The sequence below is a fragment of the Streptomyces sp. NBC_00464 genome, from assembly GCF_036013915.1.
Taxonomy (GTDB): Bacteria; Actinomycetota; Actinomycetes; order Streptomycetales; family Streptomycetaceae; genus Streptomyces.
Map to the genome: position 1 here is coordinate 917,483 of NZ_CP107899.1, position 461,373 is coordinate 1,378,855.

Sequence of the window (461,373 nt, forward strand, 5' to 3'; positions counted from 1 at the left end):
CCTCGGTCCAGGTCTCGCCACCGTCGTACGAGTACGAGACCTTGGCCGCGGTCAGCTTGCCGGGCGTGTAGCCGGCGTGGCCCGTGACGCTCAGGCCGATGGTCTGACCGTCCTTCGCCGCCAGGGTCTTCATGCCGTCCGAGGGCAGGTCGTAGCCCGGGAAGAGCAGCGGGATTCCCTGGGAGTAGACGTTCTCGTCCCGGTGCGAGCGGAACTTCCAGGTGGTCTGCGTCATCGTCGACCGCTTCCACACGGCGGCGGGCTGACCCGACTTCATGGTCATCATGCTGAGTTCGTACGCGGCGTCCTCGGCCGGGACGGTGAACACCCCGGACGGCCAGCCGGATTCACCGAGCACCGTGCCGCCGCTGGTGAGCCGCATGTTGCCCATGTCGCCGAAGGAGCCCTGGAGACCGCCGTGTTCGCTGTCGCTCCAGAAGCCCGGGGCGACGCCGATCAGATTGTCCTGGCGTTCGGCGGCGAGCATCTCCCCGCCCTGGTCGTCGCGGGGCGCGGACGGGACGATGACGCCCCGGTACCAGTTCGCCGAGCGCTTCGAACCGGCCTTGTGCGTACGGAACTTGTCCATCATGAACTCGCCCCACGGGAAGCTTGAGGAGAGTCCCTGCTGCCAGCTGCTGTCGCCGGCCGAGTAGTACTCGGTGCGCTTTCCGGGTGCGGGCAGGCTGTCGAACGCGCCGACGCCGTACCTGGCGCCGTAGGGGCTGGCGACGAGCAGGGTATCGACGAAGTCGGTCTTCACGCCCATCGATTCGTAGGTGGACTCGACCGTGCTGAGCGCCCTGTCCTTGACCTTGTACGTGCGGTCCGAGGTGACGGTGCCCGTCTCGGGGAAGGCCAGGTTGTAGACGAACGGGCTGGACGCGGTGGCCTTCCAGCTCAGCTTCACCGGTCCGGCGGCCAGCGCGGCGGCCAGGTCGGCCGCCTCGTCCGCCTGGATTCCGAGCGAGGGCAGGGGCGCCGCACCGTATCCGACGGACGGCTTCCACGGGCCGGCGGACGGGCGGTGCGCGATGACCGCCACGGCGCCGGCAGCCTTGGCGTCGCGCGCCTGGACGGCCATGGGAGCACCGTCCTCGACACGGACCAGGGCGATCTTCCCCGAGACGCCGGCGGCCTTCAGCTCGTCGGGCGTGCCGGTGCCCGCGTCGACGAGTGCGGCCTGCCCCGTGCCGTCGAGGTTGACGGAGCCGTAGGAGGCGGGGGTGGGGTGCAGGGTGGCGCCTCCGACGACCGCGAGCTTCTCGATCTGCGGGGCGTACGCCCGCCAGAAGCTGTCGAACTCGAAGTCACCGTCCTGGGCCTTGCCCTGGATGTCGACCAGATAGTCCTTGACGACGCTGCTGCCGGCGATGGACCCGGAGTGCAGCCAGACATCGTCCCAGCTGCGGCCGAAGGCCAGGGTCCCGCTGCGGGTCTCGGTGACCCGGTCCTCGGTCTTCAGCTTGATCCGGTGCGCCTTGCGGGCGTCCAGCACCAGGACGGTGTCCTTGGTGACGTTCAGCTGCGGCCGGGCCAGGTAGCCGACCGACTTGGCGAGAGTGCCGGTGGCGTCCTCGGGGTCGGCCGAGACGATGAAGCTGGAGACGAAGTAGGCGCCGGGGCGCACCTCGTACACCTGGTCGGTGGAGCCGTCGTTGAAGCGGCGTTCGCCGGTGGCGGTGTCGGTTCCGATGACGTCGAGCGAGGACGAGCCGGTGGCGGGCTTGCCGTTGCGGTCGATCAGCTTGACGCGCAGGGTGATGGTCTCGGCGCCCACGTACAGCGAGAACGGGGTGGAGACCTTGACGCCGCCGGTGGCGGTGGCCAGGACCCTGCCGGTGACGTCGCCGTACTGGCTGTCCTGGAGCTTCGCGGTCGGGTCGAGCTTCAGCGGGACCTCGACACTGGCTCCGGCGGGCACGGTGACGCTCTTCGCGCCGAGTGCGGCGACGGAGGAACGGACGGCCGAGCCGTCGTTGCCCGTGACGCTCTGGAGGGCGAGCGACAGCTTCACCGGCTTGTCGCCCGTGTTGGTGTACGGGATCTGCACGGTGGTGCGGTCCGTCTTGTCCTGCGGCCAGTTGAAGGTGCCGCCCTGCACGGCGGGTGCGCCGGTCAGCGTGGTGTCGATGGCGGCCTTGACGTCCAGCCGGCCGCCGCCGGTCTCGCGTACGTCACCGGGGATGTCGCTCTTCGCGGACGACACGAGGGCCGCCTTGACCTGCTGGGCCGTCCAGTCCGGGTGGCGTTCCTTGACGATGGCGGCGGCGCCCGCGACGTGCGGGGTGGCCATCGACGTACCGGACATCGACTGGTAGGCGTAGATGCCGCGACCGCCTGCCGCGGCGGCGGAGATGTCGACGCCGGGGGCGGTGATCTCGGGCTTGAGGGTGTGCGAGACGATCGCGGGTCCACGGCTGGAGAACTGGGCCGTGGAGTCGTCGCGGTCGACGGCGCCGACGGTCAGCACGCTGGGCGCGCACCCGGGCGAGGAGACGGTGTTGAGCGTCGGTCCCGAGTTGCCGGCCGCGATGACGAACAGGGTGTCCTTGCTCTTGCCGAGTTCCTCGGCGGCCATGCTCATCGGGTCGGTGCAGTCGGTGGGGGTCTGGCTGCCCAGGCTCATCGAGACGACGTCGGCCTTCTGGTCGACGGCCCACTGCATGCCCGCGATGATCCACGAGGAGTCGCCGGAACCGCTGTCGTTGAGCACCTTGCCGACGAGCAGATCGGCGCCGGGTGCGACGCCCTTCTTCTTCCCGCCGCCGGCCGCTCCGGAGCCGCCCACGGTGGAGAGGGTGTGGGTGCCGTGGCCCTGGCGGTCGTCGGTGGTGTCGGAGTCGGTGAAGTTCTTCGACTCGGTGATCCGGCCCTTGAGGTCCGGGTGCTCGGCGTCGGCGCCGGTGTCCAGGACGGCGACCTTGGTGCCCTTGCCGTCGTAGCCGGCGGCCCAGGCGAGGTCGGCGCCGATCTGCTTGGTGGAGCGGTCGAGGCTGGCCTCGACCTTGCGGTCCAGCCAGAGCTTCTTCAGCCCGGCGGCGGAACGGGACCGGCCGGTGCCGGTGACGTCCGACCAGAATCCGGCGGTCTGCTTCTTGTCGGCCTTGAGCGCCACTCCGTCGATGGCCGGGAGGGCGAGGCCCCGCTCGGCGCCGCGCGGGGTGACGGGCGCGCTGCGTGCGGTGTCGTTGGAGTACGTCGCGATCAGCGGTACGGAGTCGGCGTGCGCGTCGTCGTACCCCTGGCGGATCAGTCCGGTGACGTTGAAGAGTTCCTCGTCGACGGTGCCCTCGGCGAGCGCCTTGACCGCCGTGTCCGGGTACACGTACAGGTCCTTGCCCGAGCGCCGGGTCTGCACGAGAGGCACCGTGCCGTCCTCGCGGGGCAGGGCGGTGGCCGAGGCGTTCCCCGAACTGTCGGTGCTCACCAGCATCTTGTCGCCGGTGACCAGGGTGACGGTGACCGGCCGGCTCCCCTTGGCGGCCGCAGCCGCACTGCCGGTCAGCGGTCTGTTCACGGTCGCGTCGTCCTGTGGCGCTGCCACGGACGGTGCGATCACCGTGACGGCAAGGACGACGGCGGTGGCCGCCCCCAGTGCCGTACGCGATATCGGACGCATCGCTCTCCCCAAGTGAAACCGGAACGGACGGACGCAAAAGCCCGCATTCCGGAGGTTGTTGGTGCTGCGGTGGCGCCACATTGGCAGAGTGACGGGCGGTGCAGCGATGATGTGCCACGGCGGGTTTACGCCGTGGCCGCTTTCCGCCACGGCGAGTCGGCCGAGCAGTACGACACGACAGGGAAGCCACGCGGCCGGGAGGGGTCCAGGAATGCTGGGAGCCATAGGTCTCGACGAGACACAGGAGTCGGCCTACCGCGCGCTCGTGGCGGTCGGAGCCGCGGAGGTCTCCGATCTCGCGCACCGGCTGGCACTGCCCGAACGGGACACCGAGCGGGCGCTGCGGCGGCTGGAGCAGCACGGGCTGGCCGCCCAGTCGTCGGCCCGTACGGGGCGCTGGGTGGCGGCGCCGCCCGGGGTCGCGCTGGGGGCTCTGCTGACCCAGCAGCGCCACGAGCTGGAACAGGCGGAGCTGGCGGCCGTGCTGCTGGCCGAGGAGTACCGGGTGGACGCCGCCGAGCCCGCCGTGCACGATCTGGTCGAGGTGGTCACCGGGGCGAGCGCCGTGGCCCACCGTTTCCATCAGCTGCAGCTGGGCGCGACGAGTGAGGTGTGCGCCCTCGTCACCGGGAACCCGGTCGCGGTCAGCGGGCTCGACAACGAGTCGGAGGAGCAGGCCGCCACCCGCGGGGTGTCGTTCCGGGTGGTGGTCGAGCGCGAGGTGCTGGGACTGCCGTCGGGGATTCTGGAGCTGTCGGCGGCGATGGGCCGCGACGAGCAGTGCCGCGTCGTGGACCGGGTGCCGACGAAGCTGGTCGTCGCGGACGGGGCGATGGCGATGGTGCCGCTGACCCGTCGCGGCGCGGATCCCGCGGCGCTCGTGGTGCACGAATCGGGACTGCTGGAGTCGCTGACGGGGCTCTTCGAGGCGGTGTGGCGCGAGGCGATGCCGCTGCGGCTCGCCGAGAGCGGCCGGGTCCACGTGGACACCACGGGTCCCGATCCGACGGATCTGGAGGTCCTGTCGCTGCTGCTGGCCGGCCTGACCGATGCCAGCGTGGCGAAACAGTTGGATCTGGGGCTGCGGACGGTGCAGCGCCGGGTCAAGGGCCTGATGGAGCTCACCGGGGTGTCGACCCGGCTCCAGCTGGGCTGGCATGCGTACGAGCGGGGCTGGGTCGCCCGCGAACCCCGGCCCTGAGCGGCCCGGCGACCCCGACGTCATGCCTCTGAGCTGCGCCTACGGGCTCGGAGCGGGCTCCGACGACGGGCGGGACCGGCCGGACTCCGGCAGGCTGGTCAGATGAGTGTGTGGCAGCTCGTCGCCGTCGGTCTGGTCATGCTGCTCGGCCTGATCGGCGTGCTGGTGCCCGGTGTGCCCGGGCAGGCGATCGTCTGGGCCGCCGTCCTGTGGTGGGCGCTGACGGACATGACGCCGGCCGCCTGGGGGATCCTGATCGGGGCCACGGCACTGCTGCTGCTGAACCAGGCGCTCAAACCGCTCCTGCCACCGCGCCGCCCGCGTGAGTCCGGGGCGCCGCGGCGGACGCTGATGCTCGGCGGGATCGGAGCCATCACCGGATTCTTCGTGATCCCCGTGGTCGGAGCGATCGCCGGGTACGTCGGCGTGATCTACGGGGCCGAGCGACTGCGGCTGGGCAGTCGCGGGGCCGGCTGGGCATCGGTCCGCTCGGTGATGCGGGCGACCGGCTACTCCGTGCTCGTCGAGCTGTTCGCGTGCCTGCTGGTGGCAGGGGCCTGGCTGGGCGCGGTGATCTGGGGCTGACGCCCACCGCAGTCATCACGTAGGCGAAGTCAGATCACATAGAGAGAAACACATCGGATCTCTCGCACCCTATTGACGGACAGAAAGCTCAAGTCTACGTTCCGTGAAGACATAGCTCGGATGAATTGATGCCCTGTCCGCGTACGAATCGCCAGGAGATTCCTTGCCCACAGCACCGGACCACGCCTCCTCCCCCCACACCGATTCCTCGCCCTCCCCCTCCCGGCCCTCCCCCTCCCGCAGAAGCGTTCTCGCCACCGGGACCGCGCTCGGCGGAGCCCTCGTGGTGGGCGGCGCCGCCGTTCCCGCCCAGGCCGCAGCCCCTTCGGCCGCCCCCGTCGTGGTGCACTCCCCCGCGGACAGCTGGAACACCGTCCTCGACGACGCCGACCTGCGCTGGCAGAGGATGCCGAAGACCTGGTACGAGGGCCCGTACCTGGGCAACGGCCGGCTCGGCTCCGGTATCTACGCGGAGCCCGGCGCCGAGACGACGGCGATCCGTTTCAACGTCCAGCACTCCGAGGTCCAGGACCATCGGCCCGAGTTCGGTTCGCTCTTCGGCCTGGCACGGCTCCCGATCGGCCACTTCACCCTGGAGCCGGCCGGCACCATCACGGGCGTCGACTGGCGGATGCGGCTGCACACCGCCGAGTTGCAGGGCACCGTCACCACGTCGGCCGGCACCCTCACGCTCCGCGCCTTCGTGCAGTCCACCGGTGACGTGCTGGCCGTCGAGGTGACCCCGAGCGCCGGCGAGAAGGACTTCCGCTGGGTCTTCCACCCGGCCGAGGCGATCAGTCCCCGGGCCGCCTTCAAGCCGCTGCCGGACGGCTACACAGGCAACCCCCCGGCCGTCGTCGAGGAGCACGGCGGGACGACTGCGGCCGTGCAGTCGCTGCTCGCGGGCGGTGCGCACGTCACCGCCTGGCGCGAGCGGACACGCGGCGCCGCCCGCACCCTGTACGCGACGGTCACGCACTCCCACCCCGGGAACACCGCCCGCGCACGCGCGCTACGTACGGTCACGGCCGCCTCCGCCCTTCCGTACCCCCTGCTCGCCGCCCCTCACCGCGCCTGGTGGGACCGCTTCTACCGCAGGAGTTTCCTGTCGCTGCCCGATGCCCGGCTACAGCGCTTCTACTGGATCCAGCTCTACAAAACGGCGTCGGCCGCGCGCAAGGACGCCCCCGTGATGGCCACCTCGGGCCCCTGGCTGGAGCCCACGCCGTGGCCCAACACCTGGTGGAACCTCAACGTCCAGCTGGAGTACTGGCTGATCCACGGCTCCAACCACCTGGAGCTCGACGCCGTCACCCGGGCCCTGAGCGAGTTCCGCGAGCAGCTCTCCCGCGAGGTCGCCGCCCCCTACCGGGCCGATTCCGCCGGCATCCCCCGCACCACCGACCCGCAACTGGTCAACGGTGCCGCGGTCGCCGACGGCGGCTACGGCGTCGGCATCCCCGGCCAGGACCCGCCCACCCCCGAGGTCGGCAACCTGACCTGGGCCCTGCACAACGTCTGGCTCTCCTACCGCCACACGATGGACCGATCCGTCCTGCGCGACACCCTCTTCCCGCTGCTGCGCAAGGCCGTCAACTACTACCTGCACTTCCTCACCCCGGGTGCCGACGGCAAGCTGCACCTCCCGGCGACCTTCTCCCCCGAGTACGGCGTCAACGCTCCCGACTGCAACTACGACCTGATGCTGCTGCGCTGGGGGTGCCGCACCCTGCTCGACTCGGCACGCGAACTGGACGTCCAGGATCCGCTGACCGCCCGCTGGCAGGAGGTGCTGGCCCGGCTCGCCCCGTACCCGGTCGACGAGAACGGCTACATGATCGGCGCCGGGGTCCCGTTCGCGAAGTCCCACCGGCACTACTCGCACATGCTCGCCGTGTACCCGCTGTACGAGGTCACCGGCGCGACCGACACCGAACGCGCCCTGATCGAGAAGTCCCTCGCCCACTGGGTCGGCTTCGAGGGCGCACTGCAGGGCTACACCTTCACCGGCGCCGCCTCCATGTCGGCGCTGCTCGGCAAGGGCGACGACGCGCTCGCATACCTGGGTCAGCTGATGAGCCGGTTCATCCAGGCCAACACCATGTACAAGGAGTCCGGCCCCGTCATCGAGACCCCGCTGTCGGCCGCCCAGTCGCTCCACGACATGGTCTGCCAGTCCTGGGGCGACACCATCAGAGTCTTCCCCGCCCTGCCTGCCGCCTGGCAGGACCTGACCGTCCACGACTTCCGTACCCAGGGCGCCTTCCTGCTCAGCGCGGTGCGCGAAGGCGGCCGGACACGCTGGGTGCGGCTGACGAGCGAGGCGGGCGCTCCCTGCGTCGTACGGCACGGCATCGAGGGCGCCATCGAGGTGCGGGACCGGCACGGACGCCCCCTGGCCCACAAGGAGCATGACGGCGGTGCGGTACGCATCCGGCTGCGCAAGGGCGAATCGGTGCTGATCACCGCTGCCGGCGACCGCCCGGACCTGACCGTCCGCCCGGTCGCGGCGAACGGACCCGCACCGAGCTGGGGCCTGCCGGCCTGATCCCGTTACGCGGGCACCCGGTCCGGGGCATCCGCGCGGCGTACGCCGTAGGAGCGCCATGGCCGCCACCGCTCCGAGCCGGGCGTTCCGTACGGGTCCACATCGGGGTCGCCCAGACCGCGCATCCGGATCAGCGCCGCGGTGGCCGGGCCGATGCCGGGCAGCCGCAGCAGTGCCTGCTCGGCCTCGTCCCGGTCGGCGCCCGCGTCGAGCCGCACCTCACCGTCGGCGAGTGCGACGGCGAGCGCCCGCAGCGCGGGGTCGGACACCGCGCCGGCCAGGACGCCCGGTTCGGGAAAGACATGGGTGAGCCCGCTGCAGGGCACGTCCAGGACCTTCCCGTACGTCTCGACCAGCTCCCCGGCCGCCGCCGGACCCACCAGTGCCCGTACGGCGAACTCCTCGGGATCCGCCGTACCGGGCGAGCGCACCCCCGGGCGCGCGGCGACCCCCGCCGCGAGCAGCGGATCGGCGCCGAGCAGCTCGTCCACGGCGTACGGGTCGGCGTCCAGGTCGAAGAGGCGGCGCAGCCGCTGCACCGCGGTCGTCAGATCGCGCAGGTCAGTGAGGTGGATGCGGGCCTCCAGCCAGTTGCCGGCCGACCGCTCGTCCACGTCGGCGACGCCCGTGCCGTGCGGCAGTCGCAGGGTGCGGCGGTAGGTCCGGGCTCCGGTCTCCCCGCTGACCTCCTCGATCCGGGCGACCGTCTCGGCGGCGAGCAGATCGAAGACCTCACGGGCCGCGTACGGCCCCCGGTGTGCGAGCCGCAGCGGGATGCCGGTGGTACGCCCCTCCCGGACCGCGGCGCCGAGCCCGGTTCCCGCCTCCGTGCGCAGCTCGCTCGGGGTGCGGGCGTAGATCTGCCGGACGGTGTCGTTGAACTGGCGCACGCTGGCGAAACCGGCCGCGAAGGCGATCTCGGTGACGGGCAGCGCGGTGGTCTGGAGCAGGACCCGCGCGGTGTGCGCGCGCTGGGCGCGGGCCAGGGCGACGGGTCCCGCGCCCAGCTCGGCGTTGAGCTGCCGCTGGATCTGCCGCGAGCTGTAGCCGAGCCGGTGGGCGAGACCGGGGACGCCTTCCCGGTCCACCACGCCGTCGCCGATCATCCGCATGGCGCGGCCGACCACGTCCGCCCGGACGTTCCAGTCCGCGGAGCCGGGCACGGCGTCCGGACGGCAGCGCCGGCACGCCCGGAAGCCGTTGCCCTGGGCGGCGGCCGCGGTCGGGTAGAAGCGGACGTTCTTGCGCTTGGGGGTGACGGCGGGGCAGCTCGGCCGACAGTAGATGCCGGTCGTCTCGACGGCGAAGAAGAACTCCCCGTCGAATCGCGCGTCGCGGCTGCTCACCGCCTCGTATCTGGTCTCTTCGTCCATCACACCGTCCAGTGTGCGGCATCGCGCACCACTGCACTCGCGGTTTTCGGACGTTGACCAGAGCCTCTCGCTCCGGCGCGGTCGGGGCGAGAGGCCCAGAGCCCTCCGGCTACCGCCCCCGGCCGCGCTTCGCGTCCATGGCGGCCCGGCCCTCGGCTCCCTTGCGCTTCCAGTCGCGCAGGATCTCCGACCGGACCCGGGCATCGGTCTTGGCGACGATGCGCTGGTTCTCGCGCAGCAGCTTGCGGTAGCTGTCGAAGCGCCGTTCGGGCAGCGATCCGTCCTCGATCGCCGCGAGCACCGCGCACCCCGGTTCGGCCTCGTGGGCGCAGTCGTGGAACCGGCACTGCTCAGCCAGATCCTCGATCTCCGAGAAGACCTGGCCGACTCCGGTCTCCGCGTCCCACAGGCCGACACCGCGCAGTCCCGGGGTGTCGATGAGGACCCCGCCGGTGGGCAGCACCAGGAGGTTGCGGGTCGTGGTGGTGTGCCGGCCCTTGCCGTCCACGTCGCGGGTGGCCCGCACCTCCATCTCGTCGTGCCCGAGGAGCGTGTTGGCAAGGGTCGACTTGCCCGCGCCGGAGGCCCCGAGGAGCACGCTCGTACCGCCGGAGACGATGGCGGCGAACACGTCGACGCCCTCACCGGTGGCAGAACTGACGGGCAGCACCTGCACGCCGGGCGCGAGCCGCTCGATGTCCTGGACGAGGTGGGAGAGCGTGACGGCGTCCGGGACCAGGTCGGCCTTGGTCAGGACGACGAGTGTCTCGGCGGTTCCGCCGCCCCCCGCCCCGTCGCGAAGCAGTGCGTCACCGCCGGTGCTGGACATGGCCAGCGCGAGGAAGCGCTCCACCCGCCCCAGGTCGAGCTCGACGGCGAGCGAGACGCAGATGGCGATGTGGTCGACATTGGTGGCGAGCACCTGTCCCTCGGAGCGCTGGGACGAGGTGGAGCGGACGAAGGCGGTGCGCCGCGGCAGCAGCGTACGGACGAACCGCGGGTCGCCGTCGGGGTCGACGGCGGCCCAGTCGCCCGTGCAGACGATCCGCATCGGGTCACGGGGTACGACGAACGCGGTGTCCGCGCGGACCGTGCCGTGCGCGGTGACGATGTCGCACTGCCCACGGTCGACCCGCACCACGCGTCCCGGCAGCAGCCCCTGTTCGGCGTACGGGGCGAACTCGGCCTCCCAGCCGTCGTCCCAGCCGTAGGCGGACAGGGGGTGCGACGACGAGGAGCCCTGAAGAGTGGAGAAGGAAGAAGGAGAGGAAGACGGGAAAGACAAGGGAAACCCTTCACAGGGTGGCCCCGGCAGTGCGCACTGCGGCGCAGAGGTTCTTGAGGTAGGTCAGCCGGCGGCCACGGGGGTGGGAACGATGCTCTTCGGCTTGTGGGCAGCGCCCATCGCAGCGACAGTCATCAATGTCCTCACCTCCGGTTTCACGCACGGTCCGGGACCGGCGGTCTTTCCCCGCGGTCCGTAACGCTGCACACGATAGCCCGCGGCAGCCGGGCGGCGTCAACCGATTAATCACGGGTCTTCATTCCGGCCGGAGCGGAGGCGGTTCAGGTGCTGCGGACGAAATATCACAGGCTCTCCCTCGATCGAGTGATACACATGGAGATCGACCGGTCGCGGACGGTTAGGGTGCCGGACATGACCTCCCCCCAGACAGCCACCGGCACGTTCACCCAGGCCCAGTTGGGCACGCTCACCCTGATCGGCTGGAGCGGCGAGCACCCCCACGGCGGACACGACGTCGCCTTCCTGCTCGCCTATTCGCTGGGCGACGGCGCGGAAGGACCCGCCGTCGGCGAGGCGGCCATGCGCATCGCCCTGGGACGCTGCGGACTCCCGGCCGGCGGCGCCCCGGTGCGCGCCGACGAGACGCCGGGCCTCCCGGTGAAGCTCCTCGTCCAGGCAGGCCAGGCCGTCCTGACACTGCCTCACTTCACCGCCCAGTACCCCGTACCGCCGCAGTGGCTGGCGGCCGCCACCGAACAGGGCGAGGTACACGCGATGTTCGCCACCCGCCCCTGGCCGCAAGGCGCCCCGGGACTCCCGGTGGGCGAGGAGGAGCTGCGCCTGTTCGCGGGCGACCCGGAGGTCATCGCGAGCTCCGCCCACTGCGTCCTTCCGGTACGCAGCCTGGGCTGACCACCCCCGCCACGCAGATGACCACCGCCCCAGTGGGGCGGTGGTCATCTGCGCGCTCAGGGACCTCACCCACGCACCGCGGGCGGCCCGATACCTCCGGGCCGCCCGCGGTGTGTGTCCGGAATCAGCCGTTGCCGACGCCGTTCCCGGAGAGGACCGGAATGCCGTTCACCAGGTGCGAGAGGGCCTCGTCGCCCTTGGCCTGGGTGGAGTTGTCGGCGCACTGCTGGTTCTGCGGCGAGTGCAGGACGTTGACGTCCTGGACCGCCACCGGCACGAGGATGCCCACGAGCGCACCCACGTTGGCCTTGACCGGCGCTCCGACGCAGAGCTTGTTCAGCGAGCCCTGGACGAGCTGGGCCTGCGGGCTGCCGTCGCCCCGGGTCACACTGTTGCCGAACGAGTCCGCGGCACCGTTGCCGTTGACCGACGTGGTGCCCCCCTCGTTCCCGATCGCCATGGCCGAGGGGGCCACGGCGGCCGAGACGCCGACCAGGGACACGGCCACTGCTGCGCCGGCCATCATCTTCTTCATCACGCTTCACCTTTCGGAGCGTCCCGTTCTGGAACGTACTGATCAACCTCATACGGAGGGTTCGGTTCCGCGATTCCACTCAAATGGGTTTGATCCGGCGTAAGTTCGACGTTTCGATGTCAGCCCCGCGCTCCCTCGCCGGAAACGCGCGCCCCGGGAACGAGGCCGCCCGCGCCTGGCGGCCCGGCCTCCACGCCACCCGGCGGAGCCGCGTCGCGTCGGGCCGCCGCCTGCCACTCGGCGAGGAGACGGTCGTAGATCGGTGTGCCGTCCTGCGGGTACTGGTGCGGGTCCCGCCGTCGCTGACTGTCGCGCTGATCCATGAATGTCCCCTACCCGGTACGACGGAAGGCCTCCACCGCCACTACGGCAACCGGCCCAGCGGACCCGTCCTTTCGGGGGAGCATCCGGCCGTGCCTGGGCACACGACGTGGGGCCGCCACGTCCGGGCGGCCGGAAATCCGGCTGCCACGAGGACGGGTCGGCCCCACGCGTGATCCAGGAACTGTGTGCGCCTCGGGACTGCTCAGTCGTTGGCGACGCCGTTGCCGGACAGGATCGGGATGCCGGACAGGATGTGCGACAGGGCCTCGTCACCCTTGGCCTGGGTGGAGTTCTCGGTGCACTGCTGGTTCTGCGGCGAGGACAGGACGTTGATGTCCTGGACCGAGATCGGGATGGCCCCGAGCAGCGAACCGACGTTGGCCTTGGCCGGCAGGGCGATGCAGGGCTTGTTGAGCGAGCCCTGGATGAGCGCGAACTGCGGGCTCCAGTCGCCGTGGGTGGCGGAGTTGCCGTAGGACTGCACGGCACCGTTGCCGTTGACCGACGTGGTGCCCTCTTCGTTGCCGATCGCCATGGCCTGCGGGGCGATCGCGGCCGAGACGCCGACGATCGAAGCAGCGACGGCTGCCGAGGCCATAATCTTCTTGATCATGAAATAGCCCTTCTGGGGTTTTCCGTTGCCCGCCTGTCCGGAGCGACCTGATCAACTCGCGGTGGCGGAAATGGTTGTGGCGCTTCACTCGAACGGTGATTTCGCATCCGTACGCTTACGGAATGCGCGGCACCGGAGAAATGCGCGTGCCTCGGAGAGAGGCGGGAACCGCCGTCGTGGGGACGGGTCAGCCACCGATCGGGAGGCCGCCCATGAGCGGGGCGGCGCCCTTGGCCGCACCGGTGGCCTGGCCGGCGACCTTGGTGACCGTGCCGTCCTTCTGCAGCGACTCGGCGGCGCCGCCGACGGTGTCGACGACCGGGTCGACGGCCTGCGGGGCCGCGGCCACCACCTGGTTGACACCGCCGTCGAGGCTGAAACTGGGGGCCGTGGCGTTGGTAACGGCGAAGGCGGGAGCAGCCGTTCCGAGAGCGACCACGGAACCGGCAACGAACGCAGCTGTCTTCGCGTACTTCACTTTTCGGGTTCCCTTCTGCAGCGGCATCCGTTTCGGTCGCGTCCCCGCGCCGCACCAGCCTTCTTTAGCTGTGACTTCTACCGCTTTCTCCCTGGGTAACGATCAGATTGCGGCCGGGCAACTGGGCCGTTCCCCTTTTCTCGGAACCACTTCATCCGCAACTTCGGAAGATTGCATGACTAATCACTGATTCGGGTACGGGGCAGGACACCGGGCACGATTCGGTGGTGCACTGTCGGTACTCCGTCCCGCGCGCCCACCCCGGATGTCCGCCCCCAGCCGCCGGCGCACCGCGCCCCGGGCCGGCGGAACGCCTTCGGATGTCCCGCCGCATCGAGGAGGGCTGTGAACTCCCGGGACGGAACGCAGAAAAGAGGAAAGCCCCGGATCGCATGGAATGCGATCCGGGGCAGACCGGTACCGAACGGATTCGGCAAGCGCGAATCAGAAGTTGCCGCAGAAGTTGCCGAAGGCCGGGTTCAGCAGCCCGACGACGTTCACGGTGTTGCCGCAGACGTTCACCGGAATGTGGACCGGAACCTGAACGACGTTGCCGGACAGCACGCCCGGGGAGTGCACGGCCGCACCCTCGGCGCCGGAGTCGGCGAAAGCGGGGGCAGCGGCGCCCATCGCCATGAGGGTTCCGGCGGCGACGGCGGCAATCTTGGTGTACTTCACTTTCAACCCTTTCCTCGACGGAGTCCGGAGCGGCCACGACTTTCGTGCCGCACGAGCGAGGTCCTGATCACTCGTAACTCCGCCGCTGTAATTCGTAACGATTTCGGACGGTAGGCGAAACTCTCCGTCAGGAAGATTCTTCAAAATCCGCCCGAATGACGCAGTTTCCGGTGACGTGCCGTCACCACGCGGTCATCCGAATTCCTCCGGGCGCCCCGCGAAGGACAGCAGCAGGCCCGGACCGCCGGACGGGAAACGCCGACGGCCCGGGCCTGTTGACAGCTGGATCAGCTGTTGCCGGCGCCGTTCCCGGAGAGGACCGGGATGCCGGACAGGATGTGCGACAGCGGCTCGTCACCCTTGGCCTGGGTGGAGTTCTCGGTGCACTGCTGGTTCTGCGGGGAGGACAGGACGTTGACGTCCTGGACCGCGATCGGGATGAGACCGATCAGCGAACCGACGTTGGCCTTGGCCGGCAGGCCGATGCAGGGCTTGTTCAGCGAGCCCTGGACCAGGCCGAACTGCGGGCTGCCGTCGCCGTGCGTCTCGGCGTTGCCGAACGACTGCGAAGCGCCGTTGCCGTTGACCGAGGTCGTGCCGCCGGCGTCGCCGATGGCCATCGCCTGCGTCGCGCCGAGACCGAGGATGGAGGCGGCAACGGCACCCGTAGCCAGGACCTTCTTGATCACGATGAACCCTTCTCGTACTGGACGCCCCGTACCGGAGCGCACTGACCAACTGGCTTCCGGGCGTTTGGTTATCTCCATTCACCCGAATGCCGGGGCCGCACGGACATCCGTACGAAGGGGACCGGGCGGCGCGCAACAGAATCGCTGGGCGAACGCACATGCGTAACCCGTCCGGGTTGTCACAGGATTCTCACTGGTTCCACGTTTCCCTCACGCTTTTGCGTCGTTATGGGTGTCGTCAAGCTCGCCCGGCGGGACGCCCACCCCAGCAGAACTGGCAGGCCCGACGGTTGCTGCACCGCCTGATGAATGAATTGCGGGTCAACACCGCCCGCGCGAAATGTCCTAGGAAAGGGCAACCCATGCGAAAAACCTTGAGTAAAAGTGTGCTCGTCATGGCGGCGGCGTCAGGCATCCTGACCGCCTCCGGCGGCTACGCATTCGCCGACGCCTCCGCCGACGGCGCCGCGATCGGTTCGCCCGGTGTGGGTTCCGGCAACGCCGTCCAGGTGCCCGTGCACATCCCGGTCAACCTGTGCGGGAACACGGTCAACGTGATCGGTGCGCTGAACCCCGCGTTCGGCAACGAGTGCGAGAACGAGTCGGGTGGCGCCGAAGCCGGCGACGCACAGGGCGCGGACGCCGACGGTGTCGCCGCCAACTCCCCCGGCGTGCTGTCGGGGAACCTGATCCAGGCGCCGGTCGACGTCCCGGTCAATGTCTGCGGCAACACGGTCAACGTGGTGGGTGCGCTGAACCCCGCGTTCGGCAACGAGTGCGAGAACGAGTCGGGCGGTGTCGACACCCCGAAGCCCCCGCACCCCCACAAGCCCCCGAAGCCGCACAAGCCGCCGACGCACCACCACGACCACGGTCACGACTGCGCCTGCGAGCCCGGCCACCACCACAACCCGCCGAAGCCTCCGAAGCCGCCGAAGCCGCACAAGCCGCCGACGCACCACCACGACCACAACTGCCCTCCCAGCCACCACCACAACCCGCCGCACCACAACCCGCCCACGCACAACCCCCCGACCCACAACCCGCCCACGCACAACCCGCCGACCCACACCTGGCACCCGCACAACCCGCCGACCCACACCTGGCACCACACGCCGCCCAAGCACCACAAGCCGCCGCAGATGGCGCACACCGGTGCCAACGACAACCTGGGCATCGCGGGTGGCGCCAGCGCCGCGCTGGTGCTCGGTGGCGGCCTGCTGATGCGCCGCAGCCGCGCCGCGCAGAAGTGACGTAGCCCCGCACACGAAAAGGTCCGGCCGGACAGCCTGATGCTGTCCGGCCGGACCTTCTCGCGTCCGGGTGTCGTTCCCGCGGCCGTCAGGCCGGGGAGAGTCCCGCGCGGTCGAGGCACTCGGCGATCGTCGCCGTCTCCGCGGCGTCCAGACGGCGCATCGGCGGGCTCATCACGTTGGTCGTGATGATCCCGCGCAGCATCAGCGCGGTCTTGAACGCGCCGAGTCCGGCCGCCGTCGCGGACGCGGTGCCGGGACGGGCGGCGCGGATGATGTCGAAGAGCGCGACCAGGCGGTCCTGTTCGGCCTTCGCCGCCGCCCAGTCGCCGCGGACCGCGGCTTGGTGGAGGCGTACGTACCCGTGCGGGTCGACGTTGCCGAGACCCGGGACCGATCCGTCGGCGCCGCCGAGCATCATCGCGTCGACGACCAGCTCATGACCGGTGAGGACGGAGAAGTCCGGCAGTTCGCGGGCGCCGATGACAAGCCGGCGGAACGAGCCGTCGTCGCCGCTGGAGTCCTTCACCCCGGCCAGCACCCCGTCGGCCGCCAGCGGCAGCAGCAGTTCCGGGTCCAGCTTGCTGTGTACGCAGACCGGCACGTCGTACGCCAGGAGCGGCAGTTCGACGGCGGCGGCGACGTCCCTGAAGTGCCGGTCGATCTCCAGGTCGTGGGTGCGGGTGTAGAAGGGCGCGGTGACGACGACCGCGTCCGCGCCGAGGGCGGCGGCGCGCTGCGCACGCTCGATCGCCCGGTTGGTCGTGGTCTCGATCGCGCCGACGAGGACCGGCACCTGGCCGGCGGCCGCCGAGGTGATGACCTCGATGACCTCGTCCTGCTGTCCGGGCGTCAGATAGGCGGTCTCGCCGGAGCTGCCGAGGGCGAAGAGCCCGCTGACACCGCCGTCGAGGAGATGCCCCACGACCCGCTCCAGGGAGGGGCGGTCGAGCTCGCCGTCCGCGGTGAGCGGGGTGACGACGGGCGGGATCACTCCCGAATAGCGGGGGGTTCGGGCGGTCATGCGGTGCTCCTTGCGGACGGTACGGGGGTCGGGTCCCCGGAGGGGGACGCGGGGGTCTGGGGGTGGACGCAGTGCCAGCGGTGTTCGCCGGACCCGATGGTCTGTGCCGGGAAGACCGTGGAGCACTCGTCGTCGGCCTTCCAGCAACGAGTGCTGAACGGGCAGCCGGGCGGCGGGTTGGTGGCGGAGGGCACCGGGCCGGTGAGCACGATGCGTTCCGTCGTCTCCAGCAGGCTGGGCGTCGCGGAGAGCAGGGCCTCGGTGTACGGGTGGCTGGGGCTGCCCGCCACGTCGGCCGCCCGGCCCTCCTCGACGATGCGGCCGAGGTAGAGGACGGCGATGCGGTCGGCGAGGTAGCGCACGGTCTGAATGTCGTGCGAGATGAACACCATGCCGAGGCCGAGGCGTTCACGCAGGTCGACGAGGAGGTTCAGCACCTGGGCGCGGACCGAGACGTCGAGTGCGGAGGTGGGTTCGTCGGCGACGATCAGCTCCGGTTCGAGGGCCAGGGCACGGGCGATGGCGACACGCTGGCGCTGGCCGCCGGAGAGCTGGCCGGGCAGTGCGGCCAGGGTGTGTCCGGGCAGGCCGACCAGATCGAGGAGTTCCTCGACGCGGGCCTCGCGCCCCTCGCGGGTGCCGCGGCGGTGCACGTCGAGCGGGTCGCGCAGAATCTGGCGGACCGTGAGCCGCGGGTTGAGCGCGGTGGACGGGTCCTGGAACACGACGCCGACGGCGGAGCCGAAGTCGTCGCGCCGCTGGGCTCCGGACATCTCCCACAGGTTCTTGCCGTGGAAGGTGACCTCGCCCTCGGTGGGCTTCTGCAGACCGGTCAGCACCCGCGCCATCGTCGACTTGCCGCAGCCCGACTCGCCGACCAGGCCGACGATCTCGCCGCGCTTGACCTCCAGCGTGGCATCGGTCAGCGCGTGGACGGCGTCGCGGCTGAAGAGACCTCCGCTGCGTGCCTTGTGGCGTACGTGAACGCCGTCGAGCCTGATCACAGGGCGCTCCCTTCCAGCTTCTTCGCGGCTGCCTCGGCCGGGTGGTGGCAGGCGAAGCCGTGGTCCTTGGTGGCGCCGCGCCCGGTGAGTGCGGGGGTGGTGGTCCGGCAGAGGTCACTCGCCGCGCCGCAGCGGCCGGCGAAGCGGCATCCCGCGCCGAAGCCCTGGGGTGCGGGGACGACGCCGCGGATCTGGTGGAGCCGCTCGGCGCCGGCCTCCAGGGAGACGACGGAACCGAGGAGACCGCGGCTGTAGTGGTGGGCGGGGTCGGTGAGGACCGACCGGGTGTCGCCGACCTCGGCGAGCCGTCCCGCGTACATGACCGCGACCCGGTGGGAGAGGTCGCCGACCAGGGCGAGGTCGTGCGAGACCAGCACCATGGCGAAGCCGAGCTCGTCGCGGAGCCTGATGAGGAGTTCGACGACCTGGGCCTGGACGGTGACGTCGAGGGCGGTGGTCGGCTCGTCCGCGATCAGGAGGCGGGGGCTGCGGGACAGGGCCATGGCGATGAGTACGCGCTGGCGCTGGCCGCCGGAGAGCTCGTGCGGGTAGCTGCGCAGGGTGCGCTCGGGCGAGAGGCCGACGAGCTCCAGAAGTTCGGCGGGGGTCTTCGTGCCGCCGCGCGAGGTCAGCTGCTTGAGCTGGGTGCCGACGAGCACGGAGGTGTTGAGCGAGGAGAGCGCGTCCTGGTAGACCATCGCGATCTCGGGGCCCATCAGGGCGCGGCGTTCCTTGGGCGGGAGCTTCAGCAGGTCCCGGCCGCGGTACATGATCTCGCCGCTGACCTCGGCGTTGCGGGCGAGGAGCCCCATGACGGCGAGGCTGGTGATGGATTTGCCGCAGCCGGACTCGCCGACCAGGCCGAGGGTCTCGCCCTCGTGGACGGTGAAGTTCAGCTTGTCGACGACGGGGATCTCGCCGTAGCGGTCCGGGAAGCGGATCGCCAGATCGCGTACGACGAGGAGTTCCTCGGCGTCCGCGCTCACCGGTGTGACGGTGGGTTCGGTGGCGTTGATGTGCTCCGCGAGCTTGGTGAGGGCCGCGTCGATGTCGACGGTGGCGGCCGCCTCGACGGGGTCCGGTGCGGTGGTCGCGGTGGGGTCGGTGGCGGCTCGGGCGCTCTTGGGCGCCGCGGAGGCGTCGGTGAGGCCTTCGGAGAGGATGTTGAGCGCGAGGACCGTGATCAGGAGGGCCAGGCCGGGGAAGAAGGTGGCCCACCAGCCGCCGGCCAGGAGGATCTGCCGGCCGTAGGCGAGGACGCTGCCCCAGCTGGGGTCGGGGTCCTGCACACCGGCGCCGATGAAGGAGAGGCTCGCCTCGAAGATGATGGCCTCGGCGACCATGACCGTAGCGAAGACCATGACCGGGGCCATGCAGTTGACCGCGACGTGCTTGAGCACGATGTAGCCGCGCCGGGCACCGATGACCTTCTCCGCGGCGACGTAGTCCTCGCCGTACTGGGAGAGGACGTTGGCGCGGACCACCCTGGCCAGTGACGGGGTGTACACGAAGGCGATGGTGAAGATGATCACCGGGATGCTGGTGCCGAACACGGCGACGAGGACGGCCGCGAGCGCGATCGGCGGGAACGACATGACGACGTCGAGGGTGCGCATGACGGACTCGTCGCCCAGCTTGCGCGAGGTGGCGGCGAGCGAGCCGAGCAGGGCGCCGGCGACCAGGGCGCAGGCGGTCGAGCCGAGGCCGATGATCAGCGAGTAGCGCGAGCCGTGCAGGACGCGGGCGAACACGTCGCGTCCCGCCCGGTCGGTGCCGAACCAGTGCTCGCCGCTCGGGGCCTGGACGGGGTTGCCCGTGGCCAGGGGGTCCTGGGTGAGCAGGGGGGCGAGTACGGCCCCGAGGATGACGACGATCAGGACGCCGAGAGCGACGCGGGAGGTTACCGGGAGGGCGCGGAAGGCGACGCCCGGTCGGGAGAGCTTCTTGGCCAGACGGCCCGTGGCGAACATGTCACACCGTCCTGATGCGCGGATTGACCAGCAGGTAGAGCAGGTCGACGATGACGTTGACCACCAGGAAGGCGATGGCGATGGTCAGTACGGTGCCCTGGACCAGGGCGATGTCGCCTCCGGTGACACCTTCGAGGATGAGCTTGCCCATGCCGGGCAGGTCGAAGATCGCTTCGATGACGACGGCGCCGCTGAGCAGGTAGCCGACCTTGACTCCGAGCACGGTGAGCGGGGTGACGAGCGCGTTGCGCAGCACCGAGCGGACGACCAGGAAGACCGGCAGGCCGTTGCCCTGCGCGGTACGCACGTAGTCCCGGTCGAGCTCGGTGACCATCGAGGTGCGGATGAGCCGGGCGAGCGAGGCGGCGACGGGCACCGCCAGGGACACGGCGGGCAGGATCATCGTTCTGAGCCACCCGCCGAACGAGTCGGCGATGTTGGTGTATCCGCCGGTCGGGAAGATCTGGGAGTTCAGCGCGAACTGCTGGATGAGCAGGACGCCGAGCCAGAAGGACGGCACGGCGACCCCGGCCATGGACAGGATCCGGAAGAGCTGGTCGGGCCAGCGGTCGCGGTACATCGCGCCCAGAACGCCGCCGATGACGGCGAGGACGACGGCGATGACGAGCCCGAGGATGGTGAGCTGGAGGGTGAGGGGGAAGGCGGCGGTGATCCGGTCGATCACGGGCTGGCTCGGCGGCACGGTCGACCCGAGGTCGAAGTGGATCAGCTGGCCGAGGAAGTGGAAGTAGCGCACAGGCAGCGGGTCGTTGAGCCCGTTGGCCTCGGCGAAGGCCTCCCGGGCCTCAGGGGTGACGCTCTCCCCGAGCGCGTTGTAGGCCGGGTCGACCGGCGAGAACTGCAGCACCACGAAGACGAGCAACGCGATACCGAGGATCATCACCGGCATCATCGCGACGCGGCGCAGCGCGAGCCGGAGAAAAGCAACCATCGTCGGGTTCCTTGCGGTTGGGCGGTCATCCGGTCCAGGACACCGGGGGGTTCGGTGTTCCGGACCGGGATATCGGGCGCGGCGGCGGGCGGCGCCGGTCTGTGGCTCGCTTCCGGATCAGCCGGGTCGGCCCGGACTGATCCGGACGCGAGCGCCGGGGGCCGGGGCCGTACGGCGGCCTGTGCGGGGGCTGCCGTACGGCCCGGCGGGAGTCGCCGGTCAGGCGGGGCTGACGTCCAGGAAGGACAGGCCGGTGGTCGGCAGCGGCTTGAAGCCGGTCAGTCCCTTCTCGTTCCAGGCGGTGGGCAGCTTGCGGTGGAGGATCGGGTAGAGCGGCACCTCGTCGGCGACGAGGTCGGTGACCTGGCCCCACAGCTGCTTGCGGGTCGCCTCGTCGCCGGCCTGGGCGGCCTTGTCGAGGAGCTGCTTGACCTGCTTGTACTCGGCGGTCTTGGACCAGCCGTAGCGGTTCTCCGGCCAGAAGCCGTAGTAGAACCAGCGCAGCAGCAGGTCCGCGTCGTTGCCGAAGACCGAGGGGTCGCCGGGTGCGACGAGGACCTCGAAGTCACCGCTGTCGACCTTGGCGTACTGGGCCGCGGACTGGGCGATGCCCAGGGTGGCCTCGATGCCGGCCGCGGCCCAGCTCTCCTTGATCAGCGGGGCGATGTCCTTGACCCAGCCGGTGTCGGTGGTCAGGACGGTGAACTTGAGGTTCTTCACGCCGGCTTCGGCGAGCAGCTTCTTCGCCTTGGCCACGTCGTGCGTGTAGACGGTGGCGGCCTTGTGGTAGTCGGGGTGCGTGGCGGGGACGTAGCCCGTGGCGGCCGACGCGTTCCCGACCATGGCGGTCTTGATGATCTTCTCGGTGTCCAGCGCGTAGAACAGGGCCTGGCGGACCCGCTTGTCGGCGAACCGCTTGTCGGCGGTGTTGAACATCAGGAAGAGCAGACCGAAGGACTGCACCGACTCGGTCTTCGCCGTGCCGGAGAGCCCCTTCACGTCGATGTACGGGACGTCCTCGATGGCCTGGACGCGGCCGGACTGCATGGCGCTGACGCGGGCCGACTGGTCCGAGATCAGGCGCCAGACCATCTTCTTGGCCTTGGCGGGGTGCGCGCCGTTGTACTTGTCGAACTTCTCGAAGACGATCTTGTCCTCGCGGGTCGCCGAGATGAACTTGTACGGCCCCGAGCCGACGGGCTTGGCGTCGAAACCCTTGACGTCCGCCTCGACGATCTTCTTCGGCACGATCCGGGCCACGGCGATGCGGGACGGGAAGAGCGCGAAGGGGTACTTGAGCTTGAACTCGACCGTGCCGGCGTCGACGGCCTTGACGGTGTCGATGAAGGGCACGAACTGCGCCATCAGCGAGGCGTTCTTCGGGTCCAGGATGCGCTCGAAGCTGAACACGACGTCGTCGGCGGTGACGGCCGATCCGTCGTGGAAGGTCGCGCCCTTGCGCAGCGTGGCGCGGTAGGTGGTGGCGTTGATCTTCTTCGGCATCTCGGTGGCGAGTGCGGGCCGTGCCACGAGTGTTGCCGGATCGAGATCCACCAGCCCCTCGAAGATGTGCATATTGGCGGCGTAGGGGGTCGCGCCCGAGGTGATCATCGGGTCGAAGCCGGTCGACAGCGGGTAGGACAGACCGGCCTCGATGAGGTCGCTGCCGCCGTCCTTGCCCGTCGAGCCGTTGGCGGTCGAGGACGGACCGCCGCACGCGGAAAGGCCTGCTGTGACGGCGGCTGCGGCACCGACGATGCCGGTGTAACGCAGGAAGGTGCGGCGCTCGACACCGGCTGCTCTCAGCTCGGGCACGGGTCCTCCAGGGACTTGAGGTGGGGCGTCAGGGGTAAAACCGGGGGGTCTGGCGCAGGTTCACGGGGACCGCGGAACCTGAAGCATCAGACGTCAGATGTCTGATGCCTTGATAGCGTGGGAACGTAGCTTGACAATCGAGAGGGGTCAAGAGGTGGGGAGTTCACATATGTCCGGAACGAGGCCCGGCCGGCAGCTGCTCCGGCAGGAAGTCGTCGACGGCATCAAGCGGTACATCCTCGAAGAAAGGCTTCGTCCCGGGGACCCGCTGCCCACCGAGCCCGCCCTGTGCGAGGCCCTCGGCGCCAGCCGCTCCAGCGTCCGCGAAGCCGTCAAGATCCTGAACGCCCTGGACATCGTGGAGGTCCGTCACGGGCACGGCACCTACGTCGGCCGGCTGAGCCTGTCCGCACTGGTGGAGAGCCTCACCTTCCGCGGGCTGCTCTCGCCCGACGACGACTTCCAGGTGATGTCCGACCTGGTCGACGTGCGCGAGCTCTTCGAGCGCGGACGGGCCGACCGGATCGTCTCGCTGCTCACCCCGGAGCAGCTGGACACCCTGGACGGCCTGGTGGCCACCATGCGCGCGACCGGGGCCCAGGACGGGAACGGCTTCGTCGCGGCCGACCGCGCCTTCCACGCCCTGCTCGTCGCCCCGCTCGGCAACGATCTGATCGGGCAGCTCTCGATGGCGTTCTGGGATGTGTACGCGATCGTCGCGCCGCACCTGGACGGCTTCACGCACTCCGACGAGACGGAGACGATCGCCGCCCACCAGAACATCGTGGACGCCGCCAGGGCCGGCGACATCACCGGGTTCATCAAGGCGCTCGGCGAGCACTACGCCCCCGTACGGCGCCGGATCTCCGAGGCCCGCGCCCGGCGCTGAACCGCTCGCCCGAGCAACCCGGAGCCGGCGGAGCGGGCCGGGCGGACCCTTGACGACCCACGTGATGGGTGCCTAGGGTCCGTTTGCCGATAGGACATCTGACGTCATCCGTCTGATGCCCAGTGCGTCACCTCGCACATGGCACTTCCCGCTGCGCCCCCAGGAGGGCACCTCCATGCCGTTCACGGACCTCTCGCTCGCGGACTGCCGCGACTACCGGCCGACACTTCCCGCTCCGGCGGACTTCGACGCCTTCTGGTCGCGGACCCTGGACGAGGCCCGGTCCTGCGCGGCGGACAAGCCCGTGTTCGCTCCGGTGGAGACCGGGCTCACCCAGGTCCGTACGTACGACGTGACGGTTCCCGGCTTCGCCGGACAACCGGTGCGCGGCTGGCTGCGGATGCCGGCCGGGGCGGACCGGCCGCTCGGCTGCGTCGTGGAGTTCCTGGGGTACGGCCGCGGCCGGGGGCTGGCGCACGAGAACCTGCTGTGGGCGTCGGCCGGTTACGCGCATCTGCTGATGGACACCCGCGGCCAGGGCTGGTCGGCCGCGGGCGGCGACACCGCCGATCCGGACGGCGGCACGGCCGGCGTCGTACCCGGCTTCCTCACCCGGGGCATCGAGAGCCCCGAAACGTACTACTACCGGCGGCTGTTCACCGACGCGGTGCGCTGCATCGACGCGGTGCGCGCCCGGCCCGAGATCGATCCGGAGCGGATCGTGGTGACCGGGGTGAGCCAGGGCGGTGGGATCGCGCTGGCCGTCTCGGGGCTGGTGCCCGGACTGGCGGGCGTGATGCCGGATGTGCCGTTCCTCTGCAACTTCCGTCGCGGGGCGGAGATCTCGGGCCGCCCCCCGTTCACCGAGATCGCCGAGTACCTCAAGCTCCACCGCGACCGGACCGAGTCCGTCTTCTCCACACTGTCGTACTTCGACGCCGCACTGCTCGCCACCCGGGCCACGGCCCCCGCACTGTTCTCCATCGCGATGATGGACGACATCTGCCCGCCCTCCACCTGCTTCACCGCCTACAACGGCTACGCCGGGCCCAAGGACGTGCGGATCTACGCGTTCAACGGGCACGAGGGCGGCGCGGAGTACCAGCAGCGGGAACAACTTGCCTGGGTGCGCTCCCTGTTCGCAGGCCTGCCGTCGGGGCAGGCCGGCCACTCCTGACCGGAGGCACCTTCCGTGCGCAGACGATCCATGCTTTTCGCCGCCGGCGCGGCAGCCCTGAGCACCCAGCTCGGCGGCCGCGCCTTCGCCGCCACCTCGGGCAGCGGTCCGATCCTGGACCACGACACGCCCGTGGACCTGGACGGCAGCGAGTACGTCGACCTGTCGAACCGGGCCGGCGTACTCGCCCCGCTCACCACGGGAACCATCGTCGTCACCTTCCGCACCACCAGCCACAACGAGGCGATGACGCTGATCAGCGCCTCGGACCCCACCGCCCCCTCCTCCAACATCACGCTCAATCTGAGCGGCGGCGCCCTTCAGTTCTCCGTACGCGAGAAGGGCGCGGTGCTCATTAATGTCATGACCAGGACACGTTACGACGACGGGCTGCGCCATACCGTCGCCGTCACGGTCGACGCCTCGGGCACCAGACTGCACGCCGGCGGGCGCGTGGTCTTCGAGACGGCCCAGCACTCCTTCTTCGCGAACGTCTCCAAGCCGACCGCTCTCGCGCTGGGGCGCAACACCGACAGCGACCACCCCGGCGGCGAGTGGTTCTGCACCGGCACCATCGAGCGGGCCGCCGTCTGGGACCGGGTGCTGAGCGAGACCGAACTGGTCACACAGAGCCCCCGCCCCGATCTCGCGGACCTGGGCCGGATCTCCACGGTCCTCAACAGCAACACCCCGGCCACCTGGGTCGTCACCGGTGACAGCATCACGCACGGCGCGCTGCACACCAACGGCTGGCGCAGCTACCCGGAGCACTGGATGGAGCGGGTCCGCTGGGAGCTGGACAAGCCGAAGAACCGCGATTTCATGGTCGATTCCGGGGTGAGCGGCGCGACCAGCGCCGAACTCGTCGCACAGTTCGGCCAGCGGGTCACCGCCTTCTCGCCCCAGGTCGTCTCGATCATGATCGGGACGAACGACATCGCGACGTCCGGCCTCGGCCTCGACGCCTACCGGGCCAACCTCGTCTCGCTCGTGGGCTCGGTCCGCGCCCTGCCCGGCTCACCGGTGCCGGTCCTGCAGTCGCCCAACCCGGTCGATCCGGCGAAGTGGCCGGGCCGGGTGAACCTGTCGCAGTACGCGCAGGTCATGGGCGAGGTCGCGGCGCAGCAGAAGGTCGTCTTCGTCGACCACTACAACGACTGGCTGACCGGCAACGGCGGCCAGGTCCCCTTGTCCCTGCTCAGCGACGGGCTCCACCCCAATGAGCGGGGCCACCACCGCATCGTCCTGAAAATGATCAAGGACCTGCGGATCTTCGAGGCGAGCAGCGCGGTCTGCTCACTGAGCATCCCGTAGTCCGGCGCCTTCCTCCGTCTCCCCCCTTCGAGAAGCCCCACCCCTTCCGAGAAGAGAGATCGTCCATGAAGAGAACTGCCCCTGTCGCCCTGCTCGGTGCCGCCCTGCTGGTGGCCACCACGACGGGCACCGCGCAGGCCGCGTCACCCGCCCCCGGCACGCTCACCTCCCAGGACCTGACCAACGTCGGAGTGGGGTCCCCCTTCTACCGCATCCCGGCCCTGACCACCTCGGTCAAGGGCACCGTGCTGGCGGCGTACGACGCCCGGCCCACGCTCGGCGACCTGCCGTCCAACATCGGTGTAGTGCTGCGCCGCAGCACCGACGGCGGTACGACCTGGCAGGCACAGCAGGTGGTCCGCAAGGACGCCGCACCCCAGGGTTACGGTGACCCGAGCCTGCTCGTCGACCGGACGACCGGCCGGATCTTCGTGTTCTACGCGGCCGGGGTGAACCAGGGCTTCTTCGGTTCGGCCACCGGCAACGACGAGTCCGACCCGAACGTCCTTCAGGCCGACTACAGCTACTCCGACGACGACGGGGTGACCTGGACCCACCGCCGGATCACCAAGCAGATCAAGAACCCCGCCTGGGGCGGGATGTTCGCCGCGTCCGGCGAGGGCATCCAGGTGCGCAACGGGGCCTACAAGGGCCGGCTGATCCAGCAGTACGCCATCCGCAACAACGGGGCCAACTACGCGGTCAGCGCCTACAGCGACGACCACGGCGCGACCTGGAAGATGGGCACCCCGGTCGGCCCCGGCGGCGACGAGAACAAGACCGTCGAGCTGAACGACGGCACCATCATGCTCAACAACCGCTCGGCGCCGTACCGGACGATCGCGTACTCCACGGACGGCGGTGTCACCTACACCCCGTTCGTCCAGGACACCGAGCTCCCGGACCCGGCGAACAACGGCTCCATCATGCGCTACGCCCCCGACGCCGCGGCTTCGGACCCGCAGTCGTCCTGGCTGCTGTTCAGCAACACCGAGGCCACGTCGCGGAAGAACCTCACGGTCAAGATGTCCTGCGACAACGGGAAGACCTGGCCGATCAAGAAGGTGGTCGACGCGGGCGCCGCGGCCTACTCGACCATGACCCGGCTGCCGGGCGGCCGGGTCGGGCTGCTGTACGAGCGCGGCAGCGTCGACCACATCACGTATGACTCGTTCGACCTGAAGTGGCTCGGCGGCACCTGCGCCGACATCACGATCACCCCGCCGGCCACGCTCAAGGCGGGCACGAGCGCCGAGGTGACGGTCCGGGTCGTCAACCGGATGGACGTCACCCGCAGTGCGGGCACCGTCGATCTGACCGTGCCGAGCGGCTGGACGGCCAAGCAGACCGCGTTCCCCGCGACGAGGCCCGGTGAGGGCGCCAACGTCAAGGTCCCGGTCACGATCCCGGCGGGCGCCTCGGGGAACGCCACGCTGACCGCGACCTTCCGGTCCGACGGGAAGCAGGCATCGGGCAGCGCGACGGTGACCGTCACGCCGTAGCCCGGACGAAGGCCCTGCGTCCAGCCGCCACGGGGCGGTTGGACGCAGGTTGCCGCCACGCCGTTCAATGGGCGCCACACAAAGTGACCGGAGAGGGCGGTGGCGGACGTGGCGGGAGCCGGATTACGCATCGGGGTGGTCGGCGGGAGCGTCGCCGGCTGCGCGATGGCGATCGCCGGGACCAGGGCCGGGACCGAGGTCACGGTGTACGAACGCAGCGACGGGGCCCTGGAGGACCGGGGGTTCGGCATCGTCGTCCCGCCGCCGCTCCACGCGGAGCTGGTCGCGGCCGGCTATCTGGACGCCGGTATGCCGACGGCCCCGGTGCCCTCGCGGGTCTGGCTGACCCGGGAGCGAGGGCGGCGTCAGGCGCGTGAACTGGCCCGGCAGGAAGCGTCGGTGACGCCGTGTCACTGGGGACTGCTGTGGCGCACACTGCGGGCGAACGCCGAGGGGGTGACGTATCACCGCGGTCGCCCCGTCACCGAGGTGCTGCGCCGACCGTCGGGCGGCGCCGTGATCCGTACGGCGGATTCCGAGGAGCGGTACGACATCGTCGTCGGGGCGGACGGGCCGCGGTCCGTCACCCGGGCGGCCGTCGCCCCGGAGGTGCGGCCGGTTCCGGCGGGGTACGTGGTGTGGCGCGGCACCCTCCCGCTCGACGCGCTCGCCGGACACCCGCACCAGCTGGAACTGTTGCGAACCGCCTGGATCACGCTGGGATTCGGGGGCGGGCACGGTGTGTTCTACCTGATCCCGGGCACCCTCGACGGGTCCCGGCTGCTGGCCTACGCCATCTACGGTCCCCCTCCCTCGCCGTCGTGGACCGCCGGGCGCGAGGAGTACGTGCGGCGCGTCGCCGAGGAGCACTTCCCGGCGGACTGGGCCGAGATCGTCGGCCGGGGTGCGCACACCTCGCTCGCCTGCCACGACGTCGCCGACTTCCATGTGCCCCGGGTCGCGGAGCCGCCGTTCCTGCTGGCGGGCGACGCGGCGAGCATCACCCGGCCGCACACCGCGAGCGGCGCGACCAAGGCGCTGCAGGACGCGCTCTGCCTGGAGCGCGCCCTGAGGGCGTCGTCGTCCGCGGCCGAGGCGCTGTACCGGTACGCCGACGAGCGGTCGGGCGAGGGGGCCCGGCTGGTCGCCCTGGGCCGCAGACTGGGACACGCCATGGTCGAACGGACCCCGGACTGGGCGGCGATGGGGGCCGCGGAGGTGGCGGACTGGAGCCGGGCCACGCTGGACGGCGCCGGGAGTTATCTGTACGGGGTGCCGGAGGGGTGAGAAGCGGCTGGACGGCCTGCTCCGTTCCCGCCCGGCGACAGCCTGGACGGCCGCCTCTTCAGAGCGCTTGCGTGCTCGATCCTTCCAGGGCCAGCCTCGCGCGGATGCCGTCGAAGTGCGTACGCATCGCCCGCACCGCGCGCAGGCCGTCGGCCGCCGCCACCGCCTCGACGATCTCGCGGTGCTGGGAGCAGGTGACCGACGGGTCCTGGTGGCCGTCGTCGAGGTCCTCGCGCACCCGGTCCATGGCCGCCCAGAACGCGTCGAGCACCTCGCTGAGCAGGTGGTTGTCCAGCGAGGCGTAGAGCGCGAGATGGAAGGCCCGGTCCGTGGAGCGTGCCACCCGGCCGCCGGTGACGGCCTCTTCCTCCATCTTCGCGACCAGGGCGCGCAGCACCTCGATGTCCTCGTCCGGGACGCCGGCCGCGACGGTCCCGACGAGCCCCGCCTCCAGAGCCTCCCGCACCTTCATCAGCTCTGCGAGCCCCGGCTCGCCCTGGCGGTGGCGGACGGCCGCGCGGAAGGCGAGGCCCTCGGCGAACGGTGACAGGGAGAGCGAGCCCACGAAGGTGCCGTAACCCCGGCGGATCTCCACGACGTTGACCGCCTGGAGCGACTTGAGGGCCTCGCGCACCGACACCCGGCCGGCTCCGAAGAGCTCCATCAGCTCGGCCTCGGTGGGCAGTGCGTCTCCCGGTGCGAGCCGTCGCTCCAGAATCAGTTCCTTGATCCAGCGCTCGATGTCCTGAGCCATGGTGGGCCGCGCCACAACATCCTCCCGAGGTGCCGTTGCCCCTTGACCGTTCGCAGGAGCATCTGTTTAAGGTGAAGCCAGACATAGGACATCTTACGTCTCACGTCTCGATCCGGGTAGCCGCTCAGGCCACGGATCGGTGTCCCGATCAGCTGGAGCCTTCACCATGTCTCTGACCGCACCCTTGCACGGCGTCGTCCCGCCGGTCTGCACCCCGCTCGACTCCCGCGGGGAGGTCGACACCACGTCCCTCGTACGGCTCGTCGAGCACCTCATCGCCGGGGGCGTGCACGGGCTCTTCGCGCTCGGGTCCACCAGCGAGGTGGCCTACCTCACCGACGAACAGCGCGCCACGGTCCTGGAGACCGTCGTCAACACGACCGACGGCCGCGTCCCGGTCCTCGCCGGGGTCATCGACACCACCACGGCCCGCGTCGTCGAGCACGCCAGGTCGGCCGCCGCACTGGGCGCCGACGCCCTGGTCGCGACCGCGCCGTTCTACACCCGCACCCACGCCAAGGAGATCGCCGGACACTTCCGCCGGCTGCGCGCCGAGGTGGACCTGCCGCTGTTCGCCTACGACATCCCGGTCGCCGTGCACAGCAAGCTGTCCTCCGCGCTGGTCCGCGAGCTCGCCGAGGACGGCACCCTGGCCGGGCTCAAGGACAGCAGCGGCGACGAGGGCGGGCTGCGCCGGCTCATCGTCGAGCTCGGCGGCCGCGAGGGCCGCGCCAACGGCCCGATCCCGGGCTTCAGCATCCTCACCGGCTCCGAGCTGACCGTCGACGCGGCCCTGCTCGCCGGCGCCGACGGCGTCGTCCCCGGCATCGGCAACGTGGACCCGGCCGGTTACGTACGGCTCTACGCGGCCGCGCGGGCCGGGGACTGGACGCTGGCCGCGAAGGAGCAGGAGCGGCTGATCGAGCTGTTCGCCATGGTCGACGTCGGCCCCGAGGCGGACATGGGCCGCAGCTCCTCGGCACTCGGCTCGTTCAAGTCGGCGCTCCAGCTGCTCGGCATCATCGAGTGCGGCGACACCGCGTTCCCGCAGATCCAGCTGTCCGCCGAATCCGTCGCGCTCGTCTCCGGACGGCTGCGCGACGCCGGTCTGCCGCCGGTCCGATGACCACCTCGGCACAGCCGGCACCGGCCGGGGGGTCCGTCGTCGGCCTCGACCTCGGCGGCACGAAGATCGCCGCCGCGCTCCTCGGGGCGGACGGCACGGTCCTGGCCCGGCACAGCCGGCCCACCCCGGCCCAGGAGGGCGCCGCGGCGGTGCTCGACGCACTCGCCGCGGCCGCCGCCGAGGTCGACCCCGGCCACAGCGCCGCGGTGCTCGGCATCGCGGCAGCCGGGGTCATCGACCCCCGTACCGGCATGGTCACCAGCGCCACCGACTCGCTGCGCGGCTGGGCGGGCACCCCGCTGGGCGTCGGCCTCGCCAACCGCACCGGATACGCGGTGGCCTGCGACAACGACGTGCGCGCGACCGCCGGACCGGAGCTCGCCGCACTGAACGCGGAAACCGAGGGCCACGGCTCGCTGCTCTTCGCCGCCATCGGCACCGGAGTCGGCGGCGCCATCGCCGTCGACGGGCGGATGCTGCACGGCGCGGCCGGTATCGCCGGTCACCTCGGCCACCTACCCAGCCCCGAGGCTGCCGGACTGCCCTGCACCTGCGGGGCCACCGGCCACCTGGAGGTCATCGCCTCCGGACCCGGAATCGCCGCCCACTACGAACGGCTGACCGGCGCCCCCGTCGACCGCCTCGAAACCGTCGCCGCGCGGGCCGCGCAGGGCGACGCCCACGCCGTCACCGCCATCACCACCGGCGCGGCCGCGGCCGGCCACGTCCTCGGCGGGCTCGCCAACGCGTTCGGCCCCGACCGGGTCGTCGTCGGCGGCGGGGTCCCACGGATCGGCCCGCTGTACGAGGACGCCCTGCGGGCCGCCTTCGCCGGGGAGCTGATGGGGCCGCTGCGCAGGCTCGTCCCGCAGGATCCGCTGCTCGGCCACGACGCGGCCGTGCTCGGCGCGGCCGCCCTCACCACCACCCTTCCCCTCCACCACCCGGGAGCTCTCCGATGACCGCGCAGGAACTGGCCACCACCCTCCAGGGCAAGCTGATCGTGTCCTGTCAGGCGCCCCCCGGCGACCCGATGCGGGAGACGTCCACCCTGGTACGGCTCGCGCTGTCGGCGGTCGCCGGTGGCGGCGCCGCGATCCGCGCCAACGATCCGGAGGTCGTCGGCGCGATCACCGCCGTCGTCGACCTGCCGGTCATCGGCCTGTGGAAGGACGGCGACACCGGGGTCTTCATCACCCCGACCGTCCGGCACGCCCTCGCGGTGGCCGGGGCGGGCGCCGCCGTCGTCGCCGCGGACGCCACCGACCGGCCGCGCCCCGACGGCTCGACGTTCGCCGAACTCGTCGAGGCGGTCCACGCGGCCGGCGCCCTCGTCATGGCCGACGTCTCCACCCTCGCCGAGGGCGTCACCGCGGCCGGACTGGGGGCCGACTTCGTCTCCACGACCCTGTCCGGCTATGTCCCCGGCACCCCGAAGCAGACGGGACCCGATCTCGATCTGGTCGCGGCGCTCTCCGCCGCGATCGACGTCCCGGTGGTCGCCGAAGGCCGTATCAACACGCCCGAGGAAGCGGCCGAGGCCCTGGCGCGCGGCGCGCACAGCGTCGTCGTCGGCACCGCCATCACCGCTCCCACGGCTCTGACCGCCCGCTTCGTGGCAGGCATCACCCGGCCCTGATCTGTCCCCACACGCGGGACGGCTGTTCAAATGACCGGGCACCGTCCCGCCCCCTGGAGTCACCGTGCAGACCTCGACACCCCCCACGCTCCCCTGGTACCGCCAGGTCAGCCGCACCCAGTGGAAGTCGTTCTTCGCCGCCTGGATCGGCTACGTACTCGACGGCTTCGACTTCGTGCTGATCACCCTCGTACTGACCGAGATCAGTGACGAGTTCGGCCTGAGCACGGTCCAGGCGGCCAGCCTGATCTCCGGTGCGTTCATCACGCGCTGGCTGGGCGGCGCCGTGCTCGGCGCCATCGGCGACCGCTACGGCCGCAAACTCTCCATGGTGCTCAGCATCCTGCTGTACTCGGTGGGCACCTTCGCGTGCGGGTTCGCATGGAACTACACCAGTCTGTTCGCCGCCCGGCTGGCCATCGGCATGGGCATGGCCGGTGAGTACAGCGCCAGTTCCACGTACGTCATGGAGAGCTGGCCCGCCGCTCTGCGCAACCGGGCCAGCGGCTTCCTGATCTCGGGCTTCTCGGTCGGCTCGGTGCTCGCCGCCCAGGTCTACAACTGGGTGGTGCCCTCGCTCGGCTGGCGCTGGATGTTCTATCTGGGCCTCGTCCCGATCGCCATCGCGCTGTGGATGCGGCGCGCGCTGCCGGAGGCGGAGGAGTGGACGGAGTCCGTGGCGGAGAAGGAGGCCAAACCCAACCCGTTCCGGCCGCTGTTCCTCACCCCTGCCCGCGCCACCGTCAACACGGTCCTCGTCGTCGTCGCCACGGTCTCGCTGTTCCTCGTCTTCACGCCGGGCGGAGCCGGCATGGTGCCGGCGCTCTCCGTGATCGCCGGTCTCACGCTCGCCGCGTTCGCCGTACAGCTGGGCGGGAAGCGCAGCTGGGTGCTGTACCTGTCGATGATCGTGACGCTGTTCTTCGCGTTCCTGTACTCATGGCCCATCCAGGCCCTGCTGCCCACGTACCTGAAGACGGAGCTGGGCTACACCACGGACCAGGTCACCGACGTGCTGTACTTCGCGGGCTTCGGCACCATGGTGGGCTGCTGGGTCGCGGGCTTCCTCGGCGACTGGATCGGCACCAAGAAGGCGTACGCGCTGACGCTGCTGGCCTCGCTCGCCTTCGTCTACCCGGTCTTCGCGGTACGAGACAACCTGATGCTGCTCGGCATCCTGCTCTTCCTCCTCCAGGCGACGAGCTTCGGCATCTCCGGGCTGCTCCCCCGCTACATCGGCGGACACTTCCCGACCGCGAGCCGGGGTGCGGCGCTCGGCTTCACCTACAACGTGGGCGCCCTCGGCGGTGCGGTCGCCCCGGTGCTCGGGGCCCATCTCGCCTCCGGGATGGACCTGGGGCAGGCGCTGGCGGTACTGACGTTCGCGGGCACCGTGATCGTGGTGCTGCTGGTCGGCTTCGACGTCCCCGCGCGGCTGAACCGGCTGACGGACCCGGACGCCGAGCGCGACCACCTGGCGGTGGCGCCGGCGCCGACCGCCGGCGAGCGCGTGCGGGCGGACCGGTAGCAACGCCCTCACCTGCGAGGCCGCTGGTCCTCGCCGGTGAGGGCGTTGCAGGTTGGTGGGCGGAGCTCAGGAGAGCAGGCCGGCCGGGAGCTCCTGCTTCCCGTGCTCATCGGCTCCCCGGAGATGTCACGTGCTGACCCGGTCCTGAGCCGGCGGCCTCACACCTCGCCGAGGAATCCGGGATCGTTGGGCCCCGCCTGCCTGGCGAAATCAGCTGCCACGCCGAGGACCTCACGCATCGGCACCGCCCGCCGGCTCGTGGCCGCGAGATCCGCATGGGCCTCCTCGGTCCACAGGAACGGAAAGACGGTGATTCCCTGCGAGAGGGCCAGTGCCCTGGCCTCCTCCTGCCAGCCGGGCCAGCGCAACCCGTCGTAGAACGTCTCCAGACGGTCCGACAGCAGCCAGGAGACCCACACGGAATGGCCCATCTCCAGCGCCTCCCACGCGAGCGTGTCGGGAGCGAAGTAGGTCATCTGGCCCGGTGCCCCGGGCCGGCCGGAAGCCTCGGGATCATGGCCGTTCAGTGCGAAGACCCCGCCTACGGCGTCGTGGCCCACAACAAGACCGGCCGCGGGGTTCCAAGCGGGGTCGAAGGCCGCAGGAAAGCCGTTGACCTGGCCCAGGCTGGGCAGCCCCCCGTCCACGGCCGAACCTCCGCCGAAGACCCGCACCCATCCGTCGTCCAGGAGCAGCCCGCCGGTGTTCAGCACGAGAGCACCCAGCATCGACCGCGCGGTGACCTGCATCTGCAAGAGGCTCCGACGCCCCTCGTCGAAGTCGGCGGGAAGCACCCGCACGGGGACGGAACATGCGGCGACCATCTCCTGAAGGCAAGGCCAGGCCGGGTCGTCCGTCTCGGTCAACTCGTCGATCTCTCGCATCCGAAGATGATCGCACCAGCCCGGCCGGCCTCGGCGGCCAGGCCGAACCCGAGGGCCTCCACGCTGCTTCACGGAGGATTTCGAGCCCGGCGCGCGGTGGTCCGCAATGCCGCCGGGTCTCAGACCGCGATGCGCTCGAAGACCGCGGCGAGGCCCTGGCCGCCGCCGATGCACATGGTCTCCAGGCCGTAGCGGGCCTCGCGGCGGTGCAGTTCCCTGGTGAGGGTGGCGAGGATGCGGGCGCCGGTGGCGCCGACGGGATGGCCGAGGGAGACTCCGGAGCCGTTCACGTTGATCCGCTCCTCGTGGTCCTTCTCGCCGAGGCCCAGTTCACGGGTGCAGGCCAGCACCTGGGCGGCGAAGGCCTCGTTGAGCTCGATCAGGTCGAGGTCGGCGAGGGTGAGCCCGGCGCGGGCGAGCGCGGTGCGGGTGGCGGGGACGGGGCCGATGCCCATGGTGGCGGCGGGCACGCCCGCGCGGGCGAAGGAGACCAGCCGGACCAGCGGGGTGAGGCCGAGGCGTTCGGCGGTGGCGGCACTGGTCACCAGGCAGGCGGCGGCCGCGTCGTTCTGGCCGCTGGCGTTGCCGGCGGTGACCGTGGCATCGGGGTCGGACTTGCCCAGGATCGGGCGGAGCGCGGCGAGCTGTTCGGCAGTGGTGTCGGGGCGGGGGTGCTCGTCGGCGGTGACCACCGTCTCGCCCTTGCGGGTCTTCACGGTGACGGGGACGGTCTCCGCCTCGTACCGGCCCTCGGCCATGGCCCGCCCGGCGCGCTGCTGCGAGCGCAGGGCGAGGGCGTCCTGGTCGGCGCGGCTGATGCCGTACTCGCGGCGGAGGTTCTCCGCGGTCTCGATCATGCCGCCGGGGACAGGGTGGTTGACGCCGCCTGCGGTGACCCGGCCGCGGGCCAGCGAGTCGTGGAGCTGGAGGCCGGGGCCCTTGATGCCCCAGCGGCCGTCGTGCGTGTAGTAGGGGGCGGCGCTCATCACGTCGACGCCGCCGGCGATCACCACCTCGCTGAACCCGGCCCTGATCTGCATCGCCGCGTCGAGGACGGCCTGGAGCCCGGAGCCGCAGCGGCGGTCGGTCTGGAGTCCGGTGACGGACTGCGGGAGCCCGGCGTCCAGGGCGGCGACCCGGCCGATGGCGGGGGCGTCGGAGGACGGGTAGGCGTGCCCGAGGATCACCTCGTCGACCCGGTCCGGGTCGATCCCCGTACGGGCGACGACCTCGGCGATGACGCGGGCGGCGAGCGCGGCCGGCGTCTGCCCGGCGAACGCTCCGCCGAAGCGGCCGATGGGGGTGCGCAGCGGTTCGCAGATCACGACATCGTTCAGGTCGGGCACAGCGGGGCCTTTCCGGGAGAGGACGGAAGGAGACAAGGGTGTGTCCTGACCCTCGCACCCGACGACTGAGTCGGTCCAATATCCAGTTCACCCTGGTTCAAGACGCAGCGCGTCTCAATGGTGGGGGCTACGGGGTGGGCAGCGCGTCCTCCGCGACGGCGAGCACCGCGCGCAGTGCGGCCGAGGGGTTGTCGGCCCGCCAGGCCAGCGCTGCCTGGCGCCGGATCGGCGGGCCGGCGAGGGGCCGGTAGACGAGGCCTGTCTGCTGGATGTGCTGGACGGAGGTGACGGTCAGGGTGACCCCGACGCCCGCCGCGACCAGCGCCAGGATCGTGTACGAGTCGGGGGCCTCCTGCACCACCCGCGGATTGAAGCCGGCGGCCTCGCAGGCCCCGACCATCGCGTCGCGCACGGTGGAGCCGGTGTTCGCGGGGAACGAGACGAACGGCTCCCCGGCCAGCACCTCCAGCGGAACGCTGTCCCGGGCGGCGAGCGGGTGGTCAGAGGGCAGCGCGCAGACCAGCTCCTCCTCGTCGATCACCCGGAAGGTCACGCCCGGCTGCGTCACCGGAAGTCGTACGAAGCCCAGGTCGAGCGAGCCGTCCGCGACCCGGGCCAGCGCGACGTTGGCGTAGGTCTGGCCGGTCATCACGAGTTCGATCGCGGGATGGGCGGCGCGCACCGCCCGGGTCAGCCGGGGCAGCGTCTCGTGGCTGGAGGCTCCCGCGAATCCGATGCTGACCCGCCCGTACTCCCCGCGGCCGGCCGCCTTCGCGGCCCGTACCGCCGTGTCCAGGTCGTCGAGTACGGTTCGCACCGGCTGGAGGAACGACTCCCCCGCGCTGGTGAGCCGTACGGAGCGGGTGTTGCGCTCGAAGAGCTGGACGCCCAGCTCCTTCTCCAGCCGACGGATCTGCTGACTCAGCGGCGGCTGAGCCATCTGCAGCCGCTTGGCGGCCCGGCCGAAATGCAGCTCCTCGGCCACGGCCAGGAACGCGGACAGATGACGCAGCTCCACGCCCGCCCCTTCCTCGGCACACCCATTGATTGGAATGACGTCTTGATCCGAGCTTAATTCGGTATTGGACAGCGAACAATCGCAGCTGGCACCGTGGGGCGACGCGCGTCCGCCCACGCAGAGGAGCACGGTGGCCACGACGGACCGGAAAGACAAGACGATGTCGATGAAGGCGGCGATCGCCGCCTTCGTCCACGACGGCGCCACCGTCTGCCTCGAAGGCTTCACCCATCTCGTCCCGACCTCCGCGGGTCACGAGATCATCCGCCAGGGCCGCCGTGACCTCACCGTCGTGCGGATGACCGCGGACATCGTGGTGGACCAGATGATCGCCGCGGGCTGTGTGACGCGGCTGGTGTCCTCGTTCGTGGGCAACTCGTCGGCCGGTTCGCTCGGTGAGCTCCGCCGACGGGTGGAGAGCGCGGACCCGGCGCCCCTGGCCTTCGAGGAGTACAGCCACTACGGGATGATCTGCCGCTATCTCGCCGGTTCGCAGCGGCTGCCGTTCTACCCGCTGCGCTCCTACGGCGGCAGCGATCTGCCGTCGGTCAACAGCGATCTGCGCAAGGTCACTTCGCCCTATCCCGGTCCGGACGGCGAACCCGAGCAGATCTACGTCGTGCCGCCCGTCAACCCGGACGTGACGATCATCCACGCGCAGCGCGCCGACCGCAGCGGCAACACCCAGATCTGGGGGCTGACCGGCATCCAGGCCGAGGCGGTGTACGCGGCGGACAAGGCGGTCGTCGTCGTGGAGGAGATCGTCGACGACGAGGTCATCCGCTCCGACCCCAACCGCACGCTCGTCCCCGCGCACGCGGTCGACGCGGTCGTCTGCTGCCCGCGCGGGGCGCATCCCTCGTTCGCGCAGGGCTACTACGACCGGGACAACGCCTTCTACCGGGCCTGGTCGCACATCAGCAAGGACCCGCAGCGGCTGCAGGACTGGCTGGACGAGTGGGTGCGCGGGACCGCGGACCATGCGGAGTACGTCGACAGGCTCGGCGAGGAGTTCTGGGCGGGGCTCGCGGTGGGCGAGGCACTGAGCGAGCCGGTGAACTACGGGCGGCGGCTGTGAGCGGCTCGGGGGGAACCACCGCCACGGGACACGAGAAGGAACGGGCCATGACCGCCACCGCACCTGACACCGTCACCGCATCCGAACTGCTCTCCGTCGTGGCCTCGCGCGAACTGGCCGCGCGCCGCACCGTGTTCGCCGGGATCGGCCTGCCGACCCTCGCCACCGAGCTGGCCCATCTGACGGTCGCCCCGGACATCGAGGTGGTGTACGAGTCCGGAGTGTGCGGCGCCCACCCCTCGACGCTGCCGGAGACCATCGCCGACGCGGTGCTGATCACGGGGGCGGAGGCGGTGATCTCGATGCCCATGCTCTTCGGCTGTGTGCTCCAGGGCGGCCATATCGACGTGGGCTTCCTGGGCGCCGCGCAGATCGACCGCTGGGGCAACCTCAACACGTCGGTGATCGGCGGCTGGGACAGCCCGTCGGTCCGGCTGCCGGGCTCGGGCGGCGGCGTCGAGGTGATGGCCAACTCCCGCGAGGTCTTCGTGGTGATGCGCCGTCACCACCCGCGCTCCTTCCCGGCGGAGCTCGACTTCTGCACCACCCCGGGCCCGGACCGTGCGCTCGCCGAGGGCATCCGACCGCTGGGCGCCGGTGTCACCCGGGTCATCACGGAGCTGGGCATCATGGCCCGCTCGGGCGTGGGCGAGGAGCTGCGGCTGGTCGCCGTCCAGCCGGGAGTCACCGTGGAGCAGGTCAGGGCCTCGACCGGCTGGGATCTGCGGGTCGCCGACACGGTCGACGAGGTGCCGCCCCCGACCGGGGAGGAACTGCGGCTGCTGCGCGAGGATGTCGACCCGGGCCGCGTGTACCTTCGCTGAGCCGCTGAGCCGCTCCGCCCGTTGCCCGACACCCGCCCCATCGAGAGGACCAGGACCACCATGCGTATCAGGATCGTCGGCGCCGGAGCCATGGGCCGCGGCATCGCCCAGTGGGCGGCCACGGCCGGACACACCGTCGAGCTGGGCGATGTGCGGCCGGAGGCGGTGACGGAGGCGGCCGGCTTCGTACGGTCCATGCTGGAGCGGGCCGTGCAGAAGGGCCGGATGTCCGCCGAGGACGCGGCCGCCGCCGTGGACCGCGTGATCCCGCTGGACGACCCGTGGGCCGAGGGATCGGACGTCGAGCTGGCCATCGAGGCCGTGCGGGAGGACCTGGCCACCAAGACGGAGGTCTTCGGCAGGCTGGAGCGGGCGCTGCCCGCCTCCGCCGTCCTCGCGACCAACACCTCCTCGCTGTCGGTGACCCGGATCGCCGCCGAGCTGAAGGACCCGACGCGGCTGGCCGGACTGCACTTCTTCAACCCCGTCCCGCTGATGCGGATCGTCGAGGTCGTACCCGGCGCCGCCACGCGCCCGGAGATCCCGCCGCTGCTGACCGCCCTCGTGGAGAGCTGCGGGCACCGCGCGGTCACCGTCGCCGACACGCCGGGCTTCCTCGTCAACCACGCCGGACGCGGACTGGCGACGGAGGCGCTCGCCCTGCTGGAGGAGACGGTCACCGACCCGGCGGGCATCGACCGCATCGCACGGGACGTCCTGGGCCTGCGAATGGGACCGTTCGAGCTGATGGACCTCACCGGACTCGATGTGACCGCAGCCGTCATCGACTCCATCTGGGAGGGCTTCCGCCACGAGGACCGGCTCCGCCCCTCGTATCTGACCCCGAACCGCGTGACGGCCGGGCTGCACGGGCGCAAGACCGGACGCGGCTGGTTCCCGTACGGCCCCGAGGCAGCCGCGCCCGCGCCGGAGGCGCCGGTCACCGGCGACCCGGACCGGCCGGTGCACGTCGTCGCCGCGTCCCCGGCCGGGGACGCGGAAGCCACCGCGCTCCGGGCGGCGCTGACGGCGGCGGGAGCCACGGTCGAGTCCGGTGCGCAGCCGTCCGCCGGGGCGCTGGTGCTGGTTTTGGTCTGGGGTGGCACGGTCGCCTCGGCCGTGGCCGCGCACGGGCTGCCCCCGGGGCGCACCTTCGGCGTGGACCCGCTGGCTGCGACCGGTCGCCGCCGGGTGCTGGCCGTGACCCCGGCCGCGGAGCCGGTGGCGGCGCGGGACGCCCGTGCGGTGCTGGCGCGGGCCTCGGAGGGCGGCGAGCCGTTCGCGGTGTCGGTGGTACGGGACACGGCGGGCTCGGTCGCACAGCGGCTGCTCGCGTCGATCGTGTCGGTCTCGGCGTCGATCGCGGAACGGGCGCTGGCGACCCCGGCCGACATCGATCTGGCGGTGACCACCGGTCTCGGCTATCCCGTGGGCCCGCTGGCCTGGGGCGACCGGATCGGCGCGGCCCGGATGCTGGAGCTGCACCGGGCGCTGCACGCGACGACGGGCGACCCGCGCCACCGCCCGACGCGCTGGGTCACCGAGCGCGCGGCACTGGGGCTGGCCCTGACGGACCCGGGCACGTCGCCGGCGGACTGCGTGGACGGTGATGAGGGCGGCACGGTGTGAGCGGGGCCGGGTGACATGACCGATTCGTTCAAGACGGCGGGCCGGCTCCCGGCCTACCGTCTTGACCATGACTCCACGACTCGACGCGATCGCCATCACCACCGCGGATCTGGCCGCATCGCTCGCCTTCTACCGCCGGCTCGGCCTCGACATCCCCGCCGACGCGGAATCCGCCCCTCATGTCGAAGTGACGCTCCCGGGCGGGCAGCGCCTGCTGTGGGACACCGAGGACGTCGTCCGCTCCTTCGACCCGGAGTGGGCCGGGACGAACGGCGGGGAGCGGCTCGGGCTCGCCTTCCTCTGCGACAGCCCGGCCGAGGTCGACTCCGTCTACGACGACCTGACCGGTGCCGGATACCGGGGCCATCTGAAGCCGTGGGACGCGGTGTGGGGGCAGCGGTACGCGGTGGTCCTCGACCCGGACGGCTGTGCGGTGTCGCTGTTCGCCGGAGCCGACGGGGCTGCCTAGGCGGCGAAGTACTCGGTCAGGGTGGTGCCGCCCAGTTCGCGCATCTCCCGAGCGAGGTGCGCCTGGTCGGCGCAGCCCGCCACCAGCGCGGCCTCGGCGTAGGGCGTCCCTGCCCGTACGAGCGCCAGCGCCCGTTGCAGCCGCAGTACCCGGGCGAGCGTCTTGGGGCCGTATCCGAAGGCGGCCAGTGAGCGGCGGTGCAGCTGGCGGGCGCCGAGGCCGGCCGCCTGTGCCGTCTGCGCGACGGTGCGGCCGCCGGCCAGCTGAGCGGCGACGGACCGCATCGCCGCGTCCGGCGGCGCGGTGTCCGCTGCCCGGCGCACGGCGATGTCCTCCAGCGCGGCGGCCGGATCGGCGGCCCCGGCGACCCGCTCGGTGAGTTCCCGGACCAGGGCCGCCGGCCACAGGTCGGCCAGGCCGACGCGGCGGTCCCGCAGTTCGTGCGCCGGTACGCCCAGCAGGGCGGGCGCCGTGCCGGGGGCGAAGCGGATGCCCGCGTAGCTGCCGCCGCCCGAGCCGGACGGGGCTTCCGCACGGGTGTCCGGGCCCGCGACGAGCAGCCGGCCGCCGATCCAGAGCAGGTCCATGCAGCCGTCGGGCAGCACCGGATGGACCGATCCCTGCGGCACGGTCAGGGTCCAGACCTTCGCACCGTCCACCCGCGACGCGCGCTCTTCGTACCTGTCGCCCATGCCACCAGTCTCGTCGACCGACGGAGAACCGGCGGCAGGGGAACCCGCCCGGCGGCTGTCCTCACTCCCCGTGCGGCTGGGGCTTGTCCGTTTCCTTCTCACGGCTCGGCTGCAGCCGGGACTTCACGTCGTCCGGCGGCAGGAACCGCGACCACCGCTCCGGGAACTCGGACGGCATGTAGGGGCTGTCGCCGTCCTCCCCGTCGTCGTCGAGGCCGTCGTCCCGGCTCTCGGCCTGGGTGCGGGCCACGAACTCGGCCGCCTGGACCGCGCGCACCCGGTCGTTGGCGGCACGGGCCGCCGCCGTCGCCACCGACGGCCACACCCGGTCGATGGCCGCGTTGACCGCGGCGCCCACCAGCACCGCGAACGCGGAGATGCCGATCCACAGCAGTACCGCGATCGGGGCGGCCAGCGATCCGTAGATCGTGGGCCCCTCGACCGTACTCGTGAGGTAGATCCGCAGCAGGAAGCTGCCCAGCACCCACATGGCCAGTGCCATCAGGGCGCCCGGCATGTCCTCGATCCACGGTGAGCGGACGGGGACGGACACGTGGTAGAGCGTGGTCAGGAAGGCGATGGACAGCAGTATTACCAGCGGCCAGTACAGGACGCTTATGACCTCGGTGCCCCAGGGGATGAACTCCACGACCCGGTCGGGGCCGACCACCAGCAGCGGCAGCACGGCCGCGCCCAGCAGCAGCGCCACCACGTACAGCAGGAAGGCGAGCATCCGGGTCTTGACGATGCCGCGCTGGCCGTCGAGCCCGTACATCACGGTGATGGTCTCGATGAAGACGTTGACCGCGCGTGAACCGGACCAGAGCGCGATCGCGAAGCCGATCGAGATGACGTCGGGCCGGGCCCCTGTGGTGACGTCCGCCAGAAGCGGTTTGGCGAAGTCGTTGACGCCGCGCTCGGAGAGCACCGTATGCGCCGCATCAAGGATGTTGCGCTCGATGGAGGCGACCGTGGTGGTGCTGGTCCACTCGTCGACGTAACCGAGCAGGCCGATCAGTCCGAGGAGCAGCGGGGGCAGGGACAGCAGGGTGAAGAACGCCGCCTCGGCGGCGAGTCCCAGAATGCGGTACTCCATGCACGAGTTGACGGTGTCCTTGAGCAATTGCCAGGCCAGTTGACGCTTGGACACGTTGCGGTAGAGCACTCTGGCCCGGTGGAGCCGGCCCGGTGGCCGCTCGGGTGTTTCATTTGCTGCCTGCACGTCCATACCGTAGCGGCATGGCAGCCACCACCCACACAGTGTCCAACCAGTCCCCTCCCCTCCTCGGCTACGACGTCTTCGGCGCGGACCGGGTGCTCACCGAAGCCGTGGAGCGGCACCTCCCGTCGGAGCTGCTCGACGATGCGCGGGCCGGGCTGACCGAGCTCGGCCGGTCCGCCGGTTCCGCCCAGGCCGCGGAGTGGGGGGCGCAGGCCAACGAGAATCCGCCGAGGCTGCGGACCCATGACCGCTACGGGCACCGCATCGACGAGGTGGAGTTCCATCCGGCCTGGCACCGGCTGCTCGGCCATGCGGTCACCGCCGGTCTGACCGACGCCTGGGACCGGCCGGGCGGGCATGTGCGCCGGGCAGCCGGCTTCCTGGTGTGGACGCAGGCCGAGGCGGGCCACGGCTGCCCGCTCTCGATGACGCACGCGGCGGTGCCCGCGCTGCGGACCGATCCGGCCGTGGCGGCGGAGTGGGAGCCGCTGCTGACCTCGCACGTGTACGAGGAGGAGCTGCGGCCGGCCGCGCAGAAGGCCGGGGCGCTCCTGGGGATGGGCATGACGGAGAAGCAGGGCGGCACGGACGTGCGGTCCAACACGACGCGTGCCGAGCCCCTGGCCGGGGAGGGGGAGTATCTGCTCACCGGGCACAAGTGGTTCTGCTCGGCGCCGATGTCCGACGGGTTCCTGGTGCTGGCGCAGGCCCCCGGCGGGCTGACGTGTTTCCTGCTGCCCCGGGTGCTGCCGGACGGCGCCCGCAACACGTTCGCGATCCAGCGGCTCAAGGACAAGCTGGGCAACCGGTCCAACGCCTCGGCCGAGGTCGAGTTCGACGGTACGTGGGTGCGCAGGATCGGTGAGGAGGGGCGCGGGGTGCCCACCATCATCGACATGGTGGCGGCGACCCGGCTGGACTGCGTCACCGGCTCGGCGGCGCTGATGCGGCAGGCGGTGGCTCAGGCGGTCCACCACACCACGTACCGCAGCGCGTTCGGCGGGGTGCTGGTCGACAAGCCGCTGATGCGCAATGTGCTGGCCGATCTGGCACTGGAGTCGGAGGCGGCGACGGTGCTGGCGATGCGGCTGGCCGCCGCGTACGACGCCGGGACCGAGAGCGAGTCGGCGTTCCTGCGCATCGCGGTGCCCACGGCTAAGTACTGGGTGACGAAAAGGTGCACCCCGCTGGTCACCGAGGCGCTCGAATGCCTCGGCGGCAACGGCTACGTGGAGGAGTCGGGGATGCCCCGGCTGCTGCGCGAGGCGCCGCTCAACTCGATCTGGGAGGGCTCGGGGAACGTACAGGCGCTGGATGTGCTGCGCGCCCTGCAGCGCGAGCCGCTGGCGCTGAACGCGTTCCTCCAGGAGGTCGGACGGGCGCGGGGCGCGGACCACCGGCTGGACAGGGCGATCAAGGACCTGCTGACCGAGCTGGCCGATCTTCAGGGGATCGAGGCACGGGCCCGTCGGCTCGTGGAGCGGATGGCGCTGGTGCTTCAGGGTTCGCTGCTGGTGCGCTGGGCTCCGCCGGAGGTCGCCGACGCCTTCTGCGCGTCACGCCTGGGCGGGGACTGGGGTTCGGCCTTCGGAACGCTGCCGCACACCCTGGACCTGGCGTCGGTCGTGGAACGGGCCCGGCCCGTGGAGCGTTGACCGGGCCAGCGCCCGGGCAGCAACAGGGGGTGGTGCTGCGCCGACACGGCACCACCCCCCATGCTGTACACACCGGACTTCGGGGCCGAAACCCTGCCGTTCGGTGTTCCGTCACTCTTGTACGGTCGGGGGGTCGTCGCCAGAGTTGCAGAGGGTTGCAACCATTGTGTGGAGTTGCGGTGCCGGAGCCTCCGCAGCGGGAGGATGGTCCCGCGGCCCCCTGACCAGGGCCCGGCACAGCCAAGAGGGGAAACCGGCATGGAGACAAGCCCTGTCGATGTGATGCGGCTCGCTGCCCAGGAGTCCGGCCGGGCCAACCGCCTGGTCCACCGGGCCCGCGAGGCGCGGATGGCGGGCGACCGGATGCCCACCGTGCCGCGGGCAGAGATCGGGGCCTCGTGGGACCGGGTGCTGCGCAGCGGGATCGATCCTGAACAGACGACCCACAGCGTCCTGCTGGAGCTGGACGAGGTCGAACACCGGCGCCGGAGTTCCACACTGGGCGAGGTGATGCCGCTGCTCAGCGACGGCCTGGTGAGCATCGCGGACGCCTCGCAGCAGATCATGGTGGTCACCGATGTGGAGGGCCGGGTGCTCTGGCGCCAGGGCAACACGGGGGTGCTGCGCCTGGCGGACAACATCTGCCTCGCCGAGGGCGCCGCCTGGTCGGAGGCGATCACGGGAACCAACGCGATCGGCACCGCGCTCGCCTCGCGCGCCCCTGTGCAGGTCCACTCCGCGGAGCACTTCGTCCGCAGTCTGCACGGGTGGACGTGCGCGGCGGCACCGGTGCGCGATCCTCGGGACGGCCGGCTGATGGGGATCGTCGACATCAGCGGTCCGGCGAGTACCTTCCATCCGACGACGCTCGCCCTCGTCGGTTCGGTGGCCCGGCTGGCCGAGAGCGAGATCAGGACCCAGCATCTGCAGTCGATCGACCGGCTGCGCTCGGTGGCGGCGCCGATGCTGTGCCGGCTGGGGGGCCGGGCTCTTGCGGTGGACAGCAACGGCTGGCTGGCGGCGGTCACCGGGATGCCTCCGGTGGACCGGCTGCCGCTGCCGAAGTCCTTGCAGCCGGGCCGGGTGTGGCTGCCCTCGCTCGGGATGTGCCGGGTGGAGCCGCTGCCGGGCGGCTGGCTGGTGCAGGTGGCGGACGGGGCGATGGACAGCCCGCCGCGCCGGGTCGTGCTGGATCTGAGCCTGGCGCGCAGTCTCGCGGTGAATGTGGTGAGCCCGGTGGGCACGTGGACGCAGCGGCTCTCCCCGCGCCACGCCGAGCTGCTGTATGCGCTGGCGCTGCACCCGGAGGGGCGTACGGCGTCCGAGCTGGCGGAGGACCTCTTCGGCGACCCGACCAGGACGGTGACGGTCCGGGCCGAGATATCGCGGCTGAGGCGCCATCTCGCGGAGGTGCTGGCGCACCGCCCGTACCGCTTCGGCGAGGGGGTCGAGGTGGAGGTGATCCGTCCGGAGCACCCGTGCGATCTGTTGCCGCGGTCGAAGGCGCCGGTGGTGGTGGCGGCGCGCAGCGCCTCCTGACGCTGTTCCCGCGACGCCTCCTGAACGCTGTTCCCGCAGCGCCTCCTGAACGCTGTTCCCGCAGGTCCGGGGGGCCTGCTCCCGGGTACCGGCTTGGGTCGGGGCGGCGGGGCATGGTTTTCTGGCAGTCATGAGCAACCCCGAGCGTCCATCCGATCCTGCCCTCGCCCAGGTGACCATCTGGTCCCTGGAGCAGACCTCCCCCGACGACCTGCGGCCCTCGGCCGTGCCCGAGGCGGACGTACGGATCGTCCGGTCCGAGGTGCCCCTGCCCGAGTTCAGCCGATTCCTCTATACGGCGGTCGGCGGCGACATCCAGTGGACGGACCGGCTGTCGCTGACGTACGCGCAGTGGCAGGAAGTGCTGGACCGGCCGGGCGCGGAGACCTGGGTGGCGTACGCCGACGGCACGCCGGCCGGATACGTGGAGCTGGACCCGCAGGACGACGGCGCGGTCGAGATCATGTACTTCGGCCTCCTCCCGGCCTTCCGGGGACGCCGGATCGGCGGTCATCTGCTCTCGTACGGGGTCGCGCGCGCCTGGGACCTGGCGGAGCGGTGGCCGGAGCGGCCCGCGACCAAGCGGGTGTGGGTGCACACCTGCTCCAAGGACGGGCCGCATGCCATGGCCAACTACCAGCGCCGCGGCTTCCGGTTGTTCGACACCCGGACGGAACGGGAGCCCGAGGTCGCCACCCCGGGCCCGTGGCCGGAATCCGGCCGGACGGTGCTTCCGTAGCAAACCCGGCAAGAAATGCACATGGTTGTCCGGTTTTCCGGCCGACAGGCGCCCGTCACACACGTGACGGGCGCCACATTGTCTCACCTGTCGGGACAGTCTCGTCCACATCATGGATAGTGGTGGACTGCTCCGAGATCCGCGTGACACGCTTCCGTCATGCCTGGAACTGGAATTGCCTTGGTGAGTCGACGCCACGTCGACCTCGGCCGCATGTCCAGCGCCATCTGTCCGGCGAGCTGAGATTCCCAGCACCGCCGCGATCGACCTTTCCTCTGCACATCCTGCGCACCGCCGCGCCCAGACGCGAGTGTGCAGTTCAGAGCCGCCCTCCTGCAGTCCCGAAGGACGTACTGTCATGGCCGCTACCCCGGAACAGCCCGCGCCCGCCGCGCCTCGCCGCAAGGCAGGCCGCCACCGTGGCGAAGGCCAGTGGGCCCTGGGGCACTTCACCCCGCTCAACGGCAATGAGCAGTTCAAGAAGGATGACGACAGTCTCAACGTGCGGACACGCATTGAGACGATCTACTCCAAGCGCGGATTCGACTCGATCGACCCCAACGACCTTCGCGGACGCATGCGCTGGTGGGGGCTGTACACCCAGCGCAAGCCCGGCATCGACGGCGGCAAGACCGCCGTGCTGGAGCCGGAGGAGCTGGACGACCGCTACTTCATGCTGCGGGTCCGGATCGACGGCGGCCGGCTGACCGCGGCACAGCTGCGGGCGATCGGTGAGGTCTCCCAGGACTACGCGCGGGGCACCGCCGATGTCACCGACCGGCAGAACATCCAGCTGCACTGGATCCGCATCGAGGACGTCCCGGCCATCTGGGAGAAGCTGGAGGCCGTCGGCCTGTCCACGACGGAGGCCTGCGGCGACTGCCCCCGCGTGATCATCGGCTCCCCGGTGGCGGGGATCGCCGCCGACGAGATCATCGACGGGACCCCGGCGGTCGACGAGATCCACGACCGCTACATCGGCAGCAAGGAGTTCTCCAACCTGCCGCGCAAGTTCAAGACCGCGATCTCCGGCTCGCCCGTGCAGGACGTGGTCCACGAGATCAACGACATCGCCTTCGTCGGCGTCGTCCACCCCGAACACGGCCCCGGCTTCGACCTCTGGGTCGGCGGCGGCCTCTCGACCAACCCGCGGCTCGCCGAACGCCTCGGCGCCTGGGTGCCGTTGCACGAGGTCTCCGACGTCTGGGCCGGTGTGGTCGGGATCTTCCGGGACTACGGCTACCGGCGGCTGCGCACCCGCGCCCGGCTGAAGTTCCTGATGGCCGACTGGGGCCCCGTCAAGTTCCGTCAGGTGCTGGAGGACGAGTACCTGAAGCGTCCCCTGCTCGACGGCCCCGCGCCCGAGCAGCCCAGCAGCCGCTGGCGCGACCACGTGGGCGTCCACGAGCAGCAGGACGGCCGCCTCTACGTCGGCTTCGCGCCCCGCGTCGGCCGGGTCGACGGCCCCACCCTCACCAAGATCGCCGATCTGGCGGCCGCGCACGGATCGGACCGGCTGCGCACCACCGTCGAGCAGAAGATGCTGATCCTGGACGTGGAGCCGGATCAGGTCGACTCCCTGGTGGCCGGCCTCGAAAAGCTCGGCTTCCAGGTGAAGCCGTCCCCCTTCCGCCGCGGCACGATGGCCTGCACCGGCATCGAGTACTGCAAGCTGGCGATCGTCGAGACCAAGGCGCGGGGCGCCTCGCTCATCGACGAACTGGAGCGCCGCATGCCGGAGTTCGACGAGCCGCTCACCATCAACATCAACGGCTGCCCCAACGCCTGCGCCCGCATCCAGACCGCCGACATCGGCCTCAAGGGCCAGCTCATGCTGGACGGCGAGGGCAACCAGGTGGAGGGCTACCAGGTGCACCTGGGCGGCGCGCTCGGCCTGGAGGCCGGCTTCGGGCGCAAGGTCCGTGGCCTGAAGGTCACTTCGGCCGAACTGCCCGACTACGTCGAGCGGGTCCTCGGGAACTTCCAGAAGGAGCGCGAGGACGACGAGCGCTTCGCGACCTGGGCGGCCAGGGCCAGTGCGGAGTCGCTGTCATGAGCGAGCGCGCCGCGCCGTTCCACTGCCCCTACTGCGGCGACGAGGACCTGCGCCCGCACGAGGCAGGGCACGGAGCCTGGGAATGCGCCTCGTGCAACCGGGCGTTCCAGCTGAAGTTCCTGGGCCTGCTGGCCCGGGGACTGGAGCGCAACAACGGTGAAGGGGACGGGATATGACGGACACTCTGCAAGCAGAGAAGCTCTCCGCCGCCGAGCTCAGGGATCTCGCCGAGCGCGCGGGCCGGGACCTGGAGGACGCCTCCGCACTGGAGATCCTCCAGTGGGCCGCCCGCACCTTCGGCAAGCGGTTCTGCGTCACGTCGTCGATGGAGGACGCGGTCGTCGCGCACCTTGCCTCCCGGGCCCTGCCCGGGGTGGACGTGGTCTTCCTCGACACGGGTTACCACTTCCCCGAGACGATCGGCACCCGTGACGCGGTGGAGGCGGTGATGGACGTCAACGTCATCACGCTGACGCCGCGGCAGACCGTGGCGGAGCAGGACGCCGAGTACGGGCCGAAGCTGCACGACCGCGACCCGGACCTGTGCTGCAAGCTGCGCAAGGTCACGCCCCTCCAGGAGGGACTGACCTCGTACGCGGCCTGGGCGACGGGGCTGCGCCGCGACGAGTCCGCCACCCGGGCGAACACCCCGGTGGTCGGCTGGGACGAGAAGCGGCAGAAGGTCAAGGTCTCGCCGATCGCGCGCTGGACCCAGGACGACGTCGACGCGTACGTCGCCGAGCACGGGGTCCTCACCAACCCGCTGCTGATGGACGGTTACGCCTCCGTGGGCTGCGCCCCCTGCACCCGCCGGGTGCTGGAGGGCGAGGACGCACGGTCCGGACGCTGGGCCGGGCGCGGCAAGACCGAATGCGGACTGCACGACTGATGACGACTGATCAGGAGACTTCGATGAGCGTGACGGAGACGGGAGCCACCGTCTGGCTGACCGGTCTGCCGAGCGCCGGCAAGACCACCATCGCGTACGAACTCGCCGGGCGGCTGCGCGGCGAGGGCCACCGGGTGGAGGTGCTCGACGGTGACGAGATCCGCGAGTTCCTCTCGGCGGGCCTCGGCTTCACCCGCGAGGACCGGCACACCAACGTCCAGCGGATCGGCTTCGTCGCCGAACTGCTGGCGGCCAACGGCGTGAAGGTGCTGGTCCCGGTCATCGCCCCGTACGCGGACAGCCGTGACGCGGTCCGCAAGCGGCACCAGGCCGAGGGCACCGCGTATCTGGAGGTGCATGTCGCCACTCCGGTCGAGGTGTGCTCGGTACGCGACGTGAAGGGGCTGTACGCCAAGCAGGCGGCGGGTGAGATCAGCGGGCTGACCGGGGTGGACGACCCCTACGAGGCGCCCGAGTCGCCCGATCTGCGGATCGAGTCGCACCAGCAGACCGTGCAGGAGTCCGCGGCGGAGCTGTACGCGCTGCTGAGCGAGAGGGGTGCAGCGTGACGACCGTCGCGACTGTGTCGGAAGGCACCGACAATCCGTACGCACTCAGCCACCTGGATTCCCTGGAGTCCGAGGCGGTGCACATCTTCCGCGAGGTGGCGGGAGAGTTCGAGCGGCCGGTGATCCTGTTCTCCGGCGGCAAGGACTCCATCCTGATGCTGCATCTGGCGCTCAAGGCGTTCGCGCCCGCGCCGGTACCGTTCACGCTGCTGCACGTGGACACCGGGCACAACTTCCCCGAGGTCCTGGAGTACCGCGACCGCACGGTCGCCGAGCACGGGCTGCGCCTGCACGTCGCATCCGTGCAGGAGTACATCGACGCCGGGAAGCTCCGCGAGCGTCCCGACGGCACCCGCAACCCGCTGCAGACCGTGCCGCTGACCGAGGCGATCCAGCAGCACCGCTTCGACGCCGTGTTCGGCGGAGGCCGCCGCGACGAGGAGAAGGCACGCGCCAAGGAGCGGGTCTTCTCGCTGCGCGACGAGTTCTCCCAGTGGGACCCGCGCCGTCAGCGCCCCGAGCTGTGGCAGCTGTACAACGGCCGGCACGCCGCGGGTGAGCACGTCCGGGTCTTCCCGATCTCCAACTGGACCGAGCTCGACGTATGGCAGTACATCGAGCGCGAGGGCATAGAGCTCCCCCAGATCTACTTCGCCCATGAGCGCGAGGTCTTCAACCGTTCCGGCATGTGGCTGACCGCGGGCGACTGGGGCGGCCCCAAGGAACACGAAACGGTCGAGACACGCCAGGTGCGGTACCGCACGGTCGGCGACATGTCCTGCACCGGCGCCGTCGACTCCGACGCCACCACGCTGGACGCCGTGATCACCGAGATCGCCGCCTCCCGGCTCACCGAGCGGGGCGCGACCCGCGCCGACGACAAGATGTCCGAGGCCGCGATGGAAGACCGTAAGCGCGAGGGGTACTTCTAAAATGACCACACCTACCCAGTTGGCAGAGCAGTTGTCGACCACCACCCTGCTGCGGTTCGCCACCGCGGGGTCCGTCGACGACGGCAAGTCCACCCTCGTCGGACGGCTGCTGCACGACTCCAAGTCGGTCCTCACCGACCAGCTGGAGGCCGTCGAGGACGCGTCCCGCAAGCGCGGCCAGGAGGCGCCGGACCTGGCGCTGCTGACCGACGGGCTGCGGGCGGAGCGCGAGCAGGGCATCACCATCGATGTCGCCTACCGCTACTTCGCCACCACCCGTCGCCGGTTCATCCTCGCCGACACCCCGGGCCATGTGCAGTACACCCGCAACATGGTGACGGGCGCCTCCACGGCCGAGCTCGCCGTGGTCCTGGTCGACGCCCGCAACGGCGTCGTCGAGCAGACCCGCCGGCACGCCGCCGTCGCCGCCCTGCTGCGCGTCCCGCACGTGGTGCTGGCCGTGAACAAGATGGACCTGGTCGAGTACGCGGAGCCGGTGTTCGCCGCCATCGCCGAGGAGTTCACCGCCTACGCGGCCTCCCTCGGCGTCCCGGAGATCACCGCGATCCCGATCTCCGCCCTGGCCGGCGACAACGTCGTGGAACCCTCCGCGAACATGGACTGGTACGGCGGCCCGACCGTCCTGGAACACCTGGAGACGGTCCCGGTCAGCCATGACCTCACCGCCTGCCACGCCCGGTTCCCCGTCCAGTACGTGATCCGGCCGCAGACCGCCGAACTCCCCGACTACCGGGGCTACGCGGGCCAGATCGCCGCCGGTGTGTTCCGCGTCGGCGAACCCGTCACCGTGCTGCCCTCCGGCCGTACGTCGACGATCGCCGGAATCGATCTGCTCGGCGACAGCGTGGACATCGCCTGGGCCCCCCAGTCGGTCACCCTGCGCCTGACCGACGACATCGACGTCTCGCGCGGCGACCTGATCGCCCCGGTGAACGACTCCCCCGCCGTCACCCAGGACGTCGAGGCGACCGTCTGCCACGTCGCGGACCGGCCGCTCGCCGTGGGCCAGCGGGTGCTGATCAAGCACACCACCCGCACGGTCAAGGCGATCGTCAAGGACATCCCCTCCCGGCTGACCCTGGACGACCTCTCCCAGCACCCGGCCCCCGGACAGCTCGTCGCCAACGAGATCGGCCGGGTCGTCGTCCGCACCGCCGAGCCCCTCGCGCTCGACGCGTACGCCGACTCGCGCCGCACCGGTTCCTTCCTGCTGATCGACCCGGCCGACGGCACCACCCTCTCGGCGGGCATGGCGGGCGCCTCCTTCGCCGCCGTCCCGCAGACCGGGACTCCGGTGGACGACGACGCCGAGTGGGACTTCTGATGAGTCGCGACGTCTTCTCGACCTTCGCGAAGGAGGGCGGCCGTGTCGGCAGCGGCGCCCTCGGCAGCGGCCAGGGCGGGGTTGCGCGATGTGCGCGTTGACGTACGCGCACTGCCTGCGCGCCCGGCAGCACCAACCGCACCGCCTGTACCGCCAGTTCAGACGAAGACCTGCCGACCTCCCGGCCGCGTCCCCGGACTTCCGAGGGACGTGAGCACCGGGCCTCCGAGAGGAAGACCTCCCGTGTCTGCCCCCCGTACCACGCTTCGCCGCAGCCTCGCCGCTGCCGCCGCCCTGCCGCTGCTCGCCGTGGCGCTCACCGCCTGCGGCTACGGCTCCGACGCGAAGGACGACGACGCCAAGAAGGCGAACGTCGCCGCCGACGGAAAGAAGCTCTCCGCCGACACCGTGCGGATCGGGTACTTCCCGAACCTCACCCACGCCACCGCGCTCGTGGGCGACCAGGAGGGTCTGTTCCAGAAGGAGCTCGGCGGCACCCAGCTCAAGACCTCGACGTTCAACGCGGGTCCGTCCGAGATCGAGGCGCTGAACGCCGAGTCGATCGACATCGGCTTCATCGGCCCCTCGCCGTCGATCAACGGCTACACCAAGTCCAGTGGCAAGAACCTGCGGATCATCGGCGGTTCGGCCTCCGGCGGCGTGAAGCTCGTCGTCAACCCGAAGAAGATCAAGACCCTGGACGACCTCAAGGGCAAGAAGATCGCCACCCCGCAGCTCGGCAACACCCAGGACGTGGCCTTCCTCAACTGGATCTCCGAGAAGGGCTGGAAGGTCGACGCCCAGAGCGGCAAGGGTGACGTCTCCGTCGTCCGTACGGACAACAAGGTGACTCCGGACGCCTACAAGTCCGGCTCCATCGACGGCGCCTGGGTCCCCGAGCCGACCGCCTCCAAGCTGGTCGCCGAGGGCGCCAAGGAGCTGCTGGACGAGTCGACGCTGTGGCCCGACAACAAGTTCGTGATCACGAACATCATCGTGTCGCAGAAGTTCCTCAAGGAGCACCCGGACGTCGTCGCCGCCGTGCTGCGCGGTTCGGTGAACACGAACGCGTGGATCAACGCCAACCCCGACAAGGCGAAGGCCTCCGCCAACGCCGCGCTGAAGAAGCTCACCGGCAAGGAGCTGCCGGCCGAGGTCATCGACCCGGCCTGGAAGTCGATCCAGATCACCGACGACCCGCTGGCCGCAACCCTCGACGCGCAGGCCGAGCACGCGGTGAAGGCCGGCCTGCTGGAGGAGACCGACCTCAAGGGCATCTACGACCTGAAGCCGCTGAACAAGGTCCTCAAGGCCGCGGGCAAGCCCGAGGTCGCCGACGCCGGTCTCGGCGTCAAGTAACCAGCCGCTCGAAGATCCCAGGAGGTGACGACCATGGCGAACACCCTCACCAAGGCCGAGGACCGTGTCTCGGTCGGGCACGCCGCTCGTATCGCACATGTCTCGAAGTCCTTCGCAGGACCCACGGGAGCACAGCTGGTCCTGGACGACATCACGCTCGATGTCGCCCCGGGCGAGTTCGTCACCCTCCTGGGAGCCTCCGGGTGCGGAAAGTCGACGCTGCTCAACCTGGTGGCCGGACTCGACCGCCCGACCGGGGGGACCATCGAGACCCCCGGCGGGCGGCCGGCCCTGATGTTCCAGGAGCACGCCCTGTTCCCGTGGCTGACCGCGGGCAAGAACATCGAACTGGCGCTGCGGCTGCGCGGCGTACCGAAGTCCGAACGCCGTACCGAGGCGGAGCGCCTGCTGGAGCTGGTGCGCCTGAACGGGGCGTACGGCAAGCGCGTGCACGAGCTCTCGGGCGGCATGCGGCAGCGGGTGGCGATGGCCCGCGCACTCGCCCAGGACAGTCAACTGCTGCTGATGGACGAGCCGTTCGCCGCGCTCGACGCCATCACCCGGGATGTGCTGCACGACGAGCTGACCCGGATCTGGCGCGAGACGAACGTCTCGGTCCTCTTCGTCACACACAACGTGCGCGAGGCGGTGCGTCTCGCCGAGCGCGTCGTGCTGCTCTCGTCCCGCCCCGGCCGGATCGCCCGCGAGTGGACGGTCGACATCGAGCAGCCGCGCCGTATCGAGGACACCGCGGTGGCGGAACTGTCCGTCGAGATCACCGAACAACTGCGTGGGGAGATCCGCCGTCATGGCCAGCACTGATATCAAGTCGGACGCACCGGGGTCCGGCGGGATCGGGCCCGACGCGGTGAAGCAGGACGACCTGGCCGGTCTGGAGGCCGGACTGGACGCGCTGGACGCCGTGCAGGTGCACCGGACCCCGGTGCGCGAGGTGCTGCTGCGCAAGGTCCTGCCGCCGCTGCTGGCGGTGGCGCTGGTCGTCGTCGTCTGGCAGCTGCTCGTCTGGGCCGAGGTGACCGAGGCCTACAAGCTGCCCTCGCCCTCCGCGGTCTGGGACAGCGTCGGCGACATGTGGCGGCAGGGGACCCTGCTGGAGGTGGTGTGGACCAGCGTCTCGCGCGGTCTGCTCGGCTTCCTGCTCTCGGTCGCCATCGGCACGCCGCTCGGACTGCTGGTGGCCCGGGTGAGGTTCGTCCGTGCCGCGATCGGCCCGATCCTGTCCGGGCTGCAGTCCCTGCCGTCCGTGGCCTGGGTGGCACCGGCCGTGATCTGGCTCGGCCTGAACGACTCGATGATGTACGCGGTCATCCTGCTGGGCGCGGTGCCGTCGATCGCCAACGGCCTGGTGTCCGGTGTCGACCAGGTGCCGCCGCTCTTCCTCCGGGCGGGCCGGACCCTGGGCGCGACCGGGCTGCGGGGCACGTGGTTCATCGTCATGCCGGCCGCCCTGCCGGGCTACCTGGCCGGTCTGAAGCAGGGCTGGGCCTTCTCCTGGCGCTCGCTGATGGCCGCCGAGATCATCGCCTCGTCGCCAGACCTCGGTCTGGGACTGGGGCAGTTGCTGGAGAACGGCCGCAACAACGCGGACATGCCGGGGATCTTCCTCGCCATCATCCTGATCCTGTTCGTCGGCATCGCGATCGACCTGCTCATCTTCAGTCCGCTGGAGCGGTGGGTGCTGCGCAGCCGCGGCCTCCTCGTCAAGAACTGAGCCTGTGGCATGACATCTCCGGTCCTCCTCGTCATCGCCCACGGCAGCCGCGATCCGCGGCACGCGGCGACCGTGCACGCGCTCACCGCGCGGGTACGGGCGCTGCGGCCGGGGCTGCGGGTGGAGACCGGGTTCCTGGACTTCAACGCACCGTCGGTGCCGCGGGTCCTGGAGCGGCTGGACGCGCAGGGTGCGGGTGAGGTGGTGGCGCTTCCGCTGCTGCTCACCCGCGCCTTCCACGCCAAGTCCGACATCCCGGCGGTCCTGCGGGAGGCACGCGCCCGGCTGCCGCGGCTGCGGGTGCGGCAGGCCGAGGTGCTCGGCCCTTCGCCGCTGCTCAACTCCGCTCTTGAGCGGCGGCTGTACGAAGCCGGGGTCCGCCCCGGTGACCGAAGCTCGACCGGGCTCGTCCTGGCCTCGGCGGGCTCCACAGACCCGGAGGCGATCGCAGTGATCGCTGAAATCGCGCGGGAGCTGCGGCACACCGGTTGGTGTTCCGTGCGGCCTGCGTTCGCCTCCGCTGTTACCGCCGGGGGCATCCCCCGTACCGAGGACGCGGTACGGGCCCTGCGGGCCGACGGTGTGCGCCGGGTGGCGGTCGCCCCGTACGTGATCGCGCCCGGCCGCCTTCCGGACCGCATAGCGGCGGGGGCGGCCGAGGCCGGGGCGGATGTGCTGGCCGGTGTGCTGGGTCCGTCGCCGGAGCTGGCGCGGCTGCTGCTGGCCCGGTACGACGAGGCCCGCGTCCGGGCGGCCCGGACCGCCCGGGTCAGCGCGTAGGGTCTTTCGCTCAGCCCATGTCCAGGCTGCCCGTGCGGGTCCGCTTGAGCTCGAAGAAGTCCTCGTGGCCGGCGAGCACCCGGAAGCTGTCGAACAGCCGCGCCGCCTCCTCGCCGCGCGGCACCGCCCGCAGCACCGGGCCGAACCAGACGGTCCCGTCGACGTGGAGGGTGGGCGTGCCCACGTATCCGTCCGCCTCCGGGTCCTCGCCGGCGTCGTGGCTGCGGCGCACCGCCTCGTCGTAGGCCGGGTCGTGCGCGGCCTCGGCCAGTTCTGCGGGGAGGCCGAGTTCGGTGAGGGACTGGGCGATCACCTCGTCGAAGTCCTCGTTCTTCTGCTGGTGGATCCGGGTCCCGTAGGCCGTGTACAGGTCACGCAGCACACCCTCGCCGCGCAGTCCGGCCGCGGCGGCTGCGACGCGGACCGGGCCGATCGACTTGTCGACGAGGGCGCGATACCAGTCGGGGAGTTCGTTGCCCGTGTTGTGCAGGTAGAGGCTCATCACGTGGAAGCGGAGCTCGATGTCGCGCTGCTGCTCCACCTCCAGCATCCAGCGGGAGGTGATCCAGGCGAACGGACATGCCGGGTCGAAGTAGAAGTCGACGACGGCCCTGCCCGTGCCCGGGGTGTGGTGAGAGGTCATGCGAGGAGCCTAGCCAGCCGGTGGCTCATTCCCGCGGGCCATTCGACACCCGCGGGACTGGGCCATTTCCTAGGCGGCGGTCCACTGCGGATCGCGGCCGCTCAGGGCCAGGGCGCGGGTGAAGTCGTCGGCCCCCGCATCGACGGTGACCTCGTCGGCGAAGCCTTCGTACTGGCGGTAGAGCGCCGCGGTCTTCTCGACGATCCCCAGGACGTGTGCGGCCGCCGCGTCGGAGAGCCGGAACTCCTGGCCGGTGGCGCGGGCCACGTCCCAGCCGTGCAGGGCCGTCTCCTCGATGAGCATCGCGGCGGTGTCCGCGGCCGGGGTGGCCGAGTCACCGGTGCCGATCTCTCCCTCCCAGACGGCGGGGTCCGACCAGGCGGCGACCGCACGGTCCAGCTGGGCCGCGTACTGCTCGGCCCAGTCGGCGTCCGCCGTGAAGTCCCGGGTGGTGAGTTCCTCGGGAATCTCCGTGCGCAGGGCGCGGTGCTCCATTCCGTGCGAGGTGTAGAGCACCCAGTGGTTGACGAGGCCTCGGACATCCCAGCCGGCACAGGGAGTCACGGGGACGTCGAGCTGTTCGGGGCGGATGCCGCGGGCCACACGGGCGGCTTCGGCGGCGCATTCGGTCATATGGGTGTGCTCGGTCTTCATGCGCGTCAGCTTAGAAAGGATCACCGCGCCCGGTCTTGAAGAAACGCGACAGGAACCGGTCGGAGGGGCGCCGGTCTACTGTTTCTTCGTGACCTCCTCGTTCCCTTCCCCCGACGATTCGTTCCTTCTTGGCGGGGAGCTGCCCGTGCGCCGTCTCGGCTACGGCACCGCGCAGCTGACCGGCCCCGGCTACTGGGGCCCGCGCGGCGAGCGCCGGGACGCGCTGGCGGTGCTGCGGTCGGCGGTCGAGCAGGGGGTCACGCTGATCGACACCGCCGACAACTACGGCCCCGGTGTGGCCGAGGAACTGGTGGCCGATGCGCTGCACCCGTACCGCGACGACCTCGTGATCGCGACGAAGGGCGGGGTCGTACGGACCGGCGACGACGCCTGGCACATCGCGGGGCGGCCCGAGGAGCTGCGTGCGATGTGCGAGGCCAGTCTGCGCAGGCTGCGGACCGACCGGATCGACCTGTACCAGCTGCACCGGCTGGACCCGCAGGTGCCGATGGCGGATCAGCTGGGGGCTCTGGATGCGCTGCGGCAGGAAGGTAAGATCCGGTACATCGGTCTGGACACCCTCACCGCCGACCAGCTGGAGCAGGCGCTCTCCCTGACCGGGATCGCCTCGGTGCAGAACCGCTTCAATCTCCTCGACCGCGCGTCGGACGCGGTGCTGAAGGTGTGCGAGGCCCATGACCTGGCGTTCCTCCCCTGGTTCCCGCTGGCCAACGGAGCACTGACCGGCGACTCGGCCGCCGCGCTCGACAAGGTCGCGGAGGGCCACGGTGCCACCCGTGGGCAGATCGCTCTCGCCTGGCTGCTGCACCGCTCCCCCGTGCTGTGCCCGACCCCGGGCACCGGTTCACCCGTGCATCTTTCGGAGAACCTGGGGGCGCGGGAGATCCGGCTGACGACCGAGGACATGAGCCGCCTGGAGGCGCTCGCATCCGCATGAAGGAGTACCCGCACATGACCACGCCCGCAGCCGCCGCCGTCCAGCCCGCCCCGACCGCCCCCGTGCCGGTGATCCGGGCCGACCGGGTCTCTCTCGTACGGGACGGGAACGTCCTGCTCGACTCGGTCTCGCTGACCGTGCGGAGCGGGGAGCACTGGGCCCTGCTCGGTGCCAACGGTGCGGGAAAGAGCACCCTGCTCGGGCTGCTCGGCGCGGTCACCCACCCGACCCGGGGCACGGTGGAGGTGCTGGGACGCACGCTGGGCCGGGTCGATCTGCGGGAGCTGCGGACCCTGCTGGGGCATGTCGATCCGCGTCATCCTCTGCGTTCCCCTCTGACGGTGAACCAGGTGGTGCTGACCGGCCTGACCAACTCGGTCGAGCCGTTGCCGCGCTGGTCGCCGGTGGCCGAGCAGCGGGAGCGGGCCGAGCGACTGCTGAAGATGCTGGGGATGGGGAGCAGGACGCAGTCGCGCTGGCCGGCACTCTCGCAGGGTGAGCGCGGTCGCACGCTCATCGCCCGTGCGCTGATGCCGCAGCCCCGGCTGCTGCTGCTCGACGAGCCGGCCACCGGGCTGGATCTGGCGGCCCGGGAGCAGTTGCTGGAGAGTCTGGACGCGTTGCGCGAGGAGCATCCGGAGCTGGCGACGGTGCTGGTCACACACCATCTGGAGGAGCTGCCCGCCTCGACCACGCATGCGATGCTGCTGCGCGGCGGACGGTGTATGGCCCGGGGGCCGGCCGACCATGTGCTGACCACCGATCAGGTCAGTGACTGCTTCGGCCATCCGGTACGGATCACCCGCGCGGACGGACGATGGACGGCGCGGGCCCAGCGGGCGGCCCGCCGCTGACCTCTCACCCCTCGGTGGCCGCCGCGGCGACGAAGGGGGTGGCCTGGTGGTAGTAGAGGAGCCAGCCCTCCTCGGTGAGCCGCCACAGCGAACTGCGGTGGGCCCATTTCCCCTTGGCCTCGGTGTCGAAGGTGACGTGGACGAGCTCGTCGGCGAGCTGGACGCCGCGCATCCGTGAGGCGGTGAGCTGTCCGGGCCGTGGGGCCTCGTCGGAGATCAGCGAGGTGATGACCATCGCGCGGTCCCAGTGACGGCCTGTGGTGTCCACCTCGTGGAATTCGGGGTGCAGGACCTGGACGAGGAGTTCGGTGGAGGCCCGGACCACTGGGTCCAGGAGGCGGAGTTCGCCCTCGACCGCTGCGGCCACGCCGGGTGGCGGCTCGCTCATGCGCCACCTCCGGCCGTCCGCGCGGGTCCGGTGGGCAGTGCGCGGTGCCCGGCCGTGGTGAGCCTCCGGTGGCCGCTCCCGCTCGTGCCGGGCAGCGGCGCCGCGTACATCATCATGGGCACACCATAGGACGATCTGCCCGAGCCGTACGGCCGCCGCGCCCCGTGGGGGAGAGCGCGGCGGCCGCCGGGTCAGCGGGTGCCCGCGTCTACTCGACGATCTTCAGCAGCTTGTTCGCCGTGCCCTCGGTGGCGTTGCTGATGGCGTCCGGGGTGGCTCCCTCGGTGAGCGCCGTGGCGACCTCCTCCGGGGTGGCGTCCGGGTGCCCTGCCAGGTAGACGGCGGCGGCGCCGACGACGTGCGGGGTCGCCATGGACGTACCGGAGATGGTGTTGGACGCGTCGTCGCTGTCGTTCCACGACGAGGTGATGTCCGAGCCCGGGGCGTAGATGTCCACGACCGAGCCGTAGTTGGAGAACGACGACTGCTCGTCGTCCACCGTGGACGAGGCGACCGTGATGGCCTCCGGGACGCGGGACGGGGAGCCCTCGCTCGCGTCGCCGGATTCGTTCCCGGCGGCCACCGCGAAGGTGACTCCGGAGGCGATGGCCTTCTGGACCGCCGCGTCGAGCGCCTCGTCCACGCCGCCGCCGAGGCTCATGTTGGCGACGGACGGGCCCTGGTGGTTCTCGGTGACCCAGTCGATGCCGGCGACGACCTGCTCGGTGGTGCCCGAGCCGGAGTCGTCGAGGACCCGGACGGCGACGATCTTGGCCTGCTTGGCGACGCCGTACGTCGCTCCGGCTATGGTGCCGGCCACGTGGGTGCCGTGGCCGTTGCCGTCGTCGGCGCTGTCGTCGTTGTCCACGGCGTCGAAGCCCGAGCTGGCCCGGCCCTCGAACTCCTGGTGCGTGGTGCGGACCCCGGTGTCGATGACGTACGCGGTGACGCCCTCGCCCGCGCTGTCCGGGTAGGTGTACGCGTTGTCCCCGGCGGTCTCCGCCTGGTCGATGCGGTCCAGGCCCCAGGACGGCGGGTTGTCCTGGGTGGCGTCGATGTGGAACTTCTTGTTCTGGACGACCTTGGAGACGGCCGGGTCGGCGGCGAGGCGCTTGGCCTCGGTCTCCGAAAGTCCGCTGGCGGAGAAGCCGTTGATGGCGGAGCTGTAGTTGCGCTTCAGCTTGCCGCCGTACTCCTTGGCGAGCTTCGCCTTGTCGGCCTTCTGGTCCAGCATCACGATGTAGCTGCCGGAGACGGCGGTCGCCGCGTCGGCACCGTAGATCTTGCCCGTCACGGGAGCGGGTGCCGCTCCGGCGAACGGGCTGGCCATCAGGGTGACTCCGGCGGCGGCGGCCACCGCGGTGATGGAGGCGGTCAGCTTGAACCGGCGTGCACGCTTGTGAATTGCCATGAAGAGGGATCTCCTCGTCATTCTTTGTGGGGGGATTGGCCCTCGGCCGGAAGATCTCCGGGGGTTGGTTCGAAACCCTTACCGATTGACGCGCGCAGATCAAGACCCCCCTTGCGCCTGCAACGTCCCTGACAAGATTTCGTCACAGGATGCCGACCGGTGGTCCCCAACTCGGGCACAACTCCGCCCCTTCACAGCGGTCGACCCACCGGACACAGCGCTCTGCCCCGACCGTGACACCGCATCACGGACGGGGCGGAGGCGGGTGGTTCAGCGTCGGGTGACCCGTACCCCTGTCACACCCATCAGCCCGGCGAGGGGAACGCGGGAGGCCGTCTGCGCGGGATCCACCGTCAGACCGCCGCCGCGCACCATGTCGAGCAGCATCTCCGCGAGCGGCATCACCATGTGACGCCCCCAGCAGCGCTCGGACTCATGGCCGAAGGGCAGGTAGCCGGGCTGACCGTCCGGGTCGAGACGGTCCCAGCGCTCGGGCCGGAACGCGTCGGGATCCTCCCAGAGCACGGGGTCCCGGTGGCTCAGCAACGGCAGGAGCAGGACGTCGTCGCCTGCGCCGATCCGGGGGTCGAGCGCGGGGTATTCCGGGGACGCCCTTCGCAGAATGTTCCAAGAGGGCGGCAGCAGCCGCATGGCCTCGTAGAGGATGTTCCGGTTCGAGGTCGCGTCGTCGAACGGTGATCCGAGCCAGAGCGCGCTCGCGACAAGTGTCGATACGGTGAAGCAGACCGGGGCCGCGGCTCTGCGGTACAGGCCCATCGCATAGCGGCGGTCGCCGTACCCCTTGGCCTCGGCGGTCAGGCCCGCGATGGCGGAGACGGGTGCACCGGGGCGCAGCCTGCCGGGCAGGGCCGCTCCGGCGACGATGACCGACCAGGTGAGTTTGGGCGTCAGTTCCAGAATGCGGTCCATGAGGATGCGCAGCCGGTAGGGGTCGCCCCCGAGCAGCAGATCACGCAGGTACACATGGCCCACATGCGGCCATTCACCCCGGAGGTCGGCGTCCCCGGGAACGGGCTTCTTCAGGGCCGTCCGCACGTCGCGGCCGATGGCCTGCATGACGGTGGCAGCCTCGGCACGGGGAATGGACCGCCCGTGAAGGGGCTTGAAGGTGGGGCGCTCATCCTCGGTGGCCGGCCGGGCGGCGAGGATGCGGTCGGTCAGGCCGGCCCCGGCGACGCCGACGGTGCCGGGGTCCAGCCGGAAGATCTCCTCGCCCCGGTGGTCCGTCAGGAGCGCCTGGAGTCTCGGCGCGAAGACGACGTCCCGGGCACGGCTGCCGGTACCGGATATCTGCATCGTGGTCTCCAAGAAGCGAGAGGCGCCCGTGCCCGGCGGGCCGGTGAGGCCACGCCGGGCACGGGCCCGGCCGACGGACCGCGTCCGCCGGCCGGCTGGACTCGAGCGCCGGTTTAGTACCAGTGGTACCAGGCGTACGCCTTCAGGCTCTTCTCCGGCGTCATCTTGTCCTTCAGCAGAAAAAGGAACTTCATAACAGCACCTCCATCTTTGACTTTGAATTTACTTTTCCGGGGCACAACTCGGCCGCTATTGCGATACGGACTTCCCGCCTCGGCAGAAACTCCGTACCGCCGCTCACCGCCAACAGGAGTACAGCCCAGAGCAATTGCCGTTGTCAATGATCTACCTTTCGATAAAAAGCGGCAACGCGTTCCGTTTCAGTCACCACCCATCATCCCGAAGAGAAACGGTGCGTTTCCCCGGCCTTACCTGTTTGCGCACGTCCCGACAAGAGCATGAAGAAGCAGATTCAAGCCGATGAGTGTCTGAATCGCCGTCGTTCAGGAACACCTTGCACCGACTCCGTGCAGGCACCCGACAGCCGGATCACCAGCGTTTCGGCGCCGGAAAGAGACGTACCGGTCGGTAATTCCTATCGGTACCGTCCGAATTCATCGCTGATAGCGGGCCAGGACCCGGTTGCCGTCCTCCATCAGACGCTTCCTCAGCTCGTCCGCGTCGATCGCACCGCTGTAGTACTCCTGGAGCGCGGGTGTGGCGACCTTGTCCTTCCACTCGGGGTAACCGCGCACGGACTGGGCCGGCGCGGAGCGCAGCGCGGTCGCGAGGGCGGCGCCGGTCGCCCAGCCCCGCTCGGCGGTGTGCAGCGAGGGATCGGCCAGGGCGGCCGTACCGGTCGGCAGCATCCAGTCGCCCTTGGCCAGACGCACCATGTTGGCGGGCCGCAGCAGGAAGTCGATGAACGCCACCGCCTCCTTCTTGTGCGGGCTGTCCTCGGCGACCGACAGGGTCTGCGGGCTCACGCCCTGGGCCAGGCCCTCGCTGCCGGCCGGGGCGGGCAACACGGTCCACTCGAAGCCCTTCGGGGCCTGTTCGACGACCTGTTGGCGGTAGGAGAAGCCGAGCGGCACCATGGCGTACTTCCCGCCGAAGAGGCCGGGCAGCGTGTCGCCGCCGCCCATGCCGAGCGCGGTGCGGGCGGCGCTGTGGTCGGTGTTGACCTGGTCGTGGATGGTGCCGGGGACGACCTGGTCGCCCTCGCCCATCGCGAGGGTGACCTTTCCGTCGGCGCCGCGGTGGAACAGTTCGCCGCCCGCCGAGAGGCCGAGGTTGAGGGTGACGGAGACCGGCTCCTTGAGCGGCCAGGCGATCCCGTAACGGCCCTTCCCCGTCAGCTTCTTGGTGACCTGACGGAACTCCGGCCAGCTCCAGGGCCTCTCCGCGGTCGGGATACGGACCCCGGAGGCCTTGAGGATCTTGGTGTTGGCGATCAGGACCCGCGGCTCCTGAAGGAAGGGCACCCCGTAGACACCGCCGTCGAAGGTGGCGGTCTGCCAGCTCTGCGGCGGGATGTCGGCGGTCAGCCGGTCGGGGAGGAGGGTGCGGAGATCGGCGAGATAGCCGCCGTAGGCGAAGTCCGCGAGGTCGTCGGAGGCGTCGTGGATGACATCCGGCGCCTCGTCTCCCTCGAAGGAGGTGAGCAGCTGGTCGTGGACGCTGTCCCAGCTGCCCTGGACGTACTGGACCTCGACGTCGGGATGGCTCGCGTTCCACTCCTTCACCAGCTGCTTGTTGATGTCGACGGACTCCTTCTGCCAGGCAAGCGACTGGAAGCGGATCCTGATCTTCCCGTCCGCCCGGCCGTCACCGCCCCCGCCGCATCCGGTGAGCAGCAGGGCGAGCGCGGTGGCCGCCGCGGCTGCCGTACGTACGAGCGCGCGCATCAGCTCTTCACCGCCCCGGCCAGCATGCCGCCCGTGATCCGCCGCTGGATGACGGCGAAGAGGACGAGCGAGGGAAGTGTGGCGAGGAACGCGGCGGCTGCGAGCGGTCCGAGATCGCTCGCGCCCTCCGCGCCCAGGAAGTGGGTCAGTACGACGGGCAGCGTCTGCTTCTCCGGTGTCTTGAGCAGGACGAGCGCGAAGAAGAACTCGTTCCACGCGGTGATGAACGCGAAGAGTGCGGTGGCGACGATCCCGGGGGCGAGCAGCGGGGCGGTGACCGAGACCAGTATCCGCAGCCGGTCGGCCCCGTCGACCGCCGCCGCCTCCTCCAGTTCGGGCGGGACGGCCCGTACGTAGCCGACCAGCATCCACAGCGCGAAGGGCAGCGACCAGACGACGTACACCATGATCAGTCCCCACAGGCTGTTGATCAGATGCAGATACTTCAGGACCAGGAAGAGCGGAATGATCAGCAGGACGAACGGGAACGCCTGGCTGACCACGACCCAGCCGGTGGCGGCCGTGGAGAGCCGGGAGCGGTGGCGGGCCATCACATAGGCCATCGGGGTCGCGATGACGACGGCGATGACGCCTGCGGAGAGCGCGGCGATCAGTGAGTTGCCGGCAGCCCGCAGCAGCGGCTGCTCGTCGAAGGCCTGCCGGAAGTTGTCCAGCGTCGGGTTCTCGGGGATCCAGGTGGGGTGCAGGGAGCCGAGTTCGGGTGCGGGTTTGAAGGCGGTGGAGATCAGCCACAGGAACGGGAAGGCCAGGAAGACCAGATAGCAGAGCAGCGCGGCGTACTGTCCGGCGCGCGCCGGCCTGCTGGTACGCAGACTCATCGGTCCTCGCCTCCCCTGAGCCGTCCGGCGAGGTACACGGCGAGGATCACGGAGATCACCGCGACCATCACACAGCCCATCGCCGCGGCGTAGCCGAACTGTCCGTACCGGAAAGCCTCTTCGTAGGCGAAGAGCATCGGAAGCCGGGTGCGGCCGCCGGGTCCGCCGTTGGTCAGCACGTAGACCAGGGCGAAGGAGTTGAAGTTCCAGATGAAGTTGAGCGCGGTGATGGAGAGGGCGACGGGTCTGAGCGCGGGCCAGGTGACGGTACGGAACCGGCGCCAGGCACCGGCGCCGTCCAGGGCGGCCGCCTCGTGGAGTTCGTGCGGGGTGTTCTGCAGTCCGGCCAGCAGGGCGACCGTGGTCTGCGGCATGCCGGCCCAGATGCCGACGACGATCACGGCGGGCAGGGCGGTGGCGAGGCCGGTCAGCCAGTCCCGGCCGTCGCCGAGGCCGAGGTCGCGGATGGTCTCGTTGAGGATTCCGGCGTCCGGGTTGTAGACGAGGCGCCACATGATGCCGACGACGACCTCGGGCATCGCCCACGGAATGATCGCCAGGGCGCGGGCCAGCCAGCGCATCCGCAGGTTCTCGTTGAGCAGCAGGGCGAGGCCCAGGGCGAGCACGAACTGCGGGACGGTGACGCCGACGGCCCAGAACAGGCCGATCCGGAACGACTCCCAGAACAGTCCGTCGTGGAGCAGGTCCTGGAAGTTCAGTACGCCGACCCACTGGGTGGACCGGGTGCGGCCCGACTGGGAGTCGGTGAAGGCCAGCGCGATGCCGTAGAGCAGCGGCCCGACGCTCAGGACCAGGATCGGAATCAGGGCGGGCAGCACCAGGAACCAGGTTCCCGCGTTCCGGTTGATCTGCCCGGACTGCTTGCCGCGCGGACTGCCCGGCGGGCCGTGCCGTCCGGACTGCACGGTTGCATTAGCCAATGTCATAAATGCGCCCCCTTGCGTCATTCGACCGGCTTTATACCGTTCTGGCCGCTCAGGTGGCCTCCGCCATCGTGCTGACGGACCGTCGGTTCGTCAAGACAACCTGCACAGATGCGAAAATCGGATCCATGAACGAGATGCGAGCGCGCGAGGTGCTGACCGCCGCCGGACTGCCCGGCGGAGCGGAGCTGATCGCGCTGGGCGAGAACGCGGTGTTCGCCGTGGGCGACCTGGTCGTCAAGATCGGCCGGGACGCCGTGCAGAGTCCCGAGCTGCGGGAGCGGGCCGAACGCGAGGTGGCCGTGGCGCAGTGGCTCGCCGCGTCCGGTGTCCCCGCCGTGCGGGCCGCCGAGCCCGGGGCACGGCTGGTCGAGGGCCACCCGGTGACGCTGTGGCAACGACTGCCGGACGCGGTGCGGCCCGCCGAGCCGCGGGATCTGGCGCCGCTGCTCACCGCGGTGCACGCGCTGCCCGCCCCGGAGGGCCTCGCCCTGCCCCGCCGGGAGCTGCTGGGCGGTGTCGAGCGGTGGCTGCGGCTGGCCGGCGAGGCGATCGACCCGGCCGACGCCGCGTATCTGCGCGAGCGTCGCGACGGATTCGCGGCGGCGGCGGCCGGTCTGGTCCCCCACCTTCCCCCGGGCCCGATCCACGGCGACGCGCTCGCACGCAACGTCCATGTCGGTCCGGACGGACCGGTCCTGGTGGACCTGGAGACCTTCTCCACGGATCTGCGCGAGCACGACCTGGTGGTGCTCGCCCTGTCCCGCGACCGGTACGGGCTGGCGGCCGAGGCCTATGACGCCTTCACCTCGGCGTACGGCTGGGACGTGCGCGAGTGGGACGGCTGCGCGGTGCTGCGCGGGGCGCGGGAGACAGCGAGCTGCGCATGGGTCGCGCAGCACGCCCCGGTCAACCCGAAGGCACTGGCCGAGTTCCGCCGCCGGGTGGCGTCCCTGCGGGACGGGGACACGGGAGTGCGGTGGTACCCCTTCTGACCGTGCCGCCCTTAGCCGCCGGACGGACTCGACCGCACCTCGAGCACCGGCTCCCGCACCGGCCAGCGGCTGTCGATGACCGCGTCCGCCGTGCCCTTGCGGCGCAGGAACTGCTGGAAGTCGGCGGCCCACTCCGCATACCAGGTGATCTGGCGCTCGTGCAGCTCCGGCGCGGACAGTGCGGCCACCGAGCCGTGCCGGGCGGCTATCGCGTACGCCACCCGCACCGCCGCCAGCGCGTCCGCCCCCGCGTCGTGCGCTCCCCCGTGGACCACGCCGTACTCGACGCAGACCGCTTCGAGGTTGCGCTTGCCCTTGCGGTAGCGGTCGACGGCCCGGTCGATCGTGTACGGGTCGATCACCGGCCCGATCCCCGCGCCGTCGAGCCGGTCACTCAGCGAGGGCAGGCCGTGGCGGTGCAACTCGGCCGTGAGCAGCGTCAGGTCGAAAGCCGCGTTGTACGCGACCACCGGGACGCCGCGTCGCCAGTACCCGGTCAGGGTGTCGGCGATCTCGTCGGCCACCTCGCGCACCGGCCGGCCCTCCGCCGCCGCCCGCTCGCTGCTGATGCCGTGGATCGCGGACGCCTGCGCCGGGATCCGGATCCCCGGATCGGCCAGCCAGGCGCGCCGGCTCACCGGATCGCCGTCGCTGCCGTCGACACGCACGACCGCGGCCGTCACGATCCGGGCCTCCAGCGGCTCCGTGCCCGTCGTCTCCAGGTCGAATCCGACCAGCGCCTGCCGGTGCCAGCTCATCCCGTACCTCCTTCGTGGTGCTCCCCCAGATGACGACCACCCTCGCACGGGGCACTGACAACGCCCCGGAACGGGTCCCTTCAGGAGACCGGCCGGGAGTCCGTCCACACGGATTCGAACTCCTCGCGGTACGTCTCGAACAGCCCGTGCTCGCTGTCCTGGCCGGCCCGGACCACCGCCCGTCCGCCGCCCCGCAGGACCAGCACCGGAGCCTCCATGCCGCGCGCCCGGCGCAGATAGGTCTGGACGACCCCCACGGCGTTGGCGCCGTCGCCGTCCACCAGGTAGGCCGTGAAGCGCGGCGTCTCGTCGAAGACATGGATCTCGAAGGCGCCCGGATCGCGGAGCTTGGAGCGGACCCGGCGCATGTGGAGGATGTTCATCTCCACCGAGCGGCTCAGCTCGCCCTTCTTGAGGCCGAGCTCCCGTTCCCGGCGCTTGACCGCGCTGCTGGCCGGGTTGATGAAGAGCAGCCGGACCCGGCAGCCCGACTCGGCGAGCCGGATCAGCCGGCGCCCGGAGAAGTTCTGCACCAGCAGATTGAGCCCTATCCCGATCGCGTCCAGCCGCCGCGAACCGCCGAAGAGGTCCTCGGCGGGCAGCTGGCGCTGGAGCCGCACCCGGTCGGGGTGGACGGAGACCACGTCCGCGTAACGGTCGCCGACGAGCTCCTCCACGGCGTCGACCGGGAGCCGGTCGGCGGACGGGACGGCCGCGCCGCTGCCGAGGATCTCCAGCAGCCGGGCGGAGGCCCGCTCGGCCTGGGCCAGCACCGCCTCGTTGAGGGCGCGGTTGCGGGAGACCACGTTGCGGGCGACCTCCAGCTCGTCCAGCGCCAGCTCGACGTCGCGGCGGTCGTCGAAGTAGGGCTCGAAGCAGGGCCAGTGCTGGACCATCAGCTCACGCAGCTGCGGCAGCGTGAGGAAACTCAGGACGTTGTCGTCGGCCGGGTCGAGCAGATAGCCCTTGCGGCGGGAGACCTCGCGCACCGCGACGGCCCGCTGCACCCACTCCTGGCCGGCGGGTCCCGCCGCGGCCACCACCCAGTCCTCGCCGTGGACCGGTTCGTAGATGGGCCGGAGCACCGCCGAGACGACGGCGCGCAGCCGCTGCTCCACGAGATTCAGCCAGATATAGGCGCGCCCGGCCCGCTGGGCACGGGTACGCACCTCGCCCCAGGCGTCCGCGCCCCAGTCCAGCTCCGCACCGATCTCCAGGGGCTGCGCCAGCGAGACCGCCCCGGGCGGGACGTCGGCCAGATCCCCCTCGTGACCCGTGTCACCTGGGGGCAGCTCGAACCCTCCCGAGCTCACCCGCGCACCGCCTTCCACTCCCCCACCAACGATCAAGGAAGGGTACTCCGGGAGCGGGAGCCGGTGCAGCCGGATGCGCAGGCTGCTTTCCCAACTCCCCTACCGCGCAAGCTTGTTCCGTACGGCAAGATCTGCCGGAGTGAGCGGATTCATAGGGATTAAACACCCCATTCCGAGCCCCGTTCCGGACAGCGGTCCGGACGGGGCCACCGGTTTCCGGTTCCGGGCGACACGGAGGGGCCCGATGTTGACCGGACCGGGCGACGCCGCCCCTCAATAGCCGGGCGGTCCTAGGTAAGGGCCGCTCTTTCGGGGAAGATCTGCCAGGGAGCCCGCAATCCCCAGGCAACCGCATCAGAAGGGGAAGAGTCGAATCTATGCAGGTCTGGCCGGGACAGGCGTACCCCCTCGGTGCCACGTACGACGGCGCCGGGACCAACTTCGCGGTCTTCTCGGAGGCTGCCCACCGAATCGAGTTGTGCCTGCTGCACGACGACGGTTCCGAGACGGCGGTGGAGCTGAGAGAGACCGACGCGTTCGTCCGCCACGCGTATCTGCCCGGGGTGATGCCCGGTCAGCGGTACGGATTCCGGGTGCACGGGCCGTACGAACCACAGCGGGGTGCCCGCTGCAACTCCGCCAAGCTGCTCCTCGATCCGTACGCACGGGCGGTCGCCGGGCAGATCCAGTGGGGCGAGGCCGTGTACGGCTATCCGTTCGGCCGGCCCGACGCGCGCAACGACCTCGACTCGGCGCCGCACACGATGTCCTCGGTCGTGGTCAACCCGTACTTCGACTGGGGCGACGACCGGCGGCCCCGTACGGACTACCACCGCACGGTGATCTACGAGGCCCATGTGAAGGGCCTGACGATGCTCCATCCGGGGCTGCCGAAGGAGTTGCGCGGTACGTACGCGGGGCTGGCCCATCCGGAGGTCATCGCGCATCTGACGGAGCTCGGCGTCACCGCGATCGAGTTAATGCCGGTGCACCAGTTCGTCCAGGACCACCGGCTGGCGGACGCGGGGCTCGCCAACTACTGGGGTTACAACACCATCGGCTTCTTCGCCCCGCACAACTCCTACGCCTCCTGGGGTGACCGGGGCGAGCAGGTGCTGGAGTTCAAGCAGGCCGTGCGCGCCCTGCACCAGGCCGGCATCGAGGTGATCCTCGACGTGGTCTACAACCACACGGCGGAGGGCAACCACCTGGGCCCGACGCTCTCCTTCCGGGGCCTGGACAACGCCTCGTACTACCGGCTCGCCGACGACCAGCGCTACTACATGGACACCACGGGGACCGGGAACTCCCTGCTGATGCGCTCCCCGCACGTGCTCCAGCTGATCATGGACTCGCTGCGCTACTGGGTGACCGAGATGCACGTGGACGGCTTCCGCTTCGATCTGGCGGCCACCCTGGCCCGGCAGTTCCACGAGGTGGACCGGCTGTCGTCGTTCTTCGACCTGGTGCAGCAGGACCCGGTGGTCAGCCAGGTGAAGCTGATCGCCGAGCCGTGGGACGTGGGCGAGGGCGGCTACCAGGTGGGCAACTTCCCTCCGCTGTGGACGGAGTGGAACGGCAAGTACCGCGACACGGTGCGGGACCTGTGGCGCGGCGAGCCCCGGACCCTGGCCGAGTTCGCCGGCCGGCTGACGGGCTCCTCCGACCTGTACCAGGACGACGGACGGCGGCCGCTCGCCTCGATCAACTTCACCACCTGCCACGACGGATTCACCCTGCACGACCTGGTCTCGTACAACGACAAGCACAACGAGGCCAACGGTGAGGGCAACCGGGACGGCGAGAGCCACAACCGGTCCTGGAACTGCGGTGTGGAGGGCGAGACGGACCGGCCCGAGGTACTGAACCTGCGCGAGCGGCAGATGCGGAACTTCATCGCCACGCTGATGCTGTCCCAGGGCGTGCCGATGCTGAGCCACGGCGACGAGTTCGGCCGGACGCAGCGGGGCAACAACAACGGCTACTGCCAGGACAGCGAACTGTCATGGGTGCACTGGCCCGACCCGGCCGGGACGGCGGGCGACGACGACGCGGAGGGCGACGGGCAGGACGGCGGTGACGGGCTCGGCAGCAGCCTGCTGGAGTTCACCCGGGCGATGGTGTGGCTGCGCCGCGACCATCCGGTCTTCCGGCGCCGGCGGTTCTTCCACGGGCGTCCCGTGGAGGGCACGCACGACGAACTCTCGGACATCGCCTGGTTCACGCCCGAGGGTGCGGAGATGACCCAGCGGGACTGGCAGGCGGCGCACGCCAAGGCGCTGACGGTCTTCCTGAACGGGCACGCCATCTCGGAGCCCGGCCCGCGCGGGGAGCGGATCTCCGACGACTCGTTCCTGCTGATGTTCAACGCGAGCGCCGAGACGCTGGAATTCGCCGTTCCGGTCAATCACGGCCGCCAGTGGCTGGCCGTGGTCGACACGGCCCGCCCGGACGGGGTGCTGACCGGGGCCGGGCCGAAGGTGGCGGCGGGCGATCGGGTGACGCTGGTGGGGCGGAGCATGGTGGTGCTTCAGCGGCCTGCATGAGACCGACCGGTCACTCGTCCGTGCCCGGGTGACACAGACGGCCCGGATCTGGGTACGAACGTTCCCATGACGCCTTCCGCCACGTACCGGCTCCAGCTCCAGCCGGAGTTCCCGTTCTCGGCCGCCGAGGACGCCGTGCCGTATCTCGCCTCGCTCGGCGTCTCCCATCTGCACCTGTCCCCGGTGCTCGAGGCCGTGCCCGGCTCACGGCACGGCTACGACGTCGTCGACCACAGCCGGGTGCGCGCCGAGCTGGGCGGCGAGGAGGGGCTGCGCCGGCTGGCCCGCACCGCCCGCGAGCACGGGCTCGGCCTCGTCCTGGACATCGTGCCGAACCACATGGCCGCCGACCCCCGGCACAACCACGCGCTGCGCGAGGTCCTGCGCGAGGGGCCGGACTCCCCCTACGCCCACTGGTTCGACATCGACTGGGCCGCGGGCGACGGCCGGATCCTGCTGCCCGTCCTCGCCGGACGGCTCGGCGAGGAGATGGACCGGCTGCGGGTCGACGGGGACGTGCTGCGCTACGGCGAGCAGGAGTTCCCGCTGCGGGCCGGCACCGCCCGCCTCGATCTGCCGGAGCTGCTGGACGCCCAGCACTACCGGCTCGGCTGGTGGCGGCTGGCCCGCACCGAGCTGAACTACCGGCGGTTCTTCACCATCTCGGAGCTGATCGGGGTGCGGGTGGAGGACCCCGAGGTGTTCGCCGCCTCCCACGCCAAGATCCTGGAGCTGGTACGGGACGGGGTCGTGGACGGTCTGCGGATCGACCACCCGGACGGGCTCGCCGATCCGGCCGGCTATCTGGAGCGGCTGTCCGTGGAGAGCGGCGGGGTGTGGACGGTGGTGGAGAAGATTCTCACCGGCCCCGAGCCGCTGCCGGCGGGCTGGGCCGTCGCCGGGACGACGGGGTACGACGCGTTGCACCGGATCGACGGCCTCTTCGTCGACCCGGTGGGCGCGGCCGAGCTGCTCGACGGCTACCGGGAGTACGCCGCCCCGGCCGGCGACCGGGGCGGCTACTGGACGGCGACCGTGCGCCGGGCCGCGTACCGGGTCGTCACCCATGAGCTGGCCGCGGAGACGGAGCTGCTGACCCGGCTCGCGTCGCGCATCTGCGCCGAGGACCCCGCGCTGCGCGACCACGCCCCCTGGGCGCTGCAGACCGCCGTGCGCGAGCTGCTGGTCCGGGTCCCGGTCTACCGCCCGTACGTGACGGCGGGCGGCCCCTGCACCGAGACGGCCGAGGCGACTCTCGACGCGGTCGCGGTGAGCGACGCGAAGGCCGGGTTCGCGGTACGGGAGGAGGCCTCGGCCGTCGACGTGGTGCGCGAGCTGGCCCTGGGGCGGCTCGGCGGGGGCGCCGACCGGGCGGCGTTCTGCGCACGGTTCGCCCAGACCGCGTCGGCGCTGCGGGCCAAGGCGGTCGAGGACACGGCGTACTACCGGTACGTGCCACTGATCTCGGCGAACGAGGTGGGCGGTGATCCAGGGAGGCCGGCGGTGGCACCGGAGGAGTTCCACGCCTTCTGTGCGCGGCTCGCACGCGACTGGCCCGCCACCGGAACGGCGCTGACGACGCATGACACCAAGCGCAGCGCCGACGTGCGGGCGGGCATCGCGGTGCTGTCGCAGTGCCCCGGTCGGTGGAGCGAGCTGGTCGCCGAGCTGACGCGGACGGCTCCCGCCGCCCCTGATCCGCAGCTCGCCTGGCAGGCGTGGCAGACCGCGATCGGCTGTGTGGGGTTCCCGCCCGGGGAGCGGGCCGGACGGCTGGAGCCGGCGCTACTGAAGGCGGTGCGCGAGTCGGGGCTGTTCACGAGCTGGACCGAACCCGATCCGGTGTACGAGCGGGTGGCAACGGACTTCGTGGCCGCCGGTCCGGACGCCGCCACCGGTCCGGTGCGGGCGCTCCTGGAACGCTTCGCGGGGACGCTGGCCCCGCACGTGCGGGCCAATGCGCTGGGCTCGGCTCTGGTGCACCTGACGATGCCGGGGGTGCCGGATCTGTACCAGGGCACGGAGCGGGAGTATCTGGCGCTGGTCGACCCGGACAACCGGCGGCCGTTCACGCGACCCGCCGACGGCGCGCCCGCCGACGAGAAGGGTGCGCTCACGGAGGTGGCGCTGCGGCTGCGCCGGGAGCGGCCCGAGGTGTTCGGCGAGTCGGGTACGTACGCCCCGCTGACCGCCTCCGGCCCGGCGGCGGCGCACTGCCTGGCCTTCTGCCGTTCCGGCGAGGTGGTCACCGCGGTGACCCGGCTGCCACTGCGGCTGGCGGAGTCGGGCGGCTGGCGCCGGACGGAGCTGGCGCTGCCGGACGACGGGGTGTGGCGCGATCTGCTGACGCCGGGCCGGAGGTTCTCGGGCGGCACGGTCGCGGTGGCGGAGCTGTTCGCCGAGCGGCCGGTCGCGCTGCTCAGCAGGAGCGGTCGCGTCTAGGGCCTCTCGTCCGGATCAGGCCGGATCGGGGAGCGGGGTCCGGTGCGTGCCGCTGCAAGGCGGAGGAGGAGGTCACTGCGGAGCATGGGCGACCGTCAACAACGCTGCAGGGCCATACGCCTACGGCCTTTCGGCCGTCCGGTAGACGGAGACATGGGAGCGCGACTCCGCGGTGAATTCCTCGCCCGTCCAGTCGGCATGCCTGGACTCCAGCGTCATCCCGGCCAGCTCGGCCATCAGGTCGAGTTCGGCCGGCCAGATGTACCGGTGCGGGCTGCGAAACAGCCGGGCCTCGCGGCCGCCCTCGGCGTCGAACCCGAAGTGGTGCGAGACGACCTGCTGGCGCAGGACGTCGTAGGTGTCGAGCCCGACATAGCCCGGCGCCGACCCGAAGACCACGGCCTGCTGACCCGGCGGCAGCTTGCGAAGCTCGGGGACCCACAGCTCGATGACGAACCGCCCGCCCGGCGCGAGGTGGCGTGCGGCGTTCCGGAAACAGGCGACCTGTTCGGCCTGCGTGAGCAGGACCGAGATGCCGTTGTAGACGAGGTAGACGAGCTGGAACTCGCCCGGCACTCGCGCGGTGACCATGTCGCCGACGACGACGGGCATGGCCGCCTCGTCCGCCTTGTTACGGAGTTCATCGACCATCGGCTTCGACAGCTCGATGCCGCTGACCGGGACTCCGCGCTCCGCGAGCGGCACTGCCACCCGTCCGGTCCCGATGGCGAACTCCAGGGCCCGCCCGCCCGCGGCGAGCTCCACCAGGCGGTCCACCGTCGGCTCCAGCACCTCCGAGGCGAACATGCCGGTTCCAGGGGTGTCATAGCTCTGGGCGGCCTGGTCGTCCCAAATCTCGTTCTGCAGCATGAGGAGCGATGATTGACCACCGTCCGTGGGACGTCAACGCAATTTCGCCACAGCCGGGATGAGCGTGCGCCACCGGGGCCCGGCGTTCCGGCCGGACCGTTCGCCGGGAGTTCCTACGGCCGGACGAGAAGGGACCGCGGGCCCCGTGTGAGCAGGCCGGTGGCGGCCGGGCGGAATCCCTGCGCCCAGCGCAGGGTGGGCATCGCGTCGAGCAGGGCGCGCAGGCCCTGTTCGGCTTCCAGCCGGCCGAGCAGCACGGCGGGGCAGTCCGCGGGGCCGGGCGTGCCGCGGTCCTGGTCGCGGCGGAAGGGGTCGAAGACATCCGGTGCGGCGAACCGTTCCGGGTCACGGCCCGCCGAGCCGATCAGGCAGGCGACGGGCGCGCGGGCGGGCAGGGTGCCGCCGCTGAGGGTGACCTCGGCGACGGTGCGGCGCAGCACGATCTGGACGGGCGGGTCGCGGCGCAGCGTCTCGGTCCAGGCCCGGCCGGTGAGCGCGGGTTCGATGCGCAGGGCGGCCAGCAGGTCGGGGTCGTCCAGCAGATTGGCGAGGAGCGAGGCGAGAGCGGTCTCCCGCAGTCCGGTGTGCCGGGTGCAGGGGGCGGCGTCGGAGGCCGGGCCGGAGTCCGGGCCGGCTCCGGAGGGCAGCCAGCGGCAGAACTCCTCGACGAGATCGGCCTGCGGGCGTCCGGCGATGCGCCGGGCCAGGACGTAGGCGGTCCGCTCGACGCGCTCCGCGAGATGCCCGGGTACGGTGCCGGCCGCCACCGCGTACCGGTCGCGGGGCAGGCAGCGGGCGTTGCCGTGGCAGAGCCCGAGCGGGGCGGGCCCTCCGCGAGGCGCTCCGTCGTGCGGGAAGCCCGCGAACCTCGGATCGGTGAGGGCGGTGGCCACGTCGTCGTACCGGCTGACGAGCCAGGCGCCCAGCGGCGCGTCGTAGCTGAGCGGGTACTCCTCGCGGAGCACTCGGTAGAGCCAGTACGGGTCGTGGGCCGCGCCCGGTGCGAGGAGGCTGGGGCCGCTGCCGGCGCGGCGCGGCCGTGTGGACGGGTGCCGGACGGTGCGGCGTTCGGGCGAGGACGTCGGGGCCGGTATGTCTCCGGGCGCGTCTGCCTGCATGGCGTACCCCCCGGGGCGTTCGGTGCGCCGGTGTGCGGCGCGGTCCCTGTCAGGGGATCACCTGAACGGGCCCGCCGCAGTCCGCGTGCGGCCGTCCGGGTGACGGGGCGGCCGCCGTCCGGCACGTGGTACGGGTCGGTCGCGGCTCAGTCGATGTCCTCGAACACGGGGCGCCGGCCCGCGCGGCGCCGTACGAATCCGCGCCGTCCGGCCAGGAGGGTGATGCAGGTCCAGCCGACGGCGCCCATGACAAGCATGCCGAGCCGGCCGCCCGAATCGATGTCGGAGGCGGCTTCCAGCGGGACGACGCCCTTGGGATCCCTGACGACCTCGATCCGGTCGCCCACCTCCCAGTCCGGGTGGTCCCCGTTGTAGTTCAGGGTCTCCTTGAGCTCACCCAGCCGGCCCTCAAGGGTGAAGCGGTGATTCGATCCGCCGTTGGCGGCGGCGCTGTCGGCGGTGATGCGAACGGTCTCGCGCACGCCTCGGCCGTCGAGCGCCGCCTCGGGCGCGTACTGGACCGAGCCCACGAGCACGAACACGGCCGGCAGCACGGAGAGGGCGGCGAGCCACCACGCGTGATGGAGGAAACGCAGGACGATCACGAAGACGAAGCACCCGATGACTCCGGTGATGATCGGGATGGCGTCCGTGCCCAACGCGACATAGGAGATGCCCGTGTTCACCGCGGCGATGATCCAGCCGAGTGCCACCACGGCGAGTGTGAACAGGAAGTACGTTCCTCGGTCCACGGTCGGACTCTGCGTCTTCTTCATGTCCACTGCAGTCATCAGGGCAGCATAGACAGTCCTCTTCCACCGCCTCGGCCCGGCACCAGCAGGCGTGAGCGCCCCCGGCTACGCCGGCGGCCGGAGCGGGGGCGCCGAGAGCCGGAAGGTCATCCTGCCGAAGCTCACCTGGTCCCCCTCGCGCACCGGCACCGTCCCCGTGACGCGCTGCCCGTTGACACAGGTGCCGTTGGTCGAGCCGAGGTCGCGCAGCACCCACCGGCCGCTGTGCGCGGTGAGTTCGGCGTGCATCCGGGACACCGTCTCGTGGCTGAGCCGGAGTCCGTTGCCCGGGTCGCGGCCGATGAGCAGGGGGTACGGACTCGGCGCCGGCAGCAGCAGTTTGGGCAGCCGCTCGGCCCGCCATGCCCTGCGGACCCGCTCGGGAAAGCCGGAGACCCCGCTCACGGCCCGGAAGAGCTGCCGCGACCAGCGGCCGCCACTCTCCAGGTCGGCGGTGAGCGCCTCCAGTTGGTCGGAACGGCTGGCGATCAGGGCCAGTTCCATGCGCCGCATGAAGGTGTCGTGGGAGAGCTTGCCCTGCGCCGCACCCTCTCTGAGCACACCGAGAACACGGTCGCGCTGGGCGTCGGACAGCCGCGCGGGATACGTGTGGGACTCGAAGGAGGACGTCACAGAACCAATTGTCGGGCCGACCGCCCCGGAGTGTCCAGAACAACGCCGCTTTCCGCCCTCCTGACCTGCACGCCTCCGGAATATTCAGGGACCGTGCGCGCCGGACGTTGCTAAGGTCGACCGCCGTGCCGTCCCGGCGACCGCCGGGGCGAGTCCGTACACCTGTGGGGGATTTGTGCTCGACGCACCACTCGAACCGACCGTCCGTCCGATCAGCGGCCCGGAGGAGCTGGATCTGTTCTGCCGGCTGTCCTACGTCCTCGACCACGAACTCGCGGACGACCTCGCATCGGGCCGGCGCCGCCCGGACTGGATGTGGGTGGCCCTGCGGGGTGACCGGGTGCTGGCGCGGATCGCCTGGTGGAGCAAGGACGGCAAGGAGCCGCTCCTCCTCGACTTCTTCGACCTGGACGACACGCTGCCCGAGCCCGAGCGCGGGGAGGTCGGGCTGCGGCTGCTGGAGGCGGCGACCGCGGCCGTCGTTCCGGCCGGCGCACCGCGTCCCGAGTACGGGCGCTACATACCGCCGGACTGGCGCGAGGACCCGGCGGCCCGTGACGTCGTCGAGGCGCGCATCCGGGTCATGGAACGCACCGGTGCCCGGATGCTCGTGGAGCGGCTGCGCCTGGAGTGGCGTGCGGGCACCCCCGTGCCGGCCGACAGCGGCCGGCTGCGGTTCCGCCCGGTCGCCGGGCGCGAGGATCTCCTCGCGCTGATGGCGCCGGTGATGGAGGGCACTCTCGACGCCCACGGACAGCAGGACCTGGCGTCCGGCCTGTCGGCGCGCGAGGCCGCGGAGAAGCAGTACGACGAGGAGCTCGCCAACTACTCGACCCCGCAGGAGTGGTGGCGCGTCGCCGAGCTTCCGGACGGTGAACCGGTCGGCTTCGTGATCCCGGCCCGCAACAGCTACAACCCGATCATCGCGTACATCGGCGTGCTGCCCGCTCAGCGCGGTCACGGCTACATCGACGAACTCCTCGCCGAGGGCACCCGGGTGCTCGCCGGGCAGGACGGCGTGGAGCGCATCCGGGCCGCGACGGACCTGGGCAACGTGCCGATGGCGAAGTCCTTCGCGCGGCTGGGCTACGTCAACTTCGAGCGCGCCTTCGACATGGTGTGGGACGACTGACGGAGCGCCGTTTGCCGCGCAGGGCCGTCCAAATCCCTTGGACGGCCCGCCGGGAGGGGGTTACTGTGTTCACGAGGGCATCCGGCCCCGGTCGAGGAAGGAGGCGAGGCACATGAGTACGGGCAACGGCACCATCCCGCGTACCACTTCGTTCCCGCGCTCCCGTCCCGTCCGCCGGGCGGTGTCCGACTCGGTCTGACCGGGAGCGCACAGCTTTCTTCCGGAGGACTTCTTCCATGACCGATCTGGTCATTCGCGCGCTCTCGCAGAGCGACGCCTCTCTCTTCGACTCCCTGCAGGACGCCTCACTCGTCGGCCGTGCCGCTTTCGGGCACCGCTACACCACGGTGGGCGACGGCGGGGAGTACCGCCCCGAGTGGACCTGGATCGCCCTGCGCGACGACATTGTCGTCGCGAGGGCCGCCTGGTGGGCCGGTCCCGATGACACCGAGCCCGTGCTGCTCAACTGGTTCGACTTCGCCGACGGCGAGGACGAGGCGGGCGCGGAGCTGCTGCGCCGCTCGCCGCTGCGCACCGAGTACGAACTGGGCCTTCCCGCGAACTGGCGCGAGGTCCCCGAGGTCCGGGCGGCCGCCGAGGCCCGGATCGCCGCCGCCACGGCGGCCGGTATGAAGCCGCTCGTCGAGCGGTACCAGTACAGGTGGACGCCGGACTGCGGTCTCCCCGAACGGCCCGGCCGGCTGGCCTTCCGTCCGGAGCCCGACGACGCGGCGATCCTCGGCCTGCTGCGCCGGATCCACTCCGTCACGCTCGACGCGCACGCCCGGCGGGCGATCGAGGGGCCCGGCGGACTGGAGGCCGCGGCCCAGGAGGAGCTCGACTTCTTCCACTGGTGCCCCTCGCCGAGGGAGTGGTGGCAGGTGGCGTACACGCCGGACGGTGAGCCGGCCGGTCTCCACATACCCGCGCACAACCCGTCGGGGCCGTGCATCGGCTTCATCGGGGTCGTGCCCGAGGCCCGCGGTCATGGCTACGGCTACGACCTGCTCGTGGAGTGCACGCACTTCCTGGCCGCCCGGGGAGCCGAGTTCATCGCGGGTGCGACCGACCGGGGGAACGTACCGATGGCGGCCGCCTTCGCGAGGGCCGGGCATCCGGTGACGCAGGAACGGATCCACCTGGTCTAGGAATACGGGGCGGGGGCCGGTGCGGCGTTGCGCATCGGCCCCCTTCGCGTGCTGTTCCCTGAAGACGTCGCGGTACGGGGCGAGTCTCCACATCCGTGAGAGGGAGTGCGTAGGGCGGAACCGGTCAGGGCAATGATCAGAACCAGACCTTAATCGCCAGTAACGGGCTCGATCCGGCGTCATGGATCGAAGATCGCGTCTTCTGCCGACCATGGGCCGGTCCACGGAGACGAGGGAGCGCTGCATGTTGTTCGAGGTATGGGCACCGGATGCGGAATCGGCCGTGCTGCGGCTGTCGGGTGAACCGCGGACCATGGAGCGCGATCCGGACCGGGCCGGCTGGTGGACCGCGCATGCGGAGGCGGCGGACGGCGACCGCTACGGTTTCGCCCTCGACGACGGCCCGGTGCGCCCCGACCCCCGCTCGCGCCGCCAGCCGGACGGGCCGGACGGAGACTCCGCCGTCGTCGACCACGACGCGTACACCTGGCGCAGCGCATGGGCGGGGCGCGGGCTGCCGGGCGCCGTCCTGTACGAGCTGCACATCGGTACGTACACCGCCGAAGGCACCTTCGACGCGGCGGCGGCCAGGCTGGGACATCTCGCCGAGCTGGGCATCACCCATGTGTCGCTGATGCCGGTCTGCCCGTTTCCCGGCGTCCACGGCTGGGGGTACGAGGGGGTGTCGCTGTGGGCCGTGCACGAGCCGTACGGCGGCCCCGAGGGGCTGAAGCGCTTTGTCGACACGGCGCACGGGCTGGGGCTCGCCGTCGTCCTGGACGTGGTCCACAACCATCTGGGCCCGTCCGGCAACTACCTCCCCGTCTTCGGGCCGTACTTCACCGAGACGCACCACACCCCGTGGGGCGCGGCGGTCAACCTGGACGCGCCCGGCTCCGACGAGGTGCGGGCCTTCCTGCTGGGCAGCGCGCTCGCCTGGCTGCGCGACTACCGGCTGGACGGGCTGCGGCTGGACGCCGTCCACGCGCTGGCCGACACCCGGGCGCTGACGTTCCTGGAGGAACTGTCCGCCGCCACCGACGCGCTCGCTGCCGGACTCGGCCGTCCCCTCTCCCTCATCGCCGAGTCCGACCTCTGCGACCCGCGCACGACGACTCCGCGCGAGTCCGGCGGCATCGGTCTGCACGCCCAGTGGAACGACGACTTCCACCACTGTCTGCACACCGCGCTGACGGGTGAGTCCCAGGGCTACTACGCGGACTTCGCCGCCGCCCCACTGGCCGGGCTCGCGAAGACCGTGACGAGCGCCTTCTTCCACGACGGCACGTACTCCAGCTTCCGCGGCCGTACGCACGGCCGCCCCGTCGATGTCACCCGCAGTGCCGCCCACCGCTTCGTCGGCTACGCGCAGACCCACGACCAGATCGGCAACCGGGCGCTCGGCGACCGGCTCGCCGCCTCCCTCTCCCCCGGCCTGCTGGCCTGCGCGGCGGCGCTCGTGCTGACCGGTCCCTTCACCCCGATGCTGTTCATGGGCGAGGAGTGGGGCGCCCGGACACCCTGGCAGTTCTTCACCGACCACACCGATCCGGAGCTCGCCGAGGCCGTACGCACCGGCCGGCGGCGGGAGTTCGGGGCGCACGGCTGGGCCGAGGAGGACATCCCGGACCCGCAGGACCCGGCCACCCGCGACCGCTCCTGTCTGGACTGGAGCGAACCGCAACGCGAACCGCACGCCCGTCTGCACGCCTGGTACCGCGAACTCATCGCGCTGCGCCATGCCCTGCCCGACCTCTGCGACCCGGACCTGGCGACGGTGCGGACGGCGTACGACGACGAGGCGCGCTGGCTGGCGTTCCGCCGGGGCGATCTGCGGGTCGCGGTCAACCTCGACGAGAAGCCGGCCACCATCCCGCTGGGCGGCGGCCGGCACCGCAGCGGCGGGGGCCGGGTGCTGGCCGCCTGGCAGCCCGTCGAGGCGCCCGGCGCGGACGGGGCGCTGCATCTGCCGCCGGAGTCGTGCGTGGTGCTGGCCGACGACTGACCGACTGCCGGCGGCAGGCGGGGTCTACTCGACGATCGCCAGCTCGCGCGCGGTGGCGTTGAGGCGCCGGCCGCCGTCCTCGGTGACGGTCACGATGTCCTCGATCCGCACACCGAACCGGCCCGGCAGATAGATGCCGGGCTCGACGGAGAAGCACATGCCGGGCACGAGCGGCTGCTCCTCGCCCTCGATCATGTACGGGGGTTCGTGGGTGGTGACGCCGATGCCGTGGCCGGTGCGGTGGATGAAGCGTTCCCCGTAGCCGAACTCGGTGATGACGGCGCGGGCCGCCCGGTCGATCTCCTGGCAGGCGACTCCGGGCCGCACCGCGTTGCAGCCCGCCGCCTGCGCCTCCCGCACGATGTCGTGGACCCGCTGCTCCTCGGGGGTGGGCTCGCCGACGTGGACCGTGCGGGAGGTGTCGGAGCCGTACCCGTGCTTGAGGCCGCCGAAGTCGAGCACGACCATGTCGCCCCGCTCGATGGTGCGGTCACCGGCCTCGTGGTGCGGGTTGGCGCCGTTCGGTCCGGAGCCGACCACGGTGAAGTCGACCTGGGAATGCCCGAACTCGGTGAGCAGCCGGGCCAGGTCGGCGGCCACGTCGGTCTCCTTGCGGCCGGAGAACCGGACCTTGAGGATCTCCTCGTACGTGGCGTCGGCGGCGGCCCCCGCCGCGGTGAGCCGGTCCAGCTCATGGGCGTCCTTGACGGCGCGCAGCATCGGCAGCGCCTCGGTGAGGGAGGCGTACGAGGTCCCGGGCAGCAGCTGCTGGAGGCCGAGCAGATGCATGGCCCAGGCGTTGTCGCTGATCCCGAAGCGGCCCTGCGCGTCGAGCAGGGGCGCGGTGACGGCGTACGGGTCCTTGCCGTCGGTCCAGTCGCGCAGGGTCAGCGCGGGTGCGCCGACGGCCTTCTCCGCGTCCGGTGCCTCCAGGGTCGGTACGACCAGCACCGGGTCCTGGCCCGCGGTGAGGACGAGGACGGTGAGGCGCTCGGTGATCGCGGTGGGCTGATACCCGGTCAGATAGACCAGGTCGGGTCCGGGCGCGACCAGCACCCCCGCGAGTCCGGCAGCGGCGGCGCTCTCGGCGGCCCTCGTCATCCGGGCCCGGTAGTCGTCGGCGGTGAACGGTACGGGCTGGCTCTGGCTGGACATGAGGAACCTCCTGGCGGCGCGGAACGGCTCTCTGCATCCTGCCCGCACGGGCGTCCGCCCGCGAGTGGTCAGGACGGCGCGCCGGATACCGGCCGTACGACCAGATCGGCGCGGTCGCGGCCCGGGGCGACGAGCCGGGCGTTGGCCTCGTCGGAACCGGCCACCCAGCGCTCCGCGTAGGCCCGCGCCTTGCCGAACCGCACATGCCGCTCGACGAGCCTGCGCACGCGTATCGCGTCGTCGAGCTCCAGGAACCATGCCTCGTCCAGCAGCCCGCGTACCTGCGCCCAGGGGCCCTGCCCGTACAGGAGGTAGTTGCCCTCGGTGACGACGAGCGGGACATCCGGCGGTACGGGTACGGAGCCCGCGACCGGCTCCTCCAGGGACCGGTCGAAGGCGGGGGCGTACACGACGGTCCCCGGTTCGGGCGTCCGCAGCCGGCGCAGGAGCGCCGCGTACCCGGCGGCGTCGAAGGTGTCGGGTGCGCCCTTGCGGTCCGCCCGGCCGAGCCGTTCCAGTTCGCCCTGGGCGAGGTGGAAACCGTCCATCGGCACGAGGACGGCGAGCGGCCCGAGGGCGTCGACGAGGCGCTCCGCCAGGGTGGACTTCCCGACGCCGGGCGGGCCCGCGATGCCGAGGATGCGGCGGTCCCCGGCCAGGGCGAGTCGGCGGGCGCGGGCCGTCAGGCCGGTGAGGTCGCTGGTGTCCATGGCGGATATTGTCCCGCTGAGAGGGGTCTCCCGGCCCCTTCCGTCTCGCGAGGAATCCCATGTCCCACATCGCTCTGGTCACCCTGGTCGTCCGCGACTACGACGAGGCCCTCGGCTTCTACACCGACGCCCTGGGCTTCGAACTGGTCGAGGACACCGACCGGGGAGACGGCTCCCGCTGGGTGGTGGTGCGGCCGCGCGGCACCCAGGGCACGGGGCTGCTGCTGGCCCGTGCCAAGGACGAGGCGCAGGGGGCCAGTGTCGGGGCGCAGACCGGCGGGCGGGTCGGCTTCTTCCTGCACACCGAGGACTTCGCGGGCGACCACGCACGCATGGTGGCGGCCGGGGTGCGGTTCCTGGAGGAGCCTCGCCACGAGGTCTACGGCTCGGTCGCGGTCTTCGAGGACCTGTACGGCAACCGCTGGGACCTGCTCCAGCCCGCGTAGGCCGCGCTGCCGCTCCGGACCTTCCCTGGACCCGCGCGGATTGGCATGATCAGCACATGACGAAGGACGCGGCATCCGGGGTGTACGAGGCACGGTACGGCTGGGACGGCAAGACGCTCGGGGTCGTGGCCGGGGCGGCCGCCCTCACTCTGCTTCTGGTGGTGTCGGACGCCCCGCCGGTACTGCGGGCGATCTGTGTCGTGCTGTTCGGCGGTGGCGGGCTCTTCATGGCCTTCGTCGCCCTGAGCCGCAGGCCGGCCTTCCGTGTCGACGGAAAGGGTGTGCTGCTCGGCGGCTCTCCCGCGCGCTACCGCGCGACAACGGTGCACGTGCCGTGGCAGGACATCACGGCGATCGTGCTGTGGCAGCAGAAGATGCCCGGCGGGTCGCTGCCCTGGGTCGGGGTGGCTCTCCGGCCGGGCGCCGTCCCGCCGCCCGCCCCCGGGCAGGGGGAAATCGCACGGGCCACGCTGCGGGCCCTCCTGCCGAACGTTCCGGCCGACGTGGTGCTGACCTCGCGGGCGGTCTCGGGCTGGCGGCTCGACCGGGCCGCACTGGACTCGGCCGTGGACGCGTTCGCGCCGGGGATCCCGGTCGTGGACGCGGGATAGCCCGTCCACGCCTGTCAGCGGGTCCCGTTCCCCTCCAGATAGGCCAGGACCGCCAGGACCCGGCGGTGGACCGAGCCGTCGTCCTGTTCGAGGCCGAGCTTGGCGAAGGTCGATCCGATGTGCTTACTCACCGCCCGTTCCGTGACGATGAGTTCGGTGGCGATTGTGCCGTTCGCCTTGCCCTGGGCCATCAGTTCCAGGACCTCCCGCTCGCGGGGCGTGAAGCTGAGCAGCGGCTGCGCGTACGCCTTGCGGGTGAGCAGCCGGCTCAAAGGAAGTCCAGGCAGTCGGCGTCGCCACCCGACGTTCCATCCATGCCCTGATCAGCGGATCCCTCAGTGGATCCATCCGGAATCCCTCGACACGGCAGCTCTCACTCCATCTCACCCCGAACAGCCTCGAATTCCTGACAGCGAACGATGACCGATGCGTCTGTCATTGCAATTTCATGGAGCCAACCAACCTGTCGAGGACAGGATCAGGTCGTTGGTTCAGAACAAGGAACGATCGCTTCCCAGTCCTTCACGGAGTCCCCCGTGAGAAGGAACTCACTCAGGTACATGTCCGTCTCGTCGTGAATATCCTCTTCTTTTAGCCACAGGGATTCACACTCCGGACACAGGAAGAAAATCTGGCCAGAATCCTTGCGCTTGTAGCATCGCACCCAATCCTGACCGCAATGCACACATGCCACCTTCTCCATCAATTCCAACTCCTCGGAAAAGCAGTGATCACTTCATTGCCGTGTTCGACTGTGATCGAAATATAGTTCTCGCCGGAATTGAACCCGACTTGGTTCTCCATTGGAATTATATAGGTGGTGCGCGCACCCTGTTCGTTCACCGAGACAGCAGTGGCGCGCCTCCTCCACGCCTCGTCGACCGTCTCAAGCACACCCTTGCTTCCCGTGTCGAATACACCATGGTTGGCCTTCGCCGGATTCTCCTGGGTATGCTGCATCACGTGAGTAATTCGATGCCCCTCGGCGGAGCCGGGACCATAATCGAGGCCCTCTTGTGAGCGGTACCAACCACCTCCCAGGTCTTGCAGGTCACAGCCCGCCAGACCCAGAGGGTCTGACCATGTACTGGGATTCCGAACGTAGGAATTCGGATTGGGGGCCGGTTTCAGCCCCAGCGGGTCCGGGCTGATGTACCGGGCGGTCTCGGGGTCGTAGTAGCGGAAGTAGTTGTAGTTCAGGCCGGTTTCGGAGTCGGCGTACTGGCCGGGGAACCGGAGCGGGCAGTCCGCGGCCGTGGTGTCCGTCGCGGTCGGACGGCTCGTGCCCCACAAGGTGGTACGGCGGTGCCAGGCGAGTTCCCCGTCGAGTGTGACCAGTTCGGCCGGTGTGCCGAGGCCGTCCGTGATGACGGCGTAGAAGTGCGTACTGAAGTCCGTGGCTGTGTCCTGCGTCAGTTTGGCCAGCAGTGACGCGCCTTGTTCCCGGGGCAGCGGCTTATGGTCGGTCTGGGTGAGAGGGCGGTGGGTGCCGGGGGCGTAGTCCCAGGTGGTGACCCGGCCGTCGGGCGTGGCCTGTTCGGCCAGACGTATGTCGTCCCAGACGAAGTCCGTGCGTTCGGCCACCGAGCCGTCCGCTGTCCGCCGGTGCTTGGATATGCGGCGGCCCAGGGGGTCGTAGGCGTAGCGCCAGCAGTCGCCGTCCGGTGTCACCGCCTCCGTCAGGCGGTCTTCCGCGTTCCAGGCGTACGTCCAGCGGTGCCGCTGCCCGTTGAGGAGTGTATGGGTCTTACGGATCAGGCGGCCCTGCGGATCGTGCTCGTACGAGGTGCGGCCCGCGCTGCGGATGAGGGTGCCGCTGAAATCCCGCTCTCCGGCGGACTCGTGCGCGGGGGCCGTGGCGTGGGTGAGGTTGCCCGTCGTGTCGTAGGCGTACGTCTCGGTCCAACCGTGGGCACGGACGCCCGTGACGCGGCCGGTAGCGTCGAGGTCGAACCGGCGGGTGCCCGAGCTCAGTTCGCGGATCTCGGTGAGGTAGCCATCCTCGCGGTAGGCGTAGGTGCGGTGCTGCAGAAGGCGGTCGGCCTCGTTCACACGGCCCGAGAGCGTCTGCTCGGTGAGGCGGTGGGCGGCGTCCCAGTTCTGGGTGAGCACGACGCTGTCGCCGAGTCGACGCTCGGTCTCTCGGCCCGCCGCATCGTGGGTGAACGTCAGCGAGCCGGCGTCGGTGCCGAGAGCGGCGGGCCGCCCTGTCGGGTCGTAGGACCAGCGTGAGGCCAGCCCTGACGGAGTGGTTCGCTGGACGACCCGGCCGAGGACGTCGTATGTGTAGGCGGTCGTACGGCCGTTGACGCTTTCCGTGAGCGCACAGCCCCGCGCGTCCCGCTCGATGGAGACCTCGGCGTCCGCGTTGGCCGTGTGGATCAAATCGCCCGACGGGCCATAGGTGTACGTGGTGGTGTCGCCCGCGTCGGTGGACTGCTCGACGACGCGACCGAGCTCGTCCCGAGTGAAGGTCAGGGTTTCACCGGCCCCGTTCGTGCGGGATATCAGGCCGCCCGCCGCGGCGTGCATGTAGGTCAGTGTCCGGCCGTTGAAGTCGGTCTCCGCAGCCAGCCGTCCCGCCTCGTCGTACGTGTACGACCAGGTCAGTCCCTGCGGGTTGGTGACCTTGGTCAGCCGGAGCTCGGTGTCGTAGGAGAAGGCGTACGTCGCGCCGTCCGCGTCGGTGCGGGTGGCGGGGACGTCGAAGTGGGTGGCGTTGTGATGGGTGGTGTTGCCTGCGGGATCGGTGTGAGTGAGGAGGTTGCCCTCACCATCCCAGGTCCAGGATTCACGGGTGCCGTCCGCGTGCGCGCGCCACGTCGGCTTGCCTTCGACGGTCCAGCCCATGCGTGTGGTCCCACCGAGCGGATCAACGACTTCGATGACGCGGCCGAAGGTGTCGCGACGCGCGACCGTGGTGTGTCCGAGTTCGTCGGTCACCGCGACGGGCAGCCCGGCCGCGTCGGACGTGACCCGGCGGGCGTGGCCCAGGGCGTCGGTGACGGTCGACAGGTGGCCGGACTCGTCGTAGGCGCAGTGCGTTTCGGCGCCGAGAGGGTCGGTCGTGGTGAGCCGGTTGCCCAGCTCGTCATAGGTGTGCCGCCAGGTCGAACCGCCGGGTTCGACGACCGCGATCGGCCGGCCGAGCTCGTTGTACGTGGCCCGGGCCTCGGACCCGTCCGGCAGGGTCACACCCGTGAGGTTGCCGGATGCGTCGTAGCTGTAGCGCGTCGTACGGCCCAGCGGGTCGGCGACCGAGAGCGGCTTGTCGCCCCGCTCCGCCCACTCGGTGCGGGTGGTGTGGCCGAGCGGATCGGTCTCCTCGACGACCATGCCCGCGGCGTTGTACCGGTGCGTGGACCGTCGGCCGAGGGAGTCTGTGTACGTGGTGGTGCGCGTCTCGTCGTCGTAGGCGAGGGCCCCGGAGAGGAAGCCGCCGCTGCCTTCGGTCCGCTCGACGCGGCCGTCGGCGTCGTAGAAGTACGCGAACGACGTGCCGTTGCGGTCGGTCCAGGAGGTGACCCGCCCCTCGGCGTCGTACGTGAAGAGCAGCGGTTCGCCGCTGGAGTTGACGACCTCGGTGAGGTTGCCCGCAGCGTCGTAGCCGTACCGCATCACGACCGTGCCGGTGCTCGTGCCGTCGGGCTGCACCGGCTCGTAGAGCGAAGGGGCCCGGTCGAGCAGGCGCAGGGCGGTGATGCGCGGCCCTTCGGTGTCCACCGCGAGGTAGTAGCCGCCGGAGTGGCGGAGCCCGGTCGGGATGCCGTCGGCCGTGCGCTCGACGTCGATGCGCGCGCCGTTGCGGTCGTGCCAGCTTTCCACGGGGAGGTGGAAGACACCGAAGGTGCCCGAGGGAAGGGGGGTGCTGAAGGTGCGAACGACTCCCGAGGCGGGGTCGGTGATGGTCATGACACCGTCGGGCTTGCCGTCCCATTCGAGCGGCCAGCGGGCGCCCTTAACGGGCAGTACAGGCTGGTCTGGCTGCGGAACGGGGTAGACCAGGCGCATCCCGTCGGCGGCGGCGAACACCACCCCGTCCCCGTCGATCTGAAGGCACTCGTCAAGGGTGGAGACCCAGGTGCGACCGAAGCAGACGCCGCCGCGGTACGACGACAGATGGGTGCGCTCGAAGACCAGCGGGAGCCCCGCCGGGAGCGTCAGATCGGTCTGTGTCATCAGCATGGCGCCGGTCGCCACGTCGATCGGCTCTCCCACGCACGGAGTGCTCTTGCACGGCCGGGCCGCCGGCCCGACCTCGACCAGGTCGGGGCGAAGTGTCGGGGGCCGCAGCATCAGCGGCACGCCGTCGGCGCCCGTGAACAGGTTCCCCTCCGCGCCGGCCTTCGCCACACCGGTGCCGGCGCCGAACAGCCCGCCGTACACCATGCCGTCCCGGGCCGCGGCATTGATCTCGTCCAGGCTGAAGCCCTTCTGTAGACCGGTGGCGATCTTCAGGGGTTGGGCGACCGCGAGGTCGATCGACACCGACTCGATCCCGCCGAACGCCGCCGCGACCAGTGTACCGGCGGCGATCTCGGCGACGGTGGTGGAGACGGCGACCCCCATAGTGAGGCCGAACTCGATCAGTGCCTCGGTGGCCAGAGCGGCCGCACCCGCGGCGAGTCCGGCGGTGAAGAAGGCCAGCGCGATGCCGCCCACGATGACCGCGGCGTCGATCCCTATCTGGGTCCACAGCCTGTTGATGGCGTCATCGATGGCGTCGGCGAACTTGTCCAGCGCCTTTGCCATCTCGCGCGACGACACTGCGAGGTCGCTGAGCCAGCCCGTGTCGTTGCCCTTGGCGTAGCGTTCCCAGAACGTCGAGAACGCGTCGATCGCCTCACCGGTGTTGTTGGCGATCAGAGTGGTGGCCGCGTTGTTGACCGGCGTGCGGACATCGTCGACCGAGTCCGCGAAGGCCCGCCACGCGTCGGCCACACTGCGCAACGTGCCGGAGTTGGCGTCCGGCCACCACAGGCCCAGCTTGAGCAGGAGATCCTTGGCCTCGTCCTCGATACTCACTTGTCACCCTGGGCGTGGCCGTCAGCCGGCTTCGTCTTGAACATTCCGGAGATCAGCTCGTCGTTGTCCACATGCCCGTCCGACAGGTCGGCCATCGCCTCGTGGATGCTGACCAGGCCGAGAACCAGGGTTCCCGCGGCCGTCTCAATAGCCTTCTGCTGAGGGCGGTAGGCGTCGCCGAACGCCTTGCCCTGCTCGTCATCGCCCCATGGCGCACCCAGCCCGTCCAGGGTGGTGACGAGCGTGGTCAGCGCCGTGCTCAGATTCTTGCCCTGGGTATGGAAGACAGGCGCCGTCGCCTTGATATCCGCCGTCTTGATGTCCAGGACCTTGCTGCTGTCCTTGCCGTCGCCCACGCATGTCGCCTTCCCCGGTGCCAACTACGACCCGCCACAGTATCGTTGCCGGATCATTGGCCTTGCGCCGGTTCACCGTCAGGCCCGGACGCCCGGACGTGCCACACCCCCCGCCGCCCCCGCCAGCGCCTCCAGCACCGGGGCGATCAGCGGATGGGCCTCGGCGCCCCGGCGTACCGCCGCGAACACCCGGCGCGTCGGGGCACTGCCCTGCACCGGGCGGACCACCACGCCGTTCAGCGCCATCCCGCGCAGCGCGGAACGCGGGACCAGGGCCACCCCGGCGCCGGCGCCCGCCAGCGCGACCACCGCGTGGAAGTCGTCCGAGGAATGTTCGAGGTTCGGTGCGAAGCCGGCGTACTCGCAGGCCAGGACGACCACGTCGTGGCACGGGTTGCCGGGGTAGGGCCCGATCCACGCGTCCTTCGCCAGGTCGGCGACGGCCACCTGGTCCTGGCCGGCCAGTCGGTGCCCCACCGGGAGCACCGCGTCGAACGGCTCCGAGTACAGCGGTACGCGGGTCAGCCGCCGGTCGTCCTCCCCCGGTGCGCCGCGGTACTCGACCGCAACCGCCACATCGACCTGCCGGTCCAGCACCATGGGGACGCTCGCGTCGCCCTCGGCGTCCTGGACGCGGACCTTGATGCCGGGTGCAGTGCTGTTCAGGGCCGCCAGCGCGGGGGCGAGGACCAGGCCGATGCCGGTGGCGAACGCGGCGACGGTGACCGTACCGGCGTCGCCCGAGCTGTACGCGGCGAGCTCCGCCTCCGCCCGTTCCAGCTGGGCCAGCACCGCGTTGGCGTGGGTCAGCAGAATGTCCCCGGCGGGGGTGAGCCGGGCGCCGCGGGCGCCACGCTCGACCAGCCGGTGTCCCGTCTCCTGCTCCAGCGCGGCAAGCTGCTGGGAGACGGCGGAAGGGGTCAGGTAGAGCGCGGCGGCCGCGGCGGTCACCGTGCGGTGGTCCGCCACCGCACGCAGGATGCGCAGCCGCCGGGCATCGATCATGTGACCTATTGTCCCAGGTCGCGAAGAGCGCCCCGGTCGCGACTACTCCCCCAGTGCGGCCCGTGCGTCGACGAAGGCGTCCACCGCGCGGTTCACGTCCGCCGTGGAGTGGGCCGCGGAGAGCTGGACGCGGATGCGGGCCGCGCCCTGCGGGACGACCGGGTACGAGAACCCGATCACGTACACACCGCGCTCGAGGAGAAGCTCCGCCATCCGGCCTGCCTTCGCCGCGTCCCCGATCATCACGGGGGCGATGGCGTGGTCGCCGGGCAGGACGTCGAAGCCTTCCTCGGTCATCCGGGTACGGAAGAGCGCGGTGTTGGCGTTGAGCTGCTCGCGCAGGTCGCCGGCGGACTCCAGGAGGTCGATGACCTTCAGCGAGGCCGCCGCGATGACCGGGGCGAGCGAGTTGGAGAAGAGGTACGGGCGCGAGCGCTGGCGCAGCAGGGCGACGATCTCGGCGCGGGCGGCCACATAGCCGCCGGAGGCGCCGCCGAGCGCCTTGCCGAGGGTGCCGGTGATGATGTCGACGCGGTCCATCACGTCGTGCAGCTCGGGCGTACCGCGGCCGCCGGGGCCGACGAAGCCGACGGCGTGCGAGTCGTCGACCATGACCATGGCGTCGTAGCGCTCGGCGAGGTCGCAGATCTCGCGCAGCGGGGCGACGTAACCGTCCATGGAGAACACGCCGTCGGTGACGACGAGGCGACGACGGGCCCCGGACGCCTCCTTGAGCTGCTTCTCCAGGTCGGCCATGTCGCGGTTGGCGTAGCGGAAGCGCTTGGCCTTGCACAGCCGGATGCCGTCGATGATCGAGGCGTGGTTGAGGGCGTCGGAGATGACCGCGTCCTCCGGGCCGAGGACCGTCTCGAAGACTCCGCCGTTGGCGTCGAAGCAGGAGGAGTAGAGGATCGTGTCCTCCTGGCCCAGGAAGGAGGAGAGCCGCTGCTCCAGCTCCTTGTGGACCTCCTGGGTGCCGCAGATGAAGCGGACGGACGCCATGCCGTAGCCCCAGCGGTCCAGCGCCTCGTGCGCGGCGGCGATCACGTCGGGGTGGTCGGCCAGGCCCAGGTAGTTGTTGGCGCAGAAGTTCAGCACCTCGCCGGGGCGGCCGCCGGCGGTGACGGCCACGGTCGCGGACTGCGGGGTTCCGATGACGCGCTCGGGCTTGTGCAGCCCGGCGGCCTCGATCTCTTCGAGGGTGGTGCGCATGTCGTCGCGTACGGAGTCGAACATGAAGGTGTCTCCCAGCTGGGTACGGAGGCGGTAGGAGGTCAGACGGTCCAGTCGAGGATGACCTTGCCGCCGCGACCGCTCGCCGCGTCGTCGAAGGCCGCCTCGAAGTCGCGGTAGCCGTACCGGCCGGTGATCACGGGGGCGAGGTCGAGGCCGCCCTCCAGCAGGACGGACATGGCGTACCAGGTCTCGTACATCTCGCGGCCGTAGATGCCCTTGATCGTGATCATGGAGGTGACGATCCGGGACCAGTCGACGGCGAAGTCCTCGGACGGCAGTCCGAGCATCGCGATCCGGCCGCCGTGCGTCATGTTCGCGATCATGTCGCGCATCGCCTCGGGGCGGCCGGACATCTCCAGGCCGATGTCGAAGCCCTCGCGCAGTCCGAGCTCCCGCTGGCCGTCCGCGATGGTCTGCTCGCCGACGTTGAGGGCGAGGCTGACGCCGACCTTGCGGGCCAGCTCCAGGCGGGCCTCGCTGACGTCGGTGATCATGACCTTGCGGGCTCCGGCGTGCTTGGCGACGGCGGCGGCCATGATGCCGATCGGGCCGGCGCCGGTGATCAGGACGTCCTCGCCGACCAGCGGGAACGACAGCGCGGTGTGCACGGCGTTGCCGAACGGGTCGAAGATCGCGGCGATGTCGAGGTCGACGGGGACCCGGTGCACCCACACGTTGGACGCGGGCAGCGCGACGTACTCGGCGAAGGCCCCGTCGCGTCCGACGCCGAGTCCCAGCGTGGAGCGGCAGAGGTGGCGGCGTCCGGCCAGACAGTTGCGGCACTTGCCGCAGACCAGGTGGCCCTCGCCGCTGACCAGGTCGCCCACGGCGATGTCGACGACGTCGGAGCCGATCGCGGCGACCTCGCCGACGAACTCGTGGCCGAGGACGAGCGGGGTCTTGATGGACTGCTGCGCCCAGCCGTCGTAATTGCGGATGTGCAGGTCGGTGCCGCAGATGCCGGTACGGAGCACCTTGATCAGCACGTCCGAGGGACCCGTCTCCGGCTCGGGCACGTCCATCAGCCAGAGTCCCGGCTCGGCCTTCTGCTTCACGAGTGCCTTCACGGCTGCGGCTCCCTGTACCTGGTACGGCGTTGATGTCCCCGGGCCGGGGGCATGCCAGAGGAAGCCTGCGGCCCGGGGAAGTATGAGAGGGACGGTGGCAGCGCGCTCGACCGGCTGCCGCGCACCATCCTCCGCCGTCACGGAGAAATCTGCCGTACCCCGCGCCCCAGGTCCATCGAGGATTTCTTAAGCGCGCCCGCAGCTTGGCTTCACGCCCTGTCGTACGGGCGCGGCACCGCCTGCTCCGTTCGGCGGACGCCCACCGGGTCAGGTGTACCGCCGCGGTGCGGGGGCCGAGCGGAAAGCGGCCCCGCGGTGCCCGGCACCTGCCCGATACCCTGACCGGATGACCCAGCACCCCACTGCGGACGAGCAAAGGCCCGCGAACCGGGGGCCGAAGGCCGCCGCCGGCAACCGGGCCGCGCTGGTCTCCGCAGCCCGGGAGATCTACGCGGCGCAGGGTCTGGACGCCCCGCTCTCCGGGATCGCCCGCAGGGCCGGGGTCGGGCAGGCCGTTCTGTACCGCCACTTCCCGGACCGGAACGCCATCGCGGCCGCGGTCCTGGAGGAGAACGTGCGCCAGATCGAGCAGGCGGCCGGCGAGGGTACGAGTCTCTCCGGGGTCCTGGGCGTGCTGACCTGGCACCTGACACAGTCGGCGGCCTTCATCAGCCTGCTGCACGCCGACGAGGCGAGCGGGCACCCGCGGCAGCACACCCGCACGTTCGCCCGGGACATGCACGACCGGGTCGAGCGCGCCCTGTGGGGGTGCCTGCCGGACGGTCACCGGCTGGGTGCGCCGGACGTCCTCATGCTCGCCGTCTCCATGGTCTCCGGAGCCGTCACCGGCCCGACCCGCGAGAGGCGTGAGGTCCGGGCGCTGGCAGCCTGGCGCCTGCTCGGCGTCGAGGTGGGGCCGGTGCGGCCCTTCGAGGGGTGCGAAGCCTCCTAGGGGTGTGCGGTCAGCCGCCGTTGGACTGGCGGATGCCCTTGGCGAGCGCGTCGAAGGTGTACAGGTAGCCGCCGGCGGGTCCGCTGACGGTCATGTACGCCGTGGTACCGCCGGGCTCGATCGCCACGTTGGTCGCCGACTCCAGCCCTTCGGTGCGGGCCGGGACCTCCACCGTCGCGAGGCGCTCGCCGTACTTGCTGTACACGGCCATCGCGGGTCGGCCGTGCAGTGCCTGGTACAGGTTGCCGTCGGCGTCCACCGCGATCGAGTCGGTCTGGGCGACGCCTGCGTCGACGCGGACCGCCGTGTGCCGGCCCGCCATTCCGGGTCGCTGCTCGACGGGAAGGTAGGAGATCCGGTTCTCCGTCAGTTCGCTGACCCACAGCCCGCGGTAGTCCACGTCGAACGAGATGCCGTTCGTCGCGGAGAGCCCGCCGGCCAGGACGGTGGCGTCGCCGCCGTCACGGCCGATGCGCACCACGCGCCCGCGCGCCTCACCCTCGGACATGCCGAGGGCGTCGCTGACGTACAGATTGCCGTCCGGGTCGAAGGCGATGTCGTCGGGCTGCATCCGGGCGCCGTCGACCTCGCCGGTGAAGAAGGTGCGCCTGCCGCTGCCGTCCGGGGCCAGGGAGACGATCTCGCCGTGGGCGAAGTCGGACAGGTAGAGCCGCCCGTCGTACGGGCTGAACTGGGCCGAGGTGTAGGCCCCCCGGCTGTCGGTGAACACCTTGCGCACCGTCTTCTTCCGGACATCCACACGCAGTACCTTCGGCTTCCCGGCGGGCGCGGTGACGTCGACGACGTTCAGCTTGCCGTCCGCGCCGAAGACCGGGCCCTCCAGCAGAGTCATCCCGGTCTCCTCGTGCACCGTGGTCAGCCGCATGAGCTCACGGGCGGTGACGGTCCTGCCCGAAGCAGAGGATTCCGCCCTTCCGCCGGGGGTGTACGTCTCGCTGCCGCACCCGGTCAGAGCCAGCGCGCCCAGGGTGGCGAGCACGGCCAGTGAGCGGTTCCGGAGTCGTCGCATGAGGTGTCCCTCTTCCTGTCCGAAGATCGACGTGCACCGGCACCCTAACCGGACAGACTTGTCCGGTTGTTGTTACGGTGCGGAAGGCCGCCCGGATCCACGGCAGTTCGGCCGCCCATGGGCGGTTCGGCCCGCAACGGACAGACGCACAACCGACAAAGAGAAGACGAGGCCCCCCACATGACGTCGCCTCAGACCCCGAGCCCCGATGAGCTCTCCGCGCTGCGCGGGCGCTACCGCCGCGAACGTGAGCGGCGGGTACGGCCCGACGGCCCCCGCCAATATCGCGCCGCAGAAGCCGAGTTCGGCTTCTACGCCGCCGACCCGTACGTGGCGGAGCAGGGCGAGCGCGAGCCGCTGTGCGACACCGTCGACGTCGCCGTCATCGGCGGCGGGTTCGGCGGGATCCTCGCCGGAGCACGTCTACGTCAGCGGGGCGTGGAACGCGTCCGCCTCGTCGACAAGGGCGGCGATTTCGGCGGCACCTGGTACTGGAACCGGTACCCGGGCATCCACTGCGACATCGAGTCCCACGTATACCTGCCGATGCTCGACGAGACCGGGTACGTACCGCGGTGGAAGTACTCCCCGGGAGAGGAGATCCGGCGTCACGCGGTACGGATCGCGCAGAAGTACGACCTCTACTCGGACGCCCTCTTCTCGACCACCGTCACCGCCCTGAACTGGGAGGAGAGCTCCCGTACATGGATCGTGACGACTGACCGCGGCGACACGTTCCGGGCGACGTACGTCGTCACCGCCACCGGCACCCTGTCCGATCCGAAGCTGCCGGGGATACCCGGAATCGAGAGCTTCGCGGGGCACACGTTCCACACCTCCCGGTGGGACTACGCCTACACCGGCGGCTCCCCCGAGGGCGGCCTGACGGGGCTGGCGGGCAAGCGGGTGGGGGTCGTCGGCACCGGCGCCACCGGCGTGCAGGTCATTCCGATGCTGGCCGAGGACGCGGGGCACGTCCACGTCTTCCAGCGCACCCCCTCCACGGTGGACGTGCGCGCCAACCGTCGCACCACGGCCGCCGACGTCGGCGCGGACCGCGAGGGCTGGGCCGGTGCGCGGCGCGAGAACTTCCTGCGCATCGTCTCGGGCGAGGCGTTCGGCGAGGATCTCGTGGCGGACGGCTGGACGTCGTCGGCCGGTCTGCTGGAGAAGCTGTTGCCGAGCTTCCGACGCCCCGATGACCGGGAGGACTTCGAAGCCGCCTACGAGGCCGCCGACGCCGCCAAGATGAACGAGGTACGGACCCGTGTCGAGCGGACCGTCGCGGACCCGGCGACGTCCGAGGCGCTCAAGCCCTGGTACCGGTACGCCTGCAAGCGCCCCACCTTCTCCGACCTGTACTACCCGGCGTTCAACCGGAGCAACGTGACCCTGGTCGACACCGCGGACACCCACGGCATCGAACGTGTCACCGAGGACGGCGTGGTGGTGAACGGCACCGCGTACGCACTCGACTGCCTGATCTTCGCCACCGGGTTCTCCGTCGGCGTCTCCGGCGTCCTCTCCGGAAAGCTGCCCGTCCACGGCCGGGGAGGCACCCAACTGCTCCACGCCTGGGGGCAGCACGGTATCCGGAGCCTCCACGGCTTCACCTGCAACGGCTTCCCGAATCTGATCCAGATGGGTTCGCTGCAGAACGCGAGCAGTGTCAACTACACGCACATCCTCGACGAGCAGGCCGTGCACGCGGCCGCCCTCGTCTCGGCCGCCGAGGACGGGGGCGCGCTCCTCGAACCCTCCCGCGAGGCCGAGGACGCCTGGCTCGCCACGATCACACAGGGCGCCCCGGATCACGAGTGGTTCCACGCCGAGTGCACTCCCGGCTACTACAACCGTGAAGGGCGCGGCCGCCCCAATGGCCCGCACGCCTATCCACACGGTGCCGCCGCCTTCCACGAGCTCCTGCGCCGCTGGCGGGAGGAGTCCATGGACGAGGCGCTCACCCCGTAGGGAGCAGCGTCACCCCTTCCGGAGGAACTCCCGCATGTGCCGGGCGAGTTCCTCCGGCCGGTCCTCCGGGATCAGGGTGTAGCTGTCCGCGATCTCCACCAGCTCGCCCCTGGGCAGCATGCCGGCCAGTCGGCGTCCGTGTTCCGGCGGCATGACCTTGTCCTCCGCGGCCCAGGCGACGAGCGCCGGCCGGTCGAAGGTGCGCAGGGCCTCCGCCCAGCGCAGGAGTTCGGCCTTCGGCGGCACACCCAGAACGTACTTGCGCAGGTCGCGGCGGATCTCCTTGGAGCTCCACAGCGGCCGGAACCAGGCGTCCATCACCGCGTCCGGTACCGGCCGCTTGCTCATCCGGCCCCAGGTCATCGGCAGCCGCCGCATCGGCTTGAGCTTCAGCAGCGTGAAGGCCACGTTCAGGCCGCCGGGCATCTTGGCGGAGGCGTACAGGTTGTTGCCGGGCAGGCCGGGCGGGAAGTTGTCGAAGGCCTCGCAGGAGGTGATGACCAGCTTGCCGATCCGCTGGTCCCGGCCGTCCGCGACCAGGGCCTGGGCGCCGCCCCAGTCGTTCATGACCAGGGTGACGTCGCTGAGGTCGAGCGCTTCGAGGAACTCCGCGACCAGCCGTGCCACGCCGAGGACCGAAAGGTCGGCGTCGGGCTTCATCGGCCGCCGGTGGCCGCCGAGCGGCAGCGTCGGCACGATGCACCGATGGCCGTCCCGCAGATCCGCGACGACGTGCCGCCACAGCGAGCCGTCCATCGCCACACCGTGGAGCAGGACCACGACGGGCCCGTCGCCGCCGGTGTCCTCGTACTCGACGATTCCTGCGGAGAGCTCCAACTCAGCCATTCGGCGCTCCTCTTCGCCGGCAGTCCCGCACTTGTCGCCTCACCGTACCCAGCGTCGGGGAGGGTACCTGCTGCACACGTCAAGACGTTGCGGCGACTGCGGGAACGTTCGTCGATTGACATGAACAGGTCTTGACCACTGAAGCCGCAGCTCCCTAATGTGAGCAGGCATCAGACGTCTGCTGTCCGTTTTCAGAAAATGGAGTTTTTCCATGCCCGGAAGACGAACCATGCTCCTCTCTGCGCTTTCACTACCGCTGGCATCTCTTCTGGCCACGGCCCCCACCGCAGCAGCACAGGCCGCCGCACCGGCCGCCTCGCAGTCCTTCTACGTCGACTGCGGCGCCACCGCCGCGGGCGACGGAACCCAGGCCACACCCTGGAACGCACTGGCACCGGTGAACGCCCACACGTTCCAGCCGGGTGACTCGATCCTCCTCAAGCGCGGCTCGACCTGTACCGGCCAGACGCTCTCCCCCAAGGGCTCGGGCGCGACCGGAGCGCCGATCGTGGTCGACGCCTACGGCACGGGTGCCAAGCCCGCACTGGTCGGCGCGGGACAGGTCACCGACGTCGTACAACTCGCGGACCAGCAGTACTGGGAGATCCGCAACCTGGACATCTCCAACAAGGGCGCGGCCGCGGCGACCCGGCGCGGTGTCCACATCACCAGGACCGACTCGGGCACCGGAACCTACTACCGGCTCACGGGTCTCGACATCCACGACGTCAACGGGAACCAGACCAAGAAGGACGACGACGCCAGCGCCGGAATCTTCTTCGAGGTCCTGGGGAACACGAAGCCGACGAAGTTCGACGACGTCGTCCTCACAGGCAACACGGTGCGGGCCGTGGACCGTTACGGCATCCACTTCTGGACCCGGTGGATGCAGCGCCCCCAGCTCGCCAACGCCAACTGCGGTACGACCTGCGGGGCATGGACCCCGCAGACGCGGGTCGTCATCCGCGGGAACACCGTCACCGACATCGGCGGCGACGCGATCGTCCCGCATCACACCGAGGGCGCGCTCGTCGAGTACAACAAGGTCGACGGCTTCCGCGAGCGCGAGCCCGCGCACTGCGCGGCCGGCATCTGGGGGTGGAACACCCAGGACACGCTGTACCAGTTCAACGAGGTGAGCGGCGGCAAGAGCACCTGCGACGGGCAGGGACTCGACCTCGACGAGGGCAACATCCGCACCATCTACCAGTACAACTACAGCCACGACAACGAGGGTGGCTTCATCCTCCTGTGCAACGGCGGCGGATCGACGACCGCCGACAACATCGTCCGGTACAACATCAGCCAGAACGACGGCGGCCAGCTCTTCGACATGGTCTGCGCCAAGACGACGAACACGCAGATCTACAACAACACCTTCTACCTCTCGAAGCCGGTCGAGATCATCAGCAACTCGAACGGTTCGACGTCGGCGAACGCCACGTTCACCAACAACATCTTCCACGTGGCGACGGACGGGGCGAGCTACGTCAACGCCGCGGGCCTCGGCTACGACTCGAACGTCTTCTACGGCACCCACCCGGCCGGTGAGCCGGCCGACGCCCACAAGGTGACGACCGACCCGAAGCTGACGGCCCCCGGCACCGCCACCTCGCGCACGGACGCCGACGGCTACCGCCTCCAGGCGGGTTCCTCCGCCCTCGCCAACGGTGCGGTGGTGGCGAACGCGGGCGTACGTGACTACTTCGGCGGCCCGGTCGCGGCCGGCTGCGTACCCGACCGCGGCGCGCACCAGTCGTCCACCACCTGCATCAAGCCGACGGGACCGACGGCCGGGATCAACCGGATCTCCGCGGGAACCCAGGCGATCGACGTACCGGCACACTCCACGGCCCAGGGCACCCAGCTGGTCGGCTGGCTCTGGAACGGCGGCGACAACCAGAAGTGGAACGTCACGGCCAACGGCGACGGCACGTACACGCTGAAGAACGTGCGGAGCGGCCTGTGCGCCGAGGTCTACCAGAACTCCAAGGCGGCGGGGGCCGCCATCGACCAGTGGGCGTGCAGCGGTGACGCGAACCAGCGCTGGACCGCCACCCCCGCGACCGGCGGCTACACGCTGACGAGCAAGTCCAGCGGACTGCTGCTCACCGCGGGCGGCACCACGGACGGGGCGCTGCTCACCCAGCAGGCGGCCTCCGCCGCCGCGGTCCAGACGTGGGCCTTCACCAAGCTGTCCTGACCGGACCGCGACAGACAGGGCGGGGCCGGGTGCCGAAGGCGGCATCCGGCCCCGTTCGCGCGGCTGCCACAGGGCTCAGCCCCGCGGCCAGGGCCGCCCGTCGAGACGCTCGATGTCGCGATTGAGGCGGGCGAGCCCGTCCGCGAGCTGCGCGGCCTCCTCCGGGGTCCACTCGGCCAGCACGCGCTGCAGACCCTCCCGGTTCTCGGCCCGGTCCTTGTCCAGCCGGTGCTCACCCTCGGCCGTGATGACGAACTTCCGGGCGATCCCGCCGTCCGGGTCGGCGATACGCTCGACGACACCGACCCGCAGCATCGCGGCGGTCTGCCGGTTCAGCGTGGAGGTGTCCAGACCGAAGGCGTCCCGAAGCTGGCCGATGGACATCGGACCCTCGACCCGGATGCGGCTGAGGAGGATGTAGGCGCTCCGGTCGAGCCGCCCGCCGCCCCGCGAGGTCAGCAGACTCATATGCCGGCCGAGCAGCATCGTCTCGAACTCGATCCGTTCCACAGGCATGTCCACGCGAGGCTTCCTTCGACTGCCGGGCTCGCCTCCCCGCGGGGCGGGCGACCTCTTTTGTACATATATACCACACGTGTGCACCATGCATTCAATGTGCATCATGCACATCTCGTGTCGGGTGCACATCGCCTGGATGTGTGGCCGAAAAGGTTTGAGCGGCGCCCCACCACCCGAAACGGTTGTCCTGTCCCTCCCAGGGGCAGGACAACCCGCTTTCCCCTCGTACCCGTCGCCGCCCCCGCCGTAGACTCGCCGGATGGCGAAGTATTTCGACGTACATCCCGAAAATCCCCAGCGACGCACCATCACGAGCGTGGCCGAAAGCATCCGCTCCGGGTCACTCGTCGCGTATCCGACGGACTCCTGCTACGCACTCGGGTGTCAGCTCGGCAGCCGTGACGGCATCTCCCGCATCCGCACGATCCGCAATCTCGACGACCGTCATCACTTCACGCTCATGTGCCAGAACTTCGCCCAGCTCGGGCAGTTCGTACAGATCGACAACGACGTGTTCCGCGCCATCAAGGCCGCGACCCCCGGCCAGTACACCTTCATCCTTCCGGCGACGAAGGAGGTGCCGCGCCAGTTGCTGCACCCGAAGAAGAAGACCGTCGGTGTCCGCATCCCCGACCACGCTGTCGTCCAGGCCCTGTTGGAGGAGCTCGGCGAGCCGCTGCTCTCCAGCACCCTGCTCCTGCCCGACGAGGAGGAGCCGATGACCCAGGGCTGGGAGATCAAGGAACGCCTCGACCACGAGGTGGACGTCGTCGTCGACTCCGGCGACTGCGGCACGGAGCCGACCACCGTCATCGACTTCTCCAGCGGCGAGCTGGAGATCGTACGACGCGGAGCCGGCGACCCCTCCCGCTTCGAGTAATCCAAGTAACCGGACGCGGGGCCGGGCCGAAAGGCCCGGCCGGGTCAGAACAGCAGGTCCAGCTCCACGCGAACCGTCTTTCCCGGCCGCCCCGGGGGTACGCGCTCCAGTACCGCCCACCGGTCCGCCAGTGCCTCGACCAGCACCAGCCCGTGCCCGCTGCCGGACCCGGGCGGCGGTTTCACGACCTCCCCGGGGCCCGGCGGGCGGCATTCGCCCCGGGTGTCGGTGACCTCGATACGGAGCGTGCCGAGCGTCTCCGGATCACCCATGGCGAGGGCGAGCCGCAGCTCGAAGTCCCTTCCCGGTACGCGTCCATGGGTCACCGCGTTGGCCGCCAGCTCGGCCACCAGCAGCGCCGCGGTGTCGGACGCGTCCGTGCGGTACGGGACGCCCCAGGCGTGCAGCTGATGAACGGCGAGCCTGCGGGCGAGCCGTGCGCCCCGGGGTGTGGAGCTGAACCGCTGCACGAACAGCCGCTCGGTGCACGGTCGGTGTGGGGTGACGGGTGCTTCCATGCGCTCAGCCTTGCCACCCCGGACCGCGCCGACCAGCCACGCCACTCGTACGCTCGGTCAGCGTACGAGTACGGAGAGTGGACGGTACGCGTAACGATGCGTAACCATGGGCGAGTTGCGGACCGGGAACAGGCGCGCGGAAGGTGGCCGCACATGACCGACAGCTTGGTGGAGACGGGCGGAACGACGGCGACGTGCGGGGAGCCCGAATCCTCGGACAGCCTCAAGGCGTTCGGGGAGGTGCTCAAGGTCCTGCGCAAACGGGCCGGGCTCACGCAGGAGGAGTTCGCCCCGCTGGTGCGGTATTCGGTGACGATGGTCGCCTCGATCGAGCAAGGGCGCCGCTTCCCGCCGCCCGCGTTCGTGGAGCGGGCCGAGGACGTGCTGGACGCCATGGGGGTGTTGCGGGCGGCGGCCAAGCATCTGTCGCGGCGGCCGGGGCTGGCCAGCTGGTTCCGCCAGTGGGCCCAGTTGGAGCGGGAGGCGATCATCCTCCAGACGTACGAATGCCGGTTGGTTCCGGGTCTGTTGCAGACGGAGGCGTATGCGAGGACGCTGTTCGCCGAAAAGTTGCCGCCGATGGGCGACGAGCAGATCGAGGCCCAGGTGGCGGCCCGGCTGGAACGCCAGGAGCTGTTACGGCAGCGACCCAACACTGCATACAGCTTCATCCTTGAAGAGCATCTGCTGCTGCGTAGAACCGGTGGCCGGGCTGTCACTGCCGAGCTGATCGAGCACCTGCTGGAACTGGCTTCCCTCCGCAACATCGAGCTTCAGATCATGCCGGTGGTGCGGGAGCGTCATGCGGGAATCGACGGACCCATGCAGCTCCTTGAGACTCCCGAGAACCGCTGGCTCGGCTACTCCGAGGGACAGGAAAGCGGCCAGTTCATCTCCGATCCCAAAGTCGTCAGCACGCTCCAAATGCGATATGCCAGGATGCGTTCGCAGGCTCTCTCACTGGAGGACTCCCTGAGCCTGCTGCGGCAGATGCGAGGAGCGTAATGAACACGACGGAACTGACCTGGTTCAAGAGCAGCTACAGCGGCAGCTCCGGCGACTCCTGTGTGGAAGTCGCCCTGTCCTGGCACAAGTCGAGCTACAGCAGCGGCTCAGGCGACTCCTGCGTAGAGGTCGCCACCTGCCCCACCACCGTCCACATCCGCGACTCCAAGGTCGAGGAGGGCCCCCAGCTCGCCCTCTCCCCCACATCCTGGACGCGCTTCGTGGCGTACGCCGTCCAGAGCTGAGCGCACCGCTCCACCACTCCACCCGCCCGCCCGCCCAACGGAGGACCCGACCGACCATGCCCCGTGCCGTCACCCTGATCCGCTCCGCCGCCCTGTCCGACGTCGCCGAGTACGCCTACGCGGCCACCGCCCCAGCCGAGGCGCGCCTGATCTTCCTGGCGGGGGCCTGCCCGCTGAACGAGGACGGTTCGACGGCGGCGGTCGGGGACTACGCGGGCCAGGCCGCGAAAGCCGTGGAGAACATGCAGACCGCGCTGCATGCGGCCGGCGCCTCCTTGGAGGACGTCATCAGCACCCGCGTGCTCGTCGCGTCCGCCCGGCAGGAGGACCTGGGGACCGCGTGGAAGGTGGTCCGGGCCGCCTTCGGTGACCATGACGTGCCCAGCACGTTGATGGGCGTCACCGTGCTCGGCTACCACGACCAGCTCGTCGAGATCGAGTCCGTCGCCGCCGTGCTCGACTGACACGCCCGGCCTTCAGCTCTTGAGGTACGGCTGAAGCAGAGTGCTCCATGCGTCGTTCATCTGCTCGAACTCAGCGGGGCACCTGGCCGCACGGGTCTCGGGCAGCACGCCGTCCGGGTTCTCCGCGCTTTGCACGACGCCCTGGAAGGAGCTGGGGTCGGAGCCGTACAACCAGCAGATCTCGTTGTAGAAGCGCTGGGCACTGAGCGAGTGCTCGTCCGAGAACTTCCCTGAGATGTCTCCCTGTTGGTCCGCCGCGGCGAGCGCGCCCCACGCGTCGATGGCACTCACCGCGTACTCGCGGTGCAGGGAGTCACCCACGAGCAGCAGGGTGGCGAGCTGGTCGGCCGCGTCCTCCTCCTTGCCGGTGGTCGCCAGGCCGTAGACGTCGATCAGCCCGTGGCCCAGTTCATGGAGGACGGAACTGTTGGTGAAGCCGATGAGGTCGTCCTCGGTGGCCCGCGTCTGCTGGGCCTCGGTGCCCGTGGTGTTCTGCGCGCTGAAGACGGGGGCGAACTGGGAGATGAGTTCGTAGCAGAGCGTGATGCTCTGCGTCTTGGGGTCCCAGAAGGCGTTGACCTCACCGCAGCTGCGCCCGGTCAGGGGTATGTTCTGGGGCAGGGCGATCCGGGAGTTGGCGTGCGCCGCGACGCCTTCCAGGACTTCGTTCGCCTGAAGGAACTGCTGGGCCTGCTGGTCCTCCTGGGTCGCACCGGCCTCGTAGGTGACGACGAGTTCCCCGGTGCCCTGAGGGGCGGGAGTGGTCTTCTGCGGTAGCGCGGCGTCCCGGACCGGGCTCCCTGTCGCCGGCGCGGTCGGTGCGGCCTGGACCGTGTGCCCGCGCGCGGCGCCGGCGGTGCCCGATGCGCAGCCCGTGACCGATGCGATCGCGAGGGAGGCGGCGAGCGCGACCATCGCCCGTGTTCGCGTACTGGTGCCTTCCACCTGATCCACCTTTCTGACCCGGTGAGGGTCCGGCGTGGGAGCCGGTGGCGTGGGGAACCCGGGGTTTTTCCGGCCGATGGACCGACCCGCGTACCTCAGGGACCAACCTGACAGCGGGAGGGCAGGGGCGCTCGCGGCAATCCGCCATTCGGGTGGCAGGCCGGGTCGGGACCAGGGCCCCGGCGAGTGCCTGGATCGCCCCACCCTGGGTGATTCAGGCACTCGCCGGGGCCCTGGCTTCACCCTTGCCACCCGCGGTCCGCGTGGCAAGATCGCCGGATGCTGAAGCTCACCGATTTCATCATCGACTGCCCCGAGCCCATGAAGCTCGCGGCGTTCTACGCCGAGGTCACCGGCGAACCCGTCAAGCCCGACAGCGACGACAACTGGGCCGGCATCAAGTTGGGCAAGATCGAGCTCGCGTTCCAGCGCGTCGACAACTTCCGCGCCCCGAACTGGCCCGACGACGAGCACCCCAAGCAGTTCCACCTCGACTTCGAAGTCGACGAGTTCGAACCCGAGGAACAGCGCCTCACCGCCCTCGGCGCCACCCTCCGCAAGGACTTCGTCGGCGAGGAGGGCTACGGCTGGCGCGTCTACACCGACCCGGTCGGCCACCCCTTCTGCCTGTGCCGCAACAGGCGCGTCCAGTGGATCGACGGCGAGCCCGTCGGGCTCTGACGGACACCGCATGGGCCCGGGGGCTCCGGGCATGGCCCCGGCGAGTACCTGGATCGCCCCACCCTGGGGTGATTGATCTCGATGGCGAGCCCCGGAAGCAGATGAACACGGCACCTGTGGATCATGTAGTTCTCTACGCTGCAAGATCCATGAAGGTGCCGTGTTCGTTCCTCCATCATCTCCTGTCGCTGTCCGTGCGCCTCATGCGCCCTGCCTGGAAGCTCTCCGCGAGGGTGTGGCCAAGGACCAAGTCCGTGGCCTGGTTGCCGAGTTCGAGTCGGTCACCGATCCGCGAGGGGCCTGCGGAGTGCGCTACCGGCTCTCCTCTGTCCTGGCCCTGGTGGTCTGCGCGATGACCCCGTCCGGCCACGACTCGATCACCGCGGCGGCGGAGTGGTGCCGACGTGCGACGCCGGAGGAGCTGGCCGCCTTCGGCCTGCCGTACCACCCGCTCCTTGGCCGCTACCGGATCCCGAGTGAGAAAACCATGCGCAGCATCCTGGGGCGGCTCGATCCCGGCGAGATCAGCGCGGCCGGGCACGACTACCTGCGGCCCCTGCTGTCCGCACGGTCCCGCCGTCCGGAGCCGGTGATGCCCGACGGTGGCACCGAGCGTGAACAGCGTCGGGCCCACCGGGCGGCCGCCCGCGCCGAGCCGGTACGCGGCGGCGGGCGATCGCAGCGGACGGTAAGTGCCTGCGCGGCGCCAGACGCCCCGACGGCAGGCGCGTCTTCGTCCTGTCCGCCGTCCGGCACGGCGACGGTGTCACGCTCGCCTCCCGCGAGATCGGCGCGAAGACCAACGAAATCCCCGAGTTCGCACCCCTGCTCGACCAGATCGACGACGCGGATCTCGCGGGGGCGGTCGTCACCGCCGACGCCCTCCACGCCCAACACGACCACGCCACCTACCTGCGCGAACGCGGCGCCCACTACCTGCTGACCATCAAGAACAACCAGCGCAGACATGCCCGTCAACTCCACGCCCTGCCCTGGAAAGACATCCCCGTGATTCACCGCGACGACGCCCGGGGACACGGCCGCCACGAGCAGCGGCTCGTACAGGTCGTCACCGTCGACGGCCTGCTCTTCCCGCACGCAGCACAGGTCCTGCGTATCCAGCGCCGTCGTCGTCTCTACGGGGCGAAGAAGTGGTCCAGCGAGACCGTCTACGCCGTCACCGACCTGCCCGCCGAGGAAGCGAACGCAGCCGAGATCGCATCCTGGGCTCGCGGCCACTGGACCGTGGAGAACACCGTCCACTGGTGCCGAGATGTCACCTTCAACGAGGATAAGTCCCAGGTCAGGACCCACAATGCGCCCGCCGTACTCGCTGCCCTCCGCGACCTGATCCGCAGCGCGCTCAAGCTCGCCGGCTACGTCAACACCGCCGCCGGACGACGAGCCCACACCGACCGCCCCCGCGTCCTCACCCTCTACGGCATCACATGATCAAACCGGACGAGCCAGGCACTCGCCGGGGCCCTGGGGTCGGGACGCTGTCGGGCAACGCTCCGGGAGCGGGGACCCCAAGGTGCCGGGCACGCCGTCCGGGACGCCATAGGAATCCCCTATAGCACCTGCTTACATTTCGTCTTTGCCTCTCCTTCTCTCCCGAACGTACCGTCAGAACAGCTCGACGACGAAGAATTCCACTTCTGCCGGGCGGACACGTACTCATTCCTGAGAGGACCAGCGACATGACCACGACGGAGAATGGATCGGGAACGCAAGAACTCGCCGGAAAGCGGGCCCTGGTCACGGGTGGCTCTCGCGGAATCGGAGCAGCCATCGTGCGCCAACTCCGCGATGCCGGCGCCGAGGTGCTCACCACCGCCCGGTCGGCAGCACGTACGGTGCCGGACGGCGTCACCTTCGTCGAGGCCGACGTGCGGACACGGGCCGGTGCGGAGACCATCGCCGCGGCCGCGCAGAAGACGCTCGGCGGGGTGGACATCCTGGTCAACAACGCGGGTGGGGCGGGGCCGTTCCTGCAGACCGCGGACATCCCGGACGAGGAGTGGCAGAACCAGCTGGATCTGAACTACCTGGCCTCCGTGCGGCTGGACGCCCTGTTGGCGCCGGGAATGCGGGAACAGGGTTCGGGGGCGATCGTGCACGTGTCCTCGGCCGCGACCCCGTTCACGCCCCCGCCGTTCCTGCACTACACCGCGGCGAAGGCCGCGTTGGAGAACTACAGCCGTGGGCTGGCCCAGGAGCTGGCACCGTCCGGTATCCGGGTCAACATCGTCAGCCCCGGCAGGACCGAGACCCCCGGCGGCGAGGCGACGCGCGAGGAGTGGGCGCGCATGCTCCCGGGGTCCGGCGCGGACAACAGCGGCGTGCCGCTGGGACGCGTCGGCCGGCCCGACGACATCGCCGACGCGGTGCTGTTCCTTGTTTCCGACCGGGCGAGCTGGGTGACCGGGAATATTCTCACCGTGGACGGCGGCGAATTCCCCAGGAGCTGACGCGTACGGAATTCCGGAGCGCAGACATGAAAGTGGTGGGGGCGCCCGAGAAGGCGCCGCCACCACGTGCGTACTGCGGGGGTTAATTGAGTGTCAGGAAGGTTCCCGCGCCGTTCGGGTATTCGATCCAGACGGTGGACCGGGCTCCCGCCGGAACGCCGGACCAGGTGGCGGTCAGGTCGGTCGGGGTGCCGGGGGTGACACGGGCGTGGTCGGGCGTGACCGTGACCTTGCCGGTGACCGGGCTGTCCTCGGTGATGTTGTTCACCTGGTAGGTGTACGGGGTGACGGTGTCGTCCGTACTGCCGAGGGCGACCACGGCCACGAAGATCGTCCCTGCGTTCGGCTGCCGCAGGCTGATGGTGGATGTTCCGTTGCTGTCGGGATCAGCGAAAGCACCGTCCTGCAGGACGCCGTCGACCATCCGGCCCCAGACGACGCCGACGATGGTGTCTGCCGCCGGGTCGAAGTGGATCGTGATCTGGGAGGCCTTGGTGCCGGCCGGGATGTTCGCCTCGTAGTAGGTCTCGGCAGCGGTTCCGGTCAGAGTGCCCTTGGTGAGGGGCGAGGAGACCGGGCCGTTGGCGGTGGCCGTGAGGGTGCTGGTGGCCGGGGTGACGGAGTAGGTGGTCTCGCCGCTCGTGCCGGTGCCCTTGACCTCGTCAGGGGCGTGGACGCTCTGCGGGGTGACGGCGATCGGGCTGCGGACGGTGGTGCGGCCCGAGGTCCAGGTGAGGGAACCGGTGTCGAGGGCTCCCGAGTGCGCGGTGGTCACGTCGAGCTTGACGGTGAAGGTGCGCTTCTGTCCGGCGTGGCTGAAGTGCAGGACGGACGGGGAGACGGTGGCCTTGATGCCGGGGAGGTCGACCTTGGCCCGGTAGGTGCCGGCCGAGGTGGCGGTGACGGTACGGGTGACCGTCTGGGTGCCGAAGAGCTCACCGATGGCGATGGAGGGGTAGTTGAGGTCGCTGGGATCGATGGCCTCGGTGCCGGTCCGGGTGTCGATGCCGACACCTTCGAGGTAGGCCAGCCAGTCCTTTTCGTTGGAGTCGTAGACGAGTCCCGGCCGGAGCATCGCCCGGGCCTCGACCTCGCCGGCGCCCTGGGCGAAGACGTCGCCGCTGTTCCTGCCGTCGTCGGTCTTGGTCGGGGAAGCGGTGGTCATCATGGCCGACTTGATGCTCATCGGGGACCAGGTGGGGTGCTCGGAGAGGTAGAGGGCGGCGAGACCGGCGATGTGCGGGGTCGCCATGGAGGTGCCGGAGTAGAAGTCGAAGTCGCGGCCGTGGTTACCGGGCGGAGCGACGGCGGCGAGGATGGTGGCACCGGGCGCGGTGATGTCGGGCTTGAGGAGGTCGCCCTTGCCCACGAGGGAGGGTCCGCGGGAGGAGAAACCGGCGACCTGCGGGTAGGTGGCGCCCTTGCCGCCGCTGGTGAGGGTGGCGGTGGCGCCGTCCGTGGCGGCGTAGTCGCGTACGGCGGTGGCGTCGGAGCCGCTCAGGTGGACGGTCGGTATGGAGTGCAGGTCGCCGTCGCTGCTCTCGTTACGCAGGTTGACCAGGACCATGGCGATGCCGCCGGCCCTCTTGACCTCGGCGGACTTGTCGATGCGGGCATTGGTGCCCCGGTCGCAGACGACGGTCTTTCCGGTGGTGAGCGCGGGGTCGAGCGTGCCCGCGATGCACAGGTCGGCGTCGGCGGTGTCGGCGTCGGCGTTCTTGACCGCGGCGGCACGGACGAGGGGCGCGGAGCCGACGGTGTCGTGCACGCTGGTGCTGATGCCCGTGTAGCTCTTCCCGTTGCCGAGGGTGACGGTGCCCGTGTAGGGGGCAATGGTTCCGGCGGCGACGGTGGTGGTCCAGGGAGCCGTGTTGTCGAGGCTGGCGGCTTCGGGGCCGGCGTTGCCTCCGGCGGTGGCGACGAAGATGCCGGCGGCGGCGGCGTTGCGGAGCGCGACCTGGGAGGGGTCGTCGTAATCGCTCTCGAACATGGCGCCGAGGGAGTAGTTGATGACGTCCACACCGTCGGCGACGGCCTGGTCGATGGCGGCGACGAGGTCGCTTGTCAGGCCGCCGTCCTGGGTGCCGTCCTTGCTCTGCCAGAGGGCCTTGTAGACGGCGACGGTGGCGGCCGGGGCGACGCCGGAGATGGTGCCGAGGTCATTGCCGTCGGCGGTGGCCCGGACCCCGGCGTTGCCGGCCGCGGTCGATGCGGTGTGGGTGCCGTGGCCTTCGCTGTCGCGGGGGGATATGTAGCCGCCGCGGTTGGATTCGGGGACGTTCCGGAGCCAGCCCTCGCCGAAGTAGCGGGCGCTGATGATCTTCTCGTTGCAAGCGGCGGCGATGAAGCTCTCGCCGGTCTGGCAGGTGCCGGTGAAGGTGGTGCCGTCGGCCTTGTGCATGACGGTGGTCGTGCCGTCGAGGTAGGGCCGGTAGCGCTCGTCCTTGGAGGGCTTCTTGCCGTGCTTGCCGCTGGGCTTCTTGCTGGTGAGCGCCGGGGCCTTGAAGGAGGCGCTCTCGGGCCAGATGCCGGTGTCGATATCGCCGACGACGATGCCCTGACCGGCCTTGGCCGTGCCACCGAGAGCGGCCCACAGTCCCTTGCGGCCGGAGAGGCCCAGGAAGTCGGTGGAGTTCTTGTCGTCGGTGGCCTGGTGGAGCCGGTCGGGCGCGATGTTGGTGACGCCCTCGGTGCGGGCCAGCTGGACGAGCTGGGCGGCGTTGAGGTGGGCGCTGAAGGTGTTGGTGGTGACGGCGTAGTGCTGGCTGACGGTGGCGCCGACCTTCTTGGCTACATGCGTCTGCTCGTCCGTCAGGTGGGAGCGGTAGCGCTTGGCGTTCGCGCTGGTGACGTCGAGCTTCCTGCCCGCGGTGGGCCGCGTGGCGGGGAGGTCGTCGACGCTGCCGTCGTACGTGACGAGCGGCTGGTCGGCGAGGGTGATCAGGTAGGTGCCGGCAGCCGGAGGACTGGCGGGGCCCGTCGCGGAGGCGGGGGTGGCGAGGGGCAGGCTGAGGGCGGCGAGGGTGGTGGTGAGCAGGGCACCGATGGTGCCGCGCCGGATGCGGGACGCTCTTCGTGGCTGAGGTGTCACGGATTTCCTCACGGGTGTTCGGGCATGCCGGAGAGGCGAGCGGGGGCACTCGCCCGGGGTGTGAGTCGGCGACTTGGGGTGACGAACCGCCGTTCATGTGGGGTGATCGATAGGCGATTCGAGAGAAGTGAACGCTGTGCGATCACTTGGTGTCCAGATAATCTGATGGCGTGTTTGGCGCGGTGACCAAACGCGCCACCTGCGGGGGGACGATCGGCCGGTGACCTGCACTGCCCGTATCTGTCCGGGCGGCCCGACACGTGGGGCAGGGGAGGCTGATCTTGCTGGAAGCAGTGGGCGTGAGCACGTTCGACGAGGTCGTGTACCGCGTGGTTCTGACGGGGCCACAGGTCGCGGTGCGTGATCTCGCGGAGAGCGTGGGGGCCGGAGCGGCGCGTACCGGACAGGCGTTGAAGCGCCTCGCCGCTCTGGGGCTGGTGCGGCGGGTGGGGCGGGGCCAGTGGGAGGCGGTGAGTCCGCACTCGGCCTTGTCGGCGTTGCTGCACCTCCGCCGGTCGGAGACGGAGACGGTGTTCGCCGGGGTGGAGACGGAGTTCGCCGAACTGCATCGCCTGCACCGGGCCGGGCAGTTGCGGTCGGACCCGGGTGCCCTGGTGGAAGTGCTGACGGGTCAGGAGGTGATGGCCCGAAAGATCGAGGAGTTGAGCCGGTCCGTCACGACGCATCTGTGGACGCTGGACAAACCGCCGTATCTGGAGCCGGTGGGAGAGCCGCACCACAACGAGCGGGAGACGTCGACGACGAGGGAGTGGCGGGAGCGTGGCGTGGACATCCGGGGCGTGTACTGCCTGGAGTCGATCGAGCCGCCCGGGCGGCTGGAGTCGATTCTGAACCTGGCGGCGCTCGGGGAGCAGTCACGCCTGTTGCCGCACCTTCCGTTCAAGGCGCGGATCGTGGACCGGCGGGTCGCGGTGGTGCCGTTGGCGGGAGGGAGCAAGGACTCGATCGTGCTGGTGCATCCGTCGGGCCTGCTGGACGGTCTGATCGAGTTGTTCGAGGCCTACTGGGAGCGGGCCGAGCCCCTGCTTTCCGAAGGGCTCGGCGTGGTGGAGGGTCCCAGCGAGGAGGAGTTGATGCTGGTGCGGTTACTGCATGCCGGGTTCAAGGACCAAGCGATCGCACGGCAGTTGGGAGTCAGCGTGCGTACGGCGACGCGTCGGGTCGCGGCGTTGATGCGGAAGCTGAATGCGGTGACGCGGTTTCAGGCCGGAGTGGAGGCACGGGAGCGGGGCTGGGTCTGAGGCGACTCGGTCCGGGTCTCCCGGCGCAGAAGGTCGAGCAGGGCCGTCTCCCCCGGGCCCGCGTCCTGTCGGAGCACGGCGATGACGGGCTGCGAGACGGCCGGGAACACCGGGCGGACAAGGTGCTCGTAACCGTGGGGCACCGCGGAGGCCGGGACGAGCGTCACGCCCAGGCCATGGGCGGCCCAGCGCACGGCCGTCGCGATCTGCGTCACGCGGGCGGCCGTGGCCGGGGTCAGGTCGTTGTCCCGCAACACACCCAGCAGTACGCCGTCGATCGCACTGTCGCGGTCGAACCTCACCCACGCCTCCCCGTCCAGCTCACGCAGGTCGACCCGGTCCGCGGCAAGCCGCCGGTCGCCGGGTCCGAGCACCACGACGAACTCCTCGTCGCCGAGGTGGTGGGCGTCGGCGGGGCTCCGCTCGCACGCCGCCATCAGGGCCAGGTCCAGCACGCCCCGGCGGCACAACCGCTCCAGCTCCGCGGAGCTCGGCTCCTCGAAGACGGTCACCTCCAGCTGCGGGAAGCGGCGGCGCAGCGCGTCCAGCGCGCCCGGCAACTGCCGCGTACCGAAGCCCATCTGCGCCGCGACCACCAGCTCGCCCACCAGCTCGTCGGCACCGGCCCGCGCCGTCGCCCTCGCCTTCCGCGCCGCGCTCACCGCGACCTCCGCCTCCCGCAGGAACGCGCGGCCGACCACGGTGGCCACGAGCCCGGTCGGAGTGCGGGCGAACAGTTCCACGCCGAGTTCCCGCTCCAGGTTGCGGATCTGCTGGGACACCGACGGCTGAGCCACGTGCAGCCGCTCCGCCGCAGCCGTCACCGAGCCCTCCTCGGCCACAGCCAGCGCGTACTCGAACTGACGAAGACTCATATGCTCCTGCTCCCCTCCCGGCGACGGGCTGCGGTCCACACCGCGGCCATCGTTGTTCGTCGTACTGACAGACAGCCGGTACATCGTGGCAGGTACCTCGTATATTCCGCTTCCCGGCTGCGGATTCGTCCCCCTCGCGGCCGGCGGCCCGGGACGCGCGGGCAGCCCACGAACTCCGCCAACTCGCCCCGGAGTCGCTCCTCGACTGAGTTGCCGCATGGATGAATCGGCGCGATGCTGGTGGCAAAGGCCGTTCGGGAATCCCGCAATGCGGGGTCGAGGGCCCGGCCAGGTGCAAGGACTGCGCGAATGTGCCGACACCGGTGCCGGCAGCAGATCCGTTCCAGAGTTCTGTCGGGGCACTCCAGAGTTCTGTCGGGGGAAGTCATCACCGACACCCGAAGGGGATACGCGTCATGATTGACGCCCGCACCCATGTCGTCGCACTGTCCCATCAGATCGACACGCTGGCTGCCGCGCCCGTTCACCCCCGGCTCGGGGCGGCCCGGGATCAGCTCGTGGCCGACTGCGCCGACCACCGCGCCTACGCACGGCTGGGCTCCCTGCTCGACCACGTGCTGTACCACGCGGCCTCGGACGGTGCGGAGATCGAACTGCTCGCGGAAGCATCGAAGATGTGGACGGAAGGTGTCGATCTCTATACCGAGGTCGGCAGAATTCGCAGTGAGATCGAGTCCGCCCTGGTCGATCCGTCGAACCCAGGTTCCGCATCGAGGTTCTGCGATGCCACATCGAGCTTCCGCCACCTCATGAACAACGCGAAGGAAACGTTTACCGAGATGGACAGCCTCGGAAAGAGGCTGCGGAAAATGACTCACATTCCGCGACATCCACGGCAACAGGATGAACCCCTGTCCCAGTGGAGCTGGGGGGACGTCTTCCTGGCCCGCAGAACCGATGCGCTCGCACGTGCCGCATTCAGCGAGGCCGGTACGGCGGAGACTCGCGCCATGGCGTTCGGAATCCTGTCCGGCTACTCGACGAACGCCCAGGGATCGACGTACCTCACGCAGGTCGTCGGCGGACCTCGCCGTTCCCACCGGTTCCGGGACCGCATAGCCCGGAACGCGGTCGGGTCATGGTTCGCCGAACGATACCCGGACGTCAGAAGCTGTCGCGGGATAGCGGAGTCCCTCCGCTTCACCGGCGTCCCGGACAGGACGCTGCCCGGTGAGGCGGTCGACTTCATCACCCGGACGCTTGAGGCGACGTACGACCTGTCGCAGCTGGCCGCAGTGCCTGACCTGGGGCAAGGGTACGAGCGCCTGATCACGCAGCTGGAACTGCTCGACACGTTCGCTCAGCCGCCGACACCGGCACTGCCTGCGCCTCAGTTCATCACGAAGATGTTCTCCGATCCCGCGCATCCGCCGCAGTCGCCCACCACACCGGAAACAGCCACTCCGCCGTACGCCCACGGGCCCGGCGTGAAGCCGACCACGTACTCCGGTGGCCCCGGGTTCGGCGGCGGTCAGAAGCAGCCGCCCACCGCGACGGACAGCACGGCCGACAGCGAGAGCGCCTGCGGAAGTTTCTGCCTCGCCGTGCTGGCGTTCCTCGCCTTCGCCGGCCTGCTGGGAGGCCCTTGCTGGGGAGAATGGGCCGAAGGGAAATCCTGCACCTTCTGGGAAAAGCACGTTGCGGAGAACTGGAGAAACGCATTCACCATCGATCTCACCCAGGAAGAGAAGGATGCGCTGGCCGCACAGAACCAGCCTCTCACCGCGAGCGGTTTCACCGCAGCAGCGGGAGTTCCCCAGATCGATGAACTCGTCTCCCAGTTGTTCGACCTGCAGGTGCGCCTGTGGGAGGCCCTGGGCAAGGCGAGCGCCTTCCTTTCCGGGTGCGGACTCATCTACCCGGAGGGGCGCCTCGAATTCCCTCTCTACCGTCAGTTCCTCACGGTCCCAAACGATACCGTGCAGCCGCATCGCCCTGAACTCGACGACGTCCACACGTTCTACCGGTATCCGCAGACCGAGCTCGAGAACCCGGTGGATTTCGCCGCACCCGTCCCCGTCGGCGCCAATCCAGGACGATTCCTCGCTGTCGCGGTCCCCGACTGCGTGCAGAGGTGGGAAGAGATCGCCGACGGCTCGCCCGGCGTCAAGAACCTTGACCTCGACGCGGATCGGGGTGTGGCCCATCCGTGCTGGTCCACCGTCGGCTCCATCGACGACGACCCGGTGGGCGTGGACATTCTCGCCTACCCGGACCAGTAAGGACCGAGAGCCATGGACGTGGATCAAGGCCGCGATCAGCAGCCGCACGGCAATCAGCAGCCACAGGGCGAGGGCAACGACCGACCGTTCCTGTACATCTACAGCTACCCGCCGCCCACCCTGCCCCTCGGGGAAGAGGACATCGGCGAGCGGCCCGTGCCCAGTGATGTCTGCTGGTATCTGTGCTCCGGCATCCAGCCGTTGACGCCGTTCCGGCCCGGAGAGGAACTGACTGTCCAGGTGTCCGTCGGAAACTGGCAGGGCGGGAACAGCGCTTCGCTGGCCTACGTCGGAGTGTGGTGGTCCAAGCCGGTGAGTGGTCCCGTCATCCCCGACCCGTCCAAGTTCATCGGATTCTCGCCGGTCGAAGTTCCTCCTCATGGCGGCCGGTCGGAAACCTCTCCCGTCACCGCGAGAATTCCCGCAAGCTCGGGGAACCACATATGCCTGCTGGCCAAGGTCTGGCATCCGCTGGACAACGTGGCCGCCGGAGGGCTGGCAGATCCCGTCAACGACAGGCACTGGGCGCAGCACAACCTGACCGCCATGCCTGCCTCGCCGCCTCAGCCGTTCGCGTTTCTGGCGACGAACCCGCTGGATCGGGAAGCCACGTATCAGATCGATGTGCGGCCCATGCCACGGGAGTTGTGGGGCAATCTGCCCACCGATGATCGGCTCCGGCCGACGCCTGCTTCGGCATGGCTTTCCCTGACCAGCACGGCCGGCGGCGCGGAGGAGGTGCAGGGCCAGGACGCACTGACTCTTACGCTGACGCTCGGCCCGCGGGAGCAGCGCGAGATGGAGCTGCTGATTGTCGTGACCGACGAGGTGGGGAGTGGGACCTTCGTCCCCTTCCAGATCGCCCAGTACCGGGACGAGCGGCCTGTTGGCGGCATAGCAGTGCTGTTGCAGGGGAGTTGAGCGTTCGCCGGCGAACAGTCGTGCATGGCCGGACACGTGCCGCCCGGCACCGGGACCGACCGGTGCCGGGCAGGTTGGGGATCGGATCCAGTACGCGACCGGACTCAGTACACGAAGGTGGACCGGCCCGCCTTTACGGTCGCGACATGGGCGATGCCGCTGCCGGGCGGGGGTACCTGCACAGGCTTGGCCGACGGCGTCACCGTGCCGTCACCGAGCTGGGAAGGTGGCGTTGTCGCCCCAGCTGATGGCCGAGCCGTCGTCCAGGGACGCCACCATGTAGTCGTATCCGCCCAGGATGTCCGTGAAGGTCACCGTCGAGGGCACGGTCTCGGCCGACAAGGGGATGGACGACATCCCCGCGCCGACAGCTCCGGGCCTACGCACGACGGACTGATCCGGCGCCCGTTTGCGGGGCCGGGGCTGTGGGCCCCGGCCCCGTCTTCGCGACCTCGGGGGACCCCAGTCCTTGATAGCGTCGCCCCAGCGACTGCGGAACACTCCCCGCCGGGGTCGTCGCTCTGCCGGGACGGCGCTGCCACCACGGGACGGCGGGTGCGGGTGGCAAGGGGACCTCCACGGCAGGGACGAAGAGAGCCGACGCATGAGCCTCGCGCAGTTGCACTACACCTCCGCAACCGGCGGGGACGGTCCCGGAACCGGCGAGGCCGAACCGATACCGGCCCGTTTCACCGCAGTTGACGCCGCGATACCCGCGTCCGTGCTCACCGAGGCCGGCCCGCTCCTGGCGTACGAGACACCCTCCGGTACCGCGCCCCGGCTCGCGGACGCCGCACTGCGCGCCCTGCCCGAGGCGTTCAGCTTCAGCGTGCTCTCCGACGGCAGTCATCTGCTGGCCCGGACCGTGGCGGTGCAGCCCGCACCGACCTCCGCCGTGGGCTTCCACGCGCACGCGGTCCATCTCCCGCCCGGCACCCGGCTGCCGGGCGGCGCGCTCCCGATCGCCGCCTGCCGGTCCGCCCGCTGGGCCGCCACGACGCCGGACCGAACGCTGCCCGGTCCGCTCGCCGCCCTGCCCGCCACCGGCCACGCCCGGGACCGTGAGGGGCTCAACGACTTCGCCGTCTCCCGGGGCCCCTGGCTCGCCGGCGTCCTGGCCGATCTTCGCCGGCTGTACGAGCAGGACGACGCCGGCCGGGTCGTGCTCGTCGAGCGGCAGAGCGCGGACGTGGCCCGGTGGATCGCACTGGCCTGCGTCGCGCTGCCCGACGATCTCGCCGAACGGCTGACCTTCACCACGTACACCCGCCACCCGCAGCGCGCCCCGCAGCAGATCGTCGGGGTGCTGCCGCAGGACGCGCACGAGCTGACGGCCCCCGGTTTCCGCGTCCACACCTGCACCGGCCCGCGCCCGGAAGGTTCCGTGCCCGATGCCTGGGCCGAGACTGCTGCCCGGATCTGGCGGAGCCGCACGCCGGAGCTGTTCCGGGAGGCCGCAGAGCTGCCCGGGGAGCCGTTCGCCGCCGGGCCGGTGGCCGTGACCGCTCTGTGCGCGGGCATCGCGCTGGGGACGACCGGACGGGCCGCCGCTGCCGGCTGGGCCGCCGAACGGCCCTACGCGCTGGACGCGAAGCGCACCCGGCAGCTCGTCGACGCACTGACCGAGCCCGGGGTCGACGACCGGACCGGCCCCGAGTTCGACGCCGCGGGACGGCTCTTTGCCGCGCTCGACGGCCGCTCCCCCGCGACGACCACGACCCCACTGGCCGCGATGCTGGTCACGGAAGCGGTCCGGGGCGGAAACGGCTCCGTGGAGCTGCCCGGCCGCACCGCCTTCAGCGGTCCCGAGGGCGCGGCCGTCGCCTCGGTGCTCGGCCCGGAGATCCTGACCGAGCTGAGCGGTGCGGGCGCCGGTCTCGACGTGGCCAGGACGGTGCAGCTGCTGCGGGTGGCCCGGCTGCTCGGCGTGGACTGCGAGGACCTGCTGCCCTCGGTCGTCCGCCGGCTCGCGCCCGCCCTGCTGGAGCCCGGGGACGGCGAGCCGGGCTGGGCGCCCGCGCTGCTGGAGCTGATGGACGAGCAGTTCGACGTCCGTACGGCGCTGCTCGGTGCGCTGGACCGGATCGCACCGCAGGACCCGTCGGGGGTCGAGCGGCTGCTGGGGCGGGTGCCACTGCCGTTCACCGGCACCCAGTCGCTGCCGCATCTGCGGATGTGCGCCGAGGCGCCGGAGGCCAAGGCCGGCTGCGGAGCGGACCGGGTGGGCGCGGTGCACCGGGTGCTCCGGGCCGCCGGAATGTCGCCGTTCGCGGAGCCGCTGGTGCTGCGGACGGCCGTGGGCCTTGTGTGGGAGGACGGCACGGTGACGGCGGGCGAGGGCCGGCTGCTGCTGGAGGCGGCCACGTCGGACGCCCACCGGACGGCCGGCACCTGGTCGCACCTGGTGGCCGCGGCGCTCGGCGCCCCCGCCACCGACGAGGAGGCGCCGGAGCTCGCCCATGACCTGCTGCGGGGCTTCCCGCAGGACATCGGCGGCCGGGAGCGCGGGGCGCTGCTGCTTCTGGAGTTCGCCCGCGAGATCCGGTCGGACGCGGCGGCACCAGAGTGGGCGGAGCGGGTCCGCGCGCTGCGCAGGGGCGCCGAGCCGGTGGAACCGGAGGTGCTCGGCCATGCGTTCGGCGCGCTCGCCGAACGGCTGCTCGCGCCGGACCGGCCGGAGGCCGAGCTGTACGCCCTCGTGCACAGCAACGACCCCGATCTCGTCGCCGCGTACGACCGGGCCGCACGCGGCGACGGTGTCCGCTCCCGCCTGAGGGCGGAACCGGCCTACGCCGCGGACTGCTTCGCCGTCTGGACCGCGCATCCGCACGCGGGTGAGGAGTGGAGCCGGACCGCTGACGCCCTGCTGGAGGAGGTGCTGCGCCCGGCCGTGCGCACGCTCTCCGCCGACGACGTCGCGGCGGTGGAGGAGGCCGTGGGACGCTCGGGCAGCAGCGGCCGGGCGGACGCCTTCCATGAATGGAACCGTCGGGGCCGGGGCACCTTGGGGCGCATCGGCCGGCGGATCGCGGGCCGGGTGCGCCGGGGATGACCGCGCGAGTCGTCGGGGGCGCGCTGCGCCGGGTACCTTTGGGGCACAACGATCTCGTGGGCTCCTGGCGGGCTGCGTGAACCCCAGGAGGAACAACAGATGACGACGAACCGTGGGCGCAAGGACGTGATCCGCGACCGGATGGCGGCGACCGGTGAGTCGTACAACGTGGCCGCCCGCAACCTCAAGGCGATGAAGGACATGGGCGCCACGCGTGACGCCGTCCTCACGCAGCGCTGGCGCGCGGCCGAATCCCTCGACGTGCCGTGCCCCTGCGGGGGCACGTGCGAGCCGGGCGAGCGCTGCGAGCGCTGCCACGCGCTGCACCGGCACGTGGCGCGGTACCCGGGGAGCGCCACCGAGGTCGAGACCTGGGTGGACCGCTACGAGTGCACCGGCTGCTCCGCCTCGTACACGCTGATCGTCCAGCTGCCCGGCCGGCCCTGGGGTGTCGCGGAGACCGTGATCCAGGGCGGCTCGGCCGAGTCGGTCGTGCGGGCCCGGGTCTTCCCCGGTGTGGTGCACCCGCTGCTGAAGCCCGAGACGCCGGAAGAGGACTGACGCGTCGCGTCAGTCCTCTTCGGTCCGGTTCTCAGGCGTCCGGCGTCAGCCGCAGTGAGATCGAGTTGATGCAGTACCGCTGGTCCGTCGGGGTCGGGTAGCCCTCGCCCTCGAAGACGTGGCCCAGGTGCGAGCCGCAGCGGGCGCACCGGACCTCGGTGCGGACCATGCCGTGGCTGCGGTCCTGGATCAGCTCGACCGCGTCCGTGTCCTTCGGGTCGAAGAAGGACGGCCAGCCGCAGTGCGACTCGAACTTGGTGTCGGAGCGGAACAGCTCCGCGTCACAGGCGCGGCAGGAGTAGACGCCCGTGGTCTTGGTGTCGGTGTACTCGCCGACGAAGGCCGGCTCGGTGCCGGCCTTGCGCAGGACGGCGTACTCGGCGGGGGACAGCTCCTCCCGCCACTGCTCGTCCGGCTTCTCGATGTCGTACGGCACGGTGGCTCCCTCAGCTCGACAGGTGGTCCAGGATCTGCGGGCCGAGGTCCGTGACATCGCCCGCCCCCATGGTGAGAACGAGGTCGCCGGGCTTCGCCATTCCCGCGATGACCTCGGGGACCGTCGCCTTGTCGTGCACGGCGGTGACGTCGGCGCCTGCGGCCTTCGCGGCGTCGATGATCAGGGTGCTGGTGATGCCGGGGATCGGGTCCTCGCGGGCCGGGTAGATGTCGAGGACCACGGAGGCGTCGGCCAGCGCGAGGGCCTGTCCCATCTCGGTGCCGAGCTCCTGGGTGCGGGAGAAGAGGTGGGGCTGGAAGACGACCAGGATGCGGGCGTCGGTGGCGGCGCCGCGCATCGCTTCGAGGTCGGCCGTCATCTCGGTGGGGTGGTGGGCGTAGCTGTCGATGACCTGGACGCCGGCCGCCTCGCCCTTGAGCTGGAGGCGGCGCTTGACCCCGGTGTACTTGCCGAGGGCCGAGGCCAGGTTGTGGGCGGGAATGCCGAGGGCGACGCCCGCGGCGAGGGCGGCCACCGCGTTCAGCGCGTAGTGGCGGCCGGGGACGGAGACGGTGAAGGTGAGGTACTTCCCGTTCAGGACGACCGTGACCTCACTGGTCAGACCGCGCGGGGTGATCTTGTGGACGCGTACGTCCGCGGTCTCGGACTCGCCGTAGGTGACGACCTTGAGCGCGGACAGGTCGCGCACCCGGCGGGTCAGCTCGACGGCGCCGGACTGGTCGGCGGAGATCACCAGGGTGCCGTCGGGGACGATCTTGCCGGCGAAGGTCTCGAAGGAGTCGTAGATCTCGTCCATCGAGGCGTAGTTCGCGTGGTGGTCGAGCTCGACGTTGAGGACGATCGCGACCTCGGGGTCGTACTTCTGGAAGCTCCGGTCGCTCTCGTCCGCCTCGGCGACGAAGATCGCGCCCTCGCCGTGGGTGGCGTTGGTGCCGGGTCCGGCGAGGTCGCCGCCGATCGCGTACGAGGGGTCGAGGCCCAGCTCGGTGAGGGCGACGGCCAGCATCGAGGTGGTGGTCGTCTTGCCGTGGGTGCCGGCGACGGCGATGGAGCGCAGCCCCTGCATCAGGGAGGCGAGGGCGTCGGAGCGGTGCACGACGGGGATCGAGAGCTCCCCGGCGCGCACCAGCTCCGGGTTGTCGTCGCGGATGGCGCTGGAGACGACCACGCACGTGGCGTCGTCGGCCAGGTGACCGGCGGCGTGTCCGATGTGGACGGTCGCCCCCAGCGCGCGCAGTGCCTCGGCCGTGGCGGACTCCTTGGAGTCGCTGCCCGCGACCTTCGCACCGCGCCGGGTGAGGATCTTCGCGATGCCCGACATTCCGGCGCCGCCGATGCCGATGAAGTGCGGCCGTTCCATGGCGGCAGGAATACCGGGTGCCATGCGTGTGTCTCCCAGGGTGGTGCGGGTAAGGGCTCCCAGCCTATTCGCTGTGCGCGAAGAGCTTGAGCACCGGTACGCCGACCTTGTGACGGGCACGGGACGCCCAGTCCCGGTGGAAGAACTCCTCCACGTAGTGCGGGGCCGTCAGGACGATGACCTCGTCGGCCTCCGCCTCGTCGACGACGGACTTGAGCTTGTCCAGGGGGTGGTTCTCGATCACCTGTCCGACGGCTTCCGAGCCCGCCTGGCGCAGGGCCTCCAGGGACACTTCGAGTGCGAGTTCGGCGGACTGTCTGGCGTTCTTGCCCTCCGGCTCCTCGCTCTCCCGGGCCGCTTCCTTCAGTTCGCCCATCGCCAGGTCGTCGATGGCCCGCAACAGCACATCCGCCTGGTCCCCGCGCGGCTGCATGAGTACGACGAAGGAGATCTGCTCCTCCCCGTGCAGGGTGGTGACGAACTCGACGTCCTCGGAAGTGAGGGGCTTCTCGATCATCAAAACGCTGGTGAACACCACAGGGCCCTTCTGCTTCAGTGACCGTCGTCGATCACTGCTGAAACCATCCTTCCCCGTGCTCGCACGGGGTCTGCGAGATCCATTCTGCCCACCGAACGCTAACCGGAACGGAATATTCCGCTGATTGTCAGATCCGACGGTACCGAGAGAAGAGGAACCCGGCCTCCTCCAGCAGCGAAGCCAGGGCGAATCGTTCCGGCACGGCCACCGACGGGCCGCCCGCGATCCGCTGCGCATCGCCGGCCGTGAGCATCGGCGACAGGGTCAGGCACATCTCGTCCAGCACGCCCGCCGCGACGAACTGGCCGAGCAGCCGGGGGCCGCCCTCCGTCAGCAGCCGCTGGTGTCCGCGGTCGGCCAGCTCCCGCACGGCGCGCGCCGGATCCACCCGGGAGCCCTCCCCCGCGATCACCACCTCGGCGCCCGCCTTCCGGGCCGCCTCGATCCGGTCGGGCGGCGCGCCCGCACCGGTGAGCACGAGCGTCGGGACCAGCGGCGAGACGAAGAGCGGCAGCGAGAAGTCCAGGTCCAGGCTGCCGCTGACCACGGCGACCGCGGGCGCGGGCCCCTGCCCGGCGGCCTCCCGGCGTGCCGCGAAGGCCTCCCGGGCCCTGGCGGGGCGGTAGCCCTCCAGCCGTACCGTCTCCGCACCCGCGATCACCACGTCGGCCAGGCCCCGCAGGGTGCCGAAGATCCGCATGTCGCTCTCGCAGGAGATCGGCTGCGAGCGGCCGTCGTGCTGGGCGGCGCCGTCGAGGGTCGACACCATGTTGGCGCGCAGCCAGGACCCCTCGGTCTCGGGATAGGCGTAGGCGTCGGCGAGGGCGTCCAGGCTCCACTCGCCTCGGTCGTCGGCCGCTGTCAGGTCGGTCACAGGGAACAGGCGTCGCATGTCCGGCAGTCTGGCACGGCCTAAGCTGGGGAGTTGTGTCCTCCTCCACCGCCGTGCCGGGGTCCAGCCCCATAGCCGAAACGGCCCCGCTGTCCCTGTGCGCCCTTGAGCCGCATGTCCCTGCCGACCGTCTGGTCGCCGAGATGGTGCCGCCGCCGCGCTTCGACTCGGTGCGTTTCGATACGTACGTCCCCGACCCCGACCAGCCGAGCCAGATCGAGGCCGTCAAGGTCCTCTCCGACTTCGCCGCCGGGCTCGGCGGAGCGCACGCGACGGGCGCCGGCAAGCGCAAGTGGTTCGGCAAGAAGGCCGCCGCGCCGAGCGGCCCGCGCGGGGTCTATCTCGACGGCGGCTACGGCGTCGGCAAGACCCATCTGCTCGCCTCGCTCTGGCACGCCACGCCCGCCGCGCCCTCGCTGAAGGCGTTCGGCACCTTCGTGGAGCTGACGAACCTGGTGGGCGCGCTGGGCTTCCAGCAGACCGTGAAGACGCTGAGCGGGCACCGGCTGCTGTGCATCGACGAGTTCGAACTCGACGACCCGGGTGACACCGTGCTGGTCTCCTCGCTGCTGAGCCGGCTGGTCGAGGCGGGGGTGGCGCTCGCCGCGACCTCCAACACACTGCCGGGCAAGCTCGGCGAGGGCCGGTTCGCCGCGGCCGACTTCCTGCGGGAGATCCAGGGGCTGTCCTCGCACTTCCGCCCGCTGCGCATCGACGGCCAGGACTACCGCCACCGCGGCCTGCCCGACGCCCCGCCGCCGTACTCCGACGAACAGGTCACCAAGGCGGCGTACGCGACCGAGGGCGCCAGCCTGGACGACTTCCCCGCGCTGCTCGACCATCTGGCCCGCGTCCATCCGAGCCGGTACGGCGCCCTGACGGACGGCATCCGGGCGGTGTGCCTCACCGAGGTGCAGCCGGTGCCGGACCAGTCGACCGCGCTGCGGCTCGTGGTGCTCGCGGACCGCTTGTACGACCGGGAGGTTCCGGTACTCGCGTCCGGGCTGCCGTTCGACCGGCTGTTCAGCGAGGAAATGCTGAACGGCGGGTACCGGAAGAAGTACTTCCGGGCAATCTCCCGGCTGACGGCGCTGGCGCGTGACGCAAAGGGGCTGGTGGCGCAGTAGGTTCGGGGACGTAACAAACGGCCGGGCACGACGGAGTGCCTCGCCACCCCCGTACAACCGCGCATTCCTTTGAAGGGAACCAGCATGGCTACCACGCGTCAGGCGCACACGGTCTGGGAAGGCAACCTGATCGAGGGCAAGGGTGTCGTCACCCTCGACTCCTCCGGAATCGGGGAGTACCCGGTCTCCTGGCCGTCCCGCGCGGAGAAGGCGAACGGCAAGACCAGCCCGGAGGAGCTGATCGCCGCGGCCCACTCCAGCTGCTTCTCGATGGCGCTCTCCAACGGTCTCGCCACGGCCGGCACCCCGCCGACCCGGCTGAACACCCAGGCCGAGGTCACCTTCCAGCCCGGCACCGGCATCACCGGGATCCACCTCACCGTCGAGGGCGAGGTGCCGGGTCTCGACGAGGCGGGCTTCGTCAAGGCGGCCGAGGACGCCAAGGCGAACTGCCCGGTCAGCCAGGCGCTGACGGGCACGACGATCACGCTGAGCGCCTCGCTCGCCTGATCGTTCCCTCTCCCCCACTGTCCCCGGGCCGGCACCTGCCGCCCGGGGACAGTGCTGTCCACACCGACGAGACCCGGCCGTGTTCACCTTTCGGCCATCTTGAATGCTCCTGCAATACACCCGCGATTCTCATCGCCTCCTCATCCGTCGTTGGTTGCGTGACGCCTGCCGGCCGGTCCGGCACGGACGACGAAGGAGGCGCGCGGTGTCGCAACCCGACATGGCTCCGTTCCGGGAGCCCGCCCAGGGGCGTCCCGAGGACGACGAGGACCCCCCACCGCTGCATGTCGCGAGCAGACTGCACGCGTTCAACAGATACGAGCTCAAGTACCTGGTCCCCGTGGACCTGGCCGCAGAACTCCGCGACGAACTCGCGGAGCGGATGGACCGTGACCTGAACAGTCCGGTCGGCGGCTACGGCGTCTGGAGCCTCTACTACGACTCACCGGAGCTGCGGTTCTACTGGGAGAAGATCGAAGGACTCAAGTTCCGCCGCAAGCTGCGCATCCGGCACTACGGCGAACCGGACGGCGTCTCGGACGCGTCGCCGGTGTGCGTCGAGATCAAGCAGCGCGTCAACCGGGTCACACAGAAGCGCCGCATCACCCTCCCGTACGGCACGGCCCGTCAACTCTGCGACGGGCGGGAGCTGGTGGATCACACGCCCAAGGAGCGCGCCTTCATCCACGAGGTGCTCGACCTGGTGGTACGGCTGAATCTTCGGCCGACCGCGATCACCGGCTACCAGCGCGAGGCTCTGGTCGGGCGCGGCTCGGACACCGGCCTGCGCGTGACCTTCGACCGGCGCATCCGGGGCCGTGACCGGGACTTCCACCTCGGTCAGCCCAATCCGGAGAACCGCTTCACCATCCCGCCACACATGTCGGTGATGGAGATCAAGGTCAACGAGCGCACCCCTCACTGGATCACCGACCTGGCCGCACGCCGCAATCTCAGCCTCGTGCGGGTCTCCAAGTACGTCCAGTCGATCGAGGCGTTCGGCCTGGCGCCCCGGTCCGTCTTCCATCTCGACGAGGCGGACTTCCCGCCGCCCGCCGACCCCCTCGACACGCAGCTGCCGGCGCACGAGCCGCCGGTGAAAGCAGGAGCACAGTGAATTTCGATCTGCAGGAACTCAGCGGGACGTTCAGCGTCACCGACGTCGTCGCGGCGATGGTGCTGTCCTTCGTCCTGAGCACGGTGATCGGCTACGTCTACCGGTACACCCACCGGAACGTGTCCTACAGCCAGTCCTACGTCCAGACCCTCGTCATCGTCGGCATGATCGTCGCACTGATCATGCTCGTCGTCGGGTCCAACCTCGCGCGGGCGTTCTCGCTGGTCGGCGCGTTGTCCGTGGTCAGGTTCCGTAACGCGGTCAAGGAGACCCGGGACGTCGGCTTCATCTTCCTGGCCATGGCGATCGGCATGGCCTGCGGCGCCCGCTTCTACACGCTGGCCGCGGTCGGCGCGGTCGTCATCTGTGTCGTGGTCGTCATCATGCACAAGTTCGACTGGTTCGCCCTGAACGTCCAGCGCCAGGTCGTCAAGGTCCAGGTCCCGGCGGGCGAGGACTACACCCCCGGCATACGCGACGTCCTGATCAAGTACACCACCGAGTTCGAGCTGGTGAGCACCGAGACGATCCGTGGCGGGGCGTTGAACGAGGTGTTCTACACGGTCCGCATGAAGAAGGGCACCGAGCCCGGTGACCTGGTCACCGCGTTGCAGGAGCGCACGTCCGGACAGCGGGTGACGGTGCTGACCGGTTACGACACGACCGACCTGTGAGCCCCGGCGACGGCACGCCCCGAAGGCGACGGCTGCGCGACCGCGTCCCCGTACGGCTGCGGCACCACTGGAAACCGGCGGGGGCGCTGTGCGCGGGGCTCGCGGTGATGCTGTACGCGTTCGGCGACGCGCGCATCTCCCCGTACGTGACCTCCGCCTCCCGGGTCGAGGCCGACACGATCACCGACGACGTCGGGGGCACGGTCGGGCTGTACGACACGGCGGTGCGGCACTCCATCCAACTGGAGTACAACCAGAGGGACTTCGACAAGATGATGAAGGAGTTCAAGGAGGACGGGACCAAGGACTCGATCCCGGCGGACCTCACCATCGACGGGGTCTACCTCCAGGACGTCGGAATCCGGCTCAAGGGGAACTCCACGCTGCGGTCCCTGCAGGGCGGCAACGGCGGCGGAATGCCCGGCGGTGGCGGAATGCCGGGTGGTGGCGGAATGCCCGGTGGTGGCGGAATGCCCGGTGGTGGACAGGCCGCCGGTGGCGGACTGGGCGGCCCGCAGGCCGGCGGTACGGCTACGGCCGGTGGTGGACAGGGCGGCCCGCAGGCCAGCGGTACGGCTACGGCCGGTGGGCCGGCTGCGACCGGCGGGCCGACGGCTGCCGGTGGTGCGGACGAGGCGGGCGGGCCGACGGCTGCCGGTGGGCGAGGTGGTGGCGGCGGAATGACGCAGTACAACCTCTCCGCCGACAAGCCGGAGGAACTCCCCTGGCTCATCAAGATCGACGAGTACGTCGAGGGACGCGCCTACCAGGGCGAGCGGGAGATCTCGCTCCGTCCGGGCGCCAACGCCCAGGTGCCCGTCAACGAGGCGCTGGCGCTCTCGCTGATCGACGGGACCGGGGAGCCGGCCGAGCGGTACGGCTTCTCGACCCTGAAGGTCAACAACCGGCCGGCCGCCGTGCGCCTGATGGTCGAGAACCCCGACACCGAGTACGCCGAGGCCGTCGAGGGCGAGTCGGTGGTGTACAAGGCCAGGGCCGGCGGCACGTTCGCCTACCAGGGGGACGACCCCTCGAAGTACGAGACGTCCTTCCGCCAGCTGAACAAGGTCGGCAGCCAGGACCTCGAACCCGTGATGAAGCTGACCAAGTGGGTGGAGAACTCCTCGGACAAGGAGTTCGCCGCGAACCTCGACCAGTACGTCGACGTCGACTCGTTCGCCCATTACGTCGCGACGCAGAACCTGCTGATGAACTTCGACGACATGGCGGGCCCGGGGAAGAACTATCTGCTCGGGTACGACCTGAACACCAAGAAGTTCTCCGTGCTGGGGTGGGACTACAACCTCACCTTCAGCGGGGACGCGACCGCCGGGCCGGACGACGAGATGAGCATGGGCGGCGGTCGTCCGGCCGGACAGCAGGCGGGGCAGCAGGGCGGGCAGACCGGGGAAGCCCCTCAGGGCATGCCGGACATGCCCGACGGAGCGGGCGGCCCCGACGCGGCCGAGGGCGGCGACGCCCCCGCCGCGGGCCGCGGCGGCGGAATGTCCGGGCACGCGCTCAAGGAACGCTTCCTCGGGCTCGACGCCTTCGACGCGGTCTACGAGAAGGCGTACCAGGACCTGTACGAGAAGTTCTACGCCTCCGGCAAGGCCACGAAGACGCTGAAGGCCCTCGCGGCCCAGGCCGAGCTGGCAGGCGTCCCCGCCAAGGACGTCGACACCGTGGTGGGCGCCTTGCGCACCACCGTCACCTCGCGGACCACGGCCCTGGCGAAGAACAAGGAGGTCACCGGCTGACCGGTGGGGTGCCCGGGCAGGAAGACCCCTTCCGGGCCCGGGCGCCCCACCGGCATACCCGCGGATCCGGTTCCTGTGAGTCCGCACATGTTCGGCCGCTACGCTCTCGCGCACCGCACAGCGCCGCCTCGCCCGGCGTGCGTTCCGTCCGTACCGCGCGAGGTGATCCGTTCCATGGGCGCGCAGTCAGCCCGGCACACCGTCCTGGTCGTCGAGGACGATCCAAGCATCCGCACCCTGCTCGCCTCGGTCCTGAACGCGGCCGGGTACAGCGTCGTCCCGGCGGCGGACGGGCGGGAGGCCATCGGCGAGACGGGCCGCTGCCGGCCGGACCTGATCGTGCTGGACGTAACGCTTCCGGACACCGACGGATTCGCCGTGACCCGCGAACTCCGTTCCCGCGGCGACTACACCCCGGTGCTCTTCCTCACCGCCCGCACCGACATCGAGGACCGCATCATCGGGCTCAGCTCCGGCGGTGACGACTACGTCACCAAGCCCTTCCACGTCCAGGAGCTCCTGCTGCGCATCCGCGCCATCCTGCGCCGCACCGCCGGATCGTCCCGGCCGCCGGCCGAGCGGCCCCCGCTGCGGTACGCGGACCTGCGGGTCGACCGCGACCGGCACACCGTGCACCGTGCCGGACAGCCCGTGCAGCTGTCCCCGACCGAGTTCCGGCTCCTGGTGTGCCTGGTGTCCCATCCGGAGAAGGTCCTGGAGAAGCAGGAGATCCTCCAGGAGGTGTGGCAGTACGGCTTCGCCGGGGACACCCGCATCGTCGACACGTACATCAAGAACCTGCGCCGCAAGACCGGTCACACCGGCCCTCCGCTGATCCACACCGTGCGCGGCGTGGGCTACTGTCTGCGGCTGCCCCGTGCGGACGCGCCCTGAGACTCGGGATCGGCATTCCGTCCCCTTCTGCCCCGGAGCGTCGGGGCAGGACCGGCCAGTCGGCCATGACAACGTTCACCGGAGGCCTCGAACGGGCAGGCCTGCTTTTGACGATGCCATGTCACCTGTCCGCCAACAGGGAGTTGCCACATGTCAACCGCACCTCGTCCTCTCGCGACACGCCGCCAGGTCCTGGCCACGGGCGGCGCAGCCGCCACGATCGCCTTCACCGGGGCCTTCACCGAACTCTTCGCGGGAACGTCCGCCGCCCGCGGCCACGCGGGTTACGGCCCACTGGTGCCCGACCCCGACGGGCTGCTCGATCTCCCGAAGGGGTTCCGCTACCGGGTGCTGTCCCGGGAGGGCGACCCGCTCCGCTCCGGCGAGGGACCGGTCCCCAGCCACTGCGACGGCATGGCCGCGTTCGCGGGCCGGCGCGGACACGTCGGGCTGGTGCGCAACCACGAGAACCGGGTCGACGCGGCGATCTCCGTGCCGACCGTCAAGGGGCTCACCTACGACCCGATGGGCAAGGGCGGCTGTACGGCCCTGGAGCTCGACGGCCGGGGCAACGTCCTCGGCGAACGCGTCGCCATCGCCGGCACCGCGGTCAACTGCGCCGGTGGGCGCACCCCTTGGGACACCTGGCTCACCTGCGAGGAGACCGAGGACAGGGCCGGGACCAACGGCTACACCAAGGACCACGGGTTCATCTTCGAGGTGGACGGCGCGAATCCGCACCGTACCGGCGCCGTACCGCTGACCGCGATGGGCCGTTTCCAGCACGAGGCGATCGCGATCGATCCGCAGAACGGTGTCGTGTACGAGACCGAGGACGCGTTCGAGAAACCGTTCGGGCTCTTCTACCGCTTCCTGCCCGAGAAGCCGCTCGGCGGCACGGGCTCGCTCCGGGCCGGCGGCCGGCTGGAGGCCATGCGGGTGCCGGGGGTCCCCGACCTCTCCGCGGTCCAGAAGACCGGGACGAGCTTCGAGGGGATCGAGTGGGTCCCCGTACCGGACCCGCTGGCCGCCGACACACCCATCCGCTTCCAGGACTTCGGGCCGAAGGGCATCACCCATGGCCAGAAGCTGGAGGGCTGCTACTGGGGCGGCTCCTCGGTCTACTTCGTCTCCAGCTTCGCGCACAGCTCGGAGGGGTCGGCCGCCGACCACTTCGGGCAGGTCTGGCGGTACGAGCCGCAGCGGCGCCGGCTGACGCTGGTCATCGCCTTCGGCCCGGACACGGACATCCAGCTGCCGGGCGAGTCGCCCGACAACATTACCCTGGCGTCCGACGGCGGGCTGATGGTGTGCGAGGACGGCGGCGGGGCTCAGCATGTGTTCGGTCTGACGCGGCGCGGCGAGGTGTACGCCATGGCGCGCGGCCGGCAGAACATCGGGACGCCCGAGGAGCCGGAGTGGGGCGAGTTCGCCGGGGTCACCTTCTCGCCGGACTTCGGGACGATGTTCGTCAACTGCTACACGCCGGGGACGACGTTCGCGGTGACGGGTCCTTGGCGCTGACCGGCTGAGCGACCGGGGCGGCGGACGGGCCGGCCGTCCACCGCCCCGGCGTCCCCTACCAGTTGGTGAACGCCCCGTCCGACGTGCGCAGATGGGGGCGCTCGGCCGCCGTGGCCTGGTACGCACGGGCCTCGTCTCGGTCGATGTCGACCCCGATGCCGGGCAGTTCGCTGAACTCGATCCGTCCCGGCACGACGACCGGGCGGTGGGTGAAGAGCGCGGCGATGGCCGGTTCGGGGTCGGTCTGGTGCTCCTGGATCGCCACGTTCGGGCAGGCCAGGTTGAGCTGGAGCGAGGAGGCCGCGGTGACCGGGCCGAGCGGGTTGTGGGTGGCGAGCTTGACGTGGTGGGCCTCCGCCATGGCCGCGATCTTCTTCGCCTCGGTCAGACCGGCGGCGACGCCCACGTCGACCCGGGCGTAGTCGATGAGTTCGCCCTCGATCAGGGGCCTGAACTCCCATTTGGATCCGTACTGTTCCCCCGCGGCCAGCGGAACGCCGGTGCGCGCCCGGAGCATGCGGTAGCTGTCGGGGTTCTCGCAGCGCAGCGGGTCCTCCACGAAGTACGGGCGGGCCGCCTCGATCTCCCGGCACAGGGTCAGCGCCTCGGGCGGGTCGAGCCGGGTGTGCACGTCCAGGATGAGCTCCACCTCGTGGCCCACCGCGTCCCGTACCTGGTGGAAGAGTTCGACGGTGTCGCGCAGGCAGCGGCGGGCGTCCAGCACGTCGTCGGCGTCGTGCGGTGCGGCGAAGCGCAGATGACGCCAGCCGGACCGGGCGAGGTCGCGGCAGCGGTCGAGGAACCACTCCCGGTCGTGGTACCCGTCACCGACGTGCACATAGGCGGGTACGTGGTCGCGCACCCGGCCGCCGAGGAGTTCGTGCACGGGTACGCCCAGCGCCTTGCCCCGGATGTCCCACAGGGCCACGTCCACGGCGGCGATGGCGGCGCCGAGTATCCGGTCCGCGGGAAAGAAGCCGCGGCGGAACATCACCTGCCACAAGTGCTCGATGCGCCGCGGGTCCTCACCGATGATCAGCTCGGCCAGATGGGCGAGCCCGCCCGCGACCGCCTTCTGCCGGGATCTGATGCCGACCTCGCCCAGGCCGTGGATGCCTTCGTCGGTGTCGACCACCACGAGCATCATGCTGTCGCCGTGATCGGGCAGAGTCAGCACTTCCAGGCCGGTGATCTTCATGCCACTCCTCGATGAAAACGTTCCCGCAATTTCAGAACAGTTGATGAGAACGCATCATCGACACCGGTGCCACGCTCGCGCAAGCCCCCTGCACACAAGAGATTTTCCTGATGGAAACACTCTTGACACGCCTGGGAACGTTCGCAAGGATCCACCGCATCCAGCAAGGATCAGGCGAGGAGGCCGGTGTGGCAGTCACAATCCGGGAGGTGGCGAGCGCCGCGGGCGTCTCGGTATCGACGGTGTCCCGTGCGTTCACCGCACCCGACCAGGTCCAGCCGAGGACCAGGCAGCGCATCCTGGACGCCGCGGCCAAGTTGGGCTACTCCCCGAACCCGGCGGCACGCAGCCTGCGGGGCGGGGGCACGGGGACGCTCGGGCTGATCGTCCCGGACATCACGAACCCGTTCTTCCCGCCGATCATCAAGGCGATGCAGGCCCGCGCCCGGCGGCTCGGCTACACGGTCCTGGTCGCCGACAGCGACGAGCGGGAGGCCGACGAGCTGGAGGCCATCGCCGCCGTGTCCAAGCGGGTCGACGGCCTGGTGCTGTGGGCCTCCACGCTCACCGAGGAGCGGTTGCGTGAACTCTCGGACCGGATGCCGGTAGTGGTCGTGAACCGCCATGTACCGGGCATTCCCGAGGTGCGGATCTCCCTGTCGGCCGGAATCGCGCAGACCGTCGAGCATCTGCGCGCCTACGGCCACCGCCGCTGCGTGTTCATCAACGCCTCGCGCGCCGAACTCAGCCGCGGCAAGTCCATCCAGGAGTCCTTCGAGGCCCTGGACCTCTCACTGGTGGAACTCGGCCCGTACGAGCCGCGGTTCGAGACCGGGGTACATGCGGCCACGCTCGTCGGCGCACACGGCGCCACGGCGGTGATCGCCCACAACGACCTGGTCGCCCTCGGCGTGCTGCACCAGCTGTCCAACCTGGGCGTCAGCGTCCCGGGGGACGTCAGCGTCGTCGGCATCGACGACACCCTGCTGGCCTCCGTCTCCACCCCGGGACTGACCACCATCAGGATCGACCCCGAAGAAATCGCCACCCGGGCCGGCGATCTGCTCATCGAGACGATCGCCGGCCGCGCGAGCGGCGACGACGCGCCCTGCGTGGAGATCGGCTCCCGGCTGATCCCACGCGCCTCCACGGGCCCCGCGCCCACCCACTGATCCACCACCCCTCCGCGTACCGAGCCGCCTGAGCTCCGCCGGGCCCGCCGGCCCTCTCCCTACCCTCTCCTGCCCTCCTTGGAGTAGAAATGTCCAGAACCTCCCGACGTGCGGCCGTACTCGGCTGCATAGCCGTGGCCGTGACCCTCACCGGCTGTTCCTCCGTCACCCCGGGCAAGGCGGGCTCGGGCGGCGACGTCGTCCTGCGGGTCCAGGGCATGCCCCCGGCCACCGACAAGCCGGGCCTGGCCCTGTTCAAGCAGCAGGTCGCCGACTTCGAGAAGGCCAACCCGGGGATCCAGGTCAAGGGTTCCACCACCGTCTTCGACCCGCTGACCTTCTCCGCCAAACTGTCCGGCGGCAGCGTCGAGGACGTCATCAAGGTGCCGCTGACCGAGCCCCAGCGGCTCATCCAGCAGAAGCAGGTGCAGCCGATCACCGGGCAGCTCCAGACCTGGGACCACTTCAAGGAGTTCAACCCGCAGGTCCTCCAGCCCGTGAGCGACAGCTCCGGCGACGTCTTCGGCGTACCGCAGAATCCGTACGCCCAGGGCCTGGTCTACAACCGGGACCTCTTCGAGAAGGCCGGACTCGATCCCGACAAGCCGCCGACGACGTGGGAGGAGGTCCGGGCGGCCGCGAAGAAGATCAGTGAGAAGACCGGCAAGGCCGGCTTCGTCCACGAGTCGAAGGACAACCAGGGCGGCTGGCAGCTGACCATGCTGTCGTACGCCTTCGGCGGGGAGCTGGAGACGCAGCAGGGCGGCACGTACACGGCGACCCTCACCGGCGCGGAGACGAAGAAGGCGCTCAACCTGCTGAAGGACATGCGCTGGAAGGACGACTCGCTCGGCCGGAACCTGCTCAACAACCAGAACGACGTCGTCAAGCAGTTCGCGGCCGGGCAGGTCGGGATGTTCATGGGGAGCCCGGGAACATTCCGGCTGGCCAAGATGCAGTTCGGCATGGAGAACCCCGACGCCTTCGGGGTCGGCGCCATGCCGCAGTCCGGCGGCAACGCCACGCTGACCGGCGGCGACATCTACATGGTCCCGAAGTCGGCCGACAAGAAGCACGCGGCGGCCGCGGTCAAGTGGCTGACCTTCGCGTACGCCCAGCCGCAGTACAGCACCCAGATCGCCGCGCAGCAGGCCAAGGCGCTCTCCGCCGACCCCAAGTCCGCGGTCGGCGTGCCGACCCTGCCGGTCTTCGACGCCGAGCGGCAGAAGCAGATCGACGCGGCGATCAAGCCGTACATCAACGTGAAGCCGGAGAACTTCCGGCCGTACACCGAAGGTCTGGCGAAGCTCGACCTCAAGCCCGAGCCGCCGTACCAGGCGCAGCAGCTCTACACGGCGCTCGATTCGGTCGTCCAGTCGGTGCTCACCAAGCGCGACGCCGATGTCGACGCCCTTCTGGCCGCGGCCGAGAAGGACGTCAACACCAAGCTCTCCGCCGGCCAGAAGTAGTCCGCCATGAGCCTGCTCACCCCTTCCCGGCGCCCCGCCGCCGTACGCAAGGAGCCGCTGCCGCAGGACGCGGACCGGCGGACCGGACCGCGCGGCGGGGCCCTGCGCAAGCAGTTCACCGCCTGGCTGTTCCTGGTCCCGACGCTGCTGATCTTCGGGCTCTTCGCCTGGTGGCCGATCGTCCGCAGCCTGCTGATCAGCTTCCAGCGGACCAATCTCGTCGATCCCGCCGTCTGGGTGGGCTTCGACAACTTCCGGGCGGTCTTCGACGATCCGCTGCTGGGGACCGCCGTCGGCAACACGCTGCTCTTCGTCGGCCTCGGCCTGCTGATCGGCTTCCCCGCGCCTCTCTTCCTGGCCGCCGTCATGTCCACGGTGCGGCGCGGCGCCGGGGTGTTCCGCTTCCTCGTCTATCTGCCCGTGGTCATTCCGCCGGTGGTGGCGATCCTGCTGTGGAAGTGGTTCTACGACCCGGGCAGCGGGCTCTTCAACAGCGCCCTGGGGGCCATCGGTCTCGGCCCGTACTCCTGGCTGGAGTCCTCCGACAGCGCGATGCTGTCCCTGGTACTGGAGTCGACATGGGCGGGCATGGGCGGCGCCGTGCTGATCTATCTCGCGGCCATGGTCGGCATCCCGGGTGAGCTGTACGAGGCCGCCGAGATGGACGGGGCCGGGATCTGGCGCCGGCTCTGGCACATCATGCTTCCGCAACTGCGTTCGGTCATCGGGCTGTTGCTGCTCGTGCAGCTGATCAACACGGTGCAGGTCTTCACCGAGCCGTACGTCTTCACCGGCGGCGGCCCGGAGAACTCCACCCTCACCGTGCTGCTGCTGATCTTCCGGTACGCCTTCCAGGACGGCGCGTACGGCCAGGCGGCCGCGCTCTCCTTCCTGATGGTGCTCGCCCTCGCCCTGCTCTCCGCGGTCTATCTGCGGGCCACCCGCAGCTGGAGCAAGTCATGACCTCCCTCACCACCTTCGTCTCCGTCAACGACCGGCAGCGGCCCGGCGTCCGCGCGGCCGTGCGCTCCGTCCAGGTCCTCACGCTCCTCCTGCTGCTGCTCATCGGCATCGGGCCGCTCTACTGGATGGTCAAGGGCGCGGTGTCGCCGCCGACCGAGCTGACGACGCATCCCCTCGCCCTGTGGCCGGACCGGCCGCTGACGGGTAACTTCACCATCGCGTACCGGGATCTGGGCGTCGGCCACTACCTGATGAACAGCCTCCTGGTGGTGGGCGGTTCGTGGCTGGTCCAGCTCTTCGTCTCGGCCACCGCCGGCTTCGCGCTGTCGGTGCTGCGGCCCCGGTTCGGCAAGGTCGTCTACGGGGCGATCCTCGCGACGATGTTCGTGCCGTACACCGTGAACATGGTCAGCCTCTTCATGACCGTGATCGATGTGCCGTTCCTCCACCTCAACCTCGGTGACACCTACTGGGCGATCTGGCTGCCCGCGGGAACCAACGCCTTCACGGTGCTGCTCGCCAAGCAGTTCTTCGACGCCCTGCCCCGCGAGCTCTTCGACGCGGCCCGGGTCGACGGTGTCAGCACCCGGCAGCTGCTGACGAAGATCGTGCTGCCGATGAGCCGGCCGGTGCTCGCCGTGATCAGCCTGCTGGCGGTCATGCACAGCTGGAAGGACTTCATCTGGCCGCTGGTCGCGATCACGGACCCCGAGAAGCAGCCGATCAGCGTCGCGCTCGCCCAGCTCGCCACCCAGGCCCCGCAGGACCAGCTCATCGCGGCGATGGTGCTTGCCGTCGCGCCGCCCGTGCTCGTCTTCGCCGTCTGCCAGAAGTACATCGTCGCCGGACTCGGCTTCACCGGCGTCAAGGGCTGAATCCCAGCCCCCCTCTCACTGCAGCTTCCTCTTAGGGACAAGAGAAAGGCACTGCCATGTCAGTCGCACGCCGCAGGTTCCTCCAGGGCACAGCCGTCGCCGCGGGCGCGGCCCTCATCCCGGCGGGGGCCGCGTACGCCGCGGACCCCGTCACCCTCACCGCCGAGGGCATCACGCTCGTCGGCCGGAGCGACGGGAGTGTGCTGCTCAAGGACGCCGCAGGCACCGACCGTCTGCTGCTCACCCATTTCATGATCAAGGACAGTGTGCTGGGCCAGCAGCGCACCTTCGGCGGCACCCCGGCGCGGATCACGCTGCCCGACGGGCGCCCCGCCCTGCAGATCACGTACATCCTGGGCGGCGGAGCCCCCGGCATCACCGTGACCGGCACGTTCGACGTCACCGCGCACAAGGCGCACCTGAAGTGGGAGGTCGCCGGCTCCACCACACTGACGCCGACCGGCTTCCTGTTCGCCCGCGCCGCCCAGGGCACCGGCGCGACGGAGTCGTACGAAGCGCTGACCACCTGGGAGAAGGACCCCCGGGGCGGCATTCCGTACGAGGTCAACGCGGGCGCCGTCTACACCGACACCTGGCCGGACGCCACCGCCTTCGTCTGCCTGTCCGCCACCACCCCCTCGTACACCAACGCCACCTGGGTCCACGCGCCCGGCACCGCGACCGGCACGACCACCGCCGTCACCGAGGCCGACATCGTGCTCGGCACCATGCGGCCGCGCGGTGCGGGTGCCCTCGCGAAGCGCCGGCCACTGGGCATCGAGGTCTGGACCGACCAGCCCTTCAACCTGTACAAGGCCGCCGGGCAGACCATGACGCTCAACGCCCAGGTGGTCAACGGGGCGGCCGCCGACCGGTCGGTGACGCTGAACTGGTGGGCGCGCGACTTCGCCGGCACGCAGATCGCCGGAGGCACGGTCTCCCGTACGGTGGCGGCCGGAACGGCGTGGGACGCCGCCTTCACGGTCACCTCCCCGTCCCAGGGCATCGTCTTCACGGAGGTCGAGGCCGTGGCGGGAAGCGACAAGGCGCTGGCCCGCACCAACCTCACGGTCCTGCCGGACTTCGCCTACCAGGCGGGCGACGAGTCGATGTTCGGCATCGCCAACTACCCCTGGCTGCTGAAGCCGAGCCAGGACGCGGTCCTCGGGCTGATGAAGACGCTGGGCATCAAGCGGGTCCGTAACGCCTACGCCGGAGCGCCCGGCATCGACATCGCGACCCTCGACGCCCACGGCATCGGGCACAACGTCGAGCTCAGCAGCATCCCCCTCGGCGGCACCGCCGAGCAGGTCGCGGCCTGGGCCGACACCAATGTCGCCAAGGCGATCGACTCGAAGGCCCCGTACTTCGAGGTCGCCAACGAGGTCAACACGCCCTGGATGTCGGGCCGGGGCGCCGATGTGTACGTCAGGGACGGCCTGCGCCAGGTCACCGACCGGCTGACCGCCGCCGGTTCGACGATGAAGGTCATGAACGCCGGCCTGGGCGGCATGGACCACGTCTGGACCACGAACTTCCACGCCGCCGGCGGCTGGGACCTCATCGACGCCTTCGCCATCCACCCGGGCCGCGGCAACTTCACCGCCGACTACGCCCCGCCGGTGGAGGAGTGGACCCTGGGTTCGACCGGTTCGTACTGGAACTTCCTCGGGGCCGTACGCAAGGCCAGGGAGACCGTCGACACGTACGGCGGGAACAAGGAGCTGTGGCTCAGCGAGGCGTACGCGCCCACGAAGCCCAACTCCTGGTGGCACGACACCTACCGGCACGCCGCCGAGAACGTGCTGCTCTCGCTCGCACTGGCCAAGTCCGAGGGGGTGCGCGGCGTCAACTGGTACCAGCTGCACGACTCCGTCATCAGCCACCCGCAGTCGGCCGACCCCACCAACGTCGAGTACCACACCGGCCTGATGAACCGCGACACCAGCGCCAAGCCCTCGCTGCTCGCGTACGCGACCGCCGCCCGCGTCCTGGACCGGGCCACCTATGTCCGCCCGCTCGTCTTCGCGGACCCCGACGTCAAGGGCCTCCTCTTCACCACGCCGGACCGCGGCCCGGTGTCGTTCCTGTGGAGCCGCAAGGACGGCTACGTCCTCAACGCCGACCACGGCGACGACGCCTGGTACCCGTCCCCCGAGCCCTGGACCGAGACCTGGACGACGAAGACCGAGGTCGTCGCCCACTCCGGCGCGGTCGCGGGCACGGTGACCGTACTGAACTGCATCGGACAGGAGAGCACGCTCACCGCCGCCGGCGGCAAGGTCACCCTCACCCTCGACGGCGGCCCGCGCATCTTCTACGGACTCGCCGCCAACCCCGACTGGAAGTAGGAGCCTCCGGGCCATGAGGAACGAAACCGCACGTCACGACATCACCGTCGTCGGCGGCGGCCTGGCCGGGGTGAGCGCGGCCATCGCCGCCGCCCGGCTGGGCCGCACCGTCGCCCTGATCAACAACCGGCCCGTCCTCGGCGGCAATTCGAGCAGTGAGGTCCGCGTCTGGGTGTGCGGCGCGACCGGGCACGGGAGGAACCACTACGCCCGCGAGGGCGGCATCATGGGCGAGCTGTTCGTCGAGAACCAGTTCCGCAACCCCGACGGAAACCCGTACTACTGGGACGCCGTGGTGCTGGACGCGGTCCGCGCCGAGCCGGGCATCACGCTCTACCTCAACACCGACGTGCGCGAGGTGGACGCCGAGGGTCCCGAGGACGCCCGGCGCATCACCGCCGTCACCGGCTGGATGATGGGGTCCGAGCGGCGGATCCGCTTCGAGAGCGACATGTTCCTGGACTGTTCGGGAGACGGGCTCATCGGTCATCTCGCCGGCGCCCGGCACCGCATCGGACGGGAGTCCCGGGCCGAGTACGACGAGGCGTGGGCCCCGGAGACGGCCGACTCCCTCACGCTCGGCTCGACGCTGCTCTTCTACACCAAGGACGCCGGGCGCCCCGTCAAGTACGTCGCGCCCGACTTCGCCAGGAACATCGCCGAGACCACCATCCCGCAGCGCCGCATCATCAAGTCCGGGGACAACGGCTGCGCCTACTGGTGGATCGAGTTCGGCGGCGAGCTCGACACGGTGCACGACAACGAACGCATCCGCGACGAACTGTGGGCGGTCATCCACGGCATCTGGGACCACATCAAGAACTCCGGCGAGTTCGACTCCGAGAACATGACGCTGGAGTGGGTGGGCTCGGTGCCCGGCAAGCGCGAGTACCGGCGCTTCCTCGGTGACTACGTCATGCACCAGGGCGACATCCTCGGCCAGAGCGAGTTCGCCGACCGGGTGGCGTTCGGCGGCTGGTCCATCGACCTGCACCCGCCGAAGGGCGTGTACGCGACGGAGGACGGGGCCAAGCAGCGTTACGCGGACGGCATTTACCACATTCCGTACCGCAGCCTCTACTCGGTGAACACGACGAATCTGCTGTTCGCCGGGCGCAACATCTCCGCCAGCCATGTCGCCTTCGGCTCGACCCGGGTCATGGCGACCTGCGCCACCATCGGCCAGGCCGCGGGCACCGCCGCCGCACTGTGCGCCGCGGACGGTGTCGCACCGCGGGAGCTCGCGGCCGCCGCGTTGCAGCGGACGCTGCTGCGCGAGGACGCCTCGGTGATCGGCCTGGTCTCCACGGACCCGGACGACCTGGCGCTGACCGCCGTGGCCACGGCCTCGTCGGCCCTGGCCGCGCCGGACGCGCCGACCCCCGGGGAGCGGTGGCCGCTGAGCTCCGACGCGGGTCTCGTGCTGCCCGTCGACCCGGAGCTGACCGCGCTCGACCTCCTTGTCGACGCCGACCGGGACACGGAGCTCGTGGTCGAGCTGTACGACCCCGAGCTCGGACAGAACTACGTCCCGCGCCGTCTCGTCGCCTCCGTCACCGTCCCGGTCGCCGCCGGGCCGAAGCAGTGGGTGCGCACCGGGCTGCGCTGGTCGCCGGAGAACTCCCGCAACGCGTTCGTCGTCGTCCGGGCCAACGAGGACCTCGCCCTGTACAGCGCCGCCGAACCGGCGCCGGGGGTCCTGGCTCTCACCCGGGTGCCGCTGCGCCCCCAGGACGAGACGCCGCAGCCGCTGCGGGAGTGGACCGACGCGGGACTGCATCGCCGCACCTTCTGTCTCCGTACGGGTGCGACCTCCGCGTACGCCCCGGCCAAGGCGGTGGACGGGTACGCCCGCCCGTACGCGGGACCGCACATGTGGGTCTCCGAGCCGCTGCGGGAGAACGGGGAGGAATGGCTGCAACTGTCCTGGCCCCGGCCGGTCACCCTGTCGAGGATCGACGTGCTCGCCGACGACGACGTCAACGAGGACCTGATCAATCTGCACCACCACAGGACCCCGTTCGACACGCTCCCCAGCCTCCTGCGCGACTACCGGGTCGAGGCGCGCCGGCCGGACGGCTCCTGGGACGTCGTCGCACGTACGTCGGACAACCGGCGCCGCCGCCAGGTGCACACCCTGGACGGACCGGTCACCACGGCAGCGGTGAGAATCGTCGTCGAGGCAACCAACGGGGCGGCGTCGGCGCATGTCGTCGCCGTACGCGCCTACGCATAGGAGCAGCAGGTGGTCACACGAGTCCTGGTCACCGGGGCGGCGGGGCGGATCGGCCGGGCGGTCCTCGCGCTGCTCGCCGACCGTGCCATCGAGGCGAACGCCCTCGTCCTGGAGGATCCGGGCGATCTGACCGCCCGGCTGGTCGTCGCCGGGGACGCCGCCGACGCGACGGCGGTGCGGGCGGCGCTGGACGGCGTGGACGGGGTGATCCACCTGGCGGCGATCCCCACGCCGGAGCGCACCCCCGCGCAGGAGCTCTTCGCCGCCAACACCCTCGCCACGTTCACCGTCCTGGAGGAGGCGGGGCTGGCCGGGGTGCAGCAGGCCGCGGTCGCCAGTTCCTGGGGGATCACGGGCCTGCCGTGGACGGCCGACCCGTCGCCGCACCCCGCGTACGTGCCGGTCGACGAGTCGCTGCCGTCGCAGGTGGCGGACCCGTACGGGCTGTCCAAACAGGTCGACGAGCTGACGGCGGCGACGATGGCGCGGCGGCACGGGATGAGCGTGGTCTGTCTGCGCTATCCGTTCGTCGGCGGATTCGACGAACGGCTGCGCGCGCACGCGGCGCGGCTCACCGCACAGCCGGCGTTGGGGGCCCGGGACCTGTGGACGTATCTGGAGGTGCGGGATGCGGCGCGGGCCGCCCTGCTGGCCCTCGGCGTCCCGGGTCCGGGTGCGCACTCCGTCCATGTGTGCGCACCCGAGACCCTCGTGCCGTTCCCGACGGAGGAACTGCTGCGCCGCTACCACCCGACGACCCGGCTGCTGCGTCCGCTGCCCGGACGCACCGCACCGGTGGACACCACGGCGGCCGCGCGGCTGTTCGGCTTCACGGCGGAGCATCTGCTCGACGACTGAGTGAATCCGGGGGCCGCTTCCCGGCACGGGAGTGCCGCGGGCGGGACCTCGCCGATTGATCGGTTAGTTTCCGGGAGTGACTGACTCTGTACGGAAAATTACGGCGATGACAGCTCTGGGCGTGGTGCTCGGAGCTGCCCTCGTCGGCTGCGGGAGCTCCGGGGACTCCCCCGGCCACGCCGCCCCCGCGGACCGTGCCACCGCCGCCGCGCACGCCCCGGACCGAGCCCCGGCCACTGCCTCGCCGGCCGCGAAGAAGCCGCCGTTCCTGGCTCCCGGGCCCGATGGGCTGACCCCCGTGCTCGAACGCGGTCCGAACCGTACGGACAAGGTCGTGGCGCTCACTTTCGACGCCGACATGACGGCCGACGAGGGGCCGCGTGCGGCTGCCGGTGAGCACTTCGACAATCCGGAGCTGATCGCGCTGCTGCGCCGGCTGAAGGTGCCGGCGACCGTCTTCATGACCGGCCGGTGGGCCGAGGAGTATCCCGCCCAGGCCCGCTCCATCGGCACGGACCCGCTCTTCGAGATCGCCAACCACTCCTACAGCCACTACGCCTTCACCTCACCCTGCTACGGGCTGCCGACCCTGGAGGAGGACGCGATCGGCGGCGAGGTGGAGCGGGCCTTCGGCGCCATCCGGAAGACCGGCGCCCGCAACGTGGTGCCGTACTTCCGCTTCCCCGGCGGCTGCTACGACGACGCCTCGCTGCGCGCGCTCGCACCGGAGAAGGTGACGGCGGTGCAGTGGGACGTCGTCAGCGGGGACGCGTTCGCGACGGACGCGGACGCCGTGGCGCAACAGGTGCTGGACGGGGTGGAGCCCGGTTCGCTGGTCGTCATGCACTGCACGCGCAGTGCGGCTCCGGTCACGGACGAGGCGGTGGACCAGGTGGTTCCGGAGCTGCGCAAGCGTGGATACCGCTTCGTGAAGGTGTCGGAGCTGATGACCGGCTGACGCACCTCAGCCCGAGCAGGCGGTGCGCTGTGCCTCCTGCCATGCGCAGACCGGGCAGAGCGTGATGCCCTTGACCGATTCCGCGTACTCGGTCGGCTTCCGGCACAGCACGCATTCGGCGTACGGAGGGCCGGCGGCCTTTTCCGGGGACGCTGCCGGAGTCTCGCAGTAGGCCTCGTTCGCGGGCTTGTCCGTGCGCTCATCCATGCGTACGAGCCTACTCAGCCCCGTACCGACGTGAGTGCGCAGGCGAGCAGCGCGGCCGCGGTTGCCACGGCCGCCGCGCCGAGGAGCGGAAGGACCGGCACCGGGACCGTACCGGTGAGCGAGCCGGTGACCAGCCCCGTCACCGCGTACTTCGCGGGCGACCCGCTGGTCACCAGGGCCAGCAGCGCCCCGAGCACGGTCGCCGCGATGGACCATCCGCGCCGGTGCAGCAACGGTCGGGTGCACAGCGCCCCCAGCGCCGCCCCGAGCAGGACGCAGCAGGCGGTGGCGAGCAGTCCGGCGAGCCCGGCGGACGGCAGGGGGACGCGGACCGTGTGATCGGTACTGGCCGGTTCGCTGATCGGCAGCACGACCGCGGTGGCGGCCGTGCCCAGCAGTCCGGCGCACCCCAGTGCGGTGAGCAGGGCCGACAGATGGGCCCGTGGCTGTCCGCCCACGGCCGCGGCGACGACCGTCCGGGCGGCGGGCGGTTCCTGGGTGACACAGACCTGCACGAGCCAGGCGGTGACGGGCAGCAGTCCGGCCGCCGTGTAGCCGAGCGAGTCCAGTACGGGCTGCCCCGAGCGGACGCCGACGCCGAGGAAGGCCACGTACAGCAGCACGGGTGCGAGCCAGCGCTGGGAGCGCAGCAGCAGGGCGGTCCGGTAGCGGATCAGCGCGGTCATGCCGCCTCGCCGGGGGTGCCGGGCACGGCTGCGAGCTGCTTGATGTGCCAGGGCGGGCGGGCCGCGAGCAGGGCGCCCAGCAGGGCGTCGGAGTGCGCGGCCGCGACGGTGAGCCGCAGGGTTCCGTCGTCGGCGGCGGTCCGCACGGGCGCTCCGGGCAGGGCGTCGGGGAGCGGGGTGCCGGGCGGGCCTGCCACGTCGATCCGGACCCGGGGGCCGGCCGTCGTACCGGGCCGGGCAGGAGGTGCCTCGGCGAGTCCGGTCCCCTCGACGCGCAGGACCGTGTCGACGGCGCCCGCGAGCCGGCGTGGGTCGTGGTCGACGAAGACGACGGTGGATCCGGCGGCGACACGTGCGGCGACGGCCCGGTCCAGTTCGTCCCGGGCCTCGGTGTCCAGGCCGGTCCAGGCCTCGTCCAGCACCAGCAACTCCGGTTCGGCCAGGAGGGCCTGGGCGACGGCGACCTTCTGGCTGGTGCCCTTGGAGAGCTCGGCCAGCGGTGTGCGGGCGTGTCCGGCGGCCCCGAAGCGGGTCAGCCACTCCTCGGCCCGCCGGGCCGCGTCCGCCCGGCGCAGTCCGTGGATCCGGCCCAGGTGGACGAGGTAGCCGGCGGCGGTGAAGGGCAGCGCGGCCGGGAACCGCTCGGGGACGTACGCCGTGCGCGGCCGGGCGCCGGTGATCCGGCCCTCGCTGGGGGCGTCGATCCCGGCGAGGAGCCGCAACAGGGTGGACTTGCCGGTGCCGTTGGCCCCTTCGACGCGGACGAGGGAGCGCGCGGGCAGACCGAGGTCCACCCCGCGCAGCACCCAGGGTCCGGCGAGACCGTACCGCCGGCCGACCGCGTTCAGCCGCAGGATGTCCGTACTCAGTTGGAGGACGCCTTCTCGGTCTTGAGCTCGCTGGGCCGTACGATCACGAACCCCTCACCGTCCAGGCGCAGTTGGACCGCCTCCCCCGAGCCTCCGCGCAGCATCGAGCCGACGCTCTGCGAACGGTGCAGCGACGTGTTCAGATGGGCGCTCCAGCCGACGACCGCGTCCGTGTCGACACAGACCGGCTGCTGGGGCGAGACGGGGATCACTATGGGGTGCCCCTCGCACATCAGGCCGAGCTTCCCGTAGCCGGTGAAGACGCTGTTGAAGAGTCCGCCGCCGGTCATCCCGGCGCCCTTCACGGTCTTGATCTCGTACGCGAGTGTGGCGTCGAAGCACAGGACGTTGCGGCCGTTGATGGTGAGGACATCGCCCTGCTCCATCTCCACGATGAAGCAGTTGGCCGCCTCGTGCGCGAACCACGCCTCGCCCTGGCCGCGCACCGCCATCAGCGGCAGGCCCTCGCCGGTGACGGCACGCTTGAGCATGCCGCCGAGGCCCTGGCCCTTGCGCTCGAACTGGAGATCACCGCGGAAGGCGACCATCGATCCCTGGCGGGCGTGCATCTCGCCGTTGACCGCGTACTTGATGGATTTGGCGTTCTGCAGGGTCATTCCGGGGGCGGTGGCCGGCTGCGCCATGTGCTCGCTGGAGAACAGTTCGCTCTTCATGCGGTGCATCCTCACCCGGAGGGTTTCATTCCGCCAAGAAGGCAATTCGGGGCGGCTGGCAGACTGGACGGGTGAGCAGCAACGACATCCCCGAGTCCCCGTCCGTTCCCGTCGGCCTGCCGGCGGACAGCCCCTTCCGTTCCGAGCGGACGAACCGGGACGAAGCACCTCAGTACGTCCTCCCTCTGGTCGTGCACATCGAGAAGACGGCGCCCCCGGCGCGCACCGACGCGCTGCGCACGGCCGCCCGTGCGGTGCTGGTGATGCTCTCCGACGAGCGGTCCGTGGGCGAGGGCGAGTGGGCGCAGGTGATGCGCGACTGGCAGGACGCGCGGATCCGGAAGGTGGTGCGGCGGGCGCGCGGCGCGGAGTGGCGGAAGGCCTGCGCGCTGCCCGGGATCACGGTCACGGGCGAGGAGGCCGAGGTGCGGGTCTACCCGCCGGTGCCGCTCGACGGCTGGCCGAAGGAGCTCGCGAAGCTCCAGGTCTCCGGGACGGACCTGGACGACCCCGAACCGCCGGCCGCGCCCGACCTCGCCGGCCCGGTCCTCTGGCTGAACCCGGAGCTCGGCATGTCGGCGGGCAAGGAGATGGCGCAGGCCGGGCACGGGGCGCAGCTCGCCTGGTGGGAGCTGTCCGAGACGGAGCGCAAGGCGTGGCGCGAGGCGGGCTTCCCGCTCGCGGTCGCCACCCCGGACGCGGGCCGCTGGCACGAACTCACGGTGAGCGGGCTGCCGGTGGTGCGGGACGCCGGGTTCACCGAGATCGCCCCCGGGTCGTGCACGGTGGTCGCCGACCATCCGGCGCTGCGCCGCTGATCCGTCCGCACGCGTACACAGGTTTCTGCCTGATCCGTTGAATGGTCCGGTCCGTCGATACGTACCTCCTGGCACCGCCGCACTGGCAATACTGCCCGGTAGGTCGAACGGCCGGTCATTCCACGGCTGTTGCGACCGGCGGTTGCTTGGACGCCGTCACGCCCCGGCCCGGGAGAGACCTCTGTGCGACGCATCAACGGAACAGCCCTCATCATCGCGGCGCTCGTCGCCACGCTCGGCGCACTCGCCTACCCGGTCTGGTCGTACGCCGACCGTTCGGGCACCGGCCGGGCCAACCTCGACGCGTCGTCCACCCCGACGCAGTGGGGGCCGCTCTCCGCGACCGACCGGGATTTCCTGGTCAAGGTGCGCCTGGCCGGGCTCTGGGAGCTGCCCGCCGGTCAGCAGGCGATCGAGCGGGCGCCGACCGAGGCGATCAAGGCGGCCGGTGACCATCTGGTGGTCGGGCACACGGATCTGGACCGCAGGTCGCGGGACGTGGCGGCCAAGCTCGGTGTGGAGCTGCCGAACCAGCCGACCGAGCAGCAGCAGGGCTGGCTGCGGGAGATGACCGCGGCGAGCGGCGAGGAGTACGAGCGGAAGTTCGCCAATCTGCTGCGGGACTCGCACGGCAAGGTCTTCGCGCTGATCGCCCAGGTGCGGCACACCACCCGTAACTCGCTGATCCGGCAGCTGGCGACCGATGCCAACGTGACCGTGCTCGACCACATCACCATGCTGGAGGGCACGGGCTTCGTCGACTTCGACGCCATGGCCCGCGAGGCGGCGGACGCGGCGACGGCAAGCCCGACCGGGCCGCCGGTGGCGCCGAGGGGCTCGGTCCTGCCACAGCCGGTTCCGGCGGCGCCGACCGGGGACCAGTCGTTCACCTCGCGGCCCTCCACGGCGCCGATGCCCTGACCGGCCCGTCACCCGGCCGGCCCGGCACCGGAACCTCAAATGAAGCTCTGAACGTCTCCCTGTTCGGGTTCGCCGCTGTACTGCGGGGTCATGACCCCTGCACAGAGCGGAGGAGGGGGACACCATGAAGCTTGGAATCGGGATCGGCTGGCGGCCGGAGATCGCCGATGCGGTGGAGGCGCTGCCGGGGATCGACTGGGTGGAAGCGGTCGCGGAGAACCTCTGCGACGACCATCTGCCCGCCTCCCTGGTACGGCTGCGGGAGCGCGGCGTCACCGTGGTGCCGCACGGCGTCTCGCTGGGCCTGGGCGGGGCCGACCGCCCCGACCCCGCCCGGCTCGCGGGCCTCGCGGCACGCGCCGCCCTGCTGGGCACGCCCCTGGTGACCGAGCACATCGCATTCGTCCGGGCGGGCGGGGCGCGCACCGGGTCACCGGTGCTGGAGGCGGGGCACCTGCTGCCCGTCCCGCGTACATGGGCGGCGCTGGACGTGCTGTGCGAGAACGTGCGGGTGGCGCAGGACTCGCTGCCGGTGCCGCTGGCGCTGGAGAACATCGCGGCCCTGATCTCCTGGCCGGACGAGGAGCTGACCGAGGGCCAGTTCCTGGCGGAGCTGGTCGACCGCACGGGGGTGCGGCTGCTCATCGACGTGGCCAACCTGCACACGAACCACGTCAACCGGGGCGAGGACCCGGCCAGGGCCCTCGACGAGCTGCCGGTGGAGGCCATCGCGTACGTCCACGTGGCGGGCGGCGTGGAGAGGGACGGCGTCTGGCACGACACGCACGCCCACCCGGTCACCGCTCCGGTGCTCGGCGTCCTCGCCGAGCTGCGCTCCCGCATCGCCCCGCCCGGGGTCCTGCTGGAGCGCGACGACGACTTCCCGCCGGCCGACGAGCTGGCGGGCGAACTGGACGCCATCCGCGCCACGCTCGACGCGGACCGGGGCGGCGTCCGGCCGGTGCGGAAGGAGACCCCGCGCCCCACGCCGCCGGCCGCCACCTCGCAATCGGACGGGGACGGTGAGACGGAAGCCGCCACCTCGCAGACGGACGGGAACGGTGAGACGGAAGCCGCCACCTCGCAGACGGACGGGAACGGTGAGACGGAAGCCGCCACCGACGCCGTACGTGACCGGGTCGCCGTCGCCCAGACCTCGCTGCTCTCCGCCCTCGTCGCGGGCACCCCCGCCCCCGAGGGCTTCGACCACCGCCGGCTCGGCGTCCAGAGCCGGGCCCTGGCCGCCAAGCGCGCCGACGTCGTCGCCAAGGTGGCCCCCGAGCTCCCGGAGATCCTCGGCCGCCGCGCCTACCGGGACGCGTTCCTCGCGTACGCCAGGAGCCGTCCGATGTCCGCCGGATACCGGCGTGACGCCCTGGACTTCGCCGAGCAGCTGCTCATCGCCGGCCGCCCCGCGGACGACGCGGCCCGCCGCCGGCTGACCCACTGGTGGCAGGACCGCGCGGCTCCCCTGCCGCCCCGCCGCACCGCCCGGCTGATCCGGGCGGCCCGTTCCGTACTCGTAGGGAGGTGACCGGGATGAACATCTTCGCCCTGGTCCTGACACTCGCCGTGGCGGTCTCCTCGACGCTGTTGATCGTGGGGTCTGGCCGTGCCCGCCGCGGGTCCGACGGCGTCGTGCACGATCTGTCCGAGGTGGCGTTCCTGAACGGCGGCCCCGGCCGCGTGGTGGACACCGCGCTCGCCGCGATGCTGGAGGACGGCCGGCTGGTCCTCGGCGGGCCCGGGATCGTCGCGGTCCAGCGGGCGGTCGCCCACGACCCGGTGGAGCGGGCCGTGCTCCAGGAGCAGGCCGCCGCTCCGAACGGTGCCCTGCACACGCTGCGGAACGCGGTGATGCACCATCCCGCCGTGCAGGAGCTCGGTGACGGCATGGCCGAGCGCGGTCTGCTGAACGTGCCCGGGGCGAACCGGAAGTGGCGCATCTGGGGCATGACCCAGGGGTCGCTCTGCCTGGTCGGCCTGCCGGTCTCCTTCGCGCTGACGATCGCGGAGTTCATCGGGACCGACAGCCTCGGGGAGACGCCGGTGCCGTTCGTCGCCAAGGTGTTCCCGGCGCTGCTCGTCGGCACCGTCGTCGGACTGGTCGTCGCGGGTGCCGCCCGCGCCCGGATCACCAAGGCGGGCCGCCGGGCTGCCGCGGCGTTCCGTACCGCTCCCGTGTACGGGACGGGCGCGGCCCATCTGGTGGCGACGTCGGGACCGCGGGCGCTCCCCGACCCGGGGCTGCGGACGTACCTGATCACGGCGGCCCGGCTGCGTCCCGCCGGATCGCGCGTCTCACCGTCGCACCACTCGTCGGACTCCTCGGGGATGCTGCTCGTGCCGACGGTGTGGTGCGCCGGGGCGAGCCCGGGCGACAGCGGCTGCGGCAGCTCCGCCGGACAGGGCGGCGGGCACAGCGGCGGGCACAGCGGCGGGGGCGGCTCCGGCTGCGGCTCGGGTTCCAGCTGCGGTTCCGGATCGAGCTGCGGCAGCAGCTCCGGATCGAGCTGCGGCAGCAGCTCCGGGTCCAGCTGCGGCAGCAGCTCCGGGTCCAGTTGCGGCAGCAGTTCCTGAGCGTTCGCCGTCCGCATCATGAAATCCCCTGGCGCTCCGGGCCCGTCTCGCATAGAAATCCGGCATGCTCTGGGTTCTGTTCCTGCTGGTCGCATGGGGTGCGGCAGCCGTCTCCTGTGTCCGGCTCTGTCTCGCGGCCGCCCGCCTGGCCCCGCCGCCGGGCACCTCGCCCCGGGAGACACGGGAGGGCCGGCGCGCGGCGGACGGCCCTGAACTCACGCTGTACGAGACCGCGTTCCTGACCGGCGGCCCGCACCGGGTCGCCGATCTGGCGCTCGTCACCATGCATCTGCGTCGTCGGCTGCTGCTCGCGCACACCGGCTGGGCGACGGTGGTCGACCCGGACGGCCGGGACGAGGTGGAGCGCACGGTGATCCGTGCCATCGGCCCGCAGGGTCAGTCACCGATACCGCCGGTCCGATCGGCGGCGGCCGCAGCCGATGCCGTACGCGCCCTCGCCGAACGGCTCGTCGCCGCGGGGCTGGCGCTGCCGGCCGGGGCGGGGACGGACATCGTGGCCGCGGTGCGGGCGGTGCGCGGGGCGGCGTTGCTGGTGGCCGCGATGGGCACCGCCGCGCTGCTCACGCCCGGCCGGGAAGAGGGTCCGGGCGGCTCGGGGGTGCCGGTGCTCGTCTGGTTCGGGCTGCCGCTCGTGCTGACCCTGGGCTGCCTGGCCATCGCCCGGATGGAAGTGCATCCGTACAGTTCCTGGGCCTCCCCCGCCGGCCAGCGGCTGCTCAACGCGCGCCCGGCGTCGGCGGGCGGCCCGGAGGGCGATGTGCTGGTGGCGGTCGCGGTGCGGGGCGTGGGCGCGGTGGCCGATCCGGCGCTGCGGGCCGCGCTCGGCCGTCGTGGCGGCGCACGGATCTTCCCGTGAATGACACCGGTGCGGCGCGCCGGAGGCGCGCCGCACCGGAAGCCGAACCCGGTGTCGCTGGAACGGCGGCCGGCACAGGGTGCCGGTGACTCCGCCGTCTGATCTTCCGGGTTGGGGTGGTCGGAACCCGCTCGCTACGCGAGCCCGGCCACCAGGTCTGCGACCGACTTGCGCCGGCCGGTGTAGAAGGGGACCTCTTCGCGGACGTGCATCCGCGCCTCGGAGGCCCGAAGGTGACGCATCAGGTCGACGATGCGGTGCAGCTCGTCGGCCTCGAAGGCCAGCACCCACTCGTAGTCGCCGAGGGAGAAGGAGGCGACGGTGTTGGCGCGCACGTCGGGGAATCCGCGGGCCATCTTGCCGTGGTCGGCGAGCATGCGGCGACGGTCCTCGTCGGGCAGCAGGTACCAGTCGTAGGAGCGCACGAAGGGGTACACGCTGATGTAGTCGCGCGGCGTCTCGTCGGCGAGGAACGCCGGGACGTGCGACTTGTTGAACTCGGCGGGGCGGTGCAGCGCCATGTTCGACCAGACCGGGTCGAGGCTCTTGCCGAGGCGGGTGCGACGGAAGAGGTTGTACGCCTCCTGCAGCGCGTCCGAGGTCTCGGCGTGCCACCAGATCATGACGTCGGCGTCGGCGCGCAGACCCGAGACGTCATAGGTGCCGCGCACGGTGATGTCCTTGGCCGCGAGCTGGTCGAACAGCTCCTGGACCTCACCGGAGTACGCTGCGCGGTCCGTGTCCGAGGGCAGCACGTCGCGCAGCTTGAAGACGGACCACAGGGTGTAGCGGACGACGTCGTTGAGGTCCTTCGCCTTCTTGCCGGCGTTGGGGGCCTTGCTTGATGTCACAGTCTCAGGAGCACTCATACGGCTATTGTCCCGCCTCGCTCCGTGTGCCCTGAACCAGGGTGGGGGTGGCGATGATCTCTCCGCCGTTCTCCGCGTCGCCGGCTCCCGTGCCGTTCGCTCCCGGGGCGGTCCCTCCCACGACGTCCCGGGCGATCTCGTCCGCGGCACGGTGGGCGCTCGCGATGCAGGCGGGGATGCCGACCCCGTCGTAGACCGCGCCGCACACGCGCAGCGCGGGCAGTTTCGCGACCTCCTCGCGGATCCGGGCGACCCGGCCGAGATGGCCCACGGGGTACTGGGGCAGTCCGCCGATCCACCGGGTGACCTCGGTGGCGACGGGTTTCGCGGTCAGTCCGGTCGCCGCGGCGAGGTCGGCCAGCGAGACGCCGACGAGCTCGGCGTCCTCGCGGTGCAGATGGTCCTCCTCGCCGTAGCGGCCCACCGAGGTCCGCAGGACGAACAGGTCCGGTGCCGCGTCGGCGACCCACTGCCACTTGTGGGTGGAGAAGGTGGCGGCCTTGATGGTGTGGCCGTCGACCGGGGGCACCAGAAAGCCGGAGCGGCCGTCGAAGGCCTTGGAGCCCGTCACGTCGGACCGCCGGAAGGCCATGGTGACCAGGGCCATCGACGCGTACTCGACGCCCGCGAGCTCGGCGGAGGCGGCCGGGGACTCGGCGGCGAGCAGCGGGGAGGCGGACCAGGCCGGGGCGGCGAGGACGATGCCGTCGGCGGTGATCACCCGGGTGTCGGTGCGTACGTCCCAGCCGTCGGCAGTACGGGTCAGGCCCAGGACGGGGGTCTCGGTGAGGATCTCGCCTCCCCCGGCGCGTACGGCGTCGGCCACGGCGCCCGGCAGGGTGCCGAGGCCTCCGGCGATCCCCTGGAAGACCGGCCCGGTCTGCTGCCGGGCGGCGGCCTGCTCCTGGATGCGGGTGACCCCGTCGAGCAGGGAGCCGGCCTGCCGGGCGACCTCGAAGAGCTGCGGTACGGCGGCGCGCATCGAGATCCGGTAGGCGTCGCCCGCGTACACCCCGCCCAGGAGCGGCTCGACCAGCCGGTCGACGACCTCGCGGCCGAGCCGGTCCGCCACGTACGCGCCGACGGCCACGTCGTCACCGACGGCGGTCGGGGTCAGATCGCGTTCCTGGGCGATACGCGCGAGGCCCTCGGGCGACAGCACCTCACCGAGGACCGACGGGTCGCCCGGTACGCCCATCACATGGCCCTTGGGCATGGGGCGCAGTGCGTCGCGCGTCCACAGCGCGGCGGTGGCGGTGGCGGGCGGCTGGAGCCGGTCGCCGAGGCCGGCGGCGCGGGCCAGGCCGACCGCCTCCGGCCGCCGGGCGAGCATCGACTCGGCGCCGAGGTCGACCTGCACACCCGCGACCTCACCGGTCATGAGCTTGCCGCCGAGCCGGTCGGTCGCCTCCAGGAGGGTGACCCTCAGCCCGGTGCCGAGGAGCCGGTGGGCGGCCGCGAGTCCGGCGATGCCGCCGCCGATGACGACGACGTGGCCGGGGGCCCTGTCCGCACGGTGTGTTGAACGCTGCATGCCCCCACTCTCTCAAACCTCTACCGAGTCCTGACCGTGACCGCTTCGAAACCGGTTTCCCGAAACCCGGACCACCGACTCGTACGTCGAACCGACGCCATCAATCACCCGTCCTGGGGGGACAGTTATGCAGGCAGCACCCATCACCCGTACCGGCAGACGAGCGGGCAGCCGCACCCGAACCGCGCTCGCCGCCGGACTGCTCACCGCCGTCCTCGCGCTGAGCGGCTGCGGCGCGGCCGGGGACAGCGACGGCGCCTCCTCATCCGACGAGCGCGCCCTGTCCGCCGGCGAACGGAACGGCGGACAGAACAAGGCTGCCGCCGCCGGGGAGGCGGCAGCCGACGCCAAGGAGGGCGCGGCGAAGTCGGGGGCGCCGAGCAAGCCGAATCCGGTGACCGCCACGCACGTCATCCGCACCGCCTACCTGTCCGTGGAGGTGAAGAGCGCGTCCAAGGCGGCGGCAGCCGCGCGTACGGTCGCGCAGAACGCGGGCGGGCTGGTCGCCAACGAGTCCACCGAGCAGGTGGACGACACGCACGACTCCTCGCATCTCGTCCTGCGCGTGCCCCAGGGCGAGTACGACAGTGTGCTGCGCGAGCTCTCCGGGGCGGGGAAGCTGCTCTCCCGTACATCGAGCGCGAAGGACGTCACCGACCAGGTCGTCGACGTGGACAGCCGGATCGCCACGCAGCGGGCGAGTGTGACGCGGGTGCGCAAGCTGATGGACCAGGCCGAGAGGCTGGCCGATGTGGTGACCCTGGAAGGCGAACTGAGCAGCCGTCAGGCCACTCTGGAGTCCCTGCTCGCCCAGCAGGCCTCACTCAAGGACCGTACGACGCTGGCCACCATCACGCTCGATCTGACGGAGCCGGAGTCGGCGCCCGAGGGCGACAACGACGACCCGGGGTTCGTGGACGCGCTCAGCGGCGGCTGGCACGCCTTCCTGACGATGCTGCGGTGGCTCGCGATGGCGGTGGGCGCCACGGCCCCGTTCCTGGCCGCTGCGGCCGTCCTGCTGGTCCTGTGGCGGCTGCTGCGCCGCCGGGGCGGGAAGGCGGGACAGCAGCCGCCGACGGCCGAGTAGCAGCCCCCGGGGCCCCGGCGCCGTAGCGTGGGCCCTTCGGACTGTGCGTCGAAGGGACCTGGCATGACGGCGGAACGACTGGTGGTCATCGGCGGTGACGCGGCGGGCATGTCCGCCGCGTCCCAGGCGCGCCGGCTCAAGGGCCCGGACGAGCTGAGCATCACCGCTTTCGAGCGGGGCCACTTCACCTCGTACTCCGCCTGCGGCATCCCGTACTGGGTCGGCGGCGACGTGGCGGAGCGGGACGACCTGATCGCGCGGACCCCCGAGGAGCACCGGGCCCGCTCCATCGACCTGCGGATGCGCACCGAGGTGACGGAGATCGATGTCGCGGGGCAGCGGGTGCGCTCCCTGGACCGGGACTCGGGCGAGACCTCCTGGACCGGCTTCGACAAGCTGGTGATCGCGACGGGAGCCCGCCCCGTCCGGCCCGCGCTGCCCGGCATGGACGCGGCCGGGGTGCACGGCGTGCAGACCCTGGACGACGGGCAGGCCCTGCTGGACTCCCTGAACCGGACGGAAGGCTCCGAGGGGCGCCGCGCGGTCGTCGTCGGCGCGGGCTACATCGGGGTCGAGGTGGCCGAGGCGATGCTGAAGCGCGGCTTCGATGTGACCGTGCTCAATCGCGGCGAGCAGCCGATGGCGACGCTCGACCCGGACATGGGGCGCCTCGTCCATGACGCGATGGACGGGCTCGGCATCACCACGGTGAACCGGGCCGCGGTCACCGCGATCCGCACCGGGCAGGACGGCCGGGTCGCCGCCGTCGAGACGGCCGGTGCGTCCTACCCGGCGGACGTGGTGGTGCTCGGCATCGGCGTCGAGCCGGAGACGACACTGGCCCGCGCCGTCGGCCTGCCGGTCGGCCCGCACGGCGGGCTGCTCACCGATCTGTCGATGCGGGTCGTGGGCCACGACAACATCTGGGCGGGCGGCGACTGCGTCGAGGTGCTCGACCTGGTGGCGGGCCGCACCCGCCACATCGCGCTGGGCACGCACGCCAACAAGCACGGCCAGATCATCGGGTCCAACGTCGCCGGCGGCTACGGGACGTTCCCGGGCGTGGTGGGTACGGCGGTGAGCAAGGTCTGTGACCTGGAGATCGCCCGTACCGGTCTGCGCGAGAAGGACGCCCGCGCGGTGGGCCTGCGCTTCGTCACGGCGACGATCGAGTCGACGGGCCGGGCGGGCTACTACCCGGGGGCGCAGTCCATGACGGTGAAGATGCTCGCGGAGTACCGCACGGGGCGGCTGCTGGGCGTGCAGATCGTGGGCCGGGACGGGGCGGCGAAGCGGGTGGACGTGGCGGCGGTGGCGCTCACCGCGGGGATGACGGTCGAGCAGATGACGTCACTGGACCTGGGCTACGCCCCGCCGTTCTCGCCGGTCTGGGACCCGGTCCTGGTGGCGGCCCGCAAGACGGTGACAGCGCTGCGGAAGGCGGGCACCGCCTGAGCGGTTCCCGCCTTGCCCGTCGTTCAGCGTGCGGTGCTCGTGTGGACGTACTCGACGAGCCGCGACAGCGCGTCCGGGTCCATGTTCGGCATCACGCCGTGGCCCAGGTTGAAGATGTGGCCCTCCAGGCCCGCGGCGGCGTCCAGCACCTCCTGGGTCTTGGCCTCCACCGCGGCGGTCGGGGCGAAGAGCACGGCGGGGTCGAGGTTGCCCTGGAGCGCCTTGCCGGGGCCGACGCGGCGCGCGGCCTCGTCCAGCGGGACCCGCCAGTCGACGCCGACGACGTCCGCGCCGGCCTCGCCCATGAGGCCGAGCAGCTCACCGGTGCCGACACCGAAGTGGATGCGCGGGACGTCGTACGAGGCGACGGCGTCGAAGACCTTCGCCGAGGCGGGCAGCACCGAGTGGCGGTAGTCGGCGGGGGCCAGGGCGCCCACCCAGGAGTCGAAGAGCTGCACGGCGGAGGCACCGGCCTCGATCTGGACCTTGAGGAAGGCGCCGGTGATCTCGGCGAGGCGGTCGAGCAGGTCGGCCCAGAGCTCCGGGTCGCCGTACATCAGGGCCTTGGTGTGCTCGTGGTTGCGGGACGGGCCGCCCTCCACGAGGTAGCTCGCGAGGGTGAACGGCGCTCCCGCGAATCCGATCAGCGGCGTGTCGCCCAGCTCGGCGGTGAGCAGGCCCATGGCCTCGGTGACGTACCAGACGTCCTCGGGGGTGAGGTCGCGCAGCCGGGCCAGGTCGGAGCGGGTACGGATCGGCTCGGCGATCACCGGCCCGATGCCGGGCTTGATGTCGAGGTCGATGCCGATGGCCTTGAGCGGGACGACGATGTCGCTGAAGTAGACCGCGGCGTCGACCTTGTGGCGGCGGACCGGCTGCATCGTGATCTCGGCGACGAGCTCCGGCATCATGCAGGAGTCGAGCATCGGGATGCCTTCGCGCACCTTCAGGTACTCGGGCAGCGAGCGCCCCGCCTGACGCATGAACCAGACCGGCGTGTGCGGCACGGGCTCGCGCCGGCATGCCTTCAGGAACACCGAGTCGTGGGTGGCGGAGGTCTTCGTCTGGTGGCCCGAGGGGCGGTCAATGGCGCTCACGCACAGAATCTTCGCACGCATGCGGAAGGAGCCCTGCCCCGCACGGGTGTCCTTCCGCGCGCGAGGCTCCGGTTCCGCCTACTCTTCCCCGCATGGCTCCGGCGCAGGGACACTTCTCCGATCAATCCGATGGTGCTGACAGCACGGACAGTGCGGAGGGTGGTTCCGTCCCGCCCGCGTTCCGTTCGGCGGTGGACGCGCTGCGCTCGGCGCGGCTGAGGCCCGAGCTGGAGGTGGAGCCGACGAGGCCACCGAAACGCCTGGCTCCGTACGCGTACGCACTGGAGGCGGCGGTCGTCGACGGCGAGGACGATCTTGCCGACGGGCGGCTCGTCCTGCTCCACGACCCTGACGGGCACGAGGCCTGGCAGGGCAATTTCCGGCTGGTGACGCTGGTGCGCGCCGAACTGGAGCCGGAGATGGCCTCCGATCCGCTGCTGCCGGAGGTGTGCTGGTCGTGGCTGACCGGCGCACTGGAGGCGCGCGGTCTGTCGTACGGGGAGGCGGGCGGCACGGTCACCCGGGCGGGTTCGCACTACTTCGGCGCCCTGGCGACGCGGCGCCCGGCGACGCAGATCGAGATCCGGGCGTCGTGGACGCCGCGCGAGGGCCGCGGAGGTGTGCCGGACACGGCGGCGCATCTGATGGCGTGGGGCGACCTGCTGTGCCAGATCGCGGGCCTGCCGCCGTCGGAGCCGGTGGACGCGGCGGTGGTGACGCTTCCGCAGCGGCGCGGGCCGCAGGTTCCGTAGGGCGCTGCCCACGCGTTGTTCCGCAAGGTGCCGCCCCGCGCTCTTCCGTGGGGCGGCACTCCGCGTTCTCACCCCGTTCCCACCCCCTCGAGGTTCCGTGACACTGCGTCACGGAGCCTCGCACGTTTACCGGCTCTCTTTTCGTACAATCGATCGCGCGTCCTATTTGCCCGAATTGTTACTCACCAAATAGTGATCTTCCCCTAAAGGAGCAGGGGTCTGCTGCCGAAGGAGTCAGTGACCCTTCAAGCACGGTTCGCCCCGGCTTCATCCCCGAGCCGGCCCGTCCCGCCACTCCCCAGGAGGCCTGGTGTCCGTTCTCCTCGAGCAGCCCGCAAGCCTGGTCGCCTACCGCCCGAACAAGCCGACGGCCATGGTCGTCGTGGCCGACCCGCGCGTCCGTTCCACCGTCACCCGCCATCTGTGGGCACTCGGAGTACGTGACGTCATCGAGGCGTCGTCCATCGCGGAGGCCCGCCCCCGCGTCGGCAACCCGCGCGACATCTGCGTAGCCGACGTCCATCTGCCCGACGGTTCCGGGCTGACCCTGCTGTCCGAAACCCGAGCCGCCGGCTGGCCGAACGGCCTCGCCCTCTCCGCCGCCGATGACATCGGCGCGGTGCGCAACGCCCTCGCGGGCGGCGTCAAGGGCTACGTCGTCACCGGCACCCGTACCAACATCGGCCACCCCACCCGTCCCGGCGTCGCACCCATCGGCGCCACCGCCGCCCGTATGCACCGCCGGCCCCCCGGCACCCCGAGCCACCCGGGCGGCTACCGCGAACTGTCCGGCCGCGAGGTGGAGGTCCTGCGGCTCGTCGCCGAAGGGCAGTCCAACAAGGCCATCGGCGTCTCCATGGGGCTGTCCGCCCTCACCGTCAAGAGCCACCTCGCCCGAATCGCCCGCAAGCTCGGCACCGGAGACCGCGCAGGCATGGTCGCCGTCGCTCTGCGAACGGGCATCATCCACTGAATCCGCAACGAAACCGCACCCCCGCCGGTGTGCAGAAATGCGGAACCGGCTGGAATACATGCATCGGCGCCCGTCGACGGATCATTCCGTCGACGGGCGCCGTACATACACAGATACCCTTGACACGTGACCGACGCCCAAGAGACCGCAGCAGACACTTCACTGCGAACCACCGGGGGCGCCCCCCCGGACGACGTCGCCCCGGCGCCGATCCCCTTGCTCGAACCTCGCGAGGGCATTCCACCGGTGGTGGCCTCCGACGACGCCCTGGCCGGGGTGATCGCCGCCTTCGCCGCGGGCTCCGGCCCGGTGGCCGTGGACGCCGAGCGCGCCTCCGGTTACCGGTACGGACAGCGCGCCTATCTCGTACAGCTGCGCCGCGACGGCGCGGGCAGCGCGCTCGTCGACCCGGTCGGCTGCCCCGACCTGTCCGGGCTCGGGGAGGCCCTGCACGGAACCGAGTGGATCCTGCACGCGGCGACCCAGGACCTGCCCTGTCTGCGCGAGATAGGGATGACACCGACCGGGCTCTTCGACACCGAGCTGGCCGGACGGCTGGCCGGGTTCCCGCGGGTCGGCCTCGGCGCGATGGTCGAGAGCGTGCTCGGCTACTCCCTGGAGAAGGGGCACTCGGCCGTCGACTGGTCGACCCGCCCGCTGCCCGACCCCTGGCTGCGCTACGCGGCGCTCGACGTCGAGCTGCTGATCGACCTGCGCAACGCCCTGGAGGAGGAGCTCGACCAGCAGGGCAAGCTGGAGTGGGCGCAGGAGGAGTTCGCCGCCATCGCCTCGGCGCCGCCCGCTCCCCCGCGCCAGGACCCCTGGCGCCGCACGTCGGGCATGCACAAGGTCCGCCGGCGCCGGCAGATGGCGGTGGTCCGGGAGCTGTGGACCATGCGTGACCAGATCGCCCAGCGCCGCGACATCTCCCCGGGCAAGGTGCTCGGCGACGCCGCGATCGTGGAGGCCGCCCTCTCGCTCCCGCCGAACGCCCAGGCACTGACCGCGCTGCCCGGCTTCGGCCACCGCATGGGCCGGCGCCAGCTGGAGCAGTGGCAGGCGGCCGTGGACCGGGCGAAGGAACTGCCCGACTCGGAGCTCCCGCAGCCCGGCCAGCCCCTGGCCGGACCGCCGCCGCCGCGCGCCTGGGCAGACAAGGACCCGGCCGCCGCGGCCCGGCTGTCGGCGGCCCGCTCGGCCGTGTCCGAGCTCGCGGAACGGCTGAACATGCCGCAGGAGAACCTCATCACCCCGGACACCGTGCGCCGGGTGTGCTGGGAACCGCCGAAGAACCTGACGCCGGACACGGTCGAGAACGCGCTCATCGGATACGGGGCGCGGCACTGGCAGATCGGACAAGTGGCCCCGATCCTGCTGCGTGCGCTCGCTTCGGAGGCCTGAGAAGGCGTCGGACAGGCATCGGACAGGGGCGTATTCACGCCAGGTTGGCGCGGCCCGAGGGCCGTTCACCACGTTCGCTCCATGGCCCGGTCGGCCCCGTTTCGGGGCCGACCGGGCCATTTCGCCGATGTGACCTTCGCCGCTCCCGCCACAAGGACTGGGCAGTCTGGTTACCCGCAAGTAGCATGAGGGTGGCGGCGCGCCCTCGGGCGTGCCCCGCAGCAGTGCCATCCCGCACCCTGGAGGAGAGCCACCGTGCCTCGTACCATCCGGGACGTCGTCTTCGTCGACGGCGTCCGCACCCCGTTCGGCAAAGCGGGCCCGAAGGGCATCTACCACGAGACCCGCGCCGATGATCTCGTCGTGAAGGCCATCCGGGAGCTGCTGCGCCGCAACCCGGACCTGGACCCCGCAAAGATCGACGAGGTCGCCATCGCCGCGACCACCCAGATCGGCGACCAGGGCCTCACGCTCGGCCGTACCGCCGGAATCCTGGCCGGTCTGCCGCAGTCCGTCCCCGGTTACTCCATCGACCGCATGTGCGCGGGCGCCCTGACCGCCGTCACCTCGACGGCCGGCTCGATCGCCTTCGGCGCGTACGACGTCGTCGTCGCCGGTGGTGTCGAGCACATGGGCCGCCACCCGATGGGCGAGGGCGTGGACCCGAACCCGCGCTTCGTGTCGGAGAAGCTGGTCGACGAGTCCGCCCTGTTCATGGGCATGACCGCGGAGAACCTGCACGACCGGTACCCCACGATCACCAAGCAGCGCGCCGACGAGTACGCGGTGCGTTCGCAGGAGAAGGCCGCCAAGGCGTACGCCAACGGCAAGATCCAGCAGGACCTGGTGCCGGTCTCCGTGCGCCGCACCAACCCGGAGGCCGGTGAGACGGGCTGGGGTCTGGTCACCGCCGACGAGCCGATGCGTCCGGGCACCACCATGGAGTCCCTGGCCGGTCTGAAGACCCCGTTCCGCGCCCACGGCCGCGTGACGGCCGGCAACGCCGCGGGTCTCAACGACGGCGCCACCGCCTCGCTGCTCGCCGCCGAGGACGTCGCCCGCGAGCTGGGCCTCCCGGTCAGGATGCGCCTCGTCTCCTACGCCTTCGCGGGCGTCGAGCCGGAGGTCATGGGCTACGGCCCGATCCCGGCGACGGAGAAGGCCCTGTCGAAGGCCGGCCTGTCCATCTCGGACATCGGTCTCTTCGAGATCAACGAGGCGTTCGCCGTGCAGGTGCTCGCCTTCCTGGAGCACTACGGCATCGCCGACGACGACGCGCGTGTGAACCAGTACGGCGGCGCGATCGCCTACGGCCACCCGCTGGCCTCCTCCGGTGTCCGGCTGATGACTCAGCTGGCCCGCCAGTTCGAGGAGCAGCCGGAGGTCCGCTACGGCCTGACGACCATGTGCGTCGGCTTCGGCATGGGCGCGACGGTCGTCTGGGAGAACCCGCACTTCGACGGAGGCAACAAGTGAGCACGACCACCACTGAGCTTCTGAAGGGTGCGGCCGAGCTGTTCCCCGGCGAGGTCGTCACCCAGGCGCACGTACGCCACCTGGACCTTCCGGGCGGTGCGGGCAACTTCGCTCTCATCACCCTGGACAACGGCCTGGACCACACCAAGCCGACCACCTTCGGACCGCAGTCGCTGGCGAACCTGAACGCCGCGATCGACCAGGTCGAGAAGGAGGCCGCCGAGGGCGCGATCACCGGCATCGGGATCACCGGCAAGCCGTTCATCTTCGCGGTCGGCGCCGACCTCAAGGGCGTCGAGCTGCTGAAGGAGCACAAGGACGCGCTCGCCATCGGCAAGGGCGGCCACGACGTCTTCCGTCGGCTGTCCGGACTCGCGGTCCCCACGTTCGCGTACTACAACGGCGCGGCGATGGGCGGCGGTGTCGAGGTCGGTCTGCACTGCTCGTACCGCACCGTCTCCAAGGCGCTGCCCGCGTTCTCGCTGCCCGAGGTCTTCCTCGGTCTGGTCCCCGGCTGGGGCGGCTGCGCGCTGCTTCCCAACCTGATCGGCGCCGACCGCGCGGTCTCGGTGATCATCGAGAACTCGCTGAACCAGAACCGTCAGCTCAAGGGCAAGCAGGTCTTCGAGCTCGGGATCGCCGACGCCCTCTTCGAGGGTGCGGACTTCCTGGAGCAGTCGCTGATCTGGACCGCGGACGTGCTGAACGGCACGGTCGCGGTGGAGCGCCCCGAGGTCGACCGCGGTGACGCCTGGGACCAGGCCGTCGCGCGTGGCAAGGCCGTCGCCGACTCCAAGGTGCACGGCGCCGCCCCGGCCGCGTACCGCGCGCTGGAGATCATCGCCGCGGCCAAGGACGGCGACCTGGGTGCCGGCTTCGACCGTGAGGACCAGGCCCTCGCGGACCTGATCATGGGCGGCGAGCTGCGCTCCGGGATCTACTCGTTCAACCTGGTCCAGAAGCGCGCCAAGCGCCCGGCCGGTGCCCCGGACAAGGCCCTGGCCCGTCCGGTCACCAAGGTCGGCGTGGTGGGCGCGGGCCTGATGGCCTCGCAGCTCGCCCTGCTGTTCCTGCGCCGCCTTGAGGTGCCGGTCGTGCTGACCGACATCGACCAGGCGCGGGTCGACAAGGGTGTGGGCTATGTCCACGCCGAGATCGAGAAGCTGCTCGGCAAGGGCCGCATCAACCAGGACAAGGCCAACCGCCTGAAGGCCCTGGTCTCCGGTGTGCTGGACAAGGCTGAGGGCTTCTCCGACGCCGACTTCATCATCGAGGCCGTCTTCGAGGAGATCGGCGTCAAGCAGCAGGTGTTCGCGGAGGTCGAGGCGGTCGCCCCGGCGCACGCGATCCTCGCCACCAACACCTCCTCCCTCTCGGTCACCGAGATGGCGTCGAAGCTGAAGAACCCCGAGCGGGTCGTCGGCTTCCACTTCTTCAACCCGGTCGCGATCCTCCCGCTGCTGGAGATCGTCCGCGGCGAGCTGACCGACGACGCCTCGCTGGCCACGGCCTTCGGTGTCGCCCGCAAGCTGAAGAAGACCGCGGTCCTGGTGAAGGACGCCCCGGCGTTCGTCGTCAACCGCATCCTCACCCGCTTCATGGGCGAGATCCAGAACGTCATCGACGAGGGCACCCCGGTCGAGGTCGCGGAGAAGGCCATCGAGCCGCTCGGCCTGCCGATGTCCCCGCTGGTGCTCCTGGAGCTGGTCGGCCCGGCGATCGGCCTGCACGTCTCCGAGACCCTGAACCGCGCCTTCCCGGAGCGCTTCACCGTCTCCGAGAACCTCGCGGCGGTCGTCAAGGCCGGCAAGCGCGGCTTCTACGTGTACGACTCCGGCAAGCCGGAGCTGGACCCGGAGGTCGCCGCACTCCTGAAGCAGGGCGACACCGTCCTGTCCGAGGAGCAGGTCCGCGACCGCGTCCTGGACGCGGTGGCGCAGGAGATCGGTCTGATGCTGGACGAGGGCGTCGTCGCCGAGGCCCAGGACATCGACCTCTGCCTGATCACCGGTGCGGGCTGGCCCTTCCACCTGGGCGGGATCACGCCGTACCTGGACCGTGAGGGCGTCTCCGAGCGGGTCAACGGGAAGAAGTTCCTGGCGCAGGGCGTGGCGAGCGTTCCGGCGTAACACCGTCACGGTGAACGCCACGAGGGCCGTACGGGATCGCTCCCGTACGGCCCTCGTTGTCTTGGTCTCGCCCTGTCAGGGACCGGTCTGCCAGCGGATGTTCTCTTCCTGTACGAACTCGCCGAGCCAGGCGCGGAAGTCCGGGCCGAGGTCCTCGCGCTCGCACGCCAGCCGGACGACGGCACGCAGGTAGTCGCCGCGGTCCCCGGTGTCGTAACGGCGGCCGCCGAAGACCACCGCGTGCACGGGACCGCCGAGCGTCGGGTCGAGGGCCAGCTGGCGCAGGGCGTCGGTCAGCTGGATCTCGCCGCCGCGGCCCGGCGGAGTCCTGCGCAGGATCTCGAAGATCTGCGGGGCGAGGACGTACCGGCCGATCACGGCGAGGTTGCTGGGCGCAGTGCCGGGTTCGGGCTTCTCCACGAGATCGGTGACGGCCAGCACGTCGCCCGCCTCGTCGTCCAGGGGGGCCACGGCCGCGCAGCCGTACAGATGCGTCCGGTCGTCCTCGACCTCCATGAGCGCCACGACGCTGCCGCCACGCTGCTCCTGGACCTCCAGCATCCGGGCAAGCAGCGGATCGCGCTCGTCGATGAGGTCGTCGCCGAGCAGCACCGCGAACGGGGCGTCACCGACATGCGGTTCGGCGCAGAGGACGGCGTGGCCCAGGCCGAGGGGGTTGCCCTGCCGCACGTAGTGGACGTCGGCCAGTTCGCTCGACTCACGGACCTGGCGCAGCTTGTCCGTGTCGCCCTTCAGCTCCAGCAGGTGCTCCAGCTCGTAGGCGCGGTCGAAGTGGTCCTCCAGGGCCCGCTTGTTACGGCCGGTGACCATGAGTACGTCGTCGAGTCCGCTGCGTACGGCCTCCGCCACCACGTACTCGATGGCGGGCCGGTCCACGACCGGGAGCATTTCCTTGGGAGTCGCCTTGGTCGCGGGGAGGAATCGGGTGCCGAGACCCGCGGCCGGGATGACGGCCTTGCGGGTACGGCGGTGGTGCGTAGACATGAAGGTGTGCACTCCGGAAGAAAGGGGTGTCAGGCCTTGTCGGGGCTGACGGTGAAGGACAGCTCGTTGCCGGGCGTGAAGAAGACCCTTCCGCGCGCCGGGCCCTGCGTCGGGTGGTGCCAGCGCTGCGTGGGATAGACGTCGATCCGCTTGCGCTCCAGGATGTCGTCGAAGAAGCGCGCCAGCCGGATGCGCGGTTGGCCGGGTTCACGCTCCAGCCACAGGTCCCAGTCGTCGTGGCCGCCGGACGAGGCGGCCACCACTCCGGCGAACGGCAGATGTGCCTCGAAGGCGCCGTCGTGCCCCACGGATACCGGGCCCGACACCGTGGACGCGACACTCCCCTTGCGGGGCATGGCCCACAGCCGCAGCCCGGCGAGGTCGGTGCCCGGCGGCGCCACCAGGCCGCCGCGCACGACCCAGCCGTCCTGTCCCACCAGCACGGCATGCACCTCGGCATGCTCCACGCGATGACGTACGAAGACCGACAGGCGGCCGTCCGCCGTGCGGTAGGGCACGGGCCAGTACGCGGGACCTTCCGCCGGAATCCGGCGGACCAGCAGACCACCGGTGTGGACGCCCTCCACGGCGAGCGGCCGGCGTTGGCCGTCCGGCAGCTCCAGGTCGAGGTCGTAGCGGCCCTCGGCGAGGACCGGCGGTTCGGCGGGGACCGCGTACACCGACCGCAGAATGCCCGTCGCCTCGTCCACCGATGTACCCAGGGCAGCCAGCCTGACCAGCGTCTCGCCCCTGCGCGGGGTGACGCACAGCGCGGGGGGCTCCGCGCCGGGCTGCAGCAGCGCGCGGACCTCGATCGCGCCGTCGCCGCGCACCAGCACCTCCGCCGGGACACCGGACGGGTCGGCGGTCGTGGCTGCGGCGGCGTGCTCCTTCGGTACGGAGGCCACCACGTCCCGCAGGAACGCGTCGTAGCGGAAGGCGATCTGCTCGGCGCTGTAGAGCGGGGCCGTGGCGTAGGCGCCCTGGGACAGTTTCTCCCGCTCGGCCGGCTGTTCGATGAGGTAGCGCATCGCCTGGGCCATGGCGTCCTCGTCGCCGACGGGAACCAGGATGCCGTTGCGGCCCGGGACGACGATCTCGCCGGGACCGAAGGGCGCGTCGGCCGCGAGAACCGGAAGCCCGTGGTGCATGGCCTCCACCATGGTGAGACCGAAGGACTCGCGACGGGCCGCGCTCACCACGAAGGAGGCCTTGTCCCACTCGGCTGTGAGGTCGGGCAGCGCGCCCATGAGGCGGACGGCATCGCTGAGCCCGTGCGCGTGCACGAGTTCCTGGAGCCGTGCCTGCTCGGGCCCGCGGCCGAAGATGCGCAGCCGCCACTGCGGGTGCTGGGGGGCGACCTGGGCGAACGCGTTGATCAGCGTGTCGAAGCCCTTGCGCGGCACGAGCTGTCCCGCGGCGGCGATCAGCGGCAGCCCGCGCACCGGGGCGTGCCGGGCCGGCGGCGGCACGATGTTGCCGATGCCGGCGAGCAGGGGTGCCCGGTCGCCCAGCTGTCGCTGGTAGTTGTTCATGTCGGCCCGGGTGAGGCAGACGACGCCGTCCATCTCCCGGTACAGCTCCAGCGTCCGCTCGCGCAGCTCCTGGGAGGGCACCATCGAGCCCTCGTGGTCGATGACCACGCGCCCGTAGCCGTGCCGTCCATGGGCGAGGAAGTACGCGGCGAACGTCGGCCGGGCGGCGATCACGACATCGGCGCCGCAACTGCCCAGGTGACCGAGGATCAGACCATCGGCCTCCTCGGTGTACTGGTCGGCCCAGTCGTCCTCGCGCGGCATGATCCGGGACGGTTTGCCGCCCTTGGCCTGCGCAGCCCCTTCGCGCCGGTCGACCAGGTAGCGCACGGTCACGTCGCCGGACGGCGGGAAGGACGGCCGGTCCGCCGTACGGAAGACCGAGACGATCTCCACCTCGTGGCGGACCGCCAGCGCGGAGGCCAGGCTGCTGGTCGCCCGCGGTACCCCGCCGAAGTTGTCGATGCTGTGGAGCAGGAAGGAGATCCGCACAAGTGTCCTCTGGGATTCTCGAGGTCCGTAAGGGCCGCGGTCAGTGGTGCTCGGTCACCACGAGCGAGAGTTCGTTGTCCGCGGTGAAGTAGGGGCGCAGTCCGACGACGGCACGGCCGACGTCGGGGCCGAACAGGTCCGTCGGCTCCTCCTGCACCAGCTCCGGGAAGCGCTGCACATCGCGCCTGACCACCTGGTCGTCGGCGATGCGCGCCACTCTGACCGGCTTTCTGCCGCTGCTGTCGGTGAGCAGCACGTCCCAGTTCTCGCGCATGAGCAACCGGGCCCTCATGGCCTCACTCATGTTCAGCTCCGCGCCGAACCAGCCGTCCTCGAAGCGCACCCGGCCGGCCGCCAGCGTGCTCGCGGGCTCCTGGCGCCGGCGCAGCAGCAGCGACAGTTCACCGGCGAGCTGCCACTCCCCCTGCAGCCAGCCCGTCAGCCACAGGCTCGTGTCGCTGTAGTCGACGGTCACCAGCTCGGCGTGGCTCGGCCGGGACCAGACCCGCAGGCGCAGATAGCCGCCCTCGGTCGCGTACGGCAGCACCCAGTGGAAGTGGTCCAGGTCACCGAGGTGTCCGACGTCGCGTGCCCCGCCGAGCGTGCACCGCCCGTAGCGCAGGCGCCGTTCCCTGCCCTTGCCGTCCACCACGTAGAGGTCGGCGCGGCCCTCGCCCAGCACGGCGAGCGCGCGAGCGTCGATCAGGGCCCGGGTGCCGCCGCTCTCGACGGCGAAGTCGACCGCCGTCTCGCGGCCTTTGCCCTGGTCCTTGACGCGCACCGTGCGGGCGCCGGACACGCCGCGCAAGGCGATCTCCCAGGCTCCGTTCGGCAGCACTCGGCAGTCGGCGGTGGGCAGCGGGCGGCTCTCGGCGGGCGCGCCGCCGCCCGTGCGCCTTCCCTTGCCCCAGCGGCCGCGTACCCCGGCCTTGACCGCCTTGAACAGTTCCTCGTACGCGTCGCCGACCTGCTCCGTGCCTGCGGACTGCGCGGTCCGCAGGGCCTGGACCCGGTGTGCGGAGCGCAGTCGCTCGTCCGCCATGTAGTGCTCCAGGGCGCGGGCCGTGGCATCGACGTCACCGACCGGCACCAGCAGCCCGCCGTGGCCGTCGGCGAAGACCTCGGGCGCTCCGCAGGGCACCTCCGTGGCGACCACGGGCGTGGCCTGGGCGAGTGCTTCCACCACCGGGCGGGCACTGTCCAGCCGCTCCGCGGTCACCAGGGCGATGTCGGCGTCGTAGAAGTCCTCTTCGCCGGCTTCCCGGTCGAACAGCAGCACATGGTCATGGAGTCCCAGCGCGGTGACCAGTTCGCGGGTCTCCCGGCGCAGCGGACCGGTGCCGAACACCCTCAGCTGCCAGCCCGGTTGAGCCGCGCAGGTCTGGGCGAAGGCGTGCAGCGCCAGGTCGACGCGCCGGTGCGAGACCAGCCGCCCGGCGCTGATCACCACGCCCGTCGTCGGTTTGTCGGGGCTGTCGGCGAGCAGCACCGGTTCGGCGATGTGGCGCACCCCTACGCCTGCGGCGCGAAGCGCCTGGTATTCGGGGGCGGCGGCGTCGCCCTGGGTGAGCGGGACGACGGCGTCCAGTTCGCGGTAGAGCTCGGTCCAGCGGGCGCGCACCGATTCCGGGAGCCGCTCGACCGGTGCCGGCTGGCGGGCGATGCGCCGCGCGTGGGGGACGCGGCACTGGGCCAGGGCCGCGCCGAGCGCCGAGCTGAGGGCGATCACCACGTCGGCGCCGCTCGCGGACAGATGCTTGCGGAGCCTTCCGTCGTCGGCGCGGTTGTAGCGCCGGAACTCGGGGTCGCCGGCGATGACGAGCTCCGAGGTGTTGTCGTCGTCCCGGTCGCCGGCCGCGACCGAGGGGGCCAGGGCCAGGACGGCGACGTTCTCCGGGAGCCGCAGCGCCGGGTGCGGTGCGGCGGCGCCTCGCACGGTGACGACGCTCACCCGGTGTCTGGCAACGAGGGACTGGGCGAGCCGGGCGGCTGCCCGTGCGCCGATGGAGTCGGTGGCCAGGGTGTGGACCAGGATCTCGATGTTCATGGCTCAGGCCGCCGTCTTCTCGTACGGGCTCGGCACCGGGTAGAAGGCTTCGAGGAATCGGTGGAGCAGTTGGCTCTGATGCTCGATCTCGGCGGGGTCGCTCGCCGAGTCGTTGAGGCAGAAGGTGTCGCGGTCCCGGCGCAGCAGCAGCAGTTCCAGCTTGTGCTCTAGCTCGGGGTCGTCCAGCGCGAAGTAGCCGTAGCGGAGGTCGCCGGGCAGGCTGCACCCGGAGTAGTAGCTGTAGTAGTGGTGCAGCGAGGAGGCTATGGACAGGTCGGAGATGCTCCGCACGGCGCTGGCGGAGGTGCGCCGGTGCTCTTCGGGGAAGTCCTGCTCGATGGCGGTGAGGATGTCGCGGTTGAGCGCGTACGGCACGTGCTTCATCTTCTGTACGAGCGTGCGGCCGAACCGCTCCTGGATCAGCCGGCGGTTGTTCTTCGCGGCGACCGAGGTGGGCACCTCGTCGGGCTCCGGGGGGCCGTAGGGGACCTGCGCCGGGGACGGGAAGAACTTGGCGATGCCGTTCGGGTGGAAGAACGCGGAAGGTGTGAGGGTCCTGCCGATGAACATGTCGTCGTTGAAGTAGACGAAGTGGCGGGACAGTCCGGGGATGTGGTGCAGCCTGGACTCGATCGCGTGGCTGTTGAAGGTAGGCAGGTGGGAGGGGTCGTCGAAGATCTCCCGGTGGTCCACCACGCGGGCCCTGCCGTCGCCGTCGTCCCACCAGTGCGGGGTCTGCTGGTCGGTGACGATGTAGATGTTCCGCACCCACGGCATGAACATCCGCACCGAGCGAAGGCTGTACTTCAGCTCGTCGCGGGAGACATAGCGGGCCAGGCTCGCCGCCTCCGCGTGGAAGACCTCACCGCGGCTCTCGGCGCGGCGCCGCTGCCAGGCCGGGTCGTCGCCGTCCACCCAGGTGTACACGACGTCGATGGGGAAGGGGTGCTCGTCGGGGAAGAGGATGTCCAGTTCGGGGCGGGTGCGGGTCGGGCGCAGCGGCGGCACCTCGGACTCGTGGGCCCGTCCCACGAGCCTGGTCATCTGCTCTCCGGGGACGACGAGTTGCTCGTGGCCGAGCGAGACGTGCTCGCTGGCGCGGTTGCGGCGGGGTGCGGCGAGGCGGTCGACTCCCTGGCCGGGCACACTCTCCTCGGGCTCCCAGAACTCGATGTCGCAGCCCGTGTCGGCACCATGTGTCAGGTGCCCTTCCTCCGTGGTGCGGAACCAGAAGGCGCGCACGACGGGCAGGCCGTTCGCCCGCTCCCAGGTCTTGGCCGACGAGCCCTCCCATGCGCCGTCGCCGGGGGCCATGCCGGCCTTGGGGCGGGCGATGTAGCCCTTGCTGCCGGACAGCCGTGCGCGGAGCGCCGCCAGGACCTGGGGGCGGCGGCGCGCGTCGACGCCGACCGCGGAGGCGGTGTCGTCGAGGCCCGGCACCGCGAACCAGTCGATCCCCTCGTTCTCCAGGGCTCGACGGACTTCCAGGTTGTTCAGCTCACGCGCGGCAAGCGGCGTGAGACGGTCGTGCACCAGCGCGACACGCTTGTGCATGTCCACGATGACCTGCCGCTCCGTACGGCTCCTGCGCAGTTGCGCCGACGCGGGCTCCGGGCGAGGACCGGTGCCCACGGAGGTCTCGCCAGCCGTTTCCCGGCTGGAGGTGTCAAACACGCGGTTCACTTTCGTTACGGGGGATGAGTGCTGCGGCAGGAGGAGCGGTTCGCTCACCCTCGGATCTCGGCCTTCTCCGGCCCGCTGGACCGGCTCACGTTGCGGTACTCGTCCGAGTCCACCCGCTCGAAGCGGCTGGGGACGGGGAAGTACGCGTCGAGAAAGGTCCTGACCATGTGCTCCTGGGCCTCCGGGTCGGGATGCTCGACGGTGTCGTTCAGGCAGAACGTGTCGAAGTTCCGGTGAGCGAGGAGGTTGTTCAGCCGGCGCCGGGCCTGGTCGGCGGCAAGGTCGATGTACTGGTAGCGCAGGTTCCCGGAGGTCGTACGGCCGGTGTGGAAGCCGTAGTAGTGGTGCAGGGACGAGGCGATCGGGACGTCCTCGGGTGACCGGAAGCGGGAGTGCTGGGTGCGGTGGTGGTCCTCGCTGTAAACCAGCTCGATGTCGGCGAGGATGCTGCGGCGCAGCGGATGCGGGGTGTGCTTCATCTTCTGCGCGATACGGGTGCCGAAGGACCGCTCGATCAGGGCCCGGCTGTTCTTGCCCGCCGCGTTCACCGGCAGGTCGTCCCCGTCCGCGGGACCGCTCGGGATGAGCGCCTTGGACTGGAAGAACTTGGTCAGGCCATTGGTGTGGAAGAAGCGGTCGGCGCCGAGCGGACGGCCGAAGAACACGTCGTCGTTGAGGTAGAGGAAGTGCTCGGACAGGCCGTCGATGTGGTGCAACTGGCTTTCGATGGCGTGTGAGTTGAAGGTCGGCAGCGCGGTGGGGTCCGAGAAGATCTCGCGGTGGTCGACGACCTGGAGACCCGGCGCTTCGGTGTCCAGCCAGCTGGGCACCTGCCCGGCGGTGACCAGATAGACGGTGCGGACCCAGGGTGCGTACTGGTGCAGGGAGCGCAGGGAGTAGCGCAGCTCGTCGCGGCTGGTGAAGCGCGCGTCGTTGGCCGCCTGGGCGTGCAGGGGCTGAGTCTGACCGCCCGTCCGTCCCGAGCGGACGGCGTCGCGTTCGGCGCTCCATCGGGGGTCGGAGTCGTCGACCCAGGTGTAGACGACGTCGATGGGGAAGAGGTGGTCCTCCGACAGGGGCTGGGTGAATTCGGCAACGGTGCGCGCGCTGCCCGTGGTGTAGGCGCCGGGCACCAGGGCGAACAGGGCCTGTGGGACGGTGTGGCGGGGTGCGTCGACCGCCACGTCTTCCACCACCCGGTTGGGGCGGGGTGCCTCCAACCGGCCGTCCCGTTCCGCCCAGAACTCGAGGTCACAGCCCTGATCGGCGCCGAAGACGAGTTCCTGGGTGGGGTCGGTGACGTACCACGCGACCCGGAGGGCGTCGTGTCGGCGCAGCTGGCGCCAGGACCTGGCGTCGTCGCCGGGTCGCATGCCCGACTCCGATTCGGAGGACCCGCCCACGTAGCCCGGAGTCTGCTCGAAGGCGATCTGGAGCATCTCCTGCGCCGACTCGCGCAGCCCGGCGGGCACCGCGACCGTCGGAACGTCATGCGTGGCGCCGCGGACACAGAAGTACTCGATCCCCCCGGCCTCCAGCGCGGCGATGAGGATGTGCAGATTGCGGGCCCGGGCAGCCCACGCCGTGGCGCCCTCCACGAGCAGGGCGTGCATGTGCCGGCCCTTGACACGTACCACTCGGCGCATGGAACCCGCGCTGTGCCGGGGCCCGTTGCGGCGGCCGCCCATCGCCCAGACCACCGTCGCCGAACGGACGGTGTCGACGGAGGTGAACGAGGACTTGACGGCGGAGCGCAGCGGGGCCGGCACCTTGCGGACGATGCCTCTACGCGCACCCGCCGGCACCACGGACCGATACGCCGAAACCAGCGATCCCGCCTCCGGATTACCGGAACCGACCACGAGGCATCCACCACCCACGCCACTGCGGTCCAGCGTCTGCCACAACCAGCCACCACGTCGTGACCGGCCGACGGACGGTACGAGACCGAAACCTGTCATCCACCATGCAGACCGCCCCACCGAGCGGTCGTACTCGCTCACTGGCGAGCAAGTCACAGAACCTTCACATAAAAAGCAGATCAACGTCCAGCCAGAAAGGCGGACATGCGCGACATATGCCCGTGATGAATCCCACCGAGCAGCCGTACAACCTTTTACAACTTCACGCGAACATCACATGACATCGAGGTGACGCACCGGCCGCTCGGCCCCCGGAAGGACCTTGAGGTCACAGCCGGTGCCAGTGCGGCGAGAGCGTGAGCCCGGGCCCCGTTTCCTGCCGGGCGACGGACAGGGACCCGTCCCGCCCGCACACCGCTACGACGACACGACCGTGTCCGTCGAGGGCCAGCGCGGGATCACCGTCGCACTCCGCGGCGGTGTCCGACCACCAGACGCCGCCCTGCTCCCCCTCGGTACCGCAGACCCCGATCAGCAGAGTGCCACCCGCCCCGCGCTGCGCGAGAACCGTGCAGTCATAGCCGTCGAGCGGGGTGCGCAGGGCCACGACGGCGCCGTCCCCGGGGGACCCGCCCACCGGCACGGGCCAGGCGCCCGCCCGATAGGAGACCACTCCCGTCCCGTTCGTATCGGTCCAGTAGTAGGTGAAGCGGTCGGGCGCCGTCTCCAGCGCCGTCACGGAACCGTCCAGCGCCTGGAACGGCAAGGGCTGAGCGATCAGCAGCGGGCCGTCCGGCTTCTCCTGGCGCCACTGCTGCGCCCCGCGATCACCGGGTGCGAAGACCTCCACGAGTCCGCCGGAGGTCACCGACGTCACGAGTCCGGATGCGAGCCCGGACCCCTTGAGGTCCTGCCAGCCTCCCCATTTACCGCCCTTGCCCTCGCGACGCATCTGCAGTCCGCGACCCGCGTTGCGCGCGAAGACGAAGACCGACCCCTGGGCATCGACCGCTCCGGCCGGGGCGCCCGCCTTCCGCCCCTCCTCCCGGTCACGGTGGAAGTTGCCGAGGGAGCGCCATTCGGTGACGGGACGGCCGGTCTGGTACTGGACGGCGTGCACGAAGTCCACGCTCGGCCCGTCGGAACCACGACGCTCGCGCCGCCCGAGAAAGTGCACATACGCGTTGGCACCCTGAACGACGGTCAGATCCGTCAGGTCCGCGATCGGTACGAAGTCCGGGCCGTCCCACCGGTCACCACCCGGGCTCCGCTCGGTCCAGCGCAGGAGACCGCCGTCCGTGCGGGCGTAGAGCGTGAGCCTGCCGTCCTTCCCGAGCGGCATCCAGCGGCCCCGGGGTACTCCGCCGATCTGGTGCTTCTCGGGCGGCGGGGCGAGAGGGCGGGCAGTGCTCGCGGAGTCCGGTCCTCTTCTCCGCATGACCCGTGACACCCTCTCCGCTTCACCCGTTCTCCATCGAACCCACACGGGTCCGACATCATCATATGCTCAGCACCGCGCCGCCCCGGCAGGTCATCGGCACTCCGCGCCCGGTCGCTCACCGGCTCGGAGAAGTGCGCGGTGCCGGGACGGATCAGCGGCGGTACGGCAACGGGCCGAACCGCCTCAGAGCTCGCGCCACGGTTCGAAGCTCAGCCCCGGCCCGTCCGTCTGCCGCGCCACGCGCGGAACGCCGTCCGCACCGGTCACCGCCATCACCACCCGCCCCTGGGCATCGTGGATCAGGGCCGGAGTGGTCAGGCACGGCACTCCGGTGTCGGACCACCACACACCGTCGGCCTCCTTCTCGGTCACCCCGACGCCGACGATCGCGCAGCCGCCCGCGCCGCGATGGGCCAGCACCGTGCAGTCGAAGCCGTCCAGGACCGTGCGGATCACTGCCGGCGCGCCCTCGCCCGGGGCGCCACCGAGGGGCATGGGCCCGGTATCGGCACGGTAGGCCACGACACCGTCGGCCGGATCGGTCCCGTAGTACGTCGTACTGCCGGGGGCCGTCTCCAGTGCGGCCGGCGAGCCGGGCGTCAACGTGACGCCCAGGCGCTCGGACCCGCCCCAGCGGCCGCCGGGCTCCGCCTGCTGCCAGTGCAGCGCTCCCTCGTCCGTCGCGGCGAGGACCGTGACGCATCCGGAGTCGAGCGCGACCACGGCGGGATCACCTTTGATGTTCTTGCCGTGCAGGACTCCCCAGACACCCCATCTGCCGCCGGGCTTCTCCCGGAGCAACCTCATGCCGCCGTCCCCGTCGCGCACGGCGATGTGCAGCTCGCCGGGCCGGCTGACGACGGCGACGGGCGCACCGAGGGGGCCACCCCGGTGGCCTTCCTTGTGCGGGGTGCCCAACGGGTGCCAGGCAGAAGGGGGGCGGCCCGTCTGGTACTGGATCGCGTGCACGATGTCGACGGTGACGCCGCCGTCGGCCGCGGTCCGTTCACGGCGGCCGACGAAGTGCACGTAAGCCTCGGTGGTCTGCGTCACGGCCAGATGCGTGAGACGCGGCCCCGGCACGACGTCCGGGGCACCCCATCCGGGTCCGCCGGGGCGGGTCTCGGTCCAGCGCCGCAGACCGCCGTCGCCGGGGACGTACGCAGTGAGCCTGCCGTCCTTCCCCCGGGTGAGCCAGATACCGCGCAGCGCCTCGGTTTCAGGCACGACCTTCGAGGTCGCACGGGCATCCTGTCCGGGCATGATCTGCGATCACCTTTCCGAAAACCGGCTTCCGACATCTCGTACAATGTTTCGAAGCTGTCATCCTAAAGCCCCGGCGCGGAGGCCTCCCCCCAGGCCTCACCGGCGTACGATCCACCGCCGCTCCCCGGCTCCGCCGTCCGCTCCGCCGTGTCACAGTCACGCCACAGACTTCGTACGTACACCAGAGCGACTGTCTATAGTGCTCACTCATCAGCAAACCGCGGACCGGCTCCACCCCCCACCCGAGTCCCACCCCATCACCTGCGCCCCGACCAGGCCATAAGTTGTGAGGACTCACTCAGGATGAGCCAAGACGCCATCACGCCCGGACACCAAAGCCCCCCGGAGAACCCTTCCCGCGGGCGCAAGCGTGTGCGGACACGGGGCCAGCGCATACGCCGGGCCATCCTGCTGTCCGTTCTGGTTCTCGTCATCGCGGCGGGCGGCACCGGCTACTGGCTGTACAGCCAACTGGACGGGAACATCAAGGGTGTCGACATCGACAAGGCCCTTGGCGACGACCGCCCCGAGAAGCTCCCGACCAGCGGACAGAACCTCCTGGTCCTCGGCTCGGACTCGCGCGCCGGGGCCGAGAACAAGGAGCTGGGCGGCGGCGGTGCCGTCAGCGGCGCCCGGTCCGACACGGCGATGGTCGTGCACATCCCCGAGGGCCGCAGCAAGGCCGTCGCCATCTCCATCCCCCGCGACACCCTGGTGACCCGGCCCGAGTGCACCAAGGCCGACGGGACCGAGGTGCCCTCCGCGGACCGCCGGATGTTCAACTCCGTCTACTCCCAGGTCGGTCCGGCCTGTGTGGTCAAGACCGTCGAGAAGATGTCCGGTGTCCGGATCGACCACTACCTGGAGATCAACTTCGCCGGGTTCAAGGACCTCGTCGACGCCATCGGCGGTGTCACCGTGGATGTGCCGCAGGACATCCACGACAAGTCCTCCGGGCTCGACCTGACCGCCGGACCCCACAAGCTCAACGGCACGGAGTCCCTGTCCTACGTCCGCACCCGCCACGGCATCGGCGACGGCAGCGACCTCGGCCGCATCGGGCTCCAGCAGCAGTTCCTGCTCGCCCTGCTGAGCGAGGTCAAGTCCCAGGACCTGCTGGGCAGTCCGACCAGCGCCTACAAGATCGCCAACTCCGCGACCAAGTCGCTGACCACGGACGAGGGCCTGGCCTCGCTCAAGTCGCTCACGGAGTTCGCCCGTTCGATGAACGGCGTCGACCCGGGTTCGATGGAGACCATCATGCTCCCCGTCGCGTACGACAAGATCGACCCGAACCGGGTGATCGCCGCACAGCCGCAGGCCGGCACGCTCTGGAAGGCGATCCGCGAGGACGCCACGATCCCCGAGTCCGCCAAGAAGTCCCCCGCCACCGGCGGCTGACACAACCGTCGACAGAACGGCCCCGCCGGCCCGGAAGGGCAGGCGGGGCCGTCGGCGTCACACCCGTGTGCGGTTGATCCGGCTGTGCCCGCGTCCGTACGCGAAGTAGATGATCACGCCGAGGACCATCCAGATGCCGAACCGCAGCCACGTCTCCGCCGGCAGGTTGAGCATCAGCCAGACCGAGGCGGCCACCGACAGGATCGGGACCAGCGGAACCCACGGCGTGCGGAAGGCCCGGTGCAGGTCGGGGCGGGTGCGGCGCAGGACGATGACGCCGAGGGCGACGACCACGAAGGCGAAGAGCGTGCCGATGTTCACCAGCGTCGCGAGCTCGTTGATGCTGGTGAAGCCCGCGATGACCGCGATGAGCCCGCCGAGCAGGATCGTCGGACGGTACGGGGTGTGGAACCGCGGGTGTGTCTTCGAGAAGAACCGCGGGAGCAGGCCGTCACGGCTCATCGCGAAGAACACCCGGGTCTGCCCCAGCAGCAGGATCATGCAGACCGTGGTGAGACCGACGGCGGCGCCGAAGCTGATGACGCCGGCGTAGAAGGGGTGCCCGACGGCCTTGAAGGCGTCGGCGAGCGGGGCGCTCACGGAAAGCTCGGTGTAATGCTGCATTCCGGTGACGACGATCGATACGGCGACGTAGAGCGTCGTGCAGATGAGCAGCGAGGCCATGATCCCGCGCGGCATGTCGCGCTGCGGAAGCTTGGTCTCCTCGGCGGCCGTGGCCACGACGTCGAAGCCGATGAAGGCGAAGAAGACGACGGAGGCGGCGGTGAAGATGCCCATGACGCCGAAGTTCGTGGGGGCGTATCCGAAGATCAGCTGGACCAGCGGGGCGTCCAGGCCCGAGCCGGAGGGCTGGGGCTGGGCCTCGGGGATGAACGGCGAGTAGTTCGCGGTGTCGATGAAGAAGAGCCCCGCGATGATCACGATCAGGACGACGGCCACCTTGATGGCGACCACCACCGTCGTGACCTGGGCGGAGAGCTTCATCCCCAGTACCAGGATGACGGTCAGCACCAGCACCAGCACGAAGGCGAGGATGTCGAAGCCGAATCCGTCCGCCACATCGGGGCCGGAGAGCGCGTCGGGCAGATGCCAGCCGGCGTTGTCCAGCAGTGAGCGGACGTAGCCGGACCAGCCGACCGCCACCACCGCCGTACCCAGCGCGAACTCCAGGACCAGGTCCCAGCCGATGATCCAGGCGACCAGTTCGCCGAGCGAGGCGTACGAGAACGTGTACGCGGAGCCGGCCACCGGGACGGTGGAGGCGAATTCCGCGTAGCAGAGGGCGGCCAGGGCGCAGACGACGCCCGCGACCACGAAGGCGATGGCGGTGGCCGGGCCCGCCGTCTCCTTGGCCACTTTGCCGGTGAGCACGAAGATGCCGGTGCCGATGATGACGCCCACTCCGAAGACCGTGAGGTCCAGGGCGGAGAGGGACTTCTTGAGGGCGTGCTCGGGTTCCTCGGTGTCGCGGATCGACTGTTCGACCGTCTTGGTCCTGAACAGTCCGTCTCCGCTGGGGGGCAGGTCCTGCTGGGTGCTCACCGGCGTACCTCCACGCACTCGTCGTGCCCGCCATGATTCGGACCCGGCCGCTCCCCGGCCGCCCGCAGCACGCCGCGCACGGCGTTATTTCACGCGAATGGGCCGGTCGGACCACCCGTACAGGGTGGGCGACCGGCCCAATCGGAGTGCGACGGTGTGCGGGTCAGTCCCGGACCGGCGCCACCACGGAGCGGCTGTCCGCGTCGTCGTAGCGGCCGTCGAGCCTGGCGACCAGGCCGGTGACCTGACGGGCGATGTCCGGCGCGGTCAGCCCGATCTCGGCCATGACCTCCTTGCGGGAGGCGTGGTCGAGGAAGACCGGCGGAATGCCGAAGTCCCGCAGCGGTACGTCGACGTCGGCGTCGCGCAGCGCCTGGGCGACGGCGGAGCCGACACCGCCGGCCCTGCTGTTGTCCTCGACGGTGACGACGACCCGGTGCTTCGCCGCGAGCGGGGCCATGGCCTCGTCCACGGGCTTGACCCAGCGCGGGTCCACGACCGTGGTCGAGATGCCCTGGGCATCGAGCAGGTCCGCGATCTCCAGGCACATCGGGGCGAGCGCCCCGATGGAGACGAGCAGGACATCCGGCCTGGCGGCGGCCGGCTTGCGGAGCACGTCCATGCCGCCGACCGTGCCGACGGCCTTGACCGACGGGCCGACCGCGCCCTTGGAGAAGCGGACGACCGTCGGCGCGTCGTCGACCTCGACGGCCTCGCGCAGCTGGGCGCGGACCTGGTCGGCGTCGCGCGGGGCGGCGATCCGGAGCGTCGGCACGCACTGCAGGATCGACATGTCCCACATGCCGTTGTGCGAGGCGCCGTCCGTACCGGTGACCCCGGCCCGGTCGAGGACGAACGTCACACCGCACTTGTGCAGGGCGACGTCCATCAGGACCTGGTCGAAGGCGCGGTTGAGGAAGGTGGCGTACACGGCGAAGACCGGGTGCAGACCGCCGGTGGCGAGGCCCGCCGCGGAGACCGCGGCGTGCTGCTCGGCGATGCCGACGTCGTAGATCCGGTCCGGGAAGGCCTTCTCGAACTTGGTCAGGCCGACCGGCTGGAGCATGGCCGCGGTGATCGCGACGATGTCCTCGCGCTCCTTGCCGAGCTTGACCATCTCCTCGCCGAACACGGAGGTCCAGTCGAGGCCGGAGGTGGCGACGGGCAGGCCGGTGTCGGGGTGGATCTTGCCGACGGCGTGGAAGCGGTCGGCCTCGTCGAGCAGCGCCGGGGTGTAGCCGCGGCCCTTCTCCGTGAGGCAGTGCACGATCACGGGTCCGCCGAACCGCTTGGCGCGCTGGAGCGCGGACTCCAGGGCCTCCAGGTCGTGGCCGTCGATCGGGCCCACGTACTTCAGGCCGAGGTCCTCGAACATGCCCTGCGGGGCGATGAAGTCCTTGAGGCCCTTCTTGGCGCCGTGCAGCGTCTCGTACAGCGGCTTCCCGACGACGGGGGTGCGCTCCAACAGGTCCTTGCCGCGGGCCAGGAAGCGCTCGTAGCCGTCCGTGGTGCGCAGGGTCGCCAGGTGGTTGGCGAGGCCGCCGATGGTCGGGGCGTAGGAGCGCTCGTTGTCGTTGACGACGATGACGAGGGGGCGGTCCTTGGCGGCGGCGATGTTGTTCAGCGCCTCCCAGGCCATGCCGCCGGTGAGGGCTCCGTCACCGATGACCGCGACGACGTGGTCGTCCTTGCCCAGCACCTCGTTGGCCTTGGCGAGGCCGTCGGCCCAGCCGAGCACGGTGGAGGCGTGCGAGTTCTCGATGATGTCGTGCTCGGACTCGGCACGCGAGGGGTAGCCGGAGAGGCCGCCCTTGCTCTTGAGCTTCGAGAAGTCCTGGCGGCCGGTGAGGAGCTTGTGCACATAGCTCTGGTGGCCGGTGTCGAAGAGGACCTTGTCCTTCGGCGAGTCGAAGACCCGGTGCAGGGCGATGGTCAGCTCGACCACGCCCAGGTTGGGCCCGAGGTGTCCGCCGGTCTTGGAGACGGCGTCGACGAGGAAGGTCCGGATCTCTTCGGCGAGCTGCTCCAGCTGCTCGGGGGTGAGCCGGTCCAGGTCACGCGGTCCGCCGATGCGGGCCAGCAGATCCCATCCCTCGCCCGTCACCGCCTGACGCGCTTCGCGCGGCTGTGTCACCGTGCCTCCTTGCGATTGTGCTGGTCGAGCATGCCGATCCGATGAGTCTAACGGCCTCCCTCCCGGCAGGGCGCGGGCGCCCGACGCCCTGCCGGGAGGGAGTCCGTGATGTTCCGCCCGCCCACTCGGACATCGGGCGTGCGTGTGCCGGCCCACCCCTGGCCGCCACGTGACAGTGCCCGGCGCCCTGGAAAGAGGCGTCGGGCACGGTCGGGCGTTGCGTGTCACCGGGCCCCGCCGGGCCCGGTGAGGTTACGCGCGGCCTGCGGTCTTCTGCGTACGGCGGGAGACCGAGTCGATGACCACGGCGGCGAGGAGAACCGCGCCGGTGATCATGTACTGCACGGCGTTGGCCATGCCGATCATGTTCAGGCCCTGCTGGATCGACTGGATGACGATCATGCCCAGGAGCGCGGACCAGACCTTGCCCCGGCCACCGAAGAGGCTGGTGCCACCGATGACGGCGGCCGCGATGACCAGCATCAGGGTGTTGCCGCCGCCGACGCTCTTGGTCGCACCGCCGGAGAGGCTGGCGATGAAGAGGCCGCCGAAGGCGCCCAGCGTGCCCGAGAGCGCGAAGACGGTGATCCGGATGCGGTCGACGCTGATACCGGCGCGGCGCGCGGCCTCCGGGCTGCCGCCGACCGCGAAGACCTGACGGCCGAAGGTCGTACGGCGGGCCACGAAGTCCGCGATGACGAGCACGGCGAGGAAGAGCACCAGGGCCAGCGGGAGACCGCGGGCGCCGGCCGGCTCGTTCAGGACGTACGCGACGACGAAGCACAGGACGGCGACGACACCGGTGCGCAGCACGATCTCGGCGATCGGGCGGGCGGGCAGGCCCGCGCCCTTACGACGCTTGCTGTCCACCAGGAGGGAGGCCGCGTACGCGACGACGGCGACTACGGCGAGCCCGTAGCCGACGCCCTTGTCCTCGAAGAAGTAGTTGGTGAGGTTCTCGACGACACTGCCGGACGGCGTGTTGATCGAGCCCTCGCCACCCATCAGCCAGTCCTGCAGACCGCTCCAGCCGAGGAAGCCGGCCAGGGTGACGACGAAGGCCGGCACCCCGATCTTGGCGAAGAAGAAGCCGTGCAGGGCGCCCAGTGCCGTACCGGCGAGGATGGCGGTGACGATCGCCAGCCACTCGGGCCAGCCGTGGTTGACGTTGAGCACGGCCCAGGTCGCCGCGCCGACGCCCGCGACGGAACCGACCGACAGGTCGATCTCGCCGAGCAGCAGCACGAAGACGATGCCGACCGCCATGATGCCGAGGCCGGAGCTGTAGACGGCGATGTTGGCGACGGAGCTGGCGGAGAGGAAGTTGCTGTTCTGGAGCTGGAAGACGATCGCGATGACGATCAGGCCGACGAAGACCGGCAGCGAGCCGAGCTCTCCGCCGCGCACCTTGCGGGTGAACTCCGACCAGTAGCCCTTGAAGCCCTCCTCACGTATGAGGAGACGCGGGTCCACTGCGGGGATCGGGGCCGCGGACTGCTCGGCCTGGGCCGGCACCGTGGCGGATTTCTCGACCTTCTCGGTGGAAGGCCCGGGGGTCTTGGCGAGGTCGCTCACTTCGCGTCCTCCTTCGTGGCTGTGCGTGCCTTGCGGCGCGTGACGGCATTGTCCGTGGCGCCGGTGATGGCGGCGATGACCTCTTCGTGGGACGTGGACGCTACGTCGAAGACACCGTTGTTGCGGCCCAGACGGAGCACAGCGACCCTGTCGGCGACGGCGTTCACATCGGCCATGTTGTGGCTGATGAGGATGACGCCGTGGCCCCGCTCGCGCAGCCGCTCGACGAGGTCGAGGACCTGGGCGGTCTGCTCGACGCCGAGGGCGGCGGTCGGCTCGTCCAGGATGACGACCTTGGGGTCACCGATCAGGGCGCGCGCGATGGCCACGACCTGGCGCTGACCGCCGGAGAGCGCGGCGACCGGGATACGGACGCTCGGGATCCGGATGGACAGGGTGTCCAGGAGTTCCTTGGCGCGCTTCTCCATCGCGATCTCGTCGAGGACGGAGACGCTGCGGAGTTCGTTGCCGAGGAAGAGGTTGGCGACGACGTCGAGGTTGTCGCAGAGCGCCAAGTCCTGGTAGACGGTGGCGATTCCGAGGTCCTGGGCGTCGTTCGGCCGGTTGATCCGGACCGTCCTGCCCTCCCACTCGATGGCGCCTTCGTCGATCGGGTGAACGCCCGAGATGGTCTTGACGAGGGTTGACTTGCCGGCGCCGTTGTCGCCGACCAGGGCAACGACTTCGCCGGGATGAATCTCCAGGTTCACATCGGTGAGCGCCTGAACGGCGCCGAACCGCTTGGAGATTCCGCGCAACGCCAGCACGGGCGTAGCGGACACGTGAATCATCTCCTTCGCCGCCTGACCGGCGGGGATGGTGCCAGTGCCGTGACCGGCGATGCCTGCCGCGACGGGGCAGCGCTTGCCGGGAGGCACTGGTGTACAGGGGGGTGCCAGGTCGGGTCGTCGGGCCGCCGTCGTCGCCCGGCGGCCGGGGCCTGGGGGCGGCGGCGGTCCGACGGCCTGACCTGGGAAGAAGAGTCCGGCCCCGCCCCCGCTTTGCGGGGCGTTGACGGGGCGGGGGCCGGACTGGCTCAAGGGCCCTGGGGCCCTGTCCGCCGGAGTTACTTGATGCCGGCGGCGTCGCAGGCCGCCTTGAACTCGGCGGTGCAGATGTCGGAGGCCTTGTAGACGCCGTCCGCGATGATCGTGGAGGCGATGTTCTCCTTGGTCACGACCGTGGCGTCGTACAGACGCGACGGGGTGGCCTTGAACTCGCCCGACAGGCTGTCGACCTTGGTGTTGGTCAGCGAGTCGATCTTCTCGCCCTTGAGCAGCTTGACCGCGATCTCGGCGGTGACCTCGGCCTGCGGCTTGATCTGCTTGTAGATCGTGAAGGCCTGCTCGCCCGCGATGATGCGCTGCAGACCGGCGAGCTCGGAGTCCTGGCCGCCGACCGGGACCTTCACACCCTGCTTCTTGAGGGCGGTGATGATGCCGCCGGCCATGCCGTCGTTGGCGGAGTAGACGCCCTGGAAGCCGCTCTTGCCGAGCGAGTCGATGGCGGCACCCATCTTCTTGTTCGCCTCGTCCGGCGACCAGTCCGGGATGTCCTGCTCGTAGACGACCTTCTTGACCTGGGTGTCCAGGACGCTGTGCGCGCCCTTCTTGAAGAAGGGAGCGTTCGGGTCGAGCGGCGAGCCGTTGATCATGACGACATTGCTGTCCTTGGCCTTGTCGCCCAGCGCCTTGACCAGGGCCTCGCCCTGCAGACGGCCGATCTTCTCGTTGTCGTACGAGACGTACGCGGAGATCGGGCCCTCGGCGAGCCGGTCGTACGCGACGACCTTGACGCCCTTCTTGTCGGCCTGCTGGACCCAGGACTTCGCGGCCTTGTAGTCGACCGTGTCCAGCATGATGACCTTGACACCCTGCGTGACCAGGGCGTCGAACTGCTTCTTCTGGGTCTCCGTGTCCCCGCCTGCGTTGTTGTACTTGACTTCGCAGTCGGAGCAGAGGGCCTTGATCTTCGCCTCGATGAGCGGGCGGTCGAAGGTCTCGTAACGCGTGGTCTTGTTCTCCGGCAGCAGCAGACCGATGGTCTTGCTGTCACCACCGCTGCCGCTGTCCTTGTCGTCGCCCGCCTTGCCACAAGCGGCGAGGGAGACGGCCATCGAAACTGCGGCCGTGCCTATGACGATGCGTCGCGTCATTGCGTTCATTGCGGGTGTGCCTCCCTGACGAGGCCGCAACGTTGCGGCCGAGGTGGGTTGGAGTCAACTCGGCCGCAGGCGTGGCGTCAAGGAGTAAATTCTTAACGAGATGACAACGGTGCCATTCGTTATCTAAGTGAAGGCAGGAGTCGCCGCGGGCAGGGTGCTCTCCAAAAGGGTCGAATCCCCCATCTCGTTCAGAACGAGGGCCAGCGCACCCAGCACCTCCGCCCGGCCGCCGAGGGCTCCGGGGAGCACCGAGAGCTGTCGTGCGGCGCTGGGGATGGCGTAGCGCGACACGGAGTCGCGGATGGGCCCGAGGACCAGCTCGCCCGCCTCCGCGAGCGAGCCGCCGAGCACGACCCGGCTCGGGTTGAGCAGATTGCAGAGGTTGGCCACCCCGCTGCCGATGTGCCGCCCCACGTCGCCGATCACCCGGCGGCAGCCCGGGTCCCCCTCGCGGGCCAGCTGCACCACCCGCTCCATGGTGAGATCGGGCCCGTGGCTGGGCTGGAGCAGGGGCAGGACGTACCGCGCGGCCGTGAAGGTCTCCAGGCAGCCGCGGTTGCCGCAGCGGCAGACGGGGCCCGATTCGTCGAGGGTGATGTGGCCGATCTCGCCGGCCGTGCCGCCGGGGCCCCGGTAGATGTGCCCGTCGATCACCAGACCGGCGCCGACACCGCTCGCGACCTTGATGTACGCGAGGTCGCGGACCCCCCGGCCGCTCCCCCACACCAGCTCGCCCAACGCCCCGAGGTTGGCGTCGTTGTCGACGTACACCGGCACACCGAGGCGTCCGGCGAGCTCCTCGCTGGGGTTGATGCCCGTCCAGCCCGGCAGGATCGACGTGGAGCCCAGCGTGCCGGACTCGACGTCGATCGGGCCGGGAACACCGAGGCCCACCCCGATGACCTTGCCCGGGCTGATCCCGGTGGTCTCGATCAACCGGTTGACCAGCTGCTCCGCCCGTCCGAAGCCCTCCGCCGACGAGGCGTCCACGTCCAGTGGCTCGGACTCCTCGGCGAGCACCTGGTGGGCCAGGTTGCCGACCGCCACGCGCAGGTGTGTATGCCCGAAATCGACGCCGATGACGATGCCCGCGTCCCCGCTGAGCGAGACGCTGCGGGCCCGGCGGCCGCCGGCCGAGGTGGGGGTCACCTCGACGGTGCCGCCCTCCTTCAGTTCACGAACGATATTGGAGACGGTGGCCGCGGAGAGGCCCGTGCTCCTTGCGATCTCCGCCTGGGTGAGCGAGCCCGCCATACGTACGGCGCGCACGACCCGCTCAAGGTTGGCGCGATGCAGAGATGTCTGCGACCCCGGAGTCTCCATCGACTCTCTCACTCCTGCCATATTCTCCAACATGTGAACCCTAAGCTGAGCGTTTTGGGGTACTCCCCGTCAAGACCTTGAGCAGTCGAAGCCTCGGATGAGCACCGAACCCTCGCCCGGCACGCTGCGCGAACTCCCCCGTACACAGACGAACCGCCCGCCGGCAGAGCTGCCGGCGGGCGGTTCGGTGGTTCCGTGGAGAAAGCGCTTGGGCTATTACTTCACCGCTCCCGCGGTCAGACCGGCCACGACCTGACGCTGGAAGACGATGTAGGCCGCGAGGACCGGAAGCATCGCCATCACCAGACCGGCGAAGAGACCGGACCAGTCGCCCTTGTAGCCCTGGCTGTTGGCCAGTTCGACCAGGCCCTGGGAGAGCACCCGGTGGTCGGGGTCGCTGTTCAGCACCGTGGGCAGCATGTACTGGTTCCACTGCCCGAGGAAGTTGAAGATGCCGACGCTGATCAGGCCCGGCTTCGCCATCGGCAGCATCACCTGGAAGAACGTCCGGGTGTGCGAGGCCCCGTCGAGCATCGCCGCCTCCGCCACGGAGCCTGGCAGCGTCCGGAAGAAGGAGGTGAGGAAGAAGACGGTGAACGGCAGCGAGTAGGCGATATAGACCAGGATCAGTCCGTGCGTCGTGTTCAGGAGCCCCATGTTGTTCATCACGAAGAACAGCGGGACCAGCGCCAGGATGATCGGGAAGCTCATCCCGCCGATGAACAGGTAGTACACGAAACGGTTGCCCGGGAAGTCGAACCGCGCCAGTACGTACGCCGCCATCGAGCCGAGCAGCAGCGTGCCGATGAGCGAACCGCCCACCACCACGACTGTGTTCAAGAAGTATTCGCTCATGTGCGCCTGACCCCAGGCGCGCGACCAGTTCTCGAAGTGGAGCTTGTCCGGCAGCGCCCAGGGCGTCGACAGGATCGCGTCGTCGGTCTTGAACGAGGTCATGATCGCCCAGAGCAGCGGCAGGACCACCAGGACCGCCCAGATGATCAGCACACCGTGCGAGAAGACATTGAGGACCTTGCCCTCGCTGCTCTTCTCCTTGCCGCCCTCACCCTGTGCGGACGACTTGGACACGGGGGCCGGTTCCGTCACCGTGACCACGGGAGGGGTTTCAGTGGCCTTCACGTGTGCTCACCTCGTACTGTCGAGCCGGCCGCCGGGACCGGGCTGTCTTGCCTGCTGGGGATCCGGGCAACTCGTCCCGGGAAGCACAGCATCAGAACTCCAGCCGCTCACGCCGGCCAAGACGCATCACGATGGCGGCGAACACCATGGTGACGACGAGCAGCCCCACACCGATCGTGGTCGCGTATCCGGCCTGACCGTCACGGAACGCCGTCTGGTAGACGTACAACGGCAGGACCGAGGTCGCGTAGTCGGGACCACCGGGGCCGACCGTCATGACCTGTACGGCCGTGAACGCCTCGACGCCGAGCGCCAGGATGCCCATGTAGACCCACCCGGACTGCACGGTGTCCCAGAGCAGCGGCAGGGTGATCTTGAAGAACGTCGTGACGCGGCTGGCCCCGTCCAGGAGCGCCGCCTCGTAGAAGTCCTTCGGGATGGACGCCATTCCGGCGGAGAAGAGGACGACGAAGAATCCGACCGTCGACCAGACCAGAACCACCATGACGCAGATGAGCGCCAGATTCGGGTCGCCCAGCCAGTCCGGCTGGATGGAGTCGAGTCCGACTCCCTTGAGCGCCGAATTCAGCATTCCACTGCGCGGGTTGTACGCGAACTGGAACAGCAGGGCGACGATGACGATCGAGAGCACCTGCGGGAAGAAATAGGCGATCTTGTAGAACCCCGAGCCCCGCACGCCGGAGACCGCGGCGTTCTTGCGCCGCCGGCCTCCGACATTGAGCATGAAGGCGAAGAAGAGCGCGAGGCCCAGCGTCACCAACGGCAGCAGCAGCACGAGCAGCACGCTGTGCTGCAGCGACTTCCAGAAAATGTCGTCCTTGAGCATCCTCGTGTAGTTGTCGAGGCCGACCATCTTGAAGTCCGGGCTCAGGCCGGTCCAGTCCGTGAACGAGTAGTAGATGGACTGGATGAACGGCCAGATGACGAAGACCGCATACAACGCCAGTGGGGCTACCAAGAACCCCACAATGAACCGGTACTTGCCGTGCTGCATCGTTTACCGACCCCGATCTTTCCGCGGGTGCCGCCGCTGGTGACGGTTACTCACTGGTGCTTGTACTTCTTGACGGAAGAGTCCTTGGCCGCGGCGTCCGCGTAGCCCTGGATCTTCTTGATGGCCTCGGCGGGCGTCAGACGCCCGGCCATCATCTCGCCGATGCCGGCGGTGCCGATCTGCTCCTTCTGGAGCTTCGCGTACCAGTCCTGCAGGCGCGGGTTGACCACGTTGTCGCCGGCCTTCTTCAGCGCGTCGACACCGGCCTGCATGGCCGTGGTCAGGGTCAGACCGTCGGTGCCGCCGTTGAAGGCGCTCAGGGACTTGACCTGCTTGGTGAAGTTCTTCGAGGACTCCTCGGAGAGCATGATGCGCAGCTGCTCCATGCCGCCCTGCGGGTTCTTCGCCTTGGCCGGGACGATGAAGGGCTCGCCGCCGGACGCCCAGATGGTGCCGAAGGGCAGCTTGTCGGACGAGTCCAGGCTGGACGGGGCAGCGACCATCATCTTGAAGTCCTTGGGCGTGGTCGGCGCCGCCTCGTTCTCCACCCACGAACCGTTCGGGATGAAGAGCGCCTTGCCCTTGGTCCACTCGGTCTGCGACTGGATGTGGGTCAGGCCCGGGGTGCCCTTGAGGATGTAGCCCTTCTTGTACAGCTCGTAGTACGCCTCGAACGCCGCCTTGACCGCGGGGTCCTTCCAGGCGTTCGGCTCCAGGTTGTCGATCTTGTCGAGAACCTCCCGGCCGCCGATCTTGGCGATGAACGGGTAGAGCGAGAACGGCAGGTAGTACGGGTACTTGCCCGGGTACGTCCAGCCGGCGACGCCCTTCTTCTTCGCCTTCTCGCACAGGGCGAGCATGGCGTCCCAGTCCTCGGGGTACTCGGCGTCCAGGTTGTCCAGCGCGGTCTGCGAGTACCAGACGCCGTACACGGTGTACGCGTAGTACATGACCCACACCGGGTCGCCGTCGAACTGACCCATCTCCAGGACACCCGGGCGCAGGGTGTCGCGGACCTTCTTGCTCGGGTCGTCGATGGACGGGGCGTCCATCAGCGCCGTCAGGTCCATCAGCTGCTTCTTGTCGACGAGGACACCCATGTCCATCTGCTCGGCGCCCGAGTTGTCGATCAGGTCCGGCGGGGTGCCACCGTTGAAGCGCGGCTGCAGCTGCGACTGGATCTTCTGGGTAGCGGTGTGCTTGACCTTGGCCTTCGGGAAGGCCGCGGTGTACTTCTTCTCGGCGTCGATCGCGTACTGCTGGCCGAAGCCGCCGTCGAAGATGACCACGTCGAGCGCGGCCGTCTCGTTGACGCCCAGCGGGTTCTTCGCGCTGGTCTTGCCCTTCTCGACCTGCTTGTCGCCGCCGTCGTCGCTGCTCGCGCAGGCAGACAGGAAGCTCATCGTCGGGATGGTGATCAGACCGAGTGCGGCAGAACGCTTGATCACATCGCGACGGCCAAGGCCCTCATTCTTGTGGCCCGAGGTGGATCCCATGCTCAAGTCCTCGCCTTCTCCAGGACTCAGGCGGTGTGTACCGGTCGCCCGTCGATATTCGCCTCAGGCGAAGGGCCCCGCCACCGCGGTCAGTTGCGCTTGGGTGGTACTGATTTCTGGCTGGCTCAATGCAGTGGGGGGCACGAGGAGACCGGACGTCGGACGCACCTACGGCGTCCTGTTGTCCTGCCCCCGTGTCTCCCCTGACCGCACAGTTGGAAAGAAGCTGTGCAGACGCCGACAGGTATAGTCCACTTGTCGCCAACTGAGCAAGATCGAATGCAGGTTTGGACGGCAGTCTTTCCCGAGTTGAGACCTCGCGGATACCTCGGCACCGCACGGCCTCCTTCGGATGTAACGATTTCCGCATTCCGGTCGATTCGAACAGCGACTCTGATCCAACACCCTTGACACCAACCGCCCCTTCACTCCCTACTGGTTCCTGCGCTCACCCCTGACAACGTTGTCCAAGCGCACTTCCTCGGGAGGAATGGCTCGGCATGCAGCCCCGACACGGTTCTCGCAAGAGACAAAGCAGCACGGCCGCGCTGATAGCGGCCTCACTCGTCCTGCTCGTGACAGCCCCCACCGCGGCCGCGGCCACCTCGGCCGGTGCGGGCGCGAAGGACCAAAAGCCCACCGGTGACCGGACTTTCAGCTCGTCCTTCGAGGCGGACGAAAAGCAGCCGGACTGGCGCAATACCGTTGAAGAAGGCCCCGACGGCAAGAAGCGGGCATCCGGTATCGACGGCGGCTTCTCCGCCGGAATACCGGGCAATGTGACCGACAAGGTCACAGATGTCCGCGCCAGCGACGAGAACACCGGTGGCGGCGAGGTGAAGGAAAACCTCGTCGACGGCGAATCCGGTACGAAGTGGCTTTCGTTCGAGCCCACCGCCTGGGCCGAGTTCGATCTCGTCGAGCCCGTCAAGGTCGTGACGTACGCCCTGACTTCCGCCGACGACCACGACGAGCGGGACCCGAAGGACTGGACCCTTCAGGGCTCCGAGGACGGCAAGACCTGGACGGACCTGGACACCCGGACCGGCCAGACCTTCAGCGAGCGCTTCCAGACCAAGGCGTACGACTTCACGGCGGACAAGGCCTACCAGCACTTCCGCCTGAACATCACGAAGAACAACGGCGCCGACGACGCGACCCAGCTCGCCGACGTCCAGTTCTCCGACGGTGACACCTCCGCCCCCGCCCCCGACGACATGCGCAGCCAGATCGACCGCGGCCCGTCGGGCTCCCCCACCGCCAAGGCCGGCGCGGGCTTCACCGGAAAGAAGGCGCTGCGGTACGCGGGCACGCACAAGGCGGACGGTCGCGCGTACTCGTACAACAAGGTCTTCGACGTCAACACGGCCGTCACCCGGGACACCGAACTTTCCTACCTGGTATACCCCCAGATGGGTGAAACGGACCTGTCCTACCCGGCCACGCACGTCGCGGTGGACCTCGCCTTCACGGACGGCACCTACCTCAGCGATCTGCGCGCCACCGACAGCAACGGCGGCCTGCTGACCCCCGAGGGCCAGGCCGACGCCAAGCGGCTGTACGTCAACCAGTGGAACAAGGTCGACGCGCGGATCGGCACGGTCGCGGCCGGCAAGACCGTCGACCGGATCCTGGTCGCGTACGACTCCCCCAAGGGGCCCTCGAAGTTCCAGGGCTGGATCGACGACGTCAAGATCGCCCCCGAGGCGCCCGAGAAGCGCAAGAAGCACCTCTCGGACTACGCCTCGACCGTCCGCGGCACCAACTCCAGCGGCGGCTTCTCCCGGGGCAACAACTTCCCCGCCACCGCGGTCCCGAACGGCTTCAACTTCTGGACCCCGGTCACCAACGCCGGATCGACCAGCTGGCTGTACGACTACGCGCGCGGCAACAACGACGACAACCTGCCCACCCTGCAGGCCTTCAGCGCCAGTCATGAGCCGAGCCCCTGGATGGGCGACCGGCAGACCTTCCAGCTGATGCCGTCGGCGGCCTCCGGCACCCCGGACGCCTCGCGCACGGCGCGCGCACTGCCGTTCAAGCACGAGAACGAGACGGCGCGGCCCCACTACTACGGGGTGACGTTCGAGAACGGTCTCAAGGCCGAGATGACGCCGACCGACCACGCGGCGCGGATGCGGTTCACCTACCCCGGTGACGACGCGAGCATGGTCTTCGACAACGTCTCCAACGACGGCGGGCTGACCCTCGACCCGAAGACGAGCTCCTTCACCGGCTTCTCCGACGTGAAGAGCGGCGGCTCGACCGGCGCCACCCGGCTCTTCGTGTACGGCGTCTTCGACGCACCCGTCACCGGAAGCGGCAAGCTCTCCGGCGGCGGCGGTGACGACGTCACGGGCTACCTGCGCTTCGACGCGGGCAAGGACCGCACCGTCAACCTGCGGCTCGCCACCTCACTGATCAGCATCGACCAGGCGAAGCAGAACCTGGCCGCCGAGATCCCCGCCTCGCGCTCCTTCGGCCGGGTCGAGGACAAGGCGCAGGACGCCTGGGACGACCTGCTGGGCAAGATCGAGGTCGAGGGCGCGTCCGCCGACCAGCTGACCACGCTGTACTCCAGCATGTACCGGCTCTACCTCTACCCGAACTCGGGCTTCGAGAAGGTCGGGGAGAAGGACAAGTACGCATCGCCGTTCTCGCCGCAGGTCGGCTCGGACACCCCGACGCACACCGGCGCGAAGATCGTCGACGGCAAGGTGTACGTCAACAACGGCTTCTGGGACACCTACCGGACGACGTGGCCGGCGTACTCCTTCCTCACGCCGAAGAAGGCCGGCGAGATGGTCGACGGCTTCGTCCAGCAGTACAAGGACGGCGGCTGGATCTCCCGCTGGTCCTCACCCGGCTACTCGGACCTGATGACGGGCACCTCCTCGGACGTCGCGTTCGCGGACGCGTACGTCAAGGGCGTGAAGTTCGACGCGGAGGCGGCGTACGACGCGGCCGTGAAGAACGCCACGGTCGTCCCGCCGTCCTCGGGTGTCGGCCGCAAGGGCATGGAGACCTCCCCGTTCGTCGGCTACGCGAACACCGACACGCACGAGGGCATGTCCTGGTCGATGGAGGGTTACGTCAACGACTACGGCATCGCGCAGATGGGCCAGGCGCTCTACAAGAAGACGCACAAGCAGCGCTACAAGGACGAGTCCGAGTACTTCCTGAACCGGGCCCGCAACTACGTCGAGCTGTTCGACGACAAGGCGGGCTTCTTCCAGGGCAAGGACGCCAAGGGCGACTGGCGGCTCCCGTCCGACCAGTACGACCCCCGCGTCTGGGGCTACGACTACACGGAGACCAACGGCTGGGGCTACGCCTTCACCGCTCCGCAGGACAGCAAGGGCCTCGCCAACCTGTACGGCGGCCGGGACGGTCTGGCCAAGAAGCTGGACACGTACTTCTCCACCCCCGAGACGGCGGGCCCGGAGTTCGTCGGTTCGTACGGCGGCGTCATCCACGAGATGACGGAGGCCCGTGACGTACGGATGGGCCAGTACGGCCACAGCAACCAGGTCGCGCACCACGTCACGTACATGTACGACGCGGCCTCGCAGCCGTTCAAGACGCAGGAGAAGGTCCGCGAGGTCCTCGGCCGTCTGTACACGGGCAGCGAGATCGGCCAGGGGTACCACGGCGACGAGGACAACGGCGAGCAGTCGGCCTGGTTCCTCTTCTCCTCCCTCGGCTTCTACCCGCTGGTCATGGGCAGTGGCGAGTACGCGATCGGCTCCCCGCTGTTCACCAAGACCACGGTGCACCTGGAGAACGGCCACGACCTGGTCGTCAAGGCGCCGAAGAACAGCGCGAAGAACATCTACGTGCAGGGCCTGAAGGTCAACGGCAAGAAGTGGACCTCCACCTCGCTGCCGCACGACCTGCTGGCCAAGGGCGGGGTGCTGGAGTTCGACATGGGCTCCGAGCCGTCCGCCTGGGGCACCGGCAAGGACGCCGCCCCGGTCTCGATCACCAAGGACGACAAGGTGCCGACGCCGAAGAAGGACGTACTGAAGGGCGAGGGCGCCCTGTTCGACAACACCTCGGCCACCACGGCCACCGCCTCCACGGTGGAGCTGCCGGTCCCCTCGGCGACGAACGCGGTCCAGTACACGCTGACGTCGGGCGACGCGGCCAAGGCCCCGGCGGGGTGGGTGCTGCAGGGCTCGTCCGACGGCACGACCTGGAAGGACCTCGACAAGCGGTCCGGCCAGTCGTTCGCCTGGGACAAGCAGACGAGGGCCTTCACGGTGACCGCCCCCGCCTCGTACGCCCACTACCGGCTGGTGCTCAGCGGTGAGGCGACGCTCGCGGAGGTGGAGCTGATCTCCTGACCGGCTGAGCCGTACGTCCGGTCCCGTCGGGGGCGGGCCGCCCGCACACGCGGGCGGTTCCGCCCCCGACGGCGTGTTGCCCAGGCCGTCGATCCCGAAATTGGTCTACACCAAGTTTTCCCCAAATCGGTGCGCGCCCTTGACCCGGCGCATTGGTCCAGTCCAATCTCGCGAATGTACCACCACGTGGCATGAACACTTAAAGCGCTCCCGAGATCCGGCCCGCCGCTCGGAGACGTCGCGGCGCCGTCCCGGCGACCGCGACGTCACGCGGGGAGATATCGGGCGCACCGGCTCCCCGCACCCACGGAGGTAGAACCATGCCCGCAAGCCCGGTCGACTCAGGGACCGCGAAGGTCCGCGGTCCGGCAGCACGAGCAAGACGCAACGGAGCCCTGGCCGTTGCCGCCGTACTCGTCGCCTCGGGGGCGGCTCTCGCGGCCGTCCCGGGTCACGCCTCCGCCGCGGACTCGGAACTGCTCACCAACGCCGGATTCGAGGCCGGCTCCCTGAACGGGTGGACCTGTACGACCGGTTCGACGGTCTCCACCGCCGCGCACAGCGGCACGGGCGCGCTGGCCGGCACCGCCACCGCGTCCGACACCGGACAGTGCAGCCAGACCGTGGCCGTACAGCCGAACACGTCCTACACCCTGGCCGGCTGGGTCCAGGGCTCGTACGTCTACCTGGGCGCCACCGGCACCGGGGTCAACGCCACCACCTGGGCGGCCTCCGCCCCTTCGTGGCAGCAGCTGTCCACGACGTTCAGGACCGGCGCGAACACGACGTCGGTGACCGTCTTCACCCACGGCTGGTACGGGCAGGGCACGTACCGCGCGGACGACCTCAGCCTGACCGGCCCCACCGGCGGCCCCACGACACCCCCAACCACGCCGCCCACCACCCCTCCGACCACGCCCCCGAACGGGCCCGCGGGTGACGGCAAGGTCAGCACTCCCACCGGGTTCGCGTCGGCCGAGGTCACCGGCAACGCGGCCGTGCTGAAGTGGAACCCGTCCACGGTCACTTCGCAGGACGGCAGCGTGGCGTCGTACAAGGTATGGGCGCAGGGACAGCTCGTGGCCACCTCCATGGGGACCACCGTCGCGGTGAGTTCGCTACTGCCGAACCACGCCTACACCTTCACCGTGCAGGGATACAGCGGCACTCACGCCTCGGCCCAGTCCGAGCCGCTCACCGTGACCACCGGGGCGGCGCCCGCGAAGAAGCCTTACTCCTCCGCCTACTTCGACCAGTGGGGCATCTACGAGAACGCCTACTACCCGAAGCAGATCGGAACCAGCGGCGCCGCGGCCGGACTCGACGTGGTCACCTACGCGTTCGAGAACGTCCACCCCACGACGCACAAGTGCTTCGAGGCGATCAAGGCCTCCGACGCCGGCAACGAGGACAACCCGAACGCGGGCGACGGCGCCGGTGACGCGTACGCCGACTACCAGGCGGATGTCTCCGCCGCGGACAGTGTGGACGGCACCGCCGATGTCTACGAGCAGCCACTGAAGGGCAACTTCAACCAGCTGCGCGCCCTGAAGGCGAAGTACCCGAACCTGCGGCTGACCGTGTCGCTGGGCGGCTGGACCTACTCCAAGTACTTCTCCGACGCCGCGGCCACCCCCGCGTCCCGCGCGGCGTACGTCTCCTCCTGCATCGACATGTTCATGAAGGGGAACCTTCCGAAGAACATCTCGGGCGACCCGTCCGGCGGCATCGCGTCGGCCGCAGGGATCTTCGACGGCATCGACATCGACTGGGAGTACCCGGGATCGGCCGGAGGCCACACCGGAAACCACTACTCCCCCGCGGACAAGGCCAACTTCACCCTGCTGCTCAAGGAGTTCCGCACCCAGCTCGACGCGTACGGTGCCACCCTCGGCAAGCGGTTCCTGCTCACCGCCGCCCTCCCCAGCGGCCAGGACAAGATCGCGTTCCTGGAGACCGACAAGATCGGCGACTACCTGGACTACGCCGACGTGATGACCTACGACATGCACGGCGCCTGGGACGCCACCGGGCCCACCAACCACCAGGACCCGCTGCACGACAGCCCCGGCGACCCGACCACCCCGGTAGAGCCCGGCACCGCCAAGTACAACCTGGACACGGCCGTCACCGCCTACACCGACGGGCTCCCGGAGTACGGCATCGCCGGCGGCTTCCCCGCCTCCAAGCTGGTGCTCGGCGCCCCCTTCTACTGGCGCGGCTGGACCGGCGTGCCGGCCGGCCCCGACTACGGGCTCTACCAGAGCGCCACCGGCCCCACCGCCGCCAAGCCGCTGAGCCAGGAATCCGGGCTCGCGGCCTGGAAGGAACTCCAGCCCACCGCGGCCCAGACCCACTGGGACCCGGTCACCGAGAGCTCCTGGATCTACGACGGAACCAACTTCTGGACCGGTGACACACCCCAGGCCATCAAGGCACGCGCCGCCTACGCCAAGAGCAAGGGGCTGGCCGGGATGTTCGCCTTCTCCCTGGAGAACGACGACGCGTCGGGCACGCTGCTCAACGCGATGACCGACAGCCTCGGCTGAGGTCCGCCCACCCTGAGGCCGTGGGCCGCCCGGTGATCCCGGGCAGCCCACGGCCGCTGCCGCTTTCTGTCCGTCACCCGTGGGGGTGGGTCCGCGCCGTTCGAGGGCGGGGCAGGCCGGGCCGTCGCTACATTCTGCTCATGCCTCAGCCGAAGGATCTGGACCCGTACACCAATCCCCGCGCCTTCTACGGCGCCGAGTTGCGCCGACTGCGCGAGGCGGCCGGTATGTCGCAGAGCGAGTTGGGCTCCCGGGCGTTCTGTTCCGGTACGTACATCGGGCTGTTCGAAGCGGGGGAACGGCGGCCCCAGCTGGAACTGTCGCGCACGCTGGACGAGTTGCTGGGGAGCGGTGAGCATCTTCAGCGGATTCTTGCGAGGAACCCCGGGTGTTCACGCCCGGGAGGAATCGCATCCCGTGGTTGCGACGCGGAGCGTCGCGGTGTCGTGACCGGCGGAGTCGGTGAAATCGAGTCGGCGCGGAGCGTCGGGACGGCCGGTCCGGCGGAGCCGGACGTGAAGGCTCAGCCGGGGCGCTTCTGGTTCTCGATGTACTCCTTGATCACTTTGAGTGGAGCCCCACCGGCGGAAGCGGCGAAGTAGGACGGGGACCAGAAGTGGTCGCCCCATAGGTAGCGGCGGATGTGGGCGGGGAACTCCTGGCGCAGTCGGCGGGCGGAGACGCCCTTGAGGGAGCCGACCAGCCGGGACAGTGCGATCTTGGGGGGATAGTGGACCAGGAGATGGACGTGGTCGGTTTCGCCGTTGAACTCGGTCAGCTCAGCGCCGAAGTCGGTGCAGACGTCCCGCATGATCTCCTCGCATCGGACGAGGATCTCGTCGGTGAAGGGGCCGCGTCGGTACTTCGGGGTGAAGACCAAGTGCGCGTGGAGGGTGGAGACAACTGTTCTACCCCTCCTCAGATCGGGGTTTGGTTCCCATCGAGGTGACATGGACTGATTGTAGGAGTGCTAGCCTCGCCGTCATGAAGCTGGTGGTGCGGGTCAAACTCCTACCGACGCCCGTACAGGCGGCGGCACTTGAGGAAACCCTGCACGTCTGCAACGAGGCTGCTTCCTGGGCCGCGCAGGTCGCCTTCGAGGAGGGCGTGCACCGCCCCCTGGGCCTGCGCAAGCACACCTACACCGAGATCAGACAACGCTGGGGACTGGGGGCGCAGGCGGCCCAGCACGCGATCAAGAAGACCTGTGACGCCTACACCACCTTGAAGGCCAACCTCCGAGGCGGCCGGTACGGCCGGCCCGGCACCAAGCGCCACACCCGCGTCTCGGGCAAGCCGGTCACGTTCCGCAAGAACGCGGCCCAGCCTTACGACGACCGCATGCTGTCCTGGCAGCACCAGGCCCGCACGGTCTCCATCTGGACCACGGCGGGCCGGTTGAAGGGCATGGCGTTCACCGGGCAGGCAGAGCAGCTGGCCGTGCTGGCCGGACACCGCCACGGCGAGTCCGACCTGGTCCGCCAGGGCGGGAAGTGGTTCCTGATCGCGACCTGCGAGATCCCCGAGAAGACCCTCAACGCTCACCCGGTGGGCTTCGTCGGGGTCGACCTGGGGATCGTGAACATCGCCGCCACCTCCGACGGCGAGCGCCACTCCGGGCGCCGGATCAACCGCAAGCGTACGAGCGACCGGGCGCTGCGCTCCAAGCTCCAGAAGAAGGGCACGAAGTCCGCGAAGCGGCGGGCGAAGAAGTACGCGGGCAAGGAAGCCCGCCGCAACAAGGACATCAACCACAAGATTTCGAAGCGGATCGTGGCGGAGGCTGAACGCACCGGTCGTGGGATCGCCCTGGAAGAACTGACGGGTATCCGCGAGCGGGCACGGCTGAGAAAGCCCCAACGCACCACGCTCCACTCCTGGCCCTTCGCCCAGCTCGGCTCGTTCATCGCCTACAAGGCCAAGAAGGCCGGAGTACCGGTGATCTACATCGACCCGGCGTACACCAGCCAGGAATGCTCCCAGTGCCACCACACCGCACGCACCAACCGGCCTACCCAGGCCCGCTTCGCGTGCAAGGCCTGCGGCTTCGTCGAGCACGCGGACCACAACTCGTCCCACAACATCACCCGAAGAGGGTGGATGGCATGGGTCTGCGGGGCCCAGTCAACGGCCCCAGCCCTCACACTCATCGCGTGAGAGCCGGACGCAGCCGGGACCCACCACAGCCAGTGATGACCCGAGCAGCAAGCCCCGGACTTCAGTCCGGGTAGTTGACCGGCTGTGCCTTCTGGCACGGACGTCGAAGGTGGCGGGGTACTTCGCGGATGCGGCTGAGCTCCAGCTCCAGGCCTCTTCCATCGGAAGCTATGCCTCGATGCTTGTACTCGGCCTGTTGCAGACCGAGTCGTATGCGCGGGCGCTCACCCGCGCGTCACACCCGTTCGCCGCTCAGGACGTCATCGAGGGTCATGTGCGGACACGCATGGAACGCACAAGCCTTCTCGACTCACCCACCGCGCCGGTGCTTTGGTTGGTCATTCACGAAGCAGCTCTGCTTCTGCCGGTAGGGGGGAACGCCGTGATGGCCGAGCAGCTCGCCCACCTCGCCGAGCGAACGGCCTCCCGCCCGCGCATCGTCACGCAGGTGCTCCCGTTCTCCGCCGGAGCGCACCCCTTCCTGCACGCGTCAATGACGCTGATTCAGTTCACCGAGGCGCCCGCAGTCGTGTATACGGAGGGCGCCTAGAGCGGCCAACTCGTCGAAGAACCGCTGCTGGTGGAGCAGTACAGCACCGCATACGATCTGGCCAGGGCTGCCGCGCTGTCGCCGGAGGCGTCCCTTGACCGGATCGCCTCGGCGGCAAAGGAGTTCGCGACGCCATGAGCACCACACCTGACCTGACCACCGCTGCCTGGCGCACGTCGTCGTACAGCAATGGCGACGGCGGCGACTGCGTCGAGATCGCCGACAACCTCCCCGGCATCGTCCCCGTACGCGACAGCAAGACCGGCCCCGAGGGGCCGGCGATCACCTTCGCGACGAGCCGCTGGGCGCCCTTTGTCGCGGCCCTCGCCAATGGCTCGCTCTGACGGGAACTCCCGCGGGCCCGTCGCGCGTCATGAAGATCGTGACGGACATGGACGACATGATGCTCGACGAACTCAGCGAGATCTGGGACGACATACGCGAGAACTACGACACATCCAACAACAGCGCCTACGACCGGACGGTGCTCGACTGCGCCGCCGATCTCGCCGCCGACCCCGGTGGCGATTCGGCCTATGCGTGGGCGATCGGGCTGGCGATAATGGCCCCCTACCTCACCTGGCTGCCGGGTGCAGGCGTCGCACAGCAGGCTGTGACGGCGCTGGAGGCGGCTGACAGGGCTCTGCGGGACCGCAGTTGCCCGCACAGCTCGCATCCCTACGAGAGCCACGAAGACGAGGCGGACGAGGACCTCGCCGGGCTGCTGCCGGCACTCGCCGACGAGACGGCGGACTGGAACGAGGAGCGTCCTCGGGACGAATGGCGTTGCCCGCGCAACGCGGCCGGATTCGCGCGGATCGCTCTGGACATCGTCCACCCCGGATCGGCCACGGACATACCGCCCCGTCTGCCGGCGGAGGCGAAGGACAGCATCAGTACGCTGTCGGCACTGCTGCACGGGTACCCGAAGCCGTGGACCGACATCAACGAAGAGATCAGCGGCCAGGCGTCGGAGCTGTCCTGTGCGGCCCCGGCGGACCGTGCCGGGCGTCTGATGGTGGTCAGGGCCGCGACCTGGTACGCGGTCTCCGGCATGGTGCGTGCGAAGTCCGTACTCGACCGCCTGGTAGGGGCGGTGGAGGAGGCGCTGCCCCACTTCACCGACCGCGACTGCGCCCACGACGGGCATCCGGCCCTGCCGAGCAGCGGGCCGAACGCCGCGGAGCTCGGCATCATGCTGAGCAGTGCCGGCGGCCGGGAGATCTTCGAACGGCGCCGCATCGCGGCGGGCCGGAACACCCCGCTCGACGAACTCGTGTGCCCGGTGCTCATCGCGGAGGTCGCACAGGAGACTCTGTCGTTGCTGCGCAAGCGGCGCGACGAGCTCTTCGGGGAGCGCGACACCTCGCACGCAGACGCCGAATACCTGCGTGCGGACGGCAGGCTGGACATCGGGAAGCTCGTGGAGCGGACGGACAACAAGAGCTGGAACGAGGAGTACGCCGACGATCTGGCTCTGTGGGCCGCCCGTCGTCACGGGCAGTCCGCCGACGATCGGGATCGCACCGTACTGCTGCTCGTGGCCCACCAGGCGACGGCCATCTCCTACCCGAGCCCTCCGCTCTCCGTCGTCCGGGGCGTCCTGGCCACCATGCGCGCAGTCGCTGCGGCTCCCCTGCCCGCCGAGTGCCTGCATGAGGACGAGCATCCAGTGATGCGGCGCGCGGAGTTCCGCGCCGGCATGTCCCACTTCTGGGCCCCGGAGGAGTTCCCGCCGGGCGAGGACGCCCGCAGCGCGGAGTCCTGGACCTGCCCGCGGTTCGCGGCTGCGGTCGCCGAGGAGACCATCGGCGACCTGGCGGACCTCTACGAGGAGGACGAGCTCGCCGACGAGGGCTGACGTCCGGCGAGCCCCCTCAGGGCTACGGGGTGTCCGGGACCGCGGTGGGGAACAGGCTCTCCGGCAGGGTCACGTTCCACGCCGTGATGACCGGCTGGCCGTGTTCCCTGCCGAGCCGGGACACGGCGCCGGTCGCGAGCTGGAAGAGCGTGCCCTCCGCCGGGGTCAGGCCGAGGTAGCGGGCCGTCAGGACGCGCAGGAAGTGGGAGTGCGCGACGAGCACGATGTCCTCGTCCCCTGCGCGTTCGGCGGCTTCCCCGACCTCGGCCAGGATCCGGTCGGCCCGTTCGCCGACGGCCGCCGGGGTCTCGCCGGGGTGCGCCTCGGGGCCGGCGGTGACGCCGTCGGTCCAGAGGTTCCAGTCGGGGCGGGTGAGATGGATGTCGTGGGTGGTGATGCCCTCGTAACCGCCGTAGTCCCACTCGCGCAGCTCGGGGGTGATGCGGGGCGCGACGAGACCCGCGAGTTCGGCGGTGCGCCGGGCCCGTACCGAGGGGCTGACCAGGGTGAGCGCGATGTGCCGGTCGGCGAGCAGGGGGGCGAGGGCACGGGCCTGGCGTTCGCCGAGGGGTGTCAGGGGCAGATCGGTGTGGCTCGTGTGCTGTCCGTTCCGGGACCACTCGGTCTCGCCGTGCCGGATCAGGATCAACTCGCCCATGTGAAGGCCATCCGCTCTCAGTGCTGTTACCGCTCACGTGCTGTCGATGGTGCGAACCCGCTGGTCCACGATCGCATTCCTTGCCTTGGTGAGGCGGGCGGGCGCGCCCGGGAGTGACCGGATGCGGCTACGAGCGCTGCCGCTGGTCGGCGAGGATCTCCGCGATGACGTGCCGTGCGGTGTCCACCATGAACGCGTTGGTGCCGCGGTAGTACTGGAGCTCCATCAGTGCGATCGACAGCGCCCAGCCGATGCCACGCGCCCAGGTGTCGTCGTCCGCCTCGACCGCGGTGCGGAAGGTGTCGCGCGCCGCGGCGGGCAGTACGTACCAGGCTGCGATCAGGTCGACGGCCGGGTCACCCAGGCCGAGGCAGCCGAAGTCGATGACGGCGGTGAGCCGGCCGTCGGCGGTCAGCATGTTCCCGGGTTGCAGGTCCGCGTGGATCCAGACGGGAGGACCGGTCGGTGCGGGTGCGCGCAGGGCCGTCTCCCAGATCTCGGCTGCCGTCACGACGTCGGTCTCGGTGCGCAGGTCCGCGAGGGCCTCGCGGACTGCGGCGTCCCGGGCGGCCAGGGGCTCGCTGCGGTAGGACGGGGGCCCGTCGGCGGGGTCGATGCGGTGGAGGGCGGTGACGAAGCGGGCCAGGTCCCGGGCGAGCGGGGCGGCTTCGGAGGTGTCGCCGACCGTCGGGCAGTCCCCGTCGAGCCAGCCGTAGACGGACCAGGGGTGGGGGTAGCCGTCGCCGGGCACGCCCGCGCCCAGCGGTACGGGGATGGCAACCGGGAGCGAGGGCGCGAGGCGCGGCAGCCAGCGGTGTTCCTTGGCGGTGTCGTCGGCCGAGCCCGCTGTACGGGGAAGCCGCACGACCAGGTCCGCGCCGAGCCGGTACATCGCGTTGGCGGTACCGGCGGCACCGACGCGCTCGACGGGGAGGCCGGACCAGTGCGGGAACTGCGCGGTGATCAGCCGGCGGACCAGGGCGTCGTCGGTCCCGGGCTCGTCGGCGTGCATCCTGCCCCCGCTCATCGGCACCTTCCGGATCAAGAGGTCTCCCTGGTCACCGGACATACGACCTCGGCGGGGATCCGTCCGTCAACGCCTTTCCGGAACACCGGCCGAGGGCTGTCGCCGTCGGCGACGAGAGCGGGACAGGATCCGGCCGCGTCTCAGACCGCCGTGCGCTCGCTGAGGTCCAGCAGGGCGACCAGCGAGGCGCGGCTGCGCTCCAGGTCGGTGATCCGCTCGTTCACACCGGCCAGCTGCCCGCGCAAGTAGTCCCAGGTGCAGGCGGCCAACGCAGGTGCGTCGTCCGGCCCCGCGCCCTCCACGCAGGGCAGCACCTCGCGAATCACCGCCGTCGGCAGGCCGGCCGCCAACAGGTGGCGGATCCGGCGTACGGTCCCCGGCGCGTCCGGACCGTATCGGCGGTGCCCCCCGGAAGGGCGCTCGGAGGCGAGTAGTCCCTGCTCCTCGTAGTAGCGCAGCAGCCGCGGGCTGACCCCGGTCTCCCGGGCGAGATCTCCGATCTTCATGTGACCCCCCTCACATCTACTTGAATCTCACATCGGTGTCAGATCGTAGCGTCACGGCCATGACGAACGAGAGCCCCACCACCATCAAGGCCACCTTCGACCTGGGCGGCGACCTGACCGTGCGCCGGATCGGCTACGGCGCCATGCGCCTGGCCGACGGACCCGCGGCCCCCGGCTCCGACCCCGCGGCCGCCGCCATCTGGCGGGCCCCCACCGACCGGCCCGCGGCAATTGCACAACTTCGCCGGGCAGTTGAGCAGGGAGTCGACCTGATCGACACCGCCGACGCATACGCCCTGGGCGCCGGCGAGGAGCTGATCGCCGAGGCCCTGCACCCGTACGACGGGGTGGCCGTTGCCACCAAGGTCGGTGTGGTGCGACCGGGACCCGCCGAGTGGGTGCCTCTGGGGCACCCCGCATACCTGCGCCAGCAGGCCGAACTGAGCCTGCGCCGACTGCGGGTGGAGCGGATCGATCTGCTCCAGCTGCACCGGATCGACCCGGCGTACCCGCTGGCCGACCAGTTGGGCGCACTGAGACAGTTGCAGGACGAGGGCAAGGTCCGGCACATCGGGCTCTCCGAGGTCTCCGCCGGGCAGTTGCGCGAGGCCGTGGCCATCACTCCGATCGCCGCGGTGAACAACCTCTACAACCTGACCGCCCGGCATTACGAGGCGGTGGTCGATCTCACCGCCGAACTCGGCATCGCCTTCCTGCCGTTCTTCCCTGTCGCCATGGGCGCCCACGCAGGCCCACAGAGCCCCGTGGCCGCCGTGGCCGGCGAACTGGGCGCGACGCCCGCCCAGACGGCCCTTGCCTGGCTGCTGCACCGCTCGCCGACCCTGGTTCCGATCCCCGGCACCTCCTCCCCGCAGCACCTCGAAGAGAACCTGGCCGCCCTCCAACTGCAGCTCTCCGAAGACCAGTTCGCCCGGCTCTCCGCGCTCGGTGCCGAGGACGGCACCGCGTGAACGGCATCGCCCGGTCGGAGCAGCGGGACTCCGCGGTACGCCTCCACGCATCCCGCGGCCGGCCCCTCCGCCCGGGCGCACCCGGCGCCGCGAACGAAGGGGCCGGTCTCTTTCTCAGCCCTTGACGACCTCCAGCGCCGCGTCGCCGACGACCACGACCTCGTACGGCCGGTCCGTGTCCGCCGTGACGCGGAGCGTGCCGCCCTCGCGGACCAGTTCGTACGTGGCGGCGGGGGCGCCCGTGAGGTCGGGGACCGTCACCGTGCGGGTGAAGTCGCCGAGGCCCTCGGGGGCGTACACGCGCAACTGGAGGTTCTGCGTCCAGTCGGCGTCGGGGCGGGAGGCGTCCGCGCCGAGCGGCAGGACCGCGCCGGGGCGGACCAGGAGCGGGAGGCTGTCGAAGCCGTGGGTGTCGTGGTGCCAGGCGGGGCCCGTGACGGTCTCGCCGGTCAGGAAGTGGGTCCAGGTGCCCTCGGGGACGTAGTACTCGACCTGGCCGTCCTCGCTGAAGACCGGCGCCACCAGGAGGTCCGGGCCCAGGAGGTACTGGCGGTCCACCGTGCGGGTGGCCGGGTCGTCGGGGAACTCCAGCAGCATCGGGCGCATGGTGGGGACGCCGGTGCGGTGGGCCTCGACGGCGGCGCCGTACAGGTACGGCATGAGGCGGTGCTTCAGCTCGGTGAACTGCTTGGCGACCGCGACGGCCTCGTCGCCGAACTCCCACGGCACCCGGTAGGACGAGGAGCCGTGCAGGCGGCTGTGCGAGGAGAGCAGGCCGAAGGCGAGCCAGCGCTTGAAGACCGCCGGGTCGGGTGTGCCCTCGAAGCCGCCGATGTCATGGCTCCAGAAGCCGAAGCCGGAGAGGGACAGGGAGAGTCCGCCTCGCAGGGACTCGGCCATCGCCTCGAAGGAGGACCAGCAGTCGCCGCCCCAGTGGACCGGGAACTGCTGGCCGCCGGCGGTCGCGGAGCGGGCGAAGAGGACGGCCTCGCCCTGTCCGCGCTCCTTCTCCAGGATTTCGAAGACGGCCTTGTTGTACAGGTGCGTGTAGTAGTTGTGCATCCGCTCCGGGTCGGAGCCGTCGTGCCAGACGACGTCGGTGGGGATGCGCTCGCCGAAGTCCGTCTTGAAGCCGTCGACGCCCTGGTCGAGGAGGGTCTTCAGCTTGGCCTGGAACCAGGCGGTGGCCTCGGGGTTGGTGAAGTCGACCAGCGCCATGCCGGCCTGCCACTTGTCCCACTGCCAGATGTCGCCCTCGGGGGTGAGGACGAAGTAGCCCTTCTCCGCGCCTTCCGCGTACAGGGCGCTCTTCTGCGCGATGTACGGGTTGATCCAGACGCAGATCTTCAGGCCCTTGTCCTTGAGCCGGGCGAGCATGCCGGCCGGGTCGGGGAAGGTGTCCGGGTCCCATTCGAAGTCGCACCACTGGTACTCGCGCATCCAGAAGCAGTCGAAGTGGAACACGGAGAGCGGGATGCCGCGCTCGGACATGCCGTCGACGAACGAGGTGACCGTCGCCTCGTCGTAGTCGGTGGTGAACGAGGTGGTCAGCCAGAGGCCGAAGGACCAGGCCGGCGGGAGGGCCGGGCGGCCGGTGAGCGCGGTGTAGCGGGTGAGGACGTCCTTGGGCGTGGGCCCGGCGACGACGAAGTACTCCAGGACCTGGTCCTCGACGCTGAACTGCACCTGGCCGACGGCTTCGGAGCCGACCTCGAAGGAGACCTTGCCGGGGTGGTTGACGAAGACGCCGTAGCCGCGCGAGGAGAGGTAGAACGGGACGTTCTTGTACGCCTGTTCGCTGCTGGTGCCGCCGTCGGCCTGCCACATGTCGACGACCTGGCCGTTCTTGACGTACGGGGTGAACCGCTCGCCGAGGCCGTGGATCGTCTCGCCGACGCCGATGGCCAGCTGGGCGAACATGTGGTGCCCGCCGTCCTGGACCGTGGCGAAGGCGGTGCCCTTGCGTCCTGCGGCGGTCAGCAGGCGGCCGTCCGCGTCCAGGAACTCCAGGCCGAAGTCGCCCTCGGTGGGCAGCCGGAGGGTGAGGGGGCCGCTGGTGAGTTCGGCGGTCGGGCCGTCGTTACGGGTGGTGGCCGGGGCGTCCTCGGTGGCGCCGGGGAGGGCGAAGTCCGGGCCGGGGCGGCGCTTGCCCGAGAGGTGGGTGACGCGGACACCGATGATGCCTTCGGCGGGGGCGTACGCCTCGACCGTGATCAGGGGGGCGTTCAGGGTGTCCCCGCGCCGCGTCACGCGCTTGACGGCGGCGTGGGCGGTGAGGCGGTCGGCGTCGAGGCGGAGGTCGCGGATTTCGGTGGCGTACGAGGCGTTCACACCGTCTCGCATCTGCCAGAAGCCGTCGGTGAACTTCATGGGGGGTCTTCCTTAGCCGGTGGTACGGGGGGTGTGCGGGGGTACGTCGTCAGGGGTGCGGTTACGTCGTCAGGAGTGCGGGTGCCGCCCGGTCGAGGACCGACGTCACCCGGTCCCAGGTCGCCGCGTCCCGGGGCACGACGGGCAGTTCGCGGCCCTCACCGGCGCCCCACTCCGTCGCCAGGGCCACCGGGTCGCGGCCGGTGGCGGCGCCCGCGGCGAGGGCGGCCGCTCCGAGGGCGACGAGCTCGGCGGAGTCCGGGAGGATCACCGCACGGCCGGACAGCCGGCGCACGGTCTCCACCCACATCGTGCCCCGCGCTCCCCCGCCGATCAGGCGCAGCGGTGCGTCGGGCGCGTCGAGGGGCAGCTCGTCCAGGGCGCGCAGGACGGCGACGACGGCGCCCTCGTAGGCGGCGCCGAGGATCTGCTGCCGGGTCGTGTCGTGCCGCAGCCCGTGCAGGAGGCCGGAGGCGGCGGGGAGGTCCGGGGTGCGCTCGCCGTCCAGGAAGGGCAGCAGCACGGTCTCGCCGCCGGGTGCGGCGTCCTCGCGCTCCAGGCCGAGCAGCTCGGCGACCTTGTCCACGGCGAGGGTGCAGTTCAGGGTGCAGCCCAGCGGGAGGCGGGTGCCGTCGGTGGCGGCGAATCCGGCGAGCAGCGCGGAGTGCGGGCGGTTGCGGGTGGCGGCGAAGACGGTGCCCGAGGTGCCGAGGCTGACGACGGGGTGGTCGAGGAGCCCTTCGGCGCCCAGCCCGAGCCCGACCGCGGCGGCCATGTTGTCGCCGGTGCCGGCGGCGACGGGGATGCCGGCGGGCAGGCCGATGGCCTGGGCGGCCTCGGCGGTGAGGTGTCCGGCGCGGGTGGCTCCGGTGGCGGCGACCGTGGACAGCATGTCCGCGCGGATGCCGGTGAGGGCGAGCAGCTCGGGGTCGTAACCCTGGGTGGCGGGGTCGTACCAGCAGGTGCCGGACGCGTCGCCGGGGTCGGTGACGGCGGCGCCGGTCAGCCGTTCGGTGAGGAAGTCGTGCGGGAGGCGGACGGCGGCGGTCGCGGCGGCGGTGGCCGGTTCGTTCTCGCGGAGCCACATCCACTTGGCGGCGGTCATCGAGGCGACGGGCACCGAGCCGGTGCGGTCCAGCCAGGCTTCCCTGCCGAGTGCGGCGGTGAGGGCGGCGGCCTGCGGGGCGGAGCGGGTGTCGTTCCACAGGAGGGCGGGGCGCAGGGGCCTGCCGTCGGCGTCCAGGGTGACCAGTCCGTGCTGCTGGCCGGCCACGGCGATCCCGGTGACGGCGGCCGGGTCCAGGCCCGATTCGGCGAGGGCGGCGGCGACGGCCGTGCGCAGGGCCTGCCACCACTGCTCGGGGTCGCTCTCGCGGGCGCCGCCCTGGCCGGTCACGGTGTGCGGGGCGCGGCCCACGGCGAGCAGCCGGCCCGTCGCGGTGTCGACGACGGCGGCCTTGGTGGACTGGGTGGAGCTGTCCACGCCGATGACGGCCGATACCGGTGCGGTGGCCGGGTTTCTGGCTGGTCGCGACGGCATGTCGTACCTCGTTCCTGTGGGTCCCGATTTTGATCGTACACAAAACAAATAATTCTTCGAAGCGCTTCGACGCACCCGGAAGCGGCCCACAGCCCGCCCCGCCTGGGCAGCAAGACCCCACAGCTGACTGCCATGTTGTCCCTATGTGACGCATGTGTCACAGAAGTGGTCTAGAAACAAACGTCGAGATGCCGTATTAGTACTGCCAGCAAACAAATCGGTCGGACGGCAGAGCAGCCGCCCGGGCCATGTCGAAGAGGCAGCAGAATGTCGAATCGCTTCACCCCCACCCCCGCCGACCGGTTCACCTTCGGGCTCTGGACCGTCGGCTGGCGAGGCAACGACCCCTTCGGTGACGCCACCCGCCCCGCCCTGGACCCGGTCGAGTCCGTCGAGCGCCTCGCGGAACTCGGCGCGCACGGTGTGACGTTCCACGACGACGACCTGATTCCCTTCGGGTCCTCGGACAGCGAGCGCGCCGCGATCATCGCGCGCTTCAAGGGCGCTCTGGACCGCACCGGTCTCAAGGTCCCCATGGCCACCACCAACCTCTTCACGCACCCCGTCTTCAAGGACGGCGGCTTCACCTCCAACGACCGCGACGTCCGCCGCTTCGCGCTGCGCAAGGTCATCCGCAACATCGACCTCGCCGTCGAGCTGGGCGCCGAGACGTATGTCGCCTGGGGCGGCCGCGAGGGCGCCGAGTCCGGCGGGGCCAAGGACGTGCGGGTCGCGCTGGACCGGATGAAGGAAGCGTTCGACCTCCTCGGCGAGTACGTCGTCGACCAGGGCTACGACCTCCGCTTCGCCATCGAGCCCAAGCCGAACGAGCCGCGCGGCGACATCCTGCTGCCCACCGTCGGCCACGCCCTGGCCTTCATCGAGCGCCTGGAGCGCCCGGAGATGTACGGCGTGAACCCCGAGGTCGGCCACGAGCAGATGGCCGGGCTGAACTTCGCGCACGGCATCGCCCAGGCCCTGTGGGCGGGCAAGCTCTACCACATCGACCTCAACGGCCAGTCCGGCATCAAGTACGACCAGGACCTCCGCTTCGGCGCCGGCGACCTGCGCCAGGCCTTCTGGCTCGTCGACCTGCTGGAGAGCTCGGACTACGCGGGCCCGCTGCACTTCGACTTCAAGCCGGTGCGCACCGACGGCATCGACGGGGTGTGGGAGTCCGCGAAGAACTGCATGCGCAACTACCTGATCCTCAAGGAGCGGGCGCTCGCGTTCCGCGCCGACCCGGCCGTCAAGGAAGCGCTGGCCGCCTCCCGTCTGGACGAGCTGGCGCAGCCCACCGCGGCCGACGGCGTCAAGGCCCTGCTCGCGGACCGTTCCGCGTACGAGGACTTCGACGTGGACGGCGCCGCCCAGCGCTCGATGGCGTTCGAGGCGCTCGACCAGCTCGCCATGGAGCACCTGCTCGGCGTCTGACGCCACGGGGTGTCCGGCGGAGCGCCGCCGGACACCCCCACTCCCCGGGCGCGGGCCTGCCGGACCCGCGCCGGGGCGGATGGATCCACCTCGCCGGGACACAGTGGTCCCCGCGGGCCGGCACCCCTCTCACGCAAGGGCACCATCGTGACAGCACCTTCTCCGGACGGCATGCGCCGGCCGCGCCGCCGTCTCAACCGGCGGGTCATCGTCCCGCTCACCGTCGTCTCCGCACTGCTCGGCGGTGTCGTCCTGTCCGGCTGCGGGCAGCAGCGGGATCCTGACGTGTACACCGTGATGAACTCGTCGACCGACGAGTCCTACCACCGCTGGGACGCCCAGACGCTGGCCCGGTGCAGCAAGTCGCTCGGGGTGAAGATCGAGCAGCAGAGCGTCCCCGCCTCGCAGGTGATGACGAAGGCCCTGCGGATGGCGTCCTCGAAGTCGCTGCCCGACGTGCTCCAGCTGGACGCGTCCGAGATGCCGACGTTCGCCGAGGCGGGCGGGCTGATCCCGCTGAAGGACCTCGGTCTGACGACGAAGGACATCCCCGAGGGGATCGTCAACTTCGGCTCGTACGACGGGAAGTACTACGGGGCGGCGCGCACCGTGAACACCCTGGCGCTGTTCTACAACAAGGACACGCTCGACAAGGCCGGTCTGAAGGTGCCCACCACCTGGGCCGAGATGCAGGACACCGCGAAGAAGCTCACCCAGGGCAAGCGGTACGGTCTGGCGCTCAGCGCGGGCGGTGCGGAGGACGGCGTCTTCCAGTTCACCCCGTTCATGTGGTCCAACGGCGGCGACGAGACGAAGCTCGACAGCCCGCAGGTGGCCGGGGCGCTGGACTACTGGAAGGCCCTCCTCAAGGACGGCTCGCTGTCCAAGTCGACGGTCAACTGGACCCAGGCCGATGTGAACGACCAGTTCATGGCCGGCAACGCCGCGATGATGATCAACGGCCCGTGGCAGGTCGAGAGCCTCAACGCCAAGAAGGGTCTGAACTGGGGCATCGCCCAGATCCCGGTCCCGAAGGCGGGCGACGACTCCGTGGGCCCGCTGGGCGGCGGAATCCTGACCGTGCCCAACACCGGTGACGAGGCGCGGGAGAAGATGTCCGCCAGGATCATCGGCTGCATGTCGGGCGAGCAGGAACAGATCACCTACGCGATCAACAGCTGGATGGTCCCGGCCAACGAGAAGGCCGCCGCCGTGTGGCGCACGAAGGCGCCGGAGCTGGCCGCCCTCGCCGACCAGGTCGCCACGGCCCGTTCGCGTACCGCCAAGCTCGGCGCGCAGTGGTCGTCCGTGTCGCTGGCCCTGCAGAGCGCCTTCCAGTCCGCGCTCACCGGTGAGTCCAGCGAGGCCGCTCTCAAGCGTGCCCAGCAGCAGGTCACGAGCGGGAACTGAGGTAACGAACCATGTCATCCACCACAGCCTCGGCCGCCGCGCTGCCGGCCGACCCGAAGGCCCCCGCGGCCGGTGCGGTCAAGAAGCCGGTGAACCCGCGGAGCGCCAAGCGGCGCAGGACACTCGCCCAGTGGGGGTTCATCGCCCCCGCCGTGATCTTCATGGCGCTGTTCTTCGGCTACCCGCTCGTCCGCAACATCGTGATGAGCTTCCAGGACTACTCGCCGTCCACCTTCTTCACCGGCGAGGCCCCGTTCAACGGCCTCGACAACTGGAAGAACGTCTTCAACGACGGGCTGTTCGGCAAGGCCCTGTGGCAGACGATCCTCTTCACGGTCGGATCGCTCGTCGGCCAGTTCTGCATCGGCCTGGCCCTCGCCGTCTTCTTCACCCGCCGTTTCCCGCTGAACGGGATCCTGCGCTCGCTGATCCTGCTGCCGTGGCTCGTCCCGATGGTCGTCTCCGGCATCGTGTGGCGGCGCATCTTCGACCAGGACACCGGTGTCCTCAACTCCTTCCTGGGCACCGTCGGCCTCCCCGGTGACACGCCGTGGCTGACGAGCACCAGCATGGCGCTGTTCTCGGTGGTCCTGGTCAACATCTGGATCGGCATCCCGTTCAACATGGTGATCCTCTACGGCGGCCTCCAGGAGGTCCCCAAGGAGCTGAACGAGGCCGCCTCGCTCGACGGCGCGTCCGCCTGGCGTACGTTCCGCTCGGTCACCCTGCCCATGCTCAAGCCCGTCATCACCGTGGTGCTGGTGCTCGGCTTCATGTCGACGGTCAAGATCCTCGACCTGGTCCTCGCCCTCACCGACGGCGGGCCCGCCGACTCCACCCAGACGCTCGGCACGCTCACGTACCAGAACTCCTTCGTCCAGATGGACTTCGGGGCCGGTGCCGTGGTCGGCAACATCCTGATCCTGATCTCCGCCGTCTTCGCGGTGTTCTACCTGCGGGTCAACCGCAACGAGGGGAAGTGACCGGCATGGCGACCACCACCCAGATCCCCGCCGCCCCGGCTCCCGCCGTCCACCGGCCGAAGCGCCGCTGGGGAGCGACCGTCTTCGGTCTCGCCGTCCTCGCGGTGATGCTGTTCCCGCTGTACTGGATGATCAACACCGCGCTGCAGCCGGACGCGGGCCTGGTCGACGTCGGCCCGGTTCCCACGAGTGTGGACTTCTCCGGCTTCACCTCCGCCCTCAGCGATCAGGGCGGCAACCTGCTGACCTCGCTGGCCGTGGCGCTCGGCGCCGTGGCCATCTGTCTGGCGATCTCCGCTCCGGCGGCGTACGGCCTGGCGCAGTTCAAGCTGCGCGGCAGCAAGACGATCGTCTTCGGCACGCTCATCACCCAGATGGTGCCGGGCATCGTCATCGCGAACGCCCTGTACAGCGCGTACGTGGACCTCGGCCTGGTCAACTCCTACTTCGGCCTGATGCTGGCGGACGCCTCGCTGGGCATCCCCTTCGCCATCGTGCTGATGCGCTCGTTCATGGTGTCCATCCCGCGCGAGGTCATCGAGGCCGCCGAGGTCGACGGCGCCGGCCGCATCCGTACGTTCATCCAGGTCGTCCTGCCGATGAGCCGCAACTCGCTGATCACCGCCGGGCTGTTCTCGTTCCTCTACGCGTGGAGCGACTTCATGTTCGCGCTGACGCTGAACACCACGGACGACGTCAAGCCGATCACGCTGGGCATCTACCAGTACATCGGCGCGCACGTCGGTGACTGGGGTTCGGTCATGGCCGCCTCGGTACTCTCGGCCGTGCCCGCCGCGATCCTGCTCGTCCTGTCCCAGAAGTACATCGCCGCCGGGATCACCGGCGGCTCGGTCAAGTAAGGGTTTCCATGAGTGACTTCCCGGTCTTCCCGCCCGGTTTCGTCTTCGGCGCGGCCACGGCCTCGTACCAGATCGAGGGCGCCGTGGATGAAGACGGCCGCGGGCCGTCCATCTGGGACACCTACAGCCACACGCCCGGAAGGACCGACGGCGGTGACACGGGTGATGTGGCCTGCGACCACTACCACCGCTACCCCGAGGACGTGGCGCTGCTGCGCGACCTGGGTGTGGAGTCGTACCGCTTCTCGATCGCCTGGTCCCGGATCCAGGCCACCGGCAGCGGGGCGGTCAACCCCAAGGGGCTGGACTTCTACTCCCGGCTCGTCGACGAGCTCCTCGAAGCGGGCATCGAGCCGGCCGCCACGCTCTACCACTGGGACCTGCCGCAGGCCCTGGAGGACAAGGGCGGCTGGCGGGTACGCGAGACCGCGGAGCGCTTCGGTGAGTACACGGCGATCATGGCGGAGCACCTGGGCGACCGGGTGCCGCGCTGGATCACGCTGAACGAGCCGTGGTGCAGCGCGTTCCTCGGCTACTCGGTCGGCCGGCACGCGCCGGGCGCGAAGGAGGGGCGCGGCGCCCTGGCCGCCGCGCACCACCTGCTCGTCGGCCACGGACACGCGATGACCGCGCTGCGCGCGGCGGGCGTCCGCGAGGCGGGCATCACGCTCAACCTGGACCGCAACGTACCGGCCACCGAGTCGGACGCCGACCTGGCCGCGGTCGTCCGTGCGGACACCCAGCACAACCTGGTGTGGACCGAGCCGATCCTGGCGGGCCGCTACCCGGTCACCGAGGAGGAGACCTGGGGCGAGCTGATCACCGCGCAGGACTTCCGGCGCGAGGGCGACCTGGAGCTGATCTCCCAGCCGATGGACTTCCTGGGCATCAACTACTACCGCCCCATCGTGGTCGCCGCCGCCCCGCACCGCGAGGCCGACCCGGCGCTGCGGGTCGCCACCGACAACCGCTACAGCGAGGGCGAGTACCGGGGCGTCCGCAAGACGGCGATGGGCTGGCCGGTCGTGCCCGAGTCCTTCACCGATCTGCTGACCGCGCTGAAGCAGACCTACGGGGACGCGCTGCCGCCGGTGCACATCACGGAGAACGGCTCGGCGGAGTTCGACACCGTGGACGCGGACGGCGCGGTGCGTGACGCGGACCGGGTCGAGTACCTGCAGACGCACCTGACGGCGCTGCGGGCGGCCATGGACGCGGGCGTCGACGTACGCGGCTACTACGTCTGGTCGCTGCTGGACAACTTCGAGTGGGCGCTCGGCTACGCGAAGCGGTTCGGGATCATCCGGGTCGACTACGACACCCTGGAGCGCACGCCGAAGGACAGCTACCGCTGGTATCAGGAGCTGATCGCGGCGCACCGGAAGTAGTCCGGTCGGCCTCCTGCCCCCGTTCGCCCTCGAAGCGGACGGGGGCAGTGCGTTGCGTGCCCCGGCCCTCAGCGCGCCGCGTACGCCGCCGGGTCCGCAAGCACCCCGCGCACCACATGGGCCGCCGCGCCCCGTGCCGCGTCGCCGGAGAGCGAGGAGGCCCGCAGCCCGCTGCCGTCGGTGCGCCACCGGCCCGACACCACGCGGTCCGTGAGCTGTGCCTCGGCCGCCGCCGCGAGCCACGGCATCAGGTCGCGGTAGATGCCGCCCAGGACGACGCTGTCCAGATCGAAGAGGTTGACCGCCCCGGCCAGCACCACGCCCATCCGGTCACCGGCCGCCCGCAGCACCTCCAGCGTCCCCGGGTCGCCCTCCCTCGCCCGCTTCTCCAGCTCGCCGAGCCCGCGCACACCCGCGGCCGGATCGATACCGGCGGCCCGCAGCAGCGCCGCCTGACCGGCGTACTGCTCAAGGCAGCCGCGCGCGCCGCACCCGCACAGCGGCCCTTCCGGGTCGACGACCACATGCCCGACCTCCCCCGCGAAACCGTGGGCGCCGCGCAGCAGTTCGCCGTGGAGCACCAGAGCGCCGCCGACGCCGATCTCGCCGGTGAGATAGAGGAAGCAGCCGGCGTCGCCGAGGCCGCCGAACCACAGCTCGGCCAGCGCCGCCAGATTGGCCTCGTTGTCGGAACTGACCGCCAGCGCGCGCCCCGCCGGCCGCAGCGTGCTCAGCGCCTGGCCGAAGATGCCTTCGGCCGCGACGCGGTACCAGCCCAGGTTGGGTGCCTGGCGGACCATGCCGCCGGAAACGAGTCCGGGCAGGGCCAGCTCGACGCCGACGGCCCGCAGACCCTGCTCGCCGGTCGAGGCGATGACCCGGTTGGTGAGCCGGGCCGCATGGGCGAGGACCTCGGCCGGCGGGGTGTCGCGGTTGTCGATGTGTTCGGTGACGCGGACCCGGTCGGTGCCGGTGAGCCCGACCGCGCACACCGACACATAGTCGATGTTGATCTCGACGCCGAGGCCTGCGGGGCCGGTGTCCGACACCTTCAGCACGGTGCCGGGGCGTCCGGCGCTTCCGCTGAACGTCTTGCCGGACTCGGTCAGGTGGTCGAGCGCCAGGAGCTCCTCGACGAGCGAGGAGACCGCGGCGCGGGTCAGCCCGACGCGGGCCGCCACCCGGGCGCGGGTCACCTCGCCCTCCTCCAGGACGGCGCGCAGGACGAGGCCGAGGTTGTTACGGCGCACGGACTCGGTTCCGGCCTTGGCGCCGGGCGAGGTGGGATGGATGGTCATCAGGCCTTCGAGCGTAGGGCCTCGCCCGCGGATGCCGTGCGCGACCCCGCGGACGACCTGCGGTTTCGTGCCGGTACCGGCGTGCGGCAGCGGACCGTACCGAACGATCACACGCCCGAAACATCGCCGCAGCCCGCCCGACAAGTCCCCCTGTTACGTTCGCTGTACGCGGCCGCCGTTGCCCGCTCCACCCCCGCCCCCGGACCCCGTGGTCCGGCCGGTGAACGAGGAGGATCTGCGGTGCACGTTCCGCCAGACAAGGCCGACCGCTCAGGACCGCGGCGCCACGCGCCCGCCTGGCTCGCCCACGTGACCCGTCTGCGCCGGGCCCCCGTGCCCCGTACGGCGATGGTGCGCGGCGCGCTCGGCGCGGGCCCCCTGCTCGGGGCCGGTATCGCGCTGGGGCAGCCGGGTGCGGGCGTCCTCGCCGCGCTCGGGGCGATGCTGGCCGGCGTCAACGACCGTCCGGGAACCCGCCGCAAGGGGCTCGTCCACATAGGGCTGCCGGCCGCGGCGGGATCGACGGGGCTGCTCGTCGGCGCACTGGTCGCGGACGCGACGGGGCGGTGGGCGGCGGTCCCCGTGCTCTTCCTGGTGGGCTGGGTCTCCGGGGCGCTCAGCGCCAGGGGCGGTGTGTGGTCGGCGGCCGCACTCCAGATGCTGGTCGCCACGACGATCGGCATGGGAATGCCGCTGGCCGGACCCGCGTGGCTGAAGGCGCTGTGCTTCCTTTCCGGCGCGGGCTGGCTGGTCCTCCTCCGGCTGCTGCTGCGCACCCCGCGCTCACGGAACGCGACGCGGTGGAGCGGTGAACGCGAGGCCGTCGCCGCCGTGTTCGACGCGCTCGCCGACGCGCTGGGCGCGCTCGGCGGACCGGGGGCGCCGTCCGCCCGACGCGCACTGGTCGCCGCGCAGCAGCAGGCCGACGAGGCGCTGCGGCTGATGCGGCTGCTGCCCTGGCCGCGCCGGGCCGGCGGCGCGGACCGCGCCCTCGCCGAACGCTTCGGCGCCGGGGTCGCGCTCTGCGAGGCGAGCATCGCGCTCCTGTGGGAGGGCAGGCCCGTGCCGGACACCGTGGCCGAGGGCCCCCGGCGGCTCGCCGCGGCAGTCCGTTCCGGCGGACCCGCGGGTACGCTGCCGAGCCCGCGCCCGGACACCGTCGAACGCCTCGCCCTCGACCGGGCGGTGCTGGAGGCCGCGGTGGTCTTCGACCGGACGACGGCCGGCGCGCCCGCTCCGCAGCGCCCCGAGCACCGGCGCACGGCCGGTCCGGACTCCGGTTTCCGCCCGGGTCTGTTCACGCCCGCCGGACGCGAGTACGGGCTGCGCGTGGCGCTCTGCGTCTCGGTCACGGCGGCCGTCGCGCTGCTGCTGCACGAGGACCACTGGTACTGGCTGCCCGCCACCGCCGCGTTCCTGGTGAAGCCCGACATGGGCCCGCTGTTCTCGCGCGTGGTGAACCGGTTCGCCGGGACCGTGGCCGGGGTCCTCGCCTTCGTCGCGCTCATGGCCGCGCTCGGTGGCCTCGGCCCACCGCTCGTCGTGGCGGCGGTCGTCGTGGCCGGGGCCCTGGTCCCGCTGTCCACCCGCCACTTCGCGTTCCAGACCGCGGTGATCACCGTGCTCGTGCTGTCGTTCGTGCACACCGCGGGTGATACCGAGGCGGCGGCGTCCCGGCTGCTGGAGACGTTCCTGGCCTGCGTCATCGTGCTGCTCGTCGGCCATCTCCCGCTGGTGGCCGATCCCCGGGTTCGTGTCGGTCACCGGTTCGCCGTCACGCTGCGCTGCACGGAACGGTATCTGCGCCATGTGCTGGACGCGCCGGACCCGGCGGGGGGCGGCCGGCAGCGGGGCGACGTACAGGGGCTGGCGCTGCGCGGCGCCGCGTACCGGGCGCTCGCCGAGGCACGGGCCGCGGCGGAGACCGTCGCGGCCGAGCTGCCCGGTCCGTTCGGCGGGCGGCGCCACGACTGGTCGGCGGTGACGGTGGCCGCCGAGCTGGTCGTCGACGCGGCGACCGCGTGCGCGCTGCGGGTGGAGAACGGGGTGCCGCGGCCCTCGTCCGGTGACGCGGAGCGCGTGACGACGGCGCTGTCCGTGCTGGCGGACGCCCTGGAGGACGGCCACCGCACCGCGCGTCCGGCGCCGGGCCCGGGTCCGCGGGACTGCCGGTCGCTGCGCGATGTGATGACGCAGCTGCACGGCATTCACCGGCTCACCACGGCGGGTGCCCTCACCCGGACCTGACGCGGGGCCTCCCGTCCGGAACATGCGAGAGGGCCGCACCCCCGTCACCGGGGATGCGGCCCTCTCGCCGTACTGCCGCTGATCCCTACTTGCGGATCAGGCTGCGGAGCACGTACTGCAGGATGCCGCCGTTGCGGTAGTAGTCCGCCTCACCGGGGGTGTCGATGCGGACGACGCCGTCGAACTCCACACCGGTGTCGGTGGTGACCTTGACGGTGCGCGGGGTGGTGCCGTCGTTCAGCTGGGTCACGCCGGTGAAGGAGAAGGTCTCCTCGCCGGCGAGGCCCAGGGTCTCGGCGGTGTGGCCCTCGGGGAACTGGAGCGGGAGGACGCCCATGCCGATGAGGTTCGAGCGGTGGATGCGCTCGTAGGACTCGGCGATGACGGCCTTGACGCCCAGGAGCGCGGTGCCCTTGGCCGCCCAGTCGCGGGACGAGCCGGAGCCGTACTCCTTGCCCGCCAGGATGACGAGCGGGGTGCCGGCGGCCTGGTAGTTCTGCGAGGCGTCGTAGATGAACGACACCGGGGCTTCGGCCTGGGTGAAGTCGCGGGTGAAGCCGCCCTCGGTGCCCGGCGCGATCTGGTTGCGCAGGCGGATGTTGGCGAACGTGCCGCGGATCATGACCTCGTGGTTACCACGGCGCGAGCCGTAGGAGTTGAAGTCACGACGCTCGATGCCGTGCTCCGTGAGGTACTTGCCGGCCGGGGTGTCGGCCTTGATCGCACCGGCCGGGGAGATGTGGTCGGTGGTGACCGAGTCGCCCAGCTTCGCGAGGACGCGGGCGCCCGTGATGTCGGAGACCGGGGTGGTCTCCATCGTCATGCCCTCGAAGTAAGGGGGCTTACGGACGTAGGTGGACTCGGCGTCCCACTCGAAGGTGTTGCCGGTGGGGATCGGGAGCGCCTGCCACTGGGCGTCGCCCGCGAAGACGTCCTGGTAGGACTTGTTGAACATGTCCTCGCCGATGGAGTTGGCGACGACGTCGTTCACCTCGGCCTCGGAAGGCCAGATGTCGGCGAGGAAGACGGGCTTGCCGTCCTGGTCGACGCCGAGGGCGTCCTTGGTGATGTCGACCTTCATCGAACCGGCGATGGCGTACGCGACGACCAGCGGCGGGGACGCCAGGTAGTTCATCTTGACGTCGGGGTTGATCCGGCCCTCGAAGTTACGGTTGCCGGAGAGCACCGAGGTGACGGCCAGGTCGTGGTCGTTGACCGCCTTGGAGACCTCTTCCGGCAGCGGGCCGGAGTTGCCGATGCAGGTGGTGCAGCCGTAGCCGACGAGGTTGAAGCCGACCTTGTCGAGGTACGGGGTCAGGCCCGCCTTGTCGAAGTAGTCGGTGACGACCTTCGAGCCCGGGGCGAGGGTGGTCTTGACCCACGGCTTGCGGGTCAGGCCCTTCTCGACGGCCTTCTTCGCCACGAGCGCCGCGGCGACCATGACGTACGGGTTCGAGGTGTTGGTGCAGGAGGTGATCGCGGCGACGGTGACGGCGCCGTGGTCCAGCTCGTACGTGGTGCCGTCGGGGGCGGTCACGGTGACCGGGTTCGACGGGACGCCGTTGTGGGTGGCCGGCGAGTCGGAGGCCGGGAAGGACTCCTTGCCCGCCTCCTCGTCGTCCGAGACGTAGTTGCGCACGTCCTGGGCGAACTGCGCCTTGGCGTTCGCGAGGACGATGCGGTCCTGCGGGCGCTTCGGGCCGGCGATGGAGGGGACGACCGTGGAGAGGTCGAGCTCCAGCTTCTCGGAGAAGTCGGGCTCGGCGGCCGGGTCGAGCCAGAGGCCCTGCTCCTTGGCGTACGCCTCGACGAGCGCGACCTGCTGGGCGTCGCGGCCGGTCAGACGCAGGTACTTCAGCGTCTCGTCGTCGATCGGGAAGATCGCGGCGGTGGAGCCGAACTCCGGCGACATGTTGCCGATGGTGGCGCGGTTCGCGAGGGAGGTGGCGGCGACGCCCTCACCGTAGAACTCGACGAACTTGCCGACGACGCCGTGCTTGCGGAGCATCTCGGTGATGGTCAGCACGAGGTCGGTGGCGGTGGTGCCGGCCGGGAGCTCGCCGGTCAGCTTGAAGCCGACGACGCGCGGGATGAGCATGGAGACCGGCTGGCCGAGCATCGCGGCCTCGGCCTCGATGCCGCCGACGCCCCAGCCCAGCACACCGAGGCCGTTGACCATGGTGGTGTGCGAGTCGGTGCCGACGAGGGTGTCGGGGTACGCCTGGCCACCGCGGACCATGACCGTACGCGCCAGGTGCTCGATGTTGACCTGGTGGACGATGCCGGTGCCCGGGGGGACGACCTTGAACTCGTCGAAGGCGGTCTGGCCCCAGCGCAGGAACTGGTAGCGCTCCTTGTTGCGGCCGTACTCCAGCTCGACGTTCTGCGCGAACGCGTCGTTGGTGCCGAACTTGTCGGCGATGACGGAGTGGTCGATGACCAGCTCGGCCGGGGCCAGCGGGTTGATCTTCGTGGCGTCGCCGCCGAGCTCCTTGACGGCCTCACGCATGGTGGCGAGGTCCACGACACAGGGCACACCGGTGAAGTCCTGCATGATCACGCGGGCCGGCGTGAACTGGATCTCCTGGCTGGGCTGAGCCTGGGAGTCCCAGCCGCCGAGCGCCCGGATGTGGTCGGCGGTGATGTTCGCGCCGTCCTCCGTGCGGAGCAGGTTCTCCAGCAGCACCTTCAGGCTGTAAGGGAGGCGCGCGGAGCCCTCGACCTTGTCCAGCTTGAAGATCTCGTACGACTCGTCGCCCACGCGCAGCGTGCTGCGGGCGTCGAAGCTGTTCGCCGACACGACAGTCTCCTTCATCAATGTGCGCGTAACTCCGCGCCGCGCCTCACTACGGCGGGCGCCGCGTGGTGCCGCTTCGGCCACCCGACCATCCGCTAAGGTAAGGCTTAGTTAGGTAGCCCTTACTGTGCGGCGGTCCGCTGTGCACCTTCGGCATATATCTCGATGTCGAGATAACTCTAGTACATGACCGCGGAAGGGTCATGTCAGGGCGTGCCCGACCGCCCTCATCCGCTCCGCCGGACCGGAGCCACTCAGCGCAGTACGGCCGCCAGCAGGTCGGTCCCCAGCGCCGTCAGATCGGGCAGGTTGACGGTGTAGCGGACGTAGCGGCCCTGCCGACGGGCCGTGAGCAGGCCCGCGCGGCGCAGGACAGCGAGGTGGCGGGAGACCTCCGGGGGTGAGAGTTCCCAGGCGTGGGCCAGCTCACCGGTGGTGTGCGGGCCGCGGGCCAGGGTACGCAGCAGCCGCAGCCGTACCGGATGCGCGAGTGCCTCCAGCCGTAGCGTGACCGTTTCCAGCGATACCGGCTCCGCCGGACTCGCCTCGGCCACGGGATACTGCACCACCGGCTGCCATCCGGGCGCGTGGACCACCAGCAGGTGCGGGCGGCCGAAGACGCTGGGGACGAAGGTGACCCCGGTGCCGTGGGCGGTGGTCGCGTTGTCCTGCAGTTTGTCCACGATGATGCAGTTGCCGTCCGGCGCCAGGGTGACGGCGCCGGAGACCGACGCGAGCGCCGCCCCGGTGCCCCGCCGCTTCAGCAGGTCGTTCTTCAGGCGCAGGTCGGTGGCGAGTTGCGCGGCGACGCCCGTCCAGGCGGCGTCGAAGAAGGCGTCGGCGCACTGTTCGAGGGTGTGACGTACCCGTGCCCGCACGGCGGCCGGGTCGGCGAGCAGCCGTTCCGCGAAGGCCTCCTGGAGCGCGCCGCGGGCCTGGGCCAGGTCCAGCGCCCGCTCGCGTGCCGTCGCGTCGACGAGCGGCGACGGCGCGCCGAAGTGGACCCGGTTGCTGCCGCACGTGGTGACGAGCGCGGCGGTCACATAGGTTTCGTCGTCGATCCGGTCCACGTCGTCCAACTCCTCGGCGAGGGTCGGCCGGGGACGGGCGGGGACCAGGAAGTCGGCTCGTGAGGAACGCCAGAGGAACTCCGCCTCCCTGAGCCGCTCGGCCAGCTCCGGCCGCAGGCCGGCCCAGACGTCCCCGGCCCAGCCGGCGAGCTGCGGGTGGTGCGCGGGTTCGGCCAGCACGTGCAGCATCGCGGTCAGCTCGGCCAGCGGGGAGGCGGCGAACCGCAGTCGCCCGGACGGCAGGCCGCTGATGTCGATCCTCAGCGTCATCCCCTCATCATCGCCGGGCGAACGGCCGACGAACGCGTCGATTGACGGTGTCCGTCAACCGGTATGGCCGGCCCGGCGGCCGAACGCACCGTTGGCGCCATGGCAACCACCACCAAGCTCCAGCCGCGCGCCCTCGTCCGCGCCTCCGGAGGCCCCCGCTATGCCGTCGCCCTGGCGGTGGACGCACTCGGAACCGGCATGCTGCGGCCCTTTCTGCTCCTCTACGGGCTCACGGTACTGAGGCTGTCCGCGCCTGCCACCGGCATCGCCATGACGGTCGGCGTCGTCGTCGGCCTGGTGTGCATGCCCGCTGTCGGCCGCTGGCTGGACCGGGGCGCACGCAGCACGGTCGTGGCAGCGTCGATGCTGGTACGGGTGCTGGGCGTGGCGCTGCTGCTGGCCACCCCGGCGGGACACGTCTGGCTGTTCGCCGCGGCGGCACTCTTCCTCGGTATCGGCAACCAGGCATGGCCGGCCGCCCACGCGGCTCTCGTGGCCACGGTCGCCCACGGCCGGGACCGCGACACCGCTCTCGCGGCAGGCCGCGCCCTGCGCAACGCCGGCCTGGGCGCGGGCGCGCTCCTTGCCACCGCATGCCTGACGGGCGGCGCCACCGCATTGCAGGCACTGGCAGCCGTCACCGGGCTCGCCTATCTCGCCGCGGCGGCCCTGGCGTGGTCGGTCCACGTCCACGCCCGTCCGGCCGCCACCCCGGCCAAGGACGGGGACGAGGGGCCCGCGCCCCGCATGCGCGCGCTGCTGGCCGCCAACGTGGTCTACGTCTTCTGCCTCAACGTCCCCGAGATCGCGCTCCCTCTGGTCCTCGTGACGCAGATGCACGCATCCCCGGTGTGGTCGGCAGCCATCTTCGTGGCCAACACGGTGCTGGTGGTCACCCTGCAGGTTCCCGTCACCGTCCTGATGTCCCGCTTCTCCCGGCGGGCCGTGCTGGCCCTTGCCGGCGTGGTACTCGCCGCGTCCTACCTCGGCTTCCTCGCGGCCACCTCACTGGGACACGGCTGGGGCGCCCCGGCCGTCGTCACCGTGTCCGTGGTCTGCACGATCGGCGAGATCATCTACGCCGGCAGCGCCACCGCGCTCGTCACCGCCCTCGCCCCCACCCATCTCCTGGGACGCGCCCTCGCCCGCTTCCAGCTCTCCACGGGCTTCGGCCTCGCCGTCTCACCGGCGGTCATCACCGCTCTCGCCTCCCACGGACCGGCCGCACTCTGGGGCAGCCTCGCCGGTGCGACGCTTCTGTCCGCCTCCGCCGCTGCCACCGAGAAGGATCGAGGAACGCGGCGCGGAGCGGGCCCTGCCGCCTCCGCCGCCCGGTTTCAAGGCACTGAAACCGTCGTGAAACCGCGATGAATGCGCCCTGCCGCAACCTCCTCGGCATGACGACAACCACTTCGCACTCTCCCGCCATCTCGGCCAAGGGACTACGCAAGGCCTACGGGGACAAGACGGTCCTCGACGGCATCGACCTCCTGGTCCCGACCGGCACGGTCTTCGCGCTGCTCGGCCCGAACGGCGCCGGCAAGACCACCGCCGTGAAGATCCTCTCCACCCTCATCACCGCCGACGCCGGCGAACTGCACGTCGGCGGCCACGACCTGGCCACCGACCCGCAGGCCGTACGCGCCGCGATCGGCGTCACCGGGCAGTTCTCCGCCGTCGACGGGCTGATCACCGGCGAGGAGAACATGCTCCTCATGGCGGATCTGCACCACCTGCCCAAGAGCGAAGGGCGGCGGGTCGCCGCCGAACTCCTTGACCGCTTCGACCTCGCGGACGCCGCGAAGAAGCCCGCCGCCACCTACTCCGGCGGCATGAAGCGCCGTCTCGACATCGCCATGACCCTGGTCGGCAATCCGCGGATCATCTTCCTCGACGAGCCGACCACCGGACTCGACCCCCGCTCGCGGCACAACATGTGGGCCATCATCCGCCGGCTCGTCTCGGACGGGGTCACCGTCTTCCTCACCACCCAGTACCTGGAGGAGGCCGACGAACTCGCCGACCGCATCGCGGTGCTGAACGACGGCAGGCTCGCCGCCGAGGGAAGCGCCGAGGAGCTGAAGCGGCTCATCCCCGGCGGGCATGTGCGGCTGCGGTTCACCGACCCGGAGACGTACCGGGCAGCCGCCGCCGCCCTGCGCGAGGCGACCCCGGACGACGAGGCCCTGTCGCTGCAGATCCCCAGCGACGGCACCCAGCGCGAGCTGCGCGCCATTCTCGACTGGCTGGACACCGCCGGCATCGAGGCCGACGAACTGACCGTGCACACCCCCGACCTCGACGACGTGTTCTTCGCCCTGACCAGCGCCACCCTGCCGAGCCAGACCGACCAGTCCAAGGAGACAGTCCGATGAGTACCCTCTCCCTCGCCGCCCGCGACTCGTCCACGATGCTGCGCCGCAACCTCCTGCACGCCCGGCGCTACCCCTCCCTCACCCTGAACCTGCTGCTCACACCGATCATGATGCTGCTGCTCTTCGTCTACATCTTCGGCGACGTGATGAGTGCGGGTATCGGTGGCGCGGACCGCTCCGACTACATCGCCTACATCGTCCCGGGCATCCTGATGCTGACCATCGGGAGCACCGTGATCGGGGCCGCGGTCTCCGTCGCCTCCGACATGTCCGAGGGCCTCATCGCCCGCTTCCGCACGATGGCGGTCTACCGCGGCTCGGTGATCGTCGGGCACGTCGTCGGCAGTGTGATTCAGGTGCTCGCCAGCCTGCTCCTCGTCGGGGCGGTCGCCGTGGCCATCGGTTTCCGGTCCACGGACGCCACGGCCCTGGAGTGGCTCGCGGCGCTCGGGCTGCTCGCGCTGTTCGCCACGGCGCTCACCTGGATCGCGGTCGGGATGGGCATGGCCAGCCCGAACGCCGAGGCGGCCAGCAACATGGCCATGCCGCTGATCCTGCTCCCGCTCATCTCCAGCGCCTTCATCCCGGCCGACACCATGCCGGGCTGGTTCCGGCCGATCGCCGAGTACCAGCCCTTCACCCCGGCCATCGAGACCCTGCGCGGCCTGCTGCTCGGCACCGAGATCGGCAACAACGGATGGATCGCGATCGGCTGGTGCGTCGTGCTGGTCGCGCTCGGCTACCGCTGGTCGATGGCCCAGTTCAACCGCGACCCGAAGTGAGCGCGCGGGCTGCCTCCCGCAGCTCGTCACGCTCCAGGGCGGCATACTCCGACACCGCGTCGGCGTACGCCGCCCGGTCGGCGTTCTCGGCCGCCTGCCGGGCGCGGTCCGCCGACATCGTCGGCTGGAAGTCACGCATCACCCGCAACCGTTCGGCCAGCGCGAGCATCCGTACAGCAGTGGCGTCGTCGTCGCCCGAGGCGAGCCCCGCCAGACCGAGGGCGTGCAGCACCGTCCCGAACACCGGGAGCTGCCAGGGCGAGCCCGGCGGACCGGAGAGCAGGGTCCGCAGCCCCTTCCGCAGCCGGTCGAGCGGCTCCGCGACCAGTTCGATACGGCCGGCGTGCGCGTGCGCCGTCACCGCCGCCGACTGGATGTGCAGCGCCGACGGGTCGAGCCAGAGGTCGTCGCCCTGCGTCGGGACGGCCTTGGGCATCCACTCCACGGCGCCGCGCCACAGGCCCAGGCCGAGCTCCGTCAGCCCGCGGGCGAGCGCGATCTCGGCCCGCCCTGCGAGGTCGGGCCGGTAGAAGGAGTCCAGCCGCGGAAGGCTGTCGCGCTCCGCCTGGCGCAGCCAGTACTCGGCCTCCTCCGGTTCGCCGCGCTGCAGGCAGGCAAGGACGAGGCCCGTGCGGATGAAGAGATAGTCGTGCCCGTCGGCGAGCCGCGGCACGACCTCCAGCGTCGCCCTGAGGTGCTCGTACGCCTCCTCGCCCCGGCCCGTCCGCAGGCACAGCTCGCTGAGCCGGGAGTGCCCCATGAGCTGCATGGACGGATTCCCGACCGGGTCCAGTTCGGTGAGTATCCGGCGGGCCGATGCGAGCGCGCCGTCGATGTCGTGCTCGTACTCCCAGACATAGGTGGCGATGGACTCGGCGACGCCGGCGACCAGCGGCTGCTCGCTGGCACAGAGCCCGTGCAGCACCTCGTGGTCCGGAGGCAGCATCTCGGGGATCGCGCTCAGCACCGCCCCGATGGCGCGAAGCAGTGTGTCCGGCGGGGCCGCGGGCAGCCGCCGAAGGGTGACGAGCTGGCGTACGGCGACCGGGCCGTGGGCCATGAACAGGCCCGCCGTACACATCACCGCGGCGGCGCGGGCGACTTCGACGTGCGCGGGTTCTGGGTGGTAGTGCGAGAGCGGCGGGCCCGTGTCCGCGGCAAGGGCGGCCAGCCGGGGGAAGGTGGAGTCGGTGGCCCACAGGGCGCCGAGTACCGCGGTGAGGGCGGCGAGGGCGGGGGCGTCCGTGCGGGCCAGGGCGTATCGCAGGGCAAGGACGAGGTTGTCCTGCTCGGGTCTGATCCGCTCCCAGGCGGCCCGCGGTTCCGGGCCGAAGAACCAGTCGTGGTACGTGACCCCGAAGTCCCTTGCCCAGCTGAGGAACCGGCCGATGGTCTCCTCGTCCTCGCCCGCCTCCGCGCGCCGGGCCGCGCTGAACTCCCGTACGGTCTCCAGCATGCGGAACCGCACACCGGCCGGGGTGTCGGCGACGGTGAGCAGCGACTGGTCGGTCAGCTGCTCCAGCAGGAACAGCGCGTCGTCGCCGAGGAAGTGCTCCGCCGCTTCGCCGGAGAAGCCGCCGGGGAGGACGGACAGCGTGCGCAGCGCCGCCCGGGCGTCCGGTGCGAGCAGGTTCCAGCTCCAGTCGACGACCGCGTGCAGGGTGCGGTGGCGCTCCGGGGCGTCGCGCGCTCCGCCGCGCAGCAGCGCGAACCTGTCGCCGAGTCGGCGGGCGATCTCCGGCACCGAGAGCACCCGCACCCGTGCTGCGGCCAGTTCCACGGCGAGCGGCAGCCCTTCGAGGGTGCGGCACAGTTCGGCCACCACGTCCGGCGGCAGCTCAACGCCTGTCCGGGCGGCTCTGGCCCGCTGGGTGAACAGCTCGACGGAGGTGTCGGGGCCGAGTTCCGGCAGCGCGTACACCGCCTCCGACGTGAGGCCCAGAGGGGCCCGGCTGGTGGCGAGCACCCGCAGGCCCTTCGAGGACGAGACCAGGGCCTGTACGAGGTCGGCGGCTCCCCGGACCACCTGCTCGCAGTTGTCGAGGACGAGGAGCGCGGGCCCGGAGCCGAGCACACCGAGGATGCCGGACACCGGATCGGCGGCGGCCTGGCCGCTCATGGCGCCCGCGCCGAGCGCGGAGGCCACCTCCGCGGCCACGTCCGCGTCCGCGGTGACGCCGGCGAGCGGTACGAAATACACCACACGCTGTTCGGCCCGGCGGCTGACGGCGTGCGAGAGCCGGGTCTTGCCGAGGCCGCCGGGGCCGGCCACGGTGACGGCGCGGGAGGTGTGCAGCAGGCGCTGCACCGCCGCGATGTCCTCGTCGCGGCCGAGGAGCGGATTCGGCTCGTGCGGTACGCCGTGCCTGACCACGGGCGCCTCGCTGCGCAGCAGTTCGTGCTGTACGGCCTTGAGCCCGGCGCCCGGGTCGGTGCCGAGCTCGTCGCGGAGCCGGCTGCGGTAGGCCTCGTACCGCAGCAGCGCGGCGGACGGGCCCGCCGTCGCCGCCTCGCCGCGCAGCAGTTCGGCGAGCACCTCCTCGTCGCGCGGATGCCCGGCGGCGGCCTCGGCCAGCGGTCCGGCCGCCTCGGCGTGCCGCCCGAGCCGGGCGAGGGCGAGGGCCTGCGCGCGTACGAGTGTGCCGCGCACGGGCGCGCGCTCGGCACGCAGCGCGGCCACGGGGTCGTCGGTGGTGGCGCCCGCCCCGTCGGGCGTGCCCGCCCACAGCGCGAGCCCGGCCTCGGCCGCGGCGAGCGATGCCGCGTGGTCCCCGGCCCTGGCCCGGGCCGCGCTCGCGGCGGCGTGCAGCAGGAGGGCGGAGGTGTCGACCTGCTCCTCGGCGAGGGCGATCCGGTATCCGGTCGGCGTACTGGCGATGACGTCGGCGCCCAGCAGCGAACGGGCCCTGGACACGAGGACCTGTACCGCCTTGCCCGGCCGCTCCGGCAACTCGTCCGGCCACAGCCCTTCCACGAGCCGCTCGCTGCTGCAGCCCGTGCGCAAGTCGCCTGCCAGCAACGCGAGAAGACCGCGGAGCCTGGGCGCGGTGAGCTCCTGTCCGCGATAGGCGACACGCGGCAACAGGGTCAGGTCGGTGGTCACCCGTGCAGGTTAGAGCGTCCGGCAACCGGGGGTGGGTGAAGCCGGGGCCCGGCTTCCGTAACTCCCCAGGGACCGAACGGTTCCGGTGGACGTCGGGGGTTGGCCAGGGCACGGTCACCCGCCGGCGGTGTGGCTATGCTGAGGCCCGCCGCCGGACCAGCTCCTTGCTCTCCGCCGGCAGCGCGTCGGCGGCCAGCAGGCGCGGCAGCAGTTCGGCGTTGAGGGTCAGGGCCCGGAAGGTGAGCGCGACGGTCACGTCGTGATCGGGCCGGTGCACGATCTCGACCGGGTCGGCGGCCCGGATGTCGCCGGGTTCGATCACCCGCAGATACGCACCGGGCCGGGCGGCGTGGGTGAACCTCTTGATCCAGCCCTCCCGTTGCAGCCAGCCCTGGAACGTTCCGCACGGGATCCGCGGGCACGACACTTCCAGGACCACGTCCGGCCCGATGCGCCAACGCTCGCCGATCAGGGCGCCGTTGACGTCCAGCCCGAGGGTCGTGAGGTTCTCCCCGAAGGCTCCGTTCGCGAGCGGCCTGCCGAGTTCGCCCTCCCAGCTGTCGAGATCCTCACGGGCGTGGGCGTAGACGGCCTGGTCGAAGCCTCCGTGATGCTGCAGGTCGTAGACCCGGTCACCGGCGAGGCCGACCACGCCGGTGCCCTTGGGGCCGGGGTCGGCAACGGCGACCGGCCCGTCAACGGGCCGCTTGTCGATCCCGGTCGCGCTCAGCCCCTTCCAGGGGTTGGGGCGGGGGTGGCCGATATTGACGGAGAGCACCTTCATGCCGAGGACGATACGATCCGCCGCCCGCTCGGGCGACAGGGTTTCCGGGCCGTACCGAGCGGCGCCCAGGGGTGAAACCTTCTCGGCCTCCTGCCGGGTGCCGATGGACGCACTCCGCGTGCCGAACCGCTCCGGCGGGCGGACGATGGAGGAGGACAGCGCGTCCGTGCCGAGCCGCGCCCTCCTCCCGCAGCTCTGCACCCGGCCGTCACTCGAACGCCACACCCCCACATCAGGCTCATCTCATATCTGAGATAACCTTTTGGCATGTCAGACGACTACCTCGTACGTATCGGCAAGCTCATCCGTGACGCCCGTCAGCACCGGGGCTGGACACAGAGCCAGCTCGCCGAGGCGCTCGCCACCAGCCAGAGCGCCGTGAACCGCATCGAGCGCGGCAATCAAAACATCAGCCTTGAGATGATTGCGCGCATCGGTGAAGCTCTCGACAGCGAAATCGTGTCGCTCGGTTACGCCGGCCCCATGCATCTGCGCGTGGTCGGCGGGCGCCGGCTCTCCGGTTCCATCGACGTCAAGACCAGCAAGAACGCGTGCGTGGCGCTGCTCTGTGCCTCGCTGCTCAACAAGGGCCGCACCGTCCTGCGCCGCGTGGCCAGGATCGAGGAGGTCTACCGCCTCCTGGAGGTGCTGAACTCCATCGGGGTGCGCGCCCGGTGGATCAACGACGGCACCGACCTGGAGATCGTCCCGCCTGCCCGGCTCGACATGGACGCCATCGACGCGGACGCCGCCCGCCGGACCCGGTCGATCATCATGTTCCTCGGCCCGCTGCTGCACCGTATGGACCGGTTCAAGCTTCCGTACGCGGGCGGCTGCGACCTCGGCACGCGGACCATCGAGCCGCACATGATCGCGCTGCGCCGCTTCGGTCTGGAGATCGCCGCGACCGAGGGCATCTACCACGCCCAGGTCGACCACTCCGTCACCCCCGGCCGCCCCATCGTGCTGACCGAGCGCGGCGACACCGTGACCGAGAACGCACTGCTGGCCGCAGCCCGGCACGACGGCACCACCGTCATCCGCAACGCGTCCTCCAACTACATGGTCCAGGACCTCTGCTTCTTCCTTGAGGCACTGGGCGTACGGGTGGACGGCGTCGGCACGACGACGCTGACCGTGCACGGCGTGCCGAACATCGACGTGGACGTCGACTACTCCCCCTCCGAGGACCCGGTCGAGGCGATGAGCCTGCTCGCCGCCGCCGTCGTCACGGAGTCCCAGCTGACGATCCGCCGGGTGCCGATCGAGTTCCTGGAGATCGAGCTCGCGGTCCTGGAGGAGATGGGCGTCGACTGCGACCGCACGGCGGAGTACGCGGCCGACAACGGGCGCACCCGCCTGGTCGACCTGACGGTCCGGCCCTCCAAACTGGAGGCGCCGATCGACAAGATCCACCCGATGCCGTTCCCGGGCCTCAACATCGACAACGTGCCGTTCTTCGCGGCCATCGCCGCCTCGGCCCACGGCCAGACCCTCATCCATGACTGGGTCTACGACAACCGCGCGATCTACCTCACCGACCTCAACCGCCTCGGCGGCCGCCTCCAGCTCCTGGACCCGCACCGGGTCCTGGTCGAGGGCCCGACCCGGTGGCGCGCGGCGGAGATGATGTGCCCGCCGGCCCTGCGGCCGGCGGTGGTGGTACTACTCGCGATGATGGCGGCCGAGGGGACCTCCGTACTGCGCAACGTGTATGTGATCAACCGCGGTTACGAGGAACTGGCGGAGCGGCTGAACTCGGTGGGGGCGCAGATCGAGATCTTCCGGGACATCTGAAAGCCTGCAAAAATGGCACCGTCACACCCCTTCTGACCTGCACAAATGCGAGTCGAGGCGGGGTGTGACGGATTCCCTGGGACTTTTCTGGGACTTTGAACCAGGAGCGACGGCTTCCATGCACCGCGCTCTTCACGTGATAAGTCATCGGAAGGATGCCGGCCGGGGAGAGTCTCGGAAAAGCCCAGGTCAGAGCCCATTTCCTGGCTCGCGATACCGCGAGCTGACGCCCAGAGCGTCATGACCAACAGTCCATTCCTCCTCTTCGGGACGGAACAGGTTGCCACGATTAGCCCCCTGCACGAGCCCCCGGATCATTGATCGCCAGTCCACTGGTGGACTACCTTGCCGACCGCGATGACCAGGCTCTTCACTCGCTGGGCCGGCTCGGGGTAGGCCGGAACCGGATGTGGGCCGCGGCCGGAGTAGGCAGGTGTGCACGGCTGTGCGTCCTCGGGCTGCGCGGTGGTCGTGGTCGAGATGCCCACCACGTAGTCGAGACCGCGTTCCTCCAGGCCGAGCCGGAAGGCGGCGGTGTCCCCGTAGCCGCCGTCGGCGATGTCCTGGGGCACCTCGATGCCCCAGGACCGCGTCTCGTCGATCATGTCGAGGGCCAGCTGCCACTTCTCGACATGGCCCACCTGGGCAGGGATGGCGCACTTGTCACGGCGGGCCACCTTGACCCGGTCGGCCTTCGGCGAGGCAGGATCCCAGCTCCCGGGCAGGAACAGCCGCCAGTTCACCGCCGCCGAGGCGCCGTTGGAAGCCAGGTGGAGCGAGACTCCGGCCTGGCAGTTGGTGACCTTGCCCGCAGTGCCGGTGTACTGCCGGGCCACGCTCGCCGACTCGTCCCCGTCCTTGAGGAACCCAGTGTCATCAATGACCAGCGCGGTGGGCTTCATGACCGGCTGCATGCGCCAGGCCAGCCGGGCCCGCACATGCGCCGCATCCCACGGGCTGGAAGTGACGAAGTGGGCCAGGGCCTGCCGGTTCCCGTCCTCGCCCAAACGGGCGGCCATCAGCTCCACCGACTTACGCCCGCCGTCCAGCAACAGACCCCGCAGATAGACCCCGCCCCACCGACGCTGATCCTCCCGCGCGAACGGCTCGAACATCCCCGCCGCGAAGTCCTCCAGATCACACCGGACCGCAGCCTCGGGCACACCGTCGGGCACGACCAGGTCCTCAACGAGGTCGTGCATGTCGGCGTAGCCGGCGACGAAGTAGTAGGCCCGGTCGTCCGGGACCGGACCCTCAGAGGGCTTCGTGCGGACCCAGGATTTCGAACGCCTCATCGACGAGTTGCCCCAGGCTATGGCTGCCGTTCCCCGTGATCCAGGTTCGGGTGGCGACCTCCAGAGAACCGAGCGCCGCCTCTGCGAGAAGGGCCGACCGCATGTCCTCCGGCGGTGCAGCCAGCCGTTCGGCGAGAGCCTCCGCGACGAGGCCGCGCCAGCGGGCTTTTTTGTCGAGATGGGCGGACCTCAGGGCCGTGCTCTGTTCGATCATCCGCGCGAGCGCCAGGGATCCCTCGGCGTCGTGGCGGTAATGGTCGATCAACGGTTCCATCGACGCCCGCAACGCGACCCAGGGTGATTCGGCACCAGGTCGATCCCGCAGAGTAGCCGCGACAGCCTCCCCCAGGGGGTCCAGCGCTCCGAGCACCGCCTCCTCCTTCGACGCGAAGTAGCGGAGGAAGGTGCTTCGGGACACCCCGGCAGCTGAGGCGACATCCGCGACGGTGACGTTCTCGAATCCCCGGCTCCTGAACATGTGCAGTGCTACTTGCGCCAGCTCCGCGCGCACTGCGGCGCGCGCGACGGCGCGCGTACCGATCGGTTGCCTCATGCCTGCCAGCATAGCCCCGGTTGCAGAAACGACATTGGATGCCTACTTTGGTACTCAGTTCCACATTTGAGCCCCCACTTCACCTCTGGGACTCATAGTCGCCGAGCAGGTCCGGCATCCGACTGTCGGGTGCGTCAAGTACTGCCGCGCTTCCACCGCCGTCGCGTCAAGGAGTTGCCATGAGTGAACGACCCACCTGGACCCCGGCCCAGGTCCCGAACCAGAGCGGCCGTGTCGCCGTCGTCACGGGCGGAGGCTCCGGACTGGGGCTGGCCATCGCGACGGCGCTCGCCGGACAGGGCGCGCATGTGGTGATCGCCGTCCGGGACGTCGGGCGCGGCGATCGCGCCGTCGCAGGCATCACAGCAGCAGTGCCTGGAGCCTCGGTGGACGTACAGCTCCTCGACCTTGCCTCCCTCGCGTCCGTGCGCCAGGCCGCACGCGACCTGCGGACCCGCCATTCCGGGATCGACTTGCTGATCAACAACGCGGGAGTGATGTGGACACCCTTGATCCGCACCGAGGACGGCTTCGAACTCCAGATGGGGACCAATCACCTCGGTCACTTCGCACTGACCGGGCTCCTTCTGCCGCTGATGCTGGACCGGGAGGACTCCCGAGTGATCACTGTCAGCAGCAGTAGCCATCGGGGCGCGCGCCTCGACTTCGACGACCTCAACGCGGAGCGTTCCTACGATCGGCGGGCCACCTACGCGCGGTCGAAGCTGGCCAATCTGCTCTTCACGTACGAGTTGCAGCGGAGGTTGGACGGCGCCGGCGCTGTCACCAGGGCGCTGGCCGCGCATCCCGGCGGGGCGTCCACTGGGCTGACCCGCAATGCGCCGGCTCACATGAGGTTCCTCAACGCCGTGCTGGGCCCCGTGATGACGCACAGCGCCGAGCGCGGGGCACTGTCGGCGCTGCGGGCGGCGACCGACCCCCGCGCCCTGGGAGGTGAGTATTACGGACCGCGCGGGCTTGGAGAGATGCGTGGCGCACCAAGGCGCACCAGCTCTCACCCCGGCTCCCACGATGTCGTCGCTCAACTGCGGCTGTGGGAAGCGTCAGTGGAACTGACGGGTGTGCAGCCCCCCGTGTGACAGGGCCGTTCGAAGGTGATCACCCGATGGACAGTGATTGCCCTGTCGACGGGGACACCACGGCAGCACGATGCCGGGGTGCAGGTGCACTCGGTGAACGTGCTCACCGCTGTGACCGGTCGACGGTGCACTGCCACGCCCCTCCCAACGTGCTGTCACGGAAGGCAATATGCCTCGTCTCATAAAATCTGCGGGCGCCATCACTGCGGCGCTCGCCGGTCTGCTCACCCTGAATTCGACCGTTGCCCCTCCGGCCAGTGCCACCCAGACGGTCGGCACGACGGCGGAGTACGTGGCTCTGGGCGATTCCTACGCGTCCGGAGCCGGTCTGCTGGGGAAGATCGACACCGCCTGCGACCGCTCCGATCGCGGATACCCGGCAGTCCTGGCCCGGTCTCTGAAGCCGGCCGTCCACCGCAACGTCACGTGCTCCGGTGCCACCACCGCGCAACTGACCACGGCACAGGGAGGTAACCCGGCACAGCTCACCGCGTTGAGTGCCAAAACCACCCTGGTGACCCTGACCATCGGCGGCAACGACATCGGCTTCTCGGGCATCCTCACCACGTGTGTGGTGACCGGGGTCTCCAACCCGACCGGTTCTCCCTGCCGGGCGTACTACAAAGGAGGAGGAACGGACCAGTTGGCGGCACGGACTGCCGCCACGCAGCCGAAGATCGCCGCAGCGCTGACCGCCATCAAACAGCGCAGCCCCAAGGCGAAGGTGGTCGTTGTCGGATATCCGTCCATCGTCCCCGACGACGGGGCCAAGTGTCGGCCCTCTCTGCCCCTCGCGGACGGTGACGTCGGCTATCTGCGGGACGTCACCAAGAAGTTCAACGCCATGCTCGCGTCCACGGCCGCGGCAGCGAACGTGACGTACGCGGACACCTACACGCCGACCGTCGGCAGGGACATGTGCCGTTCAGCGGCCACCCGGTTCATCGAGCCCCTGACGACGACCGCGGCCGCTCCCGCGCACCCCAACGCTTTGGGCCAGTTCGTGATGGCGCTGCCGGTGGTCGACCTCTTCACCCGAAGCAGCTGAACTCCGCCCGACGACTGGACCACGTGCTCCGTGTCCCTCGCTCACAGAGGCGGGGAGGGGACACGGGCCGAGCGGGTGCTGTCGCCGGCTGTCGCCAATACGTACCGGCACCGCTCCCCCGGCTTCCGGCCCACCACACGTGTGTGGTGGGCCGGAAGCCGGTGCGCCCGTGCCCACCATCTCGAGGAGCACCTTCCTTGCCAGAACTTCCCAGGCGGGACACCACCCGGGCTGTCGCCCCCACACCGGACAGGCGTTCAGGGGACGGGGACGCGGCCAAACTCGCGTCCGCACGAGCCGCGCTCGCACGGGCCAGAGTCGCGCACCGGTCGGAGAACGACAGTCGGGCGCGGCCTTCCGCTGCGACGACCGGGACGACGACCGAGGGCGCACCGACCTCGGAGAAGCGGAACCAGCCGAGCGTGACGGGCGTTCCCGCGCACTCGTCGTTGCCCATCCGGAAGAGACGGCTGCTCCTTGCAGCGGCCGCCTTGGTAGTGGCCATCGCAGGCAGTGCGGCGTTCGTCGCCCTCGCCGGACCGGATGCCGACCGGGCCACGAGCGGTCGTGGCAGCGCGGTCGGCACAGATGACCATGTGTTCCACGATGGCTCCGAGGAGGATGACACCACTCGCGCACCGGGTTCGTCCCCCTCTGCTGTTGCCGCTGAAGGGTCCTCGGTCGCCGCCACTGCCCCCGCCGAGGTGGACCGCAGCGGCGCGACGGCCGCGCCCGGCGGGGATGGCGCCACATCGGATGCCGGTCCGGCCCCCACTCCCGGGACGAGCGGTTCCGCCGCCGAGGAAGGTGTGGAAGAGACCGAGAAGGTGACCGTCGTGCCCGCTGGGGGCAGCGCCCTGGTGGTCGAGGCCGGCGGCGCCTGTCTCTCCGCGCGAGGAGTGGGCTCCGAGTTGTTCGTCGGGGAGTGCGACGGATCGTCCGGTCAGTCCTGGGGTTTCGGCTCAGACGGCGCGCTGCGCCAGGGTTCCTCGTGTGCGGCCGTCACCGGCGTGGAGGACCGTACGCCGGTCGTGCTGGCATCCTGCGACGGTTCCTCCGCCCAGCTCATCCGCCTGGCGGGATCGGCGTTGATGTCCGGAGCCACCGACCGTCACCTCCACCCCGGCATCGGCCAGCACGTAGCCGATCCGCTCCGCCGGGTTCGCCGGGTCCAGCGGCACGTAGGCCGCACCGGACTTGAGCACACCCAGCAGCGCCGGAATCAGCTCCGCGTCCCGCTCCAGGCACAGTCCCACCATCGACTCCGGGCCCACCCCCAGCGACCGCAGATAATGCGCGAGCCGGTTCGCCCGCCGGTTCACCTCCCCGTACGTCAACTCCTGGCCGCCGGCGACCACAGCCACCGCGTCCGGCGCCGCGGCGACCCGCTCCTCGAACACCTCCTGCACACACCGCGACACGGCCACGGATGGTGCATCGGAGTTGCCCGCCCCGAGCAGCGACTCCCGCTCCCGCTCCTCAAGGAGGTCGAGCAGGGAGAGCGGACGCTCGGGCGCGGCGACGGCGGACTCGAGCAGGCGTACGAAGTGCCGGGCCATGCGCTCGACGGTGTCGCGCTCGAAGAGCGCCGTCGCATAGACCAGCTGCCCCTCGAAGCGGTCGTCAGCGGCGTCGTTGATCTGGAGCTCGAGATCGCACTTGGCGATCCGACTCGTCATCGGGTAGGCCTCCACGTCCAGACCGGGCAGGGCCAGTCCGCCGTCCCCGCGCTGGTGCATCGTGAGCGCCACCTGGTAGAGCGGCGTGCGGGACATGTCGCGTTCCGGCCTCAGCTCGTCGACCAACTGGGCGAACGGCACGGCCTGGTGGTCGTAGGCGTCGATGAGCGTGGTGCGGGCCCGTGAGAGGAATGTCGCGAAACTGGGGTCGTCCTCCCATCTTGCGCGCAGCACGAGGCTGTTGATGCCGTAGCCGATGAGCGACTGAAGCTGCGGGTGGGTGCGCCCGGACACGGTCGTGCCGACCGGCACGTCGCGCTGCCCGGTGTAGCGGGCGACCAGCGCCTGGAACGCCGAGAGCAGCACGACGAAGGGGGTGGTGTCGTGACGCCGGGCGATGTCCCGGACGACGGCGGTGAGCTGGGAGGAGAGCGTGAAGGAGACCTCCGCGCCGTCGTGGCTGCGGAAGGCGGGCCTGGGCCGGTCCGCTGGCAGGTCCACGGGTGCGGCGTCGGCGAGCTGGGCCCGCCAGTAGTCCAGGTGCCCCTCCATGGCCTTCCCGGAGGTCTCCGAGCGCAGCCAGCCCGCGTAGTCGGCGTACTGGATGGGGAGTTCGTCCAGCGGTGAGGGGTGCCCGTCGCGGAACGCATCGTAGAAGGCCGCCAGTTCATTTCCGAGAACACGGCTCGACCAGGCATCGAAGGCGATGTGGTGGAACACCGTGGTGAGGATGTGGTCGTCCGGTGCCAGCCGCAGCAGCCGAGCCCGCGCGGGCCACTGCTGCTCCACGTCGAAGGAGGTGACGGCCTCCTGGGCCACCAGCTCGGCCGCCCACCGCTCCGCGTCGGACGCTGTCGGGGACGCCACGTCGCCCGCGTGCTCGGTGAGCGGCAGCTCCACGGCGTCCACGGCGTCGTCGACGATCTGCACCGGCTCGGTGCCGTCCAGTGCGTAGCGGGTGCGCAGGATCTCGTGGCGGGCGGTCAGTCCGGTCCAGGCCCGGCGCAGCGCGGCGACGTCCAGGCCGCCGCGGATCCGGAACGCGAACGGCACGAGGTACTCGGCGCTGCCAGGTTCCAGCCGGTTGAGGAACCACATCTGCTGCTGCCCGTGCGACAGGCACAGCGGGGCGTCGCGGTCCACGGGCTCGATGCCGGGGCGGTCTCCGCGGGAGGCCCCGCTGAGCCGCTGGCGGAGGAGCCTCTCTCGAAGAACGTCGACGGCAGCACTTCGCTCGTTGTTCTCGGCGCTCATCTGTGTTGCTCCTCCTGCCACCGCAACCGCGTAGCCAACTCGATGGGGAAATCTGACCGCTTGAGCTCAACCGTTGTGTCTCTGCCGGGAGTCAGTGAGCCGCTTGCTCTTCCATGCGCCGACGGAGGCTGAGCGGACGCATGTCGGTCCACACCTCGTCGATGTGCTCCAGGCACGCGGCGCGTGATCCGGTGGTGCCCTCGGCACGCCAGCCCGCCGGGATGTCCCGGTCGGCCCACCAGATCGAGTACTGCTCCTCGTCGTTGATCACGACGTGGTAGGTCTGGTTGTCGTCCCGCTCTTCGGCCATCGGGGATCCTCACGTGAGAGACGGAGATGTCACATTTCTCGAATGCACTGCGCGCTTCGCCCGCACTGCGATCAACGTCTGCAGCCTCACCGCGAACCCGATACTCCGGCTATATCGAAGCTATGCGAAACGCTCCTGCCCAGGAGTCGGCGGTTGCCGAACTCCCGGGCCGGAGCGTTTGGTTCATCGCCCGCGAGAAGCGGGAGAGGACAGTACGTCCCGCCTATCGCAGGGGGGAACCGCTGACGGGACGTACTGGTTCGGGGGTCTTTTCGCCGATGGGCCTCGATGCGGCTCCGCGCTGCTTGCCGAGCCGGGAGGACCAGGCGCGATCGCCCAGGAGCGCCATGGCGGCCGGCAGGAGAACTCCTCGGACGACGGTGGCGTCGATGAGAATGGCGACCGCCATGCCGACGCCCATCATCTTGTACTCGATGGCGGTGAGGCTGACGAACACGGTGAAGACAGCCGTCATGATCACGGCGGCGCTGGTGACCACGCCCGCGCTGCTGCTGATGCCGCCGACGATGGAGTCGTTGGAGCTGGCCCCGTCGGCCCACCGCTCCTTGATCCGGCTGAGGATGAAGATGTGGTAGTCCATGCTCAGCCCGAAGAGGATGACGAACATGAACAGCGGCAGCCAGGCGACCACGCCCCCGTAGGCCGTGAAGCCCAGCAGCGAGCCGAGGTGCCCGCTCTGGAAGACCCAGGTGAGCACGCCGTAGGCGGCGCCGATCGAGAGCAGGTTGAGCAGGATCGACACCAGCGGGATGCTCCAGGAGCGGAAGGCGACGACCAGCAGGACGAAGGCCAGGGCGAGGATGAAGACGAAGACCGCGACGGACCGGCTGTTGAGCTGGTTGGCGAAGTCGTACGGCATCGCCGTCTTGCCGCCGACCGCGTAGTCGATGCCCTCCACGGTGCCGAGGGTCGCGGGCAGCACGGTGCCCCTCAGCTTTTCCAGGGACTCGTTCGACGTGTCGTCGGTCCCCTTGCCGATAAGCGGGACGCGCACGACCACCACGTCACCGACCTCGACCGAAGTGATCGGCTCGGCGATCCCGCTGCCAGGGGTGGCCGCCTGCTCGTGCAGGGCATCGATCGCCGTCCGCAGAGCGGGGGTGTCGGCACTCGTGCCGTCGCCGGTGGCGATCGCCACACGGGCGGGGCTCGAGGCACCCGGGAAGGCGTCATTCATCCGGACCGCGGCGTCCACCGGGGCGACACTACGCGGCAGGCTGTCGGTCGTAGCCGGGTCCTGAAGCTTCATGCCGAGCATGGGCAGGGCCATGACCAGCAGGACGAGAGCGGCGATTCCACCGGTCAGAGCGGGGCGGCGCACCACGGTGCGGGCCACAGCGGACCAGGTCCGCGACTCGCGTGCGACGGTCCTGCGCTTGCCGAGCCAGGGGATGCGCGCCTTGTCGACGCGGTGCCCCAGGGCGGCGAGCACCGCCGGCAGCACGGTGATGGAGCCGAGCACCGTGAGACCCACGACGATCACGGTGCCGGCCGTCAGCCCCTTGAAGACGTCGAGCCCGGAGAAGAGGAGGCCGCACACACAGACCATCACGGTGAGGCCGGAAACCACCACGGCGTGACCGGACGTGCGGGCCGTCATCGCGAGGGCGTCCTGGGTGTCGCGTCCCGCGATCCGTTCCTCCCGCTCCCTTCGCAGATAGAACAGCGAGTAGTCGATGCCGACGGCCATGCCGATGAGCAGGACGATGGAGGAGGCGGCACTGTTGACCGGCACGAACTGTCCGACGGTCTGCAGCAGGCCGAAGGTGCCGATGACCGCGGTCGCGGCGAGCAGCAGGGGGATACCGGCGGCGATCAGCGAGCCGAAGACGACGAGCAGGATCACCAGGGTCAGGGGCAACGAGGTGAACTCGGCCTTCGCGAAGTCGTCCTTGATCGCGTCGTCGACGACCGCGTTCAGGCTGCGGTCACCGGCCTGCACGATCCGTAGGTCCGGGTTGTTGTCCTGCACCTCTTTCAGGGCGGCGACAGCCTCGTTGTAGTTCTCCTTCTGCTTCTCGATCGGTCCGTCGAGTTCGAAGGTCACCAGACCGGACCGGCCGTCCTCGGACACCCATCGCTCGCCGTCGGTTCCCGCGGGCGATCCGATGTCGCGCACCGCATCGCCGGTGCCGCGCAGTTTGTCGACCAACTCCTCGACCGCACCCTGCAGCTCGGGGCTCTCGGTGAACTTGGGTCCCTCGTCCTCGCGTGACTGGAGCAGCACGCTCTCGCGGACAGAGTCACCGTTGTCCTCAGTGCGCACGATCTGCTGCGCCTTGCCCGCGTCACCGGGGTCGAGGGAGCGGGCTTCGGGTCCGCTGATCAGCGCGCTGGACATGATCGCGACGACCACCAGTACCAACCAGCCCGTGATTGCAAGGGCCTTGTGCCGGACCGACCATCCGGCGACGGACTCCACGACCCCACGGGGAGGTCCAACCGGCAGGGGGACCTGTTTCACGCGCTCCTCCCCTTCGCCTTCCGGGGTCCTGCGATTTAACTTGCCTTTGCGCAGCATCGGCTGCTCTCCTTAAGCGTGGAGGAGCGTATCCAGGGAAAACTCGCCCGACGGCGAGGGACATGCCTTCCGAACACTGGGTCGCCGAGTTGCAGCTCGGCGATCCAGTTCCGCGGCTAAGCGCTATTCAACGTCCTTGAGGATCCGCTCCAGCGACTCCATACGGTTCTGCATATCGGCCAGATGGCGTTCGGTCAGCTGTTGCGCGACGAGGGACTGCTCGGCCAACTTGCGGTACTCCTCCTCGCGGGCCAGCACCGCCTTGGCGCGCCAGCTCGCGCCGAGCTGCCGGATGATCACGGTGACCACCACAGTGATCAGAGTGAAGACCCCGATGACGCCGAACACTTCCTGCCAGTCAGTCCCGCTCATCAGACAGTCCCCTTCTCGTCTCGCGCACGGGCCGTGTCGCCACCGGTCATCTCCGGCACCACGGCCGCGATCGATTCCGGCGTCAGGTGGACCGCGAACGGCGTCACCTCGTAGAACTTCATCGCTTTCCCATCGGGTGAGATCTCCATCTGCGCAGACACAAGTCCCGCGGCCTCCAACTTCTTCAAGTGGACCTGGAGAAGCGCGCGGCTGATCCCCATGTCCCGAGCCAACTGGCTCACGTACTTACGTCCGCCGGCAAGCACCGCTACCACCCGCAGACGGTGCGGATTGGCCAGCGTCGCCAGCGTCAACACCAGTTCGTCTCCGCTTGGCAGAGGCGTTTTCATAGCAGCACCCAGCACATGCAAAGAAACACTAGCAGGTCCTAAGAATTATTGTCACCTGCTAGTCGGAAGGCTGCTTGTCTGGTCACGACGGGCCGCACGGACTCGGCGTCCTGGGCCAGCGCCCCAATCAGGCCAGGCGTCAGAGCCAGGTCCTGCACGTGCCAGCGTCCGGCAAGGCCCGACTCGGAGAACTCCATGGTCACGGGCCCGGGATCGGCGGGCGACGCCTCCAGGTTTTCCAACTCCGCGAAGATGCCGACGCCGCACGCCTTGAGTACAGCCTCCTTGCGCGTCCAGGCCCGGTAGAACAGCTCCTGACGTTGCTCCGGCGCCTCCAGGCCCCGAATCCGTGCGAGCTCGTACGCGGTCAGCGCTACGTCGGCAACGCCGACGGCGGAGGTGCGGCGCTCGATGTCGACACCGACCTTCTCCCCTGCAGTCACAGCGAGCAGCCAGTACGGCCCCGACCTGGAGAGGTTGAAGTCGAGCGTGGTCGCCGGGTGCTCGATACGGGGACGCCCGTGCGCCGGATCCGTGCAGCGTGGGCACGCGTGGCGGCCGAAGCGGACGGCGGACGGCGGCACCCCCAGATAGTGGTCGCCCAGGACACGCCGGACGGCCGCGTGCACTCCCGCGTAGTGTGCCGACCGGACTCTGCCCGCCCGACGGATCCTGCCCAGCTCATCGTCGGCGAGCACGGCAAGGTCAGAGGACGGCAGCAGGTCCCGTACCCGACCGTGCCAGATGTGGATGGCTCTCGTCTCACGGAGAAGTCCACTGATCTCAGCCATTCCGGGGCTCCTCGCTTGCGGGACAGAGTGGTCGGCCCGGATCCTCACGCCGCCGTCTATACGCAGCCCATTCCCGCACGAGGGGCGCACGGCCGGCGGCCGGGGGAGACCATATAGCGGCGGTATAGACCCCCCTCCGACCCTGAGCGAGGCCGCCACCCGCACGAGCAGCACCCAGCACCGGCGTGCCCCTCCCCACTGCACCGCCATCGCCTACAGGAGCAGCCTGCGGCCCCGGTCACGGAACCAGCCGCGCAGAAGGAGCTACTTGTGTCCGCATCCGATCCCGTGACCGGCCTCCTGATCGCCATCCCTACAGTGATCGTCGCCTGTCGGGGTGGGGCCGCGCTGGCCCGCCGGGTCGGGCAGCCACCGGTGGTTGGCGAGATCGCGGCCGGCATTCTGCTCGGCCCTTCCCTGCTTGGCTGGCTTTGGCCGACCGGACAGGCCTTGCTGATTCCGCCGGAATCGATTCCCTACGCAGGAGCGCTCGGCCAGCTGGCGCTGCTGGTCTTCATGTTCCTCATCGGTCTGGAGCTCGATCTGGGCGTGCTGCGCGGCCTCGGCCGCACGGCGCTCGTGGTAAGCCAGGCGAGCATCGCCCTGCCGCTGCTCCTCGGGGCGGCTCTCGCCTCGGGCATGTACGCGACGATGGCCCCCGAGGCCGCGGGGAAACTGCCGTTCGTCCTGTTCATCGCCGTGGCCCTGAGCATCACGGCGTTCCCCGTGCTGGCCCGCATCCTCACCGACCGCGGGATGTACCACACGTCTCTCGGCGCCCTCGCGATGGCGTGCGCGGCCGTCAATGACGCCATGGCCTGGTGCCTGCTCGCGGTGGTCGTGACCATCACGCGTAGCGGCTCCGCGCTTGACCCGGTCGTGACGGTGGCCCTGTCGGCGTTCTTCCTCGTGGCCATGCTGTACGTGATCCGACCCGCCCTCGCCCGCTGGACACCGGGGACGGGCCGGGCCGGGCGGCACACGCCGGACGCCGAGCGGGATGGACTGCTCCTGCTGACCGTGTTCACCGGGATCTGCCTGTCCTCCCTCGCCACCGATCGCATCGGACTGCACGCGCTGTTCGGCGCGTTCGTCTTCGGCCTGGTGCTACCCCGCGGATCGCTGCCGGTCGAGCGCGCCGCCACCCGGCTGCGCACCGTCGTCGTCCCGCTGCTGCTTCCGCTCTTCTTCGCACACACCGGGCTGCGAACGGACATCGGCATGCTCGGCAACGACCTGGTGCCCTGGCTGTGGGCGGCGGCGATCACCGCCGTTGCCGTGCTCGGCAAATGGGGCGGAAGCGCCGTGGCAGCCCGTGCCTGCGGGCAGGGCTGGCGCAACGCGCTCTCGCTCGGCGTGCTGATGAACTGCCGCGGGCTGACCGAGCTCGTTATTCTGAACATCGGCCTCGAACTGGGCTTGATCGGGCGTGACTTGTTCACCATGCTGGTATTGATGGCGCTGGTCACCACCGCGCTCACCTCACCGGCCCTCAACCGACTGCGCCGCCGCGAGGTCCGGGGCCTCGTCCTCACGCCGGGGTCGGCACTCGTGCCGGACGCAGGCGCGCACAGCGACCGTTCGTGACCCTTACTCATCGACGCTGTCGAGACCGTCAGAGTCGGTAAGGTCTCGCCGGGCCTCCAGTTCAGGTCCCCTGTTCAACTCTCCGCGGCGGGGGCTTCATCACCCTGCACGGCCTCGCGGATCGTGTCGACGTTTAAGTGCAGGTTGAACGGGGTGAGTGCAAAGTACTTCAACGGGGTCCCGTCCTCACTCAGCTCCAGGTTGCCCACCACCAGGCCGGCCTTCTCCAGGCGCGCCAAGTGCATATAGAGGAGCGGTCGGGACATGTCCAGACGGCGTGCTAGATCGCTGACATAGACCCTGCCGTCGGCGAGTTCGGCTATGACCCGCAGCCGCTGCGTATTGCCCATGGCAGCAAGCAGCGCCTGAAGCTCCTCGCTGTTCATGGCTCACCCCTGTTTGGCCCAGACCGTAGGCGGAGGGCCGCCTACCATCCGAACGGTTGCCCTCTCATCAAGCACCACGTTACGGGAGGTGCCCCTCGTGTACCGGGAGTCCCTTCCGCCACTGCAGCATCTCCCATCGTCTCGCAAAGGCGCGCGAGAAAAGTGCATCGGCCTGGCCATTGGGGCCCTGTGGTAGACGAGTTGTCCACGATCAGGCCGGTGGGCGCCACGCCCTCACAGCACCTCACCTGTTACCTCGTGCGTGCCCGCCGCCCAACCCGCGAACGGCTCGGGAACGAGTCCGCGGCCTCCCTGTCACCGTTCCTCGGGTCCACAGGATCCGTTGCCAAGGGCGAAGCCTTGGTGCTGAAGCAACAGGCCCGCAGAGCCCAGAAGAAGGCCTTGCGGGCCGGGTCCACGACGACACCTCCTGTTGCCGTCCCGGGGGTCGAGGCGGACGCGCCTTCCCAAGATCTGGCCACCGCGCCCAGCGACCCGAAGGTCACTGTGACGAGCCAGCAGTTTCAGCAGATGTTCATGACTTGGCTCGCTCGTGAGGACGCTCAGCAGGCGCTCTGGAGCCTCATCGTGAATGCCGAGGTCGAGGATGGCGGTGCTGCCACCCTGGCATGGCAGCAGGAACTGAAAGAGCTTTCGCCTGAGCAGCGAACCGAGCGGGTCATCGAGTTTCTCGCTACCAACCCCTCGATTCTGGAGGACTTCGCTCGTCAGCTCATAGGCAGCATGGCCCTCGGGCCCAGCGAGACGACTCTCAGGCGCGACCGGGCGTAGGTCCGTGCCGTTCAGGATGGCGCGTCGCTAGAAGGAGCCTCCGACGCAGGCCAGAGGCCCTTCTCCAGGCAAAGCCGCTGGTGGCGGCAGACGAGTCGGGCTGTACGCCGGGTTCTGTCGCCCGACCAGGGACAAGAGCACCAGCCAATCTTGGCCGATCAGGTCGCGCGATTCACCGCTTGAGCTTCCAGCCATGCCTCTACCTCCGACCAGCGGTAGCGCAAATAGCGGCCGACCTTGTGGGCTCGCGGACCACGACCGCCTGATACACAAAAATCCGTGCCTCGCCAAATCGGTGCAGGACGCCAAGCCGAAGCGAGGAGGTGGCGGCCGGGCAGAGCTGACCCTGACATGGGAGGACACCGAGAAGATCCGTGCCGAACTTCCCGACCGCTACAAAGCGCTCGTCGACTGTGGTCGCGGCCTGGGTCTTCGGCAAGGAGAGATATTCGGCCTGTCACCAGAAGATATCGACTGGGCACATCCGGACGGCGCCATGGTGCACGTGCAACGGCAAGTAGTCCACGACGGCTCGTTCCTCGTATACGCCCTCCCCAAGGGCGGAGACGAGGAGGACCCGAAGGACCGGTGGGTCGAGTTGACCGACGACGTGGCCATCCCCCTGCGCGAACACATGCAGAAGTACCCGCCGGTCGAGGTGACCCGACCGTGGGGCAGCAAAGGCGGCGACCCGGTCACGGTGCGGCTGATCTTCTACACCCGGGAGAAGACCGCCATTCAGTCGAATTGGTTCAACTCCTACCGCTGGAAGCCCGCCCTGGTGTCGGCCGGCCTCATCAAGCCCCTTGAGCCCGACGCGAAGGGACGACGCTGGGAGAAGTCCCGCGACGTGATGATGCACGCGCTCCGACACCTGTACGCGTCGATGATGATCAACGGCGGGGTAGACGTGTACACGCTCGCGGACCGCCTCGGACACGCCGATCCCGCGTTCACCCTGCGTAAATACGTGCACCGGGTCGTGGGAGCCGGTTCCAAGGTCCGCATCGCGGTCCGGAGCGCCTACACCAGGGCCGCGTGACTCCTGCTCCGTTCGGCTTGTGCAACAACCGTGCAAGATGATCTTCGAGAGGTGTCATTTACGCAGGTCAGAAGCTTTGTCTATGAGTTCCGGGACATCTGAAAGCCTGCGGAAGAGGCACCGTCACACCCATCCTGACCTGCACAAATGCGAGGCGAGGGGGGTGTGACGGAGCCTCTGAGACTTCCCTGATGCTTCTCTGGGACTTCCCTGGGACTTGAACCTGGAGCGACGGCTTCAGTGCACCGCGCTCTTCACGTGATGAGTCATCGCAAAGGGTGTGGAACCAAAATCATGTGGAGGTTGACGCAGGTCAGCGGCCTCCACGAGCCAATCCGAGCCCCGCGCACGCACACTGCTAGCTGTCGGCGCTGCTGCCGGCCACGACGCAGGAGCGGCTGCTTTCCCAGCCCCACCCGTCGCCGTCGGGGTCGGACGAGCTGCCGTTGACGCAGTATGGGTAACCGTTGGGGGCCGTGCCCTCGTCGGTCCCGCCATCGCTGTCGGCGCTGCTGCCCGGGACGACGCAGGAGCGGCTGTTCTCCCAGCCCCACCCGTCGCCGTCGGGGTCGGACGAGCTGCCGCCGGCGCAGTAGGGGTAGCCGTTGGGCGCGGTGCCGCTGCCCGTGTCGCCCCCGCCGCCGTAGACAGTGGCGGGCTCGGAGGTGGCGGTGATGCCGTTGGCTCCGTTGATGAAGCGGTTGCCCCAGCTCGTCAGGGAGTTCGCGTCGAAGCCGTTGACCATGTCGAGGTACTCGACACCGCTGCCGTTGCCGCTCCAGGACCAGCCGATGTAACCCACGCCGAGGGACTGCGCGGTCGCCATGATGGCGTCCTCGTCCGGGTTGCCGTCACTGTGCTGGTCCCCGAACTCACCCACGACGATGGGCAGTTCGTTGTCGGTGAAGTGGTGCAGGTAGTCCTGCACCTCGGCGGCGGTGTCGTACACGCCGTACATGTGGATCGAGAAGATGGTGTCGCGGTCGGGGTCGGATGCCAAGACCGAGGCCGCGTTGTCCCTCATGGTCCCGGACCAGTCCTGGCCCCAGTTGGGGGCGTCCACCATCAGGGCGTGGTCGAGGCCGGCGTTCCGCAGCTTGCCGATCGCACTCTTGGTGGCACCGGTCCAGGCCGCGGCGTTCGAGTTGCCGTACGGCTCGTTGCCGATGTTGACGACGACGTAGTCCTCCTGACCCTCCAGTGCGCTCTTCACGCCGATCCAGTAGTCGGCGGCCTTGTCCAGGGTGGTGGCGGCGCCGTCCTCGCCGTATCCGGTGGTGTCATGCACCTCCAGGACACAGATGACCTCGGCGGCCTTGCACTGTCCGATGAGGGCGGATACCTGCGAGGCGCTCGTCTTCGTCCACCGGTCGCCACTACTGAGGACGACGCGGACGGTGTTGGCACCCTTGGCCGCTATGTCGGCGATGGCGGTCGTCTGCTCGGGGTACCAGGTGTAGGCGTGGTTGATCCCACGCATGACGAACTCGTTCCCGTTCGCCTCGACCACGTGTCCGTTACTGACGCGGATGCCGGTGGGCGCGGCCTGGGCCTCGCCCACGGAAGGGCCGGCGATCGAGCCCAGCAGGCCCAGGGCGGCGGCGAACGCCATGCCCGCCACGGTGATCAGGGTGCTTCTCGGCTTTCGCATTTCTCTCCTCGATACCCATGCGGGTGGGGTGGGGGTGCGGGAAGGAGCACGGAGCAGGACGGCATCACCGGACGGACAGCACCCCATGACAACGATGTCCGACGACCGCGCCGGCCCCTGAGGGCACGCTGGGTGAGCGCCGCACGCACTTCGGCGGGAGTGTCGCCGTAGGCAGGCTTCGCAGGCGTCGTGATGGTGGGGGCAGCGCCGGGCAACTGACGTCGACCAGCTGCGACTTCGGCCGAATGCGGCTCGAACGGGTCGTCGCCACACCATGAGGCACCGGGCGTTGCACCCCTGTCAATAGCGAGTTCACGATCCGTCCGCCGCGCACGGAATGCCACGTGAAACTAAACCGCTAAACTTCCAGGCCAGCCCCGCGGCAGACCAAGCAGTGGCCATCAACCAGCAGAAATCAGCTCAGCACGATTGATTGACAGTCACACGACACGCCCCTACATTTCTGACCGATAAACCGGTACAGGGTCGGAGTTCTCTTCGTTGACCCGCCGAGGCCGCCCCGTCCACCTGCCGCGCCTTCCGAGGCTGCGGACCGCCCCCTTCGGACGAAAGAGACGCCATGCGCAGTCACCTCCATACTCGGACCAGGCGTCACTGGCCCCTGGTATTCCTGCTCCTGGCCGCCTTGGCGGGCACCTGCCTGACGCTCCTGCGCCCCGCCCCGGCATCGGCCGCCACCGACTCCTTCGCGACGCGGTGCGGGGATCCGCTTCTGCCTGGGCGGCGAGGAGTACTACGTCGCCGGGGCCAACGCGTATGACCTGTTCACCTTCGGTTCGGGCTCCGGCGACACGGAGGCCGAGTACATGGACAAGGCGCGCATCGACGCCCACTTCGCACGCATGCGCGATGACGGTGCCGGCGTCGTCCGGCTCTGGATGTTCAACCATGAGGACTGGCACGGCTTCGAGAAGGCCGAAGGCGTCTACAACGAGCAGCAGTTCGCCCAGTTCGACTACATCATCGAGTCCGCCCGGACCCACGGGATGCGGCTCATGCCGGTCCTTGAGAACTACTGGGAGGCGTACGGGGGTATCGACACCCGCCTGCGCCGGCAGGGCCTGTCCGGCGGACAGCCGGCCCGGGCCGCCTTCTTCGACAAGAACCGCTGCCCCGGGTGCTTCACCTCGTACAAGAACTACGTGAGCCATGCGCTGAACCGGACGAACCACTACTCCGGCGTCAAGTACAAGGACGACCCGACGATCTTCGCCTGGATCTGATGAACGAGCCGCGTTACGAGGCCCAGAGCGAGGAGGAGAACGTCGAGGGGACCACACTGCGGGCCTGGGTCGACGAGATGGGCGCCTTCGTCAAGAAGATCGACCCCAACCACCTGCTCAGCGCCGGCATCGAGGGACACGGCACGCAGTACGGGTTCGGCGGAGACGAGGGCAACCCGATCGAGGCCCACTTCGGACCGCTGAGGCAGTTCACCATCGCCAACTCCAACCACCCCAACCACCCCGTGCAGACACGAGCCCTGCACGCCTGTCTACTCTGGCGCAACGCCAACGCCCGCCACCGCGACGTCCTGGCCGCCGAACGCAAGGAACGCGCCCGCATCCGAAGCGAGAAGGGCACCCGTTGGGGCGGACGCCCCCTCAACACCACAGCCTGACCAACCGCGAACTTACACAGCCACAGCGCATCATCGGTCCGCTCGTGGCCAAGCGCGGACGACCGAAGCGTTGCGAAGATGATCTCGGCCGGGCAGAACCGGAGCCCCGAACGGGGCCGGTTCAGGAGAAGGGCGGCGCCGGAGGAGAACGGCTCAGGAGGCGGACGGCTCGATCTCCCCCGCGAATACGATGACCTGGTCGATGAGACTCCGCCGCAGATGGACGACATCCGTTCCCGCCAGGCGGGGGCCTCCATCCGGCGTCGTGAAGACCCACCGGTACCGGGCCCACTCGTCCGGCATGTCCACCGCCGAACAGCGCACCATCGTGCCGGTCCCTGCGGGGTGGCGCCGGATGTCCAGCACGAACCGCTCGACCGTCTCGATCCCCTCACTGCGGCCCAACGGTCCCCAGAAGACCACGTCCGAGGTGAGGGCCTGGGAGAGCAGCGCAGTCACATAGCTGTCGTCCGAGGCGTTGAACGCGGAGATGAACGTGTCGATCGCGGACTGCGCGGTTTCTTCCTGCTCTTCCTGCATGCACCAGTAATACCAGTCGCCGCGCGGACCGCGCTCGTCCCTTGAGCCGTCTTCCGACCACGGTGAACCCGTCCCTGTCACAGCACTGGTGACGGTGATCGTGTGACTTGGTTTCCTCGGCGCGTGGCTGTTGGTGGCCGGCCCGTCGGACGGGGGTCTGCCGCAGGGGTGGTAGCCGCTTCGGTCACGCGGCCAGGAGGGTCGATGCGGCCCGCGCGCACCCTCCAGCATTACTAAACCTTTACCTTAACTAAACTGTTCACTAGACAACGTTGTCACGACCCGTCAGAGTGTGCTCCGGAGTGGCGGAACCACTCCCTTCACGAAAGGTGTGGTGACGTGACGGTGTACGGAGCACTGGACATCGGCGGCACGAAGATCGCTGGAGCGCTTGTGGACGACACGGGCACTCTGCTCGTACGCGCACAACGGCCGACACCCGCGCAGAAGTCCGCCGGCGAGCTCATGGCGGCGGTGACCTCGGTCATCGACGAACTTACGGTCCACCCGATGTGGGACGAGGTGGCCTGCCTCGGCATCGCCAGCGCGGGTCCGGTCGACACCGCCGCAGGCACGGTCAGCCCGGTCAACATCCCCGCCTGGCGGCACTTCCCGCTGGTCGACGAGGTGGCCGCCCACCCGCGGCTGCCGGTGGGACTGAGGCCGGTACTGATCGGGGACGCTGTGGCGATGGCCGCGGCGGAGCACTGGCTGGGCGCGGCCCGCGGGTTCGAGAACGCACTGTGCATGGTGGTGTCCACCGGGGTCGGGGGCGGCCTTGTCCTCGGCGGCCGGCTGCACACCGGCAGGACGGGGAACGCGGGTCACATCGGGCACATCACCGTCGATCTGGACGGTTCGCTGTGCCCGTGCGGGGCGCCCGGCTGCGTCGAGGGGTTCGCGAGCGGTCCGGCCATCGCCGCGCACGCGCAGGCGGCCGGGTGGTCCGCGCCGGCCGGGGTGGCCCCGACCGCGGCGGCGGTCGCGGACGCGGCGCGGTCGGGGAACCCGCAGGCACTGGGGGCGTATGAGCGGGCGGCCCAGGCGCTGGCAGCGGCCATCGCGGCGACGGCGGCTCTCGTCGAGCTCGATCTCGTGGTGATCGGTGGTGGCGTGGCGCAGGCCGGCGACACACTCTTCGCTCCCCTGCGCCGACGCATGGCCGACTACGCCGTCCTCGACTTCACCCGCGGGCTGCCCGTGATGCCGGCGCTCCTGGCCCTGGACGCCGGGCTCATCGGGGCGGCCGCAGTTGCCTCCTCACAGCTGAACACCCCCGCACTCGCGGCAGGGACACGCCCGTAGCCGGCTCGCGCGCCGTCATCCGTAGCCCACACAGCAAAGCCAGGGGGCAGCACCACGACCGCGGGGTTCGGCCGGTGAAGCCTCCGAGAAGGGACCACCGCGTGGACCACATGGTCAACACCGTCCGTCCATACAACTGGGGCTCCGCCACGGCCATTGCGGAGCTGACCGGAGTCGAACCGGACGGGACTCCACAGGCCGAACTGTGGATGGGGGCCCATCCGACCGCCCCGTCCCTGGTCCGGCGCCACGGGGCATCTCGGCCTCTCAACCAGATCATCGAGGAGGGCCCCCAGGCCGAACTGGGCGAGCCGGTTCTGCGGCGCTTCGGTCCACGCCTCCCCTTCCTGCTCAAGCTGCTGGCCGCCGAGACCCCACTCTCCCTCCAGGTGCACCCGGACCTGGCGGGGGCCGCCGCCGGCCACAAGCGCGAGAACACCCAGGGGATCCCCCTCGACGCCCCGCACCGCAACTACCCCGACGACAACCACAAGCCCGAAATGATCGTCGCGCTCGGCTCGTTCGAGGGCCTCTGCGGCTTTCGCGCCGCGCGGGACTGCGCCGAGCTTCTGGATGCGTTGAACGTGGACCGCATACGTCGGTACGGTGCGACGCTGCGTTCGGAGCCGGAGGAATCCGCACTCCGGGAGGTCTTCTCAGCGTTCCTGACCGAAGGTGCCTCGCTCGTGGACGACGTCGCGCGTGCCGTGGCACGCGAGGCGCGCAACGCAGGCCCGCACCAAGCAGCTTTCTGCGGCTACGACTCCATAGCGCAGGCGCACCCCGGCGACCCCGGACTGTTGCCCGCGCTGATGCTCAACCACTTCCGCCTCGCTCCCGGCGAGGGGCTGTTCCTCGGGGCCGGAATCCCGCATGCCTACATACGGGGCCTGGGAGTGGAGGTGATGGCGGCCTCGGACAACGTGCTGCGCTGCGGGCTGACTTCGAAGCACGTGGACACCCAGGAGCTCCTTCGCGTGATCACCTTCCGGGCGGCTCCCGTTCGCGTACTGCACCCCACAGCCACGGATACGAACAATGGCGAGGCGATGTTCGCCACCCCCGTGGATGACTTCCGGCTGTCCGTGGTCCGGCCCGATCCGCATCGGGGAGCCGTGACGCTCGACTCTCTCGCCCCGCAGATACTCCTCTGCGCGGCCGGCACGGTCACCGTCACCGGCCCGGAGGGCGAGATCGCGCTGCCCGTCGGCAGTTCGGTGTACGCACCCGCCGGCGAGCCGGTGACAGTGGCCGGGAAGGGAGCCGTCTACCGCGCCACCGTGGACGTGAGCTTCCCGTGACAAGCCGTCAAGCCGGCTGACCACATGGGGCAACCGCTTCTTCAACGGCCCCACCGCGTGAAGGAGACCGGCACGAGGCCGGCGTGTACAAGAGCGGTGCCTGCCAGGTGCCCTACAGGCTCAGCAACGGGGGAAACGGTCAGGAGGGTTCAACGGTCCGGGCAGCGAACACGTTCTGGATCGGGAGCATCCCCGCGGCGGCTCGGTGAACTTCGGCCTCAACAGCTCCTCCACCTGGGCAGACAGTGCGCCCGGCACCTTCGCCCTCAACGACGTTCCCTGCACCACGGGCTGACCCTCCGCGCCGGCAACAAGCACCGGGAACCCTCTACCTGCGAAAACGGGGCCGGCTCTTCCCGCGCCACCAAGAACTGCGGCTTCCCCGCCCGGACAGGGCGGGGAAGCCGCAATTGCCTATCGGATGCCGTCCTCAGTTCCGGGCGGGTGCCTGTGCGGTGGAACCGCGCGGAGTGAGGGACGGGGTCGGCACCTGTACGGAACCGGTGTGCTCACCCTCTATGACGGCGAACAGGGTGCGGGCCACCTGCGCCCCGAAGTTGTGCACGTCGTGGCTCATGGCCGACAGCGTGGGATGCGTGATCCGGCACAGCTGCGAGTCGTCCCAGGCGAGCAGCGACACATCATCGGGGACCACGAACCCCATCTCCGCGGCGACCCCCGCACCCGCCACAGCCATGATGTCGTTGTCGTACACGATGGCCGTGGGACGGTCGGCCGACATCAACAGGGACCGGGTCGCCCTGGCCCCCTCGCTTCCGTCGAAGCCCGTCGCGATCTGCCGGCCTTCCTCAAGACCCAGCTCCCGCATCGTGGCCGCGAAGGCCGTGGCCCGGATACCGCTGTGCCCGAGCCCGACCGGACCGCCGACGCGGGCGATGCGCCGGTGTCCGAGCGCCGCCAGATAGCGGACGGCCTCGGCCGCCGCCGTGGCGTCGTCCGTCCACACTGCGGGAAACGAGCCGGTGAGCGACGGATGCCCGACGGCCACCGCCGGCAGCCCGATGGACTCCAGCGACGGAACCCTCGGATCGTTCTCGTGGAAGTCGACCAGGATGGCACCGGCGATCGCCTGACTCCGCCACCAGGACCTGTACAGCTCGGTCTCCTCGTCGAGATCCCGCACCAGCCTCAGCAGCAGCGAGTACGACCGCTCGGCCAGCACACTCTCGATGCCGGAGATGAAGTCCATGTAGAACGGCTCGAGGCCGAGCAGCCGGGCGGGGCGGCACAGGGCCAGGCCGATGATGTCGACCTTCTGACTGGACAGGCTGCGTGCGGTGAGGTTCGGCGACCAGCCCAGCTCCTTCGCCGCCTCGAAGATGCGTTCACGCGTGATCTCCGAGACACCCCGCTTGTTGTTGAACGCCAGGGAGACAGCCCCCTTGGAGACTCCGGCGCGGGCTGCGACGTCCTTGATGGTGATGCGTGCCGGACCGCTCACTTCGTATCCGCGCAGAACAAGGCAGCTCGCGCGTCATCCACGGTCACATCGACGCAGCCATCGACCCGGATCCGGACCTGCTCGCCCGGCAGCAAGGTGGTGAGACCGCGGTCGGCGGTGGCGTGGGGGCTCAGCCGGTCGGGCTGAAGCAGAAGGTCCCTTACGAGGGTGTGCGCATTGACCACGACGTCGACCATACCGCCGCTGCCCGGAACGGGTTCCACCTCGATACCGAAGGCCGGCTGCACGTAGGCGAACTCCTTGTCGGGGACCGGGAAGTAGGTGGCACGCACACCGTCCGCGTCGGCGACGAGGAACTCCTTGGCACTGAGCTCCTCCTGGAACAGCTCGGGGAGAACCGGGAGCCGCGCGACCGAACGCGCGGCCACGGTCACCTCGTGAGTGCTGTGGCCGACCGTCGCACCATCGGCCTCGAAACGGCGCAGTGTCACCACGGTGCGCCATTCCGTGGCGGCCTGGTTGACGACGGCGAGGACCAGGCCGTCGTCACTGGGCTGCAGGGTGAGCAGCCGGTCCGCGTAGACGCGGCGCAGTTCGTGGTGGAGCGGCTTGAGACGGCCGTCCCCGTCGACCGCGGCCCAGGAGGTTACCGGCCAGCAGTCGTTGAGCTGCCAGACGACGGTGCCGGCACACGTCGGCCAGTGCGAGCGCCAGTGCTCGATGCCCGCGGCGACGGCGCGGGCCTGGACGACCTGGGTCAGATAGTGCCACCGGTCGAAGTCGCCCTCGGGCGGGGCGAAGTGGCGGGCGATTCCACGGTTGAGTTTGCCGTTGCCGTCCTCCGCCTTCTGATGGTGCAGCATGCCCGGGGAGTCCGGGGCCAACTTCTCCCCGGGAAGCGCGCGTCGGAGCGTGGCCATCGCTGGAGGGGCCTGCCAGCCGAACTCGGCAACGAAGCGAGGGACGTTCGCGCGGTACTCGGCGTAGTCCTGGCGGTTCCACACCTCCCAGGAGTGGTAGGTGCCGTGGTCGGGGTCGTTGGGGTGGTTGTCCCATGATCCGGACCACGGGCTCCCCGCGGCGTAATGCCGCGTGGGGTCGAGTTCGGCGATCAGACGGGGCAGCAGGCCGAGGTAGTAGCCCTCGCCCCAGGAGTCTCCGGCGAGTCCGGGCTCCCAGTCCCAGTCGCGGAATCCCCAGAGGTTCTCGTTGTTGCCGTTCCAGAGGACCAGGCTGGCGTGGGGCATGAGTCGGACAACGTTGTCGCGCGCCTCGGCCTCAACCTCTCCCCGCAGCGGCTGCTCCTCCGGGTAGGCCGCGCAGGCGAAGAGGAAGTCCTGCCAGACCATCAGCCCGAGTTCGTCGCAGGCGTCGTAGAAGGCCTCGTCTTCGTAGATGCCGCCGCCCCAGATGCGCACCAGGTCGACGTTGGCGTCCGCGGCCTGGCCGAGCCGGGTGCGGTAGCGCTCGGGGGTGACGCGTGAGGGGAACACGTCGTCGGGGATCCAGTTGACGCCGCGGGCGAACACGCGCTCGCCATTGACGACGAGGGTGAAGCCCGAGCCCTTCGCGTCGGCACTGCGGTCCAGCTCAACGGTGCGGAATCCGATGCGCCGGTGCCAGGTGTCCAGTTCGCCCTCGTCGTCGAGGAGGGTGACGTCGAGGTCGTAGAGGGGCTGGTCACCGTAGCCGCGCGGCCACCAGAGCCGGGGCCGGTCAACGGTCAGGCGCAGCACGGCTTCGTCGCCGCCGAATCGGGTTTCGACCGTTTCGCCGGCCACCGTGGCCCGCACCAGCAGGCTCGTGCCCGCTCCTGCGGCCGTGCGCTCGACCTGTATTGCGACCTCGACGCTTCCCGTGGCTTCGTCGACGGTGACGAGCGGGCGGACGGACGCGAGGCGCGCGGTCGACCACTGCTCCAGCCGTACGGGGCGCCAGATGCCGGCGGTGACGAGTGTCGGCCCCCAGTCCCAGCCGAAGCTGCTGGCCATCTTGCGGATGTACTGGAACGGCTCGGGGTACACGTTGGGCCGGTCTCCGGTGACGGCACGTACCGCCTCGGCCTCCGCGTAGGCGGAGGCGAAGTTCACCTCCAAACGGCCGGTCAGGCCCGTGACGTCGAACCGGTAGGTGCGGTGCATGTTCCGGGTCGCCCCGACCTCCCGGCCGCCGAAAGTGATCCGGGCGGCGGTGTCCAGGCCCTCGAAGACGAGGTCGGTGCGCTCGTGCCGACTGTCGTGGGAGACATCGGTGGCGTAGGTCCACGAGCGTTGGCCGACCCAGGCGACCTCGGTCTCGTTGAGTTCGAGGAAGGGGTCCGGAATGACCCCGGCGGCAAGCAGGTCGGTGTGGACGCAGCCGGGAACCTGAGCCGGAAGCTGCTCCTCGCCGTGACGCAGGGTCCAGCCCTCGGTGAGCGGGGTGACGTCCTTCATGTGCGGCTCCAATCGCCCAGTACGCACGCTGGCAGATGTATGACGCCGCACAACTTAGCCCGTCAAGTGATCACTGTCCATAAACCGGTCTAGTGACGCCGACGTAACGCATCAGGCGCTTTGAGCGCGCATGACCTGCACCGAAACGCCGATCGGTAACGATTGGGCATCGCCATGGAAATGAACACTTTACCGGTTCACCTCCTCCCTGCCATAGTGCCAACATCCCCCCGCAGACCTTGAGCCGCCATCTTGAAGGAGTTGGGCACATGGGAAAGACCAAGACCCTCGTCGGTGCGTTGCTGGCCGTTGCGACGCTGACCGTGACGGGCTGCAGCGGCGGAGGTGCGGCGTCGACCGAAGAGGCTGCGGCCCCCACCGACCCGAGCAGGACAACCGGCACCATCAAGGTCCTGACCCAGCGAACGGACCTGGTCCAGAGCGGGGCCCTGGACGCCTACGCCGCGGAGTTCAACAAGGTCTACCCCAAGGTCAAGGTGAAGTTCGAAGGCCTGACCGACTACGAGGGTGAAGTCAAGATCCGGATGAACACGGAGGACTACGGCGACGTCCTCATGATCCCGGCCGCGGTCTCCAAGAACGACTACCCCAAGTTCTTCGCCCCGCTGGGTCCGTCGATCGAGATGTCGGACAAGTACCGCTTCAGTGACAAGACGACCGTGGGAAGCAAGGTCTACGGCATCGCGCAGTTCGGCACCGCCAACGGCTTCGTCTACAACAAGGCGCTGTGGAAGAAGGCCGGCATCACCGCCTGGCCGAACTCGCCCGAGGAGTTCCTCGCGGGACTGAAGGCGATCAAGGCAAAGACCGGCGCAACCCCCTACTACACCAACTTCAAGGACGGCTGGCCGCTGGTCCAGTGGAGCGCCAACATCGGCTCGGCTACGTGCAGCGAAGAAGCCAACAACAAGCTCGCCGGTCCGGTCTCGCCATGGAAGCCGGGCAGTGAGCTCGGAGTGATCGACACCCTGCTGTACGACATCGTCAAGGACGGCCTCTCCGAGAAGGACCCCAGCACCACCAACTGGGAGGCCTCCAAAAGCATGCTCGCCAAGGGCGAGATCGGCTCCATGATGGTCGGCTCATGGTCGATCACGCAGATGAAGGACGCCGCCAAGAAGGCCGGGAAGAACCCCGACGACATCAGCTTCATGCCCGTCCCCGTCCAGCGGGAGAACGGACAGTGCGCCACTCTGGTCTCGGACTACCAGCAGGCCGTCAACGCCCACTCCGAGCACAAGGAAGCAGCCCGGGCCTGGATCGACTGGTTCACCGAGAAGTCCGGCTACTCCACCAAGGAGGGAGCCGTCCCCACCCTGAAGTCGGCTCCCATGCCCGCGACCCTGAAGGACTTCGTTGACAACGATGTCACCTTCGTGGAGCGCTCGGAGAGCAAGACGGGCGCGGTGAACGACATCGACAACGCCGCCGAGATCGGGCTGAACAAGCCCGACTACCGCCAGAAGCTGATCGACATCGCCCGCGGAGCCCAGAAGGGCAGCCTCGAAGACTACTTCACCGAGCTCAACAAGAAGTGGGACGAGGCAGCGAAGACCGCCGGTTCCTGAACCGGTGAGGGTGCCCCGGTCGCACGACGCCGGCCGGGGCCCCGCCCTCCCGCGCACACGGGATGACGAAGCGGACGACGAAAGGCCCGATATGACCGAGACGACCGAGGTCGCGAGCGTGAAGACGCACCGTGCAGCGCCCTCCCGTCGCAGGACCGCAAAGAGCGGCGGCAGCCCGCAAGGACCCAGGACGTGGGGGCAACTGCTCCGCCGAGCGACCCCTTGGCTGTTCCTCGCGGCGCCACTGGTGCTGCTGATCACGTTCACCTACGTACCTGTAGGGAACATGATCTATTACAGCTTCACGGACTGGGACGGGATCAGCCCGGACCGGAATTTCACCGGAGCGGACAACTACGTCCAGATCTTCACCCGGCCCGAGCTCTTCCGGGTGTTCTTCGTCAGCTTCTACTACCTCGCAGCGTCCGTGGCCCAGATCGCCATCGCGCTGTATTTCGCCACGGTGCTCAGTTTCGATCTGCGGTTCCGCAACCTGTTCAAGGGCCTGCTCTTCTTCCCCTACCTCATCAACGGCGTGGCCATCGGATTCGTCTTCCTGTACTTCTTCCAGGACGGCGGCACCCTGGACTCGGTGCTGTCCTGGTTCGGGGCGGACACCGACCATGCCTGGCTGGGCGACCCCGAGTCGGCGAACACCTCCCTCGCCGGCGTCTCCGTCTGGCGTTTCACCGGCCTGAACTTCGTCCTGTTCCTCGGTGCCATTCAGTCGATCCCCGGCGAGCTCTACGAGGCCGCCCAGCTCGACGGTGCGACCCGATGGCAGCAGTTCCGGCACATCATCGCGCCGAGCATCCGGCCCGTACTGAGCCTGAGCGTCATCCTGGCGATCTCCGGGTCGCTCGCCGTCTTCGAGATCCCCTGGATCATGACCGGCGGAGCGACCGGCACCTCGACGTTCGTCATCCAGACCGTGAAGCTCGCCTTCCAGTTCAACAAGACCGGGCTGGCCTCGGCCGCCGCGGTGGTGCTGCTGCTGATCATCCTGCTGATCACCTGGATCCAGCGCCGTCTCGTGCCCGACGAAAAGGTGGACCTCGTATGACCACGGCCCGGCAGACCGCCGCCCCCACCCGCTCCGTGTCCGACCCGCGCCGCGTCCGTGCCCGCGGCCGCATCGGTCAGACGCTGATCTACCTGTCGCTCGTCATCGCCTCGCTGGTGGTGCTCCTCCCGCTCAGCGTCGTCTTCCTCACGTCTCTGAAGACGTCGAAGGAGGCCTCGGACGGCGGCGCACTGTCGCTGCCCGGCAACTGGTTCAACTTCAGCAACTACGCAACCGCGTTCTCCGACGGCCACATGCTGACGGCCTTCGGCAACACCGCGTTCATCCTGCTGTTCTCCATCACCGGCACCGTGATCATCGGGTCGATGACGGCCTACGCCATCGACCGCTTCCACTTCCGGGCCAAGAAGCTCGTCATGGGCCTCTTCCTGATCGCCACCCTCGTGCCCGGAGTCACCACGCAGGTCGCCACCTTCCAGGTCGTCAACAGCTTCGGACTGTTCGACACACGCTGGGCCCCGATCCTGCTCTACATGGGCACGGACATCGTCTCGATCTACATCTTCCTGCAGTTCATCCGTGGCATCCCGGTGTCCCTCGACGAGGCCGCGCGGCTGGACGGGGCGAACTCCTTCAAGATCTACCGCAAGATCATCTTCCCGCTGCTCAAGCCGGCGATCGCGACCGTGGTGATCATCAAGGGGATCACCGTCTACAACGACTTCTACATCCCTTTCCTCTACATGCCCTCCCAGGAACTCGGCACGGTCTCCACCGCACTGTTCCGGTTCAAGGGGCCTTTCGGCGCCCACTGGGAAAACATCTCGGCCGGGGCGGTTCTCGTCATCATCCCCACGCTGGTCATCTTCCTGTTCCTCCAGCGCTACATCTACAACGGCTTCGCCCAGGGCGCGACCAAGTAAGGGCGCCGGCCGTCGCTCCCTGCGCCCGGCCCGTCGCCTCAGACCTGGCGCCCCGAAGGCCAGGAGACGCGGCAAGTGCTCGGCCTGGCGCATCAACCTGAGCTTCCGGCCGGCTTCTCATCGTCGCCCGCGGAGAGGGCGACGAAGGTTGCGGGCGTGCGTACCTGGCGGACCAGCACAGTCATCTCGGGGCAGCGACGGCCAGTTGGTCACGCAGCGCGCGCTGCCTGTCGTCGAGATGGTCGGAACAGCGGCGGGTGAGCAGACCGGTGATCTTGCAGAGCGACAGAACTGCGTGGTCTGCCCGCCCCGCCCCTGGTTGGCGCAGCGGACCAAGACGTCAACGGCGCTCACCGCCCTCACGCGGGAAGAAGCACGCCCTGGCTTTCCGCACTCGTGTCCCCCGCCGTACCGCCACAGCAGCCAGACCCTGCGACAGCAGGAGCGACCTACGGCGCTGCGCATGCGGCATCACCAGCCGACTTTCGTCGTCCTTCAGCGCAGCCACCACCGAATGCGGGTGCGCCAGTCGCACGGGGACATGCACCAACCCCCCACTCGCCTGCGGTCTCTGACTCCGCGCGTTGGGATGCGGGCCCTCCGCGAGGAACAACTCCGGCCCAGGCCCGCCGCACAGGGCCTTCCTGATGGGTTTGCCCGCCGGGCCGCTCCCTGTAGGGCCCCCGAGGCTTGGCAGGCTCCGCCGGCTCACTGCCGCCGGCAACCGCAGAGTCGTCGTCGATCATCAGGATCCCACGACCCCGCAGAGCATCGGCCGAGCGCCAGTCGCTCGCCATTCAGGTGCCGGCATCCTCATCAACAACGAGGCGTTCGAGGAGTCCGTGCTGCCGTACAGAGTCGAAAGGTCGTGCATCAGCAGCGGAGCCCACAGGGACTTTTCTGGGACTTCCAGCCCCCTCAACCGGCACGAGCGTGAAACAACCGAAAGACCATTCGTGCAGGTCAGCAGCCGTTACACGTCCATCACCGCAGGTCACGGCGCTCGCAGATCTCTTCCGGGATTTCTGAGCGGCGGGGTGCTGTGCCCCTTGAGCCCAAGGGGCACAACACCGCAGCATGCCATCTGACCTGCGAATACTTACCTTCACGGCCCTTCACTGATCACTATTGCTTTTCAGTACCTTGCGCAACGCACGTGCAAGATGATCTTGAATGACCGGCAGGGCATCAAGAAGACCTGAATACTGCTCGATCACGCTCCCCCGCATGTTTGCGGGCATCCGGCGGCTGATATCGCGCCCTGGGGCCCCTCGGGGACCTTCGGAGCCGCCGCCAACCCTCATGCCCCGCACTCGGCAAATCGCTCGGAGCCCCCTGGCCCCCAGTCGGCACGGTCCCGCTCGCCCCGGATCCGGCGCCACTCGGCGCTGACCCCGGGTTCCCGGGCCACCCCCCGCGACCGCCGCCCGGACGACCGGACCGGGGCGGCCGCGCCCCGAGCCTCCGAGTACGGCCTGCCGGGGTTGCTCTTGCGGGGAAAGCCGTGCCGGCGATGGTGAAGACGCAGGCCCGGCGAGAGGGCGGCATGGCCGAGCACAGCAGACGTCGGCAAAACCCCGCTCAGCCACCTGCCGCCTGCGGGCTGCGCTCCTGGTCCGATCCGGGCACCGGCTCGGCCGGGTCCGCGCCCACGGACACGATCCGGTTATCGCCGTCCACATGGGCGACCTTCGGCTTCAGGTTCCGCGCCTCCTCCTCGGTTACTTGTGCGTAGCTGATGATGATCACCAGGTCCCCGGGGTGGACCAGATGGGCGGCGGCCCCGTTGATACCGATCACACCGGACCCACGCTCGCCTTCGATGACGTACGTCTCCAGGCGAGCGCCGTTGGTGATGTCCACGATGTGGACCAGCTCGCCCGGCAGTAGGTCGGCTTCTTCGAGCAGGTCCGCGTCGATGGTCACCGATCCCACGTAGTGCAGGTCGGCCTGAGTGACGGTGGCACGGTGGATCTTGGACTTGAACATGGTGCGTAGCATCGAGACACTCCCGGCCTTATAGGTTCCCTGCCTGGATTCGAGACAGGTCGAGTACGGCTGCATCCGTGGCAATGGGCCACATTCGCGGCGTTTCACTGCTGTTGAAGCCCGGCACCTGGCCGGGCGTCATGACCGGAGCTGCGGCTGGTGGCCGACAAGCCCCGTAGCGCTACACGGTGGGCTCGGGCGGCCAGGGGACCGTGGTCTGGCTGGGGAGGTCCACGTCGATGCCGGGGACGTTCCAGCCATGGAGTTGCCCGACCTGCCGACGGAACCAGCCGGCGTCGGCATGGTCCGTCACGTTCTCTGTGTTGATCTGCTCCCACCGGGTCCGGACCTGGCTCTGGACAGTGGCGTCGAGCTCCCAGCCGTCGAGACGGATGCGGCCCGCGTCATCGAGGCTGAGCGGCTCTTCAGCCGCGAGCTGGGACCACAGAGCGCGCATCTGCTGCGCGGTGGTGAGAAAGCCTTCGTCGCCCAGGACGTGGTGCAGCAGACTGGTGTAGAGGGCGATGCTGGGGATCGCGGTCGAGGCCTGGGTGACCGTGGCTCCGGCGACGGCGGTGAAGGCACGCCCGCCGAGGTCGGCGAGCCGGGTGCCGAGGTGGTGTGCAGATGCTTCGAGGTGCCCCTTGGCTGCGCCGATGGTGCCGTTGCGATAGAGGTCGGCTGTCAGGTCGGAGCCCACATAGGTGAGCGCGGTCGTGGTGAAGCCGTCGGCGAGGAGATCCGCCTCCGCGAGGGCGTCGATCCAGCGCTGCCAGTCCTCGCCGCCCATGACCTTGACGGTGGCGTCGCGTTCGGCGTCGGTGGCGGGTTGCAGGGTGGAGCCGCCGATGAAGGGTCGGCCGTCGGTGAACTCCAGGGTCTTGGCGGTGGAGGCCTGGCCCAGGGGCAGGATGACGGAGCGGTGGACCTGGTCGGTGACGGGGTCGGTCCGGCGCGGGGCAGCGATGCTGTAGATCAGGTGGTCGACCCTGCCATAGCGCTGTGCCAGTTCCTTGATGACCTCTGTCTTGGCGGTGTCCGCGAAGGCGTCCGTATTGAGGAAGGTCCACCCGGCGGCCAGTTCAGCGGTGCGGGCGGCATGGTACCAACCGGCGGAAGCGGTGCGACGCCGCGTTTCGTCGGCCTCGTACGCCACGCCGACGCCGACCGCTCCGCGGCGGGCCGCGGCGAGAGTCGCGGCCAGGCCGTAGCCGGCGCTGAAGCCGACGACCACCACCACCGGGGACTTCTCCGCTGCGGCTTCCTGCTGCGGGAGTTGCCGCCAGAGCATGTCGACAGTGGCCGCCGCGCCTTGAGGGTGGGCGTTGACCATGAGGTAGCCGCGGCCTCCGGGGGTGAGGTGTCGTTCACTCATGAGGTGGAGCCCTTCTTGATCGGGAGGGGGGATGTGCCGTGCACGGCGGGCCGTGCGTGGGTACCCAGGCAGGCGGGGCAACGGCGCGGGGGCCACCCTGCGCACCCTCGCGAGGACGCGCGAAAGGGGCAGTGGCCGACGGCGCCGGTTCACCGCACGGAAAGCCGTCGTTGTGCGTGCGGCGCTCCGGGCCGACTGCCTGCGTCGGCGCCGACCGTGTCCACCGGGCGCATCGCCTCCATGACGGGGGTGTCCACGTCCTGCCCTGCCGCGATCAGGGGTGTGCCCGCCGATCGCCGTGCGAGCACCGCCGAATCGGCGTGCCCGGGGCCGACCGACCACACCCCCGCGGGGGCCTCAGCTCTTCAGACTCCGCGAAAGCACCTCGGCGACTTCAGGCGCAACCAGCAGTTCCACCACCCCGGTCGTCTTCCCCGGAAGGTGGTCGATGAAGACGTCTTCCACGTTCACCCCCGCCGCCCCGATGTCCGCGAAAAGACGAGCCAGCTCGCCCGGCTGGTCGCCCACCGGCACCGTGACCGTGACATATCGAGCCTTCGGTGCACCGTGTTTGTTCGGCAGCCTCTCGTGGCCGGCGACGCCTCGGTTCAGCGCGTCCAGGAGAGCTTCGGCACCCTCGTCGGCATCCCCCTCCGCGCCGAGCTCCAGCTGTCTCAACGCCGCTGTCACTCGTTCCAGGTCACGGGCCAGCTCGGTGAGGGTGTCGGCCACGGGGCCGGCGTTGGCGGACAGGACATCGACCCACAGCCCTGGATCACCCGCCGCGATCCGGGTGACGTCACGTACGCCCTGACCTGCCAGACTGATCTGCGACTCCGCGGCATCCTCCAGGCGTGCGGCCATGAGACTGGCAACCACGTGCGGGGCGTGGGAGACCAGGGCGACTGCCGCATCGTGCTCGTCCGGCCTCATCACGAGCAGATGGGCGCCACACATATCGATCAAGCTCTCGACGGCATGCAGAGCCTGTGCCGAAGTCGCGGCGTGGGGGGAGAGGGCCCAGACCCGCCCTTCGAACAGATTGGCTCGTGAGGCCAGTGGACCGGAACGTTCTCCACCGGCCATGGGATGGCCTCCCACGAAGGACGTGAGATCACATCCCAGCTCCACGATGTCCGTCATGGGGCGCGCCTTGACGCTGGCCACGTCCGTATAGGCTCGGGCGAGCCCGCGCTTCTGTGCCCCCGCGAGGGTGGTGGCCAGTTCCGCCGGCGGTACCGCAAGAATGGCCAGGTCGACCGCTTCCGCCGGTTCCTCGGCACGTCCGGCTCCCATGGCCGCAGCGGTCCGGGCAGCCATGGGTTCCTGGTCTATGAGGTAGACGGCTACGCCCTTGGCGGAGAGTGCCAGAGCGATCGAGGTACCGATCAGCCCCGTCCCGACGACAGCGGCACTACGCAACATGGATTCCCTCAGGTTGATCGAATCGACAACGTCCCGGCCAAGTCGCGCTCGGCTCTGCGGCCGCTGGTGGGCAGACGGTCCCCGGGTGGGGTCAGCCCTGCCGCTGGACGGAGAACAGAGCGGCGAGGCGTTCAAGCCCTTCGTCGATCTCCGCCCCGTCGACTTGGCTGTAAGACAGGCGGAGTTGGCAAGCGACCTCGGGTTGCGAGCCGAAGTAGCTCATCGGGGTCCACAGCACCCCGTAGTCGCGCGCGGAGACCTCCAACAGCGCGTCATCCGCCGGGAAAGGCACCGTCAACACGATGAAGAACCCGCCGTCCGGTACGTTCCAGGTCACTCCCGATCCGCCGTCGGACGGGAAATGCCGCTCCAGGCCCGCCAGCAGGCGATGCAGATTGGCACGGTACAAGGCGATCTCACGCTCATTGGCGCTGTACAGGCTCAGGCCGTGAGTCAGGAGCTTGCCCGCGATGACAGCCTGGGCAACGGGCGGGGTGTTCACCGTGAGCATGCTCTTGATCTTCGAGAGTTCCTCGGCCAGCAGCCCCTCCCCTCCATCGGCGGTAAGGACTCGCTGGTCGGCCACCGCGAATCCGATCCGGGCGCCTGGCATACCGGTCTTCGCGAACGATCCCAGATAGACGACCCTGCCCCGGGTGTCGAGCGACTTCATCGTGGGCAGCCGCACGCCGTCCGCGGTGAAATAGCCGTACGGGTTGTCCTCAAGCAGCAGCAGGTCGAGCCGCTCCGCGAGATCGAGCAGCGCGTGCCGGGTCGCCAGATCCAGGCTGATGCCGGTGGGGTTGGCGAAGTCCGCTACCAGGTAGCAGGCTCGGGGCCGCAGCCCGCGCGCGCGTGCCTCGCCCACCACCTGCTCAAGGCTCTCCAGATCTATGCCGTTCGGCCCGCCGGCCACCTCAAGGACCGGCATGTCCACGAGGCGGGCGGCCCCGGTGAATCCCACGTAACTCGGTGAAACGGCGAGGACCACGTCCCGCTCGTCCGCGCGCAGCGCGCGCAGCACCAGGAACATCGCCTCCTGACAGCCAACGGTGACCACGACCGATTCGGGGTCCACGGTCATGCCCTCGTCCACTTCCAGGTGGCGGGCGATCAGCTCATGGATGATGCCGTTGGTCCGCCCGTACTGGAAGAGGGTCCGACGCACCCGCGCCTCGTCGTACCCCTTCTCCTCTCTCAGATACTGCTCGAAGCGCCGAAGGTAGTCATGGACGAGACCGGTGTCGAAAAATCCTTCGTAGGGCCGCCCCGGGGCGAAGGAGATCGCCTCGGGAAACCGCTGGGCGATCTCGTTGAGGAAGTTCATCGAGCCCAGCGACTTGTCCTCAAGACATGCGTGCAGCTCCGCTGTGCGCATCAGAGCTGCCGGATTCCGCTGTATCACCCTGGGACCGTTCCTTCGTGGCTGGTCTTGTACGTGTATGTGGTGTGGGCGTGGGCACTGCCTGTACGGTCCGCGCCTCTCGCGTCCCGCCCGACTCGCAAGGTGCTTGCGGACCCCGGGCCGGAGCACCCCGCGAGCCCGAGCGCGTCGCGCAGCTCGGCCGCGAGCAGGTCAAGGACTCTGCGCGCCCCTTCGCCCCCGCCCGCAGCCAGCCCCCACAGCAGCGGACGTCCGAGCAGAACGCCGCTCGCCCCAAGTGCGAGAGCCTTGAGCACATCGAGCCCGCTGCGGACACCGCTGTCGAGCAGCACCTCGCAACGTCCGTCCACCGCCGCGCACACCTCCGCCAACGCGTCGATGCTTGCTATGGCCCCGTCCATCTGCCGTCCGCCGTGGTTGGAGACGACGATGCCGTCCACCCCCGACTCGGCCGCCCGGACCGCGTCCGTCGGATCGAGCACGCCCTTGACCACCAGCGGCAGCCGGGTGCGGCGCCGAAGCTCCTCCACATCCGCCCAGCTGAGGGACGGCGCGAAGGACGCGGCGGTGTGGCGGGCGACCGCGGACTCGCCCGCGGCCGCCTGATGCGCCGCCGATTCCGCGCCCGCCGGAAAATGCGCCGCCACGACGTCGTCCGGCAGTACGAAGCCATTGCGCAGGTCACGCGTGCGACGGGCCATCCATGGCACGTCGACCGTGAGCATCACGGCGCTGCACCCGGCGTCTTCGGCTCGGCGCACCAGGTCGAACGACCGTTCGCGGTCGCGCAGCCAGTAGAGCTGAAACCATGTCGTGGCTCCGACGGCGGCGATCTCCTCCACCGTGTAGCTGCTCAGTGTGCCGACGGTGAAGGGGATTTTGGCCTCGGCCGCCGCGCGCGCCGCGGCGAGCTCACCCTCCGGGTGTACCAGCCTCTGGTAGCCGATCGGCGCGGTTGCCACAGGCATCGCGCAGTGGCGACCCAGCAGGGTGGTCGCAGATGCGCAGTCCGATACGTCACGCAGGACTCTCGGCACGATCCGCAGCCGGTCGAACGCGGCCCGGTTGGCCGCGAGAGTAAGTTCCGCACCGCTGCCGCCCGCCACGAAGTCGCGTACGGCGGCGGGCAGCACCGCGTCCGCCGCCCGTTCGAAGTCGGCCAGGGCGAAGAAGTCGCTGGCCGTGAACGTGTCCGCGGCCGCCGTCATCGAACGGAGGCGTTCTGCTGAAGCCGTTCCAACTCCACTGCTTCGTATAGAGCCTTGATGTTGGAGGATCCGAACGTCTCGGCGCCCAGCCGCTCGATCACTTCGAAGAAGAGGGTGCGTCGGGGGTGCGTCGACCGGGTGAATATCTGGAACAGCTGCCCGCCGTGGTCCTCATCGACGAGCAGGTTCCACTCGCGCAACGACTCCAACCCATGCCGCATCAACTCCACGCGCTGAGCCAGGAGTTGGTAGTACGTGCCGGGAGTCTTCAAGAAGTCCACACCGGCGCGGTTCAGAGCCCGGACCGAACCGACGGCGTCGTGGCTGGAGAACGCGATGTGCTGGACTCCCGCACCGCCGTGGTTCTTCAGGAATTCGTCGATCTGCCCCGGATCGGCCTCCGGATCCGGCTGGATTATCGTGAAGGTGATGTCACCCTTGCAGCTCTGGACCACCTTCGACAGCATGGCCTGCGAGCCGACGACGATCCGCTCCTCGAATATCTCCTTGAACCCGAGTGTCTCCTGGTAACACTTGACGACCTCGTCCAACCCCCCGACCCGTACGCACACGGCGAAGTGGTCGATCTCCTCAAGTCCGGCGGCCTCAGTGGCGGACGGACCTGCCTCGGAGCCGGACGGCACCGGCTCGAAGCCTGCCGGCAGACAGTCGGTGCCCTCACGCTCGATGAGGGTGTGCACGACATCTCCGAAGCCGGCGATGGTGGCCGTGGCGACCACACCCGGCCCAGGCAGCCGGGCAGGCTCGGCCATCGGACGCGCGCCCCGGCCCACCGCGTACGCGAAGGCGGCCGCGACGTCGGCGGTGCGCATGGCGATGCGGCCCACGCCGGAGCCGTGCAGCGCCGTGTAGAGCGAGGCCGGGTGTCCCTCGTCGATACCTTCGGTGAGTACCAGGACAATCCTCCCCTGGCACAGCGCGAGGCTGCGGAAGCCTGCCCCCGCTCCGCCGGCGGAGCCCACGACCGTGCAGCCGAATCGCGTGGTCCACTCGGAGGCCTCGCGGTCAAGGTCCTCGACGTAGAGCTCCACGTGGTCGAGTAGGAGGTCTCCGACCGGGAGCTCGGCGGCGGGCTGCGCGTGTGCGGGGCGTTCGGAGTCTGCTGCGATGGTCATACGGCTCAAACCGCTTCTTCCTGTGCTAGTGATCTGTCGTCGCGATGCCGGGAGGCCCCCACATCACCGATGTCCACGGGCGCGTTCCGGGGGTTGGCCGGCAGTCGCGCCCTGAAGCGCTTCGTTCCTACGCGACCGGAGGCAGGGCGCCGTCCCAGACAACCGGGCAGAAGTCGGGGTCGGCGTAGTCCGGAGTCCCGTGTGGCGTCCTGCGCACCAGCTCGTCGTGGTTGTAGGCGGCGAGGCTGCCGTCCGAGAGAGGGAAGGCCCGGTAGGCGTTGGCGCCGTCCTGGAGGTGCAGCGAGATGGCGCGGCGCGGCTCCGCGGACCGGTTGGCCCCGCTGCCGTGGTAGGTCCGGCAGTGGTGGAAGCTCACATGCCCTTCCGGGATCTCCACCGGCACCTTGACGACCTTCGCGCCGTTCGCCTCCGCTGTCCGCTCAAGCACCGACTCCGCGTCACTCCCGAGTTGTGCGAAGTGCCGGGCTGTCACGGCGTCACGGCTCAGCTCCTTCCAGCGGTGGCTGCCGTCGACCATGGTGATGGTGCCCATCCGCTCGTCGCAGGCGTGGAACGGGATGAAGGCGGTCAGCATCTGCTCCGAGGACGATGTCGCCCAGTAGTCCCGGTCGAAGTGCCAGGGCACGACATTGCTGGGCTCCTCGGGCCGCGGCGGCTTGCGGATGAGAGTCGACTGGAACACCCGGATCTGATCGACCTGGGCCAGCCTCGCCGCCACCGCCCCCAGCAGCGGCTTGCGCAGCACCTCCGCGATCGCGTCGCTCTCGTAGTGGATGTAGTCGTTGTGCCGCTGGACGTCTCCCTTCTCGGGGGTCCAGTACGCCAGCCGCGCGGGGCGCCGGGGAAGCACACGGTCGCGCCGTCCCGCGTAGAACTCCTCGCCCGCCGAGCGCAGCAGAGCGGTCTCCTGGTCGGTGAACAGCTTCTTCGACAGGTACCAGCCGTGTTCGGCGTAGGACGCGACATCGCTGTCCGACGGCAGGAGTTCACGCTCCTCATCGGTCAGGGCAAAGATCTGGGTGGGTGCGGACACGTCATTCTCCTAAGCTGTTGCGGGGGTGGCGCAGTTGTCTGCCGAGGCGGGCCCTCTCTCTCAGGCGATGCCGCGGCCGCCGCGCCACGCCCGGACATTCGCTGTCCTGCGGTGCGAGGGCCGACGAGGCGGCGGACCTCGTTGTCGTTCAGCGGGCCTGGGGCCTCGCACGTCCCGGGGTGCTCCCGGCCGAGGCCGGGCTCCAGCCCACAGGCGCGACGTGCTGGATCAACGGCACTTCTTCGCCGTACGGTTGAGGAGAGCCCACAGACCCTCGATGTCCTGCCCTGTGGTATGGATGTTGGCGAGCGAGACCCTGATGACATATCCGTCGCGGATCACCGAGTGCGATACGAAGGCCTCGCCGGAGTCGTTGAGCTCCTTGACGATGCGGGCGTTCAGCACGTCCACCGCCTGGGCGTCCGAAGCCGCCCCGCCCTGTGGCGCGTACCGCAGACAGACCAGCGGGTAGCGCGACGGGACGGGGCACTGCCAGTCCGCATCGGCGGCGGCCAACTGTCTGAGATCGTCGGCCAGTCGCATCGCGTGATCCAGCCGGGACCCCAGCCCCGAGCGGCCGAACGAACGCATGACCCACCAGAGTTTCAGGGCGCGGAAGCCCCTGCCCAGCTGCGGCGACAGGTCCATGAAGTCGAACGTGCCGCCCGTGTGCACCGATGTCAGGTATTCCGGTACGAGCCGGTATGTGTTGGCCAGCGTGCCACGGCGCTTGCAGTACAGCGCGGTCGAGTCCAACGGGACGAACAGCGTCTTCTGGGGGTTCACGACCAGCGAGTCACCGACCGAGACGTTCTCCGCCGCACCGCTCATCCGGGATGTGAAGGCGAACAGGCCGCCATAGGCCGCGTCGACATGCAGCCACACCCCGAACCGTCCGCAGATCTCACTGATCGGCTGCAGCGGATCCGCCGCCGCCACCGAGGTGGTGCCGACCGTGGCGACAACCGCGACCGGCACGCAGCCGGCTGCGACGTCCCGGGCGATGGCCTCCTCCAGCAGGTCCGGGCGCATCCGGTACTGGTCGTCGGACGGGATCTTCACCACGTTGCGCAGCCCGATGCCGAGCGTGATGGCGGCCTTCTCCACTGAGCTGTGGGCCTGGTCGGAGGTGTAGATCCGGGCCACCTTCGCATGCGGGCCGCCCATACCCTCCTCGCGCACGTCGTAGGTGAGCGCCGCGTCCCGGGCCGCGCCGAGGGCGTAGAGCGTGGCCAGCGAGGCACCCCCGACCAGCAGTCCGTCCGACTCGCCCGGGTAGCCCGCCAGTTCGGCGAGCCACCCCAGCACCACGTGCTCAAGGGCCGAGGCCGACGGACTCGTCTTCCACAGCATCGAGTTGACGTTGAGCGCAGCGGTCATCGTCTCGGCGAGCATCCCGGGGAAGCTCGCACAGGTGGAGAAGTAGCCGTGGAAGGCGGGGTGGTTCCAGTGGACGAGATCAGGGACGACCTTCTCCCACGTATCCGCGAGGACGCGCGAGAACTCCTCGCCCTGCTCGGGCATAACCCCGTCCAGGCGGCTCATCAGCTCCGCCGCGTCGTAGGGGCGCGCCACCGGCACGTCCCTGACGTTCTCGAAGTGCTGACGGATGGTCGCGAGAAGCTCACGGCCATGGTGTTCGAAGTCCGCCGGCGCCCAGTCACCCGTTCCCTCAGACATGCGCGCTTGCCCTATGGGCGTGCGGGTCGGTCGCCTCGACGTCGACCGGAAGTTCCGTGAAGTAGAGGATGCCGCGCGGACCTTCGCAGTACTGCTCGTAGAACTCGCCGAGCAGCTTCTCCTCCTCCTTGATGAACACCTCGTGCTCGGCGCGGCTGCGCCAGGTGTACATCATCCAGATCTCCGCCTCGCGCTCCTGAAGCTGGTAGAAGCGGCCGTGCTCGCACCAGCCCGGGTCGTCGTGGGCGCCCGGGCCTACGATGTCGTCCATCACCTGCATCAATTCCAGCGTGCGCCCGGTGAACTCCTCCTTCAGCTTCCAGGTCTCGATGACCGTGACCTTCTCTGCGCTCATGTTCGCTCTCCTCTTCTGATCGAGCCGACTGACCGAAGACCGGGCAGCCGGGTCCCGCCGGGCCTGTCGGCGGGGTGTCTGGGACGTCGCGGGGCCGAGCCTGTCCTCCCCCGGACGACGAGCGTGGGGCCGGGGCTCTCGTCATGGCTGGATGCGGTGCATCCAGCCATGAGGGTCCTCAGCGCGCCCGAACTGGATGTCAAGAAGCCGCTCACGGAGCGCGCAGGTCAGCTTGCCCGGCGTGCCCTCGCCCACCGTGAACGCATAGCCATCGCCCTTGAATCCGACAATGGGGGTGATCACAGCCGCGGTTCCGGTGGCGAACGCCTCCGTAATGAGGCCCTCGGCCGCACCTGCACGCAACTCCCCCAAAGAGACGGTCCGTTCCACCGGGGTCAGCCCGAACTCAGGCGCCAGAGCGAGGACGGCATCGCGGGTGACGCCCTCCAGAATCGTGCCGAGTCCGGGTGTGACGAGGTGTCCGTCCGCGGTGACCAGGCACAGATTCATCGCGCCCGACTCCTCCAGGTTGCCGTCCCCACCCGTCCTGTCCAGGTACATGACTTGGTCGCAGCCGTGCTCCTTGGCCTCGATCTCGGCTGCGAGGCCGGCGGCGTAGTTGCCGCCGAACTTGGCCGCGCCAGTGCCGCCCAGGGCGGAACGGGTGTAGCGACTGCTGACCCAGAGCGTGACTCCGTTGTGCCCGGAGGCGAACAGCGGTCCGGTCGGCCAGGCGATGACGGAGTACAGCACACGCTGGGGAGACCGCAGGGCCATGAACTCGTCCGCGGCAAACATGAAGGGCCGCAGATAGAGGCTCTCCTCGCCGGTGGGCGAGGGAACCCACCGCATGTCCGCCCGCACGAGCGCCTCCACACCGGCGATGAAGTCGTCCTCCGCCAGCGGTGGAAGGGCGAGCCGCCGCGCGGAACGCGCGAAGCGTCGCGCGTTGACCTCCGGCCGGAACAGGTGGACGCCGCCGTCTGCGTGACGGTAGGCCCTCAGCCCTTCGAAGATCTCCTGCCCGTAGTGCAGTACGGCTGTGCCGGGATGCAGGGTGAACGGCTCGAGCGGACCGACCTTGCGGCCGTGCCAGCCCGCATCGGGTGTCCAGACGGCCGATGCCATGTGGTCGGTGAAGTGGCGGCCGAACTCCGGAGCGACGAGGGCCTCGGCACGCTCCGCGTCGGGCACCGGGGCCGTCGAGCGAGTCAACGGGTAAAGGTGGCTCACAGGTGGCTCCCGACGTACGCGTTGCCGATCACAGTGGGCATTACGCCGACACCGGGGCATATCTCCTGCCGGTCACAGGAGGGTATGAGGGCCTGTGAGCCCGCCCCCTCGAAACGATGCCCGGGGAAGGACGATGCCGTCTTCACGCGGACGCCCCTCCGTCGACGGGGATCGCCGCGCCACTGATGTAGGACGCGGCCGGCGACAGCACGAAGGCGGCGGCACGGCCAAACTCGCATGGCTTCCCGGCCCGCCCCAGCGGGATCTGCGCGGCACGGGAGGGGGCTGTGCCGGCATCGAAGTATCCGGTGCGCTCCGTGGTGATGCGCCCTGGCAGCAGGGCGTTCACCCTGATTCCGCGATCGCCGAGCTGGGAGGCCAGAGTCTTTGTCAGCATGGCGAGACCGGGCCGCAGACCATTCGAAATGTCGAGCCCCGGTATCGGATTCTGTGCTGAAGTCGACAGGACGAAGGCCATCGAGCCGCCCTCCGAAAGGTTCTCGGCGATCACTCGTGACACCCGCACCGCCGAGAGAAACACGGATTCGAATGAGAGCCGCCAGGCTTCGTCGGGGATCTCCAGCACACTTCCCAACGGTGGACCGCCTCCGTTGACGAGTGCCCCGTCTAGTCGCTGCCAGCGTTCGAGCGCCGCGTTGACCAGGCGCTGTGCACTGGCCGGATCGGCATTGTCGGCCTCGACTCCGGTGGCCCGTGCCTCCCCGAGCGATTCGACCGCCGCCGCCAGTGAATCGACGTCGCGACCTGAGATCACCACGCGCGCGCCCTCGGCCGTCAACGCCTGAGCCACGGCGAAGCCCAGGCCCCGAGTGCCGCCGCTGATGATGTAGACGCGGCCTGTCAGCCCCAGATCCATGATCGATCCTCATCTGGAAAGTTCGAGTTCTCTCGCGGTGTCGCGGACCTGCATGATCCGGAAGCCCGGATCACGTCGGCACCTTGTGGAAATTCAGATGCATCCCTTTTCCTTGTCGTCGCAACGCTTCCGTGTTTGACGTGGGACACAGAATGCCTCCCGGCAGGCGCATCAGCCGGCGGTCCCTGCAACGCATCGGAAAGGCTCCGCCCGAACGGATTGATAGAGACTCCACACCATCGTCGGGTGGAAGTGATCGATCGGCTCGAGTTCGGTTTGCGCCACGACGTCCACCGAACCTATGCAGGCATCGACCAGACCCTTCGCAGCCGCCTCGACCGCCAACGGCTTGGAGCTGAAATAGGTGATCTCCGCATCCTCGCACGTCTGCCGCGCAAAAAGAGTCGTAGCTGGATGCAGCGCTATCGATCTGATGGATCTGCGGTCCGGGACCCGTTGGCGATTGATCGCCAAGCACATTGTCTTAGTGGGGTTCTCCCAGACATTGACCGTGCGCATCCGACCGAGGAGCCGAAAGTGCATGTCTACCCAACTATCGGCGAGCTGTCCATCCCGGAAATCGAGATAGCCGGTGGGTACCAGTGCGTACCCGCCGGTCTCCTCGGCGTGCGCGACAGCGGCAGCGAACGACGGGAACAGTGCGACGTCGGAACAGTGCTTCGCAGCTTCGTGGGCCGAGTCCGTACCGTGGGGGCCCAGCGTCGAGATGACACCATCGACCTCTATCAAGCTACCGGATATTGCCGACGACAACTTTTCTCCTGTGCGTTGCGTACACGGAGCGCGGGCAGCCGGCCTCGAACAGTGCATGCAGGGAACACCCATGCACGCCCTTCGAAGCGGGTGCCACCTCATCATGTACGTATCGGTGGCTGTCCGGCGGTCGAATAGCTCGCGCTCCACGTCGGACAGAGTTCTGCGTAATGACTCGCGCAGGCCTATAGGCGCCGCAAGTGCCATTCCCCGGCGATTTACCTACCCGTGCGTGACGAGAATCCGGCCGGTCGACCCGTTCCACTGGAGCCGATTGGGCGACCCGAGGCGCTGCGATCCGATACCGCCATCACGTACCGGCTGGCCTGCCGCGTTCGCAGTCTGCACCACTGCGGTGGTGATCGACAAGAGGTTCCTTCAGCAAGGTGTACTAGCCACCAAATCGCCCATGGGGGGATTTGTGGCGATCTCTAACCAACCTCAAGTAAACCTCAAATAATCTCGGGATCCTTGACGTCGAATCTCGGACCAGGTGATGATCTTGCAGAATCGTTTCCGGTCACAGTTGTCGGAATTGAGTAGAGAACGCAGTGGCCGGCAGGTCGGCTATCACCGAAACCAGCCGGTATCCACAGCGCATCTCACACCCCTCCCAGGCATGCGGTTAATTGCAGTGCGGGGCGGGATATCGATTGCCGCCGGCGCGACCCGCCCGACATCAGGAGTTCGTTCGTGTACCCACTTTCATTCGCCCAACGGCGTCTCTGGTTCTTGGACGAACTAGAGGGAGTGAAGGCGGTATACAACACTCCGTTGGCGCTGCGGCTGACCGGCACGCTCGACAGGGAGGCGCTCCAGGGCGCACTGTCCGACCTGGTGACTCGCCACGAATCTCTGCGCACCCTGTTCCGAGAGCGTGACGGGGAGCCGTATCAGCACATACTTGAGCCACACGAAGCCGTGCCGGCTCTGCGGGTAGAAGATCTCGAGAGCTCGGAGGTGTCGGAGGCACTCCTCCGGGCCTACCGAGTCCCCTTTGATCTGGCCCATGAAGTTCCCCTGCGCGCGCAACTGTTCATACTGGGACCCGGCGATCAGATCCTGCTGCTCACCCTCCACCACATAGCGGGTGACGGATGGTCCATGGCACCCCTGTGGCGGGATCTGAGCTCGGCCTACACAGCGCGCCTTGAAGGCGGGGTTGCGGCTTGGGAAGATCTTCCTGTTCAGTATGTTGACTACGCACTTTGGCAGCGTGAGTTCCTCGGTGACGAGTCTGACGAAGCGAGCGTCGGCCACAAGCAGTTGGAGTACTGGAAAACAAAGCTCGACGGGATCCCGGACGAGCTGGAGCTCCCCACTCGTGGCAGGCGCCCCACGATGTCCAGCCGCACCGGAATCCCGACCGAGATCGAATGCACCAAGGCCACTCATGCCTGCTTGGTCGATTTGGCCAGGGAGAGCGGATGCACCGTATTCATGGTGATCCAGGCGGCCGTGGGTGCTCTGCTGTCGAAGCTGGGAGCCGGCCACGACATACCCGTGGGAACAGCGATAGCGGGCAGGACCGACGAAGCCCTGAACGACCTGGTCGGATTCTTCGTCAACACGTTGGTCCTTCGTACCGACACCTCAGGAAACCCAAGCTTCACCGAACTCCTCACGAGGGTCCGCGCAGCGGACCTCGAAGCCTACGCGCATCAGGAGATTCCCTTCGAGCACATCGTCGGCGCACTGAATCCCCCGCGCATGCCGGGAAGGCACCCGCTGTTCCAGGTGATGCTGACACTGCAGAACAACGTCGAAGCCGACTACGAGCTTCACGGAGTCGAGGTCGGCATCGAAGAGATACAGGAACGCGCGGCCCAGTTCGATATTTCCTTCCAGCTCAAGGAAGAGTACGACGAGTGTGGGGCTCCCTCGGGCATCCGTGGAATCGTTCTCTATTCGGATGACCTGTTTGATTCAGATGTAGCAGGTTTGATGACCGAACGCTTCGGCATGCTGATCGATCAGATGAGCGCCCGCCCGCAGTTGAGCCTGGACGACATCGACATCCCGGCAATCGCGACTCCTTTGGCGGGAGAAATGCTCGCGTCAAGGCCGGAAGAGCCCGCTCGTGAGGTATCACCCGGAGCGGGAGATGAGCGCTTGGATGTTCTGCTCGACATATTCTCGCAGGTTCTCGACGTCGAGAACGTGGGGCTGAACGACAGCTTCTTCGAGCTCGGTGGCCACTCACTGCTGGCGATTCGTCTGGTGAGCCGAGTACGCAGAAGGCTGGGCGTCGAACTGGATGTCGCCAAGATCTTCGAAACACCGTCGGTCGCCGGACTGTACGAACTTCTCGACGGTGCGCCACGAGCACGGCCAAGTCTCGGAAGCGGTACGCGGTCGCGCTAGCCCTGTCCTGGACGGGAGCGTCACGACGCTCAAACAAAGCGGCCTGCCCTTCGCGATGCGCCCCGGATCAGCGCATGCGGTAGTTCTTCAATCGATATTGGGTGCAACTGTGTTTACACGCGAATCTTGGCAGTGCCTGAAAGACCTGCTCGGTCAGGCTGACGTTCTGGGGCCGGAGGAGCGGCAGCGGGTGCTGTCGGAGTGGAATGACACGTCGGTCGAGGTGCCGGGTCTGACGTTTCCCGAGTTGTTCGAGGAGCAGGTCGCGCGGACTCCGCATGCCGTCGCGGTGGTGTTCGAGGACCTGGAGGTCACGTACGAGGAGTTGAACGCGCGGGCCAACCGCCTGGCGCGGCTCCTCATCGCACGGGGCGTGGGGCCGGAGCGGATCGTGGCCTTGGCAGTGCCGCGGTCGGTGGAGATGATCGTCGCCCTGCTCGCGGTCATGAAGGCCGGCGGCGCCTACCTGCCGATCGACACGAAGTATCCGGCGGACCGGATCGCCTACATGCTGCGAGACGCCGAGCCCGCGCTGCTGCTCACCCTGCGCGGCGTCGACACCCACACGCTCGGCGCGGCCACCGAGCGCCTGGTCCTGGATGATCCGCGGACCGTGGAGCACCTCGCCTCGTACGCGACGTCACCGGTCACCGACGCTCACCGGCTGAGCCCCGCCACGGTGGCCCACCCGGCATACGTGATCTACACATCCGGATCAACCGGCCGCCCCAAGGGCGTCGTCGTCACCCACACGGGCGTGCCCAGCCTCGCCGGCCAGTACGCCCAGGCCCTGGCCATGGATACCCGCAGCCGGATGCTGCAATTCGCCTCGACGAGCTTCGACGCCCACGTGGCAGAGGTGGTCATGGCACTGGCGGCCGGTGCGGCACTCGTCGTGGCCCCTGCCGAGCAGCTCCGGCCCGGTCCCGAGCTCGAACACGTCATCACCGAACAGCGCATCACCCACATGACACTGCCGCCCGCGGTGCTGAGTGTGCTGTCGCTCGACGCCCTGTCACAGGTGAGCACGCTGATCGTCGGGGGCGAGGCGGTCTCTGCGGACGTGGTCCGGGTCTGGGCGCCGGGCCGGACCCTGATCAACGGGTACGGGCCGACGGAGTCCACGATTCTCGCCACCATGAGCGGGCCCCTGGTGAGCGGTGGTCTGCCGCCGATCGGCGGCCCGGTTCTCCATACCCACGTCTATGTGCTGGACGAGGCGCTTCAACCGGTTCCCGCGGGTGTGGCCGGCGAGCTGTACATCGCGGGCCCGGGGCTGGCGCGCGGCTACCTGGGAAGGCCGGCCACGACAGCGGAACGGTTCGTGGCCGATCCCTTCGGACCCGCCGGGACACGGATGTACCGCTCGGGCGACCTCGTGCGCTGGACGGACAACGGCGAACTGGAGTACGTCGGAAGAGCGGACCACCAGGTCAAGGTGCGCGGCTTCCGCATCGAACCGGGCGAGATCGAAGCGGTCCTCACCAGCCACGAATCCGTCGCCCGCGCCGTGGTGACCGTCCGCGAGGACCAGCCCGGCGACAAACGCGTCATCGCCTACGTAACCCCCGCAGCCCACAACAGCCCCCCGGACGAGCGGGTCCTGCGGGCCCTCTGCGGTCGGTCCCTGCCGGAGTTCATGGTGCCCGCGGCCCTCGTCACAATGGACGAGTTCCCGCTCACGCCGAACGGGAAGCTGGACCGGAACTCTCTGCCGGCTCCTCGCTACACGGCCGGCGCCACCGGCCGCCCACCGCGGACTCCGCGGGAGGAGACTCTCTGCGATCTCTTCGCGGAGGTCCTCGGTCTGGAGCGGGTCGGCATCGACGACGGGTTCTTCGACCTCGGCGGCCACTCACTCCTGGCTACGCGGCTCGTCAGCCGAATCCGGACGCAGCTGGGCGTCGAGCTGACGATCGGTACCCTGTTCGACGCTCCCACCCCCGCCAGGCTGGGTGACGCCCTCGGGACCGCGCCCGAGTCCCGAAGGACCCTCCGGGCGCAGCCGCGTCCGGACCCGCTCCCCTTGTCGTTCGCCCAGCGTCGACTGTGGTTTCTGGACCATCTCGAGGGGCCGAATGCCACGTACAACGAGTCTTCCGCCTTTCGCCTGAAGGGCAACCTGGATACGGGGGCTCTGCGCGCCGCTCTCCTGGACGTGGCCGACCGGCACGAAGCCTTGCGGACCGTCTTTCCCGAGGTGGACGGCGAGCCGTGCCAGCGCGTCGTACCGGCGGACGAAGTGCGGCTTGGGTTGGACCTGGTGGAGGTAACCGAAGCCTCACTCGGCGGAGCGATCAGCGAGGCCGTGCGGCGGACGTTTGATCTGGGCTCGGATCTGCCGCTTCGCGCCTCACTGTTCGCCGTGGCGCCGCAGGAGCACGTGCTCCTGCTGGTGACACACCACATCGCTTGCGACGGCTGGTCGTTGGCGCCACTGGCCCAGGACCTGTCGCTGGCGTACGCGGCACGGCAGAGCGGCGATGTCCCGACCTGGTCGCCGCTGGCGGTGCAGTACGCGGACTACACCCTCTGGCAGCGCGGCCTGCTGGGTGAGTCCGACGATCCGGACAGCGTGTACACACGCCAGCTCGCCTACTGGACTCAGGTACTCGACGGGCTGCCGGACGTCCTGGAGCTCCCAACAGATCGCCCTCGGCCGGCGATCCAGAGCCACCGGGGTGGCGTCGTCGAGTTCCTGTGCGAGGGTGATCTGCATCGTGGCTTGGAGCAGCTGGCACGCGAACACGGGTGCACGCTCTTCATGGTCGTGCAGGCTGGTATCGCGGCGTTGCTGACGCGCCTCGGTGCGGGTACCGACATTCCGATCGGGTCGCCTATCGCGGGGCGCACGGATGAGGCCCTCGACGAACTTGTCGGATTCTTCGTCAATACTCTTGTGCTGCGTACCGACACGTCCGGAAACCCGAGCTTCCGTGAACTGCTCAGCCGGGTTCGGGAAAGCGATCTGGCGGCGTACAACCACCAGGACCTTCCCTTCGACCGGCTGGTGGAGGCCCTCAACCCGGATCGGTCCCTTGACCGCAATCCCCTGTTCCAGGTCATGCTGGCCTTCCAGAACAACACACAAGCCGCATGGGACATCGCCGGCGTCACTACCGAGGACGAGCCGGTCCCGTCCGATGTCGCGAAGTTCGACCTGGCGTTCTCGATACGTGGAGCGGCCGACAGCGGCGCGGACGCCACCGGGTTCAGCGGGACTCTTGAGTACTCGGCCGATCTGTTCGACAGGGCGTCGGCTGACGCTATGGCGACTCGTCTCATGCGGCTGCTGCGGGCCGTCGTCGCGGATCCCGATCTGCGCATGGGCGAAGTTGACGTTCTGGGGCCGGAGGAGCGGCAGCGGGTGCTGTCGGAGTGGAATGACACGTCGGTCGAGGTGCCGGGTCTGACGTTTCCCGAGTTGTTCGAGGAGCAGGTCGCGCGGACTCCGCATGCCGTCGCGGTGGTGTTCGAGGACCTGGAGGTCACGTACGAGGAGTTGAACGCGCGGGCCAACCGCCTGGCGCGGCTCCTCATCGCACGGGGCGTGGGGCCGGAGCGGATCGTGGCCTTGGCAGTGCCGCGGTCGGTGGAGATGATCGTCGCCCTGCTCGCGGTCATGAAGGCCGGCGGCGCCTACCTGCCGATCGACACGAAGTATCCGGCGGACCGGATCGCCTACATGCTGCGAGACGCCGAGCCCGCGCTGCTGCTCACCCTGCGCGGCGTCGACACCCACACGCTCGGCGCGGCCACCGAGCGCCTGGTCCTGGATGATCCGCGGACCGTGGAGCACCTCGCCTCGTACGCGACGTCACCGGTCACCGACGCTCACCGGCTGAGCCCCGCCACGGTGGCCCACCCGGCATACGTGATCTACACATCCGGATCAACCGGCCGCCCCAAGGGCGTCGTCGTCACCCACACGGGCGTGCCCAGCCTCGCCGGCCAGTACATCCGGGCAGCGGGGACCACGGATGCCGGCAGCCGGGTACTGCAGTTCTCCTCGCCGAGTTTCGACATGCATGTCCCGGACGTGCTCATGGCACTCGGAGCGGGTGCGGCCCTGGTCATGGCGCCCGCCGAGCAGCTCCTGCCCGGTCCCGGGCTTGAGCGCCTCATCACCGAACACCGCATCACCCACCTGGAGTTGCCGCCCGCGGTGCTGAGCGTCCTGCCACCTGACGCCCTGCCTCACGTGAGCACGCTGATGGTCGCGGGGGAGGCGCTTTCCGAAGAACTCATCCGTCTCTGGGCTCCTGGCCGCACCATGATCAACGCGTATGGACCGACGGAGTTCACCGTCTGCGCCACCATGAGCGGGCCCCTGGTGAGCGGTCATGTCCCGCCGATCGGTCGCCCGAACTTCAATACCCACGTCTATGTGCTGGACGAGGCGCTTCAACCGGTTCCCGCGGGTGTGGCCGGCGAGCTGTACATCGCGGGCCCGGGGCTGGCGCGCGGCTACCTGGGAAGGCCGGCCACGACAGCGGAACGGTTCGTGGCCGATCCCTTCGGACCCGCCGGGACACGGATGTACCGCTCGGGCGACCTCGTGCGCTGGACGGACAACGGCGAACTGGAGTACGTCGGAAGAGCGGACCACCAGGTCAAGGTGCGCGGCTTCCGCATCGAACCGGGCGAGATCGAAGCGGTCCTCACCAGCCACGAATCCGTCGCCCGCGCCGTGGTGACCGTCCGCGAGGACCAGCCCGGCGACAAACGCGTCATCGCCTACGTAACCCCCGCAGCCCACAACAGCCCCCCGGACGAGCTCTCTGACGCCCAGCGGGTCGCCGAGTGGCAGGCGATCCAGGATCAGCACTACCGAAGCGACGCCGCGGCCGAGGACGACTTCGCCGGCTGGGCGAGCAGCTACGACGGTCGGCGGATCCCGGTCGAGCAGATGGAGCAATGGCGCGGCGAGACCGTAAGCCGCGTCCTGAAGCTCAACCCGAAGCGCGTGTTGGAGATCGGCGTCGGCAGCGGCCTCATCCTGTCCAAGGTCGCTCCGCACTGCGAGTCCTACTGGGGTGCGGACCTTTCGGCGGAGGTCATCGGCCGCCTGAGCCGGCGCGTGGCCGACGAGCCGCGTCTTTCCGGCAGAGTCCACTTGCTCAACCGGCCGGCGGACGACTTCGACGGCATCCCCCAGGGACACTTCGACGTCATCGTCATCAACTCCGTGATCCAGTACTTCCCGAGCGGCGAGTATCTGAAGCGGGTACTGCTCAAGGCTATGGAACACCTGGCGCCCGGCGGCACCGTGTTCCTCGGTGACGTGCGGAACCTGAAGCTGCTCGGATGCTTCCACGCGGCGGTCTCCATGAGGGGAATCGAGGCGCGCCCGGGAAGCACCGAGCATGCCGCGGCGATGAAGCGCAGCATGGACATGGAGCAGGAACTTCTCGTAGACCCCGACTTCTTCTCCGCGTTCGCGGATGAAACCGATGTGATTTCAGCTCATCGCGTCATGCTCAAGGAACAGGACGCGAAGAACGAACTCTCGCTCTACCGGTACGACGTCGCGCTCCGCAAGGCGGGCGGCAAGGAGCCGACGCCGCGAGAGGTCCGTGTGCTCATCTGGGGAGTTGACGTACACAGTCTCACGGAGGCGGCTGGACTCCTCGACCGTGAGCGCCCGGACGCCCTCCTTCTGACAGGCCTGCCGAATGCGAGACTTGTTGCCGACCGCCGCCTGCTGTCCGCGCTGAGCGGTGAGAGCGCGCCCCCCGACGGGTGGGCTGTCGAGGCGGTCGATCCGGGGCAGATCTGCGACGCCGCCACGAGCAACGGCCTTCGCGCTTCCCTCGACTGGTCCCGGGAATCCCCCTATTCCTTCGACCTGCTCCTCGTCCCTGAAGGCTTCGACGACCTCGACGGTTTCGCGCGCACCGGCGCCGAGGGGGCCGCCGGATCCGGTTCCGAGAAGTTCTTCAACGTGCCGAACTCTTCGCGGCCGGAGGCCTTGAACACCGAGACTCTGATCCGTCGCGTGCAGGAGTCCCTGCCCGAGTACATGGTCCCGGCGGCCGTCGTGGTACTGGACGACTTCCCCTTGACCTCGAACGGGAAGCTGGATCGTGCCGCGCTCCCGGCTCCGGAAGCGCGTCGGTCGGTCGCGCACCGGTCGGCCCGAACCCCTGTGGAGGAGACTCTGTGCGGCCTGTTCGCCGAGGTCCTGGGGTTGGACGAGGTCGGGATCGATGACGGGTTCTTCGAGCTGGGAGGCCACTCGCTCCTTGCCACCCGCCTGGTCAGCGGTATTCGTGCCGCCCTCGGCGTAGAAATGCCGCTCGCCACCATATTTGACTCTCCTCGCGTATCCGAGATCGCAATGATGGTGGGCGTCGCGGAGAAGGCTCGACCGGCACTGCGCCGCATGCCCCGGAAGTGAGAATGCATATGCACCCCTTGTCGTTCGCGCAGCGCCGCCTCTGGCTTCTGGAAAACCTGAACGGGCCCAGCTCCGCATACAACCTGCCGGCAGCATTTCGGTTGTCGGGTGCGTTGAACGTGGTCGCGTTGCGAGAAGCCCTCAATGACGTCGTGTCCCGACATGAGTCGCTGCGGACCGCCTTCCCCGAGGTGGAGGGCGAGCCGTACCAACAGGTCCTGGAGACCGGTTCGGTCCAGGTCACGTTCGATGTCCACGACGTCACCGAGACGGAGCTGGAGGAGCACGTCGCTCGGGCCGTGCAGAGGACCTTTGACCTGGGCACGGAGATCCCGCTCCGCGCATCCCTCTTCTTCGTACGCCCGGACGATTGCGTGCTCGTCCTGGTGATGCACCACATCGCCTGTGACGGCTGGTCCATGGGGCCGCTCGCGCAGGATCTCCTGACCGCGTACGAGGCAAGGTGCGCCGGACATACCCCGTCGTGGGAGGCGCTGCCGACGCAGTACGTGGACTACACACTCTGGCAACAGGACGTCCTGGGGGACGTCGATGACCCAGAGAGTGTCTTTGCCCGCCAACTCGCCTACTGGACAGCGGCGCTCGACGGCGCGCCGGACGTGCTGGAGCTGCCCACTGTGCGTCCGCGGCCGGCGGTGGCGAGCCATCGGGGTGATGCCGTTACCTTCCGGTGCGGGCCGGAACTGCGCGGCAGACTGTTCGAGCTGGCCCGCGAAACTCAGTCCACCTTGTTCATGGTGGTACAGGCGGCGCTCTCCGGTCTGCTGACGCGACTCGGGGCGGGTACGGACATCCCCATCGGCTCGGCCGTCGCCGGGCGCACGGACGAGGCCCTGGACGACCTGGTCGGATTCTTTGTCAACACGCTGGTGCTGCGCACCGACACCTCAGGGGATCCGAGCTTCCGTGAGCTGCTGCGGCGGGTGAAAGACGTAGACCTGGCAGCGTACTCGCACCAGGAGCTTCCCTTCGAGAAGCTCGTCGAGGTGCTCAACCCGAAGCGCTCCATGGCTCGTCATCCTCTGTTCCAGGTCATGCTGGCATTCGACAACAACTCACAGGCCGCGTGGAAACTTCCCGGAGTGCGGGTGAGCGAGTTGCCCGTGCGCCTCGGGGCGGAGAAGTTCGACCTCAGTTTCTCCTTCAGTGATGCCGGGGACGACCTGAGCGGAATGCTCAGCTACGCGACAGATCTGTTCGACCAGCAGTCGGCGGACCTGATCGCGGCGAGGCTCGTACGCTTCCTTGAGGAAGTGGCCGCGGACCCGGACCTGCCCCTGGGCCAGGTGGACGTCCTCTCGGCCGACGAACGGCGCCGGCTCATGGTGGAGCCGAACGACTCCGCAGGCGAGGTTCCGGAGCAGTCTCTGGCCGAGCTGTTCGCGGCCCAGGCCGCCCGGACCCCGGACGCCGTGGCGTTGGTGTTCCAGGGTCAGGAGGTCAGCTACGCGGACTTGAACGGGCGCGCGAACCAATTGGCCCACTACCTGATCGGTCAGGGCGTCGGGCCCGAGCAGCTGGTGGGAATGGCGGTCCCGCGGTCCGTCGAGATGGTGGTCTCGATCCTGGGCATCCTGAAGGCGGGTGGAGCGTATCTTCCGATCGACACGGATTACCCTGCGGATCGCATCGACTTCATCCTCCGCGACGCCCGGCCGAGCCTGGTCCTGGGCTGTGAGAGCACCGGTGGCTCCCTCGGTCCCGGCACGACAGCGGGGCCTGCCAGGGTCGACATCGACTCCCCTGCCTTCGCCGAGGTCCTCGGCGGACTCCCGTCAGGAAATCCTGAACTGAGGCACGGTTCGCACGCCGACCGCCGCCTGAACCCCGTCTACGTGATCTACACCTCCGGTTCGACAGGGAAGCCCAAGGGCGTACTCACCTCGAACGGCTGCCTCCTCAGCTCGCTCGGGTCCATGCAGCAGAAGCTCGGCCTGGAGTCCGGCGACCGGTTCCTCGCGATTTCCAGCGTCTCGTTCGACACGTCGGCTCTGGAGATGTTCCTGCCGTTGCTCGCGGGAGCCGCCATGGTGATGGCCACCCGGGAGGACGCGAAGGACCCGGAGGCTGTGGCGTCGCTCATCGACGAGGCGCACATCACCCTCGTCCAGGGCACTCCGCCCTGGTGGCAGTCGCTCGTGGACAGCGGAGTCCGGTGGAAGCAGGACATCAAGGCGCTGGTGGGCGGAGAGACACTTTCCGATCTGCTGGGCCGCCAGCTGTGCGAAATAGCCGAGTCCGTCATGAACGTCTACGGGCCCACCGAGACGACCATCTGGACGACCGTCGGACGGGTGACCGCGGGGAGACGGATGCCACCGATCGGCCGGCCGATTCCCCACGCGAAGGTCTATGTCCTCGATGCCTTCCTGCAGCCGTCGCCGGGCGGAGTGACCGGCGAGCTGTACATCGCGGGAGCGGGGGTGGCCCGTGGCTACGTGAATGGCGCGGGGGCCACGGCTCAGCGTTTCGTCGCGGATCCGTTCGGGCCTCCAGGCTCTCGGATGTACCGCTCGGGAGACTTGGCGCGCTGGAATCACGACGGTGAGCTGGAGTTCGTCGGCCGGGCGGACCACCAGGTCAAGGTGCGTGGTTTCAGGATCGAGCTCGGCGAGATCGAGGCGGTTCTGACCGGCCACGACGCCGTCGCTCGTGCGGTGGTCGTGGTGCGGGAGGACCAGCCGGGAGACAGACGCATTGTCGCCTACGTGACCCCTGCGGCCGGAACGGATGCGGTGGACGGCCGTGCGCTGCGCGGTTACTGCGGCCGAGCGGTGCCGGAGTACATGGTGCCGGCCGCGGTCGTAGCGCTCGAAGAGTTCCCGCTCACGCCGAACGGGAAGGTGGACCGCGAGGCCTTCCCTTCTCCTTCGCCGGATCGCCACCGCACAGGGCGTGCGCCGCGGAACGCGCAGGAGGCGCTGCTGTGCCGGCTGTTCGCAGACGTGCTCGGACTGGAGTCGGTCGGGATCGACGACGACTTCTTCGATCTCGGTGGCCATTCGCTGCTGGCCATCCGGCTGATGTCTCGGGCGCGTGCCAGGCTAGGCGTCGCGTGGGGCATTCGTGAGCTGTTCCAGTACCCCACCGCGAGCGGGTTGGCGGCGCTGGTCGCAGCGGAAGAGGGGCAGGAGTCGCCGGCTCCGGTGGGGCAGTATGACGACTACCTGGGCTCGTTGTTCTGCCTGCGCTCCCAGGGGGACCGGACCCCGGTCTTCTGCGCCGCCCCGGCGATGGGACTCAGCTGGGGGTTCACCGCGCTACTGCCGCTTCTGCCGGAGCGGCCGGTCTACGCCCTTCAGGACCCCGCGATCACCGATGAGGGCGAGTTGGCGCCGAGCGTTGAAGCGATCGCCGCGCATCACGTGCAACGCATTCGGACGGTCCAGCCTCACGGCCCCTATCTGTTGATGGGCCGCTCCTTCGGTGGGCTTGTCGCCTACGAGGTGGCGGCGCAGCTGGAGCGGCAGGGCGAATCGGTGGCCTTCCTCGGTCTGCTGGACGCGCTGCAACTCGGGTCCGATGGCGAGCCGGAGCCCGGGCGGGCGGAAGTGATCGAGCAGGAGTCGCTGCGCATTCTGTTGCGCGAAGGCATGCCCGAAGCGCCCTACCCGCCCACTCGCGTGCGGGATCGCGCGGAGGTCGTCGCCACCGTGCACCACGCGGAAGGTCCCCTGCACGGGTTGAGCGAGCGCATGCTCAATCGACTGGTCGACGTATCCGCCAACAGTATTGAGCTGTCCGTCTCCTACCGGCCCTCGCCATACCGGGGCCGCCTGCACTACTTCGCAGCGATCGCGGACCCGACCACCCTCTCCGCGGCTGCGAAGGAGGAGATGTGGAAGCGCGCTGCGCCTGACACCGTCCTTCGCGAACTGGACTGCCTGCACAGGGAAACGCTGACGCCTGGTCCTGCGGCGGTCATTGTCGAGGAGCTCTCCCTCGTGCTCGCTGAGCTCGGAATCCGATAGAGGGATCTCTGAACTCTCGGCAGAGAACCGCGGCGGAGCCGGCTGACAGGCACGAGCCGCGACAGCACCCCAGCCCATCCCGTTTGATATTCCTCAACGCACAGGAGAACGCCATGCCGAACCCGTTCGAAAACCCGGACGGCCAGTACCACGCACTGGTCAACGACGAGAAGCAGTACTCACTGTGGCCTTCGTTCGTGCCAGTCCCGGAAGGCTGGTCCATCGCGCTCGGCCCCGCGTCCCGTGACGAGTGCCTTGCGTTCGTGAGCGAGACATGGACGGACATGAGGCCGGCCAGCCTTGCGCGCGCGATGGCCGACTGAGCGCGTCCGACCATCGACCTCTCTCAGGTCGGGCACGGCCGCTGGACCAGTCCCCTGCCACAAACCCGAACCTCATGCCGGTTCATTTTCCACGGTTTAGAGAAATGTGACACCTTTCCATGAAGCGCTTCGTCAAGGATTCCTTTTCCGGCCTTCCCGGAGATTTTTGGTGGCTGTGGACAGCCACGCTCATCAATAGCCTCGGCGGCTTTGTTGGAATCTTCCTGGCGCTCTACCTCACGAACGGCCTGGGCTACTCCCCGAGTTTCACGGGTTTTGTGGTATCTCTGTACGGCGGCGGGGCCGTGATCTCCTCGATTCTCGGCGGATTTCTGGCCGATCGCATCGGGCGTACGCGCACCATCCTGGCCGCTCAGCTGACGACCGGCATCTCCACTCTCCTGCTCGGGTTCGCCGACAGCGCCACAGAGATCTCGACCATGGCGTTCGTGGTGGGGGTATCGGGCGCGGCATCGCGCCCAGCAATCGGTGCGACGATCGCAGATCTGGTGGAGGGACCCGAACGGCAGAAGGCGTTTTCGCTGAACTACTGGGCGGGGAATCTGGGGTTCGGCGCATCGGCAGCGATCGTGGGTATGGTCGCCGAGCACGGGTACCGCCCCCTCTTCATGGCCGAGGCCGCAGCCACGCTTGTCTGCGCAATCCTGGTGTACGTACAGGTACCGGAAACGAGCGGGAAGCGGAGCCGTGAAAAGACACGGGATTCACGCTTCCTTGCGGGGTATGCCTCCGTGTGCCGGGACTGGTCATTCCTGGGGATCGTGGCAATGACGTTTCTCATGGCCCTGCTGTTCCAGCAGGCTGCGACCTCATTGCCGATCTCGATGACTCTGGATGGTTTCTCGAGTGCGGACTACGGGACGGTGATCAGCCTGAACGGGTTCATGATCGTCCTCCTTCAGGTCCCGCTGTCCCGCGTGGTGAAGTCCGTAAGCCCGAGGCGGGCTCTTGCGGTATCGGCGCTCCTGTGCGGATTCGGCCTCACCGTCATAACGGGTGCCAGTTCACTGCCGTTCTATTTCTCGGCCGTAGCCATCTGGACTCTGGGGGAGATAATTTTCGCACCCGTGATCATGAACGTTGTTTCCCAGATGTCGCCGTCTGCGGCACGAGGGCGATATCAGGGCATGTATCAACTGGCCTTCTCTGGCGCCGCCCTCGTGGCTCCCATCTCCAGCGGGAATGTGATCGACCAGTTCGGGACCAGAACCATCTGGATCCTGTGCGGCGTCATAGGTACGGTTGCAGCGATCGGTTACCTGACACTGGGGCGGGCGGCGGAAAGACGGTCAAACAAGTCCGTCGACCTTGCGATAGCTACGCCGAGCTGACCGCGTGCGCTTCATTACACAACTGCCCTGCGCGCATTAAATGCCGCGCCTGTCAGGCGATTCCTGTCGCCGACTGTAACTCCCAAAAGGCTTTAGCGGCCGGTAGAACCGAGAAGGTTACATTGCACAACTACGAACAACCCGAATTCCCCGCGAAACGGAGGCGGGCGTGACGACACAGTGCCTGCACAGGACCTTCGAAAGGCAGGCGGCTGCCGCTCCGGAGGCATTGGCGGTTGTTTCTCAGGGTGAAGAACTGACCTACGGCGAACTGGACGCGCGCGCGGACCGGGTGGCGCAGCTGCTCGTGGACGCGGGAGTGCGCCGGGGGTCCCTGGTGGGGATCCATCTGGAGCGCGGGGCGCAGATGGTGGTGGCGATCCTCGCCACGCTGAAGGCCGGCGCGGGCTACGCGATGCTGGACCCGGAGTTCCCCGTACACCGTCTGCGTGACATGGTCGAAGACGTGGCGCCTGCCGTCGTGATCGCCGGCAGCGAGGCGGACGTGAACAGGCTGGGCACTTCGGCGGGGTTCGTCGGCCTGGCCGGCGCCACGGACCGGCCCCTGCCTCGCGGAGCTGTCGCTGCCACTTCCGAGGACACCGCCTGCGTCATCTTCACCTCCGGATCCACGGGCCGCCCCAAGGGCGTCACCGCTCCGCACCGGGCGTTGGCCGGGACCGTCCTGGGGCAGTCCTTTACGCGGTTCGGTCCCGACACGGTCTGGCTCCAGTGCGCGCCCATCTCCTGGGATGCCTTCGTTCTGGAGCTCTGGGGCCCCCTGTTGACCGGCGGCACCTGTGTGTTCCATCCGGGGCGGCCCAACCCCATCCAGATGGAGCGTCTCGTGGCCGCGCACGGCATCACCACGATGAATCTCCCGACCGTCCTCTTCCACGTGATCATGGAGGAGTATCCGGAGGCGCTGGCAGGGCTGACGGATCTGCTCGTCGGCGGTGAGGCGCTTTCGCCCGGGCATGCGGCCCAGTTGCTCCGGGAGTTCCCGGAGCTGCGTTTCGTCAACGGCTACGGACCGGTCGAATGCATGGTCTTCGTGACCACACACCGTGTTACCGCAGAGAGTGCGGCACGGGCATCGGTCCCGATCGGTCACAGCATGGCCGGCAAGAACGTGTACGTACTCGATGAGTGGCTGCGGCCGGTGGCCGACGGGGACGCCGGTGAGCTGTACGCCTCGGGCGAGGGACTGGCCAACGGCTACCTCGGGAGGCCGGGGACGACCGCCGAACGGTTCGTCGCGGACCCCTTCGGGAGGCCGGGCGGACGCATGTACCGCACGGGCGACTTCGTACGGTTCCACGCCGACGAGCCCCTGGAATTCATCGGGCGGGTGGACGGGCAGGTGAAGATCCGGGGCGTTCGTATCGAATTCGCCGAAGTCGAATCCGTCCTGGAGACGCACGCCGCAGTCAAGAGGGCTGTCGTCGCGGCAACTGGCGACACGCCCGAAGATCGAAAGCTTGTCGCCTTCCTCGCGGTCCGCGCGGAACAGGGAGATGCCGGTTCCACGGAAGCCGAGCTCCGCTCCTACGCCGCGGAGAAAATGCCCGAATTCATGGTGCCTCACCGGTTCGTGGTTCTGGACTCCCTTCCCGTGACGCACAACGGAAAGATCGACCGTACCGCTCTGCTCGCATCCAACAAATAGACCACTGAAAGGTAGTAAGAATGCTGATTCTGGGATTCAAAGAGGGCCACGACGGCGCGGTTGCCGCTATCGAGGACGGAAAGCTCCTCTTCTCGCTCGAGGCGGAGAAGGACTCGTTCCCCCGCTATGACCGCCTGACCGCCGATGTCCTGCTCCGGGCGGCGGAGAAGCTGGGGCGGATACCTGACGCACTCGCGGTCGGTGGCTGGGTGAAGGGCACACACAACACGGAACCCCCCTCTCGGACTGGCTACTACGGCGTGGGGCCCGGATCGATTTCGGACGAGGCTGGGAAGTTCTTCGGCCAGGACGTGAAGGTATTCTCCTCCACGCACGAGCGGTCACACATAATGACCGCACTCGGCCTTTCTTCATTCCCCCAGGGCCAGCCGTTCTACTGCTTGGTGTGGGAGGGGAACATCGGGTCGTTCTACCTCATCGACGAAAACGGCGAGGTCACCCATCTCCGCCACGTCATGGCCGACCCGGGCAACAAGTACGCCTACCTGTTCGCGCTGGCCGACCCCAGCTTCCCGGCGAACAAGGGGCTGCTCAGGCTCCAGGACGCAGGCAAGCAAATGGCGTTGACGGGCTTCGCGAAGCACACCAGCCTGAACAAGGACGAAAGGGAGATCATCGACTTCCTCCTGGAGCAGGAACAGATCATCCTCAATCTAGGCAAGGACGATCTGACATGGAGCCCTTTCCATAACATAGGACTGGATTCACAGGAGTACAGGAATCTGGCCGCCAAGTTCTCGGACGCGATATTCGACCGGTTCTTCCAGTACGCGAAGGCTGAACTCACGGAGGGGTACCCTCTGCTGATCTCCGGTGGTTGCGCACTCAACTGCGAGTGGAACCGCCGCTGGCGGGAGTGTGGGCTCTTCCCCGAGGTGTTCGTGCCGCCGTGTCCGAATGACAGCGGCTCCGCGCTGGGCACGGCCATCGACGCGCAACTGCACTACACCGGGTCTGCCACGGTGTCCTGGGATGTCTATGCCGGAGAGGAGTTCGTCGAGGATGTCCCCTTCGCGTCCGACGACTACGACGTCAGGCCGCTGGACTTCGGTGAAGTAGCCGCCTCCCTGGCGGCCGGCAACGTGATCGGCTGGGCCCAGGGCCGGTGGGAGATGGGCCCGCGAGCGCTCGGCAACCGCTCGATCCTGGCCGCGCCGTTCACGACGGAGTCGATGACCCGACTCAACGGGATCAAGAAGCGTGAAAGCTACAGGCCGATCGCACCGATCACTCTGGAGTCCGACGCCGCGAACTGGTTCAGCGGTTCGATTCCGGATCCCCACATGCTCTACTTCAGCAAGGTGACGTCGGATTCTCTCCAGGCCGTCACTCATGTCGACGGCACGGCGCGCGCGCAGACGGTGACACCGGAACAGAATCCCCGGATGGCTCGCCTGCTGACGGAATTCCGCGACATCACCGGATACAGCGTCCTGTGCAACACCTCCCTCAACTTCAACGGGCGGGGCTTCATCAACCGGACGAGCGACCTGATCCAGTACGGCGAAGAGCACGGGCTCGACGGTTACGTCGTAGGCAACACGTTCGCCGTCCGGCGCGGCCCCCGGGCCTGACGCAGGATCCACAGGAAGGCCTACGGGCCGGCTGCACGGTGGCGCGCTGTCCCCCCTCGTTGTCCGCAACGGGGACGCCCAGGGGGTGAACGGCCGCCACCTCCCCACCGCTCACACGTGCTGGGAAAACGGATGACCGTGTCACTCCCTGATGGGCTTCGTTCATGAGGGACACGGGCGTCACCTGGACGTTGACCGCGACCTTGGCCGAGGCAACTCCAGTTTGTCTTGCGCAGAACCAGAACCGACCGGCATCCACGACGGGGCGAACCGAGGTTTGCCCGCCCGATTCCGAGCCGGTGTCCAGCGACCTCGGCGCCGCGTGGCCGGCGCGTCGCACCCAGCTCATCTGCCGTACGCCGAGCCGGCCGGATTTCCTCTCAACACTCGGTAAGGAGAACCCCATGATCACTGCAGGGCTCAAGCTGACACACAGCGGCGGACTCGCGCTCCTTGAGGACGACAAGCTCCTGTTCAACATCGAGGTGCAGAAGCTCGCCAACAACCCTCGCTACAGCCCGGTCGCCGACCTCAGCCTGATCCCTGAGCTGCTTGCCGGGCAGGGCTTCAAGGTCTCCGATGTCGACTACTGGGCGCTCGACGGATGGGACGGCAGGGAGGCAGGCCGGATCTCCGTGCTCGACAACGGCCGTCCCATCGACCTGACCGTCGCGCCCTACCGTGAGAATGACACCGTGACCAGCCTGGTCCGTCCGGGGTCCACGGGCGAACTCCCCATCGGTGGGAAGTCGGTGGCGTACGACAGCTTCGTCCACGTGTCGAGTCACTTCGCCGCCGCCTACTGCTCCAGCCCGTTCGCCGCTCGCGGTGAGGACTCCTTCGTCCTGGTCTGGGACGGTGGCACCTTCCCCCGGCTGTACTTCGTCGACGCCGAACACGGCACCGTCGAGAACGGCGGGGAGGTCTTCCCCCTGATCGGCCACTCCTATGCCATGGCTGCCCAGTACTTCGGGCCATGGGCGCGCAGGTCCGGCGACCGGTCCAAGGTGGTGGACGACCTGTCCGTAGCCGGAAAGCTGATGGCGTACATCGCGCTGGGAGAGCCCAAGGACGCGATCCAGGAAGCCCTTCGCGACGCGTTCCACAAGAGTTTCGAAGCCCCCACCCAGGCCGTCGCGCAGTACCGCCAGGCGGTCACCGGCTGTGGCAGCAACGGCGAACCCTCACACCGTTACGTCCACGGGTACCTCAGTGACGCCGCTGAGCAGATCGGCACGCTCGGCGTCTCCGACGAGGATGTCCTCGCCAGCATGCACCAGTTCATGGAGGACCTTCTGGTCGAGCGGATCGTCGAGAAGGCCCGGCGATGGAAGGGGGACGGCCCCTGGAACCTCGCTTTCGCCGGTGGCTGCGCGCTGAACATCAAGTGGAACAGCGCGCTGCGTGCCCACCCACTGTTCAGGGATGTCTGGGTACCGCCCTTCCCCGACGACTCGGGGTCCGCCATCGGCACCGCCTGCGCCGCCTACGCGCACCTCAAGGGGGTGTCCGCTGTCCAGTGGAACGCCCGCACCGGGCCGAGCCTGGTTGCCACCCCTGATGTCCCCGAGGGCTGGACCTCTCGCGACTGTACGGTCGACGAGGTAGCCAAGATCCTGCACGAGACCGGCAAGCCGCTCGTCTTCCTGCACGGGAACGCGGAACTCGGCCCCCGGGCGCTCGGCGCACGCAGCATCATCAGCGTGGCCACCGACCCCGCGGCCAAGGACCTGCTGAACGAAATCAAGGAGCGGGAGTACTACCGCCCGGTGGCACCGATCTGCCTCGTCGAGCACGCGGAGGAGATCTTCGACCCCGGGACGCCGGACCCGTACATGCTCTTCGACCACGACGTCCGCCCGGACTGGGTGGAGCGGGTACCGGCCGTCATACACCTCGACGGCACCGCCCGCCTTCAGACCGTCAGCGTGGACGAGGACCCCGTACTCACCGATCTGCTGCGCTCCTACCACGCGCTCAGCGGAGTCCCGGTGCTCTGCAACACCAGCGCGAACCTCAACGGCAGGAGCTTCTTCCCGGACGCCGCTTCGGCCATGAAGTGGGGCCGGACCGACCACGTGTGGGCTGACGGGACTCTCTACAGCAAGAGCTGAAGGCCACTCGCGGGAGACGGCTGCCTCCGGTCAGGCCCGCCTCCTCCATGCCATGAACCTTCTCTCGGAGGATGAAACAAATTGACCAGTCAGACGAACAACCAGATCTACTTCCCGGACGCCGATGTCGCGCTGAACGAAGATGGCACTCGATTCGCGTCCTATCGCCGCGATGACACACAAGTGACCATCATTCATATCCCGCCGCACGGCTCCTTGGCGGCCCCCGCCGGCACGGAGTCCCGGGTAGGGATGGTCGTTCAGGGTCGGCTCTCCGTGACCGTCGGAGGTGTGACGAGGTCGATGGAGGCCGAGCGTGACGTCTACGTCGCCCCTCCCGGAGTGGACGTCTCGATTGCGAATAATTCCTCTGAAGAAGTCGTCGCACTCGAAATAAAACGCGCTCACGAGGGTGATTCCACACCCACCCCGAGTGAGTACTTCCTTGGCCCGTACGAGTCCCGCAAGTTCGTCGGGATGGACGTCACGTTCTTCGTGAACAACTGGATCGAGCTCATGCTCGCAGATATCCCCAGCGGCGGCGAGATGCCCTACCACAAGCACTCTCATGAGCAGGTCGGGATATGTCTGGACGGGCGCTACGAAATGACGGTCGAGAAGACGAGCAGCGAGCTGACGTTCGGCGGCACCTACTTCTGTGTGAGTCAGGAGGGTCACGGTGCCGTCAACCCCAACTCCGGTGTGGCGCGTTCCCTGAACATCTTCATTCCGCCCCGGTATCACCGGGTCTCCAAGCTGAAGAACGAGAAGGAAGCCCAGTGACACCAGCAGCGTGCGAACCGGACGGAAACCGCGAAGCCGGGCGTGCAGCAGCGGTCCACGTTCTCAAGTTGTGTCGAGAGGATGCACCATGATTCGCCATATCGTACTTTTCAAATTCAAGCCGGGCGTCGACTGGACTGATCCCAGGGCTTTGGCGGCGGAGCGCACTGCGGCTCAGGTGGGCAGTGAAGTGCCTGAGGTAAAAGAATGGCGAGTCGGCCGCAATGTGTCCCCTCGGGAGGTCGCTTACGACTTTCTTGTTGACGGGCTCCTCGAGGACATGGACAAGGTCGAAAGCTACCTTGTCCACCCCTTTCACCAGGATGCGATTCGGCAGTGGCGGGAGATCAGTGACTGGGTCATCGCCGACGTCGAGGTATAGCCCGGGTGCCACCGCGGACTCGTAGGCCCTGAGGGACACTCCGCCTCCCCCGCCCCAGTCGACTTGAAGAAGGACCGGCCCCGCCTCGGCTCATGCCGAGGCGGGGCATCTGCGTCGCCACGCGCTTCAGCGCTGTCCGAGGGGCTTCCAAGGGAGTTTTCGCCGGCCGAGGGGACAGCCCCGAGCCACCGGCAGATCGTGAAGGGCCTCTGTGAATCAGAGGCCCTTGAGAAGGAAAAGCCGCAGGTGGCGGCAGACGAGTCGGGCTGTACGCCGGGTTCTGTCGCCCTCCCTGTAGAGGGTCATGTCCCGTGACGTGGTGTAGGTGATCACTCGTGTGTGCCGAGCAGGAGGGTTGTGGTGTCCGGATAGAGGCTGTCCATGCTCTCGATGGAGAGGTAGCGGCGGGGGAAGGCAATCCATTCGTCGTGGAGTTCGGCGAGGACGGCGGTGGCGAGCCGGTTGACGGCTGCGGTGTTCGGGAAGACCTGGACGACGTCGGACCGGCGTTTGATCTCCCTGTTCAGCCGTTCGAGCGGGTTGGTCGACTGAATCTTCTTCCAGTGCTGGTGGGGCAAGTCCGCGAAGGCGGTCAGGTCCACCTTCGCGCCCAGCAGCATCTCTTGGACCTTGGGGAACTGCTCGCCGATCTGCGCGGTGGCCTCGGGCAACTCGATCGACCCCGCCCGCCACCATCCGCCGCCGGACCGGCTCCACCACCTCCCGCGCGCCCGGCACCACATGGCACCATCAAGTGCCATGTGGCGCCACCTGGGGCAGACAAGCCCCCTCCTCCCACTTTCGCCCACTCCGAGGACATACGTTTACGCAGGCCAAGACCGCCCCGCCGAGGGCGATCCCGACAGTCGCACCATGTGGCTTGCATGTGGCGTCATCGTGGTGCCATGATGGCGTCATGGACCTCACCTCGCACGTCGCCCCCTCCGCCGCGATGGGCGAGCTCACCCGTAAACCCGCCCCGGGCCTGGTCAGCGTACGACTGCGCGGACTCGCCCCCGGGTTCGTCGTGACACTGCCGGCCGATGGCACCACCCCCGGCAGTATCGACATCCGCCGCACCGACGCCTGACCCCCGCCGGGGCCGCCGGTCCCGGAGCACCCGGCCCCCAGCCCACCAGCCGTTCTCAGCCTTCCAACGGGAGAGCCCCATGTCTTCGTCTGTCATGCCCACATCCAGAAAGGGTGGCGGTCGCCCGTCGCCGGACGCCGTCTCCGCCGTCGGTCTGCGCAAGTCCTACGGCGACAAGGTCGTCCTCGACGGAATCGACCTCACGATCCCCGCAGGCACGGTCTTCGCGCTGCTCGGCCCGAACGGCGCCGGCAAGACCACCGCCGTGAAGATCCTCTCCACCCTCATCACCGCCGACGCCGGCGAACTGCACGTCGGCGGCCACGACCTGGCCACCGACCCGCAGGCCGTACGCGCCGCGATCGGCGTCACCGGGCAGTTCTCCGCCGTCGACGGGCTGATCACCGGCGAGGAGAACATGCTCCTCATGGCGGATCTGCACCACCTGCCCAAGAGCGAAGGGCGGCGGGTCGCCGCCGAACTCCTTGACCGCTTCGACCTCGCGGACGCCGCGAAGAAGCCCGCCGCCACCTACTCCGGCGGCATGAAGCGCCGTCTCGACATCGCCATGACCCTGGTCGGCAACCCGCGGATCATCTTCCTCGACGAGCCGACCACCGGACTCGACCCCCGCTCCCGTCACAACATGTGGCAGATCATCCGCCAACTCGTCTCCGACGGGGTCACCGTCTTCCTCACCACCCAGTACCTGGACGAGGCCGACGAACTCGCCGACCGCATCGCCGTACTGAACGACGGAAAGATCGCCGCCGAGGGCACCGCGGACGAGCTCAAGCGCATCGTGCCCGGCGGACACATCCGACTCCGCTTCACCGACCCGGCCGTCTACCGGTCGGCCGCGTCCACTCTGGGCGAGGTCACCCGGGACGACGAGGCCCTCTCGCTGCAGATCCCCAGCGACGGCAGCCAGCGGGAGCTGCGCGCCCTTCTCGACTGGCTGGACGTCGCCGGCGTCGAGGCCGACGAACTGACCGTGCACACCCCCGACCTGGACGACGTGTTCTTCGCCATGACAGGCAGCAAGCAGCCGGCCCAGGCCGCCCAGTCCAAGGAGACAGTCCGATGAGCGCCCTCTCCCTCGCCGCCCGCGACTCGTCCACGATGCTGCGCCGCAACCTCCTGCACGCCCGGCGCTACCCCTCCCTCACCCTGAACCTGCTCCTGACCCCGATCATGCTGCTCCTGCTCTTCGTCTACATCTTCGGCGACGTCATGAGCGCCGGAATCGGCGGCCCGGGCGCCAGCCGCTCCGACTACATCGCCTACATCGTCCCCGGCCTGCTGCTGATGACCATCGGCAGCACCACCATCGGCAGCGCCGTCTCCGTCTCCAACGACATGACCGAAGGCATCATCGCCCGCTTCCGCACCATGGCCATCCATCGCGGCTCCGTGCTCATCGGGCACGTCGTCGGCAGCGTCCTGCAATGCGTCGCCAGCGTGGTCCTCGTCGGCGCCGTCGGCGTGGCCATCGGCTTCCGCTCCACCGACGCCACCAGCCTCGAATGGCTGGCCGCCTTCGGACTGCTCGTCCTCTTCTCCACCGCGTTCACCTGGATCGCCGTCGGCATGGGCCTCATCAGCCCCAACGCCGAAGCCGCCAGCAACAACGCGATGCCGATGATCCTGCTGCCGATGCTGTCCAGCGCTTTCATCCCCGTCGACACCATGCCGGGCTGGTTCCAGCCGATCGGCGAGTACCAGCCCTTCACCCCCGCCATCGAAACGCTCCGGGGTCTGCTGCTCGGCACCGAGATCGGCAACAACGGATGGCTCGCCATCGGCTGGTGCGTGGGCCTCACCGTCCTCGGGTACTTCTGGTCGACCTCGAAGTTCAACAGCGACCAGAAATAGCCGCTGAGATCGCGGACCGGCCGGCGCGGCGGCAGAGGGGAAGGGCCGGCGCGACGGCCCGGGTCCGACGGCCCCGGAGCCGGTCAGGCCATCCGTACCACCTGACCGCTGTGCCGGGCGCGTTCCGCCGCCCAGACCACCAGGTGCGAGCGCAGAGCCTCGTCCGGGCCGGTGTTCACCAGCTCGCGGTCGTCGTCGGCTATCGCCGCGAGGAACGCCCGGATCAGCTCGTCGTCCGCGCCGCCGTGACCGTCCGCTGCCGACGCCCCGCCCTCGGGGTCGAAGTCGAAGACCTCCCGGGTGTCGGTGAGGAAGTCGTGGAGCGTGAGCGTACGGCCGTCGCCGTCGAGGGAGCCGTGGGTACCGAACACCCGCGTCTTGCGGAAGTCGAGACCGGTGAAGGCGGTCATGGTGAACGAGGCGGTGGCTCCGCCCTCGTACTGGAGGTTCACCACCTGGTGGTCCACGACGTCGTTGCGGCCGTTGTAGACGCACTCACCGTAGGGGCCGTCCTGGAGCGCCTTCGTCAGCCCGGCGCTCGTCACGTCGTCGGTGAGCACACCGAGCGGCCACTGCTCGAAGACCGGGTCGCCGAGGAAGCGTTCGTAGATGCGCGGGGCGGAATAGGCGCAGGTGCGTTCGACGGGGCAGGTGACGCAGCGGTCGCCGGCGCCCTCCGGCTTGTTCTCGGGACGGAAGTGGAAGAGGTTGCCGAAGGAGGAGACCTGTTCCACCGGCTTGCCCACCACATGGCCGAGCCAGTCGATGTCGTGGCACGACTTGGCGAGCAGCATCGATGACGACTCCGCTTCGATGCCCCACTTCCCTCACACCGTCTTCGAGTTCACCGCGGGAGACCCCGCGTACCTCAAGAACGGCAGCCTGGCGGTGGGGACTTCGTACACCGAGCACCGTACGGTGAGCCTGGCCAAGCAGGGCGGCACCTGGGTCATCACCGGCATCCGGCGGACACCGCTGGAGCGCCCGGCTCCGAAGCCCGCCGCCCGGTAGGACGACGCCGCCGGTCCCGCGCTACGCCACCACGCCCCGCTCCGCCAGCAGTTCGGACACCCGGTCCAGCGGCAGCGCCGGGACGTGGTGGCCGGCCCGGCCGGTCATCGACTGCGCGCCGGTGAGCACGTTGAGGACCGCCTCCTCCACCGACTCGACCACCGCGCCGTAGAAGGGGTCCATCCGGCCCCATGGCACGAAACGCATCGACTCGTACGGGGCGCTGCCGTCGTCCTCGGGGAACGTACTGGTCAGAGCACCCTCGTTGGCCGTGGAGAAGGCCAGGAAGATGTCGCCGGAGAAGTGGCTGCCGGTGGTTCCGGTGCGGGCGAGGCCGAGGGTCGCCCGCCGGGCCAGCGCCTTGCACTGGCCCGGCAGCAGGGGCGCGTCGGTGGCCACCACCACGATCACCGAGCCGGCCCCGGGCGGGACCTGGCGCTCACCGTCGGACTCCGGCGCGGGCCCGTCGGGCAGTTCGCGGCCCACCGGGACTCCGGCCACCACCAGTTCGCGCCGCGCGCCGAAGTTGGCCTGCACGAAGGCGCCCACGGTGTAGCGGTCCCCGCCGTACCCCACCACCCGCGAAGCCGTGCCCGAGCCGCCCTTGAATCCGTAGCAGCGCATGCCCGTACCGCCGCCGACGCATCCTTCCTCGACCGGTCCGGAGGATGCCGCCTCGATGGCGTCCGCCGCGTGGCGGGACTCGACGGCCGTGCCGTGGATGTCGTTGAGGTGGCCGTCCCAGGTCTCGGTGACCACCGGCAGCAGCCACTCGGGCGCCATGTCGCGGCGGTTGGCGCGCACCCACTCGACGACACCTCGGTGCACGGGCCCGACCGCGTACGTGTTGGTGATGAGCACCGGCACGGCGAGCGAACCGCTCTCCTCGATCCAGGCGGTGCCGGTCATCTCACCGTTGCCGTTGAACGAGTGCCAGCCGGCCGAGCACGGCGTGCCCACACCGTCCCTGCCGCGCGGGAGGAGGGCGGTGACTCCGGTGCGTACGTCGTCACCCTCGCAGAGGGTCACATAGCCCACCTCCACTCCGGGAACGTCCGTGATCGCATTCCACGGACCGGTTTCGCCGGTGAGGGGCAGGCCCAACTCGCGTGCCCTCATGCGCTTGTCGTCCACTGGTTCCTCCCGCGTGCCGTCGTCACCGTGCGGGCAGAGGCTACGGGAACACCCGCGGGCAGGAACAGTGCGGACCGGGTGCGCCGCCCGTCAGGCCTTTTCGCTCCGGACCGGCTCGTCGGTGACCTCGCCGTGACTCATCCACGGCCGTGCGAGCAGCACCAGGCAGACGCCCGCCAGTGCGAGGGCGATGAGGATGACGACGGCCATGGGAGTCGCACTGTCCTCGCCGAAGAGGCCCACGAGCGGCGAGGCCACGGCGCCGAACAGGAACTGGAGTCCGCCGATGAGCGCCGAGGCCGCGCCCGGTGCGCTGCGGCCCAGGCTCTGGCCGATGCTCATGGTGGAGGGGAAGATGATCGCGATGCCGGAGATGGCGACGAAGAGGCAGCTCCAGGTGACGGCCAGGTTCTCCCCGGTCACGGCCGGAAGGGCGACCAGGGCCACGGCGCCGATGCCCGAGACGGTGAGCCCCGCGATCAGGAGCGTGTTCAGCCGGACCCGTGCGGAGAGACGCGCGAAGGTGACTCCGGCGATCAGCATGCCCACGGCGTTCGACGCGAAGATCAGCGAGTAGGCGGTGGGCGATACGCCGTGCACGTTCTGGAAGACGAAGCTGGAGCCGCTGATGTAGGCGAACAGGGCCGCCGAGGTGAAGCCGAGCACGAGGACGTAGCCCATGAAGGCGCGGTGCCTGAGCAGCGTGCCCATGGTGCGGAAGGTGCCGCCGAGTCCTCCGCTGTGCCGGCGTTCGGGTGGCAGCGTCTCGGGGACCTTCTTCAGTACGGCGAACATCAGCAGCGCGCCGAGGACGGCGAGGGTGACGAAGACCGCGCGCCAGGTCGAAAGCGACAGGACCGCGCCGCCGATGACCGGCGCGGCGATCGGCGCGATGCCGAGGATCTGCGAGAGCAGCGCGAAGTAGCGGGGTACGTCCGCTCCGCGGAAGCAGTCGGTGATCACCGCGCGGGCGAGCACCATGCCGGCAGCGCCCGCGAAGCCCTGGAGGAAGCGGGCGGCGGTGAGCAGTTCCACGTTCGGTGCGACCGCGCACAGCAGCGAGAAGAGGACGAAGCCCGCCGATCCGGCGAGCAGGAGCCTGCGGCGGCCCCAGCCGTCGCTCAGCGGGCCGATCAGCAGCTGGCCCACGACCATGCCGACGAGGAAGGCGGTCAGTGTGAGCTGTACGGCCGAGCTGCTCGCGTGCAGCGTGGCGCCCATCGAGGGGAATCCGGGCACGTACATGTCGGTGGCGAGCGGGGCCACCGCGGTGAGCGCGCCCAGTACGGCGATCAGGGCGCCGGCCTGCTTGGGGGACACGGGCGGTGCGGACGGCCGCGGGCCGGAGGGGGTCCGGGCAGCCTGGGACACCGCCTCGTCCGAGGCGGGGGAAGGAGATAGCATGGAGTTAAAGGTAGCTGATGGTTCACTGGTTAACAAAGGAGTGCTGGTGCAGTCCCATCCCGATGGTGTCCGCGACGACTGGGTCCGTCACAATCCTGGGCTCGACGCCTCCGCCATGGAGGTCGTGGGCCTCGTCAAGCAGGTGTCCGCGCTCTTCAACCGTGCCCTGGAGCCGGTCTACGAGGGCGCTCCCCTCACCATCCCCGAGGCCGACCTGCTCATTCCGCTCCGCCATGCGACCGAGCCGGCCATCGCCCGCCGGCTGGCCGACAACATGGGGATGTCGCGCGCCGGGGTCAGCAAGACGCTGGCCAAGCTGGAGAAGCGCGGCCACATCGCACGCACGCCGAACCCGGCCGACCGGCGGGCCGCGCTCGTGACGATCACGGAGTCGGGCAAGCAGGCCATCGACCGGATCTTCCCGCGCCAGCTCACCACCGAGGCGGAACTGCTGGCCGGTCTCGGCGAGGACCGGGCGAGGGTGGTGGACGCCCTCGCCCTCCTCGCCGAGGTGATGGAGGACGGGCTGGCGAACGGCGGGCGCGGCCGCGACCTCGGCCTCGGTCTCAGCCAGATCCGCGCGCCCCAGGACATCACGGCCGACCGGGAGTAGCCGCCACGCCGGGGAGTCCCCGCCGCACCACACCAGGAACTCCCCCGCCGCCCGGGGCCCCGCCCGCATCACCCGTTCGGGCCACGCCGGTCGCCGTTCCCCGGCGGCCGTTCGACGATCGGGATTCGGTCGATCGAGGGGAGAGGTCTGTCATGGACCCACAGGACGGTTACGAGTGGCAGGCGCAGCAGACCGGATACGTACCGCCCCAGCATCAGCCCCGGCCCCAGGCCCCCCGCGTGGACGCCGGGCGGCTGTGGGCGGGCGGTGCCATGACCGCCGTCGTGGCCGCGCTCACCGCCGTGGTCGGGCTGTTGCTGATCCGCGGAGTGCTGGGCGTTCCCGTGTTCGCGCCTGAGGGTGACGGGGCGATGGGTGACGCGTCGACGGGTGTGCTGGCCATGGGGGCGACCCTCGCCGCCCTGGTGGCCACCGGCCTGCTGCACGTCCTGATTCTGGCGACGCCGCAGCCGGGCACGTTCTTCGTCTGGATCGTCACCCTCGCCACCGCCGTCATGGTGCTGCTGCCCTTCACCACGTCCGCCGCGCTGGACGCCAAGATCGGTTCGGCCGCGCTGTACCTCGTCATCGGCATCGCGATCGGCTCCCTGCTGTCCGCCGCCGGCCGCAGCGCGATGCGCCGGGAGTACTGAAGGGCTCAGCTCTCCTCGGTGAGCTGCTCGTCGAGTTCGTCGAAGAGCAGCTCGCCGTGGTCGATCTGGCCCGTGCGGTACGCGGATCGGGCGACCAGGTGCGCGGCCACCGGGCCGGTCATCAGCTGGAAGAAGCCGATCAGCGCCAGCGTCGCAAGGTCCATGCCGCTGCGCAGCCGCAGCGCGACCCCGGCCAGCACCAGCAGCATGCCGAGGGACTGCGGTTTGGTCGCTGCGTGGCTGCGGGACAGGACGTCGGGCAGCCGCAGCATGCCGATCACTCCGAGCAGGCAGATCGCCGCGCCGATCAGCAGCAGGACCGCGCCGGCCGTGTCGACGATCTGGAGCCAGAGACTCATGGTGCCTCCTTGTCGGTCCGCCGGTCGCCGTCCGTGTGCGGGTGGGCCGGCGGCCGGTCGCGTACCGCGATGAAGCGCGCGATGCCGACCGATCCGGTGAAGCCGAGGAAGGCCAGCACCAGCATGATCGGGAAGTAGAACGGGTCCCGCGCGAGGGCGGACTTGGCGCCGAGCCCGGCGATGATGAGCGCCGCGCAGACATCCAGCGAGATCGCCCGGTCCAGCATCGAGGGACCGCGCCAGATGCGGAACAGCAGCCCCGCTCCGGCGAGGACGATCAGGACGACGGCCGCGGTCAGCAGTACCCGGTCGACGGTCTCCGGCCCGCTCATGCGCCCTCCTCCCCGTCTTCCGGCCGCTCGCCGGTGTGCGGCGGCGACGGGGGCGGTCCGGCGACGCGGTCGATCTCGTCGCGGGTGCCGAAGGCCCGGACGGTCAGCTCCTCCATGCGCCAGACGGAGCGCCGGGCCGCGACCAGCGCGGCGGGCCGGTCCGCGTCGAGGACGTGCACGAAGACGGTGGCGGTGGCGCGTCGCACCTCGACGACCGATCCGCCCGGCACGTTCGACACCGCGACGGCCGTCGCGGTGAGCATCAGGTCCGAGCGGCAGCGCAGCGGTACGGCGATGACGGCGGCCCGGTGCGGGTGGTCCGCGAAGATCTGCCGGGTGACCCGCACGCCGGAGGTGTACATGTCGTAGAGCAGATACGTGACCAGCCGCAGGATGCCCCAGGGGTGCAGCCGCAGCCCCAGATCGACCGGCGGCAGGGGAAAGGCCAGACAGACGGCCACCGCGACCACGACGCCGGTCAGCACGTTGGCCCAGTTCAGGCTGGACCAGAGCAGCACCCAGATGACGGTGAGCCAGGCGATCAGCGGGAGTTCGAGCACCCGCGGCCGCCGGCTGCCGAACTCGCAGCTGAACGGGGGCAGGTTCTTGTTCCGGTTGGGGAACGTGATCATGCGTTTCACCGGCCGAGCACCGCCTCGATGTAGGGGACCCGCGCGATGAGTTCGGCGGCCGAGCGGTCGGTGTACGAGGTGAGCGGCCCGGCGAACACGGTGAAGGCGAGGCCGAGCGCGACCGTGGCCGCGGTGGCCCAGGTCATCAGATGCGGCAGCTTGGTCGTGGTGGTGACGGCATGGCCGTGGAGGGTGGCCGCGACCGCGCGCCCGGCCGGCTCGTAGCGGGGGCGTACCCCTTCGTCGCCGGTGCCGGGCATCCGGTCGGGGCCCTCGTCGCTGTCGTCGTCGCCGCTGTCGTCGTCCGACTCCAGGACCGTGCCGTCGGCGGCCTGGCCGGGCGGTGCGGCCCGCCAGAACGCGAGGTTCCAGACCTTGGCCATCACGTACAGCGTGAGCAGGCTGGTCGCCGTGGACCCGATGACGAGGATCCAGGCCCAGACGCTGCCGTCGGCGACACCGGCCCGCATGAGTCCGAGCTTGCCGATGAAGCCGGAGAGCGGCGGAATGCCGGCCAGGTTCATCGCGGGTACGAAGAAGAGGACGGCCAGCAGCGGGGCGGCCTTGGCGATGCCGCCGAGCCGGGTCAGCTCGGTGGTGCCGCCCCGGCGTTCGATCAGTCCGGCCACCAGGAACAGCGTGGTCTGGACGGTGATGTGGTGGACGACGTAGACAATGGCGCCGCCGTACGCCTGTCTGGTGGCGAGGCCGATCCCGAAGACCATGTAGCCGATGTGGCTGATGAGGGTGAAGGAGAGCAGCCGCTTCAGGTCGGTCTGTGCGACGGCGCCCAGGATGCCGACGACCATCGAGGCGAGTGCCGCGGCCATCAGCAGGTCGCCGAGCCGGTTGCCGGGGAAGAGCAGGGTCTCGGTGCGCAGCATGCAGTAGACGCCGACCTTGGTGAGCAGTCCGGCGAAGACCGCGGTGACGGGGGCGGGCGCGGTCGGGTAGGAGTCGGGGAGCCAGGCGGCGAGGGGGAAGACGGCGGCCTTGATGGCGAAGACGGTCAGCAGCATCGCCTGGATCAAGGTCTGGACGCCCAGCGGGAGTTGGGCGAGGCGGCCGGCCAGCTGGGCGAAGTTGGCGGTGCCGGTGGCCGCGTACGTCATGGCGATGGCGGTGAGGAAGAGCATCGAGGAGAAGAGGGAGATGATCACGTAGGTGGAGCCCGCCCGGATCCGGGGGCCGGTTCCGCCGAGCGTGAGCAGGACGAAGCTGGCGACCAGCATGATCTCGAAGCCGACGTACAGGTTGACCAGGTCGCCGGCGAGGAAGGTGCAGGAGACCCCGGCGACCAGGATCAGGTAGGCGGGGTGGAAGACGGCGACCGGGGTCTCCTCGTCCCGGTCGGCCATGCCCTGGCCCAGGGAGTAGACGAGGACGCAGAGGGTGACGGCCGAGGAGACGGTCAGCATCAGTCCGGAGAGCCGGTCGGCGACCAGGGTGATGCCGAGCGGCGGGGCGAAGTCGCCGAGGTGCACGGTGAGCGGGCCGTTCGTGTCGGCGCCGATCATCAGGGCGGCGGAGAGGCCCAGTACGGCGGTGAGCACGGCGACGCTGATGAAGCGCTGGAACTGTTTGAGCCGGGTGCCGAAGGCGAGGCTCAGGCCGGTGGCGCAGAGCGGCAGCAGCACCGGCAGCGGGACGAGTGCGTTCACCCGGTGTCTCCTCGGTTCGCGTCGTCGGGGGTGGCGGGGGTCCCGGGCCCCTGGGCGGTCCGTTGGGCCGCGTAGTCCTCCGGGTCCGCGCCCAGGACGTCGTGCCACAGGTCCCCGCTCGCGTCCCGGCCGCGGGCCTGGAGGGCGCGGTCGGCGCGCAGCCTGGCCCGCAGGCGGTGGCGCTCCTCGCGGTAGCGGCGGCGGGCCTCGGCCGTGCGGTCGGACTCGGCGCGGTACTGGTCGCGCAGTTCGTTGCGCTCCCCCAGCACCTCGGCGCGCAGCACGATGCGCCGGTCCTCCTGATCGTCGTGGACCTCGTCCGTGCCGGTCAGCTGGTGGCTGCGGTAGGCCATGGCCAGGAGGAACGCGGTGGTGGCGAGGGTGATGACGATCGCGGTGAGGGCGATGGCCTGGGGCAGCGGGTCGGTGACCCGGCTCAGGTCGACGCCGTAGAGGAGGGGTGCGCGGCCGGCCGATCCGGTGGCGGACAGGACGAGCAGGTTGATCCCGTTGCCCGCGATGACCGCCCCCAGCAGGATCCGGGTGAGGGGCCGGGTGAGCATGAGGATGCCGCCGACCGCGCACAGGACCGCGGCGGTGGCGAGGAGCGAGGCGCTGACGGTCATGGGGTGGCGCCTCCCGTTTCGGGGGCGGGGCCGGCCGCGTGCCCGGCCGCCGCCTGTTCGGCGGCCGCCCGCTCGATCTGGCGGTCGATCTTGGCGCCCAGGGCCCGCACGATGTCCAGCACCACGCCCAGGACCAGCAGATAGACCCCGCAGTCGAAGATCACCGGCGTGCCGAAGTGGTAGTCGCCGATCAGCGGGAGGTGTCCGTGGTGGGTCCAGGCGTGCAGGACCGTGCCGTCCGCGAGGCCGAGCAGGGCCACTCCGGTGGACAGGAACAGGCCGAGGCCGGTGAAGAGTCCTGGCTGCAGGGGCGCTGCCTCGGCGAGTTCGAAGCGGCCGCCCGCCAGGTAGCGGGTGATCAGTGCGACCCCGGCGACCAGCCCGGCGACGAATCCGCCGCCCGGCATGTTCTCGGCGCAGAACAGCAGATACACCGAGAGCACCAGGATCGGGTGGAACAGCAGCCGGGCCACCACCTCGAAGACGACGGAGCGGTGCTCGGGGGCGAGTGTGGCGCCGGCCGCGAGCCAGCTGCGCTCCGGTGCCCCTTCGTCGCCCTGCGGCAGTCCCGTCAACGGGGTGGTGGTGACCGACCAGGCAGTGCTTCCCTGCACCTCGGGCGGTGCTGCCGCTCCCTCGGCCCGGCGGTGCAGATAGATCAGGCTCGTCACGCCGATCGCCGCGGCGGCCAGGACGGCGGACTCCCCCATCGTGTCCCAGGCCCGCAGGTCCACCAGGATCGTGGCCACCACGTCCTTGAGGCCGTGGTGCGCGGTCTCCTCGACCATGGCGGCGCCCGCCGGCTCCGCGGTGCGCGCGGCCGCCGCGACCCACACCACCACGCTCAGGGTGGCCGCCGCGGCCAGCGCCACCGGGATGCGGACGGCCCGCCGCCAGGTGCTCACCGACTCCTGGAAGTGCACCGGCATCCGCCGCAGCACCAGCACGAACACGATCATCGACACGGTCTCCACGCAGAACTGCGTGAGCGCCAGGTCCGGTGCGCCCTGGACGACGAAGAGCAGCGCGGTCCCGTATCCGGTGAGTCCGGCCAGCACCACGGCCTTCATGCGCCGCCTGACGGTCAGGCAGAAGAGCGCCGCCGCGCAGGTCAGCACCGCGACGGCGCCCTGGAGCGGTACGTCCCAGAGCCGCGGCGCCTGGGCGCCGCGCCAGGGCCGGTCGACGCCGAGCACGGCGAGCTGGCCGGCGAGCATCACGAGCAGCGTGGTGGCGAGGTAGACGGACAGCGAGCCGCGCTGGACGAAGCCGGTGATCTGGAGGGAGAGCCGTTCGAGGCCGAGCAGCAGATGCCCGAAGACGCTGTCCGCGGTCGGCCAGGCGATCCGCCGGGAGAGGCGGGTGACGGTGCCGCGCGCGGCAAAGAGCACCGCACCGCCCACCGTGGCGACGGCCGACAGCAGCAGGGCGGTGCCCCAGCCGTGCCAGAGCGCGAGGTGGTAGGGGTGGGCGGAGGCGGGGAAGGCGTCCGCGTACGCACTCAGCAGCCGGTCGGTCCACCCGACGCCGGGGCCCAGCACCAGTCCGCAGGCCGCGAGCAGGGCGGGCGGGGCGAGGAAGGCCCAGCCGACCCGGTGGACCGGGGTGTCGGCGACACCGGGCTTGCGCCAGAAGGCACCCCAGACGAACCGGACGGTGTACGCGACGGTCAGCATCGAGCCCGCCACGGTGATGCCGAGCGCCCAGCGGTCGGCCGTGTCGCCGTGCATCAGCGCGTCGAAGGCGGCCTCCTTCGCGGCGAAGCCGAGCAGCGGGGGCAGTGCGGCCATGGAGGCGGCGGCGGTCACGGCGACGGCGCACACGTACGGCAGCGACCGCCCCACGCCGGAGAGCCTGCGCAGGTCCCGGGTTCCGGCCGCATGGTCGACGATGCCGGTGACGAGGAACAGCGGCGCCTTGAACAGGGCGTGACCGAGGATCATGACGCCTGCGGCCAGCGCCGCGTCGCGGTTGCCGACGCCGGCGAGCAGGGTGAGAAAGCCGAGCTGGCTGACGGTGCCGTAGGCGAGGACGAGCTTCAGGTCGTGGAGCCGCAGGGCCCGCCAGCCGCCGAGCAGCATCGTCGCGGCGCCGAGGATCATCACGACGGGCCGCCAGACGGGTACGTCGGCGAAGCCCGGGGCGAGCCGGGCGACGAGATAGACGCCGGCCTTGACCATGGCCGCGGCGTGCAGATAGGCGCTGACGGGGGTGGGCGCGGCCATGGCGTTCGGGAGCCAGAGGCTGAACGGCCAGATCGCCGATTTCGACAGGGCCCCGCACAGGATCAGCACCACGGCCACGGAGACGGCGAGGCTCGCGCCGGGCGGGTCGGCGAGGATCGCGGAGATGCGGTAGGTGCCCGATGCCTGGCCGATGATCAGAAAGCCGACCAGCATGGCGAGTCCGCCGAGCGTGGTGACGGTGAGCGCCTGGAGGGCGGAGCGGCGGCTGTGCCGCTGTTCGCTGTCGAATCCGATCAGCAGGTAGGAGAAGACCGTGGTCAGCTCCCAGAACACATAGAGCGAGATCAGGTCGTCGGCGAGGACGAGGGCGAGCATGGCACCGGCGAAGGCGAGCAGGTTCCCGGCGAATCCCGCCAGTTGCGGGGTGTCGTCGGTGAAGTAGGAGGCGCAGTAGAGCAGGACGAGCGTGCCGACGCCCGCTGCGAGCAGCACCATGAGTTCGGCGAGTGCGTCCAGGCGCAGGGCGACGGAGACGTCGTACGCGGGGATCCAGGTCCACGACCAGGTGACCGAGGCGCCGGAGGCCGCCGTGTCCCACTGGGCGAGCGCCCAGCAGGTGGTGGCGGCCGGGGGCAGCGCGAGGACCACGAAGGCGCGTGCGCCGAGGCGCCGCACCAGCGGGCGCGCGCACGCGGCGAGGACGAAGTGGAGGATGACGAGCGCGGTCATACGGCCCCGCCGAGTGCCCCGCGCCCGTCCCGGGAGGGGGTCCGGGGCCCGGCCGTCCGTGCCGCACCGGCCGGTGCGGCAGGGGCGGGCGCCGTACGACGGGTCGCGGCACCGGGGAGTACGGCGCAAGGAGTAACAGAACAGGCAATGGGCACTAAATACAGATATATCCCCAGCCTCGCTTCACCCGTACGGCGCGCCGCGCCCACTGCGGCGCACTGGGATCAGCCCCGGTCGGCGGCCCCGGCCGGAACACACTCGGCGGCATACGGACGGTCACACACGGGCGGCCGCACGCGGAACGGTCAAGGGTGACGCGCCGTCACCAGCGCTCCGTACGGGCTCGGGCGGCACTCCGGGCCGACGCGACCACCCCTCGGCCGCGTCGTCGTAACGTCACTTTCCGGACAGCTCCGCGCGTTGATGGTGATTCCGTGGGTGATCGGTGTTGCACATGTGAGCCCGCTTCCTTTTCATTTTTGCAGTGTGACTAATATCTATCTGTCGAAGTTTCCAACGGATTTGGCCAGTCGCGAGGCTGGCATCACGTCAAGGAGCATGCCCTGCGCACGCGCGCGTCACGGCGGAGCGACTCGACCACAATGTCGCTGCGGACGGCCCTGCTCGTCTTGGCCATCGTCCCCGGTGTAGCACTGGCCGCCCTCTGGGCCGTCACCAGTGGTCAGACTCTGCTCGACTTCCAGAGGCAGGCAGCCCAGGGGCAGTTGGCCCAGAAGGCCGGCCAGCCGTCCAACATCGTTTACTACAACCTGCAGGAGGAGCGACGGCTCAGCGCCGAAGCTCTGGCCAGGCACGGAGGTGTCACCGAGGCACTGCGCAAGCAGCGCAAGCTCACCGACGAAGCGATCACCGGCTTCCAGTCCCTCTCCGACATCGCCACCGACGACGCCCCGGGCGAAGTCCGGGACGCGGTCGTCCAGGCACGTACGGCGATCACCCAACTCCCGGCACAGCGCACCCTCGTCGACGAGGGCGACAAGGACCAGCAGAAGGCCGTGTACCGCTACTACACGGACCTGATCGCCGTCGACCTGAAGCTCTTCACCGCGCTCAGCCATGTGGACAACGGCCAGATCACCACGATCTCGCAGCCGCTGGTCGACCTGTTCTGGGCCAAGGAGATGATCTCGCGCTCGGACGCGCTGCTGGCCCGTGGCTGGCCCGAGGGCAAGCTGAGCACGGAGGACCTCCAGCAGGTCCGGCAGGCTGTTTCCGGCCAGTCCTTCCAGTACACCACCAAGGTCGTCCCCTTCCTTCCGGCGGACGAGAAGGCCATGTGGGAGGAGATCTCCGGCAGTTCGGCCTGGAAGACCAAGACCCAGGTGGAGACCCAGGTGCTGCGGCCCGCCGCCCCGGACAGCTCCGGCTACGTCCGCCTCGGCGCCGAGGAGAAGACCTGGCGCGGCGCGATGGACGAGCTCACGCCCCAGCTGGTGAAGCTGATGGAGCACCGCACCGACGTCGTCGTCGCGAGCGGCAAGGACAGTGTCATCTCCCTGCTGATCCGAGTCGTGATCACCACGGTCGTCGGCCTCCTCGCCGTCGTCGCGGTCATCTGGATCACCTGGCGCCTCACCCGCAATCTGCGCCGCCGGATCGGCAGGCTGCAGGAGCGGGCCGAGGAGCTGGAGAAGTCGCTGCCCGACGTCGTCGAGCGGCTCGGCAAGGGCGAACGCATCGATGCCGAGGCCGAGGCCCGTGCCATCGGGCACGACCGCAAGGCCGGCGGCAAGGCCGACGAGCTGACCCAGCTCGGTGACGCGCTCGACCTGGCACGCACCAGCGCCATTCAGGCGGCCGTCAAACAGGCCGACCAGCACCGCGGATTCGAGCGGCTGCTGCAGCGCATCGCGCGCCGTACCCAGCAGTTGATCGGCCAGCAGCTGAAGAAGCTGGACGAGCTGGAGCGCAAGCACGAGGACCCCGAGGTGCTGGACGGCCTCTTCGACCTCGACCACCTCACCGCCCGCCTCCGGCGTTACGAGGAGAACCTCGTGATCCTCGCGGGCGGCTCCCCGCACCGCCGCTGGCGCAAGCCCGTACCACTGCTGGACGTCATGCGCTCCGCCCAGGGTGAAGTGCAGGACTACCGGCGCGTGGTGATGGATCTGGACGGCGCCCCATGGCTCTCGGAGCGGGCTGTCGGCCCGGTCTCCCACGTGCTGGCGGAACTGATCGAGAACGCGCTCACGTTCTCCAAGCCGCCCAGCCCCGTCGAGGTCAGGGCGGCCCGGGTCAGCCGGGGCCTGGCCATCGAGGTCGAGGACCGCGGGCTCGGCATGGACGAGGACCAGCTGGCCGAGGCCAACGAGCTGATGAGCAGGCCGCCCCGGATGGACGTGCTCGCGCACGCCGACGACATCCGGCTGGGTCTGTACGTGATCGCGCGCCTCGCCGACCAGCACGGCCTGCGGGTGGAGTTCCGCCAGTCGGCCTTCGGCGGCACCCGGGTCGTCCTTCTCGTCCCCGACGCGCTCACCGTCCCCGGTCCGCACTCCGGTCCGGTGGCCGTGCCGTCCCCCGAGGACATGAGCGCCGAACCGGCCCCGGCACCCGCCCCGACCCACGACGCCGACGCGCTTCCCAGCCGGGGCCGCGGTCAGGCGCTCGCCGGAGTCACGGCACTGCACGCCGCGAACGCACCGTTCGAGACCACCGGTGCGCCCTACACGGTGGCGGACGAGCCCTTCCCCGACCGGGAGGAGCAGCCGCAGCCGGCCCCCGCCGAAGACCCGTTCGGTGACCCGGGGACTCCGTACACCCCCTACGCCGGCAGCACGACGGGGAGTACGTACGACCTCACCGCACCCCTGTCCCCGTACGGCGGCGCGAACCGGAACGCGTACGGCAACCAGAACGACGCCGCGTACGGCGGCTCCCCCCAGGACCCGTACGCCGGTGCCGAGCAGCCGTACATGAAGGCCGAGGGCCAGTACCCGGTACCGCACCAGCCCTACCAGACGCCCGAGGAGCCGTACATGACTCCGCACCAGCCGTACCCGGGGACGTACACGGCGGGCGTCACCGACCGGACCGGCTTCCCGGTCCCCGGGCCCCGGCAGCCGGAACCGGCTTCGGGACACCCCGGGCAGCTGCCCGTGGCCGAGCCCGACCATCCGGCTCCCCCGGCTGCGGGCACGACCGGCCGGGAGAGCGGGCCGGGGCGGCCCGCGCTGCCGGCAGCACCCGCCGCGGAACCCCCGTTGCCGCGCCGGGTGCGACAGGCCAGCCTCGCGGACGAGCTGCGGATCACCCCGGCCTCCGGACCTGCCGCGCCCCAGCCGCCGGGCCGGGCCGATAACCCGGTGCCCCGGCCGGCCCCCCGCCGCGCCGGTGCCGCCATCGGAGCCTTCCAGCGTCGGTCCCGCGCCGCCCGCGCGACCGACGAGCCGCCGACGCAGCCCACCCCTCCCGCACCCCTCCCCACGAGAGAAGAACGGTCATGACACGCACAACCGCCACTCACCAGGACCTCGACTGGCTGCTCGACGGTCTGGTGGACTCGGTGGCCGAGACCCTGAACGCCGTGCTGCTCTCCGACGACGGCCTGGTCGTGAGCCACTCGCGCACCGTCGAGCGGTCCGACGCCGAGCGGCTGGCCGCCATCTGCACCGGCCAGCAGAGCCTGGCCCGCGGTGTGGGCCAGCTCTTCAACGGCGGCGGCGTGCATCAGGTGATCGTCGAGCTGTCGGATCTGTGGCTCTTCATCATCTCGGCCGCCCAGGGCACGCACCTGGCCGTCGTCGCCTCCCAGGAGGTGGACGCCGAGATCATGTCGCTCGCCATGCACAACCTCGTCCAGCAGGTCGGCCAGAAGCTCACCACCCCCGTGCGGAACGACTTCCACGCCTTCGGCGGCGGGGACGGGCTGCGCGCGTGACCCCGCCCTGGGAGGACGAGGAGACCGATGAGGGCTGGGCGGACGCGGAGGACGGGGCGGGCACGATGGTGCGCCCGTACACCATCACCCGCGGCCGGACCGCACCCGAGCGGGACGACTTCAGCCTCATCACCGTGCTGACCACCGCGAGCGACCCGCGGGACGGACACGGCGCGGCGGTCCATCCGGGCAGGCTCCAGCCGGAGCACCGGATGATCCTGGACCGGTGCCGGCGCCCCGCCGCTGTCGCCGAGGTCTCCGCGGACCTCAACCTCCCGGTCACGGTGACCAAGATCCTGCTGGCGGACCTGGTCGCCCAGGGCCTGCTGCTCGCCCGTGCGCCCCTTTCGGTGGCCCGGGCGGCCGGCGGTGCCGACATGGGAATGCTGGCCGCCCTTCGTGACGGACTCGGGAGACTCTGAGCCAAGATGACCATCAGTCAGGCGGCCCCCGCCGCAGTAAAGATCCTGATCGCCGGCGGCTTCGGCGTCGGCAAGACCACCCTCGTGGGCGCCGTCAGTGAGGTCGCGCCCCTGCGCACCGAGGAGTTCCTGACCAAGGCGAGCATCGGCGTCGACGACCTGGCCGGTGTCGGGCAGAAGGACACGACCACCGTGGCCCTGGACTTCGGCCGGATCACGGTCAGTCCCGAGCTCGTCGTCTACCTGTTCGGCACCCCGGGCCAGGAGCGCTTCTGGTTCATGTGGAACGACCTGGTCAACGGAGCCCTCGGCGGCGTCGTGATCGCCGACACCCGGCGGCTGGAGACCAGCTTCGCCTCGATCGACTTCTTCGAGAGCCGGGACATCCCGTTCGTCGTGGCGATCAACTGCTTCCACGGCCACAACACCCGCACCCTGGACGAGATCAGGGCTGCTCTCGACCTCGATCCGCATGTCCCCCTGCTGGTCGGCGACGTACGCGAGCGGCCCTTCGGCCGTGACGTGCTGCTGGCCCTCGTGGACCACCTGATGAGCCTGCCCGTCGCGGCCGGCTGATCCCCCTCCCCCGAAACCTCGCACTTCTTCTCGTACTGGAGAGATCCGATATGGCAACACCTCTGCGCGTCCTGATCCACGGCGGCGGAATCGGCGGGCTGACGCTCGCCACCGCCCTGGCCCGGCGCGGCCACACGGTCGAGGTCGCCGAACTCCGCAACGAGCTGGACGCCCTGGGCGTCGGCATCATCCAGCCGTCCAACGCCCTGCACGTCATGCGGGAGATCGGGGTCCTCGACGACTGCCTCAAGGCGGGCTTCGAGTGGGAGGTCCTGACCATCGCCGACCCGGCCGGCAACACCCTGGCGGCCATACCGCAGCCCCGGATGGGCGACGCGCCCTCCAACAACGGCATCCCGCGCCCCGCGCTCGCCCAGGTGCTCGGCGCCGCGGCCACGGCGGCCGGGGCGACGATCCGCTTCGGCGCCACCATCTCGGAGCTCACCGATGACGGCGAGGGCGTGGACGTCACCCTGTCCGACGGTTCCGCCGCGCGCTGGGACCTGGTCGTCGGCTTCGACGGCATCGGCTCGCCGCTGCGCACCCGGCTGTACGGCGACCGCTACGCCCCCCAGTACACCGGCTTCGCCAACTGGCGGGTCACCGTGCCCCGTCAGGAGCAGGTCCGGGGCGTCGTGATGAGCACCGCGGGCCAGGCCGCCAAGGCGCTGCTCACCCCGATCACGGACGAGCTGATGTACCTGGGCGCAGTGTTCGCCGAGTCCGAGGACTTCCGGCCCGACGCGGAGAAGGCGCACGAGCAGCTCAAGGAGCGGCTGCCGATGTTCACCGGCCCGGTCGCCGAGGCGCTCGCCGCGGTCACCGGACCGGAAGCGGTGGTGTACTCGCGGATCTCCCAGGTGACCGTCGAGGAGCCGTGGCACGTCGGCCGGGTGGTCCTGGCCGGTGACGCCGCGCACGCGAGCACCCCGCACCTCGCGCAGGGTGCGGCGATGGCCGTGGAGGACGCGCTGGTGCTCGCCGAGGCGCTGGACGCCGAGGCGGACGTCGCGGCCGCACTCGACGCCTGGGAGGCGCGCCGCCGCCCCCGCGCGATGTGGGTGCAGGCCCTGTCGCACGCCGTGCTCAAGCAGGAGACGGGCGGGGAGACGACGCCCGAGGAGGACGAGCTGCTGAAGGTCGGCATCCCGGGTGCGGCGCACGTGCTGGTGCAGCCGTACTGATCGCCCCGGACGCCCCGTCCCGGCCCGGATTCCCGGGCCGGGACGGGGCGTTCGCGCTGTCAGGGCAGGACCGCCACCCCGTCGATCTCGACCAGTGCCTGTTCGTCCCAGAGCCGTGCTGCCCCGATGACCGCCATCGCCGGGTAGTCGCGGCCGGCCAGCCGCCGCCAGATGCGGCCCAGTTCGGCGGCGTTCGCCCGGTAGTCGGCGACATCGGTGGCGTAGACCGTGACCCGGGCCAGGTCCGCGGGGGCGCCGCCGGCCGCGCGCAGGGCGCTGAGGAGGTTGGTGAGCGCGGTGGTGAACTGCTCGGGGAGGGTGCTCCCGGTGATGTCGCCCCGCTGGTCCAGGGCGGTCTGCCCGGCGAGGAAGACCAGTTGGCTCCCGGTGGCGGTGACCGCGTGCGAGAAGCCGGTGGGCGGTGAGAGTTCGGCGGGGTTGATCCGGTGGATCGGACTCATGCGGACGGCTCCCGGGTCGCGTACAGCTCCTTGGCGATGATGGTGCGCTGGACCTCGCTGGCGCCCTCGTAGATGCGGGGGGCGCGGACCTCTCGGTAGAGGTGTTCGAGCAGATGGCCGCGGCGCAGGGCGCGGGCGCCGTGCAGTTGCACGGCGGTGTCCACGACGTACTGCGCGGTCTCGGTGGCGTACAGCTTCGCCATCGCGGCCCGGCGCGGCACCCCTGGCTCGCCCGCGTCGTACGCCGCGGCGGCCGCGTACACCAGGAGCCGGGCGGCCTCGGTGCGGGTGGCCATCTCCGCGACCTGGTGGGAGACGGCCTGGAGGTCGCTCAGCGGTCCGCCGAACGCGGTGCGGGTGGCGGTGTGCTCCACGGTGGCGTCGAGCGCGGCGCGGGCCATGCCGATGGCGAAGGCGCCGACGCTGGGCCGGAAGAGGTTGAGGGTGTTCATGGCGACCCGGAAGCCCCGGTCCGGTTCGCCGAGCACGTCGTCGGGGGTGACCGGGACCGCGTCGAAGCGCAGGGCGCCGATCGGGTGCGGGGAGAGCATGTCCAGCGCGGTGCCGGTCAGCCCGGGTCGGTCGGCGGGGACCAGGAAGGCGGTGACTCCGCGCGCTCCGGCGCCGTGTGTCGTACGGGCGAAGACGGTGTAGAAGTCCGCCTCCGGGGCGTTGGAGATCCAGCATTTCTCACCGGTCAGCCGCCAGCCGTCGGGCGCGGGCACGGCTTCCAGGGCCAGGGCCGCCGCGTCCGACCCCGCCCCCGGCTCGCTGAGCGCGAAGGCGGCGACGGCCCGGCCCGCGCGGACCTCGGGGAGCCAGCGCTCGCGGTGGGCGGGGGTGCCCGCCTGCACGATCGGGTACGTCCCGAGGCCCTGGAGCGCGAGGGCGGTCTCGGCCTCCGTGCAGCCGCGGGCCAGTGATTCGCGCAGCAGGCACAGGTCGAGCGCGCCGGATCCAAGCAGCCGGTCCAGCAGGCCGAGCTCGCCGAGCGCGGCGACCAGGGGGCGGTTGACGTGCCCCGGCTCGCCCTTCTCGGCGAGCGGGCGCAGCCGCTCGCCGGCCAGGGTGCGCAGCTCCTCGCACCAGGCGGTCTGTGCCGGATCGAGCGAGAATGCCGTCATACCGGCGCCTCTCCTGTCGAAAGTCCCGGTGCCGTCCCCTTCGGGCCGGCTCCGTTTATCGCGGACCGTTGACTACCGTCACCCAAACGATACGCTCCAAGGGCGACAAGGGGGCGATCCTTCATGGACCCGAATACCTCAGCGCACATCGACAGCTTCGCCAGGGAACATCTGCCACCCGCCGACCAGTGGCCGGAACTGGTCTTCGACCTGCCCGAGCTGCACTATCCGGACCGACTCAACTGCGCCGCCGAGCTCCTGGACCGCACGGCCGAGCGCCTCGGACCGGACCGGCCGGCCTTCCGTACGCCCGACGGCGGGGTGCTGAGCTACGGGGAGTTGCGCGACCTGGTCGACCGGATCGCCCATGTCCTCACCTCGGACCTGGGAGTGGTGCCCGGAAACCGGGTGCTGCTGCGCGGGCCCACCACGCCCACGCTCGCGGCCTGCTGGCTGGCGGTGCTGAAGGCCGGCGCGATCGCCGTCACCGTACTGGCCCAGCAGCGGGCCGCCGAACTCGCCACGATCTGCTCGATCGCCCGGATCAGCCATGCGCTGTGCGACGTCCGGTCGGTCGACGACCTCGTGAAGGCAGAGGTGCCGGGGCTGCGGATCACGGCGTACGGGGGTGACGCACCCGACGACCTGCTGCGGCTGACCGACGGCCGGCCGGACCCGTACCGGGCCGTGGACACCGCGGCGGACGACGTGGCGCTGATCGCGTTCACCTCGGGAACCACCGGCCGCCCCAAGGGCTGTATGCATCTGCACCGCGATGTGCTGGCGATCGCGGACACCTTCTCGCGGCACGTCCTGCGGCCTGAGCCCGACGACGTGTTCGCCGGCAGCCCGCCGCTCGGATTCACCTTCGGGCTCGGCGGTCTGGTCGTCTTCCCCCTGCGGGCGGGCGCCTCGGCGCTGCTGCTGGAGCAGGCGGGCCCCAAGCAGCTGCTGCCCGCCCTGGCCGCGCACCGGGTCTCGGTGCTGTTCACCGCCCCGACCGCCTACCGGGTGATGCTGGACCAGCTGGACGGCCACGACCTCTCCGCGCTGCGCCGATGCGTCTCGGCGGGCGAGAACCTGCCCGTCGCGACCTGGCACTCCTGGTACGAGCGGACCGGTCTGCGCATCATCAACGGCATCGGCGCCACCGAGCTGCTGCACATCTTCGTCTCCGCCGCGGACGAGGCGATCCGCCCCGGCACCACCGGTGTCCCGGTCCCCGGCTGGCAGGCCCGGGTGGTGGACGCCGAAGGCGAACCCGTGCCGGACGGCAAGCCGGGACTGCTCGCCGTGCGCGGCCCGGTCGGCTGCCGCTATCTCGCCGACGAACGGCAGCGGGAGTACGTGCGGCACGGCTGGAACCTCACCGGCGACACCTATGTACGCGACGCCGACGGCTACTTCCGCTACGTGGCCCGCGCCGACGACATGATCATCTCCTCCGGGTACAACATCGCCGGCCCCGAGGTGGAGGACGCCCTGCTGCGCCACCCCGAGGTGGCGGAGGCCGCGGTGGTGGGCCGGGAGGACGAGCTGCGCGGCCGGATCGTGGCGGCGTTCGTGGTGCGGCGCGAGGGCTCCGCCCTGTCGGCCGACGCCCTGCGTGCCTTCATGCGGTCCGAACTGGCCCCGCACAAATGCCCCCGCCTCATCACGTTCCTGCCCGCACTCCCCCGTACCGCGACCGGCAAACTGCAACGCTTCCGCCTTCGCTCGGACGAACCCGGTGCGGACTCCGGCCTGCCGGACCGAGAATGATCACATGATCGAACCGCACACCCCCCGCTCGCTGATCGTCACCCTCTACGGTGCGTACGGCCGCACCCCGGGCGACGCCCCGATGCCGGTGGCGGAACTCGTCCGGCTGCTCGGAGCCGTCGGTGTGGAGGCCCCTGCGGTACGGTCCTCCGTCTCCCGGCTGAAGCGGCGCGGACTGCTGGTCGCGGCCCGGACGCCGGGCGGGGCGGCCGGGTACGCGCTCTCGGCCGACGCCCGCCAGCTGCTCGACGACGGGGACCGGCGGATCTACCGGCACCCGGACCCGCGCGTCGAGGACGGCTGGGTGCTCGCCGTGTTCTCCGTGCCGGAGGCCGAACGCCACAAGCGGCACCTGCTGCGCTCACGGCTGTCCGGGCTCGGCTTCGGCACGGCCGCACCCGGCGTGTGGATCGCACCGGCCGCGCTGTACGAGGAGACGCGGCACACCTTGGAGCGCCTCGGACTCGCCCCGTACGTGGAGCTGTTCCGCGGTGACCACCTCGGCTTCGCGGCCACCGGGCAGTCGGTGGCGCGCTGGTGGGATCTGGACGCCGTGGCCCGGCTGCACGACGGTTTCCTGGAGCGGCACGAGCCGGTGCTGCGGTCCTGGGAGGCGCGCCCGGACGAGCCGCCGGTGCCGGAGACGGCGTACCGGGACTACCTGATGGCGCTGGACTCCTGGCGGCAGGTGCCGTACGGGGATCCGGGGCTGCCCAACGAGCTGCTGCCGGCGAACTGGCCGGGCGGCAGATCGGCGGAGGTGTTCGGGCTGCTGCACGAGCGGCTGCGGGATGCGGGGGCGGAGTTCGTCGTCGGATAATTCGATACCGCCGTCGGCGACCCTCCCGGCAGAATGCCTCTGCATGACCTGGACCTTCACGGATGACGTCGACACCTTCCTCGATGCGGCCGGCGCGTCGCTGGCTGCCCGTCCTGCCGAGAGCACGGTCATGCTGACCGTCACCGCGGCCCTGCGCCGCCACGGTCCGCACGCCTTCGGCGATCACGATCCGGTGCTGGGCTGGTGGCGCGGTGCCGACGGCGAGGTGGCGGGCACCATGCTCCAGACGCCGCCCTACCCCGCCTCGTTGAACGCGCTCGCCCCGGAGGCGGTGGGCCCCTTGATGGCCGCCCGGCCGCTCACCCACGTCAACGCGGACCGGGCCACGGCACTGGCGGTGGCGGCCCACTGGCCGGGGCACCGTGTCGACGAGGAGGAGCGGCTGTACCGGCTGGGCGAGCTGGTCCCGCCGTCACCCGCTCCCGGCGGCCGGGCGAGGGCCGCGACCCCTGCGGACCGGGAGCTGCTGCTGCGCTGGTTCGCCGCGTTCGCCTTCGACATCGGTGGGCCGAACGCCGCTCAAAGCGAACGGCAGGGGCGGGCTGTCGACGAACGGACGGCGGAAGGCCGGCTGACGCTCTGGGAGCACGAGGGCGTCCCCGTGTCGATGGCGGGCATCTCACTGCAGATCGCCGGCACCGCCCGCGTCGCTCCGGTGTACACGCCGCCGGAATACCGCGGCCGGGGGTACGCGGCGGCGGTGACCGCCGAGGTCAGCGGCGCGGCCCGGGCGGCGGGTGCGGACGAGGTGCTGCTCTTCGCCGATCTCGCCAACCCGACGAGCAACGGCGTGTACACGCGCATCGGCTACCGGGCCGTCTCGGACCGGCTGGTGGTCAGCGCGCGGGAGAACGATGGATGACAGGACCGAGCCGCTCTGGCTGGTCGCGGCCAACGTCGTCCTGTGGCGGCGGTACGGAGATCTCGGGCAGGAACTCCGGCCCGGCACCAAGGCGTTCCGGGGCGGGGCGAAGGTCTACGTCGTCGACACCTACCCCGGGACGGGGAACGAGCAGCTGACCGCGGTGGGCCACGGCCGGCACACCGGGCGGTGGATCGCCATCGACACAGGAACCCGCCATCTGCACACGTTCAAAGCCCAGTTGGTCTACAGCCCGGCGGTTCTGAAGCGGTGCGGCACCCGGCCGCGGACCCGTGAGGAGGCCGAGGAGCTGGCCGCACTGCTGGAGCGGGTCGCATGTCACGAGCGGCACGCCCATCACGCCGCCCCGCACCCCGATCCCTGCCTCTGCCACGCGTGCCTGCCGCTCAGCCCAGCGTGAGCCGCGGCTTCGGTGCGTCCGTGCGGCCCGTCGGCGGGGTGCGGCTGCCCGCGCGGTACGGGAGGGGCCAGGGCGCGCCCGGTCCGGTGTAGCCCTGGTCGGCCGCCGCGTGGAGCGTCCAGTGCGGGTCGTACAGATGTGGGCGGGCCAGGGCGCAGAGGTCGGCGCGGCCCGCGAGGAGCAGGGAGTTGACGTCGTCCCAGGAGGAGATGGCGCCGACCGCGATGACGGGCACGCAGAGGGTGTTGCGGATCCGGTCGGCGTACGGGGTCTGGTACGAGCGCCCGTACTCGGGCCGCTCGTCCGGGACGACCTGGCCGGTGGAGACGTCGATGGCGTCGGCGCCGTGCGCGACGAACGCGCGGGCGATCTCGACGGCGTCCTCGCCCGTCGTGCCGCCCTCGGCCCAGTCCGTCGCGGAGATCCGGACGGTCATCGGCCGGTCGTCGGGCCACCGTTCACGGACCGCGTCGAAGACTTCCAGCGGGAAGCGGAGCCGGTTCGCCAGGGTGCCGCCGTAGGCGTCGGTGCGGTGGTTGGTGAGCGGGGAGAGGAATCCGGAGAGCAGGTAGCCGTGGGCGCAGTGGAGTTCGAGGAGGTCGAATCCGCAGGTGTCGGCCCGCTCGGCGGCGGACGCGAACTGCTCCCTGACGGTGTCCAGGCCGGCGCGGTCCAGTGCGTGCGGGATCTGGTTGACGCCGGGAGCGTACGGGAGCGGGGAGGCGGCGGTGAGGGGCCAGTTGCCGTCGTCGAGCGGCTGGTCGATGCCGTCCCACATGAGCTTGGTGGAGCCCTTGCGGCCTGAGTGGCCCAGCTGGACCCCGATCGCGGTGCCGGGCGATCCGGCGTGCACGAAGTCGGTGATCCTGGTCCAGGCGGCGGACTGTTCGTCGGTGTAGAGGCCGGTGCAGCCGGGGGTGATCCGGCCCTCGGGGCTCACGCACACCATTTCCGTCATGACCAGCCCGGCTCCTCCGAGAGCGCGCGCCCCGAGGTGGACGAGGTGGAAGTCGCCCGGGACGCCCTCGGTGGCGGAGTACATGTCCATGGGCGAGACGATCACCCGGTTGCGCAGTTCCAGGCCGCGCAGCCGCAGCGGGGTGAACATCGGCGGGGTGCCGGGTGCGCAGCCGAACTCGTCCTCGACGGCCGCGGTGAACGAGGCGTCGCGCAGCCGCAGGTTGTCGTGGGTGACGCGGCGGCTGCGGGTGAGGAGGTTGAAGGCGAACTGACGGGGCGGCTGGTCGACGTACGTACCCAGCTCCTCGAACCAGCGCAGGCTGGCCGCGGCGGCGCGCTGCGTCGATTCGACGACGGGGCGGCGCTCGCTCTCGTACGCGGCGAGGGCGTCGGCCAGGACGGGCTGTTCCTCGATGCAGGCGGCGAGGGCGAGGGCGTCCTCGACGGCGAGTTTCGTGCCGGAGCCGATGGAGAAGTGCGCGGTGTGGGCGGCGTCACCGATGAGGACCGTGTTCGCGTGCGACCAGCGCTTGTTGACGACCGTACGGAAGGTGAGCCAGGAGGAGTTGTTGGAGCGCAGCGGGCGGTGGCCGAGGGCGTCGGCGAAGATCTTGGCGCAGTGCCGGGTCGACTCGGCGGGGTCGCAGATGTCGAATCCGGCCGCGCGCCAGACCTCTTCGCGCATCTCGACGATGACGGTCGAGGCACCGGGTGAGAAGGGGTAGGCGTGCAGCTGCATCACGCCGTACGCCGTCTCGGCGGTCTCGAAGCGGAAGGCGTCCAGGGCGAAGTCTGCGGCGAGCCAGATGTAGCGGCAGCGGTGGGCGGTGAGGCGGGGCTCGAAGCTCTCCGCGTGCGCGTCCCGGGTGGGGCTGTGCACGCCGTCGGCCGCGATCACCAGATCGTAGGAGGCGGCGAGTTCGGCGGCCGGGGGCGCCTCCTCGCGGAAGCGGAGGCTCACCCCCAGTCCGGCGCAGCGTTCGTGCAGGATCTCCAGGAGCCGGCGGCGACCGAGTGCGGCGAAGCCGTGGCCGCCGGAGGTCTGGGTGTGGCCGCGGTGGACGATGTCGATGTCGTCCCAGCGGACGAACTCGCGCTGGAGTGCGGCGTGGACGGCGGGGTCGGCGTGCTCGATGCCGCCGAGGGTCTCGTCGGAGAGGACGACACCGAAGCCGAAGGTGTCGTCGGGGGCGTTGCGCTCCCAGAGGGTGATCTCGCGCTCCGGGCCGAGCCGCTTGAGCAGTGCCGCGGCGTAGAGCCCGCCGGGTCCGCCGCCGATGACGGCGATGCGGCGGAGTGTGTTCGCCTCCCCGCCGACGGGTGCCACCCGGCTCACCGGCCCTGCCATTTCGGAGGCCGTTTCTCGGTGAAGGCGGCGTGGAACTCGGCGTAGTCCTCGCCGTGCATCAGCAGGGCCTGGGTGGCGGCGTCCATCTCCACGGCGGCGGCCATCGGCATGTCGAGCTCGGCGGTGAGCAGCGCCTTGGTCTGGGCGAGGGCGAGCGCGGGTCCGTCCGCGAGGCGGCGGGCGAGTGCCGCGGCCCGCTCGTCGGCGCCGCCCTCCTCGGCCAGTTCGCTGATCAGCCCGATCCGTTCGGCCTCGGGTGCGCGGACGGGGTCGCCCAGCATCAGGAGGCGGGTGGCGTGGCCGAGACCGACGACCCTGGGCAGCAGGTAGGCCGCGCCCATGTCACCGCCGGAGAGCCCGACGCGGGTGAAGAGGAAGGCGAACTTCGCCGAGGGGTCGGCGACCCGGAAGTCGGCGGCCAGCGCGAGCACGGCGCCCGCTCCGGCGGCGACCCCGTGCACGGCCGCGACGACGGGGAACGGGCATTCCCGCAGGGCCCGTACCACCTGTCCCGTCATCCGGTTGAAGTCCAGCAGCTGGGCGGTGTCCATCGCGAGGGTGGCGCCGATGATCTCGTCCACATCGCCGCCCGAGCAGAAGCCGCGCCCCTCCCCGGCCAGCACCAGGGCTCGCACGGACCGCTCGCGCGCCAGCTCGGCCAGGAGGTCGCGCAGATCCGCGTAGGCGCCGAAGGTCAGCGCGTTCAGCTTCTCGGGCCGGGCGAGGGTGACGGTGGCGACGCCGTCCTGCGTCGTGACCCGTAGATGGCGCCAGTGCTCCGTAGGGGACGCGGAGCTGGGAAACGGACTCATCGAGGGTGGTCCCCTTCGGCCGTCGGGCTGCTGCCTGACCCCGAATTTATCACTCATACGTGACTTCCGTCACGAGTGCGCGATAGGCGGAGCGTGAATTCGTAGTGACGAACGTCCCCTTCGTACCGGTCGGCAGGCCCTTGCCCGTGTCATGGGGATTCGTATGGTTGAAACCAAGAAGTTTTGAGCTCCGGAACCCTTGAGCCCAGGACTGTTCACGCTCTCCCGAACGGAAGCCCTGCCGTGCCGTCCGATGCCCCCGCACCCGCCGTCTGGCGCATCACGCTGCCGCACTCCGCGGCCGCCGTGCCGATCGCCCGCGCGCTGATCCGCTCGGTGCTGGCATCCATCGACTCGGACTCCGACGCCCCCGCCGACAGCGACACCGCCGAACTGCTGACCGCGGAGCTGGTCGCCAACGCCGTGGAGCACACCCCGGGCGACGAGCCCGTCGAGCTGGTGGTGGAGCTGCTGCCGACCGGCTGCCAGGTGGAGGTGCACGACGGCGATCCGGCCCCGCCGGGCGATCTCTCCCGCCCGGACCCCGACTGGGCGCCCGATCCATGGCAGGAGCACGGCCGGGGGCTGCTGCTGATCCGGACCCTCAGCTCGTCCTGCGGTCACCGCACGACGGAGCGCGGCAAGGCGGTGTGGTTCACCCTGCCGTCCTGCACCCGTCCGAGGCCCTGACCGGCCGGAGACCGCTCAGCCGCCGGCCCGGCCCGCCAGCCGCGAACGGCTGCGCCCGTATCCGGCGTACACCACCGCACCCACCACCAGGAACACCGCGAACTGCACCCAGGTCGACCAGCCGGTGCCGTACATCAGATACACGCAGAAGCCGACGCCGAGAAGCGGGCTGAGCGGGTAGAGCGGGACCCGGAACGAGCCCTTCACCTCCGGATTGCGGCGGCGCAGCACGATCACGGCGACGTTCACCGCGACCATCGTGGCCAGCGTCCCGATGGTCGTCAGGTTCACCACCACGTCGAGCGAGGAGAAGGCCGCCGGAACGGCGAAGACGACGGCGACGATCCACGTGTTGGCGACCGGTGTCGCGGTGCGCGGCGAGACCCGTTCGAAGACCCGCGGGACCAGGCCGTCGCGCGACATGGACATCAGGATGCGGGTCTGTCCGTACATCACCGCGAGGACGACCGAGGCGATGGCGACGACCGCGCCGAACGCGATGATCCCGCCACCGACCGTCGAGTCGGTGACCTGGTCGACGATCAGCGAGAGCGCGGCCGGCTTGTCGGAGACGGCGTCCGGGCCGAGGGCGCCGATCGCGGCGAGGGCGACCGCGCAGTAGAGCAGCGTGACCAGGCCGATGCAGATCATGATCGCGATCGGAATGTTCCGCCGGGGGTTCTTGACCTCCTCACCCGTGGTGGTGATGGCGTCGAATCCGATGTACGAGAAGAACGCCAGCGAGGCGCCCGCGGTGACACCGCCCGCGCCATGGGACATGAACGGCGTGAGGTTGCCGTGCTCGAACGCGGTGAAGGCGATGACGCAGAACATGATCAGGATGGTGATCTTGAGAACGGCCATCGCCGCCGTGGCCCCGGCACTCTCCCGGATGCCGCGCACCAGCAGCGTCGCGGCCATCATCACCACCAGCACGGCGGGCAGGTTGATCACGCCCCCGTCGGCGGGACCGGCGGAGAGCGCGGCCGGCAGCTGCCAGCCGAAGAGGCTGTCGAGCAGCTCGTTGACGTACTGGCTCCAGCCCACCGCCACCGCGGAGACGGATACGCCGTACTCCAGGAGCAGACACCAGCCGACGAGGAAGGCCGTGCGCTCACCGAGCGTGGCGTAGGCGAAGGAGTACGAGCTGCCGGAGACGGGGATCGCGCTGCCCAGCTCGGCGAACGAGAACGCGGTGAAGATGCAGGTGACGGCCGCGAGGACGAAGGACAGCACGACTGCGGGGCCGGCCTCGGCGACACTGTCGGACAGGCCGACGAAGATGCCGGTGCCGACGACGGCACCGATCCCGAAGCACACCAGCTGGAAGAGCCCCATGGTGCGCTTGAGCCCGTGGCCCTCCAGGTCGGCACCGGACTCGGCGATCAGCTGGTGCGGGTCCTTGACGCGGTGCGGCGGGCCGGGTAGGCGCAGGGGGCTCACGGCGGTGGTCTCATCTCTGGTGGTGCAGTGGGGGGATGGTGCGGCGACGGCAGTGGGGGCCGGTCGCCGGACACGGAAATGGGGTTCGAGCGTGCGAGCTCGAACCCCACCAACGGGGACCATATGAGAGTACCCGTACGCATGTTCACCCAATTGGGCGCATGATCATGCGGTACGACCGGTCAGCGCTTCGCCATCGTCGCCACGAGCACGGCCTTGATCGTGTGCATCCGGTTCTCCGCCTCGTCGAAGACGACGGAGTGCGCGGACTCGAAGACCTCGTCGCTGACCTCCAGCTCGGTGAGGCCGTGCCGGGCGTGGATCTCCCGCCCCACCTTGGTACCGAGGTCGTGGAAGGCCGGCAGGCAGTGCAGGAACTTCACGTCGGCGTTGCCGGTGGCCCGCAGGACGTCCATGGTGACGGCGTACGACGCGAGGGCGGCGATGCGCTCGTCCCAGACCTCCTTGGGCTCGCCCATCGAGACCCAGACGTCGGTGGCGACGAAGTCGGCGCCGCGCACACCCTCGCCGACGTCCTCGGTGAGCGTGACCGTCGCCCCGCTGACCTCGGCAAGCTCGTGGGCCTTGGCGACGACGGCCTCGGCGGGCCAGTAGGCCTTCGGCGCGACGATCCGCACATCCATGCCCAGCAGAGCGCCGGTGACGAGGTAGGAGTTGCCCATGTTGAACCGGGCGTCGCCGAGGTAGGCGAGGGCGATGCGCTCCAGCGGCTTCCCGCAGTGCTCGGTCATCGTGAGGACGTCGGCGAGCATCTGGGTGGGGTGCCAGTCGTCGGTCAGCCCGTTGAAGACCGGCACACCGCCGTGGGCCGCCAGCTGCTCGACGTCGTCCTGGCTGTCACCGCGGTACTCGATCCCGTCGAACATCCGGCCGAGGACGCGGGCGGTGTCCTTCACGGACTCCTTGTGCCCCATCTGCGAGCCGGAGGGGTCGAGGTAGGTGGTGGAGGCGCCCTGGTCGGCGGCGGCCACCTCGAACGCACAGCGGGTGCGGGTCGAGGTCTTCTCGAAGATCAGCGCGATGTTCCTGCCGCGCAGCTGCTGGACCTCGGTCCCCGACTTCTTCGCGGCCTTGAGCTCGGCGGCCAGCCCGATCAGGCCGCGGAACTCCTCGCCCGTGAAGTCCAGCTCCTTGAGGAAGTGGCGGCCTGCGAGGTCTATGGCCATGGTGACTGCTCCTGGGTCGGACGGGGACGCATACGGTAACCCTGGAAGTCTATACGATGCAATGCATCGCTATACAGAGCACCGATGGGGCGCCGACTGGGCCCCGGTGGGGCTGCGGTGGGACTGCCACCCGCCCGAGCCCCACAGCCCGCCTACACCGGGTCCCGGACCACCGGGCAGCTCATGCAGCGGGGCCCGCCACGGCCCCGGCCCAGTTCGCTGCCGCGGATCTCGATCACCTCGATGCCTTCCTTGCGCAGATGGGTGTTGGTGGTGGCATTGCGCTCGTAGGCGACGACGACACCAGGTTCCACGGCCAGCACGTTGCAGCCGTCGTCCCACTGCTCGCGCGCGGCCGCGTGCACGTCCTGGGTGGCGGTCAGGACCCGAATCGCGTCCAGCCCCAGCGCCTCGGCGATGGCGCGGTGCATGTGCTCGGGCGGGTGGTCGGTGACCTTGAGATCGCGCGGCCCGTCCCCGGGCTCGATGGTGTACGAGCGGAGCATGCCCAGGCCCGCGTACTTGGTGAAGGTGTCCCCGTCGACCATCGTCATCACCGTGTCGAGATGCATGAAGGCCCGGCTCTTGGGCATGTCGAGTGCCACGATCGTCCGGGCCGACCCGGCATCGAAGAGGCCGCGGGCCAGCATCTCCACCGCCTGCGGGGTGGTGCGCTCACTCATCCCGATGAGCACGGCGCCCCTGCCGATGACGAGGACGTCGCCGCCCTCGATGGTGGAGGGGTAGTCGTCCTGGCCCTCCGACCAGTGGTGGAAGGCGCCCGCATCGGGGCTCGTGAAGAGCGGGTGGTGGCGGTAGATCGCCTCGAAGTGGACGGTCTCGCGCTGCCGGGCCGGCCAGCGCATGGCGTTGATGGAGACGCCGTCGTAGATCCAGGCGGAGGTGTCGCGGGTGAAGAGGTGGTTGGGCAGCGGGCCGAGCAGGAAGTCGTCCAGGTCCATGACGTGGAAGCGCACGGACGTCGGCTCGCGGTAGCGCTCCAGGAACTCCCGTTTGGTCATCCCTCCGACCAGGGCCTCGCAGAGGTCTGCGGTGGACAGCTCCTCGAAGGCGGCCCGCAGATGCTCCGTGGCCAGCGGCCCGTACTCCTTCTCCTCGAAGACCCGGTCCAGCACGAGCCGTCGGGCCACGGGGATCTCCAGCGACTCCCGGAGCAGGTCGCCGAAGAGGTGCACCTCCACGCCGCGGTCGCGCAGTACGTCCGCGAAGCCGTCGTGCTCCTCGCGGGCCCGGCGCACCCAGAGCACGTCGTCGAAGAGGAGCGCGCCCCGGTTCTCCGGCGTGAGCCGTTTCAGTTCCAGATCGGGGCGGTGCAGGATGACGCGGCGCAGCCGCCCGGCCTCGGAGTCGACATGGAATCCCATGCCCTCATCCTCACCGCGCGGGACACCGTTCACCCGGCGAATCGCCAGCCGGTTCTGCCGGCGGGCCGGGACCCCTCACGGTCCCGGCCCGCCGGTGCGGCGCTACAGCCGCGGGTCCACCGGCTCCGACTCCAGCGCCAGGACCGCGAACACCGCCTCGTGGACCCGCCACAGCGGCTCCCCCTCGCCCAGCCGGTCCAGGGCTTCCAGGCCCAGGGCGTACTCGCGCAGGGCGAGCGACCGCTTGTGGCCGAGGAAGCGTCCGCGCAGCCGGTCCAGATTCTCCGGGCGGGTGTACTCGGGGCCGTAGATGATCCGCAGGTACTCCCGGCCACGCACCTTGATCCCGGGCTGTACGAGACGGTCCTTCCCGTCCCTGACGAGCGCGCCGAGCGGCTTGACGACCATGCCCTCGCCGCCGCGGCCGGTCATCTCCAGCCACCAGTCGATGCCGGAGCGGACCGAGGCCTCGTCGGCGGTGTCGACGACGAGCCGCCGGGTGACCTGGAGCAGACCGGTGGGGTCGTGCTCCACCAGCCGGTCCAGCCAGGCCAGCTGCTCGTCGTGGGGTACGGAGGCGAGCGAGCGGCCCTGCACGGCAAGGATCTGGAACGGTGCCAGGCGCACCCCGTCCAGCCCTTCGGTGCTCCAGCAGTAGCGGCGGTAGGCCTCGGTGAACGCGGCCGCGTCCTCGGCCCGGCCCCGCTGCCGCTCAGCGAGCCCGCCGACGTCGATGCCGCGTGCCGTCGCTGCCGCGAGCGCCCCGGTGGCCGCGGGGAAGACCGCGCCGGACGCGGCACCGACCGCGGCGTACTGCGAGCGGAGCAGTCCGGCCGCCTTCAGGGACCAGGGCATCAGCTCGGCGTCGAGCAGCACCCAGTCGGTGTCCCACTCCTCCCACAGCCCGGCGGCGGTGACGGCCGCGCGCAGCCGGCCCAGCACGGTCTCGGTGAGCGCGGCGTCGTCCAGGAACGGCCGTCCGGTGCGGGTGTGCAGCGCACCCGTCGGGCTGTCCTTGCCGAAGTCACCGGTCCCGAAGCGCTCCCGTGCCACGTCCGCGTCCCGGCAGACCAGGGCCACGGCCCGGGAACCCATGTGCTTCTCCTCGCACACGACCTTGGCCACGCCGTCCGCCCGGTACTGCGCGAACGCCTCGGCAGGGTGCTCCAGATAGCCCTCCTCGTGCGAGGTGGCGGTCGGTGCCATGGTCGGCGGAAGGTAGGCGAGCAGCCGGGGGTCGACGGCGAAGCGGCTCATGACCTCCAGCGCGGCCGCCGCGTTCTCCTCGCGCACGGCGATGCGGCCCATGTGCCGGGTCTCCACGATCCGGCGGCCCTGCACATCGGCGAGGTCCAGCGGCCGGCCCTCCCGGCCGCCCGGCGCCTCGGTGGTCAGCGGCTTCACGGGCTCGTACCAGACCTGCTCGGCCGGTACGTCGACGAGCTCGCGCTCGGGCCAGCGCAGCGCGGTCATCTTCCCGCCGAACACGGCCCCGGTGTCCAGGCAGATGGTGTTGTTGATCCAGGAGGTGGTGGGCACGGGGGTGTGGCCGTAGACCACGGTGGCGCGGCCGCGGTAGTCCTCCGCCCATGGATAGCGCACCGGCAGTCCGAACTCGTCGGTCTCACCGGTGGTGTCGCCGTAGAGCGCATGCGAGCGGACCCGCCCGGACGTGCGTCCGTGGTACTTCTCGGGCAGACCGGCGTGGCAGACGACCAGCTTGCCGTCGTCCAGCACGTAGTGGCTCACGAGGCCGTCGATGAACTCCCTGACGCGCTCCCGGAACTCCGGGTCCCTGGTGTCCTCCCGCTCCAGCTGCTCGATGGTCTCGGCGAGCCCGTGGGTCTGCTGGACCTTGCGGCCCTTGAGGTAGCGGCCGAGCTTGTTCTCGTGGTTGCCGGGAACGCAGAGCGCGGTGCCTTCCGAGACCATGGACATGACGCGGCGCAGCACGCCGGGGCTGTCGGGCCCGCGGTCGACGAGGTCGCCGACGAACACCGCCGTGCGCCCTTCGGGGTGCGCGCCTTCCACGTACCCGAGCTTGCCGAGCAGGGTCTCCAGCTCGGAGCTGCAGCCGTGGATGTCGCCGATGATGTCGAAGGGGCCGGTGAGGTGGCGGAGGTCGTTGTAGCGGCGCTCCAGGACCACTTCGGCGTGCTCGGCCTCCTCCTCGGTGCGCAGGATGTGGACCTTGCGGAAGCCCTCGCGCTCCAGGCCGCGCAGTGAGCGGCGCAGCTCCCGGCGGTGGCGCTGGACGACGTGGCGGGGCATGTCGGCACGGTCCGGGCGGCCCGCGTTGCGCGCGAGGCAGACCTCTTCGGGCAGGTCGAGGACGATCGCGATGGGCAGCACGTCGTGCTCCCTGGCCAGCTGCACCAGCTGGCGGCGGCTCTCCGACTGGACGTTGGTGGCGTCGACGACGGTGAGCCGCCCCGCGGCCAGGCGCTTGCCCGCGATGTAGTGCAGGACGTCGAAGGCGTCCCGGCTGGCGCTCTGGTCGTTCTCGTCGTCCGCGACCAGGCCCCGGCAGAAGTCCGAGGAGATGATCTCGGTCGGCTTGAAGTGCCCGCGCGCGAAGGTGGACTTGCCCGAGCCGCTCGCCCCGATGAGGACGACGAGGGAGAGGTCGGTCACGGGCAGGACGCGCCCGGTTCGCCCGGTGCTGTCACGCGTGCTGTCACTGGTCCTGCTCATGCGGCTTTCGCCTCCTTCTCGGTCCTGCCCGCCTCGGCCGGCGCGTCGGATGTTTCGGGTGTGTCAGATGTTTCGGGTGTGTCGGGTGTGTCGGTGTCTCCGGCCGCGGTCATCGTGAACACGACCAGCTGGGTGGGCGGACCCACCTCGGGGTCGTCGGGGCCCACCGGGACGAACTCCACCCCGTACCCGTGCCTGCGGGCCACTTCGCCCGCCCAGTCCCGGAATTCGGCCCGGGTCCATTCGAAGCGGTGGTCGCCGTGCCGGACATGCCCGGCCGGGAGGGTCTCCCAGCGGACGTTGTACTCGACGTTCGGCGTGGTCACGAGCACGGTGCGGGGGCGGGCCACACCGAACACCGCGTATTCCAGGGCCGGCAGCCGCGGCAGGTCGAGGTGCTCGACGACCTCGCTCAGCACCGCCGCGTCGTACCCCTTGAGCTGCTTGTCCGTGTAGGTGAGCGAGCCCTGCCTGAGCGTCACCCGGGCGGCCTGCCGCTCCCCCATCCGGTCCAGCTTCAGCCGGCGCGAGGCGATCGTCAGGGCGCGCATCGAGACGTCGACGCCGACGATCTCGGTGAAGCGCACATCCTTCAGCAGAGCCTGCACCAACTGCCCCTGGCCGCAGCCCAGGTCGAGCACCCGGCTCGCCCCGGCAGCGGTCAGCGCCGCCAGGATCGCGGCCCTGCGCTGCTCGGCGAGCGGCACCGGCCGCTCCTCGGTGTCGGCCGTCTCGTCGACGGCGTTGTCGATGCTCTCGACGTCGAGGTCGTCGGACTCCGCGAGCCGCACCAGCTCCAGCCGCTGCATCGCCTGCCGGGTCAGCCCCCAGCGCCGCGACAGATAGCGGCTGGTGATCAGCTTCTGCTCGGGGTGGTCGGCCAGCCAGCCCTCACCGGCCCGCAGCAGCTTGTCCACCTCGTCCGGCGCCACCCAGTAGTGCTTGGCGTCGTCGAGCACCGGCAGCAGGACATACAGCTGACGGAGCGCGTCCGCGAGCCTCAACTCGCCCTCCAGCAGCAGCCGTACATACCTTGAGTCCCCCCACTCGGGGAACTGCTCGTCCAGCGGTACGGCCACCGCCTCCACCCGCGACCAGCCGAGCGGTCCGAAGAGTTTGCGCACCAGCTCGGCACCACCACGGGCCGGCAGGGCGGGCACCTCGATCCGCAGCGGCATCGGCTCCGCCGCCCGCTCGGGCATCGACTTGCAGGTGCCGCTCAGCGCGGACTTGAAGACGGTGCTCATCGCGACGGAAAGCAGCGAGGACGCCGCGTAGGGACGGTCGTTGACGTACTGGGCGAGCGCCGCGTCAGGGGCGCCGCCACGGCCCTTGCCCTTGCCCCGCCGCACCAGCGCCACGGGATCCACCTCCAGCAGCAGCGCCGCCGTGCAGTGCTCCGCGGACGCTTCGGGGTAGAAGACGTGCGCGGTGCCATGGGAGGTGGAGAACGTCTGCGCCTTCTCGGGATGCTTGTGCAGCAGAAAGCCGAGATCGGTGGCGGGACGCTCCGGGGTGCCGGTGGTACTGATCGTCAGGAACACACCTTCGAGTATGGTCCGGTTCACTCGCCCTCACCAGGGATTTTCGGCTCACCCGGGCTCTTCTGTCCCTCCCGTGCCGAGCAGCGCGGCCAGCTCGGCGATGGTGGCCGGACCAACCCGGCAGCAGCCGCCGACCAGCCGCGCGCCGGCGTCCCGCCAGGCCCGGACCCGGCCGGGGTCGAACGTGGCTCCCCCGGCCCATCTCCTCCCCTTCGCATCCCAGCGTTCGCCGCTGTTCGGATAGACGACGACCGGCTTTCCGGTCGCCTCCGCCGCCGCCCGGACCGCCCCGTCCACCTCGGCCGGATCGCAGCAGTTCACCCCTGCCGCCACCACCTGCTCCTCTCCGGCGACGAGAGCGAACGCCTCCTCCAGCCGTTGCCCGGCCCTGGTCCGGCCTCCGGCCACGGTGTAGGAGAGCCAGACCGGCAGCCCGCACTCCCCCGCCACCCGCAACAGCGCCTGCGCCTCATCCACGTCCGGCACCGTCTCCAGCGCCAGCGCATCGGGGCCGGCTGCGGCCAGCGCCTCGATCCGGGGGCGGTGGAAGCGCTCCAGCTCCCCGACCGTGAGCCCGTAGCGGCCGCGGTACTCGGCCCCGTCCGCCGTCACCGCCCCGTACGGGCCGACCGATGCGGCGACCCAGACCTCCCGGTCCACCGACCCCGCCGCCCGACGGGCCAGCTCCACGCTGCGGGCGAAGAGCCCGGCCGCCGCCGCCCGCCCGATCCCGCGCTGCCGGAACCCTGCGAAACTCGCCTGGTAGCTGGCGGTGATGAGCACCTGCGCACCCGCCCGCACATACGCCGTGTGCGCTGCCTCGATCTGTTCCGGACCGTCGGCGAGCAGCCGGGCGGACCACAGCGCGTCGGACAGATCGCAGCCCTGCGCCTCCAACTGGTTGGAGAGTCCGCCGTCGAGCAGGACCGGGCCCTCCGCGAGCGCGGTGGCGAGCGGGCGGGACGGCGCCCCGGCCGGACGGCCGGGATCGCGGGCGGGTGACACCAGAGGCTCCTTGTCGTCTCAGTCGAGCTGGGACTGGACCTGAGACGAGATCAGCTCCAGGTGCTCCAGGTCATCGAGATCCAGCACCTGGAGGTAGATGCGCGACGCTCCGATCGCGCCGAACCGGCCGATCCTGTCGACCACCTCGGCGGGCGAGCCCGCCAGTCCGTTCGCCTTCAGTTCCGCCACGTCCCGCCCGATGACGGCGGCCCGGCGCGCCACCTCCGCGTCGTCCTTGCCGACGCAGACGACCAGGGCGTTGGAATACACCAGGTCGTCGGCCCCTCGGCCCGCCTCCGCGGCCGCCGCCCTGACCCGGCCGAACTGCTTCTCGCTGTCCTCCAGCGAGGCGAACGGGATGTTGAACTCATCGGCGTACTGAGCGGCCAGCCGTGGCGTCCGCTTCGCACCGTGTCCGCCGATCAGCACCGGCACCTTGGCCTGCGCGGGCTTGGGCAGCGCGGGTGAGTCCGTGAGCTGGTAGTACGTGCCGTCGTAGCTGAACGTCTTGCCGACCTCGGTGGCCCACAGACCCGTGACGATCGCCAGCTGCTCCTCCAGCCGGCCGAACTTCTCCTTGGGGAAGGGAATGCCGTACGCCTTGTGCTCCTGCTCGAACCAGCCGGCTCCCAGACCCAGTTCGACGCGGCCGCCGGACATCTGGTCGACCTGCGCCACCTGGATCGCGAGCACCCCGGGAAGCCGGAACGTCCCGGCCGTCATCAGTGTGCCGAGGCGGATCCGCTTGGTCTCGCGCGCCAGCCCGGCCAGGGTGATCCATGCGTCAGTGGGGCCCGGAAGGCCGTCGCCCTGCCCCATGTGCAGATAGTGGTCGGACCGGTAGAAGGCATCGAAGCCGAGGTCCTCGGCCGCCTTCGCGACGGTGAGCAGGGTGTCGTAGCTCGCCCCTTGCTGGGGCTCGGTGAAGATTCGAAGATCCATGCATCCATCCTGCACCTCCGGATGCCGCGCACTCCTCTTCCGCCGCCCTCCGGATGCCGCGCACTTCTTCGGCCGCCCTCCCCACGCCGCCGCGCCCCGGGCGTTCCGGATGCCGGACGCTCAGCCGATGTCGGCCGCGGGTCCCACCGGGCCGTGCAGCACACCGTGCGGGCCGTCGCGCTCCCGGCCGCGCTCCAGATCCTCCTGGCGCTCCCGGTCACGCTCGTCGAGCAGCCGGAGCATGCCGTGCACCCGGTCCGTCGACTCGTCGGCGGCGTCGATCGCCTCCATGCACTGCCAGTACAGGCCCTGCTCATCGGTCTCGCACGCCACCCCGACCAGCGCTATCCCCACTTCCCCGAGCAGCACAGCGAGACCGGTCAGGGCCGCTCGCGGATCGGCGACCTCGGAGAGCTGAGCGGCCCGTGCCACACCGGCCCGCGCAGCCGGGTGGTCCAGCGCCCCGTTGCTCCGCCCGCCGATCTCGCTGAGGCCGCTCGCCTCACCCCGTAACTCCTTGGGACCGCTCGCCGCCAGCCGGCTCCCGATCGCCTGCGCCAGTGCCTGGGCCTGCCAGGCCTCGGCGATGATGTCCGGCGTGCCCCGGCTCTGCGCCAACGCCCTCCGGATGACTGCTACAAGCCGCTCCGCTTCCATCCCTTGCCCCCGCTCGATCCGAAAACCCGCTCACCTCTTCCATTACCCACAGTGAGGGTGCTGGTACCGAAAGGCCAGGGGATTTCGGAAATCTGTGGACACGAAGTCGACTGTGAACAAGTTGATCACTCCGAAGAGTGACGGAAGGCAGGATCCGTTGGCTCCGGCACCGGGAAGCGCCCCTCGTTCCGCTCGATCTTGGCCGCCAGCGCCGCCAGCACATCGATGCCCAGCACCTCGCAGAACTGCAGCAGGTAGGCGAGCACGTCCGCGACCTCGTCCGCCACCCGCGGCGCCGTTCCGGGGTCCTCCATGCCCCGGGCCGACTGTTCCGGCGTCAGCCACTGGAAGATCTCCATGAGTTCGGCGGCCTCGACACTCAGCGCCGACGCGAGGTTCTTCGGGGTGTGGTACTGCCCCCAGTCACGGGCGGCCGCGAAAGCGACGAGCCGTCGCTGGAGAGCCTGTACGTCGAGTTCTGTCACACCCCCAGGTCTACCACCGCGGCTCCCGCGCCCGGGTGCCGCGGCCACCGCTGCCACAAGACCGGCTACACCCCCGGTACGCCCGCCGCCGTCACACCCTCGACCTCCATGCCGATGGGCGACAGGAGGAAGACGTTGCGGTCGACGCGGTGCATTCCGCTGCCCAGCCCGAAGACGACCCCGCTGGTGAAGTCCAGGATCCGCTTGGCCACATCGGTCTCGGCGCTGGTCAGATCGAGGAGTACCGGAATCTGCGCGACCAGGTACTCGGCGACCTCGCGCGCATCCGCGAAGATCTGGACCCGCAGCACCACCATGCGCCGCTGCTCGGCGCTCTCCCGCTCCTCCGGGACCGTGCGGTGGTCGACCCGGGAAGGCCACTCGTTGCGACTGCGCAGCGGTACGACCTGGGCCAGCCCCTCCCACTGTTCGTCCGTGACGTCATACCTGTCGTACCTGCTCACCGGACCACCCCGTCTGTGCATCGGTTGGCGTTGCGCCGGCTGCGCTCACTGTTCATCGGGCAATTCTCTCGCCCCTCACCCGTTCGGCCTACCAGCGACACGGTTCAGAGGCCGATCGGAACTCCTGAATGCCCGGCCGACTCCCGCTCCGGGCCTGCGGACACCGTGGTGTCCAGGGGGGCGAAACGTACCGGAAGGTGCACCAGGGCCCGGTGGAACGGTCCCGGGCGCCACAGGAGTTCACTCACCGGAACAGCGAGTTCCGCATCGCACAGCTGACTGGTGAGCTGCTCGATCGCGGTCATCGCGATGAGCAGGGCGGGCTGCTTCGCGGGGCACCGGTGGGGCCCTGCCGACCAGGCCAGATGGGCGCTGCCCCCGGACCGGACCCCGGTGTCCGAACCGACCTGCCCCGATTGGGTGTTGGCGGCACCGAAGGAGACCAGGACGAGCTGGCCCGCGCGCAGCCGGACCCCGTGGAACTCGGTGTCATGGCGAGGGTAGTGCGCGGCCAGATTGGCGATCGGCGGGTCCTGCCACAGGACCTCGTTGATCGCCTCGTGGGCGGTCATCGCGCCCCCGTGCAGCGAGCCCGCGTACCGCTCGTCGGTGAGCATGTGCAGGATCGCGTTGCCGATCAGGTTGGTGGTCGGGTCGTGGCCCGCACTCATCAGCAGAGTGATCTGACGCACAGTCTCGTCGTCGTCGAGATGGGCCGGGTGCGCGAGGAAGTACGAGGTCAGATCGCGGCGCGGCCGGGCCCGCCGGTCGGCGACGAGACGGGTGACGACCTCGACGAGGTCGGCGTACGCGGCGGCGGCTCCCTGGGCCGAGTTCATCATGCCGCCGACGCCGTCGACGATCCGTTCGCCGTCCGCGGGATCGACGCCGAACCAGGTGACGAAGACGTGCAGCGGGAGCCGCCGGGCGTACTGGGTGATGAGATCGCCGCTGCCGGTGGCGGCGAACTCACCGATGAGCTGCTGGGCGACCCTGGCCACCTCGGCGCGCAGGAGGTGCGGCTCGATCAGGGCCAGGGTGTCGTTGATGGCGTCGCGGTAGCGGGCGTGCTCCGGTCCGTCGCTGAACAGCGCGGTGGGACGGTGTCCGAGGACCGGCAGCACCGGGGAGTCCGCGGGGACCGTCGCCTGCCAGGCGCGCGGGTCCTTGCTGAAGGTGTGGGTGTCGCGCAGCAGGTCGACAGCTGCCTGGTAGTCGGTGACCAGCATCGCCTCGACGCCCGGGGCGATCCGCACCGGGGCGAGGGGACCGTGCTCCCGCAGTCTGCGGTAGTGGCCGTGCGGGTCGGCCGCGAAGTCGGGGCCGTACAGCGCCAGGGGCTGCGGCGGTTGCGGATGCGGTGTCATGACGGGTCCTCGGGCTGCGGCAGTCGGGTCAGCACGTGTTCGGCCAGCGCGATCAGGGCGTCGATGCTGCCGCGCCGCTCCCTCGCGTCGCACTGGACCAGCGGGGTCCCGGCGGCGAGGTCGAGGTGTTTGCGCAGGACCTCGTCGCTGTGGGCGGGGGCGTCGGGGAAGCGGTTGACCGCGACGGCGTACGGCAGTCCCTGCTCCTCGACCATGTCCATGACGGCGAAGGAGTCGGCGAGCCGGCGGGTGTCCACCAGGACGAGCGCGCCCAGTGCCCCGCGCGCGATGTCCTCCCACAGCGGCAGGAACCGTTCCTGACCGGGGGTGCCGAACATGTACAGCACGAGATCGTCCAGGACGGTGAGGCGGCCGAAGTCGATGGCGACCGTGGTCGTGGTCTTGTCGGGCAGTCCGGCGGTGTCGTCGAGCGGGGTGCTGGACTGGGTCATCGCCTCTTCGGTGTGGAGCGTGGGGATCTCCGAGAGGGTACGGATCAGGGTCGTCTTGCCCACGCCGAAGGGACCCGTGACGACAAGCTTCATCAGGGTCCGGGCGCCGGCCGGCAGATAGCCGACGCCCGTCCGGTCAGTGGAGGGAGCGGAGTCCAACGAGCAGCCTCTCGACGAGCGACCGGTCGATCTCCCCGGCACTGGGTATCGGCGGTCGCGTGAGCAGAAGTCCGGCGGCCGCGAGGTCCGTGGCCAGGAATACGGTGGCGCTGACCGGCAGGTCCAGATGGGCCGCGCACTCGACGACGGTGAGGGCGCCGGGCTCCAGCAGTTCGCACAGCCTGCGCTGCTCGGAGCCGGTGTCCTGGGGCAGGGCCTCCTCGGTACGCACGAGCACGGCGAGCCGGTCGAGCGTGGGACCGGTGGGCCGGGACCGGCCCGCGGTCACGAGGTAGGCGGGGATCAGGCGGCGTCCTGGGCCGGCGGTCATGGCCGGGCGGCGGTGCCCGGTTGGCGGGCGGGCGCGTGCATCGCCCGCGTCAGCGCGGTGACCTGCACCTGCATCTGGTAGGCGATGTCGCCGAGTTTGGCGCCGGGTTCGGCGAACAGGGCGAGCGTGGTGTTCTTCCCCGCCGGTACGACGATGGCGAAGCCCAGGTCCGACTCGACGACCGTCTGGGCCAGTTGCGGGCCCTCGGCGTTGGTGAAGGCGGTGGTGAAGGCGCGGGCCGCGGCGTGCAGCGTGGCCGTCATCGCGGCGACGCGTTCGCCGGACGCCCGGTCGAGTCCGGGCGAGGCGCCCTCGACGAGACCGTCGCCGGTGGCGACCACGGCGTGCTGGACTCCGGGCAGTTCAAGCAGCGGGGTCAGCACCCATGCGAGGTCACCGGTGGTGGGAGTGGGGGCGCTCACTTCTCGTCGTCTCCTTGCTCGTCCTGGTCGCCCAGGTGGTCGTGGCCGTCCGAATCCGGTGCGGGGGCCCGCCCGGCGACGCTCCTGCCGATCAGGGTGCCCTGCTGGAGTGCCGCCCAGGAAGACTCGGCCTGCTCAGGTGTACGGGACACCTGTCCGGCGGCCGGGACGGCGGGGGCCGTGACGGCCGGCGCGGGACGCGGCGCCCGCCGGCGCCTGCTGGGCAGCCCCGAGGCCGCCGCTGCGGGCTGCGGTTCCTCCGGTCCGGGTTCTGCGGGGCCGGCCGGCCGGTCCGGGACGGGGACCGCCGACACGGGCACCGGGGCCAGGACGGAGAGGGTGTGGTCGTCCTCCAGCACGGTCAGCAGGTGGGCGGGGACGCGCAGGATGGTACGCATGCCGCCGAACGGCGAGGCCTCGATGTGGCAGTCGAAGCCGTACTGCACCACCAGCCGGCCGACGACCGCGAACCCGGTCTGCGGCGGGTCTCCCAGCTCGGTGAGGAGCACCTCGGAGGGCCCGGCCAGCAGGGCGCGGGCCCGGTCGAGCGCATCATCGTCCATGCCGATGCCCGCGTCGTCGACCACCAGGAACGCGCCGCGGCCGCCGCTCTGCTGGACCGTCACCTGCACGTCGGTGTCGGGGTGCGAGTAGGCGGTGGCGTTGGCGAGCAGTTCGGCGAGCGCGATCGCGAGGGGTTCGGCGGCCCGGGCGGCGAGCGCGAGCCGCTCGTCGCGCAGGTGGTTGGCCACCTTGATCCGCTCGTAGCCGGCGACCCGGGACTGCGCGCCGAGCACGATCTCGACCAGGGGCGAGCGCTGCCGGGCGAGGCCCGGCCACGCGTCGCAGAGCACGGCGGTGGCCTGGGTGCGGCGCAGCGCGAGTTCGTTGCGGAAGTCGAGTTGCAGGATGCGCGGGTCGTCGTACTCGTGCTGGAGTTCGTGGAGCAGTTGCTGGGACTGGTTGAGCAGGGACTGGATCTTGGCCGAGGTGCCGCGCATCGCGGCGCGGGCGGCCGCGTCGACGCGCTGCCGTTCCTCCGTGACCGCGGTCCTGGCTGCCTGCACGGCCTCGGTGAGCAGCCGGGCCGCGCCGCCGTCGACCTCGGCCGCCTCCCGCAGTCCGGGGACCTGGGCGCTGGGGTGGGAGAGGGCGAGCGCGGCAGCCGGGATCCGCTTGCGCGCCAGTTGCCGGATCTCGTCGACAAGGGCCGCGGTACGGGCCTCGGCGGCCTTCGCCTGGCGTTCGGCGAGCTCGGCGTGGGCCACGGCCAGCTGTTCCGAGCGGGCGGCCCGGTAGGAGCGTGCCGTTGCTGCCACGGCGGCTATGACGGCGATCACCGCCACGATCCATGCCATGCCGTTACCGCGTTTCTGTCGTCGGGTCGGTCCTGTGTCCGGGGCGGCGGAAGCCGGTCCCGCGGCCGGGGCGGCGAAGGGCCGGTGGGTCAGTCCGCCCGGCCTGCCGTCTCACGGGCCTGCTCCACTTCTTGCGCGACCGCTGCGACATCGGTCATGACCTGGAGCACGCTGGGGAGTTCGGAACCGTCGAGCTGCCGGTACTCGCTTCCGATCGTGACCACCAGCCGCTCGGGGAGGCCCAGTTCGGGGTGGCGCCCCTCCCGGATCACCCGGCGGGCCGCCTCCGGGGCGGGAACGCCGGCGGCGTGGAAGGCATGGGCGCGCTCCCGCACGTACTCCAGGTAGACGATGTGGTCGCGCACCCCGGCCCGGTCCAGCACCGGTCCGTGGCCCGGCACGACGGTCTCCGCGCCGGTGGCCAGTACCTGTTCGCAGGCCGCGATCACGTTGCTCAGCGGGCCCGCCCAGTGGATCGGGTGGTCGCCCGGCTGCTGCGGGGTCGAGGAGAAGATGATGTCGCCGCTGAACACGACGCCTTGTGCGGGCAGGTGGACCATGAGGTCCCCCGTCGTGTGCGCGGACGGCAGGGCGGTGATCCGGACGGGGTACTCCCCCAGGGTCAGTTCGAGCTCCCCCGTGAAGTAGGTCGTCGGCCGGACCGGATCGGTCTGCGACCAGTCGAAGGGGCCGAAGTGCCGCCCGAGGTAGGCGCCGAGCGCGGTGGCCGGATCGCTGCCGTTGACCAGGGCGTGCTGCTGCTGCGGAGTGGGCTCGTAGTGGATGTGCTCCCGGGCCTCGCGGGTCGCGATGATCTCCGCGTCCGGAAGCACTCCGGCGCCCCAGAAGTGGTCCCCGTTGGCGTGCGTGACGATCACACGGTCGATGGAGACGCCGTCGGGCAGCAGCTTCGTGCTCTCGGCCAGGAACTGTCCGGCCAGCACCGTGTCGTACGGGGTGTCGATCCAGAGCGCGCCACGGGGTGAGACGAGCAGGCCGCAGTTGGCCAGGCCCCAGCCCCGTTTCGGCGGGAGCCATGCGTACAGGCCCCGGCCCAGGTCAACGACGTCTCCACCTGTGATCGACATGGACGCGATTATGCCGACCTCGATCCGGTCGCGCGTTCGAACCCGGCCACGAAATCGCGCCGTTGGCGTGAAACCGACTGTTCACCACCCCGAGGTCGCCCGGCCGGTGACCGTACGAGAGCAACCGAGTCGGTCACCATGGGGAATCAACAGGACATTGTCCAAGAAATCACCCTGTTGTTCTCACTCCCGTCACCGGTGCACGGCAGCCCGTCGTCAAACCGGGAGAGGCCGATTACCCGCTGAGCATGGCTGGAAACAGACGCCGAAAGCCCCCGGGTGAGACCGCTGGGGGCGGCCTGCCGGGGGCTCGTGGCTCATGGGCCGGGACAGTTCGACGCTACGAAAGACCTAGTGGGTCGCGGGCACGTTCCACTGCTGGTTGGCGCCACCGTGACAGTCCCAGAGCCCGAGAGCGGTCCCGTTCGTGGTGTCGCTTGCCGGGACGTCGAGACAGCGCCCGGACGCCTTGTTGACGAGTGCGTGTGTGGAGGCGTTGTACGTCCACTGCCGGGCCGGGTCGGTGACCGCCCCGCCCGCTCCCGTTCCGGCACAGTCACGTACGCGTACGGCGGCTGCGTTTCCGGTGCCCTCCGCGGCCAGGCAGTAGTCGGACGGAAGCCGCAGCGTGCCGTCGGCCGCCCTGACCCAGGCCTGGTTGGCGCCGCCCGAGCAGGAGTACAGGTCGGCGACCACACCGTCCGCGACACCCCCGAAGGCGTCCAGGCACTTCCCGGCCGGCCCGGTCACCGCGCCGCGCACCGAGTTGCCGACGGCGAGGTTCTGCACGGTGGAGCCGGCGGCCACGTCGATCCGGGTCGCGCAGGCGTTGCTGCTGCTGGAGGTGGAGGCGACCGCGCCGGTGACCGTACCGCCGTTGCCGGTGGGCACCCCGAAGCGGGCGTCGCTGAACGGCTGGTCGTAACAGGTGGCGCGCGGATTGTTCCATTCGAAGTACTCGGTCCAGTCGACCATCCCGGCGGGCGAGATGGCGGCGGCCGGGGTCTTGATACTGCCGAGCTTGTACGAGGCGCCGGTGGCGGTGTCCGCGACAGTGGCGCCGAACCAGCCGTCGCCCTCGGCCGCGACCTCGAACGTGTAGCGGTGACCGGCGGTCCAGTCGAGGTTCATCCGGCAGCTCATGCCTTCGCCCTCGCCGCCGAAGGTCTGGCACCAGCTCCCGGTGGAGCCCGCGGTGGCCTCGGAGACATCCCAGACGGAGAAGAGGAGCGTCCGCTTCGACCCTCCGTTGGACTGCATCCCGAAGTACGCGCCGCTGCCCTTGTCGAAGCCGAACTGATGGCTCCAGAAGACGTTCGCCCGGTACCCGGGGTCGTGCTGGACGGTGGTGGACCAGGTGACTTCGGTCAGTACCGGAGCACCGGGGAAGGAGTAGTTGGTGTAGGTGCCGGGAGTCGTCCCGAGCTCCGCGGCCCGGACGGGGTCGGCCGTACCGGTTTCCGCGGCCTGCGTGGGGGCGGCCGTGCCGAACAGGGCCAGGGCGGTGGCCGCGGCGGCAGCGGTGATCGTGGCTGACAAGTGGCGCAGGGTCATGCGTTGCACCTGCTTCCGGTGGGGGGAATGGGGATCGTTGCCCTTGCATGCACCGGCCGCATGGCACGGCTCGGCGCATCTGCTGCGGTGAATCCCGCCGGACAGGGCCGTGGCCCTGTCCGGCCTTTCCCGGTCAGGTCCTCAGGAACGGACCTGCCCGCGTTCGAAGTACGCGACCAGCTCGGGGTCGAGGGCCGGCACGTCGTACGGTGCACCGCCCTCACGCAGGGAGCGGGTCGCGAGGACACCGGCGGCGACGCTCATCCGGGCGGCGACGGGTGAGGTGTCGGTGACGCCCCCGTCGCGCACGAACCGGCAGAACTCCTCCATGATCCGGGTGTCGCCACCGCCGTGCGAACCGCCGGCCTCCGGCACCCGGTAGGTGATGTCGGCGTCGGCGCGGTATCCGCTGGGGCCGGTGTTCCAGACCTTGACCTCGTCACCGGGGCCGTCGCCGAAGTTCTCCAGCCGCCCCTCGGTGCCGATGACGGTGTAGTTGCGCCAGTAGTCCGGGGTGAAGTGACACTGCTGGTAGGCGGCCACGACGCCGTTGTCGAGCTGCATGTTCATCACCGAGACGTCCTCGACGTCGACGATGTGGTGCAGGTCCTTGCGGGCCGTCGGCGGCCAGTCGAACTCGCGCAGCCAGTTGTCCGGGCGCGGGGTGTCCGCCTCCCGGCGCGGCAGGCCGCCGTAGACGAGCAGGTCGCCCAGCGCGTTGACGCGCCGCGTGTAGCCGCCGGCCAGCCAGTGCACCACGTCGATGTCGTGCGCGGCCTTCTGGAGGAGCAGACCGGTGGTCCGGGTCCGGTCGGCGTGCCAGTCCTTGAAGTAGTAGTCGCCGCCGTAGCCCACGAAGTGGCGTACCCAGACGGCCTTGGGCTCCCCGATGTCGCCGCGGGCGATGATGTCGCGCATCAGCCGCACGACGCCCATGTGCCGCATGTTGTGGCCGACGTACAGCCGGGTCCCGGTCTCGTACGCGGCACGCAGGACGTTGTCGCAGCTCTCGACGGTGATCCCCAGCGGCTTCTCCACGAAGACCGCCTTGCCGGCGCGGAGTGCGTCGATGGCGATGGCCTCGTGGGTGTCGTCCGGCGTGGCGATGACGACCGCGTCCAGGTCGTCCCGGTCCAGGAGCAGCTTGTAGTCCTCGACGGCGACATCGGTGGCGAAGGCCTCCGCCTCGCGACGGCGCACCTCGGGGTCGAGGTCGCAGACGGCGGTGATCGCCGATCCCCGTCCGGGGTGGTGGGCGGACGTCGCGATGGAACGGCGCAGGCCGAGCCCGATGACGCCGAGTCGCAGGTCTGACACGGGAGTCCCTTCTTTACGTACGGTCGTGCGGGCGAAGGCTGCCTGCGACGGCGGGCGGCACAGCTTCCGGGACCGATGGCGCGAGAGAGCACCCGCCCGGTTGGACGGACCGCACCGGTGCAGGCAGGCCGAAGCCTCCTTCGCGGCAGCATCCTCATAGTTCACGACCGCGCACCCTCATGGCAAGAGTTGTTCGTTTAGGGGCACTGGCGAACATCTCTTGGCATTCATCCACCGCAGCCGACGTCGTCGGAGAGCACCCGGGAGCCCGCACCGGGCGCGACGGGGTCCCGGAAGCGCGGCGAACCGCAGGCGGGACGGGCGAAGCGAAGTGGTCAGACCGCGATGACCGTGACACCGGCCTCCGTGAAGCGCGCGGTGGCCTCGGGCGTGACGCCCTTGTCGGTGACCAGGAAGTCGACCACCCCCAGATCGCAGACCCGGGCGAAGGCCCGCTTGCCGATCTTCGACGAGTCGGCCGCCACCACCACCCGCTGGGCCTGCTGGGCCAGGAGCCGGTTGATGCTGGCCTCACCCTCGTGGTGGACGTACGCGCCGCGCTCGGTGTCGATCGCGTTGACGCCCAGCACGGCGACGTCCAGCGTGATCTCGCCCAGCACGCCGCTGGCCAGCGGGCCCGTCAGCTCGTACGACTGGGGCCTGGCCACACCGCCGGTCACCACGATCTTGATCTGCGGGCGGATCACCAGCTCGTTGGCGATGTTGAGGGCATTGGTGACCACCGTCAGGGTCGGCTGGCCGGAGGTTCCGCCCGCCCCTTCACCCACGAGGTCGGACCGCACGGCGAGCGAGCGCGCGACCTCCGTGATGGTGGTGCCGCCGGTCAGCCCCACCACCTCGCCGACCGCGACCAGTTCGGCGACGGCACGGCCGATGGCCTGCTTCTCCGGAGCGTTGCGCCCCGTCTTGTAGCGCAGGGCCAGCTCGTAGCTGACGCCGTGCGCGACCGCGCCGCCCCGGGTACGGGTGAGCAGCTGCTGTTCGGCCAACTGGTCCAGGTCACGGCGGATGGTCGCGGCCGACACGTCCAGCGTCCTGGCGGCGTCCTCGACGTCCACCCGGCCGTGCTTGCCGACGAGTTCCAGCAGTTCGTTCCACCGGGCATCCCTGGACAAGAGAACTCTCCTTACGGGCCCGGCCTGCGAGCACCCATCCCCTTGGGCGCGATCACCGGACACGCGCAAGCGTCGCACAAGGCTCCACCGAGTCAAACCATCTGCACGATCAATGCTTGATAATGCTCGCTCAACGCGAGTAACGTGCGTAAACGAGCATCCCATCCCCAGTACGGAGTGCAAAAGTGTCATTTGTCGAGATCGAGACAGCCAGCCAGCCGGACTGCTGGCGCCGCGCCGCAGACCTCGCTCCGAGCCATGCCGCCGCGCTGCCCGCCCCCGGCGAGCGCATCGCCGTGGTCGGCTGCGGCACCTCGTTCTACATGGCCCAGGCATACGCCGCGCTCCGCGAGGAGTCCGGACAGGGCGAGTCCGACGCCTTCGCCGCCTCGGAGTTCCCCGCCCGCCGCCGCTACGACCGGGTCGTCGCCCTCACCCGCTCGGGGACCACGACCGAGGTGCTCGACCTGCTCGACCGGCTGCGCGGGACCACCCCCACCGTAGCCATCACCGCCGACCCGAACACACCGGTGATGGCCTCCGCCGACGCCGTCGTGGTTCTCGACTTCGCGGACGAACAGTCCGTGGTGCAGACCCGGTTCGCCACCACCCTGCTCACGCTGCTCCGCGCCCACCTCGGTCTGCACACCGACGCCGTGGTCCGTGACGCGGAGGCCGCACTGGCCGAGCCGCTGCCCGAAGGGCTGCTGGACTGCACCCAGTTCACCTTCCTCGGCCGCGGCTGGACGGCCGGCCTCGCCAACGAGGCGGCACTGAAGATGAAGGAGGCCTCGCTGTCCTGGACGGAGGCGTACGCCTCGATGGAGTACCGTCACGGCCCCATCAGCATCGCCACCACCGGCACGGCGACCTGGACGTTCGGCGCCGCCCCCGAGGGGCTGCGCGAGCAGGTTCTCGCCACCGGCGCCCGCTGGGTGGAGAGCGGCCTGGACCCGCTGGCCGAACTGGTCCGCGTCCAGCGCCTGGCCATCGCCCGCGCCGCTGCCCGCGGTCTGGACCCGGACAGCCCGCGTCACCTGACGCGTTCGGTGGTCCTGGCGGAGGCCTGAGCCGGATAGGGAGCGGGACACAGCCGGACGGCCGTCCCCTCTCCGTGCACGGCCGGTACGAGCAGAGCCTGCGGACCCGCTGCCGGCCGTGTCCCGGCCGCGGCGGTCCCGCCGGCCGGGCCGGGCGCCTAGTTCGCACCGGCCGCGGGAGGCAACAACCTGATGTGATCCTCCCGGCGGTCCGCCGGGGAGCCGGCCGCCCGTCGCAGGACGGCCGGTCTCTCCGTGCCTCCGGTCACCCGTGCCGGCGCGGGACACCGTCCCGGGCTGCCCGGCACGGGCCCCGCGCCCCCGCAAGCCTCAGGACTCCTCGAAGTAGGCGTCCAGGACCGCGTCGAAGCCCTCCGTCCACTCCTTGAGGTCGCTCCTGGCGGGCGCCTCGACCTCGGCGTTGAACCAGCGCCTGGTCGACATGTGGACCGTGATCGTGAACCGGCGGCCGAAACGGGCCGGCTTCAGCTCGACGGCACCGATCTCGTCCCAGTGGAAGTCGGCCTCCTGGTCGTCCAGCGTGAACCGGATGCCCTCCCGGTCCGCGGAGATCGAACCACGCCGGTCGCTCACTTCGAACGACGGACCCTCCGCGGCCCCGTCCTCGGACGAAGGGCCGTCGACCACCCCGTCCTCGTCCTCGTTCTCGTCCTCCTCGTCGTCCGACGCCGTTTCGGCGGCGGGCTCGCCGTCGGGCACCGCATCCTCGAATGCGGCCTCCACGACGGCATCGTCGGGTGCGGCACCCTCGGGTGCCGGCTCCTCGGTCTGCTCCGGGTCCTCGTCCGCCTTCGTGACGGTTCGGGGGGCCGTGAGACCAGGGATGTACGCCGGGTCTGTCCCTGCGGCGTACGCGGGCTGAGTGTTCGGATCTATACGCTGCTCCACGGCGGGCAGTATGGCCGACGAACCTGTACGGGGCCAGTGAGGCCGCCGTTCACCGGGCCGGGGACACGGCAAGGCAAGGGCGGACCCACCCGCTCGGCCCGCCCCTCCCCCCGTTCCTCCTGCGCCCGTGGGTCAGCCGGTGGTGCAGGCCTCGTCACCCAGGGCGAACGCGGCCGGTTCGGTGTTGCCCCCCGTCAGGGTGCCGGTGAACCCGAAGCCCACCGAGGCACCCGGCGCCACCCTGCCGTTCCAGGAGATGCCGGCGGCCTTCACCTTCGTCCCGTCCTGCGTGGGTGTCGCGTTCCACATCTGGGTGACCTTCTGCCCGTCCGCGAACGTCCAGCCGAGCTGCCAGCCGTCCAGGGCCGCGGTCCCGGTGTTGGTGAGCGTCACATCGGCCTGGAAGCCGCCGGACCACTGGTTGGTGACCTTGTACGTCACCGAACAGGCAGCGTCCCCGGGCGGGTTGCCGGGGTCCGTACCCGGGTCGGTACCGGGATCGGTGCCGCCCCCGTCACTGTCCGAGGAGTCGCCGTACATGATTCCGCGCCCGTTGGTCGAGACGTACACCCGCCCGTAGACACGCGGGTCACCGGTGATGGCGGCGCCGATCCAGCCCCACTGGTGCGCGTCGTCGTTGATCCGGGTCCAGGTCGTACCCGCGTCCGTGGAACGGAAGACACCGCGCACGCCGCCGATCTTCGCGGTGACGAAGAGCGTCTGGTACGAGGCTCCCGCGGCCGCCTTGCCGAAGCCGACCGAGTCCGCCTGCTCGACCCCGGACAACTTGGTGAACGTCGCGCCCGAGTCGGTGGAGTGCCACAGCCCGTAGGCCCCGGTCGCGCTGCCGCCCGCGAGCCACACATCGCCCTCGGTACCCGGCACGGCCTTGAAGCGGACGTTGCCCTCGGCGGGCAGACCGCTCGACGCCTTCGCGGTGAAGGTGGCGCCGCCGTCCGTGGAGACGTAGAAGGTGCCGGCCTTGTACCCGTAGAACTTCTTCGGGTTCTTCCGGTCGGACTCGACGGTCGCCCCGGCGGGGATCCCGGTGGACGCCGACCACGAACTCCCGTACCCGGTGGTGTGCTGCACGCCCACACCCTCCGGGCTCCACACGAACCCACTGGCGTCAGCGGCGGCCGCGACCGTGCCGCCCCCGGTGACCCCGGCGGGCTCGGAACCCTGGAACCAGTTGGACCCGTTGTCCGTGGAGAAGCCGATGTGCGGAGCGGCGTCGGCGCTGCCGACCCGTACAACCGTGTTGGGGCTGCTCTCCGCGAAGTCGAGGCTGGTGGTGGAGGTGAGGTTGGGCGAGGTGAACATCATGTCCGGCACGGCATCGAGATCGGTGTGCCGAAAGCCCCCGATGTCGCCGAGCGCGCTGAGGAGCGGGGCTCCGGACGGCGGGCTCGCCAGGTCGTTGACGGCCGTCTCCTCCAGGCCCTTCACCATCGGCGTGATCTTGAACTGGCTGCCGGAGTCCCAGTTCTCGAGGTTCTCGGTGCCGTAGATCGTGGCACCGGTGCCATACATCATCCGGTTCGAGTCGAACGGGTCGATCTCCAGCGCCTCCGTCATCCAGCCCAGCTTGGGCGAGGTCTCCGGCGGCGTCGGATTGGCACCCCAGGTCAGCCAGGGCACGGACGAGACGTCCTGGGTGAAGCGGTTGGTGCGGTTCGGATAGCTGCTGTAGTCCCAGGCCTGCGTCCAGGTCGCCCCGCTGTCCGTGGAGCGGAAGATCTGGGTGTCCGGCCACCAGGAGCTGTATGCGGTCGCCATCAGGGTGCCGGGCTGCTGCCGGTCCACGGACAGTCCGCTGAAGCCGTAGTAGGTGTCCGCCTCGGCGACCGGGCTGACGTCCTTCCACTCACCGGTGGCGGTGGCGTAGCGCCAGATCCGCCCCTTGCCGCCGTCGTACGGGCCGCCGGTGTCGCTCAACGTCAGATACAGATATCCGTTGTCCGAGTCGAGCACCCCCTTGTGGGCCAGGTATCCGGTCGGCTGTCCGGCGATCCGTGCCCAGGAGACGCCACCGTCGGTGGAGCGGTAGACGGTGTTCTCCTTGTCGGCGACTCCGACGTAGATGTCCTGCGTCGCGCTGCCCGCGCTGCCGCTGCGCTCGTCGAAGGTCACCCAGACGATGCCCTGGTTGTCATTGCCGTATCCGCTGGTGTCGGTGGGGTCCTGGGAGTAGTTGCCCGGGTTCGGGAAGGCCGTCACCTCCGACCAGGTCGCCCCCGAGTCGGTGGAGCGCCACAGGCCCTTGCCGCTGGGCGCACCCAGGTACAGCACGGAGTTCTTGTTCGGGTCGACCGCGAGGCGCTCACCCATGCCGCGGCCCGGCATGTTGCCGCCGAGCTTGAAGGGGAGAGTGCTGGCCTTCCAGCTGGCACCCCGGTCCGAGGAGCGCAGGACCGCACCGTTGGTCGGGTCCCAGCTGTTGGTGTACGTGCCCACGGCGGCGTACACGTTGTCCGGGTCGGCCGAGTCGGAGGCGAGGCTCACGACACCGGACCAGCCCCAGTGGTCCCAGTCCACCCAGTCGAGCAGCGGTGTCCACTGCTTGCCCGCCTGGTCCCAGCGGTAGGCGCCGCCGATGTCGGTGCGGGCGTAGGCGAGGTCCTTCTCCGACCGGTTGAAGACGATGCCGGGGACGAAACCGCCACCGTCGATGCGTACGTTCTTCCAGTCGTACGTGTCCGCGGCCAGGGACACATCGGATGCTTCGGCGGCCGGTGCGACATCGTTGGCTCGCGCCGATGCGGGGGCGCCAGTGGCGAACAAGCCGGCGGTGAGAGCAAGTGCTGCCAGGAGGGCGGCAAGGGGTCTGGCGCTTGAGCGCACGGAAACGTCCTCTCCGAACGAGACCGCCGACAGCGGCGGTACGGGGCGGGTGCGGATGTGGGAGCGCTCCCATTCGCGTCCCGATGGTAGCGGCGCGAACCCGCCACGAGAAGGTGGTGGGCAGGGGTTCATCGGATGACTTGGGCCCGGCTCGCCGTCACCATTGCGGCAGCCTCACGTAATTCGCCCGTAACGGCGGAGTGGTGACGGCCGGTCCGGACTCCGTCGGCTCCAAGTCAGGTGCTCGACCGACCAGTTGATGCGCACCCGACAGCGGGGAGCGCCAGGGGCGGCCACCCGACCGGCGCCGTCGTGGGCCCGAACCTGCGGGAAACCGCAGTACGGACGTACGTCATCCCGCACCGAGTACGGCGGCTGTCCGCATACCGCCGCAGGCCGGCGGTTTCTAGCGTTGGCGGGGAGTCGTGGCGCCCGGCCCGGCCCTCCCCCGTCTGAAGACCCGCATGGATCCCGTGATGCTCGCCCTGCCGCAGGAACCCGCCGGCGGGATCGCCGGCTGGGCGGCCGGCCTCGTCGACACCATGGGCGGGCCGGGGGCCGGCCTCGCCATCGCGCTGGAGAACCTCTTCCCGCCACTGCCGAGCGAGGTGATCCTGCCGCTGACGGGCTTCGCCGCGGGGCAGGGGGTGATCTCGCTGGCATCGGCGCTGTTCTGGACCACGCTGGGTTCGGTGGCCGGGGCGGCCACCCTGTACTGGATCGGGATGCTGTTCGGCCGCGAGCGGATGCATGCCCTGTGGGCGCGGCTTCCGCTGGTCACAGGCTCCGACCTGGAGCGCACGGAGGCCTGGTTCGTCAGACACGGTACGAAGGCCGTGCTGCTCGGGCGCATGGTGCCGATCTTCCGGAGCCTGATCTCCGTACCGGCGGGCCTGGAACGGATGCCGCTGCCGGTGTTCCTCGGGCTGACCGCTGTGGGCAGTCTGGCGTGGAACTCGGTTCTGGTGATGGCGGGTTACTGGCTCGGCGACCAGTGGGACACGGTGGAGACCTACGTCGGATTCCTCTCCAAGGCCGTACTGCTGCTCGTCCTCGTGGCGCTCGCGCTCTACGTGGTGGTGCGCGTCCGGTCCGGGCGGGCGCGAGCCCAGCACCGCCGTACCCCCTGACGTGCGACGCGAGCCCGGCACGACTCACACGAAAGGCGCTAGGGTCGGTGAACGTGACGAGCGATGCGGCAGACACCTTCGCTCCTCCCCCCTCTCCGCATCCGGCCGACGCCCCGGCCGGACGTGTTGGCCGCTTCGCCGGCCGGGTGTCCGGGGTCGCGGGAGCACTCCTCGGCTGTCTGACCGCGCTGGCCGCTCTCCTCTACTTCGCCCTGGCCGGAGCGCTACTGGGTGCCTTCCTCCTGTGGCCGCGCACCCGCCGCCGTGCGCGGGCCCTCCTGGTCGCGGGGGCCAGAAGACTGACGACTGTCGAACGATGGCGCCGGTCCTTCTTCTTCCATGACCGGTTTCCCGAACACCGCGCCTCCGACCAGCAGGTCCTGCGCTATCTGGCCTCCCGCACCTGTGCGGGGCTGCTGTGCGCGGTGGTGACCGGGCTGCTGCTCTTCGGCCTCGTGCTGGCCGGGCTGCTCGCGGCCGGGGTCGCCCGGTCGACGCTGAGCTGGCAGGAGTTGCTCACCCAGGCGGCCCTCGGCTCCGTGCTGCTCTTCCTGGACGTGCAGGGGCTGTTCTCGCTCGCCGCGCTGGATGCCCGGCTCGCGCGGGAGTGTTTCGGGCCCGGTGAGCGGGAACTGCTGGAACGGCGTATCGGTGAACTCGCCGCGAGCCGCGCCGCGGTGGTGCGGGCGGTGGACCGCGAGCGGCAGCGCGTCGAGCGCGATCTGCATGACGGCGTCCAGCAGCGGCTCGTCGCGCTCGCGATGCTGCTCGGCCGGGCCCGTCGCGCCCGCGACGCCGAGCAGGCGGACGCGCTCCTGGCACAGGCGCACAAGGAGTCGGGCGAGGTGCTCGCCGAACTGCGCGAGGTGGCCTGGCGGGTCTATCCGACGGCGCTCGACAGCCTGGGGCTGCGCGAGGCGCTGGGCGGAGTGGCGGAGCGGTGCTCCCTCCCCGTCCGGGTGGCGTACGACGTGTCCGGGCCGCTGCCGACGTCCGTCGAGACGGCCGCGTACTTCGTCGTCTCGGAGTCCGTGACGAATGCCGCCAAGCACTCCGGTGCCGGAAACATCCTCGTGAGCGTCACACGACGGGACGAGGTTCTCACCGTGCTCGTCCGAGACGACGGCACCGGCGGCGCGGACCCGGACGGCAGCGGACTGGCCGGGCTGCGCGGCCGGGTCGCCGCGCTCGACGGCATGTTGGACGTCCACAGCCCCGCCGGGGGCCCCACCATCGTGACCGCGGAGCTGCCGTGCGTGTGATTCTCGCCGAGGACTCGACCCTTCTGAGGGAAGGACTGGTCCGGCTGCTCACCGAGGAGGGGCACGAAGTGATCTCCGCGGTGGGCGACGCCGAGGCCCTGTTGTCGGAGGTGGCCGCGCAGTCGCCGGACATCGTCGTCACAGACATCCGGATGCCGCCCACGCACAAGGACGAGGGCCTGCGCGCCGCGGTGGAGATCCGCAGTCGATGGCCGGACGTCGGTGTGCTCGTCCTGTCCCAGTACGTGGAGCGCGCCTATGCCGCCCAGTTGCTCGCCTCAAACGCTGAACGGGTCGGCTACCTCCTCAAGGACCGGGTCGCACAGGTGGAGGAGTTCCTCGACTCTCTGGAGCGGATCCATGCGGGCGGGGCCGTCTTCGACCCCGAAGTCGTACGGCAGTTGGTCATCCGCAGCGCACACGGCGACCCGTTGTCGCGGCTGACACCGCGCGAGCGCACCGTTCTGGAGGCGCTGGCCCAGGGCTACACGAATGCGGCCATCGCACAGAAGCTGCACATCTCGCTCAGCGCGGTCGAGAAGAACCTGAACACGGTCTTCGACAAACTGGGGCTGGCGCACACCACCGGCTACAACCGGCGGATCCTCGCCGTGCTGCGCTATCTGGAGGCGTGAGCGCGGCATCGCCGGCGGCTCACGTCAGTACCAGTCGCCCATCCCGGGCGGGTCGCACAGTTCGAGTACCACTTCGCCCGCTTCGGAGGTCCTGCCGCCGACGGGCCGGACCCGGTCACCGACGCTCACCAGGTGCGGGGCCGCGCCCACGATGCGGCACCGGTACACGAAGCCTTCGGGGAACCGGACCAGGGACTCGTTACGCATGACCCGCGAGTAGCGGTTCACGACACTGGACCGCACGACGACACCGTGGCCGTCGCTCTGCTCCGACTCCAGATCGCTCGACGCGCAGACGGGGCACAGGAGTTTACGGAAGGAGGCGGTGCCGCACCATCGGCACACCTGGTACACCAGACCCTCCGCGCTGTGGGGCTCCGCTGCGTCGCGAGCAGTGGGTTCCACGTCGATTCCGGTGATGGACACGTCTCGGCCTCCCGCGCTCGACTCGGTGCGTCGCACCTGTGGCGACGGCACCTCGGCACCGTATGGCACTTAGTTCCATGAAGTAAAGGTACTGAGTGCCGAGAAGAGTTGAACCACTGAGTGAACTACCTCTCAGTGGTGCCCCGTTCCTCGCCGAATGCCGATTCGATGCGCTGCACGACGCGCCACATCGGTGCACCCTTCGGCGCGATCATCACGATCACGTCGTCCTCGGTGGCGGGCGCGGACGGGCGTTCGGCCGCCGATCCCCAGACGGCGCGGACGAGTTCGAGCGCCCGGTCGACCTCGGCGCCGGCATCGCCCCGGCCGCCCGAACGCAGCCAGGACCGCAGCCCGTTGTTGTGCGCCGCGACCACCGATGCGGCGATCACCTCGGCACGCAGGGCAGCGTCCGGAGCGCCGGACCACCGGCGCTCCATGTACCCGGCCATGGTCCGCTCGTAGCGGCGCACGACGGACAGTTCATAGGTGCGCAGGCCGGGCACCTCCCGGGTGAGCCGGTAGCGCTGCACGGAGAACTCCGGCTTCTCGGCGTACATCCGCAGCACCAGCCGGGCCGCCTCGCACACCGCCTCCACCGGGTCGCCCTCGCCGGCGGCCTCCAGGAAGGCGGTCATGTCCGCTAGGCACCGCTCGTGATCGGGAAAGACCGCGTCCTCTTTCGAGGGGAAGTAGCGGAAGAAGGACCGCCGCCCCACTCCGGCACTGGCGACGATGTCGTCCACCGTGGTCCGCTCGAATCCACGCTCCATGAAGAGCGCGAAGGCCGCCTCGGCAAGCACGTCACGCATGGGGGGCTTCTTGGCCGGCCCGCGGTCATCGGTCATGCCGGAAACGTAGCACCGGAAACGCATATCCGGCACTGGGTACCTTTACGAAGGGTACTGGGTACCATAGGATCGCCGAAGAGACACCACGAAGTACAGGGAGAGCCGGCGTGAGCTTGAGGATCGTTGTCTGTGTGAAGTACGTGCCCGACGCGACCGGTGACCGGCATTTCGCCGATGACCTGACGTTGGATCGTGAGGATGTCGACGGGCTGCTGTCGGAGCTGGATGAGTACGCGGTCGAGCAGGCGTTGCAGATCGCGGATGCGGCGGACGATGCGGAGGTCACCGTGTTGACGGTGGGTCCGGAGGATGCCAAGGACGCGTTGCGCAAGGCGTTGTCGATGGGTGCGGACAAGGCTGTCCACGTCGAGGACGACGATCTGCACGGCACGGACGCGATCGGTACGTCGCTGGTGCTGGCGAAGGCGATCGAGAAGACGGGCTATGACCTGGTGATCTCGGGGATGGCGTCGACGGACGGCACGATGGGTGTGGTTCCGGCGCTGCTGGCCGAGCGGCTGGGTGTGCCGCAGGTGACGCTGCTGTCCGAGGTTTCCGTGGAGGGCGGTGTCGTGCGGGGTCGTCGTGATGGTGACTCGGCGTCGGAGCAGCTGGAGGCGTCGTTGCCGGCGGTGGTGTCGGTGACCGACCAGTCCGGCGAAGCGCGTTACCCGTCGTTCAAGGGGATCATGGCGGCGAAGAAGAAGCCGGTCGAGTCGCTGGATCTGGATGATCTGGGGATCGACGCGGACGAGGTGGGTCTGGGTGGTTCCTGGACCGCGGTCGACTCCGCGGCCGCACGTCCGGCCCGCACCGCGGGCACGATCGTCAAGGACGAGGGCGAGGGCGGCAAGGCTCTGGCCGAGTTCCTGGCCGGCCAGAAGTTCGTCTGATCCCGTACGCGCGTTCCTTCGTTGTTTCTTCGTTCAATCGCAGGAGATTGAAGTCCCATGGCTGAAGTTCTCGTCTTTGTCGATCACGTGGACGGTGCGGTCCGTAAGCCCACGCTGGAGCTGTTGACGCTGGCGCGCCGGATCGGTGAGCCGGTCGCCGTGGCGCTGGGCAACGGTGCCGCGGACACCGCCGCCGTGCTCGCGGAGCACGGTGCGGTCAAGGTCCTGACCGCCGACGCCTCCGAGTTCGCCGACTACCTCGTCGTTCCGAAGGTCGACGCGCTGCAGGCGGCCTACGACGCGGTGTCGCCGGCCGCCGTGCTGCTGCCCTCGTCCGCGGAGGCCAAGGAGATCGCGGCCCGTCTCGCGGTCCGGATCGGTTCCGGCATCATCACCGACGCCGTCGACCTGGAGGCCGGCGATCAGGGCCCGGTCGCCACGCAGTCCGCGTTCGCCGCCTCGTACACCACCAAGTCCCGTGTCTCCAAGGGCATCCCGGTCGTCACGGTCAAGCCGAACTCGGCCCCCGTCGAGCCGGCTCCGGCAGCCGGTGCCGTGGAGGCCCTCGCGGTCTCCTTCTCGGCGCAGGCCACCGGCACCAAGGTCGTCTCCCGTACCCCGCGTGAGTCGACGGGGCGCCCGGAGTTGACGGAGGCCGCGATCGTGGTCTCGGGCGGCCGTGGTGTCAACGGTGCGGAGAACTTCCACATCATCGAGGCGCTCGCGGACTCGCTGGGTGCGGCGGTCGGTGCCTCGCGCGCCGCGGTCGACGCGGGCTGGTACCCGCACACCAACCAGGTCGGCCAGACCGGTAAGTCCGTCTCGCCGCAGCTGTACATCGCCTCGGGTATCTCGGGCGCGATCCAGCACCGGGCGGGTATGCAGACCTCGAAGACGATCGTCGCGATCAACAAGGACGCCGAGGCCCCGATCTTCGACCTCGTCGACTACGGCGTCGTCGGCGACCTCTTCAACGTCGTCCCGCAGCTCACCGACGAGGTCACCGCCCGCAAGGGCTGACCCCTCGGCCGGCACGCACGGCCAACGGCCCGGGGCCGCACGGTGAAACCCACCGCGCGGCCCCGCACTGTTGTCCCGTCGCATCCCCTGTCCCGTCGCATCCCCCTGTCCGTCGCCTGCCTGCCCGTCACCCGTTCGGACTCGCTCACCTAGTCGGGTGAGAGCAGCCGAACAAGGCTGAGGACGAATCGACGATGTTCGCAGCCCTTTCGGTCCCGCGTGAGCGGCCGGTGGCCGCGACGGACGGGAGCTGTTCGTCATGACCTACACGCCCAAAGGCGCCACGCCCGCCACTGCCGCGGCGAACGAGGCGGCCGTGGCCCGCTACGACATGGACGACCGGCAGGACTTCACCGACCGGGACCGGGGATTCATCGCCCCCTTGCCCGACAAGCTGTACGCGACGGACGGGCGAGTGATCTTCGATGCCGCCCGGTACGACTACCTCGCCGACGACGCCCCCGCGCCCGACACCGTGCACCCGAGCCTGTGGCGCCAGTCGCAGCTGATCCGCAAGGGCGGCCTGTACAAGGTCGTGGACGGCGTCTACCAGGTGCGCAACAACGACATCGCCAACCTCACGGTCATCGAGGGCGACACCGGTCTGGTGGTCGTCGACTGCATGGCCTCGGTCGAGGCCGCGAGCCAGGGCATGGGCATGATCCGCGAGCATGTCAGCGACAAGCCCGTCGCGGCAGTGATCTACACCCACACCCACATCGACCACTACGGCGGCGTCAAGGGCGTGGTGAGCGCCGAGGACGTCGCCTCGGGCAAGGTCCCGATCATCGCGCCGGGCACCATCTCCTCGTTCGACAAGCACGCGATCGGCGAGAACGTGATCGCCGGCAACGCCATGTCCCGGCGGGCCTCCTACGCGTTCAACAGCCTTCTCGACCCCGGTCCGGGCGGCTGCGTCACCTGCGGCATCGGGATCGCCACCGTGCCCGGCGTGACGATCTCGTACATCTCGCCGACCGACGCCATCACCGAGACGGGTGCGAAGCGGGATCTCGGCGGTCTCGAGTTCGAGTTCCTGTACGCCCCCGACACGGAGGCGCCCGAGGAGATGCACATCTGGATCCCTCAGCTCGGTGCGCTGACCTGCGCGGAGAATGCGAACCACTCACTGCACAACATCCAGACGCTGCGCGGCGCGCGGACCCGCGACGCCCGCAACTTCGCCCGCTATCTCGACGAGACGCTGGAGCGCTGGGGCGACGACGTGCAGGTGCACTACGGCCCGCACACCTGGCCGGTGTGGGAGAACGGGCAGGTGACGGCGTTCCTGGAGTCGCAGCGCGACACGTACAAGTACCTCCACGACCAGGCACTGCGGCTGGCCAACAAGGGCTACACCCCCCTTGAGGCCGCGGAAGAGATCGAGTTGCCCGAGGAGCTGGGGCGCAAGTGGTTCAACCGCGGCTACCACGGCACCCTGCACCATGACGTGCGTGCGGTGTTCACCAAGGAACTCGGCATGTGGGACGGCGATCCGGTCTCGCTGCACCCCCACCCGCCGGTCGAGGCCGCCCGCCGCTTCGTCGACCTGATCGGTGCCGAGAAGATCATGGATGAGGGGCGGCGCGCCCTGGCCGACGCCGACTACCGCTGGGCCGCGCAGATCCTGCACACCCTGGTCTTCGCCCAGCCGGAGAACCAGGCCGCCCGTGATCTCCAGGCCGACGCCTACGAGCAGATGGGCTACCAGGCCGAGGGGCCGCAGTGGCGCGGCATCTTCCTCACCGCCGCCATGGAGCTGCGTCAGGGAATCCAGCCGGCCACATTCGCCACCGCCAGTCCGGACACCATCCTGGCCATGCCCATCGACATCCTCTTCGACTTCGCCGCCGTACATCTGATCGGCGAGAAGGCCGCGGAGGCCGACCTGCGCATCGACTTCCGCTTCACCGACCTCGACGAGACCTGGACGATGTGGGTCGCCCGCGGTGTCCTGAACGCCCGTCGCGGGGCGCACCCCGACACTCTGCTCACCGTCACCGGTCCCAAGGCCGCGCTGGTCGGTACGCTGCTGAAGCCGTCCGCGGCGCCGGAGCTGGCCAAGGGCGGGAAGATCGCGCTCGCCGGCGACGAGACCGCTCTGCAGACGCTCGCCGGGCTGCTGGACACGTTCGATCCCAACTTCCCGATTATTACGCCGTAACAGTCGGACTCCTGTCCTGACGCGACTGTCGGGGCCCACGGCTCAGCGGGCCCCGACAGTTACTGCTGCGGCGGGCAACGACCGGAAACCCGGCTTCGCCCTCGCCGCGGGATCAGCCCAGCAGCTCCTCGACGAGGTCGGCGGCCCGCGGGGTGCCACCCTCGGCCCGCGCCTCGGCCCGCAGCTGCGCCGAGCGGCGGGCGACCTCCGGGTCGGCGACGAGTTCGGTCAGCGCGGTACGCAGTGCCTCGGCGGTGGCGTCCGCGGTGTCGATGCGGCGGGCCACGCCCAGCTCCACGAGCCGGTCGGCGTTCATGAACTGGTCGGCGCCCTGCGGGACGGCGATCATCGGCACTCCGGTGTACAGCCCTTCGGCGCTGCCACCCATACCGGCATGCGTGACGAAGGCGTCCGCCTGTTCCAGGATCGCGAACTGCGGTACCCAGGAGTGCACTTCGACATTGCCCGGAATGGTTCCGAGCTCCGCCCGGTCGGTGTGCCGGCCGACCTGGAGCACGACGTGCCAGCCGGCCAGGTCGCCGTACGCGGCCAGGCACTGGCGGTAGAACTCGGGCCGGTTGGTGTACGCCGAGCCCAGCGAGACCAGCAGCACGCGCTCCGCGTCCGCCGGGCGGGTCCAGTTCTGCTCGGCGGCGCGTCCGGCGAAGCAGGGGCCGACGAACGTCACGGTGTCCGTGTCGACGTCCTCGCCGTGCGGCTGCATCGCCCTGGGGATCAGGGCGAGGGTGTGCGCGGGACGCCCGGAGAAGGCGTCCATGTCGGTGGTGGACGCGCCGCAGCCGGCGAGCCACTGGGTGAATTTCGCCCGGTACGCGTCGGCACCCGGCATCGCCCACAGGTGCGCTGCCACGTCCTGCTCGTACCCCTCCCAGGCGACGAGGGTCGGGGACAGCTGCATGAGGGGGCGCTTCTGCGACTCGGCCAGCGCGCGCGCCGCGTACGCGCCGATGTCGTACAGATAGAGGTCCGCGGGGTCCTCGTCGTAGAAGGCCCGCAGCTGCGGGAGGGCCTGGACGGCGTCGTCGAGGAAGAGGCCCATCGCGCCGATGGCGTCGTCGGGCCAGCTGTTGTCGGCGACCGGCAGGGAGGAGCCGTACGGGACGAACTCCGCGCCGGTGGCCTCGATCCGGTCCGCCACCGCCGGGTCGTTGGCGTAGGTCACCCGGTGGCCGCGGGCCACCAGTTCACGGATGACCTCAAGGCTCGGCAGTACGTGGCTGACGGCGGGGATGCCGACCATGGCGATGTGGGCACGGCGACGTGACATGGAAGATCACTCGATTCAGGTCTGCGGCGAAAGGGACACGGCGAACCCGCGCGTCGACCGCTCCGCCCGGAAGGCCGGGTCGTGGGCGCGCGCAGAGCATGCCGGACGGGGTCGGGGCGGCTGCCCCGTCCCGCGTCAGCCGTAGAGCTGCTGAAAGGCCATGCGAAAAACGATAACCGGTGTCCGGGCCCACCGCACATGGGTTTCGGCGATTCCGGACGGCCCGCCGCACATGGGTTTCGGCGGGCACGGACGCCGCCGTCACTCGGACGGGGCGGCGGCTTCGAGCTCGTCGACGGTGCCCGACATGATCGTGCGCACGTGGGCGGTGAGGTGTTCCGCCGGCCAGTCCCACCAGGCCACGGCGAGCAGCCGGGCGATATCCCGGTCGTCGTAGCGGGTACGGATCAGGCGGGCCGGGTTCCCGCCGACGATCCCGTAGTCGGGCACGTCCTTGGTGACCACGGAGCCGGCGCCGATGATCGCGCCGTTCCCGATCCGCACCCCGGGCAGCACGGTGGCACCGTGGCCGAACCAGACGTCGTGGCCGACGACGGTGTCCCCCCGGTTCGGCAGCCCGGTGAGCAGGTCGAAGTGGTCGGCCCACGAGCCGCCCAGGGTGGGGAAGGGGAAGGTCGAGGGGCCGTCCATACGGTGGTTGGCGCCGTTCATGATGAACCGCACCCCCGTGCCCAGGGCGCAGAATCTGCCGATGACCAGCTTCTCCGGACCGTAGTGGTAGAGGACGTTGCGCGTCTCGAACGCGGTGGCGTCGTCCGGGTCGTCGTAGTACGAGTACTCCCCGACCTCGATCAGCGGGGACTTCACCAGAGGCCTGAGCTGCACCACTCGCGGCTGTTCGGGCATCGGGTGGAGCACGGTCGGGTCGGCCGGTACGGGCATGGCGCGCGGTTTCCTTCACAGGTGGCGGGCAGGGACCACGTCCCATGATCGCGCCGACGGCCCCGTCGCGACACCGGTTTGCCGTGGCCGGGTGCCGGAACGACGACTGCCGGGCGGACCGGAGATCCGCCCGGCAGTTCCGGGTCGAGCGTCAGGGCGTCAGAGCGCCGGGCGTCATGGCTGGAGCGGCATCGTCCAGCAGTTGGAGGTTGTCCCCTTGCCCGAGAGGCGGTCGGTCATCCAGGAGATCGCGTCACCCTGGTCGGTGATCAGCGGGACCAGGTGGTTGGTCAGGAGTTTGTCGCCGAGGTTGGGCAGGACGATCGCGTCGTAGGTGACGTCGGCGCCCTTGCGGCACCAGTCCACGGCCAGTTGGCGCGCCTGGGCGTGGGGCACGATGTCGTCCTGCACACCGGTCGCCAGGCGCACCGGACCCGTGGGCTTCAGCGTGCCGATGCGCTGCCTGTCGAGGGCCGCCTGCGCCTTGGGCTCGGCCGCGATGACGTCCCCGAGGGATTTGCCGCTGGTGGTCCATTTGGTGCTCTTGGTGAAGCCGTAGCCGAAGATCGCGTCGCCGACGCACATGGTCGAGGCGTCCTTCAGCGCGGCCCGCCCGGCGTCGTTGACATTCGTCTCCACGACCGCCCTCAGATCGGGGTCGGCCTGGGAGAAACCGTTGATCGACCAGGCCAGGGCGCCGGCGAGGGCGCTGCCGTCGATGCCCTTCATGGTCGCGGTCAGGTTGGCGGGCGGCGCACCGGCGTAGGTGCCGGCGAGCTTGACGTCGGGTGCGTAGGACGGCTGGAGTTCGGCCGCGGACGCGCTGGCTCCGCCGCCCTGGCTGTAGCCGTACAGACCGGTGCGCGAGTCCGGCGTGATCGAGGTGCCGGGCAGCTGGTGCGCGGCACGGGCCGCGTCCAGCAGGGCGTGGCCCTGGTCGAGCCGGTTGACGTAGGTGTGGAGCCGGTCGGTCGTGCCGAGACCGACGTAGTCGGTGACCACGACGGCGACGCCGGCGGAGAGCAGCCGGTAGATCGCCAGGGTCTCGTAGCCGACCGACACGGTCTCACCGCTGAGGGTCAGCGGGTACTGGAGGGTCATGGAGGGGGCGCACTGGTCGCCCTGGCCCACTGTTCCCGAGGCCAGCGCCACCAGAGGACGCGGACCGGAGCCCTTCCACGCGGCGGACGGTTCGATATAGGCGCCGGTCACCGCGACGGCCTGCCCGCCCGAGTCGGTGGAGCGATACATCAGCCGGGTCGCCGTACCCGGCATCGGCCGCCCGTCCAGACCGGGCAGGCTCAGCCCGAGCGGCAGCGGCTCGTGGCGGATCACCGCGCCGTTGGCGGAGGGCAGTTCGGCCGGCGGGTTGTAGAAGTCGGGGATGGTGACCCCGCGGGACACCACGGGCTGCGACCCATCGGTGGCGGACGCGGGTGCGGCGTACGCGGCCACGCAGGCCGCTGCCGTCACGGCGACGGCCACCGCGCGGATGCCACCGGGGCGTGGCCCGCGGGCGGGGGAAGACATGGGGGACGTCGTAGGGAAGGTGGACAGCGAACGGGTGCTCTTGCGGCTCACAGCTCACTCCTCGCTCTGCTCGGAATGCGGGTGAACGCAAGCTAGCAGCGGGACTTACCGAAGGTAACCCACCAGTAAGTTACGCTGTGGTAACTACCGAATCGGGCCTGGTCGACGTACGACTGCGCACCCCGCCCCGGGCCGCCCGGAGCGACGCGGCCGGAATCAGGCCGACGGGAAGCGCGGCCCGCAGAGGGCCTCACCGGCGATCGGGAGCCGCGAGATCAGCCGCCATCCGGTCGAACTGCCTTACCCCGCACCCACCTTGACGCGACCGCCATCCGGACGAGCGGGAGGCGAGGGGTCCGCGCACCGACGGCTCGGAATCCGGCGCTCCACGAACACGCCCACACTGCCCCCGACTTCACACAATGGCCCCCAACAGTCACAGGAGCCCCGTGCGCAACATGACTCATTCCAACTAGAGTTCTGTCATGCCCACCTCGCCGGCCTTACGCTCAGCTCGCCGGCAGTCGGCCGACTCCGCCATTCCTGCCCCGCCGGACACTCCTGGTTCCACCGGAAACGGCAGCGCACGGCCTCGCGGAAGTTCCCCGAAGGCTCCCCCGCGCACAGCAGACTTCGATCCGAACCACGCGGATTCACCCGGGCAGGCCCCGGCGCAAACCGGCGCGCGCGCCGAATTTCACCATCTCGCCGTCCCCCCGGATCCCCCCTTGCCTCCCGCGTACACGGCGGCAGGGGAATCGGCGGACTTCCCGATCCCCCGTCCGGGGCCGACCGCCCCCGTTCTCTCTCCCCCAGTCGGCCTCGGCAGCCAACAGACCCCGAAACCCGGGCACTACGGAGTACAGAAACGATGGAATCCCACCCCCGTAACGAGCAGCACGGCCCTGCCGGCGGCATACGCACCGGAACCGTCCCCCCGACTCTCGTGAGGGCCTGATGACCGAACTGATTCTGATCGTGGCCGCGTTGGCGGCCGGCGCCGGTGCGACGCTCTGGTTCCATCGCAAGGCCCGCGCCCAGCAGCGCCGCGCGGACGGCCTCCAGCAACGCGTCGAACAGCTCGGGCAACAAGTGCGCTCCGCCGAGCAGTTCGCCGCACACATCGCGCACACCGTCATCCCGGCCGCTGCGGCGCACACCCAGACCGGACAGGCCTACCAGCCCGACCTGGCCGTGCCGCCCCAACTGGTGCACACCCAGATGGCGAATGCTCTCGGCGCTCTCGCGGGACAGGCCTGCTCGGCCATCGACCGGACCGGACAACTGGCGCAGAACGCCGCGCAGGACCAGCTCGCACAGGTCTGGGCGGAGGCCGAGAACCGCATGGCCCAGGCGCGGCAGGAGTCGGTGGACGTGGCCCGGGCAGCCGTACGCGCCTTCGCCTCCAGCACGGTGCAGCGGGCCGCGAAGCTGAGCAGCGCGATCAGCGCCGGTGTACGCCGCCATGTCTCGGACGAGGCGTACGCCACGCTGGTCGAGATGGATCACCTGGCCCAGCAGATGCTGCTCACAGCGTCCGGGTACGGCGTCCTGGCCGGCGACAAGCTGTCGCGACGCTGGCCGGCGACCACCCTCACCGACGTCGTCCGCACGGCCATGGGCCGGGTCGAGGGCTATCAGCGCATCCAGCACACGGACCTGGAGTCCTTCGCCGTCCGGAGCCGGGCCGTGGAAGCCGTCGTCCACACCCTGGCGGTGCTGCTGGACAACGCGCTTCGGTACTCCCCGCCGAACGCCCTGGTGCACGTCTCCCTGGAGCACGGGGCGAGCGCGGCCTTCCTCGTCGTGGACGATGCCGGACTGCGGATAGAGGACGAGCGGCTGACCTGGGCGCGCGAGGTGATGTCCGGCAAGCAGCGGGACGACATCACGCAGCTCGGCGCCTACCCCCAGACCGGACTGCGCGTCGCGTCCGTGCTCGCCGACCAGTACGGCTTCCGCGTCGAACTGACGGCGCCCAACCTGTACGGCGGCACCCGCGCGATCATCGTGCTCCCGAAGGCCCTCCTGACGACGCCCCAGCCCCCGCGGCCGTCGTCCGTGCACAGCGTGCCGGCCGCCCACCCGGCCCTGGCACCGGAGGCGGAGCCCGCGCCTGCGCCGTCGGCCACGCCCACCACGGCAAGCGGCCTCACCGTCCGTCGGCGCACCCCGCGCCCCGCCCACGAGACGGGCCCCGCAGCCGACACGCGGCCGGCCCCGGCCCACGTGGATCCGGGTACCCCCGCCGTGGCCGCAGCGTGGATGGCAGGCAGCCGCCGCAGCCGGGACAACCAGAACACCGCCAGCACTGACGAAGGACGTTGAACATGTCGGACACCCACTCGAACGCCCTGGGCTGGCTGCTTGACGAGCAGCTGGGATCCGTGGAGGGCGTCCGGTACGCCGTACTGATGAGCGGCGACGGCCTGCTCAAGGCCCGGACCGAGACCATCGGACAGGAGGACGGCGAGAAGCTGGCCGCCCTGACCGCCTCGCTGCGGGCCTCGGGCCGGGCGTGGGACGACTTCACCGGCGGGCGCGGCGTGCGCCAGCAGCTGATCGAGAGCGTCGAGCGGATCGGCCTGACGACGGCGGCGGGTCAGAACACGATGCTCTCGGTCGTCACCACGGGACCCCACGCCGACGTCGGCCTGATCAGCCACCACATGGCCCTGCTCGTGGTGCGCCTGGGCGAGCAGCTCGGCACCACGGAACGCAGGCCCGTCCTCCAGCCGGACGGAGGCACCGCGGTATGACCGGTCCGCGGCATGACCCGGACATGGTGAGGCCTTACGTCCGCACGGGCGGACGGGTCCGCCCGCGCCGGGACGTCCTTCTGGAGAGCGTGGTCATCGCCGCGCCCAGCCCCACCGGCGAGCTGGGGCCCGATAGCCGGCGGGTGATGAGCCTGTTCTCCGTGGGCCACGGCGGGCTGGCCGTTGCGGACATCGCTGCCGCGCTGCAGCTGCCGCCCTCCACCATCCGGATCCTCGTCTCCTCCCTCATGGACAGCGGCCATCTGGCCAGCCCGGCGGCCGCTGTGAACGATCAGCCCGAAAACGACCTCCTGCAGAAGGTGCTTGATGGACTGCGAGAACTGGTCTGACACGCGGAACGCCGTCTCGTACGTGCCGGCCACGGTGACCCGGTCCGCCAAGATCGTGATCGCCGGCGGATTCGGCGTCGGCAAGACGACCTTCATCGGCAGCGTCTCCGAGGTGCGGCCGCTGCGGATGGAGGAGCCGATCACCGAGGACAGCGTCGGGATCGACGATCTGCGCGGCACACCGAAGAAGACCACGACGACCGTGGGCATGGACTTCGGCCGGATCCACCTGGCCAACGGCGCCCTGGCCCTGTATCTGTTCGGACTCCCCGGACAGGTCCGCTTCCAGCCCCTGTGGGAGGACCTGGCACAGGGTGCACTCGGCTGCCTCGTCCTGGCCGACACCCGTGACCTCGACGCGAGCCACGGGGCTCTGACTCTGCTGGAGGGCGAGGGAATCCCCTACGCGGTCGCGATCAACACCTTCCCCGACGCGCCCGTCTACGACCTCGACGAACTGCGCCAGGCCCTCGCCCTGGAACCCCACACACCGCTGACCACCTGTGACGCGCGCGACCGCACCTCCTCCCTCCAAGCCCTGATCACGCTCGCGGAGTACCTGATCTCGCAGCGTGCAGCCCTCTCCCTGGAGCCCATGTCATGACCTTCACCAGCTCCGTGCCCACGGTCGCACCGGGCAGGGTCTCGCTGTACGATCCGGGCTTCGCCGCAGACCCGCACGCCGCCTACGAACGGATGCGCAAGACCTACGGCCCCCTGGTGCCCGTCGAGCTGTCCCCCGGCATCCCGGCCACGCTGGTGATCGGCTACCTCCAGGCCCGCCGCATCCTCAACGACCCCATGTACTTCCCGCCGGACCCGCGCGTCTGGGAGCAGCAGGTGCCGGCCTCGTGCCCGGTGCGGCCGATGATGGAGTGGCGGCCCAACGCCCTGCGCAACGGCGGTGCGGAACACGCCCGTTACCGGGCGGCCAACACCGCCGGTATCAACGCGGTCGACCAACACCGCCTGCGCGCCCAGGTGGAGAGGATCGCCTCGGAGTCGGTCGCGGATTTCCTCACCGCCGGCAGCGCCGATCTGCTCACCCAGTACGCCTGGCCGATCGCCTTCCGGATCCTGAGTGCTCTGCTGGGCTGCCCCGACGAGATCGGAGCCCGTATCGCCGACGGGATGGCACGCATCTTCGACACCACCGACGCCCATCAGGGCAATCAGATCCTCGGCCAGGCCCTCGCCGACCTCGTCGCCCTGCGCCGGCACGAACCCGCCGACGACATCACCTCGCGTCTCCTGGCCCACCCGGCGGGGCTGACCGACGAGGAGATGAGCCACCAGCTCGTCACTCTCTACGGCGCCGGTATCGAGCCCCTGACCAACCTCATCGCCAACACCCAGCTGAAGATCCTCACCGACGAGGAATTCTCCGCCGCGCTGCACGCGGGCCAGTCCACGGTGCGTGACGCGCTCGACACCGTCCTGTACACCGACCCGCCGATGGCGAACTACTGCATCACCTATCCGCCCTATCCCGCGGACATCGACGGATACCTGCTCCCGGCCCATCAGCCCGTCGTCATCTCCATGGCGGCCTGCAACAACGACCCCGAACTCACTCAGGGGCCGGCCGGGATCTCGGGCAATCGTGCCCATCTGGCCTGGAGCATCGGCCCCCACACCTGCCCGGCCCGCTCGCACGCCTACCTCATCGCCGAGACCGCGGTCACCTATCTGCTCGACGCCCTGCCGGAGATGGATCTCGCCGTTCCCGCCGCTGAACTGCGCTGGCGTCCGGGGCCCTTCCACCGTGCCCTGGAATCCCTCCCCGTCCGGTTCTCCACCGCTCGCTGAAAGAGAGACACCATGTCCGAACAGCCCGTACTCGTCCTCGACCCCACCGGCTCCGACCGCCACACCGAGTACCAGGCCCTGCGCGACCGCGGTCCGGCCACCCGTGTGGACGTCCTCGGGGTGACCGCGTGGTCGGTCACCGACCCGGCGCTTCTCAAGGAACTCCTCACCAGTCCGGATGTCTCCAAGGACGCCCGCGCCCACTGGCCGGCCTTCGCGGAGACCGTGGCCACCTGGCCCCTCGCCCTCTGGGTCGCCGTGAGCAACATGTTCACCGCCTACGGCGGCGACCACCGACGGCTCCGCCGGATGGTGGCCCCGGCGTTCAGCGCCCGCCGCATCCAGGACCTGCGTTCATCGGTCGAGAAGGTGGTCGCCGCACTTCTCGACGATCTCGACTCCCGTCCTGCCGGTGAAGTGGCCGATCTGCGCAAGGACCTCGCCCACCCGCTGCCGATCGCGGTGATCGGCCAGCTCATGGGTGTCCCCGAGCACCAGCTCGACGGCTTCCGCGCCCTGGTCGACGGCGTCTTCGACACCACCCTCACCGTCGAGCAGGCGACCGCGAACACGGCCGCGCTGTACGAGGCCCTCAACGTCCTGATCGCGGCCAAGCGCGCGGAGCCCGGCGACGACATGACCTCGCTCCTCGTCGCTTCCCGCGACGACGAGGGGGACGGCAGCGCCCTCACCGACGACGAGTTGCGCGACACACTCCTGCTGATGGTCTCCGCCGGGTACGACACCACCGTCAACGTGATCGACCAGGCCATCACCGCGCTGCTGGCCGACCCCGCGCAGCTGGCTCATCTGCGGGCCGGCCGCGCCGACTGGAACAGCGTCGTCGAGGAGACCCTCCGGCACGAGCCCGCCGTGAAGCACCTGCCCATGCGCTTCGCCCTGGCGGACATCCCCCTGCCCGACGGACAGACGATCGCCCGCGGCGAGGCGATCCTCGCCTCCTACGCCGCCGCCAACCGCCACCCCGGCATGCACGGTGAGTCCGCGGACGTCTTCGACGTCACCCGGCCGACGAAGGAGCACCTGGCCTTCGGCCACGGCGTCCACTTCTGCCTCGGCGCCCCGCTCGCCCGCCTGGAGATCGCCACCGCGCTCCAGCAGCTCTTCGAGCGGTTCCCCGAGGTCGAACTCGCGGTTCCCGCAGCCGAACTGCAGCCGCTGCCCTCCCTGATCAGCAACGGGCACCAGACCCTCCCAGTACGCCTGCGTCCGGCCGCCGGCTGACCTTCCCGTACGGGACCCACCACGCGCGGTGGGTCCCCCGGCCCGGCTGCCCCGCCCGGCAGGCGTTGACAGCGCACTGCCCCCGTGCGACTTTCGAAGCGCTTCGACGATCGGGGCGGTGCGGCGGGCAGCCGTTCCCGCCACCCGGCCATCCACACCCTGGGACGGACATGGCGCTCTTCGACAACCCCGTGATACCCGGCTTCAGTCCGGACCCGAGCATCTGCCGGGTGGGCGACGACTACTACGTGGCGACGTCCAGCTTCGAGTACGTGCCCGGGGTGCCCCTGTGGCACAGCCGCGACCTGGTGAACTGGCGGCTGATCGGCCACGCGCTGGACCGTCCCGGCCAGTTGGAGCTGCCGGATACGGTCCCGGCCTCGTGCGGGGTGTACGCGCCCACCCTGCGGCATCACGACGGCCGCTTCTGGATGATCACGACCGTGGTCACCGATGCCGGAACCGTCCTGGTCACCGCGGAGGATCCCGCCGGCCCCTGGTCGGATCCCGTTCCGGTCGGCATACCCGGCATCGACCCCGATCTGGCCTGGGACGAGGACGGCACCTGCTGGTGCGTGTACTCGGACGACGGCATCCGCGGGGTGCGCATCGATCCGGAATCGGGCAAGGCGCTGGGCGAGCCGGTGGCGTTGTGGTCGGGCAGCGGGCTGCAGTACCCCGAGGGGCCGCACCTGTACCGGATCGGCGACTGGTGGTACCTGCTGCTTTCGGAGGGCGGCACCGAACGCGGCCACGCGATGTCGGTGGCCCGCACCCGCAGCCTGCCGGGGCCGTTCGAACCGCACCCGGACAACCCCGTGCTCTCCCACCGGAGCACCGGCCACCCCGTGCAGAACGTCGGCCACGGGGACCTCGTACAGGCACAGGACGACACCTGGTGGATGGTGCTGCTGGGCACCCGGCCACGCGGCGACACCCCGAAGTACCACGGGCTGGGCCGGGAGACGTTCCTGGCGCCCGTGCGCTGGGAGGACGGGTGGCCGCTGCCGGGACCGGTGGACCTGCGGGCCGAGGCCCCCGCCCTGTCGCCGCACCCATGGCCGGACGAGCCGGAGCGGGACGACTTCGACTCCCCCGCGCTCGCGCCGTGCTGGGTGTCACCGAGGCGGCACGACCCGGCCGCCGTGCGCCTCGACGAGCGACCGGGGCACCTGGTGCTGCACGCCCACGCGGACAGCCTCGACCTGCCTGGCGCACTCTTCGTGGGGCGGCGCCAGCGGGACCCGGACTGCACCGCCCGTACACGGGTCGAGGTCGGTCCGGGAGGCCTGGGCGGGCTCGCCGTACGGCTCGACGAGGCGCACCACTACCGGGTGGAGACCGACGACTCCGGCCTGGTCCGCGCTGTCGCCAGGATCGGTCCGCTGTGCCACACCGTGGCCGAACGCGCCCTGCCGCCGGGTCCGGTGACGCTACGGATCGACGTCACCACCACCGTGGTCCTGCCCCCCTCCGTCACGGACCCGGGGGCGACGGCCCCGCCCGGCCTCCGCGTCGGCGGGCCCGACACCCTCCACCTGGGGTACGAGACGGCCGGGGGCGACTTCGAGATCCTGGCCGCGCTCGACGGCCGCTACCTCAGTACGGAGGTGGCCGGGGGCTTCACCGGCCGAGTCGTCGGCATGTACGCGACCCGGGGCAGCGCGGCCTTCGACTGGTTCGGCCTGCGTCCGGCCTGACGCCGGGGGCGGGGTCGGGGCGGGGGCGGCGACACGCGTTCGCCCCCGCCCCTGCTGTGCGGCGTTCAGAAATGCTGGTTCACCGGCCAGACCGCCGCCGGGTCGCAGTGGGCCGGGCACGCCATCAGGTAGATCTCGTTGCCGAGGAACAGTCCGTAGGTATCGGCCCCTACGCTGTAGGGCTGTTCCGGCAGGCCGGGACGGACCGCGAACTCCGTGTATTCCGGCACCTGGCAGAGGTACTCCAGACCGGCGCCACAGGCGCAGGTGTAGGACTCGGGGCCCTGCGCCCAGGACGGCGTACCGCCCAGCTTGAATCCCTGCGCTCCGATGCCCCGCGGGTCGGGGACGTCATCGAAGGGCCGCAGCGTCAACGGCAGTGCGCATACGGAAGGTTCGGACTCGGCAGCCGGAAGATCCGCCTGCCGCTGGAGCAGAATGCGCCAGAAGGGCCGCGGGTAGGGCGGCTGCGGAGCGTCCCAGTACCGGGGCACGAGCCGCCCGCCGGCCAACCCGGGATCGGCCGCTTCGTTGTGCGCACCGCAGTGGAACACCAGCAGGTGGTCCCCGCCGAAGGGTTCCAGATCCGCGGGCACATCGAGCTGGAAGAACAGCGCCAGCCGCTCCCCGCAGAAACACACGGGCCACTCCTGCCCGGGATCGAGGAAGGGCCAACCGCCCACCGAGTCCCTCGCCGGCCGGTCCAGCGGTCCGGCTCCGACCTCGATGGCGTGCGCGGGCAGCGCCGCCCGGGGATTCCCTGCATCCTGTCCGTTCATCCGCTCACCCTAGAACCGCCCTGTGACAGCCGACCCCGGGCGATCAGGCCTGACGGTGACGGGCGTGGGCGCGATGTCCAGGCTGTCCTGGATGAGCCGAACGGGCGGTGTCCCGCACCCTTCGCGCCGATGGATTCCGCAGCCGCCGCTCCGACTTACGCGATATGCTGATGCAGATAGTGCAAGCGACTTGCAAAATGAGGAGGGTCATGGCTACTCGGGCGACCGACGCCGGGACGAACCAGAGCGTCGAACGAGCAGTCTCGGTGCTGCGCGCACTCGACTCCGGCCGCGCCGAACTGCGCGTCTCCGACGTCGCCGAAGTCACCGGGCTGGGATCCTCCACCACCTCCCGCCTGCTGTCCACCCTCGAACGCCTCGACATGGTCGAGCGCGACCCGGTCAGCAACCTCTACCGGCTCAGCCTCGGCATCCTCCCCCTCGCCGCCACCGCCACCAATCGACACCCGGTCCACCGGGCCGCCCGCATGGTCCTCCAGGACCTCGCCACCCGCACCGGGCTGGGGGCCAACGTCGCCATCCGCCGCGACACCGAGCTGATGTTCCTGTGCAACTTCGAGGGGACGCGCGCCCCGAAGTCGTACACCCAGGCCGGCCACACCGCCCCGCTGCACGCCACCAGCATCGGCAAATGCCTGCTCACAGGCCTCACGCCCAAAGAGCGCCGCACACTGCTTCCCGAACCGCTCACGGCACACACCGACTACACGACCACCAGCCACGACCTCCTCGACACCGAGATCGACACCGTGCGCCGTACCGGCTACGCCATCGAAGCCGAGGAACGCGCCCTGGGCCGCGCCTCCCTCGCCGCACCGGTCCGTGACGCCTCGGGCGATGTCGTGGCCGCCATCTCCCTGTGGGGCCCCACCTCCCTCCTCGGCAGCCAGACCGAGGCGGAGGGGCAGCGCCTCGCACTGACCCGCGAGGTCATCGAAGCCGCCGACGCCATCAGCCAGGCGCTGGGCGCGGTCTGAGACACCCACCGAAACCCGGAAAGGGGGCCCGGTAGCAGGTCGTCCGACCTGCTACCGGGCCCCCTTCCTTCCGCGTGCCTACGCTCCGTACGCCTTGAACGCGATCACGTGCGCGTGCGGAGCCCCGTGCGTCGCGTCCACCACGAGGCGCAGGGCGTCGGTGCTCACGGGCCCGCCTTCCGCACCGCGCAGATCGTGCACGCGGTGGCGGCGGCGGTTGTCCGTCACCGTCAGCAGGGTGCGCCAGGTGCCGTCGGGCTCGCGGCTCTGGAGGCGGTAGTCGCGGACCAGTTCCGGCATCACCTCGAAGGGGGTGCGGTGGCGGTGCAGGTTGTTGAGGTACTCGTCGACGTCGTCGTCGAACACCACGCGCGCCTCGGTGAGCCGACGCGCCGTGTCCCAGTCGAGGCGTAGCCACTGCGCCGCGGCGTCCGGGTCGGCCAAGGGCTGGGACGACCACATCTGCGGTCCGCCGTAGGGGCGCTGGAAGCCGCCGACGGCCCGTTCGGGCAGGAACGCCGCGGTGGCCGGGGTGGCGCGGAAGCCGAAGGTCCGGCGGCGCAGGCCGCGGGCCTGCCACTCCAGGACCAGCTGGCCGTCCTCCTCGGGAATGTCGTGGTCGACGGCCAGGTCGCCCTCGGCCCTGCTGCGCAGCGCGAGAACACCGGCGGTGCGCACGGGCACGAGGACCAGTGCCGCGCCCGGACAGGCGCGCACGATCAGGACGACGTTCTCCGGGGTGTCCGGGCGGTGGCCAAGGCGGGCCGTGACCCAGTGGGGACCGCCGGCCGGCACGGTCACCGTGGTGGTGAGCAGGTGGTCGACGGGGACGGCGTTCTCGCGGCGGCCGGTGCTCCACAGTTCCACGGTGAGTTCACTCGGCCGCTCGCCCTGGGCGCCGTGGACCAGCAGGTCGACCGTGTCGAGCGCGGGGTCGGCCGGCAGCAGCAGCCCGAGGTCGCGGGTGAGCGGGTACGGCTCGCCGGGCGCGGCCGGCGTCGGCTCCGCGGCCAGCCGGCTCAGGTGCGAGGAGGCGCTCACCCGGGCCGCGCGGGCCAGGTTGTCGGGGTCGTCGTCGGACAGGCCGATCACCGAGGCGTCCTGCCGCAGCAGCGTGCGGCGCACCAGCTCGGGGCGCTCGGCGGCGAGCTCGCGCGGGCCGATGCCCTCGGCGACGCACAGCGCGGCGGCCGTGCCCGCGGCCTCGCCGAGCGTGGCGCAGGTGGCCATCACCCGGGTGGCGCCGAAGGCGATGTGGGTGGCGGATATGTTGCGCCCGGCGAACAGGAGGTTCGTGACGTTCGCCGAGTACAGGGAGCGCAGCGGGATGTGGAAGATGCCGTCCGCGTAGCGCTGGCGGGCGCCGGGCTCGTCGGCGTACATCCCCTGCACCGGGTGGAGGTCGACGGACCAGCCGCCGAAGGCGACGCGGTCGTCGAACTGCCGCTGCTCCAGGACGTCCTGCTGGCTCAGCATGTGGTCGCCGAGGAAGCGGCGGTACTCGCGCTTGCCGGGGAGGCTGCCGACCCACTCCAGCGTCAGGTTCTCTGCGTCCGGGAACTCGCCGGAGTTCTTGATGTGGTCCCAGATGCCCATGACCACGGACTGCAGTTCGTCGCGGATCCGCTCGTTGTCGTGGACGGTGTCGAGTTCGCCGCCCCACTCGATCCACCAGTAGTCACAGCCGTTGTCGCCGGTGCGCAGCACACGGTTGCGCAGGATGGGCGTGGTGGTGAGGTCGCGGGCGGACTCGGGCGCGACGAACTTCACCGGCCGGCCGAGGTCCTTGGTGTGGAACAGGATCGTCGACCCGAGCAGCGCCTCGTCCCCCTCCTCGGGCGCCCAGGGCTCACCGAACTCCGCACGCGCCTCGCGGCCGATGCGGTAGTGGGCGCCCGCGAGGTGGCCGAGGAGGCCGTCGCCGGTGCAGTCGAGGAACTGACGGGCATGGAAGGTGATGCGCCGCTCGGAGCCCATCATCCAGCCGGTGCAGGAGTGCAGCTCGCGCGCGTCGTCCGGGCCGCTCGCGTCGACTTCCCGTACGTCGGTGTTGAGGTACAGGTCGATGTTCGGTTCGGCCCGGACCGCGTCGAGGACCACCTGGTCCCAGTAGTACGGGTTCCCCTCGGGGTTGCGGTACTGGTTCTCGGTGTACAGCTCGCCCATGATGCCGGTCTCCCGGGCCCAGCGGTGCACGCCGTGGGCGGTGGCTCCGCAGACCCAGACCCGGACCTCGCTGCTGGCGTTGCCGCCCAGTACCGGCCGGTTGTTGACCAGGGCGACGCGTCGGCCCAGCCGGGCCGCGGCGATGGCTGCGCAGGTCCCCGCCAGGCCGCCGCCGATGACGGCGATGTCGTAATGGACCTCTTCTTCCCGCACGGGGCGGCCTCCTCGGTGTGAAGCACGGATTCTCTCCGCCACAGCGGAGCGACCATGAACGTACATCACATCCATATTGTGCAACTACTGTTCAGTCAGTGGGATCTGTTGTAAGTTTCCGGCGCAGCCAACGATGCCGTCGGCGAGGGCTACCGTTCGCGTTCACGGCAGGTCACCGACCTCGTCGGTTCTGCACAGAACCGACGATTCACCGACCAAAAGGGTTGACGTCCTCGCACGATATGGAGAACGATCCCGCATGCTGCAACTTGTATTCAGTGCGGCAGCATGACCTTCACACAGGGCCTCGGCCGGCGCACGGGACGGCGCGGCTCACGGCTCACGTCCGGCCGCATCGACTCCGCCCAGCGGAGCGCAGCCACCGTGGCACGCCCTGCACCACCGCTCCCGCCCCGTTCGAGAGGACTGATCCATGAGTACGGCCGCACCTCCACGGAAGGCCGCTCCACATCGTGAGCGGACCGGTGGACGACTCTCCAACGGCGCGTTCGCCCTGCTGCTCACCGCGCCGGGGATCGCCCTGTTCGCGACGATCATCATCTATCCGCTGGTGTCGGCCCTGTTCACCGGCTTCTTCAAGCAGGACCTGCGCCTGCCGGGACGGGAGTTCGTCGGCCTCGACAACTTCGCCTACTGGCTGGACGGCGACTTCCTCACCATCCTCAAGCAGACCCTGGTCTTCACCGTCGGTGCGACGCTCGTCCCCTTCGTGCTCGGGTTCGCGCTCGCGCTCGCGCTGAACTCGGGCCTGAAGGGCAGCGGCTTCATGCGCGGCCTGTTCCTGTTCCCGTGGGTGATCCCGGGTGTGGTGGTCTCCTTCCTGTGGATGTGGATCTTCAACGCGAACTACGGCGTGCTGAACGGCATCCTCATGGACACCGGGATCATCGACGAGTCCGTCTCCTGGCTCGGCCGGCCGGGCACCGCGATGCTCGCCGTCATCATCACCAAGACCTGGGCGAGCTTCCCCTGGATGATGGTGATGCTCCTGGCCGGTCTGCAGACCGTGCCCAAGGAGCTGCACGAGGCGGCCTCGATCGACGGGGCCGGCGCGATCCGGCGCTTCTTCGCCGTCACCTGGCCCCAGGTGCGCGGGGTCGCCTCGATCGTGCTGCTCCTGGAGTTCATCTGGAACTTCCAGCACTTCGACACCATCTACGTGCTCACCGGCGGCGGGCCGGCCGGAGCCACCGAGACCTTCGCCACCGCGGTGTACCAGACCGCCTTCAAGGGCTTCGACATCGGCCGGGCGACCGCGCTGGGCGGCCTGTGGATGCTGCTCCTGCTCCTCCTGGTCGCCGTCTACCTCAGGATCACCGAGCGGAAGGGCGACGCCTGATGACCTCCACGACCTCCACCCCGCTGTCCGGCACCGGCCGGCTGAAGCAGTCCGCCACGTCCGCCGGGAACACCTCGCGGCGCCGGATACGCAAGGACCTGCTCCGCTCCCGGATCGCCGCCTGGACCGCGATCCTGGTGATCGGCGCCTTCGGCCTCCTGCCGGTCTACTGGCTGCTGGCCACCGCCCTGAGCAGCCCCGAGGACGCGTTCCAGTTCCCGCCGAAGCTGATACCCACACACATCACCTTCAGCAACTTCACGGCCCTCGCCGACAACGACCAGCTGATCAAGTACATGATCAACTCGCTCGTCGTGGCCTCGATCACCGCCGTACTGAGCGTGGTCGTCGCCACGTACATGGGCTACTCGTTCTCCAAGTTCCGCTATCGCGGACGGCGCTCGCTGATGCACATGGTGCTGGCCTCCCAGATGTTCCCCCAGGCGCTCCTGCTGGTGACGCTGTACGCCGTCTTCTCCAGCTTCGGCCTGCTGAACACGTACACCGCCCTGGTGCTGTCCTTCACCACGTTCACGATGCCGCTGTGCGTCTGGATGCTGAAGGGCATCTTCGACACCATCCCGGACGCCCTGCTGGAGGCCGCGTCCATCGACGGCGCTTCCCGGTGGCGGACGCTGCACTCCATCGTGGCGCCGCTGGCCGCGCCCGGAATGATCGCCGCCGGGCTGTTCGCCTTCGTCCGCGGCTGGAACGACTTCATCTTCGCGGTGACGCTGGCCGACAAGGAGAAGCAGACCCTGCCGCCCGGGCTCGTCTCCACCTACATCGGTGAGTTCCAGGCCGCCTGGCCCGAGCTGATGGCCGCCTCGCTCGTGGTGTCCATCCCGGTCGTCGTCGCCTTCATGTTCCTGCAGCGCTACCTCGTCGGCGGCATGACCGCCGGCTCGGTGAAGTAGCCGGGCCGCACGGGCTCCTGCCGCACCCTCCCCCACGCTCCTCCCCTTCCGCCCACTCCCCATGGAGAAACCATGACCACCTCTGGCATCAGCCGCCGCGGCGCGCTGCGCATGTTCGGCATCGGCGCCCTCGGTGTGGCCGGCGTCGGCGCGCTCGGTGCCTGCGCGCCGTCCCCTTCCAACTCCGGCAGCTCCTCCAACGGAGGCGACACGAAGTCCAAGGACTTCGACTTCACCTCCTGGTCGCTCAACGAGGAGGCCGCCAGACCCTCGATCGAGAAGATCATCGCCGCCTGGGAGAAGGCCGAGAAGTCCAAGGTCCGCGCGGTCTCGTACCCGTACAACGAGTACCTCAGCCAGCTCACCCTCAAGCTCGGCGGCGGTGAGACCACCGGCGCGATACACCTCGACATCGCCTGGCTCGCCGCGGTGGCGCAGATGGGCAAGCTCGCCGACCTCGGTTCCGTGGCCCCGAAGGGCGGCTACACCGATGTGGCGCTGAAGAGCGGCGTGTACGACGGCAAGCAGTACGGCCTGCCGTGGAACACCGGCTCGATCGGGGTGATCGCCAACTCCAAGCTCCTGGAGAAGGCCGGCATCAAGAAGCACCCGACCACCGTCGAGGAGTTCGAGGACGCGCTCCGGGCGCTGAAGGGGCTCGGCGGCGGGGTCGTGCCCTACGCCGCCGCCACCAAGGTCGCGCAGCTCAAGGACATCTTCCCGTGGATGCAGACCTTCGGCTGCACGCTCATGGACGGCCAGAAGGTGACCATCGGCGACGACGCCTCCGTCGACGCGGTCACCTGGTACAAGAAGCTGCACGACGCGCGGCTGATCGCCGCAGACGTGGACCGCTTCGACGCGCGCGCCCTGTTCGGGCAGGGGAAGGCCGCGTTCTACGACGACGCCGTCATCGGCAAGGGCGTGACCTCGGCCCAGTCCAAGGACAAGACACTGGCCGACGCGATGCAGCCGATGCAGCGCCCGGTGCTGCGTTCCGGTGACAGGCCGCAGGCGCTGCTGTGGGGCGGTGTGATCGCGATCGTCAACGGCAAGGGACAGGACGCGGCCACGCAGTTCGCGCTGCACACCACCTCCGACCTGGCCACCACCTCGGAGTACTTCGCGACGCGGGCCCTGCCGCCGTCCACCACGGCGGGCCTGGCCGACCCGAAGGTCGCCAAGGACACGTTCACCACCGAGTGGACCGAGAAGATCACCAAGACGGCGACGGGCAGCCCGTTCTGGCAGTTCGCGCAGAACGCGCAGATCGAGGAGGCCGTGGCCAAGCAGGTCCAGGCCGTCCTGGTCGGCAAGTCGAAGCCGAAGGACGCGATGAAGAAGGCCGGCGAGGAGGTCGCGGCGCTCATCAAGCGCTGAGACGGCACGCGGCGGCCCGGGGCCCGGTGAAGGGGATCAGCCTTCACCGGGCCCTTCGCCATGCGGTGAAGGCGGAACAGCCTTCACCCAGCGCCCTTCACCAAGCCGCATACAACTTCCCCCTGAAGTATCTCGAATCCTCATTGTGCAATCTCTATTCACGATGTGGGATCTGTTGTAAATTTCCGGCGCAGCGGAGGGACGGACCGCCCCCTGGGCCGCTCCCGTCCCCCCACCATCACGCCCGCGAAGGAGCTCACCTTGCGACGTCCCACGGCACGCGCGTACGCCGCCTCGGCCGCGGCCCTGGCCGCCCTGCTCACGCCCGGCCAGGCGGCCGCCCAGGCCACCGGCACGGACCGCGCAGCAACCGCGGCGACGGTGATCGAGAAGGTCCCGTACGCGATGGACTCGTCGAACCAGGCCGCCTGGTGGACGCCGGCCGCCACCTACAAGGGCCGCGGCCAGTACACGTACTTCGCGTTCAACGAACCCGGCTCGACGGCCGCCACGCACCGTCCGGCCATCGCGCGGCGCGACCCGGACGGCGTGTGGAGCCGCCTGCCGCTGCTCGCCACGAACGGACAGCAGGCCGAGTTCCCCGACGACAACGGCCACAACCAGCCCTCCGTCGCACGCGACGGCAGCGGCCGTCTGCACGTGTTCACCTCCATGCACGCCAACCCGTGGCGCTACTTCCGCACCGACGCCCCCGGCGGGGACGTCACGGACCACTCGGCCGAACTGCCCGACCAGGGCGAGGCCATCACCTACCCGGTCGTGACCACCGCGCCCAACGGCGATCTGTACCTGGCCGCCCGCGTCGGCGCCGGATCCGACCAGCGCCCCGGCAAGCTGTACCGCTGGGACAACGCCGCATCACGCTGGAGCGTGGTCGCGACCTTCGCCGGCGCGCTGAACCGCTCCGTGTACCCCGACGACCTGGCGGTGGACGCGGCCGGGCGCGTACACCTCCTGTACGAGTGGGCCAAGGCTCCTGCGACCGCCTTCCGGCACCAGCTCTCCTACCTCCGCTACGACCCGTCGACCGGCGCCTTCGCGGACAGCACGGGGGCGGCCGTCACCACGCCGGTGACCCCCGCCACGTCCGACGTGATCCAGGAGCTCACCACGGGTGAGGAATGGAGCATCGACAACGCGTACACGGGACCGGCGGTGCAGAGCGCCAAGCTCACCCTCGACGGTTCCGCACCGAAGGTCGCCTACCGCTACCGCTCCGCCGACAGCGGCGGCAACTTCCGTGTGTACTACGCGTATCCGAGCGGCAGCGACTGGATCCACCAGACCGTGTACGCCGGCGGCCCGACCACCGCGGCCCTCGGCATCACCTGGGACGAGACGGACGCCGGGCGGGTCTACTACGTGACGGGCTCCGGCACCGACCGCGTCTTCGCCGCGACCCGGCCGGGCACCACATGGACGTCGCAGTCGGCCGCTCCGGGCGTGAGCGCGGACCGGCTCGCGGTGCGGCGCGACTCGGACGGGAACGACGTGCTGTACCTACCGGACACTGCGCACAACTCGCTCTATTACGGGCTCCGTTGAGCCCCTGCTCCCCCGCGCCCCCGGTAGCGGGAATGCGGTGCGCATGACGCACCGGTGACCGGTGACCGGCCTACTGCCGGGCCGGCCCGGCCCGGCAGTGACTGTGCTGCTGGGCCGGCCCGGGGCGCAATGGCCGCGGACCGGCCGGGCGGCGTCGATGGCGACCAGCCGGCGAAGGTGGCGAGAACGCCGGGGTTCGCAGGCGCCGCCCTGGTTGTCGAGGATCACACCGAGCCGGTTGGGGCCCACGTCGCGGCGCGCCGACCGTGCGAGGTCGCACACCGGACCGGACGCGCAGTGCGCTCGCAGCGTTCCAACAGGCTTGAGAAACAGGCGACTTGAAGCACCTGCTGGACTTGATCGCCCCGGACGTAGCACTGCTGACCGACGGCGGCGGAGTCGTACGGGCCGCACAGGTCAACGGCAACCCGACCCTGATCCTGCGTACGGGCGGCGAGATCGACTCCGTCCTGGCGGTACGCCTCGAAGGCGGCCTCATCACCGGGCTCTACGCCGTCCGCAACCCTGAGAAGCTGTCCCGCGTCGACCGGGAGACCGCCCTGGGCCGCTGAGCCGGGCGGCGCACCCGGTCAGCCCGGAGCCCGTCATGGCCGTCACGCCTCGGCTGCGGTGTCCCGGATCAGCGGCTCGAACTCCCGCCGCACGTAGGCGTCGAACGGCGCCGTCAGCGCGCCGTCGATCACTCGCCGGACCCCGTGTTCCGCCGCGATCCGCTTGAGCGCCGCACGGGGGCCGGGCTCCACTCCCCCGCCGATGATCAGCACCCCGAACTCCTCTGCCTCCAACAGCGTTCGGGCCTCCGCGTCGGTACTCACTCCTTCGGCGTGGAATCCGTCCGCGCGCAGCGTGGACAGCACATCCGTCACCCTGGCGGGCGTCCTCCCCAGCACCAGTGTCCTCATGGTCGTTCCTCTCGTGTACGTCGGCATCGGTGCGTCCGAACCTAGAACCACAAGCGCAGTTGAGGTCAATTCCGGTTCCGGGCTTGCCCCAACCCCTTCGAACCCGATGGGGGGCGCACGAGCGGCACACGTGTGCCCCCACCGGGGTAACGGCCCCCCGATTCACGGGAGTAGCGCCCCTCACCTGCGGAAAAGGAAACGGGAAACAGCACCGTTCACCTTGTCCGCCCGGCTGCGGCTGCCGCACTCTTTCCTGCGAACGCCTTCGCCCGGACGGACGTTCTGGAGGTTCCCGTGCCACAGCCGTCCACCGGGTTCGGCGAGGAGCTGAGGAGGCGTCGTCTGGACGCAGGACTCAGTCTCACCGCACTGTCTGCCGCCGTGCACTACAGCAAGGCGCAGCTGAGCAAGGTCGAACGAGGCATCAAGGCACCCAGCCGCGATCTCGTCCGACTCTGCGACGCCGCCCTCCGGGCCGACGGAGCACTTGTCGCCCTGTCCACGGGACCCGCTACCGACACACCGCCTGTGCAGACGCCCGACGGATTCACCGAGGAGGAGTGGACCATGCAGTTGTCACCGGACGGCCCGAGCTGGTTCCAGCCCGTGGGACGGCGACAGGTCGTGGGGGCCGGCGCCGCGTCGTTGATGAAATTACCCATGGGCGGCCCCGGCCCGATCACCCCGTCTGCGGGTGCGGGAATGCTGGAAGCGTCCCGTTCCCTGTTCACCCACTACCGGCGTCTGGGGCAGGGCGTCGAGCCCGGGTTCCTGCTTCCCGGCCTGATCGCCCAGACCCACACGCTGCGGGAACTGTCCGCGCACGTCGACGCCGGCACCCGCCGGGATCTGCTGGCGCTCGGCTCCCGGTATGCCGAATACGTGGGCTGGCTGATGCAGGAGACAGGGGACGAGCCTGCGGCCCTGTGGTGGACGCAGCGTGCGGTGGATCTGGCAGCTGCCGGCGGCGACCGCACCCTGAGTGGCTACGCGCTGGTCCGCAGGGCCCTGATCACGCTGTACCAGGACGACGCGGCTCAGACGGTCGTCCTGGCGCAGCGGGCACAGAGTGGCACGCTGCCACCGCGGATCCGCGGACTGGCGGCGCAACGTGAGGCTCAAGGGCATGCGCTGGCAGGAGACCGTGACGCCTGCCTGCGTGCTCTGGACCGTGCCCGTACGTTCCTGGCCCGCCAGGACGGCGGCGCCGGCGCACCGGTGATCGGCAGCATGCACCTGCCCGACTCGGTCGGCATGGTCACCGGCTGGTGCCTGGTCGACCTCGGCCGCCCGCGGGAGGCAGCCGAGGAACTGGACCGGCAGCTCGCCCTGGTCTCCCGGGACGCGGTCCGCACCCAGGTGCGCTACGGCGTACGCCGGGCGTTGGCCTATGCGTCGGGCGGCGAGATCGATCACGCCTGTGCGGTGACGGAGCCGCTGCTCGACGGGGTGGCCGCGGTCCGGTCCGCGACCGTCACGATCGACCTTCGGCGCCTCGCCCGCCTCCTGGCCCGCCACCCGAATCACTCTGCCGTACGCCGGCTCGCTCCGCGGCTCGGCACCTTGACGCGCCCTCCCACTTCCTGACGAGAGGCTTCGACATGACCGACGTATTCATCAACTACCGCACAGGGGACGGCGAGAAGACCGCCGCCCTGATCGACCAGGAGCTGTCGCGCCGCTTCGGCAGCGACCGGATCTTCCGCGCATCGAAGTCCATCGCCCCCGGCCGGGCCTATCCCGACGAACTGCTGACCGGTCTGCATCGCAGCGCGGTTCTCCTGGCTGTCATCGGCCCCGACTGGACGAACTTCCAGAAGCGGCTGCGCGATCCGGAGGACTGGGTCCGTAAGGAGATCATGGAGGCGTTCGCCCGCGAGCTTCCCGTCATCCCCGTACTGGACGGCAGAAAGACCGACCGGCTGAACGCGGGCGACCTGCCTGACGAGCTGGCCCGGCTCGCCGACATCCAGTCCGTACCGTTCAGCACACAAGACGCCGAGACGGGGCTGAAGCGCCTCGGTGACGTGGTGGCCGACATGGTCCCCGGGCTGCACGACCGGGACCGGGACACCGCCTCGTCGCTCGCACCGGGCTCCGTGACCAACTCCATCGGGGACGTGAGCGGAACCGCGGTACAGAGCCGTGACTTCACCGGAGACGTCGGCGGCACCGTCATCAAGGGATCCGCCGGGCCCGTCCACACGGGTCAGGGCGACATCTACCAGAACTCCCGCCATGTGTCGGGCGGCCGGCACTTCTCCGGTAACGGGATGACCTACTTCGAGGGCAATCACCACGGCGACGTCCGGCACCGGTTCGGTGAGTCCGACGGGCACGAGGCCGACGACCGGTGAGCGAACCCAGCAGGACAACGTGGGTGACAGGCACGACCGGGCCACAGCACAACGGCAACGGGGATATCAACTTCACCGTCTTCGCCGACCAGCAGGCCATGGGCAGACCCTCCTTCACCCGTGTCGCCGACGACCAGCTCGTGTGGCTGCGGCGCGTGCTGGTCGCCCCGCCCGGCATGGGGAGAGCCCGCTCCGAACTGGTGGACACCGGCACCGTGATCCTGGACGGCGCACCCGGCAGCGGCCGGACGTGCGCGGCCCGTGTCCTCCTGCGCGAACACCACGAGGACATGGGTGCCTTCCGCGAACTCCTGCCGGAAGAGGACGGTGAACTGCCCCTCGGCGACCCGGAGCTGGTCGGAACAGGCGACCGGCTGCTGCTGGATCTGTCGGCTGCCGACCCAGCCCGGTGGGCCGCCTCCCGGGCCGACCTCTCCGCCCTCCGCAAGGCCGTGCACGAGAAGCACGCCCATCTCGTGGTCGTCATGCCGCACGGCGGAACCCTCGAAGCCGACCTCCAGCGGTACCGGGTCGAGATCCTGCAGCCGAGCCGTGATCAGGTCCTGCGGCGGCACCTGCGCATGCACGGCGTGCCGGCCGAGCAGTATCTCCGCCCCGACCCCACGGTCTCGGAGTTCCTGTACGAGGAGCGGCCGCTGCGCGAGGTCGCGGACTTCGCCGACCTGGTGCGGCGGGCACGCGAGGCCGGCGTGCCGGGCGAGGAGTTCACGCAGTGGTGCGCGGCTGCCCGAAAGGCGCAGGCCGACCGGCGGGAAGAGGTCGCCACCCTCGTCGCCACGCTACGTGACAGCTCCCAGCGCGCACTGCTGATCAGCGTCGCCATGCTCCACGGCGCTCACGCCGACGTCATCCACCATGCCGCTCAGCTCCTGCTGCGCACCGTTGGTTCGCCACCCGACGATCTCCCGCTGCTCCAGCGCAAGGATCTCGCCGAGCGCCTGGTGGAAATCTCCGCCGGTGCCGGGCAGGACGGTCACGTGCGGTTCAGGGACCTGGACTACGACTCTGCGGTCCGAACCCACTTCTGGGACCACATGCCCGACCTGCGTCAGCATCTCGGCACCTGGACCGCACGAAGCGTGGCCCTGAGCAGCCCGTACGTCACCCAGGAGCTGCGCGACGGCCTCGTGGCGAAACTTTCAGGGGAGTATCTGCGGACCGGACGCGCGGAGGAACTGGCGTCGCTGGCCGAAGCGTGGGGCTCGACGGCCACGAACAGGGCCGGGCTGGAGGCCGCCGTCCAGGCGCTCACCTGCGGTCTCGGCGATCCCGCTCACGCAAGGACCTTCCGCAGCCAGATCTACCAGTGGTGCGCCAACAAACAGCTGAGGGGAGGCTACGCCCAGGTCCTGGTCCGGGTCTGTGCCGATGTCATCGCGGCCGGCCACCCCGACCAAGCCATGCTCCGGCTGTACTACCTGGCGCACCGCGAGCACGCCGGCGCACAGCAAGCGCTGAGTGGACTGGTGGAGTCGAGCCACCGGCTGCGGCGTAGATTGCTCCACCGCCTGACACGCTCCGTACCCTCCGAGGCCGACCTCGGCATCTTCCTGCGGGTCGGCGTCGCCGAGGCGCTGACCGACCCGTATGACAACGGGCGCGCACTGGTGGAGGAGAAGAGCGTGCAGTCTTCGGTGATCACCTGCTGGCATGCCGTACTCGACCGACTGCCCCGGCCGACATGGCAACCGTACGCGGAACGCTGGCTCCATGCGTCGGTTGACGCCGGAGACAGAGGCGGCCTGCTTCTCGACATCCTCGTCGGCGCCGCCGACCGGTGCGAGGGCCGACGCGGTGCGGCTTTTGCCGCGCTTTACGCGAGCGCCCGAGATGCCGAACGCACCGCGCCCGGCGGATCCTCGCGCGCCGCGCTCACCACCGACCTGCTGCTTCAGAGAATCAGCTCAGCCCAGGGCCGCAGCCGGCCGATCACGCCGCCGCAGCCGGCATCACCCAGGGGGACCGAACAATGACCACCGGACGCAAGACGACAACCGTCTTCCTCACCATCCTGTGCGGTCTGGTGCTGACCATCCTCGGCCTGACGGAACAGTGGCCCACGTGGGCATGGCCGATCCTGGCGGCGCTCCTCCTGGCGGCCCCGGCCACGGCCTTCAGAGTTGCCGCGCTGCGCCGTGGCTCGGTGCCGGTCGCCTTCGAGGAACACCTCACGGCGCCTCCCATCGAACGCATGGAACACCACGTCAGCCGAGTGGCATTACCCAGTCGATGGGCCGACTACGACTTCCTGCTCTCCGCAACCGTTCGCTGGTACGCCGACGAAGGCTCAGGCCACGGCTGCCTGCTGAATCCGGCGGGCCTCGCCGTCGACGCCGTACTGGAACGTGCCCGGGCAATCACCGAGCAGCGGGAGCCCGGTCGGGTCTCTCTCGTCCGGCACGAGCTGAGCGGTGCGCTCAGCTCGCCGCTTCCCGACAGCACGGGTCGGCTGCAGGCCATGGCGGAGGACGTCCGGCTCACCCTGCACGAACACGACCAGGAACGCCTGGACAGCCTTGCCGGGGTGCGCAAGGACCAGGCGGTCTGGGAGCACCAGCGGAAGTACGAGCAGAGCAAGCGCAAGTACCTGGGCGAAGACGTACTCAAGGACACCGGCAGCGCCGTGGTCTGGTGGCTCGCCAAGAACGACGAACAGGTGGAGAGGACAGTGGAAGATCTCGGCCTGCTCGCCCGGCTCACATCCGCGGCCAACGACACCGACGTTCCCGAACGGCTGCAAAACCTCATCCCTCAGCCACGTGAGGAACAGGACGGCGAGGCGCCACCGGATCAACTGGTGGCCCTCCCCGACCGGGCACCGACGGCCGCGGACCACCTCGCGGACGCGCTGAACGCCCTCGGACTTGAGGACGGGGACACCCAGCGGAGGCTGCTGGCCAAACAGTTCGCGGACGCCATCAGGGACCAGGACCAGCATGAGACGGCTGACGATCTGGTGCACCGGTTCGACCCGCCGGCGGTCTTCACTCCGGACGACGGAGAGCCGACGGCCGGCACCGGCGGCGCGACCCCTCCGACACCCGGGGTCTGATCCTCAGGGAGGAAACAATGGAAACCGAGTTCGCCGCTCTCGCCCTGTCGGGAGCAACCACATTGGTCTCGCTCATGGTCACCGACTCCTGGATCCAGGCGCGTGACCTGGTCGGACGACTCTTCTCACGTATCGGTGCAGGTGACGCCACGGTCGCCGGTCTGGATGCCGACAGGGCCCGACTGCTGGCCGGGGACGCCGACGACTCGCAAGCCACCCGTGAGATCACGGAGCGATGGCACGCCGGCCTGTACCGGCTTCTCCAGACGGACTCCGCAACCATCGACGACCTGCATGACGTGCTGTCCTCCCTCCAACAGCTGGCCAGTACGCCTGCGGCCCGGCCGGTACCCGTACGGAACGCCATCAACGGCGGAGTTCAGCACGGTCCGGTGATCCAGTCGGGGCGGATCACCGGGCTCACCTTCCACGTCCAGGGCCCCGGCCTGCCCGCGCAGGACTGAGACGATTTGGCAGTGGGTCCGCTGTCCAGCTCTCCACGTTCTTCGATGATCTCGCCCGCGAGACCCGAAGTTCCTGAATCGCCTGCAACTCCTGCAACTCCTGCGACGCCCAACCCCGCACTGTCTGTGACTGGTTCGAAGCCCGCCTCGTTCGCTGCACGAGGCGGGAAGAAACCCGCCGTGTTGACCGCAGCCGACCGTATCGGCTTCACTGACGCCTCGCCGGGCGACTGCGGCTCCGCCGTTCCTGCAATCCGCCGGGTCGAGACCCGGAGCGCTGCACGTGAGCGGCTTCCCGAGGGCCGGGCCGAGCGGTGCGACGACCGCGGCGGCCGCGCTCGTGCCGGGCGGGCTCACCGTCGACGAGCGTGAGACAGCGGACGGGGCCGCCGCTCGCGTCCACCACGACGGCCTGCGCGTTGGGCCTGGGTCACGCCGACAGCGAGCAGGACACCGATGGGCCAGCGATGGACAGATAGACGGCGGCCCGGCCGCGCAGCCGGGACGGAAGGAGTTCCAGGAAGTAGGGGAACGTCACCGTGTAGATGCCGGCGAGCGCCAGCCCGGACACGAACCGCGTCACCATGAGCACGGTGAAGTTGGGCGAGAAGGCACTGGCCAGAGCGATGACTCCGTACGCGGCGAGCGACCACAGGCAGACCGAACGCCGCCCGATCCGGTCGGACACCGGCCCCCACACCAGGCTGCCCGGGATCATGCCGAGCGCCACGGCGGACAGGGCCCAGCCGATCGCGGACTCGTCGATGCCGAAGGCGCCGCCGAGGTCCCCCGACACGTACACCAGGGCCAGCTGTTCCCATGACTCGATCACGAAGGCCATAAAAGGCGGCGGCGGCAAGGAGGTGCGCCCGCCCGAAGGGCATGCTCTCGAACCACGCGCCGACGGGGCGGTCCGCCTTGGCCACGGCGGGCATGGCGCCCCGGTCCGTGTCTCTCGTGGTGCTCATCGGCTGTCCTTCCGGCCTGACCAGGCTAAGGCCCCCGGGATGAGGGGTGGCGGCACCATAGACAGCGGCGGCTCTCGGTACACGTGCACGGCGCACACCCCTGACGGGCACAGGTCGTGCGCCGCGCACAGGGGCGATCGGATCGGATCCCGGCAGGTGGGTGCCGGTCCGCTCGCCGGTGGCGTGGCCGTCAGGCCGATGAGCCGCTGTCGACGACGAGATCGCTGCCGACCACCGACCCGGCCGCGGACGTGGTGACGTAAAGCACGGCGGCCGCCACTTCACCGGCCTCCACGAGCCTGCCGAGCGGGTTCTCCTTCTTCACCTGCTCGGCCCGGTCGGCCTAGGGCGTTTCGTTGGGATCATGGGAGTTGCCAGTTGTGACGGTCTCGCGTGCTGTGTCAGTGCCGTGCCGTACGGTCCGGATGTGATCTCGCGACCGACGGGTCAAGCTCAGGGCCCCTACGAAGCTGCGTTCCTGCCTCGGCTGCAGATAAGTCTGCGGAAAGCCGACGAGCCTGTGACGGAGCCGGTGTCCAAGTTCGGAGGGCAGCCCGTGTGGCTTGAGGCGCCGGCATGGCCAGTAGATCCACAGACCGGGGAGCCGCTGGTTTTCATCGGCCAGTTCCGAGTGCCGGGGGACGAGGTGCGTCTGGCGTACCTGTTCCTGGAGGAGGACGACCGGGTCATGGGCATGCATCCGACCTCCGGCGAGGCCGTCGTGCTCATACAGCCTGACGGCAGGGTGCCTTCGTTCGCAGTGATCGGGCCTCGCGGCACCCGAGGAAGATCACTGTGGCGTTGGGGTCACGACGAGACGGAGATCCCTGTCGAGTGGCTGGTCGACCTGGACCCTACGCCGCCCGAGACGGACGCGGCAGCGAATCACCACTCCGCGTGGTGGAGTTACATGCGGCACGAGGGCCCGGAAGTCGACCTGCCGTCCGGCGACGAGCCCGAAGACTTCCTGGGCGGCACGGCTGTACTGCCCAACGGCCATGCCTGGGGCCTCGACGACGATTCCTGGCTGTTCCTCTGCCAGTTCGCCGACCGGGGCGAGGACGCGGAGGATCCCTTCTTTCTCAACTTTGGCTACGGCAGCGGATTTGTCTTCATCAGCTCCGACCACCGCGAAGGTCGCTTCCTGGCCGACTGCAGCTGACCAGTCCGGCACGGTCAATGGGCGGACCAGAGGAAGATGCCGGCGACGTGGAGTCCGGCCAGGTAGATGGTCGCGGTCTTCTCGTAGCGGGTGGCGATGCCGCGCCACTGCTTCAGGCGGTTGATGCACCGCTCGACGGTGTTGCGCTGCTTGTATGCCTCGCGGTCGAAGACGGGTGGCCGACCCCCGCGGCTGCCTCGACGCCGGCGGTGGCCGCGCTGGTCCGCAGGGACGGGGATCACCGCTCGGATGCCGCGCTTGCTCAGGTGATCGCGAATCGCGCGTGAGGAGTACGCCTTGTCGGCCAGGACCACATCCGGCCTGGTGCGAGGTCTGCCGCGCCGGCGCGGGACACGCAGGCGAGCCATCACCCTCGCGAAAGCGGGTGCGTCACCGGCCTGTCCGGCCGTGAGGACGAACGCCATCGGCAGGCAATTCCCGTCAGCAGCGAGGTGAATCTTCGTGGTCAGCCCACCGCGAGACCGGCCGATGGAATGGTCATCTGGCTCGCCAACCGGGGCCCCTTTTTGCGAGCTCCGGCCGCATTCTGGTGAGCGCGCACGATCGTGGAGTCCACCGAGACGGCCCAGATCAGATTCTCTTCAGCATCGGCCTGGGCCAGCAGCGTGGTGAACACTCGCTCCCAGGTTCCGTCGGCGGCCCACTTCCGCAGACGGTTGTAGACACCCCGCCAGTTGCCGTACTTCTCCGGCAGATGGACCCACTGTGATCCGGTCTGGAACTTCCAGGCGATCGCATCGATCACCTCTCGGTGATCCCGCCACCGTCCACCGCGCTTCGGTGCCCGGTCCGGGAGTAGCGGCTCGATCCGCACCCACTGCGCATCAGTCAATGGCATACCCGGGCCAACGATCGGATGATCCAAACGAAACGGCCTAGGTCTCCCTGGGCCGCAGCGAGAATGCGAGCAGGCTCGAAAGTTTCGAAGAGTTCAATGATTCAAAATGGATCACCCCCTTCACCGCGACCGACCGACACCACCATCCACCTCCTCGATATACCCACTGACCTGCAAACACAACATCAAGAGCACATCCCCAGCGAGACCGAAGGTTTCGCAACATCTGCCGAAACTATTGACAGCTGTCGGGGGCAGATCAAGACTCCGTGATCGGGCCGGACAACCACCACCGACTCCCAGACGAGCCCAACCACGCTTCAGGGCCTCTGCGTTGGGGGAGACGGCAGCGACCCGCCCGGCATCACTCCTACGTAACTGCCCCTGGAGGAACCCAACATGAGCGCACCCGTGCCATCGCCTCGCAGACGCAGACCAGGCCGCTTCATGACCCTGCTGAGAAGCTCGTGGGCGATCGCCCTGGCCGCGGTCGCCGTGCTGCTGCTGCCCAACGCCGCCAGCGCCGACACCGTCATCAACTCGAACCAGACCGGCACCAACAATGGTTACTACTACTCGCACTGGAGCGATGGCGGCGGCTCGGTGTCGATGACGCTGGGCTCGGGCGGCAACTACGGCTACCAGTGGAGCAACGTCGGCAACTTCGTCGGCGGCAAGGGGTGGAGCACCGGCGGACGCAAGTCCGTGAACTACTCCGGCAGTTTCAACCCGTCGGGCAACGCCTACCTCGCACTCTACGGCTGGACCACCAACCCGCTGGTCGAGTACTACGTGGTCGAGAACTTCGGCACGTATCGCCCCACCGGCACCTTCAAGGGCACGGTCACCAGCGACGGGGGCACCTACGACATCTACGAGACGACCCGGGTGAACCAGCCCTCGATCGAGGGCACCAAGACCTTCAAGCAGTACTGGAGCGTCCGCCAGTCGAAGCGGACGGGGGGCACCATCACCACGGGCAACCACTTCGACGCCTGGTCGAGCCACGGCATGAGCATGGGCTCCTTCAACTACATGATCATGGCGACCGAGGGCTACCAGAGCAGCGGCAGTTCCAACATCACCGTCAGCGAGGGCGGCTCCGGCGGCGGCACGGGCGGTGGCGGAACAGGCGGCGGCTCCGGCGGCTGCAGCGCGACGCTCTCCGCAGGAGACAAGTGGAGCGATCGCTACAACCTGAACGTCTCCGTCTCCGGCGCCGGCAACTGGACCGTCACCATGAAGGTCCCCTCGCCCGAGAAGGTGCTGTCCACCTGGAACGTGAGCACCAGCTACCCGGACAGCCAGACCCTCGTGGCCAAGTCCAACGGCAGCGGCAACAACTGGGGGGCGACCATCCAGGCCAACGGATCCTGGACCTGGCCCACGGTCACCTGCAGCGCCGGCTGATCCCACCGGGTCCGCAGCGACCCTCTCCTTCACCACGCGTCCGGCCGCGCCTTCGGCGTGGCCGGACCTCCGCCACCAGGAGGACCTCCATGCATCTCCTTCCCCGCCGTCGCCCGACCGCCCTGGCCGCCGGGCTCGCTCTCGCCGCGACGGCCTCCCTGGGCCTGACCGCCACGACCGCCGCTCCCGCACAGGCCGCCGCCTGCAACGGCTACGTGGGCCTGACCTTCGACGACGGCCCGTCCAACGACCACACCCCCGCCCTGCTCAACGCCCTCAAGCAGAACGGCCTGCGGGCCACCATGTTCAACGAGGGGCAGTACGCCGCCTCCGCCCCGAGCCAGGTGCAGGCCGAGATCAATGCCGGCATGTGGGTCGGCAACCACAGCTACACACACCCGCATCTCATCCAGCAGAGCCAGGCCGAGATCGACTCGGAGGTCTCCCGGACCCAGCAGGCCATCGCCAACGCGGGCGGAGGCACGCCGAAGCTGTTCCGGCCGCCGTACGGAGAGACCAACTCCACCCTCAAGGCCGTCGAGGCCAAGTACGGACTGACGGAGGTGATCTGGGACGTCGACTCGCAGGACTGGAACGGTGCCAGCAGCGACGCGATCGTGCAGGCCGTGGGACGACTCACCGACGGTCAGGTCATCCTGATGCACGAGTGGCCGGCCAACACCCTCGCCGCGATCCCGCGCATCGCTCAGTCGCTCGCATCCCGCGGCCTCTGCTCAGGCATGATCTCCCCGCAGACCGGACGAGCCGTCGCGCCCGACGGCAGCACCGGCGGAGGCGGGGGCACCGGTGGCTGCACCGCGACACTCTCCGCCGGACAGCAGTGGAGCGACCGCTACAACCTCAGCGTCTCCGTCACCGGCGCCGGCAACTGGACCGTCACCATGAACGTCCCGGCCCCCGAGAAGATCCTCTCCACCTGGAACGTCAGCACCTCCTACCCCAGCGCCCAGGTCCTGACCGCGAAGCCCAACGGCAGTGGAAACACCTGGGGGGTGACGATTCAGACCAACGGATCCTGGACCTGGCCGACGGTCTCGTGCAGCACGGGCTGACGACCTGCCGCACCATGACCGGGTGGCTTCCACGGCTGAGCGGAGATGATCCGCCGCACCCGAGGGTAGGCGTGAACATCGTCGTGCAACGCGGTGCAATCGCCGCGGTGCACGTGCTCGGCCTCGCCGTGTGGTTCTCCATGTCGGCGGTGGTTCCCAGCCTCCGGACCGACTGGGAACTCACCGCCGGGGGCGCGGTACGGCTCACGGCCCCGGTACAGATCGGTTTCGTCGTCGGGGCCGCGGCCTCGGCCACTCTGATGTGTACGCGCTCGGGGCGGTGCTGCCCTTCATGATGACGGGCCACTATCCGTACCAGGCCGATCACGTACGTCTGGGGCGCGGAACCGAAGTGCCTGCGGCAGCCGGTGGAGGCGGTCCAACGCGAGGAGGTCCTGGCGGGCCTGAGGCACTCTCGCTGCCCGGGCGGCGCCAGAGGTCGATGTCCTTCTTCCATGCCTTGTTGCCGCCACCCGTAGGGCACCGGCTGTTGTAGCAGCGCCAGTACCAGTTCTCCTTCGCACCGCGCCCGATCTCGATGTCGTCCTGCCCGCACCGGGGGCACTTCGGCGGGCGGGCGAAGATCTCGGCATGCTCGTGAGTGAGGATCTTGCGGGCGAAGTAGGCGCCGCGCATCGTGACCATCACCTCGCGGGTCCAGCTCTGCGACAGGGCGTTGAGGCTGCCGAGCATCACGGTCCTCTCGTCCACGACCACGATCTTCTGATGCATGACGTGCATCGGGACGATCGTATGGGCGACCGCACGCAGGTCCTCGACGAGAGACAGGTTCGCCGGCTTCTTCTGGAGCTGGTCACTGGGGTCGCGGACGAAAACGGTCACCCGTACACCCCGGTCGACCGCCGCACGCAGCTCCGGAAGGATCATCCGGACGCGCCTGGCCACCCAGGGGGTCCACAGCCACAGGGATGTCCGCGCGCTTCTGATGGCGGCGACGAAGGACGCGTAGAACATCGTCTCGTCGTCGACATCACTGACCTCCACGTGCCGTGAGAGGACCTCCGCCAGACGGTCGCCGAACTCCCCGCGTGGCACGTGCAGCTCGGGCGGCGTGATCAGGGACTTGGCGGGGAGAACCCGCACTCCGGACGTGCCGATGAGGGCGTCCAGCTGTCCGAACGGGGAATCCGGCGCCTTCCGTGCCACCTCCCGGATGCGGCTGCCGCTCGCGATGACGTACACACGAGTCTGTACACGGGTCATGGCCACGTTGAACAGCCTGACCCCGCTGCGCATCCAGTCGCTCGCCTCCGGTGCGCGCGATGCCTTCGCCATCCACAGCGGCCTGCTGTGTTCGCCCTCGACTGTGTCGAAGACGACGATGGGGAACTCCCTGCCCTGGAACCGGTGCGCGGTGCCGACCTCGGCGCTCGGACCACCATCCCGTTCGATGTCGCGAAGCGCCTCCAGCGTGGCCTCTGCCTGGTCTCCGTACGGGGTCACGACGCCCGTGGTCTCGCCGTCCCCGCCGTGCAGATCGATCAGGGCCCGGGAGATGAGGGGGCCCGCGGGCCACCAGCCCTTGCTCGGGCCCGTGAGATGGACATGGGCGAGTTCGTGGAGCCCGTCGGTGTCGATGAGGACGATCTGCGGGTCCTCGGGGCTCCTGGAACTCGGCACGACGGGGCCGGCCTGGAGTACACCGCCGTAGGCCAGGCCGTTCACGAGGCCCATCACGGCACGGCCGAACCGGTTCTGGGTCACCAGAGTCGTACAGGCGGGGTGTGCGCGCTGCCGCCGGGTCGGTGATGCCGCAGTGCTGGAACACGTCAGGAACCAGCCAGCGCTGGATGTCAGGGCGCCTCTTGTCCTTCAGCGCTCGGGGAACGACCGGGCCCAGCTGCATGACGTCCCCGAGGAGCACGGCCGCCTGCTGGGCGTGGGAGACGGCGAGCAGGACCTCGGGCAGGGAGGCGGCGCCGACCTCGTCGATGAGGACCACGTCGTAGTGACCGGAGAAGACATGCCGGTTGGTACGGAAGCGGGCCAGGGTCGTGGCGACGAGGCGGGCGTTCTTGATGATCTCGCCCTGCGCGTCACGGGCGAGGCGCTCGTACTCCTGCTGGATCTGCTTGTACCGCTCCTCCAGCGGGCCCTTCCGAGCCGCTTCGGAGGCGACGATGGAACGCAGAACCTCGGCCTTCCCTTGCCGGGCGGGCCAGCCCTGTTCCTCGGCGGTGGCGATGAGCGTCTCGGCGAGGTGCGCGCGCCCGGCTTCGTCCTCGGCCGTGGCGAGAGCCGTACGAAGTTCGCCCAGCGACCGGGTCTGGGTGCGGTGGCGGGCGGCGGCGGCGCGCGCCGCCTTGTCACGTCGGTCGATCTCGGTGTCGGAGAAGGGGATCGCCCGAGTCATCTCCTCGGCCTGGACCGCGATCCGGGCCCGGCGGCGATCCGCGATGTCGCGGGCCTTGAGGGCATGGTCGTGCGCCTCCCGGAACTGGACTCCCGCCTCACCGCACGCGGCCTGGGCGCCGGTTCGCTCAGCTCGTGAACGCAGCTTGGCGAGCCCTGTCCGGTTCTCGAGCTCGCGCAGGGCGCGCTGCGTCTCGCGCAGCCGCTCTCTACTTTGAAGAGCCGCGGACTCGGCTGCCGTGGCGGCGTGTTCCACCCCGTCGGCCTCGTCGAGGAGGGCGTCGACCTGCTTCCAGAGGTGGCGGGAGTCCTCGGCGTCGTCCCGGTCCTTCAGCGCCCTGTTCAGGCCCTGCTCGGCCACCGCCAGGCTCTGGCCGACCTCCCGGGCGGCCTTCTTCAGTTCCGACACCCGTACATCGCGCGACGCCGCATCACCGAACGGCTCGGTCACCAAGGCCCTGGCCTCCGCATCGAACCGTACGAGGCCTGCCTCCAGCTCCAGCAGTCCCAGTCCTGGGCAACATGACCAACTGACCTGACCACACGTACAGGCAGCACGGCAGCTACTGCCTTCCCGTGCCCACAGCCTGTTCGGTCCGCAGCCTCGTGGCTGCAAGAGCGCCGACGGCACCGCCGAAAGGAACACGGTCCTAGGCCATGAGGCCTCAGCTCGGCGAGGCGCGCCCGATGGCCGCCGGCTTTCCGGCCGGCGCCCTCAGCTGAGGGCGCCGGCCGGAGACGGTCTCACGCGGCAACGTGATCGCGCCGGGGTTCCTGATCGTCGTCGGTGGAGCCCGCAACTGTCAGGAGGGGTGTATCTACGCTGGGAAAGAGTGCCGCCCGGCCCTGAATGATTGATGAACTCACTCCCAGGAGATTGGGATGATCCCTGCATCTAAACGCTGTCCAACCGGCGACGATTCCGCTCCTTGACACAAACCTGCTGGTCGAGGCCGCGAGGGCTTCCAGAACTGCTGCGTTGACAGAAAGCATCGGCGTGGACACCCACGCATCAATCGACTTGAAGGGTATCCCTCGATCGGCCGGCCCAATGGCACGATGCAAGTCCGACCGGCGTCGGCAAACGCCCTTCGGACACCAGGACTTGGAGCCCGCACACGCTCTCGCGCCGTGACGCGTGGGAGCCTCTCGATATCAGGAGACACGACCATGTCGCATTCATCCGTTCCGGCCCGCTGTGTGGTGCACGGTGAACCCCGCCGCAACCAGCTCTCCACCGCCGATGCCGTCGTCATCGTGGTAATCACCGTGCTGGCTTGCGGGCTGTCCACGACTGGTCTGGGACTGTCGTCGGTCCTGTCCGTACTGAGCGGCGCCGGGGTGGTGGCGGCGGGCACACTGATGGCCGTGCGGGGAGGAAGCCGGACGCCGGGCCGCATGTTCGCCCGCGTCCTGCACGCGTTCACCACCGCCTGAGCATCGCTGGTGGGGCGTAAGGAGAGGCCGATCGCCTCGTCGAACAAGGCACTGGTCGCGTTGGCCCAATGGCTGCGCGACCAACGATCGGCCCGCGGATACTCGTATGCGGATCTGGCTACCCGTTCCGCATGCCATGCGACGACCCTTCAACGGGCGGCATCAGGTCGGTCGATCCCCACTGTGCAGAGCGTACGGATGTACGCGCGGGCTTGCGGTGCGTCGGAGAACAGGGCCGTGGAACTGTGGCAGCTGGCCTGTGTCCGCGGCTCCGGCGGCCCGCCGCGAGGATCGCCGAATCCACTGACGATCGATGGCATCGGCTCGTTCAAAGCCGGGCTGCGCACCTTGTACGAGCTGGCCGGCCGTCCGTCGATGCGTGAGATGGAGAGGCAGGCGGGTACGGGCTGTCTCCCGCACAGCACAGCGCATCGCATCGTGCGGAGCCGGACCGTGCCACGCGATGTCCATCAGCTGACGGGATTTCTGAGGGCGTGCTCGATCGGACCGGCCGAGCATCCGTTGTGGATCGACGCCTGGCGGCGCGTGCTCGGCCAGGAAATCCCTGTGCTCCCTCCGCCGCCACAGAGACCGACCGGTGTGGAACCGGCGGCCGTGACGACGCGGCCTGAGATACGCGCGAGCGACGGGCCTGTCGGCGTGGCAGCGACACTCGTGGGGCCACCGCCGGAGCTCCAGTTCTCCGTGCTCGGTCCGGTACGGACCAGGCGGGGCGGCGAGACGCTGCCATCCGGCTCGCCGCAGCAGCGCGCCCTGCTGGCGGCCTTGCTCATGAGGCACGGGCGCACCGCCACGGCCGGCGAACTGATCGACGCCATCTGGGGCGAGGACCCTCCCTCCCAGGCACTGGCTGCGCTGCGCACCTACGCCTCCCGGCTCCGCAAGGTCCTGGGCCCGCTCGTCCTGGCCAGCGAATCGGGCGGCTACGCGATGCACGTCGAGCGCGAGGCGCTGGACCTGACCATGGCTGAGGACCTGGCGGCCGAGGCGGAGAAGCTTCGAGCTTCCGGCGACCGCCACCGGGCCAGGGCCCTTCTCAACGGGGCACTCGCCCTCTGGGACGGAGAGGCACTGACTTCGCTGCCCGGCCCGCACGCCGAGAACCAGCGCACCCGGCTGGAGGAGTGGCGGCTCCAACTCACCGAGGCCCGTCTCGATCTGGATCTGGAGCTCGGCCACCACGCGGAGACGATCTCCGAACTCACCGCACTCACCGCGGCGCACCCGCTGCGGGAGCGCCTGCGTGAACTGCTGATGGTGGCCCTGTACCGCAGTGGCCGGCAGGCGGAGGCGCTGGCCGTCTACGCGGACACCCGCCGGCTGCTCGCCGACGAGCTCGGCGTGGACCCTCGCCACGAGCTGGCCCAGCTCCAGCAGCGCATCCTGCGCGCCGACGAAGAACTGGCCCGCCCGGCGGACGAACCCGCCCCGGGGACGGCAGCCCCGACTCGTCCCGCACAACTCCCCTCGACCGTCCCCGACTTCACCGGCCGCACCGCGCTCGTCCGGGAGCTCGGCGATCACCTTGCCGCCGCGGAGGGCGTCACCGCCGTCTCCGGCATCGGCGGCGTCGGCAAGACGACCCTGGCGATCCACGTGGCGCACCAGGCCCGCCGGTACTTCCCCGACGGCCAGCTCTACGTCGACCTCCAGGGCGCGGGCTCCCGGCCTGCCGAGCCCAGGACGGTCCTCGGGGCGTTCCTGCGTGCGCTGGGCGTACCGGATTCGGCGGTCCCCGACTCACTCGACGAGCGCGCCGCGCTCTACCGCTCCACCCTGGACGGCCGCCGCGTCCTCGTCCTCCTGGACAACGCCCACGACACGGCGCAGATCCGCCCCCTGTTGCCCGGCACGGCGGGCTGCGCCGCCCTGGTCACGAGCCGCGTCCGGATGGTCGACCTGGCCGGCGCGCACCTCGTCGACCTCGACGTCATGTCCCCCGAGGAGGCATTCGAGCACTTCACCAGGATCGTGGGTCGTGAACGAGTCGACTCGGAGCGCAGTGAGGCCCGATACGTGATTGCCGCCTGCGGCTTCCTGCCTCTGGCCATCCGCATTGCCGCCTCCCGCGTGGCGGCCCGCCGCACGTGGAGCATCGCGAGACTGGCAGCACTACTCGCGGATGAGACCGGCCGGTTGGCTCAACTACAGGCCGGCGATCTGGCCGTGCGACCTGCCATGGAGCAGAGTTACGCCCAGCTGCATGCTGAGCAAGCACGCGCCTTCCGGCTGTTGAGCACATCGACCAGCGTATTGCTGTCCCTGTCCGAATCGACAAGTCTCCTCGACCGGAGCCCCATACAGGTACAGACTCTCCTGGAAGGACTGATCGATGCCGGTCTGCTCATGGCCATAGGACCAGACCACTATCAAGTGCACGCTCTGGCGCGACTCTTCGCACTCTCGCTCCGCACTCCATGACTCCGATTCGCTATCGGCCACTCCCGCAGAACCAGCCTTGGGGAGCGCGCCTCCCAGTCGGCGCGACCGGCACAATCAGCAAGGTGACGTCCTGCCACAACGGGCGTTACGAGCGTCATTCAAGCGTCGAGACAGCACTGCCCGGGATCGTGCGGCTCGCCGAGATTCACGGCGTCGCCGACCGGACCTCAGGCGCGCCCTGCTGGACCTCCGCGAGCGGGAGCCCATCGAGACATTGCCGTACAAGGGCTCGTACGCAGTCGACGTACTGCCACCGACAGGCGGTGGCGCCGACCGCTGAGGCCAACGTGGCGGGGTACGCATCTCCGGGAACATTCCGTCGAGTCCGCAGCCACACCGGTCCGGTCAAGTAGCGTGCGGTGGCCGACCCAGGAACAGGTGCAAGACATGCATTGCGTCAACTGTGGACAAGAGACCGAGTACGAACACCAACCCCTCGTGGGGGGCCCACCGGAGACAGGGCTGGTACATGTCAGCAGCGGTACGCCGGCCTGTTACCCGGAGCGTGGCGCCGCGAGCCCGTCTGCCAAAGCTCCGGTACCACCGCACCTCCGCCGCCTTTTGGAGCAGGGACCGGGGTTGCCTCCCCCACCACCGCCCGGATTCCTGACCGAGGAGGGCGGGCCCGGTTCAAAGGCGTGAAGTCCGACAGCACGGTGCCGACCGCTTCGCGCGGGCTGCCCCGGCGGCAGGGTTCCGCCACGACCCTGCCGGCCGACGCGCTCGCGGCCTAGCCTTGGCTCCATGCAAGCAACTCTGATGATCTACAACGGCACAGCGGCGCCCGATGCGGACGTACTGCGCACCGGGGGTGTGCCGCTGGCCCCTGCCGGGACCGCCTGGCCGATATGTGGCAACACCTGCGGAGGGCCGATGCAGTTCTTCGCGCATCTGCCGGTCGAGTACGGCGTCCTGTCGGTGTTCGTGTGCCAGAACGATCCGGGCGCCTGCGACACGCACGATCCGGTCTCCGGGGCGAATCGGGTCCTGCTCTTCCCGTCTGCGGGACTCGTACCGGTGGCCGTGCCCGAGGAGGGTGTGACACTGCTGCCCGCAGTGTCGGCGATCACGACCGCGGTCGTGCCGCTCGAACCCGAGGAGGCCGACGAGGACGGTCTCCCGCCCGACGCGTACGACCTCGCCCGTGGCGGGTGGAAGTGGGAGCCCGGCGAACGGTTCGGGAAACAGCGGGAGGTTCTCGGATCGCTCGGCGGCAGCCCTTCCTGCCTTGGGGACGACCGGCTGCCCGAGTGCCCCTCCTGCTCCGGCGTCATGGAATTCGCAGCCCACCTGGAGGAGGGGATCGACCTGCGGAGCGCAATGAACCTGGGCGGCGATCTGGGCTACGTCTTCGTCTGCCGCCCTTGTTCCCAGGGAGCCTTCCTCAGGGACTGAGCCCGTCCGGGGGGCGGGCCCGCCCCCCGGACGGGTCCGGACGGATCGTCCACCTCCCTGTGGAGGCGGCAGCCGGTCAAGCCCACTGGTTTGGTCAGGAGTCCTCGATCAGTACCGGAGGACGGCTACGAAGGCGCATGCGTTCGCTGAACTCCGCGGGCGTCTCGCCCGTGCGGTTGCGGAAGAAGCGGCTGAATGCCGTTGCGGTCGGAAAGCCGAGCCGGTCCGCGACGGACGCGGAGGTCAAGTCCGTGTGCACCAGCATCCGCCGCGCTTCGAGCAGGACCCGGTCGTCGATGAAGCGTTTCGCGCTCAAGCCGACGGCGGCGTGCGTCACCCGGCTGAGGCTGCGGACGCTGTAGCCCAACTCTGCCGCGTAATCCGCCACTTTGTGGCTGCGCCGGTAGCCGTCCTCGACCGCCTGGTGGAACCGGTGGAAGGCCGCGCTGCCCGCGGCAGGCCCCCGGGGAGTGGATGGCAAGTGCGTGAGCCTGAGCAGGAGCGCGGTGAGCAGATGGCGGACGACCTCGGCGTGGGCCTCCAGCGGGAGCAGCCCGAGTTGCCGGTACTCGTCGGCAAGGAGGTCCAGCAGCTGGCGTACCTGCGCGTCGACCGGCGCGGGGAGGGCGACCGGGAGTCGCCAAGCACGCTGGTCGAGTCCGATGGCGGCTCCCGCATCCGTTCCCAGGGCGTGCGGCATGAAGAGGACCGCTGTTCCATCGGTCTCCAGGGTTCCCGCTCCCAGCTGGAGGACCTGGCCGGGGCGCACCCACAGCCAGCTGCCGCTGGTCACCAGACACTCGGTGGCGTCGACCGAGCACACCAGGTGGCCGGTGTGCAGCGTGAACAGCAGATGGAAACCGGGGCGCAGCGGAGCGAAGGGGCTGCCGGTGAAGCCGGCGGCGAGATCGAGCAGCTCGTGAAGACCGAGCACCTGCACGCCGGGCAGGCTTCCTGGTTTCCGGGGGAAGGCCAGCTGCGGAATCCCTGCCATGAGTACGTCTCCTTTTGCACATCATGGAGCCGTTTTCCATCACGAAGCGCCCCGTTCTTCCTCCTAGAGTCTAGGACATGGCTGGTCAGAGGGCATGAGACCTCGATTCACGATCCATGAGCCAGGCGACTGAAACGGTTCCTTCCGTGGCCCGTGGACGACCGGCGGGACGAGGGAAGGTGCTGCCATGCGATTGGTTGTGGGGATGACAGGAGCGACCGGCGCGATCCTGGGTGTGCGGTTGCTCGAGGCGCTTGGGGGCCTTGCCGAGGTGGAGACACATCTGGTGCTCAGCCGCTGGGCCCGCAGCACCGTCGAGCTGGAGACCGGCCGTTCGGCGCGGGAGGTGGCGGAGCTGGCGGACGTCTTCCATGACCCGGCGGACCAGGGTGCCTCGATCTCCTCGGGGTCGTTTCCGACCGATGGCATGGTGATCGTGCCGTGCAGCATGAAGACACTCGCGGGTGTGCGGACCGGCTACGCCGAGGGTCTGGTGGCCCGGGCGGCGGACGTGACGCTCAAGGAGCGCCGGCCGCTGGTGCTCGTGCCCCGGGAGACGCCGCTGAGCAAGATCCACCTGGAGAACATGCTGGCGCTGTCCAGGATGGGTGCGCGCATCGTGCCCCCGATGCCCGCCTTCTACAACCATCCGGCCTCGGTGGACGACATCGTCGATCACCTTGTGAGCCGCGTGCTCGACCAGTTCGGTCTCGCCGCACCACGGGCGCGGCGGTGGGAGGGCATGCGCGAAGCCCGGCTGCGGACGCCGGCCGCCTGAAGCGTCCCGGCACGGCGGCCGCCCCCTCACGACCGCACCGACCTGCCACTCGAACCCAAGGAGAACCTCATGACGCAGCATGGTGCTGCCCTCAACTTCCGCGACTTCGTGGACGAACTGCTGCGCCGCGGGGACGCCGTGCAGATCGACCGGACGGTGGACCCGGACCTGGAGATCGGCGCGGTGACCCGGAGGGTCTACGAAACCCGCTCCCCGGCCCCGCTGTTCGCCTCTGTCTCGGCGGGCGATAAGGGGATGCGGGTGTTCGGCGCCCCGGCAGGCCTGAGCAGCGACGAGCACGGCGCCTACGGCCGGCTCGCCGCCCACGTCGGTCTGCCGAGCCACAGCTCGGCGCGGGAGATCCTTGAGAAGCTCGTCGCGGCCATGCACGCCGATCCGGTGCCCCCGCAGGTCGTTCCAACCGGCCCCTGCAAGGAGAACATCCTGCTCGGCGAGGACGTCGACCTGGAGCGGCTTCCGGTTCCGCTGCTGCATCGGGAAGACGGCGGCCGGTACGTCGGCACCTACGGGTTTCACGTGGTCCAGAGCCCTGACGGCCGGTGGACGAGCTGGTCCGTCGCCCGGACGATGCTGCACGACCGCACCACCCTGGTCGGCCCGGCCATGCCGCAGCAGCACGTCGGCATGATCCGTGAGATGTGGCGCGAGCTGGACCGGCCCACTCCATGGGCGATGGTCCTCGGCGCACCTCCGGCCGCGCTGGCGGCGGCGGGCATGCCGCTGCCGATGGGAGTCGACGAGGACGGTTACGTGGGTGCGCTCAGCGGGAGCGGCGTGGAGGTCGTCCGGACGGAGACCAACGGACTGTACGTGCCGGCGAACGCGGAGATCGTTCTGGAGGGGTACATCAGCGCGGACGAGACGGGCCCCGAGGGGCCGATGGGCGAGTACCACGGCTACTCGTTCCCCGACGGCAAGCCGCAGCCGCTCTTCCACGTGGAAGCCATGACCTTTCGCGACCGGGCGATCCTCCCCGTGTGCGTGGCCGGAGTCCCGCCCGAGGAGAACCACACGGTCTGGGGAACCATGATCTCGGCGGAGGCGACCGATCTGCTGCGCTCCCGCGGCCTTCCTGTCGACCTGGCCTGGTGCTCGTACGAAGCCGCCACGTGCTGGATGGTCGTCTCCGTCGACCGCGAGCGGCTCGCCGCCCGCGAGACGACGGAAGAAGAACTCGTCCGAGACGTGGCTGAGGTGCTCTTCGGCTCCCACGCCGGGTGGCTCGTCCCCAAGGTGATCCTGGTCGGCTCCGACATCGATGTCACCGATATCGGCCAGGTCGTCTGGGCCCTGGCGACCCGCTACCGCCCGGGTACCGAGTACGTCTTCCCTGACACCCCCGGCATCCCGATGGTGCCCTACCTCTCCGCAGAGCAGATCCGCGCCGGCCACGGCGGCAAGTCGGTCATGAGCTGCATACGGCCCGAGGAGTTCAGCGGTGAAGTCCGTGGCGGGACCGCGTCGTTCCTGACCTCCTATCCGCAGGACCTGCAGCGGAGCGTGATCGCGAACTGGACCCGGTACGGCTACGAGTCCGCATAGCCCGGGCAACTGAGCGTCACGGCCGGTGCCCACGGATTTCAGCCTGCACCACCTGGCAGTCCGCCGCCTGCGGCCCTTCGATGACCTTGTCCATGGCGCTGAGGGCATCGTCCCGCGCCTTCTGCGCCTTCTGCGCCTTCTGCGCCTTCGCGTACTTGGGCATCAGTCCCAGCGGGTCCGACGCGGTGTTCGGGTTGTCCACGTAGCCGACGGGGTTCGGGGCGGGGGCGAGGCCGAGGGGGTCGGGAGAGGCGTAGCGGCCGGTCTCCGGGGCGTAGTGGCGAAGAACGACCTGACCGCCGCACGGCCCCACGGGATCATCGACGCGCTCGCCGCGGCAGAGCTGAAGTGCTGGGCGGACAAGGCGTACCAGGGGGCCGGCCACCCCGTCCGTGTTCCGTTCCGAGGCCGTCGCCTCAAGCGGTGGCAGCGTCGTCACAACAGCACGCACGCCAAGATCCGCTGCCTCGGCGAGCAGGCCATGGCCACTCTGAAGGGCTGGCGCCTTCTGCGGAAGCTCCGCTTCAGCACCAACCGCATCACCGCGATTGTCCAGGCGGTTCTTGTCCTTCACCACGCGTCAGCGTGAGGTTGGAAAAGGCTCAGTAAGCGTGCCGCATAAGGCCGTATTCGGGCGGGTCGGGGCAACGAGGGCATTGCAGCTATTTCCATACCACGGCCACGACCGCTGCGGCCGCCGTGAACGTCGCTACGGCGTAGAAGGTCCAGGTCTTCTTGTTGCGCATGCCAACCAACGCTGTCATCGCCACGAGGAGGTCCAGGGCCAGTTTCACGCCCATCTTGGCGTGAGGCACAGGCAAGTCCAGCGATATGCGGGTCCAGATCAGCCCGGCGCCTGTGACCAGTTGGACGACCGCGCTGGTCACCATGTAACTGCCAGTCACCGGGTCTTTGCCTCGCACCTGGTAGAAAATTCCGCCCAGGAGAGCGGCGAATCCGAAAAGGTGGAAGACGAGGAACGCGTAGCGAAGAGATTCCATAAGAATGATCTTTCCAGTGAGATAGAACGGACCGACGGTCTGCTTGCATGCAACTCGGATGCTCGCGAGCCCCCTTGGCGTATGGGGGTCGGCACTCACTCAGAAGGTGTGGTGCCGAGGCGTCTCCAGGCGACGAGGCCGCAGGAACGGTGCCTGATCCCCGAATGGCTGATCAGCCACCGCTCATTCATCGAAGGGTGAGCGGGGTCTCGGATGCGATGCGGGACAGCTTTTCAGGGTTGCGGACGACGTAGAGACCGGTGATGCGGCCGCCCTCTACGCGGGTCGCGATGATGGCGTCCAGCTCACCGTCCAGGTGGATCGCCAGCGCTGGGCTGCCGTTGACCGTGGTGTGGGCGAAGGCGACCGGGACCGTGTTCTTACCGAGACCGCCGACCAACAGACGGGCCACCTTGCCGGCGCCGGCGATCGGCCGCAGCGCAGCGTGCCTAACGCCGCCTCCGTCGCCCATGTAGACGACCTCGGGCGCGAGGACGTCGAGCAGGCCCTGCAGATCTCCGCCCTCCAGTGCCTGCAGGAACGACTCCAAAGCCGCCCGAGTCTGGCTCTGGGAGACCACCTTGCGCGGACGCCGGGCATCGACGTGCCGACGTGCCCGGTGCGCGATCTGACGCACGGCTGCCGGGGTCTTGTCGACCGCCGCCGCGATCTCGTCGTAGCCGACGTCGAAGACCTCCCGCAGCACGAAAACGGCTCGCTCGGTCGGCGACAGTGTTTCCAGGACCAGCATCACCGCCATCGAGACGCTCTCGGCGAGTTCGACGTCCTGGGCCACGTCCGGCGTGGTCAGCAGCGGCTCCGGCAGCCACGGACCCACGTACGACTCCTTGCGCCGGGACATGGTGCGCAGCCGGTTGAGCGCCTGCCGCGTCGTGATCCGGACCAGGTACGCACGCTGGTCGCGCACCTGCTCAAGGTCCACCTCGACCCACCGCAACCAGGTCTCCTGCAGGACGTCCTCGGCATCGGCCGCCGAGCCGAGCATCTCGTACGCGACGGTGAAAAGCAGATTACGGTGCGCAACGAATGTCTCGGTCGCGCCGTCCATGGCGTGATCATCACTCATGACCTGATCCTCTCCCTCCCGTTCCGCCCGCATCTAGGAAACCTGTTCGGCAACCGGCTCTTCGGAGCGCATGGCCTCCAATGCCTCCCGGCGTCCGGAGCCTCCCTTCATGCGGTGAAGGCTGTACCCACCGGGCTTGTGTGCCTCGTCAGCCAAGTGCTTCACGATGCCCTTGCACACGCCTTCCTTCATCTTCGCGCCGAGCCGACCGCCGATGTGGAACCAGACCGCGACGTCGGACCTGTTGCCGAACTGGAAGATGCCGGTGGCCCGGCCCAGGCTGATGCACTGCGCTCCGAACGACTGGTTGAGGGTCTCGGGCTGTTCACCCGCCAACCGGCTGAGCACCGTGTCGGCGGCCCGCGCGCCCAGCGGCATCGCCGTCTGGCAGCTCATCCGCACTGGCAGACCCGACGGTGCCGCCGAGTCCCCGGCCGCGACGATGCGGTCGTCATCCACGCTCGTCAGCGTCTCGTCCGTGAGCAGGCGGCCCAGGGCATCGGTGCTCAGCGCACTGCGGGAGGCCAGGTCCGGCACGCCGAAGCCTGCGGTCCAGATGGTCACCGCGCTGGGCAGCTCCCGGCCGTCGGCAAGCCGCACCGCATCCCGTGTCACCGCCGTCACCCTCGCGGCGGCTCCTTCCACGATCTTCACCCCAAGCGCCGCCAGTCGCCCGGCCACCGACCGTCGACCCCTCCGGTGCAAGTACGGCCCGAGCACCCCACCGCAGACGAGAGTTACGCTGCGGCCCTGATCCGCCAGCTCGGCGGCGGTCTCGATGCCCGTCGGACCGGCTCCGACCACCGTCACCGCGGCCGACGCGGGCGCGGCCTCAAGAACCGGAAGCAGCCCCTGCGCCTCCTCCAGGCTCGCGAGCGGGTAGGCGAACTCGGCCGCCCCGCGCACCTGAGGGTCGGCGCTGCCACTGCCCACCGCGTAGACCAGGTAGTCGTAACCGACCACACCACCGCTCGCCAGCTCCACACCGCGCCCCGCCGCATCGATCCGCGTCACGCTGTCGACGACCAACCGCACGCCCGCAGCCAAGACCTCCTGGTAGCCGACGACAGCGGCGTCGGTCCCGCCGACCAGTTGGTGCAGGCGGACCCGGTGGACGAAGGTCGGGCGCGGGTTGATCAGCGTCACGGTCACATCGTCGTGCCGCGTCAGGCGATTGGCCGCCATGACACCTGCGTACCCCCCGCCGATCACCACGACGTCGGTGTTCTCAAACATGATGTCTCCCTCGTTTCGAGCGGTTCGAGCTCAAGACACCGCCCGCACGCCCCCTGTGACATCGTGTGACCCAGATCTCCATGCGCGTGCTCTGCCGGCCCGCCGACTGCGCCTTCCTCGACGACTCCCACAAGGGCCACGCGCACACGGCCTTCTACAGAGTGCTGCTGCTGGCAGCGGGATGCCCCCAGGCCACGCACCGTGATGCGCGTCTGCTACTACTCAGAACGAGGACGATCAGCCCGACGGCCGAAGTTCTAGGCGGTTTTGAGGAGCTGCTTCCGCAGCAGGGTGGCGCCGGACTCGGCAAGCCAGTCCCCGAGCGTCCGCAGTCCGGGATGGATGATGCGCAGGGTCTCGATGTCTGCATGCCAGCGCGATCCGGCTGCCCAGCGCTCCCGGACCTGAACGATCTCGGGGTTGAGTGCCGCCGCCTCGGCGTGAGTGATCTGCTCGTAGCGAATGGCGGCACCAGTGGCCTCGCTGATCGCGGCGACCGCCTCGACAGGGGTAGGGGCATCCCCGGCCAGCTCCAGACTCCGTCCAGCGAACCGGTCAGGCTGATCGAAAGCCAGCGCCGCGAACTCGGCGATGTCCTCCACCGCGATGATCTGGACAGGTTCGTCCGGCGGGAAAATGTGTCGGTGCACGCCTTGGGCGATGCCGTCGAGACCGATGGGCGTCGAACCGAGAAAGTTCGACATAAACCGTACCGGGCGCAGAACCGTCACCGACCGGATCCGCTCACGCAGGTAGTCCTCGATGCGTCTCTTCCCCTCGGAGCCACCTGGACGACCCGGCGTGGACGCGATGCCCGAGAACACGACGTGCTCGACTCCCACTAACGCCGCGGCATCGATCAGGGCCCGGCCACGGGTGAACTCACGCTCCACGTCGGAACCGGCCGGTCCGAAGGCCACGGGCGGTACGGCGAACAGTGCCGCTGCTCCCTCCAGCGCAGCAGGCAGACTCGAACGGTCGTCGAAGTCGCCACGCACGAGCTCGGCTCCTGCGGCTTCAAGTGATCTGGCGGCGGGTGCCGTCGTGTCCCGTACGAGCGCACGAACCGACCTTCCGGCCGCCAGGAGCCGGTGTGCGGTGGCGCCGCCCTGCCGACCGGTCGCACCGGTCACGACGACCAAAAGGTCACTACTCATATCGTCCTCCGCCTCGGGATGGTCGGTGGGCCCAGTCGGATCGGGCCCGGGGCCGATGTGGAATGCTCCACCCATTTCAGCGGCACGGACAAGGGATTACGTGACATGCCCGCAGCTCCCCAGGACGCCGGTCGGGCCGATGCCCGCCGTAACCGCAGGAAGGCACTCGCCGCCGCTTCGCAGGCGTTGGACGAGCACGGCCCGGACCTCTCACTCGACGCGATCGCACGGCAGGCGGGGGTCGGCGCCGGCACCGTGTACCGACACTTCCCCAGTAAGGAGATTCTGCTGGAGGCCGTACTTGTCCAACAGGTCGACGAACTGGTGGAGACCGCTCGGCAGTGGGAGGCCCGCTCGGATCCTGCCGCGGCATTCTTCGGCTTCCTCCTGGAGATCGTCGAAACGTCCCACGGGCGTAATCACGCATGCGATGCCCTGACCACGCGAACGACCTGGCCACGGCCGCTCCTGGCCGCATCGACACGGCGGTTCCGCCAGGCACTTGACCAACTGCTCCGCGCCGCACAGCAGGCTGGTGGGGTCCGCACCGACGTCACCATGGACGATGTCGCGGCCTTCACCGTCGGGTGCGCGACGATACGGGCCGCGCACCGCGACCGGAACGGCGGCACCCGCATGGTGCGGCTGGCACTCGAAAGCCTGCAGGCCTCCTCATTCGTCACGGAAGGGCGCGGGTTTCGTAACTCTCCCCGCGCGCCTCACGGAGCGTCACGGTGCGAGGAATGCGGGGTCCGGCTCAAGACCCGGTCCACCGGGCGCCCGGCGCGCTACTGCGGAGCGACCTGCCGACAACGAGCGCATCGCCGCCGCCTCGGCACGGCAACGCGTTCCTAGCGGAAGGCTCGTCCTGAATCCGAGTTCCCAAGCTCGACGGCGCCCCCGGCCGGATCGCCGCAGGTTCACGATCTGGATGGCCGCCCACGCCTTTTGGCGATCAGAGCTGCTTTCGCTGGTCAAAGTCCATCTGAGCCGTGCATCACCAGCAGACCAAGAACCTGCTGAGCCCTCTACCGATGTGGCTGACCATGACTGTTTGACCAGAAGTCTTCGGCACCCTGCCTCGCGGACTTCCCTATCAGGCCAGCGACGCAACACACCTGACACTCCATCAGGACGAGCGTCAAATGAGCGTCACGGGCGTCATTTCAGCGTCAAGACATCGCCCATAACGCGCACGCTCAAAACCACAGGTCAGGCACCCTTAGCGACCGGCTCAAGGATCGCAACGCATTCAACATGGTGGGTCATCGGGAACAGATCGAACGCCCGCAGCGTCCGCACCTTGTAGCCGCCCTCCGCGAAGTACGCCAGGTCCCGCGCCAGCGCCGCCGGGTCGCAGGCCACGTACGCGATCTTGCGTGCCCCGAGGCCCGACAGGCGCTTGACGACCTGCTTGCCCGCTCCCGCGCGCGGCGGGTCCAGGACGATCAGGTCGCACTCGGTGATGCCCGTGCGGGGCAGGATCTGGTCGACCTTGCCGTGCTCGATGCGGACCCGCTCCAGGTCCTTGAGGTTGTGGCGGGCGTCCTCGACCGCCCGCTTGCCGGACTCGATGCCGAGCACCGCGCCCTTCTCGCCGATGCGCTGGCCGATGGCGCCGGCGAAGAGGCCGACACCGCAGTAGAGGTCGAGCGCCATGTCGTTCTTGCGGGGCAGCAGGCCTTGCATGACCGCCCGGACGAGGGTGTCCGCGGCCTGCGGGTGGACCTGCCAGAAGCCGCCGGAGCCGACGCGGTACGTGCGGTCGTCGGCGCGCTCGCGGACGAAGCCGCGGCCGTGGACGCGGTGCACTCCGCCGTCGCGCTCGTCGACGCGCAGGACCGAGACGGGCTTGTCGAGCTCGACCAGCGGGAGGCGGCCGCCCTCGCGTGGGGTGAGGATGACCTGGCGGTCGTTGGAGCCGGTGGCGGCGATGGCCTCCACCGTGGCCATCTGGGGCCAGTCCTGCTTCTCGATGCCGAGCTCCGAGACGCCGGGCGCGGCGATCATGCACTGGTCGATGATCTCGATGTCGTGCGAACGGTGCTTGCGCAGGCCGACGCGGCCGTCCTCGTCGATGGCGTACTGGACGCGGGTGCGCCAGGCGGGCACCTCGCCGGGCGGGAGCTTGTCGCCCTCGGCCGGCATGACGGTGCCGTCCCAGCCCGCCTCCTCCGGGGTGAGGCCCGCGAGGCGCTGGAGCTGCTCGGCGATCACTTCGCCCTTGAGCCGGCGCTGGGCGCCCGGCTTGGCGTGCTGCCAGTCGCAGCCGCCGCACTTGCCGGGGCCGGCGAACGGGCACGGCGCCTTCACACGGTCCTTGGACTCCTCGATGATCCGCACCGCGTCGGCGCGCAGGAAGCGGGAGTCGGTGGCGCCGTCGGTGACCCTGGCGACGACCTTCTCGCCGGGCAGCGTGTGGCGTACGAACAGGACCTGGCCCTCGGAGGTGCGGGCGATGCAGTGGCCGCCGTGGGCGACCGGGCCGACCTCGACCTCGTACTCCTGCCCCACGAGCGATTCCCCGGCCTGGGTCTCCTCCGTCTGCGCCGACTCTGCCTGCGATTCCCCGGTCTGCGATTCCCCGGCCTGCGGCGAAGTGGATTCGTTCTGCATGAGGGGGTGGCTCCAGAGATCAAAGGGAAACAGGGGGAACGAGCGCAAAGGAAAAGCGGCCGGACAACAACCTACGAGTCTACGTGGGTGTCGTCCGGCCGCTTACCAGGAACGGATACCGCAGGAGCAGCTACCGCGCGTCAGCCCTTGTGCGTCGGATCCTTGGGCTTGCGCTCCACGGGGCCGCGTCGCACCGAGCCGGGAGCGCTCCAGTCCGCGCGCTTACGGGCCCGCTTCTTGGCCGCCTCGGAGGACTCCAGCTGGTACGGGACGGAGGTGACCATCACACCCGGGGTGAAGAGCAGCCGGCCCTTGAGCCTGAGGGCGCTCTGGTTGTGCAGCAGGTGCTCGTACCAGTGGCCGACGACGTACTCCGGGATGTAGACGCTCACGACGTCGCGCGGGCTCTCCCGGCGCAGCCCCTTGACGTACTCGATGACCGGGCGGGTCACCTCGCGGTAGGGCGAGTCGAGGATCTTCAGCGGGACGTTGATGCCACGCCGCTCCCAGTCCTCCTTGAGCGCCTTCGTCTCGGCCGGGTCGACGCTGATGGAGAGCGCCTCCAGGTGGTCCGTGCGGATCAGCTTCGCGTACGCGAGCGCGCGCAGGGTGGGGCGGTGGAGCTTGGAGACCAGGACGATCGAGTGGACCCGGGAGGGGCGGACGGTCTCGTCGGACGGGGTCTCGTCGGCGGCGATCTCCGCGGCGACCCGGTCGTAGTGCTTACGGATCGCGGTCATCGTGCCGTAGAAGATCACCATGCCGAGCAGCGCGACCCAGGCGCCGTGGGTGAACTTGGTGGCGAGGACGACGACGAGCACCAGGCCGGTGAAGAAGGCGCCGAAGGTGTTGATCGCGCGGGAGCGGATCATGTGGCGGCGCTTGAGCGGGTCCTTCTCTGAGCGCAGGTGCCGGTTCCAGTGCCGGACCATGCCGGTCTGGCTGAGCGTGAAGGAGACGAACACGCCGACGATGTAGAGCTGGATCAGCCGGGTCGAGTCGGCCCCGTAGATGACGACCAGCAGGATCGCGGCGCCGGCCAGCAACACGATGCCGTTGGAGAAGGCGAGCCGGTCGCCGCGGGTGTGCAGCTGTCGGGGCAGATAGCGGTCCTGGGCCAGGATCGAGCCGAGGAGCGGGAAGCCGTTGTACGCGGTGTTGGCGGCCAGGAAGAGGACGAGGGCGGTGGCCGCGGCGAGGATCACGAAGAAGAACGTTCCGTCGCCGAAGACCGCTGCCGCGACCTGGGAGATCACCGGGTCCTGGACGAAGCTCGAACCGACCGGGGTCCCGTTGTTGATCAGGTCCTCCGCCGGGTTCTCGGCCATCTTGACGTCGGTGGCCATGGCCAGCCCGATGATGCCGCAGAACATGGTGACGGCCAGCAGGCCCATCGCCGCGAGGGTCGTGGCGGCGTTCTTGCTCTTGGGCTTGCGGAAGGCCGGGACGCCGTTGCTGATCGCCTCGACGCCGGTGAGGGCCGCACAGCCGGAGGAGAAGGCGCGCAGCAGCAGGAAGACCAGGGCGAAGCCCGCCAGGCCCTGGTGCTCCGGCTTGATCGTGTACGCCGAGGTCGGGGCGTGCATGGTGTCGCCGAGGACGAGCCCCCGGAAGGCACCCCAGATGATCATGATGAAGACGCCGGCCACGAAGAGATACGTGGGGATGGCGAAGAGCTTGCCGGACTCCTTGACGCCGCGCAGGTTCATCAGCGTCAGCAGCACGATGGCGGCGACGGCGCAGGCCGTCTTGTGCTCGACGACGAACGGGATCGCGGAGCCGAGGTTCTCGACCCCGGAGGCGATGGACACGGCGACGGTCAGGACGTAGTCGACCAGCAGCGCGCTGGCCACGGTCAGTCCGGCCTTCGGGCCGAGGTTGGTGGTGGCGACCTCGTAGTCGCCGCCGCCGCTCGGGTACGCGTGCACGTTCTGCCGGTACGAGGCGACGACCGTGAACATCAGGACCACGACGGCGACCGCGATCCACGGGCTGAAGTGGTACGCCGACACACCCGCGATGGACAGCACCAGGAGAACTTCTCCGGGTGCGTACGCCACCGAGGACAGCGGGTCGGATGCGAAGACGGGGAGCGCGATGCGCTTGGGGAGGAGTGTCTCCCCCAGCTTGTCGCTGCGCAGGGCCCGTCCGATCAGGATCCGTTTGGGCACGTCGGTCAGTTTGGACACGCTGAGGATCGTAAGGGTTCCGTATGGGACGAGCCCACGCACCACCCCCGTGACCCCGCAATCTCCTGCACTCGGCCGGGAAAGCCACGGAATCCTTAACGGAATCCTTGCACCGTCGGCACTCAAAAGGCCGTTGAACACCCTCGAACACTGTCCGAACGCTCTTCGGATGCTCTTCGGATGCTCTTCGGATGCTCTTCTGGTGCTCTTCTGGTGCTCTTCTGGTGCTCTTCTGACGCCCTTCGAAAGTCCGCTCGAACACTTCGGGGGACGTCGCCTTTGCCACAGTGCCCCCGAGATGAGCACACTCGAATGAGGCAACGCACCCGGCGCCGCTTAAGCTCATCCTGGGCAACGGGACGAACCGTTGCCCCATTGTTTGCCCGGCCAGCCGAGGAATGAGTATGAGCAGGGTGTTTTCGCAGGTCAGCCGGACGACCAGGACTGCGAGGTAGGCGCAAGGTGCACATCGTCATCATGGGCTGCGGGCGAGTAGGAGCCGCTCTCGCGCAGACCCTGGAGCAGCAGGGGCACACGGTCGCCGTCATCGACCAGGACCCTACGGCGTTCCGGCGCCTCGGATCCGGCTTCGGCGGCCGCCGCGTCACGGGGGTCGGGTTCGACCAGGACACCCTGCGCGAGGCGGGCATCGAAGACGCCGGCGCGTTCGCCGCGGTGAGCAGCGGCGACAACTCGAACATCATCGCGGCCCGCGTGGCACGCGAGATGTTCGGCATCGAGAACGTCGCGGCCAGGATCTACGACCCCCGGCGTGCCGAGGTGTACCAGCGCCTCGGCATCCCCACGGTCGCCACCGTGCGCTGGACCGCGGACCAGATGCTGCGCCGGCTGCTGCCTTCGGGCGCCGAGCCGCTGTGGCGCGATCCGAGCGGCGGTGTGCAGCTCGCCGAGGTGCACACCACGCCGTCCTGGATCGGCCACAAGATCAGCACCCTCCAGGAGGAGACGGGCGTGCGCGTGGCCTTCCTCACCCGGTTGGGCGAAGCGATACTGCCGTCGTCGCAGACGGTGCTGCAGGAGGGCGACCTCGTCCACGTGATGATGCGTACGGACGAGATCGCGAAGGTCGAGGCGGCCTTCGCCGAGGGCCCCGAGGAGGGCGGTCACTGATGCGCGTCGCGATTGCCGGGGCCGGTGCGGTGGGACGTTCCATCGCGGCCGAGCTGCTGGAGAACGGGCACGAGGTACTGCTCGTCGACAAGGCGCCGACCGCCATCTCGGTCGAGCGGGTGCCGATGGCCGAGTGGCTGCTGGCGGACGCCTGCGAGATCACCTCGCTGGACGAGGCTGCGTTGCAGCGCTGCAACGTCGTGATCGCGGCGACCGGCGACGACAAGGTGAACCTGGTCGTCTCGCTGCTCGCCAAGACGGAGTACGGCGTGCCGCGCGTCGTCGCCCGGGTGAACAACCCGAAGAACGAGTGGCTGTTCAACGAGTCCTGGGGCGTCGATGTGGCGGTGTCCACGCCACGTCTGATGTCGGCCCTGGTCGAGGAGGCGGTGAGTGTCGGCGATCTGGTCCGGCTGCTGCGCTTCAGCCACGGCGACGCGAACCTGGTCGAGCTGACGCTGCCGCCGGAGTCGGCGCTGGCGGGTACCCAGGTCGGGGAGGTCGCCTGGCCCGAGGACACCTCGCTGGTCACGATCATCCGTGGGCAGCGTGTGCTGACGCCGAGCACGGAGGAGACCCTGGAGGCCGGGGACGAACTGCTGTTCGTGGCCGCCCAGGCGCGCGAGGAGCAGCTGGAGGACCTGCTGTCGGTGCGCCAGGGCGACCCGGAGAGCTGAGACGCGACACATGGAGAGGGGCCTGTTACCGCTGCCGGCGGTAACAGGCCCCTCTCGTCTCGTGTGTGTCAGTACTCCTGGCCGCGGGCCGCTTCGGCGGCGGCCGCCTTACGAGCCTTCTCGGCCTGTTCCTCGGCCTCCATCTCGGCGAAGACGTCGATGGGCGGCGGCGCCTTGGCGAGGAAGACCCAGGTGAGGTAGACCGCCAGCAGGAACGGCGGGATCTTCAGGGCGATCAGGACCCAGCCGAACTGGGTGGTGTCGGCCCACCAGTACAGCGGGAAGAGGATCGCGCACTTGGCGAGCAGGATCAGGCCCCAGGCGTAGCTGGCCTTGGCGTAGGCCTTCTTGCGGCCGGGGTTCCTGGTGCGCCAGGAGAGGTTCTCCTTGAACACCGGGCCCAGGATCAGTCCGATCAGCGGCAGCCCGGCCACCGTGGTGATCAGGTAGGCCAGGGCCAGTCCGAGCGTGTAGATCATGCCCGGCAGGTAGAAGTCCTTGGCGTTGCCGGTCATCTTCGCGAAGACGACACCGAAGGCCACACCGAAGACACCGCTGAAGGCATGCTTGACGGTGTCCTTGCGGATCAGCCGGACGGCCACGAGCACCAGCGACACCGCGACGGCCGCGATGGCCGAGTTCGTGAGGTTCTTGTCGATGGTGAAGATCGTGACGAAGAGCAGTCCGGGCAGGACCGTCTCCACCATGCCCCGGATGCCGCCGAAGGCCTCGAAGAGCGCGGCCTCGGTGACCGCCTTCGCGTCGGCCTCCTGCTGGTCGGTGGTGCGGTCCGTATCGGACGTCGGCTTGTCGAGAGACGTCACCGGCTACTCCTTGCCGAGCGGTCGGAGTTCGTATTTGGGGTTGAACAGCACCCGGCGCCCGTGGCTCATGGCGATGCGGCCGGAGGCGATGAGCTTACGGCCCGGCTCGATGCCCACGATGGAGCGGCGGCCGAGCCAGACCACGTCGAGCGGCGCGGTGCCGTCGAAGAGCTCCGCCTCGAGGGCGGGCACTCCGGCGCGCGGTCGCAGGGTGACCGTCCGCAAGGTACCAGTGACCTTCACGATCTGGCGGTCGCTGCACTCGGAGATCCGGGTGCATCCCGATGCCTGCGAGTCCTCCGCCAGCTCCTCGCACTCCAGGTCCTCCTGGGAGCTGGAAAGCCGGTCGAGCATTCGCCGGAAGCGCCCGGACGGCCGCTCGGCCTTCTGGGACTTCTCGAAACGAGGAACAGCACTCATACCCGAAGGGTACCGGTCTCCCGGGGTCCTGGAGGGTGGCCGCCGTCTCACTCGAACGGGCGACGCGGGGCCCGGCCGCGGGCCCTCAGGCGCGCTCGAAGCGGTAGCCCATCCCCGGTTCGGTGACGAAGTGCCTGGGGTGCGAGGGGTCCGCCTCCAGCTTGCGCCTCAGCTGCGCCATGTAGACCCGAAGATAGTTGGTCTCGGTGCCGTACGAGGGCCCCCAGACCTCCTGGAGCAGCTGCTTCTGGCTGACCAGCCGGCCGCTGTTGCGGACCAGAACCTCCAGCAGGTGCCACTCGGTGGGGGTGAGCCGTACGTCGCGTCCCTCGCGGTGGACCTTCTTGGCGGCCAGGTCGACGGTGAAGCCCTCGGTCTCCACGAGCACGACCTCGTCGCCGCCGTCCTGGCCGACGGGCTCGGCCCGGCGCACCGAGGCGCGCAGCCGGGCCAGCAGCTCGTCCATGCCGAACGGCTTGGTGACGTAGTCGTCGGCCCCGGCGTCCAGGGCCTCGACCTTCTCGTCGGAGGTGTGCCGGGCGGAGAGCACCAGGATCGGCACCCGGGTCCAGCCGCGCAGCCCCCTGATCACCTCGACGCCGTCCATGTCGGGAAGCCCCAGGTCCAGGACGACGACGTCGGGGTGGCGCGCGGCAGCCAGCTGGAGCGCGGTGGCCCCGTCGGGCGCCGCGTCCACCTCGTACTTGCGCGCCTTCAGGTTGATCACGAGGGCGCGTACGATCTGCGGCTCGTCGTCGACCACAAGCACCCGGGTCATCGCGGTCCTGCCTCTCTGCTGTACGTGAGTCTGTACGAAGGTTTGTACGTAGGTCTGTACGTCCGCGCTGTACGTGCTGTACGCGCCGTACGTGCCGTCCGCGCCGTACGTGCTGTCCGTGGGCTGCGGAGCTCCCGGTGGATCATGCGGCTCATGAAGTGACCCGCGCGGGCAGGTCCGGGGTGGCGGGAACGTAGCCCGAGGCCGCCTTCAGGGTCAGGACCATGGTGAGGCCTCCGCCGGGGGTGTCCTCGGCGTCCAGCGTGCCGCCCATGGACTCCACGAAGCCGCGGGCCACCGCCAGGCCCAGGCCCACTCCGGCGCCGCGCGGGGCGTCGCCGTAGCGCTGGAAGGGCTCGAAGATGCGTTCCTTGGCCTCGTCGGGGACGCCGCGGCCGCGGTCGGCGACACGCAGCTCGACCCGGGCGCCGAGCGCGCTGGCGGCCACGGTGACGCGCTCGCGGTCGGGGTTGTACTTGACGGCGTTCTCCACGATGTTGGCGACGGCCCGCTCCAGCAGCCCGGGGTCGACGGCGACCATCGGCAGCGTCTCGGGGATGTCCAGCTCGACGCTGTCCTCGGGGACGCCGCCCAGGGCCATGGGCACGACCTCGTCGAGGTCGATCTCGCGGATCAGCGGGGTGACGGTGCCGGTCTGCAGGCGGGACATGTCGAGGAGGTTGCCTACGAGGTGGTCGAGGCGGTCGGCGCCGTTCTCGATGCCTTCGAGGAGTTCGGCCTCGTCGTCGTCGGACCAGGCGACGTCGTCGGAGCGCAGGGAGCTGACCGCGGCCTTGATGGCTGCGAGGGGCGTCCGCAGGTCGTGGCTGACGGCGGCCAGCAGCGCGGTCCTGATCCTGTTCCCCTCGGCGAGCCGGCGGGCCGTCTCGGCCTCACCGACCAGGCGCTGGCGGTCCAGGACGACGGCTGCCTGGGCGGCGAAGGCACCGAGCACACGGCGGTCCTCCGCGGGCAGCACCCGGCCGGAGAGGGCCAGGGCCATGTGATCGCCTACGGGCATGTCCACATCGGCGTCATCGGGCCGGGCGACCGGCGCCGGGCCGACGCTGCCCGCGCACGTCCACGGGTCGACGTCGCTCTGCCGCTCCAGCAGGGCCACGGACTCCATGCCGAAGGTCTCGCGGACCCGGTCCAGCAGCGCGGCCAGGGTGGTCTCGCCGCGCAGCACGCTGCCGGCCAGGAAGGAGAGGATCTCGGACTCGGCGCGCAGTCTGGCGGCCTGGTGGGTGCGGCGGGCCGCGAGGTCGACGACCGAGGCCACCGCGACGGCCACCGCGAAGAAGATCACGATGGCGACGAAGTTCTCGGGGTCCTGCACGGTGAGGGTGTGGGTGGGCGGGGTGAACCAGTAGTTCAGCAGCAGCGATCCCGCGGCGGCCGACGCGAGGGCGGGCCGCAGTCCGCCCAGCAGAGCGGCGGCGACGGTCATGAAGAGGAAGAGCAGGACGTCGTTGGCGAGCCCCGGGCCGTTCTCCATGCCCTTGAGGAGCAGCGAGAGGAGGACCGGCCCGCCCACGCCGACGAGCCAGCCCCAGATGATGCGGGCCCGGCCGAGCCGGGCGCCGCGGGCGATGGGGAGTCCGCGGCCCTTGGCGACCTCGTCGTGGGTGACGATGTGGACGTCGAGGTCGGTGCCGGACTCTCGGGCGACGGTGGCGCCGACGCCGGGTCCGTAGATGTACTGCCAGGCCTTGCGGCGGCTGGAGCCGAGGACGATCTGGGTGGCGTTGACGCCCCGGGCGAATTCGAGGAGTGCGGAGGGTATGTCGTCGCCGATGACGTGGTGGAAGGTGCCGCCGAGGTCCTCGACGAGGGTGCGCTGGACGGTCAGCTCCTTGGGCGAGGCCGACGTCAGTCCGTCGCTGCGGGCGATGTAGACGGCGAGGATCTCGCTGCCGGAGCCCTTCGCCGCCATGCGGGAGGCGCGGCGGATGAGGGTGCGGCCCTCGGGACCGCCGGTGAGTCCGACGACGATGCGTTCGCGGGCCTGCCAGGTGGTGCGGATGTTGTGCTCGCCCCGGTACTGCTGGAGGTATTCGTCGACCCGGTCGGCGACCCAGAGCAGGGCCAGCTCGCGCAGGGCGGTGAGGTTGCCGGGGCGGAAGTAGTTGGAGAGCGAGGCGTCGATCCGGTCCGGCTTGTAGATGTTGCCGTGGGCCATCCGCCGGCGCAGCGCCTGGGGCGACATGTCGACAAGTTCGAGCTGGTCGGCGCGGCGGACGACTTCGTCGGGCACCGTCTCGCGCTGGCGTACGCCCGTTATGGACTCGACGACGTCACCGAGGGACTCCAGATGCTGGATGTTGACCGTGGAGACCACGTCGATGCCGGCCTGGAGGATCTCTTCGACGTCCTGCCAGCGCTTGGCGTTGCGGGAGCCCGGCACATTGGTGTGGGCGAGTTCGTCCACCAGGGCGACGGCCGGGGCCCGCTCCAGGACTGCGTCGACGTCCATCTCGGTGAAGACGGCGGAGCGGTACTCGATCTCGCGGCGCCGGATCTGTTCGAGGCCGTGCAGCATGACCTCGGTGCGGGGGCGGTCGTGGTGCTCGACGAAGCCGACGACGCAGTCGGTGCCCCGCTCCACACGGCGGTGCGCCTCGGAGAGCATCGCGTACGTCTTGCCGACGCCGGGTGCCGCACCGAGGTAGATCCGAAGTTTGCCGCGCGCCATGGCCCCATTGTCTTCCTGAAACCGGCTCTTCTCACGGAAACCGGTGGCGGCCGATGCGGCAGCCACTGTCGAAACTACCCCGTGAATTTCCGGCATATCGGGCGGGGGGTGCGGGTGCGCTCCGTATTGACGTAACTCTGATGCCTCCGCCGGAGGAGCCCGCCCCGCCCCGGCCGGAGGCGCTTCGGCCGGGCCGGGGCGGGCGGGGCCGCCGTCAGTGGTGGAAGAGCCGCAGGCCGGTGCGGGCCAGGGCGATCCCGTGGGCGCGGCAGGCGGCCTCGACCTCGTCGGACCGGATCGAACCGCCCGGCTCCGCGATGCACGTCACCCCGTGGCGGCGGGCGTGGTCGACGTTGTCCCGGAAAGGCAGCGAGCCGTCCGACACGAAGGAGACCCCTGTCAGCCGGCCGAGCCATTCGGTGCGCAGCGCCGCGTCCAGCTCGGGCGGCTCGCTGCCGAGTGCGTCCCGGCAGCGGTCCCGCTCGTCGGCGGTCAGGTCTCCCTCGACGAGCCGGATCTGCCAGTTGATCCGCTCCTGGCGGCGGATGCCCGTACGGAAGGCGAGATCACGCACCAGCGGATGCCTGCGGAGCCACCAGGTGTCCGTCTTGGCTCCGGCCAGCCGGGTGCAGTCCACCCGGGACTGCTGACCCGCGCCGATCCCGAGGGCCATGCCGTCCTTGAGGTAGCACACCGCGTTGGACTGGGTGCGGCGCAGCACCACGAGCCCGAGCAGCAGGTCCCGGCGGGAGGCGGCCGGCACCTCGCCGGTCACGACGTCCGCGATCACTTCGTCCGACACGGGTACGGGGTCGCGCTCCTGGGACAGCCGGAGGCCGAAGACCTCGCGGGACTCGGCGGCCGGGGCGGTGAAGTCCGGGTCGGCCTCCATGACGAGGAAGGTGCCGTTCTTCTTCCGGCTCAGCGCGTCGGCCACTCCCGGCGCGTATCCGGGCGCGACGATCCCGTCGCAGACGACCCGGCCGAGCAGCTCGGCCAGTTCGGCGTCGACCTCGTGCGAGACCGCGGCGAAGTCCCCGTACGAGGACTTGGGGTCACCGTCCCTGGCCCGCAGGTAGGCGCTGGTCAGCGGTCCGACCGTGGCGGGATCGACGCCGTGGAGGCGGGCGACGGCCTCGTCCACCGGGCCGGCCAGTGCCGCCCCGGCGGGCGAGACGTGCTTGAACGAGGTCGCGGCCGGCATGCCGAGCACGGCGGCCGCCTCACGGACGAGCTGCCAGGCGTTCAGGGCGTCCAGCCAGTTGATGTAGGACGGGACGCCGCCCAGCACCTTCAGCGGCGGGCGTCCCGGATGTACGGGAGCGGCTTCGGCGGCGGTCTGCTGGGGGTTCATTCCATAGCGCATGCGCACAGGTCACTCCTGGTCGGACGGACCGACGGAGCGCCCAGGCGGTCGGCGGCTCCTCCGTGGAGGGTCGCTCCCCGGTGGTGATCCACCTTCGCCAGTCACGACGGAATGATCCTAGGGAACGGGGAGCGGCGCCGCCAACTCCCCTGTCAGTGCTCGATGATGTGCCCGTCGCTGAGCTCCAGCACCCGGTCGGCGAGGCCGAGCAGCTGGGCGTCGTGGGTGGCGACGAGCGCGGTGACGCCCTCGCTGTGGACGACGGCGCGCAGCAGTTCCATCACCGCGAGGCCGGTCTCCGCGTCGAGCTGCCCGGTGGGCTCGTCGGCGATCAGCAGGGCGGGCCGGTTGGCGAGCGCGCGGGCGATCGCCACGCGCTGCTGCTGGCCGCCGGAGAGCTCGCCGGGGCGCTGAGCGGCGTGGTCGGCGAGGCCGACCAGGGAGAGGAGCAGCGAGACCCGCTCCTCGCGCTCACGCGGATCGGCCTTGCGCAGCCGCATGGGTACGCCGACGTTCTCCGCCGCGGTCAGGATCGGGATCAGGCCGAACGACTGGAAGATGAAGCCGATCCGGTCGCGGCGCAGCTCCAGCAGCCCGTTCTCGCCGAGCGAGGAGAGGTCCGTGCCGTCCACGGTGATCCGGCCGCTGTCGGGGGTGTCGAGGCCGCCGACCAGGTTGAGGAGGGTCGTCTTGCCGGAGCCGGAACGCCCCTTGAGCGCGACGAGCTCACCGCGCGGCACCTCGAAGGACACGCCACGCAGCGCGTGCACGGCGCCGGCCCCGGAGCCGTAGGAGCGGTGCAGGTCCTCGATCCGGACCATCGGCCGCTCGGCGACGGTCGTGCCGCCCTCCCCGCCGACGTCCGTGGCGGCAGTGCTCTCGGTCATGTCGCTCCCCGTGTGTCGGTCCTGTCGGCCGCCAGTATGTGCATGCGGCACGGGGTCGGGCAATGCCCGGGTCCGGCCGTAGTGGCCGGACCCGGGCATTCGGGGTGTTCAGCGCGTTCCGGCCTCGTCGGTGAGGTGTCTCAGCGCGATGTTGAGCTGGAGGACGTTGACCCGGGGTTCGCCGACGAAGCCGAGGATGCGGCCGTCGGTGTGCTGGTCGACGAGCTTCTGGACCTGGGCGGCGTCGAGGTGGTTGCGTGCGGCGACGCGGTTGACCTGGAGGTCGGCGTAGGCCGGGGAGATGTCGGGGTCGAGTCCGGAGCCGGAGGAGGTGACGGCGTCTGCCGGTACCTGGGAAGGGCTGACGGGGTGGCCGGGGACGGAGTTGTCCTTGACGACGTCGGCCTTGGCGGCGGTGACCCAGTCGATGAGTTCCTTGTTGTCACCGGAGCGGTTGGTCGCGCCGGAGAGGATCAGCGAGTACTGGGTGTTGACGCTGTTGGTGCCGAGGCCGTTGGAGGGGCGGGGCTGGAACCACTTGAGGTCGGGGGCCGGGGTCTCCTGGCCCTCCTTGAGGGGCAGGTCGTAGCGCTGGCCGATGAGTTCGGAGCCGACGACCTTGCCGTTGGCGCTGATCTCGGAGCCGTTGGCGCGGCCGGGCATGAGGCCCTGGGCGACGCCGGTGACGGCGAGCGGGTAGATGACGCCGCAGACCAGGGTGAGGACGAGCAGGGCGCGCAGTCCGGCCCAGAGCAGTCGGGCGGAGTTTCCTACGGAGGTGTGCATGGCAGGTCAGCCGATTCCGGGGATGAGGGAGATGATCAGGTCGATGATCTTGATGCCGATGAACGGGGCGATCAGGCCGCCGAGTCCGTAGACGCCCAGATTGCGCCGGAGCATCGAGTCGGCGCCGCTGGGGCGGTAGCGGACGCCCTTGAGGGCGAGCGGGACCAGCGCGACGATGATCAGCGCGTTGAAGATCACGGCGGACAGGATCGCGGACCGGGGCGAGGACAGGTCCATGATGTTGAGCTTGTCCAGGCCCGGGTAGACCACGGCGAACATCGCGGGAATGATCGCGAAGTACTTCGCGACGTCGTTGGCGATGGAGAACGTCGTGAGTGCGCCTCGGGTGATCAGGAGCTGTTTGCCGATCTCGACGATCTCGATCAGCTTGGTCGGGTTGGAGTCCAGGTCCACCATGTTCCCGGCCTCCTTGGCGGCCGAGGTTCCGGTGTTCATGGCCACGCCGACATCGGCCTGGGCGAGCGCCGGGGCGTCGTTGGTGCCGTCGCCCGTCATCGCGACGAGTTTGCCGCCGGCCTGCTCCCGCTTGATGAGGGCCATCTTGTCCTCGGGGGTGGCCTCGGCGAGGAAGTCGTCGACACCCGCCTCCTCGGCGATGGCCTTCGCGGTCAGCGGGTTGTCGCCGGTGATCATGACCGTACGGATGCCCATCCGGCGCAGCTCGTCGAACCGCTCGCGCATGCCCTCCTTGACCACGTCCTTGAGGTGGATGACACCCAGGACCCGGGCCCCGTCCGTGTCCTCGCGGGCCACCAGCAGCGGGGTGCCGCCGGCCTCGGCGATGCGGTCGGTGAGCGCCTGCGCATCGGCGGAGACGCTGCCGCCCCGTTCCTTCACCCAGGCGACGACCGATCCGCTCGCGCCCTTGCGGACCTTGCGTCCGTCGACGTCCACACCCGACATCCGGGTCTGGGCGGTGAAGGCCACCCACTCGGCGTGGGCGAGTTCGCCCTGGTGGCGCTCGCGCAGGCCGTACTTCTCCTTGGCGAGAATCACCACGGACCGGCCCTCGGGCGTCTCGTCGGCCAGCGAGGAGAGCTGGGCGGCGTCCGCCAGTTCGGCCTCCGTCACACCTGCGACGGGGAGGAACTCGGCGGCCTGGCGGTTGCCGAGGGTGATGGTGCCGGTCTTGTCGAGCAGCAGCGTCGACACGTCGCCCGCCGCCTCGACGGCACGCCCGGACATGGCGAGCACATTGCGCTGCACGAGCCGGTCCATGCCGGCGATGCCGATCGCGGAGAGCAGCGCGCCGATGGTGGTCGGGATCAGGCAGACCAGCAGCGCGGCCAGCACGATCATGGACTGCTCGCTGCCGGCGTAGATCGCGAAGGGCTGGAGGGTGACGACGGCGAGCAGGAAGACGACGGTGAGGGACGCCAGGAGGATGTTCAGGGCGATCTCGTTGGGCGTCTTCTGCCGGGCGGCACCCTCGACCAGGGCGATCATCCGGTCGATGAAGGTCTCGCCGGGCTTGGTGGTGATCTTGATGACGATGCGGTCGGAGAGCACCTTCGTACCGCCGGTGACGGCGCTGCGGTCGCCGCCGGACTCCCGGATGACCGGGGCCGATTCGCCGGTGATCGCGGACTCGTCGACGCTCGCGACGCCCTCGACGACATCTCCGTCGCCCGGAATGATGTCGCCGGCCTCGCAGACGACGAGATCACCGATGCGCAGTTCGGTCCCGGGGATCCGTTCCTCGTCCGCGCCGGTGATCCGGCGGGCGACGGTGTCGGTCTTGGCCCGGCGCAGGGTGTCGGCCTGGGCCTTGCCACGGCCCTCGGCGACCGCCTCCGCCAGGTTGGCGAAGACCGTCGTCAGCCACAGCCAGACGGCGATCGCCCAGCCGAACCAGTCGGTCGGATCCAGCGCGGCAAGCACGGTGGTGAGCACCGAACCGACCAGCACCACGAACATCACCGGCGACTTGACCATGATCCGGGGGTCGAGCTTGCGTATCGCGTCGGGGAAGGAGGCGATCAGCATCCGGGGGTCGAACAGCCCGGCGCCGACGCGCCCTTCGGGAGCGGCCCCGGCCTGGGTGTCCTGGTGCGGTGGGCGGGCCGGCGTGACTGTGGACATCGCGTCCTCTTGCTTCGTACGGATGGTCATGACGCCAGCCCCTCGGCCAGCGGCCCCAGGGCGAGGGCCGGGAAGTAGGTCAGACCGGCGATGATCATGATGGTGGCGACCAGCAGTCCGCTGAAGAGCGGTTTGTGCGTGCCGAGGGTGCCGACGGTGGCCGGTACGGGCCGCTGCTCGGCGAGGGAGCCGGCCAGCGCCAGGACGAAGACCATGGGCAGGAACCGGCCCAGCAGCATCGCGAGTCCGATCGTGGTGTTGAACCACTGGGTGTCCGCGTTGAGCCCGGCGAACGCCGAACCGTTGTTGTTGGCGCCGGAGGTGTAGGCGTACAGGATCTCCGAGAAGCCGTGCGCGCCCGAGTTGGTCATCGAGTTGCCCGGGGTGGGCAGGGCCATCGCGACGGCGGTGAAGCAGAGCACCAGGGCGGGTGTGATCAGGATGTAGCAGGCGGCGAGCTTGATCTCGCGGGTGCCGATCTTCTTGCCCAGGTACTCCGGCGTACGGCCGACCATCAGACCGGCGATGAACACCGCGATGATCGCCATGATCAGCATCCCGTAGAGACCGGAGCCGGTACCGCCCGGCGCGATCTCGCCGAGCTGCATGCCGAGCATCGTGATGCCGCCGCCGAGGCCGGTGTACGAGGAGTGGAACGAGTTCACCGCTCCGGTCGAGGTGAGCGTGGTGGCCACCGCGAAGATGGACGAGCCCCCGACCCCGAAACGGTTCTCCTTGCCTTCCATCGCCCCGCCGGCGATGTCGAACGCGGGCCCGTGGTGGGCGAATTCGGTCCACATCATCAGCGCGGTGAAACCGAGCCAGATGACGCCCATCGTGGCGAGGATCGCGTATCCCTGCTTGAGCGAGCCGACCATGCGGCCGAAGGTGCGCGTCAGGGCGAACGGGATGACGAGGATCAGGAAGATCTCGAAGAGGTTGGAGAGCCCGTTGGGGTTCTCGAAGGGGTGGGCCGAGTTGGCGTTGAAGTAGCCGCCGCCGTTCGTACCCAGTTCCTTGATGACCTCCTGCGAGGCGACCGCGCCGCCGTTCCACTGCTGCGAGCCGCCCGTGAACTGACCGACCTCGTGGATGCCGGAGAAGTTCTGGATCGCACCGCAGGCGACCAGCACGAGCGCGCCGATCACCGCGATCGGCAGCAGGATCCGCACGGTGCCGCGCACCAGGTCGGACCAGAAGTTGCCGAGTTCACCGCTGCGCATGGCGGCGAATCCCCGGACGAGGGCCACCGCGACGGCGATGCCGACGGAGGCCGACACGAAGTTCTGCACCGCGAGGCCGCCGGTCTGCACGACGTGGCCCATGGCCTGCTCGCCGTAGTACGACTGCCAGTTGGTGTTCGCGACGAACGACGCCGCGGTGTTGAACGCCTGGTCGGGGTCGATCGAGGCGAAGCCGAGCGAACCGGGCAGCGAGCCCTGGAGCCGCTGCAGCAGATACAGGAAGAGGACGCTCACGGCGGAGAAGGCGAGAACACCGCGCAGATAGGCGGGCCAGCGCATCTGCGTGTTCGGATTGGCGCCGATGGCCTTGTACATCCACTTCTCCACCCGCAGATGCCGGGGAGAGGTATAGACGCCGGCCATGTAGTCACCGAGCGGGCGGTACGCCAGACCCAGCGCCACAACGAGCGCGAGAACCTGGAGCACGCCGGCGAGGACGGGGCTCATATCGGGCTCAGAACCTCTCCGGGTACAGAAGGGCGAGGACGAGATAGCCCAGCAGGGCTACGGCCACGACGAGGCCGACCACGTTTTCGGCAGTCACAGCTTCGCCACCCCCTTGGCAATGAGTGCCACCAGCGCGAAGACCGCGATCGTGGTGACGACGAAGGCCAGGTCGGCCATCGGGTGCTCCTGGATGAGGTGCGGATTTCTCGGACCTCTTGAGCAAACCTCCCTCCCACACCTCTGTGACCTGCGTTGATGGCTTCCATACGGAGACGGGCCCGGCCTTGACGGCGCCTGTACGTGCCCGATACGCGCCCCATACGGGCTGCCCCGCCCCGCTCCGCCCCCGGACGCACAGAAGCCGGTGGCCCGTACCCCCCTCGAAGGGGGTACGGGCCACCGGCCGGTGCTTGCGGGGTGCGGGTCAGCGCACCTCGGTGATCTCGGGACCGCGCTGGAGGCCCGCCATGCCACCCGAGAACTTCGAGCCCTCCTGCTCCTCCTGCTGGACGCCCTCGGGGACCATCTGGGCGTCGTTGGGGAGCTTGAGGACGATCGGGTCGCGCGGGGCCATCGGGCCGTCGCCGCGGACGACCACGGTGTCCCGGAAGACCGTCTCCAGAAGACCGGCGGCCTCCGGCTGCACGGCGCCCTGGCCGGAGATCACTCCGCGCAGGAACCAGCGCGGACCGTCGACACCGACGAAGCGCACCATCTGCACGCCGTTCGCCCCGTCGGGAAGCTGTACGGGGACCTGCGCACGCAGTTCCCAGCCCAGCGGGCCCTCGACCTCGTCGATGATGCCGCCCTGCTGGGTGATACCGGAGGCGATCTCCTCGCGGACCTCGCCCCAGATGCCCTCCTTCTTGGGGGCGGCGAAGGCCTGCAGCTGGATCGCGCTGTCGCGCAGCACGACCGTGGCGGCGACGATCGCGTCACCGGCGACCTCTACGCGCAGCTCCATGCCCTCGACACCGGGCACGAAGATGCCGCCGAGGTCGACCCTGCCCTCGCCGGGCTGGGAGACCTCGTCGATGTCCCACGGGCCGTCCGGCCGCGGCGCCGGCGGAAGGTTCGTCCGGCGCGATCCGCCTTCGGCGTCATCGAGCTCGTCGACGACCTGCTCGGCCTCGCGCGCTTCGTCCGCCGTGTCATCGGCGGAACCACTGTTCTTGCGACGTCCGAACACGTCACTTTCCTTCCCGGTCGGATTCGACCGAAGCGTAGCTGTTCCCGCCCTGGGGAACCCCGCCCCGGACGCCATCAACATCAACGGCGGCATGACCGCCGGTGGACCCGAAGCCCCCATCGGCCCGCGCCGAACCGGGAAGCTCCGACACTTCGTGGAAGCGCACCTTCTCGACCTGCTGCACGACCAGTTGGGCAATCCGGTCGAACCGCTCGAACCGCACGGACTCGCGCGGGTCGAGATTGATGACGATCACCTTGATCTCTCCACGGTACCCGGCATCCACCGTCCCCGGGGCATTCACCAGGGCGACTCCGCAGCGTGCGGCGAGGCCGGACCGGGGGTGCACGAACGCGGCGTACCCGTCCGGCAGGGCAATCGAAACCCCGGTCGGCAGAACCGCACGCTCACCCGGCGCCAGCTCGGCGGCCTCGGTGGTGACCAGATCCGCTCCGGCGTCGCCCGGGTGCCCGTACGACGGAATCGGCACGTCCGGGTCGACCCGGCGGATCAGCACGTCCACGGGATGGCGCATCACGGGTTCACCTCGAAGGCCCGGGCCCGCTTGGCCTGGTCGGGGTCGGCCATCGCTGCCTGGATCTCGGCCGGGCGGCCGTTCTCGATGAAGTGATCGACCTTGACCTCGATGAACAGGGCCTCGGCCCGGACCGCCACGGGCCCGTCCGGGCCGCCGATCCGGCCGGTCGCCCTGGAGTAGATCTTCCGCCCGTGCACGGCGGTGACCTCGGCGTCCAGGAACAGCACGGTGTCCACCGGTACGGGGCGGACGAAGTCGGTCTCCAGCCGTCCGGTCACCGCGATCACACGCAGCAGCCAGTTCAGCGAGCCGAGCGTCTCGTCGAGCGCGGTGGCCAGCACTCCGCCGTGGGCGAGGCCCGGGGCGCCCTGGTGGGCGGCCTGCACGGTGAACTCGGCGGTGACGCCGACACCCTCACCGGCCCGCGCCTGGAGGTGCAGCCCGTGCGGCTGTCCGTCCCCGCAGCCGAAACAGTGTTCGTAGTGCGCGCCGAGCAGCTCGCCGGGTGCCGGGGCGTCGGGATGCCGGACCGGTTTCACCGCGTCGGCCGGGGGCTTCAGAGCCGCAGATGTTCCACTCACAGGCGCAGACCTTACCCGCGCGGGTACCCGCAGGTCGCGCCGTGCCAAGCTTGGGTTCATGCAGCCTTCCACCCCGCCGTTCGACGAACGTCTCACCGCACCCCGTTCGTGGTGGTTCATCGCCCTCCTGGTCGGCATCGCGTGCGCGCTGATGCTGCTGCCGCTGGGCACCCTTCCCCTGCTCGCCGGGCTGGCGGGCGGCACCGTGCTGTCGGCGGTGGCGGTCAGCTCGTACGGCTCCGCCCGGATCCGGGTGGTGGCCGGCGCCCTCGTCGCGGGCGACGCGCGGATCCCCGTGTCGGCGCTCGGTGAGGCCGAGGTGCTGGACGCCGAGGAGGCGCGCGCCTGGCGCTCGTACAAGGCGGACACCCGGGCCTTCATGCTGCTGCGCAGCTACATTCCCACCGCGGTGCGCGTGGTGGTGACCGATCCGCAGGACCCGACTCCGTACGTCTATCTGTCGACGCGTGAGCCGCAGGCGCTGGTGGCCGCCCTGAAGGCGGCGGTCCCGGCCTGAGCTGAGCAGGGCCGGGGGGCCCGGGCGGGGTTCGTGCGGGGCCCCTGAAGGTCTCGTACGGCCTGCGGAGGCTCTCAGCCGTCCGAGTCCTTCGGACCCTCGGGCAGCGCGGTGTACGGGCGCTCCGGGTGCTCCAGCGGCGGCAGTTCCGTCAGCCGGTCCCAGGGGACCTGCCGCTTACGCAGGTCCTTCCTGACCCGTTCGGCAAGCTTCTTGGTGTCGCGCCGGTTCATCATCGCGCCGACCGCGGCGCCGATCATGAACGGGATGAGGTTGGGCAGATCGCGCACGGTGCGCTTCATGATCTGCTGGCGCAGCTCGCGCTTCATCTGGCCGCCGAGCGCCGCGTTGACCGTCGTCGGATGAGTGACGTCGATACCTCGCTCCTCGGTCCAGGACGTGAGGTAGGCGTTGGAGCGCCGTCCGATGCCGCCCGGGGGGCGCTGTCCGTAGACCTCGTGCAGTTCGGCGACGAGCTTCATCTCGATCGCGGCCACACCCGTGATCTCCGCGGCCACTTCGGCGAGCATGGCGGGCGGGACGGGCAGCATGGCCGCCGCGCCGATTCCGGCGCCGACGGTTGCGGTGGCCCTGCTCGCGCCGGCGATGAGCCGGTCGGCGATCTCCTCGGGCCCCAGGCCCGGAAACTGCCTGCGCAGGGTGGCGAGGTCGCGCACAGGGACGCGGGGAGCGATATCGATGATCAGGTCGGCGATATGACCGATCGCCGCCTTGGCGCTCTCCCCGCCCTTGCGTACGCCCCGTTTCGCTGACTTCAGACGGCCTGCCCCGGTCACGGGCTCCGTCCTGTCGACTTCTCCGGCCCTGTCGGCCGCGTCGACTTCCGCGGCCGCCTCAATGGCGGCCACAGCTGCTTCGACTGCTTCGAGCGAGGCCGACCGGCCCCGCTCGTCGTCCTGTTCGCCCGGCGTGGGTGGCAGGGCGGACCGCTCGGCAGGCGCTGCTACGCCCTCTGCCGGGCCTGTACCGCCCTGCTGCGCCTCCGGCCCTTCCTTGCGCCGGTTGCGCCGCTTCCGGAACGGTGTGTCCCCTGCCACGGCCGACCGGACCTCAGTCGCAGTCGCGGCAGATCGGCTGGCCGTTCTTCTCGCGGGCCAGCTGACTGCGGTGGTGCACGAGGAAGCAGCTCATGCACGTGAACTCGTCGGCCTGCTTGGGCAGGACCCTTACGGCCAGTTCTTCGTTGGACAGGTCTGCGCCGGGCAGCTCCAGTCCTTCGGCCGCGTCGAATTCGTCGACGTCGACGGCGGAAGCCGTCTTGTCGCTCCGGCGAGCCTTGAGCTCTTCAAGGCTGTCCTGATCGACGTCGTCGTCGGTCTTGCGTGGGGTGTCGTAATCCGTTGCCATTGTCGCTCTCCCCCTCTGGGTGTCTGCGGTGTCTCAGCGCACGTAACGCGTGAGAGGCCGGACTTGTGCCCGACCCGAGGCGGAGATTTTGCCTCACATCAAGGTCTGTTACTCAATCGACACCCAAAAGGACCGCTCGAGAGTGATCGGCTTGGGTGGCGATGGGGACCGTACACGGTCCCGGCGGCGCCGTTTGCCAGCGCCACCCCGTGTACTTCCCGTGATATCGGCCCCCGAAAACCCGACTTTTACCGGTTTTCCGGAGGGATCCCTGATCACGGAGCGTGGACGGGCGGAAAATCGCTCCTGTGATCGATCACACACGGCCCCTCCGGGATCGAGTCCCGAAAATTCCGCTCAAAGCGAACAAAAATAATCCGTGCACATCTCGCCACGCCCAGCTTCTCAGACTGGCAGTGAGACGCGCATCACAAGACCACCCCCCTCGCGGGGTTCCGCGATGATACGGCCGCCGTGAGCGCGCGCGACGGAGCGTGCGATCGACAGGCCGAGACCCACCCCTTTGTCGCTGCCCGTTCGCTCCGTACGCAGCCTTCTGAATGGCTCGAAGAGGTTGTCGATCTCATAGGCCGGCACCACGGGTCCGGTGTTCGTGACGACCATCAGGGCCTGCCCCGGCAGCAGCTCGGTACTGACCTCGACCCAGCCGTCCGCCGGAACGTTGTAGCGCACCGCGTTCTGTACGAGGTTCAGCGCGATCCGCTCCAGCAGGACACCGTTGCCCTGGACGACGGCCGGGGTCAGCGTGGCGCGCATCTCCACGCCCTTGGCCTCGGCCTCGCCCCGCGCCTGGTCCAGCGCACGGGAGGCCACCTCGGCAAGATCTACGGGTTTGCGCTCGACGATCTGGTTGTCGCTGCGGGCGAGCAGCAGCAGGCCCTCCACGAGCTGCTCACTGCGCTCGTTGGTGGCCAGCAGCGTCTTGCCGAGCTGCTGGAGTTCCGGCGGCGCCGCGGGATCGGAGAGGTGGACCTCCAGCAGCGTGCGGTTGATGGCCAGGGGCGTGCGCAGTTCGTGCGACGCGTTCCCGACGAACCGCTGCTGTGCGGTGAAGGCCCGCTCCAGCCGCTCCAGCATGTCGTCGAAGGTGTCGGCGAGCTCCTTGAGCTCGTCGTCCGGCCCGTCCAGCTCGATGCGGCGGGACAGGTCGGTTCCGGCCACCGTGCGGGCGATGCGGGTGATGCGGCCCAGCGGCGAGAGCACCCGCCCCGCCATGGCGTAACCGAAGGCGAAGGCGATGACACTCAGGGCGACGAGGGCCAGCAGCGACCGGTTGAGGAGCGTATCGAGGGCCTGCTGGCGCTGGTGGTTGACGCAGGAGTTCATCGCCGAGTTGACGGCCTTCGGCGAGGTCCCCTCCCCCAGCAGGTTGCAGACCGTGCTCCGCACATGACCGTCGACGATCTCGAAGGGCAGCTCGCTGCCCACGTTCAGGGCCTGGGCGGCCAGCATGTAGATGATCGACAGCAGCAGGATCCCCGCGATCAGGAACATGCCGCCGTACAGCAGCGTGAGCCGTATCCGGATGGTCGGGCGCAGCCAGGGGTACGCGGGCTCCTGCTGCTTGGGCTCCCAGGTGGGCTTGGGGGGCGCCGCCGCAGGCGGCGGGACGGTGGGCACGGGCGTCAGATCCGGTAGCCGGAGCCGGGCACCGTGACGATCACCGGCGGCTCGCCGAGCTTGCGCCGCAGGGTCATGACGGTGACCCGGACGACGTTGGTGAACGGGTCGGTGTTCTCGTCCCAGGCCTTCTCCAGAAGCTGCTCGGCCGAGACGACGGCGCCCTCGCTGCGCATCAGGACCTCCAGCACCGCGAACTCCTTGGGAGCGAGCTGCACCTCCTGATCGCCCCGGAAGACCTCGCGGCGGTTGGGGTCGAGCTTGATTCCCGCACGCTCCAGGACGGGCGGCAGGGCCACCGTCGTACGGCGGCCGAGGGCCCGGACCCTCGCGGTCAGCTCGCTGAAGGCGAAGGGCTTGGGCAGATAGTCGTCCGCGCCGAGCTCCAGGCCCTCCACGCGGTCGCTGACGTCCCCGGATGCGGTGAGCATGAGCACCCGGGTCGGCATGCCCAGCTCGACGATCCGGCGGCAGACGTCGTCGCCGTGGACCAGGGGGAGGTCCCGGTCGAGGACCACGACGTCGTAGTCGTTGACCTCGATGCGCTCCAGGGCCGCGGCACCGTCGTACACGACATCGACGGCCATGGCCTCACGGCGCAGTCCGGTGGCCACCGCATCGGCGAGCAGCTGCTCGTCCTCCACGACGAGTACGCGCACGGCGCTTCCTTCCTTAGAACTTCACAACAGAACGACACAACAGAACTTCACGGCTGACTTCACAGCTGAACTTCACAACGTTCGAAACAGACCGGCGGAGCGTCCGGACAGACCCCTGGTCGTGACCCGGACCGCGCCTCGGCACGGTCTGCGCGGCTCCATCCTGCCCGTAACACGCATAAACCGGCGGTAAGGCGGCGCAGGCCGACCTGCGGCTTCCAGGAATTCGGAGGATTCCCGGGCCAGTTGAGGTTTCTCTGAGGGTGGGGCCGGGGAGGACGAATTCACACCCGCGATCACGTCTCGTATGTGGCGTGCCACAGGCCCCTCCGTCCCCCGGAGAGTGCGTGATCACCCGCCCTACCGCCTCGGCGGAGGGAAACCCGGGCACACCCCCGTGCCACCGACCCACGATGAGGGGGCGCTTCATGGACGCTTTCACCGCAGGTCTGCTGCAACGCATCCAGACCACCGAGTCCGACCTCACGAAGGCCCGCGAGACGGGCGACGACTTCCTTGCGGACGTCGAGCAGGGCGAGCTGGACGACCTGCACCGCCTCGCTGCCGAGCACGGTGTTCACATCGGCGCCACAAGCGTCTGAGCCGTCAGGGAAGGCCCCGCGGTGCCGCACAGGCACATGCGGGGCCTTCTGGGTTCCGGCGGCGCACACGGCCCGCCCAGCGGCTCTCGCAGGCCTTGGGCGGCCCGCCCCCCTGGTCAGTCGTGCCAGGCTCCCAGTTCCTCCAGCAGGGCCTGCAGGGGTTCGAAGACGCCCGGCGCCGCGGCCACCGTCAGTCCGCCGTCGGCGGGCAGCCCGGGGCGGCTGCCGGTGAGCGCGCCCGCCTCCCGGGCGATGAGGTCGCCCGCGGCGAGGTCCCACGGATGAAGGCCGCGCTCGTAGTAGCCGTCGAGGCGGCCTGCGGCGACGTCGCAGAGGTCGATCGCCGCGGAACCGCCGCGCCGGATGTCCCGCAGCCGCGGGATCAGGACGCGCGCCACGTCCGCCTGGTGTGCGCGGACGTCGGCGACGTAGTTGAAGCCGGTCGACACGAGCGCCTGGTCGAGCGGCGGGGCCGGCCGGCAGCGCAGCCGGGCACCTTCCCCGTACGCCCCGCCCTTTGCGTGCGCACCGCCGCCGAGGACCGCGTGGTAGGTCTCCCCGCGCATCGGGACCTCCACCACGCCCACGATCCGCTCTCCCTCGCGCTCCGCGGCGACGGAGACGGCCCACGTGGGCAGACCGTAGAGATAGTTCACGGTGCCGTCGAGCGGGTCGATCACCCAGCGGATACCGCTGCTGCCCTCGGAGCTGGCGCCCTCCTCGCCGAGGACGCCGTCGTTCGGGCGGTGCTCGGCCAGGAAGCCGGTGATCAGCTTCTCGGCGGCGATGTCCATCTCGGTGACGACGTCCACGGGGCTGGACTTGGTCGCGGCCACTCCCAGGTCTGCGGGTCGGCCGTCGCGCAGCAGCGCACCGGCGCGGCCCGCGACGTCCAGGGCGAGGTCGAGCAGTTCGGACAGCAGGGGGTCGGTCACGGCGCTCCCAAAGGGGTGTAGGTGCGGGGCAGGTCAGGCATACGGGCTGTCGGCGCCCGCGGCGGCCGGCTTGAGCACCCGGGCCGGGCAGCAGCCGACCGGGCACAGGTCGTGGCTCGCCCCGAGCGACCCGAGCGCACACCGCTCCCGGCCGAGGCCCTGCTCGGTGGCCGCGCGCTCCAGCACCAGGTCGCGCACGGCCGCCGCGAACCGCGGGTCGGCACCCACCGTCGCGGACCGGCGCACCGTGAGCCCGAGCTCGGCCGCCTTCGCCGTGGCCTCGGTGTCGAGGTCGTAGAGGACCTCCATGTGGTCCGATACGAAGCCGATCGGTGCCATCACCACGGCAGGGACGCCCTCGCCGTGCAGCGACTCCAGGTGGTCGCAGATGTCGGGCTCCAGCCACGGGATGTGCGGGGCGCCGCTGCGCGACTGGTAGACGAGCTTCCAGGGGTACGTGACGCCGGTCCGCTCGGCCACGGCCGCCACGATGAGCCGCGCCACGTCCAGGTGCTCGGCTACGTACGCGCCGCCGTCGCCGTGCGCCTGGACCGGGCCTGAGGTGTCCGCTGCCGCCGTGGGGATGGAGTGCGTGGTGAAGGCGAGATGCGCGCCGGCCCGCTTCTCCGCCGGCAGCTCGGCCAGCGAGACGAGGACCCCCTCCACCATCGGCTCCACGAAGCCGGGGTGGTTGAAGTAGTGCCGCAGCTTGTCGACGCGCGGCACGGGCAGCCCCTCGGCCTCCAGCACGGCCAGCGACTCGGCGAGGTTCTCGCGGTACTGCCGGCAGCCGGAGTACGAGGCGTAGGCGCTGGTCGCGAGGACGGCGATGCGGCGGTGGCCGGCCCTGGTCATCTCGCGGAGCGTGTCGGTCAGATAGGGCGCCCAGTTGCGGTTGCCCCAGTACACGGGCAGATCGAGTCCTTGCTCCGCGAAGTCCTTGCGCAGGGCGTCGAGCAGCGCCCGGTTCTGGCCGTTGATCGGGCTGACGCCGCCGAAGAGGAAGTAGTGCTTGCCGACTTCCCTCAGCCGCTCCTCGGGGATTCCCCGGCCACGGGTCACGTTCGCCAGGAACGGAACCACGTCGTCCGGTCCTTCGGGGCCTCCGAAGGAGAGCAGCAGCAGGGCGTCGTAGGGAGCGGGATCGCGCAGATCGGACATGACGTCGATCCTGCCACCCGCCCGCGGCCCGGCTCCCACCGACACCTGCCCCGCCCGGCCCCGCGCCTTCACCCGCGCCCTCCCGGAATCCCGCTGTCGGACCCTCCGTCGCGCCCGTAAGCTGTATCGGCCACGTTCGCCCCTGACACCACGTGTGACCACGCCGTTTCGGAGCCATCCCTTGCCCAGTCCCTACCGTGCGATCTTCGCCGCCCCCGGTTCCAAGGGGTTCTCCTCGGCCGGCTTCTTCGGCCGGATGCCGCTGTCCATGATGGGCATCGGCGTGGTGACGATGGTGTCCCAGCTGACCGGTCGCTACGGGCTGGCGGGTGCGCTCTCCGCGACGCTGGCGATGTCGGCCGCGGTGGTCGGACCGCAGGTCTCCCGGCTGGTCGACCGGCACGGACAGCGCCGGGTGCTGCGACCGGTGACCCTCGTCGCGCTGGCGGCCGTGGCCGGGCTGCTGGTCTGCGCCCAGCAGGGGCTGCCCGACTGGACCCTGTTCGTCTTCGCGGCGGGTTCGGGCTGTGTGCCCAGTGTCGGGTCGATGGTCCGGGCCCGTTGGGCGGAGATCTACCGCGGCTCGGCGCAGCAGCTGCACACCGCGTACGCGTGGGAGTCGATCGTCGACGAGGTCTGCTTCATCTTCGGTCCGATCATCTCCATCGGGCTCTCCACTGCCTGGTTCCCCGAGGCCGGCCCGCTGCTCGCCGCCGGGTTCCTGCTGGTCGGAGTCTTCTGGCTGACCGCCCAGCGGGCCACCGAACCGGTCCCGCACCCGCACGCCCGGCACACCACCGGCTCCGCGCTGGGTTCGCGCGGGCTACAGGTGCTCGTGGTCACCTTCGTGGCGACCGGGGCGATCTTCGGGGCGGTCGACGTGGTGACGGTGGCCTTCGCCGAGGAGCAGGGCCACAAGGCCGCGGCAAGCCTCGTGCTGGCCGTGTACGCGCTCGGGTCCTGCCTCGCCGGAGCGGTCTTCGGCCTGCTGCATCTCAAGGGCAGGCCGTCCACCCGGTGGCTGGTGGGAGTGTGTGCGATGGCCGTGAGTATGATCCCCCTCCAACTGGCCGGGAGCCTTCCGTTTCTGGCCGTGGCGCTCTTTGTCGCGGGTCTCGCCATCGCACCGACGATGGTCACCACCATGGCCCTCGTCGAACAGCACGTACCGCGCACCAGACTGACCGAGGGCATGACCTGGACCAGTACCGGGCTCGCCGTAGGCGTGGCGCTCGGCTCCTCGGCCGCCGGCTGGGTGGTCGACGCGTCCGGGGCGAAGGCGGGGTACGCGGTGCCCGCCGTGGCGGGAGCGCTCGCGGCCGCGGTGGCGCTCCTGGGGTACCGCCGGCTCGCAGGGCCGGTTCCTACGGAAGGGCGCGGGGAAGATGACCGACACCTACGCACGGACGACAACGAACACGTGGCGTAACTGGGCGGGGAACGTCACCGCCCGTCCGGTACGGGCCGTGTCCCCCGCCTCCGTGGACGAGCTCGCCGAGGCGTTGCGCAGGGCGGCCGAGGACGGTCTGAAGGTGAAGCCCGTCGGCACCGGCCATTCCTTCACCGCGACCGCGGCCACCGACGGGCTGCTGATCCGCCCCGATCTGCTCACCGGCATCCGTGAGATCGACCGGTCTGCGATGACGGTGACCGTCGAGGCCGGCACCCCGCTGAAGCGGCTCAACGCCGCGCTGGCCCGCGAGGGGCTTTCGCTCACCAACATGGGCGACATCATGGAGCAGACGGTCGCCGGGGCCACGTCGACCGGCACCCATGGCACCGGCCGCGACTCGGCGTCCATATCCGCGCAGATCCGCGCCCTGGAACTGGTCACCGCGGACGGCACGGTACTGAAGTGTTCGCAGACCGAGAACCCGGAGATCTTCGCCGTCGCCCGGATCGGGCTCGGCGCGCTGGGCGTGATCACGGCCATCACCTTCGCCGTGGAGCCGGTCTTCCTGCTGACGGCCCGTGAGGAGCCGATGGCCTTCGACAAGGTCACGGCGGACTTCGATCAGCTGGTGACCGAGAACGAACACTTCGAGTTCTACTGGTTCCCGCACACGGGCAACTGCAACACCAAGCGCAACAACCGGAGCGCCGGCCCCGCGGCGCCGCCCGGAAAGGTCAGTGGCTGGATCGAGGACGAGCTCCTCTCCAACGGCATCTTCCAGGTGGCCTGCTCGCTCGGCCGGGCGGTCCCCGCCACGATCCCCTCGATCGCGAAGCTCTCCAGCCGGGCCCTGTCGGCGCGTACGTACACCGACATCCCGTACAAGGTCTTCACCAGCCCTCGCCGGGTGCGGTTCGTGGAAATGGAGTACGCACTGCCGCGCGAGGCCGCCGTCGAGGCACTGCGCGAGGTCAAGGCGATGGTGGACCGCTCCCCGCTGCGGGTCAGCTTCCCGGTGGAGGTGCGCACCGCCCCCGACGACGACATCGCGCTCTCCACGGCCTCGGGCCGGGACAGCGCGTACATCGCCGTCCACCTCTACCGCGGCACGCCCTACCAGGCGTACTTCACGGCGGTCGAGCGGATCATGACCGCGCACGGCGGGCGTCCGCACTGGGGCAAGGTCAACACCCGTGACGCCGAGTACCTGGCGGGCGTGTACCCGCGTTTCGGCGAGTTCACCGCCGTCCGGGACCGGCTGGACCCGGACCGGCTCTTCGCCAACGACTACCTGCGCCGGGTCCTGGGCGACTGACCTCGGCCCTCGCGGCAACGCAGTCGGCCTCCGCCCGTGACCGGGCGGAGGCCGGCTGCGTCACGGCCGGGACCGGCCGCGTCCGCTCACTCCCCGGTGTCCGTGCCGTCGGGTGCACGGTCCTCCTGCGCCGGAGCGCTGCCCGTCCCTGTCGGGTCGGGTGCGGAGCTGCTGCCGTCGCCGGTGGTCGCCGGGCTGGGCGCGGGCGCCGGAGCCGTAGCGTCCCCGGCGGATTCCGACGGGGTGGGCGTGGGCGTCGGGTCGGCCGAGGAAGTGCCGCCCCGGTCCGGTTCCGGGCTCGCGCTCTGCCCGCCGTCCTGCGAGTCGGTTCCGGGTGCCGTGCTGTTGTCCTGGCCGGGCGCCGTGGCGTCCTGTTCCGGGTCGGCGCTGTGGGACGGCGCCGGGTCGGAGGAGCCCGAGCCCCGCTCGCCGCGCACGACGGAGCCGACGGTGGTCCCGTGGCCGCCGCTCAGGTCGTTCCCGGAGACCAGCTCGAACGTGGTGATCCCGGCCATCGAGACGACGAACACCACGGCGGCTCCGAGCGCCGAGCGCTTCCAGCCGCGGATCCGGGTGCCGTGCGTGGTCGCCTGCGTGAACTCCTCGTCCGGCGACGGAGCCGGGACCGCGGGCGCCGCCGTGAGCCGCCGGGTTCCGTCGAGCGACTCGATCAGCTGGGTACGGTCCGGGTCGGCGGTCACCTTGCGCAGCACGGTCGTGGCGTCCACCGGCCGCAGGACGGCAGTGGCGTCGGCGTCCTGCTGCGCGGGGATATCGCCCCGTGCCGATGGGTCCACCTGCCGCAGGACGGTCGTGGCATCCAGCGGGCGCAGCATCGCGGTGGCATCGGCGGATCCGGCCGCGTCACGCATCGCGACCCGCGTCCCGGACGTCACCCACTCCGCGTCCGGGTCACCGCCGTCACGCGTCTGGCGCGTGTGCACGGTGACCTCGCGGCCCGGGTGCTTCACCTGAACCGTCACCTCGCGGATCTGCTCGCCCGTGCGGCGGAAGAAGTGCTGGAACACCGAGCCGCCGCAGGTGGCCACGATGCTCATCACCCCGGCGCCGAGAATCGTCCCGTACACACCCAGTTGGGAGGCCGCCACCGCCGCCGCGACCGCAGCGACCGCGCTCCCCGCCACCTGGGGCAGGCTCAGATCTATCCGCCTCTCTCTGGGTTCTATGTCGCTTTCCGGCTTCTGCACCATTTCCAGCCCTTGATTGACATCTCTCCCACCATGCAACAACAAGGGACATTTGAGCGAAGCGGATAGTTCCGTTTACGGTGATTCTGTGAAGCAGGACACGCGTTGCGGGCATCCCGCCTTCAAGTGGGTACGTCAACTCCCGTGCCTGACGAGAACTTCGGCGGCGCGGCGGTCCACCCACATGGCCCGAATGGAGTACTGTGGCGAGCCCTGGGGCCGGACTCCCGCGTGGAAGTCCGGAACCTTCGGGAGGGGGCCGAAGAAGGCACTCGATCCGGCGGCGACACGGCATCGCACGGGGGCCGGCTACGCGGAGTGACCATTGGTCACTTTGCGTTGCGCAAGAGGTCACCGTGTCATATCGGCGATCAAGGGCTCACGCCCGACACGCCGGGCAACACGGCAATGTTGTGGCAGGCTGCAGCCGGGCAGGCCACACTCGACTAGCGGAAGCAGCGACGCACGTGACGTCGGCAGGCACCACCCGGGAGGTCCCCATGCCCGAACTGCGTGTCGTGGCCGTCTCCAACGACGGCACACGACTGGTGCTCAAGGCCGCAGACAGCACGGAGTACACACTTCCGATCGACGAGCGGCTGCGAGCCGCCGTGCGCAACGACCGCGCGCGGCTCGGCCAGATCGAGATCGAGGTGGAGAGCCACCTCCGCCCCCGCGACATCCAGGCCCGGATACGAGCCGGCGCCTCCGCGGAGGAGGTTGCTCAGTTCGCCGGGATTCCGGTCGACCGTGTCCGCCGCTTCGAGGGCCCTGTGCTCGCGGAGCGCGCCTTCATGGCCGAGCGGGCCCGGAAGACTCCTGTGCGCCGTCCCGGCGAGAACACCGGCCCCCAGCTCGGCGAGGCGGTGCAGGAGCGCCTCCTGCTGCGCGGCGCCGACAAGGAAACCGTCCAGTGGGACTCGTGGCGCCGCGACGACGGCACCTGGGAGGTCCTCCTGGTGTACCGGGTCGCCGGCGAGCCGCACTCGGCGAGCTGGACCTACGACCCGCCGCGCCGACTGGTCCAGGCCGTCGACGACGAGGCCCGCTCGCTGATCGGCGAGACCGACGATGTCGCCGCGCCCGAGCCCAGCTTCCCGTTCGTCCCCCGGATCGCCCGGTTGCCCCGCGACCGGCCGCTGGACCGCGCCCTCGACCGCCAGATGGAACGCCCCACGCCTCCTGCGCCCCCGGAGCCGGAGGAGCGGATCGGCGGGGTGACCGCGAGCGAGCGCGATTCGCTCACCAGCCTGCTGGAGGCGGTACCGAGCTTCCGCGGCGACATGGTCGTACCGGAACGGCCCGCACCGCCCGAGCCCCCGGCGCTCGAACCCGCCGTCCGCGAGCCCGAGGTCGAGGAGCCGCCGGCCCCCGCGGCCTCGGCGGGCGCGGGTTCCGCCTACGCGGACGTTCTGATGCCGCGCGCGGTCGCAGGCCACCGCGACCGGCTCACCGGGACGACGGACCGGCAGGCCGAGGCGGACGGGGTCCGGCCCGGACGCCGGGCCGCGGTGCCGAGCTGGGACGAGATCGTCTTCGGCACCCGCCGCAAGAAGCAGGACTGAGAGAGTCCGGGTGACAGCAGCATGACGAGGGCCCGTACGCAGCCGCGTACGGGCCCTCGTGCGCTGTCCCGGCGGAATCCGCGCCCCCGCAACCTCCCGGGGACTCCGCTCCTACTGCGGGTCGGGACCCGTGGCGACCGGCCGGGACTCGTCGCTCGACCACTGCGACCAGGAGCCCGCGTAGAGCGCGCCCGTGAATCCGGCGATCTCCAGTGCCAGCACCTCGTGGGCGCCGGAGACCCCCGAGCCGCAGTAGACACCGACCTCCGCGGTGTTCTCGGTGGCGCCCAGCCCGAAGAACCGGGAGGCCAGCCACTCGGCCGGGAGGAAGCGTCCGTCCGCTCCGGCGTTCTCCACCGTAGGAGCCGAGACCGCGCCCGGAATATGCCCGCCCATCCGGTCGATCGGCTCCACGTCACCCCGGTAGCGCTCGGCGGCACGCGCGTCGAGCAGCAGGCCCGAGCGGGCGAGGGCCGCCGCGCCGTCCGCGTCCAGCACAGGCAGCGCACCGGGCGCCGGAACGAAGTCGCCCTCGGCGGGAACCGGGATCTCCTTCGACAGCTCACCGGTCCATGCGGCGAGACCGCCGTCCAGCACCCGGACATCCCGGTGCCCCGTCCAGCGCAGCAGCCACCAGGCACGAGCGGCCGCCCAGCCCGGACCACCGTCGTACACGATCACCGAACTGTCCCGGCCGACCCCCGCGCGGCGCATCACCTCACCGAATTCCGCCGGGTCGGGCAGGGGATGGCGCCCGCCGTCACCGGCCGGACCTGCGAGCTCCGCGTCCAGGTCGACGAAGACCGCGCCGGGAATGTGCCCGGCCTCGTAATCCGGTCGTCCGTGGGGGCCACCCAGCTGCCAACGTACGTCCAGGAGCACCGGCGGACGTGGCCCCGCCGACTCGCTCGCACATTCGGATGCGGAGATGATGGGCTTCATACGTGCCATCTTCGCGCAGAGGCCGGCTCATCCCTCACCACACCGAAACGGATGTACCCCCACAAACCGGACCCTCTCTGTCGAGATCGCGGAAAATGCGGCGCGGCCGGGGCGCATCACGGGCCGGGTGGTGCAAGCATCTGCACGGGGCGCACACATCCCGTACCGCACAACGGCGCGCCGGCCCCGTTCCCCCCGTACGGCCACCACGATGGTCCGAGGAGAGAGTGACGATGACCGAGGCTGCCGTTCGGCGTACGCCCGGAACACCTTGCTGGGTGAGCCTGATCGTGCACGGCCTGCACACGACCCAGAACTTCTACGCCGAACTCTTCGGCTGGGAGTTCGGCCCCGGCCCCGAACAGCTCGGCCCGTACGTCCGGGCACTGATCGACGGGCAGGAGGTCGCGGGCATCGGACAGCTGCCACCCGACCGGCACCTCCCGATCGCCTGGACGACCTATCTGGCCACCGACGACGCCGATCTCACGGCCGAGACGATCCGCGCCTGCGGCGGCACGGTCGGTGTCGGACCGCTGGACGCCGGGGAGGCGGGCCGGATGGCCATCGCCTCCGACCCGAGCGGAGCCGTGTTCGGGATCTGGCAGGCGGCCGCGCACGTCGGCACCACGCTGGCCGGCACGCCCGGCACTCCGGTCTGGAACGAGCTGGTGACCCGGGAGACGTCGACGGTCGCCAAGTTCTACCAGGCGGTCTTCGGCTACGAGACCGAGGCGATCGTCTCGGCCGACTTCGACTACCAGACCCTCCACCTGGACGGTCACCCGGTGGCGTCGCTGCACGGCGTCGGCCACGCCCTGCCGCGTGACCGGGGCCCGCACTGGATGACGTACTTCGAGGTCGCCGACACGGACGAGGCCGCACAGCGCGTGGTGGAACTCGGCGGACACATCCTGCAGCCCCCCAGGGAGGGGTCCAGCGGCAGGGTGGCCACAGTGGCGGACCCTGAGGGTGCGGCGTTCACGATCGTGCGGTCGGCGGGGCACTGAGGGGGCCGACGCGCGGCGGTGCCGTCAGCGCGCCTTGCCGAACTCGACGACCGTCTCGTCGTAGCGGCCGGTGCGCATGAGGACAGCGCGCTCTCCCGGGTCACCGTCCTTGAAGGTGTACGCGTACGATTCGGCGTTCTGCCCGCAGCCCGCGGCATGGGCGGGTAAGGCCTCCGTGGTGAGGAGACCCAGCTGACCCAGGGTCGTGGGCCCCTTGGCCACGTCCACGACACGGGCCCGGTAGTCGCACCGCCGGCCCGATTCAGTGCCGGTCGTCCGGATCACCGCATTGCCGATGGTCGTGCCCTGCACGACCAGGGTGCGGCCGTCCGCCGACCGCCAGGTGCCCCGGTAGCCGCCGATCGACGTGGCTGACGGCGCTGCCGGGTCCATCACCTGACCGCTGCCTTCCGGGGTCTGCCAGAGTACGTAGTCATAGTTGAGCTCCAGCGTGATCCGGGAGGGCAGCCCGCACTGCTTCCAACTGCTGCCCCTGGGCTCGGTGGAGGTCAGCCGATAGCCGCCGAGGACCAGGACGCGGTCGCCCTGGGACAACTTGGCGGTGCGTGCCTCTCCCCTGCACACGGCTTCGGGCGAAGCCACCACGAAGTCGGCCCCCGCGCTTCCCGGCCGCGAAGACGGATGGAACTCCAGCCGCATGGCCCCTCCCCGCTGCCACGCTCCGGTGAACCGGCCCGGGGGCTCAGGATCCGGTTCCGAGACGGCCCCGGGATCATCCGTCCTTCCGGACGACAGATCGGGCCAGGGCGACAGCAGGACGAACAGACTTCCCGCCACCACGGCTGCGACCGCGGTCCATCGCGCGGTCTTCCGCCGGGACCGTACCGCCGCGGACTTCCGTCGGGGCGGCGCCACCGCGGCCTGCACCCGCGGTGGCGCGATGCCCGCCTCAGGTACGTCCAGGAGATCGCGGCCGACAGGCTCGGGGAAGACCGGGATCTCGGCCGACTCCGGGACGCTGCGCTTCGCGCGCCGGGGAGTGTGCGGCAACGGCTGCGCGGCGGCACGGTCCAGCCGGTCCAGGAGGCTGCTCGGCAGCCACGCCCCCGGCGGCGCGTTCCGCGTACGGTCGAGCACCTCCGCGACCGACGGCCGGTCCCCCGGCTCCTTCGCCAGGCAGTCCCCGACCACCTCGGAGACCGATTCCGGCAGGCCTCTGAGGTCGGGCTCCTCGTAGGCGATGCGGAACATCAGGGCGTGCAGTCCGCGTTCCTCGGCCTCGAACGGAGAGCGGGCGGTCGCCGCGTACGTGAGGACGCAGCCAAGGGCGAAGACATCGCTCGCCGGACTGACCCGCTGCCCGCGGATCTGTTCAGGGGCCATGAACTCGGGGGACCCGACGAGCATCCCCTCGGGGGTGATGGTGGAGTCCAGGGGCACGTCGAGCACGTGCGCCACTCCGAAGTCGATCACGCGTGGTCCGTCGACCGTGAGCAGGATGTTGGACGGCTTCAGATCGCGGTGGACCAGTCCGGCGGCGTGGATGGCCGCAAGTGCCGAGGCCAGCCGGTGGGCGAGGACATGGGTGGATGCCGAGGGCAGCGCCCCGAACTCCCCCTGCACGACGGCCCGCAGGGTGGGACCCGCGACATACTCGGTGGCCACCCACGGGATGGCCGCATCCGTGTCCGCGTCCAGCACCGCGGCCGTGCACGGCCCTCCCACGCGGCGCGCGGCAGCGACCTCACGTACGAACCGGCGCCGGAACTCGGTACGTTCGGCGATATCGGCCCGTACGACCTTCACCGCCACCGGCTCCTGCGAACCCGACAGGGCACGGGCCAGATAGACCCGCCCCATGCCGCCGGCTCCGAGCCGGCCGAGCAGACGGTAGGAGCCGATGCGGGACGGCTCATCGGGGGCCAGAGGCTGCATGGGTCGGATCCTCGCACAACCGTGCGGCTCACACCGGTCGACTCCATGATTCGGCGCCCACCGGCTCCACTCCGCGCCGCGCGGTGTCGGGACATGAGCTGCGACGTGGAAAGCCGTGTTTCCGGACCGAGTTGACCGGCGCGGCATTTCCGAGCAGCGCCGCGCGCGTGAAGCTACGGCAGCGGAAGCGTGAACGCGTACGCGCGCTGCCCGGCACATCCCTGACAGGTACCGGCGAACCGGGAGAGGAGGTGACCATCGGCTTCGGAGAGGGTGTTGCGCCAGAAGCAGCGGAACTCACCGCATGCGCAGGACCGTTGGCTCACAACGGTGAACGCGCTGATGTTGGCGTCGTGACCGCCCTCGGCGGGCGGCCACGGAAAGGCATCACCGCTGTCGGCATCGGGCAGTCCGTGCCGCCTCCGCCTGTACGACACCGCATCGGCGGCGAGAACCCCCCGGCCGGCACATTCCACACACCTGCCGGGCCCCGCGTTGTTCGCGGCACACAAGCACCGGCCGTAGCCACCGCTGCCGCCGCTGTAGGCCCTGCCTTCGCAGAGCAGGCACACACCCCAGCCGTGACAGTCGTCGCACAGCACGCCCCGGGCCGTGCTGAGCGTGAAGGGCGGCTGCCCCAGCTGCCGTTCGGCGCAGACGACCGGAGTCCAGCCGGTGAACGTCAGGAATCCGGGCCCGTCGCCTTCGTAGACCTCGACCTCGAAATCCTCGTGCCGGACCGTCGCCCGGCTCTCCCCGGGACGACCCGCAGGCTGTTGGTGCACGCTCCAGCCCGCCTCGGTGAATGCGTTCAGAGCATTGCCGAATCCGGGAGGCGAGGGGCGGTCGTCCCAGGTCGCACAGACGAGGAACAGGAAGCGGTAACCGACCGGGGCGGGGTCGCGAAGCCGTACCGGATCGGTCCACTCACGGACCACCACCGGACCGCGGTCCGGACGCAACACGGAGGCGATCTCAAGCAGTTGCCCTTTGAGCCACACCGCACTTGCCGGGACGGCAGGCGCGCCCCCGGGCCCGTGTTCGTCGGCTGTACGGGTCACGGTGGAGGTCCGGCCTCTCTCGCTCGGAGACGTCCGCCCCAGTGAACCACGGCCTGTTCGGCCGGCGCCCTCAGCCGGAGGCGACCGGCAGGACGTCCGGTGAGAGCGCGCCGGCGCGGACGGAACCGCTGGTCATGCGGCGCCGATGGTGGCGCCGGCACAACACCTCGTAGCCGGTCTCCGCAGCCGGGCTGCTCACGTCACCGACCACGACCTGCTCACCCTCCACCACCATCTCGCCGCCCACCGTCCGGGCGTTGTGGGTGGCGCGGGCGCCGCACCAGCACAGGGCCTCCACCTGAAGGGCCTCTATGCGGTCAGCGAGTTCGATCAGTCGCTGGGAGCCGGGGAAGAGCCTGGTGCGGAAGTCCGTCGTAATGCCGAAGGCGAAGACGTCCAGACCCAGATCGTCCACGACGCGGGCCAGCTGGTCGATCTGTTCCGGGGCGAGGAACTGCGCCTCGTCCACGATCACGTAGTCCACCCTGCCGCCCTGGGAGAGCTGGTCGACAAGGTGCGCGTACAGATCCATCCCCTCGGAGGCCTCGACCGCCTCCGTGACCAGGCCCAGCCGGGAGGACAGCTTCCCCTCCCCCGCCCGGTCGTCGCGGGTGAAGATCACGCCCTGGAGCCCTCGTGCCGAACGGTTGTGTCCGATCTGGAGGGCCAGCGTGCTCTTTCCGCAGTCCATCGTTCCGGAGAAGAACACAAGCTCGGGCATGAGGGGTTGAGCACCTTTCGGGACGGGCGGAGAGGAGGGCGGAGCGGGACGGTGCGGTCTAGGTACGTACTTCGAGGAGCGGGACGAGCTGCTCGACGGGGGTCATCGAGCCGTGCATGCCGACCATCGCGGACTCGTGCGGCTCGTTGACCGAGGCGGTGATCACCACGTCGTCGTGGGCGGCCGCGACCACGTCGCCGATCCTGCCGAGCACCCGCTCGTCGACCCGCGGGCCGAACCAGCCCGCCTCGACGGCCTCGTCACGGCTCGCCACCCAGAACTGCTCGCCGAGCACCTCGCGCCAGACGGTCAGCACATCGGCCTCGGCGCCCGGGACGGCGTAGACATGGCGCGCACGGCCCTCGCCGCCGAGCAGGGCGACGCCGGCGCGCAGCTCCCAGTCCTCGTCGAAGTCGATCCTCGACTGTTCGTCGAACGGGATGTCGATCATTCCGTGGTCGGCGGTGATGTACAGCGCGGAGCGCGGCGGGAGCTGCTCGGCCAGGCGCCGGGCCAGGCCGTCGACGTACATCAGCTGACCGCGCCAGGCGTCGGAGTCGACGCCGAAGCGGTGGCCCTTGCCGTCGACCTCGCTGTAGTACGTGTAGACCAGGGAGCGGTCCCCGGCGGCCAGCCGTTCGGCTGCGACGTCCATCCGCTCCTCGCCGGTGAGCCGGCCCAGGAAGGAGCCGCCGCTGAGCGCGACCTTGGTCAGCGGGGTCTGTTCGAAGGTGGGGGCGGAGACCTGCGCGGTACGCACTCCGGCCGCGTCGGCCAGCTGGAAGACGGTGGGGTACGGCTGCCAGACCTTCGGCGACGTCCACGGCTTCCAGCGGAGCTGGTTCATCAGCTGGCCGGTCTCGGGATTGCGGGCCGTGTAGCCGGGCAGGCCGTGTTCGCCCGGCGGGCGCCCGGTGCCGACCGAGGCCAGCGAGGTCGCGGTGGTGGCCGGGAATCCCGCGGTGATGGGACGGCCCGTGCCGCCGCGCGACGTGGGCAGGAGGGAGTGCAGGAACGGTGCCTCGTCCGGGTGTGCCTTGATCTGCTCCCAGCCGAGGCCGTCGATCAGGAAGACGCAGTTGCGGTCGGCGGGGGCGAGCTCGGGGATCGCCGCCGTGAAGCCGGGGACTTCCTGTCCCGCGGCAAGGGTGGGGAGCAGGTCGGCGAGCGAGCCGCTGCCGTACTCCGGGACGGGAGCGGTGCCGACGGGCAGCAGTACCGGGTCCTGCCAGGAAGGCTGGACCATCAGCGGCCGGCCGCCGGGGTCGCGGCCGTGGCCTCGGAGAGCGCCTGGGCGAACGCGAGGGTCTGGCGCACGGTGTCGGGGCCGTCGCCGGCCTCGCTGACCCGCAGGCTCAGGTCGTCGGCGGTGGAGCTGCCGGTGTAGCCGTGGTCGGCCTCGCAGTTGGTGTCGCCGCAGGCGGCGGGCTCCAGGTCGATCCGGGAGACCGCGCCCCAGCCGATGGTCAGGACGACCTCGCGGGGCAGCGTGCCCGGGACGTACTTCTCCGGGTTGGCCACGACCCGGCTGACCACGACCGAGGAGATCCGGTCCAGCTTGACCGACTCGGTGGAGGTGGTGGCGTAGGGCGTCGGGGAGCTGGTGTCGGCGTTCTGCTCGTCGGTGTGGCTGACGATGAAGCGGGTGTCCGTGAGCACCAGCACCGTGACGTGCCTGCGCACCTCGTTGGAGTCGAAGGTCGTCTCCTGGTGCACCAGGTACGAAGCGACCGGCTCACCGCCCACGGCGGCTTCCACCGCCTCGGCCACGAGGGCCGGGTAGTAGCCGCTGCGCTCGATCGCCGCGCGCAGCCCCTGGGTCGTCGTACCGGTCTTAGCCATACGCACCATCCTACGGGGGGCTGATGACTGCCGGGGACGCCGTGCCGCCCCTGCCGGCGGGGGCCGGAGGCGGCGCGGGTCAGTAGTTGGACAGGCGGCGGGGGCCGAGGTCGGTACGGGGCGGGGACGGCGAGAGGCGGACGCTCGCTCCGAGGACGGTCAGCCCGTGGGTGGCGACCACGACCGGTTCCAGGGCGATGGAGACCACCTCGGGGTGCTCGTCGACCAGTCGTGAGACCCGCAGCAGCAGTTCCTCCAGCGCGGCGGTGTCCACGGGCGCCGAGCCGCGCCAGCCGAAGAGGACCGGAGCCGCCCGGATGGACCGGATCAGTTCGGCGGCGTCGCGGTCGGTGGCGGGCACCAGGCGGTGCGCGGTGTCCCCGAGGAGTTCGGAGGGTGCGCCCGCCAGGCCGAAGGAGAGGACGGCGCCGGCCGCCGGGTCGATCGTGGCCCGCACGACGGTGTCGACGCCGCGCGGCGCCATCGACTGCACGACGGGCCGGAGCTCGGCGGGCTTGCCGAGCAGGTCGGTCAGCTCGCCGTACGCCCGGCGCAGCGCGCTCTCGCCGTCGAGGTCCAGGCGGACTCCGCCGAGGTCGGCCCGGTGACGCAGATGGGGCGCGGTCGTCTTCAGCGCCACGGGGTAGCCGAGCCGCGCCGCCGCGGCCACGGCCTCCTCCGGACCGGGGGCCGGGAGGGTGGGCCGGACGGTGATGCCGTAGCAGGCGAGGAGTTCGCGGGCCTCATCGTGTTCCAGGGGCCTGCCGCGCGGATCGGGCTCCGGGCCGAGCAGGGTGTCGATGAGGGCGGCCGCGGCCGGCTCGTCGATGGTGTCGTCGAGGAACTCGGGCACCTTTCCGGGCACGGCGGCCTGGCGTCGCCACTGGGCGTACCGCACGGCTTCGGCGAGCGCCCGGACCGCGCGTTCGGCGGCGGGGTAGGCGGGGATCCGGCCGACGGCACGGGGGGCGGGGGCTTCGGGAGCGGGGTCGGGGGCGGCGGGGTCGCCGGGGGTTCCTTTCGCTCCGGTGCCGGGGGCCGGGTCGGTCGCGGCTCCGGCCGGCCGGGAGCCGGACGCGGTCCCGGCGGGGCGACCCGGTGACGCCGTCGCCGGACGCTGCTGCGCCACGGTGCTGGTCGCGGCGGCCAGGGCCTCCGCCAGGCCGCCGATCTCCACATGGACCACGGCCACCGGCTTGGCCGGGCCGGCTGCTGCTGCCTCGTGCAGTGCGGTGGCCAGGACCTCCCCGTCGCCCGACTCCGCCTCGCCGTCCTCTCCCACCCACGGGATCGCCGTCACGACCACCGCGTCGCAGCCGTCGTCGGCCAGCGCCTGGGCCAGCGCGTCCCTGAAGTCCTGCGGGGTGGCGGCCGTGGTGAGGTCGATGGGCGGGCGCGGGCGCAGCCCTTCCGCCAGGCAGGCGTCGTACGTCAGCAGCCCGAGGGACTCCGAGTTGCCGAGGATCGCGACCCGTCCGCCGGCGGGGAGCGGCTGGTCGGCCAGGAGCAGACCCGCGTCGACCATCTCGGTCACCGTGTCGACGCGGATCACGCCGGCCTGCCGCATCAGCGCGGAGACCGTGGCGTCCGGGATCCGGCTGACGGGGACCGCATGGCCGGGCGGGGTGGAGCCGCTGTGCCGGGCGCCCTTCACGACGACCACCGGCTTCACGGCCGCGATCCGCCGGGCGAGGCGGGTGAACTTGCGGGGGTTGCCGAGCGACTCCAGGTACAGCAGGGCGACGTCGGTGTCCGGGTCCTCGTACCAGTACTGCAGGAAGTCGTTGCCGGAGATGTCGGCGCGGTTGCCGGCCGAGATGAAGGTGGAGAGTCCCGCGCCGCGCCGGTAGAGCCCGGAGAGCAGCGCGATACCGATGGCGCCCGACTGGGTGAACAGGCCGATGCGCCCGGAGGCGGGCCGTTCGGGAGCGAGGGAGGCGTTGAGCCGGACGGCCTCGGAGTTGTTGATGATGCCGAAGGCGTTCGGGCCGATGATCCGCATGCCGTACGAGCGGGCCTGGCGCACCAGTTCGCGCTGGCGTTCGCGGCCTTCGGCGCCCCACTCCGCGTATCCGGCGGACAGGACGACGAGCCCCTGGACGCCGTGTTCCCCGCAGTCCGCGACGGCCTCCGGCACGCGGTCGGCGGGTACGGCGACGACGGCGAGGTCGACCGGTTCGCCGATCTCACCGAGGGAGCGGTGGGCGGGCACGCCGTCGATCGTGGCCTGATCGGCGGCGAACGCGCTGTTCACGGCGTAGGTGCGGCCGGTGAATCCGGCGCCCAGCAGGTTGCGCAGGACCGTGCGGCCCACGCCGCCCGGGGTGCGGCCCGCGCCGATGACGGCGACGGAGCCGGGGGCGAGCAGCCGCTGCACGGAGCGGGCCTCGGCCCGGTGTTCCCGGGCGCGCTGGACGGCGAGCGACTCGGCGGTCGGTTCGAGGTCCAGGGTGAGGTGGACGGAGCCGTCCTCGAAGCTGCGCTGCTGGGTGTACCCGGCGTCCCGGAACACCTTGATCATTTTGTTGTTGGCGGGCAGCACCTCTGCGGCGAAGCGCCGGATGCCGCGTTCACGGGCGACGGCCGCGATGTGTTCGAGCAGGGCAGAAGCGACTCCGCGGCCCTGGTGGGCGTCCTGGACGAGGAAGGCGACCTCGGCCTCGTCGGCCGGGGCCGAGGCGGGCCTGCCCTGCGCGTTGATCCGGTCGTAGCGGACGGTGGCGATGAACTCGCCGCCCACCGTGACGGCCAGTCCCACCCGGTCGACGTAGTCGTGATGGGTGAAGCGGTGGACGTCCTTGGCGGAGAGCCGGGGGTACGGAGCGAAGAAGCGGTAGTACTTCGACTCGTCGGAGACCTGCTCGTAGAAGCTGACCAGCCGGTCGGCATCGTCCGTGGTGATGGGCCTGATTCGGGCGGTGCCGCCGTCACGGAGCACCACGTCCGCCTCCCAGTGATCGGGGTAGGCGTGATGCGGACTCTGCTCCGGAGAGGGCTGCATGGGCAAAGCCTACGGCTCCGTCAGCGGTCGCGTGGGGCCCGGGGTCGGGGCAGTCTGAGGGTGGCCGGGCGACGGTGCGGCGCGGGCGGGGAACGGCCCGCGGGTCGGCCGGAGCATCGCGCACTGCATGAGAGACTGGTCTAGACAACCATTGATTCGTGAAGGGCAGAACCATGGCTGAGCGCCGCGTCAACGTCGGTTGGGCCGAGGGCCTGCACGCCCGCCCCGCTTCCATCTTCGTCCGTGCCGCCACGGCTTCCGGCGTCCCCGTGACCATCGCCAAGGCCGACGGCAACCCGGTGAACGCGGCCTCCATGCTCGCTGTGCTCGGGCTCGGCGCGCAGGGCGGCGAGGAGATCATCCTCGCGTCCGAGGCCGACAACGCCGAAGCCGCTCTGGACCGTCTGTCCAAGCTGGTCGCCGAGGGGCTCGACGAGCTCCCGGAGACCGTCTGATCCCGACGGGTCACGACCGCAGGCATTCCTGCGAAAGAGCCGCGGCACCCTTCACCGGGAGCCGCGGCTCTTTCGTTTGCGTGAACGGTACCGGTGCCGCAAGGGGACGAGTCCGGCACCCACTTCCACCGAAGGCAATTCGGGCAGGATTCGGGAAGGATTCGGGCAGCAGAAAGAAAGCCCTGTGAAATGACTATTCTTTGTATACGGCGCAATTGTTAATGTCGGCCGCTCGGTGTGTTTACGGCATGTTGCGAGGTCCTCACCCGGCCGGAGCGGGCCGCGACGGGGACGGCGTCCGGCCGGCCGGGACGGCGCAGCCGGTACACGGCGGTGGCACGCTCGGCGTGCTGGGCGGCCAGGCTCCTCGCCCTCTCCGCGTCGCCGCGCGCCACGGCGTCCACGATCGCCCCGTGCTCGGCCCACGAATCGGCCGGACGGGCCGGCTGCTCGACCACGTACATCCAGGCGGTCTTGTGCCGTAGCTGGGTGAGCATCGCGATCAGGCCGGGACTGCCGGAGGCCTGCGCGAGCGTCTCGTGGAACCAGCCACCCAGGGAGCGCAGGTCGTCGCCCTCCCCCTTGCGGGCTCGCTCCTGCCCCAGCCTGACCAGGCCGCGCAGCACCTTGAGGTGCGCGTCCGTGCGGCGGCGTGCGGCCCGGGCCGCCCCGAGCGGCTCCAGGAGCATCCGGACCTCCAGGAGGTCGGCGGCCTCCTGTTCGGTGGGCTCGGCGACGCAGGCTCCGGCGTGCCTGCGGGTGACCACGAACCCCTCGGACTCCAGGGTGCGCAGCGCTTCCCGCACCGGGACGCGGGAGACCCCGTAACGGCGCGCGAGCACCTCCTCGGTGAGTCGGCTGCCGCGTTCGAAGACACCCGAGACGATGTCCTCGCGGATTGCCGTGCATACCGAATGCGCCGGAATGCGCATGTCCGAACCTCCGCCTTAATCCCCGCGAAACGCGGCCGATCGACGCCTGTCCTGCGACTCTATTGCAATGCGCTCGCATTTCCGACGGCGGGTGGAAATTCATGAATATCTTTTGGTCACCGGGCGTTCGGGAACGGCCGGTGCGGAACGCCTCGGCAGACGGACACGACGAAGGCCCCGGCGCAGTGCCGGGGCCTTCGTCGGGTGTCTTGGGGTCGGTCAGACGGTGACGCCGTGGGCCCGCAGGTAGGCGACCGGGTCCATGTCCGAACCGTACGAGGGCGTGGTGCGGGCCTCGAAGTGGAGGTGCGGGCCGGTCGAGTTGCCGGTGGAGCCGGAGAGACCGATCTGCTGTCCGGCGCCGACGCTCTGGCCGACGGACACGCCGATCGAGGAGAGGTGGCCGTACTGGGTGTACGTGCCGTCCGTCATCCGCAGCACGATGTTGTTGCCGTACGCGCCGCCCCAGCCGGCCTCGACGACCGTACCGGCACCGACGGCGACGACGGAGCTGCCGGACGCGGCGTGGAAGTCGATGCCCGAGTGGCTGCCGGAGGACCAGAGCGAGCCACTGGACTTGTAGCCGGTGCTCACGTACGAACCGGCGACGGGGAGCTGGAAGGAGCCGAGCCGGGCGCGCTCGGCGGAGCGGGCGGCACGCGCCTTCGCCTCGCGGGCCTCCGCGGCACGGGCAGCGGCCTTCGCCTTCGCGGCGGCCTCGGCCTTCGCGGCAGCCTTCGCCTCGGCCTCCGCCTTCTTCTTCGCCTCGGCCTTCTTCTTGGCCGCTTCCGCCTTCTTCGCGGCAACGTCGGCCTGGTGCTGCTGGGCGTCCGCCTGTGCGTCGATCCGGTCGGCGAGGGTGCTCTCGATGGCGATGACCTGGGTGAGGCCGGTCTCGCCGACGGGGGTCCCGGTGTCAGCGGCAAGGGCCGGGGAGGCCAGTCCGCCGATGACGCCGGTGGTGGCCAGGGTCGCGATACCGACGGCCTTCGCGCCGCTGCGCGTCAGACGGCCCGGGGCACGATGCTTCCCGGTGGCACGGGTGAACGCCATGAAGTGGCTGGTCCTTTCCTTCCTTCTCGCCTACCGGGTTAGCTGACGGGTTCGGAGCAGGAAGGTCTCCTACGGATCCCTCGGCCTCGTGCGAGGCGCGGGCATCCGATTCACCCCAGGGACTGCGTGGGTCCCCGGCTCCCCAGGCTCGCGCCTGACGGGGACTCGGCGATGACTGCCCGGTACGTCGCGGATGCGGCATACGAGTGACGGACAGCGGAGCCGACGCTAAACGGGGGCCCTTCCCCCCACCAAACGGACAGGCCGCTTTGTAGCGCATCCCACAGGGCAGACAGGCAACCTCTCCCACAAAGCGGACAAAACGAAAGGTCCCGGCGGAGACAGCTCCGCCAGGACCTTTCGTTTGCCCCGATATGAGGCGAAGTAGCCGATCGACTCAGCCGGTCACGACCGATACCTCACCGATGCCGAGCGCCCTGACCGGATCGGCGATCTGCGCGGCGTCACCGACCAGAACCGTGACCAGTCGGTCCTGCGGGAAGGCGTTGACCACAGCCGCGGTCGCCTCGACCGTGCCGGTCTCCGCCAGACGCGCGTACAGGTGCGCCTGGTAGTCGTCCGGGAGATGCTGCTCGACCTGGTCGGCGAGGGTGCCCGCGACCGAGGCCGCCGTCTCGAACTTCAGCGGGGCGACACCCACGAGGTTCTGCACGGCCGTCTCGCGCTCGGCGTCCGTCAGCCCTTCGGCCGCCAGGGTCCGCAGCACCTTCCACAGGTCCTCCAGCGCCGGGCCGGTGGACTCCGTGTCCACGGAACCACTGATGGCGAGCATCGCCGCCCCCGTCGCCCCGGAGGCGGAGTCCGGGGCCGAGGAGCGGAGCACCTGGGCGAAGGCCCGCACGCCGTAGGTGTAGCCCTTCTCCTCGCGCAGCACCCGGTCGAGGCGGGAGGTGAGCGTGCCGCCCAGGCAGTACGTGCCGAGGACCTGCGCCGGCCAGACGCTGTCGTGCCGGTCGGCGCCGATGCGGCCGATCAGCAGCTGCGTCTGTACCGCGCCGGGGCGGTCCACGATCACCACCCGGCCCGTGTCGTCGGCGGTGATCGGCGGAACCGGGCGGGACTCCGCGGTGTTGCCCGACCAGTCGCCGAGGGTGTCGGCGAGCAGCGCGTCCAGGTCGATGCCCGTGAGGTCCCCGACGACCACGGCCGTCGCGGTGGACGGACGGACATGGGCGTCGTAGAAGGCGCGCACGGCTGCCGAGTCGATCCGCTCCACGGTCGCCTCGGTGCCCAGGCGCGGGCGCGACATGCGGGCCGTGGCCGGGAAGAGCTCCTTGGCGAGCTGCTTGGCGGCGCGCCGGGCCGGATTGGCCTGCTCGTGCGGGATCTCGTCGAGCCGGTTGTTCACCAGCCGCTCGATCTCGCTGTCGGCGAAGGCCGGCGCCCGCAGCGCCTCGGCGACCAGGCCGAGCGCCTTGGCCAGCCGGGAGGCCGGAACCTCCAGCGAGACCCGGACGCCCGGATGGTCGGCGTGGGCGTCCAGCGTGGCACCGCAGCGCTCCAGCTCGGCGGCGAACTCCTCGGCGCTCTGCTTGTCGGTGCCCTCGGACAGGGCGCGCGACATGATCGTGGCGACCCCGTCCAGGCCCTCGGGCTCGGCGTCCAGCGGGGCGTCGAGGAAGATCTCGACGGCGACGACCTGCTGGCCGGGGCGGTGGCAGCGCAGCACGGTGAGGCCGTTGGGCAGGGAGCCGCGCTCGGGCGCGGGGAAGGCCCAGGGCCTGGCCACGCCGGGGGCGGGCTGCGGGTGGTACTCCATCGATACTTCAGCCGCGGCAGCGTCGGTCACTTGTCCGCTCCTTCGTGCGCGTCGGTGTCGGTGGCGGCATCGTCTTCCGCCTCTTCGGCGGACTCGACCGGCTCGTAGACCAGCACCGCCCGGTTGTCGGGCCGCAGCTGGGCCCTGGCGGCAGCCTTGACCTCCTCCGCCGTCACGTCGAGCACCCGGTGCACTGCGGTCAGGGCGAGCTGCGGGTCGCCGAACAGCACGGCGAACCGGCACAGTTCGTCGGCACGGCCCGCGACCGTACCGAGGCGGTCCAGCCACTCGCGCTCCAACTGGGCCTGAGCGCGCTCCATTTCCTCCGGCGTGGGGCCTTCCTCGGCGAACCGGGCCAGCTCCTCGTCGACCGCGGTCTCGATCTGCGCCACCTCGACACCACCGGACGTCTTGACGTCCAGCCAGCCGAGCGAGGGCGCGCCCGCGAGCCGCAGCAGCCCGAATCCGGCCGCGACGGCCGTCCGGTCCCGGCGGACCAGGCGGTTGTGCAGCCGGGACGACTCGCCGCCGCCCAGCACGGTCAGCGCGAGGTCCGCGGCGTCGCACTCACGGGTGCCGTCGTGCGGCAGCCGGTAGGCGGCCATCAGCGCACGCGCCGGGACCTCCTCGCGGATCTCCTCACGCAGCTGGCCGCCGATGATCCCGGGAAGCGCGCCGTCGCGCGGCGGCTGCTTGCCGTCGTGCGCGGGGATGGTGCCGAAGTACTTCTCGATCCAGGCGAGCGTCTGCTCGGGGTCGATGTCACCGACGACGGAGAGCACCGCGTTGTTCGGCGCGTAGTACGTACGGAAGAAGGTCCGCGCGTCGTCCAGTGTCGCGGCGTCCAGGTCGGCCATCGAGCCGATCGGGGTGTGGTGGTAGGGGTGGCCCTCCGGATAGGCGAGCGCGGTCAGCTTCTCGAACGCGGTGCCGTACGGGACGTTGTCGTAACGCTGACGGCGCTCGTTCTTGACGACGTCACGCTGGTTCTCCATGGACTCCTCGTCGAGCGCGGCGAGCAGCGAGCCCATCCGGTCGGCCTCCAGCCACAGGGCCAGCTCCAGCTGATGCGTCGGCATCGTCTCGAAGTAGTTGGTCCGCTCGAAGCTGGTGGTCCCGTTGAGGGAGCCGCCGGCGCCCTGGACCAGCTCGAAGTGTCCGTTCCCCTTGACCTGGCCGGAGCCCTGGAACATCAGGTGCTCGAAGAGGTGAGCCAGACCGGTGCGTCCCTTGACCTCGTGGCGCGAACCGACGTCGTACCAGAGGCACACCGCGGCGACCGGGGTCAGATGGTCCTCGGAGAGCACCACGCGCAGGCCGTTGGCCAGACGGTGCTCGGTCGCTGTCAAGCCGCCGGAGCCGGCCTGGGCTGTGGCCGTGTGACCCATGGGCATGTACGTCCCTTCGATCGCGATACTGGATGTGGTGCGAGACCTGCCACTTTAAGCAAGCGCACCGGCACCTGGCGAAGTTCCCGTGCCGCGAAAGTTCGCGGGAAAGAGCGTCCCGACCGCTTCGGGACGGGTGGAGAACGCCCTTTGGGACGGGTCGAGGTCCGGGTTGTCAGTGGGGCGGTCCACAATGGTGCGCGTCAGAACCTGAGGTTGCCCGAACAGAATCCGTGAAGGAGTCGCAGCAGCGATGGCCCGCCGCAGCACGAAGACCCCGCCGCCGGTCGACTTCGAGGAGAAGATCCTCGACATCGACGTCGTCGACGAAATGCAGGGCTCCTTCCTCGAGTACGCGTACTCGGTGATCTACTCACGGGCCCTGCCTGACGCCCGTGACGGCATGAAGCCCGTGCACCGCCGCATCGTCTACCAGATGAACGAGATGGGCCTGCGCCCCGACCGCGGTTTCGTGAAGTGCGCCCGCGTGGTCGGCGAGGTCATGGGTAAGTTGCACCCGCACGGAGACGCGTCGATCTACGACGCGCTGGTGCGGATGGCACAGCCGTTTTCCATGCGGCTCCCCCTCGTCGACGGTCACGGGAACTTCGGCTCGCTCGGCAACGACGACCCGCCGGCCGCCATGCGGTACACCGAATGCCGGATGGCCGACGCGACGTCCTTGATGACGGAGTCGATCGACGAGGAGACCGTCGCCTTCCAGTCGAACTACGACGGCCAGGAGCAGGAGCCGGTCGTCCTCCCGGCCGCCTACCCGAACCTCCTGGTCAACGGCGCGACCGGGATCGCGGTCGGCATGGCGACCAACATGCCGCCGCACAACCTGGGCGAGGTCATCGCCGCCGCCCGCCATCTCATCAAGCATCCGGGCGCGGACCTGGAGACCCTGATGCGGTTCGTCCCCGGTCCCGACCTGCCGACCGGCGGGCGGATCGTGGGCCTCGGCGGCATCAAGGACGCCTACGCGGCCGGCCGCGGTTCGTTCAAGATCCGCTCCACCGTCGCCGTGGAGAACGTCACGGCGCGCCGCAAGGGCCTGGTCGTCACCGAACTGCCCTTCACCGTCGGCCCGGAGAAGGTGATCGCCAAGATCAAGGACCTGGTCTCGGCGAAGAAGCTCCAAGGCATCGCCGACGTCAAGGACCTCACCGACCGCTCGCACGGACTGCGCCTGGTCATCGAGATCAAGAACGGCTTCGTCCCCGAGGCCGTCCTGGAGCAGCTCTACAAGCTCACGCCGATGGAGGAGTCCTTCGGCATCAACAACGTGGCGCTGGTCGACGGGCAGCCGCTCACGCTGGGGCTCAAGGAGCTCCTGGAGGTCTACCTCGACCACCGCTTCGACGTGGTGCGCCGGCGCAGCGAGTTCCGCCGGACCAAGCGCCGCAACCGGCTCCACCTGGTCGAGGGCCTTCTCGTCGCACTGATCGACATCGACGAGGTCATCCGCCTCATCCGCTCCAGCGACAACTCGGCGCAGGCCAAGGAGCGGCTCATCGAGCACTTCTCGCTGAGCGAGGTCCAGACCCAGTACATCCTGGAAACCCCGCTGCGCCGGCTGACCCGGTTCGACCGGATCGAGCTGGAGAGCGAGCGCGACCGGCTCAACGCCGAGGTCGCCGAGCTGACCGCGATCCTCGAATCGGACGCCGAGCTGCGCAAGCTCGTCTCCACGGAACTGGCCTTGGTCGCGAAGAAGTTCGGCACGGACCGGCGCACGGTGCTGCTGGAGTCGGCCGGTTCGCAGGTCGCCTCGGTGCCGCTGGAGGTGGCGGACGACCCGTGCCGGGTGCTGCTGTCCTCGACCGGTCTGCTGGCGCGTACGGCCAACGACGACCCGATCGTCTTCGCCGAGGACGCCAAGCGGGCCAAGCACGACGTGATCGTGTCGGCGGTGCCGGCCACGGCGCGCGGAGATGTCGGCGTGGTGACGTCCACCGGGCGGCTGTTGCGGCTCGCGGTGATCGATCTGCCGCAGCTGCCGGACACCCATTCGGCGCCCAACCTGTCGGGCGGGGCCATGGTCGGGGAGTTCCTCACGCTGGAGGCGGACGAGGAGGTCGTCTGCCTGACCACGCTCGACGAGTCCTCACCGGGGCTGGCGATCGGCACCCTGCAGGGCGTCGTGAAGCGCGTGGTGCCCGACTACCCCGCCAACAAGGACGAGCTGGAGGTCATCACCCTCAAGGACGGTGACCGCATCGTCGGTGCGGCGGAGCTGCGCACGGGCGAGGAGGACCTGGTCTTCATCACCTCGGACGCGCAGTTGCTGCGCTACCCCGCGGCGCAGGTGCGCCCGCAGGGGCGTCCGGCCGGTGGTATGGCGGGCGTCAAGCTCACCGCTGGGGCGGAGGTGCTCTCGTTCGCCGCGGTGGATCCGGCGGTGGACGCCATGGTGTTCACGGTCGCGGGTTCGCACGGCACGCTGGACGATTCGGTGCTGACGTGCAAGCTCACCCCGTTCGACCAGTATCCGCGCAAGGGCCGCGCCACCGGCGGGGTCCGCTGCCATCGGTTCCTCAAGGGCGAGGACGTGCTGGTGTTCGGCTGGGCAGGTGAGACACCGGCCCGGGCCGCGCAGAAGAACGGCACACCGGCGACGCTGCCCGAGCCCGATCCGCGGCGCGACGGTTCGGGGACACCGCTGGAGAACCCGGTCGCGGTGATCGCCGGCCCCGTGTAGGCCGACGGCCCGGCGGGTTGGGCGCTACGCGTCGTCGTCGCCTGGCTGTTGCACGTACCGCAGGACGCCCCACATGGATCGCTCGTGTGCGGCGTCCTGCGTCGTTTCCCGCCCCGGCGCCCGGCAGCCTTCCAGTTCCTTGCGCAGGGCCTGTGCGTCGATGCCGGAGCCGATGAGGACGAGACGGGTCAGCCGCGCCTCACCGCGTGTCCAGGGCCGCGGGGCGAACCGCAGGAACCTGCCGACGGCGTGCACCGCGTATGCGTTGTCCGCATCTCCCGCGCCGAAGTCGACGTAGCCCTTGATCCGGTAGAGGCCCCCGGGCCTGGAGTCGAGGAACTCCATCAGCCGACGGGGGTCCATCGGCACGTCGGAGGTGAAGTCGACGCTCTCGTACGCCGTGTGCAGATGGGCCCCGTGCTCCTCGCCGGTCTCCCGCGCCCGCTCCTCCAGGTACAGGTCCTCGAAGGTGAGCTGGCGCGCCTTCTCCTCGCCGTCGGGCCGCAGCGCCGGATCGAACAGCAGCTCCGGGTCGATGCGTCCGTACGTGGCGGGGATGACGGCCGCCGTACTGCCGGTCGCCGCGACAGCCTCCCCGATGAGCGCCCGTTCCTCCTGCCCGGCCCGGTCCGTCTTGTTCAGCACGACGAGGTCGGCGACGGCGAGATGCCGGTCGATCTCCGGGTGGCGCTCCCGGGTCGCGGCGAACTCGGCGGCGTCGACCACCTCGACCAGTCCCCCGTACACGATGTGCGGGTTGTCACTGGCCAGGAGCATCCGTACGAGTTCCTGGGGTTCCGCGAGCCCGCTCGCCTCGATGACGATCACGTCGAGGCGGGCGGTGGGCCGGGTCAGGGTCTCCAGGTAGGTGTCCAGTTCGCTCGCGTCGACCGCGCAGCACAGACAGCCGCCGCCCAGCGAGACCGTCGAGCCGACCTGGCCGGAGACGGTCATGGCATCGATCTCGATGGACCCGAAGTCGTTGACGATCACGCCGATGCGGTTTCCCCCGCGATGGTGCAGGAGGTGGTTGAGCAGCGTCGTCTTGCCGGATCCCAGGAATCCCGCGAGGACGATGACGGGGATCTGCCTGATGCGGGGCGGGGGCGACGCGTTCAACGGGGGCCTTCCTGCGGTGTCACACGGCCGGGACCGGCTGGGGCGGGGGCGGACCGATGTAGCGGGCCGCCGGGCGGATGATCTTCGAGTCCTCCGCCTGCTCCAGGATATTGGCGCTCCAGCCGACGACCCGCGCCGCGCAGAAGGTCGGGGTGAACATCTCGCGCGGCAGCCCGCACAGCTCCATGACCACTCCGGCGTAGAACTCCACGTTGGTGTGGAGCTCGCGCCCCGGCTTGAGCTCGGCGAGGATCGCCTCGACCTGGCGTTCCACCTCGACCGCGAAGTCCACGAGCGGGCCCCCGAAGCCCTGGGCGATGGACTTCAGCATGCGCGAACGCGGGTCCTCGGTGCGATAGACCGGATGCCCGAAGCCCATGATCCGGTCACCGGCGAGCACGCGCTCGCGGATCCAGCCGTCGATGCGGTCGGGGGTGCCGATGGCGTCCAGGGTGTCGAGGGCGCGGCTGGGGGCGCCGCCGTGCAGCGGCCCGGAGAGTGCGCCGACGGCGGCCACCAGGCAGGCGGCGATGTCCGCCCCGGTGGAGGCCACGACGCGGCCGGTGAAGGTCGAGGCGTTGAATCCGTGGTCGACGGTGGAGATCAGGTACTGCTCCACGGCCCTGACCCGGTCGGCGTCCGGTACGGAACCGGTGAGCATGTAGAGGTAGTTGGCCGCGTAGGGCAGGTCGTCGCGCGGCTCTACCGGTTCGAGACCGCGGCCGAGGCGGTACAGGGCGGTAAGCACGGTGGGAACGGCTGCGCACGCGGTCAGGGCGTCGCCGCGGCGCCGTTCCTCGTCGATGTCGTACACCGGGCGGAAGCCGGCCGAGGCACCGAGCAGGGAGAGCGCCGTGCGCAGTCCCGCGAGCGGACCGGACGCGGCGCCCGCACGGGCTATGGCCGGCAGCGCGTCGCGCACCGCGGCGGGCAGCCGGCGCAGCCCGGCGGTACGGGTGGCGAAGTCGACGCGGGCGGCCGGGCCGGGCAGTTCCCCCTCGGTCATCAGGTACCAGACGTCCTCGAAACTGCGGGTCTGCGCCAGCTCGATCGCCGAGTACTGCCGGTAGTGGTAGAAGCCCTCGCGGCCCCGGACGTCGCCGAGGGCGGTATCGGTGACGACGACACCCGCGAGCCCCCGGGGGACATCGGGCGGTGTGCCGACGGTGGTGGTCGTCATTGCTGCCTCCATGGACATGCGCGTTGCTGTTGACATTGATTCGACTGTCCATGCTTGACTTGAGTTCT

The 461,373-nt window shown here is 70.1% G+C and carries 381 protein-coding genes, 13 pseudogenes and 2 riboswitches (1 of these 396 running past the window's edge); of the genes and pseudogenes, 188 read left to right on the forward strand and 206 right to left on the reverse strand.

From position 1 onward, the window contains the following. Nucleotides 1–3,622 carry the 5' portion of a S8 family peptidase gene (locus OG912_RS03950; RefSeq protein WP_327708196.1) on the reverse strand. The gene continues 149 nt to the left of window position 1, outside the view, so only the first 3,622 of its 3,771 coding nucleotides appear in the window; its start codon is at nucleotides 3,620–3,622; its stop codon lies beyond the left edge, outside the window. A 211-nt stretch (nucleotides 3,623–3,833) separates the two neighbouring features. On the opposite strand from OG912_RS03950, the gene OG912_RS03955 reads away from it, so the two are divergent. The 3 genes from OG912_RS03955 to OG912_RS03965 all read left to right on the forward strand — a co-directional run bounded on the left by OG912_RS03955 (nucleotide 3,834) and on the right by OG912_RS03965 (nucleotide 7,956). Next, a complete protein-coding gene (locus tag OG912_RS03955; protein WP_327708197.1) occupies nucleotides 3,834–4,823 on the forward strand; it encodes a helix-turn-helix domain-containing protein in 990 nt (329 codons plus the stop codon). Nucleotides 4,824–4,925: 102 nt separating this feature from the next. After that, a complete protein-coding gene (locus OG912_RS03960; RefSeq protein ID WP_326739629.1) occupies nucleotides 4,926–5,408 on the forward strand; it encodes a DUF456 domain-containing protein in 483 nt (160 codons plus the stop codon). Between the two features lie 163 nt (nucleotides 5,409–5,571). After that, complete coding sequence (locus OG912_RS03965) at nucleotides 5,572–7,956, forward strand: glycosyl hydrolase family 95 catalytic domain-containing protein (protein ID WP_327708198.1); 2,385 nt, start codon at nucleotides 5,572–5,574, stop codon at nucleotides 7,954–7,956. Between the two features lie 5 nt (nucleotides 7,957–7,961). On the opposite strand, the gene OG912_RS03970 is transcribed toward OG912_RS03965, so the two are convergent. Both OG912_RS03970 and rsgA read right to left on the reverse strand, forming a co-directional pair. Next, entirely contained in the window at nucleotides 7,962–9,329 is a 1,368-nt protein-coding gene (locus OG912_RS03970; protein WP_327713332.1) for a DNA-3-methyladenine glycosylase 2 family protein, read from the reverse strand. A gap of 109 nt (nucleotides 9,330–9,438) precedes the next feature. Next, a complete protein-coding gene (gene rsgA / locus OG912_RS03975) occupies nucleotides 9,439–10,614 on the reverse strand; it encodes a ribosome small subunit-dependent GTPase A (protein ID WP_327708199.1) in 1,176 nt (391 codons plus the stop codon). Between the two features lie 372 nt (nucleotides 10,615–10,986). On the opposite strand from rsgA, the gene OG912_RS03980 reads away from it, so the two are divergent. Then, entirely contained in the window at nucleotides 10,987–11,487 is a 501-nt protein-coding gene (locus OG912_RS03980; RefSeq protein WP_327708200.1) for a DUF5949 family protein, read from the forward strand. Between the two features lie 124 nt (nucleotides 11,488–11,611). On the opposite strand, the gene OG912_RS03985 is transcribed toward OG912_RS03980, so the two are convergent. From OG912_RS03985 to OG912_RS04010, 6 genes are all read right to left on the reverse strand, one after another. After that, the gene (locus OG912_RS03985; protein ID WP_327708201.1) at nucleotides 11,612–12,022 is read right to left on the reverse strand and encodes a rodlin; all 411 of its coding nucleotides are present in this window, start codon (nucleotides 12,020–12,022) and stop codon (nucleotides 11,612–11,614) included. A 119-nt stretch (nucleotides 12,023–12,141) separates the two neighbouring features. Continuing rightward, on the reverse strand, nucleotides 12,142–12,345 hold the full coding sequence (locus tag OG912_RS03990) for a hypothetical protein (RefSeq protein ID WP_327708202.1): 204 nt from the start codon (nucleotides 12,343–12,345) through the stop codon (nucleotides 12,142–12,144). A gap of 203 nt (nucleotides 12,346–12,548) precedes the next feature. Further along, complete coding sequence (locus tag OG912_RS03995) at nucleotides 12,549–12,959, reverse strand: rodlin (protein ID WP_327708203.1); 411 nt, start codon at nucleotides 12,957–12,959, stop codon at nucleotides 12,549–12,551. Nucleotides 12,960–13,146: 187 nt separating this feature from the next. Next, nucleotides 13,147–13,437 (reverse strand): hypothetical protein, encoded by a 291-nt coding sequence (locus tag OG912_RS04000; RefSeq protein ID WP_327708204.1) that lies wholly within the window; start codon nucleotides 13,435–13,437, stop codon nucleotides 13,147–13,149. Between the two features lie 444 nt (nucleotides 13,438–13,881). Further along, the gene (locus tag OG912_RS04005; RefSeq protein WP_443060942.1) at nucleotides 13,882–14,115 is read right to left on the reverse strand and encodes a chaplin; all 234 of its coding nucleotides are present in this window, start codon (nucleotides 14,113–14,115) and stop codon (nucleotides 13,882–13,884) included. A gap of 287 nt (nucleotides 14,116–14,402) precedes the next feature. Then, on the reverse strand, nucleotides 14,403–14,804 hold the full coding sequence (locus OG912_RS04010; RefSeq protein ID WP_148016803.1) for a rodlin: 402 nt from the start codon (nucleotides 14,802–14,804) through the stop codon (nucleotides 14,403–14,405). A 386-nt stretch (nucleotides 14,805–15,190) separates the two neighbouring features. Here OG912_RS04010 and OG912_RS04015 point away from each other — a divergent pair, with 386 nt between their 5' ends. Continuing rightward, on the forward strand, nucleotides 15,191–16,057 hold the full coding sequence (locus tag OG912_RS04015; RefSeq protein WP_327713334.1) for a chaplin: 867 nt from the start codon (nucleotides 15,191–15,193) through the stop codon (nucleotides 16,055–16,057). Between the two features lie 88 nt (nucleotides 16,058–16,145). Here the strand turns inward: OG912_RS04015 and OG912_RS04020 are convergent, their stop codons facing one another. The 5 genes from OG912_RS04020 to OG912_RS04040 all read right to left on the reverse strand — a co-directional run bounded on the left by OG912_RS04020 (nucleotide 16,146) and on the right by OG912_RS04040 (nucleotide 22,822). Continuing rightward, complete coding sequence (locus tag OG912_RS04020; protein WP_326739620.1) at nucleotides 16,146–17,081, reverse strand: dihydrodipicolinate synthase family protein; 936 nt, start codon at nucleotides 17,079–17,081, stop codon at nucleotides 16,146–16,148. After that, nucleotides 17,078–18,085 carry an ABC transporter ATP-binding protein gene (locus OG912_RS04025; protein WP_327708205.1) on the reverse strand — a complete coding sequence of 336 codons (1,008 nt, stop codon included), beginning with the start codon at nucleotides 18,083–18,085 and terminating at the stop codon, nucleotides 17,078–17,080. Before OG912_RS04025 ends, OG912_RS04020 begins: the two co-directional genes overlap by 4 nt. After that, a complete protein-coding gene (locus OG912_RS04030) occupies nucleotides 18,082–20,055 on the reverse strand; it encodes a dipeptide/oligopeptide/nickel ABC transporter permease/ATP-binding protein (RefSeq protein WP_327708206.1) in 1,974 nt (657 codons plus the stop codon). Before OG912_RS04030 ends, OG912_RS04025 begins: the two co-directional genes overlap by 4 nt. A gap of 1 nt (nucleotide 20,056) precedes the next feature. Then, the gene (locus OG912_RS04035; RefSeq protein ID WP_327708207.1) at nucleotides 20,057–21,007 is read right to left on the reverse strand and encodes an ABC transporter permease; all 951 of its coding nucleotides are present in this window, start codon (nucleotides 21,005–21,007) and stop codon (nucleotides 20,057–20,059) included. A 219-nt stretch (nucleotides 21,008–21,226) separates the two neighbouring features. Next, entirely contained in the window at nucleotides 21,227–22,822 is a 1,596-nt protein-coding gene (locus OG912_RS04040; protein WP_327708208.1) for an ABC transporter substrate-binding protein, read from the reverse strand. A 169-nt stretch (nucleotides 22,823–22,991) separates the two neighbouring features. Here OG912_RS04040 and OG912_RS04045 point away from each other — a divergent pair, with 169 nt between their 5' ends. From OG912_RS04045 to OG912_RS04065, 5 genes are all read left to right on the forward strand, one after another. Then, a complete protein-coding gene (locus tag OG912_RS04045) occupies nucleotides 22,992–23,711 on the forward strand; it encodes a FadR/GntR family transcriptional regulator (RefSeq protein ID WP_327708209.1) in 720 nt (239 codons plus the stop codon). A 175-nt stretch (nucleotides 23,712–23,886) separates the two neighbouring features. Beyond that, complete coding sequence (locus OG912_RS04050; RefSeq protein ID WP_327708210.1) at nucleotides 23,887–24,888, forward strand: acetylxylan esterase; 1,002 nt, start codon at nucleotides 23,887–23,889, stop codon at nucleotides 24,886–24,888. Nucleotides 24,889–24,903: 15 nt separating this feature from the next. Further along, nucleotides 24,904–26,202 carry a GDSL-type esterase/lipase family protein gene (locus tag OG912_RS04055; protein WP_327708211.1) on the forward strand — a complete coding sequence of 433 codons (1,299 nt, stop codon included), beginning with the start codon at nucleotides 24,904–24,906 and terminating at the stop codon, nucleotides 26,200–26,202. 65 nt (nucleotides 26,203–26,267) lie between these two features. After that, nucleotides 26,268–27,704, forward strand: coding sequence for an exo-alpha-sialidase (locus OG912_RS04060; protein WP_327708212.1), 1,437 nt, complete (start codon nucleotides 26,268–26,270; stop codon nucleotides 27,702–27,704). A gap of 99 nt (nucleotides 27,705–27,803) precedes the next feature. After that, on the forward strand, nucleotides 27,804–28,991 hold the full coding sequence (locus OG912_RS04065; protein ID WP_327708213.1) for an FAD-dependent monooxygenase: 1,188 nt from the start codon (nucleotides 27,804–27,806) through the stop codon (nucleotides 28,989–28,991). 58 nt (nucleotides 28,992–29,049) lie between these two features. Here OG912_RS04065 and OG912_RS04070 read toward each other — a convergent pair whose 3' ends face one another. Continuing rightward, entirely contained in the window at nucleotides 29,050–29,760 is a 711-nt protein-coding gene (locus OG912_RS04070; RefSeq protein ID WP_327708214.1) for a FadR/GntR family transcriptional regulator, read from the reverse strand. A gap of 151 nt (nucleotides 29,761–29,911) precedes the next feature. On the opposite strand from OG912_RS04070, the gene OG912_RS04075 reads away from it, so the two are divergent. From OG912_RS04075 to OG912_RS04090, 4 genes are all read left to right on the forward strand, one after another. Beyond that, nucleotides 29,912–30,871, forward strand: coding sequence for a dihydrodipicolinate synthase family protein (locus OG912_RS04075; RefSeq protein WP_327708215.1), 960 nt, complete (start codon nucleotides 29,912–29,914; stop codon nucleotides 30,869–30,871). Beyond that, nucleotides 30,868–31,833 (forward strand): ROK family protein, encoded by a 966-nt coding sequence (locus OG912_RS04080; protein WP_327708216.1) that lies wholly within the window; start codon nucleotides 30,868–30,870, stop codon nucleotides 31,831–31,833. The genes OG912_RS04075 and OG912_RS04080 overlap by 4 nt, the downstream gene beginning before the upstream one ends. Further along, on the forward strand, nucleotides 31,830–32,510 hold the full coding sequence (locus OG912_RS04085) for an N-acetylmannosamine-6-phosphate 2-epimerase (protein ID WP_327708217.1): 681 nt from the start codon (nucleotides 31,830–31,832) through the stop codon (nucleotides 32,508–32,510). Before OG912_RS04080 ends, OG912_RS04085 begins: the two co-directional genes overlap by 4 nt. Nucleotides 32,511–32,574: 64 nt before the next feature. Beyond that, nucleotides 32,575–34,038, forward strand: a complete 1,464-nt coding sequence (locus OG912_RS04090; RefSeq protein ID WP_327708218.1) for a sialate:H+ symport family MFS transporter — start codon at nucleotides 32,575–32,577, stop codon at nucleotides 34,036–34,038. A gap of 158 nt (nucleotides 34,039–34,196) precedes the next feature. Here the strand turns inward: OG912_RS04090 and OG912_RS04095 are convergent, their stop codons facing one another. The 3 genes from OG912_RS04095 to OG912_RS04105 all read right to left on the reverse strand — a co-directional run bounded on the left by OG912_RS04095 (nucleotide 34,197) and on the right by OG912_RS04105 (nucleotide 37,286). After that, a complete protein-coding gene (locus OG912_RS04095) occupies nucleotides 34,197–34,922 on the reverse strand; it encodes a DUF2625 domain-containing protein (RefSeq protein WP_327708219.1) in 726 nt (241 codons plus the stop codon). A gap of 119 nt (nucleotides 34,923–35,041) precedes the next feature. After that, complete coding sequence (locus OG912_RS04100; protein ID WP_327708220.1) at nucleotides 35,042–36,268, reverse strand: acetyl-CoA C-acetyltransferase; 1,227 nt, start codon at nucleotides 36,266–36,268, stop codon at nucleotides 35,042–35,044. Nucleotides 36,269–36,395: 127 nt separating this feature from the next. After that, nucleotides 36,396–37,286 carry a LysR family transcriptional regulator gene (locus OG912_RS04105; protein WP_327708221.1) on the reverse strand — a complete coding sequence of 297 codons (891 nt, stop codon included), beginning with the start codon at nucleotides 37,284–37,286 and terminating at the stop codon, nucleotides 36,396–36,398. 160 nt (nucleotides 37,287–37,446) lie between these two features. Here OG912_RS04105 and OG912_RS04110 point away from each other — a divergent pair, with 160 nt between their 5' ends. The 4 genes from OG912_RS04110 to OG912_RS04125 all read left to right on the forward strand — a co-directional run bounded on the left by OG912_RS04110 (nucleotide 37,447) and on the right by OG912_RS04125 (nucleotide 41,286). After that, on the forward strand, nucleotides 37,447–38,364 hold the full coding sequence (locus OG912_RS04110) for a CoA transferase subunit A (protein WP_327713335.1): 918 nt from the start codon (nucleotides 37,447–37,449) through the stop codon (nucleotides 38,362–38,364). A 47-nt stretch (nucleotides 38,365–38,411) separates the two neighbouring features. Next, a complete protein-coding gene (locus tag OG912_RS04115) occupies nucleotides 38,412–39,188 on the forward strand; it encodes a CoA-transferase subunit beta (RefSeq protein WP_327708222.1) in 777 nt (258 codons plus the stop codon). A gap of 60 nt (nucleotides 39,189–39,248) precedes the next feature. Continuing rightward, nucleotides 39,249–40,817, forward strand: a complete 1,569-nt coding sequence (locus OG912_RS04120; protein ID WP_327708223.1) for a 3-hydroxyacyl-CoA dehydrogenase — start codon at nucleotides 39,249–39,251, stop codon at nucleotides 40,815–40,817. A 67-nt stretch (nucleotides 40,818–40,884) separates the two neighbouring features. Next, nucleotides 40,885–41,286: a VOC family protein gene (locus tag OG912_RS04125; protein ID WP_327708224.1), complete on the forward strand. Its 402-nt coding sequence runs from the start codon at nucleotides 40,885–40,887 to the stop codon at nucleotides 41,284–41,286. 5 nt (nucleotides 41,287–41,291) lie between these two features. Here the strand turns inward: OG912_RS04125 and OG912_RS04130 are convergent. Continuing rightward, nucleotides 41,292–41,978: pseudogene (locus OG912_RS04130) on the reverse strand (DUF6597 domain-containing transcriptional factor); the annotation flags it as partial. A 61-nt stretch (nucleotides 41,979–42,039) separates the two neighbouring features. Beyond that, entirely contained in the window at nucleotides 42,040–43,143 is a 1,104-nt protein-coding gene (locus tag OG912_RS04135; RefSeq protein WP_327713336.1) for a YihY/virulence factor BrkB family protein, read from the reverse strand. Nucleotides 43,144–43,217: 74 nt separating this feature from the next. Between OG912_RS04135 and OG912_RS04140 the strand changes: the two genes are divergently transcribed. The 14 genes from OG912_RS04140 (at nucleotide 43,218) to OG912_RS04205 (ending at nucleotide 56,795) form a co-directional block, all read left to right on the forward strand. Then, entirely contained in the window at nucleotides 43,218–44,855 is a 1,638-nt protein-coding gene (locus OG912_RS04140) for an acyl-CoA dehydrogenase family protein (RefSeq protein ID WP_327708225.1), read from the forward strand. A 258-nt stretch (nucleotides 44,856–45,113) separates the two neighbouring features. After that, entirely contained in the window at nucleotides 45,114–46,394 is a 1,281-nt protein-coding gene (locus tag OG912_RS04145; RefSeq protein WP_327708226.1) for a helix-turn-helix domain-containing protein, read from the forward strand. A gap of 130 nt (nucleotides 46,395–46,524) precedes the next feature. Beyond that, nucleotides 46,525–47,133: a GNAT family N-acetyltransferase gene (locus OG912_RS04150; RefSeq protein WP_327708227.1), complete on the forward strand. Its 609-nt coding sequence runs from the start codon at nucleotides 46,525–46,527 to the stop codon at nucleotides 47,131–47,133. Between the two features lie 159 nt (nucleotides 47,134–47,292). Then, on the forward strand, nucleotides 47,293–47,376 hold the full coding sequence (locus OG912_RS04155) for a putative leader peptide (protein ID WP_310739661.1): 84 nt from the start codon (nucleotides 47,293–47,295) through the stop codon (nucleotides 47,374–47,376). 115 nt (nucleotides 47,377–47,491) lie between these two features. Continuing rightward, complete coding sequence (locus tag OG912_RS04160; protein WP_327708228.1) at nucleotides 47,492–49,189, forward strand: nitrite/sulfite reductase; 1,698 nt, start codon at nucleotides 47,492–47,494, stop codon at nucleotides 49,187–49,189. Beyond that, on the forward strand, nucleotides 49,186–49,365 hold the full coding sequence (locus tag OG912_RS04165) for a hypothetical protein (RefSeq protein WP_326657033.1): 180 nt from the start codon (nucleotides 49,186–49,188) through the stop codon (nucleotides 49,363–49,365). The genes OG912_RS04160 and OG912_RS04165 overlap by 4 nt, the downstream gene beginning before the upstream one ends. Continuing rightward, nucleotides 49,362–50,078, forward strand: coding sequence for a phosphoadenylyl-sulfate reductase (locus tag OG912_RS04170; protein ID WP_327708229.1), 717 nt, complete (start codon nucleotides 49,362–49,364; stop codon nucleotides 50,076–50,078). The genes OG912_RS04165 and OG912_RS04170 overlap by 4 nt, the downstream gene beginning before the upstream one ends. Before the next feature lie 23 nt (nucleotides 50,079–50,101). Beyond that, entirely contained in the window at nucleotides 50,102–50,647 is a 546-nt protein-coding gene (gene cysC, locus OG912_RS04175) for an adenylyl-sulfate kinase (RefSeq protein ID WP_401961581.1), read from the forward strand. Continuing rightward, entirely contained in the window at nucleotides 50,644–51,579 is a 936-nt protein-coding gene (gene cysD, locus OG912_RS04180; RefSeq protein ID WP_148021566.1) for a sulfate adenylyltransferase subunit CysD, read from the forward strand. Before cysC ends, cysD begins: the two co-directional genes overlap by 4 nt. Before the next feature lies 1 nt (nucleotide 51,580). Then, nucleotides 51,581–52,924: a sulfate adenylyltransferase subunit 1 gene (locus OG912_RS04185; RefSeq protein WP_327708230.1), complete on the forward strand. Its 1,344-nt coding sequence runs from the start codon at nucleotides 51,581–51,583 to the stop codon at nucleotides 52,922–52,924. A 243-nt stretch (nucleotides 52,925–53,167) separates the two neighbouring features. Next, the gene (locus OG912_RS04190) at nucleotides 53,168–54,283 is read left to right on the forward strand and encodes an aliphatic sulfonate ABC transporter substrate-binding protein (RefSeq protein ID WP_327708231.1); all 1,116 of its coding nucleotides are present in this window, start codon (nucleotides 53,168–53,170) and stop codon (nucleotides 54,281–54,283) included. Between the two features lie 33 nt (nucleotides 54,284–54,316). Further along, a complete protein-coding gene (locus OG912_RS04195) occupies nucleotides 54,317–55,105 on the forward strand; it encodes an ABC transporter ATP-binding protein (protein WP_326739590.1) in 789 nt (262 codons plus the stop codon). After that, nucleotides 55,092–56,015, forward strand: coding sequence for an ABC transporter permease (locus OG912_RS04200; RefSeq protein WP_327708232.1), 924 nt, complete (start codon nucleotides 55,092–55,094; stop codon nucleotides 56,013–56,015). The genes OG912_RS04195 and OG912_RS04200 overlap by 14 nt, the downstream gene beginning before the upstream one ends. 9 nt (nucleotides 56,016–56,024) lie before the next feature. After that, nucleotides 56,025–56,795: a sirohydrochlorin chelatase gene (locus tag OG912_RS04205; protein ID WP_327708233.1), complete on the forward strand. Its 771-nt coding sequence runs from the start codon at nucleotides 56,025–56,027 to the stop codon at nucleotides 56,793–56,795. A gap of 10 nt (nucleotides 56,796–56,805) precedes the next feature. Here OG912_RS04205 and OG912_RS04210 read toward each other — a convergent pair whose 3' ends face one another. Together OG912_RS04210 and OG912_RS04215 are read right to left on the reverse strand one after the other, a co-directional pair. Next, a complete protein-coding gene (locus OG912_RS04210) occupies nucleotides 56,806–57,438 on the reverse strand; it encodes a mycothiol-dependent nitroreductase Rv2466c family protein (protein WP_327708234.1) in 633 nt (210 codons plus the stop codon). Nucleotides 57,439–57,507: 69 nt separating this feature from the next. Beyond that, complete coding sequence (locus tag OG912_RS04215) at nucleotides 57,508–58,092, reverse strand: TIGR03086 family metal-binding protein (protein WP_327708235.1); 585 nt, start codon at nucleotides 58,090–58,092, stop codon at nucleotides 57,508–57,510. A gap of 88 nt (nucleotides 58,093–58,180) precedes the next feature. Here OG912_RS04215 and OG912_RS04220 point away from each other — a divergent pair, with 88 nt between their 5' ends. Both OG912_RS04220 and OG912_RS04225 read left to right on the forward strand, forming a co-directional pair. Next, on the forward strand, nucleotides 58,181–59,050 hold the full coding sequence (locus OG912_RS04220) for an aldo/keto reductase (protein ID WP_327708236.1): 870 nt from the start codon (nucleotides 58,181–58,183) through the stop codon (nucleotides 59,048–59,050). A gap of 14 nt (nucleotides 59,051–59,064) precedes the next feature. Beyond that, nucleotides 59,065–59,904 (forward strand): ABC transporter ATP-binding protein, encoded by an 840-nt coding sequence (locus tag OG912_RS04225; protein WP_327708237.1) that lies wholly within the window; start codon nucleotides 59,065–59,067, stop codon nucleotides 59,902–59,904. Between the two features lie 4 nt (nucleotides 59,905–59,908). Here OG912_RS04225 and OG912_RS04230 read toward each other — a convergent pair whose 3' ends face one another. The 7 genes from OG912_RS04230 to OG912_RS04255 all read right to left on the reverse strand — a co-directional run bounded on the left by OG912_RS04230 (nucleotide 59,909) and on the right by OG912_RS04255 (nucleotide 66,713). After that, nucleotides 59,909–60,292 (reverse strand): nuclear transport factor 2 family protein, encoded by a 384-nt coding sequence (locus OG912_RS04230; RefSeq protein WP_327708238.1) that lies wholly within the window; start codon nucleotides 60,290–60,292, stop codon nucleotides 59,909–59,911. 208 nt (nucleotides 60,293–60,500) lie between these two features. Continuing rightward, nucleotides 60,501–61,703, reverse strand: a complete 1,203-nt coding sequence (locus OG912_RS04235; protein WP_327708239.1) for a S8 family peptidase — start codon at nucleotides 61,701–61,703, stop codon at nucleotides 60,501–60,503. Between the two features lie 270 nt (nucleotides 61,704–61,973). Then, nucleotides 61,974–63,020, reverse strand: coding sequence for a cytochrome P450 (locus tag OG912_RS04240; RefSeq protein WP_327708240.1), 1,047 nt, complete (start codon nucleotides 63,018–63,020; stop codon nucleotides 61,974–61,976). A gap of 113 nt (nucleotides 63,021–63,133) precedes the next feature. Next, entirely contained in the window at nucleotides 63,134–63,214 is an 81-nt protein-coding gene (locus tag OG912_RS40015; protein ID WP_350985409.1) for a tryptorubin family RiPP precursor, read from the reverse strand. 420 nt (nucleotides 63,215–63,634) lie between these two features. Further along, on the reverse strand, nucleotides 63,635–64,927 hold the full coding sequence (locus OG912_RS04245) for an ABC transporter substrate-binding protein (RefSeq protein ID WP_327708241.1): 1,293 nt from the start codon (nucleotides 64,925–64,927) through the stop codon (nucleotides 63,635–63,637). Next, entirely contained in the window at nucleotides 64,927–65,766 is an 840-nt protein-coding gene (locus OG912_RS04250) for a carbohydrate ABC transporter permease (protein ID WP_327708242.1), read from the reverse strand. Before OG912_RS04250 ends, OG912_RS04245 begins: the two co-directional genes overlap by 1 nt. After that, nucleotides 65,763–66,713: a carbohydrate ABC transporter permease gene (locus OG912_RS04255; protein WP_327708243.1), complete on the reverse strand. Its 951-nt coding sequence runs from the start codon at nucleotides 66,711–66,713 to the stop codon at nucleotides 65,763–65,765. Before OG912_RS04255 ends, OG912_RS04250 begins: the two co-directional genes overlap by 4 nt. A 125-nt stretch (nucleotides 66,714–66,838) precedes the next feature. Between OG912_RS04255 and OG912_RS04260 the strand changes: the two genes are divergently transcribed. After that, entirely contained in the window at nucleotides 66,839–67,705 is an 867-nt protein-coding gene (locus OG912_RS04260) for a phosphotransferase enzyme family protein (RefSeq protein WP_326739577.1), read from the forward strand. Between the two features lie 11 nt (nucleotides 67,706–67,716). Here the strand turns inward: OG912_RS04260 and OG912_RS04265 are convergent, their stop codons facing one another. Beyond that, nucleotides 67,717–68,463: a 3'-5' exonuclease gene (locus OG912_RS04265; RefSeq protein WP_327708244.1), complete on the reverse strand. Its 747-nt coding sequence runs from the start codon at nucleotides 68,461–68,463 to the stop codon at nucleotides 67,717–67,719. Nucleotides 68,464–68,543: 80 nt separating this feature from the next. After that, nucleotides 68,544–69,776 carry an SAV2148 family HEPN domain-containing protein gene (locus tag OG912_RS04270; protein WP_326739575.1) on the reverse strand — a complete coding sequence of 411 codons (1,233 nt, stop codon included), beginning with the start codon at nucleotides 69,774–69,776 and terminating at the stop codon, nucleotides 68,544–68,546. Between the two features lie 377 nt (nucleotides 69,777–70,153). Between OG912_RS04270 and glgX the strand changes: the two genes are divergently transcribed. Together glgX and treY are read left to right on the forward strand one after the other, a co-directional pair. Continuing rightward, nucleotides 70,154–72,322 (forward strand): glycogen debranching protein GlgX, encoded by a 2,169-nt coding sequence (glgX, locus tag OG912_RS04275; RefSeq protein ID WP_327708245.1) that lies wholly within the window; start codon nucleotides 70,154–70,156, stop codon nucleotides 72,320–72,322. Nucleotides 72,323–72,388: 66 nt separating this feature from the next. Then, nucleotides 72,389–74,764: a malto-oligosyltrehalose synthase gene (gene treY, locus OG912_RS04280; RefSeq protein WP_327708246.1), complete on the forward strand. Its 2,376-nt coding sequence runs from the start codon at nucleotides 72,389–72,391 to the stop codon at nucleotides 74,762–74,764. A gap of 120 nt (nucleotides 74,765–74,884) precedes the next feature. Here the strand turns inward: treY and OG912_RS04285 are convergent, their stop codons facing one another. From OG912_RS04285 to OG912_RS04300, 4 genes are all read right to left on the reverse strand, one after another. Then, a complete protein-coding gene (locus tag OG912_RS04285; protein WP_327708247.1) occupies nucleotides 74,885–75,634 on the reverse strand; it encodes a class I SAM-dependent methyltransferase in 750 nt (249 codons plus the stop codon). Between the two features lie 113 nt (nucleotides 75,635–75,747). Further along, on the reverse strand, nucleotides 75,748–76,752 hold the full coding sequence (locus tag OG912_RS04290) for a cytochrome P450 (protein ID WP_327708248.1): 1,005 nt from the start codon (nucleotides 76,750–76,752) through the stop codon (nucleotides 75,748–75,750). A 146-nt stretch (nucleotides 76,753–76,898) separates the two neighbouring features. Beyond that, nucleotides 76,899–77,543 carry a hypothetical protein gene (locus OG912_RS04295; RefSeq protein WP_327708249.1) on the reverse strand — a complete coding sequence of 215 codons (645 nt, stop codon included), beginning with the start codon at nucleotides 77,541–77,543 and terminating at the stop codon, nucleotides 76,899–76,901. Nucleotides 77,544–77,609: 66 nt separating this feature from the next. Beyond that, nucleotides 77,610–78,176, reverse strand: coding sequence for a DUF1707 and FHA domain-containing protein (locus OG912_RS04300; protein WP_326739569.1), 567 nt, complete (start codon nucleotides 78,174–78,176; stop codon nucleotides 77,610–77,612). Between the two features lie 175 nt (nucleotides 78,177–78,351). On the opposite strand from OG912_RS04300, the gene OG912_RS04305 reads away from it, so the two are divergent. From OG912_RS04305 to treZ, 3 genes are all read left to right on the forward strand, one after another. Next, on the forward strand, nucleotides 78,352–79,308 hold the full coding sequence (locus tag OG912_RS04305) for a GNAT family N-acetyltransferase (RefSeq protein ID WP_327708250.1): 957 nt from the start codon (nucleotides 78,352–78,354) through the stop codon (nucleotides 79,306–79,308). 236 nt (nucleotides 79,309–79,544) lie between these two features. Continuing rightward, entirely contained in the window at nucleotides 79,545–80,456 is a 912-nt protein-coding gene (locus OG912_RS04310) for a GNAT family N-acetyltransferase (protein WP_327708251.1), read from the forward strand. 244 nt (nucleotides 80,457–80,700) lie between these two features. Then, nucleotides 80,701–82,461 carry a malto-oligosyltrehalose trehalohydrolase gene (gene treZ, locus OG912_RS04315; protein WP_327708252.1) on the forward strand — a complete coding sequence of 587 codons (1,761 nt, stop codon included), beginning with the start codon at nucleotides 80,701–80,703 and terminating at the stop codon, nucleotides 82,459–82,461. 24 nt (nucleotides 82,462–82,485) lie between these two features. Here the strand turns inward: treZ and OG912_RS04320 are convergent, their stop codons facing one another. Together OG912_RS04320 and OG912_RS04325 are read right to left on the reverse strand one after the other, a co-directional pair. Further along, nucleotides 82,486–83,616, reverse strand: a complete 1,131-nt coding sequence (locus tag OG912_RS04320; protein WP_327708253.1) for an aminopeptidase P family protein — start codon at nucleotides 83,614–83,616, stop codon at nucleotides 82,486–82,488. Nucleotides 83,617–83,684: 68 nt separating this feature from the next. Then, nucleotides 83,685–84,326, reverse strand: coding sequence for a nucleoside/nucleotide kinase family protein (locus OG912_RS04325; RefSeq protein ID WP_327708254.1), 642 nt, complete (start codon nucleotides 84,324–84,326; stop codon nucleotides 83,685–83,687). A gap of 59 nt (nucleotides 84,327–84,385) precedes the next feature. Between OG912_RS04325 and OG912_RS04330 the strand changes: the two genes are divergently transcribed. After that, nucleotides 84,386–84,772 carry a VOC family protein gene (locus OG912_RS04330; protein WP_327708255.1) on the forward strand — a complete coding sequence of 129 codons (387 nt, stop codon included), beginning with the start codon at nucleotides 84,386–84,388 and terminating at the stop codon, nucleotides 84,770–84,772. Between the two features lie 56 nt (nucleotides 84,773–84,828). Further along, nucleotides 84,829–85,383, forward strand: coding sequence for a hypothetical protein (locus tag OG912_RS04335; protein ID WP_327708256.1), 555 nt, complete (start codon nucleotides 84,829–84,831; stop codon nucleotides 85,381–85,383). 14 nt (nucleotides 85,384–85,397) lie between these two features. On the opposite strand, the pseudogene OG912_RS04340 reads toward OG912_RS04335, so the two are convergent. The 7 genes and pseudogenes from OG912_RS04340 to tdh form a co-directional block, all read right to left on the reverse strand. Next, nucleotides 85,398–85,655 (reverse strand): annotated as a pseudogene (locus OG912_RS04340) (response regulator transcription factor); the annotation flags it as partial. Nucleotides 85,656–85,861: 206 nt separating this feature from the next. After that, nucleotides 85,862–86,086: a hypothetical protein gene (locus OG912_RS04345; protein WP_327708257.1), complete on the reverse strand. Its 225-nt coding sequence runs from the start codon at nucleotides 86,084–86,086 to the stop codon at nucleotides 85,862–85,864. Then, a complete protein-coding gene (locus OG912_RS04350) occupies nucleotides 86,086–90,408 on the reverse strand; it encodes a DUF6531 domain-containing protein (RefSeq protein WP_327708258.1) in 4,323 nt (1,440 codons plus the stop codon). Before OG912_RS04350 ends, OG912_RS04345 begins: the two co-directional genes overlap by 1 nt. Beyond that, entirely contained in the window at nucleotides 90,405–90,764 is a 360-nt protein-coding gene (locus OG912_RS04355; protein WP_327708259.1) for a hypothetical protein, read from the reverse strand. Before OG912_RS04355 ends, OG912_RS04350 begins: the two co-directional genes overlap by 4 nt. Nucleotides 90,765–90,842: 78 nt before the next feature. Further along, on the reverse strand, nucleotides 90,843–91,769 hold the full coding sequence (locus tag OG912_RS04360) for a LysR family transcriptional regulator (RefSeq protein WP_327708260.1): 927 nt from the start codon (nucleotides 91,767–91,769) through the stop codon (nucleotides 90,843–90,845). Between the two features lie 42 nt (nucleotides 91,770–91,811). Continuing rightward, nucleotides 91,812–93,005: a glycine C-acetyltransferase gene (locus OG912_RS04365; RefSeq protein ID WP_326739559.1), complete on the reverse strand. Its 1,194-nt coding sequence runs from the start codon at nucleotides 93,003–93,005 to the stop codon at nucleotides 91,812–91,814. A gap of 38 nt (nucleotides 93,006–93,043) precedes the next feature. Beyond that, a complete protein-coding gene (gene tdh, locus OG912_RS04370) occupies nucleotides 93,044–94,072 on the reverse strand; it encodes an L-threonine 3-dehydrogenase (protein ID WP_326739558.1) in 1,029 nt (342 codons plus the stop codon). 346 nt (nucleotides 94,073–94,418) lie between these two features. On the opposite strand from tdh, the gene OG912_RS04375 reads away from it, so the two are divergent. After that, complete coding sequence (locus OG912_RS04375) at nucleotides 94,419–95,024, forward strand: TetR/AcrR family transcriptional regulator (protein ID WP_327708261.1); 606 nt, start codon at nucleotides 94,419–94,421, stop codon at nucleotides 95,022–95,024. Between the two features lie 10 nt (nucleotides 95,025–95,034). Here the strand turns inward: OG912_RS04375 and OG912_RS04380 are convergent, their stop codons facing one another. Then, nucleotides 95,035–96,054, reverse strand: coding sequence for an SMP-30/gluconolactonase/LRE family protein (locus OG912_RS04380; protein ID WP_327708262.1), 1,020 nt, complete (start codon nucleotides 96,052–96,054; stop codon nucleotides 95,035–95,037). Between the two features lie 180 nt (nucleotides 96,055–96,234). On the opposite strand from OG912_RS04380, the gene OG912_RS04385 reads away from it, so the two are divergent. Further along, nucleotides 96,235–98,025 carry a flavin-containing monooxygenase gene (locus OG912_RS04385; protein ID WP_327708263.1) on the forward strand — a complete coding sequence of 597 codons (1,791 nt, stop codon included), beginning with the start codon at nucleotides 96,235–96,237 and terminating at the stop codon, nucleotides 98,023–98,025. Between the two features lie 9 nt (nucleotides 98,026–98,034). On the opposite strand, the gene OG912_RS04390 is transcribed toward OG912_RS04385, so the two are convergent. Beyond that, nucleotides 98,035–98,871: an alpha/beta fold hydrolase gene (locus tag OG912_RS04390; protein WP_327708264.1), complete on the reverse strand. Its 837-nt coding sequence runs from the start codon at nucleotides 98,869–98,871 to the stop codon at nucleotides 98,035–98,037. Nucleotides 98,872–99,082: 211 nt separating this feature from the next. On the opposite strand from OG912_RS04390, the gene OG912_RS04395 reads away from it, so the two are divergent. Then, nucleotides 99,083–101,074 (forward strand): RICIN domain-containing protein, encoded by a 1,992-nt coding sequence (locus OG912_RS04395; protein ID WP_327708265.1) that lies wholly within the window; start codon nucleotides 99,083–99,085, stop codon nucleotides 101,072–101,074. Between the two features lie 75 nt (nucleotides 101,075–101,149). Here OG912_RS04395 and OG912_RS04400 read toward each other — a convergent pair whose 3' ends face one another. Next, nucleotides 101,150–101,596: a MarR family winged helix-turn-helix transcriptional regulator gene (locus OG912_RS04400; protein WP_327708266.1), complete on the reverse strand. Its 447-nt coding sequence runs from the start codon at nucleotides 101,594–101,596 to the stop codon at nucleotides 101,150–101,152. Between the two features lie 256 nt (nucleotides 101,597–101,852). Between OG912_RS04400 and OG912_RS04405 the strand changes: the two genes are divergently transcribed. After that, nucleotides 101,853–102,473 carry an L-threonylcarbamoyladenylate synthase gene (locus OG912_RS04405; protein ID WP_326739549.1) on the forward strand — a complete coding sequence of 207 codons (621 nt, stop codon included), beginning with the start codon at nucleotides 101,853–101,855 and terminating at the stop codon, nucleotides 102,471–102,473. 44 nt (nucleotides 102,474–102,517) lie between these two features. On the opposite strand, the gene OG912_RS04410 is transcribed toward OG912_RS04405, so the two are convergent. Beyond that, entirely contained in the window at nucleotides 102,518–102,991 is a 474-nt protein-coding gene (locus OG912_RS04410) for an ATP-binding protein (protein ID WP_326739548.1), read from the reverse strand. Between the two features lie 153 nt (nucleotides 102,992–103,144). On the opposite strand from OG912_RS04410, the gene OG912_RS04415 reads away from it, so the two are divergent. Genes OG912_RS04415 through OG912_RS04425 form a run of 3 tightly spaced genes read left to right on the forward strand, consistent with a single transcriptional unit; the run spans nucleotide 103,145 to nucleotide 104,705 of the window. Next, nucleotides 103,145–103,996, forward strand: a complete 852-nt coding sequence (locus OG912_RS04415; RefSeq protein ID WP_327708267.1) for a helix-turn-helix domain-containing protein — start codon at nucleotides 103,145–103,147, stop codon at nucleotides 103,994–103,996. Then, nucleotides 103,996–104,241 (forward strand): DUF397 domain-containing protein, encoded by a 246-nt coding sequence (locus OG912_RS04420; protein ID WP_327708268.1) that lies wholly within the window; start codon nucleotides 103,996–103,998, stop codon nucleotides 104,239–104,241. Before OG912_RS04415 ends, OG912_RS04420 begins: the two co-directional genes overlap by 1 nt. 56 nt (nucleotides 104,242–104,297) lie before the next feature. Then, nucleotides 104,298–104,705: a RidA family protein gene (locus OG912_RS04425; protein ID WP_327708269.1), complete on the forward strand. Its 408-nt coding sequence runs from the start codon at nucleotides 104,298–104,300 to the stop codon at nucleotides 104,703–104,705. A gap of 12 nt (nucleotides 104,706–104,717) precedes the next feature. Here OG912_RS04425 and OG912_RS04430 read toward each other — a convergent pair whose 3' ends face one another. After that, entirely contained in the window at nucleotides 104,718–105,650 is a 933-nt protein-coding gene (locus OG912_RS04430; protein ID WP_327708270.1) for a DUF4344 domain-containing metallopeptidase, read from the reverse strand. A 279-nt stretch (nucleotides 105,651–105,929) separates the two neighbouring features. Between OG912_RS04430 and OG912_RS04435 the strand changes: the two genes are divergently transcribed. The 3 genes and pseudogenes from OG912_RS04435 to OG912_RS04445 all read left to right on the forward strand — a co-directional run bounded on the left by OG912_RS04435 (nucleotide 105,930) and on the right by OG912_RS04445 (nucleotide 108,802). Further along, the gene (locus OG912_RS04435) at nucleotides 105,930–106,331 is read left to right on the forward strand and encodes a VOC family protein (RefSeq protein WP_123467838.1); all 402 of its coding nucleotides are present in this window, start codon (nucleotides 105,930–105,932) and stop codon (nucleotides 106,329–106,331) included. Between the two features lie 160 nt (nucleotides 106,332–106,491). Beyond that, a pseudogene (locus tag OG912_RS04440) lies at nucleotides 106,492–107,783 on the forward strand (ISAs1 family transposase). A gap of 248 nt (nucleotides 107,784–108,031) precedes the next feature. After that, nucleotides 108,032–108,802, forward strand: a complete 771-nt coding sequence (locus OG912_RS04445; protein ID WP_327708271.1) for an SDR family oxidoreductase — start codon at nucleotides 108,032–108,034, stop codon at nucleotides 108,800–108,802. 82 nt (nucleotides 108,803–108,884) lie between these two features. Here the strand turns inward: OG912_RS04445 and OG912_RS04450 are convergent, their stop codons facing one another. Then, on the reverse strand, nucleotides 108,885–111,893 hold the full coding sequence (locus OG912_RS04450; RefSeq protein WP_327708272.1) for a S8 family serine peptidase: 3,009 nt from the start codon (nucleotides 111,891–111,893) through the stop codon (nucleotides 108,885–108,887). Nucleotides 111,894–112,192: 299 nt separating this feature from the next. On the opposite strand from OG912_RS04450, the gene OG912_RS04455 reads away from it, so the two are divergent. Continuing rightward, on the forward strand, nucleotides 112,193–113,155 hold the full coding sequence (locus OG912_RS04455; protein ID WP_327708273.1) for a helix-turn-helix transcriptional regulator: 963 nt from the start codon (nucleotides 112,193–112,195) through the stop codon (nucleotides 113,153–113,155). On the opposite strand, the gene OG912_RS04460 is transcribed toward OG912_RS04455, so the two are convergent. After that, nucleotides 113,116–114,030 (reverse strand): LysR family transcriptional regulator, encoded by a 915-nt coding sequence (locus OG912_RS04460; RefSeq protein WP_327708274.1) that lies wholly within the window; start codon nucleotides 114,028–114,030, stop codon nucleotides 113,116–113,118. The two genes, OG912_RS04455 and OG912_RS04460, sit on opposite strands and share 40 nt — an antisense overlap. 518 nt (nucleotides 114,031–114,548) lie before the next feature. Between OG912_RS04460 and OG912_RS04465 the strand changes: the two genes are divergently transcribed. Both OG912_RS04465 and OG912_RS04470 read left to right on the forward strand, forming a co-directional pair. Then, nucleotides 114,549–116,273, forward strand: a complete 1,725-nt coding sequence (locus OG912_RS04465; RefSeq protein WP_327708275.1) for a hypothetical protein — start codon at nucleotides 114,549–114,551, stop codon at nucleotides 116,271–116,273. Between the two features lie 18 nt (nucleotides 116,274–116,291). Further along, the gene (locus OG912_RS04470) at nucleotides 116,292–117,194 is read left to right on the forward strand and encodes a hypothetical protein (RefSeq protein WP_327708276.1); all 903 of its coding nucleotides are present in this window, start codon (nucleotides 116,292–116,294) and stop codon (nucleotides 117,192–117,194) included. Between the two features lie 210 nt (nucleotides 117,195–117,404). On the opposite strand, the gene OG912_RS04475 is transcribed toward OG912_RS04470, so the two are convergent. Beyond that, nucleotides 117,405–117,551, reverse strand: coding sequence for a hypothetical protein (locus tag OG912_RS04475; RefSeq protein ID WP_327708277.1), 147 nt, complete (start codon nucleotides 117,549–117,551; stop codon nucleotides 117,405–117,407). Nucleotides 117,552–117,798: 247 nt separating this feature from the next. Between OG912_RS04475 and OG912_RS04480 the strand changes: the two genes are divergently transcribed. Both OG912_RS04480 and OG912_RS04485 read left to right on the forward strand, forming a co-directional pair. Further along, nucleotides 117,799–120,246, forward strand: coding sequence for a GTPase-associated protein 1-related protein (locus OG912_RS04480; protein ID WP_327708278.1), 2,448 nt, complete (start codon nucleotides 117,799–117,801; stop codon nucleotides 120,244–120,246). A 99-nt stretch (nucleotides 120,247–120,345) separates the two neighbouring features. After that, nucleotides 120,346–120,807 carry a hypothetical protein gene (locus OG912_RS04485; protein WP_327708279.1) on the forward strand — a complete coding sequence of 154 codons (462 nt, stop codon included), beginning with the start codon at nucleotides 120,346–120,348 and terminating at the stop codon, nucleotides 120,805–120,807. 31 nt (nucleotides 120,808–120,838) lie between these two features. On the opposite strand, the gene msrB is transcribed toward OG912_RS04485, so the two are convergent. The 4 genes from msrB to OG912_RS04505 form a co-directional block, all read right to left on the reverse strand. Then, entirely contained in the window at nucleotides 120,839–121,243 is a 405-nt protein-coding gene (gene msrB, locus OG912_RS04490; protein ID WP_327708280.1) for a peptide-methionine (R)-S-oxide reductase MsrB, read from the reverse strand. 10 nt (nucleotides 121,244–121,253) lie between these two features. Continuing rightward, nucleotides 121,254–122,648, reverse strand: coding sequence for a UDP-N-acetylmuramate--L-alanine ligase (gene murC, locus OG912_RS04495; protein ID WP_327708281.1), 1,395 nt, complete (start codon nucleotides 122,646–122,648; stop codon nucleotides 121,254–121,256). A gap of 40 nt (nucleotides 122,649–122,688) precedes the next feature. Beyond that, nucleotides 122,689–123,141 (reverse strand): indole-3-glycerol phosphate synthase, encoded by a 453-nt coding sequence (locus tag OG912_RS04500; RefSeq protein WP_326739533.1) that lies wholly within the window; start codon nucleotides 123,139–123,141, stop codon nucleotides 122,689–122,691. 148 nt (nucleotides 123,142–123,289) lie between these two features. Continuing rightward, entirely contained in the window at nucleotides 123,290–124,054 is a 765-nt protein-coding gene (locus OG912_RS04505; RefSeq protein ID WP_327708282.1) for a pyrimidine reductase family protein, read from the reverse strand. Between the two features lie 35 nt (nucleotides 124,055–124,089). Here OG912_RS04505 and zapE point away from each other — a divergent pair, with 35 nt between their 5' ends. The 7 genes from zapE (at nucleotide 124,090) to OG912_RS04540 (ending at nucleotide 131,660) form a co-directional block, all read left to right on the forward strand. Next, nucleotides 124,090–125,181, forward strand: coding sequence for a cell division protein ZapE (gene zapE / locus OG912_RS04510; RefSeq protein WP_327708283.1), 1,092 nt, complete (start codon nucleotides 124,090–124,092; stop codon nucleotides 125,179–125,181). 84 nt (nucleotides 125,182–125,265) lie between these two features. Then, nucleotides 125,266–125,691 carry an OsmC family protein gene (locus OG912_RS04515; RefSeq protein ID WP_073734893.1) on the forward strand — a complete coding sequence of 142 codons (426 nt, stop codon included), beginning with the start codon at nucleotides 125,266–125,268 and terminating at the stop codon, nucleotides 125,689–125,691. Nucleotides 125,692–125,911: 220 nt separating this feature from the next. Further along, nucleotides 125,912–126,808 (forward strand): polyphosphate polymerase domain-containing protein, encoded by an 897-nt coding sequence (locus tag OG912_RS04520; RefSeq protein ID WP_327713337.1) that lies wholly within the window; start codon nucleotides 125,912–125,914, stop codon nucleotides 126,806–126,808. After that, entirely contained in the window at nucleotides 126,805–127,482 is a 678-nt protein-coding gene (locus OG912_RS04525) for a DUF4956 domain-containing protein (protein WP_147969506.1), read from the forward strand. The genes OG912_RS04520 and OG912_RS04525 overlap by 4 nt, the downstream gene beginning before the upstream one ends. Then, nucleotides 127,479–129,242, forward strand: coding sequence for a CotH kinase family protein (locus OG912_RS04530; RefSeq protein WP_327708284.1), 1,764 nt, complete (start codon nucleotides 127,479–127,481; stop codon nucleotides 129,240–129,242). The genes OG912_RS04525 and OG912_RS04530 overlap by 4 nt, the downstream gene beginning before the upstream one ends. Nucleotides 129,243–129,416: 174 nt before the next feature. After that, complete coding sequence (locus OG912_RS04535; RefSeq protein ID WP_327708285.1) at nucleotides 129,417–130,136, forward strand: response regulator transcription factor; 720 nt, start codon at nucleotides 129,417–129,419, stop codon at nucleotides 130,134–130,136. Nucleotides 130,137–130,286: 150 nt separating this feature from the next. After that, nucleotides 130,287–131,660, forward strand: coding sequence for an alkaline phosphatase PhoX (locus OG912_RS04540; protein WP_327708286.1), 1,374 nt, complete (start codon nucleotides 130,287–130,289; stop codon nucleotides 131,658–131,660). A gap of 55 nt (nucleotides 131,661–131,715) precedes the next feature. Here the strand turns inward: OG912_RS04540 and OG912_RS04545 are convergent, their stop codons facing one another. Next, nucleotides 131,716–132,858, reverse strand: coding sequence for a mandelate racemase/muconate lactonizing enzyme family protein (locus tag OG912_RS04545; protein WP_327708287.1), 1,143 nt, complete (start codon nucleotides 132,856–132,858; stop codon nucleotides 131,716–131,718). A 188-nt stretch (nucleotides 132,859–133,046) separates the two neighbouring features. Here OG912_RS04545 and OG912_RS04550 point away from each other — a divergent pair, with 188 nt between their 5' ends. The 8 genes from OG912_RS04550 (at nucleotide 133,047) to OG912_RS04585 (ending at nucleotide 143,740) form a co-directional block, all read left to right on the forward strand. Further along, entirely contained in the window at nucleotides 133,047–134,030 is a 984-nt protein-coding gene (locus tag OG912_RS04550) for a LacI family DNA-binding transcriptional regulator (RefSeq protein ID WP_326739528.1), read from the forward strand. Between the two features lie 89 nt (nucleotides 134,031–134,119). Further along, the gene (locus tag OG912_RS04555) at nucleotides 134,120–135,499 is read left to right on the forward strand and encodes an ABC transporter substrate-binding protein (RefSeq protein ID WP_327708288.1); all 1,380 of its coding nucleotides are present in this window, start codon (nucleotides 134,120–134,122) and stop codon (nucleotides 135,497–135,499) included. A gap of 6 nt (nucleotides 135,500–135,505) precedes the next feature. Continuing rightward, nucleotides 135,506–136,462, forward strand: a complete 957-nt coding sequence (locus tag OG912_RS04560; RefSeq protein ID WP_326739526.1) for a carbohydrate ABC transporter permease — start codon at nucleotides 135,506–135,508, stop codon at nucleotides 136,460–136,462. Continuing rightward, the gene (locus OG912_RS04565) at nucleotides 136,459–137,337 is read left to right on the forward strand and encodes a carbohydrate ABC transporter permease (protein ID WP_326739525.1); all 879 of its coding nucleotides are present in this window, start codon (nucleotides 136,459–136,461) and stop codon (nucleotides 137,335–137,337) included. The genes OG912_RS04560 and OG912_RS04565 overlap by 4 nt, the downstream gene beginning before the upstream one ends. A gap of 56 nt (nucleotides 137,338–137,393) precedes the next feature. Beyond that, nucleotides 137,394–139,688: a hypothetical protein gene (locus OG912_RS04570; RefSeq protein WP_327708289.1), complete on the forward strand. Its 2,295-nt coding sequence runs from the start codon at nucleotides 137,394–137,396 to the stop codon at nucleotides 139,686–139,688. 13 nt (nucleotides 139,689–139,701) lie between these two features. Further along, entirely contained in the window at nucleotides 139,702–141,924 is a 2,223-nt protein-coding gene (locus OG912_RS04575; protein WP_327708290.1) for an FAD-dependent oxidoreductase, read from the forward strand. Between the two features lie 9 nt (nucleotides 141,925–141,933). Continuing rightward, nucleotides 141,934–142,782: an NAD-dependent epimerase/dehydratase family protein gene (locus OG912_RS04580; protein WP_327708291.1), complete on the forward strand. Its 849-nt coding sequence runs from the start codon at nucleotides 141,934–141,936 to the stop codon at nucleotides 142,780–142,782. A 106-nt stretch (nucleotides 142,783–142,888) separates the two neighbouring features. Beyond that, nucleotides 142,889–143,740 (forward strand): polysaccharide deacetylase family protein, encoded by an 852-nt coding sequence (locus tag OG912_RS04585; protein WP_327708292.1) that lies wholly within the window; start codon nucleotides 142,889–142,891, stop codon nucleotides 143,738–143,740. Nucleotides 143,741–143,746: 6 nt separating this feature from the next. Here OG912_RS04585 and OG912_RS04590 read toward each other — a convergent pair whose 3' ends face one another. Genes OG912_RS04590 through OG912_RS04605 form a run of 4 tightly spaced genes read right to left on the reverse strand, consistent with a single transcriptional unit; the run spans nucleotide 143,747 to nucleotide 146,176 of the window. After that, the gene (locus tag OG912_RS04590) at nucleotides 143,747–143,947 is read right to left on the reverse strand and encodes a hypothetical protein (RefSeq protein ID WP_327708293.1); all 201 of its coding nucleotides are present in this window, start codon (nucleotides 143,945–143,947) and stop codon (nucleotides 143,747–143,749) included. A gap of 14 nt (nucleotides 143,948–143,961) precedes the next feature. Further along, nucleotides 143,962–144,633 carry an ABC transporter gene (locus OG912_RS04595; RefSeq protein WP_327708294.1) on the reverse strand — a complete coding sequence of 224 codons (672 nt, stop codon included), beginning with the start codon at nucleotides 144,631–144,633 and terminating at the stop codon, nucleotides 143,962–143,964. Then, nucleotides 144,630–145,439, reverse strand: coding sequence for an ATP-binding cassette domain-containing protein (locus tag OG912_RS04600; protein WP_327708295.1), 810 nt, complete (start codon nucleotides 145,437–145,439; stop codon nucleotides 144,630–144,632). Before OG912_RS04600 ends, OG912_RS04595 begins: the two co-directional genes overlap by 4 nt. 59 nt (nucleotides 145,440–145,498) lie before the next feature. Further along, on the reverse strand, nucleotides 145,499–146,176 hold the full coding sequence (locus OG912_RS04605) for an AIM24 family protein (protein ID WP_327708296.1): 678 nt from the start codon (nucleotides 146,174–146,176) through the stop codon (nucleotides 145,499–145,501). Nucleotides 146,177–146,247: 71 nt separating this feature from the next. On the opposite strand from OG912_RS04605, the gene OG912_RS04610 reads away from it, so the two are divergent. From OG912_RS04610 to OG912_RS04630, 5 genes are all read left to right on the forward strand, one after another. Beyond that, a complete protein-coding gene (locus OG912_RS04610; protein WP_327708297.1) occupies nucleotides 146,248–146,994 on the forward strand; it encodes a peptidyl-tRNA hydrolase in 747 nt (248 codons plus the stop codon). A gap of 183 nt (nucleotides 146,995–147,177) precedes the next feature. Further along, nucleotides 147,178–147,915, forward strand: coding sequence for a DUF4142 domain-containing protein (locus tag OG912_RS04615; protein WP_327708298.1), 738 nt, complete (start codon nucleotides 147,178–147,180; stop codon nucleotides 147,913–147,915). Between the two features lie 124 nt (nucleotides 147,916–148,039). After that, complete coding sequence (locus OG912_RS04620) at nucleotides 148,040–149,449, forward strand: DUF692 domain-containing protein (RefSeq protein ID WP_327708299.1); 1,410 nt, start codon at nucleotides 148,040–148,042, stop codon at nucleotides 149,447–149,449. A gap of 5 nt (nucleotides 149,450–149,454) precedes the next feature. Continuing rightward, entirely contained in the window at nucleotides 149,455–150,495 is a 1,041-nt protein-coding gene (locus OG912_RS04625; RefSeq protein ID WP_327708300.1) for a TIGR04222 domain-containing membrane protein, read from the forward strand. 64 nt (nucleotides 150,496–150,559) lie between these two features. Continuing rightward, on the forward strand, nucleotides 150,560–151,372 hold the full coding sequence (locus OG912_RS04630; protein WP_327708301.1) for a TIGR04222 domain-containing membrane protein: 813 nt from the start codon (nucleotides 150,560–150,562) through the stop codon (nucleotides 151,370–151,372). Between the two features lie 134 nt (nucleotides 151,373–151,506). On the opposite strand, the gene hemQ is transcribed toward OG912_RS04630, so the two are convergent. Both hemQ and hemG read right to left on the reverse strand, forming a co-directional pair. Next, complete coding sequence (hemQ, locus tag OG912_RS04635) at nucleotides 151,507–152,241, reverse strand: hydrogen peroxide-dependent heme synthase (RefSeq protein ID WP_326739510.1); 735 nt, start codon at nucleotides 152,239–152,241, stop codon at nucleotides 151,507–151,509. 4 nt (nucleotides 152,242–152,245) lie between these two features. Beyond that, nucleotides 152,246–153,775 (reverse strand): protoporphyrinogen oxidase, encoded by a 1,530-nt coding sequence (gene hemG / locus OG912_RS04640; RefSeq protein ID WP_327708302.1) that lies wholly within the window; start codon nucleotides 153,773–153,775, stop codon nucleotides 152,246–152,248. A gap of 127 nt (nucleotides 153,776–153,902) precedes the next feature. Between hemG and OG912_RS04645 the strand changes: the two genes are divergently transcribed. Beyond that, nucleotides 153,903–154,862, forward strand: a complete 960-nt coding sequence (locus tag OG912_RS04645; RefSeq protein ID WP_327708303.1) for a DUF4349 domain-containing protein — start codon at nucleotides 153,903–153,905, stop codon at nucleotides 154,860–154,862. 63 nt (nucleotides 154,863–154,925) lie between these two features. Continuing rightward, nucleotides 154,926–156,317, forward strand: a complete 1,392-nt coding sequence (locus OG912_RS04650) for an FAD-dependent oxidoreductase (RefSeq protein ID WP_327708304.1) — start codon at nucleotides 154,926–154,928, stop codon at nucleotides 156,315–156,317. A 23-nt stretch (nucleotides 156,318–156,340) separates the two neighbouring features. Here the strand turns inward: OG912_RS04650 and hemE are convergent, their stop codons facing one another. Then, on the reverse strand, nucleotides 156,341–157,414 hold the full coding sequence (gene hemE / locus OG912_RS04655; protein ID WP_327708305.1) for a uroporphyrinogen decarboxylase: 1,074 nt from the start codon (nucleotides 157,412–157,414) through the stop codon (nucleotides 156,341–156,343). Between the two features lie 92 nt (nucleotides 157,415–157,506). Between hemE and OG912_RS04660 the strand changes: the two genes are divergently transcribed. The 5 genes from OG912_RS04660 to OG912_RS04680 all read left to right on the forward strand — a co-directional run bounded on the left by OG912_RS04660 (nucleotide 157,507) and on the right by OG912_RS04680 (nucleotide 164,145). Continuing rightward, nucleotides 157,507–158,166, forward strand: coding sequence for a DUF3000 domain-containing protein (locus OG912_RS04660; protein ID WP_326739505.1), 660 nt, complete (start codon nucleotides 157,507–157,509; stop codon nucleotides 158,164–158,166). A 310-nt stretch (nucleotides 158,167–158,476) separates the two neighbouring features. After that, on the forward strand, nucleotides 158,477–159,139 hold the full coding sequence (locus tag OG912_RS04665) for a helix-turn-helix transcriptional regulator (RefSeq protein WP_093899280.1): 663 nt from the start codon (nucleotides 158,477–158,479) through the stop codon (nucleotides 159,137–159,139). Nucleotides 159,140–159,265: 126 nt separating this feature from the next. Continuing rightward, complete coding sequence (locus OG912_RS04670) at nucleotides 159,266–160,540, forward strand: ribonuclease D (RefSeq protein WP_327708306.1); 1,275 nt, start codon at nucleotides 159,266–159,268, stop codon at nucleotides 160,538–160,540. A 255-nt stretch (nucleotides 160,541–160,795) separates the two neighbouring features. Further along, a complete protein-coding gene (locus tag OG912_RS04675) occupies nucleotides 160,796–162,016 on the forward strand; it encodes a thiolase family protein (RefSeq protein WP_219566512.1) in 1,221 nt (406 codons plus the stop codon). Beyond that, nucleotides 162,013–164,145, forward strand: a complete 2,133-nt coding sequence (locus tag OG912_RS04680; protein ID WP_327708307.1) for a 3-hydroxyacyl-CoA dehydrogenase NAD-binding domain-containing protein — start codon at nucleotides 162,013–162,015, stop codon at nucleotides 164,143–164,145. Before OG912_RS04675 ends, OG912_RS04680 begins: the two co-directional genes overlap by 4 nt. A gap of 75 nt (nucleotides 164,146–164,220) precedes the next feature. Here the strand turns inward: OG912_RS04680 and galU are convergent, their stop codons facing one another. The 7 genes from galU to OG912_RS04715 form a co-directional block, all read right to left on the reverse strand. Further along, a complete protein-coding gene (gene galU, locus OG912_RS04685; RefSeq protein WP_327708308.1) occupies nucleotides 164,221–165,150 on the reverse strand; it encodes a UTP--glucose-1-phosphate uridylyltransferase GalU in 930 nt (309 codons plus the stop codon). 29 nt (nucleotides 165,151–165,179) lie between these two features. Further along, on the reverse strand, nucleotides 165,180–167,177 hold the full coding sequence (locus OG912_RS04690; RefSeq protein ID WP_327708309.1) for a glycosyltransferase: 1,998 nt from the start codon (nucleotides 167,175–167,177) through the stop codon (nucleotides 165,180–165,182). A gap of 40 nt (nucleotides 167,178–167,217) precedes the next feature. Beyond that, a complete protein-coding gene (locus OG912_RS04695; protein ID WP_327708310.1) occupies nucleotides 167,218–169,224 on the reverse strand; it encodes a glycosyltransferase in 2,007 nt (668 codons plus the stop codon). Between the two features lie 3 nt (nucleotides 169,225–169,227). Then, a complete protein-coding gene (locus OG912_RS04700; RefSeq protein ID WP_327708311.1) occupies nucleotides 169,228–170,898 on the reverse strand; it encodes a stealth family protein in 1,671 nt (556 codons plus the stop codon). 53 nt (nucleotides 170,899–170,951) lie between these two features. Beyond that, a complete protein-coding gene (locus tag OG912_RS04705) occupies nucleotides 170,952–172,715 on the reverse strand; it encodes a stealth family protein (protein ID WP_327713338.1) in 1,764 nt (587 codons plus the stop codon). 382 nt (nucleotides 172,716–173,097) lie between these two features. Further along, nucleotides 173,098–174,207 (reverse strand): hypothetical protein, encoded by a 1,110-nt coding sequence (locus OG912_RS04710; protein ID WP_327708312.1) that lies wholly within the window; start codon nucleotides 174,205–174,207, stop codon nucleotides 173,098–173,100. A 186-nt stretch (nucleotides 174,208–174,393) separates the two neighbouring features. Continuing rightward, complete coding sequence (locus OG912_RS04715) at nucleotides 174,394–175,473, reverse strand: hypothetical protein (RefSeq protein WP_327708313.1); 1,080 nt, start codon at nucleotides 175,471–175,473, stop codon at nucleotides 174,394–174,396. A 306-nt stretch (nucleotides 175,474–175,779) separates the two neighbouring features. Between OG912_RS04715 and OG912_RS04720 the strand changes: the two genes are divergently transcribed. Beyond that, the gene (locus OG912_RS04720) at nucleotides 175,780–176,877 is read left to right on the forward strand and encodes an LCP family protein (RefSeq protein WP_326739494.1); all 1,098 of its coding nucleotides are present in this window, start codon (nucleotides 175,780–175,782) and stop codon (nucleotides 176,875–176,877) included. Nucleotides 176,878–176,934: 57 nt separating this feature from the next. Here OG912_RS04720 and OG912_RS04725 read toward each other — a convergent pair whose 3' ends face one another. The 9 genes from OG912_RS04725 to ngcE all read right to left on the reverse strand — a co-directional run bounded on the left by OG912_RS04725 (nucleotide 176,935) and on the right by ngcE (nucleotide 189,287). Then, complete coding sequence (locus OG912_RS04725) at nucleotides 176,935–178,440, reverse strand: amino acid permease (protein WP_327708314.1); 1,506 nt, start codon at nucleotides 178,438–178,440, stop codon at nucleotides 176,935–176,937. A 163-nt stretch (nucleotides 178,441–178,603) separates the two neighbouring features. Next, entirely contained in the window at nucleotides 178,604–180,574 is a 1,971-nt protein-coding gene (dxs, locus tag OG912_RS04730) for a 1-deoxy-D-xylulose-5-phosphate synthase (protein WP_327708315.1), read from the reverse strand. 252 nt (nucleotides 180,575–180,826) lie between these two features. Beyond that, nucleotides 180,827–182,149, reverse strand: a complete 1,323-nt coding sequence (locus OG912_RS04735) for a sugar ABC transporter permease (RefSeq protein WP_398965676.1) — start codon at nucleotides 182,147–182,149, stop codon at nucleotides 180,827–180,829. After that, nucleotides 182,146–182,940 carry an ATP-binding cassette domain-containing protein gene (locus OG912_RS04740; RefSeq protein WP_326739491.1) on the reverse strand — a complete coding sequence of 265 codons (795 nt, stop codon included), beginning with the start codon at nucleotides 182,938–182,940 and terminating at the stop codon, nucleotides 182,146–182,148. Before OG912_RS04740 ends, OG912_RS04735 begins: the two co-directional genes overlap by 4 nt. Nucleotides 182,941–183,215: 275 nt before the next feature. Then, nucleotides 183,216–184,313, reverse strand: a complete 1,098-nt coding sequence (locus tag OG912_RS04745) for a substrate-binding domain-containing protein (protein WP_326739490.1) — start codon at nucleotides 184,311–184,313, stop codon at nucleotides 183,216–183,218. A gap of 123 nt (nucleotides 184,314–184,436) precedes the next feature. Beyond that, nucleotides 184,437–185,636 (reverse strand): ROK family transcriptional regulator, encoded by a 1,200-nt coding sequence (locus tag OG912_RS04750; protein ID WP_327708316.1) that lies wholly within the window; start codon nucleotides 185,634–185,636, stop codon nucleotides 184,437–184,439. Between the two features lie 216 nt (nucleotides 185,637–185,852). Then, on the reverse strand, nucleotides 185,853–186,725 hold the full coding sequence (locus OG912_RS04755; RefSeq protein ID WP_326740817.1) for a carbohydrate ABC transporter permease: 873 nt from the start codon (nucleotides 186,723–186,725) through the stop codon (nucleotides 185,853–185,855). 142 nt (nucleotides 186,726–186,867) lie between these two features. After that, entirely contained in the window at nucleotides 186,868–187,791 is a 924-nt protein-coding gene (locus tag OG912_RS04760; RefSeq protein WP_326739488.1) for a carbohydrate ABC transporter permease, read from the reverse strand. 50 nt (nucleotides 187,792–187,841) lie between these two features. Next, a complete protein-coding gene (gene ngcE / locus OG912_RS04765; RefSeq protein WP_326739487.1) occupies nucleotides 187,842–189,287 on the reverse strand; it encodes an N-acetylglucosamine/diacetylchitobiose ABC transporter substrate-binding protein in 1,446 nt (481 codons plus the stop codon). 500 nt (nucleotides 189,288–189,787) lie between these two features. On the opposite strand from ngcE, the gene OG912_RS04770 reads away from it, so the two are divergent. The 3 genes from OG912_RS04770 (at nucleotide 189,788) to OG912_RS04780 (ending at nucleotide 196,784) form a co-directional block, all read left to right on the forward strand. Then, complete coding sequence (locus OG912_RS04770) at nucleotides 189,788–193,633, forward strand: GH92 family glycosyl hydrolase (protein WP_327708317.1); 3,846 nt, start codon at nucleotides 189,788–189,790, stop codon at nucleotides 193,631–193,633. Between the two features lie 320 nt (nucleotides 193,634–193,953). After that, on the forward strand, nucleotides 193,954–196,182 hold the full coding sequence (locus OG912_RS04775; protein ID WP_327708318.1) for a glycosyl hydrolase family 18 protein: 2,229 nt from the start codon (nucleotides 193,954–193,956) through the stop codon (nucleotides 196,180–196,182). Between the two features lie 227 nt (nucleotides 196,183–196,409). After that, nucleotides 196,410–196,784, forward strand: coding sequence for a helix-turn-helix domain-containing protein (locus tag OG912_RS04780; protein ID WP_443061073.1), 375 nt, complete (start codon nucleotides 196,410–196,412; stop codon nucleotides 196,782–196,784). Here OG912_RS04780 and tnpA read toward each other — a convergent pair. Then, complete coding sequence (gene tnpA / locus OG912_RS04785; protein ID WP_327708320.1) at nucleotides 196,706–197,134, reverse strand: IS200/IS605 family transposase; 429 nt, start codon at nucleotides 197,132–197,134, stop codon at nucleotides 196,706–196,708. The two genes, OG912_RS04780 and tnpA, sit on opposite strands and share 79 nt — an antisense overlap. A gap of 32 nt (nucleotides 197,135–197,166) precedes the next feature. Here tnpA and OG912_RS04790 point away from each other — a divergent pair, with 32 nt between their 5' ends. The 4 genes from OG912_RS04790 to OG912_RS04805 all read left to right on the forward strand — a co-directional run bounded on the left by OG912_RS04790 (nucleotide 197,167) and on the right by OG912_RS04805 (nucleotide 200,750). Further along, a complete protein-coding gene (locus OG912_RS04790; protein ID WP_327708321.1) occupies nucleotides 197,167–198,339 on the forward strand; it encodes an RNA-guided endonuclease InsQ/TnpB family protein in 1,173 nt (390 codons plus the stop codon). Between the two features lie 109 nt (nucleotides 198,340–198,448). Continuing rightward, a complete protein-coding gene (locus OG912_RS04795; RefSeq protein ID WP_327708322.1) occupies nucleotides 198,449–198,889 on the forward strand; it encodes a DUF5753 domain-containing protein in 441 nt (146 codons plus the stop codon). 134 nt (nucleotides 198,890–199,023) lie between these two features. Then, nucleotides 199,024–199,233, forward strand: coding sequence for a DUF397 domain-containing protein (locus OG912_RS04800; protein ID WP_327708323.1), 210 nt, complete (start codon nucleotides 199,024–199,026; stop codon nucleotides 199,231–199,233). A 29-nt stretch (nucleotides 199,234–199,262) separates the two neighbouring features. Continuing rightward, the gene (locus OG912_RS04805) at nucleotides 199,263–200,750 is read left to right on the forward strand and encodes a hypothetical protein (RefSeq protein ID WP_327708324.1); all 1,488 of its coding nucleotides are present in this window, start codon (nucleotides 199,263–199,265) and stop codon (nucleotides 200,748–200,750) included. 22 nt (nucleotides 200,751–200,772) lie between these two features. On the opposite strand, the gene OG912_RS04810 is transcribed toward OG912_RS04805, so the two are convergent. The 3 genes from OG912_RS04810 to OG912_RS04820 all read right to left on the reverse strand — a co-directional run bounded on the left by OG912_RS04810 (nucleotide 200,773) and on the right by OG912_RS04820 (nucleotide 202,941). Beyond that, nucleotides 200,773–201,408 carry a histidine phosphatase family protein gene (locus OG912_RS04810; RefSeq protein WP_327708325.1) on the reverse strand — a complete coding sequence of 212 codons (636 nt, stop codon included), beginning with the start codon at nucleotides 201,406–201,408 and terminating at the stop codon, nucleotides 200,773–200,775. Nucleotides 201,409–201,535: 127 nt separating this feature from the next. Further along, nucleotides 201,536–202,435 (reverse strand): aminoglycoside phosphotransferase family protein, encoded by a 900-nt coding sequence (locus tag OG912_RS04815; protein WP_327708326.1) that lies wholly within the window; start codon nucleotides 202,433–202,435, stop codon nucleotides 201,536–201,538. 140 nt (nucleotides 202,436–202,575) lie between these two features. Next, nucleotides 202,576–202,941 carry a MerR family transcriptional regulator gene (locus OG912_RS04820; RefSeq protein WP_327708327.1) on the reverse strand — a complete coding sequence of 122 codons (366 nt, stop codon included), beginning with the start codon at nucleotides 202,939–202,941 and terminating at the stop codon, nucleotides 202,576–202,578. Between the two features lie 59 nt (nucleotides 202,942–203,000). Between OG912_RS04820 and OG912_RS04825 the strand changes: the two genes are divergently transcribed. After that, a complete protein-coding gene (locus OG912_RS04825; RefSeq protein ID WP_327708328.1) occupies nucleotides 203,001–203,912 on the forward strand; it encodes an aldo/keto reductase in 912 nt (303 codons plus the stop codon). A 114-nt stretch (nucleotides 203,913–204,026) separates the two neighbouring features. Here OG912_RS04825 and yicI read toward each other — a convergent pair whose 3' ends face one another. Both yicI and xylB read right to left on the reverse strand, forming a co-directional pair. Then, nucleotides 204,027–206,282, reverse strand: a complete 2,256-nt coding sequence (gene yicI / locus OG912_RS04830) for an alpha-xylosidase (RefSeq protein ID WP_327708329.1) — start codon at nucleotides 206,280–206,282, stop codon at nucleotides 204,027–204,029. A gap of 61 nt (nucleotides 206,283–206,343) precedes the next feature. Then, nucleotides 206,344–207,822, reverse strand: a complete 1,479-nt coding sequence (xylB, locus tag OG912_RS04835) for a xylulokinase (protein ID WP_327708330.1) — start codon at nucleotides 207,820–207,822, stop codon at nucleotides 206,344–206,346. Between the two features lie 267 nt (nucleotides 207,823–208,089). Here xylB and xylA point away from each other — a divergent pair, with 267 nt between their 5' ends. The 5 genes from xylA (at nucleotide 208,090) to OG912_RS04860 (ending at nucleotide 213,897) form a co-directional block, all read left to right on the forward strand. After that, on the forward strand, nucleotides 208,090–209,256 hold the full coding sequence (gene xylA, locus OG912_RS04840; protein ID WP_326739475.1) for a xylose isomerase: 1,167 nt from the start codon (nucleotides 208,090–208,092) through the stop codon (nucleotides 209,254–209,256). Between the two features lie 171 nt (nucleotides 209,257–209,427). Beyond that, entirely contained in the window at nucleotides 209,428–210,666 is a 1,239-nt protein-coding gene (locus OG912_RS04845; RefSeq protein WP_326740816.1) for an ABC transporter substrate-binding protein, read from the forward strand. A gap of 11 nt (nucleotides 210,667–210,677) precedes the next feature. Next, complete coding sequence (locus tag OG912_RS04850) at nucleotides 210,678–211,649, forward strand: carbohydrate ABC transporter permease (RefSeq protein WP_326739474.1); 972 nt, start codon at nucleotides 210,678–210,680, stop codon at nucleotides 211,647–211,649. 5 nt (nucleotides 211,650–211,654) lie between these two features. Beyond that, nucleotides 211,655–212,509 carry a carbohydrate ABC transporter permease gene (locus OG912_RS04855; protein WP_327708331.1) on the forward strand — a complete coding sequence of 285 codons (855 nt, stop codon included), beginning with the start codon at nucleotides 211,655–211,657 and terminating at the stop codon, nucleotides 212,507–212,509. 8 nt (nucleotides 212,510–212,517) lie between these two features. Beyond that, a complete protein-coding gene (locus tag OG912_RS04860) occupies nucleotides 212,518–213,897 on the forward strand; it encodes a GH1 family beta-glucosidase (RefSeq protein WP_327708332.1) in 1,380 nt (459 codons plus the stop codon). Nucleotides 213,898–213,965: 68 nt separating this feature from the next. Here OG912_RS04860 and OG912_RS04865 read toward each other — a convergent pair whose 3' ends face one another. Then, nucleotides 213,966–215,195, reverse strand: coding sequence for an ROK family protein (locus OG912_RS04865; RefSeq protein WP_327708333.1), 1,230 nt, complete (start codon nucleotides 215,193–215,195; stop codon nucleotides 213,966–213,968). A 240-nt stretch (nucleotides 215,196–215,435) separates the two neighbouring features. Here OG912_RS04865 and OG912_RS04870 point away from each other — a divergent pair, with 240 nt between their 5' ends. Further along, nucleotides 215,436–217,442 (forward strand): FUSC family protein, encoded by a 2,007-nt coding sequence (locus OG912_RS04870; protein WP_327708334.1) that lies wholly within the window; start codon nucleotides 215,436–215,438, stop codon nucleotides 217,440–217,442. Nucleotides 217,443–217,527: 85 nt separating this feature from the next. Here the strand turns inward: OG912_RS04870 and acnA are convergent, their stop codons facing one another. Both acnA and OG912_RS04880 read right to left on the reverse strand, forming a co-directional pair. Beyond that, entirely contained in the window at nucleotides 217,528–220,242 is a 2,715-nt protein-coding gene (acnA, locus tag OG912_RS04875) for an aconitate hydratase AcnA (RefSeq protein ID WP_327708335.1), read from the reverse strand. A gap of 251 nt (nucleotides 220,243–220,493) precedes the next feature. After that, a complete protein-coding gene (locus OG912_RS04880; RefSeq protein ID WP_327708336.1) occupies nucleotides 220,494–221,579 on the reverse strand; it encodes a helix-turn-helix domain-containing protein in 1,086 nt (361 codons plus the stop codon). 99 nt (nucleotides 221,580–221,678) lie between these two features. On the opposite strand from OG912_RS04880, the gene OG912_RS04885 reads away from it, so the two are divergent. The 3 genes from OG912_RS04885 to OG912_RS04895 are packed head-to-tail and all read left to right on the forward strand — an operon-like array spanning nucleotide 221,679 to nucleotide 224,736. Next, nucleotides 221,679–222,950: an MFS transporter gene (locus OG912_RS04885; protein WP_327708337.1), complete on the forward strand. Its 1,272-nt coding sequence runs from the start codon at nucleotides 221,679–221,681 to the stop codon at nucleotides 222,948–222,950. A gap of 26 nt (nucleotides 222,951–222,976) precedes the next feature. Next, nucleotides 222,977–223,954, forward strand: a complete 978-nt coding sequence (locus OG912_RS04890) for an ATP-binding cassette domain-containing protein (RefSeq protein ID WP_327708338.1) — start codon at nucleotides 222,977–222,979, stop codon at nucleotides 223,952–223,954. After that, on the forward strand, nucleotides 223,951–224,736 hold the full coding sequence (locus tag OG912_RS04895) for an ABC transporter permease (RefSeq protein WP_326739465.1): 786 nt from the start codon (nucleotides 223,951–223,953) through the stop codon (nucleotides 224,734–224,736). Before OG912_RS04890 ends, OG912_RS04895 begins: the two co-directional genes overlap by 4 nt. On the opposite strand, the gene OG912_RS04900 is transcribed toward OG912_RS04895, so the two are convergent. Further along, nucleotides 224,717–227,839 (reverse strand): ATP-binding protein, encoded by a 3,123-nt coding sequence (locus OG912_RS04900; protein ID WP_327708339.1) that lies wholly within the window; start codon nucleotides 227,837–227,839, stop codon nucleotides 224,717–224,719. The genes OG912_RS04895 and OG912_RS04900 overlap by 20 nt on opposite strands. Nucleotides 227,840–227,972: 133 nt before the next feature. After that, complete coding sequence (locus tag OG912_RS04905) at nucleotides 227,973–228,623, reverse strand: MOSC domain-containing protein (protein WP_327713339.1); 651 nt, start codon at nucleotides 228,621–228,623, stop codon at nucleotides 227,973–227,975. Nucleotides 228,624–228,890: 267 nt separating this feature from the next. On the opposite strand from OG912_RS04905, the gene OG912_RS04910 reads away from it, so the two are divergent. Then, nucleotides 228,891–230,420, forward strand: a complete 1,530-nt coding sequence (locus OG912_RS04910; RefSeq protein ID WP_326739462.1) for a helix-turn-helix domain-containing protein — start codon at nucleotides 228,891–228,893, stop codon at nucleotides 230,418–230,420. A 344-nt stretch (nucleotides 230,421–230,764) separates the two neighbouring features. Here OG912_RS04910 and OG912_RS04915 read toward each other — a convergent pair. Both OG912_RS04915 and OG912_RS04920 read right to left on the reverse strand, forming a co-directional pair. Then, nucleotides 230,765–231,622: pseudogene (locus tag OG912_RS04915) on the reverse strand (IS701 family transposase); the annotation flags it as partial. A gap of 52 nt (nucleotides 231,623–231,674) precedes the next feature. Further along, nucleotides 231,675–232,268, reverse strand: a complete 594-nt coding sequence (locus OG912_RS04920) for an acyl-CoA-like ligand-binding transcription factor (RefSeq protein ID WP_327708341.1) — start codon at nucleotides 232,266–232,268, stop codon at nucleotides 231,675–231,677. A gap of 179 nt (nucleotides 232,269–232,447) precedes the next feature. Here OG912_RS04920 and OG912_RS04925 point away from each other — a divergent pair, with 179 nt between their 5' ends. From OG912_RS04925 to OG912_RS40020, 3 genes and pseudogenes are all read left to right on the forward strand, one after another. Beyond that, nucleotides 232,448–233,368 carry an oxidoreductase gene (locus OG912_RS04925; RefSeq protein WP_327708342.1) on the forward strand — a complete coding sequence of 307 codons (921 nt, stop codon included), beginning with the start codon at nucleotides 232,448–232,450 and terminating at the stop codon, nucleotides 233,366–233,368. Between the two features lie 169 nt (nucleotides 233,369–233,537). Next, on the forward strand, nucleotides 233,538–234,416 hold the full coding sequence (locus OG912_RS04930; protein WP_327708343.1) for an SGNH/GDSL hydrolase family protein: 879 nt from the start codon (nucleotides 233,538–233,540) through the stop codon (nucleotides 234,414–234,416). Nucleotides 234,417–235,315: 899 nt separating this feature from the next. Further along, nucleotides 235,316–235,438 (forward strand): annotated as a pseudogene (locus tag OG912_RS40020) (hypothetical protein); the annotation flags it as partial. On the opposite strand, the gene OG912_RS04935 reads toward OG912_RS40020, so the two are convergent. From OG912_RS04935 to OG912_RS04960, 6 genes are all read right to left on the reverse strand, one after another. After that, nucleotides 235,379–237,349 carry a condensation domain-containing protein gene (locus OG912_RS04935; protein ID WP_327708344.1) on the reverse strand — a complete coding sequence of 657 codons (1,971 nt, stop codon included), beginning with the start codon at nucleotides 237,347–237,349 and terminating at the stop codon, nucleotides 235,379–235,381. The pseudogene OG912_RS40020 and the gene OG912_RS04935 sit on opposite strands and share 60 nt — an antisense overlap. Nucleotides 237,350–237,440: 91 nt before the next feature. Further along, the gene (locus OG912_RS04940; RefSeq protein WP_030882769.1) at nucleotides 237,441–237,659 is read right to left on the reverse strand and encodes an MbtH family protein; all 219 of its coding nucleotides are present in this window, start codon (nucleotides 237,657–237,659) and stop codon (nucleotides 237,441–237,443) included. A gap of 223 nt (nucleotides 237,660–237,882) precedes the next feature. Next, a complete protein-coding gene (locus OG912_RS04945; RefSeq protein ID WP_327708345.1) occupies nucleotides 237,883–240,102 on the reverse strand; it encodes an MMPL family transporter in 2,220 nt (739 codons plus the stop codon). Between the two features lie 222 nt (nucleotides 240,103–240,324). Continuing rightward, nucleotides 240,325–240,573, reverse strand: a complete 249-nt coding sequence (locus tag OG912_RS04950) for a hypothetical protein (protein WP_030882763.1) — start codon at nucleotides 240,571–240,573, stop codon at nucleotides 240,325–240,327. Continuing rightward, nucleotides 240,573–240,923 (reverse strand): ArsR/SmtB family transcription factor, encoded by a 351-nt coding sequence (locus OG912_RS04955; RefSeq protein WP_030882759.1) that lies wholly within the window; start codon nucleotides 240,921–240,923, stop codon nucleotides 240,573–240,575. Before OG912_RS04955 ends, OG912_RS04950 begins: the two co-directional genes overlap by 1 nt. Nucleotides 240,924–240,961: 38 nt before the next feature. Beyond that, complete coding sequence (locus OG912_RS04960; RefSeq protein ID WP_327708346.1) at nucleotides 240,962–241,714, reverse strand: 4'-phosphopantetheinyl transferase family protein; 753 nt, start codon at nucleotides 241,712–241,714, stop codon at nucleotides 240,962–240,964. A gap of 270 nt (nucleotides 241,715–241,984) precedes the next feature. Here OG912_RS04960 and OG912_RS04965 point away from each other — a divergent pair, with 270 nt between their 5' ends. Continuing rightward, nucleotides 241,985–243,301 carry a cation:proton antiporter gene (locus OG912_RS04965; protein WP_327708347.1) on the forward strand — a complete coding sequence of 439 codons (1,317 nt, stop codon included), beginning with the start codon at nucleotides 241,985–241,987 and terminating at the stop codon, nucleotides 243,299–243,301. Nucleotides 243,302–243,375: 74 nt separating this feature from the next. Here OG912_RS04965 and OG912_RS04970 read toward each other — a convergent pair whose 3' ends face one another. After that, complete coding sequence (locus OG912_RS04970) at nucleotides 243,376–243,687, reverse strand: ArsR/SmtB family transcription factor (RefSeq protein WP_327708348.1); 312 nt, start codon at nucleotides 243,685–243,687, stop codon at nucleotides 243,376–243,378. A gap of 219 nt (nucleotides 243,688–243,906) precedes the next feature. Between OG912_RS04970 and OG912_RS04975 the strand changes: the two genes are divergently transcribed. Then, a complete protein-coding gene (locus OG912_RS04975; RefSeq protein WP_327708349.1) occupies nucleotides 243,907–244,479 on the forward strand; it encodes a hypothetical protein in 573 nt (190 codons plus the stop codon). A 158-nt stretch (nucleotides 244,480–244,637) separates the two neighbouring features. On the opposite strand, the pseudogene OG912_RS40025 reads toward OG912_RS04975, so the two are convergent. Then, a pseudogene (locus OG912_RS40025) lies at nucleotides 244,638–244,739 on the reverse strand (helix-turn-helix transcriptional regulator); the annotation flags it as partial. 35 nt (nucleotides 244,740–244,774) lie between these two features. Between OG912_RS40025 and OG912_RS04980 the strand changes: the two are divergent. After that, the gene (locus OG912_RS04980; protein WP_327708350.1) at nucleotides 244,775–245,521 is read left to right on the forward strand and encodes a tyrosine-type recombinase/integrase; all 747 of its coding nucleotides are present in this window, start codon (nucleotides 244,775–244,777) and stop codon (nucleotides 245,519–245,521) included. A 358-nt stretch (nucleotides 245,522–245,879) separates the two neighbouring features. Here the strand turns inward: OG912_RS04980 and OG912_RS04985 are convergent, their stop codons facing one another. Then, a complete protein-coding gene (locus OG912_RS04985) occupies nucleotides 245,880–247,172 on the reverse strand; it encodes a cellulase family glycosylhydrolase (RefSeq protein WP_327708351.1) in 1,293 nt (430 codons plus the stop codon). 827 nt (nucleotides 247,173–247,999) lie between these two features. On the opposite strand from OG912_RS04985, the gene OG912_RS04990 reads away from it, so the two are divergent. After that, the gene (locus OG912_RS04990; RefSeq protein ID WP_327708352.1) at nucleotides 248,000–248,416 is read left to right on the forward strand and encodes a hypothetical protein; all 417 of its coding nucleotides are present in this window, start codon (nucleotides 248,000–248,002) and stop codon (nucleotides 248,414–248,416) included. A 173-nt stretch (nucleotides 248,417–248,589) separates the two neighbouring features. Continuing rightward, nucleotides 248,590–248,814: pseudogene (locus tag OG912_RS04995) on the forward strand (IS630 family transposase); the annotation flags it as partial. Nucleotides 248,815–248,967: 153 nt separating this feature from the next. On the opposite strand, the gene OG912_RS05000 reads toward OG912_RS04995, so the two are convergent. Continuing rightward, nucleotides 248,968–249,354: a nuclear transport factor 2 family protein gene (locus OG912_RS05000; protein ID WP_327708353.1), complete on the reverse strand. Its 387-nt coding sequence runs from the start codon at nucleotides 249,352–249,354 to the stop codon at nucleotides 248,968–248,970. Between the two features lie 339 nt (nucleotides 249,355–249,693). On the opposite strand from OG912_RS05000, the gene OG912_RS05005 reads away from it, so the two are divergent. Together OG912_RS05005 and manA are read left to right on the forward strand one after the other, a co-directional pair. Beyond that, on the forward strand, nucleotides 249,694–250,659 hold the full coding sequence (locus OG912_RS05005; RefSeq protein WP_327708354.1) for an ROK family protein: 966 nt from the start codon (nucleotides 249,694–249,696) through the stop codon (nucleotides 250,657–250,659). 101 nt (nucleotides 250,660–250,760) lie between these two features. Then, complete coding sequence (manA, locus tag OG912_RS05010) at nucleotides 250,761–251,960, forward strand: mannose-6-phosphate isomerase, class I (RefSeq protein ID WP_327708355.1); 1,200 nt, start codon at nucleotides 250,761–250,763, stop codon at nucleotides 251,958–251,960. A gap of 430 nt (nucleotides 251,961–252,390) precedes the next feature. Here manA and OG912_RS05015 read toward each other — a convergent pair whose 3' ends face one another. Continuing rightward, nucleotides 252,391–253,422, reverse strand: a complete 1,032-nt coding sequence (locus tag OG912_RS05015; protein WP_327708356.1) for a LacI family DNA-binding transcriptional regulator — start codon at nucleotides 253,420–253,422, stop codon at nucleotides 252,391–252,393. Then, a complete protein-coding gene (locus OG912_RS05020; protein ID WP_327708357.1) occupies nucleotides 253,419–255,818 on the reverse strand; it encodes a glycoside hydrolase family 2 protein in 2,400 nt (799 codons plus the stop codon). Before OG912_RS05020 ends, OG912_RS05015 begins: the two co-directional genes overlap by 4 nt. Nucleotides 255,819–256,087: 269 nt before the next feature. Between OG912_RS05020 and OG912_RS05025 the strand changes: the two genes are divergently transcribed. From OG912_RS05025 to OG912_RS05035, 3 genes are all read left to right on the forward strand, one after another. Then, nucleotides 256,088–257,407: an ABC transporter substrate-binding protein gene (locus OG912_RS05025; RefSeq protein ID WP_327708358.1), complete on the forward strand. Its 1,320-nt coding sequence runs from the start codon at nucleotides 256,088–256,090 to the stop codon at nucleotides 257,405–257,407. A gap of 91 nt (nucleotides 257,408–257,498) precedes the next feature. Next, a complete protein-coding gene (locus OG912_RS05030; RefSeq protein WP_327708359.1) occupies nucleotides 257,499–258,470 on the forward strand; it encodes a carbohydrate ABC transporter permease in 972 nt (323 codons plus the stop codon). Further along, on the forward strand, nucleotides 258,467–259,354 hold the full coding sequence (locus OG912_RS05035) for a carbohydrate ABC transporter permease (protein ID WP_327708360.1): 888 nt from the start codon (nucleotides 258,467–258,469) through the stop codon (nucleotides 259,352–259,354). Before OG912_RS05030 ends, OG912_RS05035 begins: the two co-directional genes overlap by 4 nt. Before the next feature lie 1,581 nt (nucleotides 259,355–260,935). On the opposite strand, the gene panD is transcribed toward OG912_RS05035, so the two are convergent. The 12 genes from panD to OG912_RS05095 all read right to left on the reverse strand — a co-directional run bounded on the left by panD (nucleotide 260,936) and on the right by OG912_RS05095 (nucleotide 273,820). Next, a complete protein-coding gene (panD, locus tag OG912_RS05040; RefSeq protein ID WP_327708361.1) occupies nucleotides 260,936–261,355 on the reverse strand; it encodes an aspartate 1-decarboxylase in 420 nt (139 codons plus the stop codon). A gap of 169 nt (nucleotides 261,356–261,524) precedes the next feature. Then, complete coding sequence (locus tag OG912_RS05045) at nucleotides 261,525–262,718, reverse strand: enoyl-[acyl-carrier-protein] reductase FabV (protein WP_327708362.1); 1,194 nt, start codon at nucleotides 262,716–262,718, stop codon at nucleotides 261,525–261,527. 357 nt (nucleotides 262,719–263,075) lie between these two features. Next, nucleotides 263,076–264,140 (reverse strand): prephenate dehydrogenase, encoded by a 1,065-nt coding sequence (locus OG912_RS05050; protein ID WP_327713340.1) that lies wholly within the window; start codon nucleotides 264,138–264,140, stop codon nucleotides 263,076–263,078. A 94-nt stretch (nucleotides 264,141–264,234) separates the two neighbouring features. Beyond that, nucleotides 264,235–265,521, reverse strand: coding sequence for an aminotransferase-like domain-containing protein (locus tag OG912_RS05055; protein WP_327708363.1), 1,287 nt, complete (start codon nucleotides 265,519–265,521; stop codon nucleotides 264,235–264,237). 23 nt (nucleotides 265,522–265,544) lie between these two features. Then, on the reverse strand, nucleotides 265,545–266,735 hold the full coding sequence (locus tag OG912_RS05060; protein ID WP_327708364.1) for an alpha-hydroxy acid oxidase: 1,191 nt from the start codon (nucleotides 266,733–266,735) through the stop codon (nucleotides 265,545–265,547). Then, nucleotides 266,732–267,871 carry a 4-hydroxyphenylpyruvate dioxygenase gene (gene hppD, locus OG912_RS05065; RefSeq protein ID WP_327708365.1) on the reverse strand — a complete coding sequence of 380 codons (1,140 nt, stop codon included), beginning with the start codon at nucleotides 267,869–267,871 and terminating at the stop codon, nucleotides 266,732–266,734. Before hppD ends, OG912_RS05060 begins: the two co-directional genes overlap by 4 nt. Before the next feature lie 127 nt (nucleotides 267,872–267,998). Then, complete coding sequence (locus tag OG912_RS05070) at nucleotides 267,999–268,925, reverse strand: phytanoyl-CoA dioxygenase family protein (RefSeq protein ID WP_327708366.1); 927 nt, start codon at nucleotides 268,923–268,925, stop codon at nucleotides 267,999–268,001. A 228-nt stretch (nucleotides 268,926–269,153) separates the two neighbouring features. Beyond that, on the reverse strand, nucleotides 269,154–270,605 hold the full coding sequence (locus OG912_RS05075) for a pyridoxal phosphate-dependent decarboxylase family protein (RefSeq protein ID WP_327708367.1): 1,452 nt from the start codon (nucleotides 270,603–270,605) through the stop codon (nucleotides 269,154–269,156). Further along, nucleotides 270,598–270,960, reverse strand: a complete 363-nt coding sequence (locus tag OG912_RS05080) for a hypothetical protein (protein WP_327708368.1) — start codon at nucleotides 270,958–270,960, stop codon at nucleotides 270,598–270,600. Before OG912_RS05080 ends, OG912_RS05075 begins: the two co-directional genes overlap by 8 nt. A gap of 141 nt (nucleotides 270,961–271,101) precedes the next feature. Next, the gene (locus OG912_RS05085; RefSeq protein WP_327708369.1) at nucleotides 271,102–272,193 is read right to left on the reverse strand and encodes a branched-chain amino acid aminotransferase; all 1,092 of its coding nucleotides are present in this window, start codon (nucleotides 272,191–272,193) and stop codon (nucleotides 271,102–271,104) included. A gap of 142 nt (nucleotides 272,194–272,335) precedes the next feature. Beyond that, nucleotides 272,336–273,070, reverse strand: coding sequence for an SDR family oxidoreductase (locus OG912_RS05090; protein WP_327708370.1), 735 nt, complete (start codon nucleotides 273,068–273,070; stop codon nucleotides 272,336–272,338). Between the two features lie 171 nt (nucleotides 273,071–273,241). Then, nucleotides 273,242–273,820, reverse strand: a complete 579-nt coding sequence (locus OG912_RS05095) for a hypothetical protein (protein ID WP_327708371.1) — start codon at nucleotides 273,818–273,820, stop codon at nucleotides 273,242–273,244. A gap of 717 nt (nucleotides 273,821–274,537) precedes the next feature. Here OG912_RS05095 and OG912_RS05100 point away from each other — a divergent pair. The 10 genes and pseudogenes from OG912_RS05100 to OG912_RS05145 all read left to right on the forward strand — a co-directional run bounded on the left by OG912_RS05100 (nucleotide 274,538) and on the right by OG912_RS05145 (nucleotide 294,818). After that, nucleotides 274,538–276,208, forward strand: a complete 1,671-nt coding sequence (locus OG912_RS05100) for a condensation domain-containing protein (protein WP_327708372.1) — start codon at nucleotides 274,538–274,540, stop codon at nucleotides 276,206–276,208. A 190-nt stretch (nucleotides 276,209–276,398) separates the two neighbouring features. Next, nucleotides 276,399–282,608 (forward strand): annotated as a pseudogene (locus OG912_RS05105) (amino acid adenylation domain-containing protein); the annotation flags it as partial. Between the two features lie 17 nt (nucleotides 282,609–282,625). Continuing rightward, a complete protein-coding gene (locus tag OG912_RS05110) occupies nucleotides 282,626–286,600 on the forward strand; it encodes a non-ribosomal peptide synthetase (protein WP_327708374.1) in 3,975 nt (1,324 codons plus the stop codon). Nucleotides 286,601–286,713: 113 nt separating this feature from the next. After that, nucleotides 286,714–286,923 carry an MbtH family protein gene (locus OG912_RS05115; protein WP_327708375.1) on the forward strand — a complete coding sequence of 70 codons (210 nt, stop codon included), beginning with the start codon at nucleotides 286,714–286,716 and terminating at the stop codon, nucleotides 286,921–286,923. Nucleotides 286,924–287,042: 119 nt separating this feature from the next. Next, on the forward strand, nucleotides 287,043–288,275 hold the full coding sequence (locus OG912_RS05120) for an MDR family MFS transporter (RefSeq protein WP_327708376.1): 1,233 nt from the start codon (nucleotides 287,043–287,045) through the stop codon (nucleotides 288,273–288,275). A 169-nt stretch (nucleotides 288,276–288,444) separates the two neighbouring features. After that, nucleotides 288,445–289,944, forward strand: a complete 1,500-nt coding sequence (locus OG912_RS05125; RefSeq protein WP_327708377.1) for an amino acid adenylation domain-containing protein — start codon at nucleotides 288,445–288,447, stop codon at nucleotides 289,942–289,944. 20 nt (nucleotides 289,945–289,964) lie between these two features. After that, complete coding sequence (locus OG912_RS05130; protein ID WP_327708378.1) at nucleotides 289,965–291,539, forward strand: carbamoyltransferase C-terminal domain-containing protein; 1,575 nt, start codon at nucleotides 289,965–289,967, stop codon at nucleotides 291,537–291,539. 404 nt (nucleotides 291,540–291,943) lie between these two features. Further along, nucleotides 291,944–293,653: a carbamoyltransferase N-terminal domain-containing protein gene (locus OG912_RS05135; protein WP_327708379.1), complete on the forward strand. Its 1,710-nt coding sequence runs from the start codon at nucleotides 291,944–291,946 to the stop codon at nucleotides 293,651–293,653. A gap of 81 nt (nucleotides 293,654–293,734) precedes the next feature. Beyond that, nucleotides 293,735–294,436 (forward strand): cupin domain-containing protein, encoded by a 702-nt coding sequence (locus OG912_RS05140; protein ID WP_327708380.1) that lies wholly within the window; start codon nucleotides 293,735–293,737, stop codon nucleotides 294,434–294,436. A gap of 88 nt (nucleotides 294,437–294,524) precedes the next feature. After that, the gene (locus tag OG912_RS05145; protein ID WP_327708381.1) at nucleotides 294,525–294,818 is read left to right on the forward strand and encodes a Dabb family protein; all 294 of its coding nucleotides are present in this window, start codon (nucleotides 294,525–294,527) and stop codon (nucleotides 294,816–294,818) included. A gap of 329 nt (nucleotides 294,819–295,147) precedes the next feature. On the opposite strand, the pseudogene OG912_RS05150 reads toward OG912_RS05145, so the two are convergent. Next, a pseudogene (locus OG912_RS05150) lies at nucleotides 295,148–295,465 on the reverse strand (transposase); the annotation flags it as partial. 269 nt (nucleotides 295,466–295,734) lie between these two features. Between OG912_RS05150 and OG912_RS05155 the strand changes: the two are divergent. The 3 genes from OG912_RS05155 to OG912_RS05165 all read left to right on the forward strand — a co-directional run bounded on the left by OG912_RS05155 (nucleotide 295,735) and on the right by OG912_RS05165 (nucleotide 297,783). Beyond that, a complete protein-coding gene (locus tag OG912_RS05155) occupies nucleotides 295,735–295,908 on the forward strand; it encodes a hypothetical protein (protein ID WP_327713652.1) in 174 nt (57 codons plus the stop codon). Nucleotides 295,909–296,002: 94 nt separating this feature from the next. Beyond that, entirely contained in the window at nucleotides 296,003–296,995 is a 993-nt protein-coding gene (locus tag OG912_RS05160; RefSeq protein ID WP_327708382.1) for an ATP-binding cassette domain-containing protein, read from the forward strand. After that, the gene (locus tag OG912_RS05165) at nucleotides 296,992–297,783 is read left to right on the forward strand and encodes an ABC transporter permease (protein ID WP_327708383.1); all 792 of its coding nucleotides are present in this window, start codon (nucleotides 296,992–296,994) and stop codon (nucleotides 297,781–297,783) included. The genes OG912_RS05160 and OG912_RS05165 overlap by 4 nt, the downstream gene beginning before the upstream one ends. Before the next feature lie 83 nt (nucleotides 297,784–297,866). Here OG912_RS05165 and OG912_RS05170 read toward each other — a convergent pair whose 3' ends face one another. Then, entirely contained in the window at nucleotides 297,867–298,598 is a 732-nt protein-coding gene (locus OG912_RS05170) for a hypothetical protein (protein WP_327713341.1), read from the reverse strand. Here OG912_RS05170 and OG912_RS05175 point away from each other — a divergent pair. After that, the gene (locus OG912_RS05175; RefSeq protein ID WP_327708384.1) at nucleotides 298,597–298,794 is read left to right on the forward strand and encodes a hypothetical protein; all 198 of its coding nucleotides are present in this window, start codon (nucleotides 298,597–298,599) and stop codon (nucleotides 298,792–298,794) included. The two genes, OG912_RS05170 and OG912_RS05175, sit on opposite strands and share 2 nt — an antisense overlap. Before the next feature lie 21 nt (nucleotides 298,795–298,815). Here the strand turns inward: OG912_RS05175 and OG912_RS05180 are convergent, their stop codons facing one another. Both OG912_RS05180 and OG912_RS05185 read right to left on the reverse strand, forming a co-directional pair. Beyond that, a complete protein-coding gene (locus OG912_RS05180; protein WP_327713342.1) occupies nucleotides 298,816–299,913 on the reverse strand; it encodes a DmpA family aminopeptidase in 1,098 nt (365 codons plus the stop codon). A gap of 105 nt (nucleotides 299,914–300,018) precedes the next feature. Then, nucleotides 300,019–301,332 (reverse strand): multidrug effflux MFS transporter, encoded by a 1,314-nt coding sequence (locus OG912_RS05185; RefSeq protein WP_327708385.1) that lies wholly within the window; start codon nucleotides 301,330–301,332, stop codon nucleotides 300,019–300,021. A gap of 46 nt (nucleotides 301,333–301,378) precedes the next feature. Between OG912_RS05185 and OG912_RS05190 the strand changes: the two genes are divergently transcribed. After that, on the forward strand, nucleotides 301,379–301,945 hold the full coding sequence (locus OG912_RS05190; RefSeq protein ID WP_327708386.1) for a MarR family winged helix-turn-helix transcriptional regulator: 567 nt from the start codon (nucleotides 301,379–301,381) through the stop codon (nucleotides 301,943–301,945). Between the two features lie 152 nt (nucleotides 301,946–302,097). Next, nucleotides 302,098–302,598 carry a DUF6069 family protein gene (locus tag OG912_RS05195; RefSeq protein ID WP_327708387.1) on the forward strand — a complete coding sequence of 167 codons (501 nt, stop codon included), beginning with the start codon at nucleotides 302,098–302,100 and terminating at the stop codon, nucleotides 302,596–302,598. Nucleotides 302,599–302,603: 5 nt separating this feature from the next. Here OG912_RS05195 and mnhG read toward each other — a convergent pair whose 3' ends face one another. Genes mnhG through OG912_RS05225 form a run of 6 tightly spaced genes read right to left on the reverse strand, consistent with a single transcriptional unit; the run spans nucleotide 302,604 to nucleotide 309,123 of the window. Beyond that, nucleotides 302,604–302,957, reverse strand: a complete 354-nt coding sequence (mnhG, locus tag OG912_RS05200) for a monovalent cation/H(+) antiporter subunit G (protein ID WP_326739424.1) — start codon at nucleotides 302,955–302,957, stop codon at nucleotides 302,604–302,606. Continuing rightward, on the reverse strand, nucleotides 302,954–303,289 hold the full coding sequence (locus OG912_RS05205) for a monovalent cation/H+ antiporter complex subunit F (protein WP_327708388.1): 336 nt from the start codon (nucleotides 303,287–303,289) through the stop codon (nucleotides 302,954–302,956). The genes mnhG and OG912_RS05205 overlap by 4 nt, the downstream gene beginning before the upstream one ends. Continuing rightward, the gene (locus OG912_RS05210; protein ID WP_443060943.1) at nucleotides 303,286–303,921 is read right to left on the reverse strand and encodes a Na+/H+ antiporter subunit E; all 636 of its coding nucleotides are present in this window, start codon (nucleotides 303,919–303,921) and stop codon (nucleotides 303,286–303,288) included. Before OG912_RS05210 ends, OG912_RS05205 begins: the two co-directional genes overlap by 4 nt. 5 nt (nucleotides 303,922–303,926) lie before the next feature. Next, nucleotides 303,927–305,582: a Na+/H+ antiporter subunit D gene (locus OG912_RS05215; RefSeq protein ID WP_327708390.1), complete on the reverse strand. Its 1,656-nt coding sequence runs from the start codon at nucleotides 305,580–305,582 to the stop codon at nucleotides 303,927–303,929. Further along, nucleotides 305,579–306,208 (reverse strand): Na(+)/H(+) antiporter subunit C, encoded by a 630-nt coding sequence (locus OG912_RS05220; protein ID WP_327708391.1) that lies wholly within the window; start codon nucleotides 306,206–306,208, stop codon nucleotides 305,579–305,581. Before OG912_RS05220 ends, OG912_RS05215 begins: the two co-directional genes overlap by 4 nt. Continuing rightward, nucleotides 306,205–309,123 carry a Na+/H+ antiporter subunit A gene (locus OG912_RS05225; RefSeq protein WP_327708392.1) on the reverse strand — a complete coding sequence of 973 codons (2,919 nt, stop codon included), beginning with the start codon at nucleotides 309,121–309,123 and terminating at the stop codon, nucleotides 306,205–306,207. Before OG912_RS05225 ends, OG912_RS05220 begins: the two co-directional genes overlap by 4 nt. Nucleotides 309,124–309,725: 602 nt before the next feature. Between OG912_RS05225 and OG912_RS05230 the strand changes: the two genes are divergently transcribed. The 5 genes from OG912_RS05230 to OG912_RS05250 are packed head-to-tail and all read left to right on the forward strand — an operon-like array spanning nucleotide 309,726 to nucleotide 315,206. Then, entirely contained in the window at nucleotides 309,726–312,590 is a 2,865-nt protein-coding gene (locus tag OG912_RS05230) for a nitrate- and nitrite sensing domain-containing protein (RefSeq protein WP_327708393.1), read from the forward strand. Beyond that, a complete protein-coding gene (locus tag OG912_RS05235) occupies nucleotides 312,587–313,024 on the forward strand; it encodes a roadblock/LC7 domain-containing protein (protein ID WP_327708394.1) in 438 nt (145 codons plus the stop codon). The genes OG912_RS05230 and OG912_RS05235 overlap by 4 nt, the downstream gene beginning before the upstream one ends. Continuing rightward, on the forward strand, nucleotides 313,021–313,446 hold the full coding sequence (locus tag OG912_RS05240) for a DUF742 domain-containing protein (protein ID WP_443060944.1): 426 nt from the start codon (nucleotides 313,021–313,023) through the stop codon (nucleotides 313,444–313,446). The genes OG912_RS05235 and OG912_RS05240 overlap by 4 nt, the downstream gene beginning before the upstream one ends. 6 nt (nucleotides 313,447–313,452) lie before the next feature. After that, entirely contained in the window at nucleotides 313,453–314,022 is a 570-nt protein-coding gene (locus OG912_RS05245) for a GTP-binding protein (RefSeq protein ID WP_326739416.1), read from the forward strand. 50 nt (nucleotides 314,023–314,072) lie between these two features. Then, entirely contained in the window at nucleotides 314,073–315,206 is a 1,134-nt protein-coding gene (locus tag OG912_RS05250) for an FAD-dependent monooxygenase (protein ID WP_327708395.1), read from the forward strand. Nucleotides 315,207–315,265: 59 nt separating this feature from the next. On the opposite strand, the gene OG912_RS05255 is transcribed toward OG912_RS05250, so the two are convergent. Next, nucleotides 315,266–315,667, reverse strand: coding sequence for a RidA family protein (locus OG912_RS05255; RefSeq protein ID WP_326739414.1), 402 nt, complete (start codon nucleotides 315,665–315,667; stop codon nucleotides 315,266–315,268). Further along, the gene (locus tag OG912_RS05260; protein ID WP_327708396.1) at nucleotides 315,664–316,791 is read right to left on the reverse strand and encodes an acyl-CoA dehydrogenase family protein; all 1,128 of its coding nucleotides are present in this window, start codon (nucleotides 316,789–316,791) and stop codon (nucleotides 315,664–315,666) included. The genes OG912_RS05255 and OG912_RS05260 overlap by 4 nt, the downstream gene beginning before the upstream one ends. A gap of 123 nt (nucleotides 316,792–316,914) precedes the next feature. On the opposite strand from OG912_RS05260, the gene OG912_RS05265 reads away from it, so the two are divergent. The 4 genes from OG912_RS05265 to OG912_RS05280 are packed head-to-tail and all read left to right on the forward strand — an operon-like array spanning nucleotide 316,915 to nucleotide 320,676. Then, a complete protein-coding gene (locus OG912_RS05265; protein WP_327708397.1) occupies nucleotides 316,915–318,552 on the forward strand; it encodes an AMP-binding protein in 1,638 nt (545 codons plus the stop codon). A 4-nt stretch (nucleotides 318,553–318,556) separates the two neighbouring features. After that, nucleotides 318,557–319,372, forward strand: a complete 816-nt coding sequence (locus OG912_RS05270) for a PaaX family transcriptional regulator (protein WP_327708398.1) — start codon at nucleotides 318,557–318,559, stop codon at nucleotides 319,370–319,372. Between the two features lie 43 nt (nucleotides 319,373–319,415). Continuing rightward, complete coding sequence (locus tag OG912_RS05275; protein WP_327708399.1) at nucleotides 319,416–320,255, forward strand: GNAT family N-acetyltransferase; 840 nt, start codon at nucleotides 319,416–319,418, stop codon at nucleotides 320,253–320,255. Continuing rightward, nucleotides 320,248–320,676 carry a hypothetical protein gene (locus tag OG912_RS05280; RefSeq protein WP_327708400.1) on the forward strand — a complete coding sequence of 143 codons (429 nt, stop codon included), beginning with the start codon at nucleotides 320,248–320,250 and terminating at the stop codon, nucleotides 320,674–320,676. The genes OG912_RS05275 and OG912_RS05280 overlap by 8 nt, the downstream gene beginning before the upstream one ends. Here the strand turns inward: OG912_RS05280 and OG912_RS05285 are convergent. Next, on the reverse strand, nucleotides 320,663–322,984 hold the full coding sequence (locus OG912_RS05285; RefSeq protein ID WP_327708401.1) for a bifunctional salicylyl-CoA 5-hydroxylase/oxidoreductase: 2,322 nt from the start codon (nucleotides 322,982–322,984) through the stop codon (nucleotides 320,663–320,665). The genes OG912_RS05280 and OG912_RS05285 overlap by 14 nt on opposite strands. Next, nucleotides 322,969–323,796 (reverse strand): enoyl-CoA hydratase family protein, encoded by an 828-nt coding sequence (locus OG912_RS05290; protein WP_327708402.1) that lies wholly within the window; start codon nucleotides 323,794–323,796, stop codon nucleotides 322,969–322,971. The genes OG912_RS05285 and OG912_RS05290 overlap by 16 nt, the downstream gene beginning before the upstream one ends. Nucleotides 323,797–324,039: 243 nt before the next feature. On the opposite strand from OG912_RS05290, the gene OG912_RS05295 reads away from it, so the two are divergent. Then, entirely contained in the window at nucleotides 324,040–324,486 is a 447-nt protein-coding gene (locus tag OG912_RS05295; RefSeq protein WP_327708403.1) for an ATP-binding protein, read from the forward strand. A gap of 15 nt (nucleotides 324,487–324,501) precedes the next feature. On the opposite strand, the gene OG912_RS05300 is transcribed toward OG912_RS05295, so the two are convergent. The 19 genes from OG912_RS05300 to OG912_RS05390 all read right to left on the reverse strand — a co-directional run bounded on the left by OG912_RS05300 (nucleotide 324,502) and on the right by OG912_RS05390 (nucleotide 345,476). Continuing rightward, nucleotides 324,502–325,929: an amino acid permease gene (locus OG912_RS05300; RefSeq protein WP_327708404.1), complete on the reverse strand. Its 1,428-nt coding sequence runs from the start codon at nucleotides 325,927–325,929 to the stop codon at nucleotides 324,502–324,504. 182 nt (nucleotides 325,930–326,111) lie between these two features. After that, nucleotides 326,112–327,116 carry an ornithine carbamoyltransferase gene (argF, locus tag OG912_RS05305; protein WP_327708405.1) on the reverse strand — a complete coding sequence of 335 codons (1,005 nt, stop codon included), beginning with the start codon at nucleotides 327,114–327,116 and terminating at the stop codon, nucleotides 326,112–326,114. Nucleotides 327,117–327,268: 152 nt separating this feature from the next. Further along, the gene (locus tag OG912_RS05310) at nucleotides 327,269–328,501 is read right to left on the reverse strand and encodes an arginine deiminase (RefSeq protein ID WP_327708406.1); all 1,233 of its coding nucleotides are present in this window, start codon (nucleotides 328,499–328,501) and stop codon (nucleotides 327,269–327,271) included. 102 nt (nucleotides 328,502–328,603) lie between these two features. Next, nucleotides 328,604–331,195, reverse strand: a complete 2,592-nt coding sequence (locus tag OG912_RS05315) for a polynucleotide kinase-phosphatase (protein WP_327708407.1) — start codon at nucleotides 331,193–331,195, stop codon at nucleotides 328,604–328,606. Further along, entirely contained in the window at nucleotides 331,192–332,739 is a 1,548-nt protein-coding gene (locus OG912_RS05320; protein ID WP_327713343.1) for a 3' terminal RNA ribose 2'-O-methyltransferase Hen1, read from the reverse strand. The genes OG912_RS05315 and OG912_RS05320 overlap by 4 nt, the downstream gene beginning before the upstream one ends. 48 nt (nucleotides 332,740–332,787) lie before the next feature. Further along, nucleotides 332,788–333,744 (reverse strand): homocysteine S-methyltransferase, encoded by a 957-nt coding sequence (gene mmuM, locus OG912_RS05325; RefSeq protein WP_327708408.1) that lies wholly within the window; start codon nucleotides 333,742–333,744, stop codon nucleotides 332,788–332,790. An 18-nt stretch (nucleotides 333,745–333,762) separates the two neighbouring features. After that, nucleotides 333,763–334,686 (reverse strand): LLM class F420-dependent oxidoreductase, encoded by a 924-nt coding sequence (locus tag OG912_RS05330; protein ID WP_327708409.1) that lies wholly within the window; start codon nucleotides 334,684–334,686, stop codon nucleotides 333,763–333,765. Nucleotides 334,687–334,806: 120 nt separating this feature from the next. Further along, nucleotides 334,807–335,343: a DUF6099 family protein gene (locus tag OG912_RS05335; RefSeq protein ID WP_327708410.1), complete on the reverse strand. Its 537-nt coding sequence runs from the start codon at nucleotides 335,341–335,343 to the stop codon at nucleotides 334,807–334,809. Between the two features lie 125 nt (nucleotides 335,344–335,468). Further along, nucleotides 335,469–335,828, reverse strand: a complete 360-nt coding sequence (locus tag OG912_RS05340; RefSeq protein ID WP_327708411.1) for a nucleotide pyrophosphohydrolase — start codon at nucleotides 335,826–335,828, stop codon at nucleotides 335,469–335,471. 65 nt (nucleotides 335,829–335,893) lie between these two features. Beyond that, nucleotides 335,894–336,292 carry a cell division protein SepF gene (locus OG912_RS05345; protein WP_327708412.1) on the reverse strand — a complete coding sequence of 133 codons (399 nt, stop codon included), beginning with the start codon at nucleotides 336,290–336,292 and terminating at the stop codon, nucleotides 335,894–335,896. A 104-nt stretch (nucleotides 336,293–336,396) separates the two neighbouring features. Further along, on the reverse strand, nucleotides 336,397–337,659 hold the full coding sequence (locus OG912_RS05350; protein ID WP_327708413.1) for a cytochrome P450: 1,263 nt from the start codon (nucleotides 337,657–337,659) through the stop codon (nucleotides 336,397–336,399). Next, nucleotides 337,656–338,270 carry a GTP-binding protein gene (locus OG912_RS05355; protein ID WP_327708414.1) on the reverse strand — a complete coding sequence of 205 codons (615 nt, stop codon included), beginning with the start codon at nucleotides 338,268–338,270 and terminating at the stop codon, nucleotides 337,656–337,658. Before OG912_RS05355 ends, OG912_RS05350 begins: the two co-directional genes overlap by 4 nt. After that, complete coding sequence (locus OG912_RS05360; RefSeq protein WP_326739394.1) at nucleotides 338,248–338,601, reverse strand: DUF742 domain-containing protein; 354 nt, start codon at nucleotides 338,599–338,601, stop codon at nucleotides 338,248–338,250. Before OG912_RS05360 ends, OG912_RS05355 begins: the two co-directional genes overlap by 23 nt. Beyond that, nucleotides 338,598–339,023, reverse strand: coding sequence for a roadblock/LC7 domain-containing protein (locus OG912_RS05365; protein WP_326739393.1), 426 nt, complete (start codon nucleotides 339,021–339,023; stop codon nucleotides 338,598–338,600). Before OG912_RS05365 ends, OG912_RS05360 begins: the two co-directional genes overlap by 4 nt. Further along, nucleotides 339,020–340,381: an ATP-binding protein gene (locus OG912_RS05370; protein WP_327708415.1), complete on the reverse strand. Its 1,362-nt coding sequence runs from the start codon at nucleotides 340,379–340,381 to the stop codon at nucleotides 339,020–339,022. The genes OG912_RS05365 and OG912_RS05370 overlap by 4 nt, the downstream gene beginning before the upstream one ends. An 89-nt stretch (nucleotides 340,382–340,470) precedes the next feature. After that, the gene (locus OG912_RS05375; protein WP_327708416.1) at nucleotides 340,471–341,469 is read right to left on the reverse strand and encodes an MBL fold metallo-hydrolase; all 999 of its coding nucleotides are present in this window, start codon (nucleotides 341,467–341,469) and stop codon (nucleotides 340,471–340,473) included. Nucleotides 341,470–341,820: 351 nt separating this feature from the next. Continuing rightward, nucleotides 341,821–343,023 carry a ricin-type beta-trefoil lectin domain protein gene (locus tag OG912_RS05380; RefSeq protein WP_327708417.1) on the reverse strand — a complete coding sequence of 401 codons (1,203 nt, stop codon included), beginning with the start codon at nucleotides 343,021–343,023 and terminating at the stop codon, nucleotides 341,821–341,823. Between the two features lie 141 nt (nucleotides 343,024–343,164). Then, nucleotides 343,165–344,340, reverse strand: a complete 1,176-nt coding sequence (locus tag OG912_RS05385; RefSeq protein ID WP_326739389.1) for a Gfo/Idh/MocA family protein — start codon at nucleotides 344,338–344,340, stop codon at nucleotides 343,165–343,167. Between the two features lie 335 nt (nucleotides 344,341–344,675). Further along, the gene (locus OG912_RS05390; RefSeq protein WP_326739388.1) at nucleotides 344,676–345,476 is read right to left on the reverse strand and encodes a DeoR/GlpR family DNA-binding transcription regulator; all 801 of its coding nucleotides are present in this window, start codon (nucleotides 345,474–345,476) and stop codon (nucleotides 344,676–344,678) included. 185 nt (nucleotides 345,477–345,661) lie between these two features. Here OG912_RS05390 and OG912_RS05395 point away from each other — a divergent pair, with 185 nt between their 5' ends. Then, nucleotides 345,662–346,546, forward strand: coding sequence for an SIS domain-containing protein (locus OG912_RS05395; protein ID WP_326739387.1), 885 nt, complete (start codon nucleotides 345,662–345,664; stop codon nucleotides 346,544–346,546). Nucleotides 346,547–346,846: 300 nt separating this feature from the next. On the opposite strand, the gene OG912_RS05400 is transcribed toward OG912_RS05395, so the two are convergent. Together OG912_RS05400 and OG912_RS05405 are read right to left on the reverse strand one after the other, a co-directional pair. After that, nucleotides 346,847–347,425: a hypothetical protein gene (locus tag OG912_RS05400; protein ID WP_327708418.1), complete on the reverse strand. Its 579-nt coding sequence runs from the start codon at nucleotides 347,423–347,425 to the stop codon at nucleotides 346,847–346,849. A gap of 132 nt (nucleotides 347,426–347,557) precedes the next feature. Next, nucleotides 347,558–350,269: a cellulose binding domain-containing protein gene (locus OG912_RS05405; protein WP_443060945.1), complete on the reverse strand. Its 2,712-nt coding sequence runs from the start codon at nucleotides 350,267–350,269 to the stop codon at nucleotides 347,558–347,560. Between the two features lie 464 nt (nucleotides 350,270–350,733). On the opposite strand from OG912_RS05405, the gene OG912_RS05410 reads away from it, so the two are divergent. From OG912_RS05410 to OG912_RS05420, 3 genes are all read left to right on the forward strand, one after another. Beyond that, a complete protein-coding gene (locus OG912_RS05410) occupies nucleotides 350,734–351,399 on the forward strand; it encodes a DedA family protein (protein WP_327708419.1) in 666 nt (221 codons plus the stop codon). 146 nt (nucleotides 351,400–351,545) lie between these two features. Then, a complete protein-coding gene (locus OG912_RS05415) occupies nucleotides 351,546–352,661 on the forward strand; it encodes a sensor histidine kinase (RefSeq protein ID WP_327713345.1) in 1,116 nt (371 codons plus the stop codon). Next, nucleotides 352,652–353,296 (forward strand): response regulator transcription factor, encoded by a 645-nt coding sequence (locus OG912_RS05420; RefSeq protein ID WP_327708420.1) that lies wholly within the window; start codon nucleotides 352,652–352,654, stop codon nucleotides 353,294–353,296. Before OG912_RS05415 ends, OG912_RS05420 begins: the two co-directional genes overlap by 10 nt. A gap of 24 nt (nucleotides 353,297–353,320) precedes the next feature. On the opposite strand, the gene OG912_RS05425 is transcribed toward OG912_RS05420, so the two are convergent. Beyond that, nucleotides 353,321–353,722 (reverse strand): Zn-ribbon domain-containing OB-fold protein, encoded by a 402-nt coding sequence (locus OG912_RS05425; RefSeq protein ID WP_327708421.1) that lies wholly within the window; start codon nucleotides 353,720–353,722, stop codon nucleotides 353,321–353,323. Between the two features lie 125 nt (nucleotides 353,723–353,847). Then, a complete protein-coding gene (locus OG912_RS05430) occupies nucleotides 353,848–354,570 on the reverse strand; it encodes a TetR family transcriptional regulator (protein WP_327708422.1) in 723 nt (240 codons plus the stop codon). 110 nt (nucleotides 354,571–354,680) lie between these two features. On the opposite strand from OG912_RS05430, the gene OG912_RS05435 reads away from it, so the two are divergent. The 3 genes from OG912_RS05435 (at nucleotide 354,681) to OG912_RS05445 (ending at nucleotide 358,650) form a co-directional block, all read left to right on the forward strand. Continuing rightward, complete coding sequence (locus OG912_RS05435) at nucleotides 354,681–355,466, forward strand: electron transfer flavoprotein subunit beta/FixA family protein (protein ID WP_327708423.1); 786 nt, start codon at nucleotides 354,681–354,683, stop codon at nucleotides 355,464–355,466. 57 nt (nucleotides 355,467–355,523) lie between these two features. After that, the gene (locus tag OG912_RS05440) at nucleotides 355,524–356,486 is read left to right on the forward strand and encodes an electron transfer flavoprotein subunit alpha/FixB family protein (RefSeq protein WP_327708424.1); all 963 of its coding nucleotides are present in this window, start codon (nucleotides 355,524–355,526) and stop codon (nucleotides 356,484–356,486) included. Between the two features lie 259 nt (nucleotides 356,487–356,745). Further along, entirely contained in the window at nucleotides 356,746–358,650 is a 1,905-nt protein-coding gene (locus OG912_RS05445) for an alkyl/aryl-sulfatase (protein WP_327708425.1), read from the forward strand. 112 nt (nucleotides 358,651–358,762) lie between these two features. On the opposite strand, the gene OG912_RS05450 is transcribed toward OG912_RS05445, so the two are convergent. The 3 genes from OG912_RS05450 to OG912_RS05460 all read right to left on the reverse strand — a co-directional run bounded on the left by OG912_RS05450 (nucleotide 358,763) and on the right by OG912_RS05460 (nucleotide 362,422). Then, entirely contained in the window at nucleotides 358,763–359,938 is a 1,176-nt protein-coding gene (locus OG912_RS05450; RefSeq protein ID WP_327708426.1) for a macrolide family glycosyltransferase, read from the reverse strand. A gap of 261 nt (nucleotides 359,939–360,199) precedes the next feature. Further along, nucleotides 360,200–360,841, reverse strand: a complete 642-nt coding sequence (locus tag OG912_RS05455) for a CatB-related O-acetyltransferase (protein WP_326739379.1) — start codon at nucleotides 360,839–360,841, stop codon at nucleotides 360,200–360,202. Between the two features lie 174 nt (nucleotides 360,842–361,015). Then, nucleotides 361,016–362,422 carry a lipase family protein gene (locus OG912_RS05460; protein WP_443060946.1) on the reverse strand — a complete coding sequence of 469 codons (1,407 nt, stop codon included), beginning with the start codon at nucleotides 362,420–362,422 and terminating at the stop codon, nucleotides 361,016–361,018. A 906-nt stretch (nucleotides 362,423–363,328) separates the two neighbouring features. Between OG912_RS05460 and OG912_RS05465 the strand changes: the two genes are divergently transcribed. The 7 genes from OG912_RS05465 to OG912_RS05495 all read left to right on the forward strand — a co-directional run bounded on the left by OG912_RS05465 (nucleotide 363,329) and on the right by OG912_RS05495 (nucleotide 370,234). Then, the gene (locus OG912_RS05465; protein ID WP_327708428.1) at nucleotides 363,329–364,699 is read left to right on the forward strand and encodes an ATP-binding protein; all 1,371 of its coding nucleotides are present in this window, start codon (nucleotides 363,329–363,331) and stop codon (nucleotides 364,697–364,699) included. 2 nt (nucleotides 364,700–364,701) lie between these two features. After that, nucleotides 364,702–365,130, forward strand: coding sequence for a roadblock/LC7 domain-containing protein (locus tag OG912_RS05470; protein ID WP_326739377.1), 429 nt, complete (start codon nucleotides 364,702–364,704; stop codon nucleotides 365,128–365,130). A gap of 23 nt (nucleotides 365,131–365,153) precedes the next feature. Further along, complete coding sequence (locus OG912_RS05475) at nucleotides 365,154–365,480, forward strand: DUF742 domain-containing protein (RefSeq protein ID WP_327713346.1); 327 nt, start codon at nucleotides 365,154–365,156, stop codon at nucleotides 365,478–365,480. Continuing rightward, nucleotides 365,458–366,084, forward strand: a complete 627-nt coding sequence (locus OG912_RS05480; protein ID WP_327708429.1) for a GTP-binding protein — start codon at nucleotides 365,458–365,460, stop codon at nucleotides 366,082–366,084. The genes OG912_RS05475 and OG912_RS05480 overlap by 23 nt, the downstream gene beginning before the upstream one ends. Next, complete coding sequence (locus OG912_RS05485; protein WP_327708430.1) at nucleotides 366,081–367,289, forward strand: cytochrome P450; 1,209 nt, start codon at nucleotides 366,081–366,083, stop codon at nucleotides 367,287–367,289. Before OG912_RS05480 ends, OG912_RS05485 begins: the two co-directional genes overlap by 4 nt. 12 nt (nucleotides 367,290–367,301) lie before the next feature. Beyond that, nucleotides 367,302–368,534, forward strand: a complete 1,233-nt coding sequence (locus OG912_RS05490) for a cytochrome P450 family protein (protein WP_327708431.1) — start codon at nucleotides 367,302–367,304, stop codon at nucleotides 368,532–368,534. 170 nt (nucleotides 368,535–368,704) lie between these two features. Further along, entirely contained in the window at nucleotides 368,705–370,234 is a 1,530-nt protein-coding gene (locus tag OG912_RS05495) for a glycoside hydrolase family 43 protein (protein ID WP_327708432.1), read from the forward strand. Between the two features lie 65 nt (nucleotides 370,235–370,299). On the opposite strand, the gene OG912_RS05500 is transcribed toward OG912_RS05495, so the two are convergent. Further along, nucleotides 370,300–371,013 (reverse strand): hypothetical protein, encoded by a 714-nt coding sequence (locus OG912_RS05500; RefSeq protein ID WP_327708433.1) that lies wholly within the window; start codon nucleotides 371,011–371,013, stop codon nucleotides 370,300–370,302. Nucleotides 371,014–371,222: 209 nt separating this feature from the next. Between OG912_RS05500 and OG912_RS05505 the strand changes: the two genes are divergently transcribed. Beyond that, nucleotides 371,223–372,011 carry an IclR family transcriptional regulator gene (locus tag OG912_RS05505; RefSeq protein WP_327708434.1) on the forward strand — a complete coding sequence of 263 codons (789 nt, stop codon included), beginning with the start codon at nucleotides 371,223–371,225 and terminating at the stop codon, nucleotides 372,009–372,011. A gap of 78 nt (nucleotides 372,012–372,089) precedes the next feature. On the opposite strand, the gene OG912_RS05510 is transcribed toward OG912_RS05505, so the two are convergent. Next, nucleotides 372,090–374,390: an FAD-dependent oxidoreductase gene (locus tag OG912_RS05510; RefSeq protein ID WP_327708435.1), complete on the reverse strand. Its 2,301-nt coding sequence runs from the start codon at nucleotides 374,388–374,390 to the stop codon at nucleotides 372,090–372,092. Nucleotides 374,391–374,823: 433 nt separating this feature from the next. Here OG912_RS05510 and OG912_RS05515 point away from each other — a divergent pair, with 433 nt between their 5' ends. The 5 genes from OG912_RS05515 to OG912_RS05535 all read left to right on the forward strand — a co-directional run bounded on the left by OG912_RS05515 (nucleotide 374,824) and on the right by OG912_RS05535 (nucleotide 380,185). Then, nucleotides 374,824–375,750, forward strand: coding sequence for a carbohydrate ABC transporter permease (locus OG912_RS05515; protein ID WP_327708436.1), 927 nt, complete (start codon nucleotides 374,824–374,826; stop codon nucleotides 375,748–375,750). Then, nucleotides 375,750–376,667, forward strand: a complete 918-nt coding sequence (locus tag OG912_RS05520) for a carbohydrate ABC transporter permease (protein ID WP_327708437.1) — start codon at nucleotides 375,750–375,752, stop codon at nucleotides 376,665–376,667. The genes OG912_RS05515 and OG912_RS05520 overlap by 1 nt, the downstream gene beginning before the upstream one ends. 72 nt (nucleotides 376,668–376,739) lie before the next feature. Next, nucleotides 376,740–378,047 (forward strand): sugar ABC transporter substrate-binding protein, encoded by a 1,308-nt coding sequence (locus OG912_RS05525; RefSeq protein ID WP_327708438.1) that lies wholly within the window; start codon nucleotides 376,740–376,742, stop codon nucleotides 378,045–378,047. 261 nt (nucleotides 378,048–378,308) lie between these two features. Beyond that, nucleotides 378,309–379,613 (forward strand): BNR-4 repeat-containing protein, encoded by a 1,305-nt coding sequence (locus tag OG912_RS05530; RefSeq protein ID WP_326739366.1) that lies wholly within the window; start codon nucleotides 378,309–378,311, stop codon nucleotides 379,611–379,613. Between the two features lie 338 nt (nucleotides 379,614–379,951). Beyond that, nucleotides 379,952–380,185, forward strand: a complete 234-nt coding sequence (locus OG912_RS05535) for a hypothetical protein (protein ID WP_443060947.1) — start codon at nucleotides 379,952–379,954, stop codon at nucleotides 380,183–380,185. Nucleotides 380,186–380,227: 42 nt separating this feature from the next. Here OG912_RS05535 and OG912_RS05540 read toward each other — a convergent pair whose 3' ends face one another. Then, nucleotides 380,228–380,536 (reverse strand): hypothetical protein, encoded by a 309-nt coding sequence (locus tag OG912_RS05540; RefSeq protein WP_327708439.1) that lies wholly within the window; start codon nucleotides 380,534–380,536, stop codon nucleotides 380,228–380,230. 294 nt (nucleotides 380,537–380,830) lie between these two features. On the opposite strand from OG912_RS05540, the gene OG912_RS05545 reads away from it, so the two are divergent. From OG912_RS05545 to OG912_RS05565, 5 genes are read left to right on the forward strand one after another with little or no spacing between them, the layout of a single operon-like run. Then, on the forward strand, nucleotides 380,831–382,123 hold the full coding sequence (locus OG912_RS05545) for a helix-turn-helix domain-containing protein (RefSeq protein ID WP_327708440.1): 1,293 nt from the start codon (nucleotides 380,831–380,833) through the stop codon (nucleotides 382,121–382,123). 14 nt (nucleotides 382,124–382,137) lie between these two features. Continuing rightward, a complete protein-coding gene (locus OG912_RS05550) occupies nucleotides 382,138–382,893 on the forward strand; it encodes a toll/interleukin-1 receptor domain-containing protein (protein WP_327708441.1) in 756 nt (251 codons plus the stop codon). A gap of 23 nt (nucleotides 382,894–382,916) precedes the next feature. Next, the gene (locus OG912_RS05555) at nucleotides 382,917–384,887 is read left to right on the forward strand and encodes a hypothetical protein (protein ID WP_327708442.1); all 1,971 of its coding nucleotides are present in this window, start codon (nucleotides 382,917–382,919) and stop codon (nucleotides 384,885–384,887) included. Further along, nucleotides 384,884–385,966 (forward strand): hypothetical protein, encoded by a 1,083-nt coding sequence (locus OG912_RS05560; protein ID WP_327708443.1) that lies wholly within the window; start codon nucleotides 384,884–384,886, stop codon nucleotides 385,964–385,966. The genes OG912_RS05555 and OG912_RS05560 overlap by 4 nt, the downstream gene beginning before the upstream one ends. Before the next feature lie 17 nt (nucleotides 385,967–385,983). Continuing rightward, complete coding sequence (locus OG912_RS05565) at nucleotides 385,984–386,430, forward strand: hypothetical protein (protein ID WP_327708444.1); 447 nt, start codon at nucleotides 385,984–385,986, stop codon at nucleotides 386,428–386,430. 430 nt (nucleotides 386,431–386,860) lie between these two features. On the opposite strand, the gene OG912_RS05570 is transcribed toward OG912_RS05565, so the two are convergent. Continuing rightward, nucleotides 386,861–387,262 carry an MFS transporter gene (locus OG912_RS05570; protein ID WP_327708445.1) on the reverse strand — a complete coding sequence of 134 codons (402 nt, stop codon included), beginning with the start codon at nucleotides 387,260–387,262 and terminating at the stop codon, nucleotides 386,861–386,863. A gap of 326 nt (nucleotides 387,263–387,588) precedes the next feature. Then, nucleotides 387,589–387,741: pseudogene (locus tag OG912_RS05575) on the reverse strand (SDR family oxidoreductase); the annotation flags it as partial. A gap of 84 nt (nucleotides 387,742–387,825) precedes the next feature. Between OG912_RS05575 and OG912_RS05580 the strand changes: the two are divergent. Next, on the forward strand, nucleotides 387,826–388,560 hold the full coding sequence (locus OG912_RS05580) for a hypothetical protein (protein ID WP_327708446.1): 735 nt from the start codon (nucleotides 387,826–387,828) through the stop codon (nucleotides 388,558–388,560). A 14-nt stretch (nucleotides 388,561–388,574) separates the two neighbouring features. Here the strand turns inward: OG912_RS05580 and OG912_RS05585 are convergent. Further along, nucleotides 388,575–389,419 (reverse strand): IS5 family transposase gene (locus tag OG912_RS05585; RefSeq protein WP_443060948.1). Its coding sequence is split into 2 segments (ribosomal slippage): nucleotides 388,575–389,060 and nucleotides 389,063–389,419, totalling 843 coding nucleotides; the frame shifts between segments, so codons are not numbered across the junction. Nucleotides 389,420–389,866: 447 nt separating this feature from the next. Between OG912_RS05585 and OG912_RS05590 the strand changes: the two genes are divergently transcribed. Together OG912_RS05590 and OG912_RS05595 are read left to right on the forward strand one after the other, a co-directional pair. Continuing rightward, nucleotides 389,867–390,829 carry a glycoside hydrolase family 11 protein gene (locus OG912_RS05590; RefSeq protein WP_443060949.1) on the forward strand — a complete coding sequence of 321 codons (963 nt, stop codon included), beginning with the start codon at nucleotides 389,867–389,869 and terminating at the stop codon, nucleotides 390,827–390,829. 89 nt (nucleotides 390,830–390,918) lie between these two features. Next, complete coding sequence (locus OG912_RS05595) at nucleotides 390,919–391,902, forward strand: polysaccharide deacetylase family protein (protein WP_327708448.1); 984 nt, start codon at nucleotides 390,919–390,921, stop codon at nucleotides 391,900–391,902. Nucleotides 391,903–392,226: 324 nt separating this feature from the next. On the opposite strand, the gene OG912_RS05600 is transcribed toward OG912_RS05595, so the two are convergent. Continuing rightward, nucleotides 392,227–393,627, reverse strand: a complete 1,401-nt coding sequence (locus tag OG912_RS05600) for a phospholipase D-like domain-containing protein (protein WP_443060950.1) — start codon at nucleotides 393,625–393,627, stop codon at nucleotides 392,227–392,229. Nucleotides 393,628–393,808: 181 nt separating this feature from the next. Next, nucleotides 393,809–394,276 (reverse strand): annotated as a pseudogene (locus OG912_RS40030) (AAA domain-containing protein); the annotation flags it as partial. 246 nt (nucleotides 394,277–394,522) lie between these two features. Between OG912_RS40030 and OG912_RS05610 the strand changes: the two are divergent. The 4 genes from OG912_RS05610 to OG912_RS05630 all read left to right on the forward strand — a co-directional run bounded on the left by OG912_RS05610 (nucleotide 394,523) and on the right by OG912_RS05630 (nucleotide 399,570). Beyond that, complete coding sequence (locus tag OG912_RS05610) at nucleotides 394,523–394,801, forward strand: hypothetical protein (protein WP_327708450.1); 279 nt, start codon at nucleotides 394,523–394,525, stop codon at nucleotides 394,799–394,801. 644 nt (nucleotides 394,802–395,445) lie between these two features. Then, nucleotides 395,446–395,712 (forward strand): hypothetical protein, encoded by a 267-nt coding sequence (locus OG912_RS05615; protein WP_327708451.1) that lies wholly within the window; start codon nucleotides 395,446–395,448, stop codon nucleotides 395,710–395,712. A gap of 9 nt (nucleotides 395,713–395,721) precedes the next feature. Then, on the forward strand, nucleotides 395,722–398,154 hold the full coding sequence (locus OG912_RS05625; protein ID WP_443060951.1) for a BTAD domain-containing putative transcriptional regulator: 2,433 nt from the start codon (nucleotides 395,722–395,724) through the stop codon (nucleotides 398,152–398,154). Nucleotides 398,155–398,919: 765 nt separating this feature from the next. Then, nucleotides 398,920–399,570: a hypothetical protein gene (locus OG912_RS05630; RefSeq protein ID WP_327708452.1), complete on the forward strand. Its 651-nt coding sequence runs from the start codon at nucleotides 398,920–398,922 to the stop codon at nucleotides 399,568–399,570. A gap of 94 nt (nucleotides 399,571–399,664) precedes the next feature. Here the strand turns inward: OG912_RS05630 and OG912_RS05635 are convergent, their stop codons facing one another. Beyond that, on the reverse strand, nucleotides 399,665–400,564 hold the full coding sequence (locus OG912_RS05635) for an AraC family transcriptional regulator (RefSeq protein ID WP_327708453.1): 900 nt from the start codon (nucleotides 400,562–400,564) through the stop codon (nucleotides 399,665–399,667). 187 nt (nucleotides 400,565–400,751) lie between these two features. Here OG912_RS05635 and OG912_RS05640 point away from each other — a divergent pair, with 187 nt between their 5' ends. Both OG912_RS05640 and OG912_RS05645 read left to right on the forward strand, forming a co-directional pair. After that, complete coding sequence (locus tag OG912_RS05640; RefSeq protein ID WP_327708454.1) at nucleotides 400,752–401,342, forward strand: non-oxidative hydroxyarylic acid decarboxylases subunit B; 591 nt, start codon at nucleotides 400,752–400,754, stop codon at nucleotides 401,340–401,342. A 69-nt stretch (nucleotides 401,343–401,411) separates the two neighbouring features. After that, nucleotides 401,412–402,905 (forward strand): UbiD family decarboxylase, encoded by a 1,494-nt coding sequence (locus OG912_RS05645; protein WP_327708455.1) that lies wholly within the window; start codon nucleotides 401,412–401,414, stop codon nucleotides 402,903–402,905. Between the two features lie 157 nt (nucleotides 402,906–403,062). On the opposite strand, the pseudogene OG912_RS40035 reads toward OG912_RS05645, so the two are convergent. Then, nucleotides 403,063–403,188: pseudogene (locus OG912_RS40035) on the reverse strand (RHS repeat-associated core domain-containing protein); the annotation flags it as partial. On the opposite strand from OG912_RS40035, the pseudogene OG912_RS05655 reads away from it, so the two are divergent. Beyond that, nucleotides 403,186–403,494 (forward strand): annotated as a pseudogene (locus OG912_RS05655) (transposase family protein); the annotation flags it as partial. The pseudogenes OG912_RS40035 and OG912_RS05655 sit on opposite strands and share 3 nt — an antisense overlap. A 73-nt stretch (nucleotides 403,495–403,567) precedes the next feature. Here OG912_RS05655 and OG912_RS05660 read toward each other — a convergent pair. The 4 genes from OG912_RS05660 to OG912_RS05675 all read right to left on the reverse strand — a co-directional run bounded on the left by OG912_RS05660 (nucleotide 403,568) and on the right by OG912_RS05675 (nucleotide 407,386). Then, on the reverse strand, nucleotides 403,568–404,005 hold the full coding sequence (locus tag OG912_RS05660) for a hypothetical protein (protein WP_327708457.1): 438 nt from the start codon (nucleotides 404,003–404,005) through the stop codon (nucleotides 403,568–403,570). Between the two features lie 88 nt (nucleotides 404,006–404,093). Further along, nucleotides 404,094–404,993 (reverse strand): RNA polymerase sigma-70 factor, encoded by a 900-nt coding sequence (locus OG912_RS05665; RefSeq protein WP_327708458.1) that lies wholly within the window; start codon nucleotides 404,991–404,993, stop codon nucleotides 404,094–404,096. A gap of 33 nt (nucleotides 404,994–405,026) precedes the next feature. Then, nucleotides 405,027–406,229 carry an NAD(P)/FAD-dependent oxidoreductase gene (locus OG912_RS05670; protein ID WP_327708459.1) on the reverse strand — a complete coding sequence of 401 codons (1,203 nt, stop codon included), beginning with the start codon at nucleotides 406,227–406,229 and terminating at the stop codon, nucleotides 405,027–405,029. 257 nt (nucleotides 406,230–406,486) lie between these two features. Beyond that, nucleotides 406,487–407,386 carry an NmrA/HSCARG family protein gene (locus OG912_RS05675; protein ID WP_327708460.1) on the reverse strand — a complete coding sequence of 300 codons (900 nt, stop codon included), beginning with the start codon at nucleotides 407,384–407,386 and terminating at the stop codon, nucleotides 406,487–406,489. Nucleotides 407,387–407,443: 57 nt separating this feature from the next. On the opposite strand from OG912_RS05675, the gene OG912_RS05680 reads away from it, so the two are divergent. Then, entirely contained in the window at nucleotides 407,444–408,241 is a 798-nt protein-coding gene (locus OG912_RS05680; RefSeq protein ID WP_327708461.1) for a TetR/AcrR family transcriptional regulator, read from the forward strand. Between the two features lie 357 nt (nucleotides 408,242–408,598). Here OG912_RS05680 and OG912_RS05685 read toward each other — a convergent pair whose 3' ends face one another. Both OG912_RS05685 and OG912_RS05690 read right to left on the reverse strand, forming a co-directional pair. Beyond that, on the reverse strand, nucleotides 408,599–410,002 hold the full coding sequence (locus OG912_RS05685; RefSeq protein WP_327708462.1) for a class I SAM-dependent RNA methyltransferase: 1,404 nt from the start codon (nucleotides 410,000–410,002) through the stop codon (nucleotides 408,599–408,601). A 140-nt stretch (nucleotides 410,003–410,142) separates the two neighbouring features. Then, nucleotides 410,143–412,191: an APC family permease gene (locus tag OG912_RS05690; RefSeq protein WP_327708463.1), complete on the reverse strand. Its 2,049-nt coding sequence runs from the start codon at nucleotides 412,189–412,191 to the stop codon at nucleotides 410,143–410,145. A gap of 462 nt (nucleotides 412,192–412,653) precedes the next feature. Here OG912_RS05690 and OG912_RS05695 point away from each other — a divergent pair, with 462 nt between their 5' ends. Both OG912_RS05695 and OG912_RS05700 read left to right on the forward strand, forming a co-directional pair. Beyond that, nucleotides 412,654–413,322 carry a potassium channel family protein gene (locus OG912_RS05695; protein WP_311309792.1) on the forward strand — a complete coding sequence of 223 codons (669 nt, stop codon included), beginning with the start codon at nucleotides 412,654–412,656 and terminating at the stop codon, nucleotides 413,320–413,322. Next, nucleotides 413,322–413,999 (forward strand): potassium channel family protein, encoded by a 678-nt coding sequence (locus OG912_RS05700; RefSeq protein WP_148021383.1) that lies wholly within the window; start codon nucleotides 413,322–413,324, stop codon nucleotides 413,997–413,999. The genes OG912_RS05695 and OG912_RS05700 overlap by 1 nt, the downstream gene beginning before the upstream one ends. Before the next feature lie 68 nt (nucleotides 414,000–414,067). Here OG912_RS05700 and OG912_RS05705 read toward each other — a convergent pair whose 3' ends face one another. The 13 genes from OG912_RS05705 to OG912_RS05765 all read right to left on the reverse strand — a co-directional run bounded on the left by OG912_RS05705 (nucleotide 414,068) and on the right by OG912_RS05765 (nucleotide 427,857). After that, the gene (locus OG912_RS05705; RefSeq protein WP_327708464.1) at nucleotides 414,068–414,823 is read right to left on the reverse strand and encodes a DUF3159 domain-containing protein; all 756 of its coding nucleotides are present in this window, start codon (nucleotides 414,821–414,823) and stop codon (nucleotides 414,068–414,070) included. Nucleotides 414,824–414,826: 3 nt separating this feature from the next. Next, the gene (locus OG912_RS05710; protein WP_326739342.1) at nucleotides 414,827–415,243 is read right to left on the reverse strand and encodes an OB-fold nucleic acid binding domain-containing protein; all 417 of its coding nucleotides are present in this window, start codon (nucleotides 415,241–415,243) and stop codon (nucleotides 414,827–414,829) included. Nucleotides 415,244–415,328: 85 nt separating this feature from the next. After that, a complete protein-coding gene (locus OG912_RS05715; protein WP_148021380.1) occupies nucleotides 415,329–416,021 on the reverse strand; it encodes a response regulator in 693 nt (230 codons plus the stop codon). A gap of 151 nt (nucleotides 416,022–416,172) precedes the next feature. Continuing rightward, nucleotides 416,173–418,716, reverse strand: coding sequence for a sensor histidine kinase KdpD (locus OG912_RS05720; protein ID WP_327708465.1), 2,544 nt, complete (start codon nucleotides 418,714–418,716; stop codon nucleotides 416,173–416,175). 214 nt (nucleotides 418,717–418,930) lie between these two features. Beyond that, a complete protein-coding gene (locus OG912_RS05725; RefSeq protein WP_327708466.1) occupies nucleotides 418,931–420,082 on the reverse strand; it encodes a phosphoribosylaminoimidazolecarboxamide formyltransferase in 1,152 nt (383 codons plus the stop codon). Nucleotides 420,083–420,113: 31 nt separating this feature from the next. After that, nucleotides 420,114–420,197: riboswitch (ZMP/ZTP riboswitch) on the reverse strand. A gap of 37 nt (nucleotides 420,198–420,234) precedes the next feature. Continuing rightward, complete coding sequence (locus OG912_RS05730; RefSeq protein WP_327708467.1) at nucleotides 420,235–420,969, reverse strand: ABC transporter ATP-binding protein; 735 nt, start codon at nucleotides 420,967–420,969, stop codon at nucleotides 420,235–420,237. A 108-nt stretch (nucleotides 420,970–421,077) separates the two neighbouring features. Continuing rightward, nucleotides 421,078–421,755 carry a potassium-transporting ATPase subunit C gene (locus tag OG912_RS05735; RefSeq protein WP_327708468.1) on the reverse strand — a complete coding sequence of 226 codons (678 nt, stop codon included), beginning with the start codon at nucleotides 421,753–421,755 and terminating at the stop codon, nucleotides 421,078–421,080. Nucleotides 421,756–421,761: 6 nt separating this feature from the next. After that, nucleotides 421,762–423,858 (reverse strand): potassium-transporting ATPase subunit KdpB, encoded by a 2,097-nt coding sequence (gene kdpB, locus OG912_RS05740; RefSeq protein ID WP_443061074.1) that lies wholly within the window; start codon nucleotides 423,856–423,858, stop codon nucleotides 421,762–421,764. A gap of 26 nt (nucleotides 423,859–423,884) precedes the next feature. Then, nucleotides 423,885–425,549, reverse strand: coding sequence for a potassium-transporting ATPase subunit KdpA (gene kdpA, locus OG912_RS05745; RefSeq protein ID WP_327708470.1), 1,665 nt, complete (start codon nucleotides 425,547–425,549; stop codon nucleotides 423,885–423,887). Between the two features lie 7 nt (nucleotides 425,550–425,556). After that, nucleotides 425,557–425,646 carry a K(+)-transporting ATPase subunit F gene (kdpF, locus tag OG912_RS05750; RefSeq protein ID WP_037777601.1) on the reverse strand — a complete coding sequence of 30 codons (90 nt, stop codon included), beginning with the start codon at nucleotides 425,644–425,646 and terminating at the stop codon, nucleotides 425,557–425,559. 327 nt (nucleotides 425,647–425,973) lie between these two features. Further along, nucleotides 425,974–426,738, reverse strand: coding sequence for a DUF3710 domain-containing protein (locus OG912_RS05755; RefSeq protein WP_326739336.1), 765 nt, complete (start codon nucleotides 426,736–426,738; stop codon nucleotides 425,974–425,976). Nucleotide 426,739: 1 nt separating this feature from the next. Continuing rightward, nucleotides 426,740–427,273, reverse strand: coding sequence for a dUTP diphosphatase (gene dut / locus OG912_RS05760; RefSeq protein WP_326739335.1), 534 nt, complete (start codon nucleotides 427,271–427,273; stop codon nucleotides 426,740–426,742). Next, entirely contained in the window at nucleotides 427,273–427,857 is a 585-nt protein-coding gene (locus OG912_RS05765; protein ID WP_327708471.1) for a PaaI family thioesterase, read from the reverse strand. Before OG912_RS05765 ends, dut begins: the two co-directional genes overlap by 1 nt. 58 nt (nucleotides 427,858–427,915) lie before the next feature. Here OG912_RS05765 and OG912_RS05770 point away from each other — a divergent pair, with 58 nt between their 5' ends. Then, the gene (locus OG912_RS05770; RefSeq protein ID WP_326739333.1) at nucleotides 427,916–428,374 is read left to right on the forward strand and encodes a DUF3093 domain-containing protein; all 459 of its coding nucleotides are present in this window, start codon (nucleotides 427,916–427,918) and stop codon (nucleotides 428,372–428,374) included. A gap of 74 nt (nucleotides 428,375–428,448) precedes the next feature. Here OG912_RS05770 and OG912_RS05775 read toward each other — a convergent pair whose 3' ends face one another. The 4 genes from OG912_RS05775 to OG912_RS05790 form a co-directional block, all read right to left on the reverse strand. After that, nucleotides 428,449–429,432 (reverse strand): hypothetical protein, encoded by a 984-nt coding sequence (locus OG912_RS05775; protein ID WP_327708472.1) that lies wholly within the window; start codon nucleotides 429,430–429,432, stop codon nucleotides 428,449–428,451. 13 nt (nucleotides 429,433–429,445) lie between these two features. After that, on the reverse strand, nucleotides 429,446–429,742 hold the full coding sequence (locus OG912_RS05780) for a DUF4193 domain-containing protein (RefSeq protein ID WP_003965732.1): 297 nt from the start codon (nucleotides 429,740–429,742) through the stop codon (nucleotides 429,446–429,448). A 405-nt stretch (nucleotides 429,743–430,147) separates the two neighbouring features. Continuing rightward, nucleotides 430,148–431,383, reverse strand: a complete 1,236-nt coding sequence (locus OG912_RS05785) for a sensor histidine kinase (protein WP_327708473.1) — start codon at nucleotides 431,381–431,383, stop codon at nucleotides 430,148–430,150. 5 nt (nucleotides 431,384–431,388) lie between these two features. Next, nucleotides 431,389–432,042, reverse strand: coding sequence for a response regulator transcription factor (locus tag OG912_RS05790; RefSeq protein ID WP_018551468.1), 654 nt, complete (start codon nucleotides 432,040–432,042; stop codon nucleotides 431,389–431,391). Between the two features lie 428 nt (nucleotides 432,043–432,470). Here OG912_RS05790 and OG912_RS05795 point away from each other — a divergent pair, with 428 nt between their 5' ends. Next, nucleotides 432,471–432,644 carry a hypothetical protein gene (locus OG912_RS05795; protein ID WP_187285335.1) on the forward strand — a complete coding sequence of 58 codons (174 nt, stop codon included), beginning with the start codon at nucleotides 432,471–432,473 and terminating at the stop codon, nucleotides 432,642–432,644. A gap of 116 nt (nucleotides 432,645–432,760) precedes the next feature. On the opposite strand, the gene OG912_RS05800 is transcribed toward OG912_RS05795, so the two are convergent. After that, nucleotides 432,761–433,579 (reverse strand): inositol monophosphatase family protein, encoded by an 819-nt coding sequence (locus OG912_RS05800; RefSeq protein WP_327708474.1) that lies wholly within the window; start codon nucleotides 433,577–433,579, stop codon nucleotides 432,761–432,763. Nucleotides 433,580–433,612: 33 nt separating this feature from the next. Further along, nucleotides 433,613–434,740, reverse strand: a complete 1,128-nt coding sequence (locus tag OG912_RS05805) for a ferrochelatase (RefSeq protein WP_327708475.1) — start codon at nucleotides 434,738–434,740, stop codon at nucleotides 433,613–433,615. Nucleotides 434,741–434,921: 181 nt separating this feature from the next. On the opposite strand from OG912_RS05805, the gene OG912_RS05810 reads away from it, so the two are divergent. Further along, entirely contained in the window at nucleotides 434,922–436,169 is a 1,248-nt protein-coding gene (locus OG912_RS05810) for an MFS transporter (RefSeq protein WP_327708476.1), read from the forward strand. After that, nucleotides 436,126–437,448 (forward strand): D-arabinono-1,4-lactone oxidase, encoded by a 1,323-nt coding sequence (locus OG912_RS05815; RefSeq protein ID WP_327708477.1) that lies wholly within the window; start codon nucleotides 436,126–436,128, stop codon nucleotides 437,446–437,448. Before OG912_RS05810 ends, OG912_RS05815 begins: the two co-directional genes overlap by 44 nt. An 86-nt stretch (nucleotides 437,449–437,534) precedes the next feature. Here the strand turns inward: OG912_RS05815 and OG912_RS05820 are convergent, their stop codons facing one another. Beyond that, the gene (locus tag OG912_RS05820) at nucleotides 437,535–438,659 is read right to left on the reverse strand and encodes a hypothetical protein (protein WP_327708478.1); all 1,125 of its coding nucleotides are present in this window, start codon (nucleotides 438,657–438,659) and stop codon (nucleotides 437,535–437,537) included. A 497-nt stretch (nucleotides 438,660–439,156) separates the two neighbouring features. Between OG912_RS05820 and sepH the strand changes: the two genes are divergently transcribed. Continuing rightward, entirely contained in the window at nucleotides 439,157–440,221 is a 1,065-nt protein-coding gene (sepH, locus tag OG912_RS05825) for a septation protein SepH (protein ID WP_327708479.1), read from the forward strand. A gap of 111 nt (nucleotides 440,222–440,332) precedes the next feature. On the opposite strand, the gene OG912_RS05830 is transcribed toward sepH, so the two are convergent. Further along, a complete protein-coding gene (locus OG912_RS05830) occupies nucleotides 440,333–441,163 on the reverse strand; it encodes a sulfurtransferase (RefSeq protein ID WP_327708480.1) in 831 nt (276 codons plus the stop codon). A 233-nt stretch (nucleotides 441,164–441,396) separates the two neighbouring features. On the opposite strand from OG912_RS05830, the gene OG912_RS05835 reads away from it, so the two are divergent. After that, a complete protein-coding gene (locus tag OG912_RS05835; protein WP_326739323.1) occupies nucleotides 441,397–442,173 on the forward strand; it encodes a VOC family protein in 777 nt (258 codons plus the stop codon). A 24-nt stretch (nucleotides 442,174–442,197) separates the two neighbouring features. Here OG912_RS05835 and OG912_RS05840 read toward each other — a convergent pair whose 3' ends face one another. From OG912_RS05840 to OG912_RS05865, 6 genes are all read right to left on the reverse strand, one after another. After that, the gene (locus tag OG912_RS05840; RefSeq protein WP_327708481.1) at nucleotides 442,198–444,069 is read right to left on the reverse strand and encodes a serine/threonine-protein kinase; all 1,872 of its coding nucleotides are present in this window, start codon (nucleotides 444,067–444,069) and stop codon (nucleotides 442,198–442,200) included. A gap of 173 nt (nucleotides 444,070–444,242) precedes the next feature. Beyond that, complete coding sequence (locus OG912_RS05845) at nucleotides 444,243–445,034, reverse strand: hypothetical protein (protein WP_327708482.1); 792 nt, start codon at nucleotides 445,032–445,034, stop codon at nucleotides 444,243–444,245. 166 nt (nucleotides 445,035–445,200) lie between these two features. After that, nucleotides 445,201–445,851, reverse strand: coding sequence for a thymidine kinase (locus OG912_RS05850; RefSeq protein ID WP_327708483.1), 651 nt, complete (start codon nucleotides 445,849–445,851; stop codon nucleotides 445,201–445,203). Between the two features lie 58 nt (nucleotides 445,852–445,909). Further along, nucleotides 445,910–447,097 (reverse strand): alkaline phosphatase family protein, encoded by a 1,188-nt coding sequence (locus OG912_RS05855; protein WP_327708484.1) that lies wholly within the window; start codon nucleotides 447,095–447,097, stop codon nucleotides 445,910–445,912. Then, on the reverse strand, nucleotides 447,097–447,693 hold the full coding sequence (locus tag OG912_RS05860; RefSeq protein WP_326739305.1) for a DUF5998 family protein: 597 nt from the start codon (nucleotides 447,691–447,693) through the stop codon (nucleotides 447,097–447,099). The genes OG912_RS05855 and OG912_RS05860 overlap by 1 nt, the downstream gene beginning before the upstream one ends. A gap of 79 nt (nucleotides 447,694–447,772) precedes the next feature. Then, a complete protein-coding gene (locus OG912_RS05865; RefSeq protein ID WP_327708485.1) occupies nucleotides 447,773–450,694 on the reverse strand; it encodes a bifunctional acetate--CoA ligase family protein/GNAT family N-acetyltransferase in 2,922 nt (973 codons plus the stop codon). A gap of 173 nt (nucleotides 450,695–450,867) precedes the next feature. Here OG912_RS05865 and OG912_RS05870 point away from each other — a divergent pair, with 173 nt between their 5' ends. Continuing rightward, a complete protein-coding gene (locus OG912_RS05870; RefSeq protein WP_073737688.1) occupies nucleotides 450,868–451,149 on the forward strand; it encodes an HPr family phosphocarrier protein in 282 nt (93 codons plus the stop codon). 218 nt (nucleotides 451,150–451,367) lie between these two features. On the opposite strand, the gene OG912_RS05875 is transcribed toward OG912_RS05870, so the two are convergent. The 4 genes from OG912_RS05875 to OG912_RS05890 all read right to left on the reverse strand — a co-directional run bounded on the left by OG912_RS05875 (nucleotide 451,368) and on the right by OG912_RS05890 (nucleotide 456,308). Next, complete coding sequence (locus tag OG912_RS05875; protein WP_326739303.1) at nucleotides 451,368–452,081, reverse strand: GntR family transcriptional regulator; 714 nt, start codon at nucleotides 452,079–452,081, stop codon at nucleotides 451,368–451,370. A 219-nt stretch (nucleotides 452,082–452,300) separates the two neighbouring features. Further along, complete coding sequence (locus OG912_RS05880) at nucleotides 452,301–453,134, reverse strand: M23 family metallopeptidase (RefSeq protein WP_327708486.1); 834 nt, start codon at nucleotides 453,132–453,134, stop codon at nucleotides 452,301–452,303. Between the two features lie 13 nt (nucleotides 453,135–453,147). After that, nucleotides 453,148–453,315, reverse strand: a riboswitch (cyclic di-AMP (ydaO/yuaA leader). A gap of 216 nt (nucleotides 453,316–453,531) precedes the next feature. After that, nucleotides 453,532–454,914 (reverse strand): M16 family metallopeptidase, encoded by a 1,383-nt coding sequence (locus tag OG912_RS05885; RefSeq protein WP_327713348.1) that lies wholly within the window; start codon nucleotides 454,912–454,914, stop codon nucleotides 453,532–453,534. A 26-nt stretch (nucleotides 454,915–454,940) separates the two neighbouring features. Further along, nucleotides 454,941–456,308, reverse strand: coding sequence for a M16 family metallopeptidase (locus OG912_RS05890; protein ID WP_327708487.1), 1,368 nt, complete (start codon nucleotides 456,306–456,308; stop codon nucleotides 454,941–454,943). Between the two features lie 247 nt (nucleotides 456,309–456,555). Here OG912_RS05890 and OG912_RS05895 point away from each other — a divergent pair, with 247 nt between their 5' ends. Next, a complete protein-coding gene (locus OG912_RS05895) occupies nucleotides 456,556–459,006 on the forward strand; it encodes a DNA gyrase/topoisomerase IV subunit A (RefSeq protein ID WP_327708488.1) in 2,451 nt (816 codons plus the stop codon). Nucleotides 459,007–459,030: 24 nt separating this feature from the next. Here OG912_RS05895 and OG912_RS05900 read toward each other — a convergent pair whose 3' ends face one another. Both OG912_RS05900 and OG912_RS05905 read right to left on the reverse strand, forming a co-directional pair. Then, a complete protein-coding gene (locus OG912_RS05900; protein WP_327708489.1) occupies nucleotides 459,031–460,125 on the reverse strand; it encodes a CobW family GTP-binding protein in 1,095 nt (364 codons plus the stop codon). Nucleotides 460,126–460,144: 19 nt separating this feature from the next. After that, nucleotides 460,145–461,305: a citrate synthase/methylcitrate synthase gene (locus OG912_RS05905; RefSeq protein WP_327708490.1), complete on the reverse strand. Its 1,161-nt coding sequence runs from the start codon at nucleotides 461,303–461,305 to the stop codon at nucleotides 460,145–460,147. Between the last annotated feature and the right edge of the window lie 68 nt (nucleotides 461,306–461,373).

Excerpts from the sequence above, each read along its gene's own strand:
- OG912_RS04330 (WP_327708255.1), top strand. The coding sequence starts at position 84,386 with ATGTCCCACATCGCTCTGGTCACCCTGGTCGTCCGCGACTACGACGAG.
- OG912_RS05055 (WP_327708363.1), bottom strand. The coding sequence starts at position 265,521 with ATGCGCACAGCGGAGCTGCACGCATGTCTTGAGGACAAGTCGCTGGGC.
- OG912_RS04125 (WP_327708224.1), top strand. The coding sequence starts at position 40,885 with ATGACTCCACGACTCGACGCGATCGCCATCACCACCGCGGATCTGGCC.
- OG912_RS05525 (WP_327708438.1), top strand. The coding sequence starts at position 376,740 with ATGACCACCTCTGGCATCAGCCGCCGCGGCGCGCTGCGCATGTTCGGC.
- OG912_RS04030 (WP_327708206.1), bottom strand. The coding sequence starts at position 20,055 with ATGTTCGCCACGGGCCGTCTGGCCAAGAAGCTCTCCCGACCGGGCGTC.
- OG912_RS05160 (WP_327708382.1), top strand. The coding sequence starts at position 296,003 with ATGCCCACATCCAGAAAGGGTGGCGGTCGCCCGTCGCCGGACGCCGTC.
- OG912_RS03955 (WP_327708197.1), top strand. The coding sequence starts at position 3,834 with ATGCTGGGAGCCATAGGTCTCGACGAGACACAGGAGTCGGCCTACCGC.
- treY (WP_327708246.1), top strand. The coding sequence starts at position 72,389 with ATGACGCCTTCCGCCACGTACCGGCTCCAGCTCCAGCCGGAGTTCCCG.
- OG912_RS05675 (WP_327708460.1), bottom strand. The coding sequence starts at position 407,386 with ATGAGTAGTGACCTTTTGGTCGTCGTGACCGGTGCGACCGGTCGGCAG.
- OG912_RS04960 (WP_327708346.1), bottom strand. The coding sequence starts at position 241,714 with ATGGCTGAGATCAGTGGACTTCTCCGTGAGACGAGAGCCATCCACATC.
- OG912_RS04630 (WP_327708301.1), top strand. The coding sequence starts at position 150,560 with ATGCTCTGGGTTCTGTTCCTGCTGGTCGCATGGGGTGCGGCAGCCGTC.
- OG912_RS05195 (WP_327708387.1), top strand. The coding sequence starts at position 302,098 with ATGGACCCACAGGACGGTTACGAGTGGCAGGCGCAGCAGACCGGATAC.
- OG912_RS04115 (WP_327708222.1), top strand. The coding sequence starts at position 38,412 with ATGACCGCCACCGCACCTGACACCGTCACCGCATCCGAACTGCTCTCC.
- OG912_RS05000 (WP_327708353.1), bottom strand. The coding sequence starts at position 249,354 with ATGCAGGAAGAGCAGGAAGAAACCGCGCAGTCCGCGATCGACACGTTC.
- OG912_RS04535 (WP_327708285.1), top strand. The coding sequence starts at position 129,417 with ATGGGCGCGCAGTCAGCCCGGCACACCGTCCTGGTCGTCGAGGACGAT.
- OG912_RS04425 (WP_327708269.1), top strand. The coding sequence starts at position 104,298 with ATGCCCCGTGCCGTCACCCTGATCCGCTCCGCCGCCCTGTCCGACGTC.
- treZ (WP_327708252.1), top strand. The coding sequence starts at position 80,701 with ATGTTGTTCGAGGTATGGGCACCGGATGCGGAATCGGCCGTGCTGCGG.
- OG912_RS05730 (WP_327708467.1), bottom strand. The coding sequence starts at position 420,969 with ATGACCGAGAGCACTGCCGCCACGGACGTCGGCGGGGAGGGCGGCACG.
- argF (WP_327708405.1), bottom strand. The coding sequence starts at position 327,116 with ATGGCCATAGACCTCGCAGGCCGCCACTTCCTCAAGGAGCTGGACTTC.
- yicI (WP_327708329.1), bottom strand. The coding sequence starts at position 206,282 with ATGAAGTTCACCGACGGCTTCTGGCAGATGCGAGACGGTGTGAACGCC.
- OG912_RS04565 (WP_326739525.1), top strand. The coding sequence starts at position 136,459 with ATGACCTCCCTCACCACCTTCGTCTCCGTCAACGACCGGCAGCGGCCC.
- OG912_RS05780 (WP_003965732.1), bottom strand. The coding sequence starts at position 429,742 with ATGGCAACGGATTACGACACCCCACGCAAGACCGACGACGACGTCGAT.
- OG912_RS05075 (WP_327708367.1), bottom strand. The coding sequence starts at position 270,605 with ATGTCTGAGGGAACGGGTGACTGGGCGCCGGCGGACTTCGAACACCAT.
- OG912_RS05285 (WP_327708401.1), bottom strand. The coding sequence starts at position 322,984 with ATGGCAGGGCCGGTGAGCCGGGTGGCACCCGTCGGCGGGGAGGCGAAC.
- OG912_RS05885 (WP_327713348.1), bottom strand. The coding sequence starts at position 454,914 with ATGGAGTACCACCCGCAGCCCGCCCCCGGCGTGGCCAGGCCCTGGGCC.
- OG912_RS04710 (WP_327708312.1), bottom strand. The coding sequence starts at position 174,207 with ATGCGGAGAAGAGGACCGGACTCCGCGAGCACTGCCCGCCCTCTCGCC.
- OG912_RS05175 (WP_327708384.1), top strand. The coding sequence starts at position 298,597 with ATGCCCCACTTCCCTCACACCGTCTTCGAGTTCACCGCGGGAGACCCC.
- galU (WP_327708308.1), bottom strand. The coding sequence starts at position 165,150 with ATGTCTACGCACCACCGCCGTACCCGCAAGGCCGTCATCCCGGCCGCG.
- OG912_RS05225 (WP_327708392.1), bottom strand. The coding sequence starts at position 309,123 with ATGACCGCGCTCGTCATCCTCCACTTCGTCCTCGCCGCGTGCGCGCGC.
- OG912_RS04660 (WP_326739505.1), top strand. The coding sequence starts at position 157,507 with ATGGCTCCGGCGCAGGGACACTTCTCCGATCAATCCGATGGTGCTGAC.
- OG912_RS04020 (WP_326739620.1), bottom strand. The coding sequence starts at position 17,081 with ATGACCGCCCGAACCCCCCGCTATTCGGGAGTGATCCCGCCCGTCGTC.
- OG912_RS04380 (WP_327708262.1), bottom strand. The coding sequence starts at position 96,054 with ATGCGACGACTCCGGAACCGCTCACTGGCCGTGCTCGCCACCCTGGGC.
- OG912_RS04150 (WP_327708227.1), top strand. The coding sequence starts at position 46,525 with ATGAGCAACCCCGAGCGTCCATCCGATCCTGCCCTCGCCCAGGTGACC.
- OG912_RS05205 (WP_327708388.1), bottom strand. The coding sequence starts at position 303,289 with ATGAGCGGGCCGGAGACCGTCGACCGGGTACTGCTGACCGCGGCCGTC.
- tnpA (WP_327708320.1), bottom strand. The coding sequence starts at position 197,134 with ATGTCACCTCGATGGGAACCAAACCCCGATCTGAGGAGGGGTAGAACA.
- OG912_RS04515 (WP_073734893.1), top strand. The coding sequence starts at position 125,266 with ATGGCTACCACGCGTCAGGCGCACACGGTCTGGGAAGGCAACCTGATC.
- kdpA (WP_327708470.1), bottom strand. The coding sequence starts at position 425,549 with ATGAGCCCCGTCCTCGCCGGCGTGCTCCAGGTTCTCGCGCTCGTTGTG.
- OG912_RS04885 (WP_327708337.1), top strand. The coding sequence starts at position 221,679 with ATGGCAACCACCACCAAGCTCCAGCCGCGCGCCCTCGTCCGCGCCTCC.
- OG912_RS04210 (WP_327708234.1), bottom strand. The coding sequence starts at position 57,438 with ATGACCTCTCACCACACCCCGGGCACGGGCAGGGCCGTCGTCGACTTC.
- OG912_RS04880 (WP_327708336.1), bottom strand. The coding sequence starts at position 221,579 with ATGACGCTGAGGATCGACATCAGCGGCCTGCCGTCCGGGCGACTGCGG.
- kdpB (WP_443061074.1), bottom strand. The coding sequence starts at position 423,858 with ATGTCCACAGTCACGCCGGCCCGCCCACCGCACCAGGACACCCAGGCC.
- OG912_RS04365 (WP_326739559.1), bottom strand. The coding sequence starts at position 93,005 with ATGTTCGACTCCGTACGCGACGACATGCGCACCACCCTCGAAGAGATC.
- OG912_RS04185 (WP_327708230.1), top strand. The coding sequence starts at position 51,581 with ATGACCACACCTACCCAGTTGGCAGAGCAGTTGTCGACCACCACCCTG.
- OG912_RS04780 (WP_443061073.1), top strand. The coding sequence starts at position 196,410 with ATGTCGCAGAGCGAGTTGGGCTCCCGGGCGTTCTGTTCCGGTACGTAC.
- OG912_RS04545 (WP_327708287.1), bottom strand. The coding sequence starts at position 132,858 with ATGAAGATCACCGGCCTGGAAGTGCTGACTCTGCCCGATCACGGCGAC.
- OG912_RS05135 (WP_327708379.1), top strand. The coding sequence starts at position 291,944 with ATGATCACTGCAGGGCTCAAGCTGACACACAGCGGCGGACTCGCGCTC.
- OG912_RS05840 (WP_327708481.1), bottom strand. The coding sequence starts at position 444,069 with ATGCAGCCTCTGGCCCCCGATGAGCCGTCCCGCATCGGCTCCTACCGT.
- OG912_RS05855 (WP_327708484.1), bottom strand. The coding sequence starts at position 447,097 with ATGGTCCAGCCTTCCTGGCAGGACCCGGTACTGCTGCCCGTCGGCACC.
- OG912_RS04360 (WP_327708260.1), bottom strand. The coding sequence starts at position 91,769 with ATGATCGATGCCCGGCGGCTGCGCATCCTGCGTGCGGTGGCGGACCAC.
- OG912_RS05815 (WP_327708477.1), top strand. The coding sequence starts at position 436,126 with ATGACCGACACCTACGCACGGACGACAACGAACACGTGGCGTAACTGG.
- OG912_RS05130 (WP_327708378.1), top strand. The coding sequence starts at position 289,965 with ATGCTGATTCTGGGATTCAAAGAGGGCCACGACGGCGCGGTTGCCGCT.
- OG912_RS05410 (WP_327708419.1), top strand. The coding sequence starts at position 350,734 with ATGGATCCCGTGATGCTCGCCCTGCCGCAGGAACCCGCCGGCGGGATC.
- OG912_RS04325 (WP_327708254.1), bottom strand. The coding sequence starts at position 84,326 with ATGGACACCAGCGACCTCACCGGCCTGACGGCCCGCGCCCGCCGACTC.
- OG912_RS05805 (WP_327708475.1), bottom strand. The coding sequence starts at position 434,740 with ATGTCCGATCTGCGCGATCCCGCTCCCTACGACGCCCTGCTGCTGCTC.
- OG912_RS04770 (WP_327708317.1), top strand. The coding sequence starts at position 189,788 with ATGCAGCCCCGACACGGTTCTCGCAAGAGACAAAGCAGCACGGCCGCG.
- OG912_RS05590 (WP_443060949.1), top strand. The coding sequence starts at position 389,867 with ATGACCCTGCTGAGAAGCTCGTGGGCGATCGCCCTGGCCGCGGTCGCC.
- OG912_RS04910 (WP_326739462.1), top strand. The coding sequence starts at position 228,891 with ATGTCAGACGACTACCTCGTACGTATCGGCAAGCTCATCCGTGACGCC.
- OG912_RS04205 (WP_327708233.1), top strand. The coding sequence starts at position 56,025 with ATGACATCTCCGGTCCTCCTCGTCATCGCCCACGGCAGCCGCGATCCG.
- OG912_RS04650 (WP_327708304.1), top strand. The coding sequence starts at position 154,926 with ATGACGGCGGAACGACTGGTGGTCATCGGCGGTGACGCGGCGGGCATG.
- panD (WP_327708361.1), bottom strand. The coding sequence starts at position 261,355 with ATGCTACGCACCATGTTCAAGTCCAAGATCCACCGTGCCACCGTCACT.
- OG912_RS04345 (WP_327708257.1), bottom strand. The coding sequence starts at position 86,086 with ATGGAGAAGGTGGCATGTGTGCATTGCGGTCAGGATTGGGTGCGATGC.
- OG912_RS04165 (WP_326657033.1), top strand. The coding sequence starts at position 49,186 with ATGAGCGAGCGCGCCGCGCCGTTCCACTGCCCCTACTGCGGCGACGAG.
- OG912_RS04195 (WP_326739590.1), top strand. The coding sequence starts at position 54,317 with ATGGCGAACACCCTCACCAAGGCCGAGGACCGTGTCTCGGTCGGGCAC.
- OG912_RS04245 (WP_327708241.1), bottom strand. The coding sequence starts at position 64,927 with ATGCGCGCGCTCGTACGTACGGCAGCCGCGGCGGCCACCGCGCTCGCC.
- OG912_RS04920 (WP_327708341.1), bottom strand. The coding sequence starts at position 232,268 with ATGAGGCAACCGATCGGTACGCGCGCCGTCGCGCGCGCCGCAGTGCGC.
- OG912_RS05440 (WP_327708424.1), top strand. The coding sequence starts at position 355,524 with ATGGCTGAAGTTCTCGTCTTTGTCGATCACGTGGACGGTGCGGTCCGT.
- OG912_RS04805 (WP_327708324.1), top strand. The coding sequence starts at position 199,263 with ATGAAGATCGTGACGGACATGGACGACATGATGCTCGACGAACTCAGC.
- OG912_RS05875 (WP_326739303.1), bottom strand. The coding sequence starts at position 452,081 with ATGCGCATTCCGGCGCATTCGGTATGCACGGCAATCCGCGAGGACATC.
- OG912_RS04720 (WP_326739494.1), top strand. The coding sequence starts at position 175,780 with ATGAGCCAAGACGCCATCACGCCCGGACACCAAAGCCCCCCGGAGAAC.
- OG912_RS05560 (WP_327708443.1), top strand. The coding sequence starts at position 384,884 with ATGACCACCGGACGCAAGACGACAACCGTCTTCCTCACCATCCTGTGC.
- OG912_RS04035 (WP_327708207.1), bottom strand. The coding sequence starts at position 21,007 with ATGGTTGCTTTTCTCCGGCTCGCGCTGCGCCGCGTCGCGATGATGCCG.
- OG912_RS05880 (WP_327708486.1), bottom strand. The coding sequence starts at position 453,134 with ATGGCGTTCACCCGTGCCACCGGGAAGCATCGTGCCCCGGGCCGTCTG.
- OG912_RS05030 (WP_327708359.1), top strand. The coding sequence starts at position 257,499 with ATGACCGAGACGACCGAGGTCGCGAGCGTGAAGACGCACCGTGCAGCG.
- OG912_RS04240 (WP_327708240.1), bottom strand. The coding sequence starts at position 63,020 with ATGCAGATATCCGGTACCGGCAGCCGTGCCCGGGACGTCGTCTTCGCG.
- OG912_RS04120 (WP_327708223.1), top strand. The coding sequence starts at position 39,249 with ATGCGTATCAGGATCGTCGGCGCCGGAGCCATGGGCCGCGGCATCGCC.
- OG912_RS04970 (WP_327708348.1), bottom strand. The coding sequence starts at position 243,687 with ATGAACAGCGAGGAGCTTCAGGCGCTGCTTGCTGCCATGGGCAATACG.
- OG912_RS04990 (WP_327708352.1), top strand. The coding sequence starts at position 248,000 with ATGGACAAGGCGCGCATCGACGCCCACTTCGCACGCATGCGCGATGAC.
- OG912_RS05685 (WP_327708462.1), bottom strand. The coding sequence starts at position 410,002 with ATGCAGAACGAATCCACTTCGCCGCAGGCCGGGGAATCGCAGACCGGG.
- OG912_RS05870 (WP_073737688.1), top strand. The coding sequence starts at position 450,868 with ATGGCTGAGCGCCGCGTCAACGTCGGTTGGGCCGAGGGCCTGCACGCC.
- OG912_RS04890 (WP_327708338.1), top strand. The coding sequence starts at position 222,977 with ATGACGACAACCACTTCGCACTCTCCCGCCATCTCGGCCAAGGGACTA.
- sepH (WP_327708479.1), top strand. The coding sequence starts at position 439,157 with ATGCCCGAACTGCGTGTCGTGGCCGTCTCCAACGACGGCACACGACTG.
- hemG (WP_327708302.1), bottom strand. The coding sequence starts at position 153,775 with ATGCAGCGTTCAACACACCGTGCGGACAGGGCCCCCGGCCACGTCGTC.
- OG912_RS04850 (WP_326739474.1), top strand. The coding sequence starts at position 210,678 with ATGTCATCCACCACAGCCTCGGCCGCCGCGCTGCCGGCCGACCCGAAG.
- OG912_RS05615 (WP_327708451.1), top strand. The coding sequence starts at position 395,446 with ATGTCGCATTCATCCGTTCCGGCCCGCTGTGTGGTGCACGGTGAACCC.
- OG912_RS05595 (WP_327708448.1), top strand. The coding sequence starts at position 390,919 with ATGCATCTCCTTCCCCGCCGTCGCCCGACCGCCCTGGCCGCCGGGCTC.
- OG912_RS05145 (WP_327708381.1), top strand. The coding sequence starts at position 294,525 with ATGATTCGCCATATCGTACTTTTCAAATTCAAGCCGGGCGTCGACTGG.
- dut (WP_326739335.1), bottom strand. The coding sequence starts at position 427,273 with ATGCGCCATCCCGTGGACGTGCTGATCCGCCGGGTCGACCCGGACGTG.
- OG912_RS03990 (WP_327708202.1), bottom strand. The coding sequence starts at position 12,345 with ATGGATCAGCGCGACAGTCAGCGACGGCGGGACCCGCACCAGTACCCG.
- OG912_RS04855 (WP_327708331.1), top strand. The coding sequence starts at position 211,655 with ATGGCGACCACCACCCAGATCCCCGCCGCCCCGGCTCCCGCCGTCCAC.
- OG912_RS04555 (WP_327708288.1), top strand. The coding sequence starts at position 134,120 with ATGTCCAGAACCTCCCGACGTGCGGCCGTACTCGGCTGCATAGCCGTG.
- OG912_RS04955 (WP_030882759.1), bottom strand. The coding sequence starts at position 240,923 with ATGAAAACGCCTCTGCCAAGCGGAGACGAACTGGTGTTGACGCTGGCG.
- OG912_RS04480 (WP_327708278.1), top strand. The coding sequence starts at position 117,799 with ATGAGCCTCGCGCAGTTGCACTACACCTCCGCAACCGGCGGGGACGGT.
- OG912_RS05700 (WP_148021383.1), top strand. The coding sequence starts at position 413,322 with ATGCGCGTCGCGATTGCCGGGGCCGGTGCGGTGGGACGTTCCATCGCG.
- OG912_RS05080 (WP_327708368.1), bottom strand. The coding sequence starts at position 270,960 with ATGAGCGCAGAGAAGGTCACGGTCATCGAGACCTGGAAGCTGAAGGAG.
- OG912_RS05905 (WP_327708490.1), bottom strand. The coding sequence starts at position 461,305 with ATGACGACCACCACCGTCGGCACACCGCCCGATGTCCCCCGGGGGCTC.
- OG912_RS04395 (WP_327708265.1), top strand. The coding sequence starts at position 99,083 with ATGCCCGGAAGACGAACCATGCTCCTCTCTGCGCTTTCACTACCGCTG.
- OG912_RS04310 (WP_327708251.1), top strand. The coding sequence starts at position 79,545 with ATGACCGATCTGGTCATTCGCGCGCTCTCGCAGAGCGACGCCTCTCTC.
- OG912_RS05115 (WP_327708375.1), top strand. The coding sequence starts at position 286,714 with ATGCCGAACCCGTTCGAAAACCCGGACGGCCAGTACCACGCACTGGTC.
- OG912_RS05795 (WP_187285335.1), top strand. The coding sequence starts at position 432,471 with ATGGACGCTTTCACCGCAGGTCTGCTGCAACGCATCCAGACCACCGAG.
- OG912_RS04170 (WP_327708229.1), top strand. The coding sequence starts at position 49,362 with ATGACGGACACTCTGCAAGCAGAGAAGCTCTCCGCCGCCGAGCTCAGG.
- OG912_RS05025 (WP_327708358.1), top strand. The coding sequence starts at position 256,088 with ATGGGAAAGACCAAGACCCTCGTCGGTGCGTTGCTGGCCGTTGCGACG.
- OG912_RS04950 (WP_030882763.1), bottom strand. The coding sequence starts at position 240,573 with ATGAGCGGGACTGACTGGCAGGAAGTGTTCGGCGTCATCGGGGTCTTC.
- OG912_RS04985 (WP_327708351.1), bottom strand. The coding sequence starts at position 247,172 with ATGCGAAAGCCGAGAAGCACCCTGATCACCGTGGCGGGCATGGCGTTC.
- OG912_RS04255 (WP_327708243.1), bottom strand. The coding sequence starts at position 66,713 with ATGACATTGGCTAATGCAACCGTGCAGTCCGGACGGCACGGCCCGCCG.
- OG912_RS04590 (WP_327708293.1), bottom strand. The coding sequence starts at position 143,947 with ATGGATGAGCGCACGGACAAGCCCGCGAACGAGGCCTACTGCGAGACT.
- OG912_RS04460 (WP_327708274.1), bottom strand. The coding sequence starts at position 114,030 with ATGAGTCTTCGTCAGTTCGAGTACGCGCTGGCTGTGGCCGAGGAGGGC.
- OG912_RS05645 (WP_327708455.1), top strand. The coding sequence starts at position 401,412 with ATGACGCAGCATGGTGCTGCCCTCAACTTCCGCGACTTCGTGGACGAA.
- OG912_RS04715 (WP_327708313.1), bottom strand. The coding sequence starts at position 175,473 with ATGCCCGGACAGGATGCCCGTGCGACCTCGAAGGTCGTGCCTGAAACC.
- OG912_RS05180 (WP_327713342.1), bottom strand. The coding sequence starts at position 299,913 with ATGAGGGCACGCGAGTTGGGCCTGCCCCTCACCGGCGAAACCGGTCCG.
- OG912_RS05120 (WP_327708376.1), top strand. The coding sequence starts at position 287,043 with ATGAAGCGCTTCGTCAAGGATTCCTTTTCCGGCCTTCCCGGAGATTTT.
- OG912_RS04385 (WP_327708263.1), top strand. The coding sequence starts at position 96,235 with ATGACGTCGCCTCAGACCCCGAGCCCCGATGAGCTCTCCGCGCTGCGC.
- OG912_RS05035 (WP_327708360.1), top strand. The coding sequence starts at position 258,467 with ATGACCACGGCCCGGCAGACCGCCGCCCCCACCCGCTCCGTGTCCGAC.
- OG912_RS04160 (WP_327708228.1), top strand. The coding sequence starts at position 47,492 with ATGGCCGCTACCCCGGAACAGCCCGCGCCCGCCGCGCCTCGCCGCAAG.
- OG912_RS03985 (WP_327708201.1), bottom strand. The coding sequence starts at position 12,022 with ATGAAGAAGATGATGGCCGGCGCAGCAGTGGCCGTGTCCCTGGTCGGC.
- OG912_RS05045 (WP_327708362.1), bottom strand. The coding sequence starts at position 262,718 with ATGAGTGAACGACACCTCACCCCCGGAGGCCGCGGCTACCTCATGGTC.
- OG912_RS04390 (WP_327708264.1), bottom strand. The coding sequence starts at position 98,871 with ATGGCTGAGTTGGAGCTCTCCGCAGGAATCGTCGAGTACGAGGACACC.
- OG912_RS05230 (WP_327708393.1), top strand. The coding sequence starts at position 309,726 with ATGTCGCTGCGGACGGCCCTGCTCGTCTTGGCCATCGTCCCCGGTGTA.
- OG912_RS05505 (WP_327708434.1), top strand. The coding sequence starts at position 371,223 with ATGGCTACTCGGGCGACCGACGCCGGGACGAACCAGAGCGTCGAACGA.
- OG912_RS04760 (WP_326739488.1), bottom strand. The coding sequence starts at position 187,791 with ATGCAGCACGGCAAGTACCGGTTCATTGTGGGGTTCTTGGTAGCCCCA.
- hppD (WP_327708365.1), bottom strand. The coding sequence starts at position 267,871 with ATGACCATCGCAGCAGACTCCGAACGCCCCGCACACGCGCAGCCCGCC.
- OG912_RS04320 (WP_327708253.1), bottom strand. The coding sequence starts at position 83,616 with ATGTCCAGCCAGAGCCAGCCCGTACCGTTCACCGCCGACGACTACCGG.
- OG912_RS04935 (WP_327708344.1), bottom strand. The coding sequence starts at position 237,349 with ATGAGCGCCGAGAACAACGAGCGAAGTGCTGCCGTCGACGTTCTTCGA.
- hemQ (WP_326739510.1), bottom strand. The coding sequence starts at position 152,241 with ATGAGTGCTCCTGAGACTGTGACATCAAGCAAGGCCCCCAACGCCGGC.
- OG912_RS05445 (WP_327708425.1), top strand. The coding sequence starts at position 356,746 with ATGACCTACACGCCCAAAGGCGCCACGCCCGCCACTGCCGCGGCGAAC.
- OG912_RS04265 (WP_327708244.1), bottom strand. The coding sequence starts at position 68,463 with ATGAGCTGGCACCGGCAGGCGCTGGTCGGATTCGACCTGGAGACGACG.
- OG912_RS04745 (WP_326739490.1), bottom strand. The coding sequence starts at position 184,313 with ATGAACGCAATGACGCGACGCATCGTCATAGGCACGGCCGCAGTTTCG.
- OG912_RS05260 (WP_327708396.1), bottom strand. The coding sequence starts at position 316,791 with ATGACGGCATTCTCGCTCGATCCGGCACAGACCGCCTGGTGCGAGGAG.
- OG912_RS05450 (WP_327708426.1), bottom strand. The coding sequence starts at position 359,938 with ATGTCACGTCGCCGTGCCCACATCGCCATGGTCGGCATCCCCGCCGTC.
- OG912_RS04085 (WP_327708217.1), top strand. The coding sequence starts at position 31,830 with ATGACCGCGCAGGAACTGGCCACCACCCTCCAGGGCAAGCTGATCGTG.
- OG912_RS03995 (WP_327708203.1), bottom strand. The coding sequence starts at position 12,959 with ATGATCAAGAAGATTATGGCCTCGGCAGCCGTCGCTGCTTCGATCGTC.
- OG912_RS05430 (WP_327708422.1), bottom strand. The coding sequence starts at position 354,570 with ATGACCGATGACCGCGGGCCGGCCAAGAAGCCCCCCATGCGTGACGTG.
- OG912_RS03970 (WP_327713332.1), bottom strand. The coding sequence starts at position 9,329 with ATGGACGAAGAGACCAGATACGAGGCGGTGAGCAGCCGCGACGCGCGA.
- OG912_RS05290 (WP_327708402.1), bottom strand. The coding sequence starts at position 323,796 with ATGAGTCCGTTTCCCAGCTCCGCGTCCCCTACGGAGCACTGGCGCCAT.
- OG912_RS04520 (WP_327713337.1), top strand. The coding sequence starts at position 125,912 with ATGGCTCCGTTCCGGGAGCCCGCCCAGGGGCGTCCCGAGGACGACGAG.
- OG912_RS04215 (WP_327708235.1), bottom strand. The coding sequence starts at position 58,092 with ATGAAGACCGAGCACACCCATATGACCGAATGCGCCGCCGAAGCCGCC.
- OG912_RS05720 (WP_327708465.1), bottom strand. The coding sequence starts at position 418,716 with ATGGCGCGCGGCAAACTTCGGATCTACCTCGGTGCGGCACCCGGCGTC.
- OG912_RS04895 (WP_326739465.1), top strand. The coding sequence starts at position 223,951 with ATGAGTACCCTCTCCCTCGCCGCCCGCGACTCGTCCACGATGCTGCGC.
- OG912_RS04200 (WP_327708232.1), top strand. The coding sequence starts at position 55,092 with ATGGCCAGCACTGATATCAAGTCGGACGCACCGGGGTCCGGCGGGATC.
- OG912_RS04260 (WP_326739577.1), top strand. The coding sequence starts at position 66,839 with ATGAACGAGATGCGAGCGCGCGAGGTGCTGACCGCCGCCGGACTGCCC.
- OG912_RS05850 (WP_327708483.1), bottom strand. The coding sequence starts at position 445,851 with ATGCCCGAGCTTGTGTTCTTCTCCGGAACGATGGACTGCGGAAAGAGC.
- OG912_RS05350 (WP_327708413.1), bottom strand. The coding sequence starts at position 337,659 with ATGACACCGCATCCGCAACCGCCGCAGCCCCTGGCGCTGTACGGCCCC.
- glgX (WP_327708245.1), top strand. The coding sequence starts at position 70,154 with ATGCAGGTCTGGCCGGGACAGGCGTACCCCCTCGGTGCCACGTACGAC.
- OG912_RS04775 (WP_327708318.1), top strand. The coding sequence starts at position 193,954 with ATGCCCGCAAGCCCGGTCGACTCAGGGACCGCGAAGGTCCGCGGTCCG.
- OG912_RS04930 (WP_327708343.1), top strand. The coding sequence starts at position 233,538 with ATGCCTCGTCTCATAAAATCTGCGGGCGCCATCACTGCGGCGCTCGCC.
- OG912_RS05155 (WP_327713652.1), top strand. The coding sequence starts at position 295,735 with ATGGACCTCACCTCGCACGTCGCCCCCTCCGCCGCGATGGGCGAGCTC.
- OG912_RS04620 (WP_327708299.1), top strand. The coding sequence starts at position 148,040 with ATGAAGCTTGGAATCGGGATCGGCTGGCGGCCGGAGATCGCCGATGCG.
- OG912_RS05830 (WP_327708480.1), bottom strand. The coding sequence starts at position 441,163 with ATGAAGCCCATCATCTCCGCATCCGAATGTGCGAGCGAGTCGGCGGGG.
- OG912_RS04285 (WP_327708247.1), bottom strand. The coding sequence starts at position 75,634 with ATGCTGCAGAACGAGATTTGGGACGACCAGGCCGCCCAGAGCTATGAC.
- OG912_RS05060 (WP_327708364.1), bottom strand. The coding sequence starts at position 266,735 with ATGACGGCGGCCGCGGACACGTTCACGGCCAGCGACTTCTTCGCCCTG.
- OG912_RS05370 (WP_327708415.1), bottom strand. The coding sequence starts at position 340,381 with ATGGCATGGATCGTGGCGGTGATCGCCGTCATAGCCGCCGTGGCAGCA.
- OG912_RS05250 (WP_327708395.1), top strand. The coding sequence starts at position 314,073 with ATGGCAACACCTCTGCGCGTCCTGATCCACGGCGGCGGAATCGGCGGG.
- OG912_RS04845 (WP_326740816.1), top strand. The coding sequence starts at position 209,428 with ATGCGCCGGCCGCGCCGCCGTCTCAACCGGCGGGTCATCGTCCCGCTC.
- OG912_RS05280 (WP_327708400.1), top strand. The coding sequence starts at position 320,248 with ATGGATGACAGGACCGAGCCGCTCTGGCTGGTCGCGGCCAACGTCGTC.
- OG912_RS05640 (WP_327708454.1), top strand. The coding sequence starts at position 400,752 with ATGCGATTGGTTGTGGGGATGACAGGAGCGACCGGCGCGATCCTGGGT.
- OG912_RS05185 (WP_327708385.1), bottom strand. The coding sequence starts at position 301,332 with ATGCTATCTCCTTCCCCCGCCTCGGACGAGGCGGTGTCCCAGGCTGCC.
- OG912_RS05665 (WP_327708458.1), bottom strand. The coding sequence starts at position 404,993 with ATGAGTGATGATCACGCCATGGACGGCGCGACCGAGACATTCGTTGCG.
- OG912_RS04500 (WP_326739533.1), bottom strand. The coding sequence starts at position 123,141 with ATGATCGAGAAGCCCCTCACTTCCGAGGACGTCGAGTTCGTCACCACC.
- OG912_RS04810 (WP_327708325.1), bottom strand. The coding sequence starts at position 201,408 with ATGGGCGAGTTGATCCTGATCCGGCACGGCGAGACCGAGTGGTCCCGG.
- OG912_RS04050 (WP_327708210.1), top strand. The coding sequence starts at position 23,887 with ATGCCGTTCACGGACCTCTCGCTCGCGGACTGCCGCGACTACCGGCCG.
- OG912_RS05220 (WP_327708391.1), bottom strand. The coding sequence starts at position 306,208 with ATGACCGTCAGCGCCTCGCTCCTCGCCACCGCCGCGGTCCTGTGCGCG.
- OG912_RS05475 (WP_327713346.1), top strand. The coding sequence starts at position 365,154 with ATGGTGAGGCCTTACGTCCGCACGGGCGGACGGGTCCGCCCGCGCCGG.
- OG912_RS05635 (WP_327708453.1), bottom strand. The coding sequence starts at position 400,564 with ATGGCAGGGATTCCGCAGCTGGCCTTCCCCCGGAAACCAGGAAGCCTG.
- OG912_RS04485 (WP_327708279.1), top strand. The coding sequence starts at position 120,346 with ATGACGACGAACCGTGGGCGCAAGGACGTGATCCGCGACCGGATGGCG.
- OG912_RS04605 (WP_327708296.1), bottom strand. The coding sequence starts at position 146,176 with ATGAAGAGCGAACTGTTCTCCAGCGAGCACATGGCGCAGCCGGCCACC.
- mnhG (WP_326739424.1), bottom strand. The coding sequence starts at position 302,957 with ATGAGTCTCTGGCTCCAGATCGTCGACACGGCCGGCGCGGTCCTGCTG.
- OG912_RS05210 (WP_443060943.1), bottom strand. The coding sequence starts at position 303,921 with ATGATCACGTTCCCCAACCGGAACAAGAACCTGCCCCCGTTCAGCTGC.
- OG912_RS04420 (WP_327708268.1), top strand. The coding sequence starts at position 103,996 with ATGAACACGACGGAACTGACCTGGTTCAAGAGCAGCTACAGCGGCAGC.
- OG912_RS05715 (WP_148021380.1), bottom strand. The coding sequence starts at position 416,021 with ATGACCCGGGTGCTTGTGGTCGACGACGAGCCGCAGATCGTACGCGCC.
- cysC (WP_401961581.1), top strand. The coding sequence starts at position 50,102 with ATGAGCGTGACGGAGACGGGAGCCACCGTCTGGCTGACCGGTCTGCCG.
- OG912_RS04290 (WP_327708248.1), bottom strand. The coding sequence starts at position 76,752 with ATGCAGGCAGACGCGCCCGGAGACATACCGGCCCCGACGTCCTCGCCC.
- OG912_RS04645 (WP_327708303.1), top strand. The coding sequence starts at position 153,903 with ATGCAGGCAGCACCCATCACCCGTACCGGCAGACGAGCGGGCAGCCGC.
- OG912_RS05090 (WP_327708370.1), bottom strand. The coding sequence starts at position 273,070 with ATGGATCTGGGGCTGACAGGCCGCGTCTACATCATCAGCGGCGGCACT.
- OG912_RS05330 (WP_327708409.1), bottom strand. The coding sequence starts at position 334,686 with ATGGATCTTCGAATCTTCACCGAGCCCCAGCAAGGGGCGAGCTACGAC.
- OG912_RS04740 (WP_326739491.1), bottom strand. The coding sequence starts at position 182,940 with ATGATTCACGTGTCCGCTACGCCCGTGCTGGCGTTGCGCGGAATCTCC.
- OG912_RS05670 (WP_327708459.1), bottom strand. The coding sequence starts at position 406,229 with ATGTTTGAGAACACCGACGTCGTGGTGATCGGCGGGGGGTACGCAGGT.
- OG912_RS05360 (WP_326739394.1), bottom strand. The coding sequence starts at position 338,601 with ATGACCGCCGGCCCAGGACGCCGCCTGATCCCCGCCTACCTCGTGACC.
- OG912_RS04815 (WP_327708326.1), bottom strand. The coding sequence starts at position 202,435 with ATGAGCGGGGGCAGGATGCACGCCGACGAGCCCGGGACCGACGACGCC.
- OG912_RS04145 (WP_327708226.1), top strand. The coding sequence starts at position 45,114 with ATGGAGACAAGCCCTGTCGATGTGATGCGGCTCGCTGCCCAGGAGTCC.
- OG912_RS04095 (WP_327708219.1), bottom strand. The coding sequence starts at position 34,922 with ATGCGAGAGATCGACGAGTTGACCGAGACGGACGACCCGGCCTGGCCT.
- OG912_RS05550 (WP_327708441.1), top strand. The coding sequence starts at position 382,138 with ATGACCGACGTATTCATCAACTACCGCACAGGGGACGGCGAGAAGACC.
- OG912_RS05380 (WP_327708417.1), bottom strand. The coding sequence starts at position 343,023 with ATGACCCTGCGCCACTTGTCAGCCACGATCACCGCTGCCGCCGCGGCC.
- OG912_RS04045 (WP_327708209.1), top strand. The coding sequence starts at position 22,992 with ATGTCCGGAACGAGGCCCGGCCGGCAGCTGCTCCGGCAGGAAGTCGTC.
- OG912_RS04575 (WP_327708290.1), top strand. The coding sequence starts at position 139,702 with ATGAGGAACGAAACCGCACGTCACGACATCACCGTCGTCGGCGGCGGC.
- OG912_RS03980 (WP_327708200.1), top strand. The coding sequence starts at position 10,987 with ATGACCTCCCCCCAGACAGCCACCGGCACGTTCACCCAGGCCCAGTTG.
- OG912_RS05235 (WP_327708394.1), top strand. The coding sequence starts at position 312,587 with ATGACACGCACAACCGCCACTCACCAGGACCTCGACTGGCTGCTCGAC.
- OG912_RS04800 (WP_327708323.1), top strand. The coding sequence starts at position 199,024 with ATGAGCACCACACCTGACCTGACCACCGCTGCCTGGCGCACGTCGTCG.
- OG912_RS05860 (WP_326739305.1), bottom strand. The coding sequence starts at position 447,693 with ATGGCTAAGACCGGTACGACGACCCAGGGGCTGCGCGCGGCGATCGAG.
- OG912_RS05020 (WP_327708357.1), bottom strand. The coding sequence starts at position 255,818 with ATGAAGGACGTCACCCCGCTCACCGAGGGCTGGACCCTGCGTCACGGC.
- OG912_RS04060 (WP_327708212.1), top strand. The coding sequence starts at position 26,268 with ATGAAGAGAACTGCCCCTGTCGCCCTGCTCGGTGCCGCCCTGCTGGTG.
- OG912_RS04415 (WP_327708267.1), top strand. The coding sequence starts at position 103,145 with ATGACCGACAGCTTGGTGGAGACGGGCGGAACGACGGCGACGTGCGGG.
- OG912_RS05245 (WP_326739416.1), top strand. The coding sequence starts at position 313,453 with ATGACCATCAGTCAGGCGGCCCCCGCCGCAGTAAAGATCCTGATCGCC.
- OG912_RS05315 (WP_327708407.1), bottom strand. The coding sequence starts at position 331,195 with ATGAGCAGGACCAGTGACAGCACGCGTGACAGCACCGGGCGAACCGGG.
- OG912_RS05470 (WP_326739377.1), top strand. The coding sequence starts at position 364,702 with ATGTCGGACACCCACTCGAACGCCCTGGGCTGGCTGCTTGACGAGCAG.
- xylB (WP_327708330.1), bottom strand. The coding sequence starts at position 207,822 with ATGCCGTCGCGACCAGCCAGAAACCCGGCCACCGCACCGGTATCGGCC.
- OG912_RS05490 (WP_327708431.1), top strand. The coding sequence starts at position 367,302 with ATGTCCGAACAGCCCGTACTCGTCCTCGACCCCACCGGCTCCGACCGC.
- OG912_RS04925 (WP_327708342.1), top strand. The coding sequence starts at position 232,448 with ATGAGTGAACGACCCACCTGGACCCCGGCCCAGGTCCCGAACCAGAGC.
- OG912_RS05455 (WP_326739379.1), bottom strand. The coding sequence starts at position 360,841 with ATGCCCGTACCGGCCGACCCGACCGTGCTCCACCCGATGCCCGAACAG.
- OG912_RS04865 (WP_327708333.1), bottom strand. The coding sequence starts at position 215,195 with ATGACCATCCATCCCACCTCGCCCGGCGCCAAGGCCGGAACCGAGTCC.
- OG912_RS05255 (WP_326739414.1), bottom strand. The coding sequence starts at position 315,667 with ATGAGTCCGATCCACCGGATCAACCCCGCCGAACTCTCACCGCCCACC.
- OG912_RS05770 (WP_326739333.1), top strand. The coding sequence starts at position 427,916 with ATGCAGCCTTCCACCCCGCCGTTCGACGAACGTCTCACCGCACCCCGT.
- OG912_RS05820 (WP_327708478.1), bottom strand. The coding sequence starts at position 438,659 with ATGGTGCAGAAGCCGGAAAGCGACATAGAACCCAGAGAGAGGCGGATA.
- OG912_RS05375 (WP_327708416.1), bottom strand. The coding sequence starts at position 341,469 with ATGTCGATCACAGGTGGAGACGTCGTTGACCTGGGCCGGGGCCTGTAC.
- OG912_RS05520 (WP_327708437.1), top strand. The coding sequence starts at position 375,750 with ATGACCTCCACGACCTCCACCCCGCTGTCCGGCACCGGCCGGCTGAAG.
- OG912_RS04750 (WP_327708316.1), bottom strand. The coding sequence starts at position 185,636 with ATGGAGACTCCGGGGTCGCAGACATCTCTGCATCGCGCCAACCTTGAG.
- OG912_RS04695 (WP_327708310.1), bottom strand. The coding sequence starts at position 169,224 with ATGAACATCGAGATCCTGGTCCACACCCTGGCCACCGACTCCATCGGC.
- OG912_RS04335 (WP_327708256.1), top strand. The coding sequence starts at position 84,829 with ATGACGAAGGACGCGGCATCCGGGGTGTACGAGGCACGGTACGGCTGG.
- OG912_RS04235 (WP_327708239.1), bottom strand. The coding sequence starts at position 61,703 with ATGGCAATTCACAAGCGTGCACGCCGGTTCAAGCTGACCGCCTCCATC.
- OG912_RS04905 (WP_327713339.1), bottom strand. The coding sequence starts at position 228,623 with ATGAAGGTGCTCTCCGTCAATATCGGCCACCCCCGCCCCAACCCCTGG.
- OG912_RS04405 (WP_326739549.1), top strand. The coding sequence starts at position 101,853 with ATGGCGAAGTATTTCGACGTACATCCCGAAAATCCCCAGCGACGCACC.
- OG912_RS03960 (WP_326739629.1), top strand. The coding sequence starts at position 4,926 with ATGAGTGTGTGGCAGCTCGTCGCCGTCGGTCTGGTCATGCTGCTCGGC.
- OG912_RS05835 (WP_326739323.1), top strand. The coding sequence starts at position 441,397 with ATGACCGAGGCTGCCGTTCGGCGTACGCCCGGAACACCTTGCTGGGTG.
- OG912_RS05865 (WP_327708485.1), bottom strand. The coding sequence starts at position 450,694 with ATGCAGCCCTCTCCGGAGCAGAGTCCGCATCACGCCTACCCCGATCAC.
- OG912_RS04790 (WP_327708321.1), top strand. The coding sequence starts at position 197,167 with ATGAAGCTGGTGGTGCGGGTCAAACTCCTACCGACGCCCGTACAGGCG.
- OG912_RS05895 (WP_327708488.1), top strand. The coding sequence starts at position 456,556 with ATGGCCCGCCGCAGCACGAAGACCCCGCCGCCGGTCGACTTCGAGGAG.
- OG912_RS04155 (WP_310739661.1), top strand. The coding sequence starts at position 47,293 with ATGCCTGGAACTGGAATTGCCTTGGTGAGTCGACGCCACGTCGACCTC.
- OG912_RS05310 (WP_327708406.1), bottom strand. The coding sequence starts at position 328,501 with ATGGGATTCCATGTCGACTCCGAGGCCGGGCGGCTGCGCCGCGTCATC.
- OG912_RS05710 (WP_326739342.1), bottom strand. The coding sequence starts at position 415,243 with ATGAGTGCTGTTCCTCGTTTCGAGAAGTCCCAGAAGGCCGAGCGGCCG.
- OG912_RS04570 (WP_327708289.1), top strand. The coding sequence starts at position 137,394 with ATGTCAGTCGCACGCCGCAGGTTCCTCCAGGGCACAGCCGTCGCCGCG.
- OG912_RS04540 (WP_327708286.1), top strand. The coding sequence starts at position 130,287 with ATGTCAACCGCACCTCGTCCTCTCGCGACACGCCGCCAGGTCCTGGCC.
- OG912_RS04080 (WP_327708216.1), top strand. The coding sequence starts at position 30,868 with ATGACCACCTCGGCACAGCCGGCACCGGCCGGGGGGTCCGTCGTCGGC.
- OG912_RS05725 (WP_327708466.1), bottom strand. The coding sequence starts at position 420,082 with ATGCGCTATGGAATGAACCCCCAGCAGACCGCCGCCGAAGCCGCTCCC.
- OG912_RS04445 (WP_327708271.1), top strand. The coding sequence starts at position 108,032 with ATGACCACGACGGAGAATGGATCGGGAACGCAAGAACTCGCCGGAAAG.
- OG912_RS05565 (WP_327708444.1), top strand. The coding sequence starts at position 385,984 with ATGGAAACCGAGTTCGCCGCTCTCGCCCTGTCGGGAGCAACCACATTG.
- OG912_RS04375 (WP_327708261.1), top strand. The coding sequence starts at position 94,419 with ATGACCCAGCACCCCACTGCGGACGAGCAAAGGCCCGCGAACCGGGGG.
- OG912_RS40015 (WP_350985409.1), bottom strand. The coding sequence starts at position 63,214 with ATGAAGTTCCTTTTTCTGCTGAAGGACAAGATGACGCCGGAGAAGAGC.
- OG912_RS04860 (WP_327708332.1), top strand. The coding sequence starts at position 212,518 with ATGAGTGACTTCCCGGTCTTCCCGCCCGGTTTCGTCTTCGGCGCGGCC.
- OG912_RS04475 (WP_327708277.1), bottom strand. The coding sequence starts at position 117,551 with ATGTCGTCCATCCCCTTGTCGGCCGAGACCGTGCCCTCGACGGTGACC.
- OG912_RS05890 (WP_327708487.1), bottom strand. The coding sequence starts at position 456,308 with ATGCCCATGGGTCACACGGCCACAGCCCAGGCCGGCTCCGGCGGCTTG.
- OG912_RS04825 (WP_327708328.1), top strand. The coding sequence starts at position 203,001 with ATGACGAACGAGAGCCCCACCACCATCAAGGCCACCTTCGACCTGGGC.
- OG912_RS05495 (WP_327708432.1), top strand. The coding sequence starts at position 368,705 with ATGGCGCTCTTCGACAACCCCGTGATACCCGGCTTCAGTCCGGACCCG.
- OG912_RS04225 (WP_327708237.1), top strand. The coding sequence starts at position 59,065 with ATGACCACGCCCGCAGCCGCCGCCGTCCAGCCCGCCCCGACCGCCCCC.
- OG912_RS05275 (WP_327708399.1), top strand. The coding sequence starts at position 319,416 with ATGACCTGGACCTTCACGGATGACGTCGACACCTTCCTCGATGCGGCC.
- OG912_RS04585 (WP_327708292.1), top strand. The coding sequence starts at position 142,889 with ATGACAGCTCTGGGCGTGGTGCTCGGAGCTGCCCTCGTCGGCTGCGGG.
- xylA (WP_326739475.1), top strand. The coding sequence starts at position 208,090 with ATGTCGAATCGCTTCACCCCCACCCCCGCCGACCGGTTCACCTTCGGG.
- OG912_RS04820 (WP_327708327.1), bottom strand. The coding sequence starts at position 202,941 with ATGAAGATCGGAGATCTCGCCCGGGAGACCGGGGTCAGCCCGCGGCTG.
- murC (WP_327708281.1), bottom strand. The coding sequence starts at position 122,648 with ATGGCACCCGGTATTCCTGCCGCCATGGAACGGCCGCACTTCATCGGC.
- OG912_RS05270 (WP_327708398.1), top strand. The coding sequence starts at position 318,557 with ATGATCGAACCGCACACCCCCCGCTCGCTGATCGTCACCCTCTACGGT.
- OG912_RS05480 (WP_327708429.1), top strand. The coding sequence starts at position 365,458 with ATGGACTGCGAGAACTGGTCTGACACGCGGAACGCCGTCTCGTACGTG.
- OG912_RS04595 (WP_327708294.1), bottom strand. The coding sequence starts at position 144,633 with ATGACCGCGCTGATCCGCTACCGGACCGCCCTGCTGCTGCGCTCCCAG.
- OG912_RS04110 (WP_327713335.1), top strand. The coding sequence starts at position 37,447 with ATGTCGATGAAGGCGGCGATCGCCGCCTTCGTCCACGACGGCGCCACC.
- OG912_RS04435 (WP_123467838.1), top strand. The coding sequence starts at position 105,930 with ATGCTGAAGCTCACCGATTTCATCATCGACTGCCCCGAGCCCATGAAG.
- OG912_RS04410 (WP_326739548.1), bottom strand. The coding sequence starts at position 102,991 with ATGGAAGCACCCGTCACCCCACACCGACCGTGCACCGAGCGGCTGTTC.
- ngcE (WP_326739487.1), bottom strand. The coding sequence starts at position 189,287 with ATGGGATCCACCTCGGGCCACAAGAATGAGGGCCTTGGCCGTCGCGAT.
- OG912_RS04505 (WP_327708282.1), bottom strand. The coding sequence starts at position 124,054 with ATGCGACGCCTGTTCCCTGTGACCGACCTGACAGCGGCCGACGACCGA.
- OG912_RS05515 (WP_327708436.1), top strand. The coding sequence starts at position 374,824 with ATGAGTACGGCCGCACCTCCACGGAAGGCCGCTCCACATCGTGAGCGG.
- OG912_RS04940 (WP_030882769.1), bottom strand. The coding sequence starts at position 237,659 with ATGGCCGAAGAGCGGGACGACAACCAGACCTACCACGTCGTGATCAAC.
- OG912_RS05630 (WP_327708452.1), top strand. The coding sequence starts at position 398,920 with ATGCAAGCAACTCTGATGATCTACAACGGCACAGCGGCGCCCGATGCG.
- OG912_RS05540 (WP_327708439.1), bottom strand. The coding sequence starts at position 380,536 with ATGAGGACACTGGTGCTGGGGAGGACGCCCGCCAGGGTGACGGATGTG.
- OG912_RS04250 (WP_327708242.1), bottom strand. The coding sequence starts at position 65,766 with ATGAGTCTGCGTACCAGCAGGCCGGCGCGCGCCGGACAGTACGCCGCG.
- OG912_RS05485 (WP_327708430.1), top strand. The coding sequence starts at position 366,081 with ATGACCTTCACCAGCTCCGTGCCCACGGTCGCACCGGGCAGGGTCTCG.
- OG912_RS04230 (WP_327708238.1), bottom strand. The coding sequence starts at position 60,292 with ATGAGCGAGCCGCCACCCGGCGTGGCCGCAGCGGTCGAGGGCGAACTC.
- OG912_RS05735 (WP_327708468.1), bottom strand. The coding sequence starts at position 421,755 with ATGCACACCTCCGTAGGAAACTCCGCCCGACTGCTCTGGGCCGGACTG.
- OG912_RS05500 (WP_327708433.1), bottom strand. The coding sequence starts at position 371,013 with ATGAACGGACAGGATGCAGGGAATCCCCGGGCGGCGCTGCCCGCGCAC.
- OG912_RS04625 (WP_327708300.1), top strand. The coding sequence starts at position 149,455 with ATGAACATCTTCGCCCTGGTCCTGACACTCGCCGTGGCGGTCTCCTCG.
- OG912_RS05465 (WP_327708428.1), top strand. The coding sequence starts at position 363,329 with ATGACCGAACTGATTCTGATCGTGGCCGCGTTGGCGGCCGGCGCCGGT.
- OG912_RS05165 (WP_327708383.1), top strand. The coding sequence starts at position 296,992 with ATGAGCGCCCTCTCCCTCGCCGCCCGCGACTCGTCCACGATGCTGCGC.
- OG912_RS05265 (WP_327708397.1), top strand. The coding sequence starts at position 316,915 with ATGGACCCGAATACCTCAGCGCACATCGACAGCTTCGCCAGGGAACAT.
- OG912_RS04560 (WP_326739526.1), top strand. The coding sequence starts at position 135,506 with ATGAGCCTGCTCACCCCTTCCCGGCGCCCCGCCGCCGTACGCAAGGAG.
- OG912_RS05335 (WP_327708410.1), bottom strand. The coding sequence starts at position 335,343 with ATGGAAGCGGAGCGGCTTGTAGCAGTCATCCGGAGGGCGTTGGCGCAG.
- OG912_RS04295 (WP_327708249.1), bottom strand. The coding sequence starts at position 77,543 with ATGACTGCAGTGGACATGAAGAAGACGCAGAGTCCGACCGTGGACCGA.
- OG912_RS04075 (WP_327708215.1), top strand. The coding sequence starts at position 29,912 with ATGTCTCTGACCGCACCCTTGCACGGCGTCGTCCCGCCGGTCTGCACC.
- OG912_RS04140 (WP_327708225.1), top strand. The coding sequence starts at position 43,218 with ATGGCAGCCACCACCCACACAGTGTCCAACCAGTCCCCTCCCCTCCTC.